The sequence below is a fragment of the Pseudomonas sp. DP-17 genome (genome assembly GCF_022380625.1).
Classification (GTDB): domain Bacteria; phylum Pseudomonadota; class Gammaproteobacteria; order Pseudomonadales; family Pseudomonadaceae; genus Pseudomonas; species Pseudomonas nitroreducens_A.
In genome coordinates, this window is sequence record NZ_JAKSXG010000010.1 from 1 (window position 1) to 388,564 (window position 388,564).

Consider the following 388,564-nt stretch of genomic DNA (forward strand, 5'->3'; position numbering starts at 1 on the left):
ACCCGATCAACATCGACACCACCGCTCCGTCCGCGCCGAGCATCACTGGCGTTGTCGACAACGACGACCCCGCGCACCTGATCGACGTACCGAAGAACGGCGACACCAACGACACCACCCCGGTGATCAACGGTGACGGCGCCACCAAGGGCGACATCATCCACGTGTTCGACGGCGAGACCGAACTGGGCTCCACCGTGGTCACCAACGAAGACGGCACCTGGTCGTTCGAAGTCCCGGCCGACAAGGCCCTGGAAGAAGGCGAGCACGACTTCACCGTCAAGGCCGAAGACCCGGCGGGCAACATCAGCCCGGCGTCGGATGCCTACCCGATCAACATCGACACCACCGCTCCGTCCGTGCCGACCATCGACAGCATCGTCGACAACGATGATCCCGCGCACCTGATCGACGTACCGAAGGATGGCGACACCAACGACACCACTCCGGTGATCAACGGTGGCGGCGCCGAACCGGGCGACATCATCCACGTCATCGACAATGGCACCGAAATCGGCTCCACCGTGGTCGATCCCGAAGGCAACTGGTCGTTCGAAGTGCCGGAAGACAAAGCCCTGGACGAAGGCGAGCATGACTTCACCGTCATCGCCGAAGACCCGGCCGGCAACCTCAGCCCGGAATCGGATCCCTACCCGATCAACATCGACACCACCGCTCCGTCCGCGCCGACCATCGACAGCATCGTCGACAACGATGATCCTGCACACCTGATCGACGTACCGAAGGATGGCGACACCAACGACACCACTCCGGTGATCAACGGTGGCGGCGCCGAACCGGGCGACATCATCCACGTCATCGACAATGGCACCGAGATCGGCTCCACCGTGGTCGATCCCGAAGGCAACTGGTCGTTCGAAGTGCCGGAAGACAAAGCCCTGGACGAAGGCGAGCATGACTTCACCGTCATCGCCGAAGACCCGGCCGGCAACCTCAGCCCGGAATCGGATCCCTACCCGATCAACATCGACACCACCGCTCCGTCCGCGCCGAGCATCACTGGCGTTGTCGACAACGACGACCCCGCGCACCTGATCGACGTACCGAAGAACGGCGACACCAACGACACCACCCCGGTGATCAACGGTGACGGCGCCACCAAGGGCGACATCATCCACGTGTTCGACGGCGAGACCGAACTGGGCTCCACCGTGGTCACCAACGAAGACGGCACCTGGTCGTTCGAAGTCCCGGCCGACAAGGCCCTGGAAGAAGGCGAGCACGACCTCACCGTCAAGGCCGAAGACCCGGCGGGCAACATCAGCCCGGCGTCGGATGCCTACCCGATCAACATCGACCTCACTCCGCCGGTCGCCACACTGACCATCGACAAGGTGGCCGTTGACGACGTGCTCAACATCGTCGAGTCGGAAGTGCAGCAGACCGTCAGCGGCAAGGCGGGCGGCGAGTTCCAGGCCGGTGATCTGGTCAGCTTCAAACTCAATGGCACCACCTACAGCGCTGCGGTGAACGAGAAGGGCGAATGGAGCGTTTCGGTAGCCGGTTCCGACCTGGCCGCGGAAACCAACATCCATGCCACCCTGGTCGCCCACGACGCGGCTGGCAACGCGACCAATGTCGTCGCTGACCATCCGTATACCGTTGTCATCGACCCCCTGACGCCGACGCTGAGCATCCATGTCATCGCTGGCGACGATATCGTCAACCTCGAAGAGTCCAAGGTTAACCAGGCCATCAGTGGCGGCTCGACAGGCGGTCGTGCAGGTGATGTGGTCACCGTCGTGGTCAATGGTGTGAGCTACAGCGGCACCGTCGACGAGAAAGGTGACTGGAGCATCTCGGTTCCGGGTTCCGGCCTGGTGGCCGATGCGGCGCATAGCGTCGTGGCGACCTTCGTGGCCACCGACAGCGCCGGCAACAGCACCCCGGTGACTGAAGCACGTGCCTATCAGGTGGATACCACGCCTCCGGCAGTAACGCTGAGCATCGACCCGGTGACCGGTGACGACATGGTCAACCTGGCCGAATCCAAGGCCAGCCAGACCATCAGCGGCAAGGCCGTCGGCGAGTTCCAGGAAGGCGACAAGGTTACCTTCGAACTCAATGGTCACACCTATAGCGCGGCATTGGATGCGTCGGGCAACTGGAGTACACAGGTATCGGGCGCCGATCTGGCGGCGGAAACCAACATCCACGCGACCCTCGTGGCGCACGACACGGCTGGTAACGTGACCAGCGTCAGTGCCGACCACGGCTATGAGGTAGTGCTGAATCCGCCCTCGCCGGTGCTGACCATCAATACCGTTGCGGGTGACGATGTCGTCAACCTGGCCGAATCCAAGGTCAACCAGACCATCAGTGGCGGTTCGGCGGGCGGTCGCGCGGGTGACGTGGTAAGCGTCGTGATCAACGACGTGACCTACTCCACCACCATCGACAGCTCCGGCAAGTGGAGCATCAGCGTTCCGGGTTCGGAACTGGTGGCCGATGACGATCACCGCATCGAAGCAACCCTGGTGGCAACCGACCAAGCCGGCAACGCCAGCACCGCAACCGCTACTCATGACTATGGTGTGGACCTGGTTCCGCCGGTGGCAACGCTGACCATCAACGTGGTGGCCGGCGACGACATCGTCAACAAGTCCGAATCCATGGCCAACCAGACCATCAGCGGCAAGGCCTCTGGTGAGTTCCAGGCCGGCGACAAGGTGACCTTCACCCTCAACGACACGGTCTACAACGCTGCGGTGAACGCCGAGGGCGAGTGGAGCGTGCAGGTGTCGGGCAACGACCTGGCCAAGGGCAGCAGCATCGATGCCACCCTGGTGGCCCACGATGCCGCGGGCAACAGCACCAGCGTCGAAGCTGAACGTCCGTATACCGTCGACCTCGACCCGCCGGTGGCGACCCTGACCATCAACACGGTTGCCGGCGACGACATCGTCAACCTGGAAGAGTCCAAGACCAGCCAGATCATCAGCGGCAAGGCCGACGGCGATTTCCAGGAAGGCGACATCGTCAAGTTCAGCCTGAATGACACCGCCTACAGCGCCAAGGTGAACGCCGAGGGCGAGTGGAGCGTTTCCGTGGCGGGTTCCGACCTGGCCAAGGAAACCAACATCCATGCCACCCTGGTAGCGCACGACGTGGCCGGCAACGTGGCCAACATCGTGGCTGACCATGCCTACAGCGTGGACCTGGTTGCGCCGGTGGCACAGCTGAGCATCGACACCGTGGCGGGCGATGACATCGTCAACCTCGCCGAGTCGAAGGTTCTGCAGACCATCAGCGGCACGGCGACTGGCGACTTTACCGCCGGCGACAAGGTGAGCTTCACCCTGAATGACACCACCTACAGCGCGGCGGTTGACTCCTCCGGCAAGTGGAGCGTTCAGGTGGCCGGCGCCGATCTGGCGGCCGATACCAATATCCATGCGACCCTGGTGGCGCACGACAAGGCCGGCAACAGCTCCAATGTCGCGGCGGATCACGCCTACACCGTGGACCTGACGCCGCCGGTAGCAACCCTGACCATCGGTACGGTAGCCGGTGACGACATCGTCAACGCCGCCGAAGCTGCAACCGTCCAGACCATCAGCGGCAAGGCCGGTGGTGAGTTCCAGGCCGGTGACGTGGTCAGCTTCAAGCTCAACGGCACCGACTACAGCGGCAAGGTCGATGCGGACGGCAACTGGAGCGTGAAGGTGAACGGCGCCGACCTGGCGGAGGAAACCAACATCCACGCCACCCTGGTGGCGCACGATGCGGCGGGCAACAGCAGCCGCGCGGAGGCGGACCATGCCTACACCGTGGTTCTCCTGCCGCCGGTAGCCTCGCTGAACATCAACGTCATTGCGGGCGACGACATCATCAACCTGGCCGAATCCAAGGTTGACCAGGCTGTCACCGGCAGCTCGACCGGGGCACGGGCTGGCGACATCGTCAAGATCGTGGTCAACGACGTGACCTACAGCGGCACCGTGGGCGCCGATGGCAAGTGGAGCATCAGCGTTCCAGGTTCGCAGCTGGTGGCCGACGCCGATCACCGTATCGACGCGACACTGGTAGCGACCAACGCCGCCGGCAACAGCGTGAGCGTGTCTGCCAGCCACAACTACGGCGTGGACCTCACGGCGCCGGTCGCACAACTGACCATCAACGTGGTGGCCGTTGACGACGTCGTCAACCTGGCCGAGTCGAAGACCCAGCAGACCATCAGCGGCAAGGCGACCGGCGAGTTCACGACCGGTGACCTGGTGACCTTCGAGCTCAACGGCACCACCTACAGTGCGTCGGTGAACTCTACCGGTAACTGGAGCGTCGTGGTGGACGGGGCCGACCTGGCCAAGGAAACCAACATCCATGCGACCCTGGTCGCCCATGACACCGCAGGCAACGTAGCCGAGGTCGAGGCGGATCACGCCTACACCGTGGACCTGGTTCCGCCGGTGGCGACCCTGACCATCAACAACGTCACTGCGGACAACATCCTCAACTACGCCGAGTCGCAGACCTCGCAGACCATCAGCGGCAAGGCTGGCGGCGAGTTCCAGGCCGGTGACAAGGTGAGCTTCACCCTCAACGGCAACACCTACAGCACCACGGTGAACGCCAAGGGTGAGTGGAGTGTTTCGGTGGCCGGCTCCGACCTGGCCGAAGGCAGCAGCATCGACGCCACCCTGGTGGCTCATGATGCCGCGGGCAACGAAACCAGCGTCACGGCCAACCATCCGTACGAGGTGAGCATCGCCCCGCCGGAAGCAGGCCTGGTCATCGACGTGGTGGCCGGTGACGACATCGTCAACCTGGCGGAATCGCAGACCCAGCAGACCATCAGCGGCAGGGCCACCGGCGAGTTCCAGGCCGGCGACAAGGTCAGCTTCACCCTCAACGGCACCCTCTACAGCACCACCGTGGCGGCCGATGGCAAGTGGAGCGTGCAGGTGAAGGGTTCCGACCTGGCCAAGGGCAGCAGCATCAACGCCATTCTGGTGGCACATGATGATGTCGGTAACGCCATCGACGTAACGGCCAACCGTCCGTACAGCGTCGACCTGGCGCCGCCGGTGGCGACCCTGACCATCAACCCCGTGGCCGGCGACGACGTCGTCAACCTCGAGGAGTCGAAGGTCCAGCAGACCATCAGCGGCAAGGCCGGCGGCGAGTTCATGGCCGGCGACGTGGTCAGCTTCACCCTCAACGGCAACACCTACAGCACCACGGTGAACGCCAAGGGCGAATGGAGCGTCCTGGTGGCCGGTGCCGACCTGGCCAAGGGCAGTAGCATCAACGCCACCCTGGTGGCCCACGATGCCGCGGGCAACAGCGCCAACGCGACCGCCAACCACCCGTACAGCGTGGACATCACCCCGCCGGTGGCGACCCTGACCATCAACGTGGTGGCCGGTGACGACGTGCTCAACAAGGCCGAGTCGATGACCAACCAGACCATCAGCGGCAAGGCCTCTGGTGAGTTCCAGGCCGGCGACAAGGTGACCTTCACCCTCAACGGGACGGTCTACATCGCCGCGGTCAATGCCGCGGGCGAGTGGAGCGTGCAGGTCTCGGGCACCGACCTGGCCAAGGGCAGCAGCATCGATGCCACCCTGCTGGCCCACGACGCCGCAGGCAACGAAGCCAGCGTCAAGGCCGATCGTCCGTACACCGTCGACCTCGACGGCCCGGACTCGAAAACCACCCAGCTGAGCATCGACACCGTCGCCGGTGACGACATCGTCAACCTGGCGGAGTCCAAGACCACCCAGATCATCAGCGGCAGGGCCACCGGCGAGTTCCAGGCCGGCGACAAGGTCAGCTTCACCCTCAACGGCCACACCTACAGCACCACGGTGAACGCCGAGGGCGAGTGGAGCGTTTCAGTGGCCGGTTCCGACCTGGCCGAGGAAACCAACATCCACGCCGTCCTGATGGCCAAGGATGCCGCCGGCAACGTCGGTGTCATCGAAGCCGATCACGCCTACAGCGTGGACCTCATCCCGCCGGTGGCGACCCTGACCATTGATGCAATAGCGTCGATCAACACCGTCAATGCAGCTGAATTCCAAACAGTCAGCGGCAAGGCCTCTGGGGAATTCAAGGCTGGCGATCTGGTGACCTTCACTGTGGAGGGGGTCAAATATAGTGCCGCGGTGGGTGCCGATGGTAGCTGGAGCGTCAAGGTTCCTAGCTCTGCATTGGAAGAGGATACGACTAACAACATCCATGCCACGCTGGTCGCGCACGATGCCGCTGGCAATAGCTCCACCGTGGAGGCTGATCGCAAATACTCGACTTTCAGCCTCTGGGACTTCAATGATGGCACCTTCCAGGGCTGGAACATCGGCACGAATTACCAGTTGCTTTATAACGGAAAGCCGAACCTCGAGATCGCTGATGGGAAGATGACCAGCTACACCAACGCCACCGCGGGCACAGCCCACTTCAATAGCGAAGTGGCCTGGATCAATATCGATGTCGTTGCAGGGAAGACTTACAAGCTGGAGTACGACCTTGGAATCATTAACCCCACTCCTACGATATCGATGGTTGTCGATGGCGTGACGGTCATTGTGAGCAGCTCGACCGCAGGACATAAGACGGGGACCTACACCGCCACGGCAACCGGAACTGTTCGCGTATCCTTCTTTAATGGAACCAACCAGGAATCTCAGAACGACTTCTCGATCGATAATGTCTTGGTTACGCCGGTCAATACTCTGTCGGCGCTCCGTGTTGAGATAGATCCGCTGGCTGATTCCGGCGAGATGGCCGCGCATGCCCAGGCGCTTGAACAGCACGAAGGTTCAGGCAGCGAGCAACATTCGACACTCGCCCCCCAACAGGAGGCTCAGGCTCAAACTGTCCATGATGTTGCAGCTTCGCCGGTTAATAACCAGCTCGAGGATGTTGCCTCAAGCGACCAAACCCACGTGCAGTCGTCTGAAGTTGTGGCACCGCTATCATCCGAGCCGCTGCTAGCGCAGCAGTTCGCACTGCCGACGGTGATGCACCATATTACCGTTATGTCAGACAGCTTCTACGGCGCCAACAACATCAATAGCTATGTGAAGCTTGACAATGCCGCGAGCTATCTGGCCAGTGAGAGCAACCAAGGTATCCATGGCGGCACAGGCGTGGACGAGCTGAGTGTCGCAGGTCACGCCCAGGTGCTGGATATGACCCTGACTAGCTCCCAAGGCAAGGTGACAGGCATGGAGGTAGTTGACCTGACCGGCGACGGCCAGGGCCACAACAGCCTAAAACTGTCGCTCCAGGATGTACTGGACAATGGCCAGGCCGACCTCTTCCACAACACTGAAAGCCACTGCGTGCAAATGATGGTGAAGGGCGATAGCAGCGACGAAGTCACCCTGACTCACCTATCTCGCCAAGGCGAAGAAGTTGGTAGCTGGTCCGCGAAGGGCGCAGTTGCGGTGGGTGATGTTTCCTACACCATCTACCACAACACAAACGTAGATGCGGAACTGCTGGTCCAGCAAGGCATAACTGTCCACTTGGTCTGACGGAGCGACTGAGTTGGTCGACGCATCGGCCAACTCCACCTCCTTTCGGTATTTGACAATCAGGTTCCGCTGTCCTCTACGGCGGAGCCAACTTAAGAGTTCTTGAAGATGAAATCGACTATGACCGGAATTGGCGTGCCGAAGCACAAACGCCAACTGCCCATGGCCCTGACTGCCCTGGCTGTCATCGCCAGCCTCCACGCACCGCTGAGCCAGGCCTTCAGCGATAACGAGAATATCTACGGCGAAACCTACGAGCGCACCGAGTCCGTGGTCGCCAACCAGGCGCAGATCGTGATGTTCCGCGGCCACGACAGCGGCAAGGACGCCGCCCACGTCTACATCGACAGCCAGTTGCAGAGCGCCCTGATGCCCGGCGGCTATACCGTGTTCTGCACCCCGGCGGGCGAGCACTCGGTGGAGTCCTACATCGGCGACGCGCCCCTGTACACCGGCAAGCGCAACCCGCAGAGCTACGCCAAGCTGGCCGGCGGCCAGACCTACGTGCTGGAAGCCCCGGTCGGCGCCGGCCAGAGTACGCCGATCGTGCACAGCGGCCAGGATGCCGAGCAGAAGCTGCAGGGCCTGCGCCGGCAGATCCACGTGATCAGCCGCGCCACCTCAGTAGTGCCCTGCCAGACCGAGACCAAGCTGACCCTGCGCAGCGACGTGCTGTTCAAGTTCGGCAAGAGCGGCTACAACGACCTGACCGCCGAGGGCCACGGCCAACTGCGTCAGGTGGTCGACGAGATCAAGCAACGCGGCAGCAACGTCGGCTCTGTCGAAGTGGTCGGCCATGCGGACCCGATCGGCAAGGCCCAGGCCAACCAGCTGTTGTCCCAGCGCCGCGCCGAGACCGTGCGCAAGGTGCTGCTGGAGCAGGGCATCCAGAGCCAGCTGGTGCACGCCAGCGGCCGTGGCAGCAGTGAGCCGGTGGTGCAGTGTGGCCGTACGCGCAACGCGGCGAACATTGCCTGCAACGCTCCGAACCGTCGCGTGGAGCTGATCATCCAGGGGCAGAAAGGCGACCAGTAAGTCCGCCTCGCTCGTCAAAAAAGAAGCCGGATACCCTCCGGCTTCTTTGCTTCCTATAAGCCCACCGACGATGCCGGGCCAGCCCATCCCACATGATCCATGTGCGCGAAGCGAACTGGGCGCCAGGTACCCTGGGGCCATTCGGACACCGGAGGCCCCTCTACCTGCCAGAGCTGCGCTCGACGAGTCAGGTCCACCTGGCATACACGTTCAGCGCTGGATGGCAGAAACGAAAAAGCCCACCTCGAGAGGTGGGCTTTTTTGTGAAGTGGCATTTATTCCACTTCAAGGCACTCAGCATGGCCAGTGCCTTCAATATGGTGGGTCGTGTAGGATTCGAACCTACGACCAATTGGTTAAAAGCCAACTGCTCTACCGACTGAGCTAACGACCCAAAGTTGGTCGGGGTAGGGGGATTCGAACTCCCGACATCTTGCTCCCAAAGCAAGCGCGCTACCGGACTGCGCTATACCCCGTTTGAAAGTTGGCTCCGCGACCTGGACTCGAACCAGGGACCCAATGATTAACAGTCATTTGCTCTACCGACTGAGCTATCGCGGAACTGCAAGACTTCCAATCTCTTCTACTTTCTTCCGGCTTCACCGGTTTCCCGTATCAGAGGCGCGCCATTTTACGTATATCGAAACGTCTGTCAACACTCTGATCCAAAAAGTTTTTCTCTCCTTTGCAGGCGGCCGGGCTGGTTGCTATATCTGCATGGAAAACTCGAGTGATCCACCGCGGCTGCAAACGGAACGATCACGCACAGGATGGCCATGAGCAACAAGGACACCCCACCGCCCTCCCCCCTCGCTAGCCGGGCTATCCAACCCCGCTTCGGCGAGCTGGTGCAGGCTTGCCGCCAATTGGCGATGAATCACCTTGCCGAGCTGCTGGGGAATGTCTTCGCCCAGGTGGACGACGCGCTCTTCGAGTGCGCCGAGAAAGCCGAGAACAATCAGGTCCAGGCCCTGTTCTTCGATGCCATGCGCGAAGTTCGCCGCGAGCGGCCGAACCTCGAGCGTTTCTACCACCAGCGCATTGCCCAGGGCCTGAGCGACTTCCTCGAAGGCAAACTGCCTTTCTCGGAGCCGCTGGAGGAGCTGGACGTGGACCAGCTGACCCTGGTCGGCAACGACGAATATGAAGAAACGCTGCTGGTGACCAACATGGTCAACCAGGTGCGCGCCCACTCAACCCAGCAGCTGTTCGCGCTGGATCAGCGCCTGGCACTGCTCAACAACGGCAGCAAGCTGGGCGAGGACCGCAACCCCTTCGGCCCGCAGGCCATTGCCCAGGCATTCCGCGACACCCTGGCACGCAGCACCTTCCCACTGCGGATCAAGACCATCCTTTATGTGCTGTTCGATCAACAGGTCATGCAGCACCTGCAACCTCTGTATGAACAGCTGAACAAACGCCTGGCCGATGGCGGGGTCCTGCCCAACCTGAAATATCGCCCGCAGGGACAGCGCCAGGCATCCCCAACCGCACCGCGCCCGTCTGTGACCGAGAAAAACACCGCAACCACGGACGTCGGAGTGCCAACGCCAGCGCCCTATGCCGCGAGCGATATGCCGGAGATGCCACCGGGCGACCGCAATGCGCTGTTCGGCGGCCTCGCAGTCCTGCTTGCCGAGCACCGCCGGCGAGGCAACAAGGCCACGCTGTTCGGCAACACCCAGAGCATCGTCAGCTTCGGACCGAGTTCGGCCACCACGACCTACAGCGCCAACGAGCTGCTCGAGGCGCTGAATCGCCTGCAGCGCGAATCGGCCCGCGAGCTGGCCCAGCGCCTTCGCCAGCCGCAGCCGGTCGATGCGCTGAAGGCCGACCTGCAGCGCCAATTGGAAGCCGGCAGCACGCACCCGAAGAACACCCGGCTGACCGACCAGGAGGCCGACGTCATCGACCTGGTGGGGATGGTCTTCGACTTCATCCTCGACGACGAGAACCTGCCGGACAGCTGCAAGACCACCCTCTCCCACCTGCATACGCCCTTCCTCAAGGTCGCCCTGCTGGACAAGCAACTGTTCACCCAGCATTACCATCCGGCACGCAAGCTGCTCAACGCCATGGCCCAGGCCGGCGTGCTGTATGGCGGCGAGGGCGAGGAGCGCGCTCTGCTGGCGAAGATGCACTGGGTAGTCGAGCGGGTGATCCAGGGCTTCGTCGGCGACCTGTCGCTGTTCGACAGCCTGCTGGGCGACTTCAACGAATACGTCAGCAACCTGCGACAGAAGGTCGAGCTGCGCGAGCGCCGAGCCATGGAGGCGGCCCGCGGCCGCGACCGTCTACTGGGCGCCCGCGAGCAAGCGCTGGACGCCATCGCCAGGGTGACGCAGGACCGCGACTTGCCGGAACTGGTGCGCAACTTCCTGGAAATGAGCTGGTGCGATGCGCTTACCTTCATCGTCCTGCGCAGCGGCGAGCACAGCGACGAATGGAAACGCGCCTGCGAAGTCGGTGAACAACTCGCCTGGAGCGTGACGCCGCTGGATGCCGCTGGCCGCGATCATCTGCAGGCCATCCGCCTGGCCCTCCTGGAAGAGCTGCGCAAGGGTCTGGAAGTGCTGGGGGGTTACCACGAGGACGGCATCCGCCGGCTGCTGCAGGATCTGGTTGCCTGCCAGCACGCGATCCAGGCACAGCAACCGCAGATCGCCGCGCAACTCAAGCAGGAGCTGCCGGAGAGTCCGCTGGGCGCCATGCTTGGCGCCGAGGGCCATACCCTGGTCAAGCCCGATGGCGCGGCGCTCTCCGAACGCGTGCGGGTATTGATCAAGGAGCTGAGCCAGCTGGAGTTCGGCACCTGGTTCGAATTCAGCGACACCACGCCGGCGCGCCGGCTCAAGCTCTCGTGGTTCAGCCCGACCACTCGCAACTACATGTTCGTCGACCACACAGGGCAACGGGTGGCGGTCAAACCGATAGTGCAGTTGGCCCAGGATATGGAAGCGGGCAGGGTCCGCCTGGTACCGATGGAACAGTCCGCCCCGCTGATGGATCGTGCGCTGAATGCGATCTACCGGGTCCTGCAACGCTTTACCTCCGGGCGCAGCCCGGCACAGACCTGAGGGAGCAGTCGATGAGTGAACGTCGCCAGCATAGCCGGCAGCAGACCGGGCTGACCGTGGAAGTCTTCGACCGCCACACCGGGCGCAGCCTGGGCCGGCTCGCCGACCTGTCCGCCGAAGGATTCATGCTCTGCGGCGTGGACGTGCCGGAGGCCGACTCGGTCTGGGAGTGTCATCTGGTACCGGCTCCGCCACTGGACGAAATCGGCGAGATCCAGCTCGGCGCCGACTGCCTGTGGAGTCGCGCCGGCACCGACGGCCAATTGGGCTGGGCGGGTTTCCACATCATCGATATCGCCGAGGATCAGGCGGAGCGGATCGAGCAACTGCTGATCCTGCTCGGTGGCGCCCGCGAGACAGGCTGAATACCTGCGGGCGCCGGCCATGCGCGCAATCACGGAACTGGCCAGCGCCGGCCGGACAGGAAAAAGCCCGCCAATTGGCGGGCTTTTTCATGGAGCACGGATCAGGAGAAGACGATCTCGTCGTTCTCGACCTTGGCGTGGATCTGCGTACCAGGGTTGAATTTGCCGGCCAGGATCAGTTGCGCCAGCGGGTTCTCGATCCAGCGCTGGATTGCGCGCTTGAGCGGCCGTGCGCCATACACCGGGTCGAAGCCGACGGCGATCAGCTTGTCCATCGCATCAGTGCTAAGGTCCAGGCTCAGCTCACGCTCGGCCAGGCGCTTGCGCAGACGGCCCATCTGGATCTGAGCGATGCCGGCGATCTGCTCGCGAGCCAACGGTTCGAAGACCACCACTTCGTCGATCCGGTTGATGAATTCCGGACGGAAGTGTGAATTCACCGCATCCATGACGGCAGCATGCTGCGCCTCACGATCGCCCACCAGCTCCTGGATCTGCGCCGAACCAAGGTTCGAGGTCATCACCACCACGGTGTTGCGGAAGTCCACGGTGCGGCCATGGCTGTCGGTCAGGCGGCCGTCTTCGAGCACCTGCAGCAAGACGTTGAAGACGTCCGGGTGGGCCTTCTCGACTTCGTCGAGCAGCACCACGGAGTACGGCTTGCGACGCACGGCTTCGGTCAGGTAACCGCCTTCTTCATAACCAACGTAGCCCGGAGGCGCGCCGATCAGGCGTGCGACGGAGTGTTTCTCCATGAATTCGGACATGTCGATGCGCACCAGCGCTTCCTCGGTATCGAAGAGGAACTCGGCCAGGGCCTTGCACAACTCGGTCTTGCCCACCCCGGTCGGGCCGAGGAAGAGGAACGAGCCGCTGGGGCGATTCGGGTCCGCCAGCCCCGCACGGGAACGGCGCACGGCGTTGGCCACGGCGACCACGGCTTCATGCTGGCCGATGACGCGCTTGTGCAGTTCATCTTCCATGCGCAGCAGCTTCTCGCGCTCGCCTTCGAGCATCTTGGAGACCGGGATGCCGGTCCACTTGGCGACCACTTCGGCGATTTCCTCGTCGGTCACCTTGTTGCGCAGCAGCTGCTTCTCGGTCTGACCGTGCTGGTCGACCATCTGCAGGCTGCGCTCCAGGTCCGGAATGGTCTGGTACTGGATGCGCGCCATGGTTTCCAGGTCGCCCTTGCGCCGCGCGGTCTCCATCTCCTGCTTGGCCTGCTCGATCTTCTGCTGGATCTGCGCGGAACCCTGGACCTCGGCTTTTTCCGACTTCCAGATTTCCTCGAGGTCGGCGTACTCGCGCTCGAGCTTGGCGATGTCTTCTTCCAGCTTGGCGAGGCGCTTCCTGGTGGCCTCGTCGTCTTCCTTCTTCAGCGCCTCGCGTTCGATCTTCAGCTGGATCAGGCGGCGATCCAGGCGATCAAGTTCCTCCGGCTTGGAATCGATCTCCATGCGGATGCGGCTGGCTGCCTCGTCGATCAGGTCGATGGCCTTGTCCGGCAGCTGGCGGTCGGTGATGTAGCGATGGCTGAGCTTGGCCGCGGCGATGATCGCGCCATCGGTGATGGTCACGCCGTGGTGCACCTCGTAGCGCTCTTTCAGGCCGCGCAGGATGGCGATGGTGTCCTCCTCGCTCGGCTCATCCACCAGCACTTTCTGGAAGCGGCGCTCCAGGGCGGCGTCCTTCTCGATGTACTGACGGTATTCGTCCAGGGTGGTGGCGCCCACGCAGTGCAGCTCGCCACGGGCCAGGGCCGGCTTGAGCATGTTGCCGGCATCCATGGCACCTTCGGCCTTGCCGGCGCCGACCATGGTATGCAGTTCGTCGATGAACAGGATGATCCGGCCTTCCTGCTTGGACAGTTCGTTCAGAACGGCCTTCAGGCGCTCCTCGAACTCGCCGCGGAACTTGGCGCCGGCAATCAGCGCGCCCATGTCCAGCGCCAGCAGGCGCTTGTCCTTCAGGCCGTCGGGCACTTCGCCGTTGACGATGCGCTGGGCCAGGCCTTCGACGATGGCGGTCTTGCCGACGCCGGGTTCGCCGATCAGCACGGGGTTGTTCTTGGTGCGGCGCTGCAGGACCTGGATGGTCCGGCGGATTTCGTCGTCACGACCGATCACCGGGTCAAGCTTGCCGTCCTCGGCACGCTTGGTCATGTCGACGGTGTACTTGTCCAGCGCCTGGCGCGAGTCCTCGGCGTTGGGATCGTTCACCGCGTCGCCGCCGCGCAGGTTGGTCACGGCGTTTTCCAGGGCTTTCTTGGAGACGCCCTGGCTGGTCAGCAGCTTGCCCAGCTTGGTGCTGTCGTCCATGGCAGCGAGCAGCACGAGTTCACTGGAAATGAACTGGTCGCCTTTCTGCTGGGCCAGGCGGTCGGCCTGGTTGAGCAGGCGCGCCAGGTCCTGCGACAGGTTCACGTCGCCGGTGGGGTTCTGGATTTTCGGCAGCGTGTCCATCTCCTTATTGAGAGAGGAGCGCAGCGCCGGGATATCGAAGCCGACCTGCATCAGCAGGGGCTTGATGGAACCGCCCTGCTGATCGATCAGCGCGGACAGCAGGTGCACCGGCTCGATGGCCGGGTGGTCATGTCCAACGGCCAGGGACTGGGCATCGGAGAGTGCAAGCTGGAGCTTGCTGGTCAAACGGTCGATTCGCATGAGGGTCGTCCTTCCTTTCTAGAGCGGGCCGGAGCGGTGAGTGCCCCTGGTCACGACTAACCCGCCGGGATGCCAGATAGATAAGGACGATTTTGGTCGGTTCAAGCCATTTGGCCATGACGCCCGTCAGTTTGTGCCCTCACAAGGAGCGTAGGGGCGGACTTTGTCCGCGATCGAATACCGGCCACTCCGAGCGGCCGGGAGCACATCGCGGACGCAGTCCGGTCCTACGAAAGAGGTGTCAGGCTAACCAGATCAGGCTGGCCAGCCGACCAGTTCGCGAGCTGCGGCGATAGGAATAGAACCGCTCGCTCTCGGTAAAGGTGCAGAAATCCCCACCGTAGACCGCAGTCACTCCCTTCGCCGCGAGGCGAATGCGCGCCAGCTCATAGATGTCGGCCATGAACTTGCCGGCATTGGCGCTGGGAACGAAGGCGCGCTCGGCTTCGGAATGGCCCGCCAGGAAGGCTTCTCGCACTTCCGCGCCGACCTCGAAGGCCCGCGGGCCGATGGACGGCCCGAGCCAGACCAGCAGCTCAGCCGGCGCGACGCCCATGGCGTCCACGGTTGCCTCCAGAACGCCGCCCGCCAACCCGCGCCAGCCGGCGTGGGCTGCACCGACACGAGTACCCGCGCGGTCGCAGAACAGCGCAGGCAGGCAGTCGGCGGTCATGATGGTGCAGGCAATACCACGCGTGGCGCTCCAGCTGGCATCTGCGGTGGAGACGACAGCCGGATCGGCCTCGACCACGTCGATGCCATGCACCTGGCTCAACCAGGCGGGCTGGCAGCCCAGCTCGGCAGTCAGACGGCGGCGATTCTCGGCGACGGCGGCCGGATCGTCGCCGACGTGGTCACCGAGGTTGAAGCTATCGAACGGCTCGAGGCTGACGCCGCCGGCGCGGGTCGTCACGCAGGCGCGGACGTTCGCCGGAGCCGGCCAGTCGGGCGTCAGCCACGGGGTCATACGAAGGACTCGTTGTCCTGCCGCAACAGGCTCAGCAGCCAGGTGAAGTCATCCGGCAGCGGCGACTCCCACTTCATGCGCACGTTGGTAGCCGGGTGATCCAGCTCCAGGAAGCGCGCGTGCAGAGCCTGGCGCGGGAAATCGCGCAGGGACTCGACCAGGGTCGGGCTGGCCCCCGGCGGAATGCGGAAACGCCCGCCGTAGGTGGGGTCGCCCACCAGCGGGTGGCCGATGTGCGTCATATGGACGCGGATCTGGTGGGTACGGCCGGTTTCCAGCTTCACCCGGGTGTGGGTGTGCGCGCGGAAGCGCTCCAGCACACGGTAATGGCTGATGGCGACCTTGCCGGTCTCGATCACTGCCATCTTCTGCCGTTGCACGCCGTGACGGCCGATGGGCGCGTCGACGGTGCCGCCGGCGACGATCACGCCGGTGACTATGGCTTCGTAGATGCGGCTGACCGAGCGCGCCTGCAGCTGGGCGACCAGGTTGGTGTGCGCTTCGAGGGTCTTGGCCACCACCATCAGGCCGGTGGTGTCCTTGTCCAGGCGGTGCACGATGCCGGCGCGCGGCACGTTGGCCAGATGCGGCACGTGGTGCAGCAGCGCGTTGAGCAGGGTGCCATCCTGGTGGCCGGCGGCGGGGTGAACCACCAGGCCGGTGGGCTTGTCGATGACCAGGATGTGGTCGTCTTCATAGACGATGTCCAGCTCGATGTCCTGGGCTACCCATTCACCCTGGGCCTCCAGCTCGACGTCCAGCTGCAGGCGCGAGCCGGCATGGACGATGTCGCGCGGGCGCAGCACGGCACCGTCGACCTTGAGACGGCCGTCCTTGATCCAGCCCGCCAGGCGGGAACGGGAGTGGTCGGAGAAGAGCTGGGCGGCGACCTGGTCGAGACGCTGACCACCGAGGTCGAACGGCACTTCTGCCGCGAGTTGGATGATATCGGACATGACTGGACACGAAGGGCGCGCGGCCTTTTGGTTCGGCTGCACGCTGTGGTTAAATACGGGGCCTTTGTCCCAGGGGTACCCCTGGGGCGCCAATCATAACAGACGGTTGCGGCCGCGACAGCCGACCGTCCAGGGACGCAAGCCGCCATGCAAGTGAAACACCTGCTGCTGATCGCCACCCTCGCCTTCGTCACCGCTTGCTCCTCCAAGGGCGAGAAGGTGGATGAGAACCTGAGCGAAAGCCAGCTGTACCAGCAGGCACAGGAAGACCTCAACAACAAGAGCTACACCAACGCCGTCGCCAAGCTGAAGGCGCTGGAGTCCCGCTATCCGTTCGGCCGCTATGCCGAGCAGGCCCAGTTGGAACTGATCTACGCCAACTACAAGAACATGGAGCCCGAGGCCGCCCGCGCCTCCGCCGAGCGCTTCATCCGCCTGCACCCGCAACACCCGAACGTCGACTACGCCTACTACCTCAAGGGCCTGGCGTCCTTCGACCAGGACCGCGGCCTGCTGGCGCGCTTCCTGCCGCTGGACATGACCAAGCGCGACCCGGGCGCTGCCCGCGACTCCTTCAACGAGTTCGCCCAACTCGTCAGCCGCTACCCGAACAGCCGCTACGCCCCGGACGCCAAGGCGCGCATGATCTACCTGCGCAACCTGCTGGCGGCCTACGAAGTGCACGTCGGCCACTACTATTTGAAGCGCCAGGCCTATGTCGCCGCCGCCAACCGGGGTCGCTACGTGGTCGAGAACTTCCAGGAGACCCCGGCCGTCGGCGATGGCCTGGCGATCATGGTCGAGGCCTACCAGCGCCTGGGCCTGAACGATCTGGCCGATTCCAGCCTGGAAACCCTGAAGGCCAACTACCCGGACAACCCCAGCCTGAAGGATGGCCAGTTCGTTCCGCGTGAAGACGAAGCCGACAACCGTTCCTGGCTGGCCAAGGCCACCCTGGGCCTGATCGAGACCAACGATGCCCCGCCGCACATGGAAACCCAGGCCTCCAAGGACGTGATCAAGCAGTACGAGGACGCCGAGCAGCAGATCCCGGCCGAACTCAAGCCCGAAAACCAGAGCGACGTCCAGGAAGAACAGCACGAATCCGAAGGCAACGCCGGCAGCAGCGACCGCTCCTGGTTCAGCTACATGACCTTCGGCATCTTCGACTGATAGCGGCAGGCTCGAGAAAAAAGGGAGGCTTCGGCCTCCCTTTGCATTTGGGCAACGCTTGGGCGTCTTATCCCGGGCCTGCCAGGTGCGCGCACGGGCTCACTGTGCGCCACCGCGCGGCTTGGATAAACTGCGGCTCTTTATGCACAAGGGATTGCCATGACCCGTCTGCTGTTCTGGATCGCCCTCTTCGCCTTCGGTTGGTGGCTGTGGCGCAAAGCCACCCGCCCGGCTCGCCCCGCCCACAAGGCCAAGGGTGAGGACACGGCCGCGCCGATGGTCCGCTGCAACCAGTGCGGCGTGCATGTGCCGCAGACTCACGCCCTCCGGGACGAGGGCAACTGGTATTGCAGCCGTGCGCACCTCGAACAGGACCGCACCGACCGTGGTCGCTGAAGGTATCTCGCTCACGGGCCAGGGCCTGCGGGTCCTGCGCCTGTATCACCTGTACCGCCTGACCATCGGGTTGGTGCTGGTGCTGCTGATCTCCAGCAGCCTGGATGATGAGCTCCTCAAACTGGCCCACCCCGAACTGTTCCACATCGGCTGCTGGGTCTACCTGGTCCTCAATATCCTGATCGCGGTGCTGATGCCCACCCCGCGGCAGCTCTTGCCGCTGTTCATCCTGGCGGCGCTGGACATACTACTGCTGAGCGCCTTGTTCTATACCGCCGGCGGCATTCCCAGCGGCATCGGCAACCTGATGGTGGTGGCCGTGGCCATCGCCAATATCCTCCTGCGCGGCCGCATCGGCCTGCTGATTGCCGCCATCGCTGCTATCGGCCTGATCTACCTGACCTTCTACCTGAGCCTCACCCAGGCCACGGCTATCAACCACTACGTGCAGGCTGGCGGCCTGGGGGCGCTGAGTTTCGCCTCGGCACTGCTGATCCAGGCCCTGGCCCGGCGCCAGCAGATCGTCGAAAACATCGCCGAGCAGCGCGCCACCACGGTGGCCAATCTCGAAGAGCTCAATGCCCTGATCCTGCAGCGCATGCGCACCGGCATCCTGGTCCTGGGCGATCGCCACCGCGTGCTGCTGGCCAACCAGAGCGCGACGACCCTGCTCGGCGGCCACGACCTGCCCGGCCACTCGCTCGCCGAATACAGCCCGCAACTGGTCTCCAGCCTGCAGCAGTGGCAGCAGAACCCCGCCCTGCGCCCGCCGAGCCTGCAGCCCCTGGAGTCGGGCCCGACCGTGCAGCCGAGCTTCATCCCCCTGCGTCGGGACAACGAGCAGCACATCCTGATGTTCCTCGAGGACATCTCGCAGATCGCCCAGCAGGCCCAGCAACTCAAGCTGGTCGCCCTGGGTCGCCTTACCGCCGGCATCGCCCACGAGATCCGCAACCCGCTGGGGGCGATCAGTCATGCCGCGCAGTTGCTGCTGGAGTCCGAAGAGCTGGACAAGCCCGACCGGCGCCTGGCGCAGATCATCCAGGACCAGTCGCGGCGCATGAATCTGGTCATCGAAAACGTTCTGCAGCTCTCGCGCCGGCGCCAGGCCGAGCCGCAGTTGCTCGACCTGAAATACTGGCTGCACCGCTATGCCGGTGAAATGCGCGAGAGCCTGCGTGAAGGTCAGCAGATTCACGTCGAAACCGGCCAGGGCACCGTGCAGACCCGCATGGATCCGCACCAGTTGACGCAGGTACTGACCAACCTTGTGCAGAATGGGTTACGGTACAGCACTCAGAAGAACGGCACCGGCCAGGTGTGGCTGCGGCTGTTCCGCGACAGCGAAACCGACCTGCCCGTGCTGGAAGTGCTCGATGACGGGCCCGGCATCGCTGCCGAGCAGCGGGGGAAACTGTTCGAACCGTTCTTCACCACCGAAAGCAAGGGCACGGGCCTTGGCCTGTACATCTCCCGCGAGCTGTGCGAAAGCAACCAGGCTCGACTGGATTACAAGACGCGTGACGAAGGCGGCAGCTGCTTCCGCATCACCTTCGCCCACCCGCGCAAACAAAGCTAAGAAGACGCAAAGACCATGAGCCGTCAAAAAGCCCTGATCGTCGACGACGAACCCGACATCCGCGAGCTGCTGGAGATCACCCTCGGCCGCATGAAGCTGGATACCCGCAGCGCCCGCAACGTCAAGGAGGCCCGCGACTTCCTCGCCCGCGAACCCTTCGACTTCTGCCTGACCGATATGCGCCTGCCCGATGGCACCGGCCTTGACCTGGTGCAGTACATCCAGCAGCGCCATCCGCAGATGCCGGTAGCGATGATCACCGCCTTCGGCAGCCTCGACACCGCCGTGCAGGCGCTCAAGGCCGGTGCCTTCGATTTCCTGACCAAGCCTGTGGACCTCGCCCGGCTCCGCGAGCTGGTGAACGCAGCCCTGCGCCTGCGCTCTCCGGACGCCGAGGAGGCACCGGTGGACAGCCGCCTGCTCGGCGACTCGCCGCCCATGCGCACCCTGCGCAACCAGGTGGCGAAGCTCGCGCGCAGCCAGGCGCCGGTGTACATCAGCGGCGAGTCCGGCAGCGGCAAGGAGCTGGTGGCCCGGCTGATCCATGAACAGGGCCCGCGCGAGAGCCAGACCTTCGTGCCGGTCAACTGCGGCGCCATCCCTTCCGAGCTGATGGAAAGCGAATTCTTCGGCCACAAGAAAGGCAGCTTCACCGGTGCGGTGGAAGACAAGCTCGGCCTGTTCCAGGCAGCGAACGGCGGCACCCTGTTCCTCGACGAAGTGGCCGACCTGCCACTGCCGATGCAGGTCAAACTGCTGCGCGTCATCCAGGAAAAAGCCGTGCGCGCCGTGGGCGGCCAGCAGGAGGTTGCAGTCGATGTGCGAATCCTCTGCGCGACCCATAAGGACCTGGCCGCCGAAGTGGCCGCCGGCCGCTTCCGCCAGGACCTCTACTACCGTCTGAATGTCATCGAGCTGCGCGTTCCGCCGCTGCGCGAGCGCCGCGAAGACATCCCACTGCTGACCGACCGCGTGCTCAAGCGCCTGGCCGGGGACAGCGGCCTGGCCGCCGCCTCGCTGAGCGCAGATGCACTGGAGAAGCTCAAGAGCTACCGCTTTCCCGGCAACGTGCGGGAACTGGAGAACATGCTGGAGCGCGCCTACACGCTCTGCGAAAACGACGTCATCCAGCCCCACGACCTGCGCCTGGCCGAGACCAGCACGGCGGACAACGGCGGCGAGGCGAGCCTCGCGCAGATCGACAACCTCGAGGACTACCTCGAGGACATCGAGCGCAAGCTGATCATGCAGGCGTTGGAAGAGACGCGCTGGAACCGTACTGCGGCAGCGCAGCGCCTGGGCCTGACCTTCCGCTCCATGCGCTACCGGCTGAAGAAACTGGGGATCGACTGATCCCCGGCTGGTCTCAGACGATGGGCGCCGCCACCAGACGCCCTTCCGGTGAGTAGGGTGCCGCCTCGATGATCGGCTGACGCTTCTGCATCAGGTCCACCAGCAACTGGCAGGACGCCGGCGCCAGCACCAGGCCGTTGCGGTAATGACCGGTGTTCAGCCACAGCCCCTGATGACCGGGCACCTCGCCAATGAAGGGGATGCCCTGCGGCGAACCCGGACGCAGCCCCGCCCAGTGGTTTACCGGCTCCATCTCTGCCAGCGCAGGAAGCAGCTCCTCTGCCGACGCGCGCAGGCCGCTCAGAGCCTCGTTCGATGGAGTCTTGTCGAAACCGGCAAACTCCAGCGTGCTGCCCACCAGGATATGGCCGTCACGGCGAGGTATTGCGTAGCGACCTTTCGCCAGCACCATGCTGGAGAGGAAATCAGGAGCGCAGCGATACAGGATCATCTGCCCCTTTACCGGCTCGACCGGCAACTCCAGGCCCAGCCTGGCCAGTAGCTGGCCACTCCAGGCGCCCGCCGCCAGTACTACCGAGCCGGCAGTGAAATCGCCCTGCTCAGTGCGCACGCCTGTCACGCGCTCGCCCTTGTGCAGGAAACCGGTCACCTCCACCTGTTCCCGTACGCTGACGTTTGGCAGCCGCACCAGCGCTTCGCGCAACGCCTTGGCCAGGCGCGGGTTGCGCACGTTGGCCACGCCGGACATGTACACCGCGCGAGCGAAGCCCTGCCCCAGAACCGGGACAGCCTCGTGTACGGCATCGATATCCACTTCCGAAAGCGGGCGGCCATTGGCCTTGGCCCAGGCCAGGGCTTCGGTCTGGTCGTCCAGGTCAAGCCAGTAGAGACCGGTCACATGCACTTCCGGATCGAGCCCCGTGTCGGCGAGCAGGCGATCCCCCAATAGCGGGTAGAAGTCCTGCGACCAGTGGGCCAGGTTGGCGACCGCCGCGCTGTAGCGCCACGGATAGAGCGGCGAGACGATGCCACCGCCCGCCCAGGATGCCTCGCGCCCGGTCTCGCCGCGTTCCAGCAACACCACCTCGGCGCCCGCCTGCCCCAGCGTCCAAGCAGTCAGCATCCCGACTACGCCACCGCCCACCACGATCATGTCCGGCATACCACGCCCCACATCACAGGAAAATCAACGGCCCATTGCCGGCCGCACACTATACCGGGCATGAGCGGATGAGGGAGCAGGACAGAAGTCGGTGCGGCATCGGACCGCTCCTACAACATCCATCCAACTTGTCCCCGAGCGCGCCGTGCTCAAGGGCCGATACTTGGCCCTTCCGTACACGTCCAGGAGCAGGTCATGGCCAGGGTTCAGGGCTTCACTCTCGTCGAACTGCTGTTCACCCTGGCAATCATCGCCATCGCGCTGTCCATCGCAGCTCCGTCGTTCAGCGAAATACTGAGCAACCAGCGCGCAAGCACGGCGGCGCATGAACTACGCAGCGCGTTGGACTTCGCCCGCGAAACGGCCGCGCATAGCGGGCAACCCATCAGCGTCGTCGCGAACCATGGCGACTGGGCGGCGGGCTGGGAGATCTTTGTCGACCCAGACAATCGCGGCACCCGTGCCCCGGAACAAGCACTGCTCGCCGTTCATGATCCACTGACAGGCATCCGCATCCACACGGACAGCACCTCGCGCCGCCTTATCCACTACATCCCGCGCGGCAACGCCATCCAACCCAACGGCGCCTTCCACGCCGGCACGCTGACGCTCTGCGGCGAGGGTCGCAGCAGCTTTCGCATCGTCTTCAACAAGGCCGGGCGGATCCGCACCGAGTCCGCAACCACCGAGGACTTCTGTCCCCGCTGACGCACTTCGCACACCGTCCGTGACAGGCCTCACACAAGCCCGGATGGCATGACCGAACATCGCCCTATAACGAACGGTCATCCATAGAAAAAAGACATTTCCCACATGACTAGGCAGCATTGCCGCTATCAAAAATGTGAGGAATGCGCTTATGCCGCGCCCCAAAGGATCAGCAGGGTTCACGCTGGTCGAATTGATGATAGTGGTATCCGTCGTGGCGATCTTTGCCAGCATCGCGGTGCCCAGTTTCAGTACTGTCATTACCAACTCTCGACTGCAATCGGCGAGCAATGAGCTGGCGAGTCTGATCCAGTTCGCACGCAGCGCCGCGGTGCAGAACAATCAGAGCATGAACCTCTGCTCGAGCAACGGAATATGGAGCGTTCGCAAGAGCTGCACGGACACCTCTGCGGCCGTACTGCGCTCCTTCACTCCGCCCACCGGCGTAACGATCTCGGCCTCGGTGAGCTCCCTGACCTTCCGCTCCAACGGCACCGCAAGCGGCGCCGCCAACCTCATCGCTTGCAGCAACGACGCTGCCGCGAGCGGATACAAGATGAGCGTGCAGGCAAGCGGCTTCGTCCGTCTCTACCCACAAGGCAAGGACGGGAGCTCTGCACTCAGCTCCTGTACGCCGTCATGAGAACGACGATGAACAAAGTCCGCGGCTTCAGCATGATCGAAGTGCTCATTGCGCTGGTGCTGGTCTGCATCGGCGTGCTGGGCATGGTGGCCCTCCAGGGGCGCGCCGTGACTTACACCCAGGATTCGGTACAACGCAATACGGCAGCCGCCCTGGCTAATGATCTGGTCGAGATGATGCGAGCCAACCCGGCGGGCCTGCCCGCCAGCTCGGGCTTCTATAAAGCCGCGGACAGTGCCTTCCCCGATGCACCAAGCAGCGGCTGCGGCACCACCACCAACGTGGCGTCGGAACAGTTGGCCTGCTGGGCGCAGAAAGCCGGCAAACTGTTGCCCGGCGCCAGCGGGCTGCTTACCAGCGACTTCTACATCTGCCGCTCGCTCAACGCCAACAGCTGTGGCAATGGCTCGGCCGTTGAAATTCAGCTGGCCTGGACGGTAAAGCCTGGCGAGTGCATGGATAACAGCACCGCTACCAAGTGCTACTACCGCCTGCGCACTGAAATCTAGGGACTCTCCATGAATACCCAATACCTACAGCGTGGGCTGTCGATGATCGAGCTGATGGTCGCCCTGGCCCTCAGCAGTGTGCTCATTATCGGAGTGACCCAGATCTACATCGACAACAAGCGCAGCTACACCTTCCAGCAAAGTCAGTCGGAGAATCAGGAAGGCTCGCGCTACACGATGATCTTCCTGCAACAGGAACTGGCCAAGGCCGGATATCGTCGTCGCCCCGACGAGCCTGTGGACTCAGCGTTCAAGGCCGAAAACCTGTCGGGCTGCAATTTCGCCGCGGGCCAGACCGTCATGCGCGTCAGCGCTTCTTCGATCTGCATTCGTTACCAGCCCCGTGACAACAATGATCGCGATTGCCAGGGCACCGCAGTGGCCAACTCAGCCGACTTCACTTCGCCCTACACAAAATCCACCGAGAACTTCGTGGAGCGCATCTGGTTCGATAGCGCCAACAATAATCTCGTCTGTACCCGCCAGGTGTCCGGTGGTACCAGTCAGGACTCGATCATGCTCAACGGGCTCGTCGATCTGCGCTTTACCTTCGGTGTAGGCAGTGCAGCCAGTCCCCGTACTGTTACGCAGTACGTCGCCAACCCGAACTCGAACCAGCCGATTCTCACTGTGCGCTTCGTCACCCTTGCGCGCAGCACATCCGCATACGTGCGCGATTCCAGCACCGTGGATAACGCGCTGCAAAATTGGAAGGACTACAGCGGCGCGTCCGATGCCGAGGTCACCGCACTGAAGAATGCCGACAAGAGTCAGCTCTACCAATTCAGCCAGAACACCGTCTCCCTCAGGAACCTGATGCCATGACCACCGCTCGGCCTCATCGCAACTTTTACGGCTCGCGGCAAGGACAAACCGGCGCGTCGCTGTTCATCGCATTGATCATCATGCTGCTGGTCACTGTACTTGCGCTTTCCAGCACCCGTGAGGTGGCACTGGAATCGAAGATCACCGCCAACTTCGTCGAGCAGCAACGGCTGGCCAACGGCGCGGAGGCAGGTCTTCGGGACGGCGAATATTCGATGGTCAATCGCCTGCGCCCCTTGGAGCCGACGGCCTCCTGCGCCGCGGCGGCCGCCGACACGGTGCCCGCGCCCTGCCTGCTGACCCTGCGCAATAACCTGGCAACCTACGCCTTGCTCTTTGACAGCGCGGGCCTTTCCCGGCCGTACAGCCCCAAGGATGGCACGAAAGCGGACTCCAACATGCCCATCGTCTGGTACGCCTTGCCGGCTCCCGGCGGCGCTGAGTCTGGAGAAGCGGAAAACCCCGAATACGGCAACATGCTCATTCAGACCGGAACCTTCCGCTACGAGGTCAACGCCAAAGCATCCACCTCCCGCAATGCTACGTACATGCGGTCTACCACCGCCAAACTCTTTGACAACGGTGACCGCTGATGAAGACAAGCATCTTCCCGCGAAAGGCCGCTCTCAGCCTGGGCATCTGCTTGGGGCTGTTCAGTAGCATCCAGCAAACCCAGGCTTCGCTGCTGAGCATTGCCCAATCGCCTCTGATTCTCTCCGAATCGGTAGCTCCCAACCTGATTCTGACGCTGGACGACTCGGGCAGCATGCGTTACGCATTTGCCCCCGACAGCATGGGGGATAATGGCAATACCCGGCGCTTCAAAGCCGCCGTGTTTAACCCTATGTACTACAACCCCGCAGTCACTTACCTGATCCCAACCAAGATCAACAGCGACGGCTCACGGGCAAACCCGGGCTACAGTACGTCATTCTCCGCAGCGTATTCGAACGGTCTGAAAACCAGCACCGGCACTATCGACCTAAGCACCTCATACTGGGTAACGCGGAACTCCGATCCAGCCACCACCCCTGGGACACTTTTCACTTCCACCGACTCGTCCTATGGCTGGCGCCAATATGTGCAAAACCCGGCAGCAGACTTCGGCCCGGCGGTTTTGAGCCAGAGCAGCTCGACCGGCACCCCCCAGGTCGTCAACAACTACACGTACAGCAACAATCTGCGCAGCTGCCCCAGCAACAATGCGGTAGACCCGGTGAGCTCGACGAGCTCCAATTCCACCACCGGAGCGGATGGCAACATCACCAAGGTGGATACCACCACGACCACAACCTACGCCTATGTCAGCTGCAAGAAAAACAGTGGGAATAACCGCTATACGCTGATAGTCAACGCGACCACTACGGAAACAACCACTACGACGGTCAGCCGCCCCGATCGCACCCAGGCGAAAGTCCCGGCGTACTACTACGTGTATGACAACACCTTGACCGGATGTACCTCATCCACCGCCGATGACAATTGTTATCGGTTGGTCACCGTGTCGGCCTCCTCGGGTGTGGGAGGCACGGACGAAAGACAGAATTTCGCTATATGGTATTCCTTCTACCGCACACGCGCGCTGGCCACGCTGAGTGCCGCGAATCTTTCCTTCAACAGCCTGCCGGCGACCATCCGGTTGACCTGGCAGACTCTGAACAGCTGCACCACGCTGAATTCCAGCGGTTGCGGCACCAACTACTTCCGCAAGTTTTCCGACCAGCACCGCGGCAACTTCTTCACCTGGCTGACTGGCGTAGGATTCAACCAAGGGACATCCCTGCGTGCGGCGATGGGACGTGCCGGCGAGTTCCTGACCGGCTCCGATGCCTGGGCCTATGAGCCTAACCCCTTCACCTCCGGCGGTGGCAAAGGCACCACCGTTCAGACCCCGACTTATGCATGCCGCCCGAGCTATCAGATCATGATGACTGATGGCATGTGGAACGGGGACGACGGCTCCCCTTCCCAGACCTTAAAGCCTGACCACAGCAACACTACGTTGCCCGACCGCAAGACCTACAGCAAGCAGGCGCCATTCAACGACGCCACGCAGAACACCCTGGCGGACCTGGCGTTCCACTATTGGGCAACCGACGCCAATACCAACCTGAAAAATGATGTGAAGCCGCTGCTTGTCGCTCCCAACACCAGTGACGCCACGGCAGAATACTGGGACCCTCGTAACGACCCGGCCACCTGGCAACACCTAGTCAATTATACGATCGGGCTGGGCCTGACCAGCGCTCTGGACAAGCCGGGCATTCCCTGGAGCGGCGATACCTACGGCGGTGCCGGCTACACCGCATTGAAGAATGGGACATCCTGGCCTGCCGCCAGCGACGGCAGCGCCAACAACGTCTATGACCTGTGGCACACCGCGATCAACTCGCGCGGCGAGTTCTTCAGCGCGGACAGCCCGGACAAGATCGTCGAGGCGTTCCGTACCATCATCAACCGCATCAGCAACCGCACGGCCTCAGCCAGTGCGCCGGGCGTTACCGCTTCGATCGTCGAGGACACCATCACTCGCGAGGTCTACGAGACCCAGTTCAACAGCGAAAACTGGTCCGGCAACCTGATTAAGTACAGCATCGATTCGAACGGCGCCCGCACTCAGTCCTGGGACCTGTCAACGACCCTTAACGGCAACGCATCCCGCACCATCAAGATGTTCAGCGCTAGCAACGCCAGCAAGCTGCAGGACTTTACCTGGAGTAATCTGACGGCCGCCCAGCAGGCACTGCTCAATCGCGACTTCGATACGACGAACTCCACTGCAGACACCAAGGGAGCCGAACGGCTCGCCTATGTTCGCGGAGACCAGAGCAACGAAGGCAGCGCGAGTGGCCAATTCCGCGAGCGCAGCAGCATAATGGGCGACATCGTCAACTCGTCCCCGGTTCTGGTTGGCACGCCCAAGTACCTTGCTTACCTCGCCGACGCCATTGACGGCGGCAGCAATACCGACGGCAGCAGCAAATACGCGGCCTTCCGTGACGCTAACAATGCCGACGGCGCCAATCCCTCGCGCAGGCCGATGGTCTATGTCGGCGCAAACGACGGCATGTTGCACGGTTTCGACACCCGGACAGGCGCCGAGGTTTTCGCCTACGTTCCGACGGCAGTCATCGAGAATCTCTACAAACTGCCGGCGAAGAAATACAAGGGTGGCGCCCACCAGTTCTATGTCGATGGCACTCCGACAGTCTCAGACGTGTACTACAGCGGCGCCTGGCACACCGTACTGGTCGGCACACTGCGAGCGGGCGGCCGATCCATGTTCGCCCTAGACATTACCAACCCGAACGCCGTCACCCTACTGTGGGAGAAGAGCTTCGACAGCGGCGACGCGTACGTCAATATGGGCTACTCGTTCCCTCAACCTACTATCGCTCGCCTACATACGGGCAAATGGGCGGTTGTCACTGGCAACGGCTATGGCAACCAGGCAGGCACGGGTGCCGACAAGGCTTCGCTGATGATCCTGGACATCCAGACTGGCGAAATGGTCAAGGAATTGGTCGTCACCGGCGATGCGACCAAGGCCAATGGTCTGTCTACGGTGAAGCTGGCTGACAACAACAGCGATGGAGTTGCCGATTACGCATATGCAGGCGATCTGCAAGGCAATCTCTGGCGCTTCGACCTCTTCCCTTCAAGCGTTCATGGCACCACATCCGGCGATCCGTTCCGCCGTGGAACCGGAGGCATCACCGACTCCGCCAGCAATGCCGACGATTTTGTCGTGTCCTACGGCGGCAGGCCGCTGTATACCGCCCAGGACAGCCGCAGTAGTGGCGCCACTGCCCAGACCATCATGGCGCCGCCTTCGCTGGTAAGACACCCGACCACCCTCGGCTACCTGGTTATCTTCGGTACCGGCAAGTACTTTGAAACGACCGATGGCAACGTCGACTCGACTCGCGCCCAGAGCATCTACGGTATCTGGGACCGGAAAACAAAAGGGCAAAGTACTTCGGCGCCCAGTTCGGCACTGGACCGATCAAACCTCGTCACCCAGACCATCACCGAGGAAGCAGCAACCAACCCCTTCGGCAACAACCCCAACGTGCAGGGCATCCGGACGATCAGCCAGAACACGATCCAGTGGTACACAAACGGAGCGACTGACAACTCTGACTCCAGCGTTAATAAGTGGGGATGGGTGCTGGATCTGAAGATTGCCGGCAGCAGTACGCTGAGCGGCGAAATGATGATCAACCCGATGGCAACTCGCGGCACCACCCTTCTGGTCAATACCCTCACCCCCAACGCCGACCCTTGCAAAGAAGGTGTCGATTCCTGGGTCTACGGCCTGGACCCCACCACCGGTGGTCGCACCCGCTATAGCGTGTTCGATATGAACAACGACAAGACGATCGACGGCAATGACACTTACGGGTCAAGCAATACCGTGGTGTCGGGTTACAAGAAACCCGGCGCAGGTGGTTTCACCACCAACAACGGCGAAATCTTTACCTCTCCAGGTTTGGGCAGCGGCATGATGTACAGCTCCGGCCCGACCTCCACAGGGCGCCAGAGCTGGCGAGTCATCCCCGAGGAAGCACGATGAAAAGTCATTTCAAGGCCTCTGCAGGCTTCACGCTGATGGAGCTGATGATCGTGGTAGCGGTCGTCGGCATCCTGGCAGGAATCGCCTATCCAAGTTACTCACAGTACGTTCTGCGGGCGAATCGCAGCGAAGCGCAAGCCATGCTCAATGACGCAGCAGCGAGGCAGGAACGGTATTACGCGCAGAACTATGCCTATGTCACCAGCGCCGCCGATCTAGGTAAGCTCGGGCTGCGCAATACCAGTGGCAGCGGCAGCTCGACCGCAGTTACGTCCGACAATGGTAAATATACGCTGAGCGCAGGAACGGACAGCAGCGGCTACCTATTGACAGCCACACCTGCTGGTTCCCAGACCGCGGATACCACCTGCGGTAACCTCACCCTCAACGGGGCGGGCGTCAAAGGCATCAGCAATACGAGCACCAACGTCAACGACTGCTGGAAATAACAAAAAAGCCCGATCAACTGATCGGGCTTTTTCTTATCTGGGATTTTGCGTGGCCTAGAGCGCCTTGACCCTCAACTCCTTGGGCATCGAGAAAGTAATGTTTTCTTCCCGCCCATCCAGCTCCACCTCGGGCTCCGCGCCCCAGTCACGCAGCTGCTGGATAACGCCACGCACCAGCACTTCCGGAGCTGAAGCGCCGGCGGTGATGCCGATGCGCTGCACACCATCGAACCACGCCTTCTGCATGTCCTCGGCACCGTCGATCAGGTAGCCTGGGGTGCCCATGCGCTCGGCCAGCTCGCGCAGGCGGTTGGAGTTGGAGCTGTTCGGGCTGCCAACCACCAGCACCAGGTCGCACTGGTCGGCGAGTTCCTTCACCGCATCCTGGCGGTTCTGGGTGGCGTAGCAGATGTCATTCTTGCGCGGGCCCTGGATGTGCGGGAACTTGGCACGCAGCGCGTCGATTACCCTGGAGGTGTCGTCCATCGACAGGGTGGTCTGGGTCACGAAGTGCAGCGCCTCGGGGTTGCGCACTTCCAGCGCGGCGACATCGGCCTCGTCTTCCACCAGGTAGATCGCACCGCCGTTGGAGTCGTCGTACTGGCCCATGGTGCCTTCGACTTCCGGATGGCCTTGGTGGCCGATCAGGATGCACTCGTGGCCGTCGCGGCTGTAGCGCACGACTTCCATGTGCACCTTGGTCACCAGCGGGCAGGTGGCGTCGAAGACCTTCAGGCCACGGTTTTCGGCTTCCTTGCGCACGGCCTGGGAAACACCGTGGGCGCTGAAGATGACGATGGTGTCGTCGGGCACCTGGTCGAGCTCCTCGACGAACACGGCGCCGCGGTTGCGCAGGTTCTCCACCACGAACTTGTTGTGCACCACTTCATGGCGCACATAGATCGGCGGGCCGAAGACGTCGAGGGCGCGGTTGACGATCTCGATCGCCCGGTCGACGCCGGCGCAGAAGCCGCGGGGATTGGCGAGTTTGATTTGCATGGTGGCCTCGGGTGCTACGCAAGCCGGCCCACGAGGGGCCGGTAGGAATACTTCGCCTCAAGCGCAACGGCCCGCCGGCGGCGGGCCGCGCAACCAGTCAGGCTGGTTGTACGTCGATGATATCGACTTCGAACGACAGGGTCTTACCGGCCAGCGGATGATTGAAGTCGATGGTGACGTGCTGCTCGTCGAACTCCTTCACGACGCCCGGCAACTCGGTCTTGGCGGCATCGTTGAAGATCACCAGCAGGCCCTCGGCCAGCTCCATGTCCTGGAACTGGTCGCGCGGCATCACCTGCACGTTGGCCGGGTTCGGCTGGCCGAAGCCATTCTCCGGCTCGATGGTCAGGGTGCGCCTGTCACCGGCCTTGAGGCCGAACAGCGCCTGCTCGAAACCCGGCAGCAGGTTGCCGTCGCCGACCTTGAAGGTGGCCGGCTGCTTCTCGAAGGTGCTGTCGACGACGTTGCCGTCATCGAGTTTCAGGGCGAAATGCAGGGTGACCTTCGAGTCGCCGCCGATGCGCTGAATGGTGTCAGAGGAATCAACCATTGGCGGTCTCTCCGGAATTCTTCGATTTGAACATGTCCAGCGCCAGCATGATGGCGCCGACGGTGATGGCGCTGTCGGCCAGGTTGAAGGCCGGGAAGCGCCACTGGTCCTGCCAGTGGACCAGGATGAAGTCCACCACGTGGCCCAGGACCATGCGGTCGTACAGGTTGCCCAGCGCACCGCCCAGCACCAGCGCCAGAGCGATGGCAAGCCAGGTCTCGCCGCGTTTCAGGCGCTTGAGCCAGACCACCAGCACGATGCTGACCACGATGGCGATCAGGGCGAACAGCCAGCGCTGCCAGCCGGAGCTGTCGGCCAGGAAGCTGAACGCGGCACCGGTGTTGTAGGCCAGGGTCCAGCTGAACAGGTCGGGAATGACCACGATCTGCTGGTACATGCTCAGCTCGGCCTGGAAGAAGGCCTTGGTGACCTGGTCCAGGACGAACACGACCACGGTGATCCACAGCCAGGGCAGGCGGCCGAAACGCTCGGCGTTAGGCATAGTGACGCACCTCACCCGCGCCTTCGATATTCTCGACGCAGCGGCCACACAGCTCCGGATGCGCAGCGTTGCTGCCGACATCGGCGCGGAAGTGCCAGCAACGGCCGCACTTGGCGTGGGACGACTTAACGACCTGCAGCTTCAGGCCCGGCAGTTCGCTTTCGACCGCGTCGGCCGGAGCATCGGCCAGCGGTGCGACGGTGGCAGCAGAGGTGATCAGCACGAAACGCAGCTCATTGCCCAGTTTCTCCAGGCGCTTGGCCAGGGAATCTTCGGCGTAGAGGGTGATCTCGGCCTGCAGGTTGCCGCCGATGGTCTTGGCGCTGCGCAGGTTTTCCAGTTCCTTGTTCACGGCGGCCTTGGCAGCCATGACTTCGTCCCAGTAGGCGCGGTCCAGCTCGGCGTCGGCCGGCAGCTCGGAAAGGCCGTCGTACCAGGTGCTGAGCATCACCGATTCGGCGCGCTCGCCCGGCATGAAGCTCCAGATCTCCTCGGCGGTAAAGGCCATGATCGGCGCGATCCAGCGCACCAGGGCCTCGGCGATGTGGAACAGTGCGGTCTGGCAGGAACGGCGGGCGACGCTGTTCGCCTGGGTGGTGTACTGGCGGTCCTTGATGATGTCCAGGTAGAAGCCGCCCAGCTCCTGCACGCAGAAGTTGTGCACCTTGGAGTAGACGTTCCAGAAGCGGTAGTCGCGGTAGGCCTCTTCCAGCTCGCGCTGCAGCTGCAGCGCGCGGTCGATGGCCCAGCGGTCCAGGGCCAGCAGCTGATCGTTGGGCAGCAGGTCCTTGGCCGGGTCGAAGCCGGACAGGTTGGACAGCAGGAAGCGCGTGGTATTGCGGATACGACGGTAGGCGTCGGCGCTGCGCTGGAGGATCTGCTGGGAAACGGCGATCTCTCCGGAGTAGTCGGTGGACGCGACCCACAGGCGCAGGATGTCGGCGCCCATGCTGTCGATCACGGTCTGCGGCACCACGGTGTTGCCCAGCGACTTGGACATCTTGCGGCCGGACTCGTCCACGGTGAAGCCGTGGGTCAGCAACTGGCGGTACGGCGCGTGGCCGTCGATGGCGCAGCCGGTCAGCAGCGAGGAATGGAACCAGCCGCGGTGCTGGTCGGAGCCTTCCAGGTAGAGGTCGGCGGCCGGCCCGCTGGCATGGCCCAGCTCGGCGTGGGAACCGCGCAGCACGTGCCAGTGGGTGGTGCCGGAGTCGAACCAGACGTCCAGGGTGTCGTTGATCTTGTCGTACTGCGTGGCTTCATCGCCCAGCAGTTCGGCGGCGTCGAGCTTGAACCAGGCCTCGATGCCTTCTTTCTCGACGCGCAGGGCGACGGCTTCCATCAGCTCGACGGTGCGCGGATGCAGCTCGCCGGTGGCCTTGTGCAGGAAGAACGGGATCGGTACGCCCCAGTTGCGCTGACGCGAGATGCACCAGTCCGGACGGCCGGCGATCATGCCGTGCAGGCGCGCCTGGCCCCAGGAGGGCACGAACTCGGTTTCGGTGATGGCTTCCAGCGCGCGCTCGCGCAGGGTGGCACCGGTCTGCGGCTGCTTGTCCATGCCGACGAACCACTGCGCGGTGGCGCGGTAGATCAGCGGGGTCTTGTGGCGCCAGCAGTGCATGTAGCTGTGGCTGATGCTGGCGTGCTTGAGCAGCGCGCCAACTTCATCGAGCTTGGCGACGATATTCGGGTTGGCCTTCCAGATGAACTGGCCGCCGAAGAACGGCAGGTCGGCCACGTACACGCCGTTGCTCTGCACGGGACTCAGGATGTCGTCGTTGACCATGCCGTACTGCTTGCAGGTACGGAAGTCATCCTCACCGTAGGCCGGGGCGGAGTGAACCACGCCGGTACCGGCGCCCAGTTCGACGTACTCGGCCAGGTAGACCGGCGAGAAGCGCTCGTAGAACGGGTGGCGGAAGCGGATCAGGTCCAGCGCTTCACCCTGTGCGGTGGCGATGACCCGGCCTTCCAGGCCGTAGCGTTGCAGGCAGGACTCGACCAGTTCCTCGGCCAGCACCAGCAGGCGCTCGCCGGTATCGACCAGCGCGTAGGTGAATTCAGGGTGGACGTTCAGTGCCTGGTTGGCCGGAATGGTCCAGGGGGTGGTGGTCCAGATGACGATGGCGGCCGGCTTGGGCAGGCTGGCCAGGCCGAAGGCGGCGGCCAGCTTGTCCGCATCCTCAACCGGGAAGGCGACATCGATGGCGTCGGATTTCTTGTCGGCGTACTCGACCTCCGCCTCGGCCAGGGCCGAGCCGCAGTCGAAGCACCAGTTCACCGGTTTCAGGCCCTTGAATACGAAGCCCTGCTTGACCATCTCGGCGAGCGCGCGGATTTCCCCGGCCTCGTTGGAGAAGTTCATGGTCTTGTAGGGATTATCCCAGTCACCCAGCACACCCAGACGGATGAAGTCCGCCTTCTGCCCTTCGATCTGCTCGGCAGCGTACTCGCGGCACAGTTCGCGGGTCTTGTCCGCCGGCAGGTTCTTGCCGTGGGTGGTCTCGACCTTGTGCTCGATCGGCAGGCCGTGGCAGTCCCAGCCCGGCACGTAGGGGGCGTCGTAGCCGGCCAGGGTCTTGGAGCGGACGATGATGTCCTTGAGGATCTTGTTGACCGCATGACCGATGTGGATGCTGCCGTTGGCGTAGGGAGGGCCATCGTGCAGGATGAATTTCGGGCGACCTTCGCCAATCTTCCGCAGCTTCTGGTACAGGCCAATGTCGTTCCAGAGCTTGAGAGTTTGCGGCTCGCGCTGCGGCAGGCCGGCTTTCATCGGGAAGTCGGTTTCGGGAAGGTTCAGAGTGGCTTTGTAATCGGTCATCTCAGGGCCTGTTCAGGATCTTCAATCAAGCGGTTGGCCCAGCCAGTAGGCCCGGGCGGCGGCGATGTCGGCGAGGATGGCCGCCTTGAGTGCCTCGAGCGAGGCAAAACGCTGCTCATCACGCAGCTTCTGGTGGAACGTGATATCCAGGTGCTGGCCGTACAGATCGCCGGCGAAATCCAGCAGATGCACTTCCAGGTGGGGCCGGCCATCGCCATTCACAGACGGCCGGGTGCCAATGTTGGCAACCCCGTTGCAGCGCTGGCCAGCCACCATCGTGCTGACCAGGTAAACGCCGTTGAGCGGCGCCTTGCGGCGCTTGAGCTGGATGTTCGCGGTGGGCGAACCCAGCGTACGGCCCAGCTTCTGCCCATGCAGCACGCGGCCGCTCAGGCTGTAGGGGCGACCCAGCAGGCGCTCGACCATGTGCAGGTCGCCGTCGGCCAGGTCCTTGCGGATACGCGAGCTGCTCACCCGCATGCCGTCGACTTCCACGGTGGTCGCGGCCTCGACGGTGAAGCCCTGCTCCGCGCTGGCGTTGACCAGGAAGGCGAAGTCGCCTGAGCGGTCGCAGCCGAAGCGGAAATCGTCGCCCACTTCCAGGTGGCGGACCCGCAGGCCCTCCACCAGCACCTGGCGGACGAACTCGGCAGCCGACAGCTCGCGCAGGCGGCGGTTGAACGCCAGGCAGAGAACGAAGTCGACGCCATACTGGCGCAGCAGTTCGAGCTTCTCGCGCAGGCGCGTCAGGCGCACCGGGGCAGCATCGGGAGCGAAATATTCGCGCGGCTGCGGCTCGAAGATCACCACGCAACTGGGCACGCCCAGCTCCAGCGACCGCTCGCGCAGACGCCCCAGGATTGCCTGGTGGCCGAGATGGACGCCGTCGAAGTTACCGATGGTGGCGACACAGCCCCCGGACAGGGGCCGCAGGTTGTGAAGGCCTCGAAGCAGCTGCATAGCGCGCGTATTGCTCAGAAAGTGGTCGATTATACCTGCACCCGTTGCCATGCGACAGGCAAAATGCCGTCGCCGCAAACGGATGCAATGCTTTGTCCGGCGAAGGTTACAGCACCGCGCGGCGGGAGAAGTCCCGCAGGCGGAAGCCCAGGATCGCCAGCATACCGAAATAGGCGGCCACACCGGCCACCACCAGCGCGCCCAGGCGCACCAGACGGATTGGCATGCCGCCCTGATCCCAGGCCGGCATGAAGTGCATCATGCCGACCAGCACCGCGCACATCACCAGTACAGAGACGACTAATTTTGCGATGAACCTGCCCCAGCCCGGCTGCGGCTCGAACAACTGGTGCTTGCGCAGCTGCCAATACAGCAGCCCGGCATTCAGGCACGCCGCCAGGCTGATCGCCAGCGCCAGCCCCGCGTGCTTGAGCGGGCCGATGAACACCAGGTTCATCAACTGGGTGGATACCAGCGTAAAGAGCGCGATCTTCACCGGCGTCTTGATGTTCTGCCGCGCGTAGAAGCCCGGCGCCAGCACCTTCACCAGAATGATGCCGAGCAGGCCGACCGCATAGGCGACCAGCGCATGCTGGGTCATCAGTGCGTCGTGGCCGTCGAACTTGCCGTACTGGAACAGCGCGACGGTCAGCGGCTCGGCGATCACCGCCAGGGCCAGGGAGCACGGCAGCACCAGCAGGAAGCACAGGCGCAGCCCCCAGTCCATCAGCCGCGAATACTCATGGCGGTCATCGCTGGCGTAGGTCTTGGCCAGGGATGGCAGCAGGATGGTCCCCAGCGCAACGCCCAGCACGCCGGACGGCAGCTCCATCAGGCGGTCCGCGTAATACATCCAGGACACGGAGCCTGCGACGAGGAAGGAGGCAAAGATGGTGTTGATGATCAGCGAAATCTGGCTGACCGAGACACCGAGGATCGCCGGCCCCATCTGCTTGAGCACACGCCAGACCCCAGAATCTCGCAGGTTGATGCGCGGCAGCACCAGCATGCCGATCTTCTTCAGGTGCGGCAGCTGGTAGAGCAGCTGCGCCAGGCCGCCGGCCAGCACCGCCCAGCCCAACGCCATGATCGGCGGGTCGAAGTAGGGGGTGAGGAACAGCGCGAAGACAATCATGCTGACGTTCAGCAGCGTCGGCACGAAGGCCGGCACCGAGAAACGGTTCCAGGTATTGAGGATCGCCCCGGCCAGGGAGGCCAGCGAGATCAGCAGAATATAAGGAAAGGTCACCCGCAGCAGCGAACTGGTGAGCTCGAACTTCTCGGGTGAATCGACGAAGCCGGGGGCCGTCACCCAGATGACCCAGGGCGCGGCGAGCATGCCCAGCGCGGTGACCAGCGCCAGGATCAACGTCAGCAGGCCGGACACATAGGCGATGAAGGTACGGGTCGCCTCCTCGCCCTGCTGGGTCTTGTACTCGGCCAGGATCGGCACGAAAGCCTGGGAGAACGCCCCCTCGGCGAAGATCCGGCGCAGCAGGTTGGGCAGCTTGAAGGCGACGAAGAAGGCGTCGGTGGCCATGCCGGCGCCGAACATGCGCGCGACTATCGTGTCGCGCACGAAGCCGAGCACCCGCGAGATCATGGTCATCGAGCTGACCGCGGCCAGCGACTTGAGTAGGTTCATAGCGTCCAGAACTGGTAGAATGGCTACCCCTGGAGGGTGCAGCCCTGGCCTGGCGCGATTGCTCGAACGCCAGGCGAAGCGCAGCAGTGTAGGGCCGCGGGGCGAATAAATCACCCCATCCGCCGGACAGTGTGCGCCCGTCGCACCACTCGTCGGAGGCCGCGCATACCCTTGACAAGGCCTTGATGCAACGGCATTATTCGCGGCCTTAATTTATTCGCAACATCCCAAGTTTTCTTCGAGGAGCTCGACGGTGGCCAACACACCTTCCGCCAAAAAACGCGCCAAACAGGCTGAGAAGCGTCGCAGCCACAACGCCAGCCTGCGTTCCATGGTTCGTACCTACATCAAGAACGTAGTCAAAGCAGTCGACGCCAAGGACCTGCCGAAGGCCCAGGCCGCTCTGGTTGCCGCTGTACCGGTCATCGACCGCATGGCTGACAAAGGCATCATCCACAAGAACAAGGCTGCTCGTCACAAGAGCCGCCTGAACGCCCACGTGAAGGCCCTGGCCACCGCGTAAGCGTTCCGTTCTCGAAAAACCGGCCCCAGGGCCGGTTTTTTATTGCCTGCGATTTCTTCAGCAAGCCGTTATCCACAGGCTCACCTTCTCTGCCGACGAAAAGCCCGCAGGCAAAAAGAAAGGGCGGTCACCCGCCCCTCCCCTTCTTATCTTACTTCTCAGGCCACGGCATGATCGGGATCGCCGTGACCGCATTCTGCGGACTGCCCTCGATCACCCGGTCGCTGTAGACCAGATAGACCAGCGCATTGCGCTTCCTGTCGAAGAAGCGCACCACCTGCATGGTCTTGAATACCAGCGACGTGCGCTGCTGGAAAACCACCTCGCCATCCTTGAGCTCACCCGCAAAGCGGATCGGCCCGACCTGGCGACAGGAGATCGACGCCTCGGCGCGATCCTCCGCCAGGCCCAGCCCACCTTTCACACCGCCGGTCTTGGCGCGCGACAGGTAACAGCTGACGCCTTGTACCTTCGGATCATCGAAAGCCTCGACGACGATCTTGTCGTTCGGCCCGACCCACTTGAAGACAGTGGACACCTCGCCAACCACGTCGGCCCGGGCCAGCACTGGCAGCAGCATCAGCGCCGCCATCAATCCCTTGCGCATGGACAATCTCCTCAGACGAGCACCAGGTTGTCGCGGTGCACCAGCTCCGGACCATCGACATAGCCCAGCAGACCCTCGATGGCGTCGGTCGGCTGCCCGATGATCTTCTGCGCCTCGAGCGCACTGTAGTTCGCCAGACCACGGGCGATTTCCCGCCCCTGCTGATCCACGCAAACCACCATCTCGCCACGACGGAAACTGCCCTGCACGGCTTTCACGCCGACCGGCAGCAGACTTTTGTGATCCTGGGCGACCGCCTTCACCGCACCATCATCGAGCACCAGCGTGCCGCGCATCTGCAAGTGGCCAGCCAGCCACTGCTTGCGCGCCGCCTTGCGGCTCTGCTCGGGAGTCAGCAGCGTACCGAGACGCTCACCGACACGCAGGCGGTCCAGCACGCGCTCGATACGACCACCAACGATGACGGTGTGCGCACCGGAGCGCGCGGCCAAGCGTGCCGCGCGCAGCTTGGTCTGCATGCCACCGCGCCCCAGCGCACCACCGGTACCGCCTGCCACAGCATCCAGCGCCGCATCATCGGCACGAGCTTCGAAGATCAGCTGGGCGTCAGGGTTGTTGCGCGGGTCGGCATCGAACATACCGTCGCGATCGGTGAGGATCACCAGCAGGTCAGCCTCGACCAGGTTGGCCACCAGCGCCGCCAGGGTATCGTTGTCGCCGAAGCGGATCTCGTCGGTGACCACGGTGTCATTCTCGTTGATGACCGGGATGACGCCGAGATCGACCAGCGTGCGCAGGGTGTTGCGCCCGTTCAGGTAGCGCTTGCGATCGGACAGGTCGTCATGGGTCAGCAGCACCTGCGCGGTCTGCAGGCCGTGCACGCCGAAGCTGGACTCCCAGGCCTGCACCAGCCCCATCTGCCCCACTGCGGCAGCCGCCTGCAACTCGTGCATGTCACTCGGTCGGGCAACCCAGCCCAGGCGACTCATGCCCGCCGCTACGGCGCCCGAGGACACCAGCACCAGCTCGACGCCCGCGCAATGCAGCGCGACCATCTGCTCGACCCATACCGCCATGGCGTCGCGATCCAGACCGCGACCATCGGCGGTCAGCAACGCACTGCCAATCTTGACTACCCAGCGCTTGGCGCCAGTGACCTTCTCACGCATACCCTCAACCTTAGAAGTCAGGCTTCACACGTTTCATCCGGACCGGCAGGCGCCGCCCCGATCAAGGCACGTAGAAGATTTCCGGCCCATCGCCGTCGTCTTCGTCATCCTCGAAATCATCGTCATCCACATCGTCGACATTCTTCAGGCCGGAGCGACGCAGCGCACGGGCGTCATCCAGGGCCTGCAGACGGGCACGAGCCTCGTCTTCGATGCGCTGATCCAGGGCCGCCAGGGCTTCGCCATAGGCCGGCTCTTCCTCGATACGCAGGGTGCGCTCGTCGAGGTACTTCATGATGTCCTGGCTCAGCTTCTCGGTGCCTTCACGTTCCAGGGCGGAGATCACATAGACCGGACCTTCCCAGCCCAGGCGCTCGACCACGGCCTGCTTGCGACGCTCCTGCTCCTCGGGCTCGAGGATCTGGTCCATCTTGTTCAGCACCAGCCAGCGGTCACGCTCGGTCAAGGCCGGGCTGAATTTCTCCAGCTCGTGGACAATGGTCTCCGCAGCATCGGCCGGATCGCTTTCATCCAGCGGCGCCATGTCGACGATATGCAGCAGCAGGCGAGTGCGCGCCAGGTGCTTGAGGAAGCGGATACCCAGGCCGGCGCCCTCGGCGGCTCCCTCGATCAGACCGGGGATATCGGCAACCACGAAGCTCTTGAAGCGACCAACGCTGACCACGCCCAGGTTTGGCACCAGGGTAGTGAAGGGATAGTCGGCGACCTTCGGCTTGGCGGCGGATACCGCACGAATGAAGGTGCTCTTGCCGGCATTCGGCAGGCCGAGCAGACCGACGTCCGCCAGAACCTTCAGCTCCAGCTTGAGGTCGCGCGCCTCACCAGGCTTACCCGGCGTAGTCTGGCGCGGCGCACGGTTGGTACTGGACTTGAAGCGGGTATTGCCCAGTCCATGCCAGCCGCCCTGGGCAACCATGATGCGCTGACCGGCAGCGGTCAGGTCACCGATGATCTCCTGGGTATTGGCATCGATGATGGTGGTGCCGACCGGCACGGGCAGGATGAGATCCTCACCCTTGGCGCCGGTGCAGTCCTTGCTGCCGCCATTCTCGCCGCGCTGGGCGTCGAAACGACGGGTGTAGCGGTAGTCCACCAGGGTGTTCAGGTTCTCGTCGGCCTCAAGGTACACCGAGCCGCCGTCGCCACCGTCACCGCCGTTGGGACCGCCTTTCTCGATGAACTTCTCGCGGCGGAAGCTCATGAGGCCGTTGCCGCCGTCACCGGCTTTCACGTGGATGGATACTTCGTCGACGAATTTCATTGCGAACGCCTCCCGCCGAGCTGGCGGGTTGAAAATAAGAAAAGGAGCATAGGATACAGCCAAGTCCGCGCAAACGCCCGAACCGACAGCACCACGCCTGGAAACGCCAGAAACAAAAAAGCCCCGTCGCGAGACAGGGCTTTTTCAGTGAGAGCTCGCTTAGGCAGCGACGACGCTTACATAGCGACGGCCAAAGGCGCCTTTCACTTCGAACTTGATCACGCCGTCGACTTTAGCGAACAGGGTGTGATCCTTACCCATGCCAACGCCGTAGCCAGCGTGGAACTGGGTACCGCGCTGACGCACGATGATGTTGCCTGCTTTCACAGCCTGGCTACCGAACAGCTTCACGCCAAGGCGTTTGCTTTCTGAGTCGCGGCCGTTGCGGGTACTACCGCCAGCTTTTTTGTGTGCCATGAGTCAATTCTCCTGAAGAGGAATTAGGCCTGGATGCCGGTGATCTTGATTTCAGTGAACCACTGGCGGTGGCCCTGACGCTTCATGTGGTGCTTGCGGCGGCGGAACTTGATGATGCGGATTTTATCGTGACGACCGTGGGAAACCACTTCTGCAGTCACTTTCGCGCCCTCTACCACCGGCAGGCCGATCTTGACGTCATCGCCATTGGCGACCAGCAGAACGCGATCCAGGTTGATCGCTTCGCCGGTGGCGACGTCGAGTTTCTCGACCTTGAGGAATTCGCCTTCGGTGACTTTGTATTGCTTGCCACCAGTAACAATTACTGCGTACATCTGGATGTCTCCGTTAGACCTGCTCACCCGACGCTTTATAGAAAGAGGAATCGGTCGGCATGGCTGCATGGGGCCGGAAAGGACGCCCGTGCAATTGCGTAAGGCAGGATATGCCAGGGAAGTTCGGGGCCGCGATTGTACGCAAAGCCCCCGCGCGGATCAAGCCCCATGGGGCCTCGCCTTGACAGGCCTTCCCCGCGCCACCTAGCATGCCGCGCAATCTACGAGGAGCGCTGTCTTTAATGCAACCCCAGGCTTTCTATCGCGTGGTGGCGGACGACTTCACCGCCGTCGACGGCATCATCCGTCGCCAACTCACTTCCCGCGTTCCCCTGGTGGAAAAGATCGGCGACTACATCATCTCCGCCGGCGGCAAGCGTCTGCGCCCGCTGCTGGTGCTCCTCTCGGGCAAGGCCCTGGGCTATTCGGGCGATGACCTGAAGCTGCTGGCCGCCACCATCGAATTCCTGCATACCTCCACCCTGCTGCACGACGACGTGGTGGACGCCTCCGGCCTGCGCCGCGGCCGCGCCACCGCCAACGCCCAGTGGGGCAACGCGCCGAGCGTGCTGGTGGGCGACTTCCTCTATGCGCGCTCCTTCGAAATGATGGTCGAGCTGGGCTCCATGCCGGTCATGCGCATCATTTCCCAGGCCACCCGCGTGATCGCCGAAGGCGAAGTGCTGCAGCTGTCCAAGGTCCGCGACGCCAGCACCACCGAGGAAACCTACATGGAGGTCATCCGCGGCAAGACCGCGATGCTCTTCGAAGCGTCCACCCACAGCGCCGCCGCGCTGGCCAAAGCCCAGCCGGAGCAATCCGAGGCGCTGCGCCTGTTCGGTGACGCCCTGGGTATCGCCTTCCAACTGGTGGATGACCTGCTCGACTACCGCGGCGACGCCGCCAGCCTGGGCAAGAACGTTGGCGACGACCTCGCCGAAGGCAAGCCCACCCTGCCGCTGATCGCCACCATGCGCGACGGCACTGCGGAACAGGCCGCGCTGGTGCGCAAGGCCATCCAGCAGGGCGGCAGCCAGGACCTGGAAGGCATCCGCGCCGCCGTGGAAGCCGCAGGTGCGCTGGACTACACCGCCAACCTGGCTCGCGAGTATGCCGCCCGCGCCATCGAACACCTCCAGGCGCTGCCGGACAACGAATACCGCGCCGCGCTGATCGAGCTGGCTGAGTTCTCGGTCGCCCGCACGCACTGATCCGCCGTTTCGCAAAAGCCCGCCCCGGCTCGCCGCGGCGGGCTTTTTGTTGCCTGTCCCTTGATCGGGAACAACAGAGGGTCACCTGCGCGAAATTTTTTCCAATTCAGGCTTGCTATTGAGATAATAAGAATTATTCTCATTAAATAGTCTGCACGGAGGAATACGCCATGACCTATATGATCGACGCCTGGCTGGATCGCCCACACCCCTACCTGCGCATCCTGCATCGGGACACCGGGGAAGTCTGCGCGGTGCTGGAGGAAGAGGCCCTGGACGAGCTGCGCGAACAGGGCGGCCTGGAACTCTCGGAGCTGTCTACCAGCGAGCCGGGAGTGCTCAAGGAACTGGTGCGCAACCTGTTCCTGTTCTGTTACGCCCGCGCATTGCGCTGAGGGCGGCGCCTGTAGGAGCGCATGCATTCGGATTTACGGCGACGCCGGATGCGCCGTCGGTGCTCCGCCGCCCGGGAGGCGGATGCACGCAGGGGCGCCTGAGCGCCCCTTTTCCTGCGCAGTCGCCAGGGATGGCACTGCGCAGCGAACCTTCGGGAATCAGAGGATTTCCAGCAGCTCGACGTCGAACACCAGCACGCTGTGCGGCGGGATGCTGCCGACGGCCTGGCCGCCATAGGCCAGCTCGCTCGGCACATGCAGACGCCATTTGCTACCGGCATTCATCAGTTGCAGCGCCTCGACCCAGCCGGCGATCACACCGCCCACCGGGAATTCGGCCGGCTGGCCGCGCTCGTAGGAGCTGTCGAAGACGGTACCGTCGACCAGGGTGCCGTGGTAGTGAGTCCGCACGGTGTTTTCGCGGGACGGCTTGGCGCCTTCGCCAGTGCTCAGTACTTCGTACTGCAGGCCCGACGGCAGGACGGTCACGCCTTCACGCTTGGCGTTCTGCACAAGGTATTCGCGACCCACGCCGGCAGCGGCTTCGGCTTTCGCCTGGGCCTCAGCCTGCATGCGCTCGCGGATCACCTGGAAGCTGGCGGACAGGGCTTCGCCCGGAACGCGGCTTTCGGCACCGGCATAGGCGTCGGACAGGCCGGCCAGAATGGCGTCTAGGGTCATGCCCGGAACCGGGTTCTCGCGCAGCTGGTCGCCCAGCTGACGGCCGATGCCGTAGCTGACACGGCCTTCGTCGGTGGAAAGGTTGAGTTCGCTCATCGCGGCGCTCCGCTGGGGGTTCAAAAAAGGGCCGCCAGCCTAGCACAGATGCACCGCCTCCCCCACCGCGCGAGCCTCGCGCGGCAGGTCAGGCCCAACGCAACGCGCGCAACTAGCGCAGCGGCATGGTCACGCCGGCGCCGATATCGCGCTCATCGAGCATGCCGCACATCTCGTCGTGTACCACCGCATGCACCAGATGGAACGGCAGTGGCGGAAGCGCGCGCAACACCTGGCGCGCATGAGTGACAGAGCGCACGCTGATGACATGCCCCGCGTCATCCTGGACCGGGTAGAAGCGCGCGCCCATGCGGGCTTCCAGCACATAGATGTCACCCTCCAGCGACACCAGGTTGATTTCGTCGATGTCGCCGGCAACGGAGCGGCTGGTCAGTTCCTGCAGATTCATGTGTTGCACCTCCTGCGGGTTGATCCACGCAGAAGTCTTGACCAGCAGGCGCCCACCGCAAGCCGAAAACGCAACCGCCCGTCCGTTTTGCAACGGCCGGGCGGCGGGGATGACGCAGCAGCGCCTCAGTGGTCGTGGCGCGTGGCCTTGTCCAGGTAGCCCATGGCGAAGGCCGAGAGGACGAAGGTGAGGTGCATGATCACGTACCACATCAGCTTGTTGTCTTCGATGTTCTTGGCGTCCATGAAGATGCGCAACAGGTGGATCGAGGAGATCGCCACGATGGAGGCAGCCACCTTGTTCTTCAGCGAACTGGCGTCCATCTTGCCCAGCCAGCTGAGCTTTTCCTTGCCTTCGTCGATATCCAGCTGCGACACGAAGTTCTCGTAGCCGGAGAACATCACCATCACCAGCAGGCCGCCGACCAGCGCCATGTCGATCAGCGACAGCAGCACCAGGATCAGGTCCGCCTCGGCGATGCTGAAGATGCTGGGCAGGATGTGGAAGATTTCCTGGAAGAATTTGATGGTCAGCGCCAGCAGGGCCAGCGACAGGCCGATGTAGATCGGCGCCAGCAGCCAGCGCGCGGCGTACAGGGAGTTTTCGACGAAGCGTTCCATGGTTCTCGCGGGAAGGTCGTTGGGAAGGGGCCGCCGCAGTATAGCGGATGGCTTTTACCAGTTATCCCGGCTTTCTATGGATAAATATGTCTGTGGATAAATAGCTGGGCGGCCACGGTATGAAACCGTAGCGACCTGGCGCCCCGTGACCTTCAGCGGTTCGTGCAGAGACTGCGCAACCGCGCCGTTAACCTTCGGGGCGGAACTGGAAGTTGCCGACATGGCGCGACCGCTCGCCGTTGAGGCGACGCAGTTCGCCCTGCAGGTGCAACTGCCAGATGGGGGGATCGTCTGCCACGATATAGCCCTGCTGGGCCAGGCAGTCGGAAATCGCCTCAAGCACGCCTTCGGCCACGAAAGGCCCGCAGAACGGGCCCTGCGCCTTGATGGCGGTGGGCTGCGCGCCGGACATGCCGGCGGCACACAACAAGGTCCAGAGTCCATTCTCTCCGGCCAGCGGCCTGATCTCGCACTCGATGCGCGTGGTCAGCCCCAGACAGGGGCGGATAAGGCAGAGGTTACGCGGCATGGCGGCACCCTCGCGGTTGTCCTGAGTTCGAGACTACACCCAGGTTCCGACACGCGAAAGTGCGGATTTATCCGGCCATCTTGCGGACAACGGCGTGAAAATGGCGCCGGAAGAATGCCCCGGCCGGCGCCCTGCCATGGTTGTACTCAGTCGGCGTCTTTCTTCTTGCGGGCGCGCTCTTTCTCTACGGGAGCTTTTTCCACCGGCACTTTCTCCGCCTTCGGCTTGCTGGCGGGTTTGGCGGCAGCAGGCTCCTTGGCCGGCTTTTCCTTCTCTTCCTCGTCCATGCCCAGCTCGGAGATTTCCTTCAGGCGCTCGACGACACGGGCGTTCACGCTGCCCTTGGGGAAGTGGCCGTTGGCGTCCGGCGCACCGGCCGGCTCGCCGACCAGCAGGCTCAGCGCCTCGTCGGCCTGACGTACGGCGTAGATGTGGAACTGGCCGTTGCGCACCGCCTGCAGCACGCGTTCGTCGAGCATCAGGGTGGCGACGTTGGCGCGCGGAATGATCACCCCCTGCTCGCCGGTCAGGCCACGTGCCTCGCAGAGGCGGAAGAAGCCTTCGATCTTCTCGTTGACCCCGCCGACCGCCTGCACTTCACCGAACTGGTTGATCGAGCCGGTGATGGCGAAGCATTGCCGCAGCGGCGTGCGCGACAGCGCGGAGATCAGCGTGCAGACCTCGCCCAGCGAGGCGCTGTCGCCATCCACGTAGCCGTAGGACTGCTCCAGGGCGATGCTCGCGGAAATCTCCAGCGGGAACTCCTGGGCGTAGCGGCTGCCGAGGTAACCGGTAAGGATCATCACGCCCTTGGAGTGGATCGGCTGGCCGAGGTTGACCTCGCGCTCGATGTCGACGATGCCGCTGCCGCCCGGGTAGACGGTGGCGGAGATACGCGCCGGCATGCCGAAGGCGGAGTCGCCGACTTCCAGCACGGTCAGGCCGTTGCACTTGCCCACCGCGGCGCCTTCGCTGTCGATCAGGATGATGCCGGCGAGGATGTCATCGAGAATCCGCGCCGACACGCGGCCGGTGCGGGTCTCCTTGGCTTTCAGGGCCCGCTCGATGTGGCCCAGGTCGGTGACTTCCTGGCCGGCCAGCTGGCGGATGAAGTCCGCTTCGCTGACCAGCTGGAACAGGTCACCGATACGTGCCGAGAGGCGGCCCTGGTGCTCGGCCAGTCGGGCGCTGTAGGTCGCCAGGCGCGCCACGGCCTCGCGGGTCAGCGGCGCCAGCCCTTCCTCGGAGGTGCGGGTTTTCAGCAACTGGGCGAACTGCTCGAGGCTGTCCTCGGCGAGCGGGATATCCTCGTCGAAGTCCACCAGCACGCGGAACATCTCCTGGAAGTCCGGGTCGAGGTCCTGCAGCGTGTAGTAGATCTGCCGCGAGCCGATGATGATCACCTTGAGGTTCAGCGGGATCACCTGGGGCGTCAGGCTCATGGCGGTCAGGCGGCCGAGTTCGGCCAGGGGAGACTCCATCTTCAGTTGGCGCGATTGCAGCGCGCGCTTGAGCGCATCCCAGACGAACGGCTCACTGAGCAGCTTCTCCGCCTCCAGCACCAGGAAGCCGCCGTTGGCGCGGTGCAACGCACCGGGGCGTAGCTGGCGGTAGCTGGTGTAAAGCGCGCCCTGGTCGGAGGCGTACTCGATGCGGCCGAACAGGTTGTCGTAGGTCGGGTGCGACTCGAACACCACCGGCGCGCCACTGGTGGCGTGGTGGCCGATCGCCTGGTTCGGCGCGTACTGCTCCTCCAGGCTCTGCTTGCGTTGCGGGTCGGTGCGCTCGGCGTCCACCAGCTGGTCGACCACGGTCTTCAGCAGGTTGAGCTGCATGGCCTGCAGATAGGCGCTGACGCCGGAATTGTTGTTGTACTTCTCCACCAGCGGCGCCAGCAACGGCTGCAGCGCCAGGGTGATGGTTTCCTCGTTGAGCTGGCGCAGCTGGTTGCTGGACTCGCGCTTCCACTGCGGCAGGCTGGAGAGCTCCTCGTTGAGGTGTTCCTCCAGATCGGCGATGTCGGCGTGGAAACGCTCCCGCTCCTCTTCCGGCAACTGGGCGAACTCGGCCTCGTCCAGCGCCTTGCCGTCCTTCATCGGGGTAAAGGCGATGTTGGCGCTGTCGCGATACAGGGCGACTTCCTTCTCCAGCGCCAGGCGTTCGACTGTGTCCAGGGCCTTGTCATAGCGCTGGTTGAAGGCGCGGTCGATGGCGCTCTTCTTCTGCTGGTAGGCCGGGTTCTCGAACACCGAAGGGAAGGTGGACAGCAGGTTGTCGATCAGGTGGTCGATGTCGGTGCCGAACTCGGCGGCGCTGCCCGGTGGCAGCTCGATCACACGCGGCTCGCGCGAATCATCGAAATTGTTGACGTAGACCCAGTCGGCCGGCGTCGGCAGGCGCTTCCCCTCGGCCTTCAGGTAACGCTGTACGAAGGAGAAGCGACCGGTGCCCGGCTCGCCCATGACGAACACGTTGTAACCCGGGCGCGGCATCGCCACGCCGAACTGCAGCGCCTCGACCGCGCGCTCCTGTCCGAGCACGCCCAGGAAAGGCTCCAGTTCTTCGGTAGTCTTGAAGGGAAACTGTTCGGGGGAGAAGGGGCGGGTCAGTTCATCGGGCGCCAGGCGCAGGCCGGCAGCAACGGAATCGGGCATTGGAGGTCCTTGCTTCGGGCGGCGCGAGGCCGCGGAGATTCGTCCGCATTCTCGCGCCGCCCGCGCGCCACTGGCAAGGCAGTATTGGTGACAGTTTCAGTCCACCGCATCGGCGCAGCGCAGGCAGTGCTCGGCCGCCGGCAATGCGCGCAAACGGCGCTCCTCGATGAGTTCGCCGCAACGCACGCACTCGCCATAGGTGCCGTCAGCCAGGCGCAGCCGCGCCAGGCCCACCAGGCGCATGCCGGCCTCCGCCTCGGCCAGCAGGGCGCGCAGCACATCGTCGTTCTGCCGCTGCTGGGCCTGCTCGGCGAAGTCCGGCGAATGGCTGCGGCCGAGGTCGCGGCGGATGGCTTCGGCGCGTTTGGAATATTCGGCCGCCAACTGGTCCAGCGCTGGCCGTGGATCGAAATCGACCATGACTACTTCCTCGCAAGGGGAACTGATTCAAGTGTGGTCGGTTCCAACACTTCCGCCGCTGATGCCGATCAACTGCGGATCATCCGGGCCTGCCGAGACCGGCTCGGCCATACTGCCTGCGGCAGCGGTTGCCTTGACACCCGCAAGGCATTGGAGAAAAGCTCTGACAGGCGCTGTTTTGCTGTCAGCGACTGTTCACCGGTCCCCGACCTCAAAAAGAGAGAAAAACGATGAAAAGGATTCTGCTCGGTACCCTCCTCGCCACCGCCTCCCTGAGCGCCCTCGCCGATGCACCCGGCAGCGACGGCTGCGGCTGGGGCAACATGCTGTTCAAGGGCCAGCGCGGCACCGCCACCCACGTCCTGGCCGCCACCACCAACGGCACCAGCGGCAACAACACCTTCGGCATGACCACCGGCACCAACGGCTGCCACACCAACGGTGCGCTGACCTACGGCGGCAAGCCGATGATCGTGCTCAGCAGCATGATGGACGAGCTGTCCGAGGACATGGCCAAGGGTGACGGCGAAGCACTGACCACCTACGCCGTGGTACTGGGCGTGAAGCCCGAGGATCGCGCACACTTCGCCCAGGTCACCCACGAGCACTTCGCGCAGATCTTCAACAAGTCCGACGTCACCGCCGAGGACGTCTACGCCAACACCCAGGCCGTCCTGAAGCAGGACAGCACCCTGGCCAAGTACGCCGAACAGGCCTGACGGCCGACGCGAGCCCGCCCACTCCGGGCGGGCTCACCCTTCCCTCCCAGTAGCCCACTCGATGCCCAAACGCCTGTTGCCCTGGATGGCGCTGTGCGCCTGCACCCCACTGCTGGCTTCGCCGGCGATCGACCCACAACGCCTGCAAAGCCTGGCCAACGAGCCCTACTGGCTCGCCCTGGGACACTACGAGCACGCCAAGCTCGGAGGCTGGCGCAGCTTCGTCGACGACCCGAAGTTCTTCCTCGCCAAGGACGGAGACCGCCATCCGGAATCCGAACTGACCGCCACCGTGAAGGCCCTCTACGCCCCGGCCAGCCTGGGCGACAAGCACGCCCAATGCGTTTACCCGGCGCGCACCCGCTGGTTGCGCCAGCAATTGCAGCTCGACGACCTGCCGACTGTGGAGTGCAAGGAATTCACCACCTGGTACCAGGACATCAACCCGCACAGCGCCGTGCTGGTGTTCCCGGCCGCCTACCTGAACAGCCCGTCCTCGATGTTCGGCCACACCCTGCTGCGCATCGACCAGGCCGACGTCGACTCCGACAACACTGCCCTGCTCAGTTACGCACTCAACTTCGGTGCCTACATCGAGGGCATGGACAACAGCATCCTCTATGCCTGGAAAGGCCTGATGGGCGGCTACCCCGGCCTGTTCGCCCTGGTGCCCTACCGCGAGAAGCTCTCCGAGTACAGTCGCCTGGAGAACCGCGACCTCTGGGAGTACCGCCTGAACCTGACGCCGGAAGAAACCGCGCGCATGGTCGAGCACGTCTGGGAGCTGAAGCAGATCCGCTTCAAGTATTACTTCTTCGACGAGAACTGCTCGTTCCGCCTGCTGGAGCTGCTGGAGATCGCCCGCCCCGGCACCGAGCTCACCGACCACTTCCCGATCACTGCCATCCCTACCGATACGGTGCGCGCGGTGAAGGACGCCGGACTGATCGACCGGGTGGACTATCGTCCATCCCGCGAGCGTGAGCTGCTGGCCCGCGGCGAACCGCTGAGCCACGACGAGAAGGTGCTGGCGCGAAGCATCGCCGATGACGACAACCAGCTGCAGAGCCCCGAATTCGCCGCCCTGCCCGCCGACCGCCAGGCACTGGTACAGGACACCGCCTTCCGCCTGGTGCGCTACCGCGCCACTGGCCAGGAACGCGACCAGTCCACCGCCTCGCGCAGCTACAACCTGCTCAAGGCGATCAACCGCAACCCGCCGCCAGCACTGGACGTGGAACGCCCCGGGCAGCCGGAGAACGGCCACGAGTCACGCACCTGGCAACTGGGCGCCGGCAGCCGCGATGGCGAAGCCTTCGCCCAGTACGGCCTGCGCATGGCCTACCACGACCTCGACGACAACGCCTACGGCTTCCCCCTCGGCGCACAGATCGAGATCGGCCAGCTCAAGCTGCGCCAGTACGAGGGCAATCGCTGGCAACTGCAACAGCTGGACCTGGTCACCATCCGCTCCATGACGCCGCGCAACGAGCTGCTGAAACCGCTGTCCTGGCAGGTCGCCGGCGGCTGGGAACGGGTGATCGGCAAGCACAGCGACAACGACCATGACACCCTGGTCGGCCACCTCAACGGCGGCGCCGGCGGCAGCTGGAAGCTCAGCGACGATCTGCAGGCCTACGCCCTGGGCACTGCGCGCCTGGAGAACAACCAGGACTTCGCCGCCGCCCTCGCCCCGGCCATGGGCTTCGACACCGGCGTGCTGTGGAGCAACCCGCTGGGCAACCTCAGCCTCGAGGGCAAGGGCGACTACTTCCACAACGGCGAAGTACGCCGCACCCTGAGCTTCGGCCAGCAGGTGGAACTAGGCCGCAACCTCGGTCTGCGTCTGTCGGCACAACGCGAGTTCAGCCATGAAGCCAGCCCGCGCAACGAAGTGATGCTGGAGCTGCGCTGGTACCACTACTGATCCAGCTGGCGCTCCGCGATGCCCTGGGCGGCAAACCATTGCACCAGGGCATCGTGCTGCATCACGCGCGCATGCACCGGCGCATTACCACCGCCGGTTAACAGCCGGCCGAGGTCGCAGCCCAGGTCGCGCAGCCGCTCCAGCAAGGCGATATCGCCGCTGCGCACTGCATGCATCAGGGCCAGGCGTTGCAGCTCTGGTTCCGCGGCGAGGCGTCCCTGCTCCAGTGCCATGCGCCAGTCACGCACCAACGGCCGCAGCGAATCGTGCAGAAGCCGCGCCAGCGTTTCGCCCTCGGCGCCCGCGGCGGCCAGTTCATCCAAGGCCTCGAGCAACTCCTGCCCGGCATCCGCGCCCTCTACGAACGGGTCTTCATCGAAGCCCAGCAACGCGAACAGGCCGTACAGGTCGTCGGCCACCCGGGTCAGTGCATCCTCGTGCAAACGCAGCGGCCAGGCTGGCGGCAAGGCGCGGCTCCAAGCGTAGATGGCGCCGAACTCTTCCGGCTCGACGCAGACGTAGACCCGCTCCAGGTACTCGAAACCACCGATGGGCAGGAAGCCCACGCGACCATTCCATTCTTCGCCATTCTCGTCGGCGACTTCTTCGGCGCACTCCTGTTCATGCTCCAGCCAGCCCCACAGGTCGTGGTAACCGTCGCTGTCCGGGTAGAACAGCTCATTGAAGGAATAGGGATGCAGGTGGCCGTCGTAGTCCACGCACAGTTCGTAATCCAGCCGGCCACCGAAGGCGCAGCGCCATAGGGCGACCAGTTCGGGCGGCAGCTGGCTGCCCAGGCGCAGCTGGACCTCTGCAAGCTGGGCATCACTGATTGGCGGCTGCGCGTCGTGGATGATGCGCCCGGCGAACCAGGCCAGGCGGTGGTCGCGCAGCAATTGCTGCTGAGCAGACGTGAACTCAGGCATCGCCGCTCTCCTGGCGCAGCGCAGCGCGCGCGCTCATCAGGGCGAAGCCCAGCAGGTTCAGCCCGCGCCAACGCGCCGGGTTGCCCGCGTCGGGGTGATCGGCCGCCAGGCCGATGCCCCAGATGGCATCCACCGGACTGGCCTCGACCAGCACGCGATCACCGGTACCCAGCAGGAACTCGCGCAAGTCGGCGTTCTGCCCGAACTTGGCGTGGTTGGCGCGGGTGACGATGCCCAGCCGCTCGGCATTCCACGCTGCCTCGTCGAAGCCGCGGATCTCGCGGCCGATGGACTTCGCCTCGGCCGGCGTGCGCGCCGCGAGAATCCGCGCCAGCGCCGCTTCGTCGTCGAACAGCCGGGCCTTGGCGGCCATCATGCAATGCTCGGCGCTGCGGTAGGTCACTCCGTCGATCTCGAAGTCCGCTTCGAACCACTGGCTGAAGCAGCTCTTGTCGACTTCCACGGCATGCTTCGGGCGATGCCCCCAGAAGTAAACATACTTGAACGCTTCGCCGGCCTCGATGCGTCGGCACAACTGCTCGACGCTCATCGCATCTTCCATGATCGGCTCCTTGCCGCTACCCAAAAACGCCGATTCTAGCGCACCCCGCCAGTGATGCCGGCCCAGTCCAGACCGAAGCGTGCCAGGTACTTGCGCAGGCGGTCTGCGTCGTTGGGATTCTGCTTCTCCTGGCGCGAAACGGCGAACAGCTGGCGGCCCGCATCGGACAGGCTGCGCGCCTGCCGGCAGACGTCGATCACCGCTTCCAGTTGCAGGCGGTCGAACAGGTCCAGCGTCTCGGCGCCCTCCCCCAGCAGAGGATCCAGCGGGCTCCGGGCCCGGGTAGCGCCCCAGGAGCGGCGCAGCCGGCCGACCTCTTCTTCCACCAGCGCCTCGTCGATCCGACCGCTGTCGGCCAGGGTCGCCATGCGGGTGATGGACGCCGACAGCTCACGGAAGTTGCCGCTCCACAACGCCTGCGCCGAGTTGGCGAAGGCCAGGTAGCGCGTGCGGGCCTCGCGGTTGAAGCGCACCAGGCGGCCCTGCTCGCGGGCGTGGCGCTCCAGTTCGAAATCGATGTTCGGCTCGATGTCCTCGCGGCGCCCGGCCAACCCCGGCAGGTCGAAGGTCCAGAGGTTGATGCGGGCGAACAGGTCCTCGCGGAACAGGCCTTCAGCCACGCGCTCACGGAGGTCGCGGTGGGTGCCGGCGATCAGCTGGAAGTCACTGCCCACCTCGCGGTCCGAGCCCAGCGGGAAGAAGCGCTTCTCCTCGATGGCCTTGAGCAGCATGGCCTGCTCATCCAGACCCAGTTCGCCGATCTCGTCGAGGAACAGCATGCCGCCATCGGCCGCGCGCAGCAGGCCTTCACGGGCGTTCTGCGCACCGGTGAAGGCACCCTTGATATGGCCGAACAGCGCGGACATGGCGCCGTCGCCGCGCAGGGTCGCGCAGTTCACCTCGACGAAACGGCCCTGGAACTGGTGCCGTGCACGCTTGAGTTCGTACACGCGGCGAGCGAGGAAGGACTTGCCGGCGCCGGTCGGGCCGATCAGCAGCATCGGCGCGCGGGAGCGCCCGGCCACCCGCTCGATCTGTTCGATGGAGCGGTTGAACTCGGCATTGCGCGTGGCGATGCCGGACTTGAGGAAGGCCAGGCTTTCTTCCTGCTCACGGCGGAAGCGCGTGGCGATGCGGTCATAGCGCGACAGGTCGAGGTCGATGACCGCCACCGTCCCTTCCGGATGCCGCGCCTCGTCCTTGCGCCGCGACGGCGACGCCTGCACCAGCCGCGCCGGCAGGTAGCGCGCCTCGGTCAGGAGGAACCAGCAGATCTGCGCGACGTGGGTGCCAGTGGTGATGTGCACCAGGTAGTCCTCGCGCTCGGTATCGAAGGCGTAACCGCCGACGAAATCGTGCAGCGCGCCATACACCTCCTCGAAATCCCACGGGTTGCGCAGCGCCATGGGCTGCAGGCGCACCTCGGTTTCCGGGGAGATATGCCGCACGTCGGCGGCAATGCGCTCGGCCAGCCCGATATCCCGCGCATCCAGCCCATGGATCAGTTCCAGGCGGTCGATCAGCAGGTCCTGCTGCTGGCACAGGCCGACCGTGGGCCGCCATTTCTGCCAGCGCGCCGCGCCCTTGCCGACGCGATCCAGGGTCGAACCGAGGAAGCCGATGGCGACGGTTTTCTTGGCTTTCATCTTTTATCCATCAAGATAAATAACGATCCCAGGATATCTAAAAATCTCCTTACCGGCCAACCAGGGCAATCGAAAAGGAACAGGATAAAAATAATTAAACCCCTATCTATCAGTGACTTATGAATATAACCATCTTTCCAAAACAAACCTGGCACGCCCCTCGCTATATCTCCCTCGACCGCATCGCTGATGCAGCCCACGGGCAGGGACTTCAACTCCCGCCGGTGCCCGAGCCCACCCCTGGTGTCGGCTTCGTGCATGCCGCTGCAGCAGTCACGGTCGATGGCGCGGTAGCTCAGCCCGGTAGAGCACTCCCCTCCGAGGGAGCCGTCGCAGGTTCGAATCCTGCCCGCGCCGTTCGATAGCTCAGTCCGGTAGAGCAGCCATCGAAGGAATGGCCTGTCGCGGGTTCGACTCCCGCTCGAACACTGCCCTCCCACGGCAGCTACTCATGAAGGCAACACCCCGCCGGTGGGCGACGGGACAGGCGCAAAGCGGCCAGGAAGGCCGGATACGCCAGGGACCCGAAGCCACCGCCGGCCCGCCCGGTACGAGGACCGGGCCCGCGACAAGGCAAGTGCTGGCCGATGGATTCGGCTTGATGGACAGGACGTCCACAGCACCTGGCTCTCGCAGGCCCCCGCCTCGCCACCCGACGGGCCGGCGAACACCGGCACCCAAGGACAAAGAGAAGAAGGAAGAGAACGAAATGAAACTGCTGAAGCGCTTTACCGTGAAGAAGAACGAACGCGGCCTGCTGTACTCCGAGGGCGATTTCCTGGCGATCCTCGAACCAGGCATCCACCGCCACCTGGACCTGTACAACCGCCTGAGCGTGGAAACCTTCAGCCTGAACACCCCGTTGTTCGAGCACCGCCTGGCCGGCTACCTGCGCCAGTCGGAACCGGCGCTGGTCGAACGCTACTTCACCCGCATGGACCTGGCCGAGAACGAGGCCGGCCTGCGCTTCGAAGACGGCGTGCTGGCGGAAATCCTCGCACCGGGCAGCCGTCGGCTGTACTGGAAGGGCCAGACCGAGCAGCGCCTGGAGCGCATCGACCTGAGCCAGGAGTACCGCGTCGCGCCGGCGCTGCTGCAACAGATGCAGGGCAACCTGCGCGGCCGCAGCGTGATCGGTGTCGAAGCGCTGCTGGTGACCCTGGTGCCGGCCTACCAGGTCGGCGTGCTGAAGGTCGACGGTGCGGTGGTCGAGTTGCTGCCGGCGGGCCAGTACGGCTTCTGGCGCTACAACCGTCAGGTGAGCGTGGAGCTGATCGATACGCGGATCCAGGCGCTGGAAGTCAGCGGGCAGGAAATCCTTACCCGCGACAAGGTGAGCCTGCGCCTGAACCTGGCCGCCAACTGGCGTTACAGCGATGTGCTGACGGCGTTTTCCAGCCTGTCCAAGCCGCTGGAGCACCTTTACCGCGAGCTGCAGTTCGGCCTGCGCGCGGCGGTGGGCACCCGCTCGCTGGATGAGTTGCTGGAGAACAAGCAGCTCATCGACGACTCGGTCAGCGCGTACCTGAAGGAGCGGCTGCCGGGCACCGGCATCGAGGTCAGCGGCCTGGGTGTGCGCGACATCATCCTGCCGGGCGAGATGAAGACCCTGCTGGCCCAGGTAGTGGAGGCGGAGAAGGCCGCGCAAGCGAATGTGATCCGCCGCCGCGAAGAAACCTCGGCGACCCGCTCGCTGCTGAACACGGCCAAGGTGATGGAAGACAACCCCACCGCCCTGCGCCTGAAAGAGCTGGAAACCCTGGAACGGGTGGCCGAACGAATCGACCGCATCTCGGTATTCGGTGGCCTGGATCAGGTATTGAATGGACTGGTAACGCTGAAGCAGGCCTGAACAGGGCCTGTCCGGCTCAGGAGATGGCACCGTGAAGAGCAACAAGCAGCGCCGCATGGAAATCCGCCAGAAGCGCGAGCGACGCAAGGCCTGGAAAGCCGAGCGGGCCAGGCAGCCCAAAAGCCGCCTGGCACCGCCTGGCAGCTTGCCGGTGAACCGCTCGAACCTGGCGCCCTACAACAGCTACGGCGACCCGCTGTTCGTGCGCCGAGGCTGGTACGAAGACCAGGCATTCACCTGCCACGACTGCGGCGCCGAGCAGACCTGGACCGCCGCCCAGCAGAAGTGGTGGTACGAGGACTGTCAGGGACAGGTGTTCTCTACAGCGATACGCTGCCGCACCTGTCGCTTGAACAAACGCATTCGCGATGGCCGGGCACAACCTGCTTCCGACCAGCTCGCCACGCAATAGAAGAGAGTCAGAACATGAACACCAAGACCTTCCAACTGCTGGAAGTCGCCAACGGCAAACCGATCAAGCTCTGGACCCAGGGCGTGCCGGTGGAAGAAGACGCCAAGCAGCAACTGATGAACACCGCGAAGATGCCCTTCATCTTCAAGCACCTGGCCGTGATGCCGGACGTGCACCTGGGCAAGGGATCGACCATCGGCAGCGTGATCCCCACCCGGGGCGCCATCATTCCGGCCGCCGTCGGCGTGGACATCGGCTGCGGCATGATCGCCGCGCGCACCTCGCTGGTGGCCTCGGACCTGCCGGATAACCTGCACGGCCTGCGCAGCGCCATCGAGAAGGCCGTGCCCCACGGCAAGACCTTCGGCCGCCGCGACCAGGGCGCCTGGGAGGACGTGCCCGAGCATGCCGACGACGCGTGGCGCGCGCTGGCCGGGCGCTTCAAGGTGATTACCGACAAGTACCCGAAACTGGAGAAGACCAACAACCGCAAGCACCTGGGAACCCTCGGCACCGGCAACCACTTCATCGAGGTCTGCCTCGACGAGGCCAACCGCGTCTGGTTCATGCTGCACAGCGGATCGCGCGGGGTGGGCAATGCCATCGGCAACCTGTTCATCGAACTGGCCCAGGCCGATATGCGCCAGCACATCGCCAACCTGCCGGACCGTGACCTGGCCTACTTCGAAGAAGGCAGCCAGCACTTCGACGACTACGTCGAAGCCGTGGGCTGGGCCCAGGACTTCGCCCGGCAGAACCGCGAACTGATGATGCGCGCGGTGATTGCGGCGGCGCGACAGGTCATCCGCAAGCCGTTCGAAGCCAGCCTGGAAGCGGTGAACTGCCACCACAACTACGTGCAGAAGGAACGTCACTTCGGCGAAGAGGTACTGGTAACGCGTAAAGGCGCGGTGTCCGCGCAGAAGGGCCAGCTCGGCATCATTCCGGGGTCGATGGGCGCCAGGAGCTTCATCGTCCGCGGCCTGGGTAACGAAGAGGCGTTCTGCTCGTGCAGCCACGGCGCAGGGCGGACCATGAGCCGCACCAAGGCCAAGAAGCTGTTCAGCGTCGAAGACCAGGTGCGCGCCACCGCCCACGTCGAATGCCGCAAGGACAAGGACGTGATCGACGAGATCCCGATGGCCTACAAGGACATCGACGCCGTGATGGACGCCCAGCGCGAGCTGGTGGAAGTGCTGCATACCCTGCGTCAGGTGGTGTGCGTGAAAGGATGAGGTAAGGACATGCTGCAACCCATGGAAAACCAGCGCACGGAAGCGCTGCGCGCCCGCCTGGAACAGGCGGGCTGCGTCTTCGACTTCCGCGTGCTGACACTCGACCCGACCGCCATCCCCGGCGAAGCGGAGCATCGCCGGGCGTTGCAGATGCTGTTCGAGACGATCAACGAGCGCGCACGGCTGTGGCGACTGGAGCTGATCGCCAAGGACGCCCGCTATGCCAAGCAGTGCTGGCCGGACCTGACGCCGGAGCTCACCCGGGCCCGCCCGCAGGTACTCGGCATCGAGGCAGTGCGCGAACTGGCCCGCGACGACGGCCCGTTGTGCCGCGCCTTCCGCGACCCGCCCTACGGCACCCAGCTGCAGGTAGCGGACTTCCGCGAATGGCTGCAGGTGCTGCGGCTGTACCCGGACGAAGGCCTGCAGGTACTCGACTGGGTGGGCGACGGCGATGCCGAACCCCACCGCAGCCACTGGAGCTGCTACTTCGATGACGGCAAGGAATGGTGGGGCATCTGGTGCCTCACCCTGTACAACCCGCGACGACGAACATTGTCCGCGCTGGCCGCCAGCGCGACGGACTGAAAGAACAAGGAATACCCCATGAACAGGGACGAACGACATCCACTCCCCGCCGCCATGCGCGAACGGGTCCTGGAAGAATTGAAACGACTGGAGCAGGAGCAAGGCGTCACCGTGCTCTACGCGTGTGAATCGGGCAGCCGCGCCTGGGGCTTCGCCTCGCCGGACAGCGACTACGACGTACGCTTCGTCTATGTGCATCAACCGGACTGGTACCTGCGCGTGGAGGAATCGCGCGACGTGCTGGAGCGCCCGCTGACCGACGAGCTGGACCTCAGCGGCTGGGAGCTGCGCAAGACGCTGCGACTGCTGCGCAAGTCCAACCCGACACTGCTGGAGTGGCTGGACTCGCCGCTGGTGTACCGCAGCGAATCGGCGGCGACCGACGGTCTGCGCCAACTGGCGCGGGACTTCTACTCGCCCGCCGCTGCGCGGGCGCACTACCTGTCGATGGCGAAGAAGAACTTCCGTGGCTATCTGCAGGGCGAGGAGGTTCGCTACAAGAAATACCTCTATGTATTGCGCCCGCTGCTGGCGGTGCGCTGGATCGACCAGGGCCTCGGCATGCCGCCGATGGTCTTCGAGACATTGATGGAGGCAACGCTCGACGATGCTGCGCAGCGCGCCGAAGTCGAGGAACTGCTGGTGCTCAAGCGCCAGGCGGTCGAGGCCGAATACGGCCCGGCACGCCCGGCCCTGCACCGGCTGATCGAGCAAGAACTGCAACGCGCGGAAACCCTTGGCGCCCTGCGCGGCGGCTGCCGCGACACGGAGCGTCTGGATAGCTTCCTGTGCGAGCAGGTGAGGAAGTACGCACGATGAACAAGCATCTGATCGAACTCGACGGCGCCGAAGGTGGCGGGCAGATCCTGCGCAGCGCGCTGAGCCTGTCGATGATCACCGGCAAAGGGCTGCGCATCGTCAACATCCGTGGCCGGCGTTCGCGGCCGGGGCTGCTGCGTCAGCACCTGACGGCCGTGCGCGCGGCGGCGGAAATCTGCGGCGCGGCGCTGGAAGGCGACGAGATGGGTTCGCGCAGCCTGACCTTCCGCCCCGGTGCGATTCGCGGCGGCGACTACCGTTTCGCCATCGGCAGCGCGGGCAGCGCCGTGCTGGTCTTACAGACACTGCTACCAGCCCTGCTGTTTGCCGATGGGCCGAGCAGCCTGGCGATCAGCGGCGGTACGCACAATCCGCTCGCGCCACCGGCGGACTTCATCGAGCGCAGCTGGTTGCCACTGCTGCGGCGCATGGGCGCGAAGGTGAACTTCGAATTGCTGCGCCATGGCTTCATGCCGGCCGGCGGCGGCGAACTGCAGATGCGGGTGGAGCCCGGCGAGTTGCAGCCGCTGCATCTGCCGCAAGCCGGCGCCGTGCTTTCGCGCTCGGCCCGCGCCCTGCTCGCGGCCATTCCCGGTCATGTCGGGGATCGCGAGCTGGAGAAGGTGAAACGGCATCAGGATTGGCACGCGGCATCCGCTCGGGTCGTCCGTCTGCCGGAAGATCAGGGGCCGGGCAACGCCTTGCTGCTGGAAGTCGAGTGCGAGCACCTGACCCTGGTGTTCTGTGCCTTCGGTCAATCCGGGATCAGCGCCGAGCGCATTGCCAGCCAGGCATTGCGCCAGGCTGATGAGTGGCGCCGCAGCGGCGCCAGCGTCGAGGAACACCTTGCCGACCAGTTGCTGCTGCCCATGGCGCTGGCCGGAGGTGGCAGCTTCACCACGCCGGTGCTGAGCGATCATCTGCTGAGCAATCGCGCGGTGATCGAAGCCTTCCTGCCCGTGCACATCGACTGCCTGGCAAAGCCTGCATCAGGCCAGCACATCCGCATCACGCCGGCTTGACGCTTTTCTCACCAACCGCTGGCTAGAGTCGCGCCATGTCACCTCGAGTGGCGCTTCCTGCCGGCGCGTGTGCCCGCCTTATCGGTACACGGGAGCTTCCATGGCGCACCGCGCCACCCTGATCCTGCTCTGCGCCGCGCTGCTCGCCGGCTGCGAAACCACCCACGAAAACCTCCTTGCCCAGGGCTACCCGCCCGCCTATGCCGACGGCTATGACGATGGCTGTGGCAGCGGTCGCCAGGCGGCCGGCGCGATTACCGGCGAGTTCCGCAAGAACGTGCCGCGCTACCTGGGCGAGCCGAAGTATGCCCTCGGCTGGAACGACGGCTTCCAGCAATGCCAGGCCATGCGCGTAAGCCAGGAACGCCAGCAGTACGAAGAACAGCGCAACAGCGACCGGGACCGCGACTGGCAACAGCAGAAGGACCGCGCGCTCGGCCAAGCCCTGCGGGGGAACTGAGACTGCGGCAACATTCCACAGACGGCATGAACGCCCGTTTGATTTCGGTCAAGCCTCCCCCGCAGCCCATCGCCTCTCCTTGAACTCAGAAGAAACCAAAGCCTGAAACAAGGAGACTCCACATGCAGCCCATCAAACTGGCGCTGGGCAGCTTGCTGCTGGCCGTGAGCACCGCGGCGGCGCAAGCGAATGCCGACGTCCTGCGCGACAACGCCAACAGCCTCTTCAAGCCCATCCCGGAGCAGGCCAGCGACAAGCTCGACCCCAACCAGATCGAACTGGGCCGGCAACTGTTCTTCGAACCGCGCCTGTCCGCCAGCCACGTGATCAGCTGCAACACCTGCCACAACATCGGCACCGGTGGCGCCGACAACGTGCCCGCTTCCAGCGGCCACGCCTGGCAGAAAGGCGCGCGCAACTCACCCACCGTGTTCAACGCGGTGTTCAACGTCGCGCAGTTCTGGGATGGCCGCGCCAAGGACCTGGAAGAACAGGCCAAGGGCCCGGTGCAGAACCCGGTGGAGATGCACAACACGCCGAAGAACGTCGAGGCCACGCTGAGCAGCATGCCCGAGTATGTCACCGCCTTCGGCAAAGCCTTCCCCAGCGACAAGCAACCGGTCAGCTTCGACAACATGGCCCGCGCGCTGCAGGCCTTCGAGTCGACCCTGATCACCCCGGACTCGCGCTTCGACCTCTACCTCAAGGGCGACGACAACGCCCTCGACGCCAGGGAGAAGAAGGGCTTGCAGACCTTCATGAGCTCGGGCTGCATCAGTTGCCACAACGGCGTGAACCTGGGCGGCCAGGCGTACTTCCCGTTCGGCCTGGTGAAGAAGCCCGACGGCAAGATCCTGCCCACTGGCGACAAGGGCCGCTTCGAGGTGACCAAGACGCAGAACGATGCCTACGTGTTCCGCGCAGCCCCCCTGCGCAACATCGCGCTGACCGCGCCGTACTTCCACAGCGGGCAGGTCTGGGACCTGGAGGAAGCCGTGGCGATCATGGGCACCGCACAGCTGGGCAAACAGCTGAGTACCGAGGAAGTCGGTGACATCGTTGCCTTCCTCAAGACCGTCACCGGCAAGCAGCCGCGGGTGGAGTACCCGCTGCTGCCGCCTAGCACCGCGACCACGCCACGGCCGGTGGACTGATCGGATCGACGCCGGACCTGCAGGAGCGTCTGTACCGGCAGAATGAAGAACGGGCCCGAATGGGCCCGTTCTTCATTCTGGCGCAGCGATCAGACCACGCCCTGGGCCAGCATGGCATCGGCAACTTTGACAAAGCCGGCGATGTTGGCGCCCTTCACGTAGTTGATCCGGCCATTCTCCTCGCCATAGGCGACGCAGGCATGGTGGATGTTCTGCATGATGCCGTGCAGGCGCTGGTCCACTTCCCCGGCGGTCCACAGCAGGCGCATGGCGTTCTGACTCATCTCCAGGCCGCTGGTGGCGACGCCGCCGGCGTTGGAGGCCTTGCCCGGCGCGTAGAGGATGCCCGCTTCGATGAAGATATCCACAGCCTCCAGGGTCGATGGCATGTTCGCGCCTTCGGCCACGCAGATGCAGCCGTTGGCCAGCAGGGTGCGCGCGTCGTTGGCGTCCAGTTCGTTCTGCGTGGCACAGGGCAGCGCAATGTCGCAGGCGAGCGACCACGGACGTTCGCCGGCGAGGAAACGCAGGCCGGGGCCGGTCATCTCGCTGAGACGGCCGCGACGGATGTTCTTCAACTCCATGACGGCTTCCCACTGCTCCAGGGTCAGGCCGGCCTCGATGAACAGTGTGCCTTCGGAATCGGACAGCGAGATCACCTTGCCGCCCAGTTCCATGACCTTCTGCGCGGCATACTGGGCCACGTTGCCGGAACCGGAGATGGCCACGCGCTGGCCGTCGAAGCCGCTCTCGCGGGCCTTGAGCATTTCCTGGGCGAAGTACACGCAACCGTAGCCGGTGGCTTCCGGGCGGATCAGGCTGCCGCCGTAGGACATGCCCTTGCCGGTCAGCACCGAGGTGAACTCGTTGGACAGGCGCTTGTACTGGCCGAACAGGTAACCGATCTCGCGAGCCCCCACCCCGATGTCGCCGGCCGGCACGTCGAGGTCAGCGCCGACATGGCGGAACAGTTCGCTCATGAAGGACTGGCAGAAGCGCATGACTTCGGCATCGCTCTTGCCCTTGGGATCGAAGTCCGAACCACCCTTGCCGCCGCCCATGGGCAGCGAGGTCAGGGAGTTCTTGAAGACCTGCTCGAAGGCCAGGAACTTCAGCACGCCCAGGTTCACCGAAGGGTGGAAGCGCAGGCCGCCCTTGTACGGGCCGATGGCGCTGCTCATCTGGATGCGGAAACCGCGGTTGACCCGAACTCGTCCGGCATCATCCACCCACGGCACGCGGAACAGGATCGCGCGTTCGGGCTCGACGATGCGTTCGACGATGCCGGCCTGCAGGTAATGCGGGTTGGCTTCGAGGAAGGGCCAGAGGGAGCGCAGCACCTCTTCCACCGCCTGGTGGAATTCGGGCTGGTCGGGGTCGCGCCGCTTGAGGCGCTCGAGGAACGAGTCAACGGATTGCGTCATGTCTACACCGGTACTTTTCTGATTATGTGATGCTTTTTTGCCGGCAGACTCTAACAATCCACGCCGCCCCGAGATAGTGCAGCGTGACGCTTTTATGAATCTTTATGGTGCAAAAATATAAATCCCACTTCTGCCGGACCGGCAGAAAAACAGATTTTTGTATACAAAATCAATAGACAGTTGCACTCAACAAACTCATACCACCAGGACGCCCATGATGCCCATCCGCCCGCTCGCGCTGCTCGCCGCCCTCACCTGCACCCTCGCCCTGCCCGCCCACGGGGCCATGAAACTGGGCAATTTCACCGAATCCGGCGCGCTGGTGGTGGCGGATACATTCGACAGCGAAGTGATCCACAAGTCGAAATTCAGCACCGACGACCTGGAACACATGTCGCGCCAGCTGGAAGAACAGCAACGCACCCTGCAGGACCAGGCGCGACAGATCGACACACTGCAGCGCCAGCTGGAGGAACAGCGGCGCGCCCTGGACGATCTCAAGCGCAGCCGCTGACCGCTGTCGGCGCGCGCCGCAAAAAAAACGGGGCCCGAAGGCCCCGTTTTCATGCAGAAGCGGCTTAAGCCAGCTTCTTGTAGCGCACGCGGTGCGGCTGCGAGGCAGCGTCGCCCAGGCGCTTCTTGCGATCGGCTTCGAACTCGGTGTAGTTGCCTTCGAAGAAGACCACCTTGCCGTCATCCTCGTAGGAGAGGATATGGGTGGCGATGCGGTCCAGGAACCAGCGATCGTGGGAAATCACGATGGCGGCGCCGGGGAAGTCCAGCAACGCTTCTTCCAGCGCACGCAGGGTTTCCACGTCGAGGTCGTTGGACGGTTCGTCGAGCAGCAGTACGTTGCCGCCCTGCTTCAGGGTCAGGGCCAGGTGCAGACGGCCACGCTCACCACCGGAGAGGTCCTTGACGAACTTCTGCTGGTCGCCGCCCTTGAAGTTGAAGCGGCCGACGTAGCTGCGCGACGGGACTTCGTAGTTGCCGATCTTGATCTGCTCGAAGCCGTCGGATACCTGCTCCCACACGGTCTTGTTGCCGTCGAGGATTTCGCGGCTCTGGTCGACGCTGGCGATCTGCACGGTTTCGCCGATCTCGATGGTACCCGAGTCCGGTTGCTCCTTGCCGGTCAGCATGCGGAACAGGGTGGATTTACCCGCACCGTTGCCGCCGATCACGCCGACGATGGCGCCCTTGGGAATGCTCAGCGACAGATCGTCGATCAGTTGGCGATCGCCGTAGCCCTTGCTGACGTTGTGCAGCTCGATGACCTTGTCGCCCAGGCGCGGACCGGCCGGGATATAGATCTCGTTGGTCTCGCTGCGCTTCTGGAATTCCTGCGATTGCATTTCCTCAAAGCGCTGCAGACGGGCCTTGGACTTGGACTGGCGAGCCTTGGCGCCCTGGCGTACCCACTCCAGTTCGGCCTTCATGGCCTTGGCGTGGGAGGCTTCCTGCTTGGCTTCCTGGGCCAGGCGGTTGGCCTTGGATTCCAGCCAGCCGGAGTAGTTGCCTTCGAACGGGATGCCCTGGCCACGGTCCAGCTCGAGAATCCAGCCGGCGACGTTGTCGAGGAAGTAGCGGTCGTGGGTGATCGCTACCACAGTGCCCGGGAAGTCGTGGAGGAAGTGCTCCAGCCAGGCAACCGAGTCGGCGTCCAGGTGGTTGGTCGGTTCGTCCAGCAGCAGCATGTCCGGGGCGGACAGCAGCAGGCGGCAGAGGGCGACACGGCGCTTTTCACCACCGGAGAGGTGCTCGATCTTCGCATCCCACGGCGGCAGGCGCAGGGCGTCGGCGGCGACTTCCAGCTGGCGCTCCAGGTTGTGGCCGTCGGAAGCCTGGAGGATGGCCTCCAGCTTGGCCTGCTCGGCGGCCAGGGCGTCGAAGTCGGCGTCCGGCTCGGCGTAGGCGGCGTAGACCTCGTCCAGGCGGGCCTGGGCGGCCTTGATCTGGCCGACGGCCTCCTCGACGATCTCGCGAACGGTGGCCTGCGGGTCGAGCTTGGGCTCCTGCGGCAGGTAGCCGACGTTGATGCCCGGCATCGGGCGCGCTTCACCTTCGATCTCGGTGTCGACGCCGGCCATGATGCGCAGCAGGGTGGATTTACCCGCGCCGTTCAGGCCGAGCACGCCGATCTTGGCGCCGGGGAAGAACGACAGGGAGATGTTCTTGAGGATTTCACGCTTGGGCGGCACGACCTTGCCGACCCGGTGCATGGTGTAGACGTATTGAGCCATGGATACCTGACTTCTGGGATGAATTGTGATCGGGATGGCCGGAACAGACGACGGCAGGTTCCGGGACGCCGGCTCAGTGGCCGGAGCGGCAGCGCTCGAACGCTCGCGAGCGGGCTGCCGGCGGGCGCGAACGACCGATGGACGGCCCTTCGCGCGGGACTCTGCGCGGATGTACTTTATGCAACCCACACCACGCGCGCGTGCGGCAAAGCTACCGGAATGAACCAGGAAGGGCAAACGACGCTCGTCGGCCATACTGGCACTTCGCCGCCTTTCCGGGCATCCTAGCCTGCGCCGAATTCAGCCGTATCGCCCCAGGTCCCTAAGTCCTTGTCTATTTTCCCCCGTACTCCTCCGGACGCCCTGGCCAGGCCTGGCCGCGTGGCGACCCGGACCGCGCTGGTGCTGCTGGTGCTGTTCATGCTCGGCCTGCTGGGCTGGCAGCTGCACCAGGAGTTCCGCAGCCAGGAGCGCTTCGAGCGTGAGCGGGTGGTGCTGCACGGCGAACAGATGGCCCAGCGGATCTCCCTGACCCTGGAACTCAAGGCGGTGGCCGCCCAGGCCCTGCTGCAACAGGAACGGGACCGCACCCCCAGCGATCTCCACGCACCGTTGATCGCGGGACTGAAGCACATCTATCCATCCTTCCACAGCCTGGTCCGACTGGACACCAGCGGCGCACCGGTGCACGACTCCGCCAGTGGCATCAAGGACGCCGCTTTCATCGAGGCCCTGCGCCGGCGCAGCGCGCAGCAGGCCTATCACTATGCCTTCAGCGAGGAGAACGGCGGCTACTTCTATGTCTGGTTGAAGGCCACCGAGCCCGGCGAAGGCGACGACGTTATCCGCCTCGACGAAAAGGCCGCCCGGCGTGGCTGGGCCGCGAAGATCCGCCCCGAGTCGCCCGATTGGATCCTGGTCGACGACGTCCAGCAGAAGGTCCTCGGTCGCTCCAGCGGCTACCGCCCCGGCCCGCTGTCCGCGGCCACGCCGCTGGAACAGGCGCAGAGCCTGGACGGCCTGGATATCCAGAACACCGACTGGAAGCTGCACCCGCAATTCGACGACCGGCAGATCCGCTCCATCCTGCTGCCGCGCCTGGGCGGCGAGCTGGCGCTGCTGCTGGTGCTGGCCGGGATTGCCGGCGCCGCCCTGCTGCGCCTGCAACGCGAACAGCAGAACCTGCGGACGCTGACCGCAGAGTCGCAGCAGGGCCTGCGTCAGGCCGCGCAGGCCCTGGGCGCAATCGACGAGCGGGTGCTGGTGACCCGCGCCGACGGCCGCCTCGCCTACCTCAATCCACAGGCGGAGCAGTTGTTCGGCCTCACGACCGAAGACGCCGGCGAGCATCACCTGCTGGAGCTGCTGCCAGGGCTGGGCGGGTTGCTCAACGGCAGCGAAGCGGCCAGCGAGAACGGCGCGGAACTGGTGCGGGTGAACCATGCCGGCCAGCCGCGCCTGTTCGCCGTCAGCCACCACTCGCTGGACGACAGCCCCCTGTCACCGGAGCAGACCTGGGTGCTGCGCGGCAACCTGCCCCAGGGCGGGCAGGTCTGGGTGCTGCGCGACGTCACCGAGGAACAGCAGGCACTGCATATCCTCGAGGAGACCCGCCGGCGCTACCAGGACATCTTCGACGGCGTCGGCGTCGCCCTCTGCGTGCTCGACCTCTCCGCCCTGCGCCAGAGCCTGGTGGACCTCAACCTGCGCCGGCAGAGCGATCTGCGCGGCTGGATCGCCTCGCAGCCCGAGCGCCTGCCCTGGCTGCAACGCCAGGTGCGCATCACGGAGATCAACAACGTCGCCAAGCGCCTGATGGGCGTGGGCACCACCGAGCAGGCCTGGCAGGTGCTCATCGGCGGCGCCGGCATGCGCCCGGAGGGCGTCCGCAGCAAGGTGCTCGAAGCCGTGCTGCACGGCCACGGCATGGTCGAGCTGGAAGCCTGCATCAATACCCGTCAGGGTGAGCAGCGCCACCTGTGGCTGCAACTGCGCGTGCCGGAGATGATCCAGGACTTCCACGCCGTCACCCTGAGCCTGTCGGACATCACCAGCCGCAAGCAGGTCGAGCTGTCGCTGATCGAGCGCGAAAAGTTCTGGTCCGACGCGGTGCGTGCGGTACCCGACACCCTGTACATCCACGACATCGCCGCGCGTCGGGTGATCTTCAGCAACCACAACCTCGGCCACCAGCTCGGCTACAGCAGCGACGAGCTGCGCGAAATGGGCGAGCGCTTCTGGGAAAAGGTGCTGCACCCCGACGATGTCGAGTGCTACTGGCGCGTGCGCAACCTGCAGCAGGTCGTGGGCGATGGCCTGCTGCTGGACAGCCAGCTGCGCTGGCGCCACCGCGACGGCAACTGGCACTGGTTCGACATCCGCGAACAGGCCTTCACCCGCAACGCTTCCGGCCGTGTGGCGCGGCTGATCGGCGTGGCCAAGGACATCACCGACACGGTCGAGGCGCACAACTCCCTGCGCGAGAGCGGCCGCCGCTACCGCATGCTCGCCGAGAGCATCAGCGACGTGATCCTCTCCACCGACGCCCAGGTCAAGCTCAACTACATCAGCCCATCGATCCAGCAGGTATTCGGCTACAGCCCCGAGTGGGTGCTGGCCAACGGCTTCCAGCCGATAGCCGCCAACCCGGTGCAACTGGAGCGCCTGGAAGAACTGCTGCACCGCGTACAGGCCGCCATCGGCGAGCCCAAGCGCCTCGCCGAACTGCGCGAGAACAGCGAACCGCAGCTGTTCAGCCTCGACTGCCTGCACGCCGACGGCCACAAGATTCCCGTGGAACTGCGCATCGCCCTGATGTGGGACGACCACGGCCGCTTCGAAGGCCTGCTCGGCGTTGCCCGCGACATCAGCCAGCAACGCCGTGCCGAGCGCGAGATGCGCATGGCGGCGACGGTATTCGAACATTCCACGGCGGCGATCATGGTTACCGATCCGGCCGGCTACATCGTGCAGATCAACGACTCCTTCAGCCGCCTGACCGGCTACTCCGCCGAAGAAGTGCTGGACCAGCTGCCGCGCCTGCTCACCGCCGACCGCCAGGAAGCCAACCAGCTCAAGCACGTGATGGAAAGCCTGCTCAAGAGTGGCAGTTGGGAAGGCGAGATCCTGCAGAAGCGCAAGAATGGCGAGTTGTATCCGAGCTGGGTCGGCATCACCGCGGTGCATGACGAGGAAGGCGACCTGGTCAGCTTCGTCTGCTTCTTCAGCGACATCAGCGAGCGCAAGGCCAGCGAACGGCGCATCCACCGCCTGGCCTATTACGACGCCCTGACCCACCTGCCCAACCGCACGCTGTTCCAGGACCGCCTGCACACCGCGCTGTTGCAAGCCGAACGGCACCAGCAGTGGGTGGTGCTGATGTTCCTCGACCTCGACCGCTTCAAACCGATCAACGACTCCCTGGGCCACGCCGCCGGCGACCGCATGCTCAAGGAAGTGGCCGAGCGCCTGAGCCTTTGCGTCAGCGACGACGACACCGTGGCGCGCATGGGCGGCGACGAGTTCACCCTGCTGCTCTCCGGTCAGAAGGACCGCGAGAAGGCGCTGCGGCAGGCGATCCAGGTGGCCGAGCAGATCCTTTCCAGCCTCGCTCGCCCCTTCACCCTGGAGGGCCGCGAATTCTTCGTCACCGCCAGCATCGGCGTGGCGCTCTCGCCACAGGACGGCGCCGAGCTCAGCCAACTGATGAAGAACGCCGACACGGCGATGTACCACGCCAAGGAAATGGGCAAGAACAACTTCCAGTTCTACCAGGCCGAGATGAACGCCCGCGCCCTGGAACGTCTGGAGCTGGAAAGCGACCTGCGCCGCGCCATCGAGCTGCACGAGTTCGTCCTGCACTACCAGCCGCAGTTCACCGGTGATGGCCGCCGCCTGACCGGCGCCGAGGCGCTGCTGCGCTGGCAGCACCCCAAGCGCGGGCTGATCCCGCCGGCTGAGTTCATCCCGGTGCTGGAAGAGCTCGGTCTGGTCGCCCAGGTCGGCGACTGGCTGCTGGAGCAGGCCTGCCTGCAGCTTCGCGCCTGGCACCGCGACAAGGTGCGGGTGCCGAAGATTTCCGTAAACCTCTCGGCCCGGCAGTTCGCCGACGGCCAGCTGGGCGAGCGCATCGCCGGCATCCTCGAGGACACCGGCATCGCCCCGGCGTGCCTGGAGCTGGAACTGACCGAAAGCATCCTGATGAGCGACGTTTCCCAGGCGATGCAGATACTTCAGGGCTTGAAGCGCCTGGGGCTGGCGATTGCGGTGGACGATTTCGGCACCGGCTATTCCTCGCTCAACTACCTCAAGCAGTTCCCTATCGACGTGCTGAAGATCGACCGCAGCTTCGTCGACGGCCTGCCCCACGGCGAGCAGGACGCGCAGATCGCCCGCGCCATCATCGCCATGGCCCACAGCCTGAACCTGATGGTGATCGCCGAGGGCGTGGAGAGCCACGAGCAGCTCGAGTTCCTGCGCGAGCACGGCTGCGACGAAGTGCAGGGCTTCCTCTTCGGCCGCCCGGTCCCGGCGGACCAGTTCGCCGCGCTGTTCGCCAGCAACGCGCTGTTCCTGCTGGGCTGAACCATCGGCTCGATGTTCGGTTCTGCGTAGGAGCGGACTCCGTCCGCGATGTGCCACTGGCCAGCTCGGAGCCGCCGGGGATCGATCGCGGACGGAGTCCGCTCCTACACGCGCCCCACCGTCCCAGCAAGCGCCAAACCGCTCGCAAATCCGCCGATCCGGCGCCTTGAACCCCGCTTGTCAGCCACATGACCGCCTTTCATGTGCCAGCACCGACGCCTTGGGTTAGAATGCGCGCCTTTCCCCCAGCACCCGATCCTTAAGAGGACCGCCATGTTCAGCCGTGATTTGACCCTCGCCCGCTACGATGCCGAACTCTTCGCCGCGATGGAGCAGGAAGCCCAGCGCCAGGAAGAGCACATCGAGCTCATCGCCTCCGAGAACTACACCAGCCCGGCGGTGATGGAAGCCCAGGGTTCGGTGCTGACCAACAAGTACGCCGAAGGCTACCCGGGCAAGCGCTACTACGGTGGTTGCGAGTACGTCGACGTCGTCGAGCAACTGGCCATCGACCGCGCCAAGGAACTGTTCGGCGCCGACTACGCCAACGTCCAGCCGCACGCCGGCTCCCAGGCCAACGCCGCCGTCTACCTGGCCCTGCTGTCGGCCGGTGACACCATCCTGGGCATGAGCCTGGCCCACGGCGGTCACCTGACCCACGGCGCCAGCGTTTCTTCCTCCGGCAAGCTGTACAACGCCGTGCAGTACGGCATCACCGACGCCGGCCTGATCGACTACGACGAAGTCGAGCGCCTGGCCCTCGAGCACAAGCCGAAGATGATCGTCGCCGGCTTCTCCGCCTATTCCCAGGTCCTGGACTTCGCCCGCTTCCGCGCCATCGCCGACAAGGTCGGTGCCTACCTGTTCGTCGACATGGCCCACGTGGCCGGTCTGGTCGCCGCTGGCGTCTACCCGAACCCGGTGCCGTTCGCCGACGTGGTCACCACCACCACCCACAAGACCCTGCGCGGCCCGCGCGGCGGCCTGATCCTCGCTCGCAAGAACGAAGAGATCGAGAAGAAGCTGAACTCCGCTGTCTTCCCGGGTGCCCAGGGTGGCCCGCTGGAGCACGTGATCGCCGCCAAGGCCGTGTGCTTCAAAGAAGCCCTGCAGCCCGAGTTCAAGGCCTACCAGCAGCAGGTCCTGAAGAACGCCCAGACCATGGCCAGCGTGTTCATCGAGCGCGGCTTCGACGTGGTTTCCGGCGGTACCCAGAACCACCTGTTCCTGCTGTCCCTGATCAAGCAGGACATCACCGGTAAGGACGCCGACGCCGCCCTGGGTCGCGCCTTCATCACCGTGAACAAGAACAGCGTACCGAACGACCCGCGCTCCCCGTTCGTCACCTCCGGCCTGCGTATCGGCACCCCCGCCGTCACCACCCGCGGCTTCAAGGAAGCCGAGTGCCGCGAGCTGGCCGGCTGGATCTGCGACATCCTGACCAACATGGGCGACGAGTCCGTGGTGGACGGCGTGCGCGAGAAGGTCAAGGCCATCTGCGCCAAGTTCCCGGTCTACGGCGCCTAAGCCGAAACCGCGAACCGCACCATGAAAAAGCCCGGCAGATGCCGGGCTTTTTCATGGCCTTACTTTCCGCTGGCCGGCGGCGAGTTTGCGGCATCACGCAGGACGCAGCGGATATCCCCGTGATTTTTCGCCTCCTGGCAGTACCGGGCGATCTCGGCCTCGGTCTGGTACCTGGGTTTGGTTTCACTCGCGCTCTTGACCACCATCGCCGTCACAACAGTCAGAGCGATGAAGAGCAGAACCACAATATGCAGGTAGCGCCGGTAGCGTGACCATAGACTGGCCACAAATCCGATACCCCTGTCCATGACACTGAAGTGTTTGAACAGATGCAGGCCCAGCATTACCCCGGGTGCGATGACGAGCGCTTGCGGCCACAAGTCGGGGACCCTCAGCCCCGACGCACCACCGACAGCCAGAGCCATCACATAGCTGATGGCGCCATGCCAAAGAGGGCGAATACCCGCGCCATGTTGGTGCCAACTTGCCGGCAAAAAGCCGCTCAAGCGGTAATCCAGCTTGGCCAGCGCATAACCGGTCATAGCCTGGAACCACCCGATCACCCGGTTCAATACCCCGGCAAGAATAACTGACACCACGGGAAGACCGATGAGCAGAACCCCATAATCCGGCTTTGGCTTGGCCAGCTCTCCCGGAGCGACCGTCACGCCATAGAACACCATGAAAGCGCCCCACAAGACGGCCGTTCGCCCTACCCAAGGCCCGCTCCGCCCCAGGTCGCGCCAGAAGATCTCGTCCAGCGCCGCACCGGGCAGGCGTTCCAGCAACTGTGGATAGCGATAGATGAACGCCCTGGCGATAGAAGTGCTGTGCTGCCGATCCTCCTCGTCGAAGTCCGCCATGAACTGGCGCCGCTGGGGAGCATCGAAAGGCGAAAGCACCAGCCGCGCAGCCCGACACTCTGCCGTCAGCTCCCAGCGCCGGGCGTTGTCCAGCACCCGCGCGTAGAAGCGCTCGGCATCCCAGCGTTCCAGCAGTTCGCGCCATTGATAGTCAGGGCAATTGGCTTCCCGCTGGCCTTCCTGCCAGGCAAACACGGAGGCCACCTGGTCGAGGGTGTCGCAGCTCCATGACGGCATCTCCAGCAGCATCGACACCACCGCACTCTCCAGCAACGCCCGGCCGTCGTAGCTCTGCAGCCAGGGTTGCCCGGCCAGGGTCCGCAGGCCATCCACCAGCGCGGCCGGCTCGCCATGGTTGTGCAATTGACGCAAGCTCAGAAGATGGCTCTGCAGGATCCGCGCATACAGCGGCTGCAATTCCAGCGCCGTGAGTGCAGGCGCCTCGACCACTTCCAGCCAGTGGTACTCGCGACAAGCCGCCTCGCGAAGGACGGACTCGTAGTCCTCCTCCAGGCACAGTTGCAGCACACCGCGCTCGAACGCCACGGCCAGGCCGGCTGCTTCGGCTTGCAAGCGACGTTCGGTGAGCAGCGAGGGACGCAACCCGGACAGCAGCTCCGCCAGGTGTTGCGGTCGCTCGCCGCGAAAATCCTGAGGCAGCTCTGGCACCGGCACCGGCAATTCGACCACCACCGGGGTGGCCACCGAGGAAGGCGCATCCTCCGGCAGATCTGCTACCGGAGCGACCTCATCCCGATTTTCCGCGCGCCATTGCGCCCAACGCTGTGCCTGCTCGTAGGCCTCACGCAGAGCCTGGAAGGCCTCGGGGTCCTCATCCGGGCGAGTCCCCTTGAGCAACCGCGCGTAGTGCCGCTTGATGGTTCGCTCATCCGCCTCGGCATCCAGGCCGAGGACTTCCCAACAACTCATGGCCGCTTCCTTTATTGCCAGGGGGATCGTTCGAGTTCCTCGAGACGCTGCTCGATGGCCGCGCGCAGGTCAGCGATGCGGCCTGTGTCCTGGGTTCCGAGCACCTGCTGGAAGTTGCCGGCCATCTGCGCGAGCATCTCCCGCACCTCGCCCAGGTGCTCCTGATACAAGCGTTCCAGGCGCGCCAGCAGCACAGTGTTGACCAACTGCTCGCGAGGGTGAACCTTCAACTGCGCCAGCTCGGCGAGACGACGACGCACTTCCTCCGGCGACAGCACGCCAGGGCTCTTCTCGATCACCAGGCTGTGCACCTCGTCGGTGGCGGGGATCTTCACTTCCGCCTCGAGGATGCCGTTGTTGTCGTAGGTGAAGCGCACATCCAGCTCCACCTCGCCCGCCGGGCGCGGTGGAACGGCTATGCTCAACTCGCCCAGGGCGATGTTGTCCTTCACCATGCGGCTTTCACCCTGGAATATCTTCAGCAGCACGTGGGTCTGGTTGTCGTGCAGCGTCTGGATGGTCTTCACCCGGCTGATCGGCACGACGCAATTGCGCTCGATGATCGGCAGGTAATGGCCGGCCTCGTACATTCGTCCGAACTGCGCCGTGGTCTCGATGCCCAGCGAGTACGGGCAGACATCGGTCAGCACCACCTCTTCCAGCGCCGCCGCCCGCTGCTTGAGCGCCGCCTGGACCGCGGCGCCCAGCGCGACGACCTCATCCGGGTTGATCTGCATGGCCGGGAAGCGCCCGAACAAGCCCGCTGCCAGCTTGCGGATCAGCGGCATGCGCGTGGTGCCGCCGACCAGCAGAATCTCATCGAGATCGGCGACGCGGATACGCGCATCGCGCAGGGCTCGCTCGATGGGGCCGCGCAGCCGCTCCAGCAGTGGCGCGCAGATCTTCTGCAGTTCCTCCTGACTGATCACCTGCTCCCACTGCCGTCCCCCATGGGCCAGACTGAAGGTAGCCGTTGCTTCCTGCCCCAGAGCCTGGCGCACGCGCTCGGCCTCCCTGCGCAGGCGATTGCGCAGACCGGGGCTGTCGACATCAGGAAAAGCCTTGTCCTGGCGCTGGCTGGACAGGAAATGCTGGACCAGCGCGGCATCGAAGTCCTCGCCGCCGAGGAAGTTGTCGCCAGCGCTGGCGCGGACCTCCATCACCCCTTCGAAGAGTTCGAGGATAGAGACGTCGAAGGTACCGCCCCCCAGGTCGAAGACCAGAAACGAGGTTTCCCGGTCCTTCTGGTGCACACCATAGGCCAGCGCGGCGGCGGTCGGTTCGTTGACCAGCTTCTCGACCTTCAGTCCGGCCAGTTCCCCGGCGATCCGCGTCGCCTTGCGCTGGGCATCGCTGAAATAGGCCGGGACGCTGATCACAGCCTCCGTCACAGGTTCGCCAAAGACCCGTTCGACATCCTCCTTGAGGCTGCGCAATACCAGCGCAGACAACTCTTCGGGACGCAAGCGGCGAGCGCCGAGGCTGATTTCCTGGGCACTGCCCATGTGCCGCTTGAACAGCGCCGCAGTCAGCTGGGGATGGGTCTGCAGCCGCTCGCGGGCGGCCTGGCCGACCAGTACTTGTCCCTGATCGTCCAGCCCTACGACGCTGGGCGTAATCACGCTTCCCAGCGCATTGGGTACCAACTGTGGAGAATCATCACGCCAAACGGCGACTAGGCTGTTGGTGGTACCGAGGTCGATGCCGACAATCACTCTGGCGCTCTCCTTGCGGGGCATGGCGAACCCGGTCGCCTCACTGCCCGATCCATCGGAATGTAAAGCCGCTATTACAGCGATTAGCCTGTACCGGGTAAAGCCCGTCGAAGTCGCATCAGGGTTGCCCTTCCGCTCCCTGCTCCGGTTGCACCGGCACATCGCGCAGATCATTGAGCCGGCGCACCAGTGTCTCCGCCTCCGCCTGGCTGGTGAAGCCCTTGAGCATCACCTGACCATTGGTCACCACCCGCGTCACTTTCGGCAACAGGCGCAATTGGCCGTCGATGACGACAGCCAGGGCCTTGCCCTGCTCTTCCTCAGTGAGTTTCGCCAGACGCTGGCTGGCGTCGGGCGTGAACAACACACGTACCGCAGGCTTGCCGCCAGCAACACTGGCCAGTTCGGCCCGCTGCACGTCGCGCTGGGTCAGCGCGGGATGGGTCGCCACCAGCACGGCCTTGCCTTGCGGATCGGCCAGGGTGCGAGTGCTGGCCGTGGGCTTTTCCGCCACGGCATGGACATCGAAGGTGTGCTGCGGTGCCGACGGCGGCGCACCGGCGCAGGCGCCCAACAATGAGGCGAAGAGGATCGGAATAGAGCGTTTCATCGACAAGGAAGCGGGCTGAAGGGCCCGGTCAGGCCAGGGTTATAAAAGGTGAGACCACTGTCAGGGTACAAGTTGCACGCCCTTGGTCGGCGCCCGCGACTAAGCTTGCAGACGAACGGATGCTGGCGGTCCGGTCAGAAATTCTCCGGCTCAGGGCAAGCTGGTATCATGCGCGCCTTTTGCCGGTCACAAGAAAAGGCGCAGGGCCCACCTGGGCATGCACCTTGCTTTTCCCGGCCAGAACGATAACGGCGCAAGAGCGTCACGGGGAGCCAAACATGCTGGAAAAGCTGTTCCAACTCAAGGCGCACAACACCAATGTGCGCACCGAGATCTTGGCGGGTATCACTACCTTCCTGACCATGGCCTACATCCTTTTCGTCAACCCGAGCATCCTCGGCGAGACGGGCATGGACAAGGGCGCGATCTTCGTCGCCACCTGCCTGGCCGCAGCCATCGGCTCGGCGGTGATGGGCCTGATCGCCAACTACCCGATCGCCCTGGCTCCCGGCATGGGCCTGAACGCCTTCTTCACCTACACCGTGGTCCTGCACATGGGCCACACCTGGCAGGTGGCGCTCGGTGCGGTGTTCCTCTCCGCGTGCATGTTCTTCGTCATCTCGATCTTCCGCATCCGCGAATGGATCATCAACAGCATCCCGCTGGCCCTGCGCTCGGCGATCGCCGCCGGCATCGGCCTGTTCCTCGCGCTGATCGCGCTGAAGGAATCGGGCATCGTGGTCGCCAACCAGGCCACCCTGGTGGGCATGGGCGACCTGGCCAAGCCTGCACCGCTGCTGGCGATCCTCGGCTTCATCCTGATCGTCGCCCTGGAAGCCCGCCGCGTGACCGGCGCTGTGATGATCGGCATCCTGGTGGTCACCTTCATCTCAATCGCCATCGGCGTCTCCCAGTTCGGTGGCGTGGTGTCGATGCCGCCGTCGCTGGCGCCGACCTTCCTGCAGCTGGATATCAAGGGCGCGCTGGACATCGGCCTGTTCAGCGTGATCTTCGCCTTCCTCTTCGTCGACCTGTTCGACAACTCTGGCACCCTGATCGGCGTGGCCAAGCGCGCCGGCCTGATGGGCAAGGACGGGCACATGCCGAAGATGGGCCGTGCGCTGATCGCCGACAGCTCCGCCGCCATGGTCGGCTCGCTGCTGGGCACCTCCACCACCACCAGCTACATCGAGTCGGCGGCGGGCGTTTCCGCTGGCGGCCGTACCGGCCTGACCGCCATCGTGGTCGCCGTGCTGTTCCTGCTGGCGCTGTTCTTCGCCCCGCTGGCAGGCAACGTGCCGGCCTTCGCCACTGCGCCGGCCCTGTTCTTCGTCGCCGTGCTGATGGCCTCCGGCCTGGCCGAAATCGACTGGGACGACCTGACCGTCGCCGCACCGGTCGTAGTAACCGCCCTGGCCATGCCGCTGACCTTCTCCATCGCCAACGGCATCGCCTTCGGCTTCATCACCTGGACCGCCTGCAAGCTGCTGTCCGGCCGCTTCCGCGAGCTGAACCCGGCGCTGGTCATCCTCTCGATCCTGTTCGTGATCAAGCTGGGCTGGTTCAACGCCTGATTTTCTTTTCGCGGCATGGGTATCGCTGCGCTCCACCCATCCTACGAGTAGCACAGGTGTAGGATGGTGTGGAGCGCAGCGATACCCATCAGGATGCCGCCGACCACACGAGTTACCCGCCCCATGAGCAGTCCGCGTTTCGATCCGTCCCACTACGACAGCCAACTGGCCGACAAGGTCGCCCGTCTGCGCGAGCTGCTGGCGCCCTTCGCCGCGCCCGAGCCTGCGGTGTTCGATTCGCCCCGTGAGCATTACCGCCTGCGCGCCGAGTTCCGCCTGTGGCGCGAGGGCGAGGCCCGCCACTACGCGATGTTCGAGCAGGGCGACAAGCACACGCCGATCCTGATCGAGGAATTCCCCATCGCCAGCCAGCGCATCAACGAACTGATGCCGCGCCTGAAGGCTGCGTGGGCTGAGCCAACGCTGGGCCACAAGCTGTTCCAGGTAGAGTTCCTCACCACCCTGGCTGGCGATGCGCTGATCACCCTGTGCTACCACCGCCCGGTGGACGCAGCCTGGCAGGCCGCCGCGGAGCAGCTGGCTGCCGAGCTGGGCGTGAGCATTGTCGGCCGTTCGCGCGGCAAGCGCCTGGTGGTGGGCCGTGACTATGTGAGTGAAGAGCTGACCGTCGCCGGCCGCACCTTCCGCTACCGCCAGCCGGAGGGCGCCTTCACCCAGCCCAACGGCGAGGTGTGCCAGAAGATGCTCAACTGGGCGCACGAAGCCCTGGGCGAGCGTGAGGACGATCTGCTGGAGCTGTACTGCGGCAACGGCAACTTCACCCTGCCCCTGGCGACCCGCGTGCGCAAGGTGCTGGCCACCGAGATCAGCAAGACCTCGGTGAACGCCGCCCTGGCGAACCTGGCCGACAACGCCGTGGACAATGTCACCCTGGTGCGTCTCTCCGCCGAAGAGCTGACCCAGGCGCTGAATGAGGTGCGGCCGTTCCGCCGCCTGGCCGATGTCGACCTGAAATCCTACGAGTTCGGCAGCGTGTTCGTCGACCCGCCGCGTGCCGGCATGGACCCGGACACCTGCGAGCTGACCCGGCGCTTCGACAATATCCTGTACATCTCCTGCAACCCGGAGACCCTGGCGCAGAACATCGCCCAGCTGCACGACAGCCACCAGGTCAGCCGCTGCGCCCTGTTCGACCAGTTCCCCTACACGCACCACATGGAAGCCGGCGTGCTGTTGACCCGCCGCTGAGCCCCGGTCGCCCGACCGCGCGCCGCCCAACCAAGGGTTGGGCGGCGAGCCACCGCAAGGCGGCTACGCTTGCGGGACAATGACAAGAGGCACGTCCATGTCCCGCCTGATACTTCCCCTGCTCTGCCTGCTGCTGGCCGCCTGCGCCGGCACTGACCCCGCCAACATCAGCGTCTCCCCCGCCGCCAACGGCCGGCAAAGTACCTTCTTCATCCAGGCCGTGCGCGCCCAGGGCCACCGCGAGGACCTCGAAGATCGCTTCGATCTCGCCGTGCGCCGCGCGCTGGAAGCCAAGGGCTACCGCTATCAGGAGAGCTCAGGGGAGTTGCGGGTGATCTATGCCGTCGGGCTGGACAGCCAGACCGGCATCGTCCAGCGCCCGGTGGTGACCGGCGCGGGCGTGATGACCCAGACCCAGATCACCGACCAGGAACAGGCGCGCCTGGCGCTGCAGATTCTCGACGAGGCAACCGGGCAGGTGCTCTATCAGGCGCAGGTGGCGCGCCAGCTGCACGATCCGAAGATCACCCAGCAGGCCGTGGACGAGGGCATCGCCCGCCTGCTGGCGGATTTCCCCGCGCATGCGGGGCAATGAGGATCAGCTGTAGTTCGACGGCGACTTGCGCACGAACTTGATGCTGTACTTGAAGTCGGCCTTGCGCGTGACGCTGATGGCGCGGCGGGTGACGGTATCGATGGTGATGTTCCAGTTGCCGGTGCTGGGCACCTTGATCTTCGCCGGGAACCGGTCGAACGCGCCGCCGTGGTAGACGTGGCGCCCGCCATTCTTGAAGCTGCGGAAGGCGGCATCGGTCATCAGGCGGATGTTGCAGGTCATGGAGCACTCGATGACAACCAGGTCGCCTTCGTTCAGGTGCTCACGTTGGTGTACGAACTTCATGCTGGCTCCGCCTTGCTTCTACCGCGAAATCAATACGATAGCACGGAGCAGGGGCTGCCCGGCAGCGGGGCCGCCAGCAGGCCGGGCCGCTTATCCGAAGCTCGCATCGTTCGCCGTTCATAGCCCCTCGAAGTCCGCCTTGCGCTCTTCCGGCTCCTCTTCCTCGCTCACCACCACGTGGCGATGGCGCGACTGCCGCTCCAGCCAATAGAGGGCGAAGATCGCCAGTGCCGAGATCACGCCGCGATAGACCACGCCGGCCAACTGGGCGTCCCATTCCATGCCACCTTCGGTCCAGGCGATCAACAGGCGCGACAGCGTCAGGGTCAACTGGACCAGGATCATCAGGATCAGCGCCGGCCGCACCAGCAGGCGTCGCCGCAGGGCGAAAACGAGGAACAACGCGAGGGCGAACTGGTGGCCGCCGTAGAACACGCGGGCATCGCTCACCGAGGACGGTTCCATCAGCAACATGCCGCTGAGGTTGGCCATTTCGTAGGGGCGGATCCAGTAGAGCAGTCCCAGGCCACCCCAGACCAGAGCCTGGACCAGCAGGACGAGACGGGCGAAGAGCATCCGATTTTCTCCTTGGCCATGCAGCCATTGCCGAGCGTCCAACCCTGCGACCGACAGTCGCGGACGCACCACCGATCAGCTAGAGACCCCACGCCGCCTGGCAAGTTCGACGCCCGCGTCATATCGGGAAACAAACGGCGGGTGGGGCCGCCCCCACCGCGGGAGTATGCTCGGTCGCGTTCAACTTCCAAGGTTCCCAACCATGCGCACCCTGCTTCTGCTCACCGCCCTTGTCGCCGGCGCCGCCCAGGCCGCCGAGCCGCTGACCATCGACGTGCACCGCGATGCCAACTGCAGTTGCTGCAAGGACTGGATCAAGCACCTGGAAAGCAACGGCTTCACCGTCAACGACCATGTCGAGGCGGACATGAGTGCAGTGAAGACCAAACTCGGCGTGCCTTACAGCATGGGCTCGTGCCACACCGGCGTGATCGACGGCAAGTTCGTCGAGGGTCACGTGCCGGCCGCCGACGTTCTCAAGCTGCGCGAGCGTGCCGATCTGGTCGGCGCCGCCGTGCCGGGCATGCCGATGGGCTCGCCGGGCATGGAAATGGGCGACCAGCATGATGCCTATCAGGTGGTTGGCCTGAACAAGGCCGGCCAGCGCGAAGTGTTGGCGGATTATCCCGCTCGCTGAGCCCCTGCAACGAGGCACTCCCTCACCCCTGAGCGCGAGCGGAGGCGGGATGGGGCTTCCGGCGCGCGGGGCACTCTCCAGGTCCCTGCGTGACATGGCTCCGCAAGCCCGATGGGGTGAGGGACTCCAAAACGAAAAGGGCGGCCGGTTGGCCGCCCTTTTCATTATCCACGGCCGGTCACTCGGCCTTGGCCGGCAACAGGCCATCGGCGCGGAACATCGCCTTGATTCCGCGCACGGCCTGGCGCAGGCGGTCGCGGTTTTCGATCAGGGCGAAGCGCACATGGTCGTCACCGTAGTCACCGAAGCCGACGCCCGGCGACACCGAAACCTTGGCATCCTTGAGCAGCTTCTTGGCGAACTCCAGTGATCCCATGTGCGCATAGGGTTCGGGAATCTTCGCCCAGATGTACATGGAGGCCTTGGGGTTCTCCACCATCCAGCCAGCCTCATGCAGGCCCTTCACCAGCACATCGCGGCGTTTCTGGTACTGCTCGGCGATTTCACGCACGCACTGCTGGTCGCCCTCCAGTGCGGCGATGGCAGCCACCTGCAGCGGGGTGAAAGTGCCGTAGTCGTGGTAGCTCTTGATCCGCGCCAGGGCCGAGACCAGCTCCGGGTTGCCGACCATGAAGCCGATGCGCCAGCCGGCCATGTTGTAGCTCTTGGACAGGGTGAAGAACTCCACCGCAATGTCCTTGGCGCCGGGCACCTGCATGATCGAGGGGGCTTTCCAGCCGTCGAAGGTGATGTCGGCGTAGGCCAGGTCGTGCACCACCAGCACGTCGTAGCGCTTGGCCAGATCGACCACACGCTCGAAGAAATCCAGCTCCACGCATTGCGCGGTGGGGTTGGAGGGGAAGCCGAGGATCATCATCTTCGGCTTGGGGATCGATTCGCGGATCGCCCGCTCCAGCTCGTTGAAGAAGTCGATTCCCGGCACCAGCGGCACCGAGCGCACCTGGGCGCCGGCGATCACCGCGCCGTAGATGTGGATCGGGTAGCTGGGGTTGGGCACCAGGATGGTGTCGCCGTGGTCCAGGGTCGCCAGCATCAGGTGCGCCAGGCCTTCCTTGGAGCCGATGGTGACGATGGCTTCGGATTCCGGGTCGATCTCCACCTCGTAGCGGTCGCGATACCAGTGCGAGATGGCGCGGCGCAGGCGCGGAATGCCACGGGAGGTGGAATAACCGTGGGTGTCTTCGCGCTGGGCGACCTGGCAGAGCTTCTCGACGATGTGCGGCGGCGTGGCCCCGTCCGGGTTGCCCATGGACAGGTCGATGATGTCCTCGCCACGGCGGCGGGCCGCCATCTTCAGTTCGGCGGTGATGTTGAAAACGTAGGGGGGCAGGCGATCGATGCGCGCAAAGCGACGAGCTGAACGGGGTTCAGTCATGGTGTCCTCTGATGAACGTAGGCGCCCGGAACCGTCCGAGCGACGCCGGCCACTGCGGTGGCCTGGAAAGCGCGGCGCTGTGACCTGCGCTTTCTTGTCGGCGAACATATAGCTCGCTAGGCTGGCTGTCGAGTTTTTCTTTAGCCGCTCAAGGTCGGCATCTGGAGGCCCATGTCCACGCAACAGTACTGGCAGCTCGACGTTTTCGCCGACCAACCGCTCACCGGCAATGGCCTGGCGGTGTTTCCCGATGCCCGTGGCATGCCCGAACAGACCCTGCTGGCACTGACCCAGGAGCTGCGGCAGTTCGAGTCGATCTTCCTGTTTCCGTCCGCCTCCCTGGACACCTACTCGGCACGCATCTTCACCGTCGACGAGGAACTGCCCTTCGCCGGCCACCCGGTGCTGGGCGCGGCAGCGCTTTTGCACTACCTGCACCAGCGCGGCGAAGAGGAGCACTGGACGCTGTTGTTGCCGGCCAAGGAAGTGAAAGTGGCGACGCGCCGCCGCGGCAGCGGCTTCCACGCCGAGATGAACCAGGGCGCCGCCGACTTCGGTACCGTGCTCGATGACGACGCGCGCCGCTGGTTCGCCGAGGCCTTCTCGCTGACCGCCAGCGATCTCGCCGACTACCCCGCTGCCGTGGTCAGCACCGGCCTGCCCTACCTGCTGCTGCCGGTGCGCAGCGAGGCCCTGGGCCGCGTGCGCCAGCGCACGGATCTGACGGCCGAGCTGGCAAAGCTCAATGCCGCCTTCGTTTTCGTGCTGGATGTGGATAATCGCGAGGGCCGCACCTGGGACGGCGCCGGGATCATCGAGGACATTGCCACCGGCAGCGCCGCCGGCCCTGTCGCCGCCTACCTGGTGGAACTGGGCAAGGCGCGCCGTGGCGAGCTGTTCCAGCTGGCCCAGGGCCGTTTCGTCGGTCGCCCCAGCCGGCTCGACGTGCAGGTCGGTCAGGACGACGAAGTCCGCGTTGGCGGCGACGTGCAACTGCTCGCCCGCGCCGAACTGCTGCACCGTTTCGCCTGACGACCGGGCTGGCGGTGAACCCCACCCGAGACAACACTGAACCCACCTGTTCGATGGAGATGCCGCCATGCAATGGCGCAAAGGACGACGCAGCGACAACGTAGTGGATGCCCGCGATGACAACGGCGGCGGCATGAGCGGCGGCGGAGGCATGCGTATCGGCGGCCGCGGCCTGAGCCTGGGCGGCGTGGCCATCGTGGTGGTGATCGGCCTGCTGTCCGGACAGGATCCGATGACCATCCTCGGCTCGCTGCTTGGCCAGATGGACGTCTCCCAGCAGGCGCCTGCCCGCCCGACCCAAGGCAAGCCGGCCACCGGCAACGATCCGCAGGTGGAGTTCGTCCAGTCGATTCTGGGCGACACCGAGGACACCTGGGGCGAAATCTTTGCCCGCAGCAACGCCCAGTACGAGCAGCCCAAGCTGATCCTGTTCAACGGTGGCGTGAACTCCGCATGCGGCTTCGCCTCCTCGGCGGTAGGCCCGTTCTACTGCCCGGGCGACCACCGCGTGTACCTCGACCTCGGTTTCTTCCGCGAGATGGAGCGGAAGTTCTCCGCCGCCGGCGACTTCGCCCAGGCCTATGTGATCGCCCACGAGGTTGGCCACCACGTGCAGAACCTGCTGGGTATTTCCGCCAAGATCAACGCCGCCCGCCAGCGCGGCGCGCGCATGGAAGGCGCCAACGGCCTTTCGGTGCGCCAGGAATTGCAGGCCGACTGCTTCGCCGGCGTCTGGGCCAACCACGCCCAGCAACGCCTGAACTGGCTGGAACCGGGCGACGTGGAAGAAGCGCTGAACGCCGCCAATGCCATCGGCGACGACCACCTGCAGCGCCAGGCGCGCGGTACGGTAATGCCGGACTCCTTCACCCACGGCTCGTCCGAGCAACGCGTGCGCTGGTTCAAGCTCGGCTTCGAAAGCGGCGCGCCGGGCAAGTGCGACACCTTCAAGGCGCAGACGCTGTAGCGTTTCAGCCGGGTTTGCGTGCAAGCTCGCGAAGCGCTTGACGCGAAGGCCTACAAGCAACGCCTGAGCAGGTCGAGGAAATACCCCGGGTCCACCGGCTTGACCATGAAGTCCAGCACGTTCAGCCGCATCGCCTCGATCACGTCGCGGGCATTGGCTTGGCCCGAGAGCACGATGATCGGCAGGAAGGTGCCCACCTCGTTCAGCTCGCGGATCAGTTCCAGCCCCGCGCCCTCGTGCTCCATGCGCAGGTCGGTCACCAGCAGGTCGATCGCGGACTCGTCGCGGCGGATGCGCCGCAGCGCTCCGGCGGCGCTGCCGGCCGTCAGGCAGCGGAAGTTCGCCCCTTCGATCAGTTCGCGCATCTCGGTCAGCACCTCGCGGTCATCGTCGACCACCAGCACCACCGGTTTGCGCGGGGCCGGCGCGGTGACTTCGCGCAGCGCTGCGAGCTCCTCGTCATCGAGGACGACTGGACTGATCATGGATGCCACATCGCAATGGAGGCCATTAGCCATAATCGTAGCCATCAAATGGCCATTTATCCTGGCAGTCCGGAGAAACGGCGAGGGGCCCATCGCCGAATGCTCCCGCGTAGATTGGTGAACCATCGCCGGTACTACACGGCCACGCCAACCGCTCGCGCCGTCAAAGCCGTACGCCCAAGGATCAGATCAGCTGCCCGCTCGGCGATCATCAAGGTGGGCGCATTGGTATTGCCACTGGTCACGCGGGGCCTTACCGAGGCATCCACCACCCCAGCCCTCCTATACCGTGGACCCGCAGTTCCGGATCGACGACCGACAAGGCATCCAGGCCCATCCTTGCCGTTCCGACCTGATGCGACGCGGTAGTCGCCGACTGGCGTACATAGGCCTCCATCTGGGCCTGGGTGGTGACCGAAGGCCCCGGCGCCACCTCTTTTGCGCCCCAGGAGCGGAATGAGGACTGGCTCATCACCTCGCGAATGGCGAGTGCACAGCGAGCCACCACCGAAACGTCATACGGGTCCGCACAGGCGTTGGGGTTCATCAGGGGATAGTCCTGCGGCTCGCTGCTTGCCAGCCGAACCCAGCCGTGACTGCGCGGCGCGAGCCCAGCCATCGAAGTCGTCCGGCCTGCCCCGCACGTACATCATGCCGTTGATGGAGCTGCTGCCGCCAAAAGTCTTGCCCCACGACCAGGCGATATCCTGGTCGCTGGCGTATCGCTGCGCTGTCGTCCGGAACCCCCAATCGACGGCACTGCCATAAAGCTGCGCCACTTCCGGGGGATTGTGGATCGCCTTGAGGCAGTCAGGCGGGCCCGCCTCCAGCGCCAGCACGCTGAAGCCTGCATCGATCAGCCGGCGGATCAGTACCGAGCCGGCCGAGCCGGTACCCACGACGATATAGTCAAAAGCTTCGCTCCGGGTGAACCCGTCCGTAGCGCACGCGTGGATATGTCCCGGCAAGGCCAGGGCTCCGGCAGCCCCAGCAAACGGCTCAGGAAAAGGCGGCGTTCGAGATTATGGAAGTCCGACATGGCACAGCTCCGTGCGAGTCCAAAGTTTCCAAACTAGCAACGCAACCGGCCCGGCTCCTGCTATTGGCCGCTTGGCGATCCCTCTCTCAGCAGTCACGGAAGAAACAGACAGGCCATAAGTAACCGGGCCGACAGACAACGCTCCGAGCAAAAAAAGGGCCGCAACGAGTGCGGCCCTGGAAATACGCCGGCAGAACCGGCGTCGTGGGATGTCAGCCCGCCTTGGCGAGCCCGGCCTGGCCAAGGCGCTCGGCGATCTCGCCGAGGATGGCCGGGTCGTCAATCGTTGATGGCGGCGCATAGCCCTCCCCGTCGGCGATCTTGCGCAGCACGGCGCGAAGGATCTTGCCCGAGCGGGTCTTGGGCAGGCGCTTCACCACCACTGCGCGCTGGAAGCAGGCCAGCGCGCCGATACGCTCGCGTACCAGGGCCACCAGCTCGCGCTGCAGATCCGCCTCGCTCGCCTGCGCGCCATCCTTGAGCACCACCAGCCCCAGCGGCACGTGGCCCTTGAGGTCGTCCTGCACGGCGATCACCGCGCATTCGGCGACAGCCTCGTGCAGCGCCAGCAACTCCTCCATCTCGCCGGTGGAAAGGCGGTGGCCGGAGACGTTGATCACATCATCGGTGCGACCCATGATGTAGACGAAACCCTCTTCGTCCACATAGCCGCCGTCGCCGGTGTGGTAGTAGCCGGGGTAGGTCTTCAGGTACGCCTGCAGGTAGCGTGGATGATCGTTCCACAGTGTCTGCGCGCAGCCGGGCGGGAGCGGCAGGGCGATGACGATGGAGCCCTGTTCGTTCGGCCCGAGCAGCCGCCCCTCGTCGTCCACCACCTGTACGTGGTAGCCAGGCACCGCGCGGTTGGTGGACCCGGCACGCAGGTCATGGTCGCCCAGGCCGGTACAGGGCGCAGTCACCGGCCAGCCGGTCTCGGTCTGCCACCAGTGGTCATGCACCGGCTTGCCGGTGAGTTCCTCCAGCCAGTGCTGGGTGCTGCTGTCGAGCTTTTCGCCGGCCAGGAACAGGTGGCGTAGCGAGCTCAGGTCATAGCGCTTGAGCAATTCGCCTTGGGGGTCTTCCTTGCGGATCGCGCGGATTGCCGTGGGCGCGCAGAACAGGCTGTTGACCTTGTGCTCCTCGATCACCCGCCAGTAGCTGCCGGCGTCGGGCGTGCGCACCGGCTTGCCCTCGTAGAACACCGTGGTGCAGCCATTCATCAAGGGCCCGTAGACGATCAGCGAGTGGCCGACCACCCAGCCAACGTCGGAAACCCCCCACCAGACGTCCCCCGGCTGCAGGCCGAAGATGGTCGGCAGCGCGTAGCTCAGCGCCACCGCGTGGCCGCCGTTGTCGCGCACGATGCCCTTGGGTTTCCCGGTGGTGCCGGAGGTGTACATGATGTAGAGCGGGTCGCCGCTGGCGACTTCCACCGGGGCGGCCGGTTGCGCGCGGGCCAGGGTTTCGCGCCAGTCCAGGTCGCGGCCGGCCGTCAGCTCCGCCATTGCCTGCGGACGCTGCAACACCAGCACATGGGCCGGCTTATGGCTGGCCAGCTCCAGCGCCTTGTCCACCAGCGGCTTGTACTCGATCACCCGCTCGAACTCCAGGCCGCACGACGCCGTGAGCACCAGCCGGGGTTTGGCATCGTCGATGCGCAGCGCCAGCTCATGGGGCGCGAATCCGCCGAAGACCACCGAGTGCACGGCACCCAGCCGCGCGCAGGCGAGCATGGCCATGGCCGCCTGCGGCACCATCGGCATGTAGATGATGACGCCGTCGCCCTTTTCCACGCCGAGTGCGCGCAGGGCTCCGGCCAGCCGCGCGACTTCATCGCGCAGCTCCAGGTAGCTGAAACGTTGCTGGGTGTTGGTCACGGGGGAGTCGTAGATCAGCGCGGCCTGCTTGCCGCGGCCCAGTTCGATCTGCCGGTCGAGGGCGAGATAACAGGTGTTCAGGCGGCCATCGGCGAACCAGCGGTGGCTGCCGTCGGGCAGGGCCTGCAGGGTCTCCTGCGGGGCACGGTACCAGGCCACGCGGCCGGCCTGCTCGGCCCAGAAGGCGGAAGGTTCCGCGATGGAGCGGTCATGGGACTGCCGGTAACTCATCGTCACTGCCTCTTATTGTTGTTATCGAGGTCGAACAACGAGTATGGACGGGGATCGCCACCCCACCATCAACCTTTGGTCGTAGGCCATTCGCCCGATCGGTGCATGATTGCTTTTCAGGATTTTTCAGCGAAGCGCGGCCACCCTCCTCCACTCCCGGCCGACGCGCTTTGGAAGGGGCTCTGGGGAAGAGTTCAATGCAAGGCCGCCGCATGTCGGCGACCACAAGTCGCACCCGCTACCGCCCGATGACAGGACTAAACTGAAAGTCCCTTTTCACCTGACAGCGCAGGGGTGAGCAGCATGAACATCCTCGTCCGTCCGTCCCATCTTCGCAAAGACCAGCCGTGGGAAGTCTGCCTCGATCAGCAGGCCGTGGGCTTTCGCAGCGAGCTCGAGGCGCGCAGTTTCGTCGCAACCCTGGAAGCCCGTCTGAAGGCCCCGCACCGATTACCCGAACGGGTGCAACGCGCCGCCGGCTGACTCAGGCCGCACGTTCGCTGATCTGCCCGCTCATCCAGCCGAGCACGGCGGCCACCAGGCCGCAGACGGTGATGACCACCGCCATCGGCAGGGCAGAGCCGTCGTGCAATGCACCGACCAGCGCCGACGCGCCGGCCGCGACGGTGAACTGCAGGCTGCCCATCAGCGCCGACGCGCTGCCCGCGTGCCGCCCCTGGCTGGCCATGGCGCAGGCCGAAGAGTTGGGCAACAGGAAGCCCAGGCTGGCGATGGCGCCGAACAACGGCACCAGCAACGGCCACAAATGCTCGGGTCTGGCCAGGGTGATCGCCAGCAGAGCCAGGCCGCAGCCGAAGTACACCCATACCGCCCGGCGCAGCCAGAACCCCGGTCCGCGATAGCGCAACAGCCGTGCGTTGACCTGCGCCATCAGGATGAAGCCCGCGGCGTTGCTGCCGAAGATCCAGCCATAATGCTCGGCCGGCACGCCGTAGAGTTCGATGAAGACGAAGGGCGAACCCGCGATATAGGAGAACATTCCGGCGATGGCGACCCCGCCGGTGAGCGCGTAGGTGATGAAGGAACGGTCGCGGAACAGCGCGCGGTACTGCTTCAGCGCACCGCGCAGCGGTGGACGCGGCCCGTTCGGGATGGTCTCGGGCAGCCACAGGGCGATGGCGCCGCCGGCCAGGGCGCTGAACAATGTCAGGCAATAGAAGATCGACTGCCAGCCGGACAGGCTCAGCAGCAGCCCGCCGCCCAGCGGCGCGAGAATGGGTGCCAGGCCCATCACCAGCATCAATTGAGAGAAGGCCTTGGCAGCGGCGATCGGGTCGCACAGGTCACGCACCACCGCCCGCGAGATCACCATCCCCGCGCAGCCGCCCAGAGCCTGGACGAAGCGCGCGCCAATCAGCCATTCCAGGTTCGGCGCGAAGGCGCAGGCGAGCGACGCCAGGGTAAAGATGCTCACGCCCAGCAGCAGCGGAATACGCCGGCCGATACGATCAGCCAGCGGGCCGTAGAGCAGTTGGCCGATGGCAAGACCGGCGAAGTACGCCGACAGGCTCAGCTGAATGTGTTCGACGTCGGTGCCGAAGGCCTGCGCCAACGTCGGGAAGCTGGGCAGGTAGAAGTCGATGGCCATGGGCCCGAAGGCGCTGAGGGCACCGAGGATCAGCAGGATGCGGAGGTTCATGGATCACCTGGTCACACGCGTCCGCCGAGGAGCGGCGAAGACCGCGGGCAGGCCGGTGTGAATATCTTGTTGGCGCGCACGGATGACGCGGCGAAGCCCTGCATTGTGGCTTGGCCCGAAAAATTAGCAAGCTCCCTAAGCAACCCCCGAAGCAAGTCCCAAATAGTGGGAGAGACAGGCCCGGCCGCGCCGACCGGACCTGTCAGGACATCAGACCTCGTGCGCCCCCTCTGCGGCGGGCTTGGTCTTGCTCTTGCGACCACTGAGCTTGTCGGCGGCCGATTCCACCAGCATGTAGAACATCGGGATGAGGAAGGTCGCCAGCAGGGTCGCGGCGAGCATCCCGCCGATTACCCCGGTGCCGATCGAGTGACGGCTCGCGGAGCCGGCGCCGGTGCTGATGGCCAGCGGTACGCAACCCAGGATGAAGGCCAGCGAGGTCATCACGATGGGGCGGAAGCGCAGTTTGGCCGCCTCCAGCGCCGCCTCGACCGGGCCCATGCCCTGCTCCTCGCGGCAGAGCACGGCGAACTCGATGATCAGGATGGCGTTCTTCGCCGCGAGACCGATCAGGGTCACCAGGCCGACCTGGAAGTACACGTCGTTATCCAGCCCGCGCAGCCAGATCGCCAGGATCGCCCCGAACACGGCGAAGGGCACTGCGGTGACTACCGCCAGCGGCAAGGTCCAGCGCTCGTACTGGGCCGCGAGGATGAGGAACACCAGGATCAGGCCGAAGATGAACGCCGTGCTGCCCGAGCCCTGGGTCGCCAGCTCCTGGTAGGCCGAACCGATCCACGCCAGTGAATATTCTTCGCCCAATACCTGGTCCGCCACTTCCTGCATCGCCGCCAGCGCCTGGCCGGAGCTGTAGCCCGGCGCCGGGCCGCCGAGGAGCTTGGCCGCCGGGAACACGTTGAAGCGCGCGTAGGAGTCCGGGCCGAGGATGCGTTTGACCGACACCAGCGTGGTCAAGGGCACCAGATCGCCCGTGGAGGAACGCACAAAGACCTGGCTCAGGTCGTCCGGTTTGCGGCGGAACTCCGGCTCCGATTCCAGGGTGACCTGCCAGGTCCGCCCGTAGAGCGTGAAGTCGTTGACGTAGTAGCTGCCGAAGGTGGACTGCATGGCGGTGAACACGTCATTGATCGCCACGCCCAGGGAGCGCGCCTTGGTGCGGTCCAGGTCGATGTAGTATTGCGGCACGTTGGCATTGAAGGTGGTGTTCACCCCCGCCAGCTCCGGCCGTTTGGCCGCGGCGGCGAGGAACTTCATGGTTACCTCTTCCAACTGCTCGGAGGTGCCACCGCTGCGGTCCTGGATGTAGGCCTCGAAGCCGCCGGTGGTACTCATGCCGGTGATCGGCGGCGGGTTGAAGGACATCACCACGCCGTCTTCCTGCCCCGCGCCCATCTTCATGAATTCATGGGTCAGGTTGCGCGCGTCCAGCTCGGGGGTGGTGCGTTCCTTCCAGTCCTTGAGCGGCACGAAAGATACGCCGGCGTTGCTGCGGGTGCCGAAGGTGAGGATGTCGAAGCCAGCGAAGGTCACCACGTCCTGTACCGCCGGGTGCTTCATCAACTGATGGGTCACATCGCTGGTGAGCTTCTCGGTACGGGTCAGCGAGGCCGCCGGCGGCAGGAAGTAGGCATTGAGTACGTAGCCCTGGTCCTCGTCGGGCACCAGCGAACCGGGGACCCGGCCGAACAGGATGACCAGCAGGGCGATCATGCCGCCGAACAGCAACAGCCCCAGCGCCGCCCGTTTGAGGAAGAACTGCACGCCAGCGCCATAGCCGTTGGTGGCTTTTTCGAACATGCGGTTGAACCAGCGGAACGGCGCAGCCGGCTCCTTGTGTTCAGGCTTGAGGATCAACGCGCAGAGTGCCGGTGACAAGGTCAGGGCCACGATGCCGGAGATCACCACCGACACCGCGATGGTGATCGCGAACTGCTTGTACATCTGCCCGGCCAGGCCGCCGAGGAACCCGACGGGGATGAACACGGCGCAAAGTACCAGCACGATGGCGACGATCGGTCCGGTCACCTCCTCCATCGCCTTGATCGCCGCCTCCTTGGGTCCGAGCTTCTCGGTGCGCATCACCCGCTCGACGTTCTCCAGCACCACGATCGCGTCGTCCACCACGATGCCGATGGCCAGCACCATGCCGAACAGCGACAGCAGGTTGATGGAGAAGCCCATCAGGTACATGCCGGCGAAGGTACCGACCAGCGAGACGGGAATCGCCAGCACCGGGATCAGCGTGGCGCGGATGCTCTGCAGGAACACGAAGACCACGACCATCACCAGGATCAGCGCCTCGATGAAGGTATGGATCACTTCCTCGATGGAGACCTGCACGAAGATGGTGGTGTCGTAGGGAATCTTGTAGGTGATGCCTTCAGGGAAGCGCTTGGCCATGGCGTCCATGTGGTCGCGCACGGCCTGGGCGGTATCCAGTGCGTTGGCGCCCGGCTGCAGGTAGATACCGAAGGCAGCGTTCTGCTGGCCGTTCAGCGAGGTCACCAGGGAATAGTCCTGGGCCCCGAGTTCGACGCGCGCCACGTCCTTGAGCAGCAGGCTGGCGCCGGTCGGGTCACTGCGCAGGATGATGCTCTCGAATTCCTTCGGATCAGTGAACCGCCCCTGGGCGGTCGCCATGTAGGTGAAGTCCTGCGGCTCCTTCATCGGTTGCTGGCCGAAGCTGCCCGCGGCGAACTGCGAGTTCTGCTCGCGGATCGCGCTCGCCACGTCCGAAGGCGTCATGTTGTATTGCGCCAGCTTGTCCGGCCGTAGCCAGATACGCATGGAGTAGTCCTTGGAACCGAACTGGCTGACGTCACCAACCCCGGGAATCCGCTTGAGGTCGTCGATCACGTTGATCAGCGCGTAGTTACTGATGAAGATCGGGTCGCGGGAGTTGTCCGGTGAGAACAGGGTCACCACCTGCAGGATGTCGGAGGATTTTTTCTCCACCTGCACGCCCTGCCGGCGTACCTCTTCCGGAAGCTTGGCGAGCGCGGCCTGCACCTTGTTGTTGACGTCGATGGTGGCCTGGTCCGGGTCGGTGCCCACCTCGAAGTACACGGTCAGGCTCATGGCCCCGCTGCTGTCGGAGTTCGACAGCTGGTAGATCATGCCTTCGACGCCGTTGATTTCCTGCTCCAGCGGAGCGGCCACGGTTTCGGCGATCACCTGGGAGCTGGCGCCGGGGTACGCGGCGGAAACCGACACCTGCGGCGGAACGATTTCCGGGTACTGGGCGATGGGCAGCGCGCGCATGGCGACGAGGCCGGCGAGCAGGATCACGATGGAAATCACCATCGCGAACACGGGGCGTTCGATGAAGAAGCGCGAGATCACGATGGGCGCTCCTTAGGACTGTGCCTGGGCGGGTTGCGGCGCAGGCGCCTGCGGTGCTGCCTCGCTGGCCTTTACCGGCTGGTCCGGCCTGACCTTGGGAATGCCTTCGACGATCACGTGGTCACCGTCATCCACGCCGGCATCGATAATCCAGCGGCCGTTGACGGTCTTGGAGGTCGTCACCTGGCGCACACGGGCGAAACCGTCCTTGTCCACCACGTAGACGAAGGTGCCGCGCGGGCCCTGGGCCAGTGCGCGCTCGGGCAGGGTCACGGCGTTGCTCTGGGTGATGCCGGTGATCAGGATGCGCACGAACTGACCAGGGATCAGCAGGTTGTGCGGGTTGGGCACCACGGCGCGGGCGTTCACGGTGCCGGTGCCGGTGTTGACGAAGCTGTCGGTGAAATCGACGACGCCTTCGATGGGGTACTTGCTGCCATCACCGAAGCGCAACTCGGCGGTCAGCTTGCCGTCCTTGGGCAGGATGTAGCGACCACTCTTCACCCCATCGTTCATCTGCGCGGCCTGGGTGTCGGGATAGGCGAAGTTGACGTACACCGGGTCGAGCTGGGTGAGCTTGGTCAGCAGGCTGGAGTTCGGATCGCTGGCCGCCACCAGGCTGCCCTCCGAGCGCACTTCCTTGCTCGCCATGCCGGAAATCGGCGCGGTAACCGTGGTGTAGTTCAGGTCGATCTGCTTGGCCTGGACATTGGCCTTCGCCGCCTCGACGTCCGCCTTGGCCTGTTCGAAATCGGAGACGTAGCGATCCAGTTCGCTCTCGCTGGCAAAGCCCTTTTTCTGCAGTTCGCGGATACGCTTTAGGTCACGCTCCGTCTGCCGGTAGCGCGCCTGGGTCTGCGCCAGGGAACCCTTGGCCTGGCCCAGCGCAGCCTGGTAGGGACGCGGGTCGATGCGGAACAGCACCTGGCCCTCCTTCACCGGCCGGCCCTCCTCGTAGGTGCGGCGCTGCAGGATGCCGCTGACCTGGGCGCGCACTTCCACTTCGCGGTAGCCGGCGGTCCGCGCGGCGTATTCGAAGGTCAGGGGCACCGGAGCGCTCTTGGCCACTTCGACCGTCACTGCCGGGGGAGGAGGCGCCGCCGTGGCAGGTTTGTCCTCGGCCTGGGCCCAGGCAGAAAACAGGACTGGCAACCCAACGACAGCAAGCGCGACGGGCAAACGACGGGCAAACGGCATGTAACCTCTCCATGGAAATGACTGACGGCGGAACCCCAGGGGACGACGACGGTGTGACTCTTACCTACGCCAGTGTCTGTAAAGCACTGTTAGCGCTATAAAATCAGTAAACTGCCTGTTACTCAGTGATCCTAGCCTGTATACCAGCAAGCGCCATGCGAAGAACTAAAGAAGATTCGGAACGAACCCGTCAGACGATTCTTGACTCGGCTGAAGGCCTTTTCTTTGCGAAAGGCGTCTCAAATACCAGTCTCGAAGAGATCGCGCGCGCCGCAGGAGTGACCCGCGGAGCGGTGTATTGGCACTTCCAGAACAAGGCACACTTGTTCAACGACATGCTCAACCAGGTCCGCCTGCCGCCCGAGCAACTGGCGCAGCGGCTGTCCGGCTGCGACGGCCACGACCCGATCGAATCGCTGTTCCAGCTCAGCGTGGAAGTGGTCGAGAACCTGGCCCGCGACGAGCAGCGCCGGCGCATCCTCACCATCCTCCTGCAACGCTGCGAGTTCACCGATGAATTGCGCGACGCCGAGGAGCGCCATAACCAGTTCGTCCGCCAGTTCATCGAGCTTTGCGAGCAGCTGTTCAACCGCGAGGATTGCCGCACACGGCTGATGCCCGGCGTGACGCCCAAGATCGCCTCGCGAGCGGTGCACGCGATGATCTTCGGCCTGCTCAGTGACTGGCTGCGCGACCCGGGCCTGTTCGACCCGTTGCAGGAAACCCGCGAACTGTTCGACGCCGTGTTCCGTGGGCTGGTGCGCGACTGGCATCCGGCACTGGCGTAAGGGCCGGCAGGACGCCGGCCCGGAAGGGATGAAACCTCAGGCCGCCTCGGCCTCGTAGCCTTCCTCGCGGATCGCCGCGAGAATCGCGGAATCGTCCAGACGGCTGGCGACGCGGACTTCGCCGGCACCCAGGTCGACCTGTACATCCGCCGCGGCATCCAGCGCCTGTACCGCCTGGGTGATGGCCCGCACGCAGTGGCCGCAGCTCATGCCTTTGACATTGAAGGTGTGCATGGAATCTCTCCTCTGATGGATTGAAGCGTTGGGTGCAGTTTCGACCTTGCCACCGTGGCAAGGTCAAGCCTGTCGCGCTGAAGTCGCCTTGCACTTGTCCTACGTCAGCCTCTCAGCCAAGCTGCGGAAATAGCTGACTCATCGGAGAACGCCCATGCGCCGTTCCCTACTGCTCGCCGTTGGCCTCACGGCCGCCCTCCCGTTCATTGCTTGCGCCGACGGCATGCCCGAAGAGCCCTCGGCGCCTTCCGCACCCGCGCCTACTTCCCCGGCCGCGCCGCCACCAAGCACTCCCGGCTCCTGGCCAGTGCCCGACGCACAGCCGGTGGCCTATGCCGTGCTGATCGTCAGCCGCGAACGGCTGGATACCGGCACCGCCTGCGACATCGACCTCTATGTGCAGGACGAAAAGGTCTCGCGCCTGCAGCCCGAAGGCGAAATCGCCCTCAACCTGCCGCCAGGCGAAGTCTCCCTTCGCCTGCAGACCGCCAACTCCGGACTCTGCCGCAGTGGTATCCAGCCGCTGCGCGCGCAGTCTGTCCAATTGCATGCCGGCGAAGTGCGCAAGTTCCGTATCGCCAACAGCGAGAGCGGTCTTTACCTGATGCCGGTCTCCAGCGGCAGTTGAGAATCCGCCTCGCGGCCTGACCTGCGACAAGATGGCAGCGAACGAGGGTTGACCTTACCCTCGTGTCAAGGTTGATGCTATCGGGGAACTTCAGGGAGAAAGCCCCATGAGCAGCGCCAACCCCATCGAGCTCGACCTGCCCGTCTCCGGGATGACCTGCGCCAGCTGCGCTGGTCGGGTCGAGCGCGCCCTGCGCAAAGTGCCCGGCGTGCAGGACGCCAGCGTCAACCTGGCCAGCGAACAGGCCCGCGTGCAACTCGCCGCACCGTCCAGCAGCAACACCCTGCCGGCTTTGGTCGCCGCCGTCGAGCAGGCCGGTTACCAGGTACCGGCCCACAGCCTGGAACTGGCCATCGAGGGCATGACCTGCGCCAGTTGCGTCGGGCGCGTCGAGCGCGCCCTGGCCAAGGTGCCCGGTGTGCGCACAGCCAGCGTCAACCTGGCCAGTGAGCGCGCCCATGTCGAGTTGCTCGGCGCGGTGGAGGCAGCCACGCTGATCGCTGCCGTCGACAAGGCCGGCTACAAGGCCCGCCCCCTTGAACCAGACCAACCCACCGTGGACCCGGCCGTGGCCCGCCTGGCGCGCGAGCGCTGGTGGCTGGCCGCCGCCATCCTGCTGTCGTTGCCGCTGGTGCTGCCGATGGTTGGCGACTGGTTCGGCCAGCACTGGATGCTGCCGGCCTGGGTGCAGTTCGTCCTCGCCACGCCCGTGCAATTCATCATCGGCGCTCGCTTCTATGAATCGGCCTACAAGGCCGTACGCGCCCGCAGCGGCAACATGGACCTGCTGGTCGCCCTCGGCACCAGCGCCGGCTATGGCCTGAGCCTGTACCTCTGGTACGCCGCAGCTCCCGGGCAGATGCCGCACCTGTACTTCGAAGCCAGCGCCGTGGTCATCACCCTGATCCTGCTCGGCAAGTACCTGGAAAGCCGCGCCAAACGCCAGACCGCCGCCGCCATCCGAGCTCTTGAAGCCTTGCGGCCAGAGCGCGCTACCCGCGTGCGTGACGGTATCGAAGAGGACGTCGCCATCGCCGAACTGCGCCTGGGCGACGAAGTGCTGGTGCGCCCCGGCGAACGTTTCCCGGTGGACGGTGGAGTCCTCGCCGGGCAGAGCCATGCCGACGAGGCCCTGATCACCGGCGAAAGCCTGCCGGTGCCCAAGGACGTCGGCGACCCGGTCACCGGCGGCGCCATCAACGGCGAAGGCGTGCTGCGCGTGAAGACCACCGCCCTGGGCGGCGAGACCGTCCTGGCGCGGATCATCCGCCTGGTGGAAGACGCCCAGGCGGCCAAGGCGCCGATCCAGAAGCTGGTGGACAAGGTCAGCAACGCGTTCGTCCCGGTGGTGATCGGCATCGCCCTGGTCACCCTGGTCGGCTGGCTGATCGCCGGCGCTGGCTGGGAACAGGCGCTGATCAACGCCGTGGCCGTGCTGGTCATCGCCTGCCCCTGCGCCCTGGGCCTCGCCACCCCGACCGCGATCATGGCGGGCACCGGCGTAGCGGCCAAGCATGGCATCCTGATCAAGGACGCCGAAGCCCTGGAAGTCGCCCACGCGGTGACTGCCGTGGCCTTCGACAAGACCGGCACCCTCACCTCCGGCCAGCCGCGCATCACCAACCTCGCGGCAGTCAATGATGAGGCGCAAGCCCTCGCCCTGGCCGGCGCTTTGCAGCGCGGCAGCGAACACCCACTGGCCCGCGCGGTACTCGACGCCTGCGCCGAACGCAATCTGAACCCCGCCGCCGCCGAGGCGACCCAGGCCCTGACCGGCCGCGGCATCCAGGGCCGCATCGAAGGTCGCCTGCTGGCCCTGGGCAACCGCCGCATGCTCGACGAAGCCCAACTGCAGCCCGGTGCGCTGGAAGCATCGGCCAAGCGCTGGGAAGCCGAAGGCCGCACCCTGTCCTGGCTGATCGAGCGCGAGCCGCAAGCCTGCGTGATCGCCCTGTTCGCCTTTGGCGACAGCCTCAAGGAGGGCGCGAAGACCGCCATTGACGCCCTGCGCGAACGCGGCATCGCCAGCCACCTGATCACCGGCGACAACCGTGGCAGCGCCAAGGTCGTGGCCGATGCGCTGGGCCTGGACGACGTGCATGCCGAAGTATTGCCCGGCGACAAGGCCGCCGTGGTCGGCGCGCTGCGCCAGGAAGGAAAAGTGGTGGCGATGGTCGGCGACGGCATCAACGATGCCCCTGCACTCGCCGCGGCGGACGTCGGCATCGCCATGGGCGGCGGCACCGACGTCGCCATGCATGCCGCCGGCATCACCCTGATGCGCGGCGACCCGCGCCTGGTGCCGGCGGCGCTGGACATCTCCCGGCGTACCTACGCGAAGATCCGCCAGAACCTGTTCTGGGCCTTCATCTACAACCTGGTGGGCATCCCGCTGGCCGCCTTCGGCCTGCTCAACCCGATGGTGGCCGGCGCGGCGATGGCCGCTTCGAGCGTCAGCGTGGTGAGCAACGCCCTGCTGCTCAAGCGCTGGAAACCCCAGGATCAGAAATGACAGTGTCGCCCCCGAACTATCGGGGGCGGTCGCTCAAGAGGAATCGGCATGAACATCGGTGAAGCAGCAAAGAAGAGCGGCCTGACCGCGAAGATGATCCGCTACTACGAATCCACCGGCCTGCTCGCCCCCGCCGGGCGCAGCGCCAGCGGCTACCGCCACTACAGCGAGCAGGACCTGCACACCCTGGCCTTCATCCGCCGCTCGCGGGACTTCGGCTTCTCCCTGGAAGAGGTCGGCCAGCTGCTCGCCCTCTGGCAGGACCGCCAGCGCGCCAGCGCCGACGTGAAGGCCCTGGCCGCCCGGCATATCGACGAGCTTAACCGCAAGATCGCCGAACTCAGCAGCCTGCGCGACACCCTCCAGGAACTGAGCGATCACTGCCAGGGCGACCACCGGCCGGACTGCCCGATCCTCAAGGACCTGGAGTCGGGGAAGTGTTGCCACTGAAGAACCTTCAGGCAACGCTCGGAGCGACGTCTGACATCTGGTTCAAGGAGCCTGTTGGTAGCATAATCTGATACCACCAACTGGAGCACGGGATGAATGCCCGGCAACGCAGGACGCTGGAGCTGATTTTCACGCTTCCCGTCCCGTCTTCACTGGAATGGCTGCGCATAGAATCGCTACTGATCGCCCTGGGTGCGCAGACAATCGAAGGCAGTGGTTCAAGGGTGCGCTTCGAGTTGAACGGCATCGTCGCCACCTTCCACCGTCCGCATCCAACCAAGGAAGCCAAGCCGTATCAGGCACTTGATGCACGCAGCTTGCTCGAACAGGCAGGAATCCACCCATGACCCCCATGAAATACCAGGGCTACGCTGCCCGGATCGAGTACAGCGATGACGATGGCCTGTTCATTGGCCACGTCGCCGGCATCCGCGACGTGATCGGCTTCCACGGCGAGTCGGTCAGCGAGTTGCGCGAGGCGTTCGAAGAGGCGGTGGACGATTATCTGGCGACCTGCGCGAAACTCGGCCGCGAACCGAAGCGCCCGTTCTCCGGCAAGCTCAGCCTGCGCCTGGACCCGCAACTGCATGCGCAGGTGGCAATCAAGGCGGAACTGAGCAACCAGAGCATCAACCAGTGGGTAGTGGACCGCCTCGGCGAGGCAGTCTGACGCCTTACGCGCTGGCCACCGCGCGGCGGCGCCACAGCGAAGCCGGCAGCACGGTCACGGCCAGGCCAACGAAGACCAGCAGGCAGGCCATCCAGTCCTGGGTGGTGAGGTCTTCGCCCAGGAACAGCCAGCCCGACAGCAGCCCGGACACCGGCACCGCCAGGGCGAAGGGCGTGACCTGGCTGGCCGGGTAGCGGCGCAGCAGGAAGCTCCACAGGCCGAAACCGACCGTGGTGGCGAGGAAGGCGATGTAGAGCAGCGCACCTACCCCGCTCAAGCTGATGTTCAGCACGGCGTGCTCGATGGCGTCCTGGCCTTCGAAAATCCACGACAGCACCAGCAGCGGCAACGGCGGGATCAGGCTGACCCAGCTGATCAGGCGCAGCATGTCATTGGCGCCGGAGCGCTTGGTGGCGATGTTGGAAAAGGCCCAGGCCAGCGCGGCGGCAATCACCAGCAGGAAGGCCACCAGGCTGTCGCCCAGCGGGCGCTCCAGGCCGATCAGCAGCAGGCCCCCGGCGGCCAGCGCCAGGCCGATCAACGCACGCGGGCTCGGGCGCTCGCCGAGGAAGGCGGCGGCGATCAGCACGGTGAAGAACACCTGGCTCTGCAGCACCAGCGACGACAAGCCGGCGGGCATGCCGATGTGCATGCCGACGAAGAGCAGGCCGAACTTGACCACGCCCAGCAGCACGCCGATCTGCACGATGCGCCAGAACGGCGCCGGCAGCGGGCCGCGCAGGAAGATCAGCGGCAACGCCGCGAGGGCGAAACGCAGGGCGCAGAACAGCAGCGGCGGGAAGTCGTGCAGGCCGACCTTGATCACGACGAAGTTGACGCCCCAGATCAGGGTGACCAGCAATGCAAGGAGAACGTGGCGGAGAGGCATGGCAGAGCGCTCGGGGTGGGATCGGGCAAAACTACCAGCCGACGTCTGAAATGTATGGATACAGTTGTGGGCTTACAGTTTCACAGGAAGCGCATTGTTGGACGGTCGGGGCTGCCCAGGCCATGCCCGCGATCGCGCCCATGGGCGCTTCTACAAGGTGACCTCGTCGTTTCCCACCGCGTAGGAGCGGACTTTGTCCGCGATGGCGTCCGGCGCGATGCGAACCTATCGCGGACGGAGTCCGCTCCTACCCAGAGTCTCAGCCTCGGCGTTTTCCCCTTGGAGCGAGTCCATGGAGCGCTCCTACAGAGGCTCGATCCGCAGCTTCGGCCAGCGCGCCGGCCAGTTCTTGGCGGCGATGCGTTCGCGGTAGATATCCGGCTTGGCGCGGAAGTGCTCGGTGGGCCGGACGCGCAGCGCCCAGATGTCGTCAATGCCCAGCGGCGCCAGCAGTTCCAGGGACTCGCTGCAAAGCCGCACTGCCACGGCCGTGCAGATTTCCGGCCAATGGCACATTGCATCGGCGCAATCCCGGTAGGGTCGATCGGCGTTGCGCAAATGCATCCGCGCCTGGTTGCGCACCGACCACGGAACCTCCGGGCAAACCTCCAGCAGCCGGCGCTCCCAGGCATGGTCCGCCTCCGGCTCCCGGTTGTCGGACGCGAAATACAGCACGTCGATATCGCTGAGCGGCGTGGGCTCGATGTAGCCATGCAAGGCGTCCCAGACCGCGTTGCGCACGAAACCTGCGGCGATCCAGGCGCCTTCCGGGCCGTGATCGCGCACTACACGCAGCAGGTGCAGGCGCTCGGGTTGCCCGGTGATCAGTGCCAGAAGCGCCGACTCGCCGGGCAATGGGCTCAGGCCTGCTCCCACGGCGGAGGCGGCGGCTCGTCGCGTTGCTGCGGGGCATCCTGGGCGGCGCGGCCGGCTTCGCGGCGTTCCTGCTCACGCATGGCATCGGCAATTTCACGCAGCACCGAATCCACGTCCGCCTCGTCTTCCGGATCATCGAAGTGCCCGGTCAGCGGGGTGTCCGGCTGCAGCTTGCCGTCCTCGTAGAGGGCCCACATTTCCTTGGCGTAGTGGGTGTACTTGAGTTCCGGGGCGAAGCGGCCGAAATAGGCGGCCATGTTGCCCACGTCGCGTTCGAGCATGCGGAAGGCGTGGTTGTTGCCGGCGGCGTCCACGGCCTGCGGCAGGTCGATGATCACCGGGCCGTCCGGCCCGACCAGCACGTTGAACTCCGACAGGTCGCCGTGCACGAGGCCGGCGCAGAGCATCATGACGATCTGGCGGATGAGGAACTCGTGGAAGTCTCGGGCCAGCTCGGGCTCCATCACCACATCGTTCAGACGCGGCGCGGCGTCGCCCTCTTCGTCGGCGACCATTTCCATTAGCAGCACGCCGTCGAGGAAATCGTAAGGCTTGGGCACGCGCACACCGGCATTGGCCAGGCGGAACAGTGCCGCCACCTCGGCGTTCTGCCAGGCGTCCTCCTGCTCCTTGCGGCCGTACTTGGTGCCCTTGGCCATGGCGCGGGCCTGGCGGCTGTTGCGCACCTTGCGGCCTTCCTGGTATTCGGCGGCCTGGCGGAAGCTGCGCTTGTTGGCTTCCTTGTAGACTTTGGCGCAGCGCAGCTCGGCGCCGCAGCGCACCACATAGACAGCTGCTTCCTTGCCGCTCATCAGCGGGCGCAATACTTCGTCGATCAGGCCGTCTTCGATCAGCGGCTCTAGGCGTTTCGGGGTCTTCATCGGGCTTCCTGGCGTACCTCTCTGGGGCGCTGCGCTCCTTATACGGCAAACGTCGACGACCGCCCAGCGCGATCAGGGGTCGGGCGGGGTCAGCTCGATGCTTTCGGTCACCGCATCTTCGAGTCGTTGTAGTTCGAGTCCCAGCGCCTCGTCGCTGTCGGCGTAACGCTGGGCGATATTGGCGAAGCCTTCGGCAACCTCGCGGAAGGCCTCGACCACCCGCGGGTCGAACTGGCTGCCAGCGCCGGCCTTGATGCGCTCGGCGGCTTCCTCCGGAGTCAGCGAAGAGCGGTAGGCGTGACGGCAGGTGTATTCGTCATAGCAATCGATCAGCGACAGCATGCGGGCGCCCAGGGGGATCTGCTCGCCGGCCAGGCCTTCGGGGAAGCCGCTGCCGTCCCAGTGCTCATGGTGGCTGTAGGCGATTTCCTTGGCAAAACGCAGAAAGTCCGCCGGCGATCCCAGTTTGCGTTCCGCCGCTGCCAGGGCATCGCGGCCAACGGTGGTGTGGCTTTCGAGGATCAGCCGGTCGGCCTCTTCCAATTGGCCGGGGTTGTGCAGAATGCGGTCGGGCACGGCGACCTTGCCAATGTCATGCAACTGCGCCGAGCGCACCAGCAGTTCGATGTTTTCCACCGACAGCTCGGCAGCGAACTCCGGGTGCAGCGACAGCGAGCTGCCCAGCAGTCGCATGTAGTGCTCGATACGCACGAGGTGGTTGCTGTGCGGGTTGTCGCGCAGGTCGCAAAGGGTCGCCATGGCTTCCAGCGTGGCGTCCTGAATCGCCTGCAGTTCGCGGGCGCGACGGCGCACCTCGAGCTCCAGGTACTCGCTCTTGTCGCGCAGGAAGTCGGCGTTGGCCTTGAGGTTCAGGTGCGCGCGGATGCGCGCCAGGGTCACCGGCGGGCTGATCGGCTTGGTCAGGTAGTCCACCGCGCCCAGGTCCAGGCCCTTCTGCTCGTCGGCGGCGCTGACCATGCCGGTGAGGAAGATCACCGGTATGTCGCGGGTCATGGGGTCGGCCTTGAGCTGCCGGCAGACTTCGTAGCCGTCCATCTCCGGCATCATGATGTCGAGCAGCACCAGGTCCGGGCGCGGATCGCTCTGCATCAGGCGCAGCGCCTTCGGCCCACTGGACGCCACGCGCACCTGATAGCGATCCATGAGCAGCTCGCTCATCAGCATCAGGTTGTCGGGTTGGTCGTCCACCACCAGGATCATCTCCTGCTCCGGCCGGTCCAGCATGCTATCCATCGCAACTCCTCGCATCGGTCAGATTCGTGACATGCCACGGGTGATCGGACCATGGCCCTGTCCGCGTGTTCCTATCCCGCCCTTTCTTATCTGCGGCGTCATATGCGGATATCGCGCTCCCTCGCGAGATTCACCAGACTTTCCAGGGCCCGCTCGAATTCGAATCGCCGCACATTCGTGGCGATGCCCTCGTAGCCCTCATTGAAGACGCTGCGCAGCAGGCTTGCACGCTCGCCGAGCAACCGTCCGGCGCGCGGGTCGTCCGCCGCCAGCAGGTGCGCCAGGCGCCGACAGACCTGTTCGACCTCCGCGACGTTGCCGCTCTCCAGCAGCGCCGGCACGGTCGCGGCGGTCGGCAGCAGCGGCACCGGCAGCGGTTCGTGGCTGATGTTCTGCAGGCTCAGGTTGACCGAATCATCCACCCGCCCCAGCGGCAGCCGGCACCAGAACAGGCTGCCGCGATCAGGTTCGCTTTCCACCCCGACGCTGCCGCCCATCGCCTCCGCCAGCTTGCGGCAGATCGCCAGGCCCAGGCCGGAGCCGCCGTAGCGCCGGGTGATGGAACTGTCCGCCTGCTGGAAGGATTCGAACAGGCGCTCCTGCTGCAGCTCGGTAATGCCGATGCCGGTATCGCGGAAGGCGAAATACAGCTGCAGGCTGTCCTCGTCCTCGTCTTCCAGGCGGACGATCAGCACCACCTCGCCCTGCTCGGTGAACTTCAGCGCGTTGTTGCCGTAGTTCATCAGGATCTGCCGCAGGCGCAGCGAATCGCCCACCACCTGGGCAGGCACTCGCGGGTCGATCTCGCAACGCACCGTCAGGCCCTTGCTCGCGGCGCGGATACTGAACAGGTCGAACAGCTCGCCGAGCAGGCGTTCGAGGTCGAAGCCGATGTGTTCGAACTCCAGCTTGCCGGCCTCCACGCGGGACAGGTCGAGGATGTCGCTGATCAGCTCCAGCAGGTACTGGCCCGAACCCTGGATCTTGCCCAGGTAATCCACCTGCTGCGGGTCCAGGGTGGTTTCCTGGAGCAGGTGCGCCAGACCGATGATGATGTTCAGCGGCGTGCGGATTTCGTGGCTCATGTTGGCGAGGAAGTCGCTCTTGAGCTGCGCAGCCTCCTCGGCCAGGTCGCGCGCCTCGGCCAGCGCCAGCTCGGTGGCCTTGCGCGCGGTGACGTCGCGGCTGACGCCCACCAGCCCCAGCAACCGGCCCTGGTCGTCATGGAAGGCGCTGCGCAGGGTATCGAACAGCACCCGCCGGCCATCGGGGTAGACCACCCAGCCTTCGCTGGCGAACGGCTGCCTTTCGGTCAGCGCCTGGCGGTCGCGGTCCTGGCGGCCGGCGCCGGCGGCGCGGCTGAACAGCTGCTGATCGCTGCGGCCGATGATGTCTTCCGGCGCGCGCCCCAGGCAGTCGGCGAAAGCCTGGTTGACGCCCAGGTAGCGGCCCTGGGTGTCCTTGAACCAGATCGGATCGGGAATCGAGTTGATCAGCGCCAGCAGCGTGCTGCGCTGGCGCCGCTCCTCCGCTTCGGCGCGGGCGCGCTCGGCCACCTGGATCGACAACCGGCGGTTCCACACCAGCACGAAGGTCAGCAGGGCGAGGACGCCCACTACCCAGGGCCAGGCGATCTGCAACAGGTGCATCCAGTCGAAGATGTCCAGCGCCGGCAGCCAGCGGGCCTGGATCGCCTCCTGCTCGTTGCGCGTGACGCTGCCCAGCGCGCGGTCCAGCAGCGGCACCAGCGGCTCGAGTTCCTTGCGCGTGGCGAAGCGCACCTGGCTGTTGCCCAGCCCGCTGTCGCCGCGCACCTCCAGATTGGACAGGTCGAGTTGCTCGATCAGGAAGGTGGTGGTGATGAGGTTGCCCACGTAGGCATCGGCGCGCCCGGTGGAAACGGCCTTGAGCGCGCTGGGGGAGTCCTCTACCAGCACGAAGTCGATACCCGGGACCGCCTTGCTCAGCAGCTCGTGGACGGCGTAGCCATGCTCCACCGCCACCCGGCGGCCGGACAGATCGTCCAGCGTGCGGAGGGTGCTGTCGCGCCGGGCGAAGATCAGGCTGCTGCTGGTCACGTAGGGCTGGGTGAAGCTCAGGAAGCGCTGGCGCTCTTCGGTTGCCGCCATGGATGGCAGCAGGTCCACCTCGCCGGCCTTCACCGCTGCCAGCACCTCCTCCCAGGTGTTGTAGAGCACCGGCTGGATGCGCATGCCCAGACGCTCGGACAACAATTGCAGGTAATCGGCGCTGATGCCGTGGAACTGGTCGAACTCGTCGATCACCTCGAACGGCGGCCAGCCGGCGCGGAACAGCCCCACGCGGATCGGTTCGTGGGCGGCGATGAAGGCGCGTTCCTGCTCGCTCAGGTCAACGCCCGCGGCACGGACCTGCGCACACAGCGCGAGGAGCAGCAGAACAGAGAACAGGCAGAGTCGGCGCAAGGACATGGGTTCTTCTTCAGGCGATACCCAGCAAGCGTAGCCCCTGCTGCCGCGCTTCGAATTTGAAAACGCGATGCGGATTGCTGCACTTCGTGTCGGGACGGAGAATCCCCTCAACAGCCATTGCCTGGAGAGCTGCCATGACGACCACCTCACTTGACCCCGAGCGCTGCTGGCAGGCGGTCTGCGAGCGCGATGCACGCTACGAGGGGCGTTTCGTCTTCAGCGTGCGCTCCACGGGCGTCTACTGCCGGCCGAACTGCCCGGCGCGCCGGCCGTCGCGGGAGAACGTGGCCTTTCACGCAGCGCCAGACGCGGCCGAAGCCGCCGGCTTTCGCCCATGCAAACGTTGCTCGCCGCGTGGCCCGAGTCCGCGGGAGCAACTGGATGCGCTGGTCGCCGCGGCCTGCGAACTGCTCGACAAGGCGGAGAAGCCGCCCACCCTGGACGAACTCGCCGGGCGCATCGGCCTGTCCGCCTCGCACCTGGCCCGCGCCTTCAAGGCCCGCACCGGCCTGACGCCTCGAGCCTGGGCGGAATCCCGCCGCGAGCAACGCCTCGCCGCCGCCCTGCCGCAAGCGCGTTCGGTGCTCGACGCCGCACTCGAAGCCGGCTACTCCGGCACCCGCGCCCTGTATGAAAGCGCCATGCCCCTGAGCCCCGCACAACGCCGGCAGAAAGGCGCCGGCGAGCGCCTGCGCTACGCCATCGCGCCCTCCCCGCTCGGACTGGTACTGCTGGCCGCCACCGACAAGGGGGTGTGCGCCCTGCTCTTCGCCGACGATGCCGGCGAGCTGGAGCGCCAGTTGGCCGAGCGCTTCAGCGCCGCCGAGCGCGCCCGCGACGATGAGGGCCTCGGTGACTGGCTGCGCCAGGTCCTCATCCAGCTGGAAGAACCCGAAAACGCCGCGCAGCTCCCGCTGGACCTGCACGGCAGCGCCTTCCAGCTGCGCGTCTGGCGCGCCTTGACGCGCATTCCCAGCGGCGAAACGCGGCGCTACGGCGAACTCGCCGAGGCATTGGGCACCCACCCGCGGGCCATCGCCCGCGCTTGCGCCAGCAATAACATCGGCCTGCTGGTGCCCTGCCACCGTTTGGTCGGCGGTACGGGCGAAGGCGGCTATCGCTGGGGCCTGCCGCGCAAACGCGAACTGCTGCGCCGCGAGGAACACGCCGCCGGTCAGAACCCCGAGGTGGATTGACCTCGATCACGCACGGCGCAGGGGGGCGCCGTGCTATTTTTCCCGCCTTACCCCACCTCCCGGAACACCATGGATTTCTGGTCCCTGATCACCCGCCTGGGCGACAGCTCCCTGCTCGCGCCCGCCGCCTTGTTCGTCTTCTGCTGGCTGCTGTACCGCCGCGAGACAGCCAAGGCCGGGTTGTGGGCGCTGCTGTTCGGATTCTCGACCGCACTGGTGGTGGGTTCGAAGCTGGCCTTCATGGGCTGGGGAATCGGAATTCCGAACCTGAACTTCACGGGCATCTCCGGCCACAGCATGATGGCCGGCGCAGTGCTGCCGCCCCTCGCCGCGCAACTGTTCAGCTCGCGGCGCGCCAGCCTGGTCGCGGCTGGGCTGGCGGCGCTGGTCGCCGTACTGGTGGGCCTGTCCCGGCTGGCGATCAACGTGCATTCGCCAGCCGAGGTCTATGCAGGCCTTGCGCTGGGCCTGGGGACCAGCGCCATATTCCTGGGCGCCACCCGCGCCGCCCTGCCTGCCCTGCAGCCTGCGCTTCTGCTGCTGGTCGTAGCGCTGGGGCTGGGCCAAGCGACCACCGGGGTTCGCGCGCCGACGCACCAGTTGCTGGAGCGCATCGCCGCACACCTGGCCGACCGCGACCAGCCCTATCAGCGCGGCCAGTGGGCAGGCCAGCCGGACGTCTGAGCCGGAAACTCGTTCGGATTTCCGAACGACAATTCCACGAATATCCGGAAGGCCGAACGCCACGTTGCCTCGTGGCGATGCCTTTAACTTAATTAATCTTTATATTTCATATAGTTACACAAGCATCCAAGATTTGGCACGGACCCTGCTCTGCTCCACCTCGAACATGCGACCGGCCTGGAGTGAGCCTCGTCGGCGCAGGACTGAATAACAAACACAACCAGTCGAGGTAGTCTCCATGCGTTTCGCACCCCGTGCGTTGGGCGTCGCCATTGTCGCGGCCCTGCTCGCCACTCCCGTCGTCGCCGAAGAACTCACCGGTACCCTGAAGAAGATCAAGGACTCCGGCACCATCGTCCTCGGCCACCGTGACGCCTCCATCCCCTTCTCCTACCTCGGCAGCGACCCGCGCCAGCCTGAAGGTTATTCCCACGACCTGCAGATCAAGGTCGTCGAAGCCCTGAAGAAGGAGCTGAACGCTCCCGACCTGAAGGTTCGCTACAACCTGGTGACCTCCCAGACCCGTATCCCGCTGGTGCAGAACGGCACCGTGGACATCGAGTGCGGCTCCACCACCAACAACCTCGAGCGCCAGAAGCAGGTCGACTTCTCCGTCGGCATCTTCGAGGTCGGCACCCGCCTGCTGACCAAGACCAGCTCGGGCATCAACGACTTCCCGGACCTCAAGGGCAAGAACGTGGTGACCACCGCCGGCACCACCTCCGAGCGCCTGCTCAAGCAGATGAACGCCGACCAGAAGATGGGCATGAACATCATCTCGGCCAAGGACCATGGCGAGTCCTTCCTGATGCTCGAGTCCGGCCGCGCCGTGGCCTTCATGATGGACGACGCGCTGCTCTACGGCGAAATGGCCAAGGCCAAGAAGCCCGACGACTGGCACGTGGTCGGCAAGCCGCAGTCCTTCGAGATCTATGCGTGCATGGTTCGCAAGGGCGATGCACCGTTCAAGAAGGTGGTCGACAAGGCCATCTCCGACACCTTCGCTTCGGGTGAGGTCAACAAGATCTACGACAAGTGGTTCATGCAGCCCATCCCACCGAAGAACCTGAATCTCAACTTCCCGATGAGTGATGAGCTCAAGAAGCTGATCGCCAATCCGACCGATAAGTCTGCCGAGCAGATGTAACGGTCGCGCGCGGCTGCGCCCACAAGGCGTAGCCACGCGGGGGATCGGGAGCGCACGCCATGCGCTCCCGAGCCCACTACTCCAATGATGACGATGCCGGAACACCCGCTACCCGCGGGTGGTGGGAGCCCTTGCGCCCGCGTCCGGCCTCGAACACACCGTGAAATGTCTTACCCGAGGGGAAACCCGTCATGGATTACAACTGGGACTGGGGCGTGTTCTTCAAGTCCACCGGGATCGGCGACGAACGCTACCTGGACTGGTACATCACCGGCCTGGGCTGGACCATCGCCGTCTCGCTCGCGGCCTGGGTCATCGCCCTGGCGCTTGGCTCGCTGCTGGGCGTGATGCGCACCCTGCCCAACCGCTGGTTGTCGGGCATCGCCACGGCCTATGTGGAGCTGTTCCGCAACGTGCCGCTGCTGGTGCAGCTGTTCATCTGGTACTTCCTGGTGCCGGACTACCTGCCACAGCCGATCCAGGACTGGTTCAAGCTGGGCATCGCCCCGGAGACCTCGGCCTTCATCAGCGTCGTCGTGTGCCTGGGCCTGTTCACTGCCGCGCGGGTCTGCGAACAGGTGCGCACCGGCATCCAGGCGCTGCCCAAGGGCCAGCTCGCCGCCGCCAGCGCCGTGGGCTTCCGCCTGCCGGCGATCTACCGCCACGTACTGTTGCCGCAGGCGTTCCGGATCATCATCCCGCCGCTGACCTCGGAATTCCTCAACGTCTTCAAGAACTCCTCGGTGGCCTCACTGATCGGCCTCATGGAGCTGCTGGCGCAGACCAAGCAGACCGCCGAATTCAGCGCCAACCTGTTCGAGGCATTCACCCTCGCCACCGCGATCTACTTCACCCTGAACATGAGCCTGATGCTGATCATGCGCATGGTCGAGAAGAAAGTCGCCGTGCCGGGCCTGATCTCCGTGGGAGGTAAATGATGGACTTCAGCCAGATCGTCCCCGCCCTCCCCGGTCTCTGGGAAGGCATGCTCACCACCCTGCAGCTGATGGCGCTGGGTGTGCTGGGGGGCGTGGTGCTCGGCACCGTCCTCGCGCTGATGCGGCTGTCGAGCAACAAGCTGCTGTCGAACATCGCCGGCTTCTACGTGAACTACTTCCGCTCGATCCCGCTGCTGCTGGTGATCACCTGGTTCTACTTCGCGGTGCCGTTCATCCTGCGCTGGATCACCGGCCAGGATACCCCCGTGGGCGCGTTCACCTCGTGCCTGGTGGCCTTCATGATGTTCGAGGCGGCGTACTACTGCGAGATCGTCCGCGCCGGCATCCAGGCCATCCCCAAGGGCCAGATCGGCGCGTCCTACGCGCTGGGCATGACCTACGGCCAGTCCATGCGCCTGATCATCCTGCCCCAGGCGTTCCGCAAGATGACCCCGCTGCTGCTGCAGCAGAGCATCATCCTGTTCCAGGACACCTCGCTGGTGTACTCGGTCGGCCTGATGGACTTCCTCAACGCCGCCCGCTCCCGTGGCGACATCATCGGCCAGCCCCATGAATTCCTGATCTTCGCCGGTCTCGTCTACTTCGTCATCAGCTTCGCCGCGTCCTTCGGCGTGAAGCGCCTGCAGAAAAGGTTAACCGTATGATCTCCATCGATAACGTCAGCAAGTGGTATGGCGACTTCCAGGTGCTTACCGACTGCAACACCAAGGTGTCCAAGGGTGAAGTGGTGGTGGTCTGCGGGCCGTCCGGCTCGGGCAAGTCGACCCTGATCAAGTGCGTCAACGCGCTGGAACCCTTCCAGAAGGGCGACATCACCGTCGACGGCACCTCCATCGCCAACCCGAAGACCGACCTGCCGAAACTGCGCTCGCGCGTCGGAATGGTGTTCCAGCACTTCGAGCTGTTCCCGCACCTGACCATCACCGAGAACCTCACCATCGCCCAGCGCAAGGTGCTGGGACGGAGCAAGGAAGAGGCGATGGACAAGGGTATGAAGCTGCTCGACCGCGTCGGCCTCAAGGCCCATGCGCACAAGCACCCCGGCCAGCTCTCCGGCGGCCAGCAGCAGCGCGTGGCGATCGCCCGCGCGCTGGCCATGGATCCGATCGTCATGCTGTTCGACGAACCGACCTCGGCGCTCGACCCGGAGATGGTTAACGAGGTGCTCGACGTGATGGTCCAGCTCGCCCACGAAGGCATGACCATGATGTGCGTGACCCACGAGATGGGCTTCGCGCGCAAGGTCGCCGACCGGGTGATCTTCATGGACCGCGGGCAGATCGTCGAGGACTGCCCGAAGGAGGAGTTCTTCGGCGACCTGCAGAACCGCGCCGAGCGCACCCAGCAGTTCCTCGCCAAGATCCTGCCGCACTGAGTCGGGTTCGCTGATCCACCCGAGCGCCCCGGTTCGCCGGGGTCCTCAACCTCACCGCAAGTACAAGAATAAATAAGGAAGTCCCATGCGCGTGTTCCACTTCAGCAAGTTGCCCCTGGGCGTCGCGATCCTCGCGGCGAGTTCGTCGGTCTTCGCCGTCACCCTCGACGGCGGTGCGGTTGCCGCGCCGGACCAGTACGGCGCGAAAGTCGCCAGCGAGATCCTCAAGAAGGGCGGCAACGCCGTCGACGCCGCGGTCGCCACCGCCTTTACCCTCGCGGTCACCTATCCCGAAGCCGGCAACATCGGCGGCGGCGGCTTCATGACCCTGTACGTCGAGGGCAAGCCGTATTTCCTCGACTACCGCGAGATTGCGCCGAAGGCCGCGACCAAGACCATGTACCTGAATGAAAAGGGCGAGGTGATCGAGAACCTCAGCCTGGTCGGCGCCAAGGCCGCCGGCGTACCGGGTACCGTGATGGGGCTGTGGGAAGCGCACAAGCGCTTCGGCAAGCTGAAGTGGAGCGAGCTGCTGACCCCGGCCATCGGCTATGCGCAGAGCGGCTTCCGGGTCGCCGACCAGCAGTACCAGTACCGCCAGGACGCCATCGCGCTGTTCAACGGCAAGACCAACTTCGGCGACTACTTCGGCACCATGAAGCCGGGCGAGACCTTCAAGCAGCCGGAACTGGCCAAGACCCTGGAACGCATCGCCGACAAGGGTCCGGATGATTTCTACAAGGGCGAGACCGCCAAGCTGCTCGTCGCGCAGATGAAGCAGGACGGCGGCCTGATCACCGCTGACGACCTCGCCGACTACAAGGCCCAGTGGCGCGAACCGATGCGCATCGACTGGCAGGGCAACACCCTCTACACCGCGCCGCTGCCCAGCTCCGGCGGCATCGCCCTGGCCCAGCTGATCGGCATCAAGGAGCAGCGCGCCGCCGACTTCAAGGGTGTGGAACTGAACTCCGCCAGGTATATCCACCTGCTCGCGGAAATCGAGAAGCGCGTGTTCGCCGACCGCGCCGACTACCTGGGCGACCCGGCGTTCTCCAAGGTACCGGTGCAGCAACTCACCGATCCCAAGTACATCGCCAAGCGCGCCAAGGAAGTGAACCCGGACGCCATCTCGGAAACCGAGAAAGTCCGCCCGGGCCTGGAGCCGCACCAGACCACGCACTTCTCCATCGTCGACCAGGACGGCAACGCCGTCAGCAACACCTACACCCTCAACTGGGACTTCGGCAGCGGCGTGGTGGTCAAGGGCGCGGGCTTCCTGCTCAACGACGAGATGGACGACTTCAGCTCCAAGCCGGGTGTGGCGAACGCCTTCGGCGTGGTGGGCAGCGATGCCAATGCCATCGAGCCGGGCAAGCGCATGCTCTCCTCCATGAGCCCGAGCATCGTCACCCGCGACGGCCATGTCAGCCTGGTGCTGGGCACTCCCGGCGGCTCGCGGATCTTCACCTCGATCTTCCAGGTGCTGAACAACGTCTACGACTTCCACCTGCCCCTGGAGAAGGCCGTGGCCGCGCAGCGCGTGCATCACCAGCTGCTGCCCAAGGACACCATTTACTACGACGCTTACGCGCCGCTCACCGGCAAGGTTGCCGACGAGCTCAAAGCCATGGGCTACACCCTCGAAGATCAGGGCTGGAACATGGGTGACATCCAGGCCATCCGTGTGAACGGCAAGGCCCTGGAAACCGCCTCCGATCCGCGCGGCCGCGGCGTCGGCATGGTGGTCAAACCTTAATCGCCGGAACGCGCACCGTGTGGTACCCGAGCCAGTCCATCGCCGCCCCCCGGCGTTGGGCTGGCTCGGCCCCGGCGACTGTGCTGCAATGCGCTTCCAGCCCATTGCCGCCGCCGCTCACCGTGAAGCCACGCCTCGTGCGCAACTACCTGTTGCCCTTCCTGCTGCTCCTGCTCACCCTGGGCTTCGGCTACGGCGGCTACCTGATCAGCGAAGGCGCCGGCACCCGCACCCTGATCGAGACCGGCGAACGCCAGCTCGAACTGCACGCCCGTGGCGTGGAAAGCGAGATCAGCCGCTACACCTACCTGCCCAGCCTGCTGGAACTCGAAGGCAGCGTCAGCCGCCTGCTGGTGGACCCGACACCGCTGCATCGCGACCGCGTCAACCATTACCTGGAAGGCCTCAACCGCCGCGCCGGCAGCCGCGCCGTGTACCTGCTGGACACCTCCGGCCGCGTGCTGGCCACCAGCAACTGGCAGGATGCCGACAGCTACCTGGGGGAAGACCTGTCCTTCCGCGCCTATTTCCAGGAAGCGGTGAACGGCCGCCCCGGCCGCTTCTATGGCATCGGCAGCACCACCGGCGAGCCCGGCTACTACCTCGCCCACGGCCTGGTCCACGGCGGCAGGATCGTCGGCGTGGCGGTGGTCAAGGTGCGCATGGAAGCCCTCGAGGAGCGCTGGGAGAAAGCGCGCCTGCAAGCCTTCGTCAGCGACGAGAACGGCATCATCATCCTCTCCAGCGACCCGACCCTGCGGCTGAAGGCCGTGCGCCCGCTCAGCGACCAGGACAAGGAACGCCTCGCCCGCAGCCTGCAGTACTACTGGTGGGCGCTCAATGAATGGCAGCCGCTGGCGCGCCGCCCGCTCGGCAAGGGCGTGGAGGAGATCAGCTTCCCGCCGCCGGGCGAGAACACCGAAGGCCACAAGCCGCTCAGCTACCTGATGCAGACGCGCAGCCTGAGCGACACGCCGTGGAACTTCACCCTGCTCACCCCGCTGGCCGACCTGCGCCGCGAAGCGCTGATGCATGGCGTGCTGGCCGCCGTCGGCTTCGCCCTGTTCGCCTTCCTGCTGATTGCCTGGAACGAGCGGCGCAAGGTCATCGCCACCCGCCTCGCCGCCCGCGAGGCACTGGAGCAGGCCAACAACGCGCTGGAGCGACGCATCGCCGAGCGCACCGCCGACCTGCGCGCCAGCAACCAGCACCTGCGCGAGCAGATCCGCGAGCGCCGGCAGGCTGAGGACACCTTGCGCAAGGCCCAGGATCGCCTGGTGCAGGCCGGCAAGCTGGCGGTGATCGGGCAGATGTCCACCAGCATCGCCCACGAACTCAACCAGCCGCTGGCAGCGCTGCGCACCCTGTCGAGCAACAGCGTGCGCTTCCTGGAACGCGGCAAGCTCGATGTCGCCAGCAGCAACCTCGAAGCCATCGCCGAAATGGTCGACCGCATGGGCCGCATCACCGCCAGCCTGCGCGCCTTCGCCCGGCGCGCCGACGACCACGGCCAGGCAACCCTGAGCAAGGCAGTGGACGCTGCGGTGATGGTGTTGCAGGTGCGCCTTGCCGAAGTACCGGTGACCCTGCACCGCGACTACACCGACGCGCAGCTGGCCATCGACCAGACGCGCCTGGAACAGATCCTGGTCAACCTGATCGCCAATGCCCTCGATGCCATGGGCCCGCAGGCCGACCGTCAGCTGTGGCTGGAAGGCCGCAGCGAAGGCGACGGCCACTACCGCCTGGTGGTTCGCGACAATGGCCCCGGCATTCCGCAGGATGCGCGAGTGCACCTGTTCGAACCCTTCTTCACCACCAAGCCCGGCGAACTCGGCCTGGGCCTGGGCCTGACCCTGTCGGCCAGCCTCGCCACCGCCGCCGGCGGCAGCCTCGGCGTGGCCTACCCGGAGGCCGGTGGCACTGCCTTCGAGCTGCACCTGCCGCTGCTGCCCGCCATGGAGACACCCGCATGAGCGACCCATCCCTGCGCGTCCTGATCGTCGAGGACGACCCCCACGTGCGCCTCGGCTGCCAGCAGGCGCTGGCCCTGGAAGACATCGAGACCGACAGCGTGGGCAGCGCCGAGGAGGCGCTGAAGAAGGTCGGCGCCGACTTTCCCGGCATCGTCGTCAGCGACATCCGCATGCCCGGCATGGACGGCCTGCAGCTGCTGGAGAAGCTCAAGGAGCGCGACCCCAGCCTGCCGGTGGTGCTGATCACCGGCCACGGCGACATCGCCATGGCGGTCAAGGCCATGCGCGACGGCGCCTACGACTTCATGGAGAAGCCCTTCTCACCGGAAAAACTGGTGGACACTGCGCGCCGCGCCCTGGCCCAGCGCGCGCTCACCCGCGAAGTCAGCCAACTGCGCCGCCAGCTCGCCGGCAAGCAGGCCCTGGAAAGCCGGCTGATCGGCCGCTCGCCGGCCATGCAGGCGCTGCGCGAGCTGATCGCCAACGTCGCCGACACCTCCGCCAACGTGCTCATCGAAGGCGAGACCGGCACCGGCAAGGAACTGGTCGCGCGTTGCCTGCACGACTACAGCCGGCGCCAGCCCAAGCCCTTCGTCGCGCTCAACTGCGGCGGCCTGCCGGAAAGCCTGATCGACAGCGAAATCTTCGGCCACGAGGCCCATGCCTTCACCGGCGCCGGCAAGCGGCGGATCGGCAAGATCGAGCACGCCGACGGCGGCAGCCTGTTCCTCGACGAGATCGAGAGCATGCCGCTGAACCTGCAGATCAAGCTGCTGCGCGTGCTACAGGAACAACAGCTGGAGCGCCTGGGCTCCAACGAACTGATCCGCGTGGACTGCCGGGTGATCGCCGCGACCAAGTCCGACCTCGCCGCCATGGGCCGCGAAGGCAGCTTCCGCAGCGACCTCTACTACCGCCTCAACGTCATCACCCTGAACCTGCCGCCGCTGCGCGAACGCCGCGAAGACATCCTGATGCTCTTCGAGCACTTCCTGCAGCAGTCCTCGCTGCGCTTCGACCGCCCGGCGCCGGCCATCGACAACGCCACGGCCGCCACCCTGATGGCCCACGACTGGCCGGGCAACGTGCGCGAGCTGCGCAACGTCGCCGAACGCTTCGCCCTCGGCCTGCCGGTGCTGGCAGGCGGCAGCCTCGGCCCGGACGCCGGCGAGCCGCGCTTCGCCGAGGCCGTGGAAGCCTTCGAGAAAAGCCTGCTGTCCACCGCCCTGGAGCGCCACGCCGGCAACCTCAGCCAGGCCGCGCACGCGCTGGGCATGGCCAAGACCACGCTGTTCGACAAGGTGAAGAAGTACGGTCTGTGACGGCACGCCACACTGAACTGACAGTCACTCGGAAAAGGATTGGCAATGACTGAAGAAGCACTGCTGCAACACATCTGGAATATCCTCGAACCCGTCGAGATCGAGCACTTCGAAGTGGTGGCCGGCAAAGCCGAGCCAGCCGCCCTGGAGCGCTACGAAGCGGAACTGGGCTTTGCCCTCCCGGAGGCTTTCCGCCTGCTGACGCTCTCCAGGCTCGGCGGCCTGTACATCAACGCCCGGGAAGAATCCTGGCCCCGCGCCAAGGCCTTCGACGTCGGCCCGGCCTGGACCTTCTGGCGCGGCCTGCAGGTGTTCGGGCTGGCCGAGGACATCCCCGAGTGGCTGAGCCTGAGCGTGCAGCTCGCCGAAGTCCGCAGCCAGGGCGTCGAGGATTTCGCTCCGGTACTCAAGGTCGAGAGCGATCCTCGCTACTACGGCTTCCGCGCCGATGCCAGCCTCGCGCTGTACGACGGCTACGAGGTGGAAAGCTGCGAACGGAACGATTTCCTCGACCTGCTCAAGGAGGAAGTCGACAGCCTGATCGAGCGCATGGAACAGATGCGCGCCCGCATCAGCGCTCGCTGAGCGAATCGTGATGCGTCAGCGCGCCCAGGTCGCGCTGACGCAGACCGTTGATCTCTGCCCCGGCGTCCCGGACACTATCGGCCTTTGAACCGGCCGCACGAGCGGGAGCCCTCATGTCCACCCAAGCCGAAACCCTCTGGAACCAGCTCTGCGCCGACGCGGGCGTCGATCCGCAGCAGCGCATGGCCGCGCGCCGCGCCATCCTCGCCGACAGCAGCGCGCTGGACGCCACCGTCTACCGCCCGGACGACAACGACCCGGACGCCGAAGAACTGGACATGGGCGATGCCAAGGTGCAATTCCTCGGCCCGTTCGAGGCGCCGGTCGAATGGGACGCCGCCGAGCGCGAAGACTTCTTCGACGACGCCGACCCGGCACTGTTCTTCAGCGTTCGCATCGAGTGCGAGGCAGAACCCGGCACCTCCGGCTTCTTCGTCCCGGAAGTGGGCGACTACCTGGCAGTCATGGATGGCGGCAAGATCCAGATGTATTTCCTGCACGACTGGCGCGAAGACGAAGACGGCTGCACCTGCGTGCTGATCCGCGACGACATCCAGCTCTGATCGAGGCGACGCCCTTCGAGGACTTTGCCCAGCCCTGGGCCGAGGCCTGCCGAGCACTGCCGTATGAAGGAGCCGTCAGTCAGGGCAACATACTTTCCTACAAATATCTCGGAAGGCTCCGATGAATCTGGCGTGAGTTCGCTGTCTAGAGTACTCACCCTTTTTCATCAGCCGGACCTTCCGCCATGAACCTCGCTCCCGACAGTCTCTGGGTCGATGTGGAGACCTGGTCTCCCTACCGCCCGCAACGCATCCTCCACGGCCGCATCAGCCGCGAGGACTATCTCGCGCTGTGCAATGGCCACGCGCCCTTCGAGGTGCGCCTGGGCGATTGCCAGAGCCGCCACTGCCCGACCGGCCCGGTACAGGATCTGTTCCTCAGCGGCTCGCACATCCTCAACGTCACCCCGGTGGAGCGGGTGGCCTGAATGGCGAGGGCTCGGGATTCGGAGAGGAAAGTCCCACAGCCCATTCAGAGGAACCCGACAGAGGCTGCACGGGACCGACGTTAAGGTTTGCCACCTCTTCTCACCCTCTGTGGAGCGACGTGGCAATGAACGAACATCTCAAGGTCGAAGTCGTGGTTCGCGCGCATAACCGCGAGTCCTCAGTGCTCCAGGGCTGGATCAGCCAGGGCGACTACTCCGCGCTGTGCCATGGCGCGGCGCCTTTCGTGGTGCGCATGAACGACTGCCAGTCGGACATGGGGCTGCTCGAACGGCCGGAAGACATCTACGTGCGCAGCGCCTACATCCTCAGCATCGAAGTGCTCGACCGCCTGCCCACGCGTCAGTCGGCCATGCCGCGGTAGACGTAGGTCATGGGCCGCGGGCCCGGCAGGTAATCCTGGATCAGTTCGCGCAAGTGGAAGCCACCGGATTCGATCAGCGCCGGCATGTCGCGGTCCAGGTGGCAGCCGCCGGCCAGCGGCTTCCACACCGGCGTCAGGCGGTGCTGCCAGGCACGCACGCTGGCGTCCGGCGCCAGGCCGTGTTCGCAGAAGAAGAATTCGCCACCGGGCTTGAGCACCCGGCGCATTTCCTTGAGCGCCGCCACGGCATCGGGAATGCTGCACAGGGTGAAGGTGCAGACGATGCTGTCGAAGCTACCCGAATCGGCGCGGATCTCGCCCAGCTCCAGCGCCACCATCTCCACCGGGATGCCAATCGCCGCGGCACGGCTGCGGGCAAGCTTCTGCATCTGCGCCGCCGGGTCGACCCCGACGATTGTCGACACTTTCGCCGGATCGTAGAACGACAGGTTCAGCCCGGTGCCCATGCCGATCTCCAGCACCCGACCATGGGCACGCGGCACCAGCAGCGAGCGCTGCTTCATTACGTCACCCAGTCCGCAGGCGAAGTCGATCAGCCGGGGCAGGACATAACGATCGTAGAGTTGCATACGTGTGATCTCCGCTTTTCCCCTGATCCTAGCGGTCCTGAGCCGCGCCGGCTCAGGGGCTGATGAGGGGATATCCGCCAATTTCACGGACAGCAGCGCCGACTGACTACTCCCCTTGGGCATAAACCCTGGCGGCCGTTAGACGATTGTCGACACTTCATCAAATCTTGATTGACCCAGAGGCTTTCGAGGGGTAGCTTTCGCCGCACATCAAGAAGATTGTCGACACCATGAACGATAGCCTGACTCTGCCAAGCCCCGTTTCGGACGACAGCGAGACCCTCTCGGAACACGTGTTCCGCAAGATCCAGTCCGCCATCGTCAAGGGCGAGATCGCCCCCGGCAGCAAGATTTCCGAGCCGGAACTGGCGCGCACCTACGGCATCAGCCGGGGCCCGCTGCGCGAGGCGATCCACCGCCTGGAAGGCCAGAAGCTGCTGGTGCGCGTACCGCACGTCGGCGCGCGCGTGGTGTCGCTGAGCCACGAGGAGCTGCTGGAACTCTACGAGATCCGCGAATCCCTCGAAGGCATGGCCTGCCGCCTGGCCGCCGAGCGCATGAGCCAGGCCGAGATCGACGAGCTGCGCCGGGTGCTCGACACCCACGAGCGCGACGAGGCGTTCCAGGCCGGCCGTGGCTACTACCAGCAGGAAGGCGACTACGACTTCCACTACCGGATCATCCAGGGCAGCGGCAACCGCACCCTCACCCGCATGCTCTGCGGCGAGCTGTACCAGCTCGTGCGCATGTACCGCCTGCAGTTCTCGGCGACGCCCAACCGCCCACGCCAGGCCTTCGCCGAGCACCACCGGATTCTCGATGCCATCGCCGATCGTGACGGCGAGCTGGCCGAGTTGCTGATGCGCCGTCACATCGGCGCCTCGAAACGCAATATGGAGCGTCACTACCTGGACGCCCAAGCCAAGACAGCCAACGAACGAGGTGAACAATGAGCTACAAGACCGCCGGCCAACGTTTCCGTGATGCCCTTGCCGAAGAAAAGCCGCTGCAGGTGATCGGCGCGATCAACGCCAACCACGCCCTGCTGGCCAAGCGCGCCGGCTTCAAGGCCATCTACCTCTCCGGCGGCGGCGTGGCGGCGGGTTCCCTCGGCCTGCCGGACCTGGGCATCAACACCCTGGATGACGTGCTCACCGACGTGCGCCGCATCACCGACGTCTGCGACCTGCCGCTGCTGGTGGACATCGACACCGGCTTCGGCCCCAGCGCCTTCAACATCGAGCGCACCGTGAAGAGCCTGATCAAGGCCGGCGCCGCCGCCGCCCACATCGAAGACCAGGTCGGCGCCAAGCGCTGCGGTCACCGTCCGGGCAAGGAAATCGTCTCCGTCGACGAAATGGCTGACCGTGTGAAAGCCGCCGCCGATGCCAAGACCGACCCGAACTTCTTCCTGATCGCCCGCACCGACGCCATCCAGGCCGAAGGCGTGGACGCCGCCATCGAGCGCTGCCTGCGCTACGTCGAGGCCGGTGCCGATGCGATCTTCGCCGAAGCCGCCTACGACCTGCCGACCTACAAGCGTTTCGTCGATGCGCTGAACGTGCCGATCCTGGCCAACATCACCGAATTCGGCGCCACCCCGCTGTTCACCCGCGACGAACTGGCCTCGGTCGGCGTGGCCATCCAGCTCTACCCGCTGTCGGCCTTCCGCGCCGCCAACAAGGCCGCCGAAGCCGTGTACACCGCAATCCGCCAGGAAGGCCACCAGCAGAACGTGATCGAGCTGATGCAGACCCGTGCCGAGCTGTACGACCGCATCGGCTACCACGCCTTCGAGCAGAAGCTCGACGCGCTGTTCGCTGCTGGCAAGAAGTGATCCGAGGCAAAAACGGCGGATAACGCTGCGCGTTATTCGCCCTACGCCCCGGCCTGTTACACCGTAGGGCGCATAACGCCACAGGCGTTATCCGCCAACCAGATTCGAACCGACCGCATGGCCCATGCCGGCGGAACAAGAACAAGCAACCGGATTTGATGAGGAGACACGCGATGAGCGCTACCGCAGAAACCACCACCGGCTTCAAGCCGAAGAAGTCCGTGGCCCTGAGTGGCACCGCCGCTGGCAACACCGCCCTGTGCACCGTCGGCCGCACCGGCAACGACCTGCACTACCGTGGCTATGACGTCCTGGACTTCGCCAACCGCTGCGACTTCGAGGAAATCGCCCACCTGCTGGTCCACGGCAAGCTGCCCAACGTCGCCGAACTGGCCGCCTACAAGGCCAAGCTGAAAGCCCTGCGCGGCCTGCCGGCGGGCGTGAAGGCCGCCCTGGAAACCCTGCCGCCCTCGGCCCACCCGATGGACGTGATGCGCACCGCCGTGTCCGTGCTCGGCTGCCTGTCGCCGGAGAAGGACGACCACAACCATCCGGGCGCCCGCGACATTGCCGACAAGCTGATGGCCTCCCTGGGCTCCGCGCTGCTGTACTGGTACCACTTCAGCCACAACGGCAAGCGCATCGAAGTCGAGACCGACGATGAGTCCATCGGCGGCCACTTCCTGCACCTGCTGCACGGCCAGAAGCCGCGCGAGTCGTGGGTGCGCGCCATGCACACCTCGCTGAACCTGTATGCCGAGCACGAGTTCAACGCCTCCACCTTCACCTCCCGCGTGATCGCCGGTACCGGCTCGGACATGTACTCCTGCATCGCCGGCGCCATCGGCGCGCTGCGCGGCCCGAAGCACGGCGGCGCCAACGAGGTGGCCTTCGAGATCCAGAAGCGCTACGACAACCCGGACGAAGCCGAGGCCGACATCCGTGCCCGCGTCGAGCGCAAGGAAGTGGTGATCGGCTTCGGCCACCCGGTCTACACCGTGTCCGACCCGCGCAACAAGGTGATCAAGGAAGTCGCTCACCAGCTGTCGAACGAGCAGTCCAACACCAAGATGTATGACATCGCCGAGCGCCTGGAAAGCGTGATGTGGGAAATCAAGAAGATGTTCCCCAACCTCGATTGGTTCAGCGCCGTCAGCTACCACATGATGGGCGTGCCCACCGCGATGTTCACCCCGCTGTTCGTCATCGCCCGCACCGCCGGCTGGTCTGCCCACGTCATCGAGCAGCGCATCGACGGCAAGATCATCCGCCCGAGCGCCAACTACACAGGCCCTGAAGACCTGAAGTTCGTGCCGCTCAAGGATCGCAAATGATGAACACTCAATTCCGCAAACGCCTGCCCGGCACCGCGCTGGACTACTTCGACGCCCGCGAGGCGGTCGATGCGATCCAGGCCGGCGCCTGGGACAGACTGCCCTACACCTCCCGCGTGCTGGCCGAACAGCTGGTGCGCCGCTGCGAGCCCGCCGAGCTGACCGCTTCGCTGGAGCAGCTGGTCTACCGCAAGCGCGACCTGGACTTCCCCTGGTACCCGGCGCGCGTGGTCTGCCACGACATCCTCGGCCAGACCGCGCTGGTTGACCTTGCCGGCCTGCGTGACGCCATCGCCGAACAGGGTGGCGACCCGTCCAAGGTCAATCCGGTGGTGCCGACCCAGCTGATCGTCGACCACTCGCTGGCCGTGGAAGCCGCAGGCTTCGACCCGGACGCGTTCGAGAAGAACCGCGCCATCGAGGACCGCCGCAACGAGGATCGCTTCCACTTCATTGACTGGACCAAGACAGCGTTCAAGAACGTCGACGTGATCCCGGCCGGCAACGGCATCATGCACCAGATCAACCTGGAGAAGATGAGCCCGGTGATCCAGGCGCGCGGCGGCGTGGCCTTCCCCGACACCTGCGTCGGCACCGACTCGCACACCCCGCACGTGGATGCCCTGGGCGTGATCGCCATCGGCGTCGGCGGCCTCGAGGCCGAGACCGTGATGCTCGGCCACCCCTCGATGATGCGCCTGCCCGACATCGTCGGCGTCAAGCTGATCGGCCAGCGCAAGCCGGGCATCACCGCCACCGACATCGTCCTGGCGATCACCGAGTTCCTGCGCAAGGAGCGCGTGGTCGGCGCCTACGTCGAGTTCTTCGGCGAAGGTGCGGACAGCCTGACCATCGGCGACCGCGCGACCATTTCCAACATGTGCCCGGAATACGGCGCCACCGCCTCGATGTTCTACATCGACGGCCAGACCATCGACTACCTCAAGCTCACCGGCCGCGAGCCCGAGCAGGTAGCGCTGGTGGAGAACTACGCCAGGACCCTCGGCCTGTGGAGCACCGCTCTGGAGACCGCCGAGTACGAGCGCGTGCTGGAATTCGACCTGGGCAGCGTCGTGCGCAACATGGCCGGCCCGTCCAACCCGCACCGCCGCCTGCCGACCTCGGCGCTGGCCGAGCGCGGCATCGCCGACGAAGCCAAGCTGCAAGCCGGCAAGGGTGAGGAAGCTCAGGGCCTGATGCCCGACGGCGCGGTGATCATCGCCGCCATCACCAGCTGCACCAACACCTCCAACCCGCGCAACGTCATTGCCGCCGGCCTGGTGGCGAAGAAGGCCAACGCGCTGGGCCTGGTCCGCAAGCCGTGGGTGAAGACCTCCTTCGCACCCGGTTCGAAGGTCGCCAAGCTGTACCTGGAGGAAGCCGGCCTGCTGCCGGAGCTGGAGAAGCTCGGCTTCGGCATCGTCGCCTACGCCTGCACCACCTGTAACGGCATGTCCGGCGCGCTGGACCCGGCGATCCAGAAAGAGATCATCGACCGCGACCTGTACGCCACCGCCGTGCTTTCGGGCAACCGCAACTTCGACGGCCGTATCCACCCCTACGCCAAGCAGGCCTTCCTCGCCTCGCCGCCGCTGGTGGTCGCCTACGCCATCGCCGGCACCGTGCGCTTCGACATCGAGCAGGACCCGCTGGGCACTGACAGTCAAGGCAACCCGGTCACCCTGAAGGATCTGTGGCCGTCGGACGAAGAGATCGACGCCATTGTTGCTTCCAGCGTCAAGCCCGAGCAGTTCAAGCAGGTCTACATCCCGATGTTCGACCTGGGCAGCGTGCAGGAAGCGGAAAGCCCGCTGTACGACTGGCGCCCGATGTCCACCTACATCCGCCGCCCACCGTACTGGGAAGGCGCGCTGGCCGGCGAGCGCACGCTCAAGGGCATGCGTCCGCTGGCGATCCTGCCGGACAACATCACCACCGATCACCTGTCGCCGTCCAACGCCATCCTGGCGGACTCGGCCGCCGGTGAGTACCTGGCGAAAATGGGCCTGCCGGAGGAGGACTTCAACTCCTACGCCACCCACCGCGGCGACCACCTGACCGCCCAGCGCGCCACCTTCGCCAACCCGCAGCTGGTCAACGAAATGGCCGTGGTCAACGGTGAGGTGAAGAAGGGTTCGCTGGCCCGCGTCGAGCCGGAAGGCAAGGTGATGCGCATGTGGGAAGCCATCGAAACCTACATGAACCGCAAGCAGAACCTGATCATCGTGGCCGGCGCCGACTATGGCCAGGGCTCGTCCCGCGACTGGGCGGCCAAGGGCGTGCGTCTGGCGGGCGTGGAAGTGATAGTCGCCGAAGGCTTCGAGCGCATCCACCGCACCAACCTGGTGGGCATGGGCGTGCTGCCGGTGGAGTTCAAGCCGGGCACCACGCGCCTGACCCTGGGCCTGGACGGCACCGAGACCTACGACATCAAGGGCGAAGTCTCGCCGCGTTGCGACCTGACCCTGGTCATCCATCGCAAGAGCGGTGAAGTCGTCGAAGTCCCGGTCACCTGCCGCCTCGACACCGCCGCCGAAGTGAAGGTGTACAAGGCCGGTGGCGTGCTGCAACGCTTTGCCAAGGACTTCCTGGAAGGCGCGGTAGCGTGATGTAACAGCCGGCCCGCCTCACGGCAGGTCGGCACTAATCCTGTAGGAGCGAGCTTGCTCGCGAACCCAACTCCGCTGCGGGGCTGTTCGCGAGCAAGCTCGCTCCTACGAAAAGCAAACAGGATCGAGTCCCATGCCCCACGTACCCCAAGTGAAGATCCCCGCCACCTACATCCGCGGCGGCACCAGCAAGGGCGTGTTCTTCCGCCTGCAGGACCTGCCCGAACGCTGCCAGGTGCCCGGCGCGGCTCGTGACCAGCTGTTCATGCGCGTGATCGGCAGCCCCGATCCGTACAGCGCGCACATCGACGGCATGGGCGGCGCGACCTCCAGCACCAGCAAGTGCGTGATCCTGTCCAGGAGCAGCCAGCCGGACCACGACGTCGATTACCTCTACGGCCAGATTTCCATCGACAAGGCCTTCGTCGACTGGAGCGGCAACTGCGGCAACCTCTCCACCGCCGCCGGCTCCTTCGCCATTCACGCCGGCCTGATCGACCCGTCGCGCATCCCGGACAACGGCACCTGCGTGGTGCGTATCTGGCAGGCCAACATCCAGAAGACCATCATCGCCCACGTGCCCGTGACCAATGGCCAGGTGCAGGAAACCGGCGACTTCGAACTGGACGGCGTGACCTTCCCCGCCGCCGAGATCGTGCTGGAGTTCCTCGACCCGTCCGACGACGGTGAAGACGGCGGCGCCATGTTCCCCACCGGCAACCTGGTGGACGACCTGGAAGTCCCCGGCATCGGCACCTTCAAGGCGACCATGATCAGCGCCGGCATTCCCACGGTGTTCGTCAATGCCGAGGACATCGGCTACAAGGGCACCGAGCTGCGCGAAGCCATCAACGGCGACCCCGAGCAACTGGCGCGCTTCGAGAAGATCCGCATCGCCGGCGCGCTGCGCATGGGCCTGATCAAGACCCCGGAAGCGGCCGCGACCCGCCAGCACACGCCGAAGATCGCCTTCGTCTCCCCGCCCAAGGACTACCTGTCCTCCAGCGGCAAGCAGGTGAAGGCCGGCGAGGTCGACCTGCTGGTGCGCGCGCTGTCCATGGGCAAGCTGCACCACGCCATGATGGGCACAGCCGCCGTGGCCATCGGCACCGCCGCGGCCATCCCCGGCACCCTGGTGAACCTCGCCGCCGGCGGTGGCGAACGCAGCGCGGTGCGCTTCGGCCACCCCTCGGGCACCCTGCGCGTGGGCGCCGAGGCGAAGCAGGTGGACGGCGAATGGACCGTGACCAAAGCCATCATGAGCCGCAGCTCGCGCATCCTCATGGAAGGCTGGGTACGGGTGCCGGGCGATTCGTTCTAAGCGCTCGCCCTGCCCGTAAAAGCACAAGGCCCGCATTCGCGGGCCTTGTCGTTCCAGGTCACGTAGGAGCGGATTCATCCGCGATGCTCTTGCGCGGTGCCGAGGCCAATCGCGGACGGAGTCCGCTCCTACGCAGATCCACGCACAGCATTCCCCTGTAGGAGCGAGCTTGCTCGCGAACCGCTTTTGCTCTCGTAGGAGCGGAGCTTCTCCGCGAACACCGGTGCGTGCTGAACGATTCGCGGACAAGGTCCGCTCCTACGAAAGCGCCCGATGCAGATCCGGCCTCAGGCGACGAAATCGCCCTGCAGTTGCTCCAGCAGCACCTGGATGCGCGCCAGGCGCACGGTGGGGTCGTCCATCTCCAGCAGCACCTGCTTCTGGTCGCGCTCGAACGGCAACAGGTAGGCGAGCTGGCAGGCCAGTGCCTGCTGGCCGCTGACCTCACCGCCCATCTCCAGCGCCGAGACCATCGGGTGCATGGACAGCGCCTCGAGCAGCGCCGCGAGGTCATCGTGCTCCTTGGTCAGCGGCTGGTCGGGCTGCTCGCCCAGCCACTCCACTTCGGCCACGGTCAACTGGTCCGGCTGCACGTTGGCGGAGAGCACGCGGAAGCGCCGGCCACCTTCGACGCGGATGCCCAGCAGGCCGTTTGACTGCTGCTGCCAGTCGCAGATACGCGCCTCGCAGCCGACACGGCTGTAACGCTCCGGCGCCTCGCCGACTTCCTCGCCCTCGACGATGGCCACCACGCCGAACCCGCCGTTCTGCTTCATGCAGCGGCCGATCATGTCCAGGTAACGCGCCTCGAAGATCTGCAGGTCGAGGCGGCAGCCGGGAAACAGCACGGTGTTGAGGGGGAACAGCGGGAAGCTCATGGACACTCCGTCGATTCGTCAGGCGATCAGCGCTACCGCCAACGGTAGCAGCACCGCGGTGGCCACGCCCATCAGGCTCATGGCCAGGGCGGCGAAGGCGCCGCATTCCTCACCCTCCTGCAGGGCGCGGGAGGTACCTACCGCGTGGGCGGTCATGCCCAGCGCCATACCCTGCGCGGCCGGGTGATGCACGCCGAAGCGGCGCAGCAGTTCCGGGCCGAGGATGGCGCCGAGTACGCCGGTGATCAGCACGAACACCGCCGCCAGCGCCGCCACGCCGCCGATCTGGCTGGCCACCAGCATGGCAATCGGCGAGGTCACCGACTTGGGCGCCAGGCTCATCAACAACTCGTGGTCGACGCCGAACAGCCAGCCCAGACCGATTCCCAGGGCCGTGGCGAACAACCCGGCCACCACCAGTGTGATCAGCGTCGGCCAGAACAGCTGGCGGATGCGCTTGATATTGAGAAACAGCGGCACCGCCAGCGCCACGGTGGCGGGGCCGAGGAGGATGGTCAGCACCTTGGTGCTGGTGCTGTATTCGGCATAGTCGATACCGCAGGCCAGCAGCACCGCGATGACGATCAGCATCGACACCAGCACCGGCTGCAGGAACACCCAGCGCGTGCGCTCGTAGGCGGCCAGCGCCAGCTGGTAGGCGCCCAGGGTGACGCCCACGCAGAACAGCGGGTGGTGGATGACGGCATTCACCGCGCCTTGCCAATCGAACATCAGGCGTTCTCCTTCTGCTTGCGCTGGCGGTCGATGAGCTTCTGCATCAGCCAGCCGGCGAACACGAAGGACACCAGCAACGACAGCGCCAGCGCACCGACAATGGCCCAGAAGTCCGCGGCGATCTGCTTGGCATAGGCCATCACGCCCACCGCCGCCGGCACCAGCAGCAAGGGCAGGTAGCGCAGCAGCGAGGAGGCGGCCTCGTTCACCGGCTTGCTCACCTCGCCGTTCCACACCAGGAAGGCGAACAGCAGCACCAGCCCAATGATGGGGCCGGGAATCATGTGCAGGATGAGAGCATTCAGGCCCGTGCCGAGCAGTTGGAACAGCACCAGCCAGGTCAGACCTCGTAACAACATCGGGGACATCTCCAGCGCAAGGAGCCGCCATTATGCCCGCCCGGCGCCCGCTATGGCTCGGCATTCGCCCAAAGCATGAATGCCGCTGCGGCTTGACCGACCGCGGACCCCATGCTGATCTGTTGGCGGAACTCTTGCAGGCCGAACTAGAAGAACAACGATATCCCCGGAGGAAACATGGCATTCGTACCCGTAAGCGCACTGAAGGATTACATCGGCAAGGACCTGGGCCATTCGCAGTGGATCACCATCGATCAACAGCGCATCAACCAGTTCGCCGAGTGCACCGAGGACCACCAGTTCATCCACGTCGACCCGGAGAGGGCGAAGAAAACGCCGTTCGGTGGCACCATCGCCCACGGTTTCCTGTCGCTGTCGCTGATCCCTAAGCTCTGCGAGGGCCTGCTGGTCCTGCCGGAGAACCCCAAGATGGTGGTCAACTACGGCCTGGACAGCGTGCGCTTCATCCAGCCGGTACCGGTGGATTCGCGCGTGCGCCTGCAGGTGACCATCACCGACATCACCGAGAAGAACCCCGGCCAATGGCTGATCAAGGCCCGCTGCACCCTGGAGATCGAAGGCCTGCCCAAGCCGGCTTACATCGCCGAATCCCTGAGCCTGTGCTTCGTCTGACGGCTTGCGCACAGCGCTGAGAAAAAAGCCCGCGTCCGCGGGCTTTTTTACGTCACACTGATTCTGCGCCCCACCGTCGATTCGAGAGTCCCGATGCCACGCCACCTCCTGCCCTTGAGCCTCGCCCTGCTGCTGATCGCCTGCGGCGAAGGCGAACCGCTGACGCCCCCGGATGCCCGCCTGCCCGATGGCGCGCGCTACCGCGGCGAGCTGGTGAACGGCCAGCTGCAGGGGCCGGGCCGGCTCGATTACAGCAATGGGGCCTGGTACGAAGGCGGCTTCGACAAGGGCCTGCAAAGTGGCCAGGGCAAATGGAACGACGGCAACGGCACAAGCTATGAAGGCGAGTTCCGTGACGGCCTGTTCGAAGGACGTGGCCGCCTGCAGTACGCCGACGGCAGCTTCTACGAGGGCCAGTTCAAGCGCGGCGAGTTCGATGGCGAAGGCCGTCTCTCCCAGGGCGGCACCACCTACAGCGGCGGCTTCCGCAAGGGTCGCTACGAGGGCCTGGGCAGCCTCGAACTGGCCGACGGCACCCGCCACCAGGGGGCCTTCGCCAGGGGCGAGGCCAACGGCGAGGGCGCCCGCCGGGACAGCCTGGGCAACCAGTACAGCGGTACGTTCAAGAATGGCGTACTCGAAGGCAAAGGCATCTTCCGCGACGACGCGGGCGATCAATACAGCGGTGAATTCCGCAACGACCAGTTCGACGGTACCGGGCGCTTCCAGAATGCCGATGGCGACGTCTGGTCCGGTCGCTTCAAGGCTGGCGCGCTCAGCGGGCCGGGCGAGTTCATCGGCGCCGATGGCAGCCGCTACAAGGGCGACTTCCGCTTCTGGCGCTTCGACGGCCAGGGCACCCTGAGCAAGGCCGACGGGCAGACCTACAGCGGCGGCTTCGCCCGTGGCGAGTACTCCGGCGCCGGCACCCTCACCCGGCATGACGGCAGCGTGCAGAAAGGCACCTGGAATGCAGGCCAGTTGCGCCAGGACGCCGCCGGTAAACGGCTGCCCAACCCGCTGGAAGTCGGCTTGCTGGAACAGGGCGTCCTGCTGGAGAAAGCCCTGGCCGCCGTTCCGCAGTCCACTCCGGCCATCGAGCTCTACGGCGTCAGCCTCGGCGGCGACGGCAAGCAGAGCGTGTTCCTGCGCGAGGCCGACTACGTCGCCAACCTGCTCGGCGAGCGTTTCGGCGCGCGCGGCGTGGTGCGCCTGGTCAATCACCGCGATCACCTCGCCGACCGCCCCATGGCCACCCGCGAAACCCTCGCCCGTACGTTGCGGACCATCGCCGAGCGCAGCGGCCCGGAGGACCTGGTGTTCATCTACCTGACCAGCCACGGCTCCCACGACCACCAGCTGGTGCTGGACATGCCGGGCCTGAAGCTCGACGACCTGCCGGCCAGCGAGCTGGCCAGCCTGCTCGCCCCGCTCAAGGAGCGCACCAAGGTGCTGGTGATCTCCGCCTGCTACAGCGGCGGCTTCATCCCCGCACTCAAGGACGACAAGACCCTGATCATGACCGCCGCAAGCAGCGACCGGGTATCCTTCGGCTGCTCCGAGGAAGCCGACTTCACCTACTTCGGCGATGCGCTGTTCGCCAAGGCGTTCCAGCAGACCGACGACCTCAATCAGGCGTTCAAGCTGGCCAGCGCTGCCGTGGCCAAGCGCGAGAAGGAGGAAGAGTTCGAGCCATCGCAGCCGCAACTCTGGGCGCCTGAAGCGGTCATTACTCGCTGGCAGGCCCTGCGTGCGCAACAGACGCACGCCGCGTTGGCGCTCGGCGGCAACGATGCGCAGGCAAAAGGACAGGGCGACAACTAAGCTGGAAAGTGTGTCAGAGGGGAAACACAGATGTACTCGAAACCGACGAATATCCTGCTAGCTGGCGCCACCGGCCTGACCGGTGAGCATCTGCTCGACCGCATGCTCAACGAGCCCACGGTCAAGCGCGTCATTGCCCCGGCCCGAAGGAAGCTGGCGGAGCACCCACGCCTGGACAACCCCGTCGGCCCGCTGGCCGAACTCATCCCGCACCTGGTCCAGCCGGTGGACACGGTGTTCTGCTGCCTGGGGACCACGCTCAAGGAGGCCGGCTCCGAGGAAGCTTTCCGCAGTGTCGACTACGACCTGCCGCTGGCCCTGGGCGAGCGCGGCCTGGCCCTGGGCGCCCGGCACTACATCGTGGTCAGCGCGCTGGGCGCGGACAGCAAGTCGTCGATCTTCTACAGCCGGACCAAGGGCGAACTGGAAGATGCCCTGCGCCAGCAAGGCTGGCAGCAACTGACCATCGCACGGCCGTCACTGCTGCTGGGCCAGCGCGAGGAAATCCGCCTCGCCGAACTGCTCGCCGCGCCCTTCGCGCGCATCCTGCCCGGCAAGCTGCACGGCATCGAAGCCATCGCCCTGGCCCGAGCCCTCTGGCGCCTGGCTCTGGAGCCGGGCAAGGGCGTCCGCGTCGTCGAATCGGACGAACTGCGCAAGCTCGGCAAGTAACCCCAAAACCATTGGGCGTACAACGCTTTTGCAGGATGGCGTGGAGCGGAGCGATACCCATGCGGTCATTGCCGTAATTGATGGGTATCGCTTCGCTCCACCCATCCTACGCCGGCTCTCCCTGAACGCCCTTCGGTGATCAGCAGAAGCAGTTCAGTTCCCGCCCCACACCTGCAGGCCGATGCCCAGCTCCGCCGCAATCGAGAGCGGCAGCAGCAGCGTATCGAGCAACGCGCTGCCGGGCAGGTCGAGCGCCGGGTAGGCCGGCGCATCGGTGCCGAAGTGGTCCTTCGGGCAGCAGCCGCCATTGAGCGAATACCAGTCCAGCCGGGTGCCGGCATAGATCAGCGGATCGCCGGGGCGGCTGTCGTTGAGTGTCTTCACGGTGGCGCAGCCGCCCAGTTGCAACAGCAACAGGGCGGCCAGGAGCTTATTCGTCACTGACAAGATGGTGTTCGCCCCAGCGCGGCAGCATGTCCTGGGGAATACCCAGCTGATTGAGGATGCGCGCCACGACGAAGTCGATCAGGTCGTCGACCGTCTGCGGCTGGTGATAGAAGCCCGGAGCAGCCGGCAGGATCACCGCGCCCAGGTTGGACAGCTTGAGCATGTTCTCCAGGTGGATACTGGAGAACGGTGCCTCGCGTGGTACCAGGATCAGTTGGCGGCGCTCTTTCAGGGCGACATCGGCGGCGCGTTCGATCAGGTTGTTGCAGGCGCCGGTGGCGATGGCCGAGAGCGTCCCCGTCGAGCAGGGCACCACCACCATCGCACTCGGCGCGCCGGAGCCGGAAGCCACCGGCGCCATCCAGTCTTCCTTGCCGTACACGCGGATCTGCCCGGGGGCGGCGCCGGTGTATTCGCTGAGGAAGGCCTGCATCGCCTGCGGCTTGCTCGGCAGGGTCACGTCGGTCTCGGTGGCCACCACCAGTTGCGCAGCCTTGGAGATCAGGAAGTGCACCTCGCGGTCCTCCTGAACCAGGCAGTCGAGCAGGCGCAGGCCGTACTGGGCGCCGGAAGCGCCGGTCATGGCGAGGGTGACGCGTTCGGCTCCGGCCATGTTCAGCCCTCCAGCGCCTGGGCCAGCTTGCCGTGCAGGCCGCCGAATCCGCCGTTGCTCATGACCACGACCTGGGTGCCCGGCGTGGCGATGGCTTTCACCCCCTCGATGATGGCTTCCAGCGAATCGCACACTTGCGTGGGAACCGTGGAGCTGGCTACGGTGGCAGCCAGGTCCCAGCCCAGGTTCGGCGGCGCGTACCAGAACACGTTGTCAGCCTGCACCACCGACTCCGGCAGGCCGTCGCGGTGGGCGCCGAGTTTCATGGAGTTGGAACGCGGCTCGACCACGGCGATCACCTTGGCATCGCCGACGCGCTTGCGCAGGCCGTCGAGGGTGGTGGCGATGGCGGTCGGGTGGTGGGCGAAGTCATCGTAGATAGTGATGCCCTTGACCTCGGCGACCTTCTCCATGCGCCGCTTGACGCTCTTGAAGGCCGACAGCGCGGCGCAGCCCAGCTCCGGCACCACGCCGACATGGCGGGCCGCCGCGAGGCAGGCCAGGGCGTTGGCGACGTTGTGCTGGCCGGTCAGTTCCCAGTCCACGGTGCCCTGGGCACGGCCGTCGAACATGACCTCGAAATGCGAGCCGTCCTCGCTGAGCAGGCGAGCCTGCCACTGGCCGCCTTCGCCGGTGGTCTGCACCGGGGTCCAGCAGCCCATGTCGATCACGCGCCTGAGCGCGGTCTCCGAGGTGGGGTGGATGACCAGGCCTTCGCCGGGAATGGTCCGCACCAGGTGGTGGAACTGGCGCTCGATGGCGGCGAGGTCGGGGAAGATGTCCGCGTGGTCGAACTCCAGGTTGTTCAGGATCGCCGTGCGCGGGTGGTAGTGGACGAACTTGGAGCGCTTGTCGAAGAAGGCGCTGTCGTACTCGTCGGCCTCGACCACGAAGAACGGCGTGCCGCCCAGGCGTGCGGAGACGCCGAAGTTCTGCGGCACGCCGCCGATCAGGAAGCCCGGGCTCATCCCGGCGTGTTCCAGTACCCAGGCCAGCATGCTGCTGGTGGTGGTCTTGCCATGGGTGCCGGCGGCGGCCAGTACCCAGCGGCCCTGCAGCACGTGATCGGCCAGCCACTGCGGGCCGGAGACGTAGGGCAGGCCCTTGTTCAGGACGTATTCCACAGCGGGGTTGCCGCGCGACAGGGCGTTGCCGACCACTACCAGGTCCGGCGCCGGTTCCAGGTGGGCGGGATCATAGCCCTGCATCAGCTCGATGCCCTGGGCCTCCAGCTGGGTGCTCATGGGCGGGTAGACGTTGGCGTCGGAGCCGGTCACGCGGTGGCCCAGCTCCTTGGCCAGGACGGCCAGCGAACCCATGAAGGTGCCGCAGATGCCGAGGATGTGGATATGCATGCAGACTCCTGCAATCAAGCCTTTGAAGGCGCTTCGAATGGGCGGCAGAGTAGCACAGCGCGCCCCCGCGCGGCCCGCCGCCGGGGCATCAGACGACGAGGTGGGGAGGCGGTTCCCGGTGGCTTGAGACTGTTGTCACGAGGGGTGGAAGGTAGGATGGGTGGAGCGAAGCGATACCCATGCTGATCCGGCGCCCGGCATTGATGGGTATCGCTTCGCTCCACGCCATCCTACGAAAGGCTCTTCCTGTTCAGGCCGTGGCGGTTGAGCTTGCGGTACAGGGTATTGCGGCTGATGCCCAGCTGCTGCGCGGCACGGCTGATGTGCCAGCGCTGCGCTTCGAGCACCTCCAGCAGCGCGTTGCGTTCAGCTGCACCGAGGGTGTCGCCGTCCTTCCCGGCCATCGTGGCCGGAGTGGCAACGGCAGCCGCGCCACGGCGCAAGTCCGGCGGCAGATCGGCCATCTGGATGCGCCCGCCTTCGCACAGCGCACAGAGGGTGCGCAGCACGTTGCGCAGCTGGCGCACGTTGCCCGGCCAGGGGAAGTCCAGCAGGTGCCGGCGCACGTCGTCGTCCAGGCGCACGCTGCGGCCCTTGCTCTCCTCGGCCAGCAGGTGATCGAGCAGCGCGCCACGATCCTCACGCTCGCGTAGCGGCGGCAAGGCAACCACCAGGCCGTTGAGGCGGTAATAAAGGTCTTCGCGGAACTGTCCGGCGTCTACCAGCGCTTCCAGATCGCGGTGGCTGGCGCTGATCAGGCGGATATCCACGTCCTGCGGCTCGCCGCCGATGGGTACCACCTGGCGCTCCTCCAGCACGCGCAGCAGTCGGGTTTGCAGCGCCAGCGGCATGTCGCCGATCTCGTCGAGGAACAGCGTGCCGCCATCGGCCTGCTGCAGCTTGCCGCGCATGCCTTCCTTGCGCGCGCCGGTAAAGCTGCCGCCGCGATAGCCGAACAGCTCGCTCTCGATCAGGGTCTCGGGAATCGCCGCGCAGTTCAGCGCGACGAAGCTCTTGCCAGCGCGCTCGCCGCCCAGGTGCACGGCGCGGGCGAAAGCCTCCTTGCCGGTGCCGGTCTCGCCTTGCAGCAGCAGTGGTACGTCGTGGGCGTAGACCTTCAGCGCACGGCGGAAATCATGCGCCAGTTGCGGGTCGTCGATGCACAGCCCCTTCGCCAGCGGCGCGCGCGGCAGCACCGGCGCGGCGGCGATGGGACGCTTGCCGCGCAGCAGCGCATAGAGGGTTCGCCCGGCATGGGTGCGCAGCGGCCAGCTGGCGTTGGGCTGCGGGTCGGCACGGCTGAACAGGTCGTCCAGGCGACATTCGAAGAACTGTTCCAGGGAGCGGCCGATCAGGCTTTCCCGGCGGCTGCCGAGCAGGTTGATGGCGCTCTGGTTCGCCGCACGGATGCGTCCGTCGGCGCCGAGGGCCAGCATGCCTTCGCTGAACAGCCCGAGGCCATCGGGTTGCAGGTGGAAGCGCAGCAACCACTGGTCTTCGAAATGGCGCAGGAAGTAGCAGCTCTCGATGGCCTTGGCCGACAGGTTGACCAGCGCCATGGTGTGGAACTGGCTCTGCCGCGATACGTCGCGGCGAGCGGAGGAAACGTCGAGCACCGCCAGCAGTTCGCCCTGCGGGTCGAACACCGGGCTGGCCGAGCAGGTCAATCCGGTGTGGCGGCTGCGAAAATGTTCGTCCTGGTGAATGGTCAGCGCCTGGCGCTCCACCAGGCAGGTGCCGATGCCGTTGGTGCCTTCGCGGGCTTCGCTCCAGTCGGCGCCGAGCCACAGCCCGGCCTGTTCGAAGGTGCGCCGCTCGGCGGCTTCGCTGACGCAGTTGAGGATCACCCCGCGGGAATCGGTGAGCAGCACCGCATGACCGGCGCCGGACAGCTGCTGGTGCAGGCTGTTCATCTCGTCGCTGGCGATCTCCAGCACCTGGCGATGGCGCTCGCGGACTTCGAGCATGCGCGCGTGTTCCAGTACGGCCGGCGCCATGGGCTGCGCCGGGTCGAGGTGATACTGCTCCAGGCAGCGCATCCAGGAGCGGGCGATTGACGGGTCCGCGCCGGGAGCACCGGCGGGGGCCTTGCCCTCGGCCACGGTCATGACCTGGCGGGCGTGGCGGCTCAAATCGTTGGCGCGCATTCTTGTTGTTCTCCGCTTGGCGACGGGGAGGCAGCCCCGAATTCCCGCGAAAGTCCTGTAGGACCTTTCTTTCCTACAGAAAGCGCGGGAACGCAGGACAGCATCCCCTACGCGCCAGCCCAATGCAACGCCTGGCCGACCGTCAGGTCACGACTGTCACGCAAACGGGACAAAGTGTCACGAAACGCTGTGCCAGGGGCGTAACAGCGCGCTTTCCAGCTCATCGCCAGCAAACCGTCCAGCCCATGCGCGGCGCGCCTTTCGCTGGCATGGCCCGGCCCTTGCTCTACGCTCAATCAACGTCCTCCCCAACAAGCACAAGACCCAGGAGATCCGACCATGCGTTATGCCCATCCCGGTAGCGAAGGCGCCATCGTTTCGTTCAAGGCGCGCTACGGCAACTACATCGGCGGCGAATTCGTCCCGCCGGTGAAAGGCCAGTACTTCACCAATACCTCGCCGGTGAATGGCCAGCCCATTGCCGAGTTCCCCCGCTCCACCGCCGAGGACATCGACAAGGCGCTGGATGCCGCCCACGCCGCCGCCGATGCCTGGGGCCGCACCTCGGTGCAGGACCGTTCGCTGGTGTTGCTGAAGATTGCCGACCGTATCGAACAGAACCTGGAGCTGCTGGCCGTCACCGAAACCTGGGACAACGGCAAGCCGGTCCGCGAGACCCTCAACGCCGACATCCCGCTGGCCGCCGACCACTTCCGCTACTTCGCCGGCTGCATCCGTGCGCAGGAAGGCAGCGCCGCCGAGATCAACGACAGCACCGTGGCCTACCACATCCACGAGCCGCTGGGCGTGGTCGGGCAGATCATCCCGTGGAACTTCCCGCTGCTGATGGCCGCGTGGAAGCTGGCCCCGGCCCTGGCTGCCGGCAACTGCATCGTGCTCAAGCCGGCCGAGCAGACCCCGCTGGGCATCTGCGTGCTGATGGAACTGATCGGCGACCTGCTGCCCAAGGGCGTGCTCAACGTCGTCCAGGGCTTCGGCAAGGAGGCCGGTGAAGCGCTGGCCACCAGCAAGCGCATCGCCAAGATCGCCTTCACCGGCTCCACCCCGGTGGGTTCGCACATCCTCAAGTGCGCCGCCGAGAACATCATTCCGTCCACCGTGGAGCTGGGCGGCAAGAGTCCGAACATCTACTTCGAAGACATCATGCAGGCCGAGCCGACCTTCATCGAGAAGGCTGCCGAAGGCCTGGTGCTGGCCTTCTTCAACCAGGGCGAGGTGTGCACCTGCCCGTCCCGCGCGCTGGTGCAGGAGTCGATCTACCCGCAGTTCATGGACGTGGTGATGAAGAAGGTGAAAGCCATCAAGCGCGGCGACCCGCTGGACACCGACACCATGGTCGGCGCCCAGGCTTCGCAGCAGCAATACGAGAAGATCCTCTCCTACCTCGACATCGCCCAGCAGGAAGGCGCGCAGATCCTTACCGGCGGCAAGGTCGAGAAGCTCGAAGGCAGTCTCTCCACCGGCTATTACATCCAGCCGACCCTGCTCAAGGGCAACAACCAGATGCGCGTGTTCCAGGAGGAGATCTTCGGGCCGGTGGTGGGCGTCACCACCTTCAAGGATGAGGCCGAAGCGCTGGCCATCGCCAACGACACCGAGTACGGCCTGGGCGCCGGCCTCTGGACCCGCGACATCAACCGTGCCTACCGCATGGGTCGTGGCATCAAGGCCGGCCGCGTGTGGACCAACTGCTACCACCTGTACCCGGCGCATGCCGCCTTCGGTGGCTACAAGAAATCCGGCGTGGGCCGCGAGACCCACAAGATGATGCTCGACCACTACCAGCAGACCAAGAACCTGCTGGTGAGCTACGACATCAACCCGCTGGGCTTCTTCTGAGTTTTTCCTGAACCACCCGCCCGGCTCACGCCGGGCATTCTCTCCAATCGATCTTTGCGCGGCCTGCGGGCCGCGCTTTTTTATGCCCGGGGAATGGTGCTTTTCGTAGGATGGTGTAGAGCGCAGCGAAACCCATCAACCCCGCGCAACGACAGCATGGGTATCGCTCCGCTCCACCCATCCTACGGTTCGCGGCACGTCAATGCGCATCGCTGCGCCACTGCCGCGGACTCACGCCGAACCAGCGGCGGAAGGCGCGGGAGAAGGCGCTGGTCTCGGAGTACCCCAGCAGCGGCGCCAGCTCGGAGATCGGTCGCTGCCGCTGGCGCATGTAGTGCAGCGCCAGCTCGCGGCGGGTATTTTCCACCAGTTGGCTGAAGCTCAGCCCGGCCTCGCGCAGCCGACGCTGCAGGCCGGCAGTGGTGAGTTCCAGCTGCTCGGCGATGACCTCCAGCGACGGCTCGCCGTCCGCCAGCGCAAGGCGAATCTGCGTGCCGGCATCCTCTACCAGATTGGGGGCGCCGCCCTGCTCGCCCAGGCGCCGGATCACGTCCTGCACCAGGAACAGCAGGTTGGCGTCGCGCTCGGGCATCTGCCGGCCGTAGAGGTCGCGCTTGGGAATCAGCATCGAATTGCAGCCACGCTGGAACAGCACCGGCGCATCGAACACCCGGCCGTGCTCCTGCCAGCCCTCGGGCCGCGCATGCTCGAAGCTCACCGCACGCGGCGCCCATTCAGGGCCGAGGGCATGACGCAGCAGGTTCAGTGCCATGCCCAGGGTCAGCTCGGCGTCCTGACGGCGGTCGAGGATCGCACCATGGCGCACCTGGTAGTCGAAGCGATAGCACTCACCGCAATCCACCAGGCGGATCAGGGTGTCGTGCTGGTGATAGGGGAAGGCGGCAGCGAAGTTCTTCAGCGCATCCTCCAGGGTTTCCGAGCACAGCCCGACATAGCCCAGCAGACCCAGCTCGCGAGGGCGGAACTGCTCGCCGTAGCGCAATCCGAAGTTGTCGCAGCCCGACTGCCGCGCGGCTTCTTCCAGCACCTGGCAATAGTTGGTCAGCGCCAGGCTCAGGGTGGGATGCAGCAGGCGCTCCGGGTCGATGCCGGCGCGGCCGAAGATGCGGTCGATGTCGCCACCCTGGTCGCCAATGAAGCGGCCCAGGCCGCTGGCGGCGGCGGACAGTACGCCAATGTTGCTGGCCAGTGGAAGGTTGAGTCCGGATGGAGAGAACAGAGGCTGGCTCATGTCGGTTACCGATCTTGTTATGGAGCACCCAGGACAGGTTGTTCCCGGAAGGGATGAATAAACAAAGCAAAACCCGTGCCTCGCCCATGCTTCGACCCATGGGCCGGACAGGGCGCCGCGCCTGGCTTTCAGCTGCTACAACCGGGGGCAAACCGGGGATTTTCGGCACCAGAAGCGGGCACTGCGCGCACGGTGGGGCGATGGGTAACAACCAGTTGACCCTGCACGCCAAAAGCCGGTTCCACCGGTCAAGTCTTGCGCGGCAGTGCGCCACTACCATCGAGGCTCTGGTATCCGTCCACGCCCTTGCGGCCCGCCCCGGTGGCGGCCTATCCCTTGCGGAGAGAGGAATAACAACAATGAGCGCATCACAACTCAAACCGACGCTTGGCACCCTTCACCTCTGGGGGCTCGCCGTGGGCCTGGTGATCTCCGGCGAATACTTCGGCTGGAGCTACGGCTGGGCCGCCGCCGGCACCCTGGGCTTCCTCGTCACCACGCTGATCGTCGCGGTGATGTACACCTGCTTCATCTTCAGCTACACCGAGCTGACCACCGCCATCCCCCACGCCGGCGGGCCCTTCGCCTACAGCCTGCGGGCCTTCGGCAAGACCGGCGGGATGATCGCCGGCATCGCCACCCTGATCGAGTTCGTCTTCGCCCCGCCGGCCATCGCCATGGCCATCGGCGCCTACCTCAACGTGCAGTTCCCCGGCCTCGATCCGAAGTGGGCCGCCACCGGCGCCTATGTGATCTTCATGACGTTGAACATCCTCGGCGTGAGCATCGCGGCCACCTTCGAGCTGGTGGTGACCGTGCTGGCAGTGGCCGAACTGCTGGTGTTCATGGGTGTGGTCGCGCCGGGCTTCAGCTTCAGCAACTTCGTGCTCAACGGCTGGGCCGGCTCGGACGTCTTCGGCGCCCCGGCCATGGCCGGCATCTTCGCCGCCATCCCCTTCGCCATCTGGTTCTTCCTCGCCATCGAGGGCGCGGCCATGGCCGCCGAAGAGGCGAAGGACCCGAAACGCACCATTCCGCGCGCTTACATCGGTGGCATCCTGACCCTGGTGTCGCTGGCCATCGGCGTGATGATCTTCGCCGGCGGCGTGGGCGACTGGCGCGCCCTGTCGAACATCAACGACCCGCTGCCGCAGGCGATGAAAACCGTGGTCGGCAACAACTCCACCTGGATGCACATGCTCGTGTGGATCGGCCTGTTCGGCCTGGTGGCGAGCTTCCACGGCATCATCCTGGGCTACTCGCGGCAGTTCTTCGCCCTGGCCCGCGCCGGCTTCCTGCCGCGCAGCCTGGCGAAACTCTCGCGCTTCCAGACCCCGCACCGCGCCATCCTCGCCGGCGGCGCGGTGGGCATCGCAGCGATCTTCAGCGACGGCCTGATCAGCCTGCAGGGCATGACCCTGACGGCGGCGATGATCACCATGAGCGTGTTCGGTGCCATCGTCATGTACATCATGAGCATGTGCAGCCTGTTCAAGCTGCGCCGCAGCGAACCGGACCTGGAGCGCAGCTTCCGCGCACCGGGCTACCCGGTGGTCCCGGGCATCGCGCTGGCGCTGGCGCTGGTCTGCCTGGCCGCGATGCTATGGTTCAATAGCGTCATCGCCTCGGTGTTCCTGGTGCTGATGATCGGCGGCTGCTCCTGCTGCAGCATCGTCATCAGCCTGAATCGCGGCACCGACGCATCGTTCGCCAGCCAGGGTTGAGGAGAAGCGCCATGTCCGGATTCGCCCACAGTGTCGGTGGCCAGACCTGGCGCTTCGACAGCCTGCGCGAGGTGATGGCCAAGGCCAGCCCGGCGCGCTCCGGTGATCGCCTCGCCGGGGTCGCCGCAGGCAGCGACGCCGAGCGCGTCGCCGCACAGATGGCACTGGCCGACATCCCGCTCAAGCGCTTCCTCGACGAAGCGCTGATCCCCTACGAAAGCGATGAAGTCACCCGGCTGATCATCGACACCCACGACCGCCAGGCCTTCGCGCCGGTCAGCCACCTCACGGTGGGCGGGCTGCGCGACTGGCTGCTCGGCGATGCGGCCGACGAAACCAGCCTGCGCGCCCTGGCGCCGGGGCTGACGCCGGAAATGGCGGCGGCGGTGTCGAAGATCATGCGCGTGCAGGACCTGGTGCTGGTGGCGCAGAAGATCCGCGTGGTCACCCGCTTCCGCAACACCATGGGGCTGCGCGGGCGCATGTCCACCCGGCTGCAACCCAACCACCCGACGGACGACCCGGCCGGCATCGCCGCCAGCGTGCTCGACGGCCTGCTCTACGGCAACGGCGACGCCATGCTCGGCATCAACCCGGCCACCGACAGCCTGCAGTCGATCTGCACCCTGCTGGAGATGCTCGACGCCATCATCCAGCGCTACGAGATTCCCACCCAGTCCTGCGTGCTGACCCACGTCACCAGCTCCATCGAGGCGATCAACCGCGGCGCGCCGCTGGACCTGGTGTTCCAGTCCATCGCCGGCACCGAAGCGGCAAACGCCAGCTTCGGCGTGAGCCTGTCGATCCTCCAGGAAGGCCATGAGGCCGGGTTGTCGCAAAAGCGCGGCACCCTGGGCGACAACCTCATGTACTTCGAGACCGGCCAGGGCAGCGCGTTGTCGGCCAACGCCCACCACGGCGTCGACCAGCAGACCTGCGAGACTCGTGCCTATGCAGTGGCGCGGCACTTCAAGCCGTTCCTGGTGAACACCGTGGTCGGCTTCATCGGCCCGGAGTACCTGTACAACGGCAAGCAGATCATCCGCGCGGGCCTGGAAGACCACTTCTGCGCCAAGCTGCTCGGCGTGCCCATGGGTTGCGACATCTGCTACACCAACCACGCCGAAGCCGACCAGGACGACATGGACATGCTCCTGACCCTGCTGGGCGTGGCCGGCATCAACTTCATCATGGGCATCCCCGGCTCCGACGACGTGATGCTCAACTACCAGACCACCTCCTTCCACGACGCGCTCTATGCGCGGCAGACGCTGGGACTTAAGCCGGCGCCGGAGTTCGAGGAATGGCTGGCGCGCATGGAAATCCTCCGCCAGCAGGACGGCCGGGTGCAGATGGCCGGTCAGCTTCCCGGCGCCTTCCGCCATGCACTCGCGCAACTGTCCTGAGTTGAGGAGTTTTCGATGAGCGATTGCTTCACCCCCAACCCCTGGCAGGAACTGCGCCGCCTCACCGCGGCGCGCATCGCCCTGGGCCGCGCTGGCACCAGCCTGCCGACCCATGCCCAGCTGGACTTTCAGTTCGCCCACGCCCAGGCCCGCGACGCCGTGCACCTGCCCTTCGACCGCGACGGCCTCGCCGCGCAATTGGCCGAGCGCGGCCGCGAAACGTTGCTACTGCACAGCGCTGCCGCCGACCGCGACACCTACCTGCAACGCCCAGACCTGGGCCGTCGCTTGAACGAGGAGTCGGCGGAAATCCTGCGGCGCCACGCCGATCGCCATCCGCAAGGCTACGACCTGGCAGTCGTGATTGCCGACGGGCTTTCCTCGCTGGCCGTGCAGCGGCACAGCCTGCCCTTCCTCGAGCGCATGGAAGAACAGGCGCGCAACGAAGGCTGGAGCCTGTCGCCAGTGGCCCTGGTGCAACAGGGCCGCGTCGCCGTGGCCGATGAAGTGGCCGAGCTGCTGCGGGCGAAGATGGTGGTGATCCTGATCGGCGAGCGCCCCGGCCTGTCCTCGCCGGACAGCCTGGGGCTGTACTTCACCTGGGCACCGAAGGTCGGGCTGAACGATGCCTACCGCAACTGCATCTCCAACGTGCGCCTGGAAGGCCTGAGCTACGGCCTGGCCACGCACCGCCTGCTCTATCTGATGCGCGAAGCCTGCCGCCGCCAGTTGTCGGGTGTGAACCTGAAGGACGAGGCGCAACTGCCGGTCCTCGAAGGCGAGAGCGCGGGTGGCCGGGGCAACTTCCTCATCGACGGTTGAGCGGACCTGAGCATCACCTGCACTGTGAGCGCGACCACATGCCGCGTGGTCGCTCCACGGCTTTAAGATTTGTCTTAAATCACCCTCTGCACCCATCGCGATAAAAACCAGCCCATCAGCGTGCCCAGCGCACGAACGGAAGCGCCGCATGCCGCGCTTCATGTCGATGGCGAGAAGATGGATTTACCCAGCAACGCATTCCCCACCCCGGCCGTTCCCGCGCAGCGACAAGACGGCTTCACCCTGATCGAGGCCATGGTGACCATCGGCCTGCTCGCCATCCTGCTGGGCATCGCGGTGCCCTCCTTCGATCTGCTGATCAATCGCAACCGCGCGCAAAGCACCGGCAAGGAGCTGGCCGCGCTGCTTCAGTATGCCCGTGCCCAGGCGCAGATCGGTCACCAGCCGGTGCAGGTGGCGCCGCAGACCGAAGGCGACTGGTCTGGCGAGCTGATCGTCAGCCGCTTGCGCGGCGGGGATCTGGCCGGCCATCGCGAAATCGAGTTGCGCAGGGTCCGGCTGGTCGAGGCAGGAACTGTCTCGATCACCCAGGACGCGACGGCCCCGTTGGAGTTCGACGGAAACGGCATCGCCATCGGCAGCGACGGTTTTCCTCGAGTCTTCACCCTGACGGCGGGCCGCTATTCCAGCAAGGTCTGCCTGCAGCGCGGCGGAGCGGTGGCTCCATGCGACTGACAGAGGGCCGCCCGAGGGCACAACGGGGCTTCTATCTGATCGAGGTGCTGGTGGCGGTCATGCTCACCAGCGTCGCCCTGCTCGGCATGCAGGCCCTGCAGGGCCGCGCCATTGCCTACAGCCATGACAGCCAGCAGCGGCAGAATGCCCTGCTGCTCGCCGCAGATCTGGCCCGCAGCATCCAGGCCAATCGCGAGGCGCTGGTGAGCAAGGGCAGGCTCAGTAGCGATGCGGCCTACCTGGTACCGGCCGGCACCAGGTTCCCCAGCCTGGGCAACGGCCAGAGCTGCGCCACCAGCGGCCTTGGCAAGGCGGCCAGGGCGCAGCGCGAACTGGCCTGCTGGGCAGAGCAGGTGCGCCTGAAACTGGACACCGACGATGCCTTGCTGAGCGACTCCACCTTCATCTGCCCCAGCCGCGACGGCAAAACCTGCGCCGCCGGCTCGCGCCAGCCGCTGCTGCTGATCCAGCTCGCCTGGCACAGCCGCAACTGCCGGGCCGGCAGCCCCACCACTGCCGACGATAGCGACGCGGCCTGCCTGTCCGGCGGCGATGCGGGCGGCGTCGAACGCTATCGCCTGAGCTTCCAGCCATGAATCCGCGCCGCGAGTCGGGCATGTCCCTGATCGAACTGATGGTCGCCATCACCCTCGGCGTGATCGTGCTGCTGGGAGTGCTGCAGGTCTACCTCGTAGGCAGCGACCATGCCGCCTTCAACCATGCCCAGCAGCAGAACCAGGCCAGCGCGCGGTTCATTCTCGACCTGCTGCAACGCGAGAGCGGCCATGCCGGCTATAGCGCCTGGGTGCGCCACGCCACCGAAGCCGATGGTCAGCAATACGACTTCGTCGTCGATCGCGAAGGGCCCTTCCCCGCCCTCACCGACAGCGCCACCGGCTGCACCTTTGCAGAGCGCCAGGTCGCCAGCCTGGACGCCGGCGGCAGCGGCCTGTGCCTGCGCTACCAGCTCGCCCAGAGCAGCGATGCGCAAGTGCACCAGGATTGCACCGGTGCGGCGCTCTATGGCGAGCAGGACAAGGGTAACCCGCTGACCCTGGTCAGCCATCTGCGGCTGGCCGACGGCCAGTTGCGCTGCAAGACCAACAATGCGCGGTCCACCGGCGAAGTAGTCCTGGCCAACGGCATTCACGACCTGAAATTCGCCGTCGGTTCGGCCCACCAGGTGCGCGCCGGCCTAGTGCTCACCTCCACCCGTGCACTGCTGCCGGAGGACTGCACCTACCAGGACCCGCTGAACCCCGCGACGCAGAAGAGTACCGGCACGCGCGGACTCTGCAGCGCCTTCAGCCAGACGCTCTACCTGAGGAGCCAGCCATGAACCGGCAAAATGGCCAGACCCTGCTGATCGCCCTCCTCATGCTGCTCGCGCTGAGCATCCTGACACTGGGCAACCTGCGCAGCGGCATGCTGCTGGACAACAGCCTGGCGGAAACGCGGGACTACCAGGCGGCGCTGGGCGGCGCCGGCTCGGCCATCAGCGAGGCGCTGGACCGCACCCGCTACAGCCCGTCGATGGCGGTCGACGCTGCCGAGACCTGCGTCAGCACCACGCAGGACCAGCAACAAGTGCTGCTGTGCGACCGCCTCTGGCTGGAACCCGACAACGCCGTCAGCGCCGCCCTGCTGACGCGGGCGCGCAGTTACCAAGGCAACGACCTGGCCACCCCCGACCAATTGGCCGAACTGAGCAGCGCGCCGCGCTGGTATGTCGCCGCGCAGTGCGAGAGCCGCTCCTCCAGCGCGATGGCCGACTGCCTGAGCGGCAACGGCACCTTGCTGCTGCAGATGAACGCCCTGTCCACGGGCATCACCGACCAGGCCCTCGTGCGCCTTCAGGAGTACGCCCGTGTCCAGCGCTGAGAAGCCCTATCCCCGAAACCTGGCTGCGCTGCTTGGCTGCCTGCTGGCCAGTACCGGCGCCTGGGGCGGAGCGCCCAGCCAGGCGCCGCTGTTCCTGGTGGAAGGCGTCTCGCCGAATCTGATCGTCACCCTCGACGACTCCGGCAGCATGACCAGCGCCTATACCCCGGATGGCATGAGCTCCTACAGCATCGCCAACCGTGCATCGGCCTACAACCCGATGTACTACAACCCGGACATCACCTACGAAGCGCCGTGGAAGGTCACCTTCAGCGGCGGGCGGATCGTCAGCGAGCGCTATACCACGAGCTTCGACAAGGCGTACTACGACGGCTTCCTCACCCTCCAGACCAATACGGTGGATCTGAACAGGAACACTGGTAATGGCTACAGCCAGAACGCATTGCAGAGCGTCAACACCACCGACGGCTACCAGCGCTATGCCCACTATTACCAGTTCGACGCAGCCTGCCCGCACAAGCGCAACGTCGCCACCAGCACGCTGAGCGCAGTGCAGAACTGCGCGGCCGATTCATCGTTCACCAGCGCCGGCGCCTGCACCCGGACCTGCTTCACCCCAAAGTGGATAACCAGCACGCAGGAACAGCAGAACTACGCCAACTGGTTTTCCTTCTATCGCACCCGCCAGCTCGCCACGCGCACCGCCGCCAACCTCGCGCTGTTCGATCTGCCCGAGCACATCCGGGTGACCTGGCAGGGCCTGAACAACTGCTACAGCCCGAGTTTCAACCTGAACTCCACCGCCTGTGGCAACCAGACCCTCGCGGCCTTCAGCGGCCAGCACAAGGCCGATTTCTTCACCTATGCCAGCCGCCTGGCCGCCAGCGGCGGTACCCCGCTGGGCACTGCGCAGAACCGCGTCAACAGCTATCTCTCCAACACCACCGCCTACAACCCCTATGCCCGCGTACCAGGCAACGCCCGCGATACAAAGACCGAGTACGCGTGCCGTCCCAGCTACCACCTGCTGATGACCGACGGTTTCGGCGACGGCTCCGGCGGCAGCAACGCCGACGGTACGGCGCGCACGCTGCCCGACGGCACTGCCTTCCCGGCCTCCGCGCCCTACCAGGACAGGTGGTCGAACACCCTGGCCGACAACATCTTCCTGGGTTGGGCCACCGACGCTCGCAGCGATCTGGACAACAAGGTTCCGCCGCGCTTTCGCGACGGCAACGACTACTGGAATCCGAAGAACGACCCGGCCACCTGGCAGCACGTCACCACCTACACCGTCGGCCTGGGGCTCGGCCCGACGCTGAAATACCTGCAATGGGGCGGCGATACCTATTCCGGCTCCTATGCCCAACTGCTCGACGGCAGCAAGAGCTGGCCGAATCCCAGCGCCAGCACCAGCCTCGACGGCATGACCGTCACCGCCAACGAGGGCAAGGTCGCCGCGCTCTGGCACGGCGCGCTGAACTCTCGTGGCGAGTTCTTCAGCGCCGACTCCACCAGCGAGCTGGTGAAGGCCTTCCAGGCCATCGTCAGCAGCATTTCCAGTAACCAGCTGGCGGTGGCCGCCGCGGGGGCAACGTCCACCTCGCTGAGCACCAGCACCTACCTCTACCGCGCCAGCTACCAACCCACCGACTGGAGCGGCGACATCCTGCAATACCGCCTGGATGCCAGTGGCAATGCCCAGGCCAACACCAGCCTGTCCTTTCGCAACCAGCTCAACCAGCGCTCCCCCGCCAGCCGCAGCATCTATGCCAACACCGATCCCGACGGCAGAACGGGCAAACTGCAGGCGTTCATCTGGAACAACCTCGCCGAGCAGCAGAAGGCCCTGCTCGACCGGGCGCCCGGCACCCAACGCGACGACAACCTCGGCCAGCGGCGAGTCGCCTGGCTGCGCGGCGACCGCAGCGACGAGGGGACTATCTTCCGCGCCCGCAACCATTTGCTGGGCGACATCATCTATTCCTCGCCGCTGGTCGTAGGACCACCCTCCTCCGTCGCCTACTACCTGGAGAAGGCCGCCGGCGCCACCGGCTACAACGACTTCCGGCAAGCCCACGCAGACCGGGAGAGCCGTCTCTATGTCGGCGCCAACGACGGCATGCTGCACGCCTTCGATGAAACGGGCAGAGAGCGCTGGGCCTTCGTCCCCGCCGCGGTGTTCGCGCAGCTCAACTACTTGCCCGACACCCGATACGCCGCGCGCTCGGAAGAGGAGAACACCAACAGCCTGCACCGCTTCTACGTCGATGGCAGCGCAGTCACCCGTGACGTCTATTTCAATGGCAGCTGGCACACCGTGCTGGTCATGGCACCCGGGCGCGGCGGGCGCGGCCTGTTCGCGCTGGACATCACCGAAGCGGACTCGCCCCGCCTGCTCTGGGAGCACTCCGCCACCAGCCGTAGCGAAGACGGCAAGGACATCGAGTTCGGCTACCTGCTCGATCGTCCGGTCATCAGCCAGTTCGGCGGCGTGCCCTACGTACTCACCGGCAACGGCTACGACACCGGCAAAGGTTACTCGCTATCGATCCGCCTGGAGGATGGCCGCATCAGCAGCGCCAGCCAGTCCGACGCCGGGGACGGCGAAGTGGGCAGCACGGTTTCCTGGACTCGGGCAGCCAGCCCTGGCGACCTCTCGCACCGCTACTTCGGCAATCTTCAGGGCCGGCTCTACCGGCAAACCGGCATCGACTCGGTGACCAGCCTGCTGTCGAGCATTCCCGCCAGCCGCAGCCAGCCGCTGAGCGCAGCCGCCGAAGTCACCCAGCACCCGCGCGGCGGCCAATTGGTGATGGCCGGCACCGGCAAGTATTTTGAAGGCGGCGACAAGGAAGGTGCCGGCAGCCGGCAGTCCCTCTACGGCTTCTGGGACCAGACCGACTACCTCGCCCATGTCGATGGCGCCGGCGCCCCCTCCGCCCTGGGCAAACTCGCCGACCTGCAGGTGCAGACCCTCACCCGGGAGTCGGTCCAGCACAGCGCAGGCACCAGCGAGGTGCGGCAACTGAGCAGCCGCCGCGTGGACTGGGACAGCAGCGGCAAGCGCGGCGTCGGCATCCGCGGCTGGTATTTCGACCTGGCCGATGGCGAGCTGATCCTCGATCAGCCATTCATGCTGGGCGATGTCCTCTTCGTCACCATCAGCCGACCCAACGCCGATCCCTGCAGTGCCGGCATCACCTACTGGCTGCTCGCCGTCGATCCGAAAACCGGCGGCGCCCTGAACTTCAACGTGTTCGACCTGGTGGGCGACGGTTCCTTCAGCGAGCGTGCCAGCGGCATCAGCGTCAACGGGCCGGTAACCCGCATCGGCGACAGCCTCTACACACCGGACGGCGAGCGCATCCCTGTGCAGCTCTTCGATCCGGTAAACCAGGGCCGTTTCAACTGGCGGATCATGAACTACAACCTGCCCACGAGTTATCCATGAAGTCCCCGCACGCAGACCGGGCAGCCGCCGGCGGCTTTACCCTGGTCGAACTGATGGTGGTGGTGTCCATCCTGGCGCTGCTCGCCGGCATCGCCATTCCCAGCTACCGCCAGTTCGTCCTGCGCGCCAACCGCAGCGACGCGCAGACCCTGCTTCACGACGCCGCAGTCCAGCAGGAGCGCTACCTGGCGCAGTACAGCAAATACACCGACGACCCTGCCAAGCTGGCTTTTGCCTATCCCCTGGCGGCCGACGGCAAGCGCCTCTCGCAAAACGGACTGTACGAACTGGCCGTCGTTTACCTCGACGGCAGCCCCCGCCGCTACCAACTGACCGCCGTGCGGCGGGGAGCGCAGTTGCGCGACAACGACTGCGGCGACTTCACCCTGGACAACCGGGGCACTCGCGGCGTCAGCACCGGCAGCGTGCAAAGCTGCTGGCGCTGATCAAACGCTCGCTTGGATTGCGCTTTCAACAATTTCTGGTGCAGCATCAAGGCCAATGGCTATCCGCTGGCATAGCCCCTGCATTGCCCTACCAGCCCATTCACTCCCTCCGCCGAGGCCCGCTTATGCGCATCGTGCAAGCCACGCTCGACCACCTCGATCTGCTCGCGCCGCTGTTCGTCAAATACCGCGAGTTCTACGGCATGCTTCCCTACCCCGAGTCCTCGCGCAAATTCCTCGAGAAACGCCTGCGCCGCAAGGAATCGGTGATCTACCTGGCCCTGCCGGACGACGACGACGGCAAGCTGCTGGGCTTCTGCCAGCTCTACCCGAGCTACTCCTCGCTGTCGCTCAAGCGCGTGTGGATACTCAACGACATCTACGTCGCCGAAGAGGCGCGCCGCCAGCTGGTCGCCGACCACCTGCTGCAGACCGCCCGGCAGATGGCGCGCGAGACCCAGGCCGTGCGCATGCGTGTGTCCACCAGCGTCAACAACGAAGTGGCGCAGAAAGTCTACGAGTCCATCGGCTTCCGCGAGGACACCGAGTTCAAGAACTACATCCTGCCGATCAGCGACGACCTGAACTGAGGCGCAGCGGCCCGCTGGTATCGGCGGGCCAGGCATATTAAAGTGCCATTATCGGAATCGCCGCGGCCTCCGCCCAAGGGATCCCATGGGTCATTCCCTGCTCGCTCTGCGCACCGCCTGCCTCTGCCTCGCGCTGCTGGGCGCCATCGCCCAGGGCCAGACCCTGCGCGTCGCCACCCTGGAATGGGCGCCCTACGTCGGTAGCGACCTGCCCGGCAACGGGCTGGCCAGCCGCATCCTCAACGAGGCCCTGGCGCTCAACGGTGACAAGGCCGAACTGGTTTTCCTGCCCTGGCAACGGGCCCTCAACGAAACCCGCGAAGGCCGCTTCGACGCGCTGATGCCGGCCTACCTGTCGCCCGACCGCAGCCAGGACTTCTACACCTCGATGCCGCTGCTGGACTCCCAGCTCGGCTTCTTCCGCCGCCGTGACCGCGCCCTGCCGATCAACCCGCGCGACCTCGACACCCTGCGCCCGTACCGAATCGGCGTGGTGCGCGGCTACGTCAACCAGGAAGGCTTCGACGCCGCCGACTTCCTCAACAAGGACGTGGTCGGCAGCGACTGGCAGAACCTGGAAAAACTCCTGCGCGGGCGCATCGACCTGGCCGTGGTGGACCGTTATACCGGCTACCAGTTGCTCAGCCAGAATGCCCCGGCGCTGCGCGAGCAACTGGAGTTCGTCGACCCACCGCTGGAGGTCAAGCCACTCTATGTACTGGTGCCGAAGAAGCTCGCCGAAGGCGAAGCCCTAGCCGCCAGCCTCGACCGCGGCCTGCGCACCCTGCGTCGCAGCGGACGCCTGCAGCAGCTGATCGCCGAGGCACGCCTCGACACGGCGATGAACAGCCGTGAAGTCGCCACCCATCCGCTGGCCGAGCAACTGCCGGCAAGCGGCGATCAGCACGGCGCCGCCCTGACGCCCAGGACGCCGCCGGACCTGCTGAGCTGGCAGGCGAGCCTGCTCTGAGACAGTCCCCCACTCCGCTCCGGGTATTTGTCACAAGGCGTTGCCGCGCTCACAGCGACAGGATTTTCACGCAGAAGCTGTAATATCCTCCCGCGGACTTCCGTCGCAGGATTCGACGGAGCGCGCCCCGTCATACCGGCCACGCCTTATACTGGGCGGCCCGGCCGTTCACCTTGTTGTCAGACAGGCTTCTCATGGAATTCAACCCGATCGACCTGATTCTCCACCTCGACAGCTACCTGTCGCTGGCGGTGGCCAACTACGGCACCTGGATCTACGCCATCCTCTTCCTGGTGATCTTCTGCGAAACCGGCCTGGTGGTAACGCCCTTCCTGCCCGGTGATTCCCTGCTCTTCATCGCCGGCGCCATCTGCGCCACCGGCGGCATGGACCCGTGGATGCTCGGCGGCCTGCTGCTGGTCGCGGCGATCAGCGGCGACAGCACCAACTACGTGATCGGCCGAACCCTGGGCAAGCGCCTGTTCAGCAATCCGAACTCGAAAGTCTTCCGCCGCGATTACCTCGATCAGACCCACGCGTTCTACGAGCGCCACGGCGGCAAGACCGTGACCCTGGCGCGCTTCCTGCCCATCGTGCGGACCTTCGCCCCCTTCGTCGCCGGCATGGCCTACATGCCCTATGCCCGCTTCCTGTTCTTCAGCGTGGCCGGCAGCATCGCCTGGGTCGGTGGCCTGGTGACCCTGGGCTACTTCTTCGGCAACGTGCCGTTCATCAAGCAGAACCTGTCGGTGATGATCGTCGCCATCATCGCCTTCTCGCTGGTGCCCATGCTTATCGGCTTCATCCGCCACAAGTTGCGCCCCTCGGCCAAGGCCCAGCCCGGCGAGCACTGATCCGCCCATGTGGTCGTTCAATGCCTGGCGCCGCCGGCGCTTTCTCGCCCGCTATCCGCTCGATGCAGAGCTGTGGACGCAGGTGCGCCGGCACCTCCCGATCCTCGACGGCCTGAGCGAAGAGGAACTGCGCCGGCTCGGTGAGCGCGCGCTGCTGTTCCTGCGCGACAAGCGCCTGTCGCCGCTGCCGGGCATCGAACTGGACGACTACCGCCGCCTGCTGCTGGCGACCCAGGCCGAACTGCCGCTGCTGCACCTGCCGGACCTGAACTGGTACGGCGGCTTCCATGAGCTGGTGCTCTACCCGGACGACTTCGTCAGCCCGCAGAAGCACCGCGACCCGGCTGGCGTCCTGCACGAGTTCGACGACGAGCGCGCCGGCGAAACCTCGTTGCAAGGTCCGGTGATTCTCGCCTGGCCCGGCGTGGAAAGCGGCGGCGGTTGGGATGCCTACAACCTGGTGATCCACGAACTGGCGCACAAGCTCGACATGCTCAATGGCGACGCCAACGGCTTGCCGCCGCTGCATCGCAACATGCGCGTGGCCGACTGGGCCGCCGCCATGCAGGCCGCCTACGACGACCTCAACCGCCAGCTCGACCACAATCCGCAGGCGCACACCGCCATCGACCCGTACGCGGCGGAGAATCCGGCGGAGTTCTTCGCCGTCACCAGCGAGTACTTCTTTACCGCTCCGGACCTCCTTCAGGCGGCCTATCCCAAAGTCTATGAACAGCTTTCGCTGTTCTACCGGCAAGATCCGCTCTCGCGCCTGCACAAGCTTCAGGCCGAGCACCCCGAATATCAGGAAACTCAGGCGCACTAGGCGATGTCTGTGGCTTGGACACGGCAATCTGCCTATAATCCGCCGCACTTTTTCGGCCCGACCACTATCTGGAGTCGTCCATGAGCTACAGCAGCATCCCGGCTGGCAAAGACCTGCCGAACGACATTTACGTCGCCATCGAGATCCCGGCCAACCACGCGCCGATCAAGTACGAAATCGACAAGGACACCGACTGCCTGTTCGTCGACCGTTTCATGGCCACTCCGATGTTCTACCCGGCCAACTACGGTTTCATCCCCAACACCCTGGCCGACGACGGTGACCCCCTGGACGTGCTGGTCGTGACCCCCTACCCGGTCGCTCCGGGCTCCGTGATCCGCGCCCGTCCGGTTGGCGTGCTGAACATGAGCGACGAAGCCGGCGGCGACGCCAAGCTGATCGCCGTACCGCACGACAAGCTGACCGTCCTGTACAAGGACGTGAAGGAATACACCGACCTGCCGGCCCTGCTGCTGGAGCAGATCAAGCACTTCTTCGAGAACTACAAGGATCTCGAGAAGGGCAAGTGGGTGAAGGTCGAAGGCTGGGGCGACGCCGCTCAGGCCCACGACTACATCACCAAGGCCGTCGCCGCCTTCCAGGCCAAGTGATGGTGGCGCGGATTATCCGCGCAACGAAGAAGCCCCGCCTCGGCGGGGCTTTTTTATGACCGGGATTAGGCTTTTCGTCCCGACTTTGCTACCATCTGCGCCCCGCACGCAGCTCGCTGCGCTGCCACAGAATCAAGGCGGTCCGCCCTACCAGAAGTAAGGTTGGACCACCCCCTGAAAGCCGGCCACAAGCCGGCTTTTTTAATGCCCGCAGAAATCCCTCCGCCCCCGTTGGCCCGCCGTAGGCAAGGGCGTGGGAACTGACGTCTCATACCGCAGCATCCCGACCAACGGCGTGGCCCCGCGCCCCGTCAGAGAGCTCGCACCTCCCCAAACGCCCTCCGCAAGGCGGCAGCGCTCGCTCAGCTCACCACATCCACTCGCAAGCCCGCGTCATCGACACTGGCCCGCAGCCGCGTGGCCGTCGGTTGTTCCAGTAGCCGCTCAGCCAGGACCGGCTCCAGGCCCCGACGCAGGCGCCGAACCAGGTCGCGAGCACCGAAGCGCGGATCATGCCCGCTGCACAGAAGGGCCCTGGCGGCCTCATTCAACTCCAGGCTTCGCCCCCGTCTGCCCAGGCGCTGGTTGAGCTTGCCCAGTTCGATGTCCAGCAGCCCTGGCAGCCAGTCGCCGTCGATACGATCGAACGCCAGGATGCGGTCGATACGGTTGAGGAACTCCGGCTCGAAGTGTCCGTGCAGGGCGTCTTCCAGCACCTTGGGGTGATCATGGGGCAGCAGGTTGAGCCAGCGGCGCCAGCCGCGCTCGAAACGCGCACGGTACTCCCAGACCTTGCGCGCACCGATATTGCTGGTCATGAAGATCAGGCTGTTGCGGAAGTCGATGCGCCTGCTGCCAGCGCTGAGCACCAGCTGGCCACTGTCGAGGACGTTGAGCAACGTGCGGATCACCGTGCGATCGGCCTTCTCCAGCTCGTCGAACAGCACGATGCCCGGTCGCCCATAGCTTCCCGCGATTGCCTCGGCATCGAACAGCGTGGTGCCTTCCTTGCTGCCGACGTAACCGGGCGGCGCTCCGGCCAGTGCAGCGGCATAGTGCTCCTGGGCCAGGGTGTTCATGTCGATCCGGCACAAGGCGTCCGCCCGGCCGTGGATGGCCTGGGCCAGCAGCCGCACCATCTCGGTCTTGCCGACGCCGGTAGGACCGATGAACAGGCTGACCCCCAACGGTCGCTCGGGGTCGCCGATATCGGCTTTCACCACCTTGAGCAGCGCCTCCACCTGATCGAGCGCCGCGTCCTGGCCGATGATGCGCGAACGCAGCAACGCCATCACCGCAGGCGGTTCGAAGAGAAAGCGCGAGGGCAGCAGCGCAGCCTCTTCGCGGGCGAGCTGCCCGCGGTTGTGCTCGAGCAGGTCGTTGACGAATGGCATGGACTTCTCCCTCGGGGCCGGATTCAGCCCAGTTGCCGTTCCTTGCCCGGATGCGGCAACTCAGCCACCGGGCAATCGGCCACACCAATGGTCGAGCGGGTGAGCTGCTCGACGTTCTCCCGGGCCTTCTGCGCGTCCAGCACCCAGGTGCGGTAGAAGTCGAACGGACAGTCCGCCACCCCCTTGTCGCCGTCACCGGAGTTGTAGACCCCGGTGTAGCCGCGGTGCAGCAGCTTGAACAGGTGGTTCTGCGACTGGTCGTTGGCCCGTGCGTCGCGGATCTGCGAGATCGACAGCTGGGCGTACTGGATGCCCATCTCCTCTTCCCCGCATTCGCCGAGGGTGCGGCCGTCGAAACCGATGATCGCCGAGTGGCCGAAGTAGCTGTACACGCCATCGAAGCCGGCAGCGTTGGCTACCGCCACGTAGCAGTTGTTGGCCCAGGCCATGGTCTTGGACATCAGCACCTGCTGCTCCTTGGCCGGGTACATGTAGCCCTGGCAACGCACGATCAGCTCGGCGCCCTTCATCGCACAGTCGCGCCAGATTTCCGGGTAGTTGCCATCGTCGCAGATGATCAGGCTGATCTTCAGGCCCTTGGGGCCTTCGCTGACGTAGGTGCGGTCGCCCGGGTACCAGCCCTCGATGGGGCACCAGGGAATGCACTTGCGGTACTTCTGCACGATCTCGCCCTGGTCGTTGATCAGTACCAGGGTGTTGTAGGGCGCCTTGTGCGGGTGCTCTTCGTGGCGCTCGCCGGTGAGCGAGAAGATGCCCCAGGTCTTCGCCTCGCGGCAGGCGGCGGAGAAGATCGCGGTTTCCTCGCCGGGGATGGTCGCGGCGGTCGCCATCATCTCCTCGGGGTCGTACATGATCCCCATGGTGCTGTACTCGGGGAATACCACCAGGTCCATGCCCGGCAGGCCGAGCTTCATGCCCTTGATCATGTCGGCGATCCTGCGGGCGTTGCCCAGCACCTCGGCCTTGCTGTGCAGGCGCGGCATCTTGTAGTTGACGACGGCGACGCCGACCGTATCGGGGCTGCTGGAAATATCGCCATGGCGCATCGGGTGACTCCTTGGGAAACGGACTGACAGGCAGCGCTGCGCGCGCCCATCGGCAGATGGGGATTAGTGGCTGATCATCCAGGGCCGGGCCGCCGGGCTGGCCTTCAGTCCATGGGGGTTGTCCTTGGTGCGCTGCACCGGCTTGCTTGGCGCGCAGCAACTGCAACCGGCGCCGTGCCTGCGGTTGGCCTTGTACTCTTCGAGGGTCTGCGGGGCATGGCGCGACCGTTCGTTGGCTTCGTTGGCGCGGCGCTGACTGCCGGGCAGGGTCGCCAGACCCGGGGGGCTGAAGATCGCCCGTACACTCTGCGTCTCGCAGCAGGGGCAGGCGCAGGGCTGGTCGCGCTCGGACATGGGCCGCAGCAGGGTGAAGTCACCGCAGTTCGGGCAGTCGTATTCATAGATCGGCATGGCGTGCTCCTGGCAACGAGGCGCGACCATGGGCGGTCGCGCCCAGGGGGCGTCACTTGTCGTAGGCGATGGGCATGTCGATGCTGCCGTCCAGGTAGCGGGTCGGACCGGCGGCGCTGGGGTTGATGTCGAACTCGAAGATGTCCGTCGGCAGCCAGAGGGTGGCGCAGGCGTTGGGGATGTCGACCACTCCGCTGATGTGTCCCTGCACCGGCGCCGAGCCCAGCAGCGAGTAACCCTGGGCGCCGCTGTAGCCGAACTTCTTCAGGTACTCGATGGCATTCAGGCAGGCCTGCTTGTACGCCAGGTTGACGTTCAGGTAGTGCTGCTTGCCGTCATCGTCCACCGAGATGCCTTCGAAGATCAGGAAGTTGTTGTAGGTGGGAACGATGGGGCTGGGCTTGAAAATCGGGTTCCTGATCCCGTACTTGGCCATGCCGCCCTTGATCAGCTCGACCTTCATGTGGACCCAGCCGGCCATCTCGATGGCGCCGCAGAAGGTGATCTCGCCGTCGCCCTGGCTGAAGTGCAGGTCGCCCACCGAGAGGCCGGCGCCGTCGACGTAGACCGGGAAGAAGATCTTCGATCCGCGGGACAGATCCTTGATGTCGCAATTGCCGCCATGTTCGCGCGGCGGCACGGTACGTGCGCCAGTGGCGGCCGCCATGTCTCGCGAGGCGCCGGTCATCTTGCCCATGTGCGCGGTGCTGGCGAACGGCGGGTTGGCCAGCGGCGGCACGCGGGTCGGGTTGGTATCGATCAGTTCCTGCTCGCGGCGGTTCCACTCGGCAAGCATCTTGTGGTCCGGCAGGCAGCCAATCAGGCCGGGGTGGATCAGGCCGGCGAAACGCACGCCGGGAATGTGCCGGCTCCGGGTGAACATGCCCTCGAAGTCCCAGATCGACTTCTGCGCGGACGGGAAGTAGTCGGTCAGGAAGCCGCCGCCGTTCTGCTTCGAGAAGAAGCCGTTGAAGCCCCACTGCGAGTCCGCCTTGGCGCCGATGTCGAGCAGCTCGACCACCAGCAGGTCGCCGGGCTCGGCGCCTTTCACCCCGACCGGGCCGGACAGGTAGTGCACGGTGGACAGGTCGACATCGCGCACGTCGCTGGCGTCGTCGTCGTTCCTGATCGCGCCGCCGGTCCAGTCGTAGGTCTCGAGGATGAAATCGTCCCCCGGCTTGACCCAGCAGGCCATGGGAATGTCCGGGTGCCAGCGGTTGTGAACTTGCTCGTTCTCGGTGGCGGCCTGGTTGAGGTCGACCTGGATCAGGGTGTCGGTCATCGCGCGGCTCCTTGCTGTGCCGGTTGCGGGAAGGTTCCTGGCCAGTCTCGGGGCTTGTATCGGCGCTGCAAATACGTCGGATAACGTATGCCGGAAGCCAGTGGCTGCGCGGTCTCCGGCCATTTCCACCCGGCGTGCGGAAGCGGCCGCCACGCTGTTGCATGGCGGCCGCCAGGAAGCGCTGCTCAGACCGACAGGTAACGGCTGATGGTGGCCTCGTCGACCTTGTCGCGGGTCTCCTCGACCACGAATCGACCCTTCTCGATCACCAGGAAGCGGTCGGCGATGTCAAGGGTGAAGGAGAGCACCTGTTCGGAGACCACGATGGTCAGGTCGCGCATGTTGCGGATCTCCTTCAGGGTGCGGGCGATATCCTTGATGATCGACGGCTGGATGCCTTCGGTCGGCTCGTCGAGCAGCAGCACCTTGGGGTTGGTCGCCAGCGCGCGGGCAATCGCCAGTTGCTGCTGCTGGCCGCCGGAGAGGTTACCGCCCTTGCGGCCGCGCATTTCGTGGAGCACCGGGAAGAGTGCGAAGAGATCGTCCGGCACCTGCCCCTTAGCCGAGGCCGGGAGGCCCGTCTGGATGTTCTCCAGCACCGTCATGCTGGGGAAGATCATCCGTCCCTGGGGTACGTAGGCGATGCCGCTGGCGACCCGCTGGTGGGTCTCCTGGGCGGAAACGTCGCGGCCATCGACGCTGATCGAGCCGGCCCAGGTCGGCAGAATGCCCATCAGGCTCTTGAACAGGGTGGTCTTGCCCATGCCATTACGGCCCATCACCGCGACGATCTCGCGCTTGGCCACGTCCAGGCTGAGCTCGTGGAGGATGCGGCTCTGGCCGTAGCCGGAGACCAGGTTGCTGATCTGGAACATGCGGAACTCCTTGTACCCGAAGCCGCTTGGCGCGGGCGGGAAGCCGTGCCACCGGCGGCGGCACGGCAGGCGATGGCGTCAGTGGCCGAGGTACACCTCGATCACCTTCGGGTTGCTTTGCACCGCTTCCATGCTGCCCTCGGCCAGCACCTTGCCCTGGTGCAGCACGGTGACACGGTGGGCGATGCTCTTGACGAACTCCATGTCGTGCTCGATGACCAGCACCGAACGCCCCTGGCTGATGCGCTTGAGCAGTTCGGCAGTGGCCTGGCGCTCGGCCACGCTCATGCCCGCCACCGGTTCGTCGAGCATCAGCAGCTGCGGGTCCTGCATCAGCAGCATGCCGATTTCCAGCCACTGCTTCTGCCCGTGGGACAGCAGGTCGGCCTGGCGCTGCAGGTGCTCGCCCAGGCCGATCTCGGTCGCCACCTGTTCGACCCGCTCGATCACCTCTGCGGTGCGCTTGAAGAAGAGCGCGCCGAACACCTTGCGTCCCGCCGGGTAGGACATCTCCAGGTTCTCGAACACCGTCAGGTTCTCGTAGATCGAGGGATTCTGGAATTTGCGCCCGACGCCGGCCCGGACGATGTCGTACTCGCGCATCTTCGTCAGCTCGCGCCCCTCGAACTGGATGCTGCCAGCGGTCGCGCGGGTCTTGCCGCAGATCAGATCGAGCACGGTGGTCTTGCCGGCGCCGTTGGGGCCGATCACCACCCGCACCTCGTTGCGGTCGACGTACAGGTTGAGGTCGTTGACGGCCTTGAAACCGTCGAAGGAGACGGTCAGGCCCTCGATGGCCAGCACCGGCTTGGGACTTTCGAAACCCGTCGGGGTCATGGCGTGGTCTCCAGCTCAGGGGATTTGCGCTCGACGGCGGCCGGCGCGACCGGCTGCACCGCAACGGTCATGGCTTTGGGCTTGCGCCGGGTGAAGCGCGCCAGCCACTGGCGCCCGTGGCTGTCCCAGAGCCCGGCGAGGCCGTTGGGGAAGTACATGACGACCACGATGAAGAGCCCGCCCATCAGGTACAGCCACAGCTCCGGGAAGGACTCGGAGAAGTAGGTCTTGCCGAAGTTCACCAGCAGTGCGCCGTAAACCGCGCCCAGCAGCGACAGGCGCCCGCCGACGGCGGCGAAGATGACCATCTCGATGGAGGGTACGATGCCCACGAAGGACGGCGACATGAAGCCCACCTGCAGGGCGAACATGGCGCCACCGATGGCCGAGAAGGCCGCGGCGACGCAGAAGACGAAGATCTTGAAGCTGGCCACGTCGTAGCCGGAGAAACGCACCCGCTCCTCCTTGTCGCGCATGGCCACCAGCAGCCGGCCGAGCTTGGACGCCAGCACGAAGCGGGCGAGCAGGATGCAGCCCAGCAGCAGCGCGGCGTTGACGAAGTAGAGGATGACCTTGGCGCTGTCCGGGCGGATGTCCCAGCCCAGCACCGTTTTCAGGTCGGTGATGCCGTTGACCCCACCGGTCAGGCCCTGCTGGCCGATGATGAGGATGGTCAGGATGGCAGCGATGGCCTGGGTGACGATGGAGAAGTACACGTCCCCTACCCGGCGCTTGAACATCGCCAGCCCGATCACGAACGCCAGCAGCGCCGGTACCGCAACCACCGCCACCAGGGTGAAGCCGAAGCTGTGGAACGGCTGCCAGAGCCAGGGCAGTTCGGTGATCTGGTTCCAGTCCATGAAGTCCGGGATACCGGGAGTGGACTGGATCCTGGTGCTCTCCGGGTCCGAGGCCTCCAGCTTGAGGAACATCGCCATGCAGTACCCGCCGAGGCCGAAGAAGATGCCCTGGCCGAGACTGAGGATGCCGCCGTAGCCCCAGCACAGCACCAGGCCGACGGCGACGAAGGCGTAGGTCAGGTACTTGCCGACCATGTTCAGGCGGAAGGTGTCCAGCGCCAGCGGGAACACCACCAGGATCAGCGCGGCCAGCAACAGCAGGCCGATGGCGCCCTGCCTGCCGCCGAGCAGGTTGTCGATTGCCTTGTTCATTGCGCGCTCCCTACTTGCGGACTTTTGCCGAGAACAGCCCCTGGGGCCGCATCATCAGGATGAGGATCACCGCCGACAGGGTCAGCACCTTGGCCATCGAGCCGGAGAGGAAGAACTCCATGATCGATTGCGCCTGGGCAATGCCGAAGGCCGAGGCGATGGTGCCGAGCAGGCTGGCCGCGCCGCCAAAGACCACCACCAGGAAGGTGTCGACGATGTACAGCGAGCCGGAGGTGGGGCCGATGGAGCCGATGGTGGTGAAGGCCGCGCCGGCTACGCCGGCCACGCCGCAGCCAAGGGCAAAGGTCATGCGGTCCACACGCTTGGTGTTGATCCCCACCGCACGGGCCATCAGCCGGTTCTGCATGGTCGCGCGAACCTGCAGGCCCCAGCGCGAGCGATAGAGCATGAGGAACAGGGTGATGGTCAGCAGCACCGTCAGGGCCATGACGAACAGGCCGTTCTTGGGGATGTCGATACTGTCGGAGGGGCTCCAGGAGCCCATGACCCACTCCGGCATCTCGGCGCTGACCTCACGGGCGCCGAACACCGAACGAAACAGCTGCTGCAGGATCAGCGACAGCCCCCAGGTGGCCAGCAGGGTATCCAGCGGCCGCTGGTAGAGGCGGCTGATCATCGCCCACTCCACCACCCAGCCGATGGCGCCGGCGACGAAGAAGGCGAGAATGATCGCGAAGAAAAAATAGTACGGCTGCAAGGCCGGGAAGTAGTGCAGGGTCAGCGAAGACATCACGTAGGTGGTATAGGCCCCCACGGCGAGGAACTCGCCATGGGCCATGTTGATCACCCCCATCTGCCCGAAGATGATCGCCAGCCCCAGTGCCATCAGCAGCAGCACGCAGAACACCGACAGGCCGTTGAAGCCCTGCATCACGGCGATCGCGCCGAACTCGGATAACCATTCCATGAGGGTCTCCCGCAAAGGTGGTGGGGCCGCCACGCCAGCGGCGGGCGGCCCCGGTCAGGCAAGGCTTACTGGTAGCCCTTGGGGAAGGGGTTGGGCTCGATCAGGTCGGCGGACTCGTGGACCACCTTGAAGGTGCCATCCGGCTGGACCTGCCCGATGCGCGAGCGGCTCCACAGGTGATGGTTGTCGTGGACCTTCACGTAGCCCTCCGGGGCGGTCTTGAGCTCCAGGCCCGGCGAGGCCGCGACCACCTTGTCGACGTCGAAGCTGCCGGCCTTCTCCACCGCCATCTTCCACAGCCAGGGGCCGAGGTAGGCGGCCTGGGTCACGTCGCCGATCACCGCGTCCTTGCCGTACTTGGCCTTGAACGCCTCGACGAACTTCTTGTTGTTGTCGTTATCCAGGGTCTGGAAGTACTTCATCGAGGAGTAGAAGCCGGCCATGTTCTCGCCGCCGATGCCGAGCATTTCATCCTCGGTCACCGAGAGGGTCATCAGGGTCTGCTTGGACGAATTGATGCCGGCAGCCTTGAGCTGTTTGTAGAAGGCCACGTTCGAGCCACCGACCACCGCGGCGAAGACCACATCGGGCTTCTTCAGCTTGATCTTGTTGGTCAGCGAACCGAACTGGGTGCCACCCAGCGGGTAGTACTCCTCGCCCACCACCTCGCCATGCAGCACGTTCTCGATGTGCTTGCGCGCGATCTTCATCGAGGTGCGCGGCCAGATGTAGTCCGAGCCCACCAGGTAGAAGGTCTTGGCGCCCTTCTCCTTGGCCAGCCAGTCCAGCGCCGAGAGGATCTGCTGGGTGGCCTCCTGGCCGGTGTAGAAGACGTTCTTCGACTGCTCCAGGCCCTCGTAGAAAGTCGGGTAGTAGAGCAGGCCGTTGTCCTTCTCGAAGATCGGCAACACCGCCTTGCGCGAGGCCGAGGTCCAGCAGCCGAACACCGCGGCGACCTTGTCCGCCTCCAGCAGCTTCTTGGCCTTCTCGGCGAAGGTCGGCCAATCGGAGGCGCCGTCTTCCTGGATGATCTTGATCTGCCGGCCGAGCACACCGCCCTCGGCGTTGATCTGCTCGATGGCCAGGCGCTCGGCCTGGATCGCGCCGGTCTCGGAGATCGCCATGGTGCCGGTCGCCGAGTGCAGTTGGCCGACGGTCACTTCCTTGTCGGTCACCGCCAGGCCGGTGGTGTTGGCGGCATCCGCCATCACCCCCTGGCTGAACACGCTGGCCGCCAGCAGGGACAATGCCGCGGCACCCAGCGCCAGGCGCCGGGGAAGGCTGGGTTTCACAGCCGATGGTCTGTGCATCTTCTCGCTCCTCTAGGTGATGTACCGGTCGCCCCTTGTGGCCGGGGCTGCGGGGGTTCGCTGCGGAGAGAAGGATGCGTCGCGGGCCGGGCGGCGGAACATACGCAGGATGACGTAACGGCATACGTCATCTGACGTACAGCTCGCTGCAACGGACTGGGGCATGCTCTGCCCATCACGCGCCCGCGCGGAGCAAGGTTGACGGGGTAGCGCGCTTCGAGGTGTCTGGCCCGGCCCCCGTGCGGGGGCACGGAACTTGCCTGATGCCCTTTTCCGCCATACCGCCAGGAGCGCCACCGTGCAGCACACCGGGACGCAACGCATCGCCAAGATCCGCCGCGACTACAACAGCTGGGTCGCCGACGAGACACTGGAGGACTACGCCCTGCGCTACACGCCCAGGTCGTTCCGCAAGTGGTCGGAATTCCGTATCGCCAATACCGCGCTGGGCGCCGTCTCCTTCCTGGCGCTGGAGGCCATCGGCGGCGCCCTGGCGATCAGCTACGGCTTCACCAACACCCTCTGGGCGGTGCTGGCGGTGAGCCTGGTGATCTTCCTCACCGGCCTGCCGATCAGCTACTACGCGGCGCGCTATGGCGTGGACATGGACCTGCTGACCCGCGGCGCCGGCTTCGGCTACATCGGCTCGACCATCACCTCGCTGATCTACGCCAGCTTCACCTTCCTGTTCTTCGCCCTGGAGGCGGCGATCATGGCGCTGGCCCTGGAGCTGTACTTCCGCATCCCGCTGGCGCTGGCCTACGTGATCTGCTCGATCATCGTCATCCCGCTGGTCACTTACGGCATCACCCTGATCAACCGCCTGCAGATGTGGACCCAGCCGATCTGGCTGATCCTGCTGGTGTTGCCCTACGTCTTCGTCGTCGCCAAGAACCCCGGCGCGCTGGCTGACTGGACCACCTTCGCCGGCCGCGAGGGCGAGGCCGGGGCTTTCAACCTGCTGTCCTTCGGGGCCGCCTGCACCGTGGGCCTGGCCCTGGTGACCCAGGTCGGCGAGCAGGTCGACTATCTGCGTTTCCTGCCGGAAAAGACCGCCCGCAATAGCCGCCGCTGGTGGGCAGCGCTGCTGATGGCCGGCCCCGGATGGATCATCCCCGGCGCGCTGAAAATGCTTGCCGGCGCCTTCCTGGCGTTCCTCGCCCTGCAGCACGAGATCCCCATGGAACGCGCCGCCGAACCGACCCAGATGTATCTGGTCGCTTTCGGCTACGTGTTCGCCTCCCCCGCCTGGGCCATGGGCGCCATGGTGCTGTTCGTCATCGTCAGCCAGGTGAAGATCAACCTGACCAACGCCTACGCCGGCTCCCTCGCCTGGTCGAACTTCTTTGCCCGCGTCACCCACAGCCACCCCGGACGCGTGGTGTGGCTGGTGTTCAACGTGATGATCGCGCTGATGCTGATGGAGCTGGGCGTATTCGAAGCCATCGAGGAAGTCCTCGGGCTCTATGCCAACATCGCCATCGCCTGGATAGGCGCCGTGGTCGCGGACCTGGTGATCAACAAACCCCTGGGCCTGTCGCCCAAACACATCGAGTTCAAGCGTGCCCACCTGTACGACATCAACCCGGTGGGCGTCGGCGCCATGCTGCTCGCCTCGCTGCTCTCCGGCCTGGCCCACGCGGGGCTGTTCGGCGCACTGGCACAGGCCGCTTCACCGGTGGTGTCCCTGGGCTCCGCGCTGGTCTGCGCACCGCTGCTGGCGTGGCTCACCGGCGGCCGCTACTACATCGCCCGCACCAGTGTGCTCAAGCTGGAGCACCCGCAGCAGACTCACCTGGATTGCGTGCTTTGTGCCAATGCCTTCGAGCGCGAGGACATCGCCTTCTGCCCCGCCTACGGCGCGCCCATCTGCTCGTTGTGCTGTTCACTGGACGCCCGTTGTGGCGACCTGTGCAAACCCAAGGCGCGCCTCGCGGCGCAGTTCGACGCCCTGCTGCGCTGGCTGCTGCCCAACACCTCGGTGCCGCACTTGCACACCCGCCTGGCGCACTACCTGGGCGTCCTCATCGTCATGGTCGGCCTGATGTTCTGCGCCCTGGCACTGATCTACAGCCAGGTCTCCCAGGGCCTCCAGGGTGACGAGCGCCACCTGCTGTACCAGGGTTTCTTCAAGGCTTTCATGGTCCTCACCCTGTTCGCCGCAGCGCTGGCCTGGTGGGTGGTGCTGACCCGCGAAAGCCGTCACGTGGCACTGGAGGAGTCGACCCGGCAGACCGCCCTGCTGATGCAGGAAATCCAGGCCCACCGCAAGACCGACGAAGCCCTGCAGAAGGCCAAGGAAGCCTCGGAGGCCGCCAACGCCGCGAAGAGTCGCTACGTCACCGGGCTGTCCCACGAGTTGCGCACGCCGCTCAACAGCATTCTCGGCTACACCCAGATACTGCAGCGCGATCCGGCCAGCAGCGGTCGCCAACAGGAAGCCCTGGCGACCATCTACCGCAGCGGCTCGCACCTGCTGTCGCTGATCGATGGCCTGCTCGACGTGGCCAAGATCGAGGCCGGCAAGCTCAACCTGGAACCCACGGAAATCCCCTTCCCGGAGTTCCTCGAACAGTTGCAGCAGATGTTCGCTCCCCAGGCCGGGGAGAAAGGCCTGAGCTTCCGCTTCGAGTCCCAGGGGCGTATCCCGGCGGTGGTGCGTGGCGACGAGAAGCGCATCCGCCAGATCCTCATCAACCTGCTCGGCAACGCGGTGCGCTACACCGACCGCGGCGGCGTCACCCTGCGGGTGACCTATGCCCGCGAGACCGCCGCCTTCGAAGTCATCGACAGCGGCATCGGTATCCCCGAGGAGCAGCTGGAGCGCCTGTTCCAGCCCTTCGAGCGCGGCGACCCGCTGCGCCAGGACAGCGGCCTGGGCCTGGGCCTGACCATCACCCGCATGCTGGTCGCGCTGATGGGCGGCGCCCTGGACGTCAGCAGCAGGCCGGGCCAGGGCACCAGCTTCGTGGTCCGCCTGTTCCTCTCGGAAGTCCGCGTGCCACAGGCGCTGGTCCACGTCGAGCACAATATCGTCGGCTACCAGGGTCCACGGCGCCGGGTGCTGCTGGTGGACGACCACATCGAGCACCGTCGCGTGCTGGCCGGCATGCTCGAGCCGTTGGGGTTCGACTTGGCCGAGGCCGGCAACGGCCAGGAAGCCATCCGCCAGGTGGCACTGCTGCAGCCGGACCTGATCCTCATGGACCTGTCCATGCCGCTGCTCGACGGCCTGGAGGCCAGCACCCTGATTCGCCGCAACGGCCTTTCCACGGCCCCCATCATCGTCATCTCCGCCAACGCCTTCGCCGACGACCGAGAACGCAGCGTTGCCGCCGCCTGTGACGACTACCTGGCCAAGCCGGTGCACGTTCCCCGGCTGCTGGAGAAGATCAGGCAACAGCTGGACCTGGAATGGCTGGAGCGCCATGACGAGACTCCCGTCCCGCCGCCCGCCCGGCTGCAGGCACCGAGCGCGGCCAGCCTCGCCGAACTCCACGAGCTGGGCGCACTGGGCTACGTGAAAGGCATCCTCGAGCGCCTGGACCGCATCGAGGTCGAGGAGCCGGCGAGCGCTGCCTACGTGGATACGCTGCGCAAGCTGGTCAAGCGCTTCCAGCTCAATGAGTTCAACCGTCGCCTCAAGGACACCCTGCAGCCAGCCGACCTGCCCCTGGAAGGAGAAAAACCATGAACGCCGCCCTGCAACCCGCCTCGACCGGCGTCGTGCTGATCGTCGACGACACCCCGGACAACCTGGCACTGCTCTCCGACGCCCTGGACGCCGCCGGCTACATGGTGCTGGTCGCCATGGACGGCGCCAGCGCCCTGGAGCGCATGCAACGCCGCCGTCCGGACGTGGTCCTGCTGGATGCGGTGATGCCTGGCCTGGACGGTTTCGAGACCTGTCGGCGGATCAAGGCCCAGGCCGAGATCGCCGACATCCCGGTCCTGTTCATGACCGCCCTGACCGACACCGAACATGTTGTCGAAGCCTTCTCCGCCGGCGGCATCGACTATGTCACCAAGCCCCTGAAGACCGACGAAGTGCTCGCCCGCGTGGCCGCGCACCTGAGGACTGCCCGTGAGCTCCAGGCCGCCCGGAGACCACCCGCCAGCCGCCCGCAACTCACCGGCGAGCAGAACCTCAAGGCCCTCAGCAACCGCTACCAGCTGACCAGTCGGGAAGTCGAAGTCCTCCACTGGGTGACCTGCGGCAAGACCAACCGGGATATTGGCGACATTCTCGGCATGTCACCCAGAACGGTGAACAAGCACCTGGAACACGTCTACGTGAAACTGGGCGTGGAGACCCGCTCCGCTGCCGCCGTGCTGGCTATCGGCGCCTGCCGGTGAGAAGGGCCGGCTCATCCGGAGCATCAGCACGTGTTCAAGCAGCCGCTGCCCGCCCCCTTTCAGGCGCCCGTGTCAGGGCATGGCTGACCGGCTGCTCCATCCCCGCCAAGCATCCCGCCAGACCGCTCGCCGGCCAATGCGCCGCTGTCACGGGCCAGGCATAAGATCGGACTATTCCTCCGCCGGACCCTCGCCATGAAATGCCCGTCGCTCCTCCTGCTCGCCTTGGTGCTGACAACGCCTGCGCTTGCCCACGCGCAAGCGGCGGACTGGAAGCTCGCCAAGGACGAGGACGGCGTGCGCGTCTACCTCAGCGAAGTGCCCGGCTCGCGGTACAAGAGTTTCCGCGGCGTGACGCTGGTCAAGTCCGACGTCGCCACCCTGGCCCACCTGCAGGAGAACCTGCGCGTCTCCTGCGCCTGGCTCTATGCCTGCGCGCAGATGCGCCTGCTCAAGTACAGCGACGAAGCCATCTGGGTCTATCTCGATACCCAGCTGCCCTGGCCCGCCGCCCCGCGCGACCTGGTGCTGAAGGTGAGCACCGAGGAAACCCCCGACGGCGGCATGATCCGCCACCTGCAGGCCGCGCCGGACTACATCCCACCGGTGAAGGACCGTATCCGCGTGCCCAGCGTCTCCGGCACCTGGCAGATGGTCCCCAAGGGCCCGAGGCTCACCGAAGTCACCTACGAGATGCGCGGCGAGCCGGGCGGCAGCGTGCCGTCCTGGCTGGCGAACCAGTTCGTGGTGGATGCGCCGTTCGAGTCGCTGCGCATGCTGAAAGTGGTGGCGGAGCACCAGGGCGTCCGCGACGGCGGCTACTAGGGCAGCCGGCCGGAAGGCGCCGACTGCAGCGCTTGCCCGGACACCCGCCAGATGGCCGAAGATTTGCCCGCAAAGCCCGTCTCTGCTAGTGTCGCGAGGTTTCCGAATACCCCCGCCGAGATGTCCGCATGGCCCGCAAGAAAGCTTCCCTCGACTTCGAACAGTCCCTCGCCGAGCTGCAAACGCTGGTGGAGCGTCTGGAAAGCGGCGAGCTGTCGCTGGAGGACTCGCTGGGCGCCTTCGAGCAGGGCATCCGCCTGACCCGCGACTGCCAGGCGGCGCTGACCCAGGCGGAGCAGAAGGTGCAGATCCTGCTGGAACGCGACGGCGAGCTGAGCGAAGCGCCCTTCGATCCGGAAGGCGACGACGCATGATCTCGGCCTACCAGGCGCGCTGTCAGGCGCGTGTCGATGCTGCGCTGGAAAAACTCTTCGTCGCCCCCCGTGAAGAGCTCACCCGCATCTATGCCGCCATGCGCTACAGCGTGGTCAATGGTGGCAAGCGCGTGCGTCCGTTGCTGGCCTACGCGGCCTGCGAAGCCCTGGGTGGCGAGGCCGAACGCGCCGATGGCGCGGCCTGCGCGGTGGAGCTGATCCACGCCTATTCCCTGGTGCACGACGACCTGCCGGCCATGGACGACGACGATCTGCGTCGCGGCCAGCCGACCACCCACATCGCCTACGACGAAGCCTGCGCGATTCTCGCCGGTGACGGCCTGCAGGCGCTGGCATTCGAGGTGATCGGTAACGCGCAGCTCAATCCGCAGGATGCCCAGACCCGTCTGGACATGCTGATGATCCTCACCCGTGCCGCCGGTTCTTCCGGGATGGTCGGCGGGCAGGCGATCGACCTGGAATCCGTGGGCCGCAAGATCGACCAGGCCGCGCTGGAAACCATGCACCGGCACAAGACCGGCGCGCTGATCGAAGCCAGCGTTCAGCTGGGTGCCCTGGCCAGCGGCCGCGCCAACGCCGATGCGCTGGAAGCACTGCGCCGCTATGCCGAGGCCGTGGGCCTGGCGTTCCAGGTTCAGGACGACATCCTCGACGTGGAAAGCGACACCGTCACCCTCGGCAAGACCCAGGGCAAGGACCAGGCGCACGACAAGCCGACCTACCCCGCCCTGCTCGGCCTCGACGCCGCCAAGGCCTATGCCCTGGCGCTGCGCGACCAGGCACTGGCTGCGCTGGAAGGTTTCGGCGACAGCGCCGAGCCGCTGCGCGCCCTCGCCCGGTACATCGTCGAACGCCGCAACTGATTTCCCGGCACGCGCATTGCGTGTGCATCACCTGAGGCGCCATTGCGACGACCGTTCGCTGGTGCTTCACTGAATCATCGGGATTTCGTATACCATATCCGACAATGACCACCTGACCGGACTGCATCGTGCCGCTACGCAACGCTCCCAACCTGGGTATCGTCCCCTCCGCTTCGGAGACCATCGCCAAGCACCTGCGCGAGGCGATCATCTCCGGCCAGATGGCGGAAAACGAGCCGATCCGCCAGGACGACATCGCGCAGATCTTCAACGTCAGCAAGATCCCCGTGCGCGAGGCGCTCAAGCGCCTGGAAGCCGAGGGCCTGGTGGAGTTCCAGCGCAACAAGGGCGCGTTGGTGACGAAGATCTCCGAGCCGGAACTGGCGCAGATGTTCGAGGTGCGGGTCGTGCTCGAAGCCCAGGCTATCCGCCTCGCGGTGCCGAACATGACCGCCGAGACCTTCGAGCGCGCCGAGCGCATCTGTGCCGAGTTCGTCGGCGAAGACGATGTCGGGCGCTGGGCCGAACTGAACTGGGAACTGCATGCCTGCCTCTACGAGCCGGCGCAGCGTCCCTATCTGGTCGGCCTGATCCGTTCGATCCACGATAAGCTGGAGCGTTACCTGCGCATGCAGATGAGCCTGTCCTCGGGCAAGGAACGCGCGGACCACGAGCACCACGACATCCTCGACGCCTGCCGCGCCGGCGATGGCGAGCTGGCCGCGCGCTTGCTGGAAGAACATATCAACGGTGTCTGCCGCACGCTCTACGAGCACCTGCCGAATCGCCCCACGCCGAGCTGAGCAAAATTATCCGCTGTGCCGATTTCATCATCGGCCCGGCGGAAAACCCTCAAGCTCCAATCCCCGCCCCGCGCCACCCTAGGGTCAACGACAAGACACCCCAGGGGGCAGCATGAAACGCATCCAGGTTCTCGATTCCCACACCGGCGGCGAACCCACGCGCCTGGTGCTCGACGGCTTTCCCGATCTGGGCAAGGGCAGCATGGCCGAACGTCGCGCGCTGCTGGCCGAGCAGCACGACAGCTGGCGCGCCGCGACCGTGCTGGAACCACGCGGCAGCGACGTGCTGGTCGGCGCGCTGCTCTGCGAGCCGGTGGACCCGAGCGCCTGTGCCGGGGTGATCTTCTTCAACAACACCGGCTACCTGGGCATGTGCGGCCACGGCACCATCGGCCTGGTGGTCTCGCTGGCGCACCTGGGCCGCATCGGCCCGGGAACGCACAAGATCGAGACGCCGGTGGGCACCGTCGAAGCAACCCTGCACGACGACCGCTCGGTGAGCGTGCGCAACGTCCCCTCCTATCGCTACCGCAAACAGGTGCCTGTCGACGTGCCCGGCCATGGCCGGGTGCACGGCGACATCGCCTGGGGCGGCAACTGGTTCTTCCTGATTGCCGATCACGGCCTGCGCGTCGCCGGTGACAACCTGGACGAGCTGACCGCCTACACAGTCGCCGTTCAGAAAGCGCTGGAAGACCAGGGCATCCGTGGCGAGGACGGCGGGCTGATCGACCACATCGAACTGTTCGCCGACGATCCCGACGCGGACAGCCGCAACTACGTGCTCTGCCCCGGCAAGGCCTACGACCGCTCGCCCTGCGGCACCGGCACCAGCGCCAAGCTGGCGTGCCTGGCGGCCGACGGCAAGCTCGCCGCCGGCGACAGCTGGCGCCAGGCCAGCGTGATCGGCAGCCAGTTCGAGGGCCGCTTCGAGTGGATCGGCGAGCCGGCCGAGGGGCGCATCATCCCGACCATTCGAGGCCGCGCCAACATCAGCGCCGAAGCCACCCTGCTGCTGGAAGAGGACGACCCGTTCGCCTGGGGCATTCGTTCGTGAGCGATGCCGACATCATCGTCATCGGCGCCGGCATAGTCGGTGCCGCCTGCGCCCACGCCCTCGCCCGTCGCGGGCTGGACGTGCTGGTGCTGGACGCGCGCCTGCCCGGCGCCACTGCCGTCGGCATGGGCCACCTGCTGGTGCTCGACGACAACGCCGCCGAACTGGCGCTGAGCGACTACTCCCTGCAGCGCTGGCGCGAATGGGGCCACGACATGCCCGCCGAGTGCGCCTACCGCAGCAACGGCACGATGTGGCTGGCCGCCAATGCCGAAGAAATGGCTGAAGCCGAGCGCAAGTTCGCCGTGCTGCGCGAGCACGGTGTCGCCTCGAAGCTGCTCAACGCTGCGGAGCTGCTGCGCGAAGAACCCGAGTTGCGCAATGACCTGCACGGCGGGTTGGAAATCACCGGCGACGGCATCCTCTACGCACCGCGCGCCGCCGCCTGGTTGCTGGAATCGGCCCGCAAACCGATCCGCCAGCGCCAGGCAAAAGTCGTGGAAATCGATGAGCCCCGCGTGCGTCTGGAAGGCGGCCAGTGGCTGAGCGCCAAGGCCATCGTCCTGGCCAATGGCATCCAGGCCACGCAGCTCTGCGCCGACCTGCCCATCGAGCCGAAGAAGGGTCATCTGCTGATCACCGACCGCTACCCCGGCAAGGTGCGCCGCACCCTGGTCGAGCTCGGCTACGTGACCAGCGCACACAACGCCAGCGGCCCCTCGGTGGCCTGCAATATCCAGCCGCGCCCGACCGGGCAGCTGTTCATCGGCGCCTCGCGACAGTTCGGCACCACCGACCCGCAAGTGGAAGGCTGGATGCTGGCGAAGATGCTGCGCCGCGCCGTGGACTACATGCCGGGCCTCGCCAAGCTCAACGTGATCCGCAGTTGGGCCGGTTTTCGCGCCGCCAGTCCGGACGGCATGCCGCTGGTGGGCGAACACCCGCAGCGCCCCGGCCTGTGGTTGGCGGTCGGCCACGAGGGCCTGGGTGTGACCACTGCGCCGGGCACCGCCGACCTGCTCGCCGCGCAGCTGTGCGATGAGCCGCTGCCATTGGTGGCCGAACCCTATTCCCCGAACCGATTCCTCGGAGCCAACGCCCATGCCTGAGCTGATCCTCGATGGCCGCCCGCTGCGCGTCGCCGCCGGCACCACGGTCGCCGCCGCGCTGGCTCTCGGCGGTGACGGCACCACGCGCACCTCGGTCAGCGGCCAGCGTCGCGCGCCGCTGTGCGGCATGGGCGTCTGCCAGGAATGCCGGGTGACCATCGACGGCCAGCGCCGCCTGGCCTGCCAGACCCTGTGCCGTGACGGCATGCAGGTGGAGACGCGTCCATGAGCATGATTGCCGATATCGTCATCATCGGCGCCGGGCCGGCGGGCCTGTCCGCCGCTCTCGCCGCCGCCCCCAGCGGCGCGAGCATCGTCATCCTCGACGACAACCCGCTGCCGGGCGGGCAGATCTGGCGCGACGGCCCCAAGGCACACCTGCCGAGTGCGGCCATCGAGCTGCGCGAGCAGGTTGCCGCCTGCGCCAATATCAAGATTCACAGCGGCACGCGCGTGGTGGCCTTGGCCGGCGAGCGCAGCCTGCTGCTGGAAGACTTCGAGCGCGGCTGGCGGCTGGACTACCGCAAGCTGATCCTCTGCACCGGCGCCCGCGAGCTGCTGCTGCCCTTCCCCGGCTGGACGCTGCCCGGCGTCACTGGCGCGGGCGGCCTGCAGGCGCTAGTCAAAGGCGGCATGCCAGTGGATGGGCAGCACGTGGTGATCGCCGGCAGCGGCCCACTCCTGCTCGCCAGCGCTGCCACCGCCCGCGCCAACGGCGCGAAAATCCTGCGCATTGCCGAGCAGGCATCCTGGCGGGCGGTTGCACGTTTCGCCCTGAAGCTGCCGCGCTGGCCGAACAAGCTGTTGCAGTCGTTCAGCCTGTACGACCCGGCCTACCGTGCCGACAGCCATGTAGTCGCCGCGCTGGGGACCGATCACCTGGAAGGCGTGCGAATCAGCCAGGGCGGCAAACTGAAGGAAATCGCCTGTGACCGGCTGGCTTGCGGCTTCGGTCTGATCCCCAACGTGCAGCTCGGCCAGGCACTGGGTTGCGCGCTGGACGACGGTGCGATCCGCGTAGACGCCTGGCAGGCAAGCAGCCGCGACGGTATCTACGCCGCGGGCGAATGCACCGGCTTCGGTGGCTCGGAGAAAGCCCTGGTGGAAGGCCGCATCGCCGGCCATGCCGCCGTGGGCGAGCACGACCGCGCCCGCGAACTCTGGTCGCAGCGCCAGCGATGGCAAGGCTTCGCCAAGGCACTCAAGTGCGACTTCGCCCTCGACCCGCGCCTGAACCAGCTGGCACAACCGGACACCCTGGTCTGCCGCTGCGAAGACGTGCCCTACTCGGCGCTGGCCGGCAAACCCGACTGGGCTGCCGCCAAGCTCGCCAGCCGCTGTGGCATGGGCGCCTGCCAGGGCCGCGTATGTGGCGCGGCGGCGAAACAGCTGTTCGGCTGGCAACCGCCAACGCCGCGCCCGCCTTTCAGCCCGGCACGGGTGGAAACCCTGCTGCAGCTCGCCGAAGACTGAATTCCAGCCACGTCACCCCGTAGGGCGCATAACGCCTCTGGCGTTATCCGCCATCCTCCGCCGCGAAAGAGCAGCGACGGCGGATAAAGCGTTCCGCTTTATCCGCCCTACGAGTTGACAGCGCCCGACCATCTCGCCACTTTGCAGCGTACCTTCCGCCATGTTCCGACAGCCGACCCGCTTCCCGATGCACGACCTGATCCCCCAGGGCGCCCGCGACCTGGACAGCCTGCTGCAGACTTTCCGGCAGATAGCCCCGCTGCTCGATGCCATGCCCGGCGTGGTGTTCTTCATCAAGGACACCGCGGCGCGCTACGTATTGGTCAACCAGACCCTGGCGCGGCGCTGCGGCGTGAAGGATGCCCGCGAGTTGCTCGGGCGCACGGCCGAGGAGGTCTTCCCCTCGCGCTTCGGCCCGGTCTACACCGAGCAGGACCGCCGCGTGCTGGAGACCGGCGGGCAGCTCAGCGACCAGCTGGAGCTGCACCTCTACCCAGGCCGCCAGCCGGGCTGGTGCCTGACCCACAAGCTGGCATTGCGTGATGCGGAAGGTAACGTCATCGGCATGGCGGGCATTTCCAGCGACCTGCAGGCGGCACAGTCCACGCATCCGGCGTACCAGCGCCTGGCGACGGTGGACGCCTACATCCGCGAGCACTTCGACAAGCCGATCAATCTCGCCGAGCTGACCGAGCTGGCCGGGTTGTCCGTCGCCCAGCTGGAACGCCACTGCAAGCGCATCTTCCAGCTCACCCCACGGCAGATGATCCACAAGGCGCGCCTGGGCGCGGCCACCCGTCTGCTCGGCGAAGACCTGCCGATCACCGAGATCGCCCTGCGCTGCGGCTACACCGACCACAGCGCCTTCAGCCGGCAGTTCCGCGCACTCACCGGGCTGTCCCCGACGCAGTACCGCGAGTCGCAATCCGCGCCCAACTGACAAGCCCCTGGACGCGAACGCCGGCATGAGCCGGGCGCATCCGCCTCTCCTGCCAGATCCCCTCGCCCTAACCCTCTCCACACGGCGTTTTCCGCCATTAGCCGAGGCACGAATACGTAACCGGCGGATAAAGCGTGCCGCTTTTTGCGCCCATCCCCGCCAAGTGCTCCCATTCGGGGCAGCGAAACGCCGTCCTGCTTCATTTGGTAACAGCGTCCGGAACATGGCTACAGGCAGTTCGGAACGCCCTGTAGTCCCCATCCCCACAACAGCGGGCCTCGCGACTGATTGGTCATGCCCAGGTTATTTCTGGCACATGCCTTGCTCATGAAAATATCGTATACGAAATCCATAATACAAAAATCGCTGCACAACACTGACTCAGAGAGGCCCCCATGAAATTCAGCCGAATTGCTTTAGCCCTCACCGCTGTGTTCCTTGCCAGCCAAGCCCAGGCCGACAAGCTCGACGACATCATCGAATCCGGCAAGCTGCGCTGCGCCGTGACCCTGGACTTCCCGCCCATGGGCTCGCGCGATGCGCAGAACAACCCGGTCGGTTTCGACGTGGATTACTGCAACGACCTGGCGAAGGTGTTGGGTGTTACCGCCGAAGTCGTCGAGACGCCCTTCCCGGATCGTATCCCCGCGCTGGTCTCCGGCCGCGCCGACGTGATCGTCGCCTCCACCTCCGACACCCTGGAGCGCGCCAAGACGGTCGCCATGACCATCCCCTACTTCGCCTTCCAGATGGTGGTGCTGACCCGCGAAGACACCGGCATCAACAAGTACGAAGACATCAAGGACCGCCCGGTGGGCAACACCAGCGGCACCTATGAAGCCATCGCGCTGGAGAAGGACGTGAAGAAATGGGGCGGAAAGGGCTCCTTCCGCGCCTACCAGAGCCAGAACGACACCATCCTGGCCGTCGTCCAGGGCCACATCGACGCCACCGTGGTCACCAACACCGTCGCCGCTTCCACCCTCAAGTCCGGCAAGTACAAGGGCCTGAAGGTCGTCGGCAACGCGCCCTACGTGATCGACTATGTGTCGCTGGCCGCCGCACGCAACGAGTACGGCCTGATCCATTACCTCAACCTCTTCGTCAACCAGCAGGTCCGCACCGGCCGCTACGCCGAGCTGTACGAGAAGTGGGTGGGCGGCACCCCGGTCGATCTCACCGTTCCCCACGTGTACTACTGACAGCGGGTGCGACATGTCTTCGATGCAGGCTTCAAGGGTGCAGGACTCACGCCTGACAGGGCGGGTCCTGATGGGGGGTAGCGCCGAAGGGGCGCTACTGTCCGCCGACACCGGGCTGAGCTTCTGGGGTGGCGTCGAGCCGTTCAGCGGCGAGATCATCGACCGCCATCATCCGCTCTCCGGCAGCTTCCTGCCCGGCCGGGTGCTGGCGATTCCCAGCGGACGCGGCTCCTGTACCGGCAGCAGCGTGATGCTGGAGATACTGCTCAACGGCCACGCGCCGGCGGCGCTGCTGCTGGCCGAGCCGGATGAAATCCTCACCCTCGGCGTGCTGGTGGCGCAGGCGTTGTTCGGCCGCTCCATCCCGGTGCTGTGCGTGGGGCGCGAGGGTTTCGAGCTGTTGTCCGCGGGCGGCTGGGCCCGCATCGAAGGCGATACCGTGACACTCACGGCCCAGCGCCCTGCCGATGGCTGGCAGGGCGTGATGGCCAGCGATGCCGGCCCGCTGCCGGAAGGCCTGGCGCTGAACGCGGGAGACCATGAGCTGCTCGATGGCAAGCACGGCAAGGCCGCCCAGGCCGCCATGCAGATCGTCCTGCGCATGGCCGCACTGCAAGGCGCGAAGGATTTGCTCGATGTCGCCCAGGCGCACATCGATGGCTGCATCTATACCGGCCCCGCGAGCCTGCGTTTCGCCCGCCAGCTGGCGGACTGGGGCGGCAAGGTGAAGGTGCCGACCACTCTCAACTCCATCTCCGTGGACCATCGCCGCTGGCGCGAGCTGGGCGTCGACAAGGCCTTCGGCGAGCCTGCCGCCGCGCTGGGCGACGCCTACATGGAGATGGGCGCGCAGATGAGCTACACCTGCGCACCCTACCTGCTGGACAGCAGGCCGAGCCTCGGCGAACAGGTGGTCTGGGCCGAGTCCAACGCCGTGGTGTACGCCAACAGCGTGCTCGGCGCGCGAACCCTGAAATACCCGGACTACCTAGACATCTGCATCGCCCTCACCGGCCGCGCGCCGAACGTCGGCAGCCACCGCGACGAAGGCCGGTTGGCCACGCTGCGGATCGATGTCGAGCTGCCGGCCGAGCACGACGAGTCGATCTTTCCGCTGCTCGGCTACCACATCGGCGAGCTGTGCGGCTCACGCATCCCGGTGGTCGACGGCCTGCAGCCGCTGGCGCCGGACAGCGATGCGCTGAAAGCCTTCGGCGCGGCCTTTGCCACCACGTCCGCCGCGCCGATGTTCCACATTGCCGGGGTCACGCCGGAAGCGCCGGACACCAGCACCGCCCTGGGCGGCAAGACAGCGCAGCAACACCTGCGCGTCACCCCGGCGGACCTCATCGCCTCCTGGCGCGAGCTGGACCACGCCAGCGAACCCGGCGTGCAACTGGTGTCCCTGGGCAACCCGCATTTCTCCGCCAGCGAATGCGCGGAACTGGCCAAACTGGTTGCCGGGCGCCGCAAGCATCCGGACGTCGCACTGGTCATCACCCTGGGCCGCGCCGTGCAGGAAAAGGCCCGCGCCGCCGGCGACGTGAAGGTGCTGGAAGACTTCGGCGCGCAGCTGCTCAACGACACCTGCTGGTGCATGATCGGCGAGCCGGTGATCCCGCCGCAGTGCACCACGCTGATGACCAACTCGGCGAAGTACGCCCACTACGGCCCGGGCCTGGCCGGGCGCCAGGTGCATTTCGGCAGCCTCGCCGCCTGTGTCGAAGCCGCCTGCAGCGGGCGCGGTGACGGTGGCGTCCCGCGCTGGCTGAGCGAGGGGGTGCGCTGATGTTCAACTACAGCTTCCACTGGCGCTCGGCGTTCAAGGCCCTGCCGGACATGCTAGGCGGCGCCTGGGTGACCCTGGAGACGGCCGCGCTGTCGATGATCCTCGGCGTGCTCATCGCGCTGCTGCTGACCGTCATGCGGCAGATGAAGAACCCGTTGCTCAAGGGCTTCGCCGACACCTGGGTGTCCATCGCGCGCAACACCCCGTCGCTGTTCCAGATCTACATCCTGTACTTCGGCCTGGGTTCCTTCGGCCTGCACGTCAGCTCCTGGGTGGCGCTGCTGGCGGGGATCACCTTCAACAACGCCGGCTACCTCGCGGAGAACTTCCGCGGCGGCCTCAAGGCCGTGCCGGATACCCAGATGCGCGCCGCGCGCTCGCTGGGCATGAGCGCCTTCCAGGCGTACCGGATGATCATCGTTCCGCAGCTGCTGCGCATCGTCTATTACCCGCTGACGAACCAGATGGTCTGGGCGGTACTGATGACCTCGCTGGGCGTGGTGGTGGGCCTGAACAACGACCTCACCGGCGTGACCCAGGACTTCAACGTGCGCACCTTCCGCACCTTCGAGTACTTCGCCCTGGCGGCGGTGCTCTATTACCTCATCGCCAAGGTCATCGTGGTGGTCGCCCGCCTGCTGAGCTGGCGACTGTTCCGCTACTAGGAGAAGCACGCATGTTTTCCACGAGCTTCACCGCAAACGACCTGATGTTCCTGCTGCAAGGGGCCTGGGTCACCGTCAAGCTGACCGTCGGCGCGATGCTCATTGGCACCCTCGCCGGCATCGTGCTCGGCTGGCTGCGCGCCACCTTGCCACGCGCCACGATGCCGGTCGGCTGGTTCCTCGACATCTTCAGAAGCGTGCCGCTGCTGATCCAGTTCGTGCTGTTCAACTCGCTGAAAAGCATCGTCGGCCTGAACTGGAGCGCCTTCACCGTCGGCTGCCTGGTACTGGGCGTGTACGCGGCGGCGTTCTGCACCGAGATCATCCGCAGCGGCATCCTCGCCGTCGGCCCGAACATCCGCCGCGCCAGCCGCTCGCTGGGCCTGACCTACTGGCAGGACCTGCGCTACATCGTGCTGCCACTGGCGGCGCGGGTGGCCTTCCCCGGCTGGCTGAACCTGGTGCTGGGGGTGATGAAGGACACCGCGCTGGTCATGTGGATCGGCATCGTCGAACTGCTCCGCGCCTCGCAGACCATCGTCACGCGCATCCAGGAACCCCTGCTGGTGCTGTGCATCGCCGGGGTCATCTATTACCTCATGAGTTGGGTCGTGGCGCGCCTCGGTGCCCGGCTGGAACAAAGGTGGCAGGAAAATGATTGAAATCGACAACGTGCACAAAGCCTATGGCGACCTGGAAGTGGTCAAGGGCGTGAGCCTGACCGTGAAGAAGGGCGAAGTGGTCTCGATTATCGGCGGCTCGGGCTCGGGCAAGTCCACCCTGCTGATGTGCATCAACGGCCTGGAGCCGATCCAGCGCGGCAAGATCCGCGTCGACGGCATCGAGGTCCACGCCAGGACCACCGACCTGAACAAGCTGCGGCAGAAGATCGGCATCGTCTTCCAGCAGTGGAACGCCTTCCCGCACCTCACCGTGCTGGAGAACGTCATGCTCGCCCCGCGCAAGGTGCTCGGCCTGTCCAAGGAAGAGGCCGAGGCGATGGCGGTGAAGCAGCTCAAGCACGTCGGCCTGGGCGACAAGCTCAAGGTGTTCCCGCAGAAGCTCTCCGGCGGGCAGCAGCAGCGCATGGCGATTGCCCGCGCGCTGGCCATGTCGCCGGACTACATGCTGTTCGACGAAGCGACCTCGGCGCTCGACCCGCAGTTGGTGGGCGAGGTGCTCGACACCATGCGCCTGCTCGCCGAAGAGGGCACGACCATGGTGCTGGTGACCCACGAAATCCGCTTCGCGCGCGATGTGTCCGACCGCGTGGCGTTCTTCCGCGAGGGGCTGGTGCACGAGATCGGCACGCCGGACCAGGTGATCGGCAACCCGCAGCGGGCGGAGACGGCGGAGTTCCTGAGGTCGGTGAACTAGAGACAAGAGCCCCTCTCCCTGACCCTCTCCCTGAAGGGAGAGGGCTGGGGAGAGGGAAATGGGCTGCTACAGAACCAGGAGACAGACATGCGTTCGAGCAAGATCATCCACGTGGTCAGTTGCCACGCCGAAGGAGAGGTCGGCGACGTCATAGTCGGCGGCGTCGCCCCGCCGCCAGGCGACACCGTGTGGGCACAGTCGCGCTTCATCGCCAGCGACAACGTGCTGCGCAACTTCGTCCTCAACGAGCCGCGCGGCGGTGTGTTCCGCCATGTGAACCTGCTGGTACCGGCGAAGGACCCGCGCGCGCAGATGGCCTGGATCATCATGGAACCGGCCGATGTGCCGCCCATGTCCGGCTCCAACTCGCTGTGCGTCAGCACCGTGCTGCTCGACAGCGGCATCCTGCCGATGCAGGAACCGCAGACGCGCCTGACCCTGGAAGCCCCAGGCGGCCTGATCGAAGCCGTGGCCGACTGCAAGGACGGCAAGGTGCAACGCGTGGAAGTGCGCAACCTGCCCTCCTTCGCCGACCAGCTCGACGCCTGGATCGAAGTGGAAGGCCTCGGTTCGCTGCAGGTGGATACCGCTTACGGCGGCGACAGTTTCGTGCTCGCCGATGCCCATGCCCTCGGTTTCACCCTGCATGCCTCGGAAGCCGCCGACCTGGTCGCCACCGGCCTGAAGATCACCCAGGCGGCGAACCAGCAACTGGGCTTCAGGCACCCGGAAAACCACGACTGGGCGCACATCTCCTTCTGCCAGCTGACCGCTCCGGTGGAACGCATCGACGGCGTACTGCACGGCCGCAACGCGGTGGTCATCCGCCCCGGCAAGATCGATCGTTCGCCCTGCGGCACCGGTTGCTCGGCGCGCATGGCGGTGCTGCATGCCAAGGGCCAGCTGAAGGACGGCGAGCGCTTCGTCGGCCATTCGATCATCGATTCCAAGTTCCACTGTCGCATCGACGGCCTCACCAGCGTCGGCGGCAAACCGGCGATCCACCCGTGCATTTCCGGCCGCGCCTGGATCACCGGCACCCACCAGCACCTGCTCGACCCATCCGACCCCTGGCCCGAAGGCTATCGGCTGTCGGACACCTGGCCGAACGGTTACTGACGCTTCCCAAATTCACCCCTGATTCGCCGCGTAGCGGCACCCTACGACGAATTTTCAGGGAAGCCCCCCGGAACTTTCGTATACGAAATACGACAATTGGAGAGAAACATGAGCAAGAAGGTCAATTGGAGCGGCGTGTTCCCCGCGGTCACCACCCAGTTCAACGACGATTTCTCGGTCAACCTGGAAGCCACCCACCAGGTGATCTCCAACCTGGTGCGCGACGGCGTGTCGGGCCTGGTGGTCTGCGGTAGCGTGGGCGAGAACACCTCGCTGTCCATCGAGGAGAAGATGGCCGTCACCGAGGTTGCCAAGGACGCCTCCGGTGGCCGCGTGCCGGTGATCTGCGGCATCGCCGAGTTCACCAGCCATGGCGCCTCGCAAGTGGCCAAGGCGGTGCAGAAGGTCGGCGTCGACGGCATCATGGTGATGCCCGCGCTGGTCTACTCCTCGAAGCCCCACGAGACCGCCGCGCACTTCCGCAGCGTGGCCACCAGCACCGACCTGCCGGTGATGGTCTACAACAACCCGCCGATCTACAAGAACGACGTCACCCCGGACATCCTCATCTCCCTGGCCGACTGCGAGAACATCGTCTGCTTCAAGGACAGCTCCGGCGACACCCGCCGCTTCATCGACGTACGCAATGAAGTGGGCAACCGCTTCATCCTCTTCGCCGGCCTCGACGACGTCGTGCTGGAAAGCATCGCAGTGGGTGCCGAGGGCTGGATTTCCGGCATGTCCAACGTCTTCCCGCAGGAAGGCGAAACCATCTTCCGCCTGTGCAAGGCCGGCCGTTATGAAGAGGCCATGCCGATCTACGAATGGCTGATGCCGATCCTCCACCTCGACGCCCGCCCGGACCTGGTGCAGTGCATCAAGCTGTGCGAGGAGATCGCCGGCCGCGGCACCGCTCTGACCCGCCCGCCGCGCCTGGCGCTGCAGGGCGCCGACCGCGAGCACGTGGAGACCATCATGGCCAAGGCGCTGGCGAACCGGCCGAAGCTGCCGGATGTGGGGCTTTGAGTCAGTCATTGCACCTATGAGAGCGCTTCGTGCTGGCTGGGAGCCTTGCGCCTCCGGTCAGTCTGCCCCTCTCCCTGACCCTCTCCCTGAAGGGAGAGGGGACTGGTTCGGCGTGATGGGAAGTAACGTGCTCTGCCTGCAACCAAGGCGTGAGGAGAGCACCGTAGCCCAAACCGCTCGAACATCCCCTTTTCTTCAGGGGGAGACTGGTTCGGCGTGAAGAGGCAACGCGTACTCCCCCTGATGCCACTCCTGAAGGAGAGCACGACAGCCCGAGCCACTCGGACACTCCCTCTCCCTTCAGGGAGAGGGCTGGGGAGAGGGGCTCTTCGCCGCACCGAAATCCAGCACCAGAGAGCCCGCCCATGACCGCCCACAACTTCATCGCCGGCCAGCGCATCGGCGCCGGCACTGTCCGCCTGCAGAGCCTCGACGCCAGCACCGGCGAAGCCCTGCCCCGCGAATTCCTCCAGGCCACCGAGGCCGAAGTCGACGCCGCCGCCCGCGCCGCCGAAGCCGCCTTCCCGGCCTACAACGCCCTGTCGCCGGAGCGCCGCGCCCAGTTCCTCGACGCCATTGCCAGCGAACTCGAAGCGCTCGGCGACGACTTCATCGCCACCGTCTGCCGCGAGACCGCGCTGCCCGCCGCACGCATCCAGGGCGAACGCAGCCGCACCGCGAACCAGATGCGCCTGTTCGCCAAGGTCCTGCGCCGGGGCGACTTCCTCGGTGCGCGCATCGACCGCGCCCTGCCCGAGCGCCAGCCGCTGCCACGCCCGGACCTGCGCCAGTGCCGCACCGGTGTCGGCCCGGTGGCCGTGTTTGGCGCCAGCAACTTCCCGCTGGCCTTCTCCACCGCCGGTGGCGACACCGCCGCCGCACTCGCCGCTGGCTGCCCCGTGGTAGTGAAGGCCCACAGCGGCCACATGGCCACGGCCGAGTTCGTCGGTGAAGCCATCATCCGCGCCGCCGAATCCACCGGCATGCCTGCCGGCGTGTTCAATATGATCTACGGCGCCGGCGTCGGCGAGCCGCTGGTCAAGCACCCGGCGATCCAGGCGGTCGGCTTCACCGGCTCGCTCAAGGGCGGCCGCGCACTGTGCGATCTCGCCGCCGCGCGCCCGCAGCCGATCCCGGTCTTCGCCGAGATGAGCAGTATCAACCCGGTTCTCGTGCTGCCAGCCGCCCTGGAAGCGCGCGGCGAAAAGATCGCCCGCGAACTGGTGGATTCGGTGGTGATGGGTTGCGGCCAGTTCTGCACCAACCCCGGCCTGGTGATCGGTATCGCTTCGCCGGCCTTCAGCCTGTTCGTCGCCCACCTGATCGCCGAGATCGGCCAGCGCCCGGCGCAGACCATGCTCAACGCCGGCACCCTGAAAAGCTACGAGAAGGGCATCGGCAGGCTGCTCACCCACCCCGGCCTGCGTCATCTCGCCGGGCAGCCGCAGGAAGGCGCGCAGGCGTTCCCGCAACTGTTCCAGGCCAATGCCAGCCTGCTGCTGGAAGGCGAGGAACTGCTGCAGGAAGAAGTCTTCGGTCCGACCACCATCGTCGTCGAAGTGGCCGATGACGCCGAACTGCGCCGCGCGCTGGACGGCCTGCACGGCCAGCTCACCGCCACACTGATCGCCGAACCGGACGACCTCGCACGCTTCGCCGCCCTGGTGCCGGTGCTGGAGCACAAGGCCGGTCGCCTGCTGATCAACGGCTATCCGACCGGCGTGGAAGTCTGCGACGCCATGGTTCACGGCGGCCCCTATCCGGCGACCTCCGACGCGCGCGGCACGTCCGTCGGCAGCCTGGCCATCGACCGCTTCCTGCGCCCGGTGTGCTACCAGAACTACCCGGATGCGTTGCTGCCCGAAGCGCTGAAGGACGCCAACCCGCTGGGTATCGCGCGGCTGGTGGACGGCGAGACGACGCGCAACGCGGTGATCCGCTGAAGGGTTCGTCGGCGCGGGATTGAACTGTCGGCCAGTCCCGCGCCGCTGTTCGGCCCCGGCCTTGCGCCGGGGCTTTTTTCTTCGCGAAACGCCGCGAGGCATGGCTTTTCGCAGGGCGCATAACGCGCCAGCGCTATCCGCTACGAAGCCAGCGGCGGATAACCTGTTCCAGGTTATTCGCCCTACGTCCTGCCTACTCCAGCAGCTTGCGCAGATCGGCATACAGCGAATCGCTGATCTCCACGCCCTCTTTCAAGCTGCGTTCGCGCGCCGCGAAACGCCGCTGCGATGGCAGGCGCGCGCCCATGTCGAGGATGGACTCGAACAACTTCTCCGCCCGCTCCAGGTGCTGCGGGGCTTCTGCGCCAAGGAAGCGCGCCGGATCGATGGCGATCAGCAGTTCGCCGTGGTACGGCGAAGACTTCGTCCCGGCGTCGAACTCCGTGGACTCGGCACTGGTCAGGTCGCCAATCAGCGGGCCGGCAATCAGTTCGACCATGGTCGCCAGCGCCGAGCCCTTGTGACCGCCGAAGGTCAGCATGGCGCCATCGAGCACCGCGCCCGGGTCAGTGCTGGGGTTGCCCTGGGCATCGATGCCCCAGCCCAGCGGAATGGCCTTGCCCTCGCGCTCATGCAGCTGGATTTCCCCGCGAGCCACGACGGTGGTGGCGAAGTCGAAGACGTAGGGATTCTGGCCGGCACGCGGCCAGCCGAAAGCGATGGGGTTGGTGCCGAACAAAGGCCGCGTCCCGCCTGCCGGTGCCACGTAGGCCTGGGCCGGGGTCACCGCCAGCGCCACCAGACCCTGGGCGACTATCCGTTCGATCTCCCCCCACAGAGCCGAAAAGTGCACGCAATGGTTGACCGCCATCGCGGCAATGCCCTGGCTCCGCGCCTTCTCCGCCAGTTTCGGCAGCCCGAGGTCGAAGGCGCACTGCGAGAAGCCACCCTTGGCGTCGACCCGCACCAGCGCCGGCGCGGGCTCCGACAGCTCCGGCACGGCATCCAGCGAAACCTTTCCGGCACGCGCCGTATGGATGCAGCCCAGCAGTCGCCAGACACCATGGGAGGTGCAGCCGTCGCGCTCGCCGGCCAGCACCGTCTCGGTCACGCCCTGCACATGGGGCTCGCTGAAACCGTGGCGACGCAGGATCGCTTCGGACAGTTCGCGCAGTTCAGCCAGGCTCAATCGGACCACGATTCAATTCCTTTGTGGCGAAGGGCAGCGGAGGCCGCCCGGACGCCCCCCACAGTGACCGCTCGACCGGGTCGACGCTTGAATGGATTCCTTCGGGAATACGACGAATTCGGCACAGCGCTCCGGAGCAAGCCGGCAAGGAATATCCATCTGTCCGAGGCGTAGCCATGCATTCGTCATCAGCCTACAAGGCCTCGGAAACTTCCGATTGAACTCGTCGAGCACTCTCGTTCGATGACGACATACAAACACCAACCACCTCTCAAATCCCTCCATCCCCCTGTCCACCGTCGGTCGCAGCATTTTCCCCAAGCGGGCTCCCCCTACCATTCGGCGCAGGAAAGACCACGGCAACCCCGTTCTTCCGTCGATTTATCCCGGTCGCTCGTCGACTTACTTCCCTTGTATGGAACATCCCATGAGCACTACCTCGAGCTCTTCGTACCAAAGAACCTTCTCCGCCAGCCCGCTGTATGGCAACGACGCCTACTCCGCATCCGCCTATACCCCCTGGCAGCCGCCGGTCGCTGAATTCGAGCCCGCCGTCATCCTTGGCGCTCTCGATGCGACCCAGGAGAGCTTGAGCAACGGCCAGACCACCAGTGTCGCCACCCCGTTGCTCTTCGGTACGGGCAATCCCGGCGAGACCCTCCACCTGTGGGCTACCGCCATGGACAGCACCGGTCTCATGCTCGCCGGCTACCCCCTGGGCCAGACCGTGGTCCAGGCTGACGGCACCTGGCAATTCAGTGTTCCTCAAGTCCCGCAGAGCGCCTTCTATGACTTCCAGGTCAGCTCCAGCCAGGGTCAGTCGAGCAACTTCCGCCTGAACATCACCGACGTGCAGGCCGCCGAACCGGTACACCATGAAACGGTCCTCGTCGGCGCCATCGACCACGTGGGTCCGGTCACCGGCGAACTGCACAACGGCGCCACCACCGATGACACCCGTCCGACCTTCCACGGCACCGGCAACCCCGGCGAACTGATCAATATCAGTGCCGTCGCCATCGGCGCGGACGGAAAAGCCGCTTCGGGCAGCGTCATCCTCCTGGGTAACGCGCTGGTCCAGCCGGACGGCACCTGGCAATTCACCCCTATTCATGCCCTCGGCGAAGGGACCTATGACTTCTATGCCGGGCACGACACGACAGGGACTGCCTTGCGCCTGGACATCGACAAGTCCTCCAGCAACTGGCAGCCAGTGGACCCACAGCCGGAACCTCAGCCTCAGCCGGAACCCCAGCCCGAGCCGCAACCGCTGCCGGTAACGGCCACCATCACCGGCGCCATCGACCATGTCGGCCCCGTGACTGGTGAACTGGCCAATGGCGCCACCACCGACGACACCCGTCCGACCTTCCACGGCACCGGCACCCCGGGCGAGCTGATCAATATCAACGCCGTCGCCATCGGCGCGGACGGAAAAGCCGCTTCGGCCATCACCATCTTCCTGGGTAACGCGCTGGTCCAGCCGGACGGCACCTGGCAATTCACCCCCCTTCACGCCCTCGGAGAAGGGACCTACGACTTCTACGCCGGCCACGACACGACAGGGACTGCCTTGCGCCTGGACATCGACAAGTCCTCCAGCAACTGGCAGCCAGTGGACCCGCAGCCGGAACCTCAGCCTCAGCCGGAACCCCAGCCTGAGCCGCAACCGCTGCCGGTAACGGCCACCATCACCGGCGCCATCGACCATGTCGGCCCCGTGACCGGTGAACTGGCCAATGGCGCCACCACTGACGACACCCGTCCGACCTTCCACGGCACCGGCACCCCGGGCGATCTGATCAACATCAGCGCCGTCCCGACCGACGCCGATGGCCACGCCCTCTCCAACGTCACCCTCGGCCTGGGTAGCGCCCTGGTCCAGCAGGACGGAACCTGGCAGCTCACCGCGCCTTTCGCCATCAAGGAGGGCTCCTATGACTTCTACGTCGGCCACGGTGTCGCAGAAGGAGATGCGTTCCACCTGGTCATCGACAGAGGACAATCGCTGAACAGCGACAGCACGGCACAAATGGTCGGCCAGCAAGGCTGGGAACTCGACATGGCGACTTTCAACGTCCCGGCCAATGACGGCCCGGCGGCCGGCAAGAGCGCCCTGCCGTCCTTGCACGGCATGCTGGAAACGGGTGAATCGGTGCTGCCGTTCTCCAACGCAGCGTCCAACACCGGAGGACACGAGCACTATAGCGCCCCCCTCGACGTCCGCCCGGCACAATTCGACGAGCTTGCCCAGCACGTTGTGATCTGACCCAGGCGTCAAACAGCGGGCCTCCCTCGGGAGGCCCCCTGCGACAACTTGCCACCGCACCAGCCGTTTTCCCCTGCCCCCCCTGTTGCCGGCCGCCGGCAAATGCCGCGAGGTCACCCTGAGCAGCTAGCCATTCCCCGACCATCCGGTCGTCCGATGGATTGGCCCCACGTTGCTTGGGGCATTCCGGCGCATCAGGTAAACTTCCGCATCTTTGCCTTCTCATAACGATCAGCCTGATGCCCACGACGTTTCACGAGATTCCCCGCGAGCGCCCTGCCACGCCCCTGCTTGACCGCGCCAGCACGCCGGTCGAGCTGCGCCGGCTGGGCGAAGCGGAGCTGCTGACCCTCGCTGACGAACTGCGCCAGTACCTGCTGTACAGCGTGGGCCAGACCGGTGGCCATTTCGGCGCAGGCCTGGGCGTCATCGAACTGACGATCGCCCTGCACTACGTCTTCGACACCCCGGACGACCGCCTGGTGTGGGACGTCGGCCACCAGGCCTACCCGCACAAGATCCTCACCGGTCGCCGCGAGCGCATGGGCAGCCTGCGCCAGAAGGATGGCCTGGCCGCCTTCCCGCGCCGCTCGGAGAGCGAGTACGACACCTTTGGCGTCGGCCACTCGAGCACCTCCATCAGTGCCGCCCTCGGCATGGCCATCGCTGCGCGCATGCAGGGTTCCAATCGCAAGTCGGTGGCGGTGATCGGCGACGGCGCGCTGACCGCCGGCATGGCCTTCGAGGCGCTCAACCACGCGTCGGAGGTCAAGGCCGACATGCTGGTGATCCTCAACGACAACGACATGTCGATCTCGAATAATGTCGGCGGCCTGTCCAACTACCTGGCCAAGATCCTCTCCAGCCGCACCTACAGCAGCATGCGCGAAGGCAGCAAGAAGGTGCTCTCGCGCCTGCCCGGCGCCTGGGAGATCGCCCGCCGCACCGAGGAGTACGCCAAGGGCATGCTGGTCCCCGGCACGCTCTTCGAAGAGCTGGGCTGGAACTACATCGGCCCCATCGACGGCCACGACCTGCCGACCCTGATCGCCACCCTGCGCAACATGCGCGATCTCAAGGGCCCGCAGTTCCTCCACGTGGTGACCAAGAAGGGCAAGGGCTTCGGCCCGGCCGAGATCGACCCCATCGGCTACCACGCCATCACCAAGCTGGAGCCCGAGGGCGCCCCCGCCCACGCCGTGCCGAAGAAGGCCGGCGGGCCGAAGTACTCCAGCGTGTTCGGCCAGTGGCTGTGTGACATGGCGGCGCAAGACCCGCGCCTGGTCGGCATCACCCCGGCGATGAAGGAAGGCTCCGACCTGGTGGCCTTCGCCGACAGGTTCCCGGAGCGCTACTTCGACGTCGCCATCGCCGAGCAACACGCCGTGACCCTGGCGGCCGGCATGGCCTGCGACGGCGCCAAGCCGGTGGTGGCGATCTATTCCACCTTCCTGCAGCGCGGCTATGACCAGTTGATCCACGACGTCGCGGTGCAGAACCTCGACGTGCTGTTCGCCATCGACCGCGCAGGCCTGGTGGGCGAAGACGGCCCGACCCACGCCGGCAGCTTCGACCTCTCCTACCTGCGCTGCATCCCCGGCATGCTGGTGATGACGCCCAGCGACGAAAACGAACTGCGCAAACTGCTCACCACCGGCCATCACTTCGAAGGCCCGGCGGCGGTGCGCTATCCGCGCGGCACCGGCCCCAACGCCACCATCGAGGCAGCGCTGGAGCCGGTCGAGATCGGCAAGGGCGTGGTGCGCCGCGAAGGCAAGGCCGGCAAGGTCGCGTTCCTGGTGTTCGGCGTGCAACTGGCCGAGGCACTGAAAGTGGCCGAGCAGTTCGACGCCACCGTGGCCGACATGCGCTTCGTCAAGCCGCTGGACGAGGAGCTGGTGCGCCAGCTCGCCGCCAGCCACGAGTTGCTGGTGACCGTCGAGGAAAACTCGGTGATGGGTGGCGCGGGCGCCGCCGTCAGCGAATTCCTCGCCCGCGAGAATATCCAGCAGCCGATCCTGCACCTGGGCCTGCCGGACTACTACGTCGAGCACGCCAAACCGGCGCAGATGCTCGCGGAGTGCGGGCTGGACGCCGCCGGCATCGAAGCCGCGGTGAAGGCGCGCCTGGAAGCGCTCGGCAGCCGTTGAGCGCATCCCTCGCACTGAGTATTGCCAGTCACCGGCGCACCCTCTAAGGTGCGCCGGTTTTCGTTCGAGGTAACGGGAAGCAGGTGAAAGACCTGCGCTGCCCCCGCAACGGTAACCGACGCGCCCCTGATGGAGCGCAGCATCGCCATCCGCCACTGCTCAACGCGGGAAGGCGGCGATGTGATGTCGGCAGCCCGGAGACCGCCCTCGACACGCCCCGACAGGTGTTGCGGAGGGCCGCACCGTCAAGTGCGGCGCGTCCGCCCTTGCCACGCCCTCCTCGAAAGTCATCCGACCGCTTTTGAGGACGTTCCATGAAACTGACCCGACTCGCCCTGGCCACCAGCCTGCTGCCCGGCCTGGCCTTCGCTGCCGACGACATCTACCGGCTCTCCGACCAGGTGATCACCTCCGCCCGCCAGGCCCAGCCGCGTGCCGAAGCCACCTCGGCCAACAGCGTGTTCACCCGCACCGACATCGAGCGGCTACAAGTGCGCAGCGTTCCCGCCCTGCTCGCCCGCGTGCCCGGCGTGCAGATGGGCAGCTCCGGCGGCGTGGTCTCCTACTCCGTGCGCGGCACCAGCACCGCGCAGACCCTGGTGCTGGTGGACGGCCAGCGCGTCGCCTCGGCCAGCAGCGGCATCGCCCGCCTGGACTACCTGAGCATCGACAGCATCGAGCGCGTCGAAGTGACCCGTGGCCCGCGCTCCGCGCTGTACGGCGCCGACGCCATCGGCGGGGTCATCCAGATCTTTACCCGCCGCGGCGAAGCCGGCCTGCACCCCGAAGTGCGCCTGGCCGCCGGCAGCCACGGCACCTTCGAACGCAGCCTGAGCCTCTCCGGCGGCGACGAACAGACCCGCTACAACCTCGGCGGCAGCCTCGACGAGAGCCAGGGCTGGGACCGCACCAGCGACAACGTCGGCGCCGACAGCGACCACGATGCCCAGCGCAACAAGGCCGTGCACCTGAACCTGGACCACCGCTTCAGCGAGGACTGGAAGGCCGGCCTGAACCTCAACGACCAGCGCGGCAAGAACGAATACGACGACGCCTACAACTTCGAACCGGGCTCGCCCCGCGACGAATTCCGCGTCAGCAGCTACAGCGCCTACCTCGACGGCCAGATCACCCCGATGTGGAACAGCCGCCTGGAACTGGGCCGCAGCTTCGACCGCAACAAGGCCGTGGGCGCCGCGGACAGCTGGAACAACGGCACCCTGGAAACCACCCGCCACTCGGCGAGCTGGATCAACCGCCTGCAGCTGGACGAAGCCAACCAACTGGCGCTGGGCGCCGACTGGTACGAGGACAAGGTCGACGGCACCACCGATTTCGCCGAGGACCAGCGCAGCAACCGCGCCTTCTTCGCCCAGCACAGCTTCAAGGGCGAGAGCTTCGGTACCGAACTGGGCATCCGCCACGACAACAACCAGGCCTACGGCAGCCAGAACAGCTGGAACGCCGCCTTCAGCCTGCCGGTGGGCGACAGCCAGACCTGGATTGCCAGCTACGGCGAAGGTTTTCGCGCGCCGACCTTCAGCGACCTCTACTACCCCGGCGCGAGCAACCCGGACCTGAAGGCCGAGACCTCGAAGACCTACGAGCTGCAATGGCGCGGCGACTTCTCCGGCACCCATCTGGAAGCCTCGCTGTACCGTACCGAGATCGACGACCTGATCGCCTGGGACAGCACCAGCAACCAGCCGGAGAACATCAACAAGGCGCGCATAACCGGCTTCGAGGCCAGCGTCGCCCGCGAGGTAATGGGCTGGCAGGCCGCCCTCGGCCTGAGCCTGATCGACCCGCGCGACCGCGACACCGGCCACACCCTGCCTTACCGCGCGCGCCGCACCCTGAGCCTGGACCTCGACCGCCAGTTCGGCGCCTTCGGCGTCGGCGGCACCTGGCGCGCGGTCAGCCAGCGCTACGACGACGCGGCCAACACCCGCGAGCTGTCCGGCTACGGCGTGCTCGACCTGCGCACCAGTTGGCTGGCCAGCAATGAAATTCGCTTTGACCTGAAGCTGGATAACGCCCTGGACCGCGACTACACCCTGGGCGACTACCTGCGCCCGACCAGCCCGATGGACTTCATGGGCGAAGCCCGTCCCTACCGCGAACCCGGCCGCACCGCGCTGCTGGCGGTGACCTGGACGCCGGAGCTGTAACTCCTGCCAGCGCTGCGGCGCTTTCGCAGGATGGCGTGGAGCGAAGCGATACCCATCGTGCCTGGCACTGCCAGTGGGTATCGCCTAGCCTCCACCCATCCTACGATCTAACTCCCCCGGAAACTGTAGGAGCGGACTTCGTCCGCGAGGTGCCTAGTTTCGTAGGGCGCATAACCTGGAACAGGTTATCCGCCGACAAGCCTCCCGATGGCGGATAACGCTGGCGCGTTATTCGCCCTACGCCCATGCCACCTCGGGAGCGAATGCTAACGACCGGGGACTTACCTCAACACGCCCGCCATCCGCCCCAGCTCCGCGCAATCGCGCGCATGCCAGTCGGTCAGCTCGGGCCAGGGGTTCTCTGGCAGATTCACCAGCGCACTGTGCGCCCCGGCGGCACGGGCGCAATCGAGATCGAAGCGGTAATCGCCGACCATCAGCATCCGCTGCGGCGCCACGTCCCAGCGCGCGGCGAGGCGCAGCAGGCCATCCGGGCTGGGCTTGGGAGCGGCCTCGCCTCGGCCGAGAACATCCTCGGTCAGGAAGCAATCACCGATGCCGATGGCGGCCAGCGTGATCAGCGCCAGCTCATGGGCATTGCGGGTGAGAATGCCCAGTCGGTAACCCGCGCCATGCAGCGCGCGCACCAGCTCCACGGCACCCGGCGCGGCGGTGGAGGCCACCGCCAGCTCGCGCTCGTGCTCCAGCAGCCATGCATGCTTGGCCGCCGCCTCGTCCTCCGGCAGCGCGGCCAGGTGGCTGAGGATGTCGTGTTCCTGGGGAATCCCCAGTGCCCGCTTGATCGCCGGGAAGTCGTGCACCGCCAGGGTCAGGGTGCCGTCCATGTCGAACACCCAGTGGCGCACTTCACCCAGCGTCATGCCCAGTCCTCGCGGCGGCGGATCAGGCCTTCCTGGGTCGAGGACGCCACCAGCTGGCCGTCGCGGTTGAAGATGCTGCCGCGCACGAAGCCGCGGCCATTGCCGGCCCAGGGGCTGTCGATGGCGTAAAGCAGCCACTCGTCCGCGCGCAGGTCGCGGTGGAACCACACGGAGTGGTCGATGGTGGCGACCTGCATGTCCTTCTGCCACACCGAGCGGCCGTGGGGCAGCAGCGAGGTGGTGAGGAAACCGAAGTCCGAGGCGTAGGCGAGGATGTACTTGTGCAGCGCCGGGATGTCCGGCAGCTTGCCGTCGGCGCGCAGCCACAGGTACTTGATCGGCTCGCCGACCATCGGCTCGTAGGGGTCGTTCTGGGTGACCGGGCGGATTTCGATGGGCTTGGGATAGAGCAGCTTGTCGCGGATGCGCTCGGGGAATTTCTCCGCCCCGGCCTTCTTCAGTTCCAGGTCGGTGGGCAGGTTCTCCGGGCCGACCACGTCGGGCATGGCGATCTGGTGCTCGAAGCCGCCCTCATCGGTCTGGAACGAGGTGCTCAGGGCGAAGATCGGCTGGCCCTTCTGGATCGCCGTGACGCGGCGAGTGCTGAAAGTGCCGCCGTCGCGCACGCGGTCGACCTGGTAGACGACCGGCTTGCTGGCATCGCCCGGGCGCAGGAAGTAGCCGTGCATCGAGTGCACGTGGCGCTCCGGGTCCACCGTCTGGCTGGCCGCCGACAGCGCCTGGCCGAGCACCTGCCCGCCGTACAGCTGGCGGAACCCGAGGTCCTGGCTCATGCCGCGGAACAGGTTCTCTTCGATCTGTTCCAGGCTCAGCAGAGCCACCAGGTTGTCCAGGATCTGGGTCATGCGCGTTGTTTCCTCAATTGCGGTCTTGCTGAAGTGGGAGTCGGCGTGGCGACGGATAGGCGGGAAGGCTGCTGAGGCGTTCGTCCCACACGGCGCGGCCGATGGTGAAATGATAGAGGCTGACCGGGCAGTCCGGACCGCCGCCGAGCAATTCGTCCAGCGCCGGATCGAAATAGCAGCCGATGCCGGTGCCCGACAGGCCCGCCGCTTCGGCTTCCAGGTAAAGCAACTGGCCGATCTGCCCGGCTTCCCAGTACAGGCGCGGGTAGGCCCAGGCACCCTCGGCCAGAGCGCCGTCGAGATCGGCCAGCATGGCGAAGGCGACGCAGCCGTCGCTGGCGATGTCCTGCCCGCAGGAGAGGAACGCCGATAGCCCGCGCGCATCGCCGGCCAGCAGGCGGTAAAGCGGCAAGCCGCTCTCCTCCACGCTCTGCCACAGGTAATCCGCACGCAGCCCGCCCGCCTCGCGGCCACTGCGGCTGAGCCAGTACAGGCCCGGTTCCAGTTCCTGGACGCGATGGACGAACAGCAACAGGTCGAGCCGCGCCGGCTCGCCCGTGCAGGCGAAGGGCACGGGCGAGCGCTCCGGCATCAGGCGGCGCAACCAGGCATACAGCAGTTCGGCGTGAATACCGCTGCGGCCGTCCATGGATTGCGCGCTGCGTCGGCGGTGGAGGATGGGACGCAGCGGCAGGCCGGGGTTATCCACAGCCGCCTCGGCTTTCGCTGCCGGCCAGTCACGGGCCGGCAACGCCGGCGCGCGGCACAGCGCGTGTACGCGCTCCAGCTCCGGCCAGGGGCGAGACTCCCGCGACAGGCGATTGGGCGAACCGGCCAGGGGCAGCCCGGCGAGGCCCTTGAGCAACGTGCCAGGCAGGCGGAATTCGCCGGCCTGCGCCGGGCCGATCCACAACAGCGCATCGGCAAACTCGTGCTCGCTGAAGCCTTCGCGGTCGAGGCCGATCAGACTGTCCAATTGCGCTTCGGCCACACCGCGCAGCAGGCGCACTTCCCAGCCCTGGATCGCCGCGGCGATCCCCAGGCAGGCCAGCGCGTGGCCGAGGTCGTGATTGCAGTATCGATAGGCGCGCTCGCCGTACTTCCAGGCTTCGCGCCAGGGAATGCTCGCCAGCGCCAGCAAAAAGCCGTCGGCAGGCAGGGCGTCGCTCAGTTGCTCGGCCAGCGGCGCAGAGAGCTCGGCGCGCACCTCCAGCACATGCTCGTCGGCGCTGTAGTGCGCCAGCAGCGCAGCGTTATCCACAGCCCCGGCGGGCAGCAGCAGATAGGCCTCGGTCGGGTGCAGGTTGCCGCTGGAAGGGTTGACCCGCAGTGCCCAGCGGCTGCCGCCGGCGTCCTTCCAGGCCGACAGCGCCAGGCTGTCGTAGAGCAGCTGCGAGACGCTGGCGAGGGTCAGCGGCGCAGGCGTGCCGAGCGGGCCGGCGAACACCTCGTCATAGCCCGGCGACTCTTCCTGCGGCCGGTGCAGCAATTCGATGCAGCGCGCCCCGGCATAGCGGCGGAAGGCGGCCGGCTGGGTCGCCCAGTCGAGCTGGCCGGGGCCGGGGGCGAAGCGCTCGGGACGATGGCTGCTGAGGTCGTGATAGGCGCGGACGCCTTCGATTGGCTTCATGGGCGACGAATCCGGTAGAGCACATGCTGGCGCAGCGGATGGCCTGGCGGCAGGCGCGGATGCTCGAAGTCGCCGGCCTCGTCGCGCTGCATGCCCAGGCGCTGCATCAGCCCTTGGGAAGGCAGGTTGGCCGGCACGGTGAATGCGACCACCTCGTCGAGCTTCAGCGAATCGAAGGCGAACGCCAGCGCCGCGCGGGCCGCTTCCAGCGCATAGCCCTGTCGCCAATACGCCGTGTTGAAACGCCAGCCGATTTCCACCGCCGGGGTGAAAGGGGCATCGAAGGACACTCGCGCCAACCCGAGTACGCCGATGAAGGCGCCATCGTCGCGGCGCTCGACTATCCACTGGCCGAAGCCGTGCTCGTCGAAGTGCTGGAGAATGCGTGCGGCCAGCAGGTCGCTGTCCTCGCGGCTCAGGCAGGCGGGGAAATGGTGCATCACCTGCGCGTCGGCGTTCAGCGCGGCGAAAGGCGCAAGATCGTCGTGACGCCAGGGACGCAGCAGCAGCCGCTCGGTGGTCAGGCTGGGAAAATCCATGGGAATCTTCGCGGATCATCGAAGGTCACCATGATACCCGGCTGCGAGCTTGTAGGACGCAATCCGTCAGACGAAGCGCAATCGATTCAGCACAGAGACGCCTTCATCTGGTATTTTTCTCCTACCTTCGCTGTCGGTCACTGCCTTGACCGTGCTCATGCAGACAGCCGCGCCGCCAGGGCGCACCGCAAAAAAGACCAAGGAACCCCCATGACGACCTCCACCACCGGACTGCAACGCAGTACGGCCCTGGTGCTTTTCGCTTTGGCTGTTGGCGGCTTCGCCATCGGCACCACCGAATTCGCCACCATGAGCCTGCTGCCCTACTTCGCCCCGGCGCTGGGCATCGATGCCCCGACCGCCGGCCACGTGATCAGCGCCTACGCCCTGGGCGTGGTCGTCGGTGCGCCGCTGCTGGCAGTGCTCGGCGCGCGGCTGCCGCGGCGTACCCTGCTGGTATTGCTGATGGCGCTGTTCGCCCTCGGCAATGGCCTGAGCGCGCTGGCGCCGACCTACCACTGGATGCTGCTGTTCCGCTTCATCAGCGGCCTGCCCCACGGTGCCTATTTCGGCATCGCCGCGCTGGTCGCCGCCTCCATCGTGCCGCCACACCGTCGCACCGTGGCGGTGGGGCGGATGTTCCTCGGCCTCACCGTCGCCACCATCATCGGCGTGCCGCTGGCCAACTGGCTGAGCCAGGCCGTGGGCTGGCGCTGGAGCTTCGCCCTGGTGGCCGCGCTGGGCGTGCTGACGATGATCTGCGTGCGCCTGCTGGCCCCCTACTCGCCCGCCGAGCCGGACTCCAGCCCGCTGCGCGAGCTGGGTGCGCTCAAGCGCGGCCAGGTCTGGCTGACCCTGGGCATCGGCGCCATCGGCTTCGGCGGGCTGTTCGCGGTGTACACCTACCTGGCCGACATCCTCGGTGCGGTGACCCACGTTTCGCCCAGCATCGTACCGCTGGTGATGGCGGTGTTCGGCATCGGCATGACCCTGGGCAACCTGTTCATCCCGGTGCTCGCCGACCGTGCCGTGATGCCCACCGCCGGTGGCCTGCTGGTGTGGAGCGCGGTGGTGCTGGCGATCTTCCCGTTCACCGCGGGGAACATCTGGACCATCTCGATCTGCGTGTTCTTCGTCGGCTTCGGCGGTGCCCTGGGCACCGTGCTGCAGACCCGCCTGATGGACGTCGCCGAAGACGCCCAGGGCCTGGCCGCGGCGCTGAACCATTCGGCGTTCAACTTCGCCAATGCGCTGGGCCCGTACCTCGGCGGCCTGGCCCTGGCAGCCGGCTACGGCTGGACCTCGCCGGGCTGGGTCGGCAGCCTGCTGGCCATTGGCGGCTTCGTGCTGTGGTCGGTGTCGGTGGCTACCAGCCGCAGCTCGCGCCGCGACGCAGCGATCTCCAACGAAGGCTGAAAACGACAAGGGCCGGCGCAACGCCAGCCCTTTCGTCTGCGCGCTGCGCCGACGTACCCTGTGCAGCACATTCCCGATCCGCCGACGCCATGCCGCTGCCCCTGGTCTACCACGACGACTACAGTCCGCCCTTCCCGGACAACCACCGCTTCCCCATGGAGAAGTTCCGCCTGCTGCGCGACCACCTGGTGGACAGCGGCCTGGTGAATGACGCGCAACTGCTGCGTCCGGAACTCTGCCCGACGGATGTCCTGGCCCTGGCCCACGACCGCGCCTACATCGAGCGCTACTGCAGCGGCGAGATGAGCCGCGAGGAACTGCGCCGCCTCGGCCTGCCCTGGAGCGAAGCGCTGGCGAGGCGCACGGTGCGCGCGGTGGGTGGTTCGCTGCTGACAGCCGAACTGGCACTGCAGAACGGCCTGGCCTGCCACCTCGCCGGCGGCACGCACCACGCGCACCACGACCACGCCTCGGGCTTCTGCATCTTCAACGACCTGGCGGTGATCAGCCTCTATCTGCTGGAAAGCGGCAAGGCCAACCGGGTGCTGATCTTCGACTGCGACGTGCACCAGGGCGACGGCACCGCGCGTATCCTGGAGAACGTGCCGGACGCGGTGACAGTGTCATTGCACTGCGAGAAGAACTTCCCCGCGCGCAAGGCGCAGAGCGACTGGGACATTCCCCTGCCGTTGCACCTGGGTGACGCGGAGTACCTGAAGGTGGTGCAGGAGGCGCTGGACTACCTGCTGCCGCTGTACCAGCCGGACATCGTGCTCTACGACGCCGGCGTGGATGTGCACAAGGACGACGCCCTGGGTTACCTGCAACTCACCGACGCGGGACTGGCGGCGCGGGACGAGCACGTCATCCGCCGCTGCCTTTCCAGCGACATCCCGGTGGTGGGCGTGATCGGCGGTGGCTACGACAGGGACCGCCAGGCGCTGGCCCGGCGCCATGGCATCCTGCACCACAGCGCCGCGCGGGTAGCGCGCGAGTTTCAGCTGGACCGGTAGCGCGAGTTGTTGGTGTCCATGCGCGACGGCAGGCGCTGCTGTTCCCAGCGCATCAGTTCGTGGTCGGAGTACCCCAGCAAAGCAGCGGCGCGTGGCCGGCATTCGGCGGCGTAGTGCTTTTCGCAGAAGCGCATCACCTGTTCGGGAACGTGGTGCTGCAACAGCTCCTGCGCGCGCAGCGGCCCCGCGTATTGCAGGTAGCGCGGCAGCAGGCGGCTCCAGTTGGTGAACACGTAGAGGTTGTGCAGGGCGATCTGTATCGACAGCAACTCCAGCACGCGTTGTTCGAACTTCACCTTCGAACCCTGCAGGTTCTTGTTCAGGCGCACCACCATGTGAGCCACCGCCTCGTTGAGCAGCGTGCGGATTTCCTCACTGGGAAGGCTGCGGATGACAATGTCGAGGCCATTCACCCGCACACGGGTGTCGCTGCCCTCCACCCAAAGGTGGGCCTCATGAGAGCGAAGGTAATCACGAACTTTCATCGGCAGTCGGACCAAGGTTTTGCAAGAGGCCCGCATGCTGATGGATTCACAAAAGCGCCAACATCGGCGCAATCCCGATCCCCTGTAAGAATTATCGCAACCCCTAGCGTTCAGGGATCGGAAAGCCTCTTCCCCTCTCACGAGTATTTTCCACGGCAACTGTGGAGCGGCCTGTGGATAAGCTGCGGGAAAGCGGCTGGCACCCCCGTCCCGGCAGGTTCCGGGCGAGCTGAGCGAAAAATGAGCAACGGCGCGCAGCGCCCCTGCGCTAGAATTGCGCCTTTTCCTGTCCTCCTTCGCCTGGCCCCTGCATGACCGATCCCCGCCCGCCCGCCTCCCGTACCGCGATTGTCATCGGCGGCGGCCCCGCCGGCCTCATGGCCGCCGAGGTCCTGGCCAGTGCTGGCGTGCAGGTGCAACTGTTCGATGCCATGCCCTCGGTCGGGCGCAAGTTCCTGCTGGCCGGCGTGGGCGGCATGAACATCACCCATTCCGAGCCGCGCGAGCCGTTCCTGTCGCGCTACGGCCAGCGCGCGCCGAGCCTGGCGCCGCTGATCGACGCCTTCGACAACCAGGCGCTGTGCGCGTGGATCCACGGCCTGGGTATCGACACTTTCGTCGGCACCTCCGGCCGCGTCTTCCCCACCGACATGAAGGCCGCGCCGCTGCTGCGCGCCTGGCTCAAGCGCCTGCGCGAAGCCGGCGTGGTTATCCACACCCGCCACCGCTGGCAGGGCTGGGACGCCGAGGGCGCGCTGTTGATCGACGGGCCGGAAGGCCAACGCAGCGTCAGCGCCGACGCCACCGTGCTGGCTCTGGGCGGCGGCAGCTGGCAGCGCCTGGGTTCGGACGGGGCCTGGGCGCCGCTGCTGGCCGAACGCGCTGTGGATATTTCGCCGCTGCGCCCGGCCAACTGCGGCTTCGAGGTGGCCGGCTGGAGCGAGTTCTTCCGCGACAAGTTCGCCGGCGCGCCGGTCAAGCCGGTGGCGCTCTCGCTGGCCGGCGGCACGCCGCGCCAGGGCGAGTTCGTGGTCACCGCCGGCGGCATCGAAGGCAGCCTGGTCTATGCGCTGTCCTCCGGCATCCGCGAGCGCATCGAACAGAGCGGCAGCGCCACCTTGCATCTGGACCTGCTGCCCAACCGCAGCCTGGAACAGGTCGCCAAGGCCGTCGCCCAGCCGCGCGGCTCCAAGTCCATGGCCAACCACCTGCGCGGCCGACTCGGCCTGGACGGCGTGCGCGCCGGGCTGTTGCGGGAGTTGTCCACAGCCGCCGACTACGCCGATCCGCAGCGGCTCGCTGCGCTGATCAAAGCGTTGCCGCTGACCGTGGTACGCCCCCGTCCACTGGACGAAGCCATCAGCAGCGCTGGCGGCGTGACCTTCGAGGCGCTGGACGAACAACTGATGCTCAAGGCGCTGCCTGGCGTGTTCTGCGCCGGCGAGATGCTCGACTGGGAAGCCCCCACCGGCGGCTACCTGCTCACCGCCTGCTTCGCCAGCGGTCGCGCCGCAGGGCTCGGCGCCTTGCAGTGGCTGCAGGCGCCAGGCTGACCCCTGCTATTCATGGAACCATAGTGCTAGATTCTCGACTCCCCCCCAGGAGTCGCCTGCATGCCGCTGACCTTCCGCCGCGCCCGCCTCGATGATGTCGATGCCGCCATCCCGCTGATCTACAGCTCCGGCCCCGACGCCTTCGACTACGCCTTCGCCCGCCCAGGCCGCAACTGCGCCCAGGATTTCCTGCGCTACGCCTTTGTCCAGGGTGGCGGCCAATTCGGCTGGCGCCAGCACTGGGTCGGCGAACAGGACGGCCAGGTGGTAGCGGCCGGCACGGTGTTCGGCGGCGAAGCCAACCTGGGCTACATGCTGGCGGCGACGCGGCAGATCCTCGGTTACTTCGGATGGGGCTCGGCGGGGGTGATTCGCCGCGGCCTGCAACTGGAACGGATCATCTGCCCGCCGCCGCGCCGGACACTGTATCTGGCGCACCTGGGCGTTACGCCGACACTGCGCGGCGAAGGCCTGGGCAGCCAGTTGATCGACCACTTCCTGCAGATCGGCCGCAGCGTCGGCCTGCCCATGGCGGCACTGGACGTCTCGGCGGCCAATCCCAGGGCCCAGGCGCTCTATGAGCGGCTGGGCTTCAGCGTGCAGGCGGAGCGCGTCTCGACCCTGCCGGGCGTCTCCAGCCATCGCTACATGCAGCGCCCACTCTGAGATAGACTCGCGGCCAGCCGCCCGCCAGAGGCGGCCTGCTCCGTCGCCGTCGAGAAAGCCTGCTCACGCATGAACCAGGAAGGTTGCCCATGAGCACTGCCAGCGTTGAACTGAAAGTCTTCGTCCCCGCCCGCGATTTCGCACTCTCCCAGCAGTTCTACAAGGAGCTGGGATTCCTCTCGCCGTGGAACTCCGAGGAACTCGCCTACTTCCACCATGGCGACCACTGCGCCTTCCTGCTGCAGAACTACTACGTCAAGGAATTCGCCGAGAACCTGATGCTGCACCTGCTGGTGGAGGATGCCGACGCCTGGTACGCGAAGGTCCTCGACTCCGGCCTCGCCGAGCGCTACGGCGTGCGCCTCGGTGCACTGGAAGACCAGCCGTGGAAGATGCGCGACTTCACCCTGCACGACCCGAGCGGCGTGCTCTGGCGGATCGGGCATAACCTCGACTGAGGTGTGTCGCGGGTCCTGAAGGGAGAGGGGGCTTGTCCGTGCCGAGCGAGAGTAGATTTCAGCCGGCTGACTCCAGAACACCCGACTCTGCCCAACGGTCCCCTCTCCCTTCAGGGAGAGGGGCAAAGCCCGGCCGAAACACCCGAGTGACTGGGAGTATCCATTCGCGAGCAAGATCGCTCCTACAATGATGCCGCTACTTCAGGTACCAACCCCAGGGCTGATCCGAGACATACTCGGTCACCTGCTTCACCTCCAGGTAGTTCTCCAGCCCCCAAACGCCCAGCTCGCGGCCGATGCCGCTGTGCTTCATGCCGCCCCAGGGCGCCTGGGTGAAGGTCGGTTGCGAGCAGTTGATCCAGACGATCCCCGCACGCAGCCCGTCGGCCACCCGCGCGGCGCGCTGCGGATCGCCCGACATCACCGCGCCGGCCAGGCCGAAGCGACTGTCGTTGGCCAGGCGCAGGGCCTCGGCCTCGGTCTTGAAGCGCTTCACGCAGAGCACCGGGCCGAAGATTTCCTCGCGCCAGATCAGCGCGTCCTCGGCCGGCTCGTCGAAGATCGCAGGCTCGATGAACCAGCCCTCCTCCAGCCCCACCGGACGCGTGCCGCCGGTGAGGAGCCGGGCGCCGCTGGCACGGCCGCGCTCGACGAAACCGAGCACTTTCTCGTGCTGCCCCTGGCTGACCAGCGGCCCCAGCAGCACACCCGGCTGCAGGCCGTTGCCGATGCTGATGGCGCGGGTCGCTTCCACCAGGCGCTCGATCAGGCGCGGGGCGATGCCCTCCTGCACCAGCAGGCGCGAGGTGGCGCTGCACACCTGCCCCTGGTTCCAGAAGATACCGAAGAGGATCCACTCCACCGCCGCCTCGACATCGCTGTCGTCGAAGACGATGAAGGCCGACTTGCCGCCCAGCTCCAGGCTGACGTTCTTGATGTCCTGGGCCGCCGCCGACATGATCCGCGAGCCGGTCGGCACGCTGCCGGTGAAGGCCAGCTTGTCCACCCCCGGATGCTGGCTGAGCGGTCCGCCGGCCTCCGCGCCGAGGCCCGGCAGCACGTTGAGCACGCCCGCCGGCAGGCCCACGGTGTCTGCCGCAGCGGCCAGCTCCAGCGCGCTCAGCGGCGTCAGCTCGGACGGCTTGAGCACACAGGTGGCGCCCGCCGCCAAAGCCGGCGCGACCTTCCAGGCGGCCATCAGCAGCGGGTAGTTCCAGGGGATGATCTGCCCGGCCACGCCCACCGGCTCCTGACGGATGCGGCAGCGGAAACGTTCGTCGGGCAGTGGCAGAGCCTGGTCCTGGCGCTCGTCCAGTTCCCGCGCCAGCCCGGCGTAGTAGCGGAAGCAGCCGATGGCGTCGGCCACGTCCCACTGTGCCTCGGGCAGCGGCTTGCCGTTGTCGCGCACCTCCAGTTCGGCCAGCGAGTCCTGGTTGCGCGCAAGCTCCGTGGCCAAGGCTTCCAGCCACTCGGCGCGCTCCGCGCCACGGCTCTGGCCCCAGCCGCGGTTGAAGGCGGTACGTGCCGCGCGCACGGCGTGGTCGACGTCTTCCTCGGTGGCCGCCGGCACTTCGCGCAGGGGCTGGCCGGTGGCCGGGTCGAAGCTGGTGAAGCGACCGCCCAGGTCCGGCCTGACCCACTGCCCGTTGATGTAGAGCTGGTCACGCATGCTCGCGTCTCCTTGAAGTCGGCCCTCAGGCGGCCTGAACGCCGGTGCGGCGGTTCTGCAGGTAGCGGGAGGTGAACAGCAGCGCCAGCGAGGCGCAGATGATCACCGTGGAGATGGCGTTGATCTCCGGCGTGATGCCGCGGCGGATCGACGAGAAGATGTAGATCGGCAGCGTGGTCTCGGAGCCGGCCACGAAGAAGGCGATGATGAAATCGTCGAAGCTGAAGGTGAACGCCAGCAGGAAGCCCGCCAGGATCGCCGGGGCGATCTGCGGCAGGGTCACACGCCAGAAGGTGTCCAGCGGAGGCGCGTAGAGGTCGGCGGAGGCTTCCAGCAGCGACTTGTCCATGGCTTCGACGCGGGTGCGGACGATCACCATGACCAGCGCCATGGTGAACAGCGAGTGCGCCGCCACCACGGTGCCGAAGCCCATGTTGAGTTTCGGCAGGCCGATGTCCAGCAGCGCCAGCAGCGGGTTGAGCACATCGAACAGGGTGATGAAGGCGATCAGCGTGGCGATGCCGATGACGATGCCCGGCACGATGATCGCGCAGTAGGTCAGCGCATCGAACAGCAGGCGCGCACGCTTGCCCACGCGCTGCAGGCCGAACACCGCGAGGGTACCGAACAGCGTGGCGATCAGCGCCGAACAGAAGGCGATCATCGCGCTGTTGCCCAGCGCTTCCATGATGAACGGGTTGCCGAAGGCGCGGCCGAACCACTGCACCGAGCAGCACTGGAAGCTCAGCCCGCTGCGCCCGGCATTGAAGGCGAAGAGCATGATCAGCGCGATGGGCGCGTAGAGGAACAGGTAGACCGAGGTGGAGTAACTGCGCAGCCACATCTCAGAGCACTCCGTCGTTGCGTGAGCCGCCGTAGCGCGCCACGAGTTTCAGGTAGACGCCGATGATCGCCAGCATCATCGCCACCAGGGTCATCGCCACCGCGCTGCCGAACGGCCAGTTGCGCGATTGCAGGAACAGGTCGACCAGGGCGTTGCCGACGAAGAACACCTTGCCGCCGCCGAGGATCGCCGGGATCAGGAACTCGCCCATGAGCAGGATGAACACCAGCATCACCCCGGTGATCACCCCCGGTGCCGACAGCGGCAGGGTGATCCGGCGGAAGGTCTCGAAAGCACTGGCGCCGAGGTCGCCGGAGGCTTCCAGCAGGCGCTTGTCGAGCTTCTCCAGGGTCACGTAGATGGGGAACACCATCAGCGGCAGGTAGCCGTAGACGATGCCGATCAGCACCGCATAGGGCGTGTTGATCAGACGCACGTCGGCGATGCCGAAGCTCTCCAGCAGCGCCGGGATGCCGCGGCCGCTGAGGATGAAGATCCAGGCGTAGGTGCGGATCAGGAAACTGGTCCAGAACGGCACTATCACCAGGGTCAGCAGCAGCGACTTGTTGCGCCGCACCTTCACCGCCAGGAAATAGGCCAGCGGGTAGGCTGCCAGGAGGCACGCGAGAGTGCCCAGCGGCGCCAGGGTCAGGGTGTTCCAGAAGGCCTGGGCGCGGGAGCCGAGGTTCAGGTAGTTCTCCAGGGTCAGCCCGCCGCCGTAGCCACCGACGGCGCTGCGTTCGCCGAAGCTGAAGACCAGGATGATCACCAGCGGCATCAGCAGAAGCAGCAGGAACCACAGGGTGGACGGCAGGAGCAGCAGGAGCGTGACGCGCCGGCCGAGGCTTTTCGCACGCGAGACCGTGGGCGTCGGCCGGGTCTGCGGCAACGGGGCGCTGACAGCGATGTTCATGTTCGATTCCCTACACATGGGATTGCACGGACCTTTTTTGTAGGAGCGAGGGGGGCGCCATCGTTATTGCTCGCGAACGGATTCCCCGGCAGCTGTGAAGCTGGGCGGGTTCGCGAGCAAGGGCCAGGCGCCCCCCTCGATCCTACGAAGAGCCGATCAGGCGGCCTTGAACCGCGCCATCAGTTCGGCGCGCGCCGGGCTGGTGAGGGTCGCCGCGGCGCCGAACTCCAGCGGCGAAAGACGCTCGGCCGCCGGGTACATGATCGGGTCGTCGAGCATCTCCTTGGAGAGCAGCGCATCGACGCGCTTGTCCCCGCTCGGGTAGCCGTGAGAGAGCACCTCCAGCTTGTTGTGCTGCGGGTCGAGCAGGTAGTTGATGAACGCGTAGGCGGCATCCTTGTGCTCGGCGCCCTTGGGAATGGCGAAGAAGTCGCTCCAGATCTCGCCGCCCTCCTTGCCCAGCACGAAGGTCATGTCCGGGTTGTCGCGGTGCAGCTGCGAGGCGTCGCCGGTCCAGGCCATGGCCATCCAGGCGTCGCCGTTGCGCAGCGAGGGCTGGATGTCGGAGTTGATCGCGAACAGGTGCGGCTTGGCCTGGATCAGCAGTTTCTCGGCCTCGGCCAGTTCCTTCGGGTCCAGCGAGTTGAAGCTGTAGCCGTAGTACTTGAGCGCGTTGCCGATGGCGGTGAGCTGGTAGTCGTGGACGATGGTGCGGCCCGAGGCGCTGGTCAGGGTGAGGTCCCAGAACTGCTTCCAGGAATCCGGGCTGCCCTTGACCTTGCTGGCGTCGTAGACGATGCCGGTGGTGCCCCAGTTCTTCGGCACCGCGTAGACCTTGCCGTCCACCGTGCCCTGGGCCATGAAGCGCTCCTCGAAGGCCTTGGGGTCGAAGTTGGGAATGCGCGAGAGGTCCAGCGGCTCGATCAGCCCGAGCTGCACATAGGTGCTGATGGTGTAGTTGGTCGGCACGAAGACGTCCCAGCCGCTGCCGCCGGCCTGCAGCTTGGCGAGCATCTCCTCGTTGGAGCCGAACACGTTCATCTGTACGCGCGCGCCCGTGGCCTTGGCGAAGGCGTCGAAGTTTTCCTGGCTGTGGTAGTTCGGCCAGGTGGCCAGCGCCAGGCGGTCACCGATGTTGCTGCCCTCGGCGGCGTAGGCCTTGCCGGTCAGCAGACCGGGGGTGTTGGCGGCGACCACCGCCATCGCCAGGCCGAGACCGGTCCTGCCGAGGAAGTCGCGCCGCGTGATGGAGCCGTTTTCCCAGCTGCGCATCGTCTTGATGAAGCTCTTCTTGTCCATCGTCACTCCCCGCCTGTCTGCTGATTGTCGTTATGGTTGGATCATCGAACTCAAAGGGCCATGGCCAGGCCGCTGGCCTGGTTCCAGCCGACCTGTACCGGCGCGCCGTGCTCGAAGGCTTCCGCCTCGCCACCAGCCTTGCGCGGCACGCGCACGCAGACGATGCCGAAAGCGTCGGTGCGCACGCGGTATTCGGTGAGGTTGCCCAGGTAGATGCGGTCTTCGACGCGCCCCTTCAGGCGCACTTCGCGCTGCAGGTCCGAATCGGCGGCGGCGATGCCGACCAGCTCGGGGCGCACGGCGATGCAGCCCTCGGCCTGGGGCGCCAGCGCGGGGCCGGTGGGCGTCGGCGGGCTGCTCAGTTCCAGCCCGGCCGGGGTGCCCAGGACCACGCGGCCGGAATCGAGCCGGCGCACGGTGCCGGAGAAGAGGTTGGACTCGCCGATGAAGTCCGCCACGTAGCGGCTCGCCGGGGTCTCGTAGAGCGCCTCGGGGGTGGCGGTCTGGATGATCAGGCCGTCCTTCATGATGCTGATGCTGTCGCTCATCGACAGCGCCTCTTCCTGGTCATGGGTGACCAGCACGAAGGTGATGCCGACCTCGCGCTGCAGGCGCAGCAACTCCGACTGCATCTCCTTGCGCAGCTTGCGGTCCAGCGCCGCCAGCGGCTCGTCGAGCAGCAGTACGGTGGGCTTGTTCACCAACGCGCGGGCCAGTGCCACGCGCTGTTGCTGGCCGCCGGAAAGCTCATGGGGCTTGCGCGTGCCGAAGCCGGACAGGCGCACCATCTCCAGCGCCTCGTCGGCCATGCGGCGCTGCTGCGCGCGGTCGGGGCGCGGGGTACGGTAGCGCAGGCCGTAGGCGATGTTCTCGGCAACGGTCAGGTGCGGAAACAGTGCGTAATGCTGGAACACCATGTTCACCGGGCGCTGGTGCGCCGGCACCCCGGCTACCGCCTTGCCAGCCAGCAGCACCTCGCCTTCGCTGGGCTGCTCGAAGCCGGCGATCATCCGCAGGGTGGTGGTCTTGCCGCAGCCCGAACTGCCGAGGAAGGAATGGAAGGCGCCGCGCTTCACCTTGAAGCTCAATCCGTTGACCGCCGGCACGCTGCCGTAGCGCTTGACCACGTTGCGGAATTCGATATCGAAGTCCTGACCACTCTCCATCACCGCGCGCTCCCACTTTGTTCTTGTTGGGGCTCAAGCTAGCAACGCGGCTTTCGGGGTGTATATATCCCTCGGGGGATAGACGGCGGGATTGGATCACCCGCTACGTAGTCACGGACGCGACGTGTAGGAGCGCGCCATGCGCGCGATCGCGGGCATGGCCCGCTCCTACAAGGGGCATCCGCAGCTGGCCGTGACTGTAGGAGCGAGCTTGCTCGCGAACAGGATTCCCCAGAAATACCGGCGTTGGGCGGTTCGCGAGCAAGCTCGCTCCTACGAAGAGCCGTGCACTCAGCCCACCGCGCGCATCCCACCCGCTCCGTCGCGCCCCGCCAGTTCACGGATGAACAACCCGAGCAGCTCCGACTGGCTGCCGATGCCGAGCTTGGCGTAGAGGTTCTTGCGGTGGATCTTCACCGTGCCGGGGCTGATATCCAGCTGCTCGGCCACCGAAGCGCTGGAGTGGCCACGCAGCAACAGCTGGACGATCTCCTGCTCGCGGGGCGTGAGCAACTGGGCGCCGAACTGGTCGAAGGCCTCGCGGATCTGGTAGTCCAGGTCCTGTGCCGGACGCGGTTGCGCGCGACGCAGCTCCCAGGCCTCGCGCACCACCTGCTCGACCACCGGTCGCGCGCATTCCAGCAGCTGCATCTCGTCGCGGCTGAAGGCGGGGCTGGAGGTCTTGCGCATCAGCGAGAGCACGGCTGTGGCGCCATCGGCGAGGTCGACGAAGAAGGCGATCTCCTCGGTCAGGCCGGTCTGCTGGTAATACGTCTGGTAGTACTCGCCCAGGTAGAAGTGGTCCGGCGCGAACTGCCGCAGGCGCCATAGTCCAGGCGCCTGATGGCGCGTGCAGGCAAGGTAGAAGGGATCGAGCAGGTAGGGGCCGGCCTGGTAGTCCTCGACGTAGACATGCCGGATGTCCGCCGGGAAGCTGTCGAACAGGTCCAGTGGCCGGTGGTTGCCCTCGTAGACGAAGAGCACGAAGTTATCCACCGCGCAGACCTGCTGCAGCCACTGGCTGAGGCCGAGCAGACGCGGGCGACCGGCGGCCAGCGGGAGCAGGTGGGCGACTCCGCCGGTCCAGGCTTTGAGTTCCTTGTGGCGCATGGGCTGTCGTTCTTGTTGTGTGCGCGATGGGCACACTATAGGCGTTCGGGATTCCACACGGAAATGCAGCTTTTGCGCCACACCCTGCAAGGCCCCGCCACGCCTGACGACAGCAACTGATCCGGCCTCTGGGGCGCACCGCGATGAAGCAGGCGCGCGCCGTATCGGCTCAGGGGCGACGAGCGCCCTTGCCGCCCGGCTTTCCAGCAGGCTTGCCGCTGGAGGGCTTGCCGCCAGCCGGTTTTCCGCCAAGGCCAAAGCCCGGCGCCTTGCGCACCGCCTTGACCTGCGGCTTGTCGTCCAGCAGCGAGCCCAGGTGCACCTTGCCCGGCTTGCCTTCGGGCACCTTGGGTTGCTTGGGCTTCTTCGGCTTCTTCATGACCTGGCCGCCGGGGGCGGTGACAGGTACCCGGTGTTCCGCCTCGAAGCCGTCTTCTTCCTGGCGTTGCAGGGTCTGGCCGATCAGCGTCTCGATGGCCGCCAACTGCTGCACTTCGTCAGCGCAGACCAGCGAGATCGCCTGACCGCTGGCGCCGGCACGGCCGGTGCGACCGATGCGGTGTACGTAATCCTCGGGGACGATGGGCAGGTCGAAGTTGACCACCAGCGGCATCTCCTCGATATCCAGGCCGCGCGCGGCAACATCGGTGGCGATCAGGAAGTCCACTTCGCCGGCCTTGAACCGCGCCAGGGCGCGCAGGCGTGCCGGTTGCGGCTTGTCGCCATGGATCGAGTCGGCGCGGATGCCCTGCTCTTGCAGCACGCCGACCAGCTCGTCGACGCCCTTGCGGGTCTTGGCGAACACCAGCGCCTGGCGCCAGCCCTGCTTGCGCAGCAGGTGCAGGAACAGCTCGGCCTTGCGCTTCTTGTCCACTGTGACCAGGTGCTGCTTCACCGTCTTCGCCGCCGTATTGCGCGGCGCCACGTCGATGGTCAGCGGGTCGCGCAGCAGGGTACGGGCCATCTGGCGGATGGCGTCGGAGAAGGTCGCGGAGAACAGCAGGGTCTGCCGACGCCTGGGCAGCGCGGCGAAGACTTCGTCCAGCTCGCGGGCAAAACCCAGGTCGAGCATGCGGTCGGCTTCGTCCAGCACCAGCACCTGCAGCTGGGTGAATTTCAGCGCGTTCTGCCGGTACAGGTCGAGCAGACGGCCGGGGGTGGCCACCAGCACGTCGACGCCCTTGCGCAGCTTCATCATCTGCGGGTTGATGCTGACCCCGCCGTAAGCCACGGCGGTGCGCAGCGGCACGTGTTGGCCGTAGGCGCGGAAGCTTTCATGCACCTGCTCGGCCAGCTCGCGGGTCGGCACCAGCACCAGCGCGCGGATCGAGTTGGCGGCCACCTGCGGGCCTTCCTGCAGCAGCTTCTGCAGCAGCGGCAGGGCGAAGCCGGCGGTCTTGCCGGTACCGGTCTGGGCGGCGGCCAGCAGGTCGCGGCCCTTGAGCACGGCCGGGATGGCCTGGGCCTGCACCGCCGTCGGGTTCTGGTAGCCGAGCCCGTCGAGGGCGCGCAGGAGGGGATCGATCAGGCCAAGGTTGGCGAAGGTCATGGAGCGCTCGCGAAAAACGATTCGAATGGGCGGCATTGTAGCCGCAAGGCTCAGGAGCGCAGCAGCAGCGCGCCTTCGATAGGTACGTAGCGGCTGGCGGCGCGGATCAGCGCCTGGGCGGTGAGGCCCGGCACGCCGTAGGCGGTGGCGTCGGTGCCGCCGGCGCGGACACGGTCGAGCAGCAGGTCGAAATCGCCGTCGCCGGAGGCCAGGACGATCTCGTCCACCTTGGGCGCGGCGTCGAGGATGTCGATGGTGATGCCCACGTCCCAGTCACCCTTGGCAGAGCCGTCGGCGCGCTGGATGTAGGGCTTGAGCTTCACGGTGAAGCCGAGCTTGCGCAGGATCTGCTGGAACTGCTGCTGCTTCGCGTCGCCGCGGTCGATGGCGTAGGCGTAGGCCTGGACGATAGTGCCCTGGGCACTCAGCTCGGCCCACAGCGCGGCGTAGTTGAAGTGGCAGCCGTAGGCCTGACGCACGGTGTAGTAGAGGTTCTGCACGTCGGCGAACAGGGCGATGGTCTTCAACGGTGACTCCGGGGCTCGAACAGCGGGGGCGCATTATCGGCACAGCGAAGCGCCCCCGCCAGTCCCGGCGGGCGGGCGGCTCAGCTGAACATGTCGCCGTCATCGCCACCAAAGAAGCCGGAGTCGTCGCCGAAGCTGCTGTCGTCGTCGTAATTGGCGTCGCTGAATCCATTGTCGGCGTAGCGGTCGCCGCCCAGGGACGTGTCATCGAAGTTCGACGGCTCCGGCTGCACCGGCTGCTCCTGGATCACCTCGACGATTTCCTGGGGCTGGCTGCCGTGGAACAGGCCGGTTAGTGCATTCGCCACCATCACGCCACCGGCCACGCCCGCCGCGGTCTGCAGGGCGCCGCGCAGGAAGCCGCCACCCTGGGCCATGGCCGGGGCCGCTTGTGCAGGCCTGAAGTCGTTCGGGTTGCTGGCCGCGGGGTTATTGGCGTAGGCCGCGTTGCCACCGGGTTGCGAGAAGCGCGTCTGGCCCCAGCCGTCCGGCCGTTGCTGCGCTTGCGCCGGGCGCGGCTCCTGGCTCTGGCCGCCACCGAACAGCCCGGCGAGGAAGCCGCCGCTGCTTGGGCGCTGTTCCTGGGCCCTGGCCTGCTGCGCTTCCAGCTCCTTGACGCGCTGGTCCAGGCGCTTGATCGCCGCTTCCTGGATCAGCATCGCCTGGGCCATGTAGTACGGCGCCGCCGGCTGTTGCACCAGGTGCCTGTTGATCTGCGCCTCGGCCTGGGCATCGCGCGGCGCAGTCTGCGCCTCGGCGTCACGCAGGCGGGTGAACAGACCATCGATCAGGGATTGCTCTTCGGAATTCATGGCAGGCCTCGAGTGAGCGGGTGGTTCGGCAGAACGTTGCCTCTGCAACATTGGATCGGCTCGCAAAAAAACAAGTTCCGATCGCAGAATTCTGGCGTCTTCAGCTGAGGGTTTGCTTAAGTTAGAGTCGAAGCCCTCGGACAGTATCGGGTTACTGATGAATCCCCTCTCCATCCTCCGCGACACCTGGTTCTTCTTCTCCCGTCATCTGGGCACCCTGGTGCCGCTGTGCCTGCCCTGGATCGTCATCGAGACGCTGGTGCAGCAGCAGATCAACGTTGCCGCCGGCCCGCAGAATTTCGCCCCCTGGGGTATGGCCGCGGGCCTGGTGTTCTACCCGATCTACACCGCCAGCCTGATCCTCTTCATGATCGACGCGGGCGAAGGCGTGGAGCGCGGCGTCCGCGACCTCTGGAGCGCGGCGCTGCGGTTGTGGCCGGCGTTCGCCCTGCTCTCGGCGATCACCTCGCTGCTGATAGTGCTCGGCCTGTACCTGATGGTGCTGCCGGGCATCTTCGTGATGATCAAGCTGGCCTTCGCCGAATTTCTCCTGGTGCAACGCGGCCGCGCGCCCATCGACGCCATGCGCGAGAGTTTCGCTCAGACCACCGGGCACTTCTTCCTGCTGCTGATGACCTCCCTGGTGATACTCGCGCCGGTGTGGCTCGCCGAAGGCTGGATCACCGAGACCGGCCAGGACTCGCCGGTACTGGGCATCGCGCTGCACTCGCTGAGCGGGTTCTTCCAGCTGCTGCTGACGGTCGCCGCCTACCGCATCTTCATCCTGCTCGGCCGCGAGGCCGCCTGAGCGGCAGCAAGTCGCAACACATCCGCCGGCAAGCCGGGCGCCGGCGTTCTACGCTGGAGTCTCCTTTCACCGAGTAAGGAGACTCGCCGTGAGCGACTTCCCTCCCAGCTGCCTTTCGCACATTTCCATCGGCACCAATGACTATCCCCGCGCCAAGGCGTTCTACGACGCCGTGCTGCCGGCCCTGGGCTGCCAGCCGATCATGGAACACCCCGGTGCCGTGGCTTATGGCCGCGTATTCCCCGAATTCTGGCTGCAGACACCCATCGACGGCCGCCCGGCCAGCGTGGGCAACGGCACGCATTTCGGCTTCATGGCCAATTCCCGCGAGGACGTGGACGCTTTCTACCGCGCCGCGATGGCCGCCGGCGCGACCGACGACGGCGCGCCCGGCCCGCGCCCGCAGTATGGCGCCCCTTACTACGGCTGCTTCGTTCGGGATCTGGACGGGCACAAGATCGAGGCGTCGTTCTGGGACATGGCTCTGGCAGGCGGCGGTTTCGACTCGCACTCACACTGAGCGTAGGAGCGGACTCCGTCCGCGATTGGCCAGCGGCGCGATGTGAAATCGATCGCGGACGAAGTCCGTTCCTACCGGAATAGTCCTCCGCAGAGCGCGGCCCGCTCCGCGCCCGGGCTGCGCGCCCCGTTCCGAAGGGAGAGGGAGCCGCCCGTGCCAGCTGACGCCTTGGTTTCAACCTGCACCATATGGCCCCTCTCCCTTCCGGGAGAGGGGAAATCCAAGGCACGGATTTATCAGAAGAAGACCGTTGCTCCTACCCACTGCTCAAGAACAGCGCTTGGGATGGAGAAAGAACTTCGACATCTCAATGCCCGGGCCTGAGCCCCGACATCTTCGGCACCAGCAGTTTCTCGAACAGACGCGGGAAGAAGCGCGCCAGTATGCGCGCCCGCCAGTTGACGTTGGACAGCACCAGCAGCCGCCGACGACGCAAGGCTCCCTGGTAGATCGCCTCGGCCACGTCGCGCGGCGAGGCCACTTCCGCGCCCAGCACCACGGCTGGCTGGCGAATCACCGAGCCGTCGCCCACCAGGGCGTTCTTGCGCAGGTCGGTGGCGGTAAAGCCCGGGCAGGCCAGCGTGATCGCCACGCCGGTGCCGTCCAGCTCCATGCGCAGCGTGTCGAACAGCCCGTGCAGCGCATGCTTGCTGGCGTTGTAGGCGCTGCGGTAGAGCAGCGGGGCGAAGCCGGTCAGCGAGCTGAGCACGACGATCTGCCCGTGCCGCGCCAGCAGGCTGGGCAGCGCCGCCTGGGTGCAGTGCAGCGCACCATAGAAGTTCACCGCCATCACCCGCCGGAACACCGCCAGCTCGGTCTCGATGAACAGGCTGCGGTGGGTGATGCCGGCGTTGTTCACCAGCACGTCGATGCCGCCGAAGCGCTCGACGGCAAGCGCCACTGCACGCTCCACCGCCTCAGCGTCGGCGATGTCGCAGCGCAGGCCGAGGGCCTCGACGTTCAGGTGCTCGCGCAGGTGCTGCACCAGGCTGTCCAGCGCCGCCTGGTCGAGGTCGAGGATCACCGGGTGCGCGCCGGCCTGGGCGAAGCGCAGCACCAGGGCGCGACCGATGCCGGAACAGCCGCCGCTGACCAGCACCACCTTGCGCCTGAAGGTCGAATGGGAGAAGCGTGGGCGGGGCATGGCAGTCTCCCGAAGCCCGCAGGGCGCGATGTTGACGTCTTGCGAACTACATCTCACAAGGTTTCAGGATAATTCCCACATCAAACACGGAGGTGAAATACAAAGTCGCAACCACTATCCTCTGGACCCAACAAGCATAGCCCCTGGTCACCCATGAGCCTCTCGCTTCGCCGCCGCCTACTTTTCGTGTTGTTGGTTGCCCTGCTGCTCGTCGTCACCGCTGCCGCCTGGCTGCTGGCCTGGCACCCCGCCGAGCGCGAGGCCGTCGTCGCCCAGTGCCGCACGCCCGCGCCGCAACTGCAGCCGGGGCAGGCGCTGAAGGTGATGACCTGGAACGTCCAGTACCTGGCCGGCAAGCGCTACATCTTCTGGGACGACCTGCCCGACACCACCGGCCCCGACGACAGCCCCAGCCCCGAGGACATCGCCTACAGCCTTGACGAAGTGGTGCGGGTGATCCGCGACGAAGCCCCGGACATCGTCCTGCTGCAGGAGGTCGACGACGGTGCCGCCGCCACCGGCAAGCAGGACCAGCAGGCGCTCATCGGCGATCGCCTGACCGACCTCTACCCCTGCTCCACCGCCGCCTTCGACTGGAAAGCGCGCTTCGATCCGAACCCTCACGTGTTCGGCAGCGCCGGGCGCAAGCTGGTGACCTTCAGTCGTTTCCAGATCACCGGCGGCGAGCGCATCGCCCTGCCGCAGCGCTCGTCCATTCCGCTGCTGCACCTGTTCGCCCCGCAGCCGGCGATGCTGCAAAGCGACCTGCCAATCCGCGGCGGTGGCCAGTTCAGCGTGATCAACACGCGGCTGGAGCGCCCCAACGGCGACGACACGCCGCAACGCCAGGTCGAGGCCGTCGAAGCCCACCTGAACACCTTGCAGGCTGCCGGCCGCCCCTGGCTGCTGGGCGGCGACCTCGGCCTGCTGCCGCTGGGCCAGTACCCCTACCTGCCAGAGGTGCTGCGCGCGCCCTACCGCGCCAACAGCGAACTGAACCTGCTGGCGGCGCGCTTCCCGGTGGTCCCGGCCGTCGAGGAATCCAGCGGCGCCGAGCAGGAGAAGTGGTACACCCACTTTCCCAACGACCCGCGCGTGCACAAGCCCGATCGCACCCTCGACTACCTGTTCCACAGTCCCAGCCTGAACCGCCTCGATGCCGGCGTGCGCAGCCACGACACCCTGCGCATCTCCAACCACCTGCCGCTGTCCGCACGCTTCCTGCTGCCCCACTGAGCGCTGCGGCACAAGGTCGCTGGCGGAAGCTGGACAGGAGCGACGTGGCGGTCGCATGCTCGGCCCGCTTCGAACAAAAACGATAACGAGCACTCGGGCCATCCATGCATTTGCGCCGTCTCGCCGGGCTGATCCTCGCCCTGTTCTGCCTTAACGCCCTCGCCGTCGACAGGCCCACGCTGGCCGACCGGCTGCCGCATCCGCTGCCCGCCTTGACCGTCGGCTACTATGAATTCCCGCCCTACACCTACACGGACCCGGACGGCGCCACCCGCGGCAGCGGCGCCGAGATGGTCCGGCGCATCCTGCTCAAGGCCGGCTACCGCGCCGACTTCCGCCCGCTGCCCAGCGCCCGCCTCTACCTGGGCCTGCAGGACGGCAGCGTGCAGCTATGGGCCGGCGCACCGGGCAAGCCGGAGCTGGTGGACAGCACGCTGGAATGCGAACGCGTGCTGGGGCACGTCGAACTGAACCTGTACCGCCTGGCCTCGCGCCCGTCGCCGCAGTTGCCCGAAGGGCTGACCGGAAGCCGGATGATCCTGATCAGCGGCTACAGCTACTGGCGGCCGATCACCGAAATGCTCGAAGACCCGAAGCTCCAGCTGGAAGTGCACCGCACCAGCACCCACGCCGCCGCCCTGCAGATGCTCGAACGCGGCCGCGGCGACTACCTGATCGACTACCAGACGCCGGTGGAACAGGCGCGCCGGGAGCTGAACATGGCGCCCCTGGCCTTCGACAACCTGTACAGCGTGCCGACCAAGCTCATCGTCTCCCGCCACGCCCCCAACGCCGAAGCCTTGCGCGCGCAGCTGGACCACGCCTACGACGAACTGGTGACGGCAGGCTACGAGATGACGTTGCCCTGACCGGGAAGACCGCTCTCGCGTGGGAGCGGACCCTGTCCGCGATCGGCTCCGCTTCGCAAAGAAACATCGCGGATGAATCCGCTCCTGCAAGAGCAGGAGCCCTTGCGCGAATTTCAGGTCCCGCGCGGCTTGGCCCGCGCCGTCGGCTCGGCGGTCAGGGGGTCATCCGGCCAATAGTGATTCGTACTGTGTTCAGAGAAATCATTGACACATCAATACAGCCAACAACCAACCATGAGCGTCTGCTGAGCTCGATCGGCTATATCCCGCCTGCGGAGGCTGAGGCAAACTTCCACCGGCAACAAGCAAGTCAGGCCATGGCGGCCTGACTTAAACGAAACGGCCTCCACGAAATCCGGTGCGATTCAATTTGCCATATCCCTCTCCCACTGCATGTCATTGAGTATCTCTCGCAAAACCACCGATTCAGCCTGCCCAAGATTCATAGGGCTGACCGGAGCCAACGTGATCAGCAAAATCCCCCTTACGGGAGACCCTGCTAGCCTTTAGGTGGGCTGGGATCATAGTCAGGAGCAACAGCATCTTTCGCTCGGATCTTCCCATTTACACCTTTGGTGGTGAGCTCTCCCCCTTGGTTCTTGAGCATTTCCCGAGCAGCTCGCTGCGCCTCCGCCGGAGTTTCATGCCCGGCTTGCGTCGTTACGTTTTTTCCCTAGGTACCATCCTCACGCCTTGATACCGTTCTGTCTTGGTCTTTGCTCAGAACTGCCTCCTACGCGATATGGCCAGTTAGTTATAGCCAATCAAGTACCAGGCTGCTTTCCATCTGCAGCAGCTAATGCCCGAGCTTTATCCGAATGGGCAGATCGATAGGTTATCCCAGCAGTCCAATTTCAAAAGCCCACCTTAAAAGTGTCTGGCAAAATAAATCAGGGAAGAGTTGCCCTTGCCTCCTTCATCTTCCTATAGTTTTCCCCATTACAAAGGCAACGAAACCATTGAGGCTTTATGAGCGACGGCTGGCTGGGCTTTTTGGGCGGGGTGCTAGCAGCACTGATCGGAGGTGTCATAGCGAGCATTGTTCAGCGTGTGAATGAGCATCGCAAAGAGAAGACTGCGGCAAGGCTATCCACATACTTCCTACTTCTAGAGCTGAGCCAGCAGTACTTCTGGGTGGCGTCGGCGGAGATCGGAGGTCGCCCTGCCCCGGATTCCGTGCTCAACACGTGCCACAAACTCGCATGGCAGATCGCAGATAAGCTACGGCAATTCGACGACGTTGAGCACGTAGAGGAAATTCTGACAATACTATTCAGCTCATCCTTACCTTCAGCGAATGAGCGAGCAAAAAGACTCGACGCACTGTTAAACAGCTATGGGAACTTAGTCAATCCAAGATATGCAAAAGCAATTCTTAAAATTAGCAACAACAACATCATAGACCAGATGAAACAGGGAACACTGAAATCTAACGCGCCCGGTGCTTGGCGCTTCCCAGTGATTGACAAATCACAAGAGAGCTGATTGCGATAAGCAGTCGGACTCTCGAGCTCTTTATAACTCCATTCATTATGCACCGAAAAGGAGGCGAAAATGGCAACGACCGTTTACTTCGATCAAACCATAAAAGATCAAGGCGGAAGAACAGAGATGGAGCTAGAAATTGGCCGATCCTCATTCTATCCAGAGGACAGCATCTACATAAAGGTTGATGGCAAGCTAGTTATCATGGATAGAGCCACAGCCGCAAAATTTGCAGAGGCAGTTAATTCCGTAGGTTTCTATCACGGCTTCTTGTGATTGGCCGCCTAAAGCTGGATGCGTCCCACTGTGGTATGATGGCAATGACCATAACCCCCACGCCTCGGGCGGGAACTTCCCGTACTGCGCACCAGGGGGTTTGTTTTTTCTTCTGATGCCCACTCCGTCGAAGCCGCCATAAGGCCCTATTCGAATTGTCAGTGAGTAGCGAATAGGGACGCATCTAAGGGCTCAAGATGCGTTTGGCTCATCAACTCGAGGCAGTGAGAATCTGATCGAACTCGGGCAGCAATATCCGGCGCTGCATCTTGGCTGTCAACGAGCGAGGCCGCAAAGCGTGATTCGCTTCGATGCCATCGATGAGGGCTGTCTGCCGAGCAGCGATTAGCGTCAGAAATGCATCCTTAGCCAGCAGTTGGGCCCCTGCAGCACGCGCGGGCCTTCCTTCAGATTCTGATCAAACTTCTTGTAGTACCGATGATAGAGCTGAGAAATCGCCGGTGATCGTAGAGCCTCGCCCTGCAGCACTATGGATAACTTCCAACCAAATACAGTAGCAGGAGTCAGTGGCAGGCAGGAGAGCAACATCTGCTCCAACTGCCTCCGTGGCTCCAGTTATCATCGACGCCTTGGACTTGTGCTCCACATTTGAGTAACTTACGCAACCGAGTGTGCGTGAGCCTCCCCGCTCTCTAAATCCAGATGAGGTCCGCGTAGCACCCCCTGTGGTCAGCTCGTAAAGGGCAAATAGCAGGACGATCAGGCAGCGGCTGATCTCTCATTTTCTTCGAAGTGAGCCCGCCTTTATCGGGACCATGCCTCACATATCGAGCTCTCGTGATGGGTCCCCTGCGCGCTGACGCTACTTCGGCGTCGTATAAACTCCACGCTTCCGCTCAATCTACTTTCGCGGTTTTGCGCGAGCTGTGGGTTCAGCTTGCATTGGATCGTCTGGCCACCAGTGTTTGGGGTAACGACCTTTAAGGTCTTTTTTCACATCGGCATACGTACTGCGCCAGAAGCTGGCCAGATCCTGCGTCACCTGCACCGGCCTCTGCGCGGGAGATAGCAGGTGCAGCTTTACCGCCAACCGGCCTCCCGCGATGCGCGGCGTATCGGCCAGGCCGAATAATTCCTGCAGGCGAACGGCGAGCACCGGCGGGAATTCACTGTAGTCGAGGCGAATGCTCGACCCCGACGGCACCTGCAGCGTGCGTGGTGCCAACTCCTCCAACTGTTGCGGTAGAGGCCAGGGCAACACCGCATGGAGAATCCCACTCAACTCCAGGCTGGCAAAGTGCGACAGTCGCGAGACCTTGCCGAGGTACGGCAGCAGCCAGTTCTTTAGGGACGCCAGCAGTGCGGTGTCGCTAACGTCCGGCCACTCGCTCTCTCCCCGTTCCTCTAAGTCCATCCGTCGCAGCAAGGTAATGCGCGCTTGCCATTGGCGTAACTCCGGTGTCCATGGCAGTAGTTCCAGGCCCTTGCGCCGCACCAGACCGAGCAGGGCGCGACTGCGAACCTCGGCGTCGAGATTAGGCAGCGCTTCAGTAGACAGCACCAACTCGCCGACCCTGCGCTGACGTTCAGCACGCAGCACGCCCTCGCGCTCATCCCACTCTACCTCGTCGTGGACGGTAACCTGCTCGGCTAGGATCGTTTCGAATAGCGCTGGATCTAGCGCGGCGGCCAGATAGATGCGCTCTTCCCGCTGCCCCTGTCGGCTGCCGAGATCGGCAACTACCAGCCAGGCTTCCTTCATCAGTGCATCCGGCTCACCGAACAACGCTGCGCGACCGCCGGCCAGGCGATACTCACCTCCGCCTTCTCTACGTTGCCGGGCCACGCGATCAGGATAAGCAAATGCTAAAAGTGCACCGAGCCAACGTGGATTTTCGGGATCCGGAACGGAGTCTTTCACAGAGCCCCGCAAGTAGCTTCGATACTGGCGAGATAGCTGACGGATGCGCAGCATCGTCCCTCGGCTTGCTCGACCTCCGGCCGACTCTCCTGCCAACAGTGCAGCGCGCACATGAAGATCAGCACCGGCTCCGCGAACGATGTCACGCTCCCCTAAAAGGGCCGCTATATCACAGGCCAAACTACTGAGGCCGAGAGTCTGGCCACGTAACAGCAAATGAGCGACTCGGGGGTGAACTGGTAACTCTGCCATGGCCTGGCCATGAGCGCTCAAAGCTCCACTGTCCGCCAGCGCACCAAGCCGACCAAGCAGTTCCATGGCCTGCGCATAAGCGGCAGAGGGCGGTGTATCTAGCCAAGCTAAATCATTGGGGCTCGCGCCCCATCGCTTTAACTGAAGAGCAAGCCCAGCAAGATCTGCCTGCAATATCTCGGGAGTTCCGTATGCCGGCAGCTGCTCATGCTGAGCTTCAGACCAAAGACGATAACAAACACCAGGTTCCAGTCGACCAGCCCGTCCAGCGCGCTGAGTAGCGGAAGCGCGGGAGATACGCTGGGTGTCCAAACGTGTCATCCCACTACCTGGATCGAATCGTGGGACTCTTGCTAAACCAGCGTCCACCACGATACGCACACCGTCGATTGTCAGACTGGTCTCCGCGATATTCGTAGCTAATACAATCTTCCGCTTACCTAATGGCGGAGATTCAATTGCAGCACGCTGCGCTGCAAGTTCCAGCTCACCATGAAGCGGGTAAATCACGAATTCATCACGACCGGACAACGACTCACTGAGCTGTTCTGCCACACGGCGAATCTCTGCTTGGCCAGGTAAAAAAACGAGGAGACTTCCGGCCTCATCAGCCAATGCCTGCAGCACTGTCTGGACGACTCGGGGCTCGACGAATTCTCCGCTTTGCCAAGGTCGCCCCCAGCGCACATCGACTGGGTACATGCGTCCACCGCTGCGAACAACCGGAGCACCGTTGAGCAACTTGGAAAGGCGCTCTCCCTCCAAAGTTGCAGACATCACGAGCAACTTAAGCGGTGTCTCTCGCAGGAGTTCACGACCATTAATTGTTAAGGCCAACGCCAGATCTGCGTCCAAACTACGCTCGTGGTACTCGTCCATGATGACTAGACCAACACCATCAAGCGCAGGATCGTCTTGCAAGCGCCTTACTAGAATCCCCTCTGTTACGACTTCGATTCGAGTTCTGGGACCGACCTTGGTGTCTAAGCGAATTCTATATCCAACAGTCTCGCCAACTTTCTCACCAAGCTCATCCGCTAGGCGTTCAGCCGCAGCTCGAGCTGCGAGACGCCTTGGCTCCAACATCAGGATTGTTTGGCCATCTAGCCAAGCTTCGTCCAGGAGTGCGACAGGCACACGAGTTGTCTTCCCTGCCCCGGGCGGGGCCTCCAGAACAACCTCGTCACGCTCAAACAACGCTCTTCTCAACGCAGGTATGACGGCATCAATTGGAAGGCTATTCATGGAGGACCTCAAGCTGGTCAATCAGGATATTCGGCAGGCAAGAAGATCAGCGCTAGAGGGAAGTGCTACGCGAATCTTGAGTACTCAACAGGAGCAGAGCAGCAGTAAGAACAACGACCTCGAGGCGAGCGACCCTGAAAGGGATGGCTGCATTTGCGGTAGTCAATCCTAGTGATATGTGTGAAATCGCTGCCTCCGTCAGTCAATGGAGCCAAGTTATGCAATTCAGCTGAGTCCGTAGAGTTATGTAGTAGCTTGGGATAGCGCCCCTTCAAATCCTTCTTCACTTGCGCATAGGTACTGCGCCAGAAGTTGGCCAGGTCCTGGGTCACCTGCACCGGACGTTGCGCCGGCGACAGCAGGTGCAGCTTCACCGCCACCCGTCCACCCGCGATCCGCGGGGTGTCGGCAAGGCCGAACAGCTCCTGCAGGCGAACGGCAAGCACCGGCGGAAACTCGCTGTAGTCCAGGCGTATGTTCGAGCCCGACGGCACCTGCAGCGTGCGCGGCGCCTGCTCGTCCAACCGTTGCGGCAACGGCCAGGGCAGCAGCGCGTGGAGAATCCCGCTCAGCTCCAGGTTGGCGAAGTGCGACAGCCGCGAAACCTTGCCCAGGTAGGGCAGCAACCAGTCGTCCAGCGAAGCCAGCAGTGCGGAGTCGCTGACATCCGGCCACTCGCTCTCGCCCTTGCCGTCCAGATCGAGCCGGCGCAGCAAGGCGATGCGCGCCTGCCACTGGCGCAATTCCGGCGTCCACGGCAGCAGCTCCAGGCCCTTGCGCCGCACCAGCCCGAGCAGCGCGCGGCTGCGGGCCTCGGCGTCCAGGTTGGGCAGCGCCTCGGTGGACAGCACCAGTTCGCCGACCTTGCGTTGGCGCTCGGCGCGCAGCACGCCCTCGCGCTCATCCCACTCCAGCTCGTCGTGGACGCTGACCTGTTCGGCCAGGATCGATTCGAACAGCGCCGGCTCCAGCGCCGCCGCCAGGTAGATGCGCTCCTCGCGCTGGCCCTGGCGGCTGCCGAGATCGGCGATCACCAGCCAGGCTTCCTTCATCAGCGCATCCGGCTCGCCGAACAGCGCGGCGCGGCCGTTGGCCAAGCGGTACTCGCCGCCGCCAGCGCGACGCTGGCGGGCGATGCGGTCCGGGTAGGCGAACGCCAGCAGGCCGCCCAGCCAGCGCGGGTGATCGGGGTCGGCCACCGATTCGCGGACCGGGCCACGCAGGTAGCCCTTGAACTGCCGCGCCAGCTGCCGAACGCGCTGCACCGCGCCCCGGCTGGCGCGCGGGCCGCTCTGCTCGCCGGCCAGCAAGGCGATGCGGTGATGCAGGTCGGCGTCGTTACCGCGCAGGATGTCGCGCTCACCGAGCAAAGCCGCCAGATCACAGGCCAACTGCCCCAGCCCCAACGCATGGCCACGCAGCAGCAAATGGGCGATACGCGGGTGCGCCGGTACTTCGGCCATGGCCTGGCCGTGGGGCGTGAGGCTGCCGCCACCGGCGCGGGAGGCCAGCGCGCCAAGGCGCTCCAGCAAGTCCTGCGCCTGGGCATAAGCGGCAGCGGGCGGCAGGTCGAGCCAGGCCAGCTCCTGCGGGGCGACGCCCCAGCGCGCCAGTTGCAGGGCGAGGCCAGCGAGGTCGGCCTGGAGGATTTCCGCCGCGCCATAGGCCGGCAACTGATCGTGCTGCGCCTCGGACCACAGGCGGTAGCAGGCGCCCGCCTCCAGTCGTCCGGCACGGCCGGCGCGCTGGGTGGCGGAGGCGCGGGAGATACGCTGGGTGTCCAGGCGGGTCATGCCACTGCCCGGATCGAATCGCGGCACCCGCGCCAGCCCGGCATCCACGACCACCCGCACGCCGTCGATGGTCAGGCTGGTCTCGGCAATGTTGGTCGCTAGCACGACCTTGCGCTTGCCCACCGGAGCGGGCTCGATGGCGGCGCGCTGGGCATCGAGGTCGAGTTCGCCGTGCAGCGGGCAGATGAGAACCTCGGGGCGACCGGCCAGTGCCTCGCCCAACTGTTCGGCGACGCGACGGATTTCCGCCTGGCCGGGGAGGAACACCAGCAGGCTGCCAGGCTCATCCGCCAGCGCCTGCTGCACTGTCTGCACCACGCGTGGCTCGATGAACTCACCGGCCTGCCACGGCCGGCCCCAGCGGATGTCCACCGGGAACATGCGGCCCTCGCTGCGCACCACCGGCGCGTCGCCCAGCAGTGCGGACAAGCGCTCGCCTTCCAGCGTGGCCGACATCACCAGCACCTTGAGCGGCGGCTCGTCGCGCAGCAGCGCCCGGCCATTGAGGGTCAGCGCCAACGCCAGGTCAGCGTCCAGGGACCGTTCGTGGAATTCGTCGAAGATCACCAGCCCCACACCTTCCAGCGCCGGGTCGTCCTGCAGGCGGCGGGCGAGGATGCCTTCAGTGACCACCTCGATGCGTGTCTTCGGTCCCACCCTGCTGTCCAGGCGGATGCGGTAGCCGACGGTCTCGCCGACCTTCTCGCCCAGTTCCGCGGCCAGTCTTTCGGCGGCGGCGCGGGCAGCCAGCCGGCGTGGCTCCAGCATCAGGATCGACTGCCCGTCCAGCCACGCCTCGCCCAGCAACGCCAGCGGCACGCGGGTAGTCTTGCCCGCGCCGGGCGGCGCTTCCAACACCACTTCGTGGCGCGCGGCCAGGGCCTGGCGCAGGGCGGGAAGGACGCTGTCGGTGGGAAGGGCGTTCATGCCGGCTCCTGGAACTCGAATTTCATGGGGCGGTAACCCGGAATACGCGGGGGGCGGCGATTATAGCGGGCGAACCGCGGTGCCAACTCAGCAGTCATAGAAGCAACGAGAACGCTGGCTAGTGCGAAACTGCCAGCAGCCGTTCAGGACTCGTTGTTATAGTTGTCCGCATCATCCTCCCGGAGGTTTTTTCATGCGTCTTGCCACCCGAGTGTCCTGTGCCGTTCTGAGCGCCGCCCTGTTCAGCCAGCTGACTGCCTGCGGCACCCTGTTCTACCCCGATCGCCGCGGCCAGATCGACGGCCGCATCGACCCGGCTGTCGCCGCCCTGGATGCCGTCGGCCTGTTGTTCTACGTCATCCCGGGCCTGATCGCCTTCGGCGTAGACTTCGCCACCGGCGCGATCTACCTGCCCGACGAGAAGTACTCGGTCGCACCGGAAAAGCTCAAGGATGCCGTGAGTGAAGACGGCAGCGTGGACAAGGCTAAACTCAAGGCGATCCTCGAGCGTGAAACCGGCCGCAGCCTGCCCCTGGACGACCCGCGTCTGATCCAGCGCAGCGGCAGCCTCCAACAACTCGCCAGCCTGGGCCTGCGCCCGGAGGCCTGATATGCACGGCGCTCTCGCTTCACACCTTCAGCAACTCCTGGCGTACCACCAGTGGGCCTACGAACGCATCCTGGAGGCCGTCGCGCCCCTGAATGAACAGGCCTACCGCGCACCGCGCGGGCTGTTCTTCGGCAGCCTGCACGGCACCCTCAACCACCTCGCGGTGGTCGATCGCATCTGGTTCGCCCGTGTGCAGCGAGAGCCCTGGCAGTTCGAACGACTCGATGCCGAGGCCGCGCCGGATCGCGCCAGCCTCGCCGAATTCCTCAACGACGGTGTCGGCGCCTGGCGCCTGTGGCTGAGCAAGCAGAGCGACGCCACCCTCGGCACCCAGCTGGACTACCGCAACATGGCCGGGCAGGAACACCGCCAGAGCCTGGCGAACATCGTCCAGCACCTGGTCAACCACGGCACCCACCACCGCGGGCAGATGAGCGCCGCGCTCACCGCGCTGGGCCAGAAGGCGCCGCTGCTGGACTACATCTACTTCCTGCCCGACCGCCTGGACACCTGATGCTCAAGCACGCCAGCCATGCCCACCTGATGCGGCTGGCGACCTTTGCGTCGCTCGGCGTCGCCACCACCCTGATCGTCGCCAAGGCCATCGCCTGGTGGCTCAGCGGCTCGGTCAGCCTGCTGGCCGGCCTCACGGACTCGCTGCTCGACGGCGCCGCCTCCTTCCTCAACCTGCTGGCGGTGCACTACGCCATCCGCCCGGCGGACGACGACCACCGCTACGGCCACGGCAAGGCCGAGTCGCTGTCGGGGCTGGCCCAGGCATTGTTCATCGCGGTCAGTGCCGTGCTGGTCGGCATCCAGGCCATCGACCGCCTGCAACACCCCGAGCCCGTGGAAGCCGTGGGCTGGGGCGTCGCGGTGATGGTCCTGTCGCTGGCGCTCACCGCCGGCCTGCTGCTGGTGCAGGGCCATGTGGTGAAGATCACCGGCTCCAACGCCATCCGCGCCGACTCCCTGCACTATCGCTCCGATCTTCTGCTCAACAGCAGCATCCTGGTCGCCCTGCTGCTGGCGCAGTTCGGCTGGCAACAGATGGACGCCATCTTCGGCCTGGGCATCGCCCTGTACATTCTGTGGAGTTCCTTCCAGATCGCCCGCGAATCCGTCGCGGTGCTGATGGATGAAGAGCTGCCGCCGGACGTCAGCACGCGCATGCTCGAACTGGTGCGCGAGGTTCCCGGCGTGCTGGGCGCCCATGACCTGCGCACAAGGATTTCCGGCACCCACTGGTTCGTCCAGCTACACCTGGAACTGCCCGGCGAGCTGTCGCTGTCCAAGGCGCATCACCTGTGTGACGAAGCCGTGCTGGCGATCCACAGGGAATTCCCCCGGGCCGAGGTGCTGGTACACGCCGACCCGCAGGAAGTGGTGGGAAAAGAGACCATCAGTTGACGCTGTAGCCACGCCCGCTCAGGCAGGCGCCCAGGGCGCGGCGGTAGTTTTCGGCGACGTAGGCCGGCGGCGCGTAGTTCGCCGAGGCCGGGTCGAAGCCGCTCTGCTGCAGCGCCCAGCCATGGCATTCATAGCGATCGCGGGCCTGCTGGTCCTGCCCCTGGCCGTACAGCGGATAGGCGATCACGTCGTAGGGCGACTGCGCCACTGCCACGGCCTGCGGCTGGGGCGGTGCCACCACTTCATAATCCTGTGAACCGGCCTGCCACATGTAATAGGTGCCGGCGGCGAGGAAATAGCCAATGCTGCCGATCCAGACCTGCTCGGCGTAGGACGGCAGGTAGCGCACCCGCGCCCCGTAAGGCGGGGTCACCACCACATAGCGCGAGCCGTAGGGGCGATACCAGTAGCCGTCATTGAAGTAGTAGTCGCTACCGCGATAGGGCACGCGGTAATGCCCGCTCGGCATGCTGTCCGTCACGTACCCCGGCCGCCAGTAGGACGGATGCGGCCCCCAATTGCCGTGGGAGGGCGGCGGGCGACCTTGCCAGCCGCCCGGCGGAGGACGGGTACCCCCTTGCCAACCGGCGCCGCCGTGGTCGTGATCCTGCCACTGCGAAGTGGTACCGCCGCCAATGGGACGGCCCTGCCACTGGCGTCCGTTGTCGCCGGAAGGGCGCGGGGCGGGCTGATGATTGTCATCGGCGGAAGGGTGACCTTGCCACGGCCCGCCATCGTTACCCTGCGGGCGCCCCTGCCATTGCCCACCATTATTGCCCTGGGGACGACCCTGCCATTGCCCACCGTTATTGCCCTGGGGACGACCCTGCCATTGCCCACCGTTGTTGCCCTGCGGACGACCCTGCCATTGCCCACCGTTATTACCCTGGGGACGACCCTGCCATTGCCCACCGTTGTTGCCCTGCGGACGGCTCTGCGACTGTCCGCCGGGGTTCTGCGGCGGGTGTGGCTGCCAGTTGCCCATGGGGCGCGACGGCCCCTGGCGGGTCATCGGTGATTGCCCGGCATTGGCGGACGGATGGCCCTGCCCCTGCATATCGGGCCCATCGGCCGCCAGCGCCTGGACCGCAACGGCCAGCGAAAGCACAGCGAACCAGGCGAACCGCCCGAAGCCCGACTTCATGGAATCCTCACTTCGGCAACAGCCGAAACCAGTGATGTGACAATGCCATAGACCACGACACAGCGCCCGCATTGCAAGGCGCTGGGTAAAGTCAGGGTAAAGATGGGGGACAGATCGCGGGCAAGAAAAAAGGGAGGCTCGTCAGCCTCCCTTTGTGGAATCTCGTCCTGCTCGTCGCTGTTGGCGCCGGCTCACCTCGCTCCGCCTTCTGGGCAGTGCGTAGCCCGGTGGCCGGCGCGATCCTGTGGGGTCGGCAAGCCGCGAAGCGCCTGATTGGGCGGATCGCAGGGGGACGTGATGTCCGGGCTGTGAATCTGGAAGAAATAGTAAAGCGACAGATCGGGGAAATGATTGCTAAGATTGCTCATACAGGCACCACCTGAGCAACAATTTCCCAAAAATTACGCCACAAGCGCAATTGAATCGAAACACGAGGCTTTCATGGACAAGTTGGACCGCTACGACCTGCGAATTCTTGCCGAACTGCAACGCGATGCGCGCATCTCCAATCAGGAGCTGGCCGAACGTATCGGCCTGTCGCCCTCCCCTTGCTCACGGCGGGTCAAGCAGCTCGAGGACGACGGCTACATCGTCCGCCAGGTCGCCCTGCTGGACAGCAAGAAGCTCGGCCTGAGCCTCACCGCCTTCGTACTGATCGGCATGGACCGCCACACGCCGGAGCGTTTCGAGCACTTCCAGCAGATCATCGGCAAATGCCCCGAAGTGCTGGAATGCAGCCTGGTGACGGGTATGGACGCGGACTATCAGCTCAAGGTGATGGTGCCGGACATGGAACACTACCAGCACTTCCTGCTCGGCACCCTGACCCGCATCGAGGGCGTGACCAGCGTGCGCTCGAGCTTCGTGCTGCGCAATGTGATGGCCAGTACCGAGCTGCCGCTGGATCACCTGCGGGCTTGATCGGCTTTCTGCGGGAGCGAGCTTGCTCGCGAACGTGGCCTCCTGGCACGCCGGTGCCGTGCGGTTCGCGAGCAAGCTCGCTCCTACAACCTGCGCCCCTGCGACACAGCGGCGCACCCTGCCTCCCGCCGAACGAAATCGATACCGCAGATTTCCCCGCCAGCCGTGCCTCGGCGCGAACTTTTGCGGCATTGCGCCCGCCGCGCAGGAGGAACTGTTCAATTCATGAACGGCTCTGAACGACAGATCGCCGCATGCGTATAATGCGCGCCTTCTTCACCACCACCGCGTCCCGGCGTCCCTCGGACACCCTCCGCACCGGGCAGGAGCTGTAATGAACGAAAGTTTCGAAGACTGGATGATGTATGGCCTGGTGACCGGCCTGATCCTGTTCATGGCCTTCATCGTCTGGGACCTCGCCAAGAAGTCCAAGGCCGGCCGCATGGGCACCATGGTGCTGTTCTTCGCACTGGGCCTGGGCGTGCTCGGCTTCCTGATCAAGTCCGTGGTCGTCGCCGGGCTCGAAGGCGGCTTCTGACCCACGCCCCACCCCGAGCCTCAGAGTTCGGGGCTGACTTCCCGCCACTGTCCCGGTTGCAGCCCATCCAGCTGCCATGGCCCGATGCGCACGCGCACCAGGCGCAGCGTGGGCAGGCCGACCGCTGCCGTCATCCGCCGCACCTGGCGGTTGCGCCCCTCGCGGATCACCAGCTCCAGCCAGGCCGTGGGGATCGACTTGCGGAAGCGCACCGGCGGATCGCGCTCCCATAGCTGCGGCTCCTCCAGCCGCCGGGCCTCGGCCGGCAGGGTCGGGCCGTCATTGAGCTGCACGCCCTTGCGCAGCTGCTCGAGCTGCTCGTCGCTCGGCTCACCCTCTACCTGTACCCAATAGGTCTTCGGCAGCTTGTGCTTCGGATCGGCGATGCGCGCCTGCAGGCGGCCATCGTTGGTCAGCAGCAAAAGGCCCTCGCTGTCGCGGTCCAGGCGGCCGGCCGGGTAGATGCCCGGCACATCGACGAAATCCTTCAGCGTCGCGCGTCCCTCGCTGTCGTTGAACTGCGTCAGCACGTCGAACGGCTTGTTCAGCAGGATCAGCTTCGGTTGCGCTGGCGGCGCCTTGGCCACGCGGCGAGGCGCGGGACGGCTGGCGGGGCGGCGATTGCTGGGGCGCGGAGGACGGGGCATGGCGAAAAGACTGGTAACCGAGGTTGGGGGTACGGCGAATGCCCGGCATGCTAGGTTGTGCCGAGTACTCATCGCAAGAGCGCGCACGAGCATGCCCAAGAGCCACCCCACCTGGCTGATCACCCTGCAGAACCTCAGCGGCCGCCTCGGCGCCCGCTATCGCGGCCCGCAGACGGCGCATTTCGACGGCATCCGCTTCCACAACCTCGACCGCCGACCGCACCATGGCCTGCGCGCCTTCCTCAAATGGCAGCGCGAACGCGGCCGCCAGCAGGAATGGATCGCCCAGCCCGGCCGCGATGCGCGCCCGGAAACTCCGGCGCGCGTCGAGGGCGATGAACTGCGCGTCACCTACATCAACCACGCCACCCTGCTGATCCAGCACCGTGGCCTGAACATCCTCACCGACCCGCTCTGGTGCGAGCGCACCAGCCCGTTCAGCTTCGTCGGGCCCAAGCGCGTGCATCCGCCGGGCCTGGCGCTGGACGAGCTGCCGGCGATCAACCTGATCCTGGTCAGCCACAACCACTACGACCACCTGGATATCCACAGCCTGCGCGAGCTGGCGCGGCGCTTCCCGTCGGCGAAGGTAGTGACGGGACTGGGCAACGGCGAGCTGATCCGCGCCTGCGGCTTCACCGATATCGCCGAGCTGGACTGGTGGCAGAGCCTGCCGCTGCCCGAGGGCATGCTGCTCAGCGGCGTGCCGGCGCAGCACTGGTCGGCGCGCTCGCGGCGCGACACCAACCGCACGCTGTGGATGGGTTTCGTGCTGCACTCGCCGGATGGCCCGCTGCTGTTTCCCGGCGATACCGGGCTGGGCGAAGAGTTCGGCCTGATATACGAGCGCTTCGGCCCCATGCGCTTCGCCGCCCTGCCCATCGGCGCCTACGAACCGCGCTGGTTCATGCGCCACCACCACATGAACCCGGATGACGCCGTGCAGGCACACCAGCACCTGGACTCGCAGTGCAGCATGGCGATCCATTTCGGCACCTTCCGCCTGAGCGACGAAGGCCAGTTCACGCCGGTCAGCGACCTGGCGGCAGCGTTGCAGAAACGAGGCGTGGCGGCGGAGCGTTTCCGCGCGCCGAAGCCGGGGGAACAATGGCTGGTTCCACCGATGCCGGATGCCTCTTTGTAGGTGCGAGCTATCGCGGACAGCGTCCGCTCCTACGGTCGGCACCGGGGTTGGAACGGACTCTGTCCGCGATCGGCCGGCGCTCGCGCCGATGCTTCAAAAGATCGCGAGCAGGCTCACTCCTACGAAGAGCAGTCTCAGTTCTCCCGCACCCGCTTGCTGCAGCAGTTGCGATAACGCTTTCCGCTGTTGCACGGACACGGCTTGTCGCCGCGGCCGCCCAGTTCCAGCCAGCTTTCCAGGCGCTGACGCATGGATTCACGGACTTCCCGGCGCTCGTCGTCCAACTGCGGTTTGCTCAGCTCGCGGCTGAGCCAGAGGTAGTCTTCCAGCAGCTCGTCACGCTCCAGCGCGTGCAGCTGTTCGGCCAGTGGCACGCCTTCGTAACGGCGCTTCGGGTCAGGCAGGAAGGCGATGGCCTCCCCGCCCGGCAACACGTTCCACAGGCGGCCCTGGGCGTCGCGCCAGCAGGCGCTGAAACGGCCGCGCAGCGCCAGGCCCGGCCACTCTTCCAGGCACCAGCCATCCACCCGCTCACCGCCCAGTCCTTCCACCGCCTTGCCTACGGAGAACCAGGGTTCGCCGGCGATGCTGTCGGGCAGAGGGAGCGGCGCGGCAACTTCGGGCGTGCCGTTTTCCACCAGTCGGCGGGCGAAACGGCGCAGCGGGTTGGTGAGGTGAGAAGGAGCGCGAAACGGCATGGGATCACCAGCGGAAAAGGTCGGCGAAGGTCCGACCGGAGGGACGCGCCACGGTTCCCCGTAGCGCGGCGGACGAGCCTTCCAGGCCCACCTCGGGTAGCGTCAACGCGCTCGGTTCAATAGCTGCGAGTGGAGATGGGCTTGGCCTCGACACCCAGCTCGCGCAGTAGATCGTCGAGCAAGGCGGAGGCTCCGAAACGCAGGTGCTCGGGCGTTATCCAGGCCGAGCCGAAACGCTCCTCCACCAGCGCCCGGTATTGCAGTGCATCGGCCAGGCTGCGCAGCCCACCGGACACCTTCAGCCCGACCTTGCCGCCCGCCTCCTCGATACATTCGAGCATCACCTTCACAGCTTCGGGCGTCGCGTGCGTGGCCGCCTTGCCGGTGCTGGTCTTGAGGAAGTCCGCACCGCCGGCAATGGCTTCGCGGCAGGCCGTGCGGATCAGCTCCGGATCCGCCAGCTCGCCGGTTTCCAGGATGACTTTCAGGCGATGGTAGGGACCACAGAGTGTCTTGCAGGTGCGGATCAGCTCCTCCGCAGCGGTGGCCTCGCCCGCCTTGAGCTTGCGCCAGGGATAGACCAGATCGATCTCGTCGGCCCCCTCGGCGAGGGTCTTGCGCACCTCCTCCGCCACATCCGCCAGCGGCGCATTCCCGGCGGGGAAGTTGCACACGCTGGCGACCTTCACCGAGCGCCCGCCCAGGGTGTTGAGCGTACGCCGGGCAACGTGCACCAGCTTCGGCCACACGCACACCGCCGCCACTTCGCCGTAAGGCGTCAGGGAACGGCGGCAGAGGTCCACGGTGCTTTGCAGGTCATCGCCGGCATTCAGCGAGGTCAGGTCCAGCAGGGCGAGCACACGGCCCGCCGGGGTCTTGCGAGGATCGGTCATCGGCAACGCTCTCCTTCGGCTTTCTTCAGCCCCGCCTGCGCGGGCAACAAATCACCAGCACGCCATCAAGGCCGTAGGGGCGCATAACCTGGAACAGGTTATCCGCCGCAACCACCACGGCGGATAACGCTGGCGCGTCATGCGCCCTACACGGCAGCCGGGGGCAACCACCATCGCCCCGGCAGGCGCTCCGCGCCCTGTCGCAGATCAGCGGAACGGCGGCTCGTCGAAGCTGCGCAGCTTGCGCGAGTGCAGCGAGTTGAGCTGGGTGCGCAGCAGGTCCACGGCGGCAACGCCAATGGACAGGTGCTGGCTCACCGCGCGCTGGTAGAAGGCCGTGGCGGCGCCGGGCAGCTTGATCTCGCTGTGCAGCGGCTTGTCCGACACGCACAGCAGCGTGCCGTAAGGCACCCGCAGACGGTAGCCCTGTGCGGCGATGGTGCCGCTTTCCATATCCACCGCAATCGCCCGCGCCAGGTTGATCAGCGGGCGCTCCTGGGCCCAGTGCAGCTCCCAGTTGCGGTCATCGTAAGTCAGCACGGTGCCGGTGCGCAGGCGACGCTTGAGCTGGTCGCCGCGCTCGCCGGTCACCAGCGCGGCGGCCTCCTGCAGTGCCAGCTGCACCTCGGCCAGCGCCGGGATCGGGATGTGCGGCGGCAGCACGCGGTCGAGGATGCCGTCGCGGCGCATGTAGGCGTGGGCCAGCACGTAGTCGCCGATGGTCTGCGACTGCCGCAGGCCGCCGCAGTGGCCGACCATCAGCCAGCAGTGCGGACGCAGCACGGCGAGGTGGTCGGTGATGTTCTTCGCGTTGGACGGGCCGACGCCGATGTTCACCAGGGTCACGCCGTCGCCGTCTTCGGCGATCAGGTGGTAGGCCGGCATCTGGAAGCGGTGCCACTCGACGCTGGCGACGATGGCGTTCGCTTCCCCCTCGTCGGTGCCGCGCTCGATGATCACGTTGCCCGGCAGCACCATGCGCACGAAGCGCGGGTCGTCGCGCAGGCGCTCCAGGCCCAGGTGGATGAACTGGTCGACGTAGCGGTGGTAGTTGGTCAGCAGAATCCACGGCTGCACATGGCGCCAGTCACTGCCGGTGTAATGCACCATGCGGCGCAGGGAGAAGTCGGTACGCGCGGCGTCGAACAGCGCCAGCGGCATCGGGTCGGCGTTCTCCCATTCGTACAGGCCGTCGGCCACGCCGTCGGAGGTGGCCGACAGGTCGGTACTGGGGAACACCCGCGCCAGTTCGGCGGCCGTCACGCCGGAACCCCCCAGCTCGTCGCCGCTTTCCACCACATAAGGGTAAGGAATGTTCTGCTGGCTGACGCCGACTTCCACGCGCACGGTGAAGTCCTCCATCAGCGGGCGCAGCTGTTCCAGCAGGTATTTGCGGAAGGCCTTGGGCTGGGTGATGGTCACCGCGTAGGTGCCGGGTACCTGGACCTTGGCGTAGGCGCGGGTGGTGGACGGCACTTCACCCTGGCACAGGTAGGTCACCCGCAGCAGCGGGTAGCGGAATTGTTCGCGCTGCTGCGCGTCGGGGACTTCGCGGTCCTTCAGGTACCGCTTCAGCGCCTGGTTCAGGGCGCCGGTGGCACGCTCGTGGAGCACGGCCAGCTGGTCGACGGCCTCTTCGGCGGTCTGCGCGACGAAGAACTCGTCGCCAGTCGTAAGACTCATGGTGGGCATCCTGTCTGAACGATCAGCTCCATCTTGCCTGCTTCCGTCACAGAAAGGGATGACAGATTCCCGGTTGGCAGGACGAGCGGAAGGGTTGAAGAAAGCCTATGACAGAATCCGTGCCTGCGAGTGCGGATGACAGCCCGAATTACCGGCCGACCTTCCGTTTTCGTATATCGCGTGTCGGGGCGTCCCAAGCTGCCGGAGGCGCCTTGTTTATCGAGGCGTCGCGGCTAGATTGGCCGCGCTGCGGTCAATCCCGCAGCCGGGTTTGACGGCCTGATTCTGCAGACGCGAATGCGTCCCTGGACGCATGCGAAGGTGAGAAACACCTTGGCAAGCCTCGCTGTACTCGCGATTTATCGTCGTGACAGTCAATGGCAAATCGCGCAGGGAGGCCTTTGGCGTTGTGGCCTGCCGGGTACTGTAGACCGGTCCGTCAACCCTGCGCGGTTTGCCGCCCTTCGATTGACGGCGATGGGCAGCGGCTGCTCCCAATCATTTGAGGAGTTTTGCCATGAACAACGAAGTTCATATCTCTACAGTGTTTATGCGTCACCAAAGATCGCTTCGCGCCCTGATGATAGAGGACCAACCCTGGTTCTCTGTCCGTGATCTGGGCGTACTGATCGGCCACGACGCCGAGCAGTATGCCGCCCACCGTCTCGATCCCGACCTGCGGCAGAAAGTCCGCCTGCAGACCCAGACAGGCGAGGAAGACGCCTGGATAGTCAGCGAGGGCGGCTTCTTCTTCCTGCTGACGCGCTACCGCCACCCGGAAAACCGCAGCCTGCGCCAGTGGATCACCCAGGAAGTCATCCCCGCCCTGCGCGGCCCCACCCTCCCCGTCCAGCACCCGCGCCGCTCCCTGCTGCGCTGGGAAAACCGCGACATCGCCCTGCTGGAATGGAACGACCAGCTCTGGGTGCGCTACAGCGACGTGCCGCAACTGCTCCAGCCCAAGGCGGAACCGGCTCCACGCACCGGCTGGCGGCATCCACTGCGCTGGATCACTGGCGCCTGAGCGGCAAGGAACGTAGGGCGCATAACCTGGAACAGGTTATCCGCCGGAACCTCCACGGCGGATAACGCTGACGCGTTATTCGCCCTACCGGACCGAGTACACGTCGCCCCTGAGGAACCCGAAATCATGTCACTACGCGATCCCACCGACGATATAACGCAATACGCATTACGCATTGCGTTATACGCGCACCATGATACCGTATCTCCATGATCACGTCGTTTGCATGCAAACACACGCAAGCGCTGTTCGAAGGAGCCTGTCCGAAAGCCTTCAGAGCCTTTCAGGCTCAGGCGGAACGGAAGCTACAAATGCTGGACGCCGCGGCGACGCTGGACTTCCTCAGGTCGCCGCCGGGCAATCGATTGGAAGCCCTGCAGGGCAACCGCACAGGCCAGTACAGCATCCGGATCAACGGGCAATGGCGAATCTGCTTTCGCTGGCTCGATGGCAACGTGCACGACGTCGAGATTGGACTACCACTGAAGGTAAACAGGCATGACACAAAACCGCATGCGCCCGGTCCATCCGGGTGAAATCCTCCGCGAGGAGTATCTGCTGCCGCTGGAGATGTCAGCCAACGCCTTGGCCACGGCACTGAGGGTTCCCGCGACGCGAATCCACGAGATCGTCAACGAGCGCCGCAGCATCACGGCGGATACCGCACTTCGACTGGCGCGTTACTTCGGCGGCGACGCGCAGTCCTGGGTCAACCTGCAGACGGCCTTCGATCTACGCGTCGCGGAGTTGGAGTCAGGGCAGCAGATCATCGACGAGATCAAACCAAGGGCGGCATAGCACCGCCCTGGGCCTAGCGTTCAACCTCACGCCAGATGCGGCGACGCCCGCGCCACCAGCGCCTCCACATCCACCCCGCGCGGCAGGGTGCCGTAGACACGACCGCCATCGTCCAGGCGGCTGGCGATGAAGGCGTCGGAGACCACTGAGTTGCCCGCTTCCAGCAGCAGCTTGGCCTGCAGGGCGATGGCGACGTTCTCGGTGAGCTGGCGGGCGCGGTACTGGATGTCCTGGGTGTCGGCGAAGGACGCCTTGAGGTTGCCGATGAACGAGGCCAGTCGCGCGTCGCCGTGGCCATCGCCCAGTTCGGCGAACAGCGCGTCGAGCACGCCCGGTTCCTTCGACAGCGCGCGCAGCACGTCCAGGCACTGCACGTTGCCGGAGCCTTCCCAGGTGGAGTTGACCGGCGCTTCGCGGTACAGGCGCGGGAGGATGGTGTCTTCGACGTAGCCGGCGCCGCCCAGGCATTCGGCGGCTTCGTTGATCATCGCGGGGGCGCGTTTGCAGATCCAGTACTTGCCCACGGCGGTGACCAAGCGGGCGAACTTGTCCTCCCGCTCGTCGTGCAGGTGGTCCAGGGCGCGGCCCATGCGCATCGTCAGCGCCAGCGCGGCTTCGCTTTCCAGGGCCAGGTCGGCCAGCACGTTCTGCATCAGCGGCTGCTCGGCCAGCACGCGACCGCCGACCTGGCGGTAGGCGCAGTGGTGCGCGGCCTGGGTCAGCGCCTGGCGCATCAGGGAGCTGGAACCGATCATGCAATCGAAGCGGGTCATGGCGACCATCTCGATGATGGTGGGCACGCCACGGCCTTCCTCGCCGACCATCCAGGCCAGCGCGCCACGGTACTCGACCTCGCTGGAGGCGTTGGACCAGTTGCCCAGCTTGTTCTTCAGGCGCTGGATGTAGAACTCGTTGCGGCTGCCGTCCGGGCGGTGGCGCGGCAGCAGGAAGCAGGTCAGGCCCTTGTCGGTGTAGGCCAGGGTGAGGAAGGCATCGCACATGGGCGCCGAGCAGAACCATTTGTGGCCGACCAGTTCGTAGGCCTGGCCCGGGCCGGGAATGCCCACCGGATAGGCACGGGTGGTGTTGGCGCGCACGTCGGTGCCGCCCTGCTTCTCGGTCATGGCCATGCCGATGGTGGCGCCGGCCTTCTGCTCGATGGGCAGGTTGCGCGGGTCGTATTCGGTGGAGAGGATCTTCGGCAGCCACTTCTCGGCGATGTCCGCTTGCAGGCGGATCGCCGGCACGCTGGCGAAGGTCATGGTCAGCGGGCAGCCGGTGCCGGCTTCGGCCTGGCTGTGCAGGTAGCTCAGGCCCGCGCGGGCGACCTGGGCGCCGGCACGCGGGTCGGTCCAGGGCATGGAGGGAATGCCGGCCTCGATGGAGGCGCGCATCAGCTCGTGGTAGGCCGGGTGGAATTCGATCAGGTCAATGCGATGGCCGTAGCGGTCGTGGGACTTGAACACCGGCTTGTTCTCGTTGGCCAGGAAACCCGCCGCCATCAATGGCCCGCCGGCCAGCGCACCGTAAGCGTCGAGCTTCTGCTCGGCGAAGCCGCCGTCGTAGCGACGCACCCACTCCTGCAGCGGCAGGTCGATGCGATAAAGGTTGGCACCGTCCAGCGGCGGCACCTGGTTGGTCACTTCATGGGTTTCGGCGTACTGGTGCAGGCTCATGGCGGGTCCTCCGTGGCGGTTGTGGGCGAGGCAGGCTTTGGCAGAACGGATGGGCGCGCCCCGACGGCGCGCAGGCAGAAGGTCACGAGGGCGTCACTGACGTCCTCCAGGGAAACGCGGGATTGCCCGGCATCCCGTGCCGCGCGGGCCGGTGGCGAGAGCGGGCCGATCAGAGCCTCGGCGATGGCGCCGACCAGGCAGGCGGCGGTCAGCTGCACCGGCTGCGGCTGGAATTCGCCGGCGGCGATGCCCTGCTCCAGCAGGGTGACGAACAGCGCGGCGTAGGCTTCGCGGTAGATCAGGCGCTGCTCGTCCACTTCCGGATCGACCGGTTCAGCGATCAGCGCAAAGGCCAGTTGGCGGCTACCCCAGGCGCGGGCGGCGAACTGGTGCAGGCCACGGTTCAGGCGTTCGGAGGCGCTGCCGGGAGCTTTCAGCAAAGTGCCCAGGGTATCGACTTCATGCTGGCTGGCGCGGGCGAAGACCTCGGCGGCCAGCTCGCCCTTGCCGCTGAAGTGCCGGTAGAGGCTGCCGGTGGCGATGCCGGCGTCATCGGCCAGGCCCTGCATGGTCAGCGCGGCGAAGCCGCCATCGGCAACCCGCGCCAGCGCCAGCGCGAGGATGCGCTCACGCTGTTCGCCGTCCTTTTGCAAGCGGGCCGGGGTTTGCCGGTAAGCCATGGTCTGAATCCTGATTCACTGCATGAAAAGCAGTGAATCACGGTTCAGACTTTGGCGAAAAGAGACATTCCCGCCACGGACGGAGCGGTTCTGGCCAAATCGCCACCGTCCGCCCTACGGATAAATAGCGCAGGGTTACCAGAGCGGCATCTGGTAGCTGACGATGACCCGCGTTTCGTCGATGTCGTTGCCGAAGTCGCTGCGGAAGGCGCCGTTGCGCACCTTGAAGCCGAGGTTCTTCAACGGGCCGTTCTGCACCACGTAGCCGATATCGGTGTCGCGCTCCCACTCCTTGCCGCGTCCCTGGCCATTGAGCAGGTCGATGTGGTCGCCCTGCAGGTAGCGGGTCATGAAGGTCAGGCCGGGCAGGCCGAGGCCGGCGAAGTCGTAGTCGTAGCGCGCCTGCCAGGAGCGCTCGTCCTTGTTGGCGAAGTCGCCGATCTGCACGAAGTTGGTCAGGTACGGGTCGGTGCCGGACAGGTAGGCAAAGCCGGTATCCCCGGACATGCGCTGGTAGCCCACGCCAAAACCGCTGCCACCGATGCGGTAGGTGAACAGTGCGTTGAGCGCACGGTTGTCGACGTTGCTGCCGCCGTCATCGGTGGAACGCGCCCAGCGGATGTCGGACTTGAGCGATTGGCCCTCGGTGATCGGCAGGGTGTGCACCACGCTCAGGTAGTGCTGGCGGTAGAAGTTCTCCAGGCCGCCGTAGTGGTAGCTGGTGCTGAGGTTGTCGGTCCAGCGGTAGGTGCCGCCGGCGAGGTTGAAGCGGTCGCTCTTGGTGTGGCTGCCCAGCACGATGTTGCGCTTGTTGCCACGGGTCATCGACAGGTCTTCCTCGTTGGTCGAGTCGCGCTGCTTCACCTGGCGAAGCTGGCCGAGCTGCGCGGTGAGACCGTCGATCTCGTTGATCTCGGCGAGGCCGCCCTGGAAGGTCTGCGGGGCCAGGCGGGTGTCGTTGTACTGCACCACCGGCAACTTCGGCAGCAGGGTGCCGACCTTCAGGGTGCTCTTCGAGGCGCGCAGCTTGGCAGTCAGGCCAAGGGAGCTGTAGTCGTCGGCGGCGCGCTTGTCGCTGGCCGAGTACGGCAGCAGGCCGGAGCCGGTGCGGTCGGGGCTGGAGTCCAGCTTGATGCCCAGCAGGCCGAGCGCATCGACGCCCACGCCGACCGTGCCCTCGGTGTAGCCCGACTCGAAGCGCAGCAGGAATCCCTGCGCCCACTCCTCGGATTTCGACTGCGCGGCACCGCTCTGGCGGTAGTCGCGGTTGAAGTAGAAATTGCGCAGTTCCAGGTTGGCCTTGCTGTCCGCGATGAAGTCCGCGTGGGCGAACAGGGGCAGGCAGGCGAAGCTCGACACGAGCGCCCGTACGGGAAGATTTTTCATTGTTGTTGTCTCTTCGTCAGGTGAGGTGAAGGCGGCGCCGCTGCTGTCTGGAAGTCAGTGCGAGCCCCTCTCCCCCGCCCTCTCCCTGAAGGGAGAGGGCGGGGGAGAGGGAGGCCCACGCGCTTGGCTCCCGGAAGCAGCGCTTGCTCCCACGCCGCCACGGTGGAAATCACTGGATCAGCAAACCCTCCAGTCGTTTGCGGATCAGGCCCTGCGCCTGCTCGACGATGCCGCGCAGCAATTCCTCGCAGGTCGGTTCGTCATCGATCAGGCCCTGGACCATGCCCGCCGACCAAATCCCCAAGTCGGTGTCGCCCTGCTCGTAGACCGTGCGCCCGCGCAGCCCGCTGACCAGCGTGGCGATGTCGGCGTAGGTGGCATTGCCGCGTGCCTCGATGGCCAGCACCTCCTGGCTGACGGCGTTGCGTGCGACCCGTGCGCTGTTGCGCAGCGAACGCATGATCACGTCGGTGGAACGCTCGTCGGCGGCACGGATCGCCGCCTTGACCTGCGAATGGATCGGGCATTCGCGGGTGCTGAGGAAGCGCGTGCCCATGCTGATCGCGTCGGCCCCCAGCGCCAGCGCCGCCACCAGCCCCCGGCCGTCGGCGAAACCGCCGGAGGCGATGATCGGCACGCTCAGCCGGTTGGCCGCCGCCGGCAGCAGGACCAGGCCGGGAATGTCGTCCTCCCCCGGATGGCCGGCGCACTCGAAGCCGTCGATGGACACCGCATTCACACCCAATTGCTCGGCCTTGAGCGCATGGCGCACGGCGGTGCATTTGTGGATCACCTTGATGCCGTGCTGGCGGAACTCGGCGATATGCTCGCCGGGGTTATTGCCGGCGGTTTCGACCACGCGGATGCCACCCTCGATGATCGCCGCGCGGTACTCGGCGTAGGGGATCGGCTTCTGCGTGGGCAACAGCGTGAGGTTGACGCCGAAAGGCTGGTCGGTGAGCTCACGGCAACGCGCAATCTCATCGGCCAGCGCCTGTGGGGACGGCTGGGTCAGCGCCGAGAGCGTCGCCAGCCCGCCGGCATTGGCCACGGCCGCCGCCATCTCGGCGCGCCCCACCCACTGCATGCCGCCCTGCATGATCGGGTGCCGCACGCCGAAGGTTTCGGTGAATCGGGTCTTGAACATGCGCCTGCCTCCGAAAGGTCAGATCGGGTCCCAGGAGAACACGTCCGGGCTGCGCGCCAGGTCCATGAAGCTGCCGCGCAATGCCGGCATGCCGTGCTCGGCGATGCTCTGCGGGGTCCAGCCGTTGTCGCTGTGCACGCTGCGCAGCGGACGGCTCTGGCTCATCAGGAAGATCTCGTGGTTGCGCGCGGCGAACACCTGGCCGTTGACCGCGCTGGCGGCGTCGGAAGCAAGGTACACAGCCAACGGCGCGTTCTTGTCCGGGGTCATGCGCTGGAGGTTTTCCACCCGCGCCTTCTGCTCCGGCGTCTCAGCCGGAATGGAGTCGGTCATGCGGCTCCAGGCGAAGGGCGCGATGCAGTTGGAGCGCACGTTGTAGCGCTGCATGTCGAGGGCGATGGACTTGCTCAGGGCGACGATGCCCAGCTTGGCTGCCGAGTAGTTGGCCTGGCCGAAGTTGCCGATCAGCCCCGAGGTGCTGGTCATGTGCACGAAGGCGCCGCTGTTCTGCGCGCGGAAGTGCTCGGCGGCAGCGCGGCTGACGAAGAAGCTGCCGTTCAGATGCACGTTGATCACCGACAGCCAGTCCTCGGCGCTCATCTTGTGGAAGATGGTGTCGCGCAGGATGCCGGCGTTGTTCACCACGATGTCGACGCGGCCGAAGGCGTCGATGGCGCTGGAGACGATGCGTCGCGCGCTGTCCCAGTCCGACACGCTGTCGGTGTTGATCGCGCCGTCGCCGCCGCGCTGGCGGATCAGCCCGAGGGTTTCCTCGGCCGGGGAAGCCGAGCCGCCCTCGCCCTGCAGGGACACGCCGATATCGTTGATCAGTACCCGCGCGCCACTGTCGGCCAGGGCCAGGGCAATCTCGCGGCCGATGCCGCCACCGGCGCCGGTGACGATCGCTACCTTGCCTTCGTTGAGTCGTTGGGTCATCGCTAATTCCTTACTGTTCGGTTCGTTCAATCGGAGAATTCGTTGCGCGCAGATCAGCTCGGCAGGCCGAGCACGGCCTTGGCCAGGATGTTGCGCTGGATTTCGTTGGTGCCGCCGTAGATGGTGGTCGGCCGTGACTGGATGAAGATGCCCGCCGGGTGCAGCTCGGGATCGTCGCTGAAGGGGTTGAGCAGCGCCGAATCCGGGCCGGCGATCTCCAGCCCCAGTTCGCTGATGCGCTGGTACAGCTCGGACTGGTGGATCTTCAGCAGGGACACGTCCGGGCCCAGCTCCTCGCCACGCCGCAGGCGTTCGGCGAAGCGCTCGTAGAGCGCCTTGTGGCAGTCCAGGTCCATGCTCAGCGCGGCGAAGCGCTGGGAGAACACCGGGTCGTCCCACAGGCCCTGGTGACGCGAGAGGCGCACCAGGCGCTCGAGGGCGAACGTGGCCTGCTTCGGCGAGCCGAGGAAGATGCGCTCGAAGCCCAGCAGCGCCTTGGCCATGCCCCAGCCGTGGTTGACCGCGCCGACGAGGTTCTCCTCCGGCACACGCACGTCGTTGAAGAACACCTCGCAGAATTCGCCCTGCAGTTCGAGGTTGAGGATCGGCCGCACCTCGACGCCGGGGCTGTCCATCGGCACCAGCAGGAAGCTGATGCCCTGCTGCGCCTTGGCGCTGCGCTCGGTGCGCGCCAGCACGAATATCCAGTTGGCCTCGGTGCCCATGGTGGTCCAGGTCTTCTGGCCGTTGATCACCCATTCGCCGTCACGCAGCACCGCCTCGGTGCGTAGGCTGGCCAGGTCGGAGCCGGCGTTGGGTTCGCTGTAGCCCTGGCACCAGATGTCTTCGCCACTGAGGATGCGCGGCAGGAAGCGCTCGCGCTGGGCGTCGGTGCCATAGCGGATCAGCAGCGGGCCGAGCATGGTGATGCCGCTGTCGGGCAGGCGCGCGCAACCGTAGTTCTCCATCTCCTCGATCATGATCAGCTGCTTGCCGGCGGACAGCCCCATGCCGCCGTGCTGCACCGGCCAGCCGGGGCACAGCCAGCCCTGCTGCGACAGCGCCTGGTACCACTCCCAGGTGTCGTCGCGGCCCAGGCGGTGGGCCGGGTTGCGGATGCGCTGCGGGTAGTTGGCGGCGACCCAGTCGCGCACCAGCCGGCGGAATTCGTCATCGCCCAGGGCGTTGTAATCGGTCATGTCACTGCTCTCTTGATTACTGGCCCCGGAACTTCGGGGAACGTTTTTCGAGGAAAGCCGCCTTGCCTTCGGCGTGGTCGGCGCTGAGGAACAGCTGGCTCTGGAAATCGCCCTCGCGTTCGAGCAGCAGTTCCAGGCCATCGGCGAGCAATGCCTTGGTCAGCGCCAGCGGCAGCGGTGCCTGTTGCTCGACCTTCGCGGCCAACGCGAGGGCAGCGTCGAGCGCGGCACCGGGTGCGCAGAGCTGATCCACCAGGCCGATGCGCAGTGCTTCCTCGGCTTCGATCACCTGGCCGAACATCAGCACCTGCCGCGCGCGGCCGATGCCGATACGGGCCGGCAGGGTGTGCAGTTGGCCAAGATCGGCGATCAGCCCGACCTTGCCGAAGCCGGCGGCGAAGCGCGCCGTGCCGCCACACACCAGGCTATCGCAGGCCAGCGCCACGGACAGCCCGGCACCCACCGCCCAACCTTCGATGGCGGCGATGATTGGCTTGCCCATGCGCAGCATCTGGCGGATCAGGTCGGCGTTCTTCTGCATGCGCACGCGGCCGGCGCCAAGGTCGGTGACGTGCATGTCGCTGAGGTCGCCGCCAGCGCTGAAGACTTCCGCCGAGCCGGTGAGCACCACGCTGCGCACGGCAGCATCAGCTTCCGCTTCACGCAGCGCTTCGAGCAGCTCGGCACGCAGCGCGGGGGACAATGCATTGCGCCGCGCCGGATTGTTGAAGCGCAGCAGGCGCACCGAGCCATGGCTTTCCTGCAGCAGCATCTCGCTCATCACGCCACCTCCGCATGCAGCAGGGCGATGTAGCGCGCCCGGTGGAAGGCCAGCGAGCCCTGGCTGTTGAGCAGCACCATGGCGCGGCGCAGGAACAGGCCGATGTCGGCCTCGTCGGTGTAGCCGATGCCGCCGTGCAGCTGGATCGCCTGGCGGGTGACCAGCATGGCAGCCTCGGCCGCACGGACCTTGGCGGTGGACACCAGGCGCTGTACCTGCGCAGTCGGCGCGCCTTCGTCCAGCGCGGTGGCCGCTTCGCCGACGATGGCGCGGGCCAGTTCGATCTGCAGCTTCAGATCGACCATGCGGTGCTGCAGCGACTGGAAGCTGCCAATCTCGCGGCCGAACTGGCGGCGTACGCCGAGGTAGTCGCGGGTCTGTTCGAAGGCCGCATCCATCAGCCCCACCAGGTAGGCGGCGCAGGCCAGTGCCGACTCATCGAGCGCAGCCGGCGCGGCTTCGACGAGTTGCGCGGGCGTGCCATCGAAGCGCAGACGCGCGAGGTGGCCGCCGTCCTGGGTCGGCTCCTGGTGAACGCTGAGCCCTTCGGCGTTGCGCTGCACCAGTGCAAGGCCGACGTTGCAGGCGACCAGCCAGGCATCGGCCGCAGCGCCCAAGGCCACATGGGCGATCTCGCCGCGCAGCTGGCCATCGCGCAGTACCGGCAACGCGGCGCCCGCCTCGTAGCCGATACCGGCGGGCAGGATCAACCGCTCGCCAGCCAGCAGCGCGTCGCGCTCGTCAGCCGGCAGTAATGGCGCCACCAGGCTCGCCTCGATCAGCGGCTCGGGCAGCAGGCCGCGTCCGAGCTCTTCCAGCAGCGCGGTGTACTCGGCCATGCCCAGGCCGCTGCCGCCCAGCTCTTCGGCGAGGCGCAGGCCCGGCCAGCCCATGGCGCAGACTTCGCCCCAGGCGTCGCGGTCAACGCCCGCCTGCTGGAAGCGCAGACGGCGCACCCGGCCCAGGTCGCCGCCGCGCGGGACCAGGGAGGCGGCGCTGTCACGGATCAGCCGCAGGCGCTCTTCGCGCTCCTCGGCCATCGCGGTGTGGTCGGTCATTTCATCATTCCCGTGTCGGTTGAACAGCTCCGGCCGCCGCGGGCCGGTACTTGAAACTGCCGGTGGCGCTGGCGATCAGCTCGCCGGCCTCATCGAAGATGTCCGCCGCGCAGAAGCACAGCGTGCGGGTGCGCTTGAGCAGCCGGCCGACGGCGTTGATCTCGCCGCGGGTGCTGCCCATGAAGTGGGTAGCCATGTCGATGGTGACCATCGAGCAGCCCGGCATCTGCGCGCGGATGGCCCCGGCCATGGCGGCGTCGAGCACGCTCATCAGCACGCCGCCATGGAAGCTGTCGATGTAGTTCATCAGCTCCGGTCGATGGCGCAGGCGCACCCGCACGACGTCGCCGTCGATCCAGCGTTCCAGGCCGAGGAACTCCTGGAAGGTGAAGCGGCCGCTGGGGAACATGTCCGGCCCGGGCGCATTGGCAGCGCAGGTGAGATCGGTCATCGCAGGCTTTCCTCCGTGACGGGTTGGCCCAGCGGGCGGGCAGTGCTGTGCGTCGACGCACGCGCAGGTGTGCTGGGCTGCGCCGTGCGCGCTTCGCGGTTCGGGTCATACAGGCGGTTGGGGATCAGCAGCGCGGGGATCAGGCCGGTGATGACGTAGGTAATGCCCATCACCAGGAAGCCCGCGCCGATGGACACATGGGAGGCCAGCAGGCCGATGGCCGCCGGGGCCACCGCCGCGCCGATGCGGCCGAGGTTGTAGGAAGTGCCCACGGCGGCGCCGCGTACCTGGGTGGAGAAGCTCTCGGTCATGTAGGTGGCCAGCACTCCCACCGGCACGCCGTAGATGAAGCCGAACAGCGCGAGGATCCAGACGATGTTGTCCGGTGTGTGCCAGAACACGATCACCGGCATGAAGATGGCGGTGCCGATGGCGCCGGCGGCGAAGGTGGCGCGGCGGCCGAAGCGGTCCGAGGCGATGCCGGCGAGCACCTTGCCGAGGATCATCGCGGTGTAGGTGCCGACCATGTAGCCGGTCATGGACTTGAAGTTCATGCCCAGCTCGCTCTCCAGGTACGAGGGCATCCAGTTGTTGGTCCCGTAGTAGCCGAACAGCAGGAAGCACGAGGTGAGGCTCCAGAGCACGAACATGCGTCGGGTGGACGGGTCGACCAGCAACTGGCGCATGCCGCCGCTGTTGGCGGCCTGGCGGGCAGCGCCGGCAGCGCGCTGTTGCGCCCGTTGCGCACGAGCGGCCAGCCACGACGGCGACTCCGGCACCCAGGGCCGCAGCGCCAGGCAGATCAGCGCCGCGCCGATGGCGGTGAAGAACAGCGCACGCCAGCCGTAATCCGGGATGATCTGTCCGGCGAGCACCGTCGCCACCAGGTAACCCACGGTCCAGCCGGCCTGCATGGTCGCTAGGATGGTGGTGCGGTACCTGGCGGTGACGAACTCGGACATCAGGATGTTGCAGGCCACGAACAGCGAGCCCAGGCCCAGCGAGGAGACGAAGCGGATCAGCGCGAAGGCCCAGTAGTTGTGCGCCAGGCCCAGCAACGCGGTGCCGACGGAGAACACCAGGATGGTCCAGGTCACCACGCGCACCCGACCGAAGCGGTCGCACGCCCAGCCGCCGTAGATGCCGCCGATGGCCATGCCGGCCAGGGTGATGCTGCCCAGCGAGCCGGCCTCGAAGTTGGACAGGCCGAATTCGACCTTGAGGCTGTTCAGGCTGTAGGCGAGGAACATCAGGTCGGCGCCGTCGGCGAGCAGACCCAGGAAGCAGAAGAAGAAGGCGATCACCAGGGTCCGCCGCGGTATCGCGGAGCCCTGGGCCAAGCTGTCGGATGCGTTCATTGTTGTTGTTCTCGCAGGTGAGTTGAGGTCGTCTTCGCGCTAGGCCATCCCGGCTGGTTCTCCACTGTCCGGGGTCAGGCGTACGCAGCCGTTGTCCAGCACCACCACATCGCGTTCGACGACGCGGGTGCGGAAGGAGCCGTCGTTCCAGATTTCGGTACGCAGGGTTTCGCCGGGGTAAACCGGTGCGGAGAAGCGCACCTGCAGGTGGGCGAAGCGCTCCGCGCGGTAGTCGGCGAAGCCGCGCAGCAACGCGTGGAAGGCCACGCCGAGGGTGCACAGGCCATGCAGGATCGGCCGCGGGAAACCACCGCGAGCCGCCGCCGCGGGGCTGGCGTGGATCGGGTTGTCGTCGCCGTTCAGGCGGTAGAACAGCGCCTGCTCCGGGCGTGTCGGCAGGTCGATGAGCAGGTCCGGCGCCTGTTCGGGCAGACGGTGCGGCTGGCTCAGCGACTGGCTGTCGCCGCCGAAGCCGCCATCGCCGCGCAGGAAGGTGGTGCCACGGGCGATCGCCAGCACCTCGCTGCTCCGCGCATCGCTGACGACCTTCTCGCTGTAGAGCAGCGCGCCCTTGCCGGCGCCCTTGTCCACCAGCCCGGTGACGCGGGTGCGGCCGATCACTTCGCCTTCCACCGGCAGCGGTTTCAGCCACTCGATGCTCTGCTCGCCATGGACCAGGCGCAGGGCGTCGACGCCGGTGTCCGGGTTGCCCAGCCAGAAGCCGGGATGACCGAGCACCACGGCCATGCAGGGCAACGCCTGGAGGTCGCGGTTGGCATCGACGAAGGTCAGCTGGTGCTCGTCCATCGGGTCCGTACCCAGGCCCACCGACAGTGCATAGAAAGCACTGTCGTGGCGGCTGAAGCGCTGCCGTACTTCGGGAATCGGGTAGTTCAGCAGGTGCTCAGGATTCAGCGCCATGGACCACCTCCTCCACTTCCAGCACCGCGTCGGCGGCCCAGGCGCCCTGCCCCTCGGGCATGGCGAAGACCGGGTTGAGGTCCACCGAGCGCAGGCGCGGGCCGGCCTCGGCAGCGAACTGCGAAAGCTGCGCAAGCACCCGCGACAGCGCCTTGATGTCGGTCACCGGACGACCTCGTGCCCCCAGCAGCAGCGGCGCGCCCTTGATGCTGCGGATCATCTGTTCAGCCTCGTCAACGCCGAACGGGCAGCGGCGGAACACCACGTCCTTGAGGACTTCGACGAAGATCCCGCCAAGGCCGAACACCGCCACCGGACCGAACTGCGGGTCGCGCTGGATGCCCATGAAACACTCCACGCCGCCCTGCAGCTGACGGGCCACCAGCACGCCGTCGAGGCGAGCGTTCGGTGCGTGTTCGGCAGCGCGTTGCAGCAACAGCTCATAGCCCTCGCGCACGGCCTGGGCGCTATTCACATTGAGCAGCACGCCGCCGATTTCCGATTTGTGCAGGATGTCCGCCGAGGCGATCTTCAGCACCACCGGGAAGCCGATCTGCTCAGCGAAAGCAGCAGCTTCCGCCGCACTCTTCAGCACCCGCTCGGGCGCCGATTCGATGCCGGCGCGGGCCAGCAGTTGCTTGGCTTCGGCCTCACCGGGCGTGCTGGCCGGCAGCTCGACGCCACCGGGCGCGGGGATCCTGCGCAGCGGCCGGGCGAAGGCCTCGCCCAGCTGGCCCATGGCCTGGATGGCGCGCACGGCGCGGGTCGGGTCTTCGAACAGGGCGAAGCCGGTCTTCTGGTAGGGCGCCAATTCCTCGCCCTCGCCCATCACCGAGACCACGAACAGGCGGTCCGGATGGTCGGCCTTGATCCGCGCGAATTGCTCGGCCAGGCGCGGGCCGATGGAGGCGGCGGTTCCGGCCTGGGTGAAGAAGGCGATCAGCGAACGGTAGCCGCCGTCCACCACCATGGACTCGGTGAAGTCGTGGACCAGGCTCAGGTCATTCAGCGCCTGGGCGGTACAGTCCACCGGGTTGAGCGGCGAGGCATAGTGCAGGCGCTGTTTCAGGCGCGCCTGGGCCGCTTCCGGCATCGGCGGCATGGGTAGGCCGACGTCCTCGGCGGCGTCGCTGACGATGATGCCGGCGCCACCGCTGACGGTGATCATCCCCAGGCTGTTGTTCACCGGGTAGATGCGCTGGGTGGCGAGGTAGGCGATGTCCACCAGTTCCTCGGTGGTGCGTGCGCGGACCACCGCATAGTCGGCCAGCACCGCGTCGAGCACCTTGTCGTCGCCCGCCAGGGAGGCGGTGTGGGACATCGCCGCGCGGCCGCCCAGTTCGCTGCGCCCGACCTTGTGCAGGATCACCGGTTTGCCGGCGCGATGGGCCGCTTCCAGGGCAGCGAGGAAGCTGTCGACGTTGCGGATGGATTCGGCGTAGGCCATCACGACGTCGATCTCCGGCGACTCCACCAGCCAGCCGATGGCGTCGCCCAGGGTGACGTCGGCCTCGTTGCCGGTGGCGACGCAGATCGGCGTGCCCAGCCCGCGCTGCCGCGACAGGCCGAGCAGGTGCGCGCCATAGGCACCGGACTGGGTGGCGATGCCGACGCGCCCGGCCAGCGGGATGCCGCGCTCCAGGCTGGTGGAGAAGAAGGCGTAGTAGCCCAGGTTGGCGTTGAACACGCCCAGCGCGTTCGGCCCCAGCAGGCGCATGTTGGCCACGCGGGCAGCCTCGACGATGGCGTCCTGCATGGCCACGCCTTCCTCGCCGACTTCGCTGAAGCCAGAGGAAAATACGATGGCGCTGCGCGCGCCCTTGCGCCCCAGTGCCTGGACGGTCTCCAGCACCTGTGGCGCGGGCACCGCGATGATCGCCACGTCCGGCGCCTCGGGCAGCGCGTCGACGCTGGCATAGGCAGGCAGGCCCTGGATCTCGGTACGGTTGGGGTTCACCGGCAGGATGCGACCGCTGAAGCCGTTGCGCAGCATGTAGGCGATGGGGCGGCCGCCGATGCGGTGCGGGTCGCTGGAGGCGCCGACCACCGCGACCGAGCGCGGCTGCACCAGGGGGGTGAGACTGGAGAAACCGGAGTGTTGCAAGTGACTCACTGACATGACGTTCCACCTGAACAAGTAGCGGGTGCCGGCCGTTTGTGGGCCGGCGCGAGGGCGAGCGCGTCCACGGCGGGCCGTCTGCAACGGCCACCGGGAGCGTCGAACCCGAATCTCAGAGCACGTTCTGGGTGCCGAGCAGCGCGGTGACCTGGCTGGACAACGTGCCGCCGTTGCCGTGCAGCAGCGCCACGTCGGCCTTCTTCAGCTGGCGTTCCCCGGCCTGGCGGCGCAGCTGGGTGACCGCCTCGATGATCAGGAACATGCCGTACATGCCCGGATGCACACAGGACAGCCCGCCACCGTTGGTGTTCACCGCCAGCTCGCCGCCGGGGGCGATGCGCCCGCCCTGGACGAAGCGGCCGCCCTCGCCCTTCGGGCAGAAGCCGAGGTCTTCGAGGAACAGGAGGGTATTGATGGTGAAGGCGTCGTAGACCATCACCAGGTCGATGTCCGAGTGCTTCACTCCGGCCATCTGCAGGGCGCGTGGGCCACTCTCGGAAGCGGCGGTCACGGTGAGGTCGGGCATGGCGACGATGGAGCGGTGCCACTGCGCACCGGCCGCGCCGAGGAAGTAGATCGGTGCCTTGGGCAGGTCCCGCGCGCGGTCGGCGCGCACCATCACGCAGGCGCCGCCGCCATCGGTGACCAGACAGCAGTCGGCCTTGCTCAGCGGGTCGCTGACCATCCGCGCGGCGAGCACCTCATCGATGCTCAGCGGGCCACGGGCAAAGGCCTCGGGGTTCAGGTTGGCCCAGCCGCGCGCCGCCACGGCCACTTCGGCCAGGTGCTCGCGGGTAGTGCCGTATTGATGCATGTGGCGGCTGGCGGCCAGGGCATAGGCTGTGATCGGGTGGCGCGGCTGGTAGGGCGTCTCATGCCATTGCGGCTCGCTCATCGACACCAGCTTGCCGCCGGCAGTGCGCTGGTTGGAGCCGTAGCAGATCAGCGCGGCGTCACACAGGCCGGCCTCCAGGGCGAGGGTCGCCTGCAGCAGGTGCAACTCGAAGCTGGAGCCGCCGACGTTGGTGCCGTCGACGAATTTCGGCTTGATGCCCAGGTATTCGCAGACCGAGAGGGTCGGGAAGGCGTGGGAGCTGGTGGCCGAGAATACCGCGTCGATGTCCGAGAGCTTCAGTCCGGCATCGGCGATGGCCTTCATCGAGGCCTGGCCGAGCAGCTCCATGGCGCTGTAGCCGTGGGCTTCGCCGATACCGGCGCTGCCGATGCCGACGATTGCGGTCTTGCCGCGCAGGACCTGGCTCATGGCTGTACCTCCGCCAGGGGCTCGAAGACGACGGCGGGACCGCTGTCCTGCTGGACGATGCGCGCCTTGACGCGGGTGCCGATGGGCAGGCTGAGACGGCCTTCGATGCGGGACATCATGCGCACACCCTCATCGAGGTCGACCAGGGCGACGTTGTAGTCACCGCTGCGGGCGCGGTTGACTGTCAGGGCATAGAGGGTGCCCAGGCCACTGGCGGGAACCCATTCCAGGTCCGTTTCGCCGCTGCCGGGCACCTGGGTGCGCGGGTAGAACACGTGCCGGCCGGTGGAGGCGCTGCGCTGCAACATGAAGCGCCCCTGGGCGAGGAAAGCGAGGTACTGCGCCTCGGGCCCTGGCATGTTGCGGTCGGGGAAATCCACCATCGAGGTTTCTCCTTTGTTCTTGTTCTGCCTTTGTTGCAAAGTGCGTTACCGCCCATGCCAAGCCAGCTTCACGGAAGCCGTTGCAGGCGTCGCAGGGTCAGAATACATTCACAATACTGAATGTCAATCAGAATACAGAATATGACCACTGAAAAAACCGTCGAAGAAGCCAGCAGCAAACGCACCGGCGGCGCCAAGGATGTCGGCGCCGTGGTGAATGCCATTCAGATCCTGCGCCACCTAGCCAACGCCGAAGGCCCCGAGGGCGCGACCGCCATCGCCCGCGCCACCGGCATCAGCCCGAGCACCACCTTCAATATCCTGCGCACGCTGAGCAACGAGCAGCTGACCTCGTTCGACAACGAGACCAAGACCTATCGCCTGGGCCTGGGCCTGTCGGAGCTGGCGGTGAGCTTCATCGGCCGCAGCTACGCCGACCTGATCCAGCCGGAACTGGAGCGCCTTAGCACCAACCACAGCATCCTGATCACCCTGTGGCAGGTCACCGACGATGCGCACATCCGCGTGATCGCCGTGTCCGCCCCGACCGTGGCGCACGTCAACGTTGCCGTGGGCTCGCGCCTGCCGGAACTGGTAGGGGCCGCCGGGCGCTGCATCGCCGGGCTGCGCAACCTGCCCGAGGATGAACTGCGTCGCCGCCTGACCCGCGTACGCTGGGAGAATCCGCCGAGCTTCGAGGAGTACCGCAGCGACGCTGCGGCCACCCTGGAGCGCGGCTGGGCCATCGACCAGGACCACCTGTATCGCGGCGTCAGCATGGTCGCCAGCGCGATCATCGACCACGACCGCCAGCCACGCTTCATCATTTCCGGCATCGGCATCAGCGCTCAGCACGACCGTGAAAAGCTGGAGCAGATCGGCGCCGGCCTGCACGAGACGGCGCGCTTCATCAGCCGCTCGCTGTTCCCACAGATTGGCACTGCGGAATAAGCCACTGAATATTCTTCATATGAAATGTCATTCATCCGAATGGATGAATTCAACGAAACCAGCGGAGCTGGCGCGGAACCGCACAACGCCCTCCGCACGCCGGCGCCCGTGTCGCAGCATTCCCGATGCGACTGATGGCAGCGATATTCGCCGCCAGGGGCCCACAGCCGCGGCTATCGCCGGTATCATGGCAAGTCTTGATGGAGTCCTGGCGGTGACCATCACGCGGAGAACGCCGTTCCCGCCGCAAGCCCGAATCCCTGTGCGATCCGGGCAGCCCGCCGCCAGAGCCCGCCAAACCCTCTGCCCGGATGCTCGCCCGCCTTGCATGGCTTGCGGCCTCCGCAGGTAATCCCATTGAATGAGGCAACCATGGAACAGAAAGACATCGATTGGGGCACGCTCGGATTCGATTACATCAAGACCGACTTCCGCTACATCTCCCACTGGCGCGATGGTCTGTGGGACGACGGCAAGCTGACCGAAGACAACACCCTGCACATCAGCGAAGGCTCCTCCGCCCTGCACTACGGCCAGCAATGCTTCGAAGGCCTGAAGGCCTACCGCTGCAAGGACGGCTCGATCAACCTGTTCCGCCCGGACCAGAACGCCGCGCGCATGGCCCGCAGCTGCGCCCGCGTACTGATGCCGCAGGTGTCCGAACAGCAGTTCATCGACGCCTGCAAGCAGGTGGTGCGCGCCAACGAGCGCTTCATTCCTCCGTACGGCTCCGGCGGCGCGCTGTACCTGCGCCCGTTCGTGATCGGCGTGGGCGACAACATCGGCGTGCGCCCGGCTCCGGAGTTCATTTTCTCGGTGTTCTGCATCCCGGTCGGCGCCTACTTCAAGGGCGGCATGAAGCCCCATGACTTCGTGATCTCCACCTACGACCGCGCCGCGCCCAACGGCACCGGCGCCGCCAAGGTCGGCGGCAACTACGCCGCCAGCCTGATGCCGGGCGCGCAGGCCAAGAAAGACGGCTTCGCCGACTGCATCTACCTCGACCCGGCTACCCACAGCCGCATCGAGGAAGTGGGTTCGGCCAACTTCTTCGCCATCACCCACGACAACGAGTTCGTCACCCCGCGCTCCAGCTCGGTACTGCCGGGCATCACCCGCCTGTCGCTGATGCAACTGGCCGAACAGCGCCTGGGCCTGAAAGTGATCGAAGGCGACGTGCAGATCGACGACCTGGCGCGTTTCAAGGAAGCCGGCGCCTGCGGTACCGCCGCGGTGATCACCCCGATCGGCGGCATCCAGTACAAGGACAACCTGCACGTGTTCTTCAGCCGTGAAGACGTCGGCCCGGTGACCCGCCGCCTCTACGAAGAGCTGACCGGCATCCAGAAGGGTGACGTGGAAGGCCCGGAAGGCTGGGTCGTCAAGGTCGACTGAGACTGACTTCTCGCTGAAACGCAGAACGCCGCGCTACCTTCCGGGAGCGCGGCGTTTTTCTTTGGATTGGCAGAGGCTCCGTCATTGCGAAGGAGCGGGCTCTTTCCGCGATGCTGTCCGGCGCGATGCGAACCTATCGAGGACGAAGTCCGCTCCTACGCATAGTCCAGCCTCAGGCGTGGCTGGGCAACGCCGGCTGGCAAAGCGTCCAGTCATGCAACAGCGCCTGCAGCTCCTCGAACTTTACCGGCTTGGCCATGTAGTCGCTCATGCCAGCAGCCAGGCAGCGCTCTCGGTCGCCGCTATGGCTATGGGCGGTGATCGCCAGCACCGGCAGGTCGGCGCAACGCGGCAGCGTGCGGATCGCCCGGCAAGTGGCGAAGCCGTCCATCACCGGCATCTGGCAATCCAGCAACACGGTGTCGACGGTCTCCCGACGCAGCAGCTCGATGGCCTCGGCGCCATTGTCGGCGGTGCGCACGCGATAACCGAGCTTGAGCAGCATGCCGCGGATCACCAGCTGGTTGATGGCGTTATCCTCGACCACCAGCACGGTGCACTGGTCCGGGCTGCGCAATACCTGGCCGCCTGCGCGACGCGGCGGCGGAGCGATGCCTTGCACCGGCTGGCCAACCTGCAATTCGAGGGTGAAGCGGCTGCCCTGTCCCGGCACGGATTCGTGGGCCAGCGTGCCGCCCAGCAGCGCGACCAGCTTGCGCGTCAGCGCCAGACCGATACCGAGGCCGCCGTACTCGCGGGTCAGCGAACCGTCGAGTTGGAAGAAGCGCTGATAGAGCGTGCCATCGGAGGGGGTAGAGAAGCCGATGCCGCTGTCCTGTACTTCGATGCGCAGCGCCAGCCCTTCATTGTTCGGCACACCGCCAACTCGCAGGTTCACGCCGCCCTGGTGGGTGAACTTGATGGCATTGTCGATCAGGTAGCCGAGCGCCTGGGCCAGTTTGCCGGCATCGCCTTCGAGGGTGTCGGGCAGGCTCTCGTCCAGTTGCAGGACGAAGCGCAGCCCGCGCTCCTCGGCACGTGGCGCATACTGCGCGCGCAGGCCATCGCACAGTCCGCGCAGGCTGAACGGCTCGCGGCGCGGGTAGAGCTTGCCGGCCTGCAGCTCGATCAGCGCGAGGATGTCATTGACCATGCGCATCATGTCGCGCGCCGAACCGGTGGCGGTCTTGTGGTACTGGGCCAGTTCGATGTCCATCGGCACCGTCTGCATCAGCTCCAGCGAGCCGATCACCCCGCTCATGGGCGTCCGCAGTTCGTGGGTGACGGTCGCGAGGAACTCGTCCTTCAGGCGGTTGCTGCTGGCCAGTTCCAGGTTCAACTGCTCCAGCTTGCGGCTGGTTTCCTGGAGGATGCGCGTGCGCTCCTCCTTCATGGCGTTGATGCGGTCCGCCAGCGCCAGGGACAGCAGGCCGACCTCCAGCGCCGAACCGATCTGACTGGCGTACATGGTGAGGAAGATGTTGGGCAGCAGGCCCAGCACCATCAGCGTGTTGATCACTCCGCCGAGCAGGAAGGCGCTCCAGGCGAAGATGAAGTAGCGCGCCACGCGCATTCCGCGCAGCCAGGCGACGATGCCGGCGGTGAAGATCACCACGGTGAAGGCCAGCGCCAGGTAGGTGGCCAGGCGCAGGGCGACGGCATAGCTGACCGTCAGAGCCAGCACCATCACCAGCGCGCCGATGCCCATCAGCACCCGCAGGATGCGGTCGATCCACAGGCTGTGCTCGCGGGTATGCAGGAAACTGCGGGCGAATTGACAGCCGAACAGCCCCGCCGAGCCGATCAGGAAGGGCGTGGCGGCGTTGGCCCACCAGGGACTGTCGGGCCAGAAGTACTCGATGCCCGCGCCGTTGACCGAGACCTGGTAGAAGCCGAACGAGGCTATATAAAGGATGTAATAGAGGTAGCTGGTGTCGCGGACGCTGAGGAAGATGAACAGGTTGTAGATCAGCATCACCAGCAGCACGCCGTAGATGATACCCAGCACATAGATGCGCTGCGGCTGCTCCTCCAGGTAGGCCTTGGACGACCAGAGCGTCAGCGGCGCCTGGATCGAGCCCTGGCTTTCCAGGCGCAGGTAGACGCGCAGGGGCTTGCCCGGCTCCAGCTTGAGGTCGAACAGGTAGTTGTTCTGGCGGATCGGCCGGCTGTCGAATGGCAGGGTGTCGCCGGTGCGCTGGGCCAGCTTGAAACCGCCCTGGCCGTCGGGCAGGTAGAGGTCGAGCTTGTCCAGCGGCGGGTAGGCCAGCTCCAGCAGCCAATTGGCAGGATCGCTCGAGGCCTTGGGCTGGTAGTCCAGATCCAGCCGCAGCCAGAACACCGAGCGCGAGTAGCCGGCGTTGAGCACATCGCGCTCGTGGCGGCGGAAGCTGGCGGCCAGCGCCGGCGAACTGATCTCGGCGATGTCGGCCGTGCCGCGAACATCTTCGAAGACATCCATCGCCCGCCCCAGGGGCAGCTGCCCGACGTGTTCGTCGAAGCTGATGGCGCTCGCCACTGGCGAGAGGATGAGTAGGATCAGAAAGATCAACCAGTGCCGCATGGTGCCCCGCCGTTGCCGCCGACAGCTGCGCCGGAGATCCCCATCTCCCGCTTTGGCGCGCCGTGGTGGCGTTGTGTTGGAATCGGCGAACTCTAGCACAGGCCTTGTGCCACGTGACATTCGACCATTCGGGCAGGGCGTGGCCAGGCGTTGCGCACTGGACCGCCCGGTCAGCTCAGCAGCCCATTTTGGTGATAAGCTCCCGCGCCATGAAAACACCTGCCTCCCGTCCCGTAGTGCTCTGCCTGTCCGGCCACGACCCCAGTGGCGGTGCCGGCCTGCAGGCCGATATCGAAGCCCTGATCGCCCAAGGCTGCCATGCGGCGCCGACCGTCACTGCGCTGACCGTTCAGGATACTGTCAACGTTTCCGACTTCCGCGTGCTCGACCGCGAGTGGGTGCTGGCCCAGGCCAACGCCGTGATCGCCGACCTGCCGGTGGCCGCGGTCAAGCTGGGCATGCTCGGCTCGGTGCAGATGGTCGACACCGTGGTCGAAATCATGCAGTCGCTGCCGGGCATCCCGCTGGTCTGCGACCCGGTGCTGCGCGCCGGCGGCGGCGGCTCGCTGGGCAAGGACGACGTCGGCTACGCCATGCGCGAACGCCTGCTGCCAATCGCCGCTGTGGCGACGCCGAACCTGCCCGAAGCGCGCATCCTTGCCGAACTGCCCGAGGGCACCGCGGACGAGTGCGCCGACAAGCTGCTGCCGTATATCCAGACCCTGCTGATCACCGGTGGCCATGGCGACGAGTCCGAGGTGCACAATCGCCTGTACACCCGCGACGGCCAGCGCCACACCTTCACCTGCCAGCGCCTGCCCGGCAGCTACCATGGTTCGGGCTGCACCCTGGCGAGTACCCTCGCCGGCCGCCTGGCCCTGGGGGAGGAACTGGTGAGCGCGGTGCGCAGCGCCCTGGACTACACCTGGCGCACCCTGCGCGACGCGGAAGCACCAGGCCACGGCCAGTACGTGCCGCGCCGCCTGCCGCTGGACTATTGCTCTTAATATGTGCGGCGCCTGCCGCAGCGGGCGCCTGAAATCGAGGTTGTGATGAAACTGCGCGGACTCTACGCCATCACCGACAGCCAGCTGCTCGACGGCGGCCGCCTGCTGCCCTACGTCGAAGCCGCCCTGAAGGGCGGCGCCAAACTGCTGCAGTACCGCGACAAGTCCGACGACGCCTCGCGCCGCCTGCGCGAAGCCGAGGCCCTGCGCGAACTCTGCGCGCGCTACGGCGCCACGCTGCTGATCAACGACGACGCCGAACTGGCCGCGCGCCTGGGCGTCAGCGTGCACCTGGGGCAGACCGACGGCTCGCTGGCCGCCGCCCGCGCCCTGCTTGGCCGCAACGCGGTCATCGGCGGCACCTGCCACGCCAGCCTCGAGATGGCCGAGAAGGCTATCGCCGAAGGCGCCAGCTACGTCGCCTTCGGCCGCTTCTTCGCCTCCCAGACCAAACCCGGTGCCTCCGCCGCCAGCGTCGAGCTGCTGGAACAGGCCAGGGCCCGCTTCAACGTGCCGCTGGTGGCCATCGGCGGTGTGACCCTGGATAACGCACCCGAGCTGATCGCCCGTGGCGCCGACATGATCGCCGTGATCCACGCCCTGTTCGCTGCCGACACCCCGGCCGAAGTCGAACAGCGCGCCCGCGCCTTCAGCCAACTCTTCGAAACCCGCTGAGCGCCACGCGCCCAGCCCTTCACCGCTTCGCGAGGTACACCATGTCCCGTTCCGAAACGCTTTTCGCCAATGCCCAGAAACACATCCCCGGTGGCGTCAACTCGCCGGTGCGCGCGTTCAAGAGCGTCGGCGGCACCCCGCTGTTCTTCAAGCACGCGGAAGGCGCCTACGTGGTGGACGAGGATGACAAGCGCTACGTCGACTACGTCGGCTCCTGGGGCCCGATGATCCTCGGCCACAGCCACCCGGACGTCCTCGACGCCGTGCGCAAGCAGCTCGACCACGGCCTGTCCTACGGCGCGCCGACTGCGCTGGAAGTGGAAATGGCCGATCTGGTCTGCTCCCTGGTCCCGTCGATGGACATGGTGCGCATGGTCAGCTCCGGCACCGAAGCCACCATGAGCGCCATCCGCCTGGCCCGTGGCTACACCGGCCGCGACAGCATCATCAAGTTCGAAGGCTGCTACCACGGCCACTCCGACAGCCTGCTGGTAAAAGCCGGCTCCGGCGCCCTGACCTTCGGCGTACCGAACTCCCCGGGCGTGCCGGCGGCCTTTGCCAAGCACACCCTGACCCTGCCCTACAACGACATCGCGGCGGTGGAAAAGACCCTGGCTGAAGTCGGCAAGGAAGTGGCGTGCATCATCGTCGAGCCGGTCGCCGGCAACATGAACTGCGTGCCGCCGACCGCCGGCTTCCTCGAAGGCCTGCGCAGCCTGTGCGACCAGTACGGCGTGGTGCTGATCTTCGACGAAGTCATGACCGGCTTCCGCGTGGCCCTGGGCGGTGCGCAGGCGCACTACGGCATCACCCCGGACCTGTCGACCTTCGGCAAGATCATTGGCGGCGGCATGCCGGTGGGCGCCTTCGGCGGCAAGCGCGAGATCATGGAGCACATCTCTCCGCTCGGCCCGGTCTACCAGGCCGGCACCCTGTCGGGCAACCCGCTGGCCATGGCCGCCGGCCTGACCACCCTGCGCCTGATCAGCCGCCCCAGCTTCCACGACGAGCTGACCCGCTACACCACCCGCATGCTGCAAGGCCTGCAGGACCGTGCCGACGCAGCCGGCGTGCCGTTCGTGACCACCCAGGCGGGTGCCGCGATGTTCGGCCTGTACTTCAGCGGCGCCGACGACATCATCACCTTCGAAGACGTCATGGGCAGCGACGTGGAGCGCTTCAAGCGCTTCTTCCACCTGATGCTGGACGCAGGCGTCTACCTCGCGCCGAGCGCCTTCGAGGCCGGCTTCACCTCCATCGCCCACGGCGAAACCGAGCTGAAGCTGACCCTGGACGCCGCCGAGCGCGCCTTCGCCGCCCTCAAGTGATGCCCCTTGCGAAGGCGCCCGAGCGGGCGCCTTCCGCCCTGCCTCGCCGCTCCGAGGGCTTTACCCGCTCTTTACGCCGCCCACAAGCCGTCGCCGCTTTCTGATAAAAAAACAGAAAAGAAGGTAAAGACTTTGTAAGGAAGCGCCTGCTTATTTCATAATGTGAAGGCTGGCGCATTTCGCTGGCCGGGTTTTACCCGCCCCGATCCTGGAGGCCGTTTCTCCCCATGTACCGTTCCGGTCGCACCCTGCTGGGTTGCCTGTTGCTCGCACTGCCCCTGTTCACTCAGGCGGGCGGCAACTCGCTGCTGATTCCAGCCACCGGACGCTGCACCCTGAATACCGTGCCGGAACAGCTGCAACAGGCCCTGGCCAGCTGCCAGCAGGCCGCCAATGCCGGCGACGCCCAGGCACAGTTCGAACTGGGGGAATTCTTCTACACCGGCGAGCGCGCCCCGCGCGACTTCCAGGCTGCACTGCACTGGTACGAGAAGGCTTCGCTGCAGGGCCACGCCGACGCACAGCTGCGCCTGGGCACCATGTTCTTCCGCGGCGAAGGCGTGAAGGCCAACAACGTGCAGGCCTACATCGTGCTGAAGATGGCCGCGGTCAACGGCGCCGAAGACGCCATGGACAGCGCCGATCTGGTTGCCGAGCAGATGAACAAGGACGAACTGGACATCGCCACCAAGGTGCTCGGGCAGATTTTCCGCAACTACCTGATCGAATTGCAGACTGCCGGCAATTCGCCGTTCTCGCCACTGCCCTGATTCACCGCCCGCCTTTCTCGCAGGGCGCACAACGCGCCAGCGTTATCCGCCACGTGCGCAGGCGGCGGATAACCTGTTTCAGGTTATTCCCCTACTGCCTGGCGATTCGCGAGCAGGCTCGCTCCTACGAAAAGCGTCAGTCCTTGCTCGGCATCGGCATGGGGAACGGCATCACATTGCCGCTGGGCTTGGCCTCGCTGATCTTCGCGGTGCCCAGGCGCTCCACTTCGTCGATGCGGATGATCGAGTGCAGCGGCACGAAGCTGCGGATGACGCCGTCGAACTGCGCCTTGAGCTTCTCCTCGCTGGGGTCCACCACCACCTGGGTGCGCTCGCCGAAGACGAACTCCTCGATCTCCAGGAAGCCCCACAGATCGCTCTGGTAGATCTGCTTGGCGTACATCTCGTACACCTGGCCCTGATTGAGGAAGACCACCTTGTAGATCGGGTTCTCGCGCTTGCTCATGAACGAAGGATGACAGCTTTGCAAAAAGGGCACGCAGAATAGCACAGACAGCCGCCTCGCATGGCCGCCGCTGGTAGACGCCGACGTCGGAGCTTATAATGCGCGGTCATTTTTTAACCAGCTCAAGACTGATTTCATGGCCAAGAAGCTTTTTATCCAGACCCACGGTTGCCAGATGAACGAGTACGACAGCTCGCGCATGGCTGATCTGCTGGGTGAACACCAGGCCCTGGAAATCACCGAGAAGGCCGAGGAAGCCGACGTCATCCTGCTCAATACCTGCTCGATCCGCGAGAAGGCCCAGGAGAAGGTGTTCTCCGAACTGGGCGCCTGGCGCACGCTCAAGCAGCAGAACCCCAATCTGGTGATCGGCGTTGGCGGCTGCGTGGCCAGTCAGGAAGGCGCAGCGATCCGCGAACGCGCGCCCTACGTCGATGTGGTGTTCGGTCCGCAGACCCTGCACCGCCTGCCGGAAATGATCGACGCCGCCCGCACCACCCGCAAACCGCAGGTGGACGTGTCATTCCCGGAAATCGAGAAATTCGATCGCCTGCCCGAGCCCCGGGTCGACGGCCCCACCGCCTTCGTCTCAGTGATGGAAGGCTGCAGTAAGTACTGCACCTTCTGTGTGGTGCCCTACACACGCGGCGAAGAAGTCAGCCGCCCGTTCGACGACGTGCTGGCCGAGGTGATCCACCTGGCCGAGAACGGCGTGAAGGAAGTCACCCTGCTCGGCCAGAACGTCAACGGCTACCGCGGACCGACCCATGACGGGCGCATCGCCGACTTTGCCGAACTGATCCGCGTGGTCGCCGAGGTCGATGGCATCGAGCGCATCCGCTACACCACCTCGCACCCACTGGAGTTCTCCGACTCGCTGATTGCCGCCCACGCCGAAGTGCCGCAGTTGGTGAAGTTCGTCCACCTGCCGGTGCAGGCCGGCTCCGACCGCATCCTCGCGGCCATGAAGCGCAACCACACCGCGCTGGAATTCAAGTCACGCATCCGCAAGCTGAAGGCTGCCGTTCCGGACATCTGCATCAGCTCGGACTTCATCGTCGGCTTCCCTGGCGAGACAGAGAAGGACTTCGAGCAGACCCTGAAGCTGGTGGAAGAGGTCGGCTTCGACTTCTCCTTCTCCTTCATCTACAGCCCGCGCCCAGGCACCCCGGCCGCCGACCTGGTCGACGACACCCCCGAAGAGGTGAAGAAGCAGCGCCTGCTGACGCTCAACAGCCGCCTCAACCAGCAGGGCTTCGAGATCAGCCGACGGATGGTCGGCACCCTCCAGCGCATCCTCGTCACCGACTACGCCAAGCGCGACCCCGGCCAGTTGCAGGGGCGCACCGAGAACAACCGCGTGGTCAACTTCCGCTGCGACAATCCGCGCCTGATCGGCCAGTTCGTCGACGTGGAAATCTACGAGGCGCTGCCCAACTCCCTGCGCGCGACCCTCGTGGAAGCGCCGCACTGACAGTGGAGGCCAGTCACTGACAAACGACCGTTGAAGGCCCCATTGGCGACTGAACTTTCGTACTCGGTCGCGCGGGGTTATTCTTCGACCATCTCCCTTTGAAGCACGGCGACTTAGACAACACCTTGAACGCCCCCCTGGATATCCATCGTTTCATGCTCGAGCCCTTCGAGGCCCGCAGCTTCGCCAACCTGTGCGGCCAGTTCGACGAACACCTGCACCAGATCGAGAAGCGCCTCGGCATCGAGATCCGCAACCGCGGCAACCAGTTCGAACTGGTCGGTGACCCCGAGCGCACCCAAGCGGCCGAAAACCTTCTGCAACGTCTCTACCGCGAAGTGCAGAACGGCACCGAGATGACGCCTGACCTGGTCCACCTGTTCCTGCAGGAGTCCGGCCTGGAAGAACTCTCCGTCGAGCCCGCCGCCCCGCTGGTCACGCTCAAGACCCGCCAGGCGCACATCCGCCCGCGCGGTGCGAACCAGCAGCGCTACGTGAAGGCCATCCTCGACCACGACATCAACTTCGGCATCGGCCCGGCCGGCACGGGCAAGACCTACCTGGCGGTGGCCTGCGCCGTGGACGCCCTGGAGCGCGAGCAGATCCGCCGCATCCTGCTGGTGCGCCCGGCGGTCGAAGCTGGCGAGAAACTCGGCTTCCTGCCCGGCGACCTGTCACAGAAGATCGACCCCTACCTGCGCCCGCTGTACGACGCGCTGTACGAAATGCTCGGCTTCGAAACCGTGGCCAAGCTGATCGAACGCCAGGTGATCGAAGTCGCGCCGCTGGCGTACATGCGCGGCCGCACGCTGAGCAACAGCTTCATCATCCTCGACGAAAGCCAGAACACCACGATGGAACAGATGAAGATGTTCCTCACCCGGATCGGCTTCGGCTCCACCGCGGTGATCACCGGCGACGTCACCCAGGTCGACCTGCCCAAGGGCACCCGCTCCGGCCTGAAGCACGTGATGGAAGTGCTGCGCGACGTTCCCGGCATCAGCTTCACCCATTTCAAGTCCAAGGACGTCGTGCGCCACCCGCTGGTACAGCGCATCGTCGATGCCTACGACGCTTACGAGAATCGCCTGACCGGCATAGAAGGCCAGGGCAACAAGCATGCTTGAACTGGACCTGCAGGTCGTTTCCGAAGCGCCCGGACTGCCGAGCGAAGCGCAGTTCCGCCAATGGTGCGAACTGGCCCTACGCCAGCGCCAGAACGATTCGGAACTCACCATCCGCCTGGTGGACGAAGCCGAAGGGCGCGAACTGAACAAGACCTGGCGGCACAAGGACTACTCCACCAACGTATTGTCCTTCCCCGCCGACGTTCCCGATGAACTGCTGGACATCCCACTGCTCGGCGACCTGGTGATCTGCGCCCCCGTAGTCACCCGCGAGGCCGCCGAACAGGGCAAGGCCGCCGAGGCCCACTGGGCCCACCTGGTCATCCATGGTTGCCTCCATCTGCTCGGCTACGATCACATCGAAGACGAAGAAGCCGAGGAAATGGAAGGCCTGGAACGCGAATTGCTGGCTGAACTGGGTCACCCCGACCCGTATGCGGCCGACGAAGAATAAAAGCCACCGAGCAAGGAAAAGATGAGCGAAGACCGATCGAGCAATGGGCACAAGTCATGGTTGGACAAGATCACCCAGGCTTTTGCCCATGAGCCGAGAAACCGCCAGGAGCTGCTTGAGCTGCTGCGCGAAGCACACGCCAACAAGCTGCTGGACAGCGAAGCGCTGTCCATCGTCGAGGGCGCGATCCAGGTGGCGGACCTCCAGGTCCGCGACATCATGATCCCGCGTTCGCAAATGATCTCCATCAAGTCGACGCAGAAGCCTGCTGACTTCCTTCCCGCCATCATCGAAGCGGCGCACTCGCGCTACCCGGTGATCGGCGAGAGCCTGGACGACATCATGGGTGTGCTGCTGGCCAAGGACCTGCTGCCGCTGATCCTTCACGACCAGAACCACGCCTTCAACATCAAGGACCTGCTGCGCCCTGCCACCTTCGTGCCCGAGTCCAAGCGGCTGAACGTGCTGCTGCGCGAGTTCCGCGCCAACCGCAATCACATGGCCATCGTCATCGATGAATACGGCGGCGTGGCGGGGTTGGTGACCATCGAGGACGTGCTGGAGCAGATCGTCGGCGACATCGAGGACGAGCACGACGTCGAGGAAGACAGCTACATCAAGCCGCTGCCCAGCGGTGACTTCATCGTCAAGGCGCTGACCCCGGTGGAAGCCTTCAATGACTTCTTCGGCGCGGAGTTCTCCGATGAGGAATTCGACACCGTTGGCGGCGTGGTGATGAGCGCCTTCGGCCACCTGCCCAAGCGCAACGAAACCACCGAACTGGGCGGCTTCCGCTTCCGCGTCCTCAACGCGGACAGTCGCCGCCTGCACCTGCTGCGCCTCACCCCGCTGCAGGACTGAGCCACCGCGCACCCTGTAGGAGCGGGCGGTGCCCGCGATGGCGGACAAAATCCGCTCCTACAGGAACGCGCAACTCACCCCTCGCCCTATTCCTACTGAAAAACCCTCCGCGTCCTGCAACATCCCGCCGCAGTCAGCTCATGGCTTTTGGCTTTCATCCCCATAGCCTACCGTTCGTCTCTCCATTACTCTTGCGCATCGCTTAACCGCAACAAGGATTTCCGATGCGCTGGATCACCCGACCCGGCCTGCCAGGCCATTTGCTCGCCCTGGCCGCCGGCGCGCTCACGCCGCTGACCCTCGCTCCGTTCGGCTACTGGCCGCTGGCGGTGCTCTCGCTGGCCCTGTTCTACCTCGGCCTGCGCGGCACCACCCCCGGTTCGTCGCTCTGGCGCGGCTGGTGGTACGGCTTCGGCGCTTTCATCGCCGGCACCAGCTGGATCTACTTCAGCATCCACAATTTCGGCGGCGCCTCCGGACCACTGGCCGGCTTCCTGGTCGGCGGCTTCAGTGCTGGCGTGGCCTTCTTCTTCGCGCTGCCCGCCTGGGTCTGGGCGAAGTTCTTCCGTCGCAACAATGCCCCGGTCAGCGATGCGCTGGCCTTCGCCGCGTTGTGGGTGGTGCTGGAGCTGTTCCGCAGCTGGTTCCTCACCGGCTTCCCCTGGCTCTACGCCGGCTACAGCCAGCTCGAAGGCCCGCTGGCCGGCCTCGCTCCGCTGGGCGGCGTCTGGCTGGTGTCCTTCGGCATCGCCCTGACCGGCGCGCTGATCATCAACCTCCCGGCCCTGGCCCGCCGCCCCGCGCGCCTGGTAATCGGGCTGATCCTGCTGATCGCCCCCTGGGCCGTCGGCCTGGGCTACAAAGGCCACGCCTGGACCACCCCGGCCGGCGCACCGCTGAAGGTCGCCGCGCTGCAGGGCAACATCGCCCAGGAAATGAAGTGGGACCCGAAGGCCATCACCCACCAGCTGGAGCTGTATCGCGACCTGACCGCCGAGCAGAAGGACATCGACCTGATTGTCTGGCCGGAAACCGCCGTCCCGGTGCTCAAGGACCAGGCAACCGGCTACCTGGAGATGATCAACGGCGTCGCCACCGCCAAGAAGGCCGCGCTCATTACCGGCGTGCCGGTGCGCGAGAAAACCGCCGAAGGCATTCGCTACTACAACGGCATCACCGTGGTCGGCGAAGGCAGCGGCAACTACCTCAAGCAGAAGCTGGTGCCCTTCGGCGAGTACGTTCCACTGCAGGACCTGCTGCGCGGCCTGATCGCCTTCTTCGACCTGCCCATGTCCGACTTCGCCCGAGGCCCGGCCGACCAGCCGCTGCTCAAGGCCAAGGGCTACTCCGTGGCGCCGTACATCTGCTACGAAGTGGTCTACCCGGAATTCGCCGCCGAGCTCGCGGCGCAGAGTCAACTGCTGCTGACCATCAGCAATGACGCCTGGTTCGGCACCTCCATCGGCCCGCTGCAGCACCTGCAGATGGCACAGATGCGCGCCCTGGAAGCCGGCCGCTGGATGGTGCGCGGCACCAACAACGGCGTCACCGCGCTGATCGACCCGTTCGGCAGGCTCGCAGTGCAGATCCCGCAGTTCCAGCAGGGGGTACTGCACGGCGAAGTGGTGCCGATGCAGGGCCTGACACCGTACTTGAAATGGCGCGTCTGGCCGCTGGCGATCCTCAGCGCCGTGCTGCTGGTGTGGGCGCTGGTGCGCCGGCGCACGCATCCGGAAGAGCGACGGCTGTTCGGCTGATTCCGACGAACAGGGCCTCATCACGAGGCCCTTTTTCATTCTGGCCGTCGAGCTTGCTCGCGAACCGCATCATGCCGGTGCTATCGATAGAACAACCGATACCCGACGAGCCCGATCGCCTCATTCAGCATCTGCCCGCTCTGCCAGATCGCCCGGCTTTCCGGCAGCCAGCCGCCGGCAGGTACTGCGTCATCCTTCCCGATATACCCCGAAGGCGCCGGCACCACTTCCAGCCCGGCCTTCTCGAAACTCCAGATCGAGCGCGGCATGTGAAGGGCACTGGTGACCAGGACCACCCGCCTGATACCCGCCTCGCGCAGCGTTTGCGCGCTGAGCTGCGCATTCTCCCAGGTCGTGCGGCTACGGCCTTCCTCCCAGCGCACCGGTACGCCGTAATCGTCCAGCAGGCTCTGCGCCATGATCCGCGCCTCCGAGGGCGGGGTGCCGTAATGCAGGCCGCCGGAGGTCAACACCGGGAGGCCGCTGGCCTTGGCCAGGCGCGCCGCGTAGCGGATGCGCTCGCGGGCCATCAGGCCGGGCTGGTCTTCGTCCCAGGCGCGATCCCCGCGGACACGGCCGGCGCCCAGCACCACGATGGCATCGGCCCGCTGCGCCAGCCCCGCCCATTGCGCTTGCTTGAGCGGCTCCTGCTGCTCCAACTGACGCGCGCCCCACTCCACCGAGACCGGCAGGCTCATCACCAGCAGGCCGAGAAAGCCGGAAAAGAAGCAGAACGCCGAGAAACGCGGATAACGGCGGCGCAGCACGAAGCCCAGGAGCAGCAACAGCAGCAGCAACCCAGGCGGCATGAAGATCTGTTTGAGGATGAAGCGGATAGGCATTGGCGCCTCCTTGTCGAGGCGGCAAGCCTAACGGATCGGGGAAATGTCAGCGTGCTTTCGCGTTGCGGAACAGCTGCGAGCCACAGGAAGTGCAGGGCAGCACACCCTGGTTGCGGCTCCAGGCCACGGGCGAACCACACAGCGCGCATTGCAGCGATTGCGGGCGCGGCACCAGGCGCAGACGGCTGGGCGCTGCAGGTTGGCGCACATGGCGCGGCGGGCGGGCCGGGGCGCGCTCCAGCATGGCGAGTTCTTCCGCGGCGGCATGCCAGCCGCGCAGCCAGTTCACATCCTGGTCCAGATAAGCCCTGATCAACTCCATCTCGGCACTGCTCAAGCCGCGCAACTCCAGTTCCACGGGGCATTCGTCACGTAGTCTCTCAGCGGTATCGGCCTCATCCAGGGCCAGCGCGAGTCGTTGCAACAACCGTTCATACAGACCGGAACCCGAAGCACTTGCGCGATGCAACTCAGCCATCAGTCACCTCAAGACAGGCGGAAACCTCCCGCCCTCAGGCAAAGCTTAGCGGGCCACCCCGCGCCACACCGAGCGTGCGACAAACGGCGCGGGCTACCGGCTCGAGTGGGGGTCATGTATGCTACGGGGCTTTCTGTAGCCGCCCGGCCCGTGTCTTCTCGGGGGTCGGTTCAGCGGAGGGCCACTCGACCTCCCTGGCTGCACACTTCTTTTCCGTACAGGTTCAAATCGCGCCATGCACGAGCAATATCAGCCTCTCGAGATCGAATCCCAGGCCCAGAAGTTCTGGAACGAACACAACTCCTTCCGCGTCGACGAAGTCGCCGGCAAGGAGAAGTTCTACTGCCTGTCGATGTTCCCGTATCCGAGCGGCAAGCTACACATGGGGCATGTGCGCAACTACACCATCGGCGACGTGATCAGCCGCTACCATCGCATGCAGGGCAAGAACGTCCTGCAGCCGATGGGCTGGGACGCGTTCGGCATGCCGGCGGAAAACGCCGCGATGAAGAACAACGTCGCACCGGCGGCCTGGACCTACGACAACATCGCCTACATGAAGTCCCAGCTCAACAGCCTGGGCCTGGCGATCGACTGGACCCGCGAAGTCACCACCTGCAAGCCGGACTACTACCGCTGGGAGCAGTGGCTGTTCACCCGCCTGTTCGAGAAAGGCGTGATCTACCGCAAGAACGGCACCGTGAACTGGGACCCGGTCGACCAGACCGTGCTGGCCAACGAGCAGGTCATCGACGGCCGTGGCTGGCGTTCGGGCGCGCTGATCGAGAAGCGCGAAATCCCGATGTACTACTTCAAGATCACTGCCTACGCCGAAGAGCTGCTGTCCAGCCTCGACGACCTGCCGGGCTGGCCCGAGCAGGTCAAGACCATGCAGCGCAACTGGATCGGCAAGTCGCGCGGCATGGAGATCGCCTTCCCCTATGACCAGGCTTCCATCGGCGAAGCCGGCCAGCTGAAGGTCTTCACCACCCGTCCGGACACCCTGATGGGCGCCACCTACGTCGCCGTGGCCGCCGAGCACCCGCTGGCTACCCTGGCCGCCCAGCGCGATCCGTCGCTGCAGGCGTTCATCGACGAATGCAAACGCGGCGGCGTCGCCGAAGCCGACATCGCCACCCAGGAGAAGAAAGGCGTCGCCACTTCCCTGTTCGTCGAGCATCCGCTGACCGGCGACAAGCTGCCGGTATGGATCGCCAACTACGTCCTGATGACCTACGGCGAAGGCGCCGTGATGGCCGTGCCGGGTCACGACGAGCGCGATTTCGAGTTTTCCAACAAGTACGGCCTGCCGATTGTCCAGGTCATCGCCCAGGTCGGCGCGGACAACGACTTCGAACCGACCACCTGGAAAGAGTGGTACGGCCTGAAGGACGAGAGCGTCATCACCGTCAACTCCGGCAAGTATGACGGCCTCGGCTACCAGGCCGCGTTCGACGCCATCGGCGCCGACCTCGCCGCCAAGGGCCTCGGCCAGCAGCGCACCCAGTTCCGCCTGCGCGACTGGGGCATCAGCCGCCAGCGCTACTGGGGCTGCCCGATCCCGATCATCCATTGCGACGCCTGCGGCGACGTGCCGGTCCCGGCCGACCAGCTGCCGGTCGTCCTGCCCGAGGACGTGGTGCCGGACGGCGCCGGTTCGCCCCTGGCCAAGCTGCCGTCGTTCTACGAGTGCAGCTGCCCGAAATGCGGCCAGCCGGCCAAGCGCGAAACCGACACCATGGACACCTTCGTCGAGTCGTCCTGGTACTTCGCCCGCTACGCCTGCCCGCAGTTCGAAGACGGCATGCTGGACAAGAAGGCCGCCAACTACTGGCTGCCGGTCGACCAGTACATCGGCGGCATCGAGCATGCCATCCTCCACCTGCTCTACGCGCGCTTCTTCCACAAGCTGATGCGTGACGAAGGCCTGATCGACTCCGACGAGCCGTTCAAGAACCTGCTGACCCAGGGCATGGTGGTCGCCGAGACCTACTACCGCACCAATCCCAACGGCAGCAAGGATTGGTTCAATCCTGCCGACGTCGAGGTCGAGCGGGATGCCAAGGCCAAGGTCATCGGTGCACGCCTGAAGAGCGACGGCCTGCCGGTGGAAATCGGCGGCACCGAGAAGATGTCCAAGTCCAAGAACAATGGCGTGGACCCGCAGGCGATGATCGATGCCTACGGCGCCGACACCTGCCGCCTGTTCATGATGTTCGCCTCGCCGCCGGACATGAGCTGCGAATGGTCCGACTCCGGCATTGAAGGCGCCAACCGCTTCCTGCGCCGCGTCTGGCGTCTGGCCCAGGCCCACGTCAACGCAGGCCCCGCTGGCGCCGTGGACAAGTCCGCGCTGGACGACGCACAGAAAGCCATCCACCGCGCCATTCACCTGGCCATCCGTCAGGCCAGCCAGGACGTCGGCCAGCACCACAAGTTCAACACCGCCATCGCCGCGGTGATGACCCTGATGAACGTGCTGGAAAAAGCCCCGACCGAATCCGCCACCGACCGCGCCCTGCTGCAGGAAGGCCTGGAGACCGTCACCCTGCTGCTCGCTCCGATCACCCCGCACATCTGCCACGTTATCTGGCAGGAGCTGGGCAAGGACGGCGCAGTGATCGACGCCAGTTGGCCGCAGGTCGACGAAGCCGCCCTGGTGCAGGACAGCCTGCAACTGGTGGTACAGGTCAACGGCAAGCTGCGCGGCCACATCGAAATGCCCGCCAGCGCCAGCCGCGAGGACGTCGAAGCAGCCGCGCGCGCCAACGAGAACGTGCTGCGTTTCACCGACGGCCTGACCATCCGCAAGGTCATCGTGGTGCCCGGCAAGCTGGTCAATATCGTCGCCAACTAAAGCAACGCTGGAAAAGACCCATTCGCCCGTGGCACCTTCGCCACGGGCATACCGGATCAACAGGAGTGAGGGAAGCTTGATGAAACGTATCCTGACCAGCCTCGCGCTGATCGGCCTGGCCGGCGTGCTGAGCGCCTGCGGTTTCCAACTGCGCGGCCTGGGCGATACGAACTTTGCGCTCAAGGAAATCGATGTGAGCGCGCGCAATGCCTACGGCGAAACCGTCACGCAGCTCAAGCAGGTGCTTGAAGGCAGCGGTGTGAAAGTCGTCTCCCGCGCGCCCTACCACCTGATCCTCGCCCGCGAAGACGTGACCCAGCGCAGCGTCAGCTACACCAGTTCGGCACGCAGCGCGGAAAACGAACTGACCAACACCCTGAGCTACGAGATCCGTGGCAGCGACAACCTGCTGCTGCTCGCCAATCAGGTTCAGGTGCGCAAGGTCTACGTGCAGGACGAGAACAACCTGATCGGTTCCGACCAGGAAGCCCAGCAGATCCGCAACGAAATGCGCCGCGATCTGGTCCAGCAGATGGTCACCCGCCTGCAACTCATCACCCCGGCTCAGCTCGACGACCTGCAAGCCAAGGCGGAAGCCAAGGCCAAGGCCGAAGCGGACGCGATGAAGGCCGCGGACGAGGCTGCCAAGTCTCAGCCGCAGCAGTCGCCGATCGAATTTCCGAAGCAGTAAGCGACAAGGGGCCGGCCAACCGGCCCCTTTCTCATCATGAAGCTCAATCCCGGACAACTCGCCAAGCACCTGCAAGGCAACCTCGCGCCCGTCTACGTGGTCAGCGGCGACGAACCGTTGCTCTGCCAGGAAGCCTGCGACGCCATCCGTGCCGCCTGCCGCCAGCGTGATTTTGGTGAGCGCCAGGTGTTCAACGCCGAAGCCAACTTCGACTGGGGCCAGCTGCTTGAAGCCGGAGCCAGCCTGTCGCTGTTCGCCGAAAAGCGCCTGATCGAACTGCGCCTGCCCTCCGGCAAGCCCGGCGACAAGGGCGCGGCGATCATCCAGGAATACCTGCAACGGCCGCCGGAAGATACCGTCCTGCTGGTCAGCCTGCCCAAGCTCGACGGCAGCACGCAGAAGACCAAATGGGCCAAGGCCCTGATCGACGGCGACGCCGCACAGTTCATCCAGATCTGGCCCATCGACGCACACCAGTTGCCGCAGTGGATCCGCCAGCGCCTCTCCCAGGCCGGACTTGCCGCCAGCCAGGAAGCGGTGGACCTGATCGCCGCGCGCGTCGAAGGCAACCTGCTGGCCGCCGCCCAGGAAATCGAAAAGCTCAAGCTGCTCGCCGACGGCCAGCAGATCGATGCCGATACCGTGCAAGCCGCGGTCGCGGACAGCGCGCGATTCGATGTCTTCGGCCTGATCGATGCAGCCCTGAACGGCGAAGCCGCCCACTGCCTGCGCATGCTCGAAGGCCTGCGCGGCGAAGGCGTGGAGCCGCCGGTCATCCTCTGGGCCCTGGCACGGGAAGTCCGCGTGCTTTCCAGCCTTGCCCAGCAGTTCAGCCAGGGCGTACCGCTGGACAAGGCCTTCAGCCAGTGCCGCCCGCCCATCTGGGACAAGCGCCGCCCGCTGATGAGCAAGGCCCTGCAGCGGCACACCGCGCAGCGCTGGAACCAGATGCTGCAGGACGCCCAGCTGATCGACGCCCAGATCAAGGGCCAGGCTCCCGGCAACGTCTGGAACAGCCTCGCCCGTCTCGCCCTGCTGGTCGCCGGCCAGCGCATCAACCTGCCTTCGGCCTGATTGCAACACCTCGCGACCTGACGACCGGTGTGACCGAGAGGGCATTGCGGACGAAGTCCGCCTCTCCTTGACACCGCCTCCGCAGGGCGCCCGGTAGGAGCGACCTTGCTAGCGCACCCGCCCAACGCCCGCAGTTTCAGGGCCGCGCCGGCGCTGCCCGGTGCTCCTGGCCTTCCGACCTATCCAACGCCACCCCGCGAGTATCACGGCCGGTACTGATCAGCACACAGATGAGCACCGCCACCACCCCGGCAACCACGGCCATCGCCGTGCCATAGCTGTAGTTCCTGGCGATCTCCGCCTGCAGCGGCGCATTGACTGAAGCGATCAGGTTGCCCAGCTGATAGACGAACCCCGGCAGCACCGCACGGGTGCCCACTGGCGCCAGTTCGTTCAGATAGGCGGGAATCACACCCCAGGCGCCCTGCACCATGAACTGCATCAGGAAGGCACCGATGCCCAGCGTCACTGCGCCGTGGCTGAACGCCCACAAGGGCAGCACCGGTAGCGCCAGCAGCGAGCCGCAGATAATGGCCTTCTTGCGCCCGATGCGCTCGGACAGGCTGCCGAACAGGATGCCTCCCAGGATCGCCGCGATGTTATAGACCACCGCGATCAGGCTGACCGTCTGCGTATCGAACCCGTGCTGCACTTTCAGGAAAGTCGGGTAGAGGTCCTGCGTACCATGGCTGAAGAAGTTGAAACAGGCCATCAGCAATACTGCGTACAGGCACAGCTTCCACTGGTTGCGCAGGACCGGCCACAGCGGCGTCGACTCCTTGCGCTCGCGAGACGCCTGCCAGATCGGCGACTCCGGCACCTTGAACCAGATGAACACCACCAGCACCACCGGTAGGCAACCGACGATGAACATCCCACGCCAGCCCAGCGCTTCGAAGAACAGACCATAGATGATCGACGCGATCAGGTAGCCCGCCGGATAACCGGCCTGGAACAGCCCCGACACCATCCCCCGCGAACGCTCGGGAATGGTCTCCATCGCCAGCGAAGAAGCCACGCCCCAGATGCCACCCATCGCCACGCCGTAGACCACGCGCAGGATCAGGAAGGTCTCGAGGTTCGGCGAAAAAGCCGAGGCCAGCTCCAGCACCGAGTAGGTCAGGATATTCGCCATCAGGACCGGTCGTCGGCCAAAGCGCTCGGCAGCGCGACCGAACAGCAGCGCGCCGATGGGCCGCACCGCCAGGGTCAGCAGGATTGCCAGCGACACCTGCGGGAGGCCCACCTGGAAGCTCTGCGCAATATCGGTGAGTACGAAGACCAGGAGGAAGAAGTCGAAGGCATCCAGCGTCCAGGCGAGCACCGAAGCGATCACCACATTGCGCTGGGTCGGGGACCATTGCTGCATGACACATCTCCAGCCGGGGGCGTCGCGATCCCTGCACGCCGCGGCAATAGTTAGTCAGCTACCAAGCTAACCGAGCCAGCGAACGAGCCACAGCCGCGCCCTTGAAAAGATCTGTTACAGAAATAGCGACAATCCGCCGCAGCCCAGGGTTCGACGAATCCGCAAGGCGACCGGCCATGACTGCGAACGGTTCAGCGCACCGTCCCTCCGGACTCCTGCAATGCGGGACGCTTCCTTCCCCGCTCCTCGGTCGGCCGATCCAGCGCCAGCTCGTAAAGCTGCCGAGCTTCGCTGACCAGCGGCGAGAGCGCCGTTGCCAGACGCTACGTCGCGCGGATCAGGCCAGGATCGGAGTCGTCCGCCCCCAGGCAAAGCAGGTCTTCCACCGCCGTCAGGCGTCGCAGCGCGGCGTCGCGCAACGCCTCGACCGAGGCCAGGGCATTGATGAACATCACGTCTTCGTAGGGACGGTACTCCAGCGGAACGGGGAGGAATTCAGTCATGGCGCACCTCCGGGGACAGTGCAGCAGGACTGAAAGAACCAGGGTGGGGCGCGAGAGTAAAAGGGGGATAGTGCATGCAAAAACACTCCTTTTCAGCGAAGAGCCGCCTCGCTAGCTCACTGCGACGCAAGTTAGGGAGGCGGGACCGTGCGGAGGTCGCAGTACCGGCGAACAGGAGCGAAAGACCGGCCAGGCATAAGCCTGCACCGCACGGCCCACCATGGATGCATCACCTATCAGACAGGGTTGCCTGACTTGAGAGCAAAGGTGTTACGTGCGCACCTGTTGGCGATACCGGGCTGCGACACCCGGCCACGGGATTGACCGTGGCAGCCGGAATCTAGCGAGCACGCACGTAGGCCCTCAAGGCTAAAAGAAGGTAGGAGATTTCACTGTTCCGACAGCTCAAACCCGGACGTTTCGCCGCATAGCGTGGCCCGGTTCACCTCTTAGGAAACTGCCCACAGGCATTCTGAAGGCCAATCCCCCTGTAGGAGCGGGCCGCGCCCGCGATCGCGCCCATCGGGCGCCCTACAGGCCAGCTCCGAGGTATCTCATCGCGAGGAAGCGGGCTTCCTTCGAGAGGGATTCCGCCTCATTCCCACTCCCGTACCTGACGCACCTCCACGCAGCCTAGCCGCCCCGGCGGAATCTTCGCAGCGATGCGTTCGGCCTCTTCCATGCTCTGCGCCTCGATCAGGTAGAAACCGCCTAACTGCTCACGCGTCTCGGCGAACGGTCCGTCGGTGACGGAAAGCTTTTCACCTTGCCCGCGCAATGTGCGCCCGGTCGGCGTCGGCAACAGCGCGTTAGCCGCGATGTAGTTACCGCTGCGGCGCAATTGTTCGCTGTAGGTCATGCACTCGTCGACGATGCCACGCAGCTCGGCTTCCGGCAGCGCGGCGGCCTTGCGCTCGTCGAAGTAGATCATGCAGAGAAACTTCATCACCCTTGTCCTCGTTCTTGTCTGTTATGTCAGAAAGGTCCGTCGTCCCAGCGTAGCCCCGAACGCCAACGGCTCGCCTTGGCCCGCCCGCCGGTAGACCAGCGGCATGGACAAGCATCCCGGATAGGCGGAAGATGCGCGCGCCGGCAACGGCGCCGGCTCCAACGAGGAAAGTCAGATGGCGAAGAAATCCAAACGGCCGAACAAGGCCAAGTCCCTGATCGCACAACCGTTGTTCCGCAGCCGCCAAGAGCAACCGCTCAAGGGCAAAGGCAGTTACCGCCGCGAAGCCTCCCACACTTGGGAGGCTTCTTCGCTTCTGGCGGCCTGAAACGTCAGAAAACCTGAACCACCCCCACCCTTTCGCTTTCAACCGGACAGCCAAGCCGTGGAGGTCCACCCATGAAAGCGCCCCTGATAGTCGCCATCCTCGCCCTCCCCTTCAGCCTGTCCGCCCATGCGTTCTGCTCCGATCAGGAAGCTGAAGCCAAGGGCAAGCAGGTCGCCGCCAAGGTCACCGAAGTCACCCGCAGCGATCCCCAGCGCGCGCAGAAGCTCAATGAAAAGCTGGTCGAACTGAACAAGGCTCGCTCCAGCGAACAACGTCCGGATGACTGCGCCGCCTACGACGATATGCTCAAGGAGCTGAACCAGAGCGCGCCGAAGGTCGACCAGGAAACCGGCAGCAAGCCAAAGCAGTAGCCGCTGCGCCATGCCTACCGCGGACTTCCGATCGCTGCGTGTGTGGGGCCGCGATGGGCCCCCTGGGATGCGCCTGCCGGAGGATGGCGTATAAATCCGCGCCTACCTAAAAGATCAATCCGATGCACCACTCGACGGGGCATCTATCGGGAAGGGGAATTTTCCCGCGTTCGCGTCATCGAACCTGCAGACCCACCGCTTTTGCCCAGGCAGACGCGTCACGGTGGCCATGCTAAGGTGGCCGCTCCCCTGCCAGTTCCCGAGGAGAGCAATGCGCAAGCCTGTTTCACCTGTTGTCGGCCAACGCTGCCTGCTCGTCGCCGCTCTGTCCCTGGCCAGCTTCGGCCTGCTGACCTCCTGCACCGAGCCTCCACCCAAGGGTGCAGCCGTAGAGCATGTACAACCCACGCAAAGCTTCGCCCAATGGCGCGATGGCTTTCGCGCGCACGCGCTGGCCGCCGGCATCAGCCCGCAGACCTTCGATCAGGCGTTCGAAGGCATCGAGCCGGATGACTCGGTGGTGACCGCCGACCGCAGTCAGCCCGAGTTCACTCGCCCCGTCTGGCAGTACCTGGAAAGCGCCGTCTCCCCGGCAAGAGTGCGCAATGGTCAGGACCGCCTATTGCAGAACGCGGAGGTGCTGCAACGCATCGACACGACTTACGGTGTGGACCGCGAAGCAGTGGTAGCGATCTGGGGCATGGAAAGCAATTTCGGCCAGCAGATGGGCAGCAAGAACGTGATCCGCTCGCTGGCCACGCTGGCCTACGAAGGCCGTCGCCCGGACTTCGGTCGCGACCAGCTGATCGCCGCCCTGCAGATCCTCCAGCATGGCGATGTACCAGCGAGCAACATGATCGGCTCCTGGGCTGGCGCCATGGGACAGACGCAGTTCATTCCCACCACTTACAACCAGTACGCGGTGGACTTCGACGGCGATGGCCGGCGCGACATCTGGGGATCGTCCACCGACGCCCTGGCTTCCACGGCCAATTACCTGAAGACTTCCGGCTGGCAGCGCGGCCAGTCCTGGGGCTTCGAAGTACGCCTGCCGCCAGGCTTCGACTACTCCCTGGCGGAAATGAACATACGCAAACCCATGGCCGAGTGGCTGCGCCTGGGTGTTCGTCCGGCGAGTGGCAACCTGCCTTCGGATCCGCAAGCCAGCGTCTCGCTGGTGCTACCGGCAGGCTATCGCGGCCCGGCGTTCCTGGTGACCGACAACTTCCGCGCAATACTCAAGTACAACAACTCGACGTCCTACGCCCTGGCCGTTGGCCTTCTGGCGGACAGCTTCAAGGGCGGCGGAAAACTGGTGGGAAGCTGGCCAGTGGCAGACACGCCGCTGAGCCGCAGCGATCGTATCGAACTGCAACAGACCCTGGCCGACCGAGGCCTTGCCCCTGGCACGGTGGACGGCATCATCGGCGCCAATACGCGCAAGGCCATACGCGCCTTCCAGCAGTCCATCAATCAGCCGGCTGACGGCTACCCGACCCCGGCGCTGCTGCAGCAATTGCGCAACGCACACTGATCAGGCGAAACGAAAAAAGGCGCCCGAAGGCGCCTTTTTACCCTGCCACACCCGGCGAGCGAATAGCCACCGGAGTACGGGCACCCTGTTACTGGTAGTACAGGCTGATATAACCAAAGGTGGAAATCTTGCCGGGTGTCACTGGCGTCACCTTGGCGTAGTACTGCGCGTAGTAAGGAAGGTCGGCCGAGGTCGTGGTCACCTGAATGCCGGTGTCCTGATTCATATTGATCGGCGTAAAGGTCCTATCCAGCACTCGAATTTGAGCGTTGGTGCCGCCGGAAACCGTATTGATCAACGCACCGGTGCTCGCGTCCACGTTGGCAAACTTCTCCCAGACAACATTGACCGCCCCCGGACAATCCGTCAGCGACACCACGAACTTGGTGTTCTGCGCCCAACTGCCCACCGATGGCAATGCGCTGGTATTGATGCTGCTCAGCGGAACATTGATCGACACTGGTTCGGTGGTGGAGTTGTTGATCTTGCAGGACTCTGTCGTGACCTCGCCGCCGATATTCACCTGAGCGTCAAAAGCAAACGCCCCACTGGCCAACATTGAAAGAGCTCCCACAACCAGCAGATGTTTCATTTCAATCTCCTTATTAAGAACCATCATAGAAACCAGAACTCAATATTTGAGTTCTAGCCCTCACCTATCAAGAAAAAAGCCAACGAGAACGAGGAAAAAATAGCCCTCGAAAGCCATTACACCGAAAAATCAACCATCCAAGTTTAATTTAGTAAAATCCTCAAAACCCACCACGCCTAACTGAGACTCAATCATTGATAGAACAAGGTGAAGCCCATGACAGCATTAGCCTTTCCAGCTCCTACCACCGATCCAGTTTTATAATAACGAGCTTTAAAGCTGAGCGAGTAGTTAAGCTGTCCAGATCCAATCAACTGCTGACTCCCCATTGGTGACGGCACAGCCCCACTGGAGTCCAGCAACTGAACTCCAACACCGACAGCCCCCCCAGTAACATTAACAATGGACTGCGATTGATTAGCATACCCTGTCATCTGGTCCATCTGGTAGCGAATAGGGACAGTTTGCGGGCAATTGGTTAATTGCACATTGACATCCGCAGGATTACTTGAGAATGGCCGAGAACTAAACTCACTGACCTTGTGACTTCCCATATAAACATTGGGAATGGAAATATGACATCCGGCTACCACGAACTTTATCGAACCAGTAACCGTAGTATAAGAGAGCACCCCATTAGGAGGATTGGAGACAGTCACATTGGCCGTTGGAACATCTATCGCCCCCACAACTCCTGAAGCAATAGGCCCCGTCTTCACAAATACATAATTATATACCGGCCTAACTATGTAGGTATTACCCATAGGGTTGTATGTGCTGGCATATGGAAGGACAGTTCCATTTCTATTCCTTACAACCTGAACCCCAACACCAGGCAAATTGGTCGAATAAATCTTCGACCCAGCCATCCCATGAGGCTGACTTGTTATATTCCAGTACATCGTCCCCCCAGTATCCGTGCAGTTGACATTGGGTTGAACAGATTCCCCTGAGCTAACAATGGTTGCCAGAACACTACCATCGGCAGCATTCGCTGGCACAGAAAAGGTACCTGAGAGAGCAATAGTCGACTGAACATTTCCTGCTGTTATCCTACACGCGGCCGCCTGCGCAGCCACAGAGCCAAGGGATAACACCAAGACGCACATCCATTTACTGAAAAACAATGGAGCAATCTTAAACGATGAAGAAAAACTAATTCCCATTACCAATAACCAACTTAAGTTACAATTTTACAATTGCAGGTTTATCCAATATCGCACGGCATATTTCCTCTACCTTCAGGAATGAAGCATCCTTCGCGTTTTCTTTCGGCAATTGATAATTGATGCCACAACTTTTGCCTGGACCATCGCCCCATTTGACCTGCAGCTGTCCCGTGGGCTCCAGGCCGCGAAGGAATATGCGCCCTCCCTGCCCTACCATGGAGAGATTGTTGCCCTTGGCATCCAACACCTCGGCACCCAGCGGAATGACCTCGCCATCGTCCCGTTTCACGGTCATGAGCACTGGCGCACCAGTGGTAGTCGGGTACTTGAGCATGACGATGGAGCCAAAGCGCGGCGCCACGCTCTGTGAGGTGACCTGCAACTCGACATCCTTGGAGGTGCCTTTCGGGTCGATCTCGATGTCGTTCTGGCGGTACGGGGTCAGACCACCCACCACGGCGTAGCCGTTGCCGGCGACCTTGGCCCCGACGTTGGAGTTGACCGACGCCCCCTCAGCCCCCTTGGCTTCGAGGATGGCCAGGGTCTCACCCTGGTTCTGGCTGAAATTGATGCCACCCGGGTGCGCCACGATGGAGCCACGAGCGCCGAATCCTGCCTGCTTGTAGCCATCGCCGCCGCTGGCACTGGCGGTATAGATGGCATGGGGCGAGTTGTAGGTGACGTTGGCACCACCGCTGTACTTGCGGTCGTTATCAACCTTGTTGCCCGAGCCGTAGACCGCATAGCTGATCTGCCGCTCTTCACCCGTGGTGCCGCTGAGGGTGCTCTGGACGCTGTTGTTCTTGTTGTCAGTGACGTTCAGGTTGGTAGTCAGCGACAACGGATTACCGCTGTCCATACCGATCGGAACGTTGATGCTGACCATGTAGGTATTCTGGTAATCGCTGTCGCTAATGCGGCCATCGCGACTGCTGGTGCTACCCGTACTGGTCCGGGATGCGCTCAGGTTGACGGTGCCCCAGTTGAACCCGGTGCTGTAGCCGGCCTGGAAACTCGTATCGGTATCGCTACGGTTCCAGTAGTTCTGCTTGGAGCCACTGAAGTAGAAGGAGCTGCGTTCCCCCACCGGCTGATTGACAGTCAACTGGTAGCGGTTGCGCTGACGGTCCAGGTCATACTTCTCGCTGAGCCGCCCCCAGACCTGAGCGTAATCCTGCAGGCTCAGGTAGTTCTCGCTGTTGAAGCGATAGGCGGCAATGGTCATGTTGGTGGACGTCGCTTCGAGCAACTTGCTGTAGGTCAGCCGGTAGCTCTGGCCGCTCATGTCGGGTTTGACGCCATAACGCTCGGTGGGCAAAGCCGTGGCATGGGACTGGGTGACATCCGCTGCCAGGGCACCAAAGGGTGTGCTGAACGCAAGGCCACCCTGGACAGCCTGGTATGAATTGGCCACGATGCCGCCGGTATAGGCGGTCATCAGGTTGTTGAGGCCGTACTGGTAGGTGCCCTGGGCAAAGTTGGGCTCACGATCCAGGGTGTCGTCACGGTACTGCCCCCCCGTCAAGCTGTAGCGGGACACGCCTGGCCGCACCAGTTGGCTGATTGAGGCATAGGGCACGAGGAATGACTTCACGCGACCGTCAGCTTCGGTAATTTCCACTGTCAGGTCGCCGGCGTAGCCGGTGTTGAACAGGTCGTTGATCTCGAACGGACCGGGCGCGACGGTGGTTTCATAGATGACGTTCTCGCCCTGCTTCACTCGCACTCGCGCGTTGGTATCAGCTACACCCCGGATGTCCGGGGCGAAGCCGCGCTGGGAGTCGGGCAGCATTCGATCGTCGCTGGCAAGCTGGATCCCCGTGAAGGGCACGGAGTCGAAAAGGTCGCTGGGGGTATAGTACTGGCCCGCCGTGAATTGCGACTTCAAGGCGGTGACATCCCGCTGGGCATAGGTGCTGAGTGACTGGTAGCCACTCTGCGCCGGGCTGCCGTCGGTCTTGCTGTGGTTGTAGGTACCGTTGTATCGCAGGCGCCAATCAGCGAGGTTCATCCCCGCGTTGATGCCGGCATACTTCTGCGTGGAGTTGGAGCCGCTGCTGTCCGTGCGATACAGGTTGGTATCGTAGTTGAGGAAACCAGCAGTCACGCCGCCGTCCCATTGCGAAGGGTCCACGTAGCCACGCACCTGCCGCCCCACGTAAAGCTGCGGGATAGACACGCGAGCGGTCAGCTCGGAGAGGTCAACGTCGATCTTGCCGTCCGGGACGGCGGCGGCGAAGTCGACACAGTCGCCGGTGACCAGTTTCTGGTTTTGCGCAGGCAACTTGCTGACGGCGACCCCCATCTCTGGGAACTGCGCGGCCTTGACGCAATAGCGAGTGGTCGCACCCTTGCCGCTGCCGTTGGATACCGCGCTGATCGGCATACGGCCAATCCAGGCGTCATTGACATAGACATCCAGCCGGTAAGTGCCCGGCTCAACTGGCGTACCGTTTTCGAATCGTGAAACATCGACGCTGGGGCTGCTTCCGCCATTATCGAAGAAGTTGGGGTTGAAGGCAGCGAAGGATGGCGAATCATGGAGAGCGGCTGGAGCTGCCCCGCCGATTGCGGACTCTGCGGCGCAAACAGAGCTACCGCCGAGTATCAGCAAGGCTCCCAACATCAGGCCACAGCCAATGGCCACCGGCGAAGTTCCTTGGGCCGCGACCGCGGCGGCCAGCGAGGAGCGCTCGAACGGCAGGAAGTCAGTACCTTGCTTCAGATCCATGGTGTTTTCTCCAGTGCTCCACTTTTTTGGGAACGAACGAATCCTCACCGCGCAGAAAGCCGGGCAGGGGGACCTAGTCAGATGAATGCGACTGGCCGGACTCAATCCGGCCATGCAGCTATCAGAGGGCGCTCTCGTGCTGGTTCAATGCGCCGTAATCCGTCACCCACTGGTAGTCGACCTTGGCGCCGGCACCCGGTTGAGCGGTGAGACTCGGCAGGGGGAAATCCACTTGGCTGCCTGGGGCAACCATCTTCACGTCGTCCTTACGCACGTCGTAGCTCCTGCCGCCAGCAACAAGCTGGACAGTGGCGAGCGAGACGTGGAATGCGCCGTCGTTACGGGCGCGGATGACGTAACCATTCCCGGCGTGGGCAACCGACCAGCGCAGGTTTTCCGCAGCCTGGTTCGGGTTACCCGGTAGGCCCTCGGGGCGATAGAAGATCTTCATCCGCGAACGGACGGCCACCTGGAGGAAGTTCGCCTCCTGGTCCTTGGGCATGGGCGGAACATCGAGCACATTCAGCCAGAAGACGGTTTCCTGCTTTCTGGACGCAGCATCATCGCCGGTGTAGACCAGACGCAGGGTCTGCCCCTTCTTCGCCTCGACACGGGTGATAGGGGGCGTGATCAGGAAGGGGCCGTCTGCCTTGTCGGCAGTGAGTTTCTCATTGCCCTTGTCGACCCAGGCCTGCACCAGGGAAGGCTGTTCGCCGATGTTGGTCATCTTGATGGAGACCTCCCGCTCTTTAGCGGGATAGACGACACGGGAGCCCTGGATAACGATCCCGGCCTGAGCCAGGCCACACCAGAGCGCGGTCACACTCAGGCAACCGACGAACCAGAGGGATTTTGAAGTCAGACTTGCCATTGCACGATCACCTTAGAGAACCGGAGGAGCCCGAGATGGAAAGCCTCCCCCGGGTATTGCCAACCACGGGCGCCGAAATCGGCGCAGACCGATTAGTAGGTCAGTGTCCAGTAACCGACGGTCTGCAGCTTGCCGGCGGTGGCGGAGCCCGCCTGGGAGTAGTACTGCGCCATGTACTTCAGGGTGGCGCTGCCATCGGCGGCCGGAGTGAACTTGTAGCCAGGGTCGGTATTGATGTTGATGTAGTTGCTGCTCGGGTCGAGCAGGCGGACGGTGGCATTGGTGCCAGTAACGGTATTCACCAGAGTGCCGGCGCTGTCGACCTGGCCGGTGATCTCCCACTTGGCGGTGGTGGCGCTGACAGGGCAGTTGGTCAGGTTGAAGGTAAATGGTGTGTTGCCCGCCCAGCTTTCGGCGCCGGCCAGGGCGCTCTTGTTGACCGTGGGCAGGGTCACATCGACAACCGCGGAGCCCTGCTTGCCGTTTACTTCACAAGTCTGGTCCAGCACTTCGCCGTTGAAGTTGACCTGTGCGTCGTAAGCAAATGCGCCAACGGAAGCGGAGGAGAGAATTGCAGCTACGAGCAGCTTTTTCATGTTGTTCACTCAGCAGTGTGGTCAGGATGCAGGGGACTGGCTCCTCACCAATTCAGCCATATCGAAGTTCCCCATGGCGTGGAGCGCCGCCCTCGAAAAGGGCAAGCGACCTGTGAATTCTGCTGATTCAACTCGTCCAGTGCTGTCGGCCAAGGTGACAAAGCCCTCAGGAAACCTCCGATTCGAAATCGAGAATTCCTACACACTAGGGATGGCTGGAAAACGGAACACCTAACGCGGAAACGAAAAAGGCCGCCTCTCGTGGGAGAGGCGGCCTTTTCTTCGAGCGGCTACCGGGTCGGGCGAGGCCCGCGGGTGATCAACCGATCCTGGTACCGTGCGCCTGCTGATCGGCGTGGTACGAGGAACGCACCAGAGGGCCGGAAGCAACGTTCTTGAAGCCCATCTTCTCACCTTCCTCGGCGAACCAGGCAAAGGTGTCCGGGTGGACGAAGCGCTGCACCGGCAGGTGGTTGCGCGAGGGCTGCAGGTACTGACCGAGGGTCAACATGTCGATGTCGTGCTCGCGCATGCGCTGCATGACTTCGATGACTTCCTCGTCGGTCTCGCCCAGGCCGAGCATCAGGCCGGACTTGGTGGGTACGTGCGGAACCATCTGCTTGAACTTCTGCAGCAGGTCCAGCGACCACTCGAAATCGGAGCCCGGACGGGACGACTTGTACAGGCGCGGTACGGTTTCCAGGTTGTGGTTGAACACGTCCGGCGGCTCGTTGGCGGTGATTTCCAGGGCGATGTCCATACGGCCGCGGTAGTCCGGGACCAGGGTCTCCAGCTGCACGCCGGGGGACAGCTTGCGGATTTCACGCAGGCAGTCGGCAAAGTGCTGGGCACCGCCGTCACGCAGGTCGTCGCGGTCCACCGAGGTGATCACCACGTACTTCAGGCGCAGGTCGGCGATGGCGATGGCGAGGTTGGTCGGCTCATCGACGTCCAGCGGCTTCGGACGGCCGTGGCCGACGTCGCAGAACGGGCAACGGCGGGTGCAGATGTCGCCCATGATCATGAAGGTGGCAGTCCCGCCAGAGAAGCACTCACCCAGGTTCGGGCAGGAGGCTTCCTCGCAGACGCTGTGCAGCTTGTGCTTGCGCAGCAGTTGCTTGATGCGGTCGACCTCGGGGGATACGGGGATGCGCACGCGAATCCAGTCGGGCTTCTTGGGCAGTTCCTCGGTGGGGATGATCTTCACCGGAATGCGCGCGACCTTCTCCGCCCCGCGCAGCTTGACGCCGACTTCCACCTTGCCCGGCTTGGCGGCCGGCGCAGCCTGGCCGGAATTCTCCACAACAGTGCTCATCTAGGTTGGATCCCGCCCGTTAGGGTCTTCTGTGCCGCGTAGCCAAGGCGTTCGACGAGTTCGCCACGCAGGCGCTCGCGCACATCGGCCAATGCGATGGGGCCGGCCAGCTGACTCAGCTGGGTCATGGCCATGCCTGCGTAACCGCAGGGATTGATGCGTCGAAAGGGCTCCAGGTCCATGTCCACGTTGAGGGCCAGGCCATGGAAGGAGCGGCCATTGCGGATGCGCAGGCCAAGGGATGCGATCTTCGCGCCGTCCACATAGACGCCCGGAGCGTCGGGTTTGGACACAGCCGTGACGCCGTAGCTGCCCAGCAGGCCGATAAGGCTCTGCTCGATGCGCGAGACTAGGTCACGCACGCCAATGCCGGAGCGGCGCACATCGAGCAATAGATAAGCCACAAGCTGGCCGGGGCCGTGGTAGGTCACCTGGCCGCCGCGGTCGACCTGGACGACCGGAATGTCGCCAGGGAACAGCACGTGCTCGGCCTTGCCGGCCTGGCCCTGGGTGAACACGCGCTCGTGCTCGAGCAGCCAGACTTCATCGGGCGTAGCGGCTTCGCGCTCGGCGGTGAAGCGCTGCATGGCGTGCCAGGTCGGCTCGTAAGGGAGGATACCCAGCTCACGAAAGCCCAGCGTTTCGCCCATCAGAGCACCATGTGGACGCGGCCGGTGGCGCGCAGGTCTTTATGGATGTTCTGCAGTTGGTCGACGCCGGTGGCGGTGATCAGCACCTGCACGGACAGGAAGCGGCCGTTGCGGCTGTCACGGGTGACCAGGGTGGTGATGTCGAGCTCCGGCGCATGGCGCTGGATGACTTCGATGACCAGATCGGAGAAACCTTCGCCGGCATCGCCGATGACCTTGATCGGATAGCGTTCGCAGGGAAACTCGATCTTCGGCGCGGGTTGTTCTGTGGTATCGACAGAATCAGGGATATCAGTCATGGCTCTCGCGGGCGGGTGGCCCGCCTCCGCATGAGCGTCCGGGATCGGGGCGCTCCGGGTGGATCGGACGACGGCCGCCGGGCCACTGGAGGGACCGGGCAGTCGCAGGCGGGCATTTTACCCGAGTTTGCGACTGCGCGGGCGGGTCAATCCCGGCCTTGTATACAAAAGTGCAAGGCCGGGACGAGCGGTCAGTTGAACAGACCGTAGAAGAACATGCGCAGGCTGTCCCAGATACGGCGGAAGAAGCCACCTTCTTCCACGGCGTTCAGGGCGACCAGATCGGAGGTGCGGACAACCTTGTCACCCAGCTTGACCTCGACCTTGCCGATGACCTGGCCCTGCTGGATCGGCGCGACCAGGTTGGGCTCAACCACCATGTTGGCCTGCAGCTGCTTGAGCTGGCCGCGCGGCACGGTCATGGTCAGGTCTTCGGACAGGCCGGCTTTGACTTCGTGCTCGGAACCTTTCCAGACCATGGCCTTGGTCAGCTCGGCGCCCTTCTTGTAGAAGGTCTGCGATTCGAAGAAGCGGAAGCCGTAGGTCAGCAGCTTCTGGGTCTCGGCGGCGCGGGCCTGTTCGCTGTTGGTGCCGAACACCACGGCGATCATGCGCTGGCCGTCCCGTACGGCGGAAGCCACCAGGCAGTAGCCGGCTTCGTCGGTGTGGCCGGTCTTCAGGCCGTCGACGGTCTTGTCGCGCCACAGCAGCAGGTTGCGGTTGGGCTGCTTGATGTTGTTCCAGAAGAACTCTTTCTGCGCGTAGATGGCGTAATGGGTCGGCTCGCCGTAGATGATCGCGCGAGCCAGGATCGCCATGTCCTTGGCGGACGAGTAGTGGTCCGGGTTGGGCAGGCCGGTGGCGTCCATGAAGTGGGAGTTGCTCATGCCCAGCTTCTGCGCGGTGGTGTTCATCATGTCGGCGAAGGCGTCTTCGCTGCCGGCAATGTGCTCGGCCAGGGCGACGGAGGCGTCGTTGCCCGACTGAATGATGATGCCGTGCAGCAGGTCGCTCACCGAGACCTGGGAGCCGACCTTGATGAACATGCGCGAGCCGCCGGTGCGCCAGGCGTGCTCGCTGACGGTCACCAGGTCGGATTCGGCGATGCGGCCGCCTTCGATCTCCTTGGTGGCGATGTAGGCGGTCATCAGCTTGGTCAGGCTGGCGGGCGGCAGGCGCTCGTCGCCGGCGTTCTCGACCAGGATGTTGCCGCTGGCGCCGTCCATCAGCACCCAGGCCTTGGCCGCGAGCTGCGGAGCGGCGGGAACGACTTCAGCTGCCCAGCTGGCCACGGGGGCGCTGAACAGCACGAGCAAGGACAGGCGTTTGGCGAAGTTGAAGATGTTCATCCGTCTCTCTGGGGTTCACTAATGGTCAAACAATCCCCTTGGGGGGAACTCGGTGCTGCGACCTCTGACGGGCCGCTGCAGCGCGTGCGGTGGAATCTCAGTCCAGGCGCACGAGCTTGGGTTGGCCAAGGTTGGCCACGCGGATGCTGTCCTGCATCCTGCTTGCTTCATCCTGCGTTCCGATCGGCCCCAGGCGTACCCGGTACAAGGTCTGCTGGTTGACCACGACCGAGCTGATAAAGGATTTCGCCCCCGTCAGGCCGCCGACCTTCTCCTTGAGAAGCTCCGCAGCGTCCGGGTTGGCGAAGGCACCCACCTGGAGATACAGGCCATCGGCTGGTAATGAAGCGTTTTTTTTTGAGTCGATCTGCACCGGCGCCACGGGCGCGGCGTGCTGCGCCGGCGGCGGGGTGTAGGTTTCGATCGGCTGGGCCATGGCGACCGCCTGCGGCTGCGCAGCGGGCTGCGAGGCCATCTTCGGCAGCGCCATGATCATCGGCGGCTGCTTGCCCTGGGAGGCCCACCAGCGGTCGGGGTCGATACCCTCGACCTTCACGTGGGCAGTGCCGGTCTCCGCGTAGCCGAGCTTCTTGGCGGCGGCGAAGGACAGGTCGATCACCCGGTCCGAGTAGAACGGGCCGCGGTCGTTGACGCGAACAATGACGCTCTTGCCGTTGTCCAGGTTGGTCACGCGCACATAGCTGGGTAGCGGCAGGGTCTTGTGCGCGGCGGTCATGCCGTACAGGTCGTACTGCTCGCCGTTGGCGGTGGCCTGGCCGTGGAACTTGGTGCCGTACCAGGAGGCGGTGCCGACAACGCTGTAGGTGTTGGCGTTGTTCAGCGGATAGTAGGTCTTGCCCAGCACGGTGTAGGGGTTGTTCTTGAACGGCCCGTTGTGCGGCATCGGCACGGCATCCGGGATGCGCGAAACGTCCACGTCCCACCAGGGCGCGCCGTCGCGGTGCGGGCGGTTGTAGTCGTAGGGCCCGGAAATGCCGCTGCTGACCTGCGGCTGGGGCTGCGGCGCGCGGTTGCCCGTACAGCTGGCGAGGAACAGGGTGCTCAGGCCAACGCAGGCGGCCAGCGACCAGAGGCCGGGACTTGCGATTCGCTTGCTCAATGGACACCTCGCGCCTTGGCGATCTCGCCGGCCAGCTGATGCACCGCCATGGCATACATGGCGCTGCGGTTGTAACGGGTGATCACGTAGAAGTTCGGCAGGCCGACCCAGTATTCGGTGCCCTGCGCCCCCTCCAGCCGCATGGCGGTCACCATCAGGTCGTCGCGGATCACGTCATGGGTGCGCCAGCCCTGAGAGCGTAGCTGACCGAGGTTCATCTGCGGTTCCAGCCCCTGGGTGAGCGCGCCCTCGGCGGTGGAGGTGCCGATTTCCGCCTGCGACACCACCGGCTCGCCGGTGTGCCAGCCGTGCTGCTTGAAGTAGTTGGCGACACTGCCGATGGCATCGGTGGGGTCGCTCCAGATATTGATGTGGCCGTCGCCGTCGAAGTCCACGGCGTAGGCGCGGAAGCTGCTCGGCATGAACTGCGGCAGGCCCATGGCGCCGGCGTAGGAGCCGGTCAGGCTGAGCGGGTCGACCTGCTGTTCGCGGGCCAGCAGCAGGAACTGCTTGAGTTCCTTGCGGAAGAAGTCGGCGCGCGGCGGGTAGTCGAAGCCCAGGGTGGACAGCGCGTCCATCACCTTGAAGTTGCCGGTGTTGCGGCCGAAGAAGGTCTCAACGCCAATGATGGAGACGATGTACTGCGCCGGCACGCCGTATTCCTGCTCGGCGCGGGCCAGGGCCTCGGCGTTCTGGTTCCAGAAGTCCACTCCCCGGCTGATGCGCGCGTCAGTGACGAAGATCGGACGGTATTCCTTCCAGGTCTTCACCCGCTCGGCCGGGCGGGAGATGGCGTCGAGGATGGACTGCTTGCGCTCCACGTCGTGGAAGAGGCCCATGAGCTGTTCGCCGGCGAAGCCGTAGTCACGGGTCATCTCGCTGACGAACTCGGCGACCTGGGGCGAACCATCGTAGTCGCCCGCACCAGCGGCGCCGGACATGCCGATCGCCCCCGCGATTCCGACCCAATGCACCCCCCTGGCAGCCCAGGCGCGCAGTACTTGCATTCCTTTCTTCACTCTTGTCATCAAACCTGGGCGATCCACTTCCGGTGGGTGTGGATCGACATCAAAACGCCGAACCCTGACATCAGGGTCACCAGCGAAGTTCCGCCGTAACTAATGAAGGGCAGCGGCACCCCCACCACTGGCAACAATCCGCTGACCATACCAATGTTGACGAACACATACACGAAGAAGGTCATGGTGATGCTGCCGGCGAGCAGTTTGCCGAACAGCGTCTGCGCCTGCGCCGTGATCACCAGCCCCCGGTAGATCACCAGCAGGTACAGCACCAGCAGCAGGCACACGCCGACCAGGCCGAACTCTTCGCCGAGCACGGCAATGATAAAGTCCGTGTGGCTTTCGGGCAAAAAATCCAGATGGGACTGCGTACCCAGCAGCCAGCCCTTGCCGAACACCCCGCCCGAGCCGATGGCCGCCTTGGACTGGATGATGTTCCAGCCGCTGCCCAGCGGGTCGCTTTCCGGGTCGAGGAAGGTCAGCACGCGTTGCTTCTGATAGTCGTGCATGACGAAGTACCACATGCCCACGGCCACCGGCACGGCAGCCGACACCGCCATGATGATCCAGCGCCAGCGCAGGCCGCCGACGAACAGTACAAAGGCGCCGGAAGCCAGTACCAGCATCGCGGTGCCCAAGTCCGGCTGCTTGAGGATCAGCACGAAGGGCACCACGATCAGCGCCAACCCCACCACGCTGTGCTTGAAGCCGGGCGGCAGCGAACGTTTGGAGAGGTACCAGGCAATGGTCATGGGCATCAGCAGCTTCATGAATTCCGCCGGCTGGAAGCGGATCACCCCTGGAATGTTGATCCAGCGGGTCGCGCCCATGGCGTTGTGGCCCATGACGTCGACCACCACCAGAAGCGCCACGCCGATCAGGTAGCCCAGCGGCACCCAGCGGGCGAGGAAGCGCGGCTCGATCTGCGCCAGCACGAACATTGCGCCCAGGCCCATGCCAAAGGACGAAGCCTGCTTGATCAGCAGGTCCCAGCTCTTGCCGCTGGCGGAATACAGGACGAACAGGCCGGCCGAGCCGAGGGTCAGCAGCAGCAGGAGCAACAGGCCGTCGATGTGCAGGCGCTGCAGCAGGCTGGATCGCCGCTTCATCACGTCTTCGCTGGACAGCGTGCGGTCGAAATTACCGTTCATGGTCATGGCTTGGGCGCCTCCGCCGTGGCCTGCGGTGCGTATTCGGGCTTGAGCTTGCCGGTCTCGTCGAGCAGCCAGGCGTCGGTCACGGCCTTGAGCACGGGAGCGGCGACGCCGGAGCCGGACTCGCCGTTCTCCACCATCACCGCCACGGCGATCTGCGGGTTGTCCGCCGGGGCGAAGCCGACGAAAAGGGCGTGGTCGCGGTGGCGCTCGAGCAGCTTGGAGCGGTTGTACTTCTCGCCCTGCTTGATCGCAACGACCTGCGCGGTACCGGACTTGCCGGCGATGCGGTAGACCGACGTGGCGCCGACCTTGTGCGCGGTACCGCGAGCCCCATGGACCACCTGCTGCATGCCGTAGTCCACCAGGTTCCAGTTGTTCGGGTCCTTGAGCACGATATTGGGCATCGGATCCTCGTCGACCGGCGGCTTGCCGTCGATGGTCTTGGCCAGGTGCGGACGAATCCACTTGCCCTTGTTGGCCAGCAGCGCGGTCATCTGCGCCAATTGCAGCGGCGTAGCCTGCATGTAGCCCTGGCCGATACCGAGAATCAGGGTCTCGCCCGGGAACCAGGCCTGCCGGCGCAGGGCGCGCTTCCACTGGCGCGACGGCATCAGGCCTTCGGCCTCACCGTACATGTCCAGGGCGACGCGCTGGCCGAAGCCGAATTCGCTCATGTAGTCGTGCAGGCGGTCGATGCCCAGCTTATGCGCCAGGTCGTAGAAGTAGGTGTCGTTGGAGCGCATGATCGCGGTCTCCAGGGTCACCCAGCCATCACCCGTGCGGTTCCAGTTGCGGTACTTGTGATCGTAGTTCGGCAACTGATAGAACCCGGGGTCGAACACGCGGCTGGTGGGCGTCACCACCCCGGCGTCAAGGCCGGCGATGGCCACCGCCGGCTTCACCGTCGAGCCCGGCGGGTACAGGCCGCGCAGCACACGGTTGTAAAGCGGGCGGTCCTCGGAGTCGCGCAGGGCCGCGTAGTCCCTGAAGCTGATGCCGGTGACGAACAGGTTGGGGTCGTAGCTCGGCTGGCTGACCATCGCCAGCACGTCGCCGGTGGACGGCTGGATCGCCACGATGGCGCCACGCCGGCCCGCCAGCGCCGCTTCGGCGGCAGCCTGCAGCTTGCTGTCGATACTCAGCACGATGTCGCGGCCGGAGACCGGTTCGGTGCGCTTGAGCACGCGCAGGACGCGGCCACGGGCGTTGGTCTCGACTTCCTCGTAACCCACGGTGCCGTGCAGCGCGTCCTCGTAGAACTTCTCCACGCCGGTCTTGCCGATGTGGTGGGTGCCCGAATAGGCCACCGGATCGAGCTTCTTCAGCTCCGACTCGTTGATCCGCCCGACATAGCCGACCGAGTGGGCGAAGTGCTCGCCCAGCGGGTAGTGCCGGACGAACTGCGCGGCCACGTCGACGCCGTTGAGGCGGTACTGGTTCACTGCGATGCGGGCGATCTGCTCTTCCGAGAGCTCGAACATGATCGGCACCGGTTCGAACGGCCGGCGCCCCTGCTTCATGCGCTTCTCGAAGATGGCCTTGTCTTCCTCGGTGAGGCCGAGGATATCCACCAGGGTCTTGAGCGTTTCCTGCAGGTTCTCGGTGCGCTCGCGGGTGATGGTCAGGCTGAAGCTGGGACGGTTGTCGGCGATGATCACCCCGTTGCGGTCGAAGATCAGCCCGCGATTGGGCGGGATCGGCTGCACGTGGACGCGGTTGTTTTCCGACAGCGTCGAGTGGTAGTCGTACTGCGTCACCTGCAGGTGATACATGCGCGCCACCAGCACCAGGGCGAGCAGGAAGATCGCCACCCCGCCGACGATGACGCGGGCGCGGACCTGACGGGCGTCCTTCTCGTGGTCCTTGAGCTGTATCGGCTGCGGCATCGAAAACGGCTACGACTACTTGTGGTAGGGGTGCCCGGACAGGACCGTCCAGGCGCGGTAGATCTGCTCGCCGACCAGGATCCGCACCAGCGGGTGCGGCAGGGTCAGCGGCGACAGCGACCAGCGCTGTTCGCTGCGCGCGCAGACCTCCGGCGCCAGGCCTTCCGGCCCGCCGACCATGAGGTTCACGGTGCGCGCGTCCAGGCGCCAGCGGTCGAGCTCCTGCGCGAGCTGTGGGGTGCTCCAGGGCTTGCCTTCGACTTCCAGGGTGACGATGCGTTCCCCCGGCTGGACCTTGCCCAGCATGGCCTCGCCTTCCTGGCGGATCAGCCGCGCCACGTCGGCATTCTTGCCGCGCGTGTTCAGCGGGATTTCCACCAGCTCCAAGGACAGCTCCGAGGGCAGGCGCTTGACGTACTCCGCCCAGCCCTCTTCCACCCAGCGCGGCATGCGCGAGCCGACCGCGATCAGACGCAGACGCACGGCAGGCTTACTCGGCGCTGTGCGAGGCGCGGCTCTGCTCGGCGCCCTGCCACAGGCGCTCCAGATCGTAGAACTGGCGGGTGGCCGGCTGCATGACGTGGACCACGACGTTGGCGAGGTCGATCAGGACCCACTCGCCGCCTTCCTGGCCTTCGCTGCCGATGGGGCGCACGCCCTGTTCCTTGACCTTTTCCAGAACGTTGTCGGCCAGCGACTTGACCTGACGGCTGGAGGCACCGGTGGCGATGACCATGGTGTCGGTGATGCTGGTCTTCTCGCGCACGTCGATGACGACGATGTCCTGCGCCTTGAGATCTTCCAGGGCAGCGATGGTCAGTTCGACCAGTTGTTCGGTTTGCATGTATGACTCTCTGACTTGTTCAGTGGGGCGCCTGGTACAGGCCGTGCGCCTCGATATAGTTCAATACCGCATCCGGCACCAGGTAGCGCACCGAGCGCCCCTGCGACAGGAGTTGGCGGATCTGGGTGGCGGATACTGCCAGCGGCGTCTGCCAGACGAAGGTGATCTGCCCGGCGGGGCCGGTCATCGCCTTCGGGTCGGCAACACTGCGCGCCGCCAGCAGGTCGCGCAGGTCTTCCGGCGGCTCGCTGTCGGCATCCGGGCGCTGCAGCACGACGATATGACAATGCTCCAGCAACTCTTCCCAGCGATGCCAGGTCGGCAGGCCGCAGAATGCGTCCCAGCCGACCAGCAGGAACAACTGGTCCTGCTCATCCAGCTCCCCACGCAGCGACTCCAGGGTGTCGATGGTGTAGGAGGGTTTGTCACGCTTCAGCTCGCGGCCGTCGACCACCAGCGGGTCTACACCGGCTACCGCCAGCTCGACCATCGCCAGCCGCTGCGCAGGTTTCACCTGGGGTGTGTCGCGGTGCGGCGGGCGGAAGTTGGGGATCAGGCGCAACTCGTCGAATTCGAACTGCTCGGCCATCTCCAGCGCACTGCGCAGGTGGCCGATGTGCACCGGGTCGAAGGTGCCGCCGAACAGACCGACCCGACGGGAAATCGCCTTGTTCATCAGGTCCGCACGTGCCCGTCGCCGAACACCACGTATTTCTCGCTGGTCAGGCCTTCCAGGCCGACCGGGCCGCGGGCGTGCAGCTTGTCGGTGGAAATACCGATCTCCGCGCCCAGGCCGTACTCGAAGCCGTCAGCGAAGCGAGTCGAGGCGTTGACCATGACCGAGGCCGAGTCCACTTCGGTGAGGAAGCGGCGTGCATCGGTGAAGTTCTCGGTGATGATCGCGTCGGTGTGCTGCGAGCCATAGGTGTTGATGTGCTCGATGGCGGCGTCGAGGCCGTCGACGATGCGGATCGACAGGATCGGCGCGTTGTACTCGGTGCGCCAGTCTTCCTCGGTGGCTTCCAGCACGTCGGCGCCCAGCAGCGCGCGGGTGGCGGCGTCGCCACGCAATTCCACGCCCTTGTCGCGATAGATGGCAGCCAGCGGCGGCAGCACGCGGTCGGCGATGCCGGCGTGCACCAGCAGCGTCTCCATGGTGTTGCACGGCGCGTAGCGCTGGGTCTTGGCGTTGTCGGCAACGCGAATTGCCTTGTCCAGGTCGGCGGCGACGTCGATATAGACATGGCAGATGCCGTCCAGGTGCTTGATCACCGGCACCTTGGCATCGCGGCTGATGCGCTCGATCAGGCCCTTGCCACCGCGCGGAACGATGACGTCGACGTATTCGGGCATGGTGATCAGCGCACCCACGGCTGCGCGGTCGGTGGTTTCCACCACTTGCACGACGCTGGCGGGCAGGCCGGCCTTGGCCAGGCCGGTCTGGATGCAGGCAGCAATGGCCTGGTTGGAGTGGATCGCCTCGGAACCGCCGCGCAGGATGGTCGCGTTGCCCGACTTCAGGCACAGGCTGGCAGCGTCGATGGTCACGTTCGGACGTGACTCGTAGATGATGCCCACCACACCCAGGGGCACGCGCATCTTGCCGAGCTGGATGCCGGAAGGCACGTAGCGCATGTCGCGGATCTCGCCGATGGGATCCGGCAGCGTGGCGACCTGGCGCAGACCTTCGATCATGTCGTCGATGCGCGCCGGAGTCAGGGCCAGGCGGTCGAGCATGGCTGGCTCCAGACCATTGGCACGGCCATTGGCCAGATCCTTTTCGTTGGCTTCGGTCAGCTGGGCGCGGGCGGCGTCCAGGGCATCGGCTGCGGCCAGCAGGGCTTGGTTCTTCTGCGCGGTCGTGGCGCGCGCGACCACGCGCGACGCTTCACGGGCGGCGCGGCCCAGGCGGCTCATATAGTCGAGAACGGACTCGGTCATGATCAAACGCGTCTGCGTGAGGGAAATGCGCAAGTATAGCGGGAGCGCCCCCTCAGCGGCCAGCCACAGCAGCCGGCCGGTCAGCGACGCGCCGCACGTAACGCTTACCCGCCTCAACACCCCGCCCCATCGGTGAAACGGTGACATCCGCAGGCTCCCTGGCCCCTTACGCCGCCCGAAGGTTGGGTAACCAAATTCGTATCGGCTGGTTACTTTGCAAGCATGGCTAGTTGCCCCCGCAGTGCTCGCATGCCAGGGACTCAGGCCAGGGAAGAACAACAAGAGGCGGTCCACCGCCGGAGAACTGCCATGCGCTATCGCACCGATTACAGCGCCCAGTCCCTGACCGCCGCCCCGGCGGTGCTGGAACTGGACGGTTGGCAACTGCACTACCAGGCCTTCTCCTCCAGGGAAGATGACACTCGCCCGCCCGTCCTGTTGCTGGGCGGCGCGTTCCAGAGCTTCCGCTCTTTCGCCAGCGAGGTTTCCGAGCTGCTCGCCGGGCACCCGGTGATCCTGCTCGACCTTCCCAGCCAGGGCGGCAACCTGCAACTGGCACCGCAACTGAGCCTGGAGGACCTGGCCGACCTGATCGCCGCCTTCGCCGAAACGTTGCAACTGCCGCCGCTGATGCCTATCGGGCTGTCCTATGGCTCGGCCCTGGCCGCGCTGTTCGCCGCCCGCCATCCGGCGCGCTGCGGCCGCCTGCTGCTGGCCGGCATCACCGCCTTCGGCCGTCCCGGCGCCCGCGCGCTGCTGGTGGAAGCCCTGGCGCGCCTGGAGCTGGGCGAGCAGACGCCTTTCGCCCACGGCGTGCTGACCGGACTGATCAACCCGCTGCGGCTGGGCGATACCGGCGTGTCCCCGGTGTTCCGCAAGGCCCTGCTGCGCCAGCTGCAACGCCTGACACCGGGGGAAATCGAGCGCTACCGGCAGAACAGCCTGCGCCTGCTGGCCTTCGGCGGTTTCGACCGCCACCCGCAGTGCCCGACCCTGGTGCTGGCCGGCGAGTACGACCACTTCACCCAACCCTGGGAGCACGCCGAATTCGCCCACGCCTGCGCGGACGCCGAGTTCGCGCTGATCCACAACGCCGACCACCTGGCCCAGTTCGAACGCCGCGACGCCTGTGCCCGCCTCTACAACCCCTTCCTGCGCGGCGAAGCGCTGCCGCGCAGCGCCGCCGGTAGCACGCGCTTCCAGCGCCAGCAGTTGCTGCACCTGGAACGCCGCTTCGAACCGCGGCTTGCTCCGCTCGATCAGCGCGCGGTCCTGCGCAACAGCGAGGGCGGCGAATGGCGCTGCGAGCTGGCGGAACTGGGGTACTTTGGCGGCCTGATCCGCGTCGAGCTGCCGGGCAATCGCCCGGCGCGCGGCTGGAAGCTGGCCGCCGCAGGCCTGCCGGAGCTGGACATCCTGCCGCTGCGCTACGGCGACGACGGCCTGGCCTTCATCTTCGCCCACGGCGACCCGCAGGCCAGCGCGGCGCTGGCGGCGATGGTGGTGCCGATGCAGCAGGGGGCGTGTGCGGCTTGATCGACTGAGCGATGATGGCCCGCGCTCGGGCTGCTTCCCTCTCCCCCGCCGTCTCCCTTCAGGGAGACGGCGCCGTTCGGCGTGGCTGGGGACTCCGGCGTCAGCCGGTGACTTCATGGGGACTCCCCTGCCACAAGCGGCAAAGGACAGTCTCATCTCCCTTCAGGGAGAGGGGCAGGGAGAGGGCAATCCCCACTCCGAACCTACAAAGATGTCGATCAAACCCGCGCCTCGATCACCCGCACCAGGCTTGGCATCCGCCCCCTGGGCAACTCCAGCCCCACGCCATCCACCTGCGGATCGAGCACCCCCACCCGCCCGAACCCGCATCGGGTGAACGCCTGCTCGATCTCGTCGGCGCTGCGGTAATGCAGCGGATACCCACCCCGCGTCAGCCGGCCGATCAGCCCGACGCCCCAGCGGATCTGCCGGTAGCGCGGATGTTCGCGCAGGTCGGGGTAGAGTTCGGTCAGGTAGGTCGCCTCGGGGAAGTGCCGCAGCGCCGAGGCCAGCCTGCGCCAGAACCCCTCGATCACCGGGCGCTGGAAGTAATTCACCAGTCCTTCGGTGATCACCGCCACAGGGCGATCCGGGTCCAGTTCGGACAGCAACGCCGCCAGGCACTGCTCGCCCTGTTCGGCGAGGATATCCACAGCCCGGACGCGGTGCTTGCCGTCCAGCCAGCCCTGTTCCTGCAGCAGCGCGGACTTGCGCGCGGCCATTGGCGGCAGGTCGGCTTCCAGGTAGGTCAGCTGCGGATAGCGCTCGCGAAAGCGCCGGCCACGGGGCGACAACCCGCAAGCGATCTCCACCACCTGGGTCACACCGCGCAGTTCGATGGCCTGGGTCAGCCGCGCATCGATCAGCAGGTGACGTTGCAGCAGGAAGTCTTCGATATTCAGCCCGAAGGCGATCCGAGCGCCCCAGTTGATCGGCGCCACGCAGCCATGCACCCAGCGGCCGAAGGCGGTGGCGAAGGCCGGGTCGGCCAGTTGGTGCCGATACCAGACGTAACCGGTGTAGTGCGCACTGGGGGTGATGTGGGCGCTGTCGGCCCGGATCCGTTCAGCCATGCTTAAGATTCTTGTTGTTATGATTCCCCAGCCTAAGACCGGCCCGAGAACCGCGACAATCCAATGTCTGCCGAACCCAACCTAAGTTTGCCCTGGCCTGGCGCCAACCCGCTGCCGGACGCCTTCTTCAACCGCGACGCCCTCACTGTTGCCCGCCAACTGCTGGGCAAGGTGATTCGCCACCGGGTCGGCGACCTGTGGCTGTCCGCGCGGATCATCGAGACCGAGGCCTATTACCTGGCCGAAAAAGGCAGCCACGCCTCGCTGGGCTATACCGAGAAGCGCAAGGCGCTGTTCCTCGATGGCGGGCACATCTATATGTATTACGCCCGTGGCGGCGACTCGCTGAACTTCAGCGCCGGCGGCCCGGGCAATGCGGTGCTGATCAAGTCCGGCCACCCCTGGCTGGACTGCATTTCCGGCGATGCCGCACTGGCCTGCATGCGCCAGCTCAACCCCGCCGCGGACGGCAGCGAGCGCGCACTGGGCAAGCTGTGCGCCGGCCAGACCCTGCTTTGCCGCTCGCTGGGCCTGAAGGTGCCGGACTGGGACGCCCAGCGTTTCGACCCGCAGCGGCTGTTCGTCGACGACCTCGACGAGACGCCCTCGCAAATCATCCAGGCCGCGCGCCTGGGCATTCCCCACGGCCGCGACGAACACCTGCCATACCGTTTCGTCGACGCCGCCTTCGCTCCCTTCTGCACACGCAACCCCATGCGCCGCGGACAGGTCGAAGGACATGACTACCACCTGCTAGGACCTCAGGACGACTCCATCCGATGATCGATCTCGCCGCCTTCAACACCTGGATGGCCACCCACCCGCAATGGCTCGCCCTGGTCCTGTTCCTGGTCGCCTTCCTCGAATGCGCCGCCATCATCGGTATCCTCCTGCCGGGCGTCGTGATGCTCTTCGCCATTGCCGTGCTCGCCGGCAGCGGTGCCCTCGGGCTCGGTGAAACCCTGGCGCTCGCATTCTTCGGCGGGCTGCTGGGCGATCTCTGCTCGTACTGGATCGGCCGCCACTTCCACCAGGACATACGCCGCCTGCCGGTGCTTCGCCATCATCCGGAATGGATCGCCAGCGCCGAGGGCTTCTTCCACCGCTACGGCGTCGCCAGCCTGCTGGTGGGCCGTTTCATCGGTGCGCTGCGGCCCTTCCTGCCCATGGTTGCCGGCATGCTGGACATGCCCTTCGGCCGCTTCCTCGGCGTTTCTGTCATCGCCGCCGCCGGCTGGTCCGTCGCTTACCTGGTGCCGGGTTGGGCCACGGGCGCGGCGATGCGCCTGCCATTGCCGGAAGGCTTCTGGCCCGAGGCCGGCGTCGTGGCCGCCTGTATCGCCGTGGTCTTTGCGCTGATCATTCACGCTGAGCTGCGCAAGGAGCGCAACGCCCCGCTGATCGGCGCCCTTGGCTGCTTCACCCTGCTGGCCGCCATGCTGATCGGCTGGCCCTACCTGGACGCCCTCGACAAGGGCCTGATGGCGCTGGTGCAGGAACACCGCCAAGCCTGGCTGGACGACGTGATGGTGGCCGTCACCCGGGTCGGCGACTTCCGCACCCAGTTCATCGCCGGCGCGCTGCTGGCGGTACTGCTGGCTGCACTGCGACTGTGGCGCCACGCGCTCTTCGCCGCCGGCACCATGGTCGGCACCGCGCTGCTCAACACCACCCTCAAGCACCTGTTCAGCCGCGCACGGCCGGAAGTGATCGCCGACCCGCTGTCTGCCTTCAGCATGCCCAGCGGGCACAGCTCGGCGTCCTTCGCATTCTTTTTGGTACTCGGCGTGCTGGCCAGCCGGGAGAAATCCCCGCGCGTGCGCCTGACCTGGATGCTGCTGGCGGTGATCCCCGCCGCGACCATCGCGCTGTCGCGGGTCTACCTGGGGGCGCACTGGCCCAGCGATATCGTGGCCGGCGCCCTGCTCGGCGCTTCGGTGTGCGCTGCCAGCCTGTGGATGAGCCAGCGCCGCATCGAGCTGCCGGCCCTCGCGCCACGCATCTGGTGGAGCCTGCTGCCCACGGCGATGGTGCTGCTGGCAGTGGCCAGCGCCTGGGGCCTGTCGGCGGCGATCCACCGCTACACGCCGCTCTGACTCAAGCCCAGGGGCGCTTGCGCATCAGTTCGGCGCAGCGCAACTGGACGAACTCGCGCAACTGGGTCACCGCCCGGCTGAGCTGGGCGCGGTGGGTGCAGAACAGGTTCATCGGCGTGGCCTCACCCAGGTAGTCCGCCAGCGCCACTTCCAGCCGGCCGGCGCGCACGTCGGCCGCCACGTCCAGCCAGGACTTGTAGACCAGTCCCTGCCCGGACACGGCCCAGCGCCGCACCACATCGGCATCGTCGCAGAGGCGATCGCCGCGCACCGTCACTTCGTGCTGCTTGCGGCTATCACTGAAACGCCAGCGCTCGTGGGCGCGCCCGCCCAGCATGTACAGCAGGCAGTTGTGTTTCTGCAGCTCGTCCGGGTGCGCCGGCTTGCCATGGCGGGCGAAGTAGTCCGGAGCGCCACAGAGCACCCGGCGGTTATCCGGGGCCAGCGGCAGCGCCACCAGGTTCGAATCGCCCGGCAGGCCGAGGCGGAAGGCGACGTCCACCGGCTGCCGGTAGAGGTCGGCCTGGCGGTCGCTGATCAGCAGGCGCAGGTTCATCCGCGGGTGCAGCATCTGGAACTCGTCGAGCCAGGGCAGCAGCACGTTGCGACCGAAATCCGAAGGCGCCGAAACCTGGAAGTTGCCGGCAATCTCGCTCTTGCCGCCGGCCAGCAGCTGGCGGCCGTCGTCCAGGCTCTGCAGTGCGGCACGGGCGTGGGCCAGATACAGCTCGCCCTCGGCAGTCAGGCGCAGGCTGCGGGTAGAGCGGGCGAACAGGCGCACATCCAGCTCGCTTTCCAGGCGCTTGAGCGCCGCGCTGGCCACCGCCGGCGACAGTTCCAGCTCGCGGGCGGCGGCGGAGAGGCTGCCGCGCTCGGCGGTGCGGACGAAAATCTGCAGGTCGTCGAAACGCAGCATTTTCAAAAATCCTTTGAAAGAGACTCTCTACTTACGCGGTTTTTCTTCACGGCGAAAGAGAGCAGCATGCCTTCACGTTCAATGCACCTGCCCCACCAATCTGGAGATACCCGGATGAGCCTGACCCTGATCGCCATCATTCGCGCCAAGCCCGGCCGCGCCGACAGCCTGCAGGAGCGCCTGCACGGCATGCTCGCACCATCCCGTGCCGAGGCCGGCTGTCTGCAGTACGACCTGCACCGCGATATCAAGGACGCCGAGCTGATCTACATGATCGAGCAGTGGCGCGACGAGGAAGCTCTGGCCGAGCACGAGGCCAGCCCGCACTTCCAGGCCTTCGTGAAGGCCGCCGAACCCGACCTCGCGGAACTCGACATCCGCCTGATGAACCGCATCGACTGATCGTTCAAAACGAATAGGAATCCCCATGAAAGCCATCGGCTACACCCAGAGCCTGCCCAGCAGCGACGCCCATTCCCTGCTTGACATCCAGCTGCCCGACCCCACGCCCGGCCCGCGCGACCTGCTGGTGGAAGTGCGCGCCATTTCCGTCAACCCGGTGGACACCAAGGTGCGCCAGCGCGCCCAGCCTGCCGAAGGCCAGTACAAGGTGCTCGGCTGGGATGCTGCCGGCGTGGTCCGCGCGGTGGGCAGCGAAGTCAGCCTGTTCAAGCCGGGCGACAAGGTCTGGTATGCCGGCGACCTGACCCGCCCCGGCAGCAACGCTGAACTGCAGCTGGTGGACGAGCGTATCGTCGGCGCCATGCCAAGCAGCCTGGACTTCGCTCACGCCGCCGCGCTGCCGCTGACTACCATTACCGCGTGGGAGCTGCTGTTCGACCGTCTGCAGGTCGCCGAGGGCAATGCGAGCAAAGGCCAGAGCCTGCTGATCGTCGGCGCCGCCGGCGGCGTTGGCTCGATCCTCACCCAGCTGGCGCGCCAGCTCACCGGCATGACCGTGATCGGCACCGCCTCGCGCCCGGAAACCCAACAATGGGTGCGCGACCTCGGCGCGCACCATGTGATCGATCACCGCAAGCCGCTCAGTGAAGAGCTCAAGCGCATCGGCGTCGGCGAAGTCACCCACGTGGCCAGCCTGAACCAGACCGAGCAGCATCTGCCTGAAATCGTCGCCAGCCTGCGCCCGCAGGGCCGCCTGGCGCTGATCGACGACCCCGAGAGCCTTGACGTGCGCCTGCTCAAGCAGAAGAGCCTGTCGCTGCACTGGGAGTTCATGTACACCCGCTCGATGTTCCAGACCGACGACATGATCGAGCAGCACAAGCTGCTGCAGCGCGTGGCCGGGTTGATCGACAGCGGCGTGCTGAAGACCACACTGGGCGAGCACTTCGGCAGGATCGACGCCGCCAACCTGCGTCGCGCCCATGCGCTGCTGGAAAGCAACACGGCCAAGGGCAAGATCGTGCTGGAAGGCTTCTGATCGCCTTCAAACCCGCCCTACGAAGCCATTGAGCGCAGCTGTTCGCGAGCAAGAGCTCGGCGCTTCCTCGGTCCTACGGAAAGCCGCTCCGGTGCGTCCGGCAACCTGTAGGAGCGAGCTTGCTCGCGAACCCTGGCCAACTCAGTCGCTGGTCCTGGCGCCGGCCAGCATCCGGCAAAGCTTTTCGGTGGCGTCGAGCATCGCGAAGCTCGGCTTCTCCAGGTTGCGGTCCGGCACCACCCTGAGCTGCTTGAGACGGGTGGCGCTGAGTTGCTGCATACCGGTCCAGCTGCGCAGCTGCTCTTCGCTGGCGGCCAGAATCACCTGTGGATCGCGCGCCAGCACCGACTCCAGACCAACCTGCGGCGCCGCCAGATCGAGGTCGGCGAACAGGTTGCGCCCCCCGCACACCGCCAGCGCCTCGCTGATGATCTGCCGGCCACCGACGGTATAGAGCGGGCGGTCCCACACCTGATAGAACACCTTGAGCGGCGGCTCGCGGTGGTACTGGGCCCGCAGCTGCGCCAAGCGCGCATCGAAGGCTTCCGCCAGCTCACGCCCCTGCTCCGCCCGCCCCAAGTGCTCGCCCAACTCGCGGAACTGCCGGGAGATATCCTCAAGACGGTGCGGATCGGCCACATAGACCGGGATACCTGCGGACTTCAGGCGTTGCAGCTGCGCTTCGGGCACGGCGCCGGGCCAGACCAGCAGCAGGTCGGGCTGCAGGGCGAGAATCCGTTCGAGGTTGACCTGGCCGTAGCGACCGACGGACGGCAGGCCTTGCAGCGCCTGCGGACGCGGGCCGCCATCGAGCAGGCCGGCCAGCCGGTCGGCGGCGCCCAGTTCGAGGACCATGTCGGTGAGCGAGGGCGCCAGGCTGACCACCCGCTCCGCTGCCGCGGCGGGCAGGCCGGCGAGCAGCAGGAGCAGGCAAAGAAAGCGGCGCATCAGGCCAGTTGGCGCGGCAGGCGGTACAACCAGAGAATGACCAGGCTGGCGAAGCCCAGCAGCAACACGGGCACGCCGTGCAGGTCGACCAGCACCGCCAGGGCGCCAATCCAGGCCGGCAGGCTGCCGACCAGTGCACCACGGCGCTGCGCGGCGCCCAGCGCCTGCCAGGCAGCGGGCTCATCCGCGCCGTCGCGGGCCTTGCCCGCGGCAATCAACGCATGCTTGTAGCGGCGGAACAGCGGCAGGGTGAGGAACATCGACAGCAACCCGACGACAAACACCGGCGTGGCCAGCGATTCGGGCCAGGGCGCCTCCCCCACCAGCGCCAGCATCAGGTGTTGCGGCGCCAGCGCGAGCGCCAGCAGCAACCACCAGAGCAGGTTCAGCCGGCGCCGGGCAGCGGCGCGGTTCACGAAGCGGATGCCTCGGCCTCGGCTTCGCCCTGGTGCATGTTGCCCAGCATATGGCCCAGCTTGCCTGCCTTGGTCTGCAGGTAGCGCCTGTTGTGCGGGTTCAGGCCCTTGTGCAGCGGCACGCGCTCGGCAACGGTCAGGCCGTAGCCTTCCAGCGCCTTCACCTTGCGCGGATTGTTGGTCATCAGCCGCAGCGAGCAGACGCCCAGGTGCTGGAGCATCGGCAGGCACATGGCGTAGTCACGCTGGTCGGCGCCAAAGCCCAGGGCCAGGTTGGCTTCCACGGTATCGGCGCCTTCGTCCTGCAGGGCGTAGGCGCGGATCTTGTTAAGGAGGCCGATGCCACGGCCTTCCTGACGCAGGTACAGCAGGACGCCGCGGCCTTCCTTGGCGATGGCCGACAATGCGCCCTCGAGCTGGAATCCGCAGTCGCAGCGCAAGCTGAACAGCGCGTCGCCCGTGAGGCATTCGGAATGCAGACGCCCCAGCGCCGGCTGGCCGTCGTCGAGCTTGCCCATGGTCAGGGCGACGTGTTCCTTGCCGGTTTCCTCGTCGAGGAAGCCATGCATGGTGAATTCGCCGAAGGGGGTGGGCAGCTTGGAGGCGGCGACGAAAACGACAGACACCGGAAACTCCTGAAAGATTTGTCTAAGGAAGGAGGACCGGCATTGTAACAGCAGCGCCGGCCGCACCGTCATTGCGAATTCTGCAAGATAAGCATCGATGCTTTTGATAGAAGCCGCGCGATCAGTGCTTAGCCTGGATGTACATCATGCCCTGGTCTTCCCGCCAGCCGACGCGGTTGAGATAGCTCATGCCCAGCAGGATGTCGGTGGGGAAGTCGCCTTCGAGCACCACGGCCTCGACGCCCAGCACCTCGACCCCGCCCAGCTTCACGCTGTTGAGCGTGACCCGCCAGCCCTTGGCGGTGCCGCTGGCGGTGGAAGCCATCATCGGCGTGCCGCTGGCGCGGTAATCGATGCCCAGGCGACGGGCCTGGCCTTCGTTCATGGCGACCGAGGTGGCGCCGGTATCCACCAGGAACTGCGCGTTCTGGTTGTTGATGGTGCCGGCCACCCAGTAATGACCGCCAGTGCCACGGGCGATGCCCATCTCGGTACGGGCCGAGGGGGCGGCATAGCCGGCTCCGCTGTACTCGCGGCTCAGCTCATAAGTCTGCTCGACGCCACCGACGCGCAGCACCGCCTTGTGGCTGTCGGCGCTGACCACCTGCACGCCTTCGGGGCCGGTCTGGCCGACCTTCACCAGCTTGCGCTGGCCGTCGATATTGAGCACCGCGGCCCCCGGGAACAGGCCTACCACCCGGATCTGGGGCGCCGCCACTGCAGCGACGGAACACAGAGACAGGCAGATCAGGGCGGACAGGCGCATGGCGATCACTCCTTGGGCGGCAACAGAGGTTTCAGCGGGGCGTAGGGCCAATTCCAGCGAGCGAAGATACGCTCCAGCTCGCCGCTGCGATACAGAGCCTGCATGCGTGAATCATAGAGCTTCGCCAGCGCCCGCCCACGTTCGTTGTTGGCGAAGCCAAGATACAGAGGAATCGAGCCGACATCGGTGATGCGGTACTCGCTGGCGTCGACGCCCGGGGCCTGGATCATCTCTTCCAGCTCAGGCCGCGCATCGATGAAGTAGTCGATACGGTGGCCATCGAGCATCGGCAACGCCGAGCTGCGCCGCTGCAGTTCGTTGCGCTGTTTGAGAGGGTCCAGGTAGCGGTCGAAGGCATAGCCGCGCATCCATGCCAGGCGGTAGCGATCCAGCGTGGCGAGCGAGGGTTCGGGAGAAGTCTTCAGGCCCAGTGCGCCGATGGGGTCGACGTCATACGGCCAGTGCGGATAGAGGATTTGTTCGATTTCGTTGCGGTAGGAGCCGACCCAGGCATCCGCCTCGCCGCGCTGCACCAGCCCGACCGAACGCACATAGGGCTCGCTGCGCAGGTTCAGGCGCACACCCTCGGGCTCGTAGATGGCCCGCAGCAGATCCCAGGCCAGGCCACGACCATCGGCCTGGGTGTAGTTGACCCAGACTTCGCTGACCACGCGGATTTCCCTGGGAGCCCGGGCATACGCTTCGGCAGTCGTGTCGGCAGCCAGGGCCGACGGCAGGGAAGTCGCCGGCAGCCAGCACAGGCACAAAAGCAGGCACAGCAGTGGGCGCATCGATCTTCCTCAGATCAGCCAGTGAGCCCAACCCCATGTCAGGCCTTGCATGACCAGCCAGGCAAAGACGCCGGCCAGCACATCGTCCAGCATGATGCCGACGCCACCGTGGACGTTGCGGTCGATCCAGCTGATCGGCCAGGGCTTGGCAATGTCGACGATGCGGAACACCACGAAACCGACCACAAGCCACCACCATCCCTCCGGCACCAGCCAGAGGGTGATCCACATGCCGACCATCTCGTCCCAGACGATGCCCTCGTGATCGTGTACACGCAGGTCATCGGCGACCTTGCCGCAAAGCCAGAAGCCGAACAGCATGGTGACGCCCAGCATCAGCCAGTAGCCCCAGTCCGGCAGCATCTGCCAGAGCGGAATGAAGGGTAGCGCAACCAGCGAACCCCAGGTGCCCGGCGCCTTGGGCAGGGTACCCGAGCCGAAGCCGAAGGCCAGGAAGTGCCAGGGATTGCTCCACACCGAATGGGGTACGGGTTGGGCCGGGGCCTGGTTGGGGTGTTCTGTCACGGTCACTCCATGAAATGCAGGTAGCCGCCCTGACGCGGCGTGATGTCGGCGCCGGCAGCATCGAGCACGCGGACGCCGGAACCGGCTTCCACCCTACCGACCACACACAATGCCGGCCAGTTCGCGGAAAGTGCCGGCAGGTGCTCGGGCGGCAGGGTGAAGGCCAGCACGTAGTCATCGCCAGCGCCCAGTTTGAGCTGCAACGCGCGCTGGGGCCCCAGCAGGGCTTCCAGCTCCGGGCTGGAGGGCAGTCTGTCGGCCTCGATGACGAGCGCCACGCCCGAAGCGCGGGCGATGTGTCCGCAGTCGGCAAGCAGCCCGTCGGAAATATCCAGCGCCGCCGTGGCCTTGCCACGCAGCGCCTGCCCGAAGTCCAGCTGCGGCTGCGGCGACCAGTAGCGCGCCAGCAGCGGCTCGGCGACGAACGGTTCGGCAGTCATCTCGCCCAACACCAGCGGCAACGCCCCGCCTGCCTCGCCCAACGGCCCGCCGACACAGAGCAGGTCGCCCGGCCGCGCACCGGCGCGAGTCAGCGCCTGTCCGGCGGGCACCCCGCCGAATACGGTGACGGTCATCGCCAGCGGCCCACGGGTGGTGTCGCCGCCGATCAGCGCCAGCGTGCATTCCTGCGCCTTCTGGTTCAAACCACGGGCGAAACCTTCCAGCCAGGCCGGGTCGGCCTCGGGCAGGGTCAGGGCAAGGGTGAAGCCGATGGGCGATGCGCCCATGGCCGCCAGGTCGCTGGCAGACACCGCCAGGGCACGCTGGCCGAGCAGGAAGGGGTCGCAGACGGTAGGGAAATGCACACCGACGACGAGCGTGTCGGTGGAAATCGCCAGCTGTTCACCGGCCTTGGGCGCGAGGAGCGCGCAGTCGTCGCCGATCCCCAAGGCCACTGCCTCGCCGCCGGCCGCACAGGCGGCCGAGGCGAAGTAGCGACGGATCAGCTCGAACTCACCCATGCCTCAGCGCTTGGCGCCACGCAGTTCGGCGGCGCGCAGGCGCGGAGCGAGCTTGTCCAGCACGCCGTTGACGAACTTGTGTCCGTCGGTGGCGCCGAAGGTCTTGGCCAGCTCGATGCCTTCGTTGATGACGACCTTGTACGGCACGTCCAGGCGGTTACGCAGCTCGTAGGTGGCCAGGCGCAGGATGGCCAGCTCCACCGGGTCGATCTCTTCCAGCGCGCGGTCCAGGCAAGGGGTGAATTCCTCGTCCAGGTCGGTCTTCAGGCGCGGCACGCCGTGCAGGATCTCGTGGAAGTAGGCGCCATCGACATCGCTGAAATCGTTGTCGGTACGGAAGGTCGCCTCGATCTCATTGAGCGGCTGGCCAGCCATCTGCCAGGAATACAGGGCCTGCACCGCGAGGCTGCGGGCCTTGCGACGCATGGCGATCTTGTTCGGCTTGGCAGGCTTTGCGGGCTTGTTGTCCGGAGTGTTGCCGTCCTGGGTGCTCACTTGGCCTCCAGCTGCGACAGCAGGCTCACCATTTCCAGGGCGGACAGGGCAGCCTCGGCGCCTTTGTTGCCGGCCTTGGTGCCGGAGCGCTCGATGGCTTGTTCGATGGAGTCGACCGTCAGCACGCCGAAGGCGACCGGCACGCCGAACTGCAGGGAAACCTGCGCCAGACCCTTGGTGCATTCACCAGCTACGTACTCGAAGTGCGGGGTGCCGCCGCGGATCACCGCGCCGAGGGCAATGATGGCGTCGAACTCGCCGCGCTGGGCAACTTTCTGCGCCACCAGCGGGATTTCGAAGGCGCCCGGAGCGCGGATCACGGTGATGTCGCTCTGGGCGACGCCGTGGCGCACCAGCGCATCGATGGCGCCTTCCACCAGGCTTTCCACCACGAAGCTGTTGAAGCGGCCAACCACCAGGGCGAAGCGGCCTTTGGGGGCGATGAAGGTACCTTCGATGGTCTTCAGGGTCATGGGCAAGTCTCACTGTTAAAGAGCCGGAGCGTCAGCGTGACGCTCCGCAAATAGGGTAGAAGAACGGCACCGCCGTGCCAGGGCACGGCGGCGAGGTTCATTCAGCGGGCAGGTATTCTACAACTTCCAGGTCGAAACCGGATATCGCGTTGAAGCGCATCGGCGCCGACATCAGGCGCATCTTGCGAACCCCCAGGTCGCGCAGGATCTGCGAACCGGCACCCACGGTGCTGTAGGTGGTGGTCGGTTTCTGCACCGGCGCCGCGGTGTTGGTGATTTCGCGGACATGCGCCAGCAGATCGTCGCCGCCGACCTGGTGACCCAGCAGCAGCACCACGCCGCTGCCGGCCTCGGCCACCTTGGCCATGGCCGCGCGCAGGCTCCAGCGGCCCGCCTGGTTGACCATCAGCAGGTCGCGCAGCGGGTCGGGGTTGTGCACGCGCACCAGGGTCGGCTCTTCCGGGCAGACCTTGCCCAGGGTCAGCGCCAGGTGCACGTCGCCTTCCACGGAGTCGCGGTAGGTGATCAGCTTGAACTGGCCAAGCTCCGTATCCAGTGGCTGCTCGGCGAGGCGCTCGACGGTGCGCTCGTGGATCAGGCGGTAGTGGATCAGGTCGGCGATGGTGCCGATCTTGATGTCGTGCTGCTTGGCGAACTCTTCCAGTTCCGGGCGGCGGGCCATGGTGCCGTCGTCGTTCATGATCTCGCAGATCACCCCGGACGGCTCGAAGCCGGCCATGCGCGCCAGGTCGCAGGCCGCTTCGGTGTGACCGGCGCGAGCCAGCACGCCGCCGGGCTGCGACATCAGCGGGAAGATGTGGCCGGGGCTGACGATGTCGGCGGCGACGGCGTTCTTCGCCGCAGCGGCCTGCACGGTGCGGGCGCGGTCAGCGGCAGAGATGCCGGTGGTGACGCCTTCGGCGGCCTCGATGGAAACGGTGAACTTGGTGCCGAAGCCGGAACCGTTGCGCTGCACCATCAGCGGGAGCCCCAGGCGCTCGCAGCGCTCGCGGGTCATCGGCATGCAGATCAGGCCACGGGCGAAGCGGGCCATGAAGTTGATGTCTTCGGTGCGGACACACTCGGAGGCGATGATCAGGTCGCCTTCGTTCTCGCGGTCCTCGTCATCCATGAGGATGACCATCTTGCCCTGACGCATGTCGTCGAGCAGTTCTTCAATGCTGTTGAGTGCCATACGGGGAAGAGCCTTATCAGTGTTTCATGAAGCCGTTTTCGGCCAGGAATGCTTCGGTGATGCCGCCAGCGCCGGCTGCGGGGTCCGCTGCCTTGTCGCCGAGCAGCAGGCGCTCCAGGTAGCGCGCCAGCAGGTCGACTTCGAGGTTGACCAGGCGACCACCGCGGTAGTCGGCCATGATGGTCTCCTGCACGGTGTGCGGGACGATGGTCAGCTCGAATTCGGCGCCGTTGACCGCGTTCACCGTCAGGCTGGTGCCGTCCACGGTGATCGAGCCCTTGAGCGCGATGTACTTGGCCAGTTCGCGCGGCGCGCGCACGGTGAACTGGATGGCGCGGGCGTTTTCCTCGCGCTTGACGATCTCGCCGACGCCGTCGACGTGGCCGCTGACCAGGTGGCCGCCCAGGCGGGTAGTCGGGGTCAGGGCCTTTTCCAGGTTCACCCGACTGCCGATCTTGAGCTGCGCGAAGGCGGTGCGGGCCAGCGTCTCGCGGCTGACGTCGGCCCAGAAGCCGTCGCCGGGCAGCTCCACCGCCGTCAGGCAGATGCCGTTGACCGCGATGCTGTCGCCGAGCTTGACGTCGGCAAGGTCGAGCTTGCCGGTCTTCACGTACAGGCGCACGTCACCGCCTTTGGGGGTGATGGATGCGATGGTGCCGATGGATTCGATTATGCCGGTGAACATGAGGCCTCCCGCACGACGAAGGCCGCTGGCCGGCAAGGCCGCGTAGCCAACTGGGAAAGATGATGCATGTGGCGAACTCCTGTTTTGGTTAAAAAACAGGGCGTATCGATCGAAGGGATTTCACGGGCGCGCGCAGGCACGCCCCGATGGCTCATCCCGTTCTCTCTTCATCCGGACTATGACCGTCGGCCCCGGAATCACACCGGGTCTGCTGACCCTGGCCATCCGGCGAACCGGTCTGGACAGGCGCTCGCGGGCTAGACGCATTGCGCGTCATTACCGCCGGTGGGGACTTGCACCCCGCCCTGAGAACGACAATCGCGGCCGTTACAGCATCGACCGCGTGTGGCGTTTTACCACAGGCCGGCGCAACTCGGAAGCTTCCTATTGATCGCTCCACGCCCGCCGGCGAGCCAAAGACTGTGACGCCGGCCCGACATCACAGCGGCCTGGCCGTGACCAGCCAGTCGTCTCCTACCGCGCGGATATCGACGATCTTCAACTCACGGGATTCGCTCATACGCTCCAGCGGCAGCTCCAGCAGCGGGCGCGCGGAGGAGCCGAGCAGCTTGGGCGCCATGAAGATGCTGTACTCGTCCACCAGGCCGAGGCGGGCAAAGGCGCCAGCCAGGCGCGGGCCGGCCTCCACCAGCACCTCGTTGACGCCACGGCGGCCGAGTTCGCTGAGCAGCGCCAGCAGGTCGACCTGGCCGTCGAGGCCGGCAAGGTTGAGCAATTCGTGACCGACCACGGCGTAGTTCGGGTCGTCCTGGGTGCTCACCACCAGCGCGGGGCCAGCCTGGAAAAAGATGGCGGTCAGCGGCACGCGCAGGCGGCCATCGATCAGCACGCGCAGCGGCTGGCGCCGGGCGGCCAGTTCGGTCTGCTCGGCATCCAGGCCCAGTTCGTCCGGTCGCACGGTCAGACGGGCATCGTCGGTCAGCACGGTGTCGGCGCCGGAAAGCACCACGCTGGACTGCGCGCGCAGCCGCTGCACGGCACGCCGCGCCGCCGGGCCGGTGATCCACTGGCTCTCGCCGCTGGCCATGGCAGTGCGGCCGTCCAGGCTCATCGCCAGCTTCACACGAACAAAGGGCAGGCCGGTTTCCATGCGTTTCAGGAAGCCGACGTTCAGCGCGCGGGCTTCGCCCTCCAGCACGCCGGAGCGCGTCTCGATGCCGGCTTCGGCAATCCGCTTCATGCCGCTGCCGGCCACTTGCGGGTTCGGGTCCTGCATGGCCGCCACCACGCGGGCAAGGCCGGCGCCGATCAGCGCATCGGCGCAGGGCGGCGTGCGGCCGAAGTGGCTGCAGGGCTCCAGGGTGACATAAGCGGTGGCGCCACGGGCTTTGTCACCGGCCTGGCGCAGGGCGTGGACCTCCGCATGGGGCTCGCCGGCGCGCACGTGCCAGCCTTCACCGACCACCTCGCCATCGCGGACGATGACGCAGCCGACGCGCGGGTTGGGATGGGTCGTGTACCAGCCCTTGCGCGCCAGTTCAATGGCGCGGGCCATCCACAGCTCATCCATGCCACTCATTCCTTGGAGGGCTCGCGGGCCAGGCGCTCGATTTCCTCGCGGAACTCGTTGAGGTCCTGGAAGCGGCGATACACCGAGGCGAAGCGGATGTAGGCGACTTCGTCGAGCTTCTGCAGTTCGGCCATCACCAGCTCGCCCAGCACCCGCGACTTGATCTCGCGCTCACCGGTGGCGCGCAGCTTGTGCTTGATATGCGCCATCGCCTCTTCCAGCCGCTCGATGCTCACGGGGCGCTTTTCCAGAGCGCGCTGCATGCCGGCGCGCAACTTGTCCTCGTCGAAGGGCTGGCGGCTGCCGTCCTGCTTGATCAGGCGCGGCATGACCAGCTCGGCGGTCTCGAAGGTGGTGAAACGCTCGCCGCAGGCCAGGCACTCGCGGCGCCGGCGGACCTGGTCGCCCTCGGCGACCAGGCGCGAATCGATGACTTTGGTGTCGTGGGCGCCGCAGAAAGGACAGTGCATGGCGAGTATTGGGCAGTCTTGTCGGAAGAATGGGTAAGAGGCTCATGGTAGCGCATCGACTGGCCGAAGAAACCCCGCTCCCACGAGACAAGCCGCAGGCATTAGGCTATATAGGCGCCCGCCTGGAATCTGTTGCGATGGAGCCCGCCATGTTCGTCCGTCTGCTCTGCCTGTCCCTTACCGTCCTGCTGGCCGCCTGCGCCAGCGAGAAGCCCGCGCCGGTCGCCCAGCCGGTCACCGTCACAAAGCAACCGACTTCCCCGCTGAACGAGCCGGTGCCGGCCAACATGCGCGCCCTCAGCGGCCAGCTCAGCAGTTCCCAGGGCTTCCTGCCGGCCGGCAGCGAAGTGGAGCTGGCGCTGCTGGTGATCGACCAGCGCGACCGCCCGCAACAGCTGCTCTCCAGCGAAAAGATGATCGCCACCGGCCAGGCCCTGCCATTCCGCGTGGTATTCAATCCGCAGTCCTTCCCGGCCGGCGCCCGCGTCGAATTGCACGGCCGCGTCTCGCAGTCCGGCCAGTTGGCCTGGCGCCTGCCGCCGGTGCGCATCACCCAGCCGGAAACCCGCGCCCTCGGTGAACTGCGCCTGGAGCGCGCGCCGTGACGCCGCCGCTTTCCCTGCAGAAGGCCCTCGGTGAACTGCTCGGCGACGCACGCCTGTCCGCCGAGACATTGCCCGGTACCGACATCCGCCTCTGGCTGATCGACGCGCAGAACATGGACCGCGAGTTCAGCCCCGACGAGACCCGGCGCATCCTCGAAGAACCGCCCTACTGGTGCTTCTGCTGGGCCAGCGGCCTGGTACTCGCGCACTGGCTCGCCGAGAAGCCCGAATGGGTACGCGGCAGGCGCGTGCTGGATTTCGGCGCAGGCTCGGGCATTGCCGCCATCGCTGCGGCCAAGGCCGGTGCCGCCGAAGTGGTGGCCTGCGACCTCGACCCGCTGGCATTGGACGCCTGCCGCGCCAACGCCGAGCTGAACGGCGTGGAGCTGAGCTACTCGGCGGACTTCTTCCAGGAGGAAGACCGCTACGACCTGATCATCGTCGCCGATGTGCTCTACGACCGCGCCAACCTGCCGCTGCTTGACGAATTCCTCAGCCGTGGCCGCGAGGCCCTGGTGGCCGACTCGCGGGTTCGCGACTTCAGCCATCCGCTGTACCAGCGCCTGGGCATTCTCGACGGCTGCACCTGGCCGGACCTGGCCGAGCCGGCCGAATTCCGCCACGTCAGCCTGTATCACGCACGACGCGAGTGACATCGGCGCGTTGGGCGGGCCGATCGCGGACAAAGTCCGCTCCTACGTAACCGGTTGGCACGGTGCAAGAGCGCGCGTGGGAGCGGACTTCGTCCGCGATCACTCCCCGGCCGCAGCAGCGTCCCCTATTGCTCGGCCGGGTTGTTTCCGTCAGGCAGCGCCCCCACTTATAGTGGCAACCACCTTCATCGCCCCACTCGATTCGGGATTCCCATGAGCGATACGCCCTACATCTTCGACGCCAGCATCGCCAACTTCGATCAGGTCGTCATCGAGAACTCCTTCCACAAGCCGGTCCTGGTGGACTTCTGGGCCGACTGGTGCGCCCCGTGCAAGGCGCTGATGCCGCTGCTGGCGCAGATCACCGAGTCTTACCAGGGCGAACTGCTGCTGGCCAAGGTCAACTGCGACATCGAGCAGGACATCGTGATGCGCTTCGGCATCCGCAGCCTGCCCACCGTGGTGCTGTTCAAGGACGGCCAGCCGGTGGACGGTTTCGCCGGCGCGCAGCCCGAATCGGCGATCCGCCAGATGCTCGAACAGCATGTGCAGCCGCCCGCCCCGGCAGCCGGCAATCCGCTGGAGCTGGCGCAGACCGCCTTCAACGAGGGCCGTTTCGCCGAAGCCGAGGCACAGCTGAAAGCGCTGCTGGGCGAAGACAACACCAACGCCGCCGCGCTGATCCTCTACGCCCGCTGCCTCGCCGAGCGCGGCGAACTGGGTGAAGCCGAAACCGTGCTCGACGCAGTGAAGAGCGACGACCACAAGCAGGCACTGGCCGCCGCCAGGGCCCAGCTGACCTTCCTGCGCCAGGCCGCCGACCTGCCCGACGCCGCCACGCTGAAAACCCGCCTGGCCGCCGACGCCAACGACGACGAAGCCACCTACCAGCTGGCCATCCAGCAACTGGCCCGCCAACAGTACGAAGCGGCGCTGGACGCCCTGCTCAAGCTGTTCGTACGCAACCGCAGCTACGGCGAGGACCTGCCGCGCAAGACGCTGGTCCAGGTGTTCGACCTGCTGGGCAACGACCACCCGCTGGTGATCACCTACCGCCGCAAATTGGCGAACGTGCTGTACTGATGAAAAAGGCGCCGCAAGGCGCCTTTTGCTTACTGTCGCAACGCACCGCTACTCTTCGACCCAGCTGAAGAGCTGCACACCGTCGCGCACCTCGATCTTCACCTTCGGACTGTGACGCAGCCGCACCAGCAACCCCTTCGCCGCCCCGGAACTCCCCGCCAACGCTGCCAATTCGTCCAGCAACTGCGGCCCTTCCGCTCTGCCACTGCGCCGTAGCAGGTCCTGCGCCGCCAGCCACAGCTGATCCACCGGCGCGCCCACTGCCGGCGTCGGCACGGCAGCGGCCGCAGGCGCCGCGACAGCAACCGGCAGGCTCTGCCCCAGCCGTGCCCAGTCGGCGTCATCCATCTCCAAGGTGAGGTCCACCGGCCACTCGCCAATGGTGCCCTTGATTCTCAGCATCACCCTTCTCCTCGCGCTGTTTCGCGCATGCTCCCACGGCATCGGCGCCACGCCAAACACATGCTAAGCTGGCCTTAATTTTTCATCTGTTATAACGTAACAAAATCATTCACCGGACCGGAGTTTCCCATGCGCCCCCTGCTCCTCGCTGTCGCCCTGCTGCCCTTCGCTGTACAAGCCCACGACGAACATGAACACGGCAGCCTCGGCAAGCACGAGCATGGCGTCGCCCAGCTCAACGTCGCCCTGGACGGCAAGACCCTGGAACTGGAGCTGGACAGCCCGGCGATGAACTTCGTCGGCTTCGAGCACGCCGCCGCCAGCGACGCCGACAAGGCCACGGTCGCCGCCGTGCAGGCCCAGCTCAAGCAGCCGCTGCAACTGCTCGCCCTGCCCGCCTCGGCCCAATGCAGCGTAAAGTCGGTGGACCTCTCCAGCCCGTTGTTCGGCGATGCGCCCAAGGCCGAAGATCACGATCATGAGCACGCCGATGGCGACCACGACGAGCACGAAGGCCACCAGCACGCCGACATCGATGCCCGCTATGAGCTGACCTGTGCCGAGCCTCAGCATCTGGCCGGCCTCGATTTCGCGCCGCTGTTCCAGCGATTCCCGGCGACCCAGAAGATTCAGGTACAACTGATCGGCCCCAGCGGCCAGCAAGGTGCAGAATTGACCGCTGCCAACCCGACCCTGAACTTCTGATCACGACGCGCTGAAATGACCGCACTGCTCGAACTCGACAACCTCGGTTTCGCCTGGCCCGGCCAGGCGGAGCTGCTGGATATCCCCGCCTTCGCGCTGGCCCGTGGCGAAACCCTGTTCCTCAAGGGCCCGTCCGGCAGCGGCAAGACCACCCTGCTCGGCCTGCTCGGCGGCGTACAGCGCCCCCAGCGCGGCAGCGTGAAGCTGCTCGGCGAGGACATCGCGCAGATGAAATCGGCGCGCCGCGACCACTATCGCGTCGATCACACCGGCTACATCTTCCAGCAGTTCAACCTGCTGCCGTTCCTCTCGGTGCGGGAGAACGTCGAGCTGCCCTGTCATTTCTCCCACAGCCGCGCCGAGCGGGCGACCCTGCGCCACGGCAGTGTGGCCAAGGCCGCCGAGGCATTGCTGAAACACCTGGGGCTGGGTGACGCGGCACTGATCGAACGCCGCGCCGACAGCCTGTCCATCGGCCAGCAGCAACGGGTCGCTGCCGCCCGCGCGCTGATCGGCCAGCCAGAACTGGTGATCGCCGACGAGCCGACCTCGGCGCTGGACGCCGATGCCCGCGAAGCCTTCCTCGAGCTGCTGTTCGCCGAGTGCCGCGAGGCTGGCGCCAGCCTGCTGTTCGTCAGCCACGACCAGAGCCTGGCGCCGCTGTTCGACCGCGGCGTCTCGCTCGCCGACCTCAACCGCGCCGCCCGCGCTCCGGGAATCTGAGCATGTACCTGTTGCGCCTGGCGCTCGCCAGCCTGTCCAACCGCCGCTTCACCGCCCTGCTGACCATCTTCGCCATCGCCCTCTCCGCCTGCCTGCTGCTGGCGGTGGAACGCGTGCGCACGGAGGCCAAGGCCAGCTTCGCCAGCACCATCTCCGGCACCGACTTGATCGTCGGCGCGCGCTCGGGGTCGGTGAACCTGTTGCTCTACTCGGTGTTCCGCATCGGCAACGCCACCAACAACATCCGCTGGGAAAGCTACGAGACCGTGACCCACAGCCCGCTGGTGAAGTGGGCGATCCCGATTTCCCTGGGCGACTCGCACCGCGGCTACCGCGTCATGGGTACCGATACCGGCTATTTCGAGCACTACCGCTTCGGCCGTGGCCAGACGCTGGAACTGGCCGAGGGCCGGCCGTTCGGCCAGGACCTCTTCGACGTGGTACTGGGTGCGGAAGTCGCCGAAGCGCTGCACTACAAGCTCGGCGACAGGATCGTCCTGGCCCACGGCGTCAGCACCATCAGCCTGGTGCAGCACGACGACAAGCCCTTCACCGTGGTCGGCATCCTCAAGCGCACCGGTACGCCGGTGGACCGCACCCTGCACATCTCGCTGCAGGGCATGGAGGCGCTGCACGTCGACTGGAAGAACGGCGTCCCCGCACGCGGCGCCGACCGCGTCAGCGAGGACCAGGCGCGCGGCATGGACCTGCAGCCCAAGGCGATCACCGCCTTCCTGCTGGGCCTGAAGAGCAAGGTGGCGACCTTCACCCTGCAGCGGCAGATCAACGAATACGACGGCGAGCCGCTGATGGCGATCCTGCCGGGCGTGGCGCTGCAGGAGCTTTGGGGACTGATGGGCACGGCGGAAAAGGCGCTGTTCGTGGTCTCGCTGTTCGTGGTGCTGACCGGGCTGATCGGCATGCTCACGGCCATCCTCACCAGCCTCAACGAACGCCGCCGCGAGATGGCCATCCTGCGCTCGGTGGGCGCGCGGCCCTGGCACATCTTCAGCCTGCTGGTGGCGGAGGCCTTCGCCCTGGCGCTGGCGGGCGTGGCATTGGGCGTCGGGCTGCTCTATGCGGGCATCGCCGGTAGCCAGGGGTACGTGCAGGCGAACTACGGTATCTTCCTGCCATTGGCGCTGCCCAGCGCCTATGAATGGTCGCTGCTGGGCGGCATACTCCTGGCCGCGCTGCTGATCGGCTGTGTGCCGGCGTGGCGCGCCTATCGGCAATCGCTGGCCGATGGACTGTCGATCCGCCTCTGAGGAAGCCGCTCCATGCGCCGCCTATTGTTCCTGCTGCTGATGCTGACCAGCGCCGCCGTCTGGGCGGCGCCGCGTGAGCTGACCTGGCCCGAACTGATCCCCGAGGGCGCACCACCACCGCCGCCTCCGGTGCCGCTGCACGATATGTCCAAGCTTTCCGATGTACTCAATTCGGAGAGTGGCCCGGCGGTGAAGCAGCAGATACCCAACGCCCCCGTGGTACAGCAGCTGGACGGCCAGGAAGTGAAGATGCCGGGCTACATCGTGCCCCTGGAAGTGGAGGAAGACGGCCAGACCGTGCGCGACTTCCTGTTGGTGCCCTATTACGGCGCCTGCATCCACGTGCCAGCACCACCGTCCAACCAGATCGTCTATGTTCGAGGCGGCAAGGGCGTAAAAGTCGACGAGCTTTATCAACCCTTCTGGATCATCGGCAAGATGAGTGTGAAGGCGATGGAAAGCGATCTCGCCGAGGCCGGCTACCAGATGCAGGCCAGCAGTATCGAACCCTACGAGTACACCGGTCAGTAATGGTGCGGCGCTTTGCCGCACACCTTGGCCCTCTGCGGTCTGGGGTCTTTATTGAGCCAGGTCAAAAGTGCGCTTTTAGCGCTCTCTACTATTCTGAGCACCAACACTTATACCAAAGAGATATTGGAGCTCATCATGCGTAAGTCCTGGCTCACCGCCTCGCTTCTCTCCCTCGCCGTCGCAGCGCCGATCGCAGCCCAGGCCGCCGACATTCGCGGCCACCAGGCTGGCGACTTCCTGGTACGCGGTGGTTTTGCCACCGTAGCCCCCAACGACAGCAGCTCCGACATCAAGCTCGACGGCGCCAAGGTCAGCGGCACCAAGGCTACCGTCGACAGCGACACCCAGCTGGGCCTGACTTTCGCGTACCTGCTCACCGACAAGATCGGTATCGAGCTGGTCGCTGCCACCCCGTTCAACCACCAGGTCGACGTGAAGGGTCTGAACCGCGCCACCGGCCTGACCGGCCTGGACGGCAAACTGGCCGACATCAAGCAGCTGCCGCCGACCGTGCTGCTGCAGTACTACCCCATGGGTGGTACCAACTCTGCCTTCCAGCCCTACGGCGGCCTGGGTATCAACTACACCACCTTCTTCGACGAAGACCTGGCCAGCAACCGCAAGGACCAGGGCTTCAGCAACCTGAAGCTGCAGGACTCCTGGGGCCTGGCCGCCGAACTGGGCATGGACTACATGCTCAACGAACACGCCTTCGTCAACGCCGCCGTCTGGTACATGGACATCGATACCAAGGCCAGCGTCGATGGCCCGTCCGCCCTGGGCGTGCAGAAAACCAAGGTTGATGTCGACGTCGACCCCTGGGTTTACATGGTCGGTTTCGGCTACCGTTTCTGACGGAGCAAACATGAAAAAGGCGCCCAAGGGCGCCTTTTTCACTTTCAGGGAATCGGTATGTACCTCGAACTCAAAGCACTGCACGTCAGCCTGGCGATCATCAGCACCCTGCTCTTTCTTCTGCGGCTAGGCCTGAGCTGGTGGGGCAAGCGCCCTTCGGGCTGGCAGCGCGGGCTGCCCCATCTGATCGACACCCTGCTGCTGCTCAGCGCCCTGGGCTTGGTACACCTGGCGATGCCCTGGCCGCTACCCGTCTGGCTGCAGCTGAAGCTCGGCCTGCTGCTGCTCTACATCGTGCTGGCAGCCTTTGCCCTGCGCAGCGCCGCAAAGCCGCGCAAGGCGTTGCTCAGCGTTCTGGCGCTGAGCGCGCTGGCCGGCATCTTCTTCCTGGCGGTCAAGAAACCCTGGTGGTGATCAGCTGGGCAAGACCTTCGGCCAATGGCGTGGGCGCGTCCAGCCTGTAGCGCTGCAGCAGGCGGCGGTTGTCGGCGCGAGAGTGGCGAATGTCTCCGTGGCGCGCCGGCCTGTAGGTGATGTCCGGCAGCCCGCCGGTGAGCTTGCCGATCTCGGCCAGCAACTGGTTGAGGCTGGTGGACTGGTCGAGACCGACGTTGATCGCCGACTCTGCCACCTCATCGGCCAACAGCGCCGTGACCAGCAGCTTCACCAGATCGCCGACGTAGATGAAATCACGGGTCTGCTCGCCGTCGCCGAACACGGTGATCGGCAGGCCCTGCTCGGCGCGCCGGGCGAAGATGCTGATCACCCCGGAATACGGCGAGGACGGGTCCTGGCGCGGGCCATAGACGTTGAAGAAGCGGAAGATCGCCGGCTCCAGCCCGTGCTCGCGACGGTAGAAGTCCAGGTAGTACTCGCTGGCCAGCTTGTCCGCGGCGTAGGGCGTCAGGGGCGCCTTCACCACGTCCTCGTCGATGGCGGAACCTTCGCCGTTCTGCCCGTAGACCGCCGCGCTGGAAGCGAACAGCACCCGCTGGATGCCTTCCTGGCGCATGGCCTCGCAGAGGTTCAGGGTGCCGATGAAATTGGCGCGATGGGTGCCCACCGGGTCTTCCACCGAGGCCTGCACCGAGGCGATGGCGGCCAGGTGCACGACGCCCTGGCAGCCGCTGACCGCGCCACGCAGCGCCGCTTCATCGGCGACATCGCCGACGATCAGCTCGACGCGGCCATCGAGGTTCTCACGCTTGCCGGTGGACAGGTCGTCCAGCACGCGCACGGCAAACCCCTGTGCCAGCAGGGCGTCCGCCAGGTGGGAACCGATGAACCCCGCGCCGCCGGTGATGAGGATGGGCTGCGCGGTGGGGGAAAGACGATCAGACATGGCGGTAGTAACGGTCCAGCAAGGCGGGCAGGCCGGCGCGCCAGGCGCGCGGCTTGATACCGAAGGTATGGAGGATTTTCTTGCAGGCGAGCACCGCATGCTGCGGTTCGTCGCCGGCGTCCGGGCGCGCGGCGTGGGCCTGCGGGCTCGGTTCCTGGACGGCCAGGGTATGGAAGGCGCGGGCCTCGCCGAGCACCACCTGGCCCAGGGACAGGGTGGTGGTAGCCTCCAGGCCGCCGTAATGGTAGGTGCCCCACAGGGGCGCCTGGCAGTCGAGTTGCTTGAGCACGGAGAGGATCACGCGCGCGGCGTCATCCACCGGGGTCGGGTTGCCACGCCGATCATCGGCGAGGAACAGCACCTGCTCCTTCTCGGCACGCTCGAGGAAGCGGCCGAGCACGCCGTCGGCGCTGTCGTCCAGCAGCCAGCCGAAACGCAGCAGCACATGGCGCGGACAGGTCGCCCGCACCCACTGCTCCATGCGCCAAAGCGCCTGGCCACGCGGGCCCAGGGGCAGCGGCTCGTCCTTCTCGCTGTAGGCGGTGGCGCGGGCGCCATCGAACACGCGGTAGCTGGACGGTTGGATCAGCAGGATCTCGTGGTGCTGGCAAAGTTCGGCCAGACGCTCTACTGCACGTTCCTGGCTGGCCAGGCGCGCGGCGTCGACGGCCTCGGCCTGGAACCAGTCGTAGTAGTAGGCGAGGTTGATCACCGCGTCGGGGCGGGTCTCGTCCAGCAGGACGGTGAGGCTGGAAGCGTCCCAGCCCTGTTCGGGCGGCCGGGGGGCGAGGAAGCCGATGTCTTCCTCGGCGCCAAGGCGGATCAGCGCCTGTCCAAGGGCATTACCGCCACCCAACAGCATCAGGCGCATGCGCATATTCTGGGGGTCACTCGAATCCGTGGGTTACCGCCGGAGCGCGGGGCGCCGGGGATGATACCCGCATTTTTCCTGTGCCCCGGCACAGCGTCAAGCTTGGCCGACCCGCTGCAGACTTCAGCGCACGCGGCGGCGCCGCTCTAGGAGCGGCGGCGGAACAGCGGACGCGGCTCGATCACCGAACGGCCATAGAGCACGCTCAGGCCCGCCAGCCCCTTCAGTGCGTCGTCCACGGACTTGTCCTCGCGCACGGCAAAGGCATCGAAACCGCACTGGCGCATGTGCGCCAACTGGTCTCGCAGCACGTCACCCACTGCGCGCAACTCCCCGCGCCAGCCCAGGCGGCTGCGCAGCAGGTAGGCCAGGCTGTAGCCGCGACCGTCGCGGAAGCTGGGGAAGTCGATGGCGATCAGCGCCGGCTCCTTCAGTCGCCAGATCAGGTCCTCGGGGTCGTCGTCCGGCGCCAGCCACACACCGTGAGGCTGCAGGGGCAAGCTGAGCGCGAGCCAGTCCTTCAGCGGCAGGATCAGCCTGCCTTCGGGTAACTCCTCCGGCACTTCGCGCAGCAGCGTCCAGGGATCATGCGGCGCTATTTCGGCAGCACCGTCGCGCAGATGGATCAGGTTCTTCATGCCGGCACCTCCGCCTGGCGGTAGACCCGCGCCTTGAAAGGCTCCAGGCCGATACGTTCGACCGTTTCGACGAAGTGCTCGCCCGCGCCGCGCTGCTCGACATAGGTCTGCACCAACGCCTCGATCACGTCCGGCACCTCGGCAGCGCTGAATGATGGGCCAATCACCTTGCCCAGCGCGCTCTTCATACCTTGCGCACCGCCCAGGGTGATCTGGTACCACTCGCTGCCGTTCTTATCGACGCCGAGGATGCCGATATTGCCGATGTGGTGGTGGCCACAGGCGTTCATGCAGCCGGAGATGTTCAGGCTGAGGTCGCCCAGGTCGTGCAGGTAGTCCAGGTCCTCGAAGCGCTGCTGGATGCCCTGGGCGATGGGGATCGACTTGGCATTGGCCAGCGCACAGAAATCGCCGCCGGGGCAGGCGATGATGTCGGTGAGCAGGCCCTGGTTCGGCGTGCCCAGCCCGGCGTTGCAAGCCTCCTGCCAGAGCGCATGGAGATCGGACTTGCGCACGTCCGGCAGCACCAGATTCTGTTCATGGGCCACGCGGATTTCACCGAAGCCGAAGCGCTCGGCCCAGTCGGCCACCTGCTCCATCTGCTCGGCGGTCGCGTCCCCCGGCGGCGCCTCGGCGCCCGGCTTGGTGGACAGCACTACGCTGGCGTAACCCGGCACGCGATGCGGGCGCACGTTGCGCGAGACCCAGCGGGCGAATGCCGCATCAGTGGCCAACGCCGTCCCGTAAGCGAGATCGTCAGAAGGCGCGTAGACCGGCGGATCGAATGCCGCCGCGACGCGCTGGTACTCATCGAGCGTCAGCTGCGCCTCGCCGTCGCGCAGGTGCTGCCACTCCTCCTCCACCTCGCGGGAGAAGGCCTCGATACCCAGCGCCTTCACCAGGATCTTGATCCGCGCCTTGTACTTGTTGTCGCGCCGGCCATGGCGGTTGTACACGCGCAGGATGGCCTCGACGTAGGACAGCAGGTGCCACCAGGGCAGGTCGTCGCGAATCACCTGGCCGAGCATCGGCGTGCGCCCCAGCCCGCCGCCCACCAGCACCTTCAGTCGCAGCTCGCCATCCTCGGCGCGGCGCAGATAGAGGCCGATGTCGTGCATCATCACCGCCGCGCGGTCTTCCTCGGCGGCGCAGAGGGCGATCTTGAACTTGCGCGGCAGGAACAGGAATTCGGGGTTCACCGTCGACCACTGGCGGAGGATTTCCGCCAGCGGGCGCGGATCGAGAAACTCGTCGGCGGCGACACCGGCGAAGGCCTCGGTGGTGATGTTGCGCACGCAGTTGCCGGAAGTCTGGATCGCGTGCATCTCGACATCGGCGAGGCGTTCGAGAATGTCCGGCACGCGTGCCAATTCGACCCAGTTGAACTGGATGTTCTGCCGCGTGGTGAAGTGACCGTAGCCGCGGTCGTGCTCGCGGGCGATCCAGGCCAGCGTGCGCATCTGCTCGCTGGACAGGGTGCCGTAGGGAATCGCCACCCGCAGCATGTAGGCATGCTTCTGCAGGTACAGGCCGTTCTGCAGGCGCAGCGGCAGGAACTCCTCTTCGCTCAGCTCATCACTCAGGCGGCGCTGCACCTGGTCGCGGAACTGCGCCACCCGTTCGCGCACCAGGGCGCGGTCGTAATCATCGTATCGGTACATCGCCAGGCCACCTTCGGGACGTTGCGTAGCGGCCTGCTTCTGTCGTCGAGCGCGCTACTTTGCGGTAGACCGAATAGTGGCCGGCGCCTGCTGCGCAAAACAGCGGCAGATCGCGCGCTAAAAACCGGATCAGATGCGCCCTGCCTCTGCCCCGGCGGGCCTGCGACCGGTTGCCGCAACAGGCCCGATCAGCCGCCCCATCGCCCAGCACGCCGAGCCCGTGGCGCCGCGGGGCGGAGCGATTCTCGCCATCTGATATGGTTTTTTCCGGCGGACCTGAATCTGTTTCGAGTGCAGACCGATTCGTACAGTCGCGGCGCCTCTTCTGCCTGATGGGCCACGACAATGAGCGAAAGAATCCCCGCGAAGGTCATCGAGATCGACGCACCGCAACGCTTCACCCCGCCGCCGAAACCGTTGTCGGCGGTGACCCCGACCGTCTATACCAAGCGCTTCGCCGGGCGTTTCCGCGACCTGCGCCGGCTGGGCGGCGGCCTGCTGTTCCTGCTGTTCTTCGGCACCCTGTGGCTGCAGTGGAACGGCCGCCAGGCGGTGCTCTGGGACCTGCCCGAACGCAAGTTCTACATCTTCGGCGCGACCTTCTGGCCGCAGGATTTCATCCTGCTCTCGGCGATCCTGATCATCGCCGCCTTCGGCCTGTTCTTCATCACGGTGTTCGCCGGCCGCGTCTGGTGCGGCTACACCTGCCCGCAGAGCGTGTGGACCTGGATATTCATGTGGGCCGAGCAGGTCACCGAGGGCGACCGCAACCAGCGCATGAAGCTGGACAAGGGCCCGGCCAGCGCCGAGAAAGTCCTGCGCAAAAGTGCCAAGCACGGCCTCTGGCTGCTGATCAGCCTGGCCACGGCGGTCACCTTCATTGGCTACTTCACCCCGGTGCGGCCGCTGGTGGCGGACCTGTTCACCTTCAAGCTCGACCTGGAAAGCACCTTCTGGGTCGCCTTCTTCGCCGCCGCCACCTACGCCAACGCCGGCTGGCTGCGCGAACAGGTGTGCATCCACATGTGTCCGTACTCGCGCTTCCAGAGCGTGATGTTCGACAAGGACACGCTGATCATTTCCTACGACGCGGCGCGCGGCGAATCCCGTGGCGCACGCAAGAAGGACGCCGATCCCAAGGCCCTCGGCCTGGGTGACTGCATCGACTGCCACCAGTGCGTACAGGTCTGCCCCACCGGCATCGACATCCGCGACGGCCTGCAGATCGCCTGCATCGGCTGCGCGGCCTGCATCGACGCCTGCGACTCGGTGATGGACAAGATGGGCTACGACCGCGGGCTGGTGCGCTACACCTCCGAGCGTGCGCTCGAAGGCGGCAAGACCCACCTGCTGCGCCCGCGCCTGATCGGCTACGCGGCGGTGCTGCTGGTGATGATCGGCGCCTTCGTCTGGGCATTGGAGGCGCGGCCGCTGATCAACCTCGACGTCGCCCGCGACCGTGGCCTGTTCCGCGAGAACGCCGCCGGCGAGATCGAGAACATCTACAACCTCAAGCTGATCAACAAGACCCAGCAGCCACAGCATTACCACCTGAGCCTCGCCGACGGTGCCGGCTACCGCCTGCAGGGCGTGCCGGAGCTGATGCTGCAACCAGGCGAGATCCGCGACTTCGCCGTCTCGGTGGCCAGTGAGGCGCAGAGCAGCGCGGGTGGTTCGGTGCCGCTGCACTTCAGGGTCAGCGACGGCCATGAAGAGATCGATGCCGCCAGCACCTTCGTCTCGCCGAGGCGCTGAGCATGGCCAGGGAGCTTGGCGTGACCTCGGCGCAGCGCCTAGAGTGGGCGGACTCTTCCGCCCCCCAGGCCGCCGTGCAGGACAAGATGAAGCGCTATGAGAAATTCGCCGACGAGATCGCCGGGCTGATCCGCAGCGGCGTGCTCGCCCCCGGCCAGAAAGTCCCCTCGGTACGGCACGCCAGCCGCACCTACGGGGTCAGCGCTTCCACGGTATTCCAGGCCTATTACCTGCTGGAGGATCGCGGCCTGATCGTCGCCCGCGCGCGCTCGGGCTACTTCGTCCGCGAGCATGTGCAGCGCGCCCTGGCCGAGCCGGACATCGCCCGCCATGACGCGCAGACCACCGAGGTGGACGTCAGCGAACTGGTGTTCTCGGTGCTCAGTTCCATCAAGGATCCGGACACCGTGCCCTTCGGCTCGGCCTTCCCGGCGCCGGAGCTGTTCCCCCTGCCCCGCCTGGCGCGCTCCATGGCCCACGCCGTGCGCGACATGGACCCGCGCTCGGTGGTGGCCGACCTCGCGCCGGGCAGCCATGCGCTGCGCCGGCAGATCGCCCTGCGCTACATGGTCGGCGGCATGCCGCTGCCAGTGGAAGAACTGGTGGTCACCAATGGCGCGCTGGAAGCGCTGAACCTGTGCCTGCAGGTAGTCACCCAGCCGGGCGACCTGGTGGCCATCGAAGCCCCCGCTTTCTATGCCAGCCTGCAGGTGCTCGAACGGCTGAAACTGAAGGCCGTGGAAATCCCCGTGCACCCGCGCGAAGGCATCGACCTCGACGTGCTCGCCGACAGCCTGGCGCGCCTGCCGATCAAGGCCTGCTGGTTCATGAGCAACTTTCAGAACCCGCTGGGCGCCAGCATGAGCGAAGACAAGAAACGCGCCCTCGCGGCCCTGCTGAGCCAGCACCAGGTGCCACTGATCGAGGACGACGTCTACGCCGAACTGTACTTCGCCGCCCAGGCGCCCAAGCCGGTGAAGGCGTTCGACAGCGAAGGACTGGTGATGCACTGCAGTTCCTTCTCCAAGAGCCTGGCGCCGGGCTACCGGGTTGGTTGGGTCGCAGGAGGGCGCTACGCCGAGCAAATCGAGCGGCTCAAGCTGATGACCAGCCTGTCGGCCTCGGTGCCGGCCCAGGCGGCCATCGCCGATTACCTGCAGCACGGCGGTTACGACCGCCACCTGCGCAAGCTGCGCCACGCGCTGGAAAGCCAGCAGCACGCGATGCTCGCCGCCGTGGCCCGGCACTTCCCTGCCGCTACCCGCGTCACCCGGCCCAGCGGCGGCTACTTCCTTTGGCTGGAGCTGCCCGAGCAGATCGACGCGCTCAAGCTGTTCCAGCTCGCCCACGCCCAGGGCATCAGCCTCGCGCCGGGGCCGATCTTCTCGGCGACGCGACGCTTCGGCCACTGCCTGCGGTTGAACTATGGGCATCCGTGGACGACGGCCAGCGAACAGGCCATGGAAACCCTCGGGCGGATCATCCATTCGCTGCAGGGCTGAACGCCTGCGTGCGACTGATCCGCACATTCGGAAACGATCTGTATCTGTGCGACGTGTTGTCGCAGGCCTACCCTGTCAGGCAGGAAACCCGGACGAGGGACGCTGCCATGGAAGCGGAAGGCCTGACGATCTTACTGACAGTGTGCGCCGCACTCGGCGTACACCTGTGGGTGCGCTGGTACCTGCGCCGCGGCATGCTGCCGCGCGCGGAGCCCTGGCTGGCCTGAGCCAGCGTAGGAGCGGACTCCGTCCGCGATGGGTTGGCCGAGCTCCCTGGCATACCGCGACGGCGTGGAGTCGATCGCGGACAGAGTCCGCTCCTACGCCTGCAGTGACGCCACAGGACAGGCGTTACGGCCGGTACAGGTGCGCATGCTCCGCGCTGTACAGCGACGAATCGGCAAAGCCCTCCGCTCCCAGCACCTTCCCCACCAGAATCAATGCCGTACGACGGAAGCCCTTGGCGGCGGCCTTGGGCAGGATATCGCCGAGGGTGCCGGTGACCTGGTCCTGATCCGGCCAGCTGGCGCGATGAATCACCGCGATGGGGCAGTCCGCGCCGTAGTGCGGCAGCAACTCGGCGACGATGTTCGCCAGTTGGCCGACACCCAGGTGGATTGCCAATGTAGCGCGGTGCTGCGCAAGCTCAGCCAGCGACTCGCCTTCGGGCATGCGCGTCCTGCTCGCATAGCGGGTGAGAATCAGCGTCTGCGAGATGTCCGGCAGCGTCAGCTCGCAACCCAGGATCGCCGCGCAGGCGGAAGTCGCGGTGACGCCAGGGATGATCTCGTAGGCGATACCCAGCTCGCGCAGATGGCGAATCTGCTCGCCGATGGCGCCGTACAGCGACGGGTCGCCGGAGTGCACCCGCGCCACATCCTTGCCTTCGGCGTGGGCCTGCGCCAGCAGCGCGATGATCTCTTCCAGATTCAGTTCGGCGGTGTTCACCAGGCGCTCGGCGCTGTGCCCTTCCAGCACTGCCGGCGGCACCAGCGAGCCGGCGTAGAGAATCACCGGGCAGCTGCGGATCAGCCGCTGGCCCTTGACCGTAATGAGCTCGGGGTCGCCGGGGCCGGCGCCGATGAAGTAGACCGTCATGTGGGCTCCTGTGCGGATTCGACGGGGATGAAGGCGAGCGCGCAAGTGGCTTGATCGCTGCGGCGCTTGCCCACCAGCAGACGTGCCGGCGCACCCGCTTGCACCTCGGCCTGCAGCAACGCAGCCGCCTCGGCCACGCTGGCGCTGCCGACAGCCGTGCGCACGGTTTCGGAAGGCTCGCCCAAGCGCTTCTCGCAGGCCGCAAGCTGTTGCGGCGTGAACAGCGCCAGCGGCAGGTCGAGCGCGGCGGCCAGCGCTGCCAACCCTTCTTCGTCGGCCTTCAGCGTGGCGCTGGCCAGCGCGGTGAGATTCGATTCGTCGAGCCCGGCCTCGGCCAGCGTTTCGCGCAGCAGGGCGCGCAGTTCGTCGAGCGGGCAACCCCGGCGGCAACCGAGGCCGGCAACCAGTGTCATGGTCGCTCTCCTGGCAGATGAAAATAAAAACCCCGCAGACGGCCGCGCCGGCTGCGGGGTCGAGCATAGCGCGTGGATCAGGCCGACGGCGCGAAGCGGCGGAACAGCCAGGCGGCGAGCAGGCCGAGCGCTACCCAGAACACCGCATTGGTGACCAGCGAGGCGAGGATGAACTCGTGGGCCAGGCTTTCCGGTGCAAGACTGGAATGCATTTCCGGCTGCGGTGCACCGATCACATGCGGCACTGCCAGCAGCGCGACACCGACGACCTTCAGTGCCCAGTGTCGGCCGAACACCAACAGCGCGAGGCCGGCGGCAGTGGCGGCGGCGGTGCCGATCCACCAGGTCTGCCGCAGGGTCAGGTCGGCGGCCGCGGTGCCGGGGACTTCCGGTGGGAGGCCCAACGACGGCGCCAGGGTGAACACGGCGAAACCGGCCAGCCCCCAGAACAGGCCTTCGGAAGTCCTGCCCGGCTCGCGCAGGGTGAACAGGCCCGCCAGCATCAGCGCGAAGCCCACCGCCACCACCAGGTTGCCGCCGGTGGTGGAGAGGATGCGCTGCCAGCCGTCTTCCGGCTCCCAGGCTTGCGCGTCGTGATGGTGGCCTGCGGCGGCAGCGTCGGCGTGCTCGTGGCTGTGTTCGGCCATCGCTACCGGCTCGGATTTTTCATAGGTCTCCGCCTTGAGGATCAGCGGGGACACCCACAGCAGCTGGACCACGGTGAGTACCAGCGCGGCGATCAGACCGGCGAAACCGGCGGTCTGGGCGATACGTTTGATCATTTTCCTTTCCTATTTTCCGGACTCTCGAATCGAGCGAGCTAGAGCCAGGCAAGGCGGAAGATCGCCGTGGGCGCGGAGTTGGCTCCCGTCAATGAGCCGTCCGCGGCGGTCTTCCAACGCAGCATGGCCGACGCGCAGCCGATTGGACTCAGAACAGCATCAGTGGCAGGGGAAACCGGCGCTATGGCGGGTATCGTGCGCGGCGTTGTGCACCGCTTCCAGATGCGAGAAACCGGCGAAATACACCAGCAGCGCACCGAGCAGGCTGGCGCCGACGGCCAGGCTGATGCGCTTGGAAAGGGGGATGGAAGTATTCGACGCGTGCGTCAGGGTGCTGCTGGACATGAACGTTCCCTCTGAAGATCAAAGTAAGAGAACGCAGAGGTTGAACGCATTCGAACGCGCCGGAACGGTCGCGCCACGGCCTGCGCCCGCCCACCGCGGGTTTGCCAAAAACGAAAGCTCCAGGCCGGTCTCCGGGCTTGCGACGTTGGCCTGTGGCCAAGCGGGTCAGTCTTCCCATGCATCAGCACAGTGACTACGGATGACCCTACGATTGCTTACCGTTGCGGGGGCAGCGCCGGACTGGTCCTTGCGGACGCACCGGCTTCCCGTTTCACCTCGCACGCGTGGCGCGAGACACCTGGAACCGCGCTAGCTGACCACGGCAGCCGGCAGGCGTCAACCGATCCCCGGCGATTGACCGCCCCGTCTACGCTGCGTAGCCTTCCCCTGCTTCGAGGTTCTCCGGCACCGGCCGGAGCTAAGAGGGAACGTGGAAATCTTCGGATGCGCCACGGCTGCCCCCGCAACTGTGAACAGCCTGTCTCTTCACGCGCCACTGCCGATTCGGGCGGGAAGGCGAAGAGACGCCAAAGGGCTGTGAGCCAGGAGACCTGCCTCGTGCAGCATCAAGACAACCGGGCGGGGTGATCCGGTGGCGACCTTCGTTGCGCGGCGAACCCGCGCGCGCGCCCTTCATCCGCCCTGCCAATTTCGCTTGCGAGGCGCGCATGAAAACCCTGGCCAAACTCCCCGTCACCATCGTCACCGGCTTCCTCGGCGCCGGTAAGACCACCCTGCTCCGCCACATGCTCGACAATGCCGAAGGCCGCCGCATCGCGGTGATCGTCAACGAGTTCGGCGAGCTGGGCATCGACGGCGACATCCTCATGCAGTGCTCCATCGGCTGCAGCGAAGAAGAGGCGGTCGGCCGCGTCTTCGAACTGGCCAACGGCTGCCTGTGCTGCACCGTGCAGGAAGAGTTCTTCCCGGTGATGCGCGAACTGGTGGCGCGTCGCGGCGACCTCGACCAGATCCTCATCGAGACCTCGGGCCTGGCCCTGCCCAAGCCGTTGGTGCAGGCCTTCCAGTGGCCGGAGATCCGCAACGCCTGCACGGTGGACGCGGTGATCACCGTGGTCGACAGCCCGGCCGTGGCCGCCGGCACCTTCGCCGCCCACCCCGAGCAGGTGGACGAGCAACGCAAGCAGGACCCGAACCTGGACCACGAATCGCCGCTGCACGAACTCTTCGAAGACCAGCTGGCCAGCGCCGACCTGGTGGTGCTGAACAAGGCCGACCTGCTGGACGCCGAAGCACTGGCCCGCGTGCGCGCCGAAGTCGCCGAGGAGCTGCCACCGGCGGTGAAGATCGTCGAAGCCAACTCCGGCCAGCTGCCGCTCTCGGTGCTGCTGGGGCTGAACGCCGAGGCCGAGCTGCACATCGACAGCCGCCCGACACACCACGACCACGAAGGCCATGAAGACCACGACCACGACGAGTTCGACTCCTTCCATGTCGACCTTCCGGAAGTGGAGGAGCGCGCCCTGCTCGATGCGTTGAACGCCCTGGTCGAGCGCCACGCCGTGCTGCGCATCAAGGGCTTCGTCGCCATCCCCGGCAAGCCCATGCGCCTGCTGGTGCAGGGTGTCGGCAAGCGCTTCGACAAGCACTTCGACCGCGCCTGGCGCAGCGACGAAACCCGCGGCACCCGCCTGGTGGTGATCGGCCAGGAACTGGACCAGGCCACCATCGCCAACGAGCTGCGTACTGCTCTGGCGTGAAGCCGCTCCCCTCTCCCCCAGCCCCTCTCCCGCAAGCGGGAGAGGGGAGCTACATCGGTGCTTCGCCGGCAAAAAGTGCATGGGCAAACGCCATGCTCGCCTGTGAGCACAGAACCTGCGCGCACACTGAACCGGCCCCCTCTCCCTTCAGGGAGAGGGCTGGGGAGAGGGCGCTCCTGACCGAGCGATAGAGGTTTCCGCATGCACCTGCTGCGCACCCAACCCGGCGGTTTCGTCCCCGACGACGGCATCGCCCACCTGGCCCAGACACCCGCCGAGCTGGTGATCCTCTGCAGCGGCGACTCGCACCTGGCGCTGCTCGCCGAGGCCGCCCGCGAACTGCCGGAGGACTACCCGAGCCTGCGGCTGGCCAACCCGATGCAGCTGCAGAACCACGCCTCGGTGGACCTCTACGTCGACGAAGTGCTGCAGCACGCCAAGGTCATCCTGATTTCCGTGCACGGTGGCGTCGGTTACTGGCGCTACGGCATGGAGCAGTTGGCGACGCTGGCCGAGCGCGGCGTCACGCTGATCGCGGTACCCGGCGACGACAAGCCAGACCCCGAACTGACCGCCCTGTGCAGCGTTGCCCCGCAGGACGCCGAGCGCCTCTGGCAATACCTGCGCCAGGGCGGGATGGAAAATGCCCGGCAGTTCTTCGCCTGTCTCGCCACGCGCCATCTGCAACGCGACTACCCGTGGAGCGAGCCGCAGACGCTGCCGCGCGTCGCCCTGTATCACCCGCGGACCGGCAGCTGCGATCTCGCCCGCTGGCAGGCCGACTGGAATCCTGAGTGCCCGGTCGCGGCGCTGCTGTTCTATCGCACACACCTGCAAGCAGCAAACACCGGTTTCATCGACACCTTCTGCGAACGCCTGCAGACCCAGGGTATCAACCCGCTACCCATCGCCATCGCCAGCCTCAAGGAAGCTGCGTGCCTGGAAGCGGTGGAAAACCTGCTCGATAGCGCCAACGCCGAACTGATCATCAACACCACCGGCTTCGCCCAGTCGAACCCGGAGGCGCCGCAGGACCGGCCGTTCCGCCGCGACGTGCCGGTGCTGCAAGCGATCTGCTCGCTGGATAACCTCGACCTCTGGCGCGCCAACCCGCAGGGCCTCGGCCCGCGCGACCTGGCCATGCACATCGCGCTGCCGGAACTGGATGGCCGTCTCATCACCCGGCCGATCAGCTTCAAGGGCCTGGCCTGGCGCAGCGAGCGCAGCCAGAGCGACGTGGTCTGCTACCTGCCGCACCGGCCGGGCATGGACTTCGTCGCCGAACTGGCGCGGCGCTGGATGCTGCTCGCACGCAAGGCCAACGCCGACAAGCGCGTGGCGCTGATCCTGGCGAACTACCCGACTCGCGACGGACGCATCGGCAATGGGGTCGGCCTCGATACGCCGGCCGCCGCGCTGAACATCCTGCGTGCGCTGGAGGCGCAGGGCTACCCGGTCGCCGGCCTGCCCGATTCCGGCACCGCGCTGATCCAGCAATTGCTCGGCGGCGTCAGCAACGACCTCGACAGCCTCGACCTGCGCCCCTGCGCGCAGAGCCTGGCGCTGGACGACTACCTCGCCTGCTTCGCGCGACTGCCCGAGGCCAACCAGCAAGCCGTGCGCGAGCGCTGGGGCGAGCCGCAACAGGACCCGATGTTCCGCAGCGGCCGGATGATGGTCGCTGGCCTGCGCTTCGGCCTCGGCTTCGTCGGCATCCAGCCAGCGCGCGGCTACCAGCTCGACGCAGCAGCGATCTACCACGACCCGTCACTGGTGCCGCCCCACGGCTACCTCGCTTTCTACTTCTGGCTGCGTGAAGTGTTCGGCGCCGACGCGGTGATCCACGTCGGCAAGCACGGCAACCTCGAATGGCTGCCCGGCAAGGGCGTCGGGCTCTCGGAAGAGTGCTGGCCGGACGCGATCCTCGGCCCACTACCCAACCTCTATCCCTTTATCGTCAACGACCCTGGCGAAGGCGCGCAGGCCAAGCGCCGCGCCCAGGCGGTGATCATCGACCACCTGATGCCGCCGCTGACCCGCGCGGAAAACTACGGCCCGCTGCGCGATCTGGAACGCCTGGCCGACGAGTACTACGACGCCTCGCTGCTCGACCCGCGCCGCGCCAGCGAACTGCGTGGCGACATCCTCACGCTGGTGCGCGAGACCGCGCTGGACCGCGAGCTGGGCCTGCAGTTGAGCGACGATCCGGAAAGCTGGCTGCCGCAGCTGGACGCCTACCTCTGCGACCTCAAGGAATCGCAGATTCGCGACGGACTGCATGTGTTCGGCGAATCGCCCGCAGGCGAGTTGCGCCGCGACACGCTGCTGTCGCTGGTGCGCATTCCGCGCGGCGATGGACGCGGCGGCAACGCCAGCCTGCTGCGTGCGCTGAGCGAGGATCTGCAACTGGGCCGCGACCCGCTGGACGAAGCTTTCGCCGAGGCCTGGGAAGGCCCGCGCCCGGACGCGCTGCTTGCGGTGAGCGACGAACCCTGGCGCAGCAACGGCGATACCCGCGAGCGCCTGGAGCTGTTCGCCCTGCGTCTGATCGACGGCCTCGCCAGCGCTCCCGGCAGCGCCAGCGCGGCGGTTCTCACACAACTTAACCAGCAGATCGCCCCGACGCTCGACGCCTGCGGCGCCAGCGAAATCGGCCACCTGCTCGCCGGCCTCGCCGGCCGCTTCGTCTCGCCCGGTCCCAGCGGCGCGCCCAGTCGCGGCCGCGTGGATGTACTGCCCACCGGGCGCAACTTCTTCACCGTGGACGTGCGCAACCTGCCCACGCCCACTGCCTTCCGCCTGGGCTTCCAGTCCGCCAGCCGACTGCTCGAACGCCACCTGCAGGATCACGGCGACCACCTGCGCCAGCTCGGCCTGTCGGTGTGGGGCACGGCGACCATGCGCACCGGCGGCGACGACATCGCCCAGGCGCTGGCGCTGCTCGGCGTGCGCCCGGTGTGGCAGGCCGGCAGCCAGCGCGTGGAAGACTTCGAGATCCTGCCGATCACCCTGCTCGACCGACCGCGAGTCGATGTGACACTGCGGGTATCGGGCTTCTTCCGCGACGCCTTCGCCAACCTGATCCGCCTGTTCGACGCCGCCGTGCAGGCCGTCGCCGCGCTGGACGAACCGGATGACCTGAACCCGCTTGCCGCCCGCGTGCGTGCCGATCAGGCACGTCTGCAATCCGAGGGAGTGGAACTTGATGAAGCCCGCCGCCAGGCCGGCTGGCGCATCTTCGGCGCGCAGCCCGGCGCCTACGGTGCCGGTGTGCAGGGCGTGATCGAGTCCCGCCAGTGGGACAGCCGCGCCGACCTCGCCGAGGCCTACCTGAATTGGGGCGGCTACGCCTACGGCGCCAGCGACGACGGCACCCCGGCGCGCGAGCGCTTCGCCCAGCGCCTGTCCGGCCTGCAGGCGGTGCTGCACAACCAGGACAACCGCGAGCACGACATCCTCGATTCCAACGACTACTACCAGTTCCAGGGCGGCATGCTCGCCGCCGCCGAGGTCATCCAGGGGCAGTCTCTGGCCAGCTATCACGGCGACCACAGCCAGCCGGACAACCCGCGCATCCGCACCCTCAAGGAAGAACTCGGCCGCGTAGTGCGCGCCCGCGCGGTGAACCCGAAATGGATCGCCGGCATGAAGCGCCACGGCTACAAGGGCGCCTTCGAACTGGCCGCGACGGTGGACTACCTGTTCGCCTTCGACGCCACCAGCGAACTGGTCGACGACCACCAGTACCGCCTGCTGGCCGACGCCTACCTGCTGGACGACGACACCCGCGAATTCATCCGCCAGCACAACCCCGAAGCCCTGCGCGACATCGCCGAACGCCTGGTGGAAGCGCAGCAGCGCGGACTGTGGGAAGAGCCGGGGGGGTATCGGGAGATGCTGGAAAACCTGCTGGTGGACAGCGAAGAGCAGTGAGGAATTTCCAGCGTTCGTAGGAGCGGACTCCGTCCGCGATGGCTTTCCCCTGCTCCCTGGTCGATCAGAGCGGCGGCGATTCGATCGCGGACGAAGTCCGCTCCTACGAAAAACATTCGAGCGTAGGGCGTACAACCGTTCGCGGTTGTACGCCGCCACATCGATATCAGCCCCGACGCAGGCGCTGCGCCGCGTTCAGCAACAGCGCCTCGGTGCCGCTCCAGCCCAGGCAGCCGTCGGTGATCGAGACACCGTAGCGCAGCTCACCGGACAGCGGTTGGCAGCCGTCGAACAGGTGACTCTCCAGCATCACGCCACGCAGCGATGCATCGCCGGCCAGGCGCTGGTCGAGCACGCTGTCCAGTACCGCCGGCTGGCGCAGCGGATCCTTGCCGCTGTTGGCATGGCTGCAGTCCACCATGATGCTCGGGGCGAGGCCGAGCTTCTCCAGGCCCTGCCGAATCTGCTGCACGCTGGCCGCGTCGAAATTCGGACCGGCGTGTCCGCCGCGCAGGACCAGGTGGGTGTCCGGGTTGCCCTGGGTCTGTACCAGCGACGGTCGGCCCTGCGCATCGATGCCGAAGTGCTGGTGCGGGTGCGCGGCCGAGCGCATGGCGTCGGTGGCGATGCCGATGCTGCCGTCGGTGCCGTTCTTGAAACCCACCGGCAGGTCCAGGCCGCTGACCATCTCGCGATGCACCTGGGATTCGCTGGTGCGTGCGCCGATGGCAGCCCAGCCCAGCAGGTCATCGAAGTAGCCGGCCACCAGCGGTTGCAGCAGTTCGGTGGCAATCGGCAGGCCGCGTTCGAGCATGCCCAGCATCAACCGCCGCGACAGTTCCAGGCCGCCGGCCATGTCGCCGGTGCCATCCAGCTGCGGGTCGTAGACCAGCCCTTTCCAGCCGATGGTGGTGCGCGGTTTCTCGACGTAGGCGCGCATCACCAGCAGCAGCTGGTCGCTCACCTGCGGCGCCAGTTCGGCGAGGCGATCGGCGTATTCGAGGGCGGAGACGGGGTCGTGCAGCGAGCAGGGACCGATCACCACCAGCAGGCGCGGGTCGCGGCCATCGAGGACGGCGCGGATCGCCTCGCGGCCTTCGCGGACGCGGTGGGCCATGGTGGCGGACAGCGGCAGGCGCTGGCGCAGTTCGGCGGGGCTTGGCAGTGGCTGCTCGCGGCGGCGAGCGGAGGGCAGCGGCAGGTCGAGGACTTCGGCGCATGCTGCCTGTTCGGGGCGGATCAGGGCGGAGGTGGAAGCGTTCATCTGACTGGCATCCTTGGCCGGCGCGGTCTTCTATCCGCGCTCGGCGCTCTATCTAAGTGTTCGTGGCAAGGCTCGTTGGGTGGCGCGCAGCGCGCTGCTAAATCGCCAGTCGGAGTTGCGGTAATAGCGGTAATCAGTGGTGTAGGCGGTCATGTCTCGATCCTCTGTCCGGGCGTTTTGGCCCAGTTGAATTTGCTGGCGATGCGTTGGCCTTGTGGGCCGGAAAAACAAAAACCCCGATCGGGTTGCCGACCGGGGTTTTGGGAAACTGTCTGGTTGGCGACCCTGCTTGCTAGGGCGCCTGTGGGGTATCAGGCGCGCCTTTGGCTAAACCAATACCCATAGAAGAAATAGCCGGCAGCCGCGGCCAGAACCTGCGCGCGAGCAACCACGGAGCCGATGGCACCGAGGCGGGCGAGGGACTGGATGGACAGGCTGGACGGCATGATGTTCTCCGTGGAAGTGGAGCCAAGGTACTGCATCGCGACGTGCCGATCAATGACTTGGCTCTATCGTTCTGATGGACATTGGTCGCACGTCGCACGCCCGGTTCGCTACCATGCACGGACGAAATCCGCAGGAAATCCCCATGACCGCCCTTCCCCATTTCCCACTGGCTGCCGTCGTTGGCGCCGATGAGCTGAAGCTGGCCCTGTGCCTGGCGGCCATCGACCCGGCCATCGGCGGCGTGCTGATCGAAGGGCCGCGCGGCATGGCCAAGTCCACCCTGGCGCGCGGCGTGGCCGACCTGCTGGACGGCGGGCGCTTCGTCACGCTGCCGCTGGGCGCCAGCGAGGAACGCATCGTCGGCACCCTCGACCTGGATGCGGCGCTGGGTGAAGGCCGCGCACAGTTCTCACCCGGCGTGCTGGCGCATGCCCACGGCGGCGTGCTCTATGTGGATGAAGTGAACCTGCTGCCCGACCACCTCGTCGACCTGTTGCTCGATGTGGCCGCCAGCGGGGTCAACCTGATCGAGCGCGACGGCCTGTCCCACAGCCACCCGGCGCGCTTCGTGCTGATCGGCACGATGAATCCGGAGGAAGGCGAACTGCGCCCGCAACTGCTGGACCGCTTCGGTCTCAAGGTGCAGCAGCAAGGCATGCCAGCGCCGAGCGAGCGCGCCGAGATCGTCCGTCGCCGACTGGCCTTCGATGCCGATCCGCAGGTTTTCCTGAATCAGTGGCAAGGCGCGCAGCAGTTGCTGCAACAGCGCTGTGTCGATGCGCGCCAAAGCCTTGCCAGTATTTCGCTGGATGACGCAGCGCTAAACGAGATCGCCGAGCGCTGCCACGCCGCCGGCGTCGACGGGCTGCGTGCCGATCTGGTCTGGCTGCGCGCCGCCCGCGCCCATGCTGCCTGGCGCGGTGCCAATGCCATCGGCGCGCAGGACATCGACACGGTCGAACACTTCGCCCTCGCTCATCGCCGTCGCCATTCGGCGCCGCAATCGACTACGCCGCCGCAGTCCTCTTCCAGCCAGTCCCAGGCGCCGTCCAACGCCTCCAACGGCGAAGGCCAATGGGGCGAACTGCCCGCCCAGAGCGTCGCCATGGGCGAGCGCCGGCAACTGACGGGCTGGCCAAAAAAGCCCTGAGCATCCGCCCGCGCCAGGCCCCAGGCGCGGATGCCAACCCCCGACCCGGCCAGCTCGCCGGCGGCCGCAGCGGCGCCCGCCAGCAGGGAACGTTCGGCCGAATCGACTGGCCTGCCACCTTGCGCAACGGCCGCCCGCAACGCCGCGCCGACCTGGTGCTGCGAGCCCGCAGCCGCAAGCCCGGCGAACTCTGGCTGGTGATAGTCGACGCCTCCGCCAGCACCCGCCGCCATGGCGCCCTCGCCCAGGCCAAAGGCTTGCTCGCCGACACTTTCGAACAGGCTTACCGGCAACGCGCACGCCTTGCCGTGCTGCACGCCACCGGCGCACAAGCGCGCTGGTTGTGGCAAGGGCAGAAGGCATCCGGTCAATTGCAGGAGTGGCTGGAGCAACTGGGAGCCGGCGGCGGCACTCCGCTGGTCGAGGCAATCGAGCAAGCCCGCGAATGGCTGGACCGGCGCCAGCGCCAGAATCGGAGCGAACAGCAGCGCCTGCTGGTGTTGACCGACGGTCGCCTGCGCGACTGGCCAGCGCTGCAGCCACTGAACTGCCCGACGGTGCTGGTGGATATCGAGGGGGGCGTGGTCAGGCTCGGCCGGGCCAGGAAGCTGGCTGACGAGCTGGGCGCGGAGTACCGGCAAATCGCTGAGATTTCCGGGTCCTATCGCTAGGAACCCTCAGGGCTCCCCATTGCGCCCGTGCAGCAGGAACCCGGGACGCTCGCTCAGGCGCTCGTAATAAGCCGCCACGGCCGGCAACTCCGGGCGCTGCATGGGTGTCAGGTACCAGCGGTTCACCGACAGTCCGATGACGACATCGGCGAGGCTGAAGCAGGCCCCGGTGACGAACGCGCCGGTGTGCGCCAGCTGTCGATCCAGCAGGGCCATGCAGTGGTTCCATTGCGCCTCGCTCAGGGCGATGGCGGACTCGTCGGTGTGGCTTGGGCTGTTGCGCACCCTGGCCATGAACACGTAACGCCAGGCGCTGTTCAGCTCGGTGGCCTGCCAGCCCATCCATTGCTCCACCAGCGCGCGCCCGCGCGGTGAGGTGGGCAGCAGTTCGTCAAGGGGGTACTGGGTGGCGAGATAGCCGCAGATGGCATTGGACTCCCAGAGCACGAAGTCGCCGTCGATGAGGACCGGCACCATGGCGTTGGGGTTGAGGGCGATGAATTCCGCCGAAGCGGTTGAGCGGAAGCCCGTGCCCCAGTCTTCCCGCTCGTAGAGCAGGTTCAGCTCGGCGCAGGTCCAGAGCACCTTGCGCACGTTGATCGATGAAGCACGGCCGAGGATTCGCAGCATGGTGTCACTCCCTGTGAAAACCGGGGCCCAGCATAGAGACTGGCGGGGCGCCGGAAAAGCAGCGTGACGACGTTCGTAGGGGCGCGCTTGCTCGCGAAGCACTACGAAGCTGTGAACACCGCGTAGCCGGGTCGTTCAATGGAACCGCCGGAGCAGCGTGATTGCAGAGGGGACAACCCGCGGCGACGCAATCGCTCGCATCTGCAGGCCACACGGGGGGCGCGCGCGAGCAAGCGCGCTCCTACGAAAGGCAGCGCTTCAGCTCCGACCAGAGCGACTCCACGCTGTCGAATTCCCGATCCACCGTCGGCAACGCCGGACGCGCCAGGATCAGCACCGGCACACCGCGCTCGCGGGCGACCTGCAACTTCGGCTCGGTGGCCTGGCTGCCGCTGTTCTTGCTGACCAGCACGTCGGTGCCCAGACGGGCGAATAGCTCGCGCTCGCCTTCCAGGGTGAACGGCCCGCGCGCGCCGAGCACGTCGGCACGTGCGTTGCCGGGCAGGCTTTGCAGGCAGCGCACGGTCCAGTGCTGGTGCTCGGGAATTTCCCCGAGATGCTCCAGCGGCTCACGCCCCATCGTGAACAGCGGGCGGCGAAAGTCATTGAGTGCCGAGATCAGCGCCGGCCAGCCGGCCACCTCGCGCCAGTCGTCATCGTCGCCGGCCTGCCAGCCGGGACGTCGCAGCGCCCAGCACGGCACGTCGGCCAGTTGCGCGGCGTGGGCGGCATTGGCGCTGATCTGCGCGGCATAGGGATGGGTGGCGTCGAGCAGCAGGTCGAACCCTCGCTCGCAGATGAACGCGGCGAGGCCTTCGGCGCCGCCGTAGCCACCGACGCGCACCTCGCAGGCCAGATCGTCCGGCACCTTGCCGAGGCCGGCGAGGCTGTAGAGATGCTGCGGCCCCAGGCGGCGCGCGATGGCCAGCGCCTCGCCGATACCGCCCAGCAGGAGGATGCGTTTCATCGCACCTCCAGCGCTTCGCCCACCAGGTTGCCCTGGCGGTCGATGGCGAAGACTTCCAGCGTGACCTCAAGGGGCACGATGCGCCGGGCAAAGGCCAGCGCCCGGGCGCAGACGGCATCCCCCAGCGCAATGCCCCCGGCGCGGCACAGCGCCAGCGCCTGCTGGCTGGTGTTGGCTTCACGCATGCGCTGTTGCAACTCCAGCGATGCACCGATTTCCGCCGCCCACTCGGCCAGCTGCGGCAGGTCGATGCTGGAGTGACGGCTGTGCAGGTCCATGTGGCCGGCGGCGAGCTTGCTGATCTTGCCGAAGCCACCGCAGACGCTGAAACGCTCCACCGGCACCTTGCGCAGGTGCTTGAGGGCGGCGCCGGCGAAGTCGCCCATCTCGATCAGCGCGGTGTCGTCGAAGCCGTAGCGACGGCGCATGGCGTCTTCGCTGGCATTACCGGTGCAGGCGGCCAGGTGGCGGAAGCCGTTGGCGCGGGCAACATCGATACCCTGCTGGATCGAGGCGATATACGCCGAGCAGGAGAACGGCCGGACGATGCCGGTGGTGCCGAGGATCGACAGGCCGCCGAGAATGCCCAGGCGCGGGTTCATGGTCTTGAGCGCCAGCTCGGCGCCGCCCTCGATGCTGATGGTGACGTCGAAGCCGCCTGAATAGCCGCACTCGGCCGCCAACGCAGCGAGGTTGCCCTGCATCATCTGCCGCGGCACCGGGTTGATCGCCGGCTCGCCCGTCGCCAGCACCAGCCCCGGCTTGGTGACGGTGCCAACGCCTTCTCCAGCGTAAAAGCGCACGCCCGGCTCATCGCTCAAGGCGACGCGCGCGAAGACCAGCGCACCGTGGGTCACGTCCGGGTCGTCGCCGGCATCCTTCAGCGTACCGGCTTCGGCGCCGCCAACGGTGAGGCGGCAGAACTCCAGGCGCAGGGTCGCGCTGCGCTCTTTGGGCAAGGCGATCTGCGCGGCGTCCAGCGCTTCACCGGTGAGCAGCAGACGCGCCGCCGCCAGGCTGGTGGCGGTGGCGCAGCTGCCGGTGGTGTAGCCGCTGCGCAGCGGGCGGGGTTCTTCGGGCGTCTCGTCACGCATGATGAGCAGCATCGCAGGAGGGGTGGAGCGAAGCGATACCCATGCAGTCGCGGTACGAAAAACGCTTCATTGCTTCCAGACTTCCAGCAGGGTGATCGGCAATGCCGCGCGCCAGGTATCGAAGCCGCCGAGCGGCTGGGCCTGGGACACCGACAGGCGGGTCAGTTCGCCGCCGATGCGCGCGCGCCAGCTCAGCAGCATGGACTCGCTCTGCAGGGTGACGGCATTGGCGACCAGCCGGCCACCGGGCTTGAGTTGCTCCCAGCATTGCTCGAACACGCCGGGCAGGGTCACGCCGCCACCGATGAAGATCGCGTCGGGGCGCTCCAGCCCCTGCAAGGCTTCCGGCGCGGCGCCGCAGACCAGTTGCAGCGCCGGCACGCCAAGGCTGTCGCGGTTGAAGCGGATATGCTCCTGACGCCCTTCGTTGGCTTCGATAGCCAGCGTTCGGCAGCTCGGATGCGCGCGCATCCATTCGATGCCGATGGAGCCGCAACCCGCACCGACGTCCCACAGCAGCTCGCCGGGTTTGGGCGCCAGCCGCGCCAGGGTCACGGCGCGCACGTCGCGCTTGGTCAGTTGACCGTCATGGCGGTAGGCCTCGTCCGGCAGGCCGGTGGTCAGGGGCAGACGAACCGCGGCTGAGGCGGCTACGCATTGCACCGCAACGATATTCAGCGCAGCGGTCTCGCCCTGCGACCAGTCGCTGGCCAGCCCCTCAATACGTCGCTCCGCCTCTCCGCCCAGGTGCTCGAGCACGCTCAGACGACTCGCGCCGAAACCTCGCTCGCGCAGCAGCGTGGCAATAGCCGCCGGGCTGCTGCCGTCATTGCTGAAGATCAGCAGCTTCGCTGCATCGTGGATCTGCGCGTTGAGTGCGGCCAATGGGCGTGCCACCAGCGACAGCAGTGTGCAGTCCTGCAGCGGCCAGCCCATTCGTGCCGCGGCGAGAGAGGCGGAGGAAGGCGCGCAAAGCACGAGCATTTCCTCGGACGGAATCTGACGAGCGAGGCTCGCACCGACGCCGAACAGCATCGGGTCGCCGCTGGCCAGTACGCAGGTTGGTTCGCCACGCCGGCGCAGTACCGGTTCCAGGCTGAACGGGCTCGGCCAGGCCTGGCGACGGGCGCCCAGGCAATGCGGCAGCAACTCCAGCTGGCGTGGCGCGCCGATCACTTCGCTGGCGGCGAGCAGGGCGCGGCGGGCGGCCTTGCCGAGGCCGGCATAGCCGTCCTCGCCGATGCCGACGATGGTCAGCCAGGGCGTCATGAAATGTCCTCAGGGTGCGACGATCGATCCGACGGGCAGGCTTTTCCTGCCTTCGGGCAAAGCAGGCATAATACCCGCTTCGTCGGTGCTCGTAGGACGCTTCGCCTTTTGCGGTGAGGTTTCTCAGAGCCGAAGAGGGAACACGGTTAAGCCGTGGCTGCCCCCGCAACTGTAAGCAGCGAGTCCGCGCAATGCGGCGACACGAGAACGAGGTTCCGTGCCGCCGGCCAGGCCACTGGGCAACCGGGAAGGCCGCGCTGGATGAGGACCTGCCAGCCAGGAGACCTGCCGACGAAACCAGTCGCGCGTGCAGACATCGAGCGGGGTGTATCGGTGTCGTGAAGTCCCCTTTTGGGGATTCGCAGGTCACCGCGACCCAGCCCTGGTGACCGCCGTGCAAGACCCTTCAGCCCTGCCCGTCCGCCCGCATGCCTGCCCCGGCCTGCTGCGCATCGTGGCCTCACGCGATGGCGGCATCTGCCGCATCAAGCTGCCCCGTGGACAACTCGACGCCAAGGCCGCGCGCGCCATCGCCCTGGCTGCCGAACGACATGCCGACGGCGTGCTGGAAGCAACCAACCGCGCCAACCTGCAGATTCGAGGCGTGCATGCCGGCGCTGAAAATGCGCTGAGCCTTGAACTGCTGGCCGCCGGCCTCGGCCCGCGTGAACTGGCGGCGGACGATGTGCGCAACCTGCTGGTCAGCCCTGCTCTGGGCCTGGGCATGGGCGGAGCTTTCGACGCGAGCCCCCTGGCCACCCAACTGCTCGACCTGCTGGAGCGCACCCCGCGTTTCCATGGCCTGTCACCCAAGTTCGGCATCCAGCTGGACGGGGGCGAAGCACTGGCGATGCTGGAGCACCCCAACGATGTCTGGTTGTCGGCCCTGTCCGACGACCCGGCGCCGCTAATCGCCTTCGGCCTGGCCGGGTATCCGCCACAACGCGAGACCGACCGCCCCGCCCTCGCCGCCGTGACCGCCGGGCAGGTATCGCTGCTGGTGGAAACCCTGCTGCACCTGTTCCTCGATCTCGCCGGCGACGGCCCGACGCGCATGCGCCAACTGCGCGAAATGCTCGGCGACGAAGTGCTGCTGGAGCGACTGCAACAACGCCTGCCCTTCCAGCTGCAACTCGGACCGGTTGTGGATAACTGGCGACGTCCCGCACCGCAGGCTTTCGGCCATCTTGGGATTCATCCCCAGCGCCAGCCGGAACGTGCCATGGTCGGAGCAGGATTCGTCCTCGGACGTCTGGACAGCACCACGCTGTTCGGCCTCGCCGATCTCGCCGAGCGCTTCAGCGGCGGACAGCTGCGTCTGACGCCCTGGCAAAGTCTGATCCTGCCCAACCTGGCGCAGACCGATGCCGCCGTCGTACTCGGCGCGCTGGCCAATCTCGGACTGGTGATCGACGCCGCGCAGCCGCTGTCGCGCCTGATCGCGTGCAGCGGCTCCAACGGGTGCGCACGCGGGCTGGCCGACACCAAGGCCGACGCCCTGCGCCTGGCCGAACGCCTGCGCCACGCACCGCCGGCCGGCGTGCACCTGTGCGGCTGCCCGCGCTCGTGCGCCGCCGCCCACGTCGCCCCCTACACCCTGCTGGCCGTCGCCGACGGCCGCTATGACCTGTTCCGTCGCGCCGTTGGCGTGGCCGGCTTCGGCCAGCCGCTGGCGCGCAACCTTTCCCTCGAGGCCGCCGGCAACCTGCTGGCCGCACCCGGAGCCCCCACCGATGCTTGATTACATTCGCGACGGCCAGGCGATCTACCGCCAGTCCTTCGCCACCATTCGCGCCGAAGCCGACCTGTCCGCCATCCCTGCGGACCTCGAGAAACTCGCCGTGCGGGTGATCCACGCCTGCGGCATGGTCGATGTCGTGCACGACCTGCGCTTCTCCGCTGGCGCCGGGGCCATCGGCCGGGCGGCGCTGGCCGCCGGTGCGCCGATTCTCTGTGACGCGCGGATGGTCGCCGAGGGCATCACCCGCGCGCGCCTGCCGGCCCATAACGAGGTGATCTGCACCCTCAATGATCCGGACGTCCCGGAGCTCGCCCGCGAGCTGGGCAACACCCGCTCGGCGGTCGCGCTGGAGCACTGGCGCGAGCATCTGGAAGGCAGCGTGGTAGTGATCGGCAACGCACCGACCGCCCTCTTCTACCTGCTGGAAATGCTCGATGCGGGCGCGCCGAAACCGGCACTGATCCTCGGCTTCCCGGTGGGCTTCGTCGGCGCCATGGAGTCCAAGGACGCCCTCGCCGCCGACAGCCGTGGCGTGCCCTATGTGATCGTGCGCGGTCGCCGTGGCGGCAGCGCGATGGCCGCCGCCGCGGTGAACGCCCTGGCCACGGAGGTGGAGTGATGGCTGGCCGTCTGATCGGCCTGGGCGTCGGCCCGGGCGACCCGGAACTGCTGACCCTCAAGGCCCTGCGCCTGCTGCGCGCGTCCCCGGTGATCGGCTACTTCGTGGCCAAGGCCAAGCACCATGCCGGCCAGGGCGGCAACGCCTTCGCCATCATCGAGCAGCACCTGCTCGCCGAGCAGCAGCGCCTGCCGCTGGTCTACCCGGTAACCACCGAGAAACTGGAGCCGCCGCTGACCTACGAGGGTGTGATCAGCGACTTCTACGACACCGCCGCCGCACAGGTCGCCGCGCACCTGGACGCCGGCCGCGACGTGGCGGTGATCTGCGAGGGCGACCCGTTCTTCTACGGCTCCTACATGTACCTGCATGACCGTCTTTCGGACCGGTATGACACCGAAGTCGTACCCGGCGTCTGCTCCATGCTCGGCAGCGCGGCGGTGCTCGGCGTGCCGCTGGTGTACCGCAACCAGAGCCTGTCGGTGCTGTCCGGCGTGCTGCCGGAAGACGAACTCAAGCGCCGCCTGGCCGATGCCGATGCGGCGGTGGTGATGAAGCTCGGCCGCAACTTCGACAAGGTCCGCCGCGTGCTGCGCGAGCTGGGCCGTGACGGCGGCGCCCACTACGTCGAGCGCGCGACCATGCGCGAGCAGCGCATCGTCGCGCTGGACGAGGTCGACCCGATGGCCTCGCCGTACTTCTCGATGATCGTCATCCCCGGCCAGCGGTGGAACGGTTGATGCGCGCTGCCATCGTCATTCTCGGCCAGGGCGCGCTGACCACTGCGCGACGCCTGCAGGGCATTTATCCACAGGCGCGTGTGCTGGGCCTGAAGGACCGCGTCGAAGGCGCCGATGAGTCCTACGCAAACTTCGGCGAGACCTTGCGCCAGCTATACCGTGATGACACTCCGATCATCGCCCTGTGCGCTGCCGGCATCGTCATCCGCACCCTCGCTTCCTTGCTGGTCGAGAAAGGCGCAGAGCCGCCGGTGCTTGCCGTGGCCGAAGACGGCAGCGCCGTGGTGCCGCTGCTCGGCGGGCTCGGCGGGGTGAACCGCATGGCCCGCGAGATGGCCGCCGCGCTGGACGTGGCGCCCGCCATTACCACCAGCGGCGAATTGCGCTTCGGCGCCTGCCTGCTGGACCCGCCGCCGGGCTATGCGCTGGCTGACATCGAACAGGGCAAGCGTTTCGTCTCCGACCTGCTGGGCGGTGACACCCTGCGCATCGAAGGCGACGCGCCCTGGCTGGACGAGCTGGACCTGCCGCTGGCCGAAGATGCCGCGCACACCCTGCGCATCGACGTCCGCGCCGAGGGCATCGCGCAGAACGAGCTGCGCATCCATCCGCGTATCGTCCTCGCTCACGTGACGCTGGTGGACTCGCAACTGCCCGAGCGCATCCGCCAGGGCCTGGCCCAGGCCGGGCTGGCCGAGGCGGCGCTGGCCGCACTGGTGGCACCTCGCTGCCGCATGGCCGATCCGGCGCTGGCCGAGTCCGCCCGCGAGCTGGGCGTGCCGCTGCGGTTCATTGACAACGACGACGAGTTGCCGCCGGCCGTGTTGCAGGGCGATTTCTTCCAACTGCACCGCGCCGCCACCCCGCTGGAAGCCCAGAGCATCGGCCAGCCGCGCGGGCGGCTCAGCGTGATCGGTCTAGGTCCCGGCGCCAGCGACTTCATGATTCCCGCCGTGCGCCGAGCGCTGGACGAAGCCCAGGACCTCCTCGGCTACGAAACCTACGTGAAGATGGCCGAGCCGCTGCGCGACGACCAGGTGCGCCACTGCACCGACAATCGCGAGGAGATGCAGCGCGCCCGCCACGCCTTCGAACTGGCTGCCGGCGGCCGGCGCGTGGTGGTGATTTCGTCCGGCGACCCGGGCGTGTTCGCCATGGCCGCCGCCGTGATGGAAGCCCTGCACGAGAGCAGCGATCCGCACTGGCATGGCGTGGAGCTGGAGGTACTGCCGGGCGTGTCCGCGGCGCTGGCCGCCGCAGCCAAGGCCGGGGCACCGCTGGGACATGACTTCTGCCTGATTTCTCTGTCGGACAACCTCAAGCCCTGGGAAACCATCGAGACGCGCCTGGATCATGCCGGCGCCGCCGACCTGGCGATGGCTTTCTACAACCCGATCTCCAAAGCGCGCCCCTGGCAGCTGGGGCGCGCGCTGGAAATCGTCCGCCGCCACCGCACGCCGCAAACCCTGGTGGTGCTTGGCCGTGACATCGGCCGCCCGGCGGAGGCGCTGCGCGTCGTCACCCTGGGCGAACTGGTCCCTGCGATGGTGGACATGCGCACCCTGGTGATCATCGGCTCGTCCCTGACCCGGCGCTTCCCCCGCGCCGGCGGTGGCGACTGGGTATACACGCCGCGCTGGTATCGCTGAAGGCCAACTCCTGGCGCCGGAATCCTCTGCAACTGTCAACGTAGGATGGCGCGGAGCGAAGCGATACCCGTCAATATCCTGGCAAATAGGCTGATGGGTATCGCAAGCTCCACCCATCCTACAAGGACCATCAGCGTTTCAGGTGCCGCTTGCAAATGGCCAGCGCCTTGTTGAAAATGCGATAAATTATCATTTGCAACCTTCGCGTTCTCATGCCCTCTACCTTCGACGTCCAGTCGCTCTACAGCGACCATCATGGCTGGCTGCACAACTGGCTTCGCGGCCGGCTGGGCAATGCCGCCGATGCCGCCGACCTGGCCCAGGACACCTTCCTGCGCGTATTGCTCAGGCCGGAGCGCGTCGAACTGCACACCCCCCGCGCCTTCCTGCGCACCGTCGCCCGCGGCCTGGTCGTTGACCACTGGCGACGCCAGGAGCTGGAGCGCGCCTACCTCGACTCCATCGCCCATCTGCCGGAAGCGCAGGTGCCCTCAGCGGAAGACCGGCACAACATCCTGCAACTGCTGGAAAACATCGCCCGCCTGCTCGACGGCCTCAAGCCGAAGGTGCGCAGAGCTTTCCTGCTGGCGCAGTGCGAAGGCATGCCCCACGCGCGAATCGCGGAGGAACTGGGCGTCTCGGTACGCTCGGTGGAGCGCTACATCGCCCAAGCGCTGTTCCACTGCTACCAGTTGCGGTACGCCGAGTGAACGGAGCCCGTGCCGCGCCCAATCCAAGGGTGGTGAAGCAGGCGATCCAGTGGACCCTGCGCCTGAATGGCAGTGCCGATCCGGAGTTGATCAGCGCCTGCGAGCACTGGCGCCAGGCCAACCCCGACCACGAGACCGCCTGGCTGCGGGTGCAGGCGCTCAACAGCGAACTGGCCGCCGGTTACCAGGCCGTGCCCGGCGCCCGCGTGGCGCTGGAAACGCTGGAGGACACCAGCCAGCGCCTGCAACGGCGCCAGGCGCTCAAGCTGCTTTCGACCTTCGCCATCGGCGTCGCCACGCTGTGGCTGGCCCGCGACGTCGCGCCCTGGCAGCGCTGGCTGGCTGACTACAGCACGGCCACCGGCGAACGCCAGCGCTTCACCCTGGCCGATGGCAGCCTGCTGCAACTCAATACAGACAGTGCGGTGAACGTGCGCTTCGATCCGCACCAGCGCCTGTTGGTACTGGAGCGCGGCGAGATTCTGGTCAGCACCGCGAAGGACGCCGCACGACCGTTGCGCGTGCGCAATCGCGATGGGCTGCTCGAAGCCCTGGGCACTCGCTTCGTGCTGCGTCAGGACGAGCACTCCACGCGCCTGAGCGTCGAGGAAGGTTCCGTGGCCATCGCCCCGCGCGTGCGCGGCCAGACCACCGCCATCGCCGAGGCCGGGCAGGCCTACGAGATCAACGGCGACAGCGCGCTGCTGGCCGAGCGCAGCTACATGGACAGCGCAGCCTGGGCCGACGGCCTGATCGTCACCCGTGACATGCGCCTGGCGGACTTCCTCGCCGAGATCGGCCGCTACCGTCAGGGCCACCTGCACTGCGATGCCAGCGTGGCCGACCTGCGCCTGTCCGGGGTATTCCGCCTGGACGACACCAACCAACTGCTCGCCCTGCTGCCGCAGACCCTGCCAGTACGGATAGAGAAGCGCACGGACTGGTGGGTGACAGTGAGCTCGCGGGGCTGAGCACATGGGTAGGAGCGGACTCCGTCCGCGATCGATTCCGCATCGCGCCGGAGATCAATCGCGGACGGAGTCCGCTCCTACACACCGCCCTCAAATAATATTTCCTCGCAATCGCGAATTATTTCTGTCGGGTTTCGCCGCCTCGGCCGGCAAGGAGGAATAACCCGGTCATTTCCCTTGTCCACGGAAGCCCCTCCATGCGAGCCGTTCACGTCCCGATCACCTCCCCTGCCCTGCCCCGCGCCAGCCGGCTGGCCCATGCCGTGCGCGGTGCCCTGCTCTGTGCAAGCCTGGGCGCCAGCCTGCCGCTGAGCGCCGTCGCTGCGGACGCCGCTGCCATCACCAGCAGCCGCGCCTATGCCATCCCGGCCGGCCCGCTGGGCGAGGTGCTGAACAGCTTCGCCCGCGAGGCAGGCATCACCCTGTCGGCCACCCCGGAACAGACCCGCGGCCTGAACTCTGCCGGGCTGAACGGCACCTACTCAGTGGACCAGGGCCTGGGCCGCCTGCTGGTGGATACCCCGCTGGAAGCGGTGGACCAGGGCAACGGCAACTACGTGCTGCGCGCGGCCGCGCTGAGCGACGTGCTGGCCATGCCTTCCAGCGACGTGTTCGCCCTGGGCAACGCGCTGGGCGAGGAAGACGGCTACCTGGCGACCCACAGCCAGATCGCCACCAAGACCTCCAAGTCCCTGCTGGAAACCAGCCAGAGCGTCTCGGTGATTACCCGCGAGCAGATCGACGACACCGCCTCGAAGACCGTGCAGCAAGCCATGCGCTACACCCCCGGCATCTTCACCGGCCAGGTCGGCGCCTCGAACCGCTACGACTATGTGGTGATGCGCGGCTTCGCTGACAACAGCGTGGACAACATCTACCTCGATGGCCTGAAAGCCATGGGCGATAGCGGCACCTTCAGTTCGATGCAGGTCGATCCATACTTCCTCGAGCGTATCGATGTGCTCAAGGGCCCGTCCTCGGTGCTCTACGGCCGCAGCCTGCCGGGCGGGCTGGTGGCGCTGACCAGCAAGAAGCCGTTGTATGAGGATTACCACCAGATCACCGGCACCGTCGGCAACATGGGCCAGAAGGAAATGGGCTTCGACTTCAGCGGCCCGCTGGACGAGGAAAAGCGCATCGCCTACCGCCTGGTCGGCCTGGGCAAGGGCTCGGATACCCAGTTCGATCACGTCAAGGAAGAGCGCTACGCCATCGCCCCGACCCTGGCCATCGACTTCACCGACGACACCACGCTGACCCTGCAGGGCTACCTGCAGCACGACCCGAACGGCGGCTACCACGGCGGCGTGCCGGCGGACGGCGCGCTGTACCACCACAACGGCCGGAAGATCTCCCGCGAGTTCTTCGACGGCGAGCCGAGCCAGGACGACTTCGACCGCACCCAGCGCATGTTCGGCTACCAGTTGGAACACCGTTTCGACGAGGTGTGGAGCGCGCGGCAGAACTTCCGCTACCTGGATTCCGACGTCGACCTCTCGCAGGTCTATGCCTATGGCTGGACCGCCCCGGATCAGAACACCCTGAACCGCTACTACTCCGGCGCCAGCGAGCACCTGCAGGCGTACATCATCGATAACATGGCCCAGGCCGAGTTCAACACCGGCGCCGCCAGGCACACCCTGCTGATGGGCCTGGACTACCAGAAGCGCCGCACCAGCGTGGACTGGCGCTCCGGCTCGGTGGCCCCGCTGGATGCCTTCGACCCGCACTATGGCAACGACGCCATCAGCTACTACCCGGACGACAACCACACCCGTCGCCTGGAACAGACCGGCGTCTACCTGCAGGACCTGATCGACCTCGACCACTGGCGCTTCTCCCTGGGCATGCGCGAGGACTGGGTGACCGTCGAGGACAAGAACCGCAGCACCGGCAGCAAGGCCGACGACGACTGGAAGAAATTCACCGGGCGCATCGGTGCGCTGTACCTGTTCGACAATGGCATCGCGCCGTACATCAGCTACTCCGAGTCGTTCAACCCCAACGCCTACTCCGACCAGTCCGGCACGCCGCTGGAGCCGACCGAGGGCAAGCAGTGGGAAGCCGGCCTGAAGTTCCAGCCCGAGGGCAGCCGCAGCCTGTACACCGCGTCGGTCTTCCACATCACCCAGGAGAACGTCGCCTCGAAGGAGCCGCAGGACAACTTCTACACCTCAGTGGGCGAAGTGCGCTCCCAAGGCTTGGAGCTGGAGGCCCACACCCAGGTCACCGACAACCTCAAGGTGCTCGGCAGCTACACCTATACCGACATCACCTACACCAAGTCGCTGGACGGCAACCAGGGCCACACCCCGAACCAGGCGCCCAAGCACATGGCCTCGCTGTGGGCCGACTACGGCTTCAATGCTGGCCCGCTGGACGGCCTGACCCTCGGCGGCGGCGCCCGCTATGTCGGCGAGACCTGGGCGGACAAGGAAAATACCCTGCGCGTACCGGACTACACGCTGGTGGATGCGCGCATCGGCTACGACCTGTCCCGTGTCGGCCTGAAGGGCCTGGACGTCAGCCTCAACGCCAACAACCTGCTGGACAAGGACTACGTGGCATCCTGCTACAGCCTGGACTTCTGCTACTTCGGCGAGAAGCGCAACGTCACCGCGACGGTGAACTACCAGTTCTGATCGCCAGCCGCCCGGTTCTTCGGGCGGACTCTTCGTAGGAGCGAGCCTGCTCGCTCCTGCAGAAATACGGACTCATGGCCCCGTGGCGCGGCCGTCGCCACGGGGCTTTCATTTTCTAGAACTCCGCCGCGTCGCGGTAACGCGCTTCCAGCTCCAGCGAGAGGCGATAGGCCTGCGCCTCGCCTTCGGTATGGAAGATGCCGACCAGCAGGCCTTCCTGGTGCACATCCCAGCAACGCCCACCCTGGGCGCGAAACTCACGGGATTTATGGTCGTCGTCACGCTCGGTCACTGTAATGCTCATGTCTTTTCTTCTCCGGTTTTGCCGTACATCAAGGCAATTCCAGAATCATTTAATTAGCTAGCTAATTAAATGCCTGATTTCGAGAAAGACCCTTGCAAGGATTCGCCAAAACGAGCGTCCCAGAAACGCAAAAGCGCAGCTCGAAGGCTGCGCTCTTGGTGACGATCCGTTCGGCTCAGAACGGGATGTCGTCGTCGAAGCTGTCGTAGTCCGGAGCCGGTTGCGGCGCGGGCTGGGACTGCTGCTGGGGCGCAGGACGCTGGGCCTGCTGCGGACGCTGCTGCGGCTCGCGGGGAGCGCGCGGAGCGTCGTCACCACCGGCGCCGGGGCGGCCGCCCAGCAGCTGCATGTTGCCGTTGATATCGACCACGATTTCGGTGGTGTACTTGTCCTGGCCGTCCTGACCCTGCCACTTGCGGGTACGCAGGCTGCCTTCGACATAGATCTGCGAACCCTTGCGCACGTACTCGGCGACGATTTCCGCCAGGCGACCGAAGAACACCACGCGGTGCCACTCGGTACGCTCCTGCTGCTGGCCGGTCTGCTTGTCCTTCCAGCTCTCGCTGGTGGCGAGGGTGACGTTGGTCACCGCATTGCCGTTGGGCATGTAGCGGGTTTCCGGATCGCCACCGACGTTACCGACCAGAATGACTTTGTTAACCCCACGGGCCATGACGCTCTCCTAAAGGCTTCAGCACGTCGCCTGCTCGGCGCCGGCGAGGCGCTCGAGGGACGTGCGATCAACTTGTTGGGAATCCACTTTGACATAAGCGGCCGCTTCTTCAGCGACCACCATCACATCGCTCACACCGGGCAATGCCTTGAAACGCTCAGCCAACGAAGCATCGCGCAGCGCCTCATCGGACAGAGGCAGGCGAATACTCGTTACATAAGGCGGTTCACGCATGGTAACAGCAATCGCCAGCCAGATGGCAGCCAGCACGGCGCAGCCGATGAACACCCCGTCGAGCCCGCCATGCTGGTACATCCAGCCACCCAGGATGCCGCCCAGGGCAGCGCCGAGGAACTGGCTGGTGGAGTACACGCCCATCGCCGTGCCCTTGCCGCCGGCCGGCGACACCTTGCTCACCAGCGACGGCAGCGAGGCCTCCAGCAGGTTGAACGCGGTGAAGTAGACGATGATGCCGAACACCAGTTCCTTGAGGCTGTTGCCGAACTCCCAGAAGAACAGTTCGCAGAGCATCAGGGTCGCCACGGCGCCGGCCAGCACGCGTTTCATCTGACGCTTCTTCTCGGCGTAGATGATGAACGGGACCATGCCGAAGAAACCCACCAGCAGCGCGGTCAGGTAGACCCACCAGTGCTCTTCCTTGGGCAGCCCGGCGCGCTCCACCAGCGCCAGCGGCAGCGCGACGAAGCTGGCCATGAGGATGGCGTGCAGGACCAGGATGCCGGCATCCAGGCGCAGCAGTTCGCCGTTCCTCAAAGTGGGCAGCAGAGACTGCTTGGCCACGCTGGACTCTCGGTGCTGCATGCGGTGGTCCGGCGTTGGGACGAAAAACAGGATGATCAGCATGCCCACCAGGGCCATCCCGGCAGTGAACCAGAACAGGCCGTGCAGGCCGAACCAGTGAGTGAGCACAGGGCCGGCGACCATCGCCACGGCGAAGGAAACGCCGATGCTCATGCCGATCATGGCCATGGCCTTGGTGCGGTGCTGCTCGCGGGTAAGGTCGGACAGCATCGCCATCACCGCCGCGGAGATGGCCCCGGCGCCTTGCAGGACGCGGCCGGCGATGATGCCCCAGATGGAATCGGCGTTGGCCGCCAGCGCGGCGCCGGCGGCGAACACCAGCAGACCGACGATGATGATCGGCCGGCGGCCAATGCGGTCGGACAAGGTGCCCAGCGGAATCTGCAGGATGGCCTGGGTCAGGCCGTAGGCGCCGATGGCCAGGCCGATCAGCGCCGGGGTGGCGCCGGCCAGGTCCTGACCGTAGGTGGCGAGCACCGGCAGGACCATGAACATGCCGAGCATGCGGAACGCGAAGACCAGCGACAGGCCGGCGGCTGCGCGGGTTTCGGTGCCACTCATGCGCTCAGTGTGGGAATCGTGCATAGGCCCCTCATGGAAAGACGAAAAACGGGAATGCGCTGAATTGCCCCCGTGACGTCGCGTCATCCGGGCCTTGCAGAGCCGGTTGTCGCCAACGCCGAAAAATAGCCGCGCATTCTAGCAGTCCTGCGGTCCAACGACACGTACGCGCCACTTTGCCGCGTGCCGACCCCGCCCCGTATACTCATCTGTTTTCGCCCGCCAAGCGAGGCCGTAGTGGACAAGATCCTCATCCGTGGGGCACGTACCCACAACCTGAAGAACATCGACCTGACCCTGCCGCGCGACAAGCTGATCGTGATCACCGGCCTGTCCGGTTCCGGCAAGTCGTCCCTGGCCTTCGACACGCTCTATGCCGAGGGCCAGCGTCGCTATGTGGAATCCCTGTCGGCCTATGCCCGGCAGTTCCTCTCGATGATGGAAAAGCCCGACGTCGACACCATCGAAGGTCTGTCGCCGGCGATTTCCATCGAGCAGAAATCCACGTCCCACAACCCACGCTCCACCGTGGGCACCATCACCGAGATCTACGACTACCTGCGCCTGCTCTATGCCCGCGTGGGTATTCCGCGCTGTCCGGACCACGACATTCCGCTGGAGGCGCAGACCGTCAGCCAGATGGTCGACCAGGTGCTGGCGCTGCCCGAGGGCCGCAAGCTGATGCTGCTGGCCCCGGTGATCCGCGAGCGCAAGGGCGAGCACCTGGCGGTGTTCGACGAGATGCGTGCCCAGGGCTTCGTCCGCGCCCGCGTCGACGGCAAGCTCTACGAGCTGGATGAAGTGCCCAAGCTGGACAAGAAGCTCAAGCACTCCATCGATATCGTGGTGGATCGCTTCAAGGTGCGCGGCGACTTGCAGCAGCGCCTGGCGGAGTCCTTCGAAACGGCGATCAACCTGGCCGACGGCATTGCCCTGGTCGCACCGATGGACGATGAAGAAGGCGAAGAAATGATCTTCTCCGCCCGCTTCGCCTGCCCGATCTGCGGCCACTCCATCAGCGAGCTGGAGCCCAAGCTGTTCTCCTTCAACAACCCGGCCGGCGCCTGCCCGACCTGCGACGGCCTGGGCGTGAAGCAGTTCTTCGACGCGCGACGCGTGGTCAACGGCGAACTGACCCTGGCCGAAGGTGCCATCCGCGGCTGGGATCGGCGCAACGTCTACTACTTCCAGATGCTCGGCTCGCTGGCCGGGCACTTCGGCTTCAGCCTGGAAGAGCCCTTCGGCAATCTCGACCCGGATCACCAGAAGTTCATCCTCCACGGGTCGGGCCGCGAGAATGTCGAGTTCCGCTACCTCAACGACCGCGGCGATATCGTCAAGCGCGCACACCCCTTCGAGGGCATCCTGCCGAACCTGGAGCGCCGCTACCGCGAGACTGAATCGGCCACCGTGCGCGAGGAGCTGGCCAAGTTCCTCAGCACCCAGCCGTGCCCGGATTGCCATGGCACCCGCCTGCGTCGCGAGGCGCGCCACGTATGGGTAGGCGACAAGACCCTGCCGGCGATCACCGCGATGCCCGTGGGCACCGCCTGCGAGTATGCCGAGAGCCTGACCCTGACCGGCCGCCGTGGCGAGATTGCCTCGAAGATCCTCAAGGAGATCCGTGAGCGCCTGCAGTTCCTGGTCAACGTCGGCCTCGACTACCTGACCCTGGACCGCAGCGCCGACACCCTGTCAGGCGGCGAAGCCCAGCGTATCCGCCTGGCCAGCCAGATCGGCGCCGGCCTGGTGGGCGTCATGTACATCCTCGACGAACCCTCCATCGGCCTGCACCAACGCGATAACGAGCGCCTGCTCGGCACCCTCACCCACCTGCGCAACCTGGGCAATACGGTGATCGTGGTCGAGCATGACGAGGACGCCATCCGCCTCGCCGACTACGTCGTGGACATCGGCCCCGGCGCCGGCGTGCATGGCGGGCAGATCGTCGCCGAGGGCACGCCGCAGCAGGTCATGGACCATCCTGATTCGGTCACCGGCGCCTACCTGTCCGGCCGTACCAAGATCGTCGTGCCCGCCGAGCGCACCCCGCGCAACAAGAAGCAATTGCTGAAGCTCAAGGGCGCGCGCGGCAATAACCTGCAGAACGTCAACCTGGAAATCCCGGTCGGCCTGTTCACCTGCATCACCGGCGTCTCGGGTTCAGGCAAGTCGACGCTGATCAACAACACCCTGTTCCCGATCACTGCCACCGCGCTGAACGGTGCCACCACGCTGGAAGTTGCGCCTTACGACTCGTTCGACGGCCTGCAGCATCTGGACAAGGTGGTGGACATCGACCAGAGCCCGATCGGCCGCACGCCGCGCTCCAACCCGGCGACCTACACCGGGCTGTTCACGCCGATCCGCGAGCTGTTCGCCGGCGTGCCGGAAGCCCGCTCGCGCGGCTACGGGCCGGGGCGTTTCTCGTTCAACGTGAAAGGCGGCCGCTGCGAGGCCTGCCAGGGCGACGGTGTGATCAAGGTGGAAATGCACTTCCTGCCGGACATCTACGTCCCCTGCGACGTCTGCAAGGGCAAGCGCTACAACCGCGAGACGCTGGAAGTCCGCTACAAGGGCAAGAGCATCACCGAGGTGCTGGACATGACCATCGAAGACGCTCGCGCGTTCTTCGACGCCGTGCCGGCCATCGCCCGCAAGTTGCAGACGCTGATGGATGTTGGCCTGTCGTACATCAAGCTGGGCCAGAGCGCGACCACACTATCCGGCGGCGAGGCACAGCGGGTGAAGCTGTCCCGCGAACTGTCCAAGCGCGATACCGGCAAGACGCTGTACATCCTCGACGAACCAACCACCGGCCTGCACTTCGCGGATATCCAGCAACTGCTCGACGTACTCCATCGCCTGCGCGACCACGGCAATACCGTGGTGGTGATCGAGCATAACCTGGACGTGATCAAGACCGCCGACTGGCTGGTCGACCTCGGCCCGGAGGGCGGTTCCAAGGGTGGCCAGATCATCGCCACCGGGACGCCGGAGCAGGTCGCGGAGCTGGCGGTGTCGCACACAGGGCACTTCCTCAAGCCGCTGCTGGAGCGCGATCGGGCCTGATCCGCACCGGCATGAAAAAGCCCCTGCTGCCGAACGGCGCAGGGGCTTTTTATTGCGCCCTTGGAGAAGCAGGTCTCGCCCGCGGCAGGCGCGAGAGCGCGCCTGAATCAGAGCTGCGACTGCAGGTAATTCTCCAGGCCCATCTTCTGGATCAGCCCCAGTTGCTGCTCCAGCCAGTAGGCGTGGTCTTCCTCGGTATCGGTCAGTTGCACACGGAGGATGTCGCGGGTGACGAAATCCTTGTGCTTTTCGCACAGGGCGATGCCCTTGGCCAGCGCGGCGCGGACGTGACGCTCCAGCTTGAGGTCGGCCTCCAGCATCTCCGGCACGGTCTTGCCCGGATGGATGTCGTCCGGACGCATGCGCGGGGTGCCTTCGAGCAGCAGAATACGGCGTAGCAGGGCGTCTGCGTGCTGGGTTTCCTCTTCCATCTCGTGGTTGAGACGCTCGTAGAGCTTGGTGAAGCCCCAGTCCTCGTACATGCGCGAGTGGATGAAGTACTGGTCGCGAGCGGCCAGCTCACCGGTCAGCAGCGTGTTGAGATAATCGATAACCTCGGCGTGGCCTTGCATCAGCCTTCTCCCTGGGATGTGACAGCGAATTAAACGGCGCTATGGTCGCGACTGGCCATGACCGAGGTCAAGCACCGGAAACGCAGCCGCCCTCCGAGGAGGGCGGCTGGTAGTGCGCTTTGAGCTTAGGCGAGCTGCAAGCCCAGGGCCTTGGCGACGCCCTCGCCGTAGGCCGGATCGATGTTGAAGAACAGCGCGAGCTGACGGCGCTGGATAGCCTCCGGCACACCCGCCATGTCACCGGCAATGTTCTCGTACAGACGCTGCCGCTGGGCATCATCGAACAGGCGGAACAGCGCGGCCGGCTGGCTGTAATAGTCGTCGTCCACGCGGTGGTTCCAGTGATCCGCACTGCCTTCCAGGGTCAGCGGCGGCTCGGAATAGTCCGGCTGCTCCTGCCACTGGTTGAAGCTGTTCGGCTCGTAGGTGACGGTCATGTCGCCATTGTTGCTGTCCACCCGCATGGCGCCGTCGCGGTGGTAGATGCGCGGATTGTTGCGCGCGGCGTTCACCGGGATCTGGTGGTGGTTCACGCCCAGGCGGTAGCGGTGCGCATCGCCGTAAGAGAACAGGCGCCCCTGGAGCATCCGATCCGGCGAGAAGCCGATGCCGGGGACAATGTTCGCCGGGCTGAAGGCCGACTGCTCGACTTCCGCGAAGTAGTTGGCCGGATTGCGGTTGAGCTCGAAATAGCCCACCTCGATCAGCGGATAGTCACCGTGCGGCCAGACCTTGGTCAGGTCGAACGGGTTGTAGCGGTAGGTCGCCGCTTCCTTCTCCGGCATTACCTGCACGTACATCTTCCAGCGTGGGAAATCGCCGCGCTCGATGGCGTCGTACAGGTCCCGTTGCGAACTCTCGCGATCAGCGCCGACCAGCTTGGCGGCTTCCTCATTGCTCAGGTTCTCGATGCCCTGCTGGGTCTTGAAGTGGAACTTCACCCAGAAGCGCTCGTTGCTGGAGTTGATGAAACTGAAGGTGTGACTGCCGAAGCCGTGGACGTGACGGTAGCTGCGCGGCAGTCCGCGGTCGCTGAAGTCGATGGTCAGCTGGTGCAGCGCTTCGGGCAGGTGCGAGAAGAAGTCCCACTTCATCGTGGCGTTGCGCAGATTGGTACGCGGGTCACGCTTCACCACGTGGTTCAAGTCGGGGAATTTCAGCGGGTCGCGGAAGTAGAAGACCGGGGTGTTGTTACCCACCAGGTCCCAGTTGCCTTCCTCGGTGTAGAACTTCAGGGCGAAGCCGCGGATATCACGCTCGGCATCCGCCGCGCCGCGCTCACCGGCGACAGTGGAGAAACGCAGGAACAGCGGGGTCTGCTTGCCGACCTGGGAGAACAGCTTGGCGCGGCTGAAACGGGTGATGTCATGGGTGACGGTAAAAGTGCCGTAGGCGGCAGAGCCCTTGGCGTGCATGCGGCGCTCAGGAATCACTTCGCGGTCAAAGTGCGCGAGCTTCTCCAGGAACCAGACATCCTGCAGCAGCATCGGGCCCCGCAGGCCGGCGGTCTGGACGTTCTGGTTATCAGCGACCGGCGCTCCGGCAGCAGTCGTCAGGCGGGTGTTGTCACTCATCGTTACTCTCCTCAACGGCGGGGTGTTGGAAATCCGACATTCACCCAAGCGGTGGGTGGATCCAACATCCCAATCGGACAATTAAGCGCTTCCTTCAGCTTTGCGGCAGTTGATCCAGCTCACCTAGCAGTAGAAGTCGACGCCGTTAAGGATCGGTGACAAAGGGATGGATCAGCCAATTTATTGATTTGAGCTGATCGATAGAGAAAACTTTTCAACAGGTGATAAAAAACCGGGCACAGGGCCCGGTTTCTTATCAAGGCGTGAGCCTTACTCTGCAGCTTCTACTGCTTGGCCGCCAACAGCGCGGTCAATCAGTTCGACGTATGCCATGGGGGCATTGTCGCCGGCACGGAAGCCGCACTTCAGGATGCGCAGGTAGCCGCCCGGACGGTTGGCGTAGCGCTTGCCCAGTTCGTTGAACAGCTTGCCTACGGCTTCTTTCGAACGGGTACGGTCGAAAGCGAGACGACGGTTGGCAACGCTATCCACTTTAGCCAGGGTGATCAGCGGCTCGGCAACGCGACGCAGTTCCTTGGCCTTGGGCAGGGTGGTTTTGATCAGTTCGTGTTCGAAGAGCGACACAGCCATGTTCTGGAACATAGCCTTGCGGTGCGCGCTGGTGCGGCTCAGGTGACGACCACTTTTACGATGGCGCATGGTTCAATTCCTTTCCAAACTTTACGTTCGGTAGCTACGACGATCAGGCAGTAGCCTTGTCGTCTTTCTTGAGACTTGCCGGCGGCCAGTTGTCGAGGCGCATACCGAGGGACAGACCGCGAGAGGCCAGAACGTCCTTGATTTCGGTCAGGGACTTCTTGCCCAGGTTCGGCGTTTTGAGCAGCTCTACTTCGGTGCGCTGAATCAGGTCACCGATGTAGTAGATGTTCTCTGCCTTCAGGCAGTTGGCCGAACGGACGGTCAGCTCAAGGTCATCGACCGGACGCAGCAGGATCGGATCGATCTCGTCTTCCTGCTCTTCAACGACGGGTTCGCTATCGCCTTTGAGGTCCACGAACGCTGCCAGCTGCTGTTGCAGGATGGTAGCGGCGCGACGGATAGCCTCTTCAGGGTCCAGGGTGCCGTTGGTTTCCAGATCAAGGACCAGCTTGTCCAGGTTGGTACGCTGTTCGACACGGGCGTTCTCGACCACGTAGGCAACACGACGTACGGGGCTGAACGAAGCGTCGAGCTGAAGACGGCCAATGCTGCGGCTTTCGTCTTCATCGCTCGAACGGGCATCAGCCGGCTCGTAGCCACGGCCACGAGCGACTTTCAGCTTCATGTTCAGCGCGCCGTTATCGGCCAGGTGGGCGATAACATGGTCACCGTTGACGATCTCGACATCATGATCCAGCTGAATATCGGCAGCGGTCACCACACCCGAGCCCTTTTTCGCCAGGGTCAGCGTCACTTCGTCACGGCCGTGCAGCTTGATGGCCAGGCCTTTCAGGTTGAGCAGGATCTCGATGACGTCTTCCTGCACACCTTCGATGGCGGAGTACTCGTGGAGTACGCCGTCGATCTCGGCCTCGACTACTGCACAGCCAGGCATGGAGGACAACAGGATGCGACGCAGCGCGTTGCCCAGGGTATGGCCGAAACCACGCTCGAGAGGCTCGAGAGTGATCTTGGCGCGGGTTTGGCTGACCACCTGCACATCGATGTGGCGGGGGGTCAGGAACTCATTTACCGAACTCTGCATGGATGCACCTATTTTCTAGCCCTTACTTGGAGTAGAGCTCGACAATCAGGTTTTCGTTGATGTCGGCGGACAGATCGGCACGAGCCGGGACACTTTTGAAGGTGCCAGCTTTCTTGTCGGTGTCCACTTCGACCCACTCAACGCGACCGCGCTGGGCGCACAGGTCCAGAGCTTGGGCGATACGCAGCTGGTTCTTCGATTTCTCGCGAACAGCAACCACATCACCAGCTTTGACCTGGTAGGACGGTACGTTTACGGTCTGACCGTTGACGCTGATGGTCTTGTGGGACACCAGCTGGCGGGATTCGGAACGAGTGGAACCGAAGCCCATACGGTAGACGACGTTGTCCAGGCGGCACTCAAGCAGCTGCAGCAGGTTTTCACCTGTGGAGCCCTTGCGACGGGACGCTTCCTGATAGTAGCCACGGAATTGACGCTCGAGGACGCCGTAGATACGACGGACTTTTTGCTTCTCGCGCAGCTGCAGACCGTAGTCGGACAGACGACCACGGCGCTGGCCGTGCTGACCGGGAACTTGTTCTGCCTTGCATTTCGAGTCGAGGGCACGAACGCCGCTCTTCAGGAAAAGATCAGTGCCTTCGCGGCGGGACAGTTTGCACTTGGGACCAATGTAACGAGCCATTTCTCACTGTCTCCTATTACACGCGACGCTTTTTCGGCGGACGGCAGCCGTTATGCGGGATCGGGGTTACGTCGGTGATGCTGGCGATCTTGTAACCGCAGGCATTCAGCGCACGAACAGCCGACTCGCGGCCCGGGCCCGGGCCTTTGACGTTGACGTCAAGGTTCTTCAGACCGTATTCCAGAGCAGCCTGGCCGGCACGCTCGGCCGCTACCTGGGCAGCGAACGGGGTGCTCTTACGCGAGCCACGGAAGCCCGAACCACCAGAGGTGGCCCAGGACAGCGCGTTGCCCTGACGATCAGTGATGGTAACGATGGTGTTGTTGAAGGACGCGTGGATGTGCGCGATCCCGTCGACCACCGTCTTTTTGACTTTCTTGCGAGGACGAGCAGCAGGTTTTGCCATGACTAGATTCCTAAGCGATTACTTGCGGATCGGCTTACGCGGGCCCTTACGGGTGCGCGCGTTGGTCTTGGTGCGCTGACCGCGAACCGGCAGACCACGACGATGACGCAGACCGCGGTAGCAACCGAGGTCCATCAGACGCTTGATGTTCATGTTGATTTCGCGGCGCAGGTCACCTTCGGTGGTCAGCTTGGCCACCTCGGTACGCAGCGAATCAATCTGCTCTTCGCTCAGGTCCTTGATCTTTGCAGCCGGGCTGATGCCGGTGGCTGCACAGATGCTCTGTGCGGTAGTGCGACCAACACCATAGATGTAGGTCAGCGAGATAACAGTGTGCTTGTTATCCGGAATGTTTACGCCTGCAATACGGGCCATTCAGAAAAACTCCAATTGACAGCTACCCGGCGCCCAGGGAGCCAAGAAAGGGCGCGGATATTAGCGCTGTAAAAACAAATAATCAACCCGGCAGCACACTAGCTGCCGGGTTATAACGCGTGATTCACACTCAGCCTTGGCGCTGCTTGTGACGCGGCTCCGCGCTGCAGATCACACGAACGACGCCTTCGCGACGGACGATCTTGCAGTTACGGCACAGCTTCTTAACCGATGCACGAACTTTCATCAGTGACTCCTCGAACCTTACGGATCAGCGCAGCAGACCGCTGCCATAGCCCTTCAGGTTGGCTTTCTTCATGAGGGATTCGTACTGGTGAGAAACGAGGTGCGATTGTACTTGAGCCATAAAGTCCATCACAACCACGACCACGATCAGCAACGAGGTCCCGCCAAGGTAGAACGGTACGTGGGCAGCTACGACCAGGAACTGGGGCAGCAGGCACACAGCCGTCATGTACAGGGCACCGAACATGGTCAAACGGGTCAGCACGCCATCGATGTAGCGAGCAGACTGTTCACCCGGACGAATACCCGGAATAAATGCACCGGACTTCTTGAGGTTTTCCGCCACGTCCTTCGGGTTGAACATCAGCGCTGTATAGAAGAAGCAGAAGAAAACGATCCCTGCACTAAACAGCAGAATGTTCAGCGGCTGACCAGGCGCGATCGCTTGCGCGACGTCCTGCAGCCAACCCAGGCCTTCCGACTGACCGAACCAGGCACCCAGGGATGCAGGGAACAGCAGGATGCTGCTGGCGAAAATCGCAGGGATGACACCCGCCATGTTCACTTTCAGCGGCAGATGGCTCGTTTGAGCGGCAAACACCTTGCGACCTTGCTGGCGCTTGGCGTAATGCACGGCGATACGACGCTGACCACGCTCGATGAACACCACGAACGCGATGATGGCCACGGCCAGCAGGCCGATGGCGATCAGGGCGAAGATGTTGATGTCACCTTGACGCGCAGACTCGAAGGACTGGCCGATTGCTCGGGGCAGGCCTGCGACGATACCGGAGAAGATCAACATGGAGATGCCGTTACCGACACCCCGCTCGGTGATCTGCTCACCCAGCCACATCATGAACAGTGCACCCGCCACGAAGGTGGTGACCGACACGAAGTAGAAGCCGAAGTCGTTGGAGAAGGCCACACCCTGGCTACCCAGGCCAATGGACATGCCAATGGCCTGGACGAGTGCCAGGGCGAGAGTTGCGTAGCGGGTGTACTGGCTGATCTTGCGACGCCCAGACTCACCCTCTTTCTTCAACTGCTCCAGCTGCGGGCTGATAGCGGTCATGAGCTGCATGATGATCGATGCCGAGATGTACGGCATGATCCCCAGTGCAAAGATACTCATGCGCTCCAGCGCGCCGCCGGAAAACATGTTGAAGAGGCTAAGAATGGTCCCCTCGTTCTGCCGGAACAGTGCCGCCAAGCGATCAGGGTTGATGCCCGGAACTGGGATATGCGCGCCGATCCGATAGACGATGATCGCCAGGAACAGGAAACGCAGACGTGCCCAGAGCTCGGACAAACCACCACCGTTGCTCAGCGCAGAGAGAGCACCTTGCTTAGCCATTTAGTCCTCGATTTTGCCGCCAGCTGCTTCGATAGCCGCACGAGCGCCCTTGGTGGCGCCGATGCCTTTCAGGGTGACTGCGCGAGCAACTTCGCCCGACAGCATGACTTTCACACGCTGTACGTTCTGGTTAATCACGTTGGCATCCTTCAGGGACTGCACGGTTACGACATCACCTTCGACCTTGGCCAGCTCGGAAGTGCGCACTTCTGCGCGATCCATGGCTTTCAGCGAGTTGAAGCCGAACTTCGGCAGACGACGGTGCAGCGGCTGCTGACCACCCTCGAAGCCCGGAGCAATGGAGCCACCGGAGCGGGAGGTTTGACCTTTGTGACCACGGCCACCGGTCTTGCCCAGACCGCTACCGATGCCACGGCCCGGACGGTGCTTTTCGCGACGGGCACCCGGCGCGGAACGCAGATCGTTCAGTTGCATGGATTAACCCTCCACACGCAGCAGGTAGTAAGCCTTGTTAATCATGCCGCGGTTTTCAGGAGTGTCCTGAACTTCGACAGTGTGATTAATGCGACGCAGGCCGAGGCCTTTGACGCAAGCCTTGTGATTGGCCAGACGGCCGTTCAGGCTCTTGATCAGGGTAACTTTGACAGTTGCCATGGTTAGAGAATCTCCTCGACGCTCTTGCCACGCTTGGCCGCTACCGACTCAGGGGACTGCATGTTCTTCAGGCCCTTGAAGGTTGCGTAGACCACGTTCACCGGGTTGGTGGAGCCGTAGCACTTCGCCAGAACGTTCTGCACACCGGCCACTTCCAGGACAGCACGCATGGCGCCGCCGGCGATGATGCCGGTACCTTCGGAAGCCGGCTGCATGTACACCTTGGAGGCGCCATGGGCGGACTTGGTCGGGTACTGCAGGGTGGTGCCGTTCAGATCAACCTGGATCATGTTACGGCGAGCAGCTTCCATTGCCTTCTGGATAGCGGCCGGCACTTCACGCGCCTTGCCACGACCGAAGCCAACACGGCCCTTGCCATCGCCAACCACGGTCAGCGCGGTGAAGGCGAAGATACGGCCACCTTTTACGGTTTTGGCGACGCGGTTCACTTGAACCAGCTTCTCGATGTAGCCTTCGTCGCGCTTTTGATCGTTGTTTGCCATAACTTAGAACTCCAGACCGCCTTCACGAGCGGCATCAGCCAGGGCCTTGATACGACCGTGGTACTTGAAGCCAGAACGGTCGAACGCCACCTGAGTGACGCCGGCAGCCTTGGCGCGTTCCGCGACCAGTTGACCAACTTTCTTGGCTGCGTCGACGTTGCCAGTGGCAGCTTCGCGCAGTTCTTTGTCCAGGGTCGAGGCGCTGGCCAGGACCTTGCCACCATCGGCTGCAATGACCTGGGCGTAGATGTGCTGGGAAGAGCGATACACGCAGAGGCGTACGGCTTCCAGTTCGCGCATCTTCAGGCGAGCCTTGCGAGCGCGGCGCAGACGGGTTTCTTTCTTGACGCTCATTTGCTATGCCCTACTTCTTCTTGGCTTCTTTACGAAGGACGACTTCGTCGGCGTAACGCACGCCCTTGCCTTTGTACGGCTCCGGCGGACGGAAGTCGCGGATTTCCGCGGCAACCTGACCAACCAGCTGCTTGTCGATACCCTTGATCAGGATGTCGGTCTGGCTGGGGGTTTCCGCGACGATGCCGGCAGGCAGTTCGTAATCAACCGGGTGGGAGAAGCCGAGAGCCAGGGACAGCACTTGGCCTTTGGCCTGCGCCTTGTAACCAACACCAACCAGCTGGAGCTTGCGCTCGAAGCCCTGGCTGACGCCGATTACCATGTTGTTGACCAGAGCGCGGGTGGTACCGGCCATGGCACGGGTCTGCTGGTCGCCGTTACGCGCAGCGAAACGCAGCTCACCGTTGTCCTGAATGACTTCGACGGACGGATGTACTTTCAGCTCGAGAGCGCCTTTGGCACCCTTGATCGAAAGTTCCTGACCAGCCAGCTTGATTTCAACGCCGGCAGGCAGAATGACGGGGTTCTTAGCAACGCGAGACATGCTGATTCCCCTTAGAACACAGTGCAGAGCACTTCGCCACCGACGCCAGCGGCACGGGCAGCACGATCAGTCATCACACCTTTGTTGGTGGAGACGATCGAAACACCCAAACCGCCGCGAACTTTCGGCAGCTGGTCTACGGATTTGTACTGGCGCAGGCCAGGACGGCTGATTCGCTTCACTTCCTCGATGACAGGCTTGCCTTCGAAGTACTTCAGCTCGATCGACAGCAGAGGCTTGGCCTCGGCAGTGACTTGGAAATCCGCAATGTAACCTTCGTCCTTGAGGACTTTGGCGACTGCCGCTTTCAGCTTGGAAGACGGCATGCTCACGACGGTCTTCTCAGCCATCTGGGCATTACGGATGCGAGTTAGCATGTCTGCTAACGGGTCCTGCATACTCATGGGCTTAATGCTCCTGATACAAAAGATAAGCCTTCAACTTCATAACTCGCCCTCAAAACGCCGGACGAACTAAAACCCGGACTCGGGGGAGCCGGGTATTCTAGAGATCGCTTAAAAACGAATCAAGCCCCACGAGGGGGCTTGGTTCGCAAAGCGATCAACGGAGCCGTCGCCGACTCCGTCTAGCACTTACCAGCTGGCTTTCACCAGGCCCGGTACGTCACCGCGCATTGCTGCTTCACGCAGCTTGTTACGGCTCAGGCCGAACTTGCGGTAGTAACCGTGCGGACGACCGGTCAGGCGGCAACGGTTACGCAGGCGGCTGGCGCTCGCGTCACGCGGTTGCTTCTGCAGGGCGACCTGGGCATTCCAACGATCTTCTGCGGAAGTGCTCGGATTAGCGATGATCGCTTTCAGCTCGGCACGCTTTTTGGCGTACTTGGCTACCGTTTGCTGACGCTTCAGCTCACGGTTCTTCATGCTCTCTTTAGCCATGGTCCTACTCCAATCAGTTGCGGAACGGGAATTTGAAGGCGCGCAGCAGGGCACGACCTTCATCATCCGAACGCGCGGTGGTGGTCAGAGTGATATCCATACCGCGGAGGGCATCGATCTTGTCGTAATCGATTTCCGGGAAGATGATCTGCTCTTTGACGCCCATGCTGTAGTTGCCACGGCCGTCGAAGGACTTGGCGTTCAGACCGCGGAAGTCACGAACGCGCGGCAGGGAGATCGACAGCAGACGGTCCAGGAACTCGTACATGCGATCGCCACGCAGGGTGACTTTCACGCCGATCGGCCAGCCTTCACGAATCTTGAAGCCAGCGATGGACTTACGAGCGTAAGTCACGACCGGCTTCTGACCCGCGATCTTTTCCAGATCAGCTACGGCGCTCTCGATGACTTTCTTGTCGCCGACAGCTTCGCCAAGACCCATGTTCAGGGTGATTTTGGTAACGCGCGGAACTTCCATCACGTTCGCCAGCTGAAGCTCTTGCTTCAGCTTGGGAGCGATTTCCTTCCGATAAATTTCTTTCAATCGTGCCATGGTGATCTACCTAGCTCCCTCAAGCCTGAACCGGTTTCTGGGTCGACTTGAAGACACGAATCTTCTTACCGTCTTCGACTTTGAAACCAACGCGGTCAGCCTTGTTGGTTTCAGCGTTGAAGATGGCGACGTTGGAGACGTGCAGAGGCGCCTCCTTCTCGACGATCCCGCCTTGCTGGTTGAGCATGGGGTTGGGCTTGGTGTGGCGCTTGACCAGGTTCACACCACCAACGACCAGACGGTCGTCAGCCAGAACTTTGATCACTTTGCCACGCTTGCCCTTGTCCTTGCCGGCAATGACGATGATTTCGTCGTCACGACGAATTTTTTGCATGACGGCTACTCCTTACAGCACTTCAGGGGCAAGGGAGACGATCTTCATGAACTTCTCGGTACGAAGTTCACGAGTCACCGGCCCGAAGATACGGGTGCCGATCGGCTCCTGCTTGTTGTTCAGCAGGACGGCGGCGTTGCCGTCGAAGCGAATGATGGAACCGTCGGTACGACGTACGCCGTGCTTGGTGCGAACGACCACGGCAGTCATTACCTGGCCCTTCTTCACCTTGCCACGCGGAATTGCTTCCTTGACGGTGACCTTGATGATGTCGCCAATGCCGGCGTAACGGCGGTGGGAACCGCCGAGCACCTTGATGCACATTACGCGACGCGCGCCGCTGTTATCAGCGACTTCGAGCATGGATTGAGTCTGAATCATCTTCTATCTCCGACCCTTAGACTTCAACCGCGCGCTCGACGATATCAACCAGGGTCCAGGCCTTGGTCTTGGCCAGCGGACGGGTCTCGCGAATGGTGACCAGGTCACCAATGCGGCACTGATTGGTTTCGTCGTGTGCGTGCAGTTTGGTCGAACGCTTCACGTATTTGCCGTAGATCGGGTGCTTAACGCGGCGCTCGATCAGTACGGTGACGGTCTTGTCCATCTTGTCGCTGACGACGCGGCCAGTCAGCGTGCGGACGGTTTTCTGAGCTTCAGCCATGATTACTTACCTGCTTGCTGGTTGAGCACAGTTTTCACGCGAGCGATGTCGCGCTTAACCTGCGAGAGCAGGTGAGACTGCCCCAACTGGCCAGTTGCTTTCTGCATGCGCAGATTGAACTGGTCGCGCAGCAGGCCGAGCAGTTGCTCGTTCAGCTGCTCAACGGATTTTTCACGAAGTTCATTCGCTTTCATCACATCACCGTCCGCTTAACAAAGGAGGTGGCGAGCGGCAGCTTTGCAGCAGCCAGGGCGAATGCCTCACGCGCCAGCTCTTCGGATACACCCTCGATCTCGTACAGGACCTTGCCCGGTTGAATCTGGGCCACCCAGTACTCGACGCCGCCCTTACCTTTACCCATACGTACTTCCAGGGGCTTCTTGGTAACCGGCTTGTCGGGGAATACACGGATCCAGATCTTGCCGCCACGTTTTACGTGACGGGTCAGCGCACGACGCGCGGACTCGATCTGACGTGCAGTGAGACGGCCACGGCTGGTTGCCTTGAGGGCGAACTCGCCGAAGCTGACTTTGGAACCGCGATGAGCCAGGCCACGGTTGTGACCGGTCATTTGCTTGCGGAACTTCGTACGCTTGGGTTGCAGCATTTGCGTACTCCTTACTTAGCAGCTTTTTTACGAGGAGCGGGCGCTACAGGCTTCAGCTCTTCCTGGCGGCCACCAATGACCTCGCCCTTGAAGATCCAAACCTTCACACCGATCACACCGTAGGTGGTGTGCGCTTCGTAGGTTGCATAGTCGATGTCGGCACGCAGGGTGTGCAGGGGCACACGACCTTCGCGATACCATTCGGTACGAGCGATTTCAGCGCCGCCCAGACGACCGCTTACCTGGATCTTGATGCCTTTGGCACCAATGCGCATGGCGTTCTGTACAGCGCGCTTCATGGCGCGACGGAACATAACGCGACGCTCCAGCTGCTGAGCTACGCTTTGCGCAACCAGCATACCGTCGAGTTCCGGCTTGCGGATCTCTTCGATGTTGATGTGCACGGGCACACCCATTTGCTTGGTCAGGTCCTGACGCAGCTTCTCAACATCTTCACCTTTCTTGCCGATCACGATGCCGGGACGAGCGGTGTGGATGGTGATACGTGCAGTCTGAGCCGGGCGATGGATATCGATACGGCTTACGGACGCGCTTTTTAGTTTGTCTTGGAGATACTCACGTACCTTCAGGTCGGCGAACAGATAATCGGCGTAAGTGCGCTTATCTGCGTACCAAACGGAGGTGTGCTCCTTGACGATACCCAGGCGGATGCCATTGGGATGTACTTTCTGACCCATCTGATCGACTCCGTTACTTGTCCGCAACCTTGACAGTGATATGGCAAGACCGCTTGACGATGCGATCAGCACGGCCTTTGGCACGCGGCATGATGCGCTTGAGCGAACGACCTTCGTTGACGAAGACGGTGGAGACTTTGAGATCGTCTACATCGGCGCCTTCGTTGTGCTCGGCGTTGGCAACGGCCGACTCCAGCACTTTCTTCATGATCTCGGCGGCTTTCTTGTTGCTGAAAGCCAGGAGGTTGAGCGCGTCGCCCACCTTCTTCCCGCGGATCTGGTCGGCGACCAAGCGGGCTTTCTGGGCGGAGATACGAGCGCCCGAGAGCTTAGCGGCTACTTCCATCTTCCTTACCCCTTAACGCTTGGCTTTCTTGTCCGCAGCGTGCCCACGATAAGTGCGGGTAGCAGCGAACTCGCCGAGTTTGTGACCGACCATGTCTTCGTTGACCAGAACCGGCACGTGTTGACGGCCGTTGTGGACAGCGATGGTCAGACCAACCATGTGCGGCATGATCATAGAACGGCGCGACCAGGTCTTGATCGGCTTGCGGTCGTTCTTTTCTACCGCCACTTCGATCTTCTTCAGCAGGTGAAGATCGATAAAAGGACCTTTTTTCAGAGAACGTGGCACTGTCGTATCCCTCTATTTACTTGCGGCGACGGACGATCATGTTGTCGGTACGCTTGTTCGCGCGAGTCTTCTTACCCTTGGTCTGAAGACCCCACGGCGATACCGGATGACGACCAGCAGAGGTACGACCTTCACCACCACCATGCGGGTGGTCGACCGGGTTCATGGCAACACCACGAACGGTCGGGCGAACGCCACGCCAGCGCTTGGCACCAGCTTTACCCAGCGAACGCAGGCTGTGCTCGGAGTTCGAGACTTCACCCAGGGTCGCACGGCAGTCAGCCAGGACTTTGCGCATCTCACCGGAACGCAGACGTACGGTTACGTATGCACCTTCACGGGCAACCAGCTGAGCCGAAGCGCCAGCGGAGCGAGCGATCTGAGCGCCTTTGCCAGGCTTCAGTTCGATACCGTGGATGGTGCTACCCACCGGGATGTTGCGCAGCGGCATGTTGTTGCCGGCCTTGATCGGAGCGCCGATACCGGAGATCAGTTGATCGCCAGCCACCACGCCTTTGGGGGCGATGATGTAACGACGCTCGCCGTCCGCGTATTTCAGCAGAGCGATGTGAGCAGTACGGTTCGGATCGTATTCGACGCGTTCAACGATGGCAGGAATGCCATCCTTGTTGCGACGGAAGTCGACCAGACGATAGTGCTGCTTGTGGCCACCACCGATATGACGGGTGGTGATACGACCGTTGTTGTTACGGCCGCCCGACTTGGACTTCTTCTCGAGCAGGGGAGCGAACGGAGCACCTTTGTGCAGGTCCTGGTTCACTACCTTGACGACGAAACGACGACCAGCGGAAGTCGGTTTGCATTTAACGATTGCCATGATGCACCCCTTTACTCAGCGCCAGCTGCGAAATCGAGATCCTGGCCCGGCTGGAGAGCGATGTACGCTTTTTTCCAGTCGTTACGCTTGCCCAGGCCGCGAACGGTACGCTTGGTCTTGCCCTGAACATTCAGGGTGGTGACGCGACGCACTTTCACGCCGAACAGGCTTTCTACGGCCTTCTTGATTTCCAGCTTGGTTGCATCAGTGGCAACCTTGAAAACGAATTGGCTGTTGCCGTCCGCCAGGCCAGTGGCCTTCTCGGAGATATGCGGGCCCAGCAGCACTTTGAATACGCGTTCCTGGTTCATGCCAGCAGCTCCTCGAACTTCTTCACGGCGGACACGGTGACGAGCACCTTGTCGTAGGCGATGAGGCTGACCGGATCGGAAGCCTGGACGTCACGTACATCGACGTGGGCCAGGTTGCGAGCTGCCAGGTACAGGTTCTCATCGACGCCTTCGGTGACGATCAGTACATCTTTCAGGCCCAGGCCTTCCAGCTTGCTGACCAGACCCTTGGTCTTCGGTGCATCGACAGCGAAGTCGGCAACGACAACCAGACGATCCAGACGAACCAGCTCGGAGAGGATGGAGCGCAGTGCTGCGCGGTACATCTTCTTGTTGAGCTTCTGGGAGTGATCCTGGGGCTTGGCTGCGAAGGTCGCGCCGCCGCCACGCCAGATGGGGCTACGGATGGTGCCAGCACGAGCACGACCGGTGCCCTTCTGACGCCACGGCTTCTTGCCACCACCGGAGACTTCGGAACGAGTCTTCTGAGCCTTGGTGCCCTGACGGCCGCCAGCCATGTAGGCGACGACTGCCTGGTGAACCAGGGTCTCGTTGAATTCGCTGCCAAAGGTACGCTCGGAAACCTCGATCGCCTGAGCGCCATTTACATTCAGTTGCATCTCAGCTTCCTCTCTTAACCGCGAGCCTTGGCTGCCGGACGCACCAGCACATCACCACCGGTAGCACCGGGAACGGCACCTTTGACCAGCAGCAGATTGCGCTCTGCATCGACACGTACGACTTCCAGGGATTGAACGGTTACACGCTCAGCACCCAGGTGGCCGGACATTTTCTTGCCCTTGAACACTCGACCAGGAGTCTGGCACTGGCCGATGGAACCCGGGACGCGGTGGGAAACGGAGTTACCGTGGGTGTTATCTTGGCCACGGAAGTTCCAGCGCTTGATGGTACCGGCGAAGCCTTTACCCTTGGACTCGCCAGTAACGTCTACCAGCTGACCGGCCTGGAACAGGTCGACAGAGATGGAATCGCCTGCCTTGAACTCCTCTTCACCCAGACGGAATTCCCACACGCCGCGACCGGCGGCGACATTCGCCTTGGCAAAGTGACCGGCTTGCGCCTTGGTCACGCGAGAAGCACGGCGCTCACCAGCAGTTACCTGCACGGCGCGATAGCCATCGCTTTCTTCGTTTTTGAACTGGGTGACGCGATTCGGCTCGACTTCAATGACCGTAACCGGAATAGAGACACCATCTTCGGTGAAGATGCGGGTCATGCCGCACTTACGACCGACAACACCAATTGTCATCTTTAGAACCTCTTTAGTGTACGGGGCTTTCACCCGCTATGGCCGCCCATTTCAGAGCGTTACACGACCAATGCCGAAGGCATTAGCCGAGGCTGATCTGTACTTCGACGCCAGCAGCAAGGTCGAGCTTCATCAGCGCGTCGACGGTTTTGTCGGTCGGCTGAACGATGTCGAGAACACGCTTGTGGGTACGAATTTCGTACTGGTCACGAGCGTCCTTGTTGACGTGCGGGGAAATCAGCACGGTGTAACGTTCCTTGCGGGTCGGCAGAGGAATCGGACCACGCACCTGAGCGCCAGTACGTTTCGCGGTTTCCACGATTTCCTGGGTAGATTGGTCGATCAGGCGATGGTCAAAAGCCTTCAACCGAATACGGATTTGTTGATTTTGCATTTGACCTCAGACTCCAAGTTGCCATTCCCAACGGACGGACTCCGCCCGTTAAAAGGAGGCGCAATTGTACGGATGCGCCTGGGGGGTGTCAATATTTAACCAACTCAACGAAAAAGGGACCCCGAGGGGTCCCTTTTTCTGGAGCGGATCAGCGATTACTCGATGATCTTGGCAACCACGCCGGCGCCAACGGTACGGCCGCCTTCGCGAATCGCGAAGCGCAGGCCATCTTCCATGGCGATCGGAGCGATCAGGGTGACAACCATTTTCACGTTGTCGCCCGGCATTACCATCTCAACGCCTTCCGGCAGTTCGCAGTTGCCGGTTACGTCAGTGGTACGGAAGTAGAACTGCGGACGGTAGCCTTTGAAGAACGGGGTGTGACGACCACCTTCTTCCTTGGACAGCACGTACACTTCGCACTCGAACTTGGTGTGCGGCTTGATGGTGCCCGGCTTGGCCAGAACCTGGCCACGCTCTACGTCTTCACGCTTGGTGCCACGCAGCAGAACGCCGACGTTCTCACCAGCACGACCTTCGTCGAGCAGCTTGCGGAACATTTCAACGCCGGTGCAAGTAGTCTTGGTGGTCGCCTTGATGCCGACGATTTCCACTTCTTCCTGGATCTTGACGATGCCACGCTCAACACGGCCGGTTACCACGGTGCCGCGACCGGAGATCGAGAACACGTCTTCGATCGGCATCAGGAACGGCTTGTCGATGGCACGCTCGGGCTCGGGGATGTACGAGTCCAGGGTTTCTACCAGCTTGCGCACGGCGGAAACGCCCATCTCGTTGTCGTCCTGGCCGTTCAGGGCCATCAGAGCGGAACCGATCACGATCGGGGTGTCGTCGCCCGGGAAGTCGTAGGTGTTCAGCAGATCGCGAACTTCCATTTCGACCAGTTCCAGCAGCTCGGCGTCGTCAACCATGTCGGCCTTGTTCAGGAACACGACGATGTAGGGAACGCCTACCTGACGGGACAGCAGGATGTGCTCGCGGGTCTGCGGCATGGGGCCGTCAGCAGCCGAGCAAACCAGGATCGCGCCGTCCATCTGGGCAGCACCGGTGATCATGTTCTTCACGTAGTCGGCGTGGCCCGGGCAGTCTACGTGAGCGTAGTGGCGTACCGGCGAGTCGTATTCAACGTGAGAGGTGTTGATGGTGATACCACGAGCCTTCTCTTCCGGCGCGTTGTCGATCTGGTCGAAAGCGCGAGCGGAGCCACCCCAGGTCTCGGAGCAGACCTTGGTCAGAGCAGCGGTCAGAGTGGTTTTGCCGTGGTCAACGTGACCGATGGTGCCGACGTTGACGTGCGGTTTGTTACGTTCAAATTTTTCTTTAGCCACGAGAGTAACCTCTTACTAAAAGAGCTGAATCAAGCTTGTTTTTTGGCCAGAGCCTCGACGACGTTCGCCGGAGCTTCAGCATACTTGGAGAATTCCATGGAGTAGCTAGCGCGACCCTGGGACATGGAACGCACGTCGGTTGCATAACCGAACATCTCGCCCAGCGGAACCTCGGCACGGATAACCTTACCGGAAACCGAGTCTTCCATCCCCTGAATCAGACCACGACGACGGTTCAGGTCACCCATCACGTCACCCATGTAGTCCTCAGGAGTCACCACTTCCACCTTCATGATCGGCTCCAGAACCTTGCCGCCGCCCTTCTGGGCCAGCTGCTTGGTCGCCATGGAAGCGGCGATCTTGAACGCCATCTCGTTGGAGTCGACGTCGTGGTAGGAACCATCGAAGACGGTCGCCTTCAGGCCGATCAGCGGATAGCCGGCAACAACGCCGTTCTTCATCTGCTCTTCGATGCCCTTCTGGATGGCCGGAATGTATTCCTTCGGAACCACACCGCCCACGACTTCGTTGGTGAAGACCAGGCCTTCAGTGATGTTGCCCTTCTCGTCCACGTCGGGAGCGGAGAAGCGGATCCAGCAGTGACCGAACTGGCCACGGCCGCCGGACTGACGAACGAACTTGCCTTCGATCTCGATGTTGTCCTTCGAGATGGTTTCGCGGTACGAAACCTGCGGCTTGCCGATGTTCGCCTCAACGCCGAATTCACGCTTCATGCGGTCGACGAGGATGTCCAGGTGCAGCTCACCCATACCGGAGATGATGGTCTGGCCGGTTTCTTCGTCGGTCTTGACGCGGAACGACGGGTCTTCCTGAGCCAGCTTGCCGAGGGCAATGCCCATCTTCTCCTGGTCAGCCTTGGTCTTCGGCTCAACAGCTACCGAGATCACAGGCTCCGGGAAGTCCATACGCTCGAGGATGATCGGCTTCTCGATATCGCACAGGGTGTCACCAGTGGTGACGTCCTTCATGCCAATCAGAGCAGCGATGTCACCAGCGCGTACTTCTTTGATCTCGTCACGCTGGTTCGCGTGCATCTGCACCATACGACCAACGCGCTCTTTCTTGCCTTTCACGGAGTTGATAACCGAGTTACCAGACTCCAGAACGCCCGAGTAGACACGAACGAAGGTCAGAGTACCTACGAACGGGTCAGTGGCGATCTTGAATGCCAGAGCCGAGAACGGAGCATTGTCGTCCGCCGGACGCTCGTCTTTCGGAGCGTCGTCGCCTTCGTCAATGTGGTCCGGGTGGATACCCTGGATAGCAGGGATCTCGGTCGGAGCAGGCAGGAAGTCGATCACGGCGTCGAGAACCAGGGGCACACCCTTGTTCTTGAACGAGGAGCCGCAGACAGCCGGTACGATTTCGCAGGCGATAGTACGCAGACGCAGGCCAGCCTTGATCTCTTCGATCGACAGCTCACCCTCTTCCAGGTACTTGTTCATCAGCTCTTCGTTGGCTTCGGCAGCAGCCTCGACCATGTTGTTGCGCCACTCATTGGCCAGCTCGACCATATCGGCGGGAATTTCTTCCTCGCGATAGGAAGTGCCCTTGTCGTCTTCGTTCCAGTAGATGGCCTTCATCTTCAGCAGGTCAACCTGACCCTGGAAGTCATCTTCTGCACCGATGGCCAGCTGAACCGGAACCGGGGTGTGACCCAGGCGGTTCTTGATCTGACCGACGACGCGCAGGAAGTTGGCGCCGGCGCGGTCCATCTTGTTCACGTAAACGATACGCGGAACGCCGTACTTATTGGCTTGACGCCATACGGTTTCGGACTGCGGCTCAACGCCGGAGGTGCCGCAGAACACAACGACAGCGCCGTCCAGTACGCGCAGGGAGCGCTCAACCTCAATGGTGAAGTCTACGTGGCCGGGGGTATCGATGACGTTTACGCGGTACTTGTCGTACTGACCACGCGAACCTTCCCAGAAGGTGGTGATTGCAGCGGAAGTGATGGTAATACCACGCTCCTGCTCCTGCACCATCCAGTCGGTAGTGGCAGCGCCGTCATGCACCTCACCCATTTTGTGGCTGAGGCCTGTGTAGAACAGGATCCGCTCGGTGGTGGTGGTCTTGCCCGCGTCAACGTGAGCACAGATACCAATGTTCCGGTAGCGGTTGATTGCTGTGTTACGAGCCATAAAGCCCTCGCAGAAGTAGTGTTGCCGTAATTAGAAGCGGTAGTGCGAGAACGCTTTGTTGGCCTCGGCCATACGGTGCACGTCTTCACGCTTCTTGACGGCGGCGCCTTTACCTTCAGCGGCATCCATCAGTTCGCCAGCGAGACGCAGAGCCATGGACTTCTCGCCACGCTTGCGGGCGAAGTCCACCAGCCAGCGCATGGCCAGTGCATTACGACGGGACGGACGTACTTCGACCGGAACCTGGTAGGTAGCACCGCCGACACGGCGGGACTTCACTTCGACCAGCGGAGCGATGGCGTCGAGTGCTTTTTCGAAGAGTTCCAGGGGGTCGCCTTTACCGCGCTCTTTGACCTTGTCCAGAGCACCGTAAACGATACGCTCGGCAACGGCTTTCTTGCCGCTTTCCATCACGTGGTTCATGAACTTCGCCAGAATCTGGCTTCCGTATTTAGGATCGGCCAGGATCTCACGCTTGGCCGCTACACGACGTCTTGGCATTGATAAGCCCTCAAACGGTCTTCAGGTTAGCCCGGGACGATGCCCGACCTTACTCTTATCGACTCAGAAAATAGGAAAACAAAATTACTTCGGACGCTTCGCGCCGTACTTCGAACGACCCTGCTTACGGTCTTTAACGCCGGAGGTATCCAGCGAACCGCGCACGGTGTGGTAACGCACACCCGGAAGGTCTTTTACACGACCGCCACGGATCAGCACGACGCTGTGCTCTTGCAGGTTGTGACCTTCACCACCGATGTACGAGGAAACCTCGAAACCGTTGGTCAGACGAACACGGCACACTTTACGCAGTGCGGAGTTCGGCTTCTTCGGGGTGGTGGTGTATACGCGGGTGCATACGCCGCGACGCTGAGGGCAGTTCTGCAGGGCAGGAACGCCGCTCTTGTCTACCAGGCGCTTGCGCGGTTTGCGCACCAGCTGGTTGATAGTTGCCATCTATAGCTCCACTGATTGTCTTACGACACTTAAAAACGAAAATGGGCAGAGCATGCGCCCTGCCAATTTTCGGGGTACAAGATACTAAAGAGCTTACGGATTCCAGTCAAGACAAAGCCCCGGTTGTCAAGACAACCGGGGCTTCGTTTGAGGCTTAGTTACCGCTCAGGTTGAGCGCTTCGGCCAATGCTGCTTCGGCCTCGCTCGCGCTCACACGCTGCGGTTTGCCGAGCTCGCGCTGACGCTTGCGCTCGCTGTGGTAAGCCAGACCGGTACCTGCCGGGATCAGACGACCCACGACCACGTTCTCCTTCAGGCCGCGCAGGAAGTCGCGCTTGCCGGTGACCGCCGCCTCGGTGAGGACGCGGGTGGTCTCCTGGAAGGATGCCGCCGAGATGAACGACTCGGTGGACAGCGAGGCTTTGGTGATACCCAGCAGAACGCGCTCGTACTTGGCCGGGAACTTGTCCTGGGTGCCCAGTACTTCGTTCTCTTCCAGCACGTGGACCAGTTCGACCTGGTCGCCCTTGATGAAGGACGAATCGCCCGACTCGGCCACTTCGACCTTGCGCAGCATCTGACGCAGGATGGTCTCGATGTGCTTGTCGTTGATCTTCACGCCCTGCAGACGGTAAACGTCCTGGATCTCGTTGACGATGTACTTGGCCAGCGAGCTCACACCCAGCAGACGGAGAATGTCGTGCGGGTTGCTCGGGCCGTCGGAGATCACTTCACCACGGCTTACCTGTTCACCTTCGAACACGTTCAGGTGACGCCACTTCGGGATCAGCTCCTCGTACGGATCGCTACCGTCGGTGGGAGTGATGACCAGGCGACGCTTGCCCTTGGTTTCCTTGCCGAAGGAGATGGTGCCGCTGATTTCCGCCAGGATCGAAGGCTCTTTCGGACGACGAGCTTCGAACAGGTCGGCAACGCGCGGCAGACCACCGGTGATGTCGCGGGTCTTCGAGGTTTCCTGCGGGATACGCGCGATAACGTCACCGATACGCACTTTCGCGCCATCGTTGAGGTTGACCAGGGCGTTCGCCGGCAGGAAGTACTGGGCCGGTACGTCGGTACCCGGCAGCAGCAGATCCTTGCCTGCGGCGTCGATCAGCTTCACGGCCGGACGGATGTCCTTGCCGGCAGCCGGACGATCCTTCGGATCCATCACTTCAATGTTGGTCAGACCGGTCAGTTCGTCGGTCTGGCGCTTGATGGTGATGCCCTCTTCCATGCCCACGAAGGCCACGGTGCCGTCCATCTCGGTGACGATCGGGTGGGTGTGCGGGTCCCACTTGGCGACGATGGCGCCCGGGTCGACCTTGTCACCTTCCTTCACGGAAATCACCGCACCGTAAGGCAGCTTGTAGCGCTCGCGCTCGCGGCCGAAGTCGTCGGCCACCGCCAGCTCACCGGAACGGGAAACCGCTACCAGGGCGCCGTCGGCACGCTCTACGTGCTTCAGGTTGTGCAGGCGGATGGTACCGCCGTTCTTGACCTGTACGTTGTCCACGGCGGAAGTACGGCTGGCCGCACCACCGATGTGGAAGGTACGCATGGTCAGCTGGGTACCCGGCTCACCGATCGACTGGGCGGCGATGACGCCGACAGCCTCACCGATGTTCACGCGGTGACCACGGGCCAGATCGCGGCCGTAGCACATGGCGCAGATGCCGTGACGGGTTTCGCAGGTGATCGGCGAACGCACTACGACTTCGTCGACGCTCATCTGCTCGAGGAAATCGACCCACTTCTCGTCGATCAGGGTGCCAGCCTCGACGATCACGTCGTCGCTGCCCGGCTTGAACACGTCGCGAGCCATCACGCGGCCGAGTACACGCTCACCCAGCGGCTCAACCACGTCGCCGCCTTCGATGTGCGGGGACATGACCAGGCCGTGCTCGGTGCCGCAGTCGATCTCGGTCACGACCAGGTCCTGGGCCACATCGACGAGACGACGGGTCAGGTAACCGGAGTTCGCGGTCTTCAGTGCGGTATCCGCCAGACCTTTACGAGCACCGTGAGTGGAGATGAAGTACTGGAGTACGTTCAGGCCTTCACGGAAGTTCGCGGTGATCGGAGTCTCGATGATGGAGCCGTCCGGCTTGGCCATCAGGCCACGCATACCGGCCAGCTGACGGATCTGGGCCGCGGAACCCCGCGCACCGGAGTCCGCCATCATGTACATGGAGTTGAAGGACTCCTGGTCGACCTGCTTGCCCTCGCGATCGGTCACCTTCTCTTTCGAGAGGTTGGCCATCATCGCCTTGGACACTTCGTCGTTGGCCTTGGACCAGAGGTCGATCACCTTGTTGTACTTCTCGCCCTGGGTTACCAGGCCGGAGGCGTACTGGCTCTCGATCTCCTTCACTTCCTCGGTGGCGGCATCGATGATGCGAGCCTTTTCGTCCGGGATGACGAAGTCGTTCACGCCGATCGACACACCGGAGATGGTCGAGTAGGCGAAGCCGGTGTACATCAGCTGGTCAGCGAAGATGACGGTGTCCTTCAGACCCACCACGCGGTAGCAGTGGTTGATCAGCTTGGAGATCGCCTTCTTCTTCATCGACTGGTTGACCACGTCGAAGGGCAGGCCGGCCGGGACAACCTGGAACAGCAGCGCACGGCCGACGGTGGAGTCGACGATACGGGTGTTGGCGGTCAGGGAGCCGTCTTCGTTCTTGATCTTCTCGTTGATGCGCACTTTTACGCGGGCGTGCAGGGACACCTGGCCGCTGCGGTAGGCGCGGTCAACTTCCTGCAGGTCTGCGAAAGCCATGCCCTCGCCCTTCGCGTTGATCGCTTCACGGGTCATGTAATACAGACCCATTACCACGTCCTGCGAAGGAACGATGATCGGCTCGCCGTTGGCGGGCGACAGAATGTTGTTGGTGGACATCATCAGCGCGCGCGCTTCCAGCTGAGCCTCGAGGGTCAGCGGAACGTGCACGGCCATCTGGTCACCGTCGAAGTCGGCGTTGTACGCGGCGCAGACAAGCGGGTGCAGCTGGATGGCTTTACCTTCGATCAGTACCGGTTCGAACGCCTGGATGCCCAGACGGTGCAGGGTCGGCGCACGGTTCAGCAGTACGGGGTGTTCGCGGATGACCTCAGCGAGAACGTCCCACACTTCCGGCAGCTCGCGCTCGACCATCTTCTTGGCGGCCTTGATGGTGGTGGCCATGCCACGACCTTCCAGCTTGCCGAAGATGAACGGCTTGAACAGCTCCAGGGCCATTTTCTTCGGCAGACCGCACTGGTGCAGACGCAGGGTCGGACCTACGGTAATGACCGAACGGCCAGAGTAGTCCACGCGCTTGCCGAGCAGGTTCTGACGGAAGCGACCCTGCTTGCCCTTGATCATGTCGGCCAGGGACTTCAGCGGGCGCTTGTTCGAGCCGGTGATGGCACGGCCGCGACGGCCGTTGTCCAGCAGGGCGTCGACGGCTTCCTGCAGCATGCGCTTTTCGTTGCGCACGATGATGTCCGGAGCGGCCAGGTCGAGCAGGCGCTTCAGACGGTTGTTACGGTTGATCACGCGGCGATACAGATCATTCAGATCCGAAGTCGCGAAGCGGCCGCCATCCAGCGGAACCAGCGGGCGCAGGTCCGGCGGCAGCACCGGCAGGACGGTCAGCACCATCCACTCGGGATGGTTGCCGGAGCCCTGGAAGGCTTCCATCAGCTTCAGGCGCTTGGACAGCTTCTTGATCTTGGTTTCCGAGTTGGTCTGCGGAATCTCTTCGCGCAGGCGGCCGATCTCGTGCTCCAGATCGATAGCGTTGAGCAGCTCGCGAACGGCTTCCGCACCCATGCGGGCATCGAAGTCGTCACCGAACTCTTCGAGGGCTTCGAAGTACTGCTCGTCGTTCAGCAGCTGTCCCTTCTCGAGGGTAGTCATGCCCGGATCGATCACCACGTAGCTCTCGAAATAGAGCACGCGCTCGATGTCACGCAGGGTCATGTCCAGCAGCAGGCCGATACGGGACGGCAGGGACTTCAGGAACCAGATGTGGGCGACCGGCGAGGCCAGCTCGATGTGGCCCATGCGCTCGCGGCGCACCTTGGCCAGCGCGACTTCCACGCCGCACTTCTCGCAGATCACGCCGCGATGTTTCAGGCGCTTGTACTTACCGCACAGGCACTCGTAGTCCTTCACCGGGCCGAAGATCTTGGCGCAGAACAGGCCATCGCGCTCCGGCTTGAAGGTACGGTAGTTGATGGTCTCCGGCTTCTTGACTTCGCCGAAGGACCAGGAACGAATCATCTCGGGCGAGGCCAGGCCAATACGGATGGCATCGAACTCTTCGATCTGACCCTGGTTTTTCAACAGATTAAGCAAGTCTTTCAAGGCCTTTCCTCCTCACGGACCCGGTGCGACCGGCCTTGACCAGCCGCACCGTCTGACGTCACGTGTTATTCGGTTTCCAGTTCGATATCGATGCCGAGCGAGCGGATCTCTTTGATCAGCACGTTGAAGGACTCGGGCATGCCGGCCTCCATGCGGTGATCCCCGTCCACGATGTTCTTGTACATCTTGGTACGGCCGTTCACGTCGTCCGACTTCACGGTCAGCATTTCCTGCAGGGTGTAGGCGGCACCGTAGGCTTCCAGCGCCCAGACCTCCATCTCCCCGAAACGCTGGCCACCGAACTGCGCCTTACCACCCAGCGGCTGCTGGGTAACCAGGCTGTAAGAGCCGGTGGAACGTGCGTGCATCTTGTCATCGACCAGGTGGTTCAGCTTGAGCATGTACATGTAACCAACGGTGGTCGTACGCTCGAACTGGTTGCCGGTGCGGCCGTCGTACAGGCGCATCTGACCGCTTTCCGGCAGATCGGCCAGCTTCAGCATGGCCTTGATCTCGCGCTCCTTGGCACCGTCGAACACCGGGGTAGCCATGGGCACGCCGCCCTTGAGGTTGTTGGCCAGAGCGAGGATCTCGTTATCGTTCAGCTCGTCCAGGCTTTCCTGCCGGCCACCGATCTCGTTGTAGATCTCGTTCAGGAACACACGCAGCTCGGCGATCTTGCGCTGCTCTTCGAGCATGCGGTTGATCTTCTCGCCCAGGCCCTTGGCCGCAAGGCCCAGGTGGGTTTCGAGGATCTGACCGACGTTCATACGCGACGGTACGCCCAGCGGGTTCAGAACGATGTCGACGGGAGTACCGTTGGCATCGTGCGGCATATCTTCGACCGGCATGATGACCGAGACCACACCCTTGTTACCGTGGCGGCCCGCCATCTTGTCGCCCGGCTGGATGCGGCGCTTGATAGCCAGGTAGACCTTGACGATCTTCAGTACGCCCGGAGCCAGGTCATCGCCCTGCTGCAGCTTGCGCTTCTTGTCTTCGAACTTGTCGTCCAGCAACTGACGGCGGTCGCTGATGTAGGCCTGGGCCTTTTCCAGCTGCTCGTTCAGAGCGTCTTCCGCCATGCGCAGCTTGAACCACTGGCCGCGCTCGAGACCGTCCAGGTACTCGTCGGTGATCTCTGCGCCTTTCTTCAGGGCAGGACCACCGTCGGCCTTGGCACCGACCAGAGCGGAGCGCAGACGCTCGAAGGTTGCACCTTCGACGATGCGGAACTCTTCGTTCAGGTCCTTGCGGATCTCGTCCAGCTGCATCTTCTCGATGGACAGGGCGCGGCTGTCGCGCTCGACGCCATCACGGGTGAAGACCTGGACATCGATGACAGTACCCTTGGTACCGGTCGGCACGCGCAGGGAGGTGTCCTTCACGTCGGACGCCTTCTCACCGAAGATCGCACGCAGCAGCTTCTCTTCCGGAGTCAGCTGGGTCTCGCCTTTCGGGGTGACCTTGCCGACCAGGATGTCGCCGGCCTGTACTTCGGCGCCGACGTAGACGATGCCAGCTTCGTCCAGCTTGTTCAGCGCAGCCTCGCCCACGTTGGGGATGTCCGCGGTGATTTCTTCTGGGCCGAGCTTGGTGTCACGGGCAACGCAGGTCAGTTCCTGGATGTGGATCGTGGTGAAACGATCTTCCTGGACCACGCGCTCGGACAAGCAGATGGAGTCTTCGAAGTTGAAGCCGTTCCAGGGCATGAACGCTACGCGCATGTTCTGACCCAGAGCCAGCTCACCCATGTCGGTGGACGGACCGTCGGCGAGGATGTCGCTGCGCGAAACCTTGTCACCCTTCTGCACCAGCGGACGCTGGTTGATGCAGGTGTTCTGGTTGGAACGGGTGTATTTGGTCAGGTTGTAGATGTCGACGCCGGCTTCGCCAGTCTCGACTTCGTCGTCGTTCACACGCACCACGATACGGCTGGCATCGACCGAGTCGATCACGCCGCCGCGGCGAGCCACCACGCAGACACCGGAGTCACGGGCGACGTTGCGCTCCATGCCGGTACCGACCAGCGGCTTGTCGGCGCGCAGGGTCGGTACAGCCTGACGCTGCATGTTCGAACCCATGAGTGCACGGTTGGCGTCGTCGTGCTCGAGGAACGGAATCAGCGAGGCAGCGACGGAAACGACCTGCTTCGGCGATACGTCCATGAGGGTGACGTCTTCCGGCGCCTTCACGGTGAATTCGTTCAGGTGACGTACGGCGACCAGTTCGTCGATCAGTTGGCCTTTTTCGTTCAGGGTCGCGGACGCCTGGGCGATGACGTGGTCAGCTTCTTCGATCGCGGACAGGAAGACGATGTCGTCGCTGACCAGACCTTCCTTCACCACGCGGTACGGGCTTTCCAGGAAGCCGTATTTGTTGGTGCGAGCGTAGGTCGCCAGAGAGTTGATCAGGCCGATGTTCGGACCTTCAGGGGTTTCGATCGGGCACACGCGGCCGTAGTGGGTCGGGTGTACGTCACGAACCTCGAAGCCCGCGCGCTCGCGGGTCAGACCACCTGGGCCGAGTGCGGAGACGCGGCGCTTGTGGGTGATCTCGGAGAGCGGGTTGTTCTGGTCCATGAACTGCGACAGCTGGCTGGAACCGAAGAACTCCTTGATCGCGGCAGCCACCGGCTTGGCGTTGATCAGGTCCTGCGGCATCAGGCCTTCGCTTTCGGCCATCGACAGGCGTTCCTTGACCGCACGCTCTACACGCACCAGGCCGACACGGAACTGGTTCTCGGCCATCTCGCCGACGCAACGGACGCGACGGTTACCCAGGTGGTCGATGTCATCGACGATGCCTTTGCCGTTACGGATGGCTACGAGGGTCTTGAGGACCTCGACGATGTCTTCCTTGCTCAGGACGCCAGCGCCTTCGATCTCGGTACGACCGATACGACGGTTGAACTTCATGCGGCCGACGGCAGACAGGTCGTAACGCTCGGCGCTGAAGAACAGGTTGCCGAACAGGGTCTCGGCCGCTTCCTTGGTCGGCGGCTCGCCGGGACGCATCATGCGATAGATCTCGACCAGCGCTTCCAGTTGGTTGCTGGTGGAGTCGATCTTCAGCGTGTCGGAGATAAACGGACCGCAGTCGATGTCGTTGGTGTACAGAGTCTCCAGGCGCGCGACCTGGGCCTTGGCGATCTTGGCCAGGGCATCGACGGTCAGCTCGGTGTTGCACTCGGCGATGATCTCGCCGGTCGCCGGGTGCACGACAGCCTTGGCCACGGTACGGCCAATCAGGTAGTCGAACGGCACTTCCAGCTGGGTAATGCCAGCTTTCTCGAGCTGGTTGATGTGGCGCGCAGTGATACGACGGCCCGCTTCGACGATGACCTTGCCGCTGGCATCCTTGATGTCGAAGCTGGCGATCTCGCCACGCAGGCGCGACGGCACCAGCTCCAGGTTCAGGGTCTCGCCCTTGATCTGGTAGACGTTGGTGTCATAGAACGCGTTGAGGATTTCCTCGGTGCTGTAGTTCAGCGCGCGCAGCAGGACGGAAGCCGGCAGCTTGCGGCGACGGTCGATACGAACGAACACGCAGTCCTTCGGATCGAACTCGAAATCGAGCCAGGAACCGCGGTAAGGAATGATGCGAGCGGAGTACAGCAGCTTGCCGGAGCTGTGGGTCTTGCCACGGTCGTGGTCGAAGAACACACCCGGGGAGCGGTGCAGCTGGGAAACGATGACGCGTTCGGTACCGTTGATGATGAAGGTACCGTTCTCGGTCATCAGGGGGATTTCCCCCATATAGACTTCTTGTTCCTTGATGTCCTTGATCGCTTTGTTCGACGATTCCTTGTCGAAAATGATCAGGCGCACTTTCACACGCAGCGGGACCGCGAAGGTCACACCGCGCAGCACGCATTCCTTGACATCGAAGGCCGGCTCACCCAGACGGTAGCCGACGTATTCCAGGGCAGCATTGCCGGAATAGCTGATAATCGGGAAGACGGACTTGAAGGCCGCATGCAGGCCGATGTCTCGGACCTGGTCCTTGCTTGCACCCGCCTGCAGGAATTCGCGATAGGAATCCAGCTGGATGGCCAGCAAATACGGCACATCCATGACGTCCGGCAACTTGCTAAAGTCCTTGCGGATACGTTTTTTCTCAGTGTATGAGTAAGCCATCAGCGTTCCCCAGCTTGGTCACCTGCTTGTTTGGCCTCTCCCGCACAGGGGAGCAGCCCAAAAATCGTGCAAACCCTAGGTTTGCGCCGCCACTCGTGGCGGGATTTTCACGTTATGGGAGGCACCTGCGGCACCCCACCCATAACGGAAAAAGGCCGGTGGCAATTGCCACCAGCCATCAGCCTGTCGCTTAACGCTCGGGCTGTCGACGCAAGGTACGAACTTACTTGAGCTCGACCTTGGCGCCTGCTTCTTCCAGGGCTTTCTTGGCAGCTTCGGCTTCTTCTTTCGAAGCGCCTTCCTTGACCACGCCCGGGGCGCCGTCAACGACTGCCTTGGCTTCTTTCAGGCCCAGACCGGTCAGTTCACGAACGACCTTGATCACGTTCACTTTCTTGTCGCCAGCTTCGGCCAGGACGATGGTGAACTCGGTTTGCTCTTCAGCAGCGGCAGCAGCCGGGCCGGCAGCAGCAACGGTAGCGGCAGCAGCGGTAACGCCGAACTTCTCTTCCATCGCCTTGATCAGTTCAACGATCTGCATGACGGACATTTCGGATACGGCGGAGATGATGTCTTCGTTGGTCAGAGCCATGACTCTAATTCCTGTATTGGGTGACGGCCTAAGGCCATCGAATTAAACAAAAAAGGTTGAAAGCAGTTGCCGAGCCTTAGGCTGCGGTAGCTTCTTTCTGATCGCGAATTGCCGCCAGAGTACGAGCCAGCTTGCTGGTAGCGCCTTGGATCACGCTCATCAGCTGTGCAACAGCTTCGTTGTAGGTCGGCAGGGTCGCCAGCACGTCGATCTGATTGGCTGCGAGGAACTGACCCTCGAACGCGGCCGCCTTGATCTCGAACTTGTCCTGACCCTTGGCAAACTCCTTGAAGATACGAGCGGCAGCGCCCGGATGTTCGTTGGAGAAAGCAATCAGGGTCGGGCCCTTGAACGTGTCGTTGAGCACTTCAAACTGAGTGCCTTCAACGGCGCGCTTGAGCAGGGTGTTACGTACGACTTTCACGTACACACCAGCTGCGCGGGCCTCTTTACGGAGTCCGGTCATAGCGCCGACAGTCACGCCGCGTGCATCAACCACGACAGCGGACAGACCGGCTTTGGCAGCCTCGTTGACTTCAGCGACGATGGCCTTCTTGTCTTCGAGTTTAATTGCCACGGGTTTACTCCTGGATGTTACCGATTCGTCCAGCCGGAGCCGGACGGCGTTTTGGTGTCTGATTCGGTAAACGAATCGGGAGCACCATCTGCGTAGGCTTGAGGTTTAAGGCTTGCGCCGCCTACGGTCTTGGATAGCCCCCGCCAGGCAGGGACCCCAATACCTGCGAGCAGTGGGCGAACCCACTGCTCGACTTAGTTCATCAGCCTTCCAGCGAAGCCTGATCGATCTGCAGACCCGGGCCCATGGTGGTGCTCAGGGTTACGCGCTGAACGTACACGCCCTTGGAGGAGGACGGCTTCAGGCGCTTCAGATCGCTCAGCAGCGCTTCCACGTTCTGCTTCAGCTTGACCGGCTCGAAGTCGATCTTGCCAACGGAAGCGTGGATGATGCCGTTCTTGTCGGTACGGAAACGTACCTGACCGGCCTTGGCGTTCTTGACGGCGGTAGCGACGTCCGGGGTCACGGTGCCGACCTTCGGGTTCGGCATCAGACCGCGCGGGCCCAGTACCTGGCCCAGCTGGCCAACAACACGCATCGCGTCCGGGGAGGCGATAACGACGTCGTAGTTCAGGTCGCCGGCTTTCATTTCGGCAGCCAGTTCGTCCATGCCAACCTTGTCTGCACCAGCAGCCAGGGCAGCTTCAACACCAGGACCCTGGGTGAAGACGGCAACGCGTACGGATTTGCCGGTGCCGTTCGGCAGAACGGTAGCGCCACGTACGACCTGGTCGGACTTACGCGGATCAACGCCCAGATTGATGGCGATGTCCACGGACTCCTTGAACTTGATGGTCGACAGCTCGGCCAGCAGCTTGGCGGCATCTTCGAAGCCGTATTGCTTGCCTGCTTCGATCTTCTCGGCGATAGCCTTTTGACGCTTGGTCAGCTTAGCCATTACACACCCTCCACGTTCAGGCCCATGCTGCGCGCGGAGCCAGCAATGGTGCGTACGGCAGCGTCCAGGTCAGCAGCGGTCAGGTCAGCCTGCTTGGCCTTGGCGATCTCTTCCAGCTGAGCACGGGTAACGGTGCCGACTTTCTGAGAGTTCGGACGAGCGGAACCGCTGGTGATGCCGGCTGCTTTTTTCAGCAGGACGGCAGCAGGGGTGCTCTTGGTTTCGAAGGTGAAGCTGCGATCGCTGTAAACGGTGATGATCACAGGAGTCGGCAGACCCGGCTCTTGGCCTTGGGTCTTGGCGTTGAACGCCTTGCAGAATTCCATGATGTTCACGCCGTGCTGACCCAGAGCCGGGCCGACGGGCGGCGACGGGTTGGCCTGGCCGGCCTTAACTTGCAGCTTGATGTAAGCCGTGATTTTCTTAGCCATTTGCTACTCCAAATGCGGGTCAAGCGCCCTGTCGGGCTCCCCGGTTGCTTTCGCGTTTCATCCCAAGGACGACAAAACCCCGCAGCCTAGGGCTGCGGGGTGCGGGATTCAGTGTGCCAGTTAAACTTTCTCTACCTGGCTGAACTCCAGCTCTACCGGAGTAGAGCGACCGAAAATGAGCACCGCGACCTGGATGCGGCTCTTTTCGTAGTTAACTTCTTCGACGACACCGTTGAAGTCAGCGAACGGACCATCGATGACACGGACGGTCTCGCCCGGCTCGAACAGAGTCTTCGGCTTCGGCTTGTCACCGCTATCGGCAACACGGCGCAGGATGGCGTCAGCCTCTTTATCGGTGATCGGCGCCGGCTTGTCGGCAGTGCCACCAATGAAGCCCATGACGCGAGGAGTGTCCTTGACCAGGTGCCAAGTACCCTCGTTCATTTCCATCTGCACCAGGACATAACCCGGGAAGAATTTGCGCTCACTCTTGCGCTTCTGGCCGTTCCGCATCTCCACCACTTCTTCGGTGGGGACGAGAATCTCACCAAACCCATCTTCCATGCCGGCCAGTTTGACCCGCTCGATCAGCGAGCGCATGACATGCTTCTCGTAACCCGAGTAGGCATGTACAACGTACCAACGCTTAGCCACGGAACACCCTTAACCTACGATCATGGAAACCAGCCAACCCAGCAGGGAGTCGAGCCCCCAGAGCACCAGCGCCATTACCAGCACTACTGCTACTACGATCAGCGTGGTCTGAGTTGTCTCTTGACGAGACGGCCATACAACCTTGCGAATCTCGGCGCGAGCCTCTTTAGCCAAGGTAAAGAACGCACGCCCCTTGACGGTTTGCAGCGCAATAAAACCTGCAACAGCCGCCATCACGAGAATACCGAGAACGCGATAGAAGATCGGTTGCGCGGAGTAATACTGGTTGGCAACCACAGCCACCACCACCAGCACTGCAACCACAAGCCACTTCAAGAGATCAAGACGCGACTCTTTGGCTTCTACCTTCGCATTCATCTGCTAGGAATCCCGTTTAAAGAAGTGCCAGATCTTGAGAAATCTGGCAGGCCAGGAGGGAATCGAACCCCCAACCTGCGGTTTTGGAGACCGCCGCTCTGCCAATTGAGCTACTGGCCTAGAACAAAGTCAGGCCGACCATTATGCCGGCCCGAGAGGGAAAGATCAATCGATTATTCGATGATCTTGGCAACCACGCCGGCGCCAACGGTACGGCCGCCTTCGCGAATCGCGAAGCGCAGGCCATCTTCCATGGCGATCGGAGCGATCAGGGTGACAACCATCTTCACGTTGTCGCCCGGCATTACCATCTCAACGCCTTCCGGCAGTTCGCAGTTGCCGGTTACGTCGGTGGTACGGAAGTAGAACTGCGGACGGTAGCCTTTGAAGAACGGGGTGTGACGACCACCTTCTTCCTTGGACAGCACGTACACTTCGCACTCGAACTTGGTGTGCGGCTTGATGGTGCCCGGCTTGGCCAGAACCTGGCCACGCTCTACGTCTTCACGCTTGGTGCCACGCAGCAGAACGCCGACGTTCTCACCAGCACGACCTTCGTCGAGCAGCTTGCGGAACATTTCAACGCCGGTGCAAGTAGTCTTGGTGGTCGCCTTGATGCCGACGATTTCCACTTCTTCCTGGATCTTGACGATGCCACGCTCAACACGGCCGGTTACCACGGTGCCGCGACCGGAGATCGAGAACACGTCTTCGATCGGCATCAGGAACGGCTTGTCGATGGCACGCTCGGGCTCGGGGATGTACGAGTCCAGGGTTTCTACCAGCTTGCGCACGGCGGAAACGCCCATCTCGTTGTCGTCCTGGCCGTTCAGGGCCATCAGAGCGGAACCGATCACGATCGGGGTGTCGTCGCCCGGGAAGTCGTAGGTGTTCAGCAGATCGCGAACTTCCATTTCGACCAGTTCCAGCAGCTCGGCGTCGTCAACCATGTCGGCCTTGTTCAGGAACACGACGATGTAGGGAACGCCTACCTGACGGGACAGCAGGATGTGCTCGCGGGTCTGCGGCATGGGGCCGTCAGCAGCCGAGCAAACCAGGATCGCGCCGTCCATCTGGGCAGCACCGGTGATCATGTTCTTCACGTAGTCGGCGTGGCCCGGGCAGTCTACGTGAGCGTAGTGGCGTACCGGCGAGTCGTATTCAACGTGAGAGGTGTTGATGGTGATACCACGAGCCTTCTCTTCCGGCGCGTTGTCGATCTGGTCGAAAGCGCGAGCGGAGCCACCCCAGGTCTCGGAGCAGACCTTGGTCAGAGCAGCGGTCAGAGTGGTTTTGCCGTGGTCAACGTGACCGATGGTGCCGACGTT

365 protein-coding genes, 5 tRNA genes, 3 pseudogenes and 5 riboswitches are annotated in these 388,564 nt (G+C 65.2%); of the genes and pseudogenes, 169 read left to right on the forward strand and 204 right to left on the reverse strand.

The window, feature by feature from the left end; translation table 11 throughout:
- Together MJ122_RS16670 and MJ122_RS16675 are read left to right on the forward strand one after the other, a co-directional pair.
- The coding region (locus tag MJ122_RS16670) for an Ig-like domain-containing protein (protein WP_239744868.1) at positions 1 to 7,505 on the forward strand (7,505 nt) is incomplete at its 5' end.
- Positions 7,506 to 7,640: 135 nt separating this feature from the next.
- A complete protein-coding gene (locus tag MJ122_RS16675; RefSeq protein ID WP_239744869.1) occupies positions 7,641 to 8,540 on the forward strand; it encodes an OmpA family protein in 900 nt (299 codons plus the stop codon).
- 318 nt (positions 8,541 to 8,858) lie between these two features.
- On the opposite strand, the gene MJ122_RS16680 is transcribed toward MJ122_RS16675, so the two are convergent.
- The 3 genes from MJ122_RS16680 to MJ122_RS16690 form a co-directional block, all read right to left on the reverse strand.
- Positions 8,859 to 8,934, reverse strand: a tRNA-Lys gene (locus MJ122_RS16680).
- Between the two features lie 5 nt (positions 8,935 to 8,939).
- Positions 8,940 to 9,016, reverse strand: a tRNA-Pro gene (locus MJ122_RS16685).
- Positions 9,017 to 9,025: 9 nt separating this feature from the next.
- Positions 9,026 to 9,101 (reverse strand) — tRNA-Asn (locus MJ122_RS16690).
- 215 nt (positions 9,102 to 9,316) lie between these two features.
- Between MJ122_RS16690 and MJ122_RS16695 the strand changes: the two genes are divergently transcribed.
- On the forward strand, positions 9,317 to 11,617 hold the full coding sequence (locus tag MJ122_RS16695; RefSeq protein ID WP_239744870.1) for a DUF1631 domain-containing protein: 2,301 nt from the start codon (positions 9,317 to 9,319) through the stop codon (positions 11,615 to 11,617).
- Positions 11,618 to 11,628: 11 nt separating this feature from the next.
- On the forward strand, positions 11,629 to 11,982 hold the full coding sequence (locus MJ122_RS16700) for a PilZ domain-containing protein (RefSeq protein ID WP_088421650.1): 354 nt from the start codon (positions 11,629 to 11,631) through the stop codon (positions 11,980 to 11,982).
- A 101-nt stretch (positions 11,983 to 12,083) separates the two neighbouring features.
- Here MJ122_RS16700 and clpB read toward each other — a convergent pair whose 3' ends face one another.
- The 3 genes from clpB to rluD all read right to left on the reverse strand — a co-directional run bounded on the left by clpB (position 12,084) and on the right by rluD (position 16,571).
- Positions 12,084 to 14,648, reverse strand: a complete 2,565-nt coding sequence (clpB, locus tag MJ122_RS16705) for an ATP-dependent chaperone ClpB (protein ID WP_088421651.1) — start codon at positions 14,646 to 14,648, stop codon at positions 12,084 to 12,086.
- A 241-nt stretch (positions 14,649 to 14,889) separates the two neighbouring features.
- The gene (gene pgeF, locus MJ122_RS16710) at positions 14,890 to 15,615 is read right to left on the reverse strand and encodes a peptidoglycan editing factor PgeF (RefSeq protein WP_239744871.1); all 726 of its coding nucleotides are present in this window, start codon (positions 15,613 to 15,615) and stop codon (positions 14,890 to 14,892) included.
- Positions 15,612 to 16,571: a 23S rRNA pseudouridine(1911/1915/1917) synthase RluD gene (gene rluD / locus MJ122_RS16715; RefSeq protein ID WP_088421653.1), complete on the reverse strand. Its 960-nt coding sequence runs from the start codon at positions 16,569 to 16,571 to the stop codon at positions 15,612 to 15,614. Before rluD ends, pgeF begins: the two co-directional genes overlap by 4 nt.
- 147 nt (positions 16,572 to 16,718) lie before the next feature.
- On the opposite strand from rluD, the gene MJ122_RS16720 reads away from it, so the two are divergent.
- The 4 genes from MJ122_RS16720 to MJ122_RS16735 all read left to right on the forward strand — a co-directional run bounded on the left by MJ122_RS16720 (position 16,719) and on the right by MJ122_RS16735 (position 21,072).
- Positions 16,719 to 17,744 carry an outer membrane protein assembly factor BamD gene (locus MJ122_RS16720; protein ID WP_088421654.1) on the forward strand — a complete coding sequence of 342 codons (1,026 nt, stop codon included), beginning with the start codon at positions 16,719 to 16,721 and terminating at the stop codon, positions 17,742 to 17,744.
- Between the two features lie 153 nt (positions 17,745 to 17,897).
- Positions 17,898 to 18,140 (forward strand): PP0621 family protein, encoded by a 243-nt coding sequence (locus MJ122_RS16725; RefSeq protein ID WP_026079328.1) that lies wholly within the window; start codon positions 17,898 to 17,900, stop codon positions 18,138 to 18,140.
- Positions 18,130 to 19,719, forward strand: coding sequence for an ATP-binding protein (locus MJ122_RS16730; protein WP_239745270.1), 1,590 nt, complete (start codon positions 18,130 to 18,132; stop codon positions 19,717 to 19,719). Before MJ122_RS16725 ends, MJ122_RS16730 begins: the two co-directional genes overlap by 11 nt.
- A gap of 15 nt (positions 19,720 to 19,734) precedes the next feature.
- A complete protein-coding gene (locus MJ122_RS16735) occupies positions 19,735 to 21,072 on the forward strand; it encodes a sigma-54 dependent transcriptional regulator (RefSeq protein WP_239744872.1) in 1,338 nt (445 codons plus the stop codon).
- A gap of 13 nt (positions 21,073 to 21,085) precedes the next feature.
- On the opposite strand, the gene thiO is transcribed toward MJ122_RS16735, so the two are convergent.
- On the reverse strand, positions 21,086 to 22,195 hold the full coding sequence (gene thiO / locus MJ122_RS16740; protein WP_239744873.1) for a glycine oxidase ThiO: 1,110 nt from the start codon (positions 22,193 to 22,195) through the stop codon (positions 21,086 to 21,088).
- Positions 22,196 to 22,390: 195 nt separating this feature from the next.
- Here thiO and MJ122_RS16745 point away from each other — a divergent pair, with 195 nt between their 5' ends.
- From MJ122_RS16745 to MJ122_RS16775, 7 genes are all read left to right on the forward strand, one after another.
- Positions 22,391 to 22,903 (forward strand): GspH/FimT family pseudopilin, encoded by a 513-nt coding sequence (locus MJ122_RS16745; RefSeq protein ID WP_239744874.1) that lies wholly within the window; start codon positions 22,391 to 22,393, stop codon positions 22,901 to 22,903.
- Between the two features lie 151 nt (positions 22,904 to 23,054).
- A complete protein-coding gene (locus tag MJ122_RS16750) occupies positions 23,055 to 23,546 on the forward strand; it encodes a GspH/FimT family pseudopilin (RefSeq protein ID WP_088421698.1) in 492 nt (163 codons plus the stop codon).
- A gap of 8 nt (positions 23,547 to 23,554) precedes the next feature.
- The gene (gene pilV / locus MJ122_RS16755; RefSeq protein WP_088421660.1) at positions 23,555 to 24,055 is read left to right on the forward strand and encodes a type IV pilus modification protein PilV; all 501 of its coding nucleotides are present in this window, start codon (positions 23,555 to 23,557) and stop codon (positions 24,053 to 24,055) included.
- A 9-nt stretch (positions 24,056 to 24,064) separates the two neighbouring features.
- Positions 24,065 to 24,880 (forward strand): PilW family protein, encoded by an 816-nt coding sequence (locus MJ122_RS16760; protein WP_088421661.1) that lies wholly within the window; start codon positions 24,065 to 24,067, stop codon positions 24,878 to 24,880.
- Entirely contained in the window at positions 24,877 to 25,473 is a 597-nt protein-coding gene (locus tag MJ122_RS16765) for a PilX N-terminal domain-containing pilus assembly protein (protein ID WP_239744875.1), read from the forward strand. Before MJ122_RS16760 ends, MJ122_RS16765 begins: the two co-directional genes overlap by 4 nt.
- Positions 25,473 to 29,456: a PilC/PilY family type IV pilus protein gene (locus MJ122_RS16770; protein WP_239744876.1), complete on the forward strand. Its 3,984-nt coding sequence runs from the start codon at positions 25,473 to 25,475 to the stop codon at positions 29,454 to 29,456. The genes MJ122_RS16765 and MJ122_RS16770 overlap by 1 nt, the downstream gene beginning before the upstream one ends.
- Positions 29,453 to 29,905 (forward strand): type IV pilin protein, encoded by a 453-nt coding sequence (locus MJ122_RS16775; protein ID WP_088421664.1) that lies wholly within the window; start codon positions 29,453 to 29,455, stop codon positions 29,903 to 29,905. The genes MJ122_RS16770 and MJ122_RS16775 overlap by 4 nt, the downstream gene beginning before the upstream one ends.
- A 54-nt stretch (positions 29,906 to 29,959) precedes the next feature.
- Here the strand turns inward: MJ122_RS16775 and ispH are convergent, their stop codons facing one another.
- The 6 genes from ispH to murJ form a co-directional block, all read right to left on the reverse strand.
- The gene (gene ispH / locus MJ122_RS16780; protein WP_239744877.1) at positions 29,960 to 30,904 is read right to left on the reverse strand and encodes a 4-hydroxy-3-methylbut-2-enyl diphosphate reductase; all 945 of its coding nucleotides are present in this window, start codon (positions 30,902 to 30,904) and stop codon (positions 29,960 to 29,962) included.
- Between the two features lie 97 nt (positions 30,905 to 31,001).
- Positions 31,002 to 31,454, reverse strand: a complete 453-nt coding sequence (gene fkpB / locus MJ122_RS16785; protein ID WP_239744878.1) for an FKBP-type peptidyl-prolyl cis-trans isomerase — start codon at positions 31,452 to 31,454, stop codon at positions 31,002 to 31,004.
- On the reverse strand, positions 31,447 to 31,956 hold the full coding sequence (gene lspA, locus MJ122_RS16790) for a signal peptidase II (RefSeq protein WP_239744879.1): 510 nt from the start codon (positions 31,954 to 31,956) through the stop codon (positions 31,447 to 31,449). Before lspA ends, fkpB begins: the two co-directional genes overlap by 8 nt.
- Entirely contained in the window at positions 31,949 to 34,783 is a 2,835-nt protein-coding gene (gene ileS, locus MJ122_RS16795) for an isoleucine--tRNA ligase (RefSeq protein WP_239744880.1), read from the reverse strand. Before ileS ends, lspA begins: the two co-directional genes overlap by 8 nt.
- 21 nt (positions 34,784 to 34,804) lie before the next feature.
- The gene (gene ribF / locus MJ122_RS16800; protein ID WP_088421669.1) at positions 34,805 to 35,743 is read right to left on the reverse strand and encodes a bifunctional riboflavin kinase/FAD synthetase; all 939 of its coding nucleotides are present in this window, start codon (positions 35,741 to 35,743) and stop codon (positions 34,805 to 34,807) included.
- Positions 35,744 to 35,849: 106 nt separating this feature from the next.
- Complete coding sequence (gene murJ, locus MJ122_RS16805) at positions 35,850 to 37,388, reverse strand: murein biosynthesis integral membrane protein MurJ (RefSeq protein WP_088421670.1); 1,539 nt, start codon at positions 37,386 to 37,388, stop codon at positions 35,850 to 35,852.
- 253 nt (positions 37,389 to 37,641) lie between these two features.
- On the opposite strand from murJ, the gene rpsT reads away from it, so the two are divergent.
- Positions 37,642 to 37,911 carry a 30S ribosomal protein S20 gene (rpsT, locus tag MJ122_RS16810; RefSeq protein ID WP_009617555.1) on the forward strand — a complete coding sequence of 90 codons (270 nt, stop codon included), beginning with the start codon at positions 37,642 to 37,644 and terminating at the stop codon, positions 37,909 to 37,911.
- Positions 37,912 to 38,062: 151 nt separating this feature from the next.
- Here rpsT and MJ122_RS16815 read toward each other — a convergent pair whose 3' ends face one another.
- The 5 genes from MJ122_RS16815 to rplU form a co-directional block, all read right to left on the reverse strand.
- Positions 38,063 to 38,518: a CreA family protein gene (locus tag MJ122_RS16815; protein ID WP_088421671.1), complete on the reverse strand. Its 456-nt coding sequence runs from the start codon at positions 38,516 to 38,518 to the stop codon at positions 38,063 to 38,065.
- 11 nt (positions 38,519 to 38,529) lie between these two features.
- On the reverse strand, positions 38,530 to 39,648 hold the full coding sequence (gene proB, locus MJ122_RS16820; RefSeq protein ID WP_017521620.1) for a glutamate 5-kinase: 1,119 nt from the start codon (positions 39,646 to 39,648) through the stop codon (positions 38,530 to 38,532).
- A gap of 61 nt (positions 39,649 to 39,709) precedes the next feature.
- Complete coding sequence (gene cgtA / locus MJ122_RS16825; protein WP_088421672.1) at positions 39,710 to 40,930, reverse strand: Obg family GTPase CgtA; 1,221 nt, start codon at positions 40,928 to 40,930, stop codon at positions 39,710 to 39,712.
- A gap of 159 nt (positions 40,931 to 41,089) precedes the next feature.
- Positions 41,090 to 41,347: a 50S ribosomal protein L27 gene (gene rpmA, locus MJ122_RS16830; protein WP_017521622.1), complete on the reverse strand. Its 258-nt coding sequence runs from the start codon at positions 41,345 to 41,347 to the stop codon at positions 41,090 to 41,092.
- A 23-nt stretch (positions 41,348 to 41,370) separates the two neighbouring features.
- Positions 41,371 to 41,682 (reverse strand): 50S ribosomal protein L21, encoded by a 312-nt coding sequence (gene rplU / locus MJ122_RS16835; protein ID WP_088421673.1) that lies wholly within the window; start codon positions 41,680 to 41,682, stop codon positions 41,371 to 41,373.
- A 242-nt stretch (positions 41,683 to 41,924) separates the two neighbouring features.
- Here rplU and MJ122_RS16840 point away from each other — a divergent pair, with 242 nt between their 5' ends.
- Together MJ122_RS16840 and MJ122_RS16845 are read left to right on the forward strand one after the other, a co-directional pair.
- The gene (locus tag MJ122_RS16840) at positions 41,925 to 42,893 is read left to right on the forward strand and encodes a polyprenyl synthetase family protein (RefSeq protein ID WP_088421674.1); all 969 of its coding nucleotides are present in this window, start codon (positions 41,925 to 41,927) and stop codon (positions 42,891 to 42,893) included.
- Positions 42,894 to 43,063: 170 nt separating this feature from the next.
- Entirely contained in the window at positions 43,064 to 43,288 is a 225-nt protein-coding gene (locus tag MJ122_RS16845) for a hypothetical protein (RefSeq protein WP_017521625.1), read from the forward strand.
- Positions 43,289 to 43,447: 159 nt separating this feature from the next.
- Here MJ122_RS16845 and MJ122_RS16850 read toward each other — a convergent pair whose 3' ends face one another.
- From MJ122_RS16850 to MJ122_RS16875, 6 genes are all read right to left on the reverse strand, one after another.
- Complete coding sequence (locus MJ122_RS16850; protein WP_239744881.1) at positions 43,448 to 44,065, reverse strand: FKBP-type peptidyl-prolyl cis-trans isomerase; 618 nt, start codon at positions 44,063 to 44,065, stop codon at positions 43,448 to 43,450.
- A 112-nt stretch (positions 44,066 to 44,177) separates the two neighbouring features.
- On the reverse strand, positions 44,178 to 44,474 hold the full coding sequence (locus tag MJ122_RS16855) for a DUF6482 family protein (protein ID WP_088421676.1): 297 nt from the start codon (positions 44,472 to 44,474) through the stop codon (positions 44,178 to 44,180).
- 125 nt (positions 44,475 to 44,599) lie between these two features.
- The gene (locus MJ122_RS16860) at positions 44,600 to 45,094 is read right to left on the reverse strand and encodes a TIGR00645 family protein (protein WP_017521628.1); all 495 of its coding nucleotides are present in this window, start codon (positions 45,092 to 45,094) and stop codon (positions 44,600 to 44,602) included.
- A 187-nt stretch (positions 45,095 to 45,281) separates the two neighbouring features.
- On the reverse strand, positions 45,282 to 45,623 hold the full coding sequence (locus MJ122_RS16865) for a hypothetical protein (protein WP_024763074.1): 342 nt from the start codon (positions 45,621 to 45,623) through the stop codon (positions 45,282 to 45,284).
- 146 nt (positions 45,624 to 45,769) lie between these two features.
- A complete protein-coding gene (locus MJ122_RS16870; protein ID WP_239744882.1) occupies positions 45,770 to 48,277 on the reverse strand; it encodes an ATP-binding protein in 2,508 nt (835 codons plus the stop codon).
- A 96-nt stretch (positions 48,278 to 48,373) separates the two neighbouring features.
- The gene (locus tag MJ122_RS16875) at positions 48,374 to 48,697 is read right to left on the reverse strand and encodes a TraR/DksA family transcriptional regulator (protein ID WP_239744883.1); all 324 of its coding nucleotides are present in this window, start codon (positions 48,695 to 48,697) and stop codon (positions 48,374 to 48,376) included.
- Positions 48,698 to 48,927: 230 nt separating this feature from the next.
- Between MJ122_RS16875 and MJ122_RS16880 the strand changes: the two genes are divergently transcribed.
- The gene (locus MJ122_RS16880) at positions 48,928 to 49,416 is read left to right on the forward strand and encodes a DUF3015 domain-containing protein (protein WP_038803701.1); all 489 of its coding nucleotides are present in this window, start codon (positions 48,928 to 48,930) and stop codon (positions 49,414 to 49,416) included.
- Positions 49,417 to 49,477: 61 nt separating this feature from the next.
- Positions 49,478 to 51,343: a DUF4105 domain-containing protein gene (locus tag MJ122_RS16885; protein ID WP_239744884.1), complete on the forward strand. Its 1,866-nt coding sequence runs from the start codon at positions 49,478 to 49,480 to the stop codon at positions 51,341 to 51,343.
- On the opposite strand, the gene MJ122_RS16890 is transcribed toward MJ122_RS16885, so the two are convergent.
- The 3 genes from MJ122_RS16890 to rtcR are packed head-to-tail and all read right to left on the reverse strand — an operon-like array spanning position 51,337 to position 54,477.
- Positions 51,337 to 52,269, reverse strand: a complete 933-nt coding sequence (locus MJ122_RS16890) for an SMI1/KNR4 family protein (protein ID WP_239744885.1) — start codon at positions 52,267 to 52,269, stop codon at positions 51,337 to 51,339. The two genes, MJ122_RS16885 and MJ122_RS16890, sit on opposite strands and share 7 nt — an antisense overlap.
- The gene (locus tag MJ122_RS16895; RefSeq protein ID WP_239744886.1) at positions 52,262 to 52,831 is read right to left on the reverse strand and encodes an NADAR family protein; all 570 of its coding nucleotides are present in this window, start codon (positions 52,829 to 52,831) and stop codon (positions 52,262 to 52,264) included. The genes MJ122_RS16890 and MJ122_RS16895 overlap by 8 nt, the downstream gene beginning before the upstream one ends.
- 35 nt (positions 52,832 to 52,866) lie before the next feature.
- The gene (gene rtcR / locus MJ122_RS16900; protein WP_239744887.1) at positions 52,867 to 54,477 is read right to left on the reverse strand and encodes an RNA repair transcriptional activator RtcR; all 1,611 of its coding nucleotides are present in this window, start codon (positions 54,475 to 54,477) and stop codon (positions 52,867 to 52,869) included.
- A gap of 284 nt (positions 54,478 to 54,761) precedes the next feature.
- On the opposite strand from rtcR, the gene MJ122_RS16905 reads away from it, so the two are divergent.
- The 9 genes from MJ122_RS16905 to MJ122_RS16945 all read left to right on the forward strand — a co-directional run bounded on the left by MJ122_RS16905 (position 54,762) and on the right by MJ122_RS16945 (position 62,019).
- A tRNA-OTHER gene (locus MJ122_RS16905) sits at positions 54,762 to 54,834 on the forward strand.
- 352 nt (positions 54,835 to 55,186) lie between these two features.
- Positions 55,187 to 56,329, forward strand: coding sequence for a slipin family protein (locus tag MJ122_RS16910; protein ID WP_239744888.1), 1,143 nt, complete (start codon positions 55,187 to 55,189; stop codon positions 56,327 to 56,329).
- A gap of 31 nt (positions 56,330 to 56,360) precedes the next feature.
- Entirely contained in the window at positions 56,361 to 56,741 is a 381-nt protein-coding gene (locus MJ122_RS16915; protein WP_197698139.1) for a zinc-ribbon domain containing protein, read from the forward strand.
- 14 nt (positions 56,742 to 56,755) lie between these two features.
- Positions 56,756 to 57,976 carry an RtcB family protein gene (locus MJ122_RS16920; protein WP_239744889.1) on the forward strand — a complete coding sequence of 407 codons (1,221 nt, stop codon included), beginning with the start codon at positions 56,756 to 56,758 and terminating at the stop codon, positions 57,974 to 57,976.
- Positions 57,977 to 57,985: 9 nt separating this feature from the next.
- Complete coding sequence (locus MJ122_RS16925; RefSeq protein ID WP_239744890.1) at positions 57,986 to 58,564, forward strand: hypothetical protein; 579 nt, start codon at positions 57,986 to 57,988, stop codon at positions 58,562 to 58,564.
- A gap of 18 nt (positions 58,565 to 58,582) precedes the next feature.
- Positions 58,583 to 59,383: a nucleotidyltransferase domain-containing protein gene (locus MJ122_RS16930; RefSeq protein ID WP_239744891.1), complete on the forward strand. Its 801-nt coding sequence runs from the start codon at positions 58,583 to 58,585 to the stop codon at positions 59,381 to 59,383.
- A complete protein-coding gene (rtcA, locus tag MJ122_RS16935; protein ID WP_239744892.1) occupies positions 59,380 to 60,405 on the forward strand; it encodes an RNA 3'-terminal phosphate cyclase in 1,026 nt (341 codons plus the stop codon). Before MJ122_RS16930 ends, rtcA begins: the two co-directional genes overlap by 4 nt.
- Before the next feature lie 100 nt (positions 60,406 to 60,505).
- On the forward strand, positions 60,506 to 60,865 hold the full coding sequence (locus MJ122_RS16940) for a hypothetical protein (RefSeq protein ID WP_239744893.1): 360 nt from the start codon (positions 60,506 to 60,508) through the stop codon (positions 60,863 to 60,865).
- Between the two features lie 122 nt (positions 60,866 to 60,987).
- Positions 60,988 to 62,019 (forward strand): cytochrome-c peroxidase, encoded by a 1,032-nt coding sequence (locus MJ122_RS16945; RefSeq protein ID WP_239744894.1) that lies wholly within the window; start codon positions 60,988 to 60,990, stop codon positions 62,017 to 62,019.
- Positions 62,020 to 62,108: 89 nt separating this feature from the next.
- Here the strand turns inward: MJ122_RS16945 and gdhA are convergent, their stop codons facing one another.
- Positions 62,109 to 63,443, reverse strand: a complete 1,335-nt coding sequence (gene gdhA, locus MJ122_RS16950; RefSeq protein ID WP_239744895.1) for an NADP-specific glutamate dehydrogenase — start codon at positions 63,441 to 63,443, stop codon at positions 62,109 to 62,111.
- A 217-nt stretch (positions 63,444 to 63,660) separates the two neighbouring features.
- Here gdhA and MJ122_RS16955 point away from each other — a divergent pair, with 217 nt between their 5' ends.
- Positions 63,661 to 63,957, forward strand: a complete 297-nt coding sequence (locus tag MJ122_RS16955) for a hypothetical protein (protein ID WP_239744896.1) — start codon at positions 63,661 to 63,663, stop codon at positions 63,955 to 63,957.
- Positions 63,958 to 64,021: 64 nt separating this feature from the next.
- Here MJ122_RS16955 and ettA read toward each other — a convergent pair whose 3' ends face one another.
- Entirely contained in the window at positions 64,022 to 65,686 is a 1,665-nt protein-coding gene (ettA, locus tag MJ122_RS16960; protein WP_017521646.1) for an energy-dependent translational throttle protein EttA, read from the reverse strand.
- Between the two features lie 420 nt (positions 65,687 to 66,106).
- Here ettA and MJ122_RS16965 point away from each other — a divergent pair, with 420 nt between their 5' ends.
- Together MJ122_RS16965 and glyA are read left to right on the forward strand one after the other, a co-directional pair.
- On the forward strand, positions 66,107 to 70,270 hold the full coding sequence (locus MJ122_RS16965; RefSeq protein ID WP_239745300.1) for a GGDEF and EAL domain-containing protein: 4,164 nt from the start codon (positions 66,107 to 66,109) through the stop codon (positions 70,268 to 70,270).
- A gap of 273 nt (positions 70,271 to 70,543) precedes the next feature.
- Positions 70,544 to 71,797 carry a serine hydroxymethyltransferase gene (gene glyA, locus MJ122_RS16970; RefSeq protein ID WP_017521648.1) on the forward strand — a complete coding sequence of 418 codons (1,254 nt, stop codon included), beginning with the start codon at positions 70,544 to 70,546 and terminating at the stop codon, positions 71,795 to 71,797.
- 59 nt (positions 71,798 to 71,856) lie between these two features.
- On the opposite strand, the gene MJ122_RS16975 is transcribed toward glyA, so the two are convergent.
- The 3 genes from MJ122_RS16975 to MJ122_RS16985 all read right to left on the reverse strand — a co-directional run bounded on the left by MJ122_RS16975 (position 71,857) and on the right by MJ122_RS16985 (position 75,915).
- Positions 71,857 to 73,590: a J domain-containing protein gene (locus tag MJ122_RS16975; RefSeq protein WP_239744897.1), complete on the reverse strand. Its 1,734-nt coding sequence runs from the start codon at positions 73,588 to 73,590 to the stop codon at positions 71,857 to 71,859.
- Between the two features lie 11 nt (positions 73,591 to 73,601).
- Entirely contained in the window at positions 73,602 to 75,305 is a 1,704-nt protein-coding gene (locus tag MJ122_RS16980) for a molecular chaperone HscC (RefSeq protein WP_239745303.1), read from the reverse strand.
- A 118-nt stretch (positions 75,306 to 75,423) separates the two neighbouring features.
- Positions 75,424 to 75,915, reverse strand: a complete 492-nt coding sequence (locus MJ122_RS16985; RefSeq protein WP_239744898.1) for a hypothetical protein — start codon at positions 75,913 to 75,915, stop codon at positions 75,424 to 75,426.
- Positions 75,916 to 76,193: 278 nt separating this feature from the next.
- On the opposite strand from MJ122_RS16985, the gene MJ122_RS16990 reads away from it, so the two are divergent.
- From MJ122_RS16990 to MJ122_RS17000, 3 genes are all read left to right on the forward strand, one after another.
- Positions 76,194 to 77,489 (forward strand): NCS2 family permease, encoded by a 1,296-nt coding sequence (locus MJ122_RS16990; protein ID WP_045217177.1) that lies wholly within the window; start codon positions 76,194 to 76,196, stop codon positions 77,487 to 77,489.
- Between the two features lie 123 nt (positions 77,490 to 77,612).
- Positions 77,613 to 78,698 carry a tRNA (uridine(54)-C5)-methyltransferase TrmA gene (gene trmA, locus MJ122_RS16995; RefSeq protein ID WP_239744899.1) on the forward strand — a complete coding sequence of 362 codons (1,086 nt, stop codon included), beginning with the start codon at positions 77,613 to 77,615 and terminating at the stop codon, positions 78,696 to 78,698.
- Between the two features lie 97 nt (positions 78,699 to 78,795).
- The gene (locus MJ122_RS17000) at positions 78,796 to 79,293 is read left to right on the forward strand and encodes a DUF4136 domain-containing protein (protein ID WP_239744900.1); all 498 of its coding nucleotides are present in this window, start codon (positions 78,796 to 78,798) and stop codon (positions 79,291 to 79,293) included.
- Positions 79,294 to 79,296: 3 nt separating this feature from the next.
- Here MJ122_RS17000 and MJ122_RS17005 read toward each other — a convergent pair whose 3' ends face one another.
- Together MJ122_RS17005 and MJ122_RS17010 are read right to left on the reverse strand one after the other, a co-directional pair.
- Positions 79,297 to 79,599: a DUF1883 domain-containing protein gene (locus tag MJ122_RS17005; protein WP_017521653.1), complete on the reverse strand. Its 303-nt coding sequence runs from the start codon at positions 79,597 to 79,599 to the stop codon at positions 79,297 to 79,299.
- A 117-nt stretch (positions 79,600 to 79,716) separates the two neighbouring features.
- On the reverse strand, positions 79,717 to 80,175 hold the full coding sequence (locus MJ122_RS17010; RefSeq protein ID WP_239744901.1) for a DUF4345 family protein: 459 nt from the start codon (positions 80,173 to 80,175) through the stop codon (positions 79,717 to 79,719).
- Between the two features lie 202 nt (positions 80,176 to 80,377).
- Here MJ122_RS17010 and MJ122_RS17015 point away from each other — a divergent pair, with 202 nt between their 5' ends.
- Positions 80,378 to 80,812, forward strand: a complete 435-nt coding sequence (locus tag MJ122_RS17015; RefSeq protein WP_088421696.1) for a DUF411 domain-containing protein — start codon at positions 80,378 to 80,380, stop codon at positions 80,810 to 80,812.
- A gap of 178 nt (positions 80,813 to 80,990) precedes the next feature.
- Here MJ122_RS17015 and alaC read toward each other — a convergent pair whose 3' ends face one another.
- Positions 80,991 to 82,208 (reverse strand): alanine transaminase, encoded by a 1,218-nt coding sequence (gene alaC / locus MJ122_RS17020; protein WP_239744902.1) that lies wholly within the window; start codon positions 82,206 to 82,208, stop codon positions 80,991 to 80,993.
- 171 nt (positions 82,209 to 82,379) lie between these two features.
- Here alaC and MJ122_RS17025 point away from each other — a divergent pair, with 171 nt between their 5' ends.
- Together MJ122_RS17025 and MJ122_RS17030 are read left to right on the forward strand one after the other, a co-directional pair.
- The gene (locus MJ122_RS17025) at positions 82,380 to 83,240 is read left to right on the forward strand and encodes a PhzF family phenazine biosynthesis protein (protein WP_239744903.1); all 861 of its coding nucleotides are present in this window, start codon (positions 82,380 to 82,382) and stop codon (positions 83,238 to 83,240) included.
- A gap of 67 nt (positions 83,241 to 83,307) precedes the next feature.
- Positions 83,308 to 84,207, forward strand: coding sequence for a neutral zinc metallopeptidase (locus MJ122_RS17030; RefSeq protein ID WP_239744904.1), 900 nt, complete (start codon positions 83,308 to 83,310; stop codon positions 84,205 to 84,207).
- A gap of 50 nt (positions 84,208 to 84,257) precedes the next feature.
- Here the strand turns inward: MJ122_RS17030 and MJ122_RS17035 are convergent, their stop codons facing one another.
- The 3 genes from MJ122_RS17035 to MJ122_RS17045 form a co-directional block, all read right to left on the reverse strand.
- Positions 84,258 to 84,692, reverse strand: coding sequence for a response regulator (locus MJ122_RS17035; RefSeq protein ID WP_088421276.1), 435 nt, complete (start codon positions 84,690 to 84,692; stop codon positions 84,258 to 84,260).
- 515 nt (positions 84,693 to 85,207) lie between these two features.
- On the reverse strand, positions 85,208 to 85,660 hold the full coding sequence (locus MJ122_RS17040) for a GMC family oxidoreductase N-terminal domain-containing protein (RefSeq protein ID WP_239744905.1): 453 nt from the start codon (positions 85,658 to 85,660) through the stop codon (positions 85,208 to 85,210).
- A 283-nt stretch (positions 85,661 to 85,943) separates the two neighbouring features.
- Entirely contained in the window at positions 85,944 to 87,839 is a 1,896-nt protein-coding gene (locus MJ122_RS17045) for a propionyl-CoA synthetase (protein WP_239744906.1), read from the reverse strand.
- A gap of 303 nt (positions 87,840 to 88,142) precedes the next feature.
- Here MJ122_RS17045 and MJ122_RS17050 point away from each other — a divergent pair, with 303 nt between their 5' ends.
- Complete coding sequence (locus MJ122_RS17050) at positions 88,143 to 88,322, forward strand: hypothetical protein (RefSeq protein ID WP_088421278.1); 180 nt, start codon at positions 88,143 to 88,145, stop codon at positions 88,320 to 88,322.
- 1 nt (position 88,323) lies between these two features.
- On the opposite strand, the gene MJ122_RS17055 is transcribed toward MJ122_RS17050, so the two are convergent.
- The 3 genes from MJ122_RS17055 to MJ122_RS17065 all read right to left on the reverse strand — a co-directional run bounded on the left by MJ122_RS17055 (position 88,324) and on the right by MJ122_RS17065 (position 94,059).
- Positions 88,324 to 89,499 carry a multidrug effflux MFS transporter gene (locus tag MJ122_RS17055; protein WP_088421279.1) on the reverse strand — a complete coding sequence of 392 codons (1,176 nt, stop codon included), beginning with the start codon at positions 89,497 to 89,499 and terminating at the stop codon, positions 88,324 to 88,326.
- Between the two features lie 210 nt (positions 89,500 to 89,709).
- Complete coding sequence (locus MJ122_RS17060) at positions 89,710 to 92,862, reverse strand: efflux RND transporter permease subunit (RefSeq protein WP_345772979.1); 3,153 nt, start codon at positions 92,860 to 92,862, stop codon at positions 89,710 to 89,712.
- 12 nt (positions 92,863 to 92,874) lie between these two features.
- Positions 92,875 to 94,059, reverse strand: coding sequence for an efflux RND transporter periplasmic adaptor subunit (locus tag MJ122_RS17065; protein ID WP_236172559.1), 1,185 nt, complete (start codon positions 94,057 to 94,059; stop codon positions 92,875 to 92,877).
- 155 nt (positions 94,060 to 94,214) lie between these two features.
- Here MJ122_RS17065 and MJ122_RS17070 point away from each other — a divergent pair, with 155 nt between their 5' ends.
- Positions 94,215 to 94,847, forward strand: coding sequence for a TetR family transcriptional regulator (locus MJ122_RS17070; RefSeq protein WP_138520260.1), 633 nt, complete (start codon positions 94,215 to 94,217; stop codon positions 94,845 to 94,847).
- Between the two features lie 36 nt (positions 94,848 to 94,883).
- On the opposite strand, the gene MJ122_RS17075 is transcribed toward MJ122_RS17070, so the two are convergent.
- A complete protein-coding gene (locus MJ122_RS17075; protein ID WP_017521666.1) occupies positions 94,884 to 95,081 on the reverse strand; it encodes a cation transporter in 198 nt (65 codons plus the stop codon).
- Positions 95,082 to 95,235: 154 nt separating this feature from the next.
- Between MJ122_RS17075 and MJ122_RS17080 the strand changes: the two genes are divergently transcribed.
- The 5 genes from MJ122_RS17080 to MJ122_RS17100 all read left to right on the forward strand — a co-directional run bounded on the left by MJ122_RS17080 (position 95,236) and on the right by MJ122_RS17100 (position 99,341).
- Positions 95,236 to 95,709, forward strand: coding sequence for a hypothetical protein (locus tag MJ122_RS17080; protein WP_239744907.1), 474 nt, complete (start codon positions 95,236 to 95,238; stop codon positions 95,707 to 95,709).
- Positions 95,710 to 95,815: 106 nt separating this feature from the next.
- A complete protein-coding gene (locus MJ122_RS17085; protein WP_239744908.1) occupies positions 95,816 to 98,221 on the forward strand; it encodes a heavy metal translocating P-type ATPase in 2,406 nt (801 codons plus the stop codon).
- A gap of 48 nt (positions 98,222 to 98,269) precedes the next feature.
- Complete coding sequence (gene cueR / locus MJ122_RS17090; RefSeq protein WP_088421285.1) at positions 98,270 to 98,671, forward strand: Cu(I)-responsive transcriptional regulator; 402 nt, start codon at positions 98,270 to 98,272, stop codon at positions 98,669 to 98,671.
- 92 nt (positions 98,672 to 98,763) lie between these two features.
- Positions 98,764 to 99,018, forward strand: coding sequence for a type II toxin-antitoxin system HicA family toxin (locus MJ122_RS17095; protein WP_239744909.1), 255 nt, complete (start codon positions 98,764 to 98,766; stop codon positions 99,016 to 99,018).
- Positions 99,015 to 99,341: a type II toxin-antitoxin system HicB family antitoxin gene (locus MJ122_RS17100; protein ID WP_239745346.1), complete on the forward strand. Its 327-nt coding sequence runs from the start codon at positions 99,015 to 99,017 to the stop codon at positions 99,339 to 99,341. The genes MJ122_RS17095 and MJ122_RS17100 overlap by 4 nt, the downstream gene beginning before the upstream one ends.
- Before the next feature lie 3 nt (positions 99,342 to 99,344).
- On the opposite strand, the pseudogene MJ122_RS17105 reads toward MJ122_RS17100, so the two are convergent.
- The 5 genes and pseudogenes from MJ122_RS17105 to MJ122_RS17125 form a co-directional block, all read right to left on the reverse strand.
- A pseudogene (locus MJ122_RS17105) lies at positions 99,345 to 100,230 on the reverse strand (EamA family transporter); the annotation flags it as partial.
- Between the two features lie 303 nt (positions 100,231 to 100,533).
- Complete coding sequence (locus MJ122_RS17110; RefSeq protein WP_239745362.1) at positions 100,534 to 101,085, reverse strand: nucleotidyltransferase family protein; 552 nt, start codon at positions 101,083 to 101,085, stop codon at positions 100,534 to 100,536.
- A gap of 5 nt (positions 101,086 to 101,090) precedes the next feature.
- Positions 101,091 to 101,987 carry a PA4780 family RIO1-like protein kinase gene (locus MJ122_RS17115; RefSeq protein WP_017521672.1) on the reverse strand — a complete coding sequence of 299 codons (897 nt, stop codon included), beginning with the start codon at positions 101,985 to 101,987 and terminating at the stop codon, positions 101,091 to 101,093.
- A gap of 72 nt (positions 101,988 to 102,059) precedes the next feature.
- Positions 102,060 to 103,241 carry a two-component system response regulator gene (locus MJ122_RS17120; RefSeq protein WP_239744910.1) on the reverse strand — a complete coding sequence of 394 codons (1,182 nt, stop codon included), beginning with the start codon at positions 103,239 to 103,241 and terminating at the stop codon, positions 102,060 to 102,062.
- 98 nt (positions 103,242 to 103,339) lie between these two features.
- Positions 103,340 to 105,691 carry a transporter substrate-binding domain-containing protein gene (locus MJ122_RS17125; protein ID WP_088421292.1) on the reverse strand — a complete coding sequence of 784 codons (2,352 nt, stop codon included), beginning with the start codon at positions 105,689 to 105,691 and terminating at the stop codon, positions 103,340 to 103,342.
- A 134-nt stretch (positions 105,692 to 105,825) separates the two neighbouring features.
- Here MJ122_RS17125 and ada point away from each other — a divergent pair, with 134 nt between their 5' ends.
- From ada to MJ122_RS17190, 13 genes are all read left to right on the forward strand, one after another.
- On the forward strand, positions 105,826 to 106,887 hold the full coding sequence (ada, locus tag MJ122_RS17130; RefSeq protein ID WP_239744911.1) for a bifunctional DNA-binding transcriptional regulator/O6-methylguanine-DNA methyltransferase Ada: 1,062 nt from the start codon (positions 105,826 to 105,828) through the stop codon (positions 106,885 to 106,887).
- 69 nt (positions 106,888 to 106,956) lie between these two features.
- A complete protein-coding gene (locus MJ122_RS17135) occupies positions 106,957 to 107,571 on the forward strand; it encodes a phosphatase PAP2 family protein (protein ID WP_088421294.1) in 615 nt (204 codons plus the stop codon).
- 238 nt (positions 107,572 to 107,809) lie between these two features.
- Positions 107,810 to 108,718 (forward strand): glutamate/aspartate ABC transporter substrate-binding protein, encoded by a 909-nt coding sequence (locus MJ122_RS17140; protein ID WP_017521677.1) that lies wholly within the window; start codon positions 107,810 to 107,812, stop codon positions 108,716 to 108,718.
- Positions 108,719 to 108,909: 191 nt separating this feature from the next.
- Positions 108,910 to 109,656: an amino acid ABC transporter permease gene (locus tag MJ122_RS17145; RefSeq protein ID WP_017521678.1), complete on the forward strand. Its 747-nt coding sequence runs from the start codon at positions 108,910 to 108,912 to the stop codon at positions 109,654 to 109,656.
- Complete coding sequence (locus MJ122_RS17150) at positions 109,653 to 110,321, forward strand: ABC transporter permease subunit (RefSeq protein WP_239744912.1); 669 nt, start codon at positions 109,653 to 109,655, stop codon at positions 110,319 to 110,321. The genes MJ122_RS17145 and MJ122_RS17150 overlap by 4 nt, the downstream gene beginning before the upstream one ends.
- Positions 110,318 to 111,052, forward strand: a complete 735-nt coding sequence (locus tag MJ122_RS17155) for an amino acid ABC transporter ATP-binding protein (RefSeq protein WP_017521680.1) — start codon at positions 110,318 to 110,320, stop codon at positions 111,050 to 111,052. Before MJ122_RS17150 ends, MJ122_RS17155 begins: the two co-directional genes overlap by 4 nt.
- 85 nt (positions 111,053 to 111,137) lie before the next feature.
- Positions 111,138 to 112,811 (forward strand): gamma-glutamyltransferase, encoded by a 1,674-nt coding sequence (ggt, locus tag MJ122_RS17160; RefSeq protein ID WP_088421295.1) that lies wholly within the window; start codon positions 111,138 to 111,140, stop codon positions 112,809 to 112,811.
- Positions 112,812 to 112,891: 80 nt separating this feature from the next.
- Entirely contained in the window at positions 112,892 to 114,787 is a 1,896-nt protein-coding gene (locus MJ122_RS17165; RefSeq protein WP_239745365.1) for an ATP-binding protein, read from the forward strand.
- Positions 114,784 to 116,109, forward strand: a complete 1,326-nt coding sequence (locus tag MJ122_RS17170) for a sigma-54 dependent transcriptional regulator (RefSeq protein WP_239744913.1) — start codon at positions 114,784 to 114,786, stop codon at positions 116,107 to 116,109. The genes MJ122_RS17165 and MJ122_RS17170 overlap by 4 nt, the downstream gene beginning before the upstream one ends.
- A gap of 45 nt (positions 116,110 to 116,154) precedes the next feature.
- On the forward strand, positions 116,155 to 116,694 hold the full coding sequence (locus MJ122_RS17175; protein ID WP_239744914.1) for a hypothetical protein: 540 nt from the start codon (positions 116,155 to 116,157) through the stop codon (positions 116,692 to 116,694).
- Between the two features lie 113 nt (positions 116,695 to 116,807).
- Positions 116,808 to 117,257 (forward strand): hypothetical protein, encoded by a 450-nt coding sequence (locus tag MJ122_RS17180; protein ID WP_017521684.1) that lies wholly within the window; start codon positions 116,808 to 116,810, stop codon positions 117,255 to 117,257.
- A gap of 185 nt (positions 117,258 to 117,442) precedes the next feature.
- Positions 117,443 to 117,685 (forward strand): hypothetical protein, encoded by a 243-nt coding sequence (locus MJ122_RS17185; RefSeq protein ID WP_088421298.1) that lies wholly within the window; start codon positions 117,443 to 117,445, stop codon positions 117,683 to 117,685.
- A gap of 125 nt (positions 117,686 to 117,810) precedes the next feature.
- On the forward strand, positions 117,811 to 118,068 hold the full coding sequence (locus tag MJ122_RS17190; protein WP_239744915.1) for a hypothetical protein: 258 nt from the start codon (positions 117,811 to 117,813) through the stop codon (positions 118,066 to 118,068).
- Here MJ122_RS17190 and MJ122_RS17195 read toward each other — a convergent pair.
- Positions 118,047 to 118,658 carry a class I SAM-dependent methyltransferase gene (locus MJ122_RS17195; RefSeq protein WP_239744916.1) on the reverse strand — a complete coding sequence of 204 codons (612 nt, stop codon included), beginning with the start codon at positions 118,656 to 118,658 and terminating at the stop codon, positions 118,047 to 118,049. The two genes, MJ122_RS17190 and MJ122_RS17195, sit on opposite strands and share 22 nt — an antisense overlap.
- A gap of 230 nt (positions 118,659 to 118,888) precedes the next feature.
- On the opposite strand from MJ122_RS17195, the gene MJ122_RS17200 reads away from it, so the two are divergent.
- From MJ122_RS17200 to prpF, 5 genes are all read left to right on the forward strand, one after another.
- Positions 118,889 to 119,611 carry a GntR family transcriptional regulator gene (locus MJ122_RS17200; protein WP_239744917.1) on the forward strand — a complete coding sequence of 241 codons (723 nt, stop codon included), beginning with the start codon at positions 118,889 to 118,891 and terminating at the stop codon, positions 119,609 to 119,611.
- Positions 119,608 to 120,495: a methylisocitrate lyase gene (gene prpB, locus MJ122_RS17205; protein ID WP_017521690.1), complete on the forward strand. Its 888-nt coding sequence runs from the start codon at positions 119,608 to 119,610 to the stop codon at positions 120,493 to 120,495. Before MJ122_RS17200 ends, prpB begins: the two co-directional genes overlap by 4 nt.
- 173 nt (positions 120,496 to 120,668) lie before the next feature.
- Positions 120,669 to 121,829 (forward strand): 2-methylcitrate synthase, encoded by a 1,161-nt coding sequence (gene prpC / locus MJ122_RS17210; RefSeq protein WP_239744918.1) that lies wholly within the window; start codon positions 120,669 to 120,671, stop codon positions 121,827 to 121,829.
- Positions 121,829 to 124,438, forward strand: a complete 2,610-nt coding sequence (gene acnD / locus MJ122_RS17215; RefSeq protein ID WP_239745367.1) for a Fe/S-dependent 2-methylisocitrate dehydratase AcnD — start codon at positions 121,829 to 121,831, stop codon at positions 124,436 to 124,438. Before prpC ends, acnD begins: the two co-directional genes overlap by 1 nt.
- A gap of 133 nt (positions 124,439 to 124,571) precedes the next feature.
- Positions 124,572 to 125,759, forward strand: coding sequence for a 2-methylaconitate cis-trans isomerase PrpF (gene prpF / locus MJ122_RS17220; RefSeq protein ID WP_239744919.1), 1,188 nt, complete (start codon positions 124,572 to 124,574; stop codon positions 125,757 to 125,759).
- A 287-nt stretch (positions 125,760 to 126,046) separates the two neighbouring features.
- On the opposite strand, the gene MJ122_RS17225 is transcribed toward prpF, so the two are convergent.
- The 3 genes from MJ122_RS17225 to MJ122_RS17235 are packed head-to-tail and all read right to left on the reverse strand — an operon-like array spanning position 126,047 to position 127,731.
- Positions 126,047 to 126,637, reverse strand: a complete 591-nt coding sequence (locus MJ122_RS17225; RefSeq protein ID WP_088421306.1) for an LON peptidase substrate-binding domain-containing protein — start codon at positions 126,635 to 126,637, stop codon at positions 126,047 to 126,049.
- Between the two features lie 18 nt (positions 126,638 to 126,655).
- Positions 126,656 to 127,369: an LrgB family protein gene (locus MJ122_RS17230; protein ID WP_239744920.1), complete on the reverse strand. Its 714-nt coding sequence runs from the start codon at positions 127,367 to 127,369 to the stop codon at positions 126,656 to 126,658.
- Entirely contained in the window at positions 127,369 to 127,731 is a 363-nt protein-coding gene (locus MJ122_RS17235) for a CidA/LrgA family protein (RefSeq protein WP_088421307.1), read from the reverse strand. The genes MJ122_RS17230 and MJ122_RS17235 overlap by 1 nt, the downstream gene beginning before the upstream one ends.
- Positions 127,732 to 127,908: 177 nt before the next feature.
- Between MJ122_RS17235 and MJ122_RS17240 the strand changes: the two genes are divergently transcribed.
- The 3 genes from MJ122_RS17240 (at position 127,909) to MJ122_RS17250 (ending at position 130,860) form a co-directional block, all read left to right on the forward strand.
- Positions 127,909 to 128,364, forward strand: coding sequence for a MaoC family dehydratase (locus tag MJ122_RS17240; RefSeq protein WP_239744921.1), 456 nt, complete (start codon positions 127,909 to 127,911; stop codon positions 128,362 to 128,364).
- Positions 128,365 to 128,457: 93 nt separating this feature from the next.
- Complete coding sequence (locus MJ122_RS17245; protein WP_239744922.1) at positions 128,458 to 130,188, forward strand: C13 family peptidase; 1,731 nt, start codon at positions 128,458 to 128,460, stop codon at positions 130,186 to 130,188.
- A 30-nt stretch (positions 130,189 to 130,218) separates the two neighbouring features.
- Positions 130,219 to 130,860, forward strand: a complete 642-nt coding sequence (locus MJ122_RS17250) for an oxidoreductase (RefSeq protein ID WP_088421309.1) — start codon at positions 130,219 to 130,221, stop codon at positions 130,858 to 130,860.
- 153 nt (positions 130,861 to 131,013) lie between these two features.
- Here MJ122_RS17250 and MJ122_RS17255 read toward each other — a convergent pair whose 3' ends face one another.
- The 4 genes from MJ122_RS17255 to MJ122_RS17270 all read right to left on the reverse strand — a co-directional run bounded on the left by MJ122_RS17255 (position 131,014) and on the right by MJ122_RS17270 (position 135,422).
- Positions 131,014 to 131,301 carry a YceK/YidQ family lipoprotein gene (locus tag MJ122_RS17255; protein WP_017521700.1) on the reverse strand — a complete coding sequence of 96 codons (288 nt, stop codon included), beginning with the start codon at positions 131,299 to 131,301 and terminating at the stop codon, positions 131,014 to 131,016.
- The gene (gene ubiX / locus MJ122_RS17260; RefSeq protein ID WP_081517259.1) at positions 131,291 to 131,920 is read right to left on the reverse strand and encodes a flavin prenyltransferase UbiX; all 630 of its coding nucleotides are present in this window, start codon (positions 131,918 to 131,920) and stop codon (positions 131,291 to 131,293) included. The genes MJ122_RS17255 and ubiX overlap by 11 nt, the downstream gene beginning before the upstream one ends.
- Positions 131,921 to 131,922: 2 nt before the next feature.
- Positions 131,923 to 133,275, reverse strand: a complete 1,353-nt coding sequence (gene mpl, locus MJ122_RS17265; protein ID WP_239744923.1) for a UDP-N-acetylmuramate:L-alanyl-gamma-D-glutamyl-meso-diaminopimelate ligase — start codon at positions 133,273 to 133,275, stop codon at positions 131,923 to 131,925.
- A 230-nt stretch (positions 133,276 to 133,505) separates the two neighbouring features.
- Positions 133,506 to 135,422: a sigma-54-dependent Fis family transcriptional regulator gene (locus MJ122_RS17270; RefSeq protein WP_088421311.1), complete on the reverse strand. Its 1,917-nt coding sequence runs from the start codon at positions 135,420 to 135,422 to the stop codon at positions 133,506 to 133,508.
- 339 nt (positions 135,423 to 135,761) lie between these two features.
- Here MJ122_RS17270 and MJ122_RS17275 point away from each other — a divergent pair, with 339 nt between their 5' ends.
- Positions 135,762 to 137,282, forward strand: coding sequence for an aldehyde dehydrogenase family protein (locus MJ122_RS17275; protein ID WP_239744924.1), 1,521 nt, complete (start codon positions 135,762 to 135,764; stop codon positions 137,280 to 137,282).
- Between the two features lie 199 nt (positions 137,283 to 137,481).
- Here MJ122_RS17275 and MJ122_RS17280 read toward each other — a convergent pair whose 3' ends face one another.
- Entirely contained in the window at positions 137,482 to 138,534 is a 1,053-nt protein-coding gene (locus tag MJ122_RS17280) for an AraC family transcriptional regulator (RefSeq protein WP_239744925.1), read from the reverse strand.
- Positions 138,535 to 138,893: 359 nt separating this feature from the next.
- On the opposite strand from MJ122_RS17280, the gene eat reads away from it, so the two are divergent.
- The 14 genes from eat (at position 138,894) to ppa (ending at position 152,775) form a co-directional block, all read left to right on the forward strand.
- Complete coding sequence (gene eat / locus MJ122_RS17285; RefSeq protein WP_088421314.1) at positions 138,894 to 140,258, forward strand: ethanolamine permease; 1,365 nt, start codon at positions 138,894 to 138,896, stop codon at positions 140,256 to 140,258.
- Between the two features lie 11 nt (positions 140,259 to 140,269).
- The gene (locus MJ122_RS17290) at positions 140,270 to 141,664 is read left to right on the forward strand and encodes an ethanolamine ammonia-lyase subunit EutB (protein ID WP_239744926.1); all 1,395 of its coding nucleotides are present in this window, start codon (positions 140,270 to 140,272) and stop codon (positions 141,662 to 141,664) included.
- A gap of 15 nt (positions 141,665 to 141,679) precedes the next feature.
- On the forward strand, positions 141,680 to 142,486 hold the full coding sequence (gene eutC, locus MJ122_RS17295) for an ethanolamine ammonia-lyase subunit EutC (RefSeq protein WP_088421316.1): 807 nt from the start codon (positions 141,680 to 141,682) through the stop codon (positions 142,484 to 142,486).
- A 120-nt stretch (positions 142,487 to 142,606) separates the two neighbouring features.
- Entirely contained in the window at positions 142,607 to 143,182 is a 576-nt protein-coding gene (locus MJ122_RS17300; RefSeq protein ID WP_239744927.1) for a GspH/FimT family pseudopilin, read from the forward strand.
- On the forward strand, positions 143,173 to 143,778 hold the full coding sequence (gene pilV, locus MJ122_RS17305) for a type IV pilus modification protein PilV (protein WP_239744928.1): 606 nt from the start codon (positions 143,173 to 143,175) through the stop codon (positions 143,776 to 143,778). Before MJ122_RS17300 ends, pilV (MJ122_RS17305) begins: the two co-directional genes overlap by 10 nt.
- On the forward strand, positions 143,775 to 144,521 hold the full coding sequence (locus MJ122_RS17310; protein WP_275590725.1) for a prepilin-type N-terminal cleavage/methylation domain-containing protein: 747 nt from the start codon (positions 143,775 to 143,777) through the stop codon (positions 144,519 to 144,521). The genes pilV (MJ122_RS17305) and MJ122_RS17310 overlap by 4 nt, the downstream gene beginning before the upstream one ends.
- A complete protein-coding gene (locus tag MJ122_RS17315; RefSeq protein ID WP_239744930.1) occupies positions 144,518 to 145,063 on the forward strand; it encodes a hypothetical protein in 546 nt (181 codons plus the stop codon). Before MJ122_RS17310 ends, MJ122_RS17315 begins: the two co-directional genes overlap by 4 nt.
- A complete protein-coding gene (locus tag MJ122_RS30180) occupies positions 145,050 to 148,478 on the forward strand; it encodes a PilC/PilY family type IV pilus protein (RefSeq protein ID WP_239744931.1) in 3,429 nt (1,142 codons plus the stop codon). Before MJ122_RS17315 ends, MJ122_RS30180 begins: the two co-directional genes overlap by 14 nt.
- Positions 148,475 to 148,924, forward strand: coding sequence for a type IV pilin protein (locus tag MJ122_RS17325; protein ID WP_239744932.1), 450 nt, complete (start codon positions 148,475 to 148,477; stop codon positions 148,922 to 148,924). Before MJ122_RS30180 ends, MJ122_RS17325 begins: the two co-directional genes overlap by 4 nt.
- Positions 148,925 to 149,049: 125 nt before the next feature.
- Positions 149,050 to 149,514: a GNAT family N-acetyltransferase gene (locus tag MJ122_RS17330; protein WP_088421323.1), complete on the forward strand. Its 465-nt coding sequence runs from the start codon at positions 149,050 to 149,052 to the stop codon at positions 149,512 to 149,514.
- Positions 149,515 to 149,599: 85 nt separating this feature from the next.
- Entirely contained in the window at positions 149,600 to 150,484 is an 885-nt protein-coding gene (locus MJ122_RS17335; RefSeq protein WP_239744933.1) for a transporter substrate-binding domain-containing protein, read from the forward strand.
- A gap of 194 nt (positions 150,485 to 150,678) precedes the next feature.
- On the forward strand, positions 150,679 to 151,338 hold the full coding sequence (locus MJ122_RS17340; RefSeq protein ID WP_017521718.1) for a DedA family protein: 660 nt from the start codon (positions 150,679 to 150,681) through the stop codon (positions 151,336 to 151,338).
- Between the two features lie 7 nt (positions 151,339 to 151,345).
- Complete coding sequence (locus MJ122_RS17345) at positions 151,346 to 152,164, forward strand: zinc-dependent peptidase (RefSeq protein WP_088421325.1); 819 nt, start codon at positions 151,346 to 151,348, stop codon at positions 152,162 to 152,164.
- An 80-nt stretch (positions 152,165 to 152,244) separates the two neighbouring features.
- Positions 152,245 to 152,775 carry an inorganic diphosphatase gene (gene ppa, locus MJ122_RS17350; RefSeq protein WP_017521720.1) on the forward strand — a complete coding sequence of 177 codons (531 nt, stop codon included), beginning with the start codon at positions 152,245 to 152,247 and terminating at the stop codon, positions 152,773 to 152,775.
- Between the two features lie 362 nt (positions 152,776 to 153,137).
- On the opposite strand, the gene MJ122_RS17355 is transcribed toward ppa, so the two are convergent.
- From MJ122_RS17355 to urtA, 9 genes are all read right to left on the reverse strand, one after another.
- Positions 153,138 to 154,169: an AAA family ATPase gene (locus MJ122_RS17355; RefSeq protein WP_088421326.1), complete on the reverse strand. Its 1,032-nt coding sequence runs from the start codon at positions 154,167 to 154,169 to the stop codon at positions 153,138 to 153,140.
- 23 nt (positions 154,170 to 154,192) lie between these two features.
- A complete protein-coding gene (locus MJ122_RS17360) occupies positions 154,193 to 155,236 on the reverse strand; it encodes an aliphatic amidase (RefSeq protein WP_088421327.1) in 1,044 nt (347 codons plus the stop codon).
- Between the two features lie 63 nt (positions 155,237 to 155,299).
- Positions 155,300 to 155,647: a zinc ribbon domain-containing protein gene (locus tag MJ122_RS17365; RefSeq protein ID WP_088421328.1), complete on the reverse strand. Its 348-nt coding sequence runs from the start codon at positions 155,645 to 155,647 to the stop codon at positions 155,300 to 155,302.
- A gap of 52 nt (positions 155,648 to 155,699) precedes the next feature.
- Entirely contained in the window at positions 155,700 to 156,929 is a 1,230-nt protein-coding gene (fmdA, locus tag MJ122_RS17370; RefSeq protein WP_239744934.1) for a formamidase, read from the reverse strand.
- A gap of 185 nt (positions 156,930 to 157,114) precedes the next feature.
- On the reverse strand, positions 157,115 to 157,804 hold the full coding sequence (urtE, locus tag MJ122_RS17375; RefSeq protein WP_088421330.1) for an urea ABC transporter ATP-binding subunit UrtE: 690 nt from the start codon (positions 157,802 to 157,804) through the stop codon (positions 157,115 to 157,117).
- Between the two features lie 78 nt (positions 157,805 to 157,882).
- Entirely contained in the window at positions 157,883 to 158,641 is a 759-nt protein-coding gene (gene urtD, locus MJ122_RS17380) for an urea ABC transporter ATP-binding protein UrtD (protein ID WP_088421331.1), read from the reverse strand.
- Entirely contained in the window at positions 158,638 to 159,813 is a 1,176-nt protein-coding gene (urtC, locus tag MJ122_RS17385) for an urea ABC transporter permease subunit UrtC (protein WP_239744935.1), read from the reverse strand. The genes urtD and urtC overlap by 4 nt, the downstream gene beginning before the upstream one ends.
- Positions 159,814 to 159,823: 10 nt before the next feature.
- Positions 159,824 to 160,741, reverse strand: a complete 918-nt coding sequence (gene urtB, locus MJ122_RS17390; RefSeq protein WP_172419288.1) for an urea ABC transporter permease subunit UrtB — start codon at positions 160,739 to 160,741, stop codon at positions 159,824 to 159,826.
- Between the two features lie 65 nt (positions 160,742 to 160,806).
- Positions 160,807 to 162,051, reverse strand: coding sequence for an urea ABC transporter substrate-binding protein (gene urtA, locus MJ122_RS17395; protein WP_088421333.1), 1,245 nt, complete (start codon positions 162,049 to 162,051; stop codon positions 160,807 to 160,809).
- A gap of 298 nt (positions 162,052 to 162,349) precedes the next feature.
- On the opposite strand from urtA, the gene MJ122_RS17400 reads away from it, so the two are divergent.
- The 19 genes from MJ122_RS17400 (at position 162,350) to MJ122_RS17490 (ending at position 182,993) form a co-directional block, all read left to right on the forward strand.
- Positions 162,350 to 165,745 (forward strand): ATP-binding protein, encoded by a 3,396-nt coding sequence (locus MJ122_RS17400; RefSeq protein ID WP_088421334.1) that lies wholly within the window; start codon positions 162,350 to 162,352, stop codon positions 165,743 to 165,745.
- Positions 165,742 to 166,407, forward strand: coding sequence for a response regulator transcription factor (locus MJ122_RS17405; RefSeq protein ID WP_239744936.1), 666 nt, complete (start codon positions 165,742 to 165,744; stop codon positions 166,405 to 166,407). The genes MJ122_RS17400 and MJ122_RS17405 overlap by 4 nt, the downstream gene beginning before the upstream one ends.
- 195 nt (positions 166,408 to 166,602) lie before the next feature.
- Positions 166,603 to 167,232 (forward strand): START domain-containing protein, encoded by a 630-nt coding sequence (locus MJ122_RS17410; protein WP_239744937.1) that lies wholly within the window; start codon positions 166,603 to 166,605, stop codon positions 167,230 to 167,232.
- A gap of 128 nt (positions 167,233 to 167,360) precedes the next feature.
- Complete coding sequence (locus MJ122_RS17415) at positions 167,361 to 167,606, forward strand: exodeoxyribonuclease VII small subunit (protein ID WP_081517239.1); 246 nt, start codon at positions 167,361 to 167,363, stop codon at positions 167,604 to 167,606.
- On the forward strand, positions 167,603 to 168,490 hold the full coding sequence (gene ispA / locus MJ122_RS17420) for a (2E,6E)-farnesyl diphosphate synthase (protein ID WP_239744938.1): 888 nt from the start codon (positions 167,603 to 167,605) through the stop codon (positions 168,488 to 168,490). The genes MJ122_RS17415 and ispA overlap by 4 nt, the downstream gene beginning before the upstream one ends.
- A 128-nt stretch (positions 168,491 to 168,618) precedes the next feature.
- A complete protein-coding gene (locus MJ122_RS17425; protein WP_088421338.1) occupies positions 168,619 to 169,293 on the forward strand; it encodes a GntR family transcriptional regulator in 675 nt (224 codons plus the stop codon).
- A gap of 112 nt (positions 169,294 to 169,405) precedes the next feature.
- The gene (locus MJ122_RS17430; protein WP_239744939.1) at positions 169,406 to 170,350 is read left to right on the forward strand and encodes a 4-hydroxyproline epimerase; all 945 of its coding nucleotides are present in this window, start codon (positions 169,406 to 169,408) and stop codon (positions 170,348 to 170,350) included.
- On the forward strand, positions 170,347 to 171,459 hold the full coding sequence (locus MJ122_RS17435; protein WP_239744940.1) for an FAD-dependent oxidoreductase: 1,113 nt from the start codon (positions 170,347 to 170,349) through the stop codon (positions 171,457 to 171,459). The genes MJ122_RS17430 and MJ122_RS17435 overlap by 4 nt, the downstream gene beginning before the upstream one ends.
- Positions 171,452 to 171,688 (forward strand): 2Fe-2S iron-sulfur cluster-binding protein, encoded by a 237-nt coding sequence (locus MJ122_RS17440; protein WP_239744941.1) that lies wholly within the window; start codon positions 171,452 to 171,454, stop codon positions 171,686 to 171,688. Before MJ122_RS17435 ends, MJ122_RS17440 begins: the two co-directional genes overlap by 8 nt.
- Positions 171,685 to 172,932: an FAD/NAD(P)-binding oxidoreductase gene (locus MJ122_RS17445; protein ID WP_239744942.1), complete on the forward strand. Its 1,248-nt coding sequence runs from the start codon at positions 171,685 to 171,687 to the stop codon at positions 172,930 to 172,932. Before MJ122_RS17440 ends, MJ122_RS17445 begins: the two co-directional genes overlap by 4 nt.
- 160 nt (positions 172,933 to 173,092) lie before the next feature.
- On the forward strand, positions 173,093 to 173,872 hold the full coding sequence (locus tag MJ122_RS17450) for an AraC family transcriptional regulator (RefSeq protein ID WP_197698136.1): 780 nt from the start codon (positions 173,093 to 173,095) through the stop codon (positions 173,870 to 173,872).
- 395 nt (positions 173,873 to 174,267) lie between these two features.
- Complete coding sequence (locus MJ122_RS17455; protein WP_239744943.1) at positions 174,268 to 175,074, forward strand: transporter substrate-binding domain-containing protein; 807 nt, start codon at positions 174,268 to 174,270, stop codon at positions 175,072 to 175,074.
- Between the two features lie 22 nt (positions 175,075 to 175,096).
- The gene (locus MJ122_RS17460) at positions 175,097 to 176,863 is read left to right on the forward strand and encodes an aconitase family protein (protein WP_239745369.1); all 1,767 of its coding nucleotides are present in this window, start codon (positions 175,097 to 175,099) and stop codon (positions 176,861 to 176,863) included.
- A complete protein-coding gene (locus MJ122_RS17465) occupies positions 176,863 to 177,528 on the forward strand; it encodes an amino acid ABC transporter permease (RefSeq protein WP_024764661.1) in 666 nt (221 codons plus the stop codon). The genes MJ122_RS17460 and MJ122_RS17465 overlap by 1 nt, the downstream gene beginning before the upstream one ends.
- Before the next feature lie 11 nt (positions 177,529 to 177,539).
- The gene (locus tag MJ122_RS17470; protein WP_088421345.1) at positions 177,540 to 178,190 is read left to right on the forward strand and encodes an amino acid ABC transporter permease; all 651 of its coding nucleotides are present in this window, start codon (positions 177,540 to 177,542) and stop codon (positions 178,188 to 178,190) included.
- On the forward strand, positions 178,183 to 178,905 hold the full coding sequence (locus MJ122_RS17475; protein WP_239744944.1) for an amino acid ABC transporter ATP-binding protein: 723 nt from the start codon (positions 178,183 to 178,185) through the stop codon (positions 178,903 to 178,905). The genes MJ122_RS17470 and MJ122_RS17475 overlap by 8 nt, the downstream gene beginning before the upstream one ends.
- 87 nt (positions 178,906 to 178,992) lie before the next feature.
- The gene (locus tag MJ122_RS17480; protein ID WP_239744945.1) at positions 178,993 to 180,024 is read left to right on the forward strand and encodes a proline racemase family protein; all 1,032 of its coding nucleotides are present in this window, start codon (positions 178,993 to 178,995) and stop codon (positions 180,022 to 180,024) included.
- A 108-nt stretch (positions 180,025 to 180,132) separates the two neighbouring features.
- Positions 180,133 to 181,050 (forward strand): dihydrodipicolinate synthase family protein, encoded by a 918-nt coding sequence (locus MJ122_RS17485; protein WP_239744948.1) that lies wholly within the window; start codon positions 180,133 to 180,135, stop codon positions 181,048 to 181,050.
- Positions 181,051 to 181,415: 365 nt separating this feature from the next.
- Complete coding sequence (locus tag MJ122_RS17490) at positions 181,416 to 182,993, forward strand: aldehyde dehydrogenase (NADP(+)) (protein ID WP_239744949.1); 1,578 nt, start codon at positions 181,416 to 181,418, stop codon at positions 182,991 to 182,993.
- Between the two features lie 193 nt (positions 182,994 to 183,186).
- On the opposite strand, the gene MJ122_RS17495 is transcribed toward MJ122_RS17490, so the two are convergent.
- Entirely contained in the window at positions 183,187 to 184,191 is a 1,005-nt protein-coding gene (locus MJ122_RS17495; RefSeq protein WP_239744950.1) for an Ldh family oxidoreductase, read from the reverse strand.
- A gap of 418 nt (positions 184,192 to 184,609) precedes the next feature.
- On the opposite strand from MJ122_RS17495, the gene MJ122_RS17500 reads away from it, so the two are divergent.
- From MJ122_RS17500 to MJ122_RS17510, 3 genes are all read left to right on the forward strand, one after another.
- Positions 184,610 to 186,451, forward strand: coding sequence for an Ig-like domain-containing protein (locus MJ122_RS17500; protein ID WP_088421351.1), 1,842 nt, complete (start codon positions 184,610 to 184,612; stop codon positions 186,449 to 186,451).
- A gap of 239 nt (positions 186,452 to 186,690) precedes the next feature.
- A complete protein-coding gene (dxs, locus tag MJ122_RS17505; protein ID WP_088421352.1) occupies positions 186,691 to 188,601 on the forward strand; it encodes a 1-deoxy-D-xylulose-5-phosphate synthase in 1,911 nt (636 codons plus the stop codon).
- A 28-nt stretch (positions 188,602 to 188,629) separates the two neighbouring features.
- Positions 188,630 to 188,826: riboswitch (cobalamin riboswitch) on the forward strand.
- Between the two features lie 89 nt (positions 188,827 to 188,915).
- Complete coding sequence (locus tag MJ122_RS17510) at positions 188,916 to 190,772, forward strand: TonB-dependent receptor (protein ID WP_239744953.1); 1,857 nt, start codon at positions 188,916 to 188,918, stop codon at positions 190,770 to 190,772.
- A gap of 281 nt (positions 190,773 to 191,053) precedes the next feature.
- Here the strand turns inward: MJ122_RS17510 and MJ122_RS17515 are convergent, their stop codons facing one another.
- The 4 genes from MJ122_RS17515 to MJ122_RS17530 are packed head-to-tail and all read right to left on the reverse strand — an operon-like array spanning position 191,054 to position 194,688.
- A complete protein-coding gene (locus MJ122_RS17515; RefSeq protein ID WP_088421354.1) occupies positions 191,054 to 191,653 on the reverse strand; it encodes an HAD family hydrolase in 600 nt (199 codons plus the stop codon).
- A complete protein-coding gene (gene tesB / locus MJ122_RS17520) occupies positions 191,650 to 192,519 on the reverse strand; it encodes an acyl-CoA thioesterase II (protein ID WP_088421355.1) in 870 nt (289 codons plus the stop codon). Before tesB ends, MJ122_RS17515 begins: the two co-directional genes overlap by 4 nt.
- 13 nt (positions 192,520 to 192,532) lie before the next feature.
- On the reverse strand, positions 192,533 to 194,149 hold the full coding sequence (locus tag MJ122_RS17525; protein ID WP_239744958.1) for a nitroreductase family protein: 1,617 nt from the start codon (positions 194,147 to 194,149) through the stop codon (positions 192,533 to 192,535).
- Complete coding sequence (locus tag MJ122_RS17530) at positions 194,146 to 194,688, reverse strand: GNAT family N-acetyltransferase (RefSeq protein ID WP_088421356.1); 543 nt, start codon at positions 194,686 to 194,688, stop codon at positions 194,146 to 194,148. Before MJ122_RS17530 ends, MJ122_RS17525 begins: the two co-directional genes overlap by 4 nt.
- Positions 194,689 to 194,898: 210 nt before the next feature.
- On the opposite strand from MJ122_RS17530, the gene MJ122_RS17535 reads away from it, so the two are divergent.
- Together MJ122_RS17535 and MJ122_RS17540 are read left to right on the forward strand one after the other, a co-directional pair.
- Entirely contained in the window at positions 194,899 to 196,104 is a 1,206-nt protein-coding gene (locus MJ122_RS17535; RefSeq protein WP_088421357.1) for an MFS transporter, read from the forward strand.
- A gap of 89 nt (positions 196,105 to 196,193) precedes the next feature.
- Complete coding sequence (locus MJ122_RS17540; protein ID WP_088421358.1) at positions 196,194 to 197,117, forward strand: histone deacetylase; 924 nt, start codon at positions 196,194 to 196,196, stop codon at positions 197,115 to 197,117.
- On the opposite strand, the gene MJ122_RS17545 is transcribed toward MJ122_RS17540, so the two are convergent.
- Positions 197,102 to 197,602 carry a hypothetical protein gene (locus MJ122_RS17545; RefSeq protein ID WP_051168003.1) on the reverse strand — a complete coding sequence of 167 codons (501 nt, stop codon included), beginning with the start codon at positions 197,600 to 197,602 and terminating at the stop codon, positions 197,102 to 197,104. The genes MJ122_RS17540 and MJ122_RS17545 overlap by 16 nt on opposite strands.
- Before the next feature lie 311 nt (positions 197,603 to 197,913).
- Here MJ122_RS17545 and MJ122_RS17550 point away from each other — a divergent pair, with 311 nt between their 5' ends.
- The 3 genes from MJ122_RS17550 to MJ122_RS17560 all read left to right on the forward strand — a co-directional run bounded on the left by MJ122_RS17550 (position 197,914) and on the right by MJ122_RS17560 (position 200,279).
- Positions 197,914 to 199,155: a TIGR03862 family flavoprotein gene (locus tag MJ122_RS17550; RefSeq protein WP_275590727.1), complete on the forward strand. Its 1,242-nt coding sequence runs from the start codon at positions 197,914 to 197,916 to the stop codon at positions 199,153 to 199,155.
- A 60-nt stretch (positions 199,156 to 199,215) separates the two neighbouring features.
- Positions 199,216 to 199,821 carry a GNAT family N-acetyltransferase gene (locus MJ122_RS17555; protein ID WP_239744960.1) on the forward strand — a complete coding sequence of 202 codons (606 nt, stop codon included), beginning with the start codon at positions 199,216 to 199,218 and terminating at the stop codon, positions 199,819 to 199,821.
- Positions 199,822 to 199,910: 89 nt separating this feature from the next.
- On the forward strand, positions 199,911 to 200,279 hold the full coding sequence (locus MJ122_RS17560) for a VOC family protein (RefSeq protein WP_239744962.1): 369 nt from the start codon (positions 199,911 to 199,913) through the stop codon (positions 200,277 to 200,279).
- A 196-nt stretch (positions 200,280 to 200,475) separates the two neighbouring features.
- Here MJ122_RS17560 and MJ122_RS17565 read toward each other — a convergent pair whose 3' ends face one another.
- The 9 genes from MJ122_RS17565 to MJ122_RS17605 form a co-directional block, all read right to left on the reverse strand.
- The gene (locus MJ122_RS17565; RefSeq protein WP_239744964.1) at positions 200,476 to 201,948 is read right to left on the reverse strand and encodes an aldehyde dehydrogenase family protein; all 1,473 of its coding nucleotides are present in this window, start codon (positions 201,946 to 201,948) and stop codon (positions 200,476 to 200,478) included.
- A 25-nt stretch (positions 201,949 to 201,973) separates the two neighbouring features.
- Positions 201,974 to 202,792: an ABC transporter permease gene (locus MJ122_RS17570; protein ID WP_239744966.1), complete on the reverse strand. Its 819-nt coding sequence runs from the start codon at positions 202,790 to 202,792 to the stop codon at positions 201,974 to 201,976.
- A 1-nt stretch (position 202,793) separates the two neighbouring features.
- The gene (locus tag MJ122_RS17575; protein ID WP_088421364.1) at positions 202,794 to 203,705 is read right to left on the reverse strand and encodes an ABC transporter permease; all 912 of its coding nucleotides are present in this window, start codon (positions 203,703 to 203,705) and stop codon (positions 202,794 to 202,796) included.
- A 156-nt stretch (positions 203,706 to 203,861) separates the two neighbouring features.
- Entirely contained in the window at positions 203,862 to 205,004 is a 1,143-nt protein-coding gene (locus tag MJ122_RS17580; protein ID WP_239744967.1) for a spermidine/putrescine ABC transporter substrate-binding protein, read from the reverse strand.
- A gap of 50 nt (positions 205,005 to 205,054) precedes the next feature.
- The gene (locus MJ122_RS17585) at positions 205,055 to 206,170 is read right to left on the reverse strand and encodes an ABC transporter ATP-binding protein (RefSeq protein ID WP_239744969.1); all 1,116 of its coding nucleotides are present in this window, start codon (positions 206,168 to 206,170) and stop codon (positions 205,055 to 205,057) included.
- A gap of 291 nt (positions 206,171 to 206,461) precedes the next feature.
- A complete protein-coding gene (locus MJ122_RS17590; RefSeq protein ID WP_239744971.1) occupies positions 206,462 to 207,280 on the reverse strand; it encodes a LuxR C-terminal-related transcriptional regulator in 819 nt (272 codons plus the stop codon).
- A 169-nt stretch (positions 207,281 to 207,449) separates the two neighbouring features.
- On the reverse strand, positions 207,450 to 208,829 hold the full coding sequence (locus MJ122_RS17595; RefSeq protein ID WP_239744972.1) for a DEAD/DEAH box helicase: 1,380 nt from the start codon (positions 208,827 to 208,829) through the stop codon (positions 207,450 to 207,452).
- Between the two features lie 50 nt (positions 208,830 to 208,879).
- Positions 208,880 to 209,356, reverse strand: a complete 477-nt coding sequence (locus tag MJ122_RS17600; RefSeq protein ID WP_239744974.1) for an NYN domain-containing protein — start codon at positions 209,354 to 209,356, stop codon at positions 208,880 to 208,882.
- Positions 209,357 to 209,436: 80 nt separating this feature from the next.
- A complete protein-coding gene (locus MJ122_RS17605; RefSeq protein WP_239744976.1) occupies positions 209,437 to 210,168 on the reverse strand; it encodes a DUF2076 domain-containing protein in 732 nt (243 codons plus the stop codon).
- A gap of 157 nt (positions 210,169 to 210,325) precedes the next feature.
- Between MJ122_RS17605 and MJ122_RS17610 the strand changes: the two genes are divergently transcribed.
- Together MJ122_RS17610 and MJ122_RS17615 are read left to right on the forward strand one after the other, a co-directional pair.
- Positions 210,326 to 210,976: a hypothetical protein gene (locus MJ122_RS17610; protein WP_088421371.1), complete on the forward strand. Its 651-nt coding sequence runs from the start codon at positions 210,326 to 210,328 to the stop codon at positions 210,974 to 210,976.
- 88 nt (positions 210,977 to 211,064) lie between these two features.
- Positions 211,065 to 211,496: a VOC family protein gene (locus MJ122_RS17615; protein ID WP_239744977.1), complete on the forward strand. Its 432-nt coding sequence runs from the start codon at positions 211,065 to 211,067 to the stop codon at positions 211,494 to 211,496.
- Positions 211,497 to 211,803: 307 nt separating this feature from the next.
- Here MJ122_RS17615 and MJ122_RS17620 read toward each other — a convergent pair whose 3' ends face one another.
- Entirely contained in the window at positions 211,804 to 212,640 is an 837-nt protein-coding gene (locus MJ122_RS17620) for an SDR family oxidoreductase (RefSeq protein ID WP_239744980.1), read from the reverse strand.
- Between the two features lie 153 nt (positions 212,641 to 212,793).
- Here MJ122_RS17620 and MJ122_RS17625 point away from each other — a divergent pair, with 153 nt between their 5' ends.
- A complete protein-coding gene (locus tag MJ122_RS17625) occupies positions 212,794 to 213,876 on the forward strand; it encodes an endonuclease/exonuclease/phosphatase family protein (RefSeq protein ID WP_239744987.1) in 1,083 nt (360 codons plus the stop codon).
- Between the two features lie 104 nt (positions 213,877 to 213,980).
- Entirely contained in the window at positions 213,981 to 214,745 is a 765-nt protein-coding gene (locus tag MJ122_RS17630) for a transporter substrate-binding domain-containing protein (RefSeq protein WP_239744991.1), read from the forward strand.
- A gap of 499 nt (positions 214,746 to 215,244) precedes the next feature.
- On the opposite strand, the pseudogene MJ122_RS17635 reads toward MJ122_RS17630, so the two are convergent.
- Positions 215,245 to 215,391 (reverse strand): annotated as a pseudogene (locus MJ122_RS17635) (DUF2188 domain-containing protein); the annotation flags it as partial.
- Between the two features lie 323 nt (positions 215,392 to 215,714).
- Here MJ122_RS17635 and MJ122_RS17640 point away from each other — a divergent pair.
- Positions 215,715 to 216,230 (forward strand): hypothetical protein, encoded by a 516-nt coding sequence (locus tag MJ122_RS17640; protein WP_239744994.1) that lies wholly within the window; start codon positions 215,715 to 215,717, stop codon positions 216,228 to 216,230.
- A 69-nt stretch (positions 216,231 to 216,299) separates the two neighbouring features.
- Positions 216,300 to 216,506: a hypothetical protein gene (locus tag MJ122_RS17645; RefSeq protein ID WP_239744996.1), complete on the forward strand. Its 207-nt coding sequence runs from the start codon at positions 216,300 to 216,302 to the stop codon at positions 216,504 to 216,506.
- An 862-nt stretch (positions 216,507 to 217,368) separates the two neighbouring features.
- Here the strand turns inward: MJ122_RS17645 and hrpB (MJ122_RS17650) are convergent.
- Both hrpB (MJ122_RS17650) and hrpB (MJ122_RS17655) read right to left on the reverse strand, forming a co-directional pair.
- A complete protein-coding gene (hrpB, locus tag MJ122_RS17650) occupies positions 217,369 to 219,885 on the reverse strand; it encodes an ATP-dependent helicase HrpB (protein ID WP_239744998.1) in 2,517 nt (838 codons plus the stop codon).
- A gap of 254 nt (positions 219,886 to 220,139) precedes the next feature.
- A pseudogene (hrpB, locus tag MJ122_RS17655) lies at positions 220,140 to 222,605 on the reverse strand (ATP-dependent helicase HrpB); the annotation flags it as partial.
- Between the two features lie 193 nt (positions 222,606 to 222,798).
- On the opposite strand from hrpB (MJ122_RS17655), the gene MJ122_RS17660 reads away from it, so the two are divergent.
- Genes MJ122_RS17660 through MJ122_RS17670 form a run of 3 tightly spaced genes read left to right on the forward strand, consistent with a single transcriptional unit; the run spans position 222,799 to position 224,625 of the window.
- Positions 222,799 to 223,215, forward strand: coding sequence for a polyribonucleotide nucleotidyltransferase (polynucleotide phosphorylase) (locus tag MJ122_RS17660; protein ID WP_017521766.1), 417 nt, complete (start codon positions 222,799 to 222,801; stop codon positions 223,213 to 223,215).
- Between the two features lies 1 nt (position 223,216).
- On the forward strand, positions 223,217 to 223,729 hold the full coding sequence (locus tag MJ122_RS17665; protein ID WP_239744999.1) for a DinB family protein: 513 nt from the start codon (positions 223,217 to 223,219) through the stop codon (positions 223,727 to 223,729).
- A complete protein-coding gene (locus MJ122_RS17670; protein ID WP_088421378.1) occupies positions 223,729 to 224,625 on the forward strand; it encodes a cation diffusion facilitator family transporter in 897 nt (298 codons plus the stop codon). The genes MJ122_RS17665 and MJ122_RS17670 overlap by 1 nt, the downstream gene beginning before the upstream one ends.
- On the opposite strand, the gene MJ122_RS30060 is transcribed toward MJ122_RS17670, so the two are convergent.
- Positions 224,618 to 225,769, reverse strand: a complete 1,152-nt coding sequence (locus MJ122_RS30060) for a DUF6515 family protein (protein WP_275590728.1) — start codon at positions 225,767 to 225,769, stop codon at positions 224,618 to 224,620. The genes MJ122_RS17670 and MJ122_RS30060 overlap by 8 nt on opposite strands.
- Positions 225,770 to 226,210: 441 nt before the next feature.
- Here MJ122_RS30060 and MJ122_RS17685 point away from each other — a divergent pair, with 441 nt between their 5' ends.
- Both MJ122_RS17685 and MJ122_RS17690 read left to right on the forward strand, forming a co-directional pair.
- On the forward strand, positions 226,211 to 226,690 hold the full coding sequence (locus tag MJ122_RS17685) for an Lrp/AsnC family transcriptional regulator (protein ID WP_088421381.1): 480 nt from the start codon (positions 226,211 to 226,213) through the stop codon (positions 226,688 to 226,690).
- Between the two features lie 334 nt (positions 226,691 to 227,024).
- Entirely contained in the window at positions 227,025 to 227,228 is a 204-nt protein-coding gene (locus tag MJ122_RS17690) for a DUF2788 domain-containing protein (protein ID WP_015475469.1), read from the forward strand.
- A gap of 20 nt (positions 227,229 to 227,248) precedes the next feature.
- On the opposite strand, the gene MJ122_RS17695 is transcribed toward MJ122_RS17690, so the two are convergent.
- A complete protein-coding gene (locus MJ122_RS17695) occupies positions 227,249 to 227,815 on the reverse strand; it encodes a pseudouridine synthase (RefSeq protein WP_172419292.1) in 567 nt (188 codons plus the stop codon).
- A 151-nt stretch (positions 227,816 to 227,966) separates the two neighbouring features.
- Between MJ122_RS17695 and MJ122_RS17700 the strand changes: the two genes are divergently transcribed.
- Positions 227,967 to 229,019: an MBL fold metallo-hydrolase gene (locus MJ122_RS17700; protein WP_239745000.1), complete on the forward strand. Its 1,053-nt coding sequence runs from the start codon at positions 227,967 to 227,969 to the stop codon at positions 229,017 to 229,019.
- A gap of 134 nt (positions 229,020 to 229,153) precedes the next feature.
- On the opposite strand, the gene MJ122_RS17705 is transcribed toward MJ122_RS17700, so the two are convergent.
- The 3 genes from MJ122_RS17705 to amn all read right to left on the reverse strand — a co-directional run bounded on the left by MJ122_RS17705 (position 229,154) and on the right by amn (position 232,293).
- A complete protein-coding gene (locus MJ122_RS17705) occupies positions 229,154 to 229,717 on the reverse strand; it encodes a hypothetical protein (RefSeq protein WP_088421384.1) in 564 nt (187 codons plus the stop codon).
- 116 nt (positions 229,718 to 229,833) lie between these two features.
- Positions 229,834 to 230,610, reverse strand: coding sequence for a deoxyribose-phosphate aldolase (gene deoC, locus MJ122_RS17710; RefSeq protein WP_239745001.1), 777 nt, complete (start codon positions 230,608 to 230,610; stop codon positions 229,834 to 229,836).
- Positions 230,611 to 230,817: 207 nt separating this feature from the next.
- Complete coding sequence (gene amn / locus MJ122_RS17715) at positions 230,818 to 232,293, reverse strand: AMP nucleosidase (RefSeq protein WP_088421386.1); 1,476 nt, start codon at positions 232,291 to 232,293, stop codon at positions 230,818 to 230,820.
- A gap of 580 nt (positions 232,294 to 232,873) precedes the next feature.
- Here amn and MJ122_RS17720 point away from each other — a divergent pair.
- The 3 genes from MJ122_RS17720 (at position 232,874) to MJ122_RS17730 (ending at position 234,115) form a co-directional block, all read left to right on the forward strand.
- Positions 232,874 to 233,317, forward strand: a complete 444-nt coding sequence (locus tag MJ122_RS17720; RefSeq protein WP_239745002.1) for a Bro-N domain-containing protein — start codon at positions 232,874 to 232,876, stop codon at positions 233,315 to 233,317.
- 209 nt (positions 233,318 to 233,526) lie between these two features.
- A complete protein-coding gene (locus tag MJ122_RS17725; RefSeq protein WP_239745004.1) occupies positions 233,527 to 233,853 on the forward strand; it encodes a type II toxin-antitoxin system RelE/ParE family toxin in 327 nt (108 codons plus the stop codon).
- Positions 233,816 to 234,115 (forward strand): HigA family addiction module antitoxin, encoded by a 300-nt coding sequence (locus MJ122_RS17730; protein ID WP_239745006.1) that lies wholly within the window; start codon positions 233,816 to 233,818, stop codon positions 234,113 to 234,115. The genes MJ122_RS17725 and MJ122_RS17730 overlap by 38 nt, the downstream gene beginning before the upstream one ends.
- A gap of 26 nt (positions 234,116 to 234,141) precedes the next feature.
- Here MJ122_RS17730 and MJ122_RS17735 read toward each other — a convergent pair whose 3' ends face one another.
- The 14 genes from MJ122_RS17735 to MJ122_RS17800 form a co-directional block, all read right to left on the reverse strand.
- Positions 234,142 to 235,791, reverse strand: coding sequence for an acyl-CoA dehydrogenase family protein (locus MJ122_RS17735; RefSeq protein WP_239745007.1), 1,650 nt, complete (start codon positions 235,789 to 235,791; stop codon positions 234,142 to 234,144).
- Positions 235,788 to 236,471 (reverse strand): TetR family transcriptional regulator, encoded by a 684-nt coding sequence (locus tag MJ122_RS17740; RefSeq protein ID WP_239745009.1) that lies wholly within the window; start codon positions 236,469 to 236,471, stop codon positions 235,788 to 235,790. Before MJ122_RS17740 ends, MJ122_RS17735 begins: the two co-directional genes overlap by 4 nt.
- Positions 236,472 to 236,606: 135 nt before the next feature.
- Positions 236,607 to 237,857, reverse strand: a complete 1,251-nt coding sequence (locus tag MJ122_RS17745; RefSeq protein WP_239745011.1) for an OprD family porin — start codon at positions 237,855 to 237,857, stop codon at positions 236,607 to 236,609.
- Positions 237,858 to 238,026: 169 nt separating this feature from the next.
- Positions 238,027 to 239,004, reverse strand: a complete 978-nt coding sequence (locus MJ122_RS17750) for an NADH:ubiquinone reductase (protein WP_239745025.1) — start codon at positions 239,002 to 239,004, stop codon at positions 238,027 to 238,029.
- Between the two features lie 18 nt (positions 239,005 to 239,022).
- Positions 239,023 to 239,940, reverse strand: a complete 918-nt coding sequence (locus tag MJ122_RS17755) for an SDR family NAD(P)-dependent oxidoreductase (RefSeq protein WP_015475457.1) — start codon at positions 239,938 to 239,940, stop codon at positions 239,023 to 239,025.
- A 53-nt stretch (positions 239,941 to 239,993) separates the two neighbouring features.
- Positions 239,994 to 241,139 carry an acyl-CoA dehydrogenase family protein gene (locus MJ122_RS17760; RefSeq protein WP_239745028.1) on the reverse strand — a complete coding sequence of 382 codons (1,146 nt, stop codon included), beginning with the start codon at positions 241,137 to 241,139 and terminating at the stop codon, positions 239,994 to 239,996.
- A 16-nt stretch (positions 241,140 to 241,155) separates the two neighbouring features.
- The gene (locus MJ122_RS17765) at positions 241,156 to 241,911 is read right to left on the reverse strand and encodes an enoyl-CoA hydratase/isomerase family protein (RefSeq protein WP_239745390.1); all 756 of its coding nucleotides are present in this window, start codon (positions 241,909 to 241,911) and stop codon (positions 241,156 to 241,158) included.
- 8 nt (positions 241,912 to 241,919) lie between these two features.
- Positions 241,920 to 242,978 (reverse strand): acyl-CoA dehydrogenase family protein, encoded by a 1,059-nt coding sequence (locus MJ122_RS17770; RefSeq protein WP_239745029.1) that lies wholly within the window; start codon positions 242,976 to 242,978, stop codon positions 241,920 to 241,922.
- A gap of 4 nt (positions 242,979 to 242,982) precedes the next feature.
- Complete coding sequence (locus tag MJ122_RS17775) at positions 242,983 to 243,387, reverse strand: PaaI family thioesterase (protein ID WP_239745399.1); 405 nt, start codon at positions 243,385 to 243,387, stop codon at positions 242,983 to 242,985.
- 38 nt (positions 243,388 to 243,425) lie between these two features.
- Entirely contained in the window at positions 243,426 to 244,787 is a 1,362-nt protein-coding gene (locus MJ122_RS17780; protein WP_239745032.1) for an MFS transporter, read from the reverse strand.
- A gap of 39 nt (positions 244,788 to 244,826) precedes the next feature.
- Positions 244,827 to 245,708, reverse strand: a complete 882-nt coding sequence (locus MJ122_RS17785; RefSeq protein WP_239745033.1) for a MaoC/PaaZ C-terminal domain-containing protein — start codon at positions 245,706 to 245,708, stop codon at positions 244,827 to 244,829.
- Positions 245,692 to 247,827, reverse strand: a complete 2,136-nt coding sequence (locus tag MJ122_RS17790; protein WP_239745035.1) for an acetate--CoA ligase family protein — start codon at positions 247,825 to 247,827, stop codon at positions 245,692 to 245,694. The genes MJ122_RS17785 and MJ122_RS17790 overlap by 17 nt, the downstream gene beginning before the upstream one ends.
- Before the next feature lie 112 nt (positions 247,828 to 247,939).
- A complete protein-coding gene (locus MJ122_RS17795) occupies positions 247,940 to 249,091 on the reverse strand; it encodes a thiolase (protein WP_088421401.1) in 1,152 nt (383 codons plus the stop codon).
- Entirely contained in the window at positions 249,088 to 249,474 is a 387-nt protein-coding gene (locus MJ122_RS17800) for an OB-fold domain-containing protein (protein WP_141099382.1), read from the reverse strand. Before MJ122_RS17800 ends, MJ122_RS17795 begins: the two co-directional genes overlap by 4 nt.
- 141 nt (positions 249,475 to 249,615) lie before the next feature.
- On the opposite strand from MJ122_RS17800, the gene MJ122_RS17805 reads away from it, so the two are divergent.
- On the forward strand, positions 249,616 to 250,425 hold the full coding sequence (locus tag MJ122_RS17805; RefSeq protein ID WP_088421402.1) for an IclR family transcriptional regulator: 810 nt from the start codon (positions 249,616 to 249,618) through the stop codon (positions 250,423 to 250,425).
- A 372-nt stretch (positions 250,426 to 250,797) separates the two neighbouring features.
- The gene (locus tag MJ122_RS17810; protein ID WP_017521793.1) at positions 250,798 to 251,820 is read left to right on the forward strand and encodes a branched-chain amino acid aminotransferase; all 1,023 of its coding nucleotides are present in this window, start codon (positions 250,798 to 250,800) and stop codon (positions 251,818 to 251,820) included.
- A 172-nt stretch (positions 251,821 to 251,992) separates the two neighbouring features.
- Here MJ122_RS17810 and MJ122_RS17815 read toward each other — a convergent pair whose 3' ends face one another.
- The gene (locus MJ122_RS17815; protein WP_239745036.1) at positions 251,993 to 254,383 is read right to left on the reverse strand and encodes a hybrid sensor histidine kinase/response regulator; all 2,391 of its coding nucleotides are present in this window, start codon (positions 254,381 to 254,383) and stop codon (positions 251,993 to 251,995) included.
- A gap of 209 nt (positions 254,384 to 254,592) precedes the next feature.
- On the opposite strand from MJ122_RS17815, the gene MJ122_RS17820 reads away from it, so the two are divergent.
- The 4 genes from MJ122_RS17820 to MJ122_RS17835 all read left to right on the forward strand — a co-directional run bounded on the left by MJ122_RS17820 (position 254,593) and on the right by MJ122_RS17835 (position 258,163).
- Complete coding sequence (locus MJ122_RS17820) at positions 254,593 to 255,390, forward strand: hydroxymethylpyrimidine/phosphomethylpyrimidine kinase (protein WP_026079345.1); 798 nt, start codon at positions 254,593 to 254,595, stop codon at positions 255,388 to 255,390.
- A gap of 45 nt (positions 255,391 to 255,435) precedes the next feature.
- Positions 255,436 to 256,065, forward strand: a complete 630-nt coding sequence (gene thiE, locus MJ122_RS17825) for a thiamine phosphate synthase (RefSeq protein WP_017521796.1) — start codon at positions 255,436 to 255,438, stop codon at positions 256,063 to 256,065.
- Between the two features lie 41 nt (positions 256,066 to 256,106).
- A complete protein-coding gene (gene hemL, locus MJ122_RS17830) occupies positions 256,107 to 257,393 on the forward strand; it encodes a glutamate-1-semialdehyde 2,1-aminomutase (protein ID WP_239745038.1) in 1,287 nt (428 codons plus the stop codon).
- A gap of 227 nt (positions 257,394 to 257,620) precedes the next feature.
- A complete protein-coding gene (locus tag MJ122_RS17835) occupies positions 257,621 to 258,163 on the forward strand; it encodes a tetratricopeptide repeat protein (RefSeq protein WP_017521798.1) in 543 nt (180 codons plus the stop codon).
- Between the two features lie 136 nt (positions 258,164 to 258,299).
- Here MJ122_RS17835 and MJ122_RS17840 read toward each other — a convergent pair whose 3' ends face one another.
- Positions 258,300 to 258,629 (reverse strand): DUF1820 family protein, encoded by a 330-nt coding sequence (locus MJ122_RS17840; RefSeq protein ID WP_088421405.1) that lies wholly within the window; start codon positions 258,627 to 258,629, stop codon positions 258,300 to 258,302.
- Positions 258,630 to 258,765: 136 nt separating this feature from the next.
- Between MJ122_RS17840 and miaB the strand changes: the two genes are divergently transcribed.
- The 5 genes from miaB to lnt all read left to right on the forward strand — a co-directional run bounded on the left by miaB (position 258,766) and on the right by lnt (position 264,302).
- Complete coding sequence (miaB, locus tag MJ122_RS17845; protein ID WP_239745041.1) at positions 258,766 to 260,103, forward strand: tRNA (N6-isopentenyl adenosine(37)-C2)-methylthiotransferase MiaB; 1,338 nt, start codon at positions 258,766 to 258,768, stop codon at positions 260,101 to 260,103.
- Between the two features lie 125 nt (positions 260,104 to 260,228).
- Positions 260,229 to 261,230 (forward strand): PhoH family protein, encoded by a 1,002-nt coding sequence (locus MJ122_RS17850; RefSeq protein ID WP_088421407.1) that lies wholly within the window; start codon positions 260,229 to 260,231, stop codon positions 261,228 to 261,230.
- Positions 261,223 to 261,684: an rRNA maturation RNase YbeY gene (gene ybeY, locus MJ122_RS17855; RefSeq protein ID WP_239745043.1), complete on the forward strand. Its 462-nt coding sequence runs from the start codon at positions 261,223 to 261,225 to the stop codon at positions 261,682 to 261,684. Before MJ122_RS17850 ends, ybeY begins: the two co-directional genes overlap by 8 nt.
- 21 nt (positions 261,685 to 261,705) lie before the next feature.
- The gene (locus MJ122_RS17860; RefSeq protein ID WP_017521802.1) at positions 261,706 to 262,545 is read left to right on the forward strand and encodes an HlyC/CorC family transporter; all 840 of its coding nucleotides are present in this window, start codon (positions 261,706 to 261,708) and stop codon (positions 262,543 to 262,545) included.
- Between the two features lie 224 nt (positions 262,546 to 262,769).
- Complete coding sequence (lnt, locus tag MJ122_RS17865; protein WP_239745045.1) at positions 262,770 to 264,302, forward strand: apolipoprotein N-acyltransferase; 1,533 nt, start codon at positions 262,770 to 262,772, stop codon at positions 264,300 to 264,302.
- An 80-nt stretch (positions 264,303 to 264,382) separates the two neighbouring features.
- Here the strand turns inward: lnt and MJ122_RS17870 are convergent, their stop codons facing one another.
- Positions 264,383 to 265,144 carry a YdcF family protein gene (locus MJ122_RS17870; protein WP_239745047.1) on the reverse strand — a complete coding sequence of 254 codons (762 nt, stop codon included), beginning with the start codon at positions 265,142 to 265,144 and terminating at the stop codon, positions 264,383 to 264,385.
- A 46-nt stretch (positions 265,145 to 265,190) separates the two neighbouring features.
- Positions 265,191 to 265,622 (reverse strand): hypothetical protein, encoded by a 432-nt coding sequence (locus MJ122_RS17875; RefSeq protein WP_026079347.1) that lies wholly within the window; start codon positions 265,620 to 265,622, stop codon positions 265,191 to 265,193.
- Positions 265,623 to 265,857: 235 nt separating this feature from the next.
- On the opposite strand from MJ122_RS17875, the gene leuS reads away from it, so the two are divergent.
- The 3 genes from leuS to holA all read left to right on the forward strand — a co-directional run bounded on the left by leuS (position 265,858) and on the right by holA (position 270,244).
- The gene (gene leuS / locus MJ122_RS17880) at positions 265,858 to 268,479 is read left to right on the forward strand and encodes a leucine--tRNA ligase (protein ID WP_088421411.1); all 2,622 of its coding nucleotides are present in this window, start codon (positions 265,858 to 265,860) and stop codon (positions 268,477 to 268,479) included.
- A 79-nt stretch (positions 268,480 to 268,558) separates the two neighbouring features.
- Positions 268,559 to 269,170, forward strand: coding sequence for an LPS assembly lipoprotein LptE (gene lptE / locus MJ122_RS17885; RefSeq protein WP_088421412.1), 612 nt, complete (start codon positions 268,559 to 268,561; stop codon positions 269,168 to 269,170).
- Positions 269,171 to 269,206: 36 nt separating this feature from the next.
- Complete coding sequence (gene holA, locus MJ122_RS17890; protein ID WP_239745049.1) at positions 269,207 to 270,244, forward strand: DNA polymerase III subunit delta; 1,038 nt, start codon at positions 269,207 to 269,209, stop codon at positions 270,242 to 270,244.
- Between the two features lie 136 nt (positions 270,245 to 270,380).
- Here the strand turns inward: holA and MJ122_RS17895 are convergent, their stop codons facing one another.
- From MJ122_RS17895 to MJ122_RS17905, 3 genes are all read right to left on the reverse strand, one after another.
- Positions 270,381 to 271,613, reverse strand: a complete 1,233-nt coding sequence (locus tag MJ122_RS17895) for an MFS transporter (RefSeq protein ID WP_239745050.1) — start codon at positions 271,611 to 271,613, stop codon at positions 270,381 to 270,383.
- Between the two features lie 323 nt (positions 271,614 to 271,936).
- Positions 271,937 to 272,116, reverse strand: a complete 180-nt coding sequence (locus MJ122_RS17900; RefSeq protein ID WP_239745052.1) for a hypothetical protein — start codon at positions 272,114 to 272,116, stop codon at positions 271,937 to 271,939.
- 595 nt (positions 272,117 to 272,711) lie between these two features.
- Positions 272,712 to 273,062 carry a YciI family protein gene (locus tag MJ122_RS17905; RefSeq protein ID WP_017521811.1) on the reverse strand — a complete coding sequence of 117 codons (351 nt, stop codon included), beginning with the start codon at positions 273,060 to 273,062 and terminating at the stop codon, positions 272,712 to 272,714.
- Positions 273,063 to 273,240: 178 nt separating this feature from the next.
- Between MJ122_RS17905 and arfA the strand changes: the two genes are divergently transcribed.
- From arfA to MJ122_RS17920, 3 genes are all read left to right on the forward strand, one after another.
- Complete coding sequence (gene arfA, locus MJ122_RS17910) at positions 273,241 to 273,393, forward strand: alternative ribosome rescue factor ArfA (protein WP_239745055.1); 153 nt, start codon at positions 273,241 to 273,243, stop codon at positions 273,391 to 273,393.
- A gap of 71 nt (positions 273,394 to 273,464) precedes the next feature.
- Complete coding sequence (locus MJ122_RS17915) at positions 273,465 to 273,764, forward strand: hypothetical protein (RefSeq protein ID WP_239745059.1); 300 nt, start codon at positions 273,465 to 273,467, stop codon at positions 273,762 to 273,764.
- 271 nt (positions 273,765 to 274,035) lie between these two features.
- The gene (locus tag MJ122_RS17920) at positions 274,036 to 275,298 is read left to right on the forward strand and encodes a lytic murein transglycosylase (protein WP_239745061.1); all 1,263 of its coding nucleotides are present in this window, start codon (positions 274,036 to 274,038) and stop codon (positions 275,296 to 275,298) included.
- Positions 275,299 to 275,386: 88 nt separating this feature from the next.
- Here the strand turns inward: MJ122_RS17920 and MJ122_RS17925 are convergent, their stop codons facing one another.
- The 17 genes from MJ122_RS17925 to MJ122_RS18005 form a co-directional block, all read right to left on the reverse strand.
- Complete coding sequence (locus tag MJ122_RS17925; protein ID WP_239745062.1) at positions 275,387 to 275,890, reverse strand: fimbrial protein; 504 nt, start codon at positions 275,888 to 275,890, stop codon at positions 275,387 to 275,389.
- Positions 275,891 to 276,081: 191 nt separating this feature from the next.
- A complete protein-coding gene (locus MJ122_RS17930) occupies positions 276,082 to 277,056 on the reverse strand; it encodes a fimbrial protein (RefSeq protein WP_239745064.1) in 975 nt (324 codons plus the stop codon).
- Positions 277,057 to 277,075: 19 nt separating this feature from the next.
- The gene (locus MJ122_RS17935; protein WP_239745066.1) at positions 277,076 to 279,790 is read right to left on the reverse strand and encodes a fimbria/pilus outer membrane usher protein; all 2,715 of its coding nucleotides are present in this window, start codon (positions 279,788 to 279,790) and stop codon (positions 277,076 to 277,078) included.
- A gap of 121 nt (positions 279,791 to 279,911) precedes the next feature.
- Positions 279,912 to 280,661: a fimbria/pilus periplasmic chaperone gene (locus MJ122_RS17940; RefSeq protein WP_239745070.1), complete on the reverse strand. Its 750-nt coding sequence runs from the start codon at positions 280,659 to 280,661 to the stop codon at positions 279,912 to 279,914.
- A gap of 92 nt (positions 280,662 to 280,753) precedes the next feature.
- Positions 280,754 to 281,257, reverse strand: coding sequence for a fimbrial protein (locus tag MJ122_RS17945; protein WP_141099383.1), 504 nt, complete (start codon positions 281,255 to 281,257; stop codon positions 280,754 to 280,756).
- Positions 281,258 to 281,576: 319 nt separating this feature from the next.
- On the reverse strand, positions 281,577 to 282,572 hold the full coding sequence (gene lipA, locus MJ122_RS17950; RefSeq protein ID WP_239745071.1) for a lipoyl synthase: 996 nt from the start codon (positions 282,570 to 282,572) through the stop codon (positions 281,577 to 281,579).
- Positions 282,569 to 283,222 carry a lipoyl(octanoyl) transferase LipB gene (gene lipB, locus MJ122_RS17955; RefSeq protein WP_088421426.1) on the reverse strand — a complete coding sequence of 218 codons (654 nt, stop codon included), beginning with the start codon at positions 283,220 to 283,222 and terminating at the stop codon, positions 282,569 to 282,571. The genes lipA and lipB overlap by 4 nt, the downstream gene beginning before the upstream one ends.
- The gene (locus MJ122_RS17960) at positions 283,222 to 283,521 is read right to left on the reverse strand and encodes a DUF493 domain-containing protein (protein ID WP_239745072.1); all 300 of its coding nucleotides are present in this window, start codon (positions 283,519 to 283,521) and stop codon (positions 283,222 to 283,224) included. Before MJ122_RS17960 ends, lipB begins: the two co-directional genes overlap by 1 nt.
- 191 nt (positions 283,522 to 283,712) lie before the next feature.
- A complete protein-coding gene (locus tag MJ122_RS17965; protein WP_088421427.1) occupies positions 283,713 to 284,870 on the reverse strand; it encodes a D-alanyl-D-alanine carboxypeptidase family protein in 1,158 nt (385 codons plus the stop codon).
- 97 nt (positions 284,871 to 284,967) lie between these two features.
- Positions 284,968 to 285,990, reverse strand: coding sequence for a septal ring lytic transglycosylase RlpA family protein (locus tag MJ122_RS17970; RefSeq protein ID WP_017521822.1), 1,023 nt, complete (start codon positions 285,988 to 285,990; stop codon positions 284,968 to 284,970).
- The gene (gene mltB / locus MJ122_RS17975) at positions 285,987 to 287,009 is read right to left on the reverse strand and encodes a lytic murein transglycosylase B (RefSeq protein ID WP_085988875.1); all 1,023 of its coding nucleotides are present in this window, start codon (positions 287,007 to 287,009) and stop codon (positions 285,987 to 285,989) included. The genes MJ122_RS17970 and mltB overlap by 4 nt, the downstream gene beginning before the upstream one ends.
- An 8-nt stretch (positions 287,010 to 287,017) precedes the next feature.
- On the reverse strand, positions 287,018 to 288,121 hold the full coding sequence (gene rodA / locus MJ122_RS17980; protein WP_088421436.1) for a rod shape-determining protein RodA: 1,104 nt from the start codon (positions 288,119 to 288,121) through the stop codon (positions 287,018 to 287,020).
- 44 nt (positions 288,122 to 288,165) lie between these two features.
- Positions 288,166 to 290,055: a penicillin-binding protein 2 gene (mrdA, locus tag MJ122_RS17985; protein WP_088421428.1), complete on the reverse strand. Its 1,890-nt coding sequence runs from the start codon at positions 290,053 to 290,055 to the stop codon at positions 288,166 to 288,168.
- Between the two features lie 15 nt (positions 290,056 to 290,070).
- Entirely contained in the window at positions 290,071 to 290,538 is a 468-nt protein-coding gene (gene rlmH / locus MJ122_RS17990) for a 23S rRNA (pseudouridine(1915)-N(3))-methyltransferase RlmH (protein WP_088421429.1), read from the reverse strand.
- A gap of 7 nt (positions 290,539 to 290,545) precedes the next feature.
- Positions 290,546 to 290,899, reverse strand: a complete 354-nt coding sequence (rsfS, locus tag MJ122_RS17995; RefSeq protein ID WP_017521827.1) for a ribosome silencing factor — start codon at positions 290,897 to 290,899, stop codon at positions 290,546 to 290,548.
- 19 nt (positions 290,900 to 290,918) lie between these two features.
- Complete coding sequence (gene nadD / locus MJ122_RS18000; RefSeq protein WP_239745401.1) at positions 290,919 to 291,563, reverse strand: nicotinate-nucleotide adenylyltransferase; 645 nt, start codon at positions 291,561 to 291,563, stop codon at positions 290,919 to 290,921.
- Positions 291,564 to 291,574: 11 nt separating this feature from the next.
- Entirely contained in the window at positions 291,575 to 292,840 is a 1,266-nt protein-coding gene (locus tag MJ122_RS18005) for a glutamate-5-semialdehyde dehydrogenase (RefSeq protein ID WP_088421438.1), read from the reverse strand.
- Positions 292,841 to 293,149: 309 nt separating this feature from the next.
- On the opposite strand from MJ122_RS18005, the gene MJ122_RS18010 reads away from it, so the two are divergent.
- Positions 293,150 to 294,376 carry an alpha/beta hydrolase gene (locus MJ122_RS18010; RefSeq protein ID WP_239745074.1) on the forward strand — a complete coding sequence of 409 codons (1,227 nt, stop codon included), beginning with the start codon at positions 293,150 to 293,152 and terminating at the stop codon, positions 294,374 to 294,376.
- A 218-nt stretch (positions 294,377 to 294,594) separates the two neighbouring features.
- Here MJ122_RS18010 and MJ122_RS18015 read toward each other — a convergent pair whose 3' ends face one another.
- A complete protein-coding gene (locus tag MJ122_RS18015; RefSeq protein ID WP_239745075.1) occupies positions 294,595 to 295,449 on the reverse strand; it encodes a class I SAM-dependent methyltransferase in 855 nt (284 codons plus the stop codon).
- A 63-nt stretch (positions 295,450 to 295,512) separates the two neighbouring features.
- Between MJ122_RS18015 and MJ122_RS18020 the strand changes: the two genes are divergently transcribed.
- Together MJ122_RS18020 and MJ122_RS18025 are read left to right on the forward strand one after the other, a co-directional pair.
- Entirely contained in the window at positions 295,513 to 296,232 is a 720-nt protein-coding gene (locus tag MJ122_RS18020; protein ID WP_239745076.1) for a DNA-3-methyladenine glycosylase, read from the forward strand.
- Positions 296,229 to 297,545, forward strand: coding sequence for a bifunctional DedA family/phosphatase PAP2 family protein (locus MJ122_RS18025; protein ID WP_239745077.1), 1,317 nt, complete (start codon positions 296,229 to 296,231; stop codon positions 297,543 to 297,545). The genes MJ122_RS18020 and MJ122_RS18025 overlap by 4 nt, the downstream gene beginning before the upstream one ends.
- Position 297,546: 1 nt before the next feature.
- Here the strand turns inward: MJ122_RS18025 and MJ122_RS18030 are convergent, their stop codons facing one another.
- Complete coding sequence (locus MJ122_RS18030; protein ID WP_239745078.1) at positions 297,547 to 298,461, reverse strand: LysR family transcriptional regulator; 915 nt, start codon at positions 298,459 to 298,461, stop codon at positions 297,547 to 297,549.
- 114 nt (positions 298,462 to 298,575) lie between these two features.
- Here MJ122_RS18030 and MJ122_RS18035 point away from each other — a divergent pair, with 114 nt between their 5' ends.
- Positions 298,576 to 298,863: a putative quinol monooxygenase gene (locus MJ122_RS18035; RefSeq protein WP_017521835.1), complete on the forward strand. Its 288-nt coding sequence runs from the start codon at positions 298,576 to 298,578 to the stop codon at positions 298,861 to 298,863.
- Positions 298,864 to 298,888: 25 nt separating this feature from the next.
- A complete protein-coding gene (locus MJ122_RS18040; protein ID WP_088421590.1) occupies positions 298,889 to 299,902 on the forward strand; it encodes a zinc-binding alcohol dehydrogenase family protein in 1,014 nt (337 codons plus the stop codon).
- Between the two features lie 141 nt (positions 299,903 to 300,043).
- Here MJ122_RS18040 and MJ122_RS18045 read toward each other — a convergent pair whose 3' ends face one another.
- From MJ122_RS18045 to nrdR, 13 genes are all read right to left on the reverse strand, one after another.
- Positions 300,044 to 300,850 carry a cobalamin-binding protein gene (locus MJ122_RS18045; RefSeq protein ID WP_239745079.1) on the reverse strand — a complete coding sequence of 269 codons (807 nt, stop codon included), beginning with the start codon at positions 300,848 to 300,850 and terminating at the stop codon, positions 300,044 to 300,046.
- The gene (locus MJ122_RS18050) at positions 300,850 to 301,266 is read right to left on the reverse strand and encodes an MFS transporter (RefSeq protein ID WP_239745080.1); all 417 of its coding nucleotides are present in this window, start codon (positions 301,264 to 301,266) and stop codon (positions 300,850 to 300,852) included. Before MJ122_RS18050 ends, MJ122_RS18045 begins: the two co-directional genes overlap by 1 nt.
- A complete protein-coding gene (gene ribA / locus MJ122_RS18055) occupies positions 301,263 to 301,892 on the reverse strand; it encodes a GTP cyclohydrolase II (RefSeq protein ID WP_088421593.1) in 630 nt (209 codons plus the stop codon). Before ribA ends, MJ122_RS18050 begins: the two co-directional genes overlap by 4 nt.
- Positions 301,893 to 302,013: 121 nt before the next feature.
- Positions 302,014 to 302,658: a TIGR02281 family clan AA aspartic protease gene (locus MJ122_RS18060; protein ID WP_239745082.1), complete on the reverse strand. Its 645-nt coding sequence runs from the start codon at positions 302,656 to 302,658 to the stop codon at positions 302,014 to 302,016.
- 5 nt (positions 302,659 to 302,663) lie between these two features.
- Positions 302,664 to 303,449: a transporter substrate-binding domain-containing protein gene (locus MJ122_RS18065; RefSeq protein WP_239745084.1), complete on the reverse strand. Its 786-nt coding sequence runs from the start codon at positions 303,447 to 303,449 to the stop codon at positions 302,664 to 302,666.
- A gap of 9 nt (positions 303,450 to 303,458) precedes the next feature.
- Positions 303,459 to 303,974 (reverse strand): phosphatidylglycerophosphatase A, encoded by a 516-nt coding sequence (locus MJ122_RS18070; RefSeq protein ID WP_088421596.1) that lies wholly within the window; start codon positions 303,972 to 303,974, stop codon positions 303,459 to 303,461.
- Positions 303,975 to 303,976: 2 nt separating this feature from the next.
- Complete coding sequence (gene thiL, locus MJ122_RS18075; protein WP_239745085.1) at positions 303,977 to 304,936, reverse strand: thiamine-phosphate kinase; 960 nt, start codon at positions 304,934 to 304,936, stop codon at positions 303,977 to 303,979.
- 3 nt (positions 304,937 to 304,939) lie between these two features.
- Positions 304,940 to 305,362 (reverse strand): transcription antitermination factor NusB, encoded by a 423-nt coding sequence (gene nusB, locus MJ122_RS18080; protein ID WP_205346008.1) that lies wholly within the window; start codon positions 305,360 to 305,362, stop codon positions 304,940 to 304,942.
- A 65-nt stretch (positions 305,363 to 305,427) separates the two neighbouring features.
- Positions 305,428 to 305,904, reverse strand: coding sequence for a 6,7-dimethyl-8-ribityllumazine synthase (gene ribE / locus MJ122_RS18085; RefSeq protein WP_015475395.1), 477 nt, complete (start codon positions 305,902 to 305,904; stop codon positions 305,428 to 305,430).
- Between the two features lie 97 nt (positions 305,905 to 306,001).
- A complete protein-coding gene (ribBA, locus tag MJ122_RS18090; RefSeq protein WP_088421599.1) occupies positions 306,002 to 307,099 on the reverse strand; it encodes a bifunctional 3,4-dihydroxy-2-butanone-4-phosphate synthase/GTP cyclohydrolase II in 1,098 nt (365 codons plus the stop codon).
- Between the two features lie 16 nt (positions 307,100 to 307,115).
- Complete coding sequence (locus MJ122_RS18095; protein ID WP_081517123.1) at positions 307,116 to 307,784, reverse strand: riboflavin synthase; 669 nt, start codon at positions 307,782 to 307,784, stop codon at positions 307,116 to 307,118.
- A 154-nt stretch (positions 307,785 to 307,938) separates the two neighbouring features.
- A riboswitch (FMN riboswitch) is annotated at positions 307,939 to 308,101 on the reverse strand.
- 122 nt (positions 308,102 to 308,223) lie between these two features.
- Positions 308,224 to 309,324, reverse strand: coding sequence for a bifunctional diaminohydroxyphosphoribosylaminopyrimidine deaminase/5-amino-6-(5-phosphoribosylamino)uracil reductase RibD (ribD, locus tag MJ122_RS18100; protein WP_239745086.1), 1,101 nt, complete (start codon positions 309,322 to 309,324; stop codon positions 308,224 to 308,226).
- Complete coding sequence (gene nrdR / locus MJ122_RS18105; RefSeq protein ID WP_017521848.1) at positions 309,321 to 309,785, reverse strand: transcriptional regulator NrdR; 465 nt, start codon at positions 309,783 to 309,785, stop codon at positions 309,321 to 309,323. The genes ribD and nrdR overlap by 4 nt, the downstream gene beginning before the upstream one ends.
- A 137-nt stretch (positions 309,786 to 309,922) precedes the next feature.
- Here nrdR and MJ122_RS18110 point away from each other — a divergent pair, with 137 nt between their 5' ends.
- From MJ122_RS18110 to trxA, 3 genes are all read left to right on the forward strand, one after another.
- On the forward strand, positions 309,923 to 310,390 hold the full coding sequence (locus MJ122_RS18110; protein WP_239745087.1) for a YbaY family lipoprotein: 468 nt from the start codon (positions 309,923 to 309,925) through the stop codon (positions 310,388 to 310,390).
- Positions 310,387 to 311,043: a 50S ribosomal protein L11 methyltransferase gene (locus tag MJ122_RS18115; RefSeq protein ID WP_088421602.1), complete on the forward strand. Its 657-nt coding sequence runs from the start codon at positions 310,387 to 310,389 to the stop codon at positions 311,041 to 311,043. The genes MJ122_RS18110 and MJ122_RS18115 overlap by 4 nt, the downstream gene beginning before the upstream one ends.
- A 213-nt stretch (positions 311,044 to 311,256) precedes the next feature.
- Entirely contained in the window at positions 311,257 to 312,126 is an 870-nt protein-coding gene (trxA, locus tag MJ122_RS18120; protein ID WP_239745088.1) for a thioredoxin, read from the forward strand.
- Positions 312,127 to 312,174: 48 nt separating this feature from the next.
- On the opposite strand, the gene MJ122_RS18125 is transcribed toward trxA, so the two are convergent.
- Positions 312,175 to 312,528, reverse strand: coding sequence for a hypothetical protein (locus tag MJ122_RS18125; RefSeq protein WP_239745089.1), 354 nt, complete (start codon positions 312,526 to 312,528; stop codon positions 312,175 to 312,177).
- Positions 312,529 to 312,657: 129 nt separating this feature from the next.
- Here MJ122_RS18125 and MJ122_RS18130 point away from each other — a divergent pair, with 129 nt between their 5' ends.
- The 6 genes from MJ122_RS18130 to MJ122_RS18155 all read left to right on the forward strand — a co-directional run bounded on the left by MJ122_RS18130 (position 312,658) and on the right by MJ122_RS18155 (position 317,024).
- The gene (locus MJ122_RS18130) at positions 312,658 to 313,233 is read left to right on the forward strand and encodes a DUF2796 domain-containing protein (protein WP_239745090.1); all 576 of its coding nucleotides are present in this window, start codon (positions 312,658 to 312,660) and stop codon (positions 313,231 to 313,233) included.
- Between the two features lie 15 nt (positions 313,234 to 313,248).
- Positions 313,249 to 313,956: an ABC transporter ATP-binding protein gene (locus MJ122_RS18135; protein WP_088421606.1), complete on the forward strand. Its 708-nt coding sequence runs from the start codon at positions 313,249 to 313,251 to the stop codon at positions 313,954 to 313,956.
- A gap of 2 nt (positions 313,957 to 313,958) precedes the next feature.
- Positions 313,959 to 315,224, forward strand: coding sequence for an ABC transporter permease (locus MJ122_RS18140; RefSeq protein WP_239745091.1), 1,266 nt, complete (start codon positions 313,959 to 313,961; stop codon positions 315,222 to 315,224).
- A 12-nt stretch (positions 315,225 to 315,236) separates the two neighbouring features.
- Positions 315,237 to 315,755: a DUF3299 domain-containing protein gene (locus tag MJ122_RS18145; RefSeq protein WP_239745092.1), complete on the forward strand. Its 519-nt coding sequence runs from the start codon at positions 315,237 to 315,239 to the stop codon at positions 315,753 to 315,755.
- Between the two features lie 135 nt (positions 315,756 to 315,890).
- The gene (locus MJ122_RS18150) at positions 315,891 to 316,610 is read left to right on the forward strand and encodes an OmpW family outer membrane protein (RefSeq protein ID WP_017521857.1); all 720 of its coding nucleotides are present in this window, start codon (positions 315,891 to 315,893) and stop codon (positions 316,608 to 316,610) included.
- 57 nt (positions 316,611 to 316,667) lie between these two features.
- Positions 316,668 to 317,024, forward strand: coding sequence for a SirB2 family protein (locus MJ122_RS18155; RefSeq protein ID WP_088421609.1), 357 nt, complete (start codon positions 316,668 to 316,670; stop codon positions 317,022 to 317,024).
- Here MJ122_RS18155 and MJ122_RS18160 read toward each other — a convergent pair.
- The 4 genes from MJ122_RS18160 to MJ122_RS18175 all read right to left on the reverse strand — a co-directional run bounded on the left by MJ122_RS18160 (position 317,005) and on the right by MJ122_RS18175 (position 321,122).
- Entirely contained in the window at positions 317,005 to 317,952 is a 948-nt protein-coding gene (locus tag MJ122_RS18160; RefSeq protein ID WP_239745096.1) for an NAD-dependent epimerase/dehydratase family protein, read from the reverse strand. The genes MJ122_RS18155 and MJ122_RS18160 overlap by 20 nt on opposite strands.
- Positions 317,945 to 318,829, reverse strand: coding sequence for a sugar nucleotide-binding protein (locus MJ122_RS18165; protein ID WP_088421611.1), 885 nt, complete (start codon positions 318,827 to 318,829; stop codon positions 317,945 to 317,947). Before MJ122_RS18165 ends, MJ122_RS18160 begins: the two co-directional genes overlap by 8 nt.
- Before the next feature lie 140 nt (positions 318,830 to 318,969).
- Positions 318,970 to 319,461, reverse strand: coding sequence for a DUF934 domain-containing protein (locus tag MJ122_RS18170; protein ID WP_239745099.1), 492 nt, complete (start codon positions 319,459 to 319,461; stop codon positions 318,970 to 318,972).
- Positions 319,458 to 321,122 (reverse strand): nitrite/sulfite reductase, encoded by a 1,665-nt coding sequence (locus tag MJ122_RS18175; protein WP_239745100.1) that lies wholly within the window; start codon positions 321,120 to 321,122, stop codon positions 319,458 to 319,460. Before MJ122_RS18175 ends, MJ122_RS18170 begins: the two co-directional genes overlap by 4 nt.
- 345 nt (positions 321,123 to 321,467) lie before the next feature.
- On the opposite strand from MJ122_RS18175, the gene ccoG reads away from it, so the two are divergent.
- From ccoG to MJ122_RS18190, 3 genes are all read left to right on the forward strand, one after another.
- Complete coding sequence (gene ccoG, locus MJ122_RS18180) at positions 321,468 to 322,877, forward strand: cytochrome c oxidase accessory protein CcoG (RefSeq protein WP_275590730.1); 1,410 nt, start codon at positions 321,468 to 321,470, stop codon at positions 322,875 to 322,877.
- An 86-nt stretch (positions 322,878 to 322,963) separates the two neighbouring features.
- On the forward strand, positions 322,964 to 324,379 hold the full coding sequence (mapR, locus tag MJ122_RS18185) for a GntR family transcriptional regulator MpaR (protein WP_239745403.1): 1,416 nt from the start codon (positions 322,964 to 322,966) through the stop codon (positions 324,377 to 324,379).
- Between the two features lie 8 nt (positions 324,380 to 324,387).
- A complete protein-coding gene (locus tag MJ122_RS18190) occupies positions 324,388 to 324,606 on the forward strand; it encodes a hypothetical protein (protein ID WP_141099389.1) in 219 nt (72 codons plus the stop codon).
- A gap of 124 nt (positions 324,607 to 324,730) precedes the next feature.
- Here MJ122_RS18190 and cobM read toward each other — a convergent pair whose 3' ends face one another.
- The 4 genes from cobM to MJ122_RS18210 all read right to left on the reverse strand — a co-directional run bounded on the left by cobM (position 324,731) and on the right by MJ122_RS18210 (position 327,017).
- Positions 324,731 to 325,477: a precorrin-4 C(11)-methyltransferase gene (gene cobM, locus MJ122_RS18195; protein WP_239745102.1), complete on the reverse strand. Its 747-nt coding sequence runs from the start codon at positions 325,475 to 325,477 to the stop codon at positions 324,731 to 324,733.
- Entirely contained in the window at positions 325,474 to 325,890 is a 417-nt protein-coding gene (locus MJ122_RS18200; protein WP_088421616.1) for a cobalamin biosynthesis protein, read from the reverse strand. The genes cobM and MJ122_RS18200 overlap by 4 nt, the downstream gene beginning before the upstream one ends.
- A gap of 77 nt (positions 325,891 to 325,967) precedes the next feature.
- Positions 325,968 to 326,672, reverse strand: a complete 705-nt coding sequence (locus MJ122_RS18205) for a CbtA family protein (protein WP_088421617.1) — start codon at positions 326,670 to 326,672, stop codon at positions 325,968 to 325,970.
- Positions 326,673 to 326,831: 159 nt separating this feature from the next.
- Positions 326,832 to 327,017, reverse strand: coding sequence for a CbtB-domain containing protein (locus MJ122_RS18210; RefSeq protein WP_239745103.1), 186 nt, complete (start codon positions 327,015 to 327,017; stop codon positions 326,832 to 326,834).
- A 104-nt stretch (positions 327,018 to 327,121) separates the two neighbouring features.
- Positions 327,122 to 327,334: riboswitch (cobalamin riboswitch) on the reverse strand.
- Positions 327,335 to 327,395: 61 nt separating this feature from the next.
- Positions 327,396 to 327,591: riboswitch (cobalamin riboswitch) on the forward strand.
- A 94-nt stretch (positions 327,592 to 327,685) separates the two neighbouring features.
- Here MJ122_RS18210 and cobW point away from each other — a divergent pair.
- Together cobW and cobN are read left to right on the forward strand one after the other, a co-directional pair.
- On the forward strand, positions 327,686 to 328,738 hold the full coding sequence (gene cobW, locus MJ122_RS18215) for a cobalamin biosynthesis protein CobW (protein WP_239745105.1): 1,053 nt from the start codon (positions 327,686 to 327,688) through the stop codon (positions 328,736 to 328,738).
- A gap of 201 nt (positions 328,739 to 328,939) precedes the next feature.
- The gene (gene cobN / locus MJ122_RS18220) at positions 328,940 to 332,671 is read left to right on the forward strand and encodes a cobaltochelatase subunit CobN (protein WP_239745131.1); all 3,732 of its coding nucleotides are present in this window, start codon (positions 328,940 to 328,942) and stop codon (positions 332,669 to 332,671) included.
- 166 nt (positions 332,672 to 332,837) lie between these two features.
- On the opposite strand, the gene MJ122_RS18225 is transcribed toward cobN, so the two are convergent.
- Entirely contained in the window at positions 332,838 to 333,935 is a 1,098-nt protein-coding gene (locus tag MJ122_RS18225; protein ID WP_239745133.1) for a 3-deoxy-7-phosphoheptulonate synthase, read from the reverse strand.
- A gap of 311 nt (positions 333,936 to 334,246) precedes the next feature.
- The gene (locus MJ122_RS30065) at positions 334,247 to 334,381 is read right to left on the reverse strand and encodes a hypothetical protein (protein ID WP_256205205.1); all 135 of its coding nucleotides are present in this window, start codon (positions 334,379 to 334,381) and stop codon (positions 334,247 to 334,249) included.
- Positions 334,382 to 334,524: 143 nt separating this feature from the next.
- On the opposite strand from MJ122_RS30065, the gene MJ122_RS18230 reads away from it, so the two are divergent.
- Entirely contained in the window at positions 334,525 to 335,532 is a 1,008-nt protein-coding gene (locus MJ122_RS18230) for an AAA family ATPase (protein ID WP_239745149.1), read from the forward strand.
- On the forward strand, positions 335,457 to 336,203 hold the full coding sequence (locus tag MJ122_RS18235) for a VWA domain-containing protein (RefSeq protein WP_239745151.1): 747 nt from the start codon (positions 335,457 to 335,459) through the stop codon (positions 336,201 to 336,203). Before MJ122_RS18230 ends, MJ122_RS18235 begins: the two co-directional genes overlap by 76 nt.
- Positions 336,204 to 336,209: 6 nt before the next feature.
- Here the strand turns inward: MJ122_RS18235 and MJ122_RS18240 are convergent, their stop codons facing one another.
- The 4 genes from MJ122_RS18240 to cbiE form a co-directional block, all read right to left on the reverse strand.
- Positions 336,210 to 336,833, reverse strand: a complete 624-nt coding sequence (locus MJ122_RS18240; RefSeq protein ID WP_239745168.1) for a glutathione S-transferase — start codon at positions 336,831 to 336,833, stop codon at positions 336,210 to 336,212.
- Between the two features lie 241 nt (positions 336,834 to 337,074).
- The gene (locus MJ122_RS18245; protein ID WP_239745178.1) at positions 337,075 to 337,800 is read right to left on the reverse strand and encodes a cobalt-precorrin-6A reductase; all 726 of its coding nucleotides are present in this window, start codon (positions 337,798 to 337,800) and stop codon (positions 337,075 to 337,077) included.
- Positions 337,797 to 338,894: a cobalt-precorrin-5B (C(1))-methyltransferase gene (locus MJ122_RS18250; RefSeq protein WP_239745181.1), complete on the reverse strand. Its 1,098-nt coding sequence runs from the start codon at positions 338,892 to 338,894 to the stop codon at positions 337,797 to 337,799. The genes MJ122_RS18245 and MJ122_RS18250 overlap by 4 nt, the downstream gene beginning before the upstream one ends.
- 66 nt (positions 338,895 to 338,960) lie before the next feature.
- Positions 338,961 to 340,163 (reverse strand): precorrin-6y C5,15-methyltransferase (decarboxylating) subunit CbiE, encoded by a 1,203-nt coding sequence (gene cbiE / locus MJ122_RS18255; protein ID WP_088421624.1) that lies wholly within the window; start codon positions 340,161 to 340,163, stop codon positions 338,961 to 338,963.
- 66 nt (positions 340,164 to 340,229) lie between these two features.
- A riboswitch (cobalamin riboswitch) is annotated at positions 340,230 to 340,471 on the forward strand.
- 77 nt (positions 340,472 to 340,548) lie between these two features.
- Here cbiE and cobG point away from each other — a divergent pair.
- The 7 genes from cobG to MJ122_RS18290 all read left to right on the forward strand — a co-directional run bounded on the left by cobG (position 340,549) and on the right by MJ122_RS18290 (position 349,235).
- Positions 340,549 to 341,904, forward strand: coding sequence for a precorrin-3B synthase (cobG, locus tag MJ122_RS18260; RefSeq protein WP_239745184.1), 1,356 nt, complete (start codon positions 340,549 to 340,551; stop codon positions 341,902 to 341,904).
- A complete protein-coding gene (locus tag MJ122_RS18265) occupies positions 341,897 to 342,523 on the forward strand; it encodes a precorrin-8X methylmutase (RefSeq protein ID WP_239745186.1) in 627 nt (208 codons plus the stop codon). The genes cobG and MJ122_RS18265 overlap by 8 nt, the downstream gene beginning before the upstream one ends.
- Positions 342,523 to 343,263: a precorrin-2 C(20)-methyltransferase gene (locus tag MJ122_RS18270; RefSeq protein WP_239745196.1), complete on the forward strand. Its 741-nt coding sequence runs from the start codon at positions 342,523 to 342,525 to the stop codon at positions 343,261 to 343,263. Before MJ122_RS18265 ends, MJ122_RS18270 begins: the two co-directional genes overlap by 1 nt.
- Entirely contained in the window at positions 343,263 to 344,912 is a 1,650-nt protein-coding gene (gene cobJ / locus MJ122_RS18275) for a precorrin-3B C(17)-methyltransferase (RefSeq protein WP_239745207.1), read from the forward strand. The genes MJ122_RS18270 and cobJ overlap by 1 nt, the downstream gene beginning before the upstream one ends.
- A 212-nt stretch (positions 344,913 to 345,124) precedes the next feature.
- The gene (locus tag MJ122_RS18280; RefSeq protein WP_239745209.1) at positions 345,125 to 345,622 is read left to right on the forward strand and encodes a sigma-70 family RNA polymerase sigma factor; all 498 of its coding nucleotides are present in this window, start codon (positions 345,125 to 345,127) and stop codon (positions 345,620 to 345,622) included.
- Positions 345,619 to 346,593 carry a FecR family protein gene (locus MJ122_RS18285; RefSeq protein WP_239745211.1) on the forward strand — a complete coding sequence of 325 codons (975 nt, stop codon included), beginning with the start codon at positions 345,619 to 345,621 and terminating at the stop codon, positions 346,591 to 346,593. The genes MJ122_RS18280 and MJ122_RS18285 overlap by 4 nt, the downstream gene beginning before the upstream one ends.
- Positions 346,594 to 346,790: 197 nt before the next feature.
- Positions 346,791 to 349,235, forward strand: a complete 2,445-nt coding sequence (locus MJ122_RS18290) for a TonB-dependent siderophore receptor (RefSeq protein WP_239745213.1) — start codon at positions 346,791 to 346,793, stop codon at positions 349,233 to 349,235.
- A 115-nt stretch (positions 349,236 to 349,350) separates the two neighbouring features.
- Here the strand turns inward: MJ122_RS18290 and MJ122_RS18295 are convergent, their stop codons facing one another.
- From MJ122_RS18295 to MJ122_RS18305, 3 genes are all read right to left on the reverse strand, one after another.
- Entirely contained in the window at positions 349,351 to 349,539 is a 189-nt protein-coding gene (locus tag MJ122_RS18295; protein WP_239745223.1) for a hypothetical protein, read from the reverse strand.
- 175 nt (positions 349,540 to 349,714) lie between these two features.
- Positions 349,715 to 350,212, reverse strand: coding sequence for a single-stranded DNA-binding protein (ssb, locus tag MJ122_RS18300; RefSeq protein WP_017521888.1), 498 nt, complete (start codon positions 350,210 to 350,212; stop codon positions 349,715 to 349,717).
- Positions 350,213 to 350,230: 18 nt separating this feature from the next.
- The gene (locus MJ122_RS18305; RefSeq protein ID WP_239745226.1) at positions 350,231 to 351,619 is read right to left on the reverse strand and encodes an MFS transporter; all 1,389 of its coding nucleotides are present in this window, start codon (positions 351,617 to 351,619) and stop codon (positions 350,231 to 350,233) included.
- A gap of 213 nt (positions 351,620 to 351,832) precedes the next feature.
- Between MJ122_RS18305 and uvrA the strand changes: the two genes are divergently transcribed.
- The gene (gene uvrA / locus MJ122_RS18310) at positions 351,833 to 354,667 is read left to right on the forward strand and encodes an excinuclease ABC subunit UvrA (RefSeq protein WP_088421633.1); all 2,835 of its coding nucleotides are present in this window, start codon (positions 351,833 to 351,835) and stop codon (positions 354,665 to 354,667) included.
- 107 nt (positions 354,668 to 354,774) lie between these two features.
- Here the strand turns inward: uvrA and bfr are convergent, their stop codons facing one another.
- From bfr to tuf (MJ122_RS18530), 44 genes are all read right to left on the reverse strand, one after another.
- A complete protein-coding gene (bfr, locus tag MJ122_RS18315) occupies positions 354,775 to 355,239 on the reverse strand; it encodes a bacterioferritin (protein ID WP_017521891.1) in 465 nt (154 codons plus the stop codon).
- 125 nt (positions 355,240 to 355,364) lie between these two features.
- Entirely contained in the window at positions 355,365 to 356,813 is a 1,449-nt protein-coding gene (katA, locus tag MJ122_RS18320; RefSeq protein WP_239745256.1) for a catalase KatA, read from the reverse strand.
- A 270-nt stretch (positions 356,814 to 357,083) separates the two neighbouring features.
- Positions 357,084 to 357,473 carry a 50S ribosomal protein L17 gene (rplQ, locus tag MJ122_RS18325; RefSeq protein WP_015475338.1) on the reverse strand — a complete coding sequence of 130 codons (390 nt, stop codon included), beginning with the start codon at positions 357,471 to 357,473 and terminating at the stop codon, positions 357,084 to 357,086.
- A gap of 43 nt (positions 357,474 to 357,516) precedes the next feature.
- Positions 357,517 to 358,518, reverse strand: coding sequence for a DNA-directed RNA polymerase subunit alpha (gene rpoA / locus MJ122_RS18330; protein WP_009617182.1), 1,002 nt, complete (start codon positions 358,516 to 358,518; stop codon positions 357,517 to 357,519).
- Positions 358,519 to 358,540: 22 nt separating this feature from the next.
- Complete coding sequence (gene rpsD / locus MJ122_RS18335) at positions 358,541 to 359,161, reverse strand: 30S ribosomal protein S4 (RefSeq protein WP_017521893.1); 621 nt, start codon at positions 359,159 to 359,161, stop codon at positions 358,541 to 358,543.
- A gap of 16 nt (positions 359,162 to 359,177) precedes the next feature.
- Positions 359,178 to 359,567: a 30S ribosomal protein S11 gene (gene rpsK / locus MJ122_RS18340; RefSeq protein WP_003093689.1), complete on the reverse strand. Its 390-nt coding sequence runs from the start codon at positions 359,565 to 359,567 to the stop codon at positions 359,178 to 359,180.
- A gap of 18 nt (positions 359,568 to 359,585) precedes the next feature.
- The gene (gene rpsM, locus MJ122_RS18345) at positions 359,586 to 359,942 is read right to left on the reverse strand and encodes a 30S ribosomal protein S13 (protein ID WP_017521894.1); all 357 of its coding nucleotides are present in this window, start codon (positions 359,940 to 359,942) and stop codon (positions 359,586 to 359,588) included.
- Positions 359,943 to 360,072: 130 nt separating this feature from the next.
- Complete coding sequence (rpmJ, locus tag MJ122_RS18350; RefSeq protein ID WP_014854209.1) at positions 360,073 to 360,189, reverse strand: 50S ribosomal protein L36; 117 nt, start codon at positions 360,187 to 360,189, stop codon at positions 360,073 to 360,075.
- Between the two features lie 24 nt (positions 360,190 to 360,213).
- Positions 360,214 to 361,545 (reverse strand): preprotein translocase subunit SecY, encoded by a 1,332-nt coding sequence (secY, locus tag MJ122_RS18355; RefSeq protein ID WP_017521895.1) that lies wholly within the window; start codon positions 361,543 to 361,545, stop codon positions 360,214 to 360,216.
- Positions 361,546 to 361,980, reverse strand: a complete 435-nt coding sequence (gene rplO / locus MJ122_RS18360; RefSeq protein ID WP_088421636.1) for a 50S ribosomal protein L15 — start codon at positions 361,978 to 361,980, stop codon at positions 361,546 to 361,548.
- A 3-nt stretch (positions 361,981 to 361,983) separates the two neighbouring features.
- Complete coding sequence (gene rpmD, locus MJ122_RS18365) at positions 361,984 to 362,160, reverse strand: 50S ribosomal protein L30 (protein WP_009617174.1); 177 nt, start codon at positions 362,158 to 362,160, stop codon at positions 361,984 to 361,986.
- 2 nt (positions 362,161 to 362,162) lie between these two features.
- Positions 362,163 to 362,663 carry a 30S ribosomal protein S5 gene (rpsE, locus tag MJ122_RS18370; protein WP_009617173.1) on the reverse strand — a complete coding sequence of 167 codons (501 nt, stop codon included), beginning with the start codon at positions 362,661 to 362,663 and terminating at the stop codon, positions 362,163 to 362,165.
- Between the two features lie 3 nt (positions 362,664 to 362,666).
- A complete protein-coding gene (gene rplR, locus MJ122_RS18375) occupies positions 362,667 to 363,017 on the reverse strand; it encodes a 50S ribosomal protein L18 (RefSeq protein WP_017521897.1) in 351 nt (116 codons plus the stop codon).
- A 10-nt stretch (positions 363,018 to 363,027) separates the two neighbouring features.
- On the reverse strand, positions 363,028 to 363,561 hold the full coding sequence (gene rplF / locus MJ122_RS18380; RefSeq protein WP_015475332.1) for a 50S ribosomal protein L6: 534 nt from the start codon (positions 363,559 to 363,561) through the stop codon (positions 363,028 to 363,030).
- An 11-nt stretch (positions 363,562 to 363,572) separates the two neighbouring features.
- Positions 363,573 to 363,965 carry a 30S ribosomal protein S8 gene (gene rpsH / locus MJ122_RS18385; protein ID WP_015475331.1) on the reverse strand — a complete coding sequence of 131 codons (393 nt, stop codon included), beginning with the start codon at positions 363,963 to 363,965 and terminating at the stop codon, positions 363,573 to 363,575.
- Between the two features lie 189 nt (positions 363,966 to 364,154).
- Complete coding sequence (gene rpsN, locus MJ122_RS18390) at positions 364,155 to 364,460, reverse strand: 30S ribosomal protein S14 (protein ID WP_045215313.1); 306 nt, start codon at positions 364,458 to 364,460, stop codon at positions 364,155 to 364,157.
- A 13-nt stretch (positions 364,461 to 364,473) separates the two neighbouring features.
- Complete coding sequence (gene rplE, locus MJ122_RS18395; RefSeq protein ID WP_017521899.1) at positions 364,474 to 365,013, reverse strand: 50S ribosomal protein L5; 540 nt, start codon at positions 365,011 to 365,013, stop codon at positions 364,474 to 364,476.
- A gap of 19 nt (positions 365,014 to 365,032) precedes the next feature.
- Positions 365,033 to 365,347: a 50S ribosomal protein L24 gene (gene rplX, locus MJ122_RS18400; RefSeq protein ID WP_017521900.1), complete on the reverse strand. Its 315-nt coding sequence runs from the start codon at positions 365,345 to 365,347 to the stop codon at positions 365,033 to 365,035.
- Positions 365,348 to 365,359: 12 nt separating this feature from the next.
- Positions 365,360 to 365,728, reverse strand: coding sequence for a 50S ribosomal protein L14 (gene rplN / locus MJ122_RS18405; RefSeq protein WP_017521901.1), 369 nt, complete (start codon positions 365,726 to 365,728; stop codon positions 365,360 to 365,362).
- A 16-nt stretch (positions 365,729 to 365,744) separates the two neighbouring features.
- Positions 365,745 to 366,011 carry a 30S ribosomal protein S17 gene (rpsQ, locus tag MJ122_RS18410; RefSeq protein ID WP_009617165.1) on the reverse strand — a complete coding sequence of 89 codons (267 nt, stop codon included), beginning with the start codon at positions 366,009 to 366,011 and terminating at the stop codon, positions 365,745 to 365,747.
- A 2-nt stretch (positions 366,012 to 366,013) separates the two neighbouring features.
- Positions 366,014 to 366,205, reverse strand: coding sequence for a 50S ribosomal protein L29 (gene rpmC, locus MJ122_RS18415; protein ID WP_003093720.1), 192 nt, complete (start codon positions 366,203 to 366,205; stop codon positions 366,014 to 366,016).
- Positions 366,205 to 366,618 carry a 50S ribosomal protein L16 gene (gene rplP / locus MJ122_RS18420; protein ID WP_009617163.1) on the reverse strand — a complete coding sequence of 138 codons (414 nt, stop codon included), beginning with the start codon at positions 366,616 to 366,618 and terminating at the stop codon, positions 366,205 to 366,207. Before rplP ends, rpmC begins: the two co-directional genes overlap by 1 nt.
- A gap of 11 nt (positions 366,619 to 366,629) precedes the next feature.
- Entirely contained in the window at positions 366,630 to 367,316 is a 687-nt protein-coding gene (gene rpsC / locus MJ122_RS18425) for a 30S ribosomal protein S3 (RefSeq protein ID WP_015475326.1), read from the reverse strand.
- Between the two features lie 13 nt (positions 367,317 to 367,329).
- On the reverse strand, positions 367,330 to 367,662 hold the full coding sequence (rplV, locus tag MJ122_RS18430; RefSeq protein ID WP_015475325.1) for a 50S ribosomal protein L22: 333 nt from the start codon (positions 367,660 to 367,662) through the stop codon (positions 367,330 to 367,332).
- Between the two features lie 12 nt (positions 367,663 to 367,674).
- The gene (gene rpsS / locus MJ122_RS18435) at positions 367,675 to 367,950 is read right to left on the reverse strand and encodes a 30S ribosomal protein S19 (protein WP_017521902.1); all 276 of its coding nucleotides are present in this window, start codon (positions 367,948 to 367,950) and stop codon (positions 367,675 to 367,677) included.
- Positions 367,951 to 367,966: 16 nt separating this feature from the next.
- On the reverse strand, positions 367,967 to 368,788 hold the full coding sequence (gene rplB / locus MJ122_RS18440; RefSeq protein ID WP_024767388.1) for a 50S ribosomal protein L2: 822 nt from the start codon (positions 368,786 to 368,788) through the stop codon (positions 367,967 to 367,969).
- An 11-nt stretch (positions 368,789 to 368,799) separates the two neighbouring features.
- Positions 368,800 to 369,099 carry a 50S ribosomal protein L23 gene (gene rplW / locus MJ122_RS18445; protein ID WP_015475322.1) on the reverse strand — a complete coding sequence of 100 codons (300 nt, stop codon included), beginning with the start codon at positions 369,097 to 369,099 and terminating at the stop codon, positions 368,800 to 368,802.
- On the reverse strand, positions 369,096 to 369,698 hold the full coding sequence (rplD, locus tag MJ122_RS18450) for a 50S ribosomal protein L4 (protein WP_017521904.1): 603 nt from the start codon (positions 369,696 to 369,698) through the stop codon (positions 369,096 to 369,098). The genes rplW and rplD overlap by 4 nt, the downstream gene beginning before the upstream one ends.
- A gap of 14 nt (positions 369,699 to 369,712) precedes the next feature.
- On the reverse strand, positions 369,713 to 370,348 hold the full coding sequence (gene rplC / locus MJ122_RS18455) for a 50S ribosomal protein L3 (RefSeq protein WP_017521905.1): 636 nt from the start codon (positions 370,346 to 370,348) through the stop codon (positions 369,713 to 369,715).
- Between the two features lie 82 nt (positions 370,349 to 370,430).
- Positions 370,431 to 370,742: a 30S ribosomal protein S10 gene (rpsJ, locus tag MJ122_RS18460; RefSeq protein WP_003243886.1), complete on the reverse strand. Its 312-nt coding sequence runs from the start codon at positions 370,740 to 370,742 to the stop codon at positions 370,431 to 370,433.
- A gap of 155 nt (positions 370,743 to 370,897) precedes the next feature.
- Positions 370,898 to 372,091: an elongation factor Tu gene (gene tuf / locus MJ122_RS18465; RefSeq protein WP_054910987.1), complete on the reverse strand. Its 1,194-nt coding sequence runs from the start codon at positions 372,089 to 372,091 to the stop codon at positions 370,898 to 370,900.
- A gap of 29 nt (positions 372,092 to 372,120) precedes the next feature.
- Positions 372,121 to 374,256, reverse strand: coding sequence for an elongation factor G (gene fusA / locus MJ122_RS18470; protein ID WP_088421638.1), 2,136 nt, complete (start codon positions 374,254 to 374,256; stop codon positions 372,121 to 372,123).
- A 30-nt stretch (positions 374,257 to 374,286) separates the two neighbouring features.
- Positions 374,287 to 374,757, reverse strand: coding sequence for a 30S ribosomal protein S7 (rpsG, locus tag MJ122_RS18475; protein ID WP_015475318.1), 471 nt, complete (start codon positions 374,755 to 374,757; stop codon positions 374,287 to 374,289).
- Positions 374,758 to 374,841: 84 nt separating this feature from the next.
- Positions 374,842 to 375,213, reverse strand: coding sequence for a 30S ribosomal protein S12 (rpsL, locus tag MJ122_RS18480; RefSeq protein ID WP_015475317.1), 372 nt, complete (start codon positions 375,211 to 375,213; stop codon positions 374,842 to 374,844).
- A gap of 154 nt (positions 375,214 to 375,367) precedes the next feature.
- Complete coding sequence (gene rpoC, locus MJ122_RS18485; protein ID WP_026078720.1) at positions 375,368 to 379,567, reverse strand: DNA-directed RNA polymerase subunit beta'; 4,200 nt, start codon at positions 379,565 to 379,567, stop codon at positions 375,368 to 375,370.
- 65 nt (positions 379,568 to 379,632) lie between these two features.
- The gene (gene rpoB, locus MJ122_RS18490) at positions 379,633 to 383,706 is read right to left on the reverse strand and encodes a DNA-directed RNA polymerase subunit beta (protein ID WP_088421639.1); all 4,074 of its coding nucleotides are present in this window, start codon (positions 383,704 to 383,706) and stop codon (positions 379,633 to 379,635) included.
- A gap of 223 nt (positions 383,707 to 383,929) precedes the next feature.
- A complete protein-coding gene (rplL, locus tag MJ122_RS18495) occupies positions 383,930 to 384,298 on the reverse strand; it encodes a 50S ribosomal protein L7/L12 (RefSeq protein ID WP_017516430.1) in 369 nt (122 codons plus the stop codon).
- A 76-nt stretch (positions 384,299 to 384,374) separates the two neighbouring features.
- A complete protein-coding gene (gene rplJ / locus MJ122_RS18500) occupies positions 384,375 to 384,875 on the reverse strand; it encodes a 50S ribosomal protein L10 (RefSeq protein ID WP_017516429.1) in 501 nt (166 codons plus the stop codon).
- Positions 384,876 to 385,077: 202 nt separating this feature from the next.
- On the reverse strand, positions 385,078 to 385,773 hold the full coding sequence (gene rplA / locus MJ122_RS18505; protein ID WP_015475312.1) for a 50S ribosomal protein L1: 696 nt from the start codon (positions 385,771 to 385,773) through the stop codon (positions 385,078 to 385,080).
- Positions 385,773 to 386,204, reverse strand: coding sequence for a 50S ribosomal protein L11 (gene rplK, locus MJ122_RS18510; RefSeq protein WP_024767122.1), 432 nt, complete (start codon positions 386,202 to 386,204; stop codon positions 385,773 to 385,775). Before rplK ends, rplA begins: the two co-directional genes overlap by 1 nt.
- Positions 386,205 to 386,324: 120 nt before the next feature.
- On the reverse strand, positions 386,325 to 386,858 hold the full coding sequence (nusG, locus tag MJ122_RS18515) for a transcription termination/antitermination protein NusG (protein WP_015475310.1): 534 nt from the start codon (positions 386,856 to 386,858) through the stop codon (positions 386,325 to 386,327).
- Positions 386,859 to 386,867: 9 nt separating this feature from the next.
- Positions 386,868 to 387,236 carry a preprotein translocase subunit SecE gene (secE, locus tag MJ122_RS18520; RefSeq protein WP_088421640.1) on the reverse strand — a complete coding sequence of 123 codons (369 nt, stop codon included), beginning with the start codon at positions 387,234 to 387,236 and terminating at the stop codon, positions 386,868 to 386,870.
- 44 nt (positions 387,237 to 387,280) lie between these two features.
- A tRNA-Trp gene (locus MJ122_RS18525) sits at positions 387,281 to 387,356 on the reverse strand.
- A gap of 53 nt (positions 387,357 to 387,409) precedes the next feature.
- On the reverse strand, positions 387,410 to 388,564 hold a 1,155-nt coding region (tuf, locus tag MJ122_RS18530), incomplete at its 5' end, for an elongation factor Tu (RefSeq protein WP_239745267.1).

Coding starts and splice junctions, on each gene's coding strand:
- eat (WP_088421314.1), top strand. CDS start 138,894: ATGAGCGCATCACAACTCAAACCGACGCTTGGCACCCTTCACCTCTGG.
- MJ122_RS17175 (WP_239744914.1), top strand. CDS start 116,155: ATGACTGAAGAAGCACTGCTGCAACACATCTGGAATATCCTCGAACCC.
- MJ122_RS17005 (WP_017521653.1), bottom strand. CDS start 79,599: ATGAAGTTCGTACACCAACGTGAGCACCTGAACGAAGGCGACCTGGTT.
- MJ122_RS17445 (WP_239744942.1), top strand. CDS start 171,685: ATGAGCATGATTGCCGATATCGTCATCATCGGCGCCGGGCCGGCGGGC.
- MJ122_RS16700 (WP_088421650.1), top strand. CDS start 11,629: ATGAGTGAACGTCGCCAGCATAGCCGGCAGCAGACCGGGCTGACCGTG.
- MJ122_RS17440 (WP_239744941.1), top strand. CDS start 171,452: ATGCCTGAGCTGATCCTCGATGGCCGCCCGCTGCGCGTCGCCGCCGGC.
- trxA (WP_239745088.1), top strand. CDS start 311,257: ATGAGCGATACGCCCTACATCTTCGACGCCAGCATCGCCAACTTCGAT.
- MJ122_RS17720 (WP_239745002.1), top strand. CDS start 232,874: ATGATAGAGGACCAACCCTGGTTCTCTGTCCGTGATCTGGGCGTACTG.
- MJ122_RS17645 (WP_239744996.1), top strand. CDS start 216,300: ATGGCAACGACCGTTTACTTCGATCAAACCATAAAAGATCAAGGCGGA.
- MJ122_RS17035 (WP_088421276.1), bottom strand. CDS start 84,692: ATGATCAGTCCAGTCGTCCTCGATGACGAGGAGCTCGCAGCGCTGCGC.
- ribE (WP_015475395.1), bottom strand. CDS start 305,904: ATGACCCTGAAGACCATCGAAGGTACCTTCATCGCCCCCAAAGGCCGC.
- MJ122_RS17315 (WP_239744930.1), top strand. CDS start 144,518: ATGAACCGGCAAAATGGCCAGACCCTGCTGATCGCCCTCCTCATGCTG.
- hemL (WP_239745038.1), top strand. CDS start 256,107: ATGTCCCGTTCCGAAACGCTTTTCGCCAATGCCCAGAAACACATCCCC.
- glyA (WP_017521648.1), top strand. CDS start 70,544: ATGTTCAGCCGTGATTTGACCCTCGCCCGCTACGATGCCGAACTCTTC.
- MJ122_RS17415 (WP_081517239.1), top strand. CDS start 167,361: ATGGCCCGCAAGAAAGCTTCCCTCGACTTCGAACAGTCCCTCGCCGAG.
- MJ122_RS17510 (WP_239744953.1), top strand. CDS start 188,916: ATGAAACTGACCCGACTCGCCCTGGCCACCAGCCTGCTGCCCGGCCTG.
- MJ122_RS17515 (WP_088421354.1), bottom strand. CDS start 191,653: ATGACGCTGGGTGAAGTGCGCCACTGGGTGTTCGACATGGACGGCACC.
- rsfS (WP_017521827.1), bottom strand. CDS start 290,899: ATGCAAACCGAACAACTGGTCGAACTGACCATCGCTGCCCTGGAAGAT.
- MJ122_RS17470 (WP_088421345.1), top strand. CDS start 177,540: ATGTTTTCCACGAGCTTCACCGCAAACGACCTGATGTTCCTGCTGCAA.
- MJ122_RS18265 (WP_239745186.1), top strand. CDS start 341,897: ATGCTTGATTACATTCGCGACGGCCAGGCGATCTACCGCCAGTCCTTC.
- lipB (WP_088421426.1), bottom strand. CDS start 283,222: ATGGGCGAAACGCTGGGCTTTCGTGAGCTGGGTATCCTCCCTTACGAG.
- rpoA (WP_009617182.1), bottom strand. CDS start 358,518: ATGCAGAGTTCGGTAAATGAGTTCCTGACCCCCCGCCACATCGATGTG.
- ppa (WP_017521720.1), top strand. CDS start 152,245: ATGAGCTACAGCAGCATCCCGGCTGGCAAAGACCTGCCGAACGACATT.
- rpmC (WP_003093720.1), bottom strand. CDS start 366,205: ATGAAAGCGAATGAACTTCGTGAAAAATCCGTTGAGCAGCTGAACGAG.
- MJ122_RS17620 (WP_239744980.1), bottom strand. CDS start 212,640: ATGCCCCGCCCACGCTTCTCCCATTCGACCTTCAGGCGCAAGGTGGTG.
- MJ122_RS17750 (WP_239745025.1), bottom strand. CDS start 239,004: ATGTTCAAGACCCGATTCACCGAAACCTTCGGCGTGCGGCACCCGATC.
- MJ122_RS17540 (WP_088421358.1), top strand. CDS start 196,194: ATGCCGCTGCCCCTGGTCTACCACGACGACTACAGTCCGCCCTTCCCG.
- rpsM (WP_017521894.1), bottom strand. CDS start 359,942: ATGGCCCGTATTGCAGGCGTAAACATTCCGGATAACAAGCACACTGTT.
- holA (WP_239745049.1), top strand. CDS start 269,207: ATGAAGCTCAATCCCGGACAACTCGCCAAGCACCTGCAAGGCAACCTC.
- MJ122_RS17070 (WP_138520260.1), top strand. CDS start 94,215: ATGCGAAGAACTAAAGAAGATTCGGAACGAACCCGTCAGACGATTCTT.
- MJ122_RS17000 (WP_239744900.1), top strand. CDS start 78,796: ATGTCCCGCCTGATACTTCCCCTGCTCTGCCTGCTGCTGGCCGCCTGC.
- cobN (WP_239745131.1), top strand. CDS start 328,940: ATGCACCTGCTGCGCACCCAACCCGGCGGTTTCGTCCCCGACGACGGC.
- MJ122_RS17075 (WP_017521666.1), bottom strand. CDS start 95,081: ATGCACACCTTCAATGTCAAAGGCATGAGCTGCGGCCACTGCGTGCGG.
- cobJ (WP_239745207.1), top strand. CDS start 343,263: ATGCGCGCTGCCATCGTCATTCTCGGCCAGGGCGCGCTGACCACTGCG.
- secY (WP_017521895.1), bottom strand. CDS start 361,545: ATGGCTAAGCAAGGTGCTCTCTCTGCGCTGAGCAACGGTGGTGGTTTG.
- rpsD (WP_017521893.1), bottom strand. CDS start 359,161: ATGGCTCGTTACATTGGTCCCAAGTGCAAACTGTCCCGCCGCGAAGGC.
- rplQ (WP_015475338.1), bottom strand. CDS start 357,473: ATGCGCCATCGTAAAAGTGGTCGTCACCTGAGCCGCACCAGCGCGCAC.
- MJ122_RS17115 (WP_017521672.1), bottom strand. CDS start 101,987: ATGAAGACCCCGAAACGCCTAGAGCCGCTGATCGAAGACGGCCTGATC.
- MJ122_RS18245 (WP_239745178.1), bottom strand. CDS start 337,800: ATGAAACGCATCCTCCTGCTGGGCGGTATCGGCGAGGCGCTGGCCATC.
- MJ122_RS16765 (WP_239744875.1), top strand. CDS start 24,877: ATGACCACCGCTCGGCCTCATCGCAACTTTTACGGCTCGCGGCAAGGA.
- MJ122_RS17340 (WP_017521718.1), top strand. CDS start 150,679: ATGGAATTCAACCCGATCGACCTGATTCTCCACCTCGACAGCTACCTG.
- clpB (WP_088421651.1), bottom strand. CDS start 14,648: ATGCGAATCGACCGTTTGACCAGCAAGCTCCAGCTTGCACTCTCCGAT.
- cobW (WP_239745105.1), top strand. CDS start 327,686: ATGAAAACCCTGGCCAAACTCCCCGTCACCATCGTCACCGGCTTCCTC.
- MJ122_RS17010 (WP_239744901.1), bottom strand. CDS start 80,175: ATGCTCTTCGCCCGTCTCGTCCTGCTGGTCCAGGCTCTGGTCTGGGGT.
- MJ122_RS18270 (WP_239745196.1), top strand. CDS start 342,523: ATGGCTGGCCGTCTGATCGGCCTGGGCGTCGGCCCGGGCGACCCGGAA.
- MJ122_RS17225 (WP_088421306.1), bottom strand. CDS start 126,637: ATGAGCTTCCCGCTGTTCCCCCTCAACACCGTGCTGTTTCCCGGCTGC.
- rpsN (WP_045215313.1), bottom strand. CDS start 364,460: ATGGCTAAAGAGAGCATGAAGAACCGTGAGCTGAAGCGTCAGCAAACG.
- MJ122_RS17325 (WP_239744932.1), top strand. CDS start 148,475: ATGAAGTCCCCGCACGCAGACCGGGCAGCCGCCGGCGGCTTTACCCTG.
- MJ122_RS17580 (WP_239744967.1), bottom strand. CDS start 205,004: ATGGACAAGAAGAGCTTCATCAAGACGATGCGCAGCTGGGAAAACGGC.
- MJ122_RS18170 (WP_239745099.1), bottom strand. CDS start 319,461: ATGAAGAACCTGATCCATCTGCGCGACGGTGCTGCCGAAATAGCGCCG.
- MJ122_RS17525 (WP_239744958.1), bottom strand. CDS start 194,149: ATGAAGCCAATCGAAGGCGTCCGCGCCTATCACGACCTCAGCAGCCAT.
- urtC (WP_239744935.1), bottom strand. CDS start 159,813: ATGAACAAGGCAATCGACAACCTGCTCGGCGGCAGGCAGGGCGCCATC.
- cueR (WP_088421285.1), top strand. CDS start 98,270: ATGAACATCGGTGAAGCAGCAAAGAAGAGCGGCCTGACCGCGAAGATG.
- ybeY (WP_239745043.1), top strand. CDS start 261,223: ATGCTTGAACTGGACCTGCAGGTCGTTTCCGAAGCGCCCGGACTGCCG.
- MJ122_RS17640 (WP_239744994.1), top strand. CDS start 215,715: ATGAGCGACGGCTGGCTGGGCTTTTTGGGCGGGGTGCTAGCAGCACTG.
- MJ122_RS16990 (WP_045217177.1), top strand. CDS start 76,194: ATGCTGGAAAAGCTGTTCCAACTCAAGGCGCACAACACCAATGTGCGC.
- MJ122_RS16770 (WP_239744876.1), top strand. CDS start 25,473: ATGAAGACAAGCATCTTCCCGCGAAAGGCCGCTCTCAGCCTGGGCATC.
- MJ122_RS16940 (WP_239744893.1), top strand. CDS start 60,506: ATGGCGCACCGCGCCACCCTGATCCTGCTCTGCGCCGCGCTGCTCGCC.
- MJ122_RS16870 (WP_239744882.1), bottom strand. CDS start 48,277: ATGCCCGATTCCGTTGCTGCCGGCCTGCGCCTGGCGCCCGATGAACTG.
- MJ122_RS18140 (WP_239745091.1), top strand. CDS start 313,959: ATGTACCTGTTGCGCCTGGCGCTCGCCAGCCTGTCCAACCGCCGCTTC.
- MJ122_RS17690 (WP_015475469.1), top strand. CDS start 227,025: ATGAACGAAAGTTTCGAAGACTGGATGATGTATGGCCTGGTGACCGGC.
- MJ122_RS18200 (WP_088421616.1), bottom strand. CDS start 325,890: ATGACACTGGTTGCCGGCCTCGGTTGCCGCCGGGGTTGCCCGCTCGAC.
- MJ122_RS17240 (WP_239744921.1), top strand. CDS start 127,909: ATGGCATTCGTACCCGTAAGCGCACTGAAGGATTACATCGGCAAGGAC.
- arfA (WP_239745055.1), top strand. CDS start 273,241: ATGGCGAAGAAATCCAAACGGCCGAACAAGGCCAAGTCCCTGATCGCA.
- ada (WP_239744911.1), top strand. CDS start 105,826: ATGACGACCACCTCACTTGACCCCGAGCGCTGCTGGCAGGCGGTCTGC.
- ggt (WP_088421295.1), top strand. CDS start 111,138: ATGCGCGTGTTCCACTTCAGCAAGTTGCCCCTGGGCGTCGCGATCCTC.
- MJ122_RS18235 (WP_239745151.1), top strand. CDS start 335,457: ATGGGGCGAACTGCCCGCCCAGAGCGTCGCCATGGGCGAGCGCCGGCA.
- MJ122_RS17405 (WP_239744936.1), top strand. CDS start 165,742: ATGAACGCCGCCCTGCAACCCGCCTCGACCGGCGTCGTGCTGATCGTC.
- katA (WP_239745256.1), bottom strand. CDS start 356,813: ATGAGTGACAACACCCGCCTGACGACTGCTGCCGGAGCGCCGGTCGCT.
- MJ122_RS18065 (WP_239745084.1), bottom strand. CDS start 303,449: ATGCGCCCACTGCTGTGCCTGCTTTTGTGCCTGTGCTGGCTGCCGGCG.
- MJ122_RS16840 (WP_088421674.1), top strand. CDS start 41,925: ATGCAACCCCAGGCTTTCTATCGCGTGGTGGCGGACGACTTCACCGCC.
- cobM (WP_239745102.1), bottom strand. CDS start 325,477: ATGACGGTCTACTTCATCGGCGCCGGCCCCGGCGACCCCGAGCTCATT.
- MJ122_RS17335 (WP_239744933.1), top strand. CDS start 149,600: ATGGGTCATTCCCTGCTCGCTCTGCGCACCGCCTGCCTCTGCCTCGCG.
- nrdR (WP_017521848.1), bottom strand. CDS start 309,785: ATGCACTGTCCTTTCTGCGGCGCCCACGACACCAAAGTCATCGATTCG.
- MJ122_RS17685 (WP_088421381.1), top strand. CDS start 226,211: ATGGACAAGTTGGACCGCTACGACCTGCGAATTCTTGCCGAACTGCAA.
- eutC (WP_088421316.1), top strand. CDS start 141,680: ATGAGCGATTGCTTCACCCCCAACCCCTGGCAGGAACTGCGCCGCCTC.
- MJ122_RS18025 (WP_239745077.1), top strand. CDS start 296,229: ATGATCGATCTCGCCGCCTTCAACACCTGGATGGCCACCCACCCGCAA.
- MJ122_RS16850 (WP_239744881.1), bottom strand. CDS start 44,065: ATGAGCGAACTCAACCTTTCCACCGACGAAGGCCGTGTCAGCTACGGC.
- rluD (WP_088421653.1), bottom strand. CDS start 16,571: ATGTCCGATATCATCCAACTCGCGGCAGAAGTGCCGTTCGACCTCGGT.
- rpsL (WP_015475317.1), bottom strand. CDS start 375,213: ATGGCAACTATCAACCAGCTGGTGCGCAAACCGCGCAAGCGCCTGGTA.
- MJ122_RS17835 (WP_017521798.1), top strand. CDS start 257,621: ATGTACCGTTCCGGTCGCACCCTGCTGGGTTGCCTGTTGCTCGCACTG.
- MJ122_RS16985 (WP_239744898.1), bottom strand. CDS start 75,915: ATGAAACGCTCTATTCCGATCCTCTTCGCCTCATTGTTGGGCGCCTGC.
- MJ122_RS17735 (WP_239745007.1), bottom strand. CDS start 235,791: ATGAGCCTGCACCAGTACGCCGAAACCCATGAAGTGACCAACCAGGTG.
- MJ122_RS18130 (WP_239745090.1), top strand. CDS start 312,658: ATGCGCCCCCTGCTCCTCGCTGTCGCCCTGCTGCCCTTCGCTGTACAA.
- MJ122_RS17545 (WP_051168003.1), bottom strand. CDS start 197,602: ATGAAAGTTCGTGATTACCTTCGCTCTCATGAGGCCCACCTTTGGGTG.
- MJ122_RS17360 (WP_088421327.1), bottom strand. CDS start 155,236: ATGCGCCATGGCGATATTTCCAGCAGCCCCGATACGGTCGGCGTCGCC.
- MJ122_RS17170 (WP_239744913.1), top strand. CDS start 114,784: ATGAGCGACCCATCCCTGCGCGTCCTGATCGTCGAGGACGACCCCCAC.
- rpsG (WP_015475318.1), bottom strand. CDS start 374,757: ATGCCAAGACGTCGTGTAGCGGCCAAGCGTGAGATCCTGGCCGATCCT.
- MJ122_RS17180 (WP_017521684.1), top strand. CDS start 116,808: ATGTCCACCCAAGCCGAAACCCTCTGGAACCAGCTCTGCGCCGACGCG.
- rpsK (WP_003093689.1), bottom strand. CDS start 359,567: ATGGCAAAACCTGCTGCTCGTCCTCGCAAGAAAGTCAAAAAGACGGTG.
- MJ122_RS17915 (WP_239745059.1), top strand. CDS start 273,465: ATGAAAGCGCCCCTGATAGTCGCCATCCTCGCCCTCCCCTTCAGCCTG.
- MJ122_RS17590 (WP_239744971.1), bottom strand. CDS start 207,280: ATGCGCCACAAGGAACTCAAAGCCTGGACCGGCGGAGTCGCCCACCTG.
- MJ122_RS17775 (WP_239745399.1), bottom strand. CDS start 243,387: ATGTTCCCCAGCGGCCGCTTCACCTTCCAGGAGTTCCTCGGCCTGGAA.
- MJ122_RS16965 (WP_239745300.1), top strand. CDS start 66,107: ATGCTCGGCCTGCTGGGCTGGCAGCTGCACCAGGAGTTCCGCAGCCAG.
- MJ122_RS18040 (WP_088421590.1), top strand. CDS start 298,889: ATGAAAGCCATCGGCTACACCCAGAGCCTGCCCAGCAGCGACGCCCAT.
- MJ122_RS17365 (WP_088421328.1), bottom strand. CDS start 155,647: ATGCCGATCTATGAATACGACTGCCCGAACTGCGGTGACTTCACCCTG.
- MJ122_RS17100 (WP_239745346.1), top strand. CDS start 99,015: ATGACCCCCATGAAATACCAGGGCTACGCTGCCCGGATCGAGTACAGC.
- rplU (WP_088421673.1), bottom strand. CDS start 41,682: ATGTACGCAGTAATTGTTACTGGTGGCAAGCAATACAAAGTCACCGAA.
- MJ122_RS16890 (WP_239744885.1), bottom strand. CDS start 52,269: ATGCCTGAGTTCACGTCTGCTCAGCAGCAATTGCTGCGCGACCACCGC.
- ssb (WP_017521888.1), bottom strand. CDS start 350,212: ATGGCCCGTGGGGTTAACAAAGTCATTCTGGTCGGTAACGTCGGTGGC.
- MJ122_RS18015 (WP_239745075.1), bottom strand. CDS start 295,449: ATGGCTGAACGGATCCGGGCCGACAGCGCCCACATCACCCCCAGTGCG.
- pilV (WP_239744928.1), top strand. CDS start 143,173: ATGCGACTGACAGAGGGCCGCCCGAGGGCACAACGGGGCTTCTATCTG.
- MJ122_RS17065 (WP_236172559.1), bottom strand. CDS start 94,059: ATGCCGTTTGCCCGTCGTTTGCCCGTCGCGCTTGCTGTCGTTGGGTTG.
- ribD (WP_239745086.1), bottom strand. CDS start 309,324: ATGAGTGGCATGGATGAGCTGTGGATGGCCCGCGCCATTGAACTGGCG.
- rplV (WP_015475325.1), bottom strand. CDS start 367,662: ATGGAAGTAGCCGCTAAGCTCTCGGGCGCTCGTATCTCCGCCCAGAAA.
- thiO (WP_239744873.1), bottom strand. CDS start 22,195: ATGCCGGACATGATCGTGGTGGGCGGTGGCGTAGTCGGGATGCTGACT.
- rplB (WP_024767388.1), bottom strand. CDS start 368,788: ATGGCAATCGTTAAATGCAAACCGACTTCCGCTGGTCGTCGTTTCGTC.
- MJ122_RS18020 (WP_239745076.1), top strand. CDS start 295,513: ATGTCTGCCGAACCCAACCTAAGTTTGCCCTGGCCTGGCGCCAACCCG.
- MJ122_RS17145 (WP_017521678.1), top strand. CDS start 108,910: ATGGATTACAACTGGGACTGGGGCGTGTTCTTCAAGTCCACCGGGATC.
- ccoG (WP_275590730.1), top strand. CDS start 321,468: ATGAGCGAAAGAATCCCCGCGAAGGTCATCGAGATCGACGCACCGCAA.
- ribF (WP_088421669.1), bottom strand. CDS start 35,743: ATGCAGCTGCTTCGAGGCCTTCACAACCTGCGGCCCCTGTCCGGGGGC.
- MJ122_RS17050 (WP_088421278.1), top strand. CDS start 88,143: ATGAACATCCTCGTCCGTCCGTCCCATCTTCGCAAAGACCAGCCGTGG.
- lnt (WP_239745045.1), top strand. CDS start 262,770: ATGCGCTGGATCACCCGACCCGGCCTGCCAGGCCATTTGCTCGCCCTG.
- MJ122_RS17330 (WP_088421323.1), top strand. CDS start 149,050: ATGCGCATCGTGCAAGCCACGCTCGACCACCTCGATCTGCTCGCGCCG.
- MJ122_RS18150 (WP_017521857.1), top strand. CDS start 315,891: ATGCGTAAGTCCTGGCTCACCGCCTCGCTTCTCTCCCTCGCCGTCGCA.
- MJ122_RS17460 (WP_239745369.1), top strand. CDS start 175,097: ATGCAGGCTTCAAGGGTGCAGGACTCACGCCTGACAGGGCGGGTCCTG.
- MJ122_RS17875 (WP_026079347.1), bottom strand. CDS start 265,622: ATGGCTGAGTTGCATCGCGCAAGTGCTTCGGGTTCCGGTCTGTATGAA.
- bfr (WP_017521891.1), bottom strand. CDS start 355,239: ATGCAAGGCCACGCCGAGGTTATCGATTATCTCAACACGCTGCTGACC.
- dxs (WP_088421352.1), top strand. CDS start 186,691: ATGCCCACGACGTTTCACGAGATTCCCCGCGAGCGCCCTGCCACGCCC.
- rplE (WP_017521899.1), bottom strand. CDS start 365,013: ATGGCACGATTGAAAGAAATTTATCGGAAGGAAATCGCTCCCAAGCTG.
- thiE (WP_017521796.1), top strand. CDS start 255,436: ATGAAACTGCGCGGACTCTACGCCATCACCGACAGCCAGCTGCTCGAC.
- fusA (WP_088421638.1), bottom strand. CDS start 374,256: ATGGCTCGTAACACAGCAATCAACCGCTACCGGAACATTGGTATCTGT.
- rplL (WP_017516430.1), bottom strand. CDS start 384,298: ATGGCTCTGACCAACGAAGACATCATCTCCGCCGTATCCGAAATGTCC.
- rtcA (WP_239744892.1), top strand. CDS start 59,380: ATGAACAAGCATCTGATCGAACTCGACGGCGCCGAAGGTGGCGGGCAG.
- MJ122_RS16945 (WP_239744894.1), top strand. CDS start 60,988: ATGCAGCCCATCAAACTGGCGCTGGGCAGCTTGCTGCTGGCCGTGAGC.
- MJ122_RS16875 (WP_239744883.1), bottom strand. CDS start 48,697: ATGGTCGATTTCGATCCACGGCCAGCGCTGGACCAGTTGGCGGCCGAA.
- MJ122_RS17185 (WP_088421298.1), top strand. CDS start 117,443: ATGAACCTCGCTCCCGACAGTCTCTGGGTCGATGTGGAGACCTGGTCT.
- MJ122_RS17565 (WP_239744964.1), bottom strand. CDS start 201,948: ATGCGTGACCAGCTCTACATCAACGGGCAGTGGGTCAGGCCGGACCTG.
- MJ122_RS17660 (WP_017521766.1), top strand. CDS start 222,799: ATGCGTCTTGCCACCCGAGTGTCCTGTGCCGTTCTGAGCGCCGCCCTG.
- prpF (WP_239744919.1), top strand. CDS start 124,572: ATGCCCCACGTACCCCAAGTGAAGATCCCCGCCACCTACATCCGCGGC.
- MJ122_RS17960 (WP_239745072.1), bottom strand. CDS start 283,521: ATGACTGATATCCCTGATTCTGTCGATACCACAGAACAACCCGCGCCG.
- MJ122_RS17940 (WP_239745070.1), bottom strand. CDS start 280,661: ATGGCAAGTCTGACTTCAAAATCCCTCTGGTTCGTCGGTTGCCTGAGT.
- MJ122_RS17815 (WP_239745036.1), bottom strand. CDS start 254,383: ATGCGGCACTGGTTGATCTTTCTGATCCTACTCATCCTCTCGCCAGTG.
- rpsJ (WP_003243886.1), bottom strand. CDS start 370,742: ATGCAAAATCAACAAATCCGTATTCGGTTGAAGGCTTTTGACCATCGC.
- MJ122_RS18005 (WP_088421438.1), bottom strand. CDS start 292,840: ATGACCGAGTCCGTTCTCGACTATATGAGCCGCCTGGGCCGCGCCGCC.
- MJ122_RS18290 (WP_239745213.1), top strand. CDS start 346,791: ATGCGAGCCGTTCACGTCCCGATCACCTCCCCTGCCCTGCCCCGCGCC.
- MJ122_RS17555 (WP_239744960.1), top strand. CDS start 199,216: ATGCCGCTGACCTTCCGCCGCGCCCGCCTCGATGATGTCGATGCCGCC.
- rplC (WP_017521905.1), bottom strand. CDS start 370,348: ATGACAATTGGTGTTGTCGGTCGTAAGTGCGGCATGACCCGCATCTTC.
- MJ122_RS17355 (WP_088421326.1), bottom strand. CDS start 154,169: ATGCCATTCGTCAACGACCTGCTCGAGCACAACCGCGGGCAGCTCGCC.
- MJ122_RS16860 (WP_017521628.1), bottom strand. CDS start 45,094: ATGGAACGCTTCGTCGAAAACTCCCTGTACGCCGCGCGCTGGCTGCTG.
- MJ122_RS18175 (WP_239745100.1), bottom strand. CDS start 321,122: ATGTACCGATACGATGATTACGACCGCGCCCTGGTGCGCGAACGGGTG.
- MJ122_RS16930 (WP_239744891.1), top strand. CDS start 58,583: ATGAACAGGGACGAACGACATCCACTCCCCGCCGCCATGCGCGAACGG.
- MJ122_RS16745 (WP_239744874.1), top strand. CDS start 22,391: ATGGCCAGGGTTCAGGGCTTCACTCTCGTCGAACTGCTGTTCACCCTG.
- MJ122_RS17670 (WP_088421378.1), top strand. CDS start 223,729: ATGCTCAAGCACGCCAGCCATGCCCACCTGATGCGGCTGGCGACCTTT.
- pgeF (WP_239744871.1), bottom strand. CDS start 15,615: ATGACCCCGTGGCTGACGCCCGACTGGCCGGCTCCGGCGAACGTCCGC.
- MJ122_RS16865 (WP_024763074.1), bottom strand. CDS start 45,623: ATGCCGCGTAACCTCTGCCTTATCCGCCCCTGTCTGGGGCTGACCACG.
- MJ122_RS17820 (WP_026079345.1), top strand. CDS start 254,593: ATGAAAACACCTGCCTCCCGTCCCGTAGTGCTCTGCCTGTCCGGCCAC.
- MJ122_RS17925 (WP_239745062.1), bottom strand. CDS start 275,890: ATGAAACATCTGCTGGTTGTGGGAGCTCTTTCAATGTTGGCCAGTGGG.
- ispH (WP_239744877.1), bottom strand. CDS start 30,904: ATGCAAATCAAACTCGCCAATCCCCGCGGCTTCTGCGCCGGCGTCGAC.
- rpoB (WP_088421639.1), bottom strand. CDS start 383,706: ATGGCTTACTCATACACTGAGAAAAAACGTATCCGCAAGGACTTTAGC.
- MJ122_RS18010 (WP_239745074.1), top strand. CDS start 293,150: ATGCGCTATCGCACCGATTACAGCGCCCAGTCCCTGACCGCCGCCCCG.
- rplO (WP_088421636.1), bottom strand. CDS start 361,980: ATGCAACTGAACGATCTGCGTTCCGCGCCGGGTGCCCGTCGCGAAAAG.
- alaC (WP_239744902.1), bottom strand. CDS start 82,208: ATGACTGAACCCCGTTCAGCTCGTCGCTTTGCGCGCATCGATCGCCTG.
- MJ122_RS17840 (WP_088421405.1), bottom strand. CDS start 258,629: ATGAGCAAGCGCGAGAACCCGATCTACAAGGTGGTCTTCCTCAATCAG.
- MJ122_RS30060 (WP_275590728.1), bottom strand. CDS start 225,769: ATGAAGTCGGGCTTCGGGCGGTTCGCCTGGTTCGCTGTGCTTTCGCTG.
- MJ122_RS16750 (WP_088421698.1), top strand. CDS start 23,055: ATGCCGCGCCCCAAAGGATCAGCAGGGTTCACGCTGGTCGAATTGATG.
- MJ122_RS17490 (WP_239744949.1), top strand. CDS start 181,416: ATGACCGCCCACAACTTCATCGCCGGCCAGCGCATCGGCGCCGGCACT.
- cbiE (WP_088421624.1), bottom strand. CDS start 340,163: ATGACGCCCTGGCTGACCATCGTCGGCATCGGCGAGGACGGCTATGCC.
- MJ122_RS17780 (WP_239745032.1), bottom strand. CDS start 244,787: ATGAACGCATCCGACAGCTTGGCCCAGGGCTCCGCGATACCGCGGCGG.
- MJ122_RS18095 (WP_081517123.1), bottom strand. CDS start 307,784: ATGTTCACCGGCATAATCGAATCCATCGGCACCATCGCATCCATCACC.
- MJ122_RS18210 (WP_239745103.1), bottom strand. CDS start 327,017: ATGTCCAGCAGCACCCTGACGCACGCGTCGAATACTTCCATCCCCCTT.
- MJ122_RS17550 (WP_275590727.1), top strand. CDS start 197,914: ATGACCGATCCCCGCCCGCCCGCCTCCCGTACCGCGATTGTCATCGGC.
- ubiX (WP_081517259.1), bottom strand. CDS start 131,920: ATGGCCGGAGCCGAACGCGTCACCCTCGCCATGACCGGCGCTTCCGGC.
- rplX (WP_017521900.1), bottom strand. CDS start 365,347: ATGCAAAAAATTCGTCGTGACGACGAAATCATCGTCATTGCCGGCAAG.
- MJ122_RS18110 (WP_239745087.1), top strand. CDS start 309,923: ATGGAGCCCGCCATGTTCGTCCGTCTGCTCTGCCTGTCCCTTACCGTC.
- MJ122_RS16920 (WP_239744889.1), top strand. CDS start 56,756: ATGAACACCAAGACCTTCCAACTGCTGGAAGTCGCCAACGGCAAACCG.
- tesB (WP_088421355.1), bottom strand. CDS start 192,519: ATGACCCAGATCCTGGACAACCTGGTGGCTCTGCTGAGCCTGGAACAG.
- MJ122_RS17195 (WP_239744916.1), bottom strand. CDS start 118,658: ATGCAACTCTACGATCGTTATGTCCTGCCCCGGCTGATCGACTTCGCC.
- rpsE (WP_009617173.1), bottom strand. CDS start 362,663: ATGGCAAACAACGATCAAAAGCGCGACGAAGGCTACATCGAGAAGCTG.
- MJ122_RS17135 (WP_088421294.1), top strand. CDS start 106,957: ATGGATTTCTGGTCCCTGATCACCCGCCTGGGCGACAGCTCCCTGCTC.
- urtB (WP_172419288.1), bottom strand. CDS start 160,741: ATGGAATGGTTATCCGAGTTCGGCGCGATCGCCGTGATGCAGGGCTTC.
- rplF (WP_015475332.1), bottom strand. CDS start 363,561: ATGTCTCGCGTTGCTAAGAACCCCGTCATTCTGCCTGCCGGCGTTGAA.
- MJ122_RS17630 (WP_239744991.1), top strand. CDS start 213,981: ATGCATTTGCGCCGTCTCGCCGGGCTGATCCTCGCCCTGTTCTGCCTT.
- MJ122_RS18165 (WP_088421611.1), bottom strand. CDS start 318,829: ATGCGCATGCGCCTGATGCTGTTGGGTGGCGGTAATGCCCTTGGACAG.
- MJ122_RS16955 (WP_239744896.1), top strand. CDS start 63,661: ATGCCCATCCGCCCGCTCGCGCTGCTCGCCGCCCTCACCTGCACCCTC.
- MJ122_RS18250 (WP_239745181.1), bottom strand. CDS start 338,894: ATGCGTGACGAGACGCCCGAAGAACCCCGCCCGCTGCGCAGCGGCTAC.
- MJ122_RS18295 (WP_239745223.1), bottom strand. CDS start 349,539: ATGAGCATTACAGTGACCGAGCGTGACGACGACCATAAATCCCGTGAG.
- urtA (WP_088421333.1), bottom strand. CDS start 162,051: ATGCACAGACCATCGGCTGTGAAACCCAGCCTTCCCCGGCGCCTGGCG.
- acnD (WP_239745367.1), top strand. CDS start 121,829: ATGAACACTCAATTCCGCAAACGCCTGCCCGGCACCGCGCTGGACTAC.
- rodA (WP_088421436.1), bottom strand. CDS start 288,121: ATGAAGCGGCGATCCAGCCTGCTGCAGCGCCTGCACATCGACGGCCTG.
- MJ122_RS17235 (WP_088421307.1), bottom strand. CDS start 127,731: ATGTTGTTACGAGGTCTGACCTGGCTGGTGCTGTTCCAACTGCTCGGC.
- MJ122_RS17500 (WP_088421351.1), top strand. CDS start 184,610: ATGAGCACTACCTCGAGCTCTTCGTACCAAAGAACCTTCTCCGCCAGC.
- MJ122_RS17860 (WP_017521802.1), top strand. CDS start 261,706: ATGAGCGAAGACCGATCGAGCAATGGGCACAAGTCATGGTTGGACAAG.
- MJ122_RS17120 (WP_239744910.1), bottom strand. CDS start 103,241: ATGGATAGCATGCTGGACCGGCCGGAGCAGGAGATGATCCTGGTGGTG.
- MJ122_RS17785 (WP_239745033.1), bottom strand. CDS start 245,708: ATGGCGCTGAATCCTGAGCACCTGCTGAACTACCCGATTCCCGAAGTA.
- MJ122_RS16895 (WP_239744886.1), bottom strand. CDS start 52,831: ATGGAAGATGCGATGAGCGTCGAGCAGTTGTGCCGACGCATCGAGGCC.
- rplK (WP_024767122.1), bottom strand. CDS start 386,204: ATGGCTAAGAAAATCACGGCTTACATCAAGCTGCAAGTTAAGGCCGGC.
- MJ122_RS17015 (WP_088421696.1), top strand. CDS start 80,378: ATGCGCACCCTGCTTCTGCTCACCGCCCTTGTCGCCGGCGCCGCCCAG.
- MJ122_RS16845 (WP_017521625.1), top strand. CDS start 43,064: ATGACCTATATGATCGACGCCTGGCTGGATCGCCCACACCCCTACCTG.
- MJ122_RS17700 (WP_239745000.1), top strand. CDS start 227,967: ATGCCCAAGAGCCACCCCACCTGGCTGATCACCCTGCAGAACCTCAGC.
- MJ122_RS18060 (WP_239745082.1), bottom strand. CDS start 302,658: ATGCGCCTGTCCGCCCTGATCTGCCTGTCTCTGTGTTCCGTCGCTGCA.
- MJ122_RS17150 (WP_239744912.1), top strand. CDS start 109,653: ATGATGGACTTCAGCCAGATCGTCCCCGCCCTCCCCGGTCTCTGGGAA.
- MJ122_RS18045 (WP_239745079.1), bottom strand. CDS start 300,850: ATGCGCCGCTTTCTTTGCCTGCTCCTGCTGCTCGCCGGCCTGCCCGCC.
- MJ122_RS17535 (WP_088421357.1), top strand. CDS start 194,899: ATGACGACCTCCACCACCGGACTGCAACGCAGTACGGCCCTGGTGCTT.
- MJ122_RS18125 (WP_239745089.1), bottom strand. CDS start 312,528: ATGCTGAGAATCAAGGGCACCATTGGCGAGTGGCCGGTGGACCTCACC.
- MJ122_RS17345 (WP_088421325.1), top strand. CDS start 151,346: ATGTGGTCGTTCAATGCCTGGCGCCGCCGGCGCTTTCTCGCCCGCTAT.
- thiL (WP_239745085.1), bottom strand. CDS start 304,936: ATGGGTGAGTTCGAGCTGATCCGTCGCTACTTCGCCTCGGCCGCCTGT.
- MJ122_RS18030 (WP_239745078.1), bottom strand. CDS start 298,461: ATGCTGCGTTTCGACGACCTGCAGATTTTCGTCCGCACCGCCGAGCGC.
- MJ122_RS17765 (WP_239745390.1), bottom strand. CDS start 241,911: ATGCTGCTGCAGGAAAGCCATGGCTCGGTGCGCCTGCTGCGCTTCAAC.
- fkpB (WP_239744878.1), bottom strand. CDS start 31,454: ATGGTTGATTCCTCTGACACCATTCAGCGCATCGGCGGCGACTCGAAG.
- MJ122_RS18135 (WP_088421606.1), top strand. CDS start 313,249: ATGACCGCACTGCTCGAACTCGACAACCTCGGTTTCGCCTGGCCCGGC.
- lptE (WP_088421412.1), top strand. CDS start 268,559: ATGAAACGTATCCTGACCAGCCTCGCGCTGATCGGCCTGGCCGGCGTG.
- MJ122_RS18280 (WP_239745209.1), top strand. CDS start 345,125: ATGCCCTCTACCTTCGACGTCCAGTCGCTCTACAGCGACCATCATGGC.
- rplA (WP_015475312.1), bottom strand. CDS start 385,773: ATGGCTAAGCTGACCAAGCGTCAAAAGGCTATCGCCGAGAAGATCGAA.
- MJ122_RS17900 (WP_239745052.1), bottom strand. CDS start 272,116: ATGACTGAATTCCTCCCCGTTCCGCTGGAGTACCGTCCCTACGAAGAC.
- MJ122_RS17625 (WP_239744987.1), top strand. CDS start 212,794: ATGAGCCTCTCGCTTCGCCGCCGCCTACTTTTCGTGTTGTTGGTTGCC.
- MJ122_RS17610 (WP_088421371.1), top strand. CDS start 210,326: ATGAATCCCCTCTCCATCCTCCGCGACACCTGGTTCTTCTTCTCCCGT.
- MJ122_RS17805 (WP_088421402.1), top strand. CDS start 249,616: ATGACCACTGAAAAAACCGTCGAAGAAGCCAGCAGCAAACGCACCGGC.
- MJ122_RS17410 (WP_239744937.1), top strand. CDS start 166,603: ATGAAATGCCCGTCGCTCCTCCTGCTCGCCTTGGTGCTGACAACGCCT.
- MJ122_RS17190 (WP_239744915.1), top strand. CDS start 117,811: ATGAACGAACATCTCAAGGTCGAAGTCGTGGTTCGCGCGCATAACCGC.
- MJ122_RS17200 (WP_239744917.1), top strand. CDS start 118,889: ATGAACGATAGCCTGACTCTGCCAAGCCCCGTTTCGGACGACAGCGAG.
- MJ122_RS16695 (WP_239744870.1), top strand. CDS start 9,317: ATGAGCAACAAGGACACCCCACCGCCCTCCCCCCTCGCTAGCCGGGCT.
- MJ122_RS17760 (WP_239745028.1), bottom strand. CDS start 241,139: ATGACCGATTACAACGCCCTGGGCGATGACGAATTCCGCCGGCTGGTG.
- MJ122_RS17280 (WP_239744925.1), bottom strand. CDS start 138,534: ATGAGCCAGCCTCTGTTCTCTCCATCCGGACTCAACCTTCCACTGGCC.
- murJ (WP_088421670.1), bottom strand. CDS start 37,388: ATGAACCTACTCAAGTCGCTGGCCGCGGTCAGCTCGATGACCATGATC.
- MJ122_RS17595 (WP_239744972.1), bottom strand. CDS start 208,829: ATGACCTTCGCCAACCTTGGCCTGATCGATCCCCTCCTGCGCGCCCTC.
- MJ122_RS17290 (WP_239744926.1), top strand. CDS start 140,270: ATGTCCGGATTCGCCCACAGTGTCGGTGGCCAGACCTGGCGCTTCGAC.
- MJ122_RS17430 (WP_239744939.1), top strand. CDS start 169,406: ATGAAACGCATCCAGGTTCTCGATTCCCACACCGGCGGCGAACCCACG.
- trmA (WP_239744899.1), top strand. CDS start 77,613: ATGAGCAGTCCGCGTTTCGATCCGTCCCACTACGACAGCCAACTGGCC.
- MJ122_RS17455 (WP_239744943.1), top strand. CDS start 174,268: ATGAAATTCAGCCGAATTGCTTTAGCCCTCACCGCTGTGTTCCTTGCC.
- MJ122_RS17605 (WP_239744976.1), bottom strand. CDS start 210,168: ATGAATTCCGAAGAGCAATCCCTGATCGATGGTCTGTTCACCCGCCTG.
- MJ122_RS17665 (WP_239744999.1), top strand. CDS start 223,217: ATGCACGGCGCTCTCGCTTCACACCTTCAGCAACTCCTGGCGTACCAC.
- MJ122_RS18230 (WP_239745149.1), top strand. CDS start 334,525: ATGACCGCCCTTCCCCATTTCCCACTGGCTGCCGTCGTTGGCGCCGAT.
- MJ122_RS18225 (WP_239745133.1), bottom strand. CDS start 333,935: ATGAACGCTTCCACCTCCGCCCTGATCCGCCCCGAACAGGCAGCATGC.
- MJ122_RS17930 (WP_239745064.1), bottom strand. CDS start 277,056: ATGGGAATTAGTTTTTCTTCATCGTTTAAGATTGCTCCATTGTTTTTC.
- mpl (WP_239744923.1), bottom strand. CDS start 133,275: ATGCATATCCACATCCTCGGCATCTGCGGCACCTTCATGGGTTCGCTG.
- MJ122_RS17475 (WP_239744944.1), top strand. CDS start 178,183: ATGATTGAAATCGACAACGTGCACAAAGCCTATGGCGACCTGGAAGTG.
- rtcR (WP_239744887.1), bottom strand. CDS start 54,477: ATGAAAGCCAAGAAAACCGTCGCCATCGGCTTCCTCGGTTCGACCCTG.
- MJ122_RS17920 (WP_239745061.1), top strand. CDS start 274,036: ATGCGCAAGCCTGTTTCACCTGTTGTCGGCCAACGCTGCCTGCTCGTC.
- MJ122_RS17030 (WP_239744904.1), top strand. CDS start 83,308: ATGCAATGGCGCAAAGGACGACGCAGCGACAACGTAGTGGATGCCCGC.
- MJ122_RS17905 (WP_017521811.1), bottom strand. CDS start 273,062: ATGAAGTTTCTCTGCATGATCTACTTCGACGAGCGCAAGGCCGCCGCG.
- urtE (WP_088421330.1), bottom strand. CDS start 157,804: ATGTTCCAGATCAGCAACCTGGTCTCCGGCTACGGCCAGAGCCGCATC.
- MJ122_RS18160 (WP_239745096.1), bottom strand. CDS start 317,952: ATGTCTGATCGTCTTTCCCCCACCGCGCAGCCCATCCTCATCACCGGC.
- lspA (WP_239744879.1), bottom strand. CDS start 31,956: ATGCCTAACGCCGAGCGTTTCGGCCGCCTGCCCTGGCTGTGGATCACC.
- pilV (WP_088421660.1), top strand. CDS start 23,555: ATGAACAAAGTCCGCGGCTTCAGCATGATCGAAGTGCTCATTGCGCTG.
- rpsC (WP_015475326.1), bottom strand. CDS start 367,316: ATGGGTCAGAAAGTACATCCCAATGGCATCCGCCTGGGTATCGTCAAG.
- MJ122_RS18205 (WP_088421617.1), bottom strand. CDS start 326,672: ATGATCAAACGTATCGCCCAGACCGCCGGTTTCGCCGGTCTGATCGCC.
- proB (WP_017521620.1), bottom strand. CDS start 39,648: ATGCGTGAGAAGGTCACTGGCGCCAAGCGCTGGGTAGTCAAGATTGGC.
- amn (WP_088421386.1), bottom strand. CDS start 232,293: ATGAGTCTTACGACTGGCGACGAGTTCTTCGTCGCGCAGACCGCCGAA.
- MJ122_RS17560 (WP_239744962.1), top strand. CDS start 199,911: ATGAGCACTGCCAGCGTTGAACTGAAAGTCTTCGTCCCCGCCCGCGAT.
- rplD (WP_017521904.1), bottom strand. CDS start 369,698: ATGCAACTGAATGTAAATGGCGCTCAGGCGATCGAGGTTTCCGAGCGT.
- MJ122_RS16720 (WP_088421654.1), top strand. CDS start 16,719: ATGCAAGTGAAACACCTGCTGCTGATCGCCACCCTCGCCTTCGTCACC.
- MJ122_RS17465 (WP_024764661.1), top strand. CDS start 176,863: ATGTTCAACTACAGCTTCCACTGGCGCTCGGCGTTCAAGGCCCTGCCG.
- MJ122_RS17790 (WP_239745035.1), bottom strand. CDS start 247,827: ATGTCAGTGAGTCACTTGCAACACTCCGGTTTCTCCAGTCTCACCCCC.
- MJ122_RS17125 (WP_088421292.1), bottom strand. CDS start 105,691: ATGTCCTTGCGCCGACTCTGCCTGTTCTCTGTTCTGCTGCTCCTCGCG.
- MJ122_RS16855 (WP_088421676.1), bottom strand. CDS start 44,474: ATGAATCTGCAGGAACTGACCAGCCGCTCCGTTGCCGGCGACATCGAC.
- rplW (WP_015475322.1), bottom strand. CDS start 369,099: ATGAACCAGGAACGCGTATTCAAAGTGCTGCTGGGCCCGCATATCTCC.
- MJ122_RS17230 (WP_239744920.1), bottom strand. CDS start 127,369: ATGTTCGATTGGCAAGGCGCGGTGAATGCCGTCATCCACCACCCGCTG.
- MJ122_RS17585 (WP_239744969.1), bottom strand. CDS start 206,170: ATGGAGAGTGGTCAGGACTTCGATATCGAATTCCGCAACGTGGTCAAG.
- rpsQ (WP_009617165.1), bottom strand. CDS start 366,011: ATGGCTGAAGCTCAGAAAACCGTCCGCACGCTGACTGGCCGCGTCGTC.
- prpC (WP_239744918.1), top strand. CDS start 120,669: ATGAGCGCTACCGCAGAAACCACCACCGGCTTCAAGCCGAAGAAGTCC.
- MJ122_RS17085 (WP_239744908.1), top strand. CDS start 95,816: ATGAGCAGCGCCAACCCCATCGAGCTCGACCTGCCCGTCTCCGGGATG.
- rplN (WP_017521901.1), bottom strand. CDS start 365,728: ATGATTCAGACTCAATCCATGCTCGAAGTCGCTGATAACAGCGGCGCG.
- lipA (WP_239745071.1), bottom strand. CDS start 282,572: ATGAGCACTGTTGTGGAGAATTCCGGCCAGGCTGCGCCGGCCGCCAAG.
- MJ122_RS30065 (WP_256205205.1), bottom strand. CDS start 334,381: ATGCCGTCCAGCCTGTCCATCCAGTCCCTCGCCCGCCTCGGTGCCATC.
- fmdA (WP_239744934.1), bottom strand. CDS start 156,929: ATGACCGACACCCTGATCCAGGTCGACCTCAACCAGGCCGCCACCGAG.
- MJ122_RS18240 (WP_239745168.1), bottom strand. CDS start 336,833: ATGCTGCGAATCCTCGGCCGTGCTTCATCGATCAACGTGCGCAAGGTG.
- gdhA (WP_239744895.1), bottom strand. CDS start 63,443: ATGACGCAATCCGTTGACTCGTTCCTCGAGCGCCTCAAGCGGCGCGAC.
- cgtA (WP_088421672.1), bottom strand. CDS start 40,930: ATGAAATTCGTCGACGAAGTATCCATCCACGTGAAAGCCGGTGACGGC.
- MJ122_RS16885 (WP_239744884.1), top strand. CDS start 49,478: ATGCCCAAACGCCTGTTGCCCTGGATGGCGCTGTGCGCCTGCACCCCA.
- rpsH (WP_015475331.1), bottom strand. CDS start 363,965: ATGAGTATGCAGGACCCGTTAGCAGACATGCTAACTCGCATCCGTAAT.
- MJ122_RS17945 (WP_141099383.1), bottom strand. CDS start 281,257: ATGAAAAAGCTGCTCGTAGCTGCAATTCTCTCCTCCGCTTCCGTTGGC.
- mrdA (WP_088421428.1), bottom strand. CDS start 290,055: ATGCCGCAGCCGATACAGCTCAAGGACCACGAGAAGGACGCCCGTCAG.
- MJ122_RS16815 (WP_088421671.1), bottom strand. CDS start 38,518: ATGCGCAAGGGATTGATGGCGGCGCTGATGCTGCTGCCAGTGCTGGCC.
- MJ122_RS17245 (WP_239744922.1), top strand. CDS start 128,458: ATGCCACGCCACCTCCTGCCCTTGAGCCTCGCCCTGCTGCTGATCGCC.
- MJ122_RS17935 (WP_239745066.1), bottom strand. CDS start 279,790: ATGGATCTGAAGCAAGGTACTGACTTCCTGCCGTTCGAGCGCTCCTCG.
- leuS (WP_088421411.1), top strand. CDS start 265,858: ATGCACGAGCAATATCAGCCTCTCGAGATCGAATCCCAGGCCCAGAAG.
- MJ122_RS16975 (WP_239744897.1), bottom strand. CDS start 73,590: ATGAGTTGTTGGGAAGTCCTCGGCCTGGATGCCGAGGCGGATGAGCGA.
- MJ122_RS17705 (WP_088421384.1), bottom strand. CDS start 229,717: ATGCCGTTTCGCGCTCCTTCTCACCTCACCAACCCGCTGCGCCGTTTC.
- ettA (WP_017521646.1), bottom strand. CDS start 65,686: ATGGCTCAATACGTCTACACCATGCACCGGGTCGGCAAGGTCGTGCCG.
- MJ122_RS18155 (WP_088421609.1), top strand. CDS start 316,668: ATGTACCTCGAACTCAAAGCACTGCACGTCAGCCTGGCGATCATCAGC.
- MJ122_RS17770 (WP_239745029.1), bottom strand. CDS start 242,978: ATGACCGACCACACCGCGATGGCCGAGGAGCGCGAAGAGCGCCTGCGG.
- MJ122_RS17755 (WP_015475457.1), bottom strand. CDS start 239,940: ATGACCCAACGACTCAACGAAGGCAAGGTAGCGATCGTCACCGGCGCC.
- hrpB (WP_239744998.1), bottom strand. CDS start 219,885: ATGAATAGCCTTCCAATTGATGCCGTCATACCTGCGTTGAGAAGAGCG.
- secE (WP_088421640.1), bottom strand. CDS start 387,236: ATGAATGCGAAGGTAGAAGCCAAAGAGTCGCGTCTTGATCTCTTGAAG.
- rplP (WP_009617163.1), bottom strand. CDS start 366,618: ATGCTGCAACCCAAGCGTACGAAGTTCCGCAAGCAAATGACCGGTCAC.
- MJ122_RS17730 (WP_239745006.1), top strand. CDS start 233,816: ATGACACAAAACCGCATGCGCCCGGTCCATCCGGGTGAAATCCTCCGC.
- rpmJ (WP_014854209.1), bottom strand. CDS start 360,189: ATGAAAGTTCGTGCATCGGTTAAGAAGCTGTGCCGTAACTGCAAGATC.
- MJ122_RS17745 (WP_239745011.1), bottom strand. CDS start 237,857: ATGAAAAATCTTCCCGTACGGGCGCTCGTGTCGAGCTTCGCCTGCCTG.
- MJ122_RS17025 (WP_239744903.1), top strand. CDS start 82,380: ATGTCCACGCAACAGTACTGGCAGCTCGACGTTTTCGCCGACCAACCG.
- MJ122_RS17810 (WP_017521793.1), top strand. CDS start 250,798: ATGGAACAGAAAGACATCGATTGGGGCACGCTCGGATTCGATTACATC.
- MJ122_RS17800 (WP_141099382.1), bottom strand. CDS start 249,474: ATGGTGGATTTCCCCGACCGCAACATGCCAGGGCCCGAGGCGCAGTAC.
- MJ122_RS16925 (WP_239744890.1), top strand. CDS start 57,986: ATGCTGCAACCCATGGAAAACCAGCGCACGGAAGCGCTGCGCGCCCGC.
- MJ122_RS17055 (WP_088421279.1), bottom strand. CDS start 89,499: ATGAACCTCCGCATCCTGCTGATCCTCGGTGCCCTCAGCGCCTTCGGG.
- nusB (WP_205346008.1), bottom strand. CDS start 305,362: ATGCGTCGCAAGGCCCGCAGCCTCGCGGTGCAGGCCCTGTATTCCTGG.
- rpmD (WP_009617174.1), bottom strand. CDS start 362,160: ATGGCAACTGTCAAAGTTACCCTGATCAAGAGCCTGAACGGCCGTCTG.
- MJ122_RS17155 (WP_017521680.1), top strand. CDS start 110,318: ATGATCTCCATCGATAACGTCAGCAAGTGGTATGGCGACTTCCAGGTG.
- MJ122_RS17310 (WP_275590725.1), top strand. CDS start 143,775: ATGAATCCGCGCCGCGAGTCGGGCATGTCCCTGATCGAACTGATGGTC.
- MJ122_RS17080 (WP_239744907.1), top strand. CDS start 95,236: ATGCGCCGTTCCCTACTGCTCGCCGTTGGCCTCACGGCCGCCCTCCCG.
- MJ122_RS16880 (WP_038803701.1), top strand. CDS start 48,928: ATGAAAAGGATTCTGCTCGGTACCCTCCTCGCCACCGCCTCCCTGAGC.
- rplR (WP_017521897.1), bottom strand. CDS start 363,017: ATGAGCGTCAAGAAAGAAACCCGTCTGCGCCGCGCTCGCAAGGCTCGC.
- MJ122_RS17480 (WP_239744945.1), top strand. CDS start 178,993: ATGCGTTCGAGCAAGATCATCCACGTGGTCAGTTGCCACGCCGAAGGA.
- rpmA (WP_017521622.1), bottom strand. CDS start 41,347: ATGGCACACAAAAAAGCTGGCGGTAGTACCCGCAACGGCCGCGACTCA.
- MJ122_RS17270 (WP_088421311.1), bottom strand. CDS start 135,422: ATGCGCGCCAACGATTTGAGCCGCCACGCCCGCCAGGTCATGACCGTG.
- MJ122_RS16910 (WP_239744888.1), top strand. CDS start 55,187: ATGAAACTGCTGAAGCGCTTTACCGTGAAGAAGAACGAACGCGGCCTG.
- MJ122_RS17740 (WP_239745009.1), bottom strand. CDS start 236,471: ATGGCTTACCGGCAAACCCCGGCCCGCTTGCAAAAGGACGGCGAACAG.
- MJ122_RS17450 (WP_197698136.1), top strand. CDS start 173,093: ATGTTCCGACAGCCGACCCGCTTCCCGATGCACGACCTGATCCCCCAG.
- MJ122_RS17250 (WP_088421309.1), top strand. CDS start 130,219: ATGTACTCGAAACCGACGAATATCCTGCTAGCTGGCGCCACCGGCCTG.
- prpB (WP_017521690.1), top strand. CDS start 119,608: ATGAGCTACAAGACCGCCGGCCAACGTTTCCGTGATGCCCTTGCCGAA.
- MJ122_RS17870 (WP_239745047.1), bottom strand. CDS start 265,144: ATGCCTATCCGCTTCATCCTCAAACAGATCTTCATGCCGCCTGGGTTG.
- MJ122_RS17095 (WP_239744909.1), top strand. CDS start 98,764: ATGAATGCCCGGCAACGCAGGACGCTGGAGCTGATTTTCACGCTTCCC.
- MJ122_RS17795 (WP_088421401.1), bottom strand. CDS start 249,091: ATGAGCCAGGTCCTGCGCGGCAAGACCGCAATCGTCGGCATCGGCAGC.
- MJ122_RS17895 (WP_239745050.1), bottom strand. CDS start 271,613: ATGCAGCAATGGTCCCCGACCCAGCGCAATGTGGTGATCGCTTCGGTG.
- MJ122_RS17965 (WP_088421427.1), bottom strand. CDS start 284,870: ATGAACATCTTCAACTTCGCCAAACGCCTGTCCTTGCTCGTGCTGTTC.
- MJ122_RS16735 (WP_239744872.1), top strand. CDS start 19,735: ATGAGCCGTCAAAAAGCCCTGATCGTCGACGACGAACCCGACATCCGC.
- MJ122_RS17725 (WP_239745004.1), top strand. CDS start 233,527: ATGATCACGTCGTTTGCATGCAAACACACGCAAGCGCTGTTCGAAGGA.
- ribBA (WP_088421599.1), bottom strand. CDS start 307,099: ATGGCACTCAACAGCATTGAAGAACTGCTCGACGACATGCGTCAGGGC.
- ispA (WP_239744938.1), top strand. CDS start 167,603: ATGATCTCGGCCTACCAGGCGCGCTGTCAGGCGCGTGTCGATGCTGCG.
- mapR (WP_239745403.1), top strand. CDS start 322,964: ATGAAGCGCTATGAGAAATTCGCCGACGAGATCGCCGGGCTGATCCGC.
- MJ122_RS17530 (WP_088421356.1), bottom strand. CDS start 194,688: ATGGATTTTCCCAGCCTGACCACCGAGCGGCTGCTGCTGCGTCCCTGG.
- MJ122_RS17275 (WP_239744924.1), top strand. CDS start 135,762: ATGCGTTATGCCCATCCCGGTAGCGAAGGCGCCATCGTTTCGTTCAAG.
- MJ122_RS17575 (WP_088421364.1), bottom strand. CDS start 203,705: ATGAACATCGCTGTCAGCGCCCCGTTGCCGCAGACCCGGCCGACGCCC.
- deoC (WP_239745001.1), bottom strand. CDS start 230,610: ATGACCGATCCTCGCAAGACCCCGGCGGGCCGTGTGCTCGCCCTGCTG.
- MJ122_RS18145 (WP_239745092.1), top strand. CDS start 315,237: ATGCGCCGCCTATTGTTCCTGCTGCTGATGCTGACCAGCGCCGCCGTC.
- miaB (WP_239745041.1), top strand. CDS start 258,766: ATGGCCAAGAAGCTTTTTATCCAGACCCACGGTTGCCAGATGAACGAG.
- ileS (WP_239744880.1), bottom strand. CDS start 34,783: ATGACCGATTACAAAGCCACTCTGAACCTTCCCGAAACCGACTTCCCG.
- urtD (WP_088421331.1), bottom strand. CDS start 158,641: ATGACCCCGACGGGTTTCGAAAGTCCCAAGCCGGTGCTGGCCATCGAG.
- MJ122_RS16760 (WP_088421661.1), top strand. CDS start 24,065: ATGAATACCCAATACCTACAGCGTGGGCTGTCGATGATCGAGCTGATG.
- MJ122_RS18305 (WP_239745226.1), bottom strand. CDS start 351,619: ATGCACGATTCCCACACTGAGCGCATGAGTGGCACCGAAACCCGCGCA.
- MJ122_RS17140 (WP_017521677.1), top strand. CDS start 107,810: ATGCGTTTCGCACCCCGTGCGTTGGGCGTCGCCATTGTCGCGGCCCTG.
- MJ122_RS18035 (WP_017521835.1), top strand. CDS start 298,576: ATGAGCCTGACCCTGATCGCCATCATTCGCGCCAAGCCCGGCCGCGCC.
- MJ122_RS17485 (WP_239744948.1), top strand. CDS start 180,133: ATGAGCAAGAAGGTCAATTGGAGCGGCGTGTTCCCCGCGGTCACCACC.
- MJ122_RS17045 (WP_239744906.1), bottom strand. CDS start 87,839: ATGAGTTACCGGCAGTCCCATGACCGCTCCATCGCGGAACCTTCCGCC.
- MJ122_RS16775 (WP_088421664.1), top strand. CDS start 29,453: ATGAAAAGTCATTTCAAGGCCTCTGCAGGCTTCACGCTGATGGAGCTG.
- MJ122_RS17570 (WP_239744966.1), bottom strand. CDS start 202,792: ATGTGGCTGCGCAGTTACTCCACCTCGGTCTACCTGTTCCTCTACGCG.